Annotated in this window: 384 protein-coding genes, 6 tRNA genes, 3 rRNA genes, 8 pseudogenes and 1 riboswitch (1 of these 402 running past the window's edge); of the genes and pseudogenes, 258 read left to right on the top strand and 143 right to left on the bottom strand. The window is 71.1% G+C overall.

All coding sequences use genetic code 11. The features are described from left to right. Positions 1-447 precede the first annotated feature (447 nt). From FDM97_RS28230 to FDM97_RS28175, 12 genes are all read left to right on the top strand, one after another. Complete coding sequence (locus tag FDM97_RS28230; RefSeq protein WP_137993325.1) at positions 448-1,695, top strand: serine hydroxymethyltransferase; 1,248 nt, start codon at positions 448-450, stop codon at positions 1,693-1,695. Positions 1,696-1,802: 107 nt separating this feature from the next. Then, entirely contained in the window at positions 1,803-3,125 is a 1,323-nt protein-coding gene (locus FDM97_RS28225; protein WP_137993324.1) for an MraY family glycosyltransferase, read from the top strand. A gap of 264 nt (positions 3,126-3,389) precedes the next feature. Continuing rightward, complete coding sequence (locus FDM97_RS28220; RefSeq protein WP_137993323.1) at positions 3,390-3,806, top strand: hypothetical protein; 417 nt, start codon at positions 3,390-3,392, stop codon at positions 3,804-3,806. A 225-nt stretch (positions 3,807-4,031) separates the two neighbouring features. Continuing rightward, the gene (atpB, locus tag FDM97_RS28215) at positions 4,032-4,841 is read left to right on the top strand and encodes a F0F1 ATP synthase subunit A (protein ID WP_137993322.1); all 810 of its coding nucleotides are present in this window, start codon (positions 4,032-4,034) and stop codon (positions 4,839-4,841) included. 91 nt (positions 4,842-4,932) lie between these two features. Next, positions 4,933-5,163: an ATP synthase F0 subunit C gene (atpE, locus tag FDM97_RS28210; RefSeq protein ID WP_137993321.1), complete on the top strand. Its 231-nt coding sequence runs from the start codon at positions 4,933-4,935 to the stop codon at positions 5,161-5,163. A gap of 42 nt (positions 5,164-5,205) precedes the next feature. After that, entirely contained in the window at positions 5,206-5,751 is a 546-nt protein-coding gene (locus FDM97_RS28205; protein WP_137993320.1) for a F0F1 ATP synthase subunit B, read from the top strand. Continuing rightward, positions 5,748-6,563: a F0F1 ATP synthase subunit delta gene (locus tag FDM97_RS28200; protein WP_137993319.1), complete on the top strand. Its 816-nt coding sequence runs from the start codon at positions 5,748-5,750 to the stop codon at positions 6,561-6,563. Before FDM97_RS28205 ends, FDM97_RS28200 begins: the two co-directional genes overlap by 4 nt. Positions 6,564-6,696: 133 nt before the next feature. Further along, a complete protein-coding gene (atpA, locus tag FDM97_RS28195) occupies positions 6,697-8,295 on the top strand; it encodes a F0F1 ATP synthase subunit alpha (protein WP_137993318.1) in 1,599 nt (532 codons plus the stop codon). A 20-nt stretch (positions 8,296-8,315) separates the two neighbouring features. Then, positions 8,316-9,233: a F0F1 ATP synthase subunit gamma gene (locus FDM97_RS28190; RefSeq protein WP_137993317.1), complete on the top strand. Its 918-nt coding sequence runs from the start codon at positions 8,316-8,318 to the stop codon at positions 9,231-9,233. After that, the gene (atpD, locus tag FDM97_RS28185) at positions 9,233-10,675 is read left to right on the top strand and encodes a F0F1 ATP synthase subunit beta (RefSeq protein ID WP_137993316.1); all 1,443 of its coding nucleotides are present in this window, start codon (positions 9,233-9,235) and stop codon (positions 10,673-10,675) included. Before FDM97_RS28190 ends, atpD begins: the two co-directional genes overlap by 1 nt. Positions 10,676-10,798: 123 nt before the next feature. Beyond that, positions 10,799-11,173 carry a F0F1 ATP synthase subunit epsilon gene (locus FDM97_RS28180; RefSeq protein ID WP_137993315.1) on the top strand — a complete coding sequence of 125 codons (375 nt, stop codon included), beginning with the start codon at positions 10,799-10,801 and terminating at the stop codon, positions 11,171-11,173. Positions 11,174-11,317: 144 nt separating this feature from the next. Further along, a complete protein-coding gene (locus tag FDM97_RS28175) occupies positions 11,318-11,764 on the top strand; it encodes a DUF2550 domain-containing protein (RefSeq protein WP_175439264.1) in 447 nt (148 codons plus the stop codon). 56 nt (positions 11,765-11,820) lie between these two features. Here FDM97_RS28175 and FDM97_RS28170 read toward each other — a convergent pair whose 3' ends face one another. The 3 genes from FDM97_RS28170 to FDM97_RS28160 all read right to left on the bottom strand — a co-directional run bounded on the left by FDM97_RS28170 (position 11,821) and on the right by FDM97_RS28160 (position 15,659). After that, positions 11,821-13,668 carry a glycosyl hydrolase family 18 protein gene (locus FDM97_RS28170; RefSeq protein ID WP_432816252.1) on the bottom strand — a complete coding sequence of 616 codons (1,848 nt, stop codon included), beginning with the start codon at positions 13,666-13,668 and terminating at the stop codon, positions 11,821-11,823. Between the two features lie 135 nt (positions 13,669-13,803). Then, a complete protein-coding gene (locus FDM97_RS28165) occupies positions 13,804-14,439 on the bottom strand; it encodes a response regulator (RefSeq protein ID WP_137993313.1) in 636 nt (211 codons plus the stop codon). After that, positions 14,427-15,659, bottom strand: a complete 1,233-nt coding sequence (locus FDM97_RS28160; RefSeq protein ID WP_137993312.1) for a sensor histidine kinase — start codon at positions 15,657-15,659, stop codon at positions 14,427-14,429. Before FDM97_RS28160 ends, FDM97_RS28165 begins: the two co-directional genes overlap by 13 nt. A gap of 156 nt (positions 15,660-15,815) precedes the next feature. Here FDM97_RS28160 and FDM97_RS28155 point away from each other — a divergent pair, with 156 nt between their 5' ends. Then, complete coding sequence (locus tag FDM97_RS28155; protein WP_137993311.1) at positions 15,816-16,442, top strand: hypothetical protein; 627 nt, start codon at positions 15,816-15,818, stop codon at positions 16,440-16,442. Here FDM97_RS28155 and FDM97_RS28150 read toward each other — a convergent pair. Continuing rightward, on the bottom strand, positions 16,362-16,934 hold the full coding sequence (locus FDM97_RS28150; protein WP_137993310.1) for a cob(I)yrinic acid a,c-diamide adenosyltransferase: 573 nt from the start codon (positions 16,932-16,934) through the stop codon (positions 16,362-16,364). The two genes, FDM97_RS28155 and FDM97_RS28150, sit on opposite strands and share 81 nt — an antisense overlap. Before the next feature lie 195 nt (positions 16,935-17,129). Between FDM97_RS28150 and FDM97_RS28145 the strand changes: the two genes are divergently transcribed. From FDM97_RS28145 to FDM97_RS28135, 3 genes are all read left to right on the top strand, one after another. Beyond that, the gene (locus FDM97_RS28145) at positions 17,130-17,978 is read left to right on the top strand and encodes a 3-hydroxyacyl-CoA dehydrogenase family protein (protein WP_137993309.1); all 849 of its coding nucleotides are present in this window, start codon (positions 17,130-17,132) and stop codon (positions 17,976-17,978) included. Positions 17,979-18,137: 159 nt separating this feature from the next. Then, positions 18,138-18,461 (top strand): STAS domain-containing protein, encoded by a 324-nt coding sequence (locus FDM97_RS28140; RefSeq protein WP_024761898.1) that lies wholly within the window; start codon positions 18,138-18,140, stop codon positions 18,459-18,461. 244 nt (positions 18,462-18,705) lie between these two features. After that, positions 18,706-21,255 (top strand): P-loop NTPase family protein, encoded by a 2,550-nt coding sequence (locus FDM97_RS28135; protein WP_137993308.1) that lies wholly within the window; start codon positions 18,706-18,708, stop codon positions 21,253-21,255. A 57-nt stretch (positions 21,256-21,312) separates the two neighbouring features. Here the strand turns inward: FDM97_RS28135 and nucS are convergent, their stop codons facing one another. After that, entirely contained in the window at positions 21,313-21,984 is a 672-nt protein-coding gene (nucS, locus tag FDM97_RS28130; protein WP_175439263.1) for an endonuclease NucS, read from the bottom strand. Between the two features lie 229 nt (positions 21,985-22,213). On the opposite strand from nucS, the gene FDM97_RS28125 reads away from it, so the two are divergent. Then, positions 22,214-22,606, top strand: coding sequence for an SCO5389 family protein (locus FDM97_RS28125; protein ID WP_017236120.1), 393 nt, complete (start codon positions 22,214-22,216; stop codon positions 22,604-22,606). A 183-nt stretch (positions 22,607-22,789) separates the two neighbouring features. Here FDM97_RS28125 and FDM97_RS28120 read toward each other — a convergent pair whose 3' ends face one another. Then, positions 22,790-23,824, bottom strand: coding sequence for an LLM class flavin-dependent oxidoreductase (locus FDM97_RS28120; protein ID WP_137993306.1), 1,035 nt, complete (start codon positions 23,822-23,824; stop codon positions 22,790-22,792). Positions 23,825-24,023: 199 nt separating this feature from the next. On the opposite strand from FDM97_RS28120, the gene FDM97_RS28115 reads away from it, so the two are divergent. Further along, entirely contained in the window at positions 24,024-24,350 is a 327-nt protein-coding gene (locus FDM97_RS28115; RefSeq protein WP_137993305.1) for an ATP/GTP-binding protein, read from the top strand. Between the two features lie 77 nt (positions 24,351-24,427). On the opposite strand, the gene FDM97_RS28110 is transcribed toward FDM97_RS28115, so the two are convergent. The 8 genes from FDM97_RS28110 to mce all read right to left on the bottom strand — a co-directional run bounded on the left by FDM97_RS28110 (position 24,428) and on the right by mce (position 35,133). Then, the gene (locus FDM97_RS28110) at positions 24,428-25,237 is read right to left on the bottom strand and encodes an ABC transporter permease subunit (protein ID WP_137993304.1); all 810 of its coding nucleotides are present in this window, start codon (positions 25,235-25,237) and stop codon (positions 24,428-24,430) included. Then, positions 25,234-26,352 carry an ATP-binding cassette domain-containing protein gene (locus FDM97_RS28105; protein ID WP_137993303.1) on the bottom strand — a complete coding sequence of 373 codons (1,119 nt, stop codon included), beginning with the start codon at positions 26,350-26,352 and terminating at the stop codon, positions 25,234-25,236. Before FDM97_RS28105 ends, FDM97_RS28110 begins: the two co-directional genes overlap by 4 nt. Before the next feature lie 146 nt (positions 26,353-26,498). Continuing rightward, positions 26,499-27,374, bottom strand: a complete 876-nt coding sequence (locus FDM97_RS28100; RefSeq protein ID WP_254705783.1) for a hypothetical protein — start codon at positions 27,372-27,374, stop codon at positions 26,499-26,501. A gap of 31 nt (positions 27,375-27,405) precedes the next feature. Then, on the bottom strand, positions 27,406-28,185 hold the full coding sequence (locus FDM97_RS28095) for an ABC transporter permease (protein ID WP_137993302.1): 780 nt from the start codon (positions 28,183-28,185) through the stop codon (positions 27,406-27,408). A 3-nt stretch (positions 28,186-28,188) separates the two neighbouring features. Next, positions 28,189-29,163 carry an ABC transporter ATP-binding protein gene (locus FDM97_RS28090; RefSeq protein WP_137993301.1) on the bottom strand — a complete coding sequence of 325 codons (975 nt, stop codon included), beginning with the start codon at positions 29,161-29,163 and terminating at the stop codon, positions 28,189-28,191. A gap of 74 nt (positions 29,164-29,237) precedes the next feature. Next, a complete protein-coding gene (locus FDM97_RS28085; protein ID WP_137993300.1) occupies positions 29,238-30,176 on the bottom strand; it encodes a coiled-coil domain-containing protein in 939 nt (312 codons plus the stop codon). 114 nt (positions 30,177-30,290) lie between these two features. Continuing rightward, positions 30,291-34,517, bottom strand: coding sequence for a polarized growth protein Scy (gene scy, locus FDM97_RS28080; RefSeq protein ID WP_137993299.1), 4,227 nt, complete (start codon positions 34,515-34,517; stop codon positions 30,291-30,293). 175 nt (positions 34,518-34,692) lie between these two features. Continuing rightward, complete coding sequence (gene mce / locus FDM97_RS28075; protein ID WP_137993298.1) at positions 34,693-35,133, bottom strand: methylmalonyl-CoA epimerase; 441 nt, start codon at positions 35,131-35,133, stop codon at positions 34,693-34,695. Between the two features lie 137 nt (positions 35,134-35,270). Between mce and FDM97_RS28070 the strand changes: the two genes are divergently transcribed. Together FDM97_RS28070 and meaB are read left to right on the top strand one after the other, a co-directional pair. After that, the gene (locus FDM97_RS28070) at positions 35,271-36,473 is read left to right on the top strand and encodes an acetyl-CoA C-acetyltransferase (RefSeq protein WP_137993297.1); all 1,203 of its coding nucleotides are present in this window, start codon (positions 35,271-35,273) and stop codon (positions 36,471-36,473) included. 25 nt (positions 36,474-36,498) lie between these two features. After that, the gene (meaB, locus tag FDM97_RS28065; RefSeq protein ID WP_137993296.1) at positions 36,499-37,455 is read left to right on the top strand and encodes a methylmalonyl Co-A mutase-associated GTPase MeaB; all 957 of its coding nucleotides are present in this window, start codon (positions 36,499-36,501) and stop codon (positions 37,453-37,455) included. Positions 37,456-37,565: 110 nt separating this feature from the next. Here meaB and FDM97_RS28060 read toward each other — a convergent pair whose 3' ends face one another. The 4 genes from FDM97_RS28060 to FDM97_RS28045 all read right to left on the bottom strand — a co-directional run bounded on the left by FDM97_RS28060 (position 37,566) and on the right by FDM97_RS28045 (position 40,238). Next, positions 37,566-38,042 carry a MarR family winged helix-turn-helix transcriptional regulator gene (locus FDM97_RS28060; RefSeq protein ID WP_137993295.1) on the bottom strand — a complete coding sequence of 159 codons (477 nt, stop codon included), beginning with the start codon at positions 38,040-38,042 and terminating at the stop codon, positions 37,566-37,568. 125 nt (positions 38,043-38,167) lie between these two features. Continuing rightward, positions 38,168-38,953, bottom strand: coding sequence for an AIM24 family protein (locus FDM97_RS28055; protein WP_137993294.1), 786 nt, complete (start codon positions 38,951-38,953; stop codon positions 38,168-38,170). Then, positions 38,950-39,600 (bottom strand): AIM24 family protein, encoded by a 651-nt coding sequence (locus FDM97_RS28050; RefSeq protein ID WP_137993293.1) that lies wholly within the window; start codon positions 39,598-39,600, stop codon positions 38,950-38,952. The genes FDM97_RS28055 and FDM97_RS28050 overlap by 4 nt, the downstream gene beginning before the upstream one ends. Continuing rightward, positions 39,600-40,238, bottom strand: coding sequence for an AIM24 family protein (locus tag FDM97_RS28045; RefSeq protein ID WP_137993292.1), 639 nt, complete (start codon positions 40,236-40,238; stop codon positions 39,600-39,602). The genes FDM97_RS28050 and FDM97_RS28045 overlap by 1 nt, the downstream gene beginning before the upstream one ends. A 118-nt stretch (positions 40,239-40,356) precedes the next feature. On the opposite strand from FDM97_RS28045, the gene FDM97_RS28040 reads away from it, so the two are divergent. From FDM97_RS28040 to glxA, 4 genes are all read left to right on the top strand, one after another. Then, entirely contained in the window at positions 40,357-40,704 is a 348-nt protein-coding gene (locus FDM97_RS28040; protein WP_137993291.1) for a DUF3817 domain-containing protein, read from the top strand. Beyond that, positions 40,701-40,994 (top strand): MTH1187 family thiamine-binding protein, encoded by a 294-nt coding sequence (locus FDM97_RS28035; protein WP_137993290.1) that lies wholly within the window; start codon positions 40,701-40,703, stop codon positions 40,992-40,994. Before FDM97_RS28040 ends, FDM97_RS28035 begins: the two co-directional genes overlap by 4 nt. Before the next feature lie 258 nt (positions 40,995-41,252). Then, positions 41,253-43,139: a glycosyltransferase family 2 protein gene (locus tag FDM97_RS28030; protein ID WP_175439262.1), complete on the top strand. Its 1,887-nt coding sequence runs from the start codon at positions 41,253-41,255 to the stop codon at positions 43,137-43,139. 3 nt (positions 43,140-43,142) lie between these two features. Continuing rightward, a complete protein-coding gene (gene glxA / locus FDM97_RS28025; RefSeq protein WP_137993288.1) occupies positions 43,143-45,098 on the top strand; it encodes a radical copper oxidase GlxA in 1,956 nt (651 codons plus the stop codon). An 84-nt stretch (positions 45,099-45,182) separates the two neighbouring features. Here glxA and FDM97_RS28020 read toward each other — a convergent pair whose 3' ends face one another. Both FDM97_RS28020 and FDM97_RS28015 read right to left on the bottom strand, forming a co-directional pair. Continuing rightward, a complete protein-coding gene (locus FDM97_RS28020) occupies positions 45,183-46,202 on the bottom strand; it encodes a glycoside hydrolase family 6 protein (RefSeq protein ID WP_137993287.1) in 1,020 nt (339 codons plus the stop codon). A 153-nt stretch (positions 46,203-46,355) separates the two neighbouring features. Further along, positions 46,356-47,345, bottom strand: a complete 990-nt coding sequence (locus FDM97_RS28015) for an ArsR/SmtB family transcription factor (RefSeq protein WP_137993286.1) — start codon at positions 47,343-47,345, stop codon at positions 46,356-46,358. A gap of 409 nt (positions 47,346-47,754) precedes the next feature. On the opposite strand from FDM97_RS28015, the gene FDM97_RS28010 reads away from it, so the two are divergent. From FDM97_RS28010 to FDM97_RS27995, 4 genes are all read left to right on the top strand, one after another. Next, the gene (locus FDM97_RS28010; protein WP_254705973.1) at positions 47,755-49,020 is read left to right on the top strand and encodes an MFS transporter; all 1,266 of its coding nucleotides are present in this window, start codon (positions 47,755-47,757) and stop codon (positions 49,018-49,020) included. A 9-nt stretch (positions 49,021-49,029) separates the two neighbouring features. Next, the gene (locus tag FDM97_RS28005) at positions 49,030-49,539 is read left to right on the top strand and encodes a MarR family winged helix-turn-helix transcriptional regulator (protein ID WP_137993285.1); all 510 of its coding nucleotides are present in this window, start codon (positions 49,030-49,032) and stop codon (positions 49,537-49,539) included. A 54-nt stretch (positions 49,540-49,593) separates the two neighbouring features. Continuing rightward, complete coding sequence (locus tag FDM97_RS28000; RefSeq protein ID WP_137993284.1) at positions 49,594-49,926, top strand: DUF3817 domain-containing protein; 333 nt, start codon at positions 49,594-49,596, stop codon at positions 49,924-49,926. An 81-nt stretch (positions 49,927-50,007) separates the two neighbouring features. After that, positions 50,008-51,708 (top strand): acyl-CoA mutase large subunit family protein, encoded by a 1,701-nt coding sequence (locus FDM97_RS27995; RefSeq protein ID WP_137993283.1) that lies wholly within the window; start codon positions 50,008-50,010, stop codon positions 51,706-51,708. Positions 51,709-51,711: 3 nt separating this feature from the next. Here the strand turns inward: FDM97_RS27995 and FDM97_RS27990 are convergent, their stop codons facing one another. Then, positions 51,712-52,341 (bottom strand): TetR/AcrR family transcriptional regulator, encoded by a 630-nt coding sequence (locus FDM97_RS27990; protein ID WP_137993282.1) that lies wholly within the window; start codon positions 52,339-52,341, stop codon positions 51,712-51,714. 284 nt (positions 52,342-52,625) lie between these two features. On the opposite strand from FDM97_RS27990, the gene FDM97_RS27985 reads away from it, so the two are divergent. The 6 genes from FDM97_RS27985 (at position 52,626) to FDM97_RS27955 (ending at position 65,055) form a co-directional block, all read left to right on the top strand. After that, positions 52,626-53,600, top strand: coding sequence for a tetratricopeptide repeat protein (locus FDM97_RS27985; RefSeq protein ID WP_137993281.1), 975 nt, complete (start codon positions 52,626-52,628; stop codon positions 53,598-53,600). Between the two features lie 586 nt (positions 53,601-54,186). Further along, the gene (locus tag FDM97_RS27975) at positions 54,187-54,840 is read left to right on the top strand and encodes a DUF6230 family protein (RefSeq protein WP_137993280.1); all 654 of its coding nucleotides are present in this window, start codon (positions 54,187-54,189) and stop codon (positions 54,838-54,840) included. A gap of 122 nt (positions 54,841-54,962) precedes the next feature. Further along, positions 54,963-55,559 (top strand): DUF6114 domain-containing protein, encoded by a 597-nt coding sequence (locus tag FDM97_RS27970; RefSeq protein ID WP_137993279.1) that lies wholly within the window; start codon positions 54,963-54,965, stop codon positions 55,557-55,559. Next, on the top strand, positions 55,549-56,832 hold the full coding sequence (locus FDM97_RS27965) for a dihydrolipoyllysine-residue succinyltransferase component of 2-oxoglutarate dehydrogenase complex (RefSeq protein WP_254705782.1): 1,284 nt from the start codon (positions 55,549-55,551) through the stop codon (positions 56,830-56,832). Before FDM97_RS27970 ends, FDM97_RS27965 begins: the two co-directional genes overlap by 11 nt. A gap of 374 nt (positions 56,833-57,206) precedes the next feature. Beyond that, positions 57,207-64,628 carry a polymorphic toxin type 27 domain-containing protein gene (locus tag FDM97_RS27960; protein WP_137993278.1) on the top strand — a complete coding sequence of 2,474 codons (7,422 nt, stop codon included), beginning with the start codon at positions 57,207-57,209 and terminating at the stop codon, positions 64,626-64,628. A gap of 19 nt (positions 64,629-64,647) precedes the next feature. Continuing rightward, entirely contained in the window at positions 64,648-65,055 is a 408-nt protein-coding gene (locus tag FDM97_RS27955) for a hypothetical protein (RefSeq protein WP_137993277.1), read from the top strand. A gap of 137 nt (positions 65,056-65,192) precedes the next feature. Here FDM97_RS27955 and FDM97_RS27950 read toward each other — a convergent pair whose 3' ends face one another. From FDM97_RS27950 to pta, 4 genes are all read right to left on the bottom strand, one after another. Next, a complete protein-coding gene (locus tag FDM97_RS27950; RefSeq protein WP_137993276.1) occupies positions 65,193-65,927 on the bottom strand; it encodes a hypothetical protein in 735 nt (244 codons plus the stop codon). Between the two features lie 188 nt (positions 65,928-66,115). Next, positions 66,116-67,546, bottom strand: coding sequence for a pyruvate kinase (pyk, locus tag FDM97_RS27945; RefSeq protein WP_137993275.1), 1,431 nt, complete (start codon positions 67,544-67,546; stop codon positions 66,116-66,118). Between the two features lie 74 nt (positions 67,547-67,620). Beyond that, complete coding sequence (locus FDM97_RS27940; RefSeq protein ID WP_137993274.1) at positions 67,621-68,883, bottom strand: acetate kinase; 1,263 nt, start codon at positions 68,881-68,883, stop codon at positions 67,621-67,623. Then, a complete protein-coding gene (gene pta / locus FDM97_RS27935) occupies positions 68,880-70,961 on the bottom strand; it encodes a phosphate acetyltransferase (protein WP_137993273.1) in 2,082 nt (693 codons plus the stop codon). Before pta ends, FDM97_RS27940 begins: the two co-directional genes overlap by 4 nt. A gap of 258 nt (positions 70,962-71,219) precedes the next feature. On the opposite strand from pta, the gene FDM97_RS27930 reads away from it, so the two are divergent. Continuing rightward, positions 71,220-72,245: an ATP-dependent 6-phosphofructokinase gene (locus FDM97_RS27930; RefSeq protein WP_137993272.1), complete on the top strand. Its 1,026-nt coding sequence runs from the start codon at positions 71,220-71,222 to the stop codon at positions 72,243-72,245. Between the two features lie 248 nt (positions 72,246-72,493). Here the strand turns inward: FDM97_RS27930 and FDM97_RS27925 are convergent, their stop codons facing one another. From FDM97_RS27925 to FDM97_RS27910, 4 genes are all read right to left on the bottom strand, one after another. Further along, complete coding sequence (locus FDM97_RS27925) at positions 72,494-73,234, bottom strand: tyrosine-protein phosphatase (RefSeq protein WP_137993271.1); 741 nt, start codon at positions 73,232-73,234, stop codon at positions 72,494-72,496. Between the two features lie 9 nt (positions 73,235-73,243). Then, on the bottom strand, positions 73,244-73,852 hold the full coding sequence (locus tag FDM97_RS27920) for a helix-turn-helix domain-containing protein (protein ID WP_254705781.1): 609 nt from the start codon (positions 73,850-73,852) through the stop codon (positions 73,244-73,246). Between the two features lie 206 nt (positions 73,853-74,058). After that, entirely contained in the window at positions 74,059-74,751 is a 693-nt protein-coding gene (locus FDM97_RS27915; protein WP_137993269.1) for a response regulator, read from the bottom strand. Beyond that, entirely contained in the window at positions 74,748-76,733 is a 1,986-nt protein-coding gene (locus FDM97_RS27910; RefSeq protein WP_254705780.1) for an ATP-binding protein, read from the bottom strand. The genes FDM97_RS27915 and FDM97_RS27910 overlap by 4 nt, the downstream gene beginning before the upstream one ends. 165 nt (positions 76,734-76,898) lie before the next feature. Here FDM97_RS27910 and FDM97_RS27905 point away from each other — a divergent pair, with 165 nt between their 5' ends. After that, positions 76,899-78,263, top strand: coding sequence for a cation:dicarboxylate symporter family transporter (locus FDM97_RS27905; RefSeq protein WP_137993268.1), 1,365 nt, complete (start codon positions 76,899-76,901; stop codon positions 78,261-78,263). Between the two features lie 96 nt (positions 78,264-78,359). Here the strand turns inward: FDM97_RS27905 and FDM97_RS27900 are convergent, their stop codons facing one another. The 3 genes from FDM97_RS27900 to FDM97_RS27890 all read right to left on the bottom strand — a co-directional run bounded on the left by FDM97_RS27900 (position 78,360) and on the right by FDM97_RS27890 (position 81,687). Next, positions 78,360-79,814: a glycoside hydrolase family 16 protein gene (locus FDM97_RS27900; RefSeq protein ID WP_137993267.1), complete on the bottom strand. Its 1,455-nt coding sequence runs from the start codon at positions 79,812-79,814 to the stop codon at positions 78,360-78,362. A gap of 98 nt (positions 79,815-79,912) precedes the next feature. Continuing rightward, entirely contained in the window at positions 79,913-80,794 is an 882-nt protein-coding gene (locus FDM97_RS27895; protein ID WP_137993266.1) for an aldo/keto reductase, read from the bottom strand. Further along, positions 80,794-81,687 carry an NAD-dependent epimerase/dehydratase family protein gene (locus tag FDM97_RS27890; protein WP_137993265.1) on the bottom strand — a complete coding sequence of 298 codons (894 nt, stop codon included), beginning with the start codon at positions 81,685-81,687 and terminating at the stop codon, positions 80,794-80,796. Before FDM97_RS27890 ends, FDM97_RS27895 begins: the two co-directional genes overlap by 1 nt. Positions 81,688-81,731: 44 nt before the next feature. Here FDM97_RS27890 and FDM97_RS27885 point away from each other — a divergent pair, with 44 nt between their 5' ends. Together FDM97_RS27885 and FDM97_RS27880 are read left to right on the top strand one after the other, a co-directional pair. Then, positions 81,732-82,262, top strand: coding sequence for an Lrp/AsnC family transcriptional regulator (locus FDM97_RS27885; RefSeq protein ID WP_175439260.1), 531 nt, complete (start codon positions 81,732-81,734; stop codon positions 82,260-82,262). A 100-nt stretch (positions 82,263-82,362) separates the two neighbouring features. Further along, entirely contained in the window at positions 82,363-83,229 is an 867-nt protein-coding gene (locus tag FDM97_RS27880) for a nitroreductase/quinone reductase family protein (RefSeq protein ID WP_137993264.1), read from the top strand. Positions 83,230-83,251: 22 nt separating this feature from the next. Here the strand turns inward: FDM97_RS27880 and FDM97_RS27875 are convergent, their stop codons facing one another. Continuing rightward, positions 83,252-83,665, bottom strand: coding sequence for a pyridoxamine 5'-phosphate oxidase family protein (locus tag FDM97_RS27875; protein ID WP_137993263.1), 414 nt, complete (start codon positions 83,663-83,665; stop codon positions 83,252-83,254). Between the two features lie 71 nt (positions 83,666-83,736). Here FDM97_RS27875 and FDM97_RS27870 point away from each other — a divergent pair, with 71 nt between their 5' ends. The 3 genes from FDM97_RS27870 (at position 83,737) to FDM97_RS27860 (ending at position 87,028) form a co-directional block, all read left to right on the top strand. Continuing rightward, entirely contained in the window at positions 83,737-84,129 is a 393-nt protein-coding gene (locus FDM97_RS27870) for a MerR family transcriptional regulator (RefSeq protein WP_137993262.1), read from the top strand. Positions 84,130-84,134: 5 nt separating this feature from the next. Continuing rightward, positions 84,135-84,476: a thioredoxin family protein gene (locus FDM97_RS27865; protein WP_137995068.1), complete on the top strand. Its 342-nt coding sequence runs from the start codon at positions 84,135-84,137 to the stop codon at positions 84,474-84,476. 308 nt (positions 84,477-84,784) lie between these two features. Beyond that, complete coding sequence (locus FDM97_RS27860) at positions 84,785-87,028, top strand: HelD family protein (RefSeq protein ID WP_137993261.1); 2,244 nt, start codon at positions 84,785-84,787, stop codon at positions 87,026-87,028. Positions 87,029-87,038: 10 nt separating this feature from the next. Here FDM97_RS27860 and FDM97_RS27855 read toward each other — a convergent pair whose 3' ends face one another. The 5 genes from FDM97_RS27855 to FDM97_RS27835 form a co-directional block, all read right to left on the bottom strand. After that, positions 87,039-87,977, bottom strand: coding sequence for a ScbA/BarX family gamma-butyrolactone biosynthesis protein (locus FDM97_RS27855; protein WP_137993260.1), 939 nt, complete (start codon positions 87,975-87,977; stop codon positions 87,039-87,041). Positions 87,978-88,077: 100 nt separating this feature from the next. Continuing rightward, on the bottom strand, positions 88,078-90,294 hold the full coding sequence (glgB, locus tag FDM97_RS27850) for a 1,4-alpha-glucan branching enzyme (RefSeq protein ID WP_432816289.1): 2,217 nt from the start codon (positions 90,292-90,294) through the stop codon (positions 88,078-88,080). Between the two features lie 289 nt (positions 90,295-90,583). After that, a complete protein-coding gene (locus FDM97_RS27845; protein ID WP_137993259.1) occupies positions 90,584-91,933 on the bottom strand; it encodes a maltokinase N-terminal cap-like domain-containing protein in 1,350 nt (449 codons plus the stop codon). A 241-nt stretch (positions 91,934-92,174) separates the two neighbouring features. Beyond that, on the bottom strand, positions 92,175-93,902 hold the full coding sequence (gene treS / locus FDM97_RS27840; protein WP_137993258.1) for a maltose alpha-D-glucosyltransferase: 1,728 nt from the start codon (positions 93,900-93,902) through the stop codon (positions 92,175-92,177). Further along, the gene (locus FDM97_RS27835) at positions 93,899-95,926 is read right to left on the bottom strand and encodes an alpha-1,4-glucan--maltose-1-phosphate maltosyltransferase (protein ID WP_137993257.1); all 2,028 of its coding nucleotides are present in this window, start codon (positions 95,924-95,926) and stop codon (positions 93,899-93,901) included. Before FDM97_RS27835 ends, treS begins: the two co-directional genes overlap by 4 nt. A 568-nt stretch (positions 95,927-96,494) precedes the next feature. On the opposite strand from FDM97_RS27835, the gene FDM97_RS27830 reads away from it, so the two are divergent. After that, positions 96,495-96,776, top strand: coding sequence for a hypothetical protein (locus FDM97_RS27830; RefSeq protein WP_254705779.1), 282 nt, complete (start codon positions 96,495-96,497; stop codon positions 96,774-96,776). 809 nt (positions 96,777-97,585) lie between these two features. After that, positions 97,586-98,410, top strand: coding sequence for a hypothetical protein (locus FDM97_RS36050; protein WP_175439257.1), 825 nt, complete (start codon positions 97,586-97,588; stop codon positions 98,408-98,410). A 122-nt stretch (positions 98,411-98,532) separates the two neighbouring features. Here the strand turns inward: FDM97_RS36050 and FDM97_RS27815 are convergent, their stop codons facing one another. Then, on the bottom strand, positions 98,533-98,967 hold the full coding sequence (locus tag FDM97_RS27815; RefSeq protein WP_137993254.1) for an SMI1/KNR4 family protein: 435 nt from the start codon (positions 98,965-98,967) through the stop codon (positions 98,533-98,535). 469 nt (positions 98,968-99,436) lie between these two features. Next, on the bottom strand, positions 99,437-99,739 hold the full coding sequence (locus FDM97_RS27805) for a hypothetical protein (protein ID WP_137993253.1): 303 nt from the start codon (positions 99,737-99,739) through the stop codon (positions 99,437-99,439). A 122-nt stretch (positions 99,740-99,861) separates the two neighbouring features. Here FDM97_RS27805 and FDM97_RS27800 point away from each other — a divergent pair, with 122 nt between their 5' ends. The 5 genes from FDM97_RS27800 to FDM97_RS27780 all read left to right on the top strand — a co-directional run bounded on the left by FDM97_RS27800 (position 99,862) and on the right by FDM97_RS27780 (position 106,179). Further along, positions 99,862-100,062, top strand: a complete 201-nt coding sequence (locus FDM97_RS27800) for a GntR family transcriptional regulator (protein WP_254705972.1) — start codon at positions 99,862-99,864, stop codon at positions 100,060-100,062. A 670-nt stretch (positions 100,063-100,732) separates the two neighbouring features. Further along, complete coding sequence (locus FDM97_RS27795) at positions 100,733-101,863, top strand: monodechloroaminopyrrolnitrin synthase PrnB family protein (RefSeq protein ID WP_254705778.1); 1,131 nt, start codon at positions 100,733-100,735, stop codon at positions 101,861-101,863. Next, complete coding sequence (locus FDM97_RS27790) at positions 101,860-102,117, top strand: hypothetical protein (protein ID WP_137993251.1); 258 nt, start codon at positions 101,860-101,862, stop codon at positions 102,115-102,117. The genes FDM97_RS27795 and FDM97_RS27790 overlap by 4 nt, the downstream gene beginning before the upstream one ends. Positions 102,118-102,257: 140 nt before the next feature. Next, positions 102,258-104,810: an alpha-glucan family phosphorylase gene (gene glgP / locus FDM97_RS27785; protein ID WP_137993250.1), complete on the top strand. Its 2,553-nt coding sequence runs from the start codon at positions 102,258-102,260 to the stop codon at positions 104,808-104,810. A 124-nt stretch (positions 104,811-104,934) separates the two neighbouring features. Continuing rightward, positions 104,935-106,179 carry an alginate lyase family protein gene (locus FDM97_RS27780; protein ID WP_137993249.1) on the top strand — a complete coding sequence of 415 codons (1,245 nt, stop codon included), beginning with the start codon at positions 104,935-104,937 and terminating at the stop codon, positions 106,177-106,179. Positions 106,180-106,540: 361 nt separating this feature from the next. Here the strand turns inward: FDM97_RS27780 and FDM97_RS27775 are convergent, their stop codons facing one another. From FDM97_RS27775 to FDM97_RS27755, 5 genes are all read right to left on the bottom strand, one after another. Then, positions 106,541-107,515: a sensor histidine kinase gene (locus FDM97_RS27775; protein WP_254705777.1), complete on the bottom strand. Its 975-nt coding sequence runs from the start codon at positions 107,513-107,515 to the stop codon at positions 106,541-106,543. 105 nt (positions 107,516-107,620) lie between these two features. Next, complete coding sequence (locus FDM97_RS27770; RefSeq protein ID WP_137993248.1) at positions 107,621-109,660, bottom strand: M4 family metallopeptidase; 2,040 nt, start codon at positions 109,658-109,660, stop codon at positions 107,621-107,623. A gap of 182 nt (positions 109,661-109,842) precedes the next feature. Further along, entirely contained in the window at positions 109,843-110,232 is a 390-nt protein-coding gene (locus tag FDM97_RS27765; RefSeq protein WP_137993247.1) for a TetR/AcrR family transcriptional regulator C-terminal domain-containing protein, read from the bottom strand. A 189-nt stretch (positions 110,233-110,421) separates the two neighbouring features. Continuing rightward, on the bottom strand, positions 110,422-112,440 hold the full coding sequence (locus FDM97_RS27760; RefSeq protein WP_254705776.1) for an ABC transporter ATP-binding protein: 2,019 nt from the start codon (positions 112,438-112,440) through the stop codon (positions 110,422-110,424). Beyond that, positions 112,437-114,209: an ABC transporter ATP-binding protein gene (locus FDM97_RS27755; protein WP_137993246.1), complete on the bottom strand. Its 1,773-nt coding sequence runs from the start codon at positions 114,207-114,209 to the stop codon at positions 112,437-112,439. Before FDM97_RS27755 ends, FDM97_RS27760 begins: the two co-directional genes overlap by 4 nt. A 192-nt stretch (positions 114,210-114,401) precedes the next feature. Here FDM97_RS27755 and FDM97_RS27750 point away from each other — a divergent pair, with 192 nt between their 5' ends. Then, complete coding sequence (locus FDM97_RS27750) at positions 114,402-115,643, top strand: hypothetical protein (protein ID WP_175439255.1); 1,242 nt, start codon at positions 114,402-114,404, stop codon at positions 115,641-115,643. A 7-nt stretch (positions 115,644-115,650) separates the two neighbouring features. Here FDM97_RS27750 and glgX read toward each other — a convergent pair whose 3' ends face one another. Continuing rightward, on the bottom strand, positions 115,651-117,888 hold the full coding sequence (glgX, locus tag FDM97_RS27745) for a glycogen debranching protein GlgX (RefSeq protein WP_432816251.1): 2,238 nt from the start codon (positions 117,886-117,888) through the stop codon (positions 115,651-115,653). Between the two features lie 382 nt (positions 117,889-118,270). Between glgX and FDM97_RS27740 the strand changes: the two genes are divergently transcribed. The 6 genes from FDM97_RS27740 to FDM97_RS27715 all read left to right on the top strand — a co-directional run bounded on the left by FDM97_RS27740 (position 118,271) and on the right by FDM97_RS27715 (position 124,708). Next, a complete protein-coding gene (locus FDM97_RS27740; RefSeq protein WP_254705970.1) occupies positions 118,271-119,437 on the top strand; it encodes a L,D-transpeptidase in 1,167 nt (388 codons plus the stop codon). Positions 119,438-119,622: 185 nt separating this feature from the next. After that, positions 119,623-120,876: a L,D-transpeptidase gene (locus FDM97_RS27735; RefSeq protein ID WP_137993243.1), complete on the top strand. Its 1,254-nt coding sequence runs from the start codon at positions 119,623-119,625 to the stop codon at positions 120,874-120,876. Between the two features lie 86 nt (positions 120,877-120,962). Continuing rightward, positions 120,963-121,730 carry an enoyl-CoA hydratase/isomerase family protein gene (locus FDM97_RS27730; protein ID WP_137993242.1) on the top strand — a complete coding sequence of 256 codons (768 nt, stop codon included), beginning with the start codon at positions 120,963-120,965 and terminating at the stop codon, positions 121,728-121,730. Between the two features lie 156 nt (positions 121,731-121,886). After that, a complete protein-coding gene (locus tag FDM97_RS27725) occupies positions 121,887-122,390 on the top strand; it encodes an ATP-binding protein (protein WP_137993241.1) in 504 nt (167 codons plus the stop codon). A 384-nt stretch (positions 122,391-122,774) separates the two neighbouring features. After that, positions 122,775-123,521: a polysaccharide deacetylase family protein gene (locus FDM97_RS27720; RefSeq protein ID WP_137993240.1), complete on the top strand. Its 747-nt coding sequence runs from the start codon at positions 122,775-122,777 to the stop codon at positions 123,519-123,521. Next, positions 123,521-124,708 (top strand): YncE family protein, encoded by a 1,188-nt coding sequence (locus tag FDM97_RS27715; RefSeq protein WP_137993239.1) that lies wholly within the window; start codon positions 123,521-123,523, stop codon positions 124,706-124,708. Before FDM97_RS27720 ends, FDM97_RS27715 begins: the two co-directional genes overlap by 1 nt. 179 nt (positions 124,709-124,887) lie before the next feature. On the opposite strand, the gene FDM97_RS27710 is transcribed toward FDM97_RS27715, so the two are convergent. Continuing rightward, complete coding sequence (locus FDM97_RS27710; RefSeq protein WP_137993238.1) at positions 124,888-125,529, bottom strand: GNAT family N-acetyltransferase; 642 nt, start codon at positions 125,527-125,529, stop codon at positions 124,888-124,890. Between the two features lie 85 nt (positions 125,530-125,614). Between FDM97_RS27710 and FDM97_RS27705 the strand changes: the two genes are divergently transcribed. The 4 genes from FDM97_RS27705 (at position 125,615) to FDM97_RS36045 (ending at position 128,992) form a co-directional block, all read left to right on the top strand. Beyond that, complete coding sequence (locus tag FDM97_RS27705; protein WP_137993237.1) at positions 125,615-125,842, top strand: EF-hand domain-containing protein; 228 nt, start codon at positions 125,615-125,617, stop codon at positions 125,840-125,842. A gap of 96 nt (positions 125,843-125,938) precedes the next feature. After that, entirely contained in the window at positions 125,939-126,856 is a 918-nt protein-coding gene (locus FDM97_RS27700; RefSeq protein WP_137993236.1) for a CopD family protein, read from the top strand. 88 nt (positions 126,857-126,944) lie between these two features. Next, positions 126,945-128,324, top strand: coding sequence for an IPT/TIG domain-containing protein (locus tag FDM97_RS27695; protein WP_137993235.1), 1,380 nt, complete (start codon positions 126,945-126,947; stop codon positions 128,322-128,324). Continuing rightward, positions 128,321-128,992: a hypothetical protein gene (locus FDM97_RS36045; protein WP_175439254.1), complete on the top strand. Its 672-nt coding sequence runs from the start codon at positions 128,321-128,323 to the stop codon at positions 128,990-128,992. The genes FDM97_RS27695 and FDM97_RS36045 overlap by 4 nt, the downstream gene beginning before the upstream one ends. On the opposite strand, the gene FDM97_RS37035 is transcribed toward FDM97_RS36045, so the two are convergent. Continuing rightward, positions 128,979-131,438, bottom strand: coding sequence for a bifunctional serine/threonine protein kinase/MFS transporter (locus FDM97_RS37035; protein WP_137993234.1), 2,460 nt, complete (start codon positions 131,436-131,438; stop codon positions 128,979-128,981). The genes FDM97_RS36045 and FDM97_RS37035 overlap by 14 nt on opposite strands. 311 nt (positions 131,439-131,749) lie before the next feature. Here FDM97_RS37035 and FDM97_RS27680 point away from each other — a divergent pair, with 311 nt between their 5' ends. The 4 genes and pseudogenes from FDM97_RS27680 to FDM97_RS27670 all read left to right on the top strand — a co-directional run bounded on the left by FDM97_RS27680 (position 131,750) and on the right by FDM97_RS27670 (position 134,244). After that, positions 131,750-132,193 carry an AMP-binding enzyme gene (locus FDM97_RS27680; RefSeq protein ID WP_137993233.1) on the top strand — a complete coding sequence of 148 codons (444 nt, stop codon included), beginning with the start codon at positions 131,750-131,752 and terminating at the stop codon, positions 132,191-132,193. A gap of 52 nt (positions 132,194-132,245) precedes the next feature. Then, positions 132,246-133,040, top strand: a complete 795-nt coding sequence (locus tag FDM97_RS27675) for an SDR family NAD(P)-dependent oxidoreductase (protein ID WP_137993232.1) — start codon at positions 132,246-132,248, stop codon at positions 133,038-133,040. Next, positions 133,037-133,174, top strand: a pseudogene (locus tag FDM97_RS37030) (FAD-dependent oxidoreductase); the annotation flags it as partial. The gene FDM97_RS27675 and the pseudogene FDM97_RS37030, both read left to right, overlap by 4 nt. A gap of 98 nt (positions 133,175-133,272) precedes the next feature. Next, positions 133,273-134,244, top strand: coding sequence for an FAD-dependent monooxygenase (locus tag FDM97_RS27670; protein ID WP_349775394.1), 972 nt, complete (start codon positions 133,273-133,275; stop codon positions 134,242-134,244). An 86-nt stretch (positions 134,245-134,330) separates the two neighbouring features. On the opposite strand, the gene FDM97_RS27665 is transcribed toward FDM97_RS27670, so the two are convergent. The 4 genes from FDM97_RS27665 to gcvT form a co-directional block, all read right to left on the bottom strand. Continuing rightward, on the bottom strand, positions 134,331-135,701 hold the full coding sequence (locus FDM97_RS27665; RefSeq protein ID WP_137993231.1) for an L-serine ammonia-lyase: 1,371 nt from the start codon (positions 135,699-135,701) through the stop codon (positions 134,331-134,333). A gap of 164 nt (positions 135,702-135,865) precedes the next feature. Beyond that, the gene (locus FDM97_RS27660) at positions 135,866-137,125 is read right to left on the bottom strand and encodes a serine hydroxymethyltransferase (RefSeq protein WP_137993230.1); all 1,260 of its coding nucleotides are present in this window, start codon (positions 137,123-137,125) and stop codon (positions 135,866-135,868) included. Between the two features lie 20 nt (positions 137,126-137,145). Then, positions 137,146-137,526 (bottom strand): glycine cleavage system protein GcvH, encoded by a 381-nt coding sequence (gene gcvH / locus FDM97_RS27655; protein WP_137993229.1) that lies wholly within the window; start codon positions 137,524-137,526, stop codon positions 137,146-137,148. 77 nt (positions 137,527-137,603) lie between these two features. Next, the gene (gcvT, locus tag FDM97_RS27650) at positions 137,604-138,728 is read right to left on the bottom strand and encodes a glycine cleavage system aminomethyltransferase GcvT (protein WP_137993228.1); all 1,125 of its coding nucleotides are present in this window, start codon (positions 138,726-138,728) and stop codon (positions 137,604-137,606) included. 161 nt (positions 138,729-138,889) lie between these two features. Continuing rightward, positions 138,890-138,992: riboswitch (glycine riboswitch) on the bottom strand. 140 nt (positions 138,993-139,132) lie between these two features. On the opposite strand from gcvT, the gene FDM97_RS27645 reads away from it, so the two are divergent. The 12 genes and pseudogenes from FDM97_RS27645 (at position 139,133) to FDM97_RS27590 (ending at position 151,712) form a co-directional block, all read left to right on the top strand. After that, positions 139,133-139,804, top strand: a complete 672-nt coding sequence (locus FDM97_RS27645; RefSeq protein WP_137993227.1) for an AAA family ATPase — start codon at positions 139,133-139,135, stop codon at positions 139,802-139,804. A gap of 453 nt (positions 139,805-140,257) precedes the next feature. Further along, positions 140,258-140,998, top strand: coding sequence for an enhanced serine sensitivity protein SseB (locus tag FDM97_RS27640; protein ID WP_137993226.1), 741 nt, complete (start codon positions 140,258-140,260; stop codon positions 140,996-140,998). Positions 140,999-141,051: 53 nt separating this feature from the next. Next, positions 141,052-141,861 carry an enhanced serine sensitivity protein SseB C-terminal domain-containing protein gene (locus tag FDM97_RS27635; protein ID WP_137993225.1) on the top strand — a complete coding sequence of 270 codons (810 nt, stop codon included), beginning with the start codon at positions 141,052-141,054 and terminating at the stop codon, positions 141,859-141,861. A 310-nt stretch (positions 141,862-142,171) separates the two neighbouring features. Beyond that, positions 142,172-143,173 (top strand): ABC transporter permease, encoded by a 1,002-nt coding sequence (locus tag FDM97_RS27630; RefSeq protein ID WP_137993224.1) that lies wholly within the window; start codon positions 142,172-142,174, stop codon positions 143,171-143,173. Between the two features lie 118 nt (positions 143,174-143,291). Next, positions 143,292-145,061 (top strand): ABC transporter substrate-binding protein, encoded by a 1,770-nt coding sequence (locus FDM97_RS27625; RefSeq protein ID WP_175439253.1) that lies wholly within the window; start codon positions 143,292-143,294, stop codon positions 145,059-145,061. 123 nt (positions 145,062-145,184) lie between these two features. Beyond that, positions 145,185-146,183, top strand: coding sequence for an ABC transporter permease (locus tag FDM97_RS27620; protein WP_137993223.1), 999 nt, complete (start codon positions 145,185-145,187; stop codon positions 146,181-146,183). Continuing rightward, entirely contained in the window at positions 146,180-147,286 is a 1,107-nt protein-coding gene (locus FDM97_RS27615; RefSeq protein WP_137993222.1) for an ABC transporter ATP-binding protein, read from the top strand. The genes FDM97_RS27620 and FDM97_RS27615 overlap by 4 nt, the downstream gene beginning before the upstream one ends. Beyond that, positions 147,283-148,461 carry an ABC transporter ATP-binding protein gene (locus tag FDM97_RS27610; protein ID WP_137993221.1) on the top strand — a complete coding sequence of 393 codons (1,179 nt, stop codon included), beginning with the start codon at positions 147,283-147,285 and terminating at the stop codon, positions 148,459-148,461. The genes FDM97_RS27615 and FDM97_RS27610 overlap by 4 nt, the downstream gene beginning before the upstream one ends. Before the next feature lie 118 nt (positions 148,462-148,579). Next, complete coding sequence (locus FDM97_RS27605) at positions 148,580-149,254, top strand: trimeric intracellular cation channel family protein (RefSeq protein ID WP_137993220.1); 675 nt, start codon at positions 148,580-148,582, stop codon at positions 149,252-149,254. Positions 149,255-149,280: 26 nt separating this feature from the next. Beyond that, positions 149,281-150,153: a thioesterase family protein gene (locus tag FDM97_RS27600; protein WP_137993219.1), complete on the top strand. Its 873-nt coding sequence runs from the start codon at positions 149,281-149,283 to the stop codon at positions 150,151-150,153. Between the two features lie 13 nt (positions 150,154-150,166). Further along, positions 150,167-150,390, top strand: a pseudogene (locus tag FDM97_RS27595) (DNA-binding transcriptional regulator); the annotation flags it as partial. Between the two features lie 158 nt (positions 150,391-150,548). After that, positions 150,549-151,712: a cysteine desulfurase family protein gene (locus FDM97_RS27590; protein ID WP_137993218.1), complete on the top strand. Its 1,164-nt coding sequence runs from the start codon at positions 150,549-150,551 to the stop codon at positions 151,710-151,712. A 9-nt stretch (positions 151,713-151,721) separates the two neighbouring features. On the opposite strand, the gene FDM97_RS27585 is transcribed toward FDM97_RS27590, so the two are convergent. Further along, positions 151,722-152,372, bottom strand: a complete 651-nt coding sequence (locus FDM97_RS27585; protein ID WP_137993217.1) for an N-acetylmuramoyl-L-alanine amidase — start codon at positions 152,370-152,372, stop codon at positions 151,722-151,724. A 61-nt stretch (positions 152,373-152,433) separates the two neighbouring features. On the opposite strand from FDM97_RS27585, the gene mnmA reads away from it, so the two are divergent. Next, complete coding sequence (gene mnmA, locus FDM97_RS27580) at positions 152,434-153,564, top strand: tRNA 2-thiouridine(34) synthase MnmA (RefSeq protein ID WP_137993216.1); 1,131 nt, start codon at positions 152,434-152,436, stop codon at positions 153,562-153,564. A gap of 10 nt (positions 153,565-153,574) precedes the next feature. On the opposite strand, the gene FDM97_RS27575 is transcribed toward mnmA, so the two are convergent. Further along, the gene (locus tag FDM97_RS27575; protein WP_137993215.1) at positions 153,575-154,333 is read right to left on the bottom strand and encodes an alpha/beta fold hydrolase; all 759 of its coding nucleotides are present in this window, start codon (positions 154,331-154,333) and stop codon (positions 153,575-153,577) included. Positions 154,334-154,449: 116 nt separating this feature from the next. Here FDM97_RS27575 and FDM97_RS27570 point away from each other — a divergent pair. The 10 genes and pseudogenes from FDM97_RS27570 to gatB form a co-directional block, all read left to right on the top strand. Next, positions 154,450-154,749 (top strand): annotated as a pseudogene (locus tag FDM97_RS27570) (LOG family protein); the annotation flags it as partial. Positions 154,750-154,756: 7 nt separating this feature from the next. Beyond that, complete coding sequence (locus tag FDM97_RS27565; protein ID WP_137993213.1) at positions 154,757-155,455, top strand: SDR family oxidoreductase; 699 nt, start codon at positions 154,757-154,759, stop codon at positions 155,453-155,455. Positions 155,456-155,570: 115 nt separating this feature from the next. Beyond that, positions 155,571-156,038, top strand: coding sequence for an AAA family ATPase (locus FDM97_RS27560; RefSeq protein WP_175439252.1), 468 nt, complete (start codon positions 155,571-155,573; stop codon positions 156,036-156,038). Between the two features lie 23 nt (positions 156,039-156,061). Beyond that, entirely contained in the window at positions 156,062-157,057 is a 996-nt protein-coding gene (locus FDM97_RS27555) for a methionine synthase (protein ID WP_137995061.1), read from the top strand. Between the two features lie 33 nt (positions 157,058-157,090). Further along, positions 157,091-159,271 (top strand): NAD-dependent DNA ligase LigA, encoded by a 2,181-nt coding sequence (gene ligA / locus FDM97_RS27550; RefSeq protein ID WP_137993211.1) that lies wholly within the window; start codon positions 157,091-157,093, stop codon positions 159,269-159,271. 241 nt (positions 159,272-159,512) lie between these two features. Further along, positions 159,513-161,660: a putative bifunctional diguanylate cyclase/phosphodiesterase gene (locus tag FDM97_RS27545; RefSeq protein ID WP_137993210.1), complete on the top strand. Its 2,148-nt coding sequence runs from the start codon at positions 159,513-159,515 to the stop codon at positions 161,658-161,660. 130 nt (positions 161,661-161,790) lie between these two features. Then, positions 161,791-162,087 carry an Asp-tRNA(Asn)/Glu-tRNA(Gln) amidotransferase subunit GatC gene (gatC, locus tag FDM97_RS27540; protein ID WP_015036350.1) on the top strand — a complete coding sequence of 99 codons (297 nt, stop codon included), beginning with the start codon at positions 161,791-161,793 and terminating at the stop codon, positions 162,085-162,087. Positions 162,088-162,092: 5 nt separating this feature from the next. Beyond that, on the top strand, positions 162,093-163,598 hold the full coding sequence (gene gatA, locus FDM97_RS27535) for an Asp-tRNA(Asn)/Glu-tRNA(Gln) amidotransferase subunit GatA (RefSeq protein WP_137993209.1): 1,506 nt from the start codon (positions 162,093-162,095) through the stop codon (positions 163,596-163,598). A gap of 5 nt (positions 163,599-163,603) precedes the next feature. Next, positions 163,604-163,837: a hypothetical protein gene (locus tag FDM97_RS27530; RefSeq protein WP_030492500.1), complete on the top strand. Its 234-nt coding sequence runs from the start codon at positions 163,604-163,606 to the stop codon at positions 163,835-163,837. Between the two features lie 15 nt (positions 163,838-163,852). Continuing rightward, a complete protein-coding gene (gene gatB, locus FDM97_RS27525) occupies positions 163,853-165,364 on the top strand; it encodes an Asp-tRNA(Asn)/Glu-tRNA(Gln) amidotransferase subunit GatB (protein ID WP_137993208.1) in 1,512 nt (503 codons plus the stop codon). A 41-nt stretch (positions 165,365-165,405) separates the two neighbouring features. On the opposite strand, the gene FDM97_RS27520 is transcribed toward gatB, so the two are convergent. The 4 genes from FDM97_RS27520 to FDM97_RS27505 are packed head-to-tail and all read right to left on the bottom strand — an operon-like array spanning position 165,406 to position 169,611. Beyond that, on the bottom strand, positions 165,406-168,162 hold the full coding sequence (locus tag FDM97_RS27520) for a tetratricopeptide repeat protein (protein ID WP_137993207.1): 2,757 nt from the start codon (positions 168,160-168,162) through the stop codon (positions 165,406-165,408). Then, positions 168,159-168,560, bottom strand: coding sequence for a hypothetical protein (locus tag FDM97_RS27515; protein WP_254705775.1), 402 nt, complete (start codon positions 168,558-168,560; stop codon positions 168,159-168,161). The genes FDM97_RS27520 and FDM97_RS27515 overlap by 4 nt, the downstream gene beginning before the upstream one ends. Continuing rightward, positions 168,542-168,787: a DUF397 domain-containing protein gene (locus tag FDM97_RS27510; protein WP_137993206.1), complete on the bottom strand. Its 246-nt coding sequence runs from the start codon at positions 168,785-168,787 to the stop codon at positions 168,542-168,544. Before FDM97_RS27510 ends, FDM97_RS27515 begins: the two co-directional genes overlap by 19 nt. Beyond that, on the bottom strand, positions 168,784-169,611 hold the full coding sequence (locus FDM97_RS27505; RefSeq protein WP_137993205.1) for a helix-turn-helix domain-containing protein: 828 nt from the start codon (positions 169,609-169,611) through the stop codon (positions 168,784-168,786). The genes FDM97_RS27510 and FDM97_RS27505 overlap by 4 nt, the downstream gene beginning before the upstream one ends. 112 nt (positions 169,612-169,723) lie before the next feature. Here FDM97_RS27505 and FDM97_RS27500 point away from each other — a divergent pair. Next, positions 169,724-170,113, top strand: a pseudogene (locus FDM97_RS27500) (ATP-binding protein); the annotation flags it as partial. A gap of 56 nt (positions 170,114-170,169) precedes the next feature. On the opposite strand, the pseudogene FDM97_RS27495 reads toward FDM97_RS27500, so the two are convergent. Further along, positions 170,170-170,677 (bottom strand): annotated as a pseudogene (locus FDM97_RS27495) (helix-turn-helix domain-containing protein); the annotation flags it as partial. 126 nt (positions 170,678-170,803) lie between these two features. Between FDM97_RS27495 and FDM97_RS27490 the strand changes: the two are divergent. After that, positions 170,804-172,168: an MFS transporter gene (locus FDM97_RS27490; protein WP_137993204.1), complete on the top strand. Its 1,365-nt coding sequence runs from the start codon at positions 170,804-170,806 to the stop codon at positions 172,166-172,168. A 17-nt stretch (positions 172,169-172,185) separates the two neighbouring features. On the opposite strand, the gene FDM97_RS27485 is transcribed toward FDM97_RS27490, so the two are convergent. Beyond that, on the bottom strand, positions 172,186-172,566 hold the full coding sequence (locus tag FDM97_RS27485) for a winged helix-turn-helix transcriptional regulator (protein WP_137993203.1): 381 nt from the start codon (positions 172,564-172,566) through the stop codon (positions 172,186-172,188). A gap of 117 nt (positions 172,567-172,683) precedes the next feature. On the opposite strand from FDM97_RS27485, the gene FDM97_RS27480 reads away from it, so the two are divergent. After that, positions 172,684-173,091: a RidA family protein gene (locus FDM97_RS27480; RefSeq protein ID WP_137993202.1), complete on the top strand. Its 408-nt coding sequence runs from the start codon at positions 172,684-172,686 to the stop codon at positions 173,089-173,091. Between the two features lie 42 nt (positions 173,092-173,133). Here the strand turns inward: FDM97_RS27480 and FDM97_RS27475 are convergent, their stop codons facing one another. Then, complete coding sequence (locus FDM97_RS27475; protein ID WP_137993201.1) at positions 173,134-173,352, bottom strand: DUF6892 domain-containing protein; 219 nt, start codon at positions 173,350-173,352, stop codon at positions 173,134-173,136. 92 nt (positions 173,353-173,444) lie between these two features. Here FDM97_RS27475 and FDM97_RS27470 point away from each other — a divergent pair, with 92 nt between their 5' ends. Next, positions 173,445-174,068, top strand: a complete 624-nt coding sequence (locus FDM97_RS27470) for a hypothetical protein (RefSeq protein ID WP_254705774.1) — start codon at positions 173,445-173,447, stop codon at positions 174,066-174,068. Positions 174,069-174,203: 135 nt separating this feature from the next. On the opposite strand, the gene FDM97_RS27465 is transcribed toward FDM97_RS27470, so the two are convergent. After that, positions 174,204-174,674 carry a DUF4265 domain-containing protein gene (locus tag FDM97_RS27465; RefSeq protein WP_137993200.1) on the bottom strand — a complete coding sequence of 157 codons (471 nt, stop codon included), beginning with the start codon at positions 174,672-174,674 and terminating at the stop codon, positions 174,204-174,206. A 209-nt stretch (positions 174,675-174,883) separates the two neighbouring features. Here FDM97_RS27465 and FDM97_RS27460 point away from each other — a divergent pair, with 209 nt between their 5' ends. The 6 genes from FDM97_RS27460 (at position 174,884) to FDM97_RS27435 (ending at position 183,940) form a co-directional block, all read left to right on the top strand. Then, entirely contained in the window at positions 174,884-176,980 is a 2,097-nt protein-coding gene (locus tag FDM97_RS27460; RefSeq protein WP_137993199.1) for a phosphocholine-specific phospholipase C, read from the top strand. Positions 176,981-177,179: 199 nt separating this feature from the next. Continuing rightward, positions 177,180-179,426, top strand: a complete 2,247-nt coding sequence (locus FDM97_RS27455; protein WP_137993198.1) for an MMPL family transporter — start codon at positions 177,180-177,182, stop codon at positions 179,424-179,426. After that, positions 179,404-179,964 carry a GNAT family N-acetyltransferase gene (locus FDM97_RS27450; RefSeq protein ID WP_137993197.1) on the top strand — a complete coding sequence of 187 codons (561 nt, stop codon included), beginning with the start codon at positions 179,404-179,406 and terminating at the stop codon, positions 179,962-179,964. Before FDM97_RS27455 ends, FDM97_RS27450 begins: the two co-directional genes overlap by 23 nt. A 35-nt stretch (positions 179,965-179,999) precedes the next feature. Next, positions 180,000-180,524 carry a hypothetical protein gene (locus tag FDM97_RS27445; RefSeq protein ID WP_175439251.1) on the top strand — a complete coding sequence of 175 codons (525 nt, stop codon included), beginning with the start codon at positions 180,000-180,002 and terminating at the stop codon, positions 180,522-180,524. A gap of 166 nt (positions 180,525-180,690) precedes the next feature. After that, positions 180,691-180,873, top strand: coding sequence for a hypothetical protein (locus tag FDM97_RS27440; protein WP_137993196.1), 183 nt, complete (start codon positions 180,691-180,693; stop codon positions 180,871-180,873). A 7-nt stretch (positions 180,874-180,880) separates the two neighbouring features. Next, complete coding sequence (locus FDM97_RS27435; protein WP_254705773.1) at positions 180,881-183,940, top strand: helix-turn-helix transcriptional regulator; 3,060 nt, start codon at positions 180,881-180,883, stop codon at positions 183,938-183,940. Positions 183,941-184,073: 133 nt separating this feature from the next. On the opposite strand, the gene FDM97_RS27430 is transcribed toward FDM97_RS27435, so the two are convergent. The 3 genes from FDM97_RS27430 to FDM97_RS27420 form a co-directional block, all read right to left on the bottom strand. Further along, the gene (locus FDM97_RS27430) at positions 184,074-184,277 is read right to left on the bottom strand and encodes a DUF6191 domain-containing protein (RefSeq protein ID WP_137993195.1); all 204 of its coding nucleotides are present in this window, start codon (positions 184,275-184,277) and stop codon (positions 184,074-184,076) included. 13 nt (positions 184,278-184,290) lie between these two features. Continuing rightward, positions 184,291-185,376 (bottom strand): PQQ-dependent sugar dehydrogenase, encoded by a 1,086-nt coding sequence (locus tag FDM97_RS27425; RefSeq protein ID WP_137995057.1) that lies wholly within the window; start codon positions 185,374-185,376, stop codon positions 184,291-184,293. Positions 185,377-185,459: 83 nt separating this feature from the next. After that, a complete protein-coding gene (locus FDM97_RS27420; RefSeq protein ID WP_137993194.1) occupies positions 185,460-186,461 on the bottom strand; it encodes an aldo/keto reductase in 1,002 nt (333 codons plus the stop codon). A 73-nt stretch (positions 186,462-186,534) separates the two neighbouring features. Between FDM97_RS27420 and FDM97_RS27415 the strand changes: the two genes are divergently transcribed. The 7 genes from FDM97_RS27415 (at position 186,535) to FDM97_RS27380 (ending at position 197,065) form a co-directional block, all read left to right on the top strand. Then, positions 186,535-187,497, top strand: coding sequence for a 2-hydroxyacid dehydrogenase (locus tag FDM97_RS27415; RefSeq protein WP_137993193.1), 963 nt, complete (start codon positions 186,535-186,537; stop codon positions 187,495-187,497). A gap of 203 nt (positions 187,498-187,700) precedes the next feature. Further along, positions 187,701-190,772 carry a putative bifunctional diguanylate cyclase/phosphodiesterase gene (locus FDM97_RS27410; RefSeq protein ID WP_137993192.1) on the top strand — a complete coding sequence of 1,024 codons (3,072 nt, stop codon included), beginning with the start codon at positions 187,701-187,703 and terminating at the stop codon, positions 190,770-190,772. A gap of 214 nt (positions 190,773-190,986) precedes the next feature. Further along, positions 190,987-192,870 (top strand): acetolactate synthase large subunit, encoded by a 1,884-nt coding sequence (locus tag FDM97_RS27400; RefSeq protein WP_137993190.1) that lies wholly within the window; start codon positions 190,987-190,989, stop codon positions 192,868-192,870. A 41-nt stretch (positions 192,871-192,911) separates the two neighbouring features. After that, positions 192,912-193,436, top strand: coding sequence for an acetolactate synthase small subunit (gene ilvN / locus FDM97_RS27395; RefSeq protein ID WP_137993189.1), 525 nt, complete (start codon positions 192,912-192,914; stop codon positions 193,434-193,436). 118 nt (positions 193,437-193,554) lie between these two features. Then, positions 193,555-194,556, top strand: a complete 1,002-nt coding sequence (gene ilvC / locus FDM97_RS27390) for a ketol-acid reductoisomerase (RefSeq protein WP_137993188.1) — start codon at positions 193,555-193,557, stop codon at positions 194,554-194,556. 238 nt (positions 194,557-194,794) lie between these two features. Next, the gene (serA, locus tag FDM97_RS27385; RefSeq protein WP_137993187.1) at positions 194,795-196,384 is read left to right on the top strand and encodes a phosphoglycerate dehydrogenase; all 1,590 of its coding nucleotides are present in this window, start codon (positions 194,795-194,797) and stop codon (positions 196,382-196,384) included. A gap of 99 nt (positions 196,385-196,483) precedes the next feature. Continuing rightward, a complete protein-coding gene (locus tag FDM97_RS27380; protein ID WP_137993186.1) occupies positions 196,484-197,065 on the top strand; it encodes a TetR/AcrR family transcriptional regulator in 582 nt (193 codons plus the stop codon). Here FDM97_RS27380 and FDM97_RS27375 read toward each other — a convergent pair. Both FDM97_RS27375 and FDM97_RS27370 read right to left on the bottom strand, forming a co-directional pair. Continuing rightward, a complete protein-coding gene (locus FDM97_RS27375; RefSeq protein ID WP_137993185.1) occupies positions 197,037-198,029 on the bottom strand; it encodes an NAD(P)-dependent alcohol dehydrogenase in 993 nt (330 codons plus the stop codon). The genes FDM97_RS27380 and FDM97_RS27375 overlap by 29 nt on opposite strands. 124 nt (positions 198,030-198,153) lie before the next feature. Then, entirely contained in the window at positions 198,154-199,494 is a 1,341-nt protein-coding gene (locus FDM97_RS27370) for a PucR family transcriptional regulator (protein WP_137993184.1), read from the bottom strand. Between the two features lie 193 nt (positions 199,495-199,687). Between FDM97_RS27370 and FDM97_RS27365 the strand changes: the two genes are divergently transcribed. Both FDM97_RS27365 and pruA read left to right on the top strand, forming a co-directional pair. After that, positions 199,688-200,614: a proline dehydrogenase family protein gene (locus FDM97_RS27365; protein WP_137993183.1), complete on the top strand. Its 927-nt coding sequence runs from the start codon at positions 199,688-199,690 to the stop codon at positions 200,612-200,614. Between the two features lie 30 nt (positions 200,615-200,644). After that, a complete protein-coding gene (gene pruA / locus FDM97_RS27360) occupies positions 200,645-202,276 on the top strand; it encodes an L-glutamate gamma-semialdehyde dehydrogenase (protein ID WP_137993182.1) in 1,632 nt (543 codons plus the stop codon). A 73-nt stretch (positions 202,277-202,349) separates the two neighbouring features. On the opposite strand, the gene FDM97_RS27355 is transcribed toward pruA, so the two are convergent. Further along, the gene (locus FDM97_RS27355; RefSeq protein WP_137995056.1) at positions 202,350-203,252 is read right to left on the bottom strand and encodes an alpha/beta fold hydrolase; all 903 of its coding nucleotides are present in this window, start codon (positions 203,250-203,252) and stop codon (positions 202,350-202,352) included. 87 nt (positions 203,253-203,339) lie between these two features. On the opposite strand from FDM97_RS27355, the gene FDM97_RS27350 reads away from it, so the two are divergent. Continuing rightward, complete coding sequence (locus tag FDM97_RS27350) at positions 203,340-203,909, top strand: GNAT family N-acetyltransferase (protein WP_137993181.1); 570 nt, start codon at positions 203,340-203,342, stop codon at positions 203,907-203,909. A gap of 60 nt (positions 203,910-203,969) precedes the next feature. Here FDM97_RS27350 and FDM97_RS27345 read toward each other — a convergent pair whose 3' ends face one another. Then, on the bottom strand, positions 203,970-204,986 hold the full coding sequence (locus FDM97_RS27345) for an MDR family NADP-dependent oxidoreductase (RefSeq protein ID WP_137993180.1): 1,017 nt from the start codon (positions 204,984-204,986) through the stop codon (positions 203,970-203,972). Positions 204,987-205,087: 101 nt separating this feature from the next. Between FDM97_RS27345 and FDM97_RS27340 the strand changes: the two genes are divergently transcribed. Further along, a complete protein-coding gene (locus FDM97_RS27340) occupies positions 205,088-205,957 on the top strand; it encodes a LysR family transcriptional regulator (RefSeq protein WP_137993179.1) in 870 nt (289 codons plus the stop codon). A gap of 205 nt (positions 205,958-206,162) precedes the next feature. After that, positions 206,163-206,297, top strand: coding sequence for a hypothetical protein (locus tag FDM97_RS36915; protein ID WP_284440302.1), 135 nt, complete (start codon positions 206,163-206,165; stop codon positions 206,295-206,297). Here the strand turns inward: FDM97_RS36915 and FDM97_RS27335 are convergent. After that, positions 206,291-207,877, bottom strand: a complete 1,587-nt coding sequence (locus FDM97_RS27335) for a purple acid phosphatase family protein (protein WP_217510269.1) — start codon at positions 207,875-207,877, stop codon at positions 206,291-206,293. The genes FDM97_RS36915 and FDM97_RS27335 overlap by 7 nt on opposite strands. A gap of 140 nt (positions 207,878-208,017) precedes the next feature. On the opposite strand from FDM97_RS27335, the gene FDM97_RS27330 reads away from it, so the two are divergent. Next, positions 208,018-209,067, top strand: a complete 1,050-nt coding sequence (locus FDM97_RS27330; protein WP_137993178.1) for a 3-isopropylmalate dehydrogenase — start codon at positions 208,018-208,020, stop codon at positions 209,065-209,067. Between the two features lie 258 nt (positions 209,068-209,325). After that, entirely contained in the window at positions 209,326-210,414 is a 1,089-nt protein-coding gene (locus tag FDM97_RS27325) for a branched-chain amino acid aminotransferase (protein ID WP_137993177.1), read from the top strand. Positions 210,415-210,473: 59 nt separating this feature from the next. Here the strand turns inward: FDM97_RS27325 and FDM97_RS27320 are convergent, their stop codons facing one another. Further along, positions 210,474-211,901, bottom strand: a complete 1,428-nt coding sequence (locus FDM97_RS27320) for a cytosine permease (protein WP_137993176.1) — start codon at positions 211,899-211,901, stop codon at positions 210,474-210,476. A 151-nt stretch (positions 211,902-212,052) separates the two neighbouring features. Here FDM97_RS27320 and ureA point away from each other — a divergent pair, with 151 nt between their 5' ends. From ureA to FDM97_RS27295, 5 genes are all read left to right on the top strand, one after another. Continuing rightward, complete coding sequence (gene ureA, locus FDM97_RS27315; protein ID WP_137993175.1) at positions 212,053-212,751, top strand: urease subunit gamma; 699 nt, start codon at positions 212,053-212,055, stop codon at positions 212,749-212,751. Then, on the top strand, positions 212,751-214,433 hold the full coding sequence (locus tag FDM97_RS27310) for an urease subunit alpha (protein ID WP_137993174.1): 1,683 nt from the start codon (positions 212,751-212,753) through the stop codon (positions 214,431-214,433). Before ureA ends, FDM97_RS27310 begins: the two co-directional genes overlap by 1 nt. Before the next feature lie 10 nt (positions 214,434-214,443). Beyond that, entirely contained in the window at positions 214,444-215,460 is a 1,017-nt protein-coding gene (locus FDM97_RS27305; protein WP_137993173.1) for an agmatine deiminase family protein, read from the top strand. Positions 215,461-215,616: 156 nt separating this feature from the next. After that, positions 215,617-216,240: a TetR/AcrR family transcriptional regulator gene (locus FDM97_RS27300; RefSeq protein ID WP_137995054.1), complete on the top strand. Its 624-nt coding sequence runs from the start codon at positions 215,617-215,619 to the stop codon at positions 216,238-216,240. Positions 216,241-216,315: 75 nt separating this feature from the next. Then, complete coding sequence (locus FDM97_RS27295; RefSeq protein ID WP_137993172.1) at positions 216,316-217,650, top strand: MFS transporter; 1,335 nt, start codon at positions 216,316-216,318, stop codon at positions 217,648-217,650. A gap of 4 nt (positions 217,651-217,654) precedes the next feature. On the opposite strand, the gene FDM97_RS27290 is transcribed toward FDM97_RS27295, so the two are convergent. Then, positions 217,655-217,960 carry a putative quinol monooxygenase gene (locus FDM97_RS27290; RefSeq protein WP_137993171.1) on the bottom strand — a complete coding sequence of 102 codons (306 nt, stop codon included), beginning with the start codon at positions 217,958-217,960 and terminating at the stop codon, positions 217,655-217,657. A gap of 63 nt (positions 217,961-218,023) precedes the next feature. Here FDM97_RS27290 and FDM97_RS27285 point away from each other — a divergent pair, with 63 nt between their 5' ends. The 4 genes from FDM97_RS27285 to FDM97_RS27265 all read left to right on the top strand — a co-directional run bounded on the left by FDM97_RS27285 (position 218,024) and on the right by FDM97_RS27265 (position 222,571). Beyond that, positions 218,024-218,659, top strand: a complete 636-nt coding sequence (locus FDM97_RS27285; protein WP_137993170.1) for a TetR/AcrR family transcriptional regulator — start codon at positions 218,024-218,026, stop codon at positions 218,657-218,659. After that, complete coding sequence (locus FDM97_RS27280) at positions 218,656-219,252, top strand: DUF2867 domain-containing protein (protein WP_137993169.1); 597 nt, start codon at positions 218,656-218,658, stop codon at positions 219,250-219,252. Before FDM97_RS27285 ends, FDM97_RS27280 begins: the two co-directional genes overlap by 4 nt. Positions 219,253-219,534: 282 nt before the next feature. Next, complete coding sequence (cimA, locus tag FDM97_RS27270; RefSeq protein ID WP_137993167.1) at positions 219,535-221,154, top strand: citramalate synthase; 1,620 nt, start codon at positions 219,535-219,537, stop codon at positions 221,152-221,154. A gap of 70 nt (positions 221,155-221,224) precedes the next feature. Further along, the gene (locus FDM97_RS27265; protein WP_137993166.1) at positions 221,225-222,571 is read left to right on the top strand and encodes a hypothetical protein; all 1,347 of its coding nucleotides are present in this window, start codon (positions 221,225-221,227) and stop codon (positions 222,569-222,571) included. 16 nt (positions 222,572-222,587) lie between these two features. On the opposite strand, the gene dnaN is transcribed toward FDM97_RS27265, so the two are convergent. Continuing rightward, a complete protein-coding gene (gene dnaN, locus FDM97_RS27260; RefSeq protein WP_137993165.1) occupies positions 222,588-223,727 on the bottom strand; it encodes a DNA polymerase III subunit beta in 1,140 nt (379 codons plus the stop codon). 130 nt (positions 223,728-223,857) lie between these two features. Continuing rightward, on the bottom strand, positions 223,858-224,472 hold the full coding sequence (locus FDM97_RS27255) for a YceI family protein (RefSeq protein WP_137993164.1): 615 nt from the start codon (positions 224,470-224,472) through the stop codon (positions 223,858-223,860). A 262-nt stretch (positions 224,473-224,734) separates the two neighbouring features. On the opposite strand from FDM97_RS27255, the gene FDM97_RS27250 reads away from it, so the two are divergent. The 5 genes from FDM97_RS27250 (at position 224,735) to FDM97_RS27230 (ending at position 233,616) form a co-directional block, all read left to right on the top strand. After that, the gene (locus FDM97_RS27250; protein WP_137993163.1) at positions 224,735-225,244 is read left to right on the top strand and encodes a hypothetical protein; all 510 of its coding nucleotides are present in this window, start codon (positions 224,735-224,737) and stop codon (positions 225,242-225,244) included. Between the two features lie 130 nt (positions 225,245-225,374). Further along, positions 225,375-229,217, top strand: coding sequence for an endo-alpha-N-acetylgalactosaminidase family protein (locus FDM97_RS27245; RefSeq protein WP_137993162.1), 3,843 nt, complete (start codon positions 225,375-225,377; stop codon positions 229,215-229,217). A gap of 109 nt (positions 229,218-229,326) precedes the next feature. After that, on the top strand, positions 229,327-231,657 hold the full coding sequence (locus FDM97_RS27240; protein WP_137993161.1) for a polysaccharide lyase 8 family protein: 2,331 nt from the start codon (positions 229,327-229,329) through the stop codon (positions 231,655-231,657). A 156-nt stretch (positions 231,658-231,813) separates the two neighbouring features. Then, positions 231,814-233,397 carry an acyl-CoA carboxylase subunit beta gene (locus FDM97_RS27235; RefSeq protein WP_137993160.1) on the top strand — a complete coding sequence of 528 codons (1,584 nt, stop codon included), beginning with the start codon at positions 231,814-231,816 and terminating at the stop codon, positions 233,395-233,397. Positions 233,398-233,412: 15 nt separating this feature from the next. Further along, complete coding sequence (locus tag FDM97_RS27230) at positions 233,413-233,616, top strand: acyl-CoA carboxylase subunit epsilon (protein WP_137993159.1); 204 nt, start codon at positions 233,413-233,415, stop codon at positions 233,614-233,616. Between the two features lie 174 nt (positions 233,617-233,790). Here FDM97_RS27230 and FDM97_RS27225 read toward each other — a convergent pair whose 3' ends face one another. The 8 genes from FDM97_RS27225 to FDM97_RS27190 form a co-directional block, all read right to left on the bottom strand. Continuing rightward, a complete protein-coding gene (locus FDM97_RS27225) occupies positions 233,791-234,372 on the bottom strand; it encodes a GTP-binding protein (protein WP_050791473.1) in 582 nt (193 codons plus the stop codon). Next, positions 234,353-234,892: a DUF742 domain-containing protein gene (locus FDM97_RS27220; protein ID WP_137993158.1), complete on the bottom strand. Its 540-nt coding sequence runs from the start codon at positions 234,890-234,892 to the stop codon at positions 234,353-234,355. The genes FDM97_RS27225 and FDM97_RS27220 overlap by 20 nt, the downstream gene beginning before the upstream one ends. A 93-nt stretch (positions 234,893-234,985) precedes the next feature. Then, complete coding sequence (locus tag FDM97_RS27215; protein ID WP_005311461.1) at positions 234,986-235,399, bottom strand: roadblock/LC7 domain-containing protein; 414 nt, start codon at positions 235,397-235,399, stop codon at positions 234,986-234,988. 7 nt (positions 235,400-235,406) lie between these two features. Beyond that, on the bottom strand, positions 235,407-238,601 hold the full coding sequence (locus FDM97_RS27210; RefSeq protein WP_137993157.1) for a sensor histidine kinase: 3,195 nt from the start codon (positions 238,599-238,601) through the stop codon (positions 235,407-235,409). Positions 238,602-238,941: 340 nt separating this feature from the next. Then, positions 238,942-239,523, bottom strand: a complete 582-nt coding sequence (locus FDM97_RS27205; RefSeq protein WP_137993156.1) for a GTP-binding protein — start codon at positions 239,521-239,523, stop codon at positions 238,942-238,944. Continuing rightward, positions 239,504-239,911: a DUF742 domain-containing protein gene (locus FDM97_RS27200; protein WP_137993155.1), complete on the bottom strand. Its 408-nt coding sequence runs from the start codon at positions 239,909-239,911 to the stop codon at positions 239,504-239,506. Before FDM97_RS27200 ends, FDM97_RS27205 begins: the two co-directional genes overlap by 20 nt. A gap of 129 nt (positions 239,912-240,040) precedes the next feature. After that, positions 240,041-240,454 carry a roadblock/LC7 domain-containing protein gene (locus tag FDM97_RS27195; RefSeq protein WP_137995053.1) on the bottom strand — a complete coding sequence of 138 codons (414 nt, stop codon included), beginning with the start codon at positions 240,452-240,454 and terminating at the stop codon, positions 240,041-240,043. Between the two features lie 9 nt (positions 240,455-240,463). Then, complete coding sequence (locus FDM97_RS27190) at positions 240,464-244,204, bottom strand: sensor histidine kinase (protein WP_137993154.1); 3,741 nt, start codon at positions 244,202-244,204, stop codon at positions 240,464-240,466. 548 nt (positions 244,205-244,752) lie between these two features. Between FDM97_RS27190 and FDM97_RS27185 the strand changes: the two genes are divergently transcribed. From FDM97_RS27185 to gltX, 3 genes are all read left to right on the top strand, one after another. Continuing rightward, positions 244,753-244,941, top strand: a complete 189-nt coding sequence (locus tag FDM97_RS27185; protein ID WP_137995052.1) for a hypothetical protein — start codon at positions 244,753-244,755, stop codon at positions 244,939-244,941. Positions 244,942-245,020: 79 nt separating this feature from the next. Beyond that, positions 245,021-245,806 carry a fumarylacetoacetate hydrolase family protein gene (locus FDM97_RS27180; protein ID WP_137993153.1) on the top strand — a complete coding sequence of 262 codons (786 nt, stop codon included), beginning with the start codon at positions 245,021-245,023 and terminating at the stop codon, positions 245,804-245,806. Further along, complete coding sequence (gene gltX, locus FDM97_RS27175) at positions 245,799-247,274, top strand: glutamate--tRNA ligase (RefSeq protein WP_137993152.1); 1,476 nt, start codon at positions 245,799-245,801, stop codon at positions 247,272-247,274. Before FDM97_RS27180 ends, gltX begins: the two co-directional genes overlap by 8 nt. An 80-nt stretch (positions 247,275-247,354) precedes the next feature. Here gltX and FDM97_RS27170 read toward each other — a convergent pair whose 3' ends face one another. The 3 genes from FDM97_RS27170 to FDM97_RS27160 are packed head-to-tail and all read right to left on the bottom strand — an operon-like array spanning position 247,355 to position 249,065. Then, entirely contained in the window at positions 247,355-247,684 is a 330-nt protein-coding gene (locus FDM97_RS27170) for a helix-turn-helix domain-containing protein (protein ID WP_137993151.1), read from the bottom strand. A gap of 35 nt (positions 247,685-247,719) precedes the next feature. After that, on the bottom strand, positions 247,720-248,667 hold the full coding sequence (locus FDM97_RS27165; protein ID WP_137993150.1) for a hypothetical protein: 948 nt from the start codon (positions 248,665-248,667) through the stop codon (positions 247,720-247,722). Further along, entirely contained in the window at positions 248,664-249,065 is a 402-nt protein-coding gene (locus FDM97_RS27160) for a hypothetical protein (protein WP_137993149.1), read from the bottom strand. Before FDM97_RS27160 ends, FDM97_RS27165 begins: the two co-directional genes overlap by 4 nt. Positions 249,066-249,299: 234 nt before the next feature. On the opposite strand from FDM97_RS27160, the gene FDM97_RS27155 reads away from it, so the two are divergent. The 10 genes from FDM97_RS27155 (at position 249,300) to FDM97_RS27110 (ending at position 254,692) form a co-directional block, all read left to right on the top strand. Then, complete coding sequence (locus FDM97_RS27155) at positions 249,300-249,782, top strand: hypothetical protein (RefSeq protein WP_137993148.1); 483 nt, start codon at positions 249,300-249,302, stop codon at positions 249,780-249,782. A 33-nt stretch (positions 249,783-249,815) separates the two neighbouring features. Further along, complete coding sequence (locus tag FDM97_RS27150) at positions 249,816-251,291, top strand: peptidoglycan-binding protein (RefSeq protein WP_254705772.1); 1,476 nt, start codon at positions 249,816-249,818, stop codon at positions 251,289-251,291. Positions 251,292-251,305: 14 nt separating this feature from the next. Beyond that, positions 251,306-252,058: an ABC transporter ATP-binding protein gene (locus tag FDM97_RS27145; RefSeq protein ID WP_137995050.1), complete on the top strand. Its 753-nt coding sequence runs from the start codon at positions 251,306-251,308 to the stop codon at positions 252,056-252,058. Next, positions 252,055-253,296, top strand: a complete 1,242-nt coding sequence (locus FDM97_RS27140) for an ABC transporter permease (protein ID WP_432816250.1) — start codon at positions 252,055-252,057, stop codon at positions 253,294-253,296. The genes FDM97_RS27145 and FDM97_RS27140 overlap by 4 nt, the downstream gene beginning before the upstream one ends. A gap of 70 nt (positions 253,297-253,366) precedes the next feature. Further along, positions 253,367-254,089, top strand: a complete 723-nt coding sequence (locus FDM97_RS27135) for an HAD family hydrolase (RefSeq protein WP_137993147.1) — start codon at positions 253,367-253,369, stop codon at positions 254,087-254,089. A gap of 92 nt (positions 254,090-254,181) precedes the next feature. After that, a tRNA-Gln gene (locus FDM97_RS27130) sits at positions 254,182-254,253 on the top strand. 41 nt (positions 254,254-254,294) lie between these two features. Beyond that, positions 254,295-254,367 (top strand) — tRNA-Glu (locus FDM97_RS27125). Positions 254,368-254,428: 61 nt separating this feature from the next. Beyond that, positions 254,429-254,504: transfer RNA gene (locus tag FDM97_RS27120), tRNA-Glu, on the top strand. Positions 254,505-254,522: 18 nt separating this feature from the next. Further along, positions 254,523-254,594: transfer RNA gene (locus tag FDM97_RS27115), tRNA-Gln, on the top strand. Positions 254,595-254,616: 22 nt separating this feature from the next. Next, a tRNA-Glu gene (locus FDM97_RS27110) sits at positions 254,617-254,692 on the top strand. Positions 254,693-254,823: 131 nt separating this feature from the next. Here FDM97_RS27110 and ndgR read toward each other — a convergent pair. Further along, positions 254,824-255,540, bottom strand: coding sequence for an IclR family transcriptional regulator NdgR (ndgR, locus tag FDM97_RS27105; protein WP_005311436.1), 717 nt, complete (start codon positions 255,538-255,540; stop codon positions 254,824-254,826). 140 nt (positions 255,541-255,680) lie between these two features. Here ndgR and leuC point away from each other — a divergent pair, with 140 nt between their 5' ends. From leuC to FDM97_RS27085, 4 genes are all read left to right on the top strand, one after another. Beyond that, positions 255,681-257,105: a 3-isopropylmalate dehydratase large subunit gene (leuC, locus tag FDM97_RS27100; protein WP_137993146.1), complete on the top strand. Its 1,425-nt coding sequence runs from the start codon at positions 255,681-255,683 to the stop codon at positions 257,103-257,105. 6 nt (positions 257,106-257,111) lie between these two features. Beyond that, positions 257,112-257,705: a 3-isopropylmalate dehydratase small subunit gene (leuD, locus tag FDM97_RS27095; RefSeq protein ID WP_137993145.1), complete on the top strand. Its 594-nt coding sequence runs from the start codon at positions 257,112-257,114 to the stop codon at positions 257,703-257,705. 104 nt (positions 257,706-257,809) lie between these two features. Beyond that, positions 257,810-258,037 (top strand): SCO5555 family protein, encoded by a 228-nt coding sequence (locus tag FDM97_RS27090; RefSeq protein ID WP_137993144.1) that lies wholly within the window; start codon positions 257,810-257,812, stop codon positions 258,035-258,037. A gap of 143 nt (positions 258,038-258,180) precedes the next feature. Further along, positions 258,181-258,846, top strand: a complete 666-nt coding sequence (locus tag FDM97_RS27085; RefSeq protein ID WP_137993143.1) for an HU family DNA-binding protein — start codon at positions 258,181-258,183, stop codon at positions 258,844-258,846. A gap of 121 nt (positions 258,847-258,967) precedes the next feature. On the opposite strand, the gene FDM97_RS27080 is transcribed toward FDM97_RS27085, so the two are convergent. Both FDM97_RS27080 and cofC read right to left on the bottom strand, forming a co-directional pair. Beyond that, positions 258,968-259,189, bottom strand: a complete 222-nt coding sequence (locus tag FDM97_RS27080) for a hypothetical protein (RefSeq protein ID WP_137993142.1) — start codon at positions 259,187-259,189, stop codon at positions 258,968-258,970. 10 nt (positions 259,190-259,199) lie between these two features. Beyond that, positions 259,200-259,847 (bottom strand): 2-phospho-L-lactate guanylyltransferase, encoded by a 648-nt coding sequence (gene cofC / locus FDM97_RS27075; RefSeq protein WP_137993141.1) that lies wholly within the window; start codon positions 259,845-259,847, stop codon positions 259,200-259,202. Between the two features lie 159 nt (positions 259,848-260,006). Here cofC and FDM97_RS27070 point away from each other — a divergent pair, with 159 nt between their 5' ends. Together FDM97_RS27070 and FDM97_RS27065 are read left to right on the top strand one after the other, a co-directional pair. Then, positions 260,007-260,759, top strand: coding sequence for a lysophospholipid acyltransferase family protein (locus FDM97_RS27070; protein WP_137993140.1), 753 nt, complete (start codon positions 260,007-260,009; stop codon positions 260,757-260,759). Then, the gene (locus tag FDM97_RS27065) at positions 260,756-261,757 is read left to right on the top strand and encodes an NAD(P)H-dependent glycerol-3-phosphate dehydrogenase (protein WP_137993139.1); all 1,002 of its coding nucleotides are present in this window, start codon (positions 260,756-260,758) and stop codon (positions 261,755-261,757) included. The genes FDM97_RS27070 and FDM97_RS27065 overlap by 4 nt, the downstream gene beginning before the upstream one ends. On the opposite strand, the gene FDM97_RS27060 is transcribed toward FDM97_RS27065, so the two are convergent. After that, positions 261,714-261,911: a hypothetical protein gene (locus FDM97_RS27060; protein WP_137993138.1), complete on the bottom strand. Its 198-nt coding sequence runs from the start codon at positions 261,909-261,911 to the stop codon at positions 261,714-261,716. The genes FDM97_RS27065 and FDM97_RS27060 overlap by 44 nt on opposite strands. Before the next feature lie 21 nt (positions 261,912-261,932). Between FDM97_RS27060 and FDM97_RS27055 the strand changes: the two genes are divergently transcribed. Next, positions 261,933-263,072, top strand: a complete 1,140-nt coding sequence (locus tag FDM97_RS27055; RefSeq protein WP_137993137.1) for a D-alanine--D-alanine ligase family protein — start codon at positions 261,933-261,935, stop codon at positions 263,070-263,072. Here FDM97_RS27055 and FDM97_RS27050 read toward each other — a convergent pair. After that, entirely contained in the window at positions 263,069-263,554 is a 486-nt protein-coding gene (locus tag FDM97_RS27050) for a DUF3515 domain-containing protein (protein WP_137995048.1), read from the bottom strand. The two genes, FDM97_RS27055 and FDM97_RS27050, sit on opposite strands and share 4 nt — an antisense overlap. Before the next feature lie 23 nt (positions 263,555-263,577). After that, entirely contained in the window at positions 263,578-263,811 is a 234-nt protein-coding gene (locus FDM97_RS27045) for an Lrp/AsnC family transcriptional regulator (protein ID WP_103548548.1), read from the bottom strand. Positions 263,812-264,065: 254 nt separating this feature from the next. Here FDM97_RS27045 and FDM97_RS27040 point away from each other — a divergent pair, with 254 nt between their 5' ends. After that, on the top strand, positions 264,066-265,028 hold the full coding sequence (locus FDM97_RS27040) for a thiamine-phosphate kinase (RefSeq protein ID WP_137993136.1): 963 nt from the start codon (positions 264,066-264,068) through the stop codon (positions 265,026-265,028). Next, positions 265,001-265,810, top strand: a complete 810-nt coding sequence (gene thiD, locus FDM97_RS27035) for a bifunctional hydroxymethylpyrimidine kinase/phosphomethylpyrimidine kinase (protein ID WP_432816288.1) — start codon at positions 265,001-265,003, stop codon at positions 265,808-265,810. The genes FDM97_RS27040 and thiD overlap by 28 nt, the downstream gene beginning before the upstream one ends. Before the next feature lie 124 nt (positions 265,811-265,934). Here the strand turns inward: thiD and rpmB are convergent, their stop codons facing one another. Beyond that, positions 265,935-266,120, bottom strand: a complete 186-nt coding sequence (gene rpmB, locus FDM97_RS27030) for a 50S ribosomal protein L28 (RefSeq protein ID WP_003957616.1) — start codon at positions 266,118-266,120, stop codon at positions 265,935-265,937. Between the two features lie 239 nt (positions 266,121-266,359). Here rpmB and FDM97_RS27025 point away from each other — a divergent pair, with 239 nt between their 5' ends. Beyond that, positions 266,360-267,940, top strand: coding sequence for a DAK2 domain-containing protein (locus FDM97_RS27025; RefSeq protein ID WP_137993134.1), 1,581 nt, complete (start codon positions 266,360-266,362; stop codon positions 267,938-267,940). Positions 267,941-268,005: 65 nt separating this feature from the next. Then, the gene (locus tag FDM97_RS27020) at positions 268,006-268,281 is read left to right on the top strand and encodes a hypothetical protein (protein ID WP_137993133.1); all 276 of its coding nucleotides are present in this window, start codon (positions 268,006-268,008) and stop codon (positions 268,279-268,281) included. A gap of 185 nt (positions 268,282-268,466) precedes the next feature. Here FDM97_RS27020 and FDM97_RS27015 read toward each other — a convergent pair whose 3' ends face one another. Next, the gene (locus FDM97_RS27015; protein WP_137993132.1) at positions 268,467-271,295 is read right to left on the bottom strand and encodes a tetratricopeptide repeat protein; all 2,829 of its coding nucleotides are present in this window, start codon (positions 271,293-271,295) and stop codon (positions 268,467-268,469) included. A 306-nt stretch (positions 271,296-271,601) separates the two neighbouring features. Here FDM97_RS27015 and recG point away from each other — a divergent pair, with 306 nt between their 5' ends. The 8 genes from recG (at position 271,602) to mutM (ending at position 279,028) form a co-directional block, all read left to right on the top strand. After that, the gene (recG, locus tag FDM97_RS27010) at positions 271,602-273,821 is read left to right on the top strand and encodes an ATP-dependent DNA helicase RecG (protein ID WP_137993131.1); all 2,220 of its coding nucleotides are present in this window, start codon (positions 271,602-271,604) and stop codon (positions 273,819-273,821) included. Positions 273,822-273,915: 94 nt separating this feature from the next. After that, on the top strand, positions 273,916-274,500 hold the full coding sequence (rsmD, locus tag FDM97_RS27005) for a 16S rRNA (guanine(966)-N(2))-methyltransferase RsmD (RefSeq protein ID WP_137993130.1): 585 nt from the start codon (positions 273,916-273,918) through the stop codon (positions 274,498-274,500). 26 nt (positions 274,501-274,526) lie between these two features. Beyond that, a complete protein-coding gene (coaD, locus tag FDM97_RS27000) occupies positions 274,527-275,018 on the top strand; it encodes a pantetheine-phosphate adenylyltransferase (protein ID WP_217510298.1) in 492 nt (163 codons plus the stop codon). Positions 275,019-275,139: 121 nt separating this feature from the next. Next, the gene (locus FDM97_RS26995) at positions 275,140-276,189 is read left to right on the top strand and encodes a cell division initiation protein (RefSeq protein ID WP_137993128.1); all 1,050 of its coding nucleotides are present in this window, start codon (positions 275,140-275,142) and stop codon (positions 276,187-276,189) included. A 151-nt stretch (positions 276,190-276,340) separates the two neighbouring features. Continuing rightward, the gene (locus tag FDM97_RS26990; protein ID WP_137993127.1) at positions 276,341-276,979 is read left to right on the top strand and encodes a YceD family protein; all 639 of its coding nucleotides are present in this window, start codon (positions 276,341-276,343) and stop codon (positions 276,977-276,979) included. Positions 276,980-276,981: 2 nt separating this feature from the next. Continuing rightward, positions 276,982-277,155 carry a 50S ribosomal protein L32 gene (rpmF, locus tag FDM97_RS26985; protein WP_030496967.1) on the top strand — a complete coding sequence of 58 codons (174 nt, stop codon included), beginning with the start codon at positions 276,982-276,984 and terminating at the stop codon, positions 277,153-277,155. Positions 277,156-277,174: 19 nt separating this feature from the next. Further along, positions 277,175-278,002 (top strand): ribonuclease III, encoded by an 828-nt coding sequence (gene rnc, locus FDM97_RS26980; RefSeq protein ID WP_137993126.1) that lies wholly within the window; start codon positions 277,175-277,177, stop codon positions 278,000-278,002. Between the two features lie 165 nt (positions 278,003-278,167). After that, positions 278,168-279,028: a bifunctional DNA-formamidopyrimidine glycosylase/DNA-(apurinic or apyrimidinic site) lyase gene (gene mutM / locus FDM97_RS26975; RefSeq protein WP_137993125.1), complete on the top strand. Its 861-nt coding sequence runs from the start codon at positions 278,168-278,170 to the stop codon at positions 279,026-279,028. Here mutM and FDM97_RS26970 read toward each other — a convergent pair. Beyond that, the gene (locus FDM97_RS26970; RefSeq protein ID WP_137993124.1) at positions 279,018-279,401 is read right to left on the bottom strand and encodes a winged helix-turn-helix transcriptional regulator; all 384 of its coding nucleotides are present in this window, start codon (positions 279,399-279,401) and stop codon (positions 279,018-279,020) included. The genes mutM and FDM97_RS26970 overlap by 11 nt on opposite strands. Positions 279,402-279,521: 120 nt before the next feature. Here FDM97_RS26970 and FDM97_RS26965 point away from each other — a divergent pair, with 120 nt between their 5' ends. Beyond that, a complete protein-coding gene (locus FDM97_RS26965) occupies positions 279,522-280,109 on the top strand; it encodes a flavodoxin family protein (RefSeq protein ID WP_137993123.1) in 588 nt (195 codons plus the stop codon). A gap of 82 nt (positions 280,110-280,191) precedes the next feature. Here the strand turns inward: FDM97_RS26965 and FDM97_RS26960 are convergent, their stop codons facing one another. After that, positions 280,192-281,079 carry a CAP domain-containing protein gene (locus tag FDM97_RS26960; protein WP_137993122.1) on the bottom strand — a complete coding sequence of 296 codons (888 nt, stop codon included), beginning with the start codon at positions 281,077-281,079 and terminating at the stop codon, positions 280,192-280,194. Between the two features lie 181 nt (positions 281,080-281,260). Here FDM97_RS26960 and FDM97_RS26955 point away from each other — a divergent pair, with 181 nt between their 5' ends. The 4 genes from FDM97_RS26955 (at position 281,261) to FDM97_RS26940 (ending at position 287,826) form a co-directional block, all read left to right on the top strand. Then, positions 281,261-281,542 carry an acylphosphatase gene (locus tag FDM97_RS26955; protein ID WP_137993121.1) on the top strand — a complete coding sequence of 94 codons (282 nt, stop codon included), beginning with the start codon at positions 281,261-281,263 and terminating at the stop codon, positions 281,540-281,542. Between the two features lie 392 nt (positions 281,543-281,934). After that, complete coding sequence (locus FDM97_RS26950) at positions 281,935-282,150, top strand: hypothetical protein (protein ID WP_137993120.1); 216 nt, start codon at positions 281,935-281,937, stop codon at positions 282,148-282,150. Between the two features lie 184 nt (positions 282,151-282,334). Continuing rightward, the gene (locus FDM97_RS26945; RefSeq protein ID WP_137993119.1) at positions 282,335-286,186 is read left to right on the top strand and encodes an AAA family ATPase; all 3,852 of its coding nucleotides are present in this window, start codon (positions 282,335-282,337) and stop codon (positions 286,184-286,186) included. A 206-nt stretch (positions 286,187-286,392) separates the two neighbouring features. Beyond that, positions 286,393-287,826, top strand: a complete 1,434-nt coding sequence (locus FDM97_RS26940) for a sugar porter family MFS transporter (RefSeq protein ID WP_137993118.1) — start codon at positions 286,393-286,395, stop codon at positions 287,824-287,826. A 48-nt stretch (positions 287,827-287,874) separates the two neighbouring features. Here FDM97_RS26940 and FDM97_RS26935 read toward each other — a convergent pair whose 3' ends face one another. Beyond that, on the bottom strand, positions 287,875-288,846 hold the full coding sequence (locus tag FDM97_RS26935) for an LLM class flavin-dependent oxidoreductase (RefSeq protein WP_137993117.1): 972 nt from the start codon (positions 288,844-288,846) through the stop codon (positions 287,875-287,877). A gap of 281 nt (positions 288,847-289,127) precedes the next feature. Between FDM97_RS26935 and ftsY the strand changes: the two genes are divergently transcribed. Continuing rightward, the gene (gene ftsY / locus FDM97_RS26930; protein ID WP_137993116.1) at positions 289,128-290,345 is read left to right on the top strand and encodes a signal recognition particle-docking protein FtsY; all 1,218 of its coding nucleotides are present in this window, start codon (positions 289,128-289,130) and stop codon (positions 290,343-290,345) included. An 87-nt stretch (positions 290,346-290,432) separates the two neighbouring features. Here the strand turns inward: ftsY and FDM97_RS26925 are convergent, their stop codons facing one another. Beyond that, complete coding sequence (locus FDM97_RS26925; protein WP_137993115.1) at positions 290,433-291,086, bottom strand: bifunctional DNA primase/polymerase; 654 nt, start codon at positions 291,084-291,086, stop codon at positions 290,433-290,435. A 418-nt stretch (positions 291,087-291,504) separates the two neighbouring features. Here FDM97_RS26925 and nsdA point away from each other — a divergent pair, with 418 nt between their 5' ends. The 5 genes from nsdA to ffh all read left to right on the top strand — a co-directional run bounded on the left by nsdA (position 291,505) and on the right by ffh (position 299,140). Next, the gene (gene nsdA / locus FDM97_RS26920; RefSeq protein ID WP_137993114.1) at positions 291,505-292,980 is read left to right on the top strand and encodes a transcriptional repressor NsdA; all 1,476 of its coding nucleotides are present in this window, start codon (positions 291,505-291,507) and stop codon (positions 292,978-292,980) included. A gap of 324 nt (positions 292,981-293,304) precedes the next feature. Continuing rightward, on the top strand, positions 293,305-294,651 hold the full coding sequence (locus FDM97_RS26915; protein ID WP_137993113.1) for an ammonium transporter: 1,347 nt from the start codon (positions 293,305-293,307) through the stop codon (positions 294,649-294,651). Continuing rightward, positions 294,648-294,986 (top strand): P-II family nitrogen regulator, encoded by a 339-nt coding sequence (locus FDM97_RS26910; protein ID WP_101390346.1) that lies wholly within the window; start codon positions 294,648-294,650, stop codon positions 294,984-294,986. The genes FDM97_RS26915 and FDM97_RS26910 overlap by 4 nt, the downstream gene beginning before the upstream one ends. A gap of 25 nt (positions 294,987-295,011) precedes the next feature. Then, a complete protein-coding gene (locus FDM97_RS26905) occupies positions 295,012-297,462 on the top strand; it encodes a [protein-PII] uridylyltransferase (protein ID WP_137993112.1) in 2,451 nt (816 codons plus the stop codon). Positions 297,463-297,586: 124 nt separating this feature from the next. After that, the gene (ffh, locus tag FDM97_RS26900; protein WP_137993111.1) at positions 297,587-299,140 is read left to right on the top strand and encodes a signal recognition particle protein; all 1,554 of its coding nucleotides are present in this window, start codon (positions 297,587-297,589) and stop codon (positions 299,138-299,140) included. A gap of 96 nt (positions 299,141-299,236) precedes the next feature. On the opposite strand, the gene FDM97_RS26895 is transcribed toward ffh, so the two are convergent. Next, positions 299,237-299,992: an SAM-dependent methyltransferase gene (locus FDM97_RS26895; RefSeq protein ID WP_137993110.1), complete on the bottom strand. Its 756-nt coding sequence runs from the start codon at positions 299,990-299,992 to the stop codon at positions 299,237-299,239. 379 nt (positions 299,993-300,371) lie between these two features. Here FDM97_RS26895 and FDM97_RS26890 point away from each other — a divergent pair, with 379 nt between their 5' ends. From FDM97_RS26890 to FDM97_RS26810, 17 genes are all read left to right on the top strand, one after another. Then, complete coding sequence (locus FDM97_RS26890; protein WP_024755886.1) at positions 300,372-300,965, top strand: hypothetical protein; 594 nt, start codon at positions 300,372-300,374, stop codon at positions 300,963-300,965. Positions 300,966-301,171: 206 nt separating this feature from the next. Continuing rightward, positions 301,172-301,612 (top strand): 30S ribosomal protein S16, encoded by a 441-nt coding sequence (gene rpsP, locus FDM97_RS26885; RefSeq protein WP_137993109.1) that lies wholly within the window; start codon positions 301,172-301,174, stop codon positions 301,610-301,612. 2 nt (positions 301,613-301,614) lie between these two features. Continuing rightward, entirely contained in the window at positions 301,615-301,854 is a 240-nt protein-coding gene (locus FDM97_RS26880; protein WP_005311361.1) for an RNA-binding protein, read from the top strand. Positions 301,855-301,939: 85 nt separating this feature from the next. Next, entirely contained in the window at positions 301,940-302,485 is a 546-nt protein-coding gene (gene rimM / locus FDM97_RS26875; RefSeq protein ID WP_137993108.1) for a ribosome maturation factor RimM, read from the top strand. Continuing rightward, positions 302,485-303,306 (top strand): tRNA (guanosine(37)-N1)-methyltransferase TrmD, encoded by an 822-nt coding sequence (gene trmD, locus FDM97_RS26870; protein ID WP_137993107.1) that lies wholly within the window; start codon positions 302,485-302,487, stop codon positions 303,304-303,306. Before rimM ends, trmD begins: the two co-directional genes overlap by 1 nt. 129 nt (positions 303,307-303,435) lie before the next feature. Then, a complete protein-coding gene (rplS, locus tag FDM97_RS26865; protein ID WP_137993106.1) occupies positions 303,436-303,786 on the top strand; it encodes a 50S ribosomal protein L19 in 351 nt (116 codons plus the stop codon). A 71-nt stretch (positions 303,787-303,857) separates the two neighbouring features. Further along, positions 303,858-304,733 (top strand): signal peptidase I, encoded by an 876-nt coding sequence (gene lepB, locus FDM97_RS26860; protein WP_137993105.1) that lies wholly within the window; start codon positions 303,858-303,860, stop codon positions 304,731-304,733. Next, a complete protein-coding gene (lepB, locus tag FDM97_RS26855) occupies positions 304,726-305,790 on the top strand; it encodes a signal peptidase I (protein WP_137993104.1) in 1,065 nt (354 codons plus the stop codon). The genes lepB (FDM97_RS26860) and lepB (FDM97_RS26855) overlap by 8 nt, the downstream gene beginning before the upstream one ends. After that, positions 305,705-306,661: a signal peptidase I gene (gene lepB, locus FDM97_RS26850; protein ID WP_137995047.1), complete on the top strand. Its 957-nt coding sequence runs from the start codon at positions 305,705-305,707 to the stop codon at positions 306,659-306,661. Before lepB (FDM97_RS26855) ends, lepB (FDM97_RS26850) begins: the two co-directional genes overlap by 86 nt. Positions 306,662-306,724: 63 nt before the next feature. After that, complete coding sequence (gene lepB / locus FDM97_RS26845; RefSeq protein ID WP_137993103.1) at positions 306,725-307,531, top strand: signal peptidase I; 807 nt, start codon at positions 306,725-306,727, stop codon at positions 307,529-307,531. Beyond that, the gene (locus FDM97_RS26840) at positions 307,528-308,088 is read left to right on the top strand and encodes an NUDIX hydrolase (protein ID WP_137993102.1); all 561 of its coding nucleotides are present in this window, start codon (positions 307,528-307,530) and stop codon (positions 308,086-308,088) included. Before lepB (FDM97_RS26845) ends, FDM97_RS26840 begins: the two co-directional genes overlap by 4 nt. A gap of 55 nt (positions 308,089-308,143) precedes the next feature. Further along, positions 308,144-308,452, top strand: coding sequence for a DUF2469 domain-containing protein (locus tag FDM97_RS26835; RefSeq protein ID WP_055510545.1), 309 nt, complete (start codon positions 308,144-308,146; stop codon positions 308,450-308,452). A 105-nt stretch (positions 308,453-308,557) separates the two neighbouring features. Further along, complete coding sequence (locus FDM97_RS26830; protein WP_137993101.1) at positions 308,558-309,031, top strand: YraN family protein; 474 nt, start codon at positions 308,558-308,560, stop codon at positions 309,029-309,031. Next, complete coding sequence (locus FDM97_RS26825) at positions 309,031-310,644, top strand: YifB family Mg chelatase-like AAA ATPase (protein WP_137993100.1); 1,614 nt, start codon at positions 309,031-309,033, stop codon at positions 310,642-310,644. Before FDM97_RS26830 ends, FDM97_RS26825 begins: the two co-directional genes overlap by 1 nt. Then, entirely contained in the window at positions 310,641-311,810 is a 1,170-nt protein-coding gene (gene dprA / locus FDM97_RS26820) for a DNA-processing protein DprA (protein ID WP_137993099.1), read from the top strand. The genes FDM97_RS26825 and dprA overlap by 4 nt, the downstream gene beginning before the upstream one ends. Positions 311,811-312,049: 239 nt before the next feature. Then, positions 312,050-312,886, top strand: a complete 837-nt coding sequence (whiG, locus tag FDM97_RS26815; RefSeq protein ID WP_137993098.1) for an RNA polymerase sigma factor WhiG — start codon at positions 312,050-312,052, stop codon at positions 312,884-312,886. A gap of 53 nt (positions 312,887-312,939) precedes the next feature. Then, positions 312,940-313,497, top strand: a complete 558-nt coding sequence (locus tag FDM97_RS26810; protein ID WP_137995046.1) for a TetR/AcrR family transcriptional regulator — start codon at positions 312,940-312,942, stop codon at positions 313,495-313,497. Between the two features lie 71 nt (positions 313,498-313,568). On the opposite strand, the gene FDM97_RS26805 is transcribed toward FDM97_RS26810, so the two are convergent. Beyond that, positions 313,569-314,036, bottom strand: a complete 468-nt coding sequence (locus FDM97_RS26805) for a M23 family metallopeptidase (RefSeq protein ID WP_137993097.1) — start codon at positions 314,034-314,036, stop codon at positions 313,569-313,571. Positions 314,037-314,290: 254 nt separating this feature from the next. Between FDM97_RS26805 and rpsB the strand changes: the two genes are divergently transcribed. From rpsB to FDM97_RS26760, 9 genes are all read left to right on the top strand, one after another. After that, positions 314,291-315,175: a 30S ribosomal protein S2 gene (gene rpsB, locus FDM97_RS26800; RefSeq protein WP_137993096.1), complete on the top strand. Its 885-nt coding sequence runs from the start codon at positions 314,291-314,293 to the stop codon at positions 315,173-315,175. A gap of 94 nt (positions 315,176-315,269) precedes the next feature. Continuing rightward, positions 315,270-316,106: a translation elongation factor Ts gene (gene tsf / locus FDM97_RS26795; RefSeq protein ID WP_137993095.1), complete on the top strand. Its 837-nt coding sequence runs from the start codon at positions 315,270-315,272 to the stop codon at positions 316,104-316,106. A gap of 158 nt (positions 316,107-316,264) precedes the next feature. Continuing rightward, positions 316,265-317,029 carry a UMP kinase gene (gene pyrH / locus FDM97_RS26790; RefSeq protein WP_137993094.1) on the top strand — a complete coding sequence of 255 codons (765 nt, stop codon included), beginning with the start codon at positions 316,265-316,267 and terminating at the stop codon, positions 317,027-317,029. Positions 317,030-317,124: 95 nt separating this feature from the next. Next, positions 317,125-317,682, top strand: a complete 558-nt coding sequence (gene frr / locus FDM97_RS26785) for a ribosome recycling factor (RefSeq protein WP_137993093.1) — start codon at positions 317,125-317,127, stop codon at positions 317,680-317,682. Next, positions 317,682-318,773, top strand: coding sequence for a phosphatidate cytidylyltransferase (locus FDM97_RS26780; RefSeq protein ID WP_137993092.1), 1,092 nt, complete (start codon positions 317,682-317,684; stop codon positions 318,771-318,773). The genes frr and FDM97_RS26780 overlap by 1 nt, the downstream gene beginning before the upstream one ends. 125 nt (positions 318,774-318,898) lie before the next feature. Next, positions 318,899-320,005, top strand: coding sequence for a dual-specificity RNA methyltransferase RlmN (gene rlmN, locus FDM97_RS26775; RefSeq protein WP_137993091.1), 1,107 nt, complete (start codon positions 318,899-318,901; stop codon positions 320,003-320,005). A gap of 227 nt (positions 320,006-320,232) precedes the next feature. Beyond that, positions 320,233-321,300: a thiamine ABC transporter substrate-binding protein gene (locus tag FDM97_RS26770; RefSeq protein WP_137995045.1), complete on the top strand. Its 1,068-nt coding sequence runs from the start codon at positions 320,233-320,235 to the stop codon at positions 321,298-321,300. 38 nt (positions 321,301-321,338) lie between these two features. Next, positions 321,339-322,952 (top strand): ABC transporter permease, encoded by a 1,614-nt coding sequence (locus FDM97_RS26765; RefSeq protein WP_137993090.1) that lies wholly within the window; start codon positions 321,339-321,341, stop codon positions 322,950-322,952. 23 nt (positions 322,953-322,975) lie between these two features. Beyond that, positions 322,976-324,031 carry an ABC transporter ATP-binding protein gene (locus FDM97_RS26760; protein WP_137995044.1) on the top strand — a complete coding sequence of 352 codons (1,056 nt, stop codon included), beginning with the start codon at positions 322,976-322,978 and terminating at the stop codon, positions 324,029-324,031. Here FDM97_RS26760 and FDM97_RS26755 read toward each other — a convergent pair. After that, positions 324,028-325,008, bottom strand: coding sequence for a hypothetical protein (locus FDM97_RS26755; RefSeq protein ID WP_137993089.1), 981 nt, complete (start codon positions 325,006-325,008; stop codon positions 324,028-324,030). The genes FDM97_RS26760 and FDM97_RS26755 overlap by 4 nt on opposite strands. A gap of 134 nt (positions 325,009-325,142) precedes the next feature. Beyond that, a complete protein-coding gene (locus FDM97_RS26750) occupies positions 325,143-326,120 on the bottom strand; it encodes a diguanylate cyclase family protein (RefSeq protein ID WP_137993088.1) in 978 nt (325 codons plus the stop codon). A 229-nt stretch (positions 326,121-326,349) separates the two neighbouring features. Between FDM97_RS26750 and FDM97_RS26745 the strand changes: the two genes are divergently transcribed. The 5 genes from FDM97_RS26745 to FDM97_RS26725 are packed head-to-tail and all read left to right on the top strand — an operon-like array spanning position 326,350 to position 333,600. Continuing rightward, complete coding sequence (locus FDM97_RS26745; protein ID WP_137993087.1) at positions 326,350-327,852, top strand: aldehyde dehydrogenase family protein; 1,503 nt, start codon at positions 326,350-326,352, stop codon at positions 327,850-327,852. Positions 327,853-327,870: 18 nt separating this feature from the next. Beyond that, entirely contained in the window at positions 327,871-329,436 is a 1,566-nt protein-coding gene (locus FDM97_RS26740; RefSeq protein WP_137993086.1) for a GMC family oxidoreductase, read from the top strand. Next, entirely contained in the window at positions 329,433-330,581 is a 1,149-nt protein-coding gene (locus FDM97_RS26735) for a quaternary amine ABC transporter ATP-binding protein (protein ID WP_137993085.1), read from the top strand. The genes FDM97_RS26740 and FDM97_RS26735 overlap by 4 nt, the downstream gene beginning before the upstream one ends. Beyond that, complete coding sequence (locus tag FDM97_RS26730) at positions 330,578-332,569, top strand: ABC transporter permease (protein WP_137993084.1); 1,992 nt, start codon at positions 330,578-330,580, stop codon at positions 332,567-332,569. The genes FDM97_RS26735 and FDM97_RS26730 overlap by 4 nt, the downstream gene beginning before the upstream one ends. Before the next feature lie 50 nt (positions 332,570-332,619). Further along, positions 332,620-333,600 (top strand): ABC transporter substrate-binding protein, encoded by a 981-nt coding sequence (locus FDM97_RS26725; RefSeq protein WP_137993083.1) that lies wholly within the window; start codon positions 332,620-332,622, stop codon positions 333,598-333,600. Between the two features lie 52 nt (positions 333,601-333,652). Here the strand turns inward: FDM97_RS26725 and FDM97_RS26720 are convergent, their stop codons facing one another. From FDM97_RS26720 to FDM97_RS26700, 5 genes are all read right to left on the bottom strand, one after another. Then, positions 333,653-334,762 (bottom strand): LOG family protein, encoded by a 1,110-nt coding sequence (locus tag FDM97_RS26720; protein ID WP_137993082.1) that lies wholly within the window; start codon positions 334,760-334,762, stop codon positions 333,653-333,655. Between the two features lie 125 nt (positions 334,763-334,887). Beyond that, entirely contained in the window at positions 334,888-336,036 is a 1,149-nt protein-coding gene (locus tag FDM97_RS26715; RefSeq protein WP_137993081.1) for a hypothetical protein, read from the bottom strand. Next, positions 336,018-336,746: an ABC transporter ATP-binding protein gene (locus tag FDM97_RS26710; protein WP_137993080.1), complete on the bottom strand. Its 729-nt coding sequence runs from the start codon at positions 336,744-336,746 to the stop codon at positions 336,018-336,020. Before FDM97_RS26710 ends, FDM97_RS26715 begins: the two co-directional genes overlap by 19 nt. A gap of 203 nt (positions 336,747-336,949) precedes the next feature. Continuing rightward, positions 336,950-338,329 carry an aspartate aminotransferase family protein gene (locus FDM97_RS26705; protein ID WP_175439248.1) on the bottom strand — a complete coding sequence of 460 codons (1,380 nt, stop codon included), beginning with the start codon at positions 338,327-338,329 and terminating at the stop codon, positions 336,950-336,952. Beyond that, on the bottom strand, positions 338,314-338,820 hold the full coding sequence (locus FDM97_RS26700) for an Lrp/AsnC family transcriptional regulator (RefSeq protein ID WP_137993079.1): 507 nt from the start codon (positions 338,818-338,820) through the stop codon (positions 338,314-338,316). Before FDM97_RS26700 ends, FDM97_RS26705 begins: the two co-directional genes overlap by 16 nt. Positions 338,821-339,010: 190 nt before the next feature. Between FDM97_RS26700 and FDM97_RS26695 the strand changes: the two genes are divergently transcribed. From FDM97_RS26695 to FDM97_RS26685, 3 genes are all read left to right on the top strand, one after another. Further along, positions 339,011-340,447: a gamma-aminobutyraldehyde dehydrogenase gene (locus FDM97_RS26695; protein WP_137993078.1), complete on the top strand. Its 1,437-nt coding sequence runs from the start codon at positions 339,011-339,013 to the stop codon at positions 340,445-340,447. Between the two features lie 111 nt (positions 340,448-340,558). Beyond that, positions 340,559-341,071, top strand: a complete 513-nt coding sequence (locus tag FDM97_RS26690) for an HXXEE domain-containing protein (RefSeq protein WP_137993076.1) — start codon at positions 340,559-340,561, stop codon at positions 341,069-341,071. 50 nt (positions 341,072-341,121) lie between these two features. Next, positions 341,122-341,655: a hypothetical protein gene (locus FDM97_RS26685; protein ID WP_175439247.1), complete on the top strand. Its 534-nt coding sequence runs from the start codon at positions 341,122-341,124 to the stop codon at positions 341,653-341,655. On the opposite strand, the pseudogene FDM97_RS36640 reads toward FDM97_RS26685, so the two are convergent. The 5 genes and pseudogenes from FDM97_RS36640 to FDM97_RS26660 form a co-directional block, all read right to left on the bottom strand. Further along, a pseudogene (locus FDM97_RS36640) lies at positions 341,634-341,804 on the bottom strand (peptidase); the annotation flags it as partial. The gene FDM97_RS26685 and the pseudogene FDM97_RS36640 sit on opposite strands and share 22 nt — an antisense overlap. A gap of 50 nt (positions 341,805-341,854) precedes the next feature. After that, positions 341,855-342,247: pseudogene (locus tag FDM97_RS26675) on the bottom strand (DUF7134 domain-containing protein); the annotation flags it as partial. Between the two features lie 44 nt (positions 342,248-342,291). Further along, the gene (locus tag FDM97_RS26670; protein WP_137993074.1) at positions 342,292-343,077 is read right to left on the bottom strand and encodes an SAM-dependent methyltransferase; all 786 of its coding nucleotides are present in this window, start codon (positions 343,075-343,077) and stop codon (positions 342,292-342,294) included. Further along, positions 343,074-343,766 carry a glycerophosphodiester phosphodiesterase gene (locus tag FDM97_RS26665; protein WP_137993072.1) on the bottom strand — a complete coding sequence of 231 codons (693 nt, stop codon included), beginning with the start codon at positions 343,764-343,766 and terminating at the stop codon, positions 343,074-343,076. The genes FDM97_RS26670 and FDM97_RS26665 overlap by 4 nt, the downstream gene beginning before the upstream one ends. 27 nt (positions 343,767-343,793) lie before the next feature. Beyond that, positions 343,794-344,819 carry an adenosine deaminase gene (locus FDM97_RS26660; RefSeq protein ID WP_137993070.1) on the bottom strand — a complete coding sequence of 342 codons (1,026 nt, stop codon included), beginning with the start codon at positions 344,817-344,819 and terminating at the stop codon, positions 343,794-343,796. Positions 344,820-344,894: 75 nt separating this feature from the next. Here FDM97_RS26660 and FDM97_RS26655 point away from each other — a divergent pair, with 75 nt between their 5' ends. Then, a complete protein-coding gene (locus FDM97_RS26655) occupies positions 344,895-345,551 on the top strand; it encodes a DUF4190 domain-containing protein (RefSeq protein ID WP_137993069.1) in 657 nt (218 codons plus the stop codon). A 79-nt stretch (positions 345,552-345,630) separates the two neighbouring features. On the opposite strand, the gene FDM97_RS26650 is transcribed toward FDM97_RS26655, so the two are convergent. Next, a complete protein-coding gene (locus FDM97_RS26650) occupies positions 345,631-346,179 on the bottom strand; it encodes an NADAR family protein (protein WP_175439246.1) in 549 nt (182 codons plus the stop codon). 175 nt (positions 346,180-346,354) lie between these two features. Between FDM97_RS26650 and FDM97_RS26645 the strand changes: the two genes are divergently transcribed. From FDM97_RS26645 to FDM97_RS26610, 8 genes are all read left to right on the top strand, one after another. After that, positions 346,355-347,869 carry a gamma-aminobutyraldehyde dehydrogenase gene (locus FDM97_RS26645; RefSeq protein WP_137993065.1) on the top strand — a complete coding sequence of 505 codons (1,515 nt, stop codon included), beginning with the start codon at positions 346,355-346,357 and terminating at the stop codon, positions 347,867-347,869. A gap of 49 nt (positions 347,870-347,918) precedes the next feature. After that, a complete protein-coding gene (locus tag FDM97_RS26640; RefSeq protein WP_137993063.1) occupies positions 347,919-349,166 on the top strand; it encodes an ABC transporter substrate-binding protein in 1,248 nt (415 codons plus the stop codon). Between the two features lie 40 nt (positions 349,167-349,206). Beyond that, the gene (locus FDM97_RS26635; protein ID WP_137993062.1) at positions 349,207-350,358 is read left to right on the top strand and encodes an ABC transporter ATP-binding protein; all 1,152 of its coding nucleotides are present in this window, start codon (positions 349,207-349,209) and stop codon (positions 350,356-350,358) included. Continuing rightward, positions 350,355-351,290: an ABC transporter permease gene (locus FDM97_RS26630; protein ID WP_137993060.1), complete on the top strand. Its 936-nt coding sequence runs from the start codon at positions 350,355-350,357 to the stop codon at positions 351,288-351,290. The genes FDM97_RS26635 and FDM97_RS26630 overlap by 4 nt, the downstream gene beginning before the upstream one ends. Beyond that, positions 351,290-352,084, top strand: a complete 795-nt coding sequence (locus tag FDM97_RS26625) for an ABC transporter permease (protein WP_137993058.1) — start codon at positions 351,290-351,292, stop codon at positions 352,082-352,084. The genes FDM97_RS26630 and FDM97_RS26625 overlap by 1 nt, the downstream gene beginning before the upstream one ends. 25 nt (positions 352,085-352,109) lie before the next feature. Further along, positions 352,110-353,528, top strand: a complete 1,419-nt coding sequence (locus FDM97_RS26620; RefSeq protein ID WP_137993056.1) for an NAD(P)/FAD-dependent oxidoreductase — start codon at positions 352,110-352,112, stop codon at positions 353,526-353,528. Positions 353,529-353,699: 171 nt separating this feature from the next. Continuing rightward, positions 353,700-354,173 (top strand): bifunctional DNA primase/polymerase, encoded by a 474-nt coding sequence (locus FDM97_RS26615; RefSeq protein WP_137993054.1) that lies wholly within the window; start codon positions 353,700-353,702, stop codon positions 354,171-354,173. A gap of 67 nt (positions 354,174-354,240) precedes the next feature. Beyond that, a complete protein-coding gene (locus FDM97_RS26610; RefSeq protein WP_137993052.1) occupies positions 354,241-356,043 on the top strand; it encodes a chitinase in 1,803 nt (600 codons plus the stop codon). Positions 356,044-356,093: 50 nt separating this feature from the next. Here the strand turns inward: FDM97_RS26610 and FDM97_RS26605 are convergent, their stop codons facing one another. From FDM97_RS26605 to gabT, 3 genes are all read right to left on the bottom strand, one after another. Beyond that, positions 356,094-357,872, bottom strand: coding sequence for a GmrSD restriction endonuclease domain-containing protein (locus FDM97_RS26605; protein WP_175439245.1), 1,779 nt, complete (start codon positions 357,870-357,872; stop codon positions 356,094-356,096). Between the two features lie 71 nt (positions 357,873-357,943). Then, positions 357,944-358,450, bottom strand: a complete 507-nt coding sequence (locus FDM97_RS26600; protein WP_349775393.1) for a phosphatase PAP2 family protein — start codon at positions 358,448-358,450, stop codon at positions 357,944-357,946. Positions 358,451-358,811: 361 nt separating this feature from the next. After that, positions 358,812-360,146 carry a 4-aminobutyrate--2-oxoglutarate transaminase gene (gene gabT / locus FDM97_RS26595; RefSeq protein WP_137993046.1) on the bottom strand — a complete coding sequence of 445 codons (1,335 nt, stop codon included), beginning with the start codon at positions 360,144-360,146 and terminating at the stop codon, positions 358,812-358,814. 256 nt (positions 360,147-360,402) lie between these two features. On the opposite strand from gabT, the gene FDM97_RS26590 reads away from it, so the two are divergent. The 12 genes from FDM97_RS26590 to FDM97_RS26535 all read left to right on the top strand — a co-directional run bounded on the left by FDM97_RS26590 (position 360,403) and on the right by FDM97_RS26535 (position 378,462). Then, positions 360,403-362,802, top strand: a complete 2,400-nt coding sequence (locus FDM97_RS26590) for a type IV secretory system conjugative DNA transfer family protein (RefSeq protein ID WP_137993043.1) — start codon at positions 360,403-360,405, stop codon at positions 362,800-362,802. A gap of 117 nt (positions 362,803-362,919) precedes the next feature. After that, positions 362,920-364,494: a PucR family transcriptional regulator gene (locus FDM97_RS26585; RefSeq protein WP_137993041.1), complete on the top strand. Its 1,575-nt coding sequence runs from the start codon at positions 362,920-362,922 to the stop codon at positions 364,492-364,494. Positions 364,495-365,029: 535 nt separating this feature from the next. Then, positions 365,030-366,004 carry an EamA family transporter gene (locus FDM97_RS26580; RefSeq protein WP_137993038.1) on the top strand — a complete coding sequence of 325 codons (975 nt, stop codon included), beginning with the start codon at positions 365,030-365,032 and terminating at the stop codon, positions 366,002-366,004. A 190-nt stretch (positions 366,005-366,194) separates the two neighbouring features. Continuing rightward, the gene (locus FDM97_RS26575; RefSeq protein ID WP_137993036.1) at positions 366,195-367,640 is read left to right on the top strand and encodes an aldehyde dehydrogenase family protein; all 1,446 of its coding nucleotides are present in this window, start codon (positions 366,195-366,197) and stop codon (positions 367,638-367,640) included. Positions 367,641-367,794: 154 nt separating this feature from the next. Further along, positions 367,795-369,720 (top strand): acyl-CoA dehydrogenase family protein, encoded by a 1,926-nt coding sequence (locus FDM97_RS26570; protein WP_137993034.1) that lies wholly within the window; start codon positions 367,795-367,797, stop codon positions 369,718-369,720. A gap of 127 nt (positions 369,721-369,847) precedes the next feature. Beyond that, positions 369,848-371,095 carry a 3-phosphoshikimate 1-carboxyvinyltransferase gene (gene aroA / locus FDM97_RS26565; RefSeq protein WP_137993032.1) on the top strand — a complete coding sequence of 416 codons (1,248 nt, stop codon included), beginning with the start codon at positions 369,848-369,850 and terminating at the stop codon, positions 371,093-371,095. A 34-nt stretch (positions 371,096-371,129) separates the two neighbouring features. Further along, the gene (gene dxr / locus FDM97_RS26560; protein ID WP_137993029.1) at positions 371,130-372,437 is read left to right on the top strand and encodes a 1-deoxy-D-xylulose-5-phosphate reductoisomerase; all 1,308 of its coding nucleotides are present in this window, start codon (positions 371,130-371,132) and stop codon (positions 372,435-372,437) included. After that, a complete protein-coding gene (locus FDM97_RS26555) occupies positions 372,434-373,738 on the top strand; it encodes a M50 family metallopeptidase (RefSeq protein WP_137993027.1) in 1,305 nt (434 codons plus the stop codon). Before dxr ends, FDM97_RS26555 begins: the two co-directional genes overlap by 4 nt. Positions 373,739-373,840: 102 nt before the next feature. Next, complete coding sequence (ispG, locus tag FDM97_RS26550; RefSeq protein ID WP_137993025.1) at positions 373,841-374,998, top strand: flavodoxin-dependent (E)-4-hydroxy-3-methylbut-2-enyl-diphosphate synthase; 1,158 nt, start codon at positions 373,841-373,843, stop codon at positions 374,996-374,998. Between the two features lie 153 nt (positions 374,999-375,151). Next, complete coding sequence (locus tag FDM97_RS26545) at positions 375,152-375,997, top strand: GNAT family N-acetyltransferase (protein ID WP_175439243.1); 846 nt, start codon at positions 375,152-375,154, stop codon at positions 375,995-375,997. 21 nt (positions 375,998-376,018) lie between these two features. Continuing rightward, on the top strand, positions 376,019-376,567 hold the full coding sequence (locus FDM97_RS26540) for a GNAT family N-acetyltransferase (RefSeq protein WP_137993023.1): 549 nt from the start codon (positions 376,019-376,021) through the stop codon (positions 376,565-376,567). Between the two features lie 191 nt (positions 376,568-376,758). Further along, a complete protein-coding gene (locus tag FDM97_RS26535; RefSeq protein ID WP_137993021.1) occupies positions 376,759-378,462 on the top strand; it encodes a proline--tRNA ligase in 1,704 nt (567 codons plus the stop codon). A gap of 82 nt (positions 378,463-378,544) precedes the next feature. Here the strand turns inward: FDM97_RS26535 and FDM97_RS26530 are convergent, their stop codons facing one another. The 4 genes from FDM97_RS26530 to FDM97_RS26515 are packed head-to-tail and all read right to left on the bottom strand — an operon-like array spanning position 378,545 to position 381,547. Continuing rightward, positions 378,545-379,555, bottom strand: a complete 1,011-nt coding sequence (locus FDM97_RS26530) for a slipin family protein (RefSeq protein ID WP_254705770.1) — start codon at positions 379,553-379,555, stop codon at positions 378,545-378,547. 47 nt (positions 379,556-379,602) lie between these two features. Continuing rightward, the gene (locus FDM97_RS26525; protein WP_137993018.1) at positions 379,603-380,502 is read right to left on the bottom strand and encodes an aminoglycoside phosphotransferase family protein; all 900 of its coding nucleotides are present in this window, start codon (positions 380,500-380,502) and stop codon (positions 379,603-379,605) included. A gap of 47 nt (positions 380,503-380,549) precedes the next feature. Beyond that, on the bottom strand, positions 380,550-380,978 hold the full coding sequence (locus FDM97_RS26520) for a ferritin-like domain-containing protein (RefSeq protein WP_137993016.1): 429 nt from the start codon (positions 380,976-380,978) through the stop codon (positions 380,550-380,552). After that, entirely contained in the window at positions 380,975-381,547 is a 573-nt protein-coding gene (locus tag FDM97_RS26515; RefSeq protein ID WP_137993014.1) for a hypothetical protein, read from the bottom strand. The genes FDM97_RS26520 and FDM97_RS26515 overlap by 4 nt, the downstream gene beginning before the upstream one ends. 153 nt (positions 381,548-381,700) lie before the next feature. Between FDM97_RS26515 and rimP the strand changes: the two genes are divergently transcribed. The 9 genes from rimP (at position 381,701) to FDM97_RS26470 (ending at position 393,719) form a co-directional block, all read left to right on the top strand. Beyond that, entirely contained in the window at positions 381,701-382,198 is a 498-nt protein-coding gene (gene rimP / locus FDM97_RS26510) for a ribosome maturation factor RimP (RefSeq protein ID WP_137993012.1), read from the top strand. A 2-nt stretch (positions 382,199-382,200) separates the two neighbouring features. Then, the gene (gene nusA / locus FDM97_RS26505) at positions 382,201-383,220 is read left to right on the top strand and encodes a transcription termination factor NusA (protein ID WP_137993010.1); all 1,020 of its coding nucleotides are present in this window, start codon (positions 382,201-382,203) and stop codon (positions 383,218-383,220) included. A gap of 120 nt (positions 383,221-383,340) precedes the next feature. After that, the gene (locus FDM97_RS26500; protein WP_137993008.1) at positions 383,341-383,619 is read left to right on the top strand and encodes a YlxR family protein; all 279 of its coding nucleotides are present in this window, start codon (positions 383,341-383,343) and stop codon (positions 383,617-383,619) included. A gap of 147 nt (positions 383,620-383,766) precedes the next feature. After that, positions 383,767-386,856, top strand: coding sequence for a translation initiation factor IF-2 (gene infB / locus FDM97_RS26495; RefSeq protein WP_137993006.1), 3,090 nt, complete (start codon positions 383,767-383,769; stop codon positions 386,854-386,856). Between the two features lie 137 nt (positions 386,857-386,993). Then, positions 386,994-387,287, top strand: coding sequence for a DUF503 domain-containing protein (locus tag FDM97_RS26490; RefSeq protein ID WP_137993004.1), 294 nt, complete (start codon positions 386,994-386,996; stop codon positions 387,285-387,287). 29 nt (positions 387,288-387,316) lie between these two features. After that, the gene (gene rbfA, locus FDM97_RS26485) at positions 387,317-387,760 is read left to right on the top strand and encodes a 30S ribosome-binding factor RbfA (protein ID WP_137993002.1); all 444 of its coding nucleotides are present in this window, start codon (positions 387,317-387,319) and stop codon (positions 387,758-387,760) included. Then, on the top strand, positions 387,757-388,659 hold the full coding sequence (truB, locus tag FDM97_RS26480; RefSeq protein WP_137993000.1) for a tRNA pseudouridine(55) synthase TruB: 903 nt from the start codon (positions 387,757-387,759) through the stop codon (positions 388,657-388,659). The genes rbfA and truB overlap by 4 nt, the downstream gene beginning before the upstream one ends. Positions 388,660-388,855: 196 nt before the next feature. Beyond that, a complete protein-coding gene (locus tag FDM97_RS26475; RefSeq protein ID WP_137992998.1) occupies positions 388,856-392,734 on the top strand; it encodes a trypsin-like peptidase domain-containing protein in 3,879 nt (1,292 codons plus the stop codon). A 31-nt stretch (positions 392,735-392,765) separates the two neighbouring features. Continuing rightward, a complete protein-coding gene (locus FDM97_RS26470; protein WP_137992996.1) occupies positions 392,766-393,719 on the top strand; it encodes a bifunctional riboflavin kinase/FAD synthetase in 954 nt (317 codons plus the stop codon). Positions 393,720-393,726: 7 nt separating this feature from the next. Here the strand turns inward: FDM97_RS26470 and FDM97_RS26465 are convergent, their stop codons facing one another. Next, positions 393,727-394,944: a cytochrome P450 gene (locus FDM97_RS26465; protein WP_254705769.1), complete on the bottom strand. Its 1,218-nt coding sequence runs from the start codon at positions 394,942-394,944 to the stop codon at positions 393,727-393,729. 201 nt (positions 394,945-395,145) lie between these two features. On the opposite strand from FDM97_RS26465, the gene FDM97_RS26460 reads away from it, so the two are divergent. Together FDM97_RS26460 and FDM97_RS26455 are read left to right on the top strand one after the other, a co-directional pair. Continuing rightward, complete coding sequence (locus tag FDM97_RS26460) at positions 395,146-396,279, top strand: type III polyketide synthase (protein WP_137992993.1); 1,134 nt, start codon at positions 395,146-395,148, stop codon at positions 396,277-396,279. 42 nt (positions 396,280-396,321) lie between these two features. Next, the gene (locus FDM97_RS26455) at positions 396,322-397,326 is read left to right on the top strand and encodes a hypothetical protein (RefSeq protein ID WP_137992992.1); all 1,005 of its coding nucleotides are present in this window, start codon (positions 396,322-396,324) and stop codon (positions 397,324-397,326) included. Positions 397,327-397,369: 43 nt separating this feature from the next. Here FDM97_RS26455 and FDM97_RS26450 read toward each other — a convergent pair whose 3' ends face one another. The 9 genes from FDM97_RS26450 to eccE form a co-directional block, all read right to left on the bottom strand. Further along, entirely contained in the window at positions 397,370-398,515 is a 1,146-nt protein-coding gene (locus tag FDM97_RS26450) for an ABC transporter ATP-binding protein (protein WP_254705768.1), read from the bottom strand. Further along, positions 398,512-399,477 carry an ABC transporter ATP-binding protein gene (locus tag FDM97_RS26445; protein ID WP_137992991.1) on the bottom strand — a complete coding sequence of 322 codons (966 nt, stop codon included), beginning with the start codon at positions 399,475-399,477 and terminating at the stop codon, positions 398,512-398,514. Before FDM97_RS26445 ends, FDM97_RS26450 begins: the two co-directional genes overlap by 4 nt. Then, positions 399,474-400,376: an ABC transporter permease gene (locus FDM97_RS26440; RefSeq protein WP_137992989.1), complete on the bottom strand. Its 903-nt coding sequence runs from the start codon at positions 400,374-400,376 to the stop codon at positions 399,474-399,476. Before FDM97_RS26440 ends, FDM97_RS26445 begins: the two co-directional genes overlap by 4 nt. Next, positions 400,373-401,437, bottom strand: coding sequence for an ABC transporter permease (locus tag FDM97_RS26435; protein WP_137992987.1), 1,065 nt, complete (start codon positions 401,435-401,437; stop codon positions 400,373-400,375). The genes FDM97_RS26440 and FDM97_RS26435 overlap by 4 nt, the downstream gene beginning before the upstream one ends. 4 nt (positions 401,438-401,441) lie before the next feature. Then, positions 401,442-403,280, bottom strand: a complete 1,839-nt coding sequence (locus FDM97_RS26430) for an ABC transporter substrate-binding protein (RefSeq protein ID WP_137992985.1) — start codon at positions 403,278-403,280, stop codon at positions 401,442-401,444. 178 nt (positions 403,281-403,458) lie between these two features. Then, positions 403,459-406,473, bottom strand: coding sequence for an SCO5717 family growth-regulating ATPase (locus FDM97_RS26425; protein ID WP_175439242.1), 3,015 nt, complete (start codon positions 406,471-406,473; stop codon positions 403,459-403,461). A gap of 423 nt (positions 406,474-406,896) precedes the next feature. Further along, on the bottom strand, positions 406,897-407,130 hold the full coding sequence (locus tag FDM97_RS26420; RefSeq protein ID WP_137992984.1) for a DUF397 domain-containing protein: 234 nt from the start codon (positions 407,128-407,130) through the stop codon (positions 406,897-406,899). A 172-nt stretch (positions 407,131-407,302) separates the two neighbouring features. Next, complete coding sequence (locus FDM97_RS26415) at positions 407,303-408,019, bottom strand: hypothetical protein (RefSeq protein ID WP_137992983.1); 717 nt, start codon at positions 408,017-408,019, stop codon at positions 407,303-407,305. Further along, positions 408,019-409,374 (bottom strand): type VII secretion protein EccE, encoded by a 1,356-nt coding sequence (gene eccE / locus FDM97_RS26410; protein WP_175439241.1) that lies wholly within the window; start codon positions 409,372-409,374, stop codon positions 408,019-408,021. Before eccE ends, FDM97_RS26415 begins: the two co-directional genes overlap by 1 nt. A gap of 181 nt (positions 409,375-409,555) precedes the next feature. Between eccE and eccB the strand changes: the two genes are divergently transcribed. The 7 genes from eccB (at position 409,556) to FDM97_RS26375 (ending at position 416,796) form a co-directional block, all read left to right on the top strand. Next, positions 409,556-411,079 (top strand): type VII secretion protein EccB, encoded by a 1,524-nt coding sequence (gene eccB / locus FDM97_RS26405; RefSeq protein WP_137992981.1) that lies wholly within the window; start codon positions 409,556-409,558, stop codon positions 411,077-411,079. 14 nt (positions 411,080-411,093) lie between these two features. Beyond that, positions 411,094-412,347 (top strand): type VII secretion-associated serine protease mycosin, encoded by a 1,254-nt coding sequence (gene mycP, locus FDM97_RS26400; RefSeq protein ID WP_137992979.1) that lies wholly within the window; start codon positions 411,094-411,096, stop codon positions 412,345-412,347. Between the two features lie 163 nt (positions 412,348-412,510). After that, the gene (locus tag FDM97_RS26395; RefSeq protein ID WP_254705767.1) at positions 412,511-412,942 is read left to right on the top strand and encodes a hypothetical protein; all 432 of its coding nucleotides are present in this window, start codon (positions 412,511-412,513) and stop codon (positions 412,940-412,942) included. Next, positions 412,942-414,693, top strand: a complete 1,752-nt coding sequence (locus FDM97_RS36040; protein ID WP_175439240.1) for a hypothetical protein — start codon at positions 412,942-412,944, stop codon at positions 414,691-414,693. Before FDM97_RS26395 ends, FDM97_RS36040 begins: the two co-directional genes overlap by 1 nt. Positions 414,694-414,718: 25 nt before the next feature. Next, a complete protein-coding gene (locus FDM97_RS26385; RefSeq protein WP_137992975.1) occupies positions 414,719-415,972 on the top strand; it encodes a S8 family serine peptidase in 1,254 nt (417 codons plus the stop codon). A gap of 102 nt (positions 415,973-416,074) precedes the next feature. After that, positions 416,075-416,437 (top strand): WXG100 family type VII secretion target, encoded by a 363-nt coding sequence (locus FDM97_RS26380; protein WP_137992974.1) that lies wholly within the window; start codon positions 416,075-416,077, stop codon positions 416,435-416,437. A 59-nt stretch (positions 416,438-416,496) separates the two neighbouring features. After that, on the top strand, positions 416,497-416,796 hold the full coding sequence (locus FDM97_RS26375; RefSeq protein ID WP_137992972.1) for a WXG100 family type VII secretion target: 300 nt from the start codon (positions 416,497-416,499) through the stop codon (positions 416,794-416,796). A gap of 71 nt (positions 416,797-416,867) precedes the next feature. Here the strand turns inward: FDM97_RS26375 and FDM97_RS26370 are convergent, their stop codons facing one another. From FDM97_RS26370 to FDM97_RS26355, 4 genes and pseudogenes are all read right to left on the bottom strand, one after another. After that, positions 416,868-418,916, bottom strand: a complete 2,049-nt coding sequence (locus tag FDM97_RS26370) for a serine/threonine-protein kinase (RefSeq protein ID WP_137992971.1) — start codon at positions 418,914-418,916, stop codon at positions 416,868-416,870. Between the two features lie 16 nt (positions 418,917-418,932). Next, the gene (locus FDM97_RS26365) at positions 418,933-421,152 is read right to left on the bottom strand and encodes a protein kinase domain-containing protein (RefSeq protein WP_137992970.1); all 2,220 of its coding nucleotides are present in this window, start codon (positions 421,150-421,152) and stop codon (positions 418,933-418,935) included. Between the two features lie 5 nt (positions 421,153-421,157). After that, positions 421,158-422,081 (bottom strand): protein kinase family protein, encoded by a 924-nt coding sequence (locus FDM97_RS26360; protein ID WP_137992968.1) that lies wholly within the window; start codon positions 422,079-422,081, stop codon positions 421,158-421,160. 296 nt (positions 422,082-422,377) lie between these two features. Next, positions 422,378-422,614, bottom strand: a pseudogene (locus tag FDM97_RS26355) (GntR family transcriptional regulator); the annotation flags it as partial. 150 nt (positions 422,615-422,764) lie between these two features. Between FDM97_RS26355 and FDM97_RS26350 the strand changes: the two are divergent. Then, a complete protein-coding gene (locus tag FDM97_RS26350) occupies positions 422,765-423,154 on the top strand; it encodes a hypothetical protein (protein WP_137992963.1) in 390 nt (129 codons plus the stop codon). Continuing rightward, positions 423,151-423,378, top strand: coding sequence for a hypothetical protein (locus FDM97_RS26345; protein WP_254705766.1), 228 nt, complete (start codon positions 423,151-423,153; stop codon positions 423,376-423,378). The genes FDM97_RS26350 and FDM97_RS26345 overlap by 4 nt, the downstream gene beginning before the upstream one ends. Before the next feature lie 444 nt (positions 423,379-423,822). Here FDM97_RS26345 and FDM97_RS26340 read toward each other — a convergent pair whose 3' ends face one another. From FDM97_RS26340 to eccCa, 7 genes are all read right to left on the bottom strand, one after another. Next, on the bottom strand, positions 423,823-424,311 hold the full coding sequence (locus tag FDM97_RS26340) for a hypothetical protein (RefSeq protein ID WP_137992960.1): 489 nt from the start codon (positions 424,309-424,311) through the stop codon (positions 423,823-423,825). Between the two features lie 10 nt (positions 424,312-424,321). Further along, a complete protein-coding gene (locus FDM97_RS26335) occupies positions 424,322-424,723 on the bottom strand; it encodes a hypothetical protein (RefSeq protein ID WP_137992959.1) in 402 nt (133 codons plus the stop codon). Positions 424,724-424,793: 70 nt separating this feature from the next. Continuing rightward, positions 424,794-424,955 (bottom strand): hypothetical protein, encoded by a 162-nt coding sequence (locus FDM97_RS36035; protein WP_175439238.1) that lies wholly within the window; start codon positions 424,953-424,955, stop codon positions 424,794-424,796. Positions 424,956-425,235: 280 nt separating this feature from the next. Continuing rightward, entirely contained in the window at positions 425,236-425,736 is a 501-nt protein-coding gene (locus FDM97_RS26330; RefSeq protein ID WP_137992958.1) for a hypothetical protein, read from the bottom strand. Positions 425,737-425,750: 14 nt separating this feature from the next. Continuing rightward, positions 425,751-427,808 carry a DUF6571 family protein gene (locus FDM97_RS26325; RefSeq protein ID WP_137992957.1) on the bottom strand — a complete coding sequence of 686 codons (2,058 nt, stop codon included), beginning with the start codon at positions 427,806-427,808 and terminating at the stop codon, positions 425,751-425,753. Beyond that, positions 427,808-428,257 carry a hypothetical protein gene (locus tag FDM97_RS26320; protein WP_137992520.1) on the bottom strand — a complete coding sequence of 150 codons (450 nt, stop codon included), beginning with the start codon at positions 428,255-428,257 and terminating at the stop codon, positions 427,808-427,810. Before FDM97_RS26320 ends, FDM97_RS26325 begins: the two co-directional genes overlap by 1 nt. A 254-nt stretch (positions 428,258-428,511) precedes the next feature. Then, the gene (gene eccCa, locus FDM97_RS26315; RefSeq protein ID WP_137992956.1) at positions 428,512-432,477 is read right to left on the bottom strand and encodes a type VII secretion protein EccCa; all 3,966 of its coding nucleotides are present in this window, start codon (positions 432,475-432,477) and stop codon (positions 428,512-428,514) included. A gap of 235 nt (positions 432,478-432,712) precedes the next feature. Here eccCa and eccD point away from each other — a divergent pair, with 235 nt between their 5' ends. The 6 genes from eccD (at position 432,713) to FDM97_RS26285 (ending at position 439,761) form a co-directional block, all read left to right on the top strand. Further along, positions 432,713-434,209 (top strand): type VII secretion integral membrane protein EccD, encoded by a 1,497-nt coding sequence (eccD, locus tag FDM97_RS26310; protein WP_137992954.1) that lies wholly within the window; start codon positions 432,713-432,715, stop codon positions 434,207-434,209. Positions 434,210-434,364: 155 nt separating this feature from the next. After that, positions 434,365-434,655 (top strand): 30S ribosomal protein S15, encoded by a 291-nt coding sequence (rpsO, locus tag FDM97_RS26305; RefSeq protein ID WP_137992952.1) that lies wholly within the window; start codon positions 434,365-434,367, stop codon positions 434,653-434,655. A gap of 279 nt (positions 434,656-434,934) precedes the next feature. Continuing rightward, positions 434,935-437,157: a polyribonucleotide nucleotidyltransferase gene (locus tag FDM97_RS26300; RefSeq protein ID WP_137992951.1), complete on the top strand. Its 2,223-nt coding sequence runs from the start codon at positions 434,935-434,937 to the stop codon at positions 437,155-437,157. After that, entirely contained in the window at positions 437,154-438,533 is a 1,380-nt protein-coding gene (locus FDM97_RS26295; RefSeq protein ID WP_137992950.1) for a M16 family metallopeptidase, read from the top strand. Before FDM97_RS26300 ends, FDM97_RS26295 begins: the two co-directional genes overlap by 4 nt. 17 nt (positions 438,534-438,550) lie before the next feature. After that, on the top strand, positions 438,551-439,303 hold the full coding sequence (gene dapB, locus FDM97_RS26290) for a 4-hydroxy-tetrahydrodipicolinate reductase (protein ID WP_137992949.1): 753 nt from the start codon (positions 438,551-438,553) through the stop codon (positions 439,301-439,303). Between the two features lie 5 nt (positions 439,304-439,308). Then, complete coding sequence (locus tag FDM97_RS26285; RefSeq protein ID WP_137992948.1) at positions 439,309-439,761, top strand: tetratricopeptide repeat protein; 453 nt, start codon at positions 439,309-439,311, stop codon at positions 439,759-439,761. Here the strand turns inward: FDM97_RS26285 and FDM97_RS26280 are convergent. Beyond that, on the bottom strand, positions 439,751-440,305 hold the full coding sequence (locus FDM97_RS26280) for a hypothetical protein (protein ID WP_137992947.1): 555 nt from the start codon (positions 440,303-440,305) through the stop codon (positions 439,751-439,753). The two genes, FDM97_RS26285 and FDM97_RS26280, sit on opposite strands and share 11 nt — an antisense overlap. 95 nt (positions 440,306-440,400) lie before the next feature. Next, the gene (locus FDM97_RS26275; RefSeq protein ID WP_137992946.1) at positions 440,401-440,640 is read right to left on the bottom strand and encodes a hypothetical protein; all 240 of its coding nucleotides are present in this window, start codon (positions 440,638-440,640) and stop codon (positions 440,401-440,403) included. Positions 440,641-440,827: 187 nt separating this feature from the next. On the opposite strand from FDM97_RS26275, the gene thyX reads away from it, so the two are divergent. The 7 genes from thyX (at position 440,828) to FDM97_RS26235 (ending at position 450,192) form a co-directional block, all read left to right on the top strand. Then, a complete protein-coding gene (gene thyX, locus FDM97_RS26270) occupies positions 440,828-441,568 on the top strand; it encodes an FAD-dependent thymidylate synthase (RefSeq protein ID WP_137992945.1) in 741 nt (246 codons plus the stop codon). A gap of 177 nt (positions 441,569-441,745) precedes the next feature. Continuing rightward, on the top strand, positions 441,746-442,645 hold the full coding sequence (gene dapA / locus FDM97_RS26265; RefSeq protein ID WP_137992944.1) for a 4-hydroxy-tetrahydrodipicolinate synthase: 900 nt from the start codon (positions 441,746-441,748) through the stop codon (positions 442,643-442,645). 120 nt (positions 442,646-442,765) lie between these two features. After that, complete coding sequence (locus tag FDM97_RS26260; protein WP_137992943.1) at positions 442,766-444,451, top strand: ribonuclease J; 1,686 nt, start codon at positions 442,766-442,768, stop codon at positions 444,449-444,451. A 534-nt stretch (positions 444,452-444,985) separates the two neighbouring features. Then, positions 444,986-446,511, top strand: a 16S ribosomal RNA gene (locus FDM97_RS26250). A 286-nt stretch (positions 446,512-446,797) separates the two neighbouring features. Then, a 23S ribosomal RNA gene (locus FDM97_RS26245) occupies positions 446,798-449,918 on the top strand. Between the two features lie 79 nt (positions 449,919-449,997). Further along, positions 449,998-450,114: ribosomal RNA gene (rrf, locus tag FDM97_RS26240) — 5S ribosomal RNA — on the top strand. The 16S, 23S and 5S rRNA genes sit together here with 1 tRNA gene alongside, the layout of an rRNA operon. 5 nt (positions 450,115-450,119) lie before the next feature. Then, positions 450,120-450,192 (top strand) — tRNA-Thr (locus FDM97_RS26235). A 108-nt stretch (positions 450,193-450,300) separates the two neighbouring features. On the opposite strand, the gene FDM97_RS26230 is transcribed toward FDM97_RS26235, so the two are convergent. Further along, positions 450,301-452,952, bottom strand: a complete 2,652-nt coding sequence (locus tag FDM97_RS26230) for a SpoIIE family protein phosphatase (protein ID WP_137992941.1) — start codon at positions 452,950-452,952, stop codon at positions 450,301-450,303. A 269-nt stretch (positions 452,953-453,221) separates the two neighbouring features. On the opposite strand from FDM97_RS26230, the gene FDM97_RS26215 reads away from it, so the two are divergent. The 3 genes from FDM97_RS26215 to FDM97_RS26205 all read left to right on the top strand — a co-directional run. Beyond that, positions 453,222-458,723 carry a HAMP domain-containing protein gene (locus FDM97_RS26215; RefSeq protein ID WP_175439237.1) on the top strand — a complete coding sequence of 1,834 codons (5,502 nt, stop codon included), beginning with the start codon at positions 453,222-453,224 and terminating at the stop codon, positions 458,721-458,723. Between the two features lie 241 nt (positions 458,724-458,964). Next, positions 458,965-459,639 carry a response regulator gene (locus tag FDM97_RS26210; protein ID WP_137992939.1) on the top strand — a complete coding sequence of 225 codons (675 nt, stop codon included), beginning with the start codon at positions 458,965-458,967 and terminating at the stop codon, positions 459,637-459,639. Positions 459,640-459,765: 126 nt separating this feature from the next. Next, a protein-coding gene (locus tag FDM97_RS26205) for a DNA translocase FtsK (RefSeq protein WP_137992938.1) crosses the window boundary here: on the top strand, positions 459,766-461,373 show its 5' portion. It continues 1,212 nt past the right edge of the window; only the first 1,608 of its 2,820 coding nucleotides appear in the window; the start codon lies at positions 459,766-459,768; the stop codon falls past the right edge of the window.

The raw sequence follows: 461,373 nt of genomic DNA, 5'->3' as shown, positions 1-461,373 counted from the left end.
CCACGTCCGTCGGCCGGAGGCCGGCGCAGCGGCGCGATGCCTGGGAGGCCCCCTGGGGCCGAGCAGTGCGAGGGGCGCGTCGGGGAATGGGCTCAACACGGCGCTGGACCCTGTGGTGACGGCGCTGACGGGTGTGCCTGCGCGGCGTTGACGACGGGCGGGCGGGCTGCCCACGTCCGTCGGCCGGAGGCCGGCGCAGCGGCGCGATGCCTGGGAGGCTCCCTGGGGCCGAGCAGTGCGAGGGGCGCGTCGGGGAATGGGCTCAACACGGCGCTGGACCCGGTGGTGACGGCGCTGACGGGTGTGCCCGCGCGGCGTTGACGACGGGCGGGTCGGGGTGCGGTGGGGCGTGGGGCCATCCGGCCCAGGACGCGGGTGAACAGCGGGCAAACCCGTGCCCGCGCGCCTACATTGGAGCTGAAGCCCAGCCCACGCCTGGAGCCACACATGCCGGTCACCGCTCCCCCCGATGAGGATCTCGATCTCCTGCGCCGGCAGGACCCGGAGATCGCCGACGTGCTGCTCGGGGAGGTGCGCCGGCAGGCCGACAGTCTGCAGCTGATCGCCGCCGAGAACTTCACCTCGCCCGCCGTCCTCGCCGCCCTCGGCTCCGCGCTCGCCAACAAGTACGCCGAGGGCTATCCCGGCGCCCGTCACCACGGTGGCTGCGAGTTCGCCGACGCCGCCGAGCGGATCGCCGTCGACCGCGCCAAGGCCCTCTTCGGCGCCCAGCACGCGAACGTCCAGCCCCACTCCGGCTCCTCCGCCGTCCTCGCCGCCTACGCGGCCCTCCTGCGGCCCGGAGACACCGTCCTGGCCATGGGCCTGGAACACGGCGGCCATCTCACCCACGGCTCGCCCGCCAACTTCTCCGGCCGCTGGTTCGAGTTCGTGCCCTACGGCGTCGACGCCGAGACCGGGCTCATCGACTACGAGCAGCTCGCCGCCCTCGCCCGCCACCACCGCCCCAAGGCGATCGTCTGCGGCTCCATCTCTTACCCCCGCCACATCGACTACGCGCTCTTCCGCGAGATCGCCGACGACGCCAACGCCTATCTCATCGCCGACGCCGCCCACCCCATCGGCCTCGTCGCCGGGGGAGCGGCCCCCAGTCCCGTCCCGTACGCCGACGTCGTCTGCGCCACCACCCACAAGGTGCTCCGAGGTCCCCGCGGCGGGATGATCCTCTGCGGCGGCGAGCTCGCCGGCCGCGTCGACCGGGCGGTCTTCCCGTTCACCCAGGGCGGCGCCCAGATGCACACCATCGCCGCCAAGGCCGTCGCCTTCGGCGAGGCGTCCACCCCCGCCTTCGCCACGTACGCCCATCAGGTGGTCGCGCACGCCCGTGTCCTCGCCGAGGCGCTCTCCGCCGAGGGCTTCGCCATCACCACCGGCGGCACCGACACCCACCTGATCACCGCCGACCCCGCACCCCTCGGCATCGACGGCCGCACCGCCCGGATGCGGCTCGCCGCCGCCGGGATGGTTCTCGACACCTGCGCCCTGCCGTACGGGGACGGGCGCGGCATCCGTCTCGGCACCGCCGCCCTGACCACCCAGGGAATGGGCACCCGGGAGATGGCCAGGATCGCCGCCTTGTTCACGATCGCGCTACGGGACGACCCCGAGGAAACGGCCCGCGTACGCGCCGAAGTACGCGAGCTGGCCGGGCGATTTCCCCCGTATGGACGGTAAGGAGAGCCCCAGCGCAACCATCCTCCGCGCTCGTATGTCCTCAAGCACATGGAGAGCCCGGCTAGGGTGTGGGGCTGAGATGGCCAGCGATTCCTGTGGGGCAGCCCGTGCGTGATTACCTGCTGACGCTCTGTGTCACGGCCGCGGTGACCTATCTGCTGACCGGTCCGGTGCGGAAGTTCGCCATCGCGACCGGGGCGATGCCGGAGATCCGTGCCCGCGACGTACACCGAGAACCGACTCCGCGGCTCGGTGGCATCGCCATGTTCTTCGGGCTGTGCACGGGGCTGCTCGTCGCCGACCACCTGCAGAACCTCAACAGCGTCTTCGAGCTCTCCAACGAGCCCCGCGCGCTGCTCTCCGGTGCCGCCCTGATCTGGCTGATCGGCGTCCTGGACGACAAGTTCGAGCTGGACGCGCTGATCAAGCTGGGCGCGCAGATGATCTCCGCCGGCGTGATGGTCATGCAGGGTCTGACGATCCTGTGGCTGCCGATCCCCGGCATCGGCACGGTCGCGCTCACGAAGGGCCAGGGCACGCTCCTGACCGTCGCCCTGGTGGTCCTCACGATCAACGCGGTGAACTTCGTCGACGGCCTCGACGGTCTCGCCGCCGGCATGGTCTGCATCGCCGCCGCGGCCTTCTTCCTGTACGCGTACCGCCTCTGGTACGGCTACACGATCGAGGCCGCCGCACCCGCCACGCTCTTCGCCGCGATCCTCATGGGCATGTGCCTGGGCTTCCTGCCGCACAACATGCATCCGGCCAGGATCTTCATGGGCGACTCCGGCTCGATGCTGATCGGGCTGATCCTGGCCGCCTCGGCGATCTCGATCACCGGCCAGGTCGACCCGGACGTGCTGAGGCTCTTCGAGGGCTCGACCCGTCAGGCCACCCACGCCGCCCTGCCGGTCTTCATCCCGCTCATCCTGCCGCTGACGATCATCGCGATCCCGATGGCGGACCTGATCCTGGCGATCGTGCGCCGCACCTGGAACGGCCAGTCGCCGTTCGCGGCCGACCGCGGGCATCTGCACCACCGGCTCCTGGAGATCGGGCACTCGCACAGCCGGGCCGTCCTGATCATGTACTTCTGGTCGGCGCTGATCGCCTTCGGGACGCTCGCGTACTCGGTGCACTCGGCGTCGATGTGGATCGTGCTCGCGGTGGTCTTCCTGAGCGCGGTCGGGCTGGTGCTGCTCCTGCTGCCGCGCTTCTCGCCGCGTGCCCCGCGGTGGGCGGAGTCCTTCGTTCCGCCCCGCTACCGGCGCCGCAAGGTCCTCGCCGCGGAATCCGCCGCTCCGGTGGCCGCCGCCGTGGAGGGCCCCCTGGAGGAGCGCATTCCGATCCCGGCCGGGGTCAACGGCTCGACCGCCATCGGCCACCGTTCGCGCTTCACGGACCGGCGTAAGGCCGGAACACCGAGTTGACGAAAGCCGCATCAGCGTCCAATACCAGACAAGAGCACCTCGTGTCGTGCACACACGCGCGCGTTAACTCTCATGTGTGACAGTCAGCACACCCCATGGGTAAAGAACTACTCAAATAGTTTGTGATACCGTTCACGAGACCCGGCGACAGAGCCGAAAGACCGTAGTGCGACGGTCTGTTGGCCCCGAGACACACCTCGGACCGGGCTTACGCTCGTCCCTGACGACACCATCGCCCCCACCAGCAACAGCGGAGACACCGCCATGCCGTCGAACGACGCACGCATCCTTCTGTCAGCTGCCATTCCCGCTGCTGCCACCGGCGCCATCGCCGCGGTCATCAGCGGCGTGGTCGCCGGCGGCAAGGGCGCCATCGGCGCCGTCCTCGGCTGCGTGCTCGTCCTCGCGTTCATGGGGATCGGGCTCGTGGTGCTGCAGCGGACGGCGAAATCGCTCCCGCACCTGTTCCAGGCCATGGGGCTGATGCTCTACACGGCCCAGATCCTGTTGCTCTTCATTGTGATGGCCCTGCTCAAGAACACCACGTGGTTCGACTTCAAGGCCTTCGCCTTCACCCTGCTCGCGGTGACCATCGTCTGGATCGCCGCGCAGGCGCGCGCGTACATGAAGGCCAAGATCCTGTACGTCGACGACCCGAAGAAGAACGGGCCGTCGACGTGAGGGGTAGGGCCGGGATAAAGGCGCGTTCGGCTTCCTGCTATCGTCCGGTGCCAACTGCGGCACTGCGGGCGCGGGCATCCGAGCTGACGCCTGTCCCAGCGCGAGGCTCGACGCCGAACCGCCGCCCCCTTATCCGTAAGACCAGTCCAGTGCCGACCCGCGGCTGCGTGCCGCGCCGACACAACGAGGTTGCCGTACCTATGCGCCACGCTGAAGGAGCCCGCGGTGAGTGCTGACCAGACGCTTGCCTTCGACCCGGATTGCCACATCTTCACTGGATGTGGCTTCCCGGCGCCGGGCCTGCACACGTTCATGTACGAGCCGATCGCCACGGTGGGAGGCATCGACATCACCAAGCCGATGCTGCTCGCGCTGATCAGCTCGCTCGTGGTCGTCGGGTTCTTCTGGGCGGCGTTCGCCAAGCCCAAGCTGATCCCGGGCAAGATGCAGATGGTCGGCGAGGCCGGTTACGACTTCGTGCGCCGCGGCATCGTCTACGAGATCATCGGCAAGAAGGACGGCGAGAAGTACGTCCCGTTCATGGTGTCGCTGTTCTTCTTCGTCTGGATCATGAACCTCTGGTCCATCATCCCGCTCGCGCAGTTCCCGGTCACCTCGCTGATCGCCTTCCCGGCGGCTCTGGCCCTGATCGTGTACGTGGTGTGGGTCAGCCTGACCTTCAAGAAGCACGGCTTCGTCGGCGGCTGGAAGAACATCACCGGCTACGACAAGTCGCTCGGCCCGATCCTGCCGCTGATCATGTTCCTCGAGTTCTTCTCGAACCTGATCATCCGGCCCTTCACCCACGCCGTCCGACTGTTCGCGAACATGTTCGCCGGTCACCTGCTGATCGTCATGTTCTCCCTCGCGAGCTGGTACCTGCTGAACGGCATCGGTGTCGTCTACGCCGCCACCTCGTTCGTGATGGTCCTCGTGATGACCGCCTTCGAGCTCTTCATCCAGGCCGTCCAGGCGTACGTCTTCGTCCTCCTGGCCTGCAGTTACGTCCAGGGCGCGCTCTCCGAGCACCACTGAGCCACGTCCGGCGACCCAGCTCCACCCCCAATCCAACAATCGTCCGGTGGCCAACCCCCACCGGGTCCTTGAAAGAGAAGGAAGAACCGGCATGTCCGCTCTCCAGACCCTTGCCGCCGTCGAAGGTAACGTCGCCTCCATCGGTTACGGTCTCGCCGCGATCGGCCCCGGCGTCGGCGTCGGCATCATCTTCGGTAACGGCACCCAGGCCCTCGCCCGTCAGCCCGAGGCTGCCGGCCTGATCCGCACCAACCAGATCATGGGTTTCGCCTTCTGTGAGGCGCTCGCCCTCATCGGCATCGTCATGGGCTTCGTTTACTAAGCCTGATCCGACGACAGCCCAATTTTCACGGAAGGCACTGATGTGAACGCTCTGCTTCTTGCGGCGGCGGAGGAGCCCCAGCCTCCTCTTCTCCCGCATCTCGACGAGCTCGTCATCGGCCTGATCGCCTTCGTCATCGTCTTCGGCTTCCTCGCCAAGAAGCTCCTCCCGAACATCAACAAGGTTCTGGACGAGCGTCGGCAGGCCATCGAGGGCGGCATCGAGAAGGCCGAGTCGGCCCAGATCGAGGCCCAGAGTGTGCTGGAGCAGTACAAGGCCCAGCTCGCCGAGGCCCGCCACGAGGCCGCGCGTCTTCGCCAGGAGGCGACGGAGCAGGGCACCGCGATCATCCAGGAGATGAAGGCGGAAGGCCAGCGCCAGCGCGAGGAGATCATCGCGGCCGGCCACGCGCAGATCGAGGCCGACCGCAAGGCCGCGGCGTCCTCGCTGCGTCAGGACGTGGGCAAGCTCGCCACCGACCTGGCCGGCAAGCTGGTCGGTGAGTCCCTCGAGGACCACGCCCGCCAGAGCCGCACGATCGACCGGTTCCTCGAAGAGCTCGAGGAGAAGGCCGAGGCCGTCCGATGAACGGAGCGAGCCGCGAGGCACTGGCCGCCGCACGTGAGTCCCTCGACGCGCTGACCGACAACACCTCGGTCGACGCGGCGAAGCTCGCGGGTGAGCTGGCCGCAGTCACCGCGCTGCTCGACCGCGAGGTGTCGCTGCGTCGGGTCCTGACCGACCCGGCGCAGGCGGGCGAGGCCAAGGCCGAGCTCGCCCGGCGACTGCTCGCCGGTCAGGTGGGCGGCGAAGCCGTGGACCTGGTCTCCGGCATGGTGCGTTCCCGCTGGTCGCAGTCGCGTGACCTGGTCGACTCGGTCGAGGAGCTGGCGAACACCGCCGACCTCACCGCGGCGCAGCAGGCCGGCGGTCTGGACGACGTCGAGGACGAGCTGTTCCGGTTCGGCCGGATCGTCTCCTCCAGCACCGAGCTCCGCTCGGCGCTGACGGACAAGGCCGCCACGGCGTCCGCCAAGGGCGAGCTGCTGCGCAGCCTGCTCGGCGGCAAGGCCAACCCGGTCACCGAGCGTCTGATCGTCCGTCTCGTGACCCAGCCCCGGGGACGTAGCCTGGAAGCGGGACTCGAGTCCCTCTCCAAGCTCGCCGCGGCGCGCCGGGACCGGATGGTCGCCGTCGTCACCACGGCGGTGCCGCTGACCGACCAGCAGAAGCAGCGCCTCGGTGCCGTACTCGCCAAGCTGTACGGCCGCCAGATGCACCTGAACCTGGACGTGGACCCCGCGGTCCTCGGCGGGATCTCGGTGCAGGTCGGCGACGAGGTCATCAACGGGACCATCGCGGAGCGCCTCGACGAGGCGTCCCGGCGACTGGCCGGCTGACGACAGCCACCAACTGAACACAGCATCACCTGCGGCCCGGTTGGGCCGTGCAGAGATTGCAGAAGATTCCTGGGGGTCGGCCCCCAGACCCCCAAGAAAACTTCGGGCCCAACAAGGAGAGCAGGGAACCCAGATGGCGGAGCTCACGATCCGGCCGGAGGAGATCCGGGACGCGCTGGAGACCTTTGTCCAGTCGTACCAGCCGGACGCGGCCTCGCGCGAGGAGGTCGGAACGGTCAGCCTGGCCGGCGACGGCATCGCCAAGGTGGAGGGACTTCCCTCGGCCATGGCGAACGAGCTGCTGAAGTTCGAGGACGGCACCCTCGGTCTCGCCCTCAACCTCGAGGAGCGCGAGATCGGTGCGATCGTTCTCGGCGAGTTCAGCGGCATCGAGGAGGGACAGCCGGTGCAGCGCACCGGTGAGGTCCTCTCCGTAGGTGTCGGCGAGGGATACCTGGGTCGCGTCGTCGACCCCCTCGGCAACCCGATCGACGGTCTCGGCGAGATCGCGACCGAGGGCCGCCGCGCCCTCGAGCTGCAGGCCCCGGGCGTCATGGCCCGTAAGTCGGTCCACGAGCCGATGGAGACCGGCTACAAGGCCGTCGACGCGATGACCCCGGTCGGCCGTGGCCAGCGTCAGCTGATCATCGGTGACCGTCAGACCGGCAAGACCGCGCTGTGTGTCGACACGATCATCAACCAGCGTGACAACTGGCGCTCCGGCGACGTGAACAAGCAGGTCCGCTGCATCTACGTCGCCGTCGGCCAGAAGGGCTCCACCATCGCGTCCGTGCGCGGCGCCCTGGAGGAGGCCGGCGCGCTCGAGTACACGACGATCGTCGCCGCCCCGGCGTCCGACCCGGCCGGCTTCAAGTACCTGGCGCCGTACACCGGCTCCGCCATCGGTCAGCACTGGATGTACCAGGGCAAGCACGTCCTGATCGTCTTCGACGACCTGTCGAAGCAGGCCGACGCCTACCGCGCCGTGTCGCTGCTGCTGCGCCGCCCGCCGGGCCGTGAGGCCTACCCGGGTGACGTCTTCTACCTGCACTCCCGCCTCCTCGAGCGCTGCGCGAAGCTCTCGGACGAGCTGGGCGCGGGCTCGATGACCGGTCTGCCGGTCGTCGAGACGAAGGCCAACGACGTCTCGGCGTTCATCCCGACCAACGTCATCTCCATCACCGACGGCCAGTGCTTCCTGGAGTCCGACCTGTTCAACGCCGGCCAGCGCCCGGCCCTGAACGTCGGTATCTCGGTCTCCCGTGTCGGTGGCTCCGCCCAGCACAAGGCGATGAAGCAGATCTCCGGTCGCCTCCGTGTGGACCTGGCCCAGTACCGCGAGCTGGAGGCGTTCGCCGCCTTCGGTTCCGACCTGGACGCCGCGTCGAAGGCGCAGCTGGAGCGTGGTCAGCGCATGGTCGAGCTGCTCAAGCAGGCTCAGTACCAGCCGATGCCCACCGAGAACCAGGTCGTCTCCATCTGGGCCGGCACCACCGGCAAGATGGACGATGTCCCGGTCGCCGACATCCGTCGCTTCGAGGCCGAGCTCCTCGCGTACCTGCGCCAGAACCACGCGGGTCTCATGAGCTCGATCCGCGAGGGCGGCAAGCTGTCGGACGACACCCTGCAGTCCGTCGGTGACGCCATCGCGGAGTTCAAGAAGCAGTTCGAGACCTCTGACGGGAAGCTGCTGGGCGACGACGCTTCCGCTGCCGTCAACGTCTCGAAGTGACGACGGAAGGGACCTGACTCATGGGAGCGCAGCTCCGGGTCTACAAGCGTCGCATCAAATCCGTCACCGCGACGAAGAAGATCACCAAGGCGATGGAGATGATCGCCGCCTCGCGTGTCGTCAAGGCGCAGCGCAAGGTACAGGCGTCCACTCCGTACGCGACCGAGCTCACCCGCGCGGTCACGGCGGTGGCCACGGGTGCGAACGACAAGCACCCGCTGACCACCGAGGCGGAGAACCCGACCCGCGCCGCGGTCCTGCTCCTCTCGAGCGACCGCGGTCTGGCCGGCGCCTTCAACTCCAACGCCATCAAGGCGGCGGAGCAGCTGACGAGGAAGCTGGAGAGCGAGGGCCGCGAGGTCGACATCTATGTCGTCGGCCGCCGTGGTATCGCGCACTACAACTTCCGTGAGCGCAAGCTGGCCGACTCGTGGACCGGTTTCACGGACCAGCCGGAGTACGCGGACGCCAAGACGATCGCGGCTCCGCTGATCGAGGCGATCGAGAAGGACACGGCCGAGGGCGGCGTGGACGAGCTCCACATCGTCTACACCGAGTTCGTCTCGATGATGACGCAGACGGCGATCGAGGCCCGGCTGCTGCCCCTCAGCCTCGACGAGGTGGCGAAGGAGGCGGGCGAGCAGGACACGCTCCGTCCGCTGTACGACTTCGAGCCGTCGGCGGAGGACGTCCTCGACGCCCTGCTGCCGCGCTACGTCGAGAGCCGGATCTACAACGCGCTGCTCCAGTCGGCTGCCTCCAAGCACGCCGCCACGCGCCGCGCGATGAAGTCGGCGACCGATAACGCGGGAGACTTGATCAACAACCTCTCCCGACTTGCCAACGCGGCCCGCCAGGCCGAAATCACCCAGGAAATCAGCGAGATCGTCGGTGGCTCCGCAGCCCTGGCCGACGCGACCGCGGGGAGTGACAAGTAATGACGACCACTGTTGAGACGGCCGCCGCCACGGGCCGCGTCGCCCGGGTCATCGGCCCGGTCGTCGACGTGGAGTTCCCCGTCGACGCGATGCCGGAGATCTACAACGCCCTGCACGTCGAGGTCGCCGACCCGGCCGAGGAGGGCGCGAAGAAGACGCTGACCCTCGAGGTCGCGCAGCACCTCGGTGACGGCATCGTCCGCACCATCTCGATGCAGCCCACCGACGGTCTGGTCCGCCAGGCCCCCGTGGTGGACACCGGCGACGGCATCACGGTGCCGGTCGGCGATGTCACCAAGGGGCGCGTGTTCAACACGCTGGGTCAGATCCTGAACGAGCCGGAGGCCGAGTCCGAGGTCGGCGAGCGGTGGTCCATCCACCGCAAGGCCCCGGCTTTCGACCAGCTCGAGTCGAAGACCGAGATGTTCGAGACCGGCCTGAAGGTCGTCGACCTTCTCACCCCGTACGTCAAGGGTGGAAAGATCGGTCTGTTCGGTGGTGCCGGTGTCGGCAAGACCGTTCTGATCCAGGAAATGATCATGCGTGTGGCGAAGCTGCACGAGGGTGTTTCCGTCTTCGCCGGCGTGGGTGAGCGCACCCGTGAGGGCAACGACCTCATCGCCGAGATGGAGGAGTCCGGCGTTCTGGACAAGACCGCGCTGGTCTTCGGCCAGATGGACGAGCCCCCGGGCACCCGTCTGCGCGTCGCCCTGGCCGGTCTGACCATGGCGGAGTACTTCCGCGATGTGCAGAAGCAGGACGTGCTGTTCTTCATCGACAACATCTTCCGCTTCACCCAGGCGGGCTCCGAGGTGTCGACCCTGCTCGGCCGTATGCCCTCCGCGGTGGGTTACCAGCCGAACCTGGCCGACGAGATGGGTCTCCTCCAGGAGCGCATCACCTCGACCCGTGGTCACTCGATCACCTCGATGCAGGCGATCTACGTCCCCGCGGACGACCTGACCGACCCGGCCCCGGCCACCACCTTCGCCCACCTCGACGCGACGACGGTTCTCTCCCGTCCGATCTCCGAGAAGGGCATCTACCCGGCCGTGGACCCGCTGGACTCCACGTCCCGGATCCTGGACCCGCGCTACATCGCGCAGGAGCACTACGACGCCGCCACGCGCGTCAAGGGAATCCTGCAGAAGTACAAGGACCTCCAGGACATCATCGCGATTCTCGGTATCGACGAGCTGAGCGAGGAGGACAAGCTCGTTGTCCACCGCGCCCGCCGTGTCGAGCGCTTCCTGTCCCAGAACACCCACGCGGCGAAGCAGTTCACCGGTGTGGACGGTTCGGACGTTCCGCTCGACGAGTCGATCGCCGCGTTCAACGCGATCTGCGACGGTGAGTACGACCACTTCCCCGAGCAGGCGTTCTTCATGTGCGGTGGCCTCGAGGACCTCAAGGCCAACGCCAAGGAGCTCGGCGTCTCCTGAGCCCCGTGCTCATGAGGGGGGCGGGTCGCCCCGTGCGGGCGTGTCCCGCCCCCCTCTCCACGCCCATTAGAATTGACCCCAACACCCGGCACGACCGCCGGGTGGTGACCCGAGGAGCCACCCTTGGCTGCTGAGCTGCACGTCGAGCTGGTCGCCGCGGACCGGAGTGTCTGGTCCGGCGAGGCCACCCTGGTCATCGCGCGTACCACCTCCGGCGACATCGGCGTCATGCCCGGCCACCAGCCGCTGCTCGGTGTGCTGGAGTCGGGCCCGGTGACCATTCGTACGAGCGAGGGCGCGACCGTCGTCGCCGCTGTGCACGGTGGATTCATCTCGTTCGCCGACGACAAGCTGTCTCTGCTCGCGGAGATCGCCGAGCTGGCGGACGAGATCGACGCCCAGCGCGCCGAGCGCGCGCTGGAGCGCGCCAAGTCGGAATCGGACGCCGCCGCCGAGCGTCGCGCCGACGTCCGGTTGCGTGCGGTAGCGGTCCGCTAGCGGACCGCGCCGAGAGTTGTGCCCTCAGCCGCGGCACGGCTGGAATTCTCCAGACCGTGTCGCGGCTGAGGCGATGCAGATGCAGGTTGTATTCGGTTACGCCGGCGAAGCCGGTCACGGGACGCAGCGAGGAGGTCGGTGAAGATGTTCCTCGCTCTGCTCGTGAGCGGTCTGGTCGTCGCACTGGTGGTGATCGGGCTCTTCGTCTTCGGCTTGCGCCGTCGCCTGATCCAGCGTGCCGGCGGCACCTTCGACTGCTCCCTGCGCTGGAACGTCCCCGAGGAGCCGGACCTCTCCGGCAAGGGCTGGGTGTACGGCGTCGCCCGCTACAGCGGTGATCAGGTCGCCTGGTTCCGTGTCTTCTCGTACGCGCCCCGCCCGCGCCGCATCCTGGAACGCTCGGCCATCGAGGTCCTGGAGCGCCGCATGCCCGAGGGCGAGGAGGAGCTCGCGCTGCTCTCCGACGCCGTGATCCAGGGCTGTATGCACCGGGGGACCCGGCTGGAGCTGGCGATGAGCGAGGACGCGCTCACCGGCTTCCTCGCCTGGCTGGAGGCGGCGCCTCCTGGCCAGAGGGTGAACGTGGCCTGAGGCAGACGTGAAGCGGGGGACGGCGTGCTGCGCCGTCCCCCGCTTCGTCGTAGCGGCTAGCTCAGCCCGCTGTTGATCGCTCCGACGAGCTCGCCGCCCGTCGTGTCACCGCTGAACTCCCAGAAGAACGCGCCGCCCAGACCCTGGTTCTTCGCCCAGCTCATCTTGGACGTGACCGTGGCCGGGGTGTCGTAGCTCCACCAGTTGCTGCCGCAGTGCGCGTACGCCGTGCCCCCGACCGTGCCGTTGGCCGGGCAGGTGTTCTTCAGGACCTTGTAGTCCTCGATTCCCTGCTCGTACGTGCCGGCCGCCGGGCCCGTCGCCGTGCCGCCCGGGGCGGACTGGGTGACGCCGGTCCAGCCGCGGCCGTAGAAGCCGATGCCGAGCAGCAGCTTGTTGGCGGGGACGCCCTTCGCCTTGAACTTGGCGATCGCCTCGGCGGAGTTGAAGCCCGCCTGCGGGATGCCGGCGTAGGAGGTGAGCGGGGAGTGCGGGGCCGTCGGGCCCTGCGCCGCCCAGGCGCCGAAGAAGTCGTACGTCATCACGTTGAACCAGTTCATGTACGGTGCGGCGCCCGCGTAGTCGGCGGCGTCGATCTTGCCGCCGGCGGAGGCGTCGGCCGTGACGGCCGCGGTGACCAGGGCGTTCGTACCGAACTTGGCGCGCATGGCCTGCATCATGTTCTTGAAGGCGGACGGGCCGCTGGTGTCGCAGGACAGACCGCAGGCGTTCGGGTACTCCCAGTCGAGGTCGATGCCGTCGAAGACGTCGGCCCAGCGCGGGTCCTCCACCAGGTCGTAGCAGGACTGCGCGAAGGCGGTCGGGTTCTGGACGGCCTGGCCGAAGCCGCCGGACCAGGTCCAGCCGCCGAAGGACCAGAGGACCTTGATGTGCGGGTACGCCTTCTTCAGCTTGCGCAGCTGGTTGAAGTTGCCGCGCAGCGGCTGGTCCCAGGTGTCGGCGACGCCGTCGACGGACTGGTCGGCGGTGTAGGCCTTGTCGTAGTCGGCGTACGCGTCGCCGATCGTGCACTTGCCGCCGGTGACGTTGCCGAAGGCGTAGTTGATGTGCGTGATCTTGGAGGCGGAGCCGGAGGTCACGATGTTCTTGACGTGGTAATTACGGCCGTACACACCCCAGTTGGTGAAGTAGCCCATCCTCACCGTGGAGCCGGGGGGCGTGGTTCCGCCGCCGCCCGTCGTGCGGACGGAGACCGTGCCGCTCGCCGGGCCCGTCTGGTCGACGGTGTCGCGGGCGACGATCGTGTAGCTGTAGTCGGTGCCCGCGGTCAGCCCGGTGTTGGTGTATGTGAGTCCGGTGACCGTGGCGACGGTGGTCCCGTCCCGCTTGACGTCGTAGTTCTTGATGCCCTTGTCGTCGGTGGCGGCCGTCCAGGTCAGCTTGACCGAGGTGTCGGTGATGCTGGAGGCGACCGGGGTGCCGGGGGCGGAGGGCGGGTTGTCGCCGGGCTGGGTGGAGCCGTCGCAGGAGCCGCCGTTGACCTTGCAGCCGGACGGGGAGCCGGAGCCCGTGCCGTTGAAGCCGAAGGAGATGGTGGCGCCGGGGGCGAGGGTGCCGTTCCAGCCGACGTTCTTGGCGGTCCAGTGGGTGCCGGAGCTGGTGACGGTGGCGTCCCAGGCGGAGGTGACGGCCGTGCCGGACGGGAAGTCCCACTCGACGGTCCAGGAGGAGAGGGTGGTGGTGCCGGTGTTCTTCACCGTCCACTTGCCCTCGAAGCCGGTTCCCCAGTCGGAGACCTTGGTGTACGTGGCGGTGGCCGCCGTGGCGGCCTCGGCGGGTGCGGCGAGGCCGACCATGGCGGCCAGGGGCAGGATCAGGGCGGTCAGACCGGCGGCGGCCCGGTGTCTGAACCCTGTTCTGCGCGTCGGTGCTTGAGTGCTCAACGGTGCTCCTCAAGTTGCGGACGGACAAGGTGGGGGTGGTCCGTGAACATGCGCGCGCCCCGCGAGCGTAGGAAGGTCTGGACCAATCGTCAAGAGGTCCAGACCAACGTCGGTGTGCCGGATTCCGCTCCCGCCTCAGACACCCAACTCCTGTGCGAGCACCGCGGCTTGAACCCGGCTGCGCAGCTCAAGCTTTCCCAGCACCTTGCTGACGTGCGTCTTCACCGTCGCCTCCGCCATCTCCAGACGTACCGCGATCTCGGCGTTCGACAGCCCCTTGCCCAGCGCGGAGAGCACCTCACGCTCCCGGGGCGTCAGCGCGTCCAGTGCGGACGGGTTCCTCCGGGCGGTCCTCGGCGCCGCGAACTCGGCGATCAGCCGGCGCGTCACCGCCGGGGCGATCAGGCCCTCGCCGCGCGCCACCGTCCGTACCGCCTCGATCAGGTCCTTCGCGTCGGTGTTCTTCAGGAGGAAGCCCGCCGCCCCGGCGCGCAGCGCCCCGAACACGTACTCGTCCAGATCGAAGGTGGTGAGGACGAGGACGTCGGCCAGCCCCTGGGAGACGACGATCCCGGTCGCCGTCACCCCGTCCATCCGCGGCATCTGCACATCCATCAGGACCAGGTCCGGGCGCAGTTCGCGGGCCAGTTCCACCGCGCGCTCGCCGTCCGCGGCCTCCCCGACCACCTCGATGTCCGGCGCGCTGCCCAGGATCAGGACCAGCCCCGCCCGTACCGCGCTCTGATCCTCGGCCACGATCACCCGTACCATGCCTGCGGCTCCTTGTCGTTCGTACCGACGGGCAGGACAGCCCGCACCCGCCACTCCTTGCGCCCGCCGTCCGAGGCCACCGGACCCGCCTCGAACTCCCCGCCCAGCAGCGCGACCCGCTCCCGCATCCCGACCAGACCCGCCCCCGAGCCGGGCGCGCGCGGGCCCGGCTGCCCGCCGAACGGGCTGGTCACGCAGACGGTGAGCGCCCGGTCGGCCCGGTCGGCCCGGTCCGCCCCGTCGTCGAGGACCACCCGCACCTCGCCCGGCGCCGCGTGCTTGAGCGCGTTGGTCAGCGACTCCTGCACGATCCGGTACGCGGCGAGCTCGACCGGCGCGGGCAGCCGCCGCCCGCCGTCGGACCGGGCGTCGTCGAGGACGAAGGCGAGTCCGCTCGTCGTCCCGTTCGTCCGGGCCTGCGCGATCAGCGCGTCGACGCCGGCCAGGGTGGGCGCGGCCGCCGGTTCGGCATCGCCGCTGCTGTCCCGCAGCAGCCCGATCAGCCGGCGCATCTCCGCCAGGCCCTCCACGCTGTTCTCCCGGATCACCGTCAGCGCCTGCCGGGTCGTCCCCGGATCGTCGAGCGAGAGCGCGGCCGTGGAGTGGATCGCGATGGCGGAGAGATGGTTGGCCACCATGTCGTGCAGCTCCCGCGCCATCCGGGCGCGCTCGGCCACCACCGCCTGGGTGCGGTCCATCTCGGCGAGCAGCGCGGTCTGTTCGGCACGCAGCCGGGCCGCGTCGGCGGCCTGCCGGTGATTGCGCACGATCGCGCCGGTCACCGCGGGCAGGAAACAGAGCATCCCGGTGATCACGCCGACCAGCAGGGCGATCGCGTTCTGCCACCAGACGAGGAAGCCGATCGTCACGGCGACGGTGATCAGCGCGGTCGTGTACGGGATGCGGCGGGCGGAGGCGGGCGGGCCGTAGACCACGGCCGCGTAGACCAGGTCCGTGAACATCAGCACGGTGGCGAGATTGCCGTGGGTGAACTGGTCCGCGACGATCGCGACGGTCCCGACGAGCAGGGCGGTGCGCGGGGTCGTCCGGCGCAGCGCCTCCATCACCGCCATCACGACCAGCGGGATCAGCACCACCCACGGCTCGCCGAAGACGTGGTCGGTCTTCAGGTACAGCCCGAACGACCACAGGAGCAGGCCGCAGGAGAGCCCGGAGCCGGCGACGAGCAGATCGACGCGGTGGGGGCGGGGGAGTGTCACGCCTCCATCCAACACGCTGCCGCGTCCGCCGACGTCGCCGTCCGGGCCGATCCCGCCCTCCGTCGAAGGATGTAGGCGTACTTCGTCACTGGCGACGACGATCCGGGTCCGGCGGCACGGGACGCTGAGGAGGACGTACGAAAGGGAGTTACCGCCGTGATCGTCACCCTCATCGTGATCTGCGAAGTCGGCTTCTGGGTCCTGCTGGCCGCCGGCCTCACCGCCCGCTATCTGCTCAGGATGCCGCGCACAGGCATGGCGCTGCTCCTGTGCGAACCGCTCCTGGAAGTCCTGCTGCTCGTCGTCACCGCCGTCGACCTCAGGAACGGCGCCGAGCCGGACTGGAAGCACGGCCTCGCCGCGCTCTACATCGGCTACACCGTCGGCCACGGCCACCGCACCGTGAAGTGGCTCGACGGCCACGCCGCCCACCGCCTCGCCGGCGCCCCCCGCCCGCCGGGGCCCCCGCGGTACGGCATGGCCCGCGCCCGCTACGAGGGCAGGCTCTGGCTCGGCTCGCTCGTCGGCGCGGCCGTCGCGACCGCTCTGCTGCTGATCTCGATCTGGTACATCGGCGACGAGGGGAACACCGGCTCGCTGCGGAGCTGGATGTACGGGGCGTGGCGGGCGGCCGGCATCCACGGCCTGATCGCGCTCAGCTACGCGATCTGGCCGAGGAAGGCCCCGTCGGACGAGCCCCCCTCAGCGCTCCCCGCCCGGGACCCAGAGCACGTCCCCGACCTCCTTGTTGGCCGTGCGCGCAAGGATGAAGAGCAGGTCTGAGAGGCGGTTGAGGTAGGTCGCGGTGAGGGCGTTCATCGTCTCGCCGTGGACCTCGATCGCCGCCCACGTGGAGCGCTCCGCCCGCCGGACCACCGTGCACGCCTGGTGCAGCAGCGCGGCGCCGGGTGTGCCGCCCGGCAGGATGAAGGAGCGCAGCTTGTCGAGCTGCTCCAGGAAGTGGTCGCAGTCCGCCTCCAGCTTGTCGACGTACGACTGCTCGACCCGCAGCGGTGGGTACTTCGGATCCTCGACCACCGGGGTGGAGAGGTCCGCGCCCACGTCGAACAGGTCGTTCTGGACGCGGACGAGAACCTTCACGACGTCCTCGTCGAGCTGCCCGAGGGCGATGGCCGTACCGATGACGGCATTGGCCTCGTTGGCGTCGGCGTACGCCGAGATCCGCAGATCGGTCTTGGCGGTCCGGCTCATGTCGCCCAGAGCGGTCGTGCCCTGGTCGCCGGTACGGGTGTAGATGCGCGTCAGATTGACCATGACCCCAGCGTAGTGACGCCAGGCCCCTCCGGGCCGCCCCTGTGCCGACCGTCACGGAGCACCGCGGACCTGTCGCGAGTGTGACGTCCGTCAAACCGGGCGTGACGCGCATTACTTAGCGGTCACACGAGGCCTCACTCCCGCTAATCTCCGCCGGAGAGTCAGAAGTGAACAGGCGTTAAGGGGTGGAAGACCGTGGCCAGGAAGCTCGCCGTCATCGGAGCCGGACTCATGGGGTCCGGAATCGCGCAGGTCTCGGCCCAGGCCGGATGGGACGTCGTTCTGCGTGACGTCACCGACGCCGCCCTGACCCGCGGTACCGACGGCATCAAGGCGTCGTACGACCGGTTCGTCGCGAAGGGGAAGCTCGACGCCGCCGAGGCCGAGGCCGCCCTCGGGCGGATCACGGCCACCACCGAGCTCGACGCGGTCGCCGACGCCGACATCGTCGTCGAGGCCGTCTTCGAGAAGCTCGAGGTCAAGCACGAGATCTTCCGCTCCCTCGACAAGATCGCCAAGGACGGGGCCGTCCTCGCCTCCAACACCTCCGCCATCCCGATCACCAAGATCGCCGCGGTGACGGAGCGCCCGGAGGCCGTCGTCGGCACCCACTTCTTCTCGCCCGTGCCGATGATGCAGCTCTGCGAGCTCGTCCGCGGCTACAAGACGTCCGACGCCACCCTCGCCGCCGCGCGTGAGTTCGCCGAGTCCGTCGGCAAGACCTGCATCGTCGTCAACCGCGACGTCGCCGGCTTCGTCACCACCCGCCTCATCTCCGCGCTGGTCGTCGAGGCCGCCAAGCTCTACGAGTCGGGCGTCGCCACCGCCGAGGACATCGACATCGCCTGCAAGCTGGGCTTCGGCCACGCCATGGGGCCGCTCGCCACCGCCGACCTCACCGGCATCGACATCCTCGTGAACGCCACCAGCAACATCTACACCGAGTCCCAGGACGAGAAGTTCGCGCCGCCGGAGCTGATGCGCCGGATGGTGGACGCGGGTGACATCGGCCGCAAGAGCGGGCAGGGGTTCTACAAGCACTGAGCCGGTTCCGCGCCGGTACAGGAGCGGCCCCGAGGTCCGGCGGCCGCTCCGCCTTCACCCCACCGGGTGAATTGCGTATCAGTTCGCTTACAAGGCGCAACGCTTCTGCGCCGACGGCAGTCAGTTGTTGCAAAGACGGAGCACTCCCGGGGAGCGCATATGCACATCAGGGGCGACCATGTCGAGCTGGTCGTCGGGGGCCGCCTCGACGTCCGCAGCGCGGCGGACGCCCGTACGGTCCTGCACTCGGCCGTCGACGACGGCGTCGGCGACCTCGTACTCGACCTGACCGGTCTCGACTCCTGGGACGCCACCGGGCTCGGGGTCATCATGGGCGCACACCGCCGTGCGGGCCGCTGCGGCCGCAGGCTCGTGCTGCGCGGGGTGCCGCCCCAGATGCAGCGCCTGCTCGTGGCGACCCGGCTGCACCGGATCCTCGCGATCGAGGGCGGCCTCGCCGCGGAGTCGCTGCCCCGCGTCTGACGACGGGGCACCGGCGCCTGTGAAGCTGCTGTGTGAACCCGGCGTCCCGGTCCAATCCTCATGAGACCGTGACGTCTTGGGCGGGGTGGCACCCCGCCTGTTCCGGGATACTGAACGAAGGTCTAGGGTTCGGTCGCCTGCCCATTGACGGGCCCACCCGGCGGGCACCGGACCAGAAGCGACAGCGAGCGTGCAGATCGGCCGGAGGGGCTTCGGCACGCACCGCTTTTGGGGGGCTTTGACCATGGACCCGATGAACCGGGGGCCGGAAGAGTACGGCCACGACACCGAGGGCGACGACGCCCGCGAGGGACGCGGCGCCCCCGCGCCCGAGCGCGGACCCAGCACGGCCGCCCGCGCCCGGATCGCCCGCGTCGTCTCGGGCGACCTGCTGCTCACCGTCAACCCCGTCGACGGCAGCGAGATCGAGGCCTGCCCGCCCGGGGAGCAGCCCGCCCCGCCCCGCCGCCGTACCGCCGAGGAACGGGCCGAGGCGGCCCGCGCGGCCGCCCCGCCCGTACCGCCTGGCCCCGCCGCCCCGCCCCTGCCGCTGCTCGAACGGCAGGAGGAGCACGAGCGGCTCGTCCAGCTCCTCGCGCGCGGCCGTTCCGTACGGGTCACCGGCCCCGCCGGCTCCGGCCGTACCGCCCTGCTCGACGCCGTCGCCGCCGACTGCGCCGGCCTCGCGCCCGACGGAGTCGTCCGCCTCTCCGGCTACCACCGGACCCCCACCGAGCTGCTGTACGACCTCTTCACCACCGTCCAGCACGCCCCGGACCTCCGCCCCGACCGCCCCGCCCTGCTCGGCCTCGTCCACGACATCGGCGCGATCGTCGTCGTCGACGACCTGGAGTTCGGCGGCACGACGCTCGACGAGCTGCTCGCCGCGGCCCCCGAGTGCGCCTTCCTGCTCGCCGCCACCCCCGACGTCCCGGCCCCCTCGCCCGACGCCCACCTCGAAGAGGTCTCCCTCGCCGGCCTCGGCCGCGCCGCCGCCCTCGCACTCCTGGAGAGCGCCGTCGACCGGCCGCTCACCGACGACGAGGCCAACTGGGCGGGCGACCTCTGGTTCGAGTCCGAGGGCCTTCCGCTGCGCTTCGTCCAGGCCGGCGCCCTGCTCCGCCAGCGCGACCGGCTCCGCGTCATCCCGGAGGAGTTCGACGCCTTCGGCACGAAGGAGCAGGAGCAGGAGGACGCGCCCACCGAGTTCGACGCCTTCGGCGCCCTCGACGACGCGTTCGGACCGGCCGCCACGGCCCCCGCGGCGCCCACCACCCCCACCGCCCCCGAGGCCTCCGCCGACGTCGAGCTGCGCGAGATTCCGCTGCCCAGCCTCGGCGAGGGCGCGGCCCCCGCCGCGCTGCTCGCCTCACGGCTCAGCCACTCCGCCCAGGACACCCTCCGCTTCACCGTCGCCCTCGGCGGCGAGGTGCCGCACCAGGCCCACCTCCCCGCCCTCGTCGGCGACACGCACGCGGACGCCGCCGTCGGCGAGCTCATGGCCTGCGGACTGCTCAGCCCGGTCGGCGCCCGCTACCGCCTCGCCGCCGGAGTCCTCACCCAGCTCCTCGCCCAGGCGTACGACGAGGGCGCGGCCGCCCGCGCCCACACCGTCGCCCAGCACTACGCCTGGTGGGCCGGACACCCCTCCGTCACCCCCACGCGCGCGGCCGCCGAGGCGGACGCCCTGCTCGCCGCCCTGGCCGCGCTCGTCCCCGGAAGCGACCCCGAGCACCCCGCCACCGCCGTCCTGCTCGCCCGCAGCGCCGCGCCCGCCTTCGCCGCCGGACTGCACTGGGGCGCCTGGGAGCGCGCCCTGCGCGCCGGCCAGGAGGCCGCGCGGCTGGCCGGCGAGGTCGCCGAAGAGGCCTACTTCCACCACGAGTTGGGCATCCTCGCGCTCTGCGCCGGAAACCTGCAGCGGGCCCGCGCCGAACTGGAGGCGTCCATCGGCATGCGCGGCGTGCTCGCCGACAAGCGCGGCACCGTCGCCGGCCGCCGGGCGCTCGCCCTGGTCGCCGACCGCGCCGGAGGCGCGCCGTCCGAGGACCACGCCCCTGCGGGCGACGAGCAGCCCACGACCCGTGTCGAGGAGCCCGTCTCCCCGCCCCGCGGCATCCCGAGGGCCGTCGTCCCGGCCTCCGCCAGGACCGCGCCGATCCCCGCGTTCCCGGACTTCGCCGACGAGGGCCCGACCCTCATCACGCGCCCCGACGCCCAGCCGGGCGGCGACGGTACGAAGCGGGGCGGCCGCTTCGGCGTCATCGCCGGCGCCCGCCGCAACCTGGTCGCGGTCGGCACGGGAGCGCTCCTGGCCGCCGTGCTCGGCACGGTCGTGACGATCGGGGCCACCTCGGGCAACGCCGAGGACCCGGGCTCCAACCGGGTCACCTCCGACCGGACGGCCAGTGAGGACGGCGTCGACGACGGCCTGGACGCGGACGAGCCGACCGAGGACTCGACGAGCCGCCCGTCCGAGAGCGCGTCGCCCACGCCGTCCGGCTCGCCGACCTCGGGAACGCCCAGCGCCTCGGGCACCCCGTCGTCCTCGTCCTCGCCCTCCGGCACGCCGAGCACGACCGCGCCCACGACGGTGCCCCCGGCCCCGACGACGACGGCTCCGCGTCCGACGATCAGCCCGACGACGAAGCCGACGCCGACCAAGAGCCCGACCCCGTCCACGACGAGCCCGACGACCCCGCCCACCACGCCGTCGACGACCCCGTCCACCACGACGCCGCCGGAGACCACGCAGAGCCAGGACAATCCCGACAACACCGGCACACCGGCCTGACACACACGACGGCCCCGGGCGCGTTCACCGCACCCGGGGCCGTACTCGTACAACAGGTCAGAACAGCCGCAGCTTGTCGTCCTCGATGCCGCGCAGCGCGTCGTAGTCGAGCACCACGCAGTCGATGCCGCGGTCCGTCGCGAGCACCCGCGCCTGCGGCTTGATCTCCTGCGCCGCGAAGACGCCCTTCACCGGCGCGAGGTGCGGATCGCGGTTCAGCAGCTCCAGATAGCGGGTCAGCTGCTCCACGCCGTCGATCTCGCCGCGCCGCTTGATCTCGACCGCGATCGTCGCCCCGTCGGCGTCCCGGCACAGGATGTCCACCGGGCCGATCGCCGTCGGGTACTCGCGGCGGATCAGCGTGTGGCCCTCGCCGAGGGTCTCGATGCGGTCGGCGAGCAGCTCCTGGAGGTGCGCTTCCACGCCGTCCTTGATGAGACCCGGGTCCACGCCGAGCTCGTGCGAGGAGTCGTGGAGGATCTCCTCCATCGTGATGATCAGTTTCTCGCCCGCTTTGTTCACCACGGTCCAGATGCCGGCCTCCCCGTCGGCACCTTCCTTGAGGGTGCAGGGCGGCGACATCCAGTTGAGCGGTTTGTACGCCCGGTCGTCCGCGTGGATGGAGACGCTGCCGTCTGCCTTGACCAGGATCAGACGGGGAGCGGAGGGCAGGTGGGCGGTGAGCCGGCCGGCGTAGTCCACGGAGCAGCGGGCGATGACGAGACGCATGGTCGGCAACGCTACAAGACACACGCTCTTCCGCGCGATTCGGCTCTTAACGCCCGCCCAACCTCCGTCGGTTATTGGCCGGTTGTGTTCCCAATCTCCTGGTGCGCTCCCCAGTGCGCGCTTACCGTGGAAGCTGGAGGTCGCCGTCCGTGCACGCTGCGTGTCGTACGGGGGGTCCTTCATCCCTGCCCGTAAGACCCCGTCCGTCGGGGTCGCGAGAGGAGAACCCATGTCGCTCGACGTCTCACCGGCGCTGTTGGAACAGGCCGAGCGAGGCGAGGTCGACGAAGCCGACTTCGTCGACTGCGTCCGGACCTCCCTGCCCTACGCATGGGAGATGATCAGTTCTCTGGTGGCTCAGCTGAAGGTCGACGGCGGCGAGTTCGCCGACAACCAGACGCCGCCGCCGAACGAGCAGGCACGTGGACAGCTGTTGCGTGCACTCGCGAGTGATGCGATCCGTGGTGCGCTGCAGCGACACTTCGGGGTGCGTCTGGCCTTCCAGAACTGCCACCGTGTGGCGGTCTTCCCGCTGGACCCCGCGGTGGACGAGCGGCTCGCCCGCTTCACCTCCGTACGAGGTCAGCTGCTCAACCAGTCGCCGGAACTGCGCGACTGCTGAGGCACGGTGCTGCCGCTCCGCATCGCGGGAGACGCGAACGATGCGAAGAGATGCCGGGGCGGCAGCACGCCCCTTACCCCGCCCCCGGACCGCACCCAGACGCCGAGCGCGACGCCGACAGGGGGCCGGTCCCACAGTCGTCCTGCGACGGCCAGGCGCGCCGCCGCCGCGCTCCCCGCGCCGTCAGGTCAGGAGCGGCAGCACCTCGGCGCCGAGCCGCCGTACGTTCTCCTCGGTGGCCGCGAGATCGCCCGTGCCCTCGGCGAGCAGCGCGAAACGCGTGATGCCCGTACGCTCCGAGGTCGCCGCGAGCCGGTCGGCCGCGAGCCGGGGCGTGCCCACGGGGTGCAGCCCGCACAGCAGCTCCGTGTACGCCACGGGGTCCCGCATCGCGCGGTGTCGGCCGTCCACGGTCACATGGGCGTCGAGGCCCTGCTTCAGCCAGCCGGGCATCGCCTTCACCAGGGCCTCGGCCGCGTCCGCCCCGCGGTCCGCGAGCTGGGCGACGCCCGCCGAGACATGGCCCGCGCCGATCCGCGCGATCTCGTCGGGGGTGCGCCCGGCCTCGCGCGCGCAGCGCTCCCAGGCGGCCACCATCTCGGCCTTCTCCTCGTCGCCGCAGTGCATCCCGAGCAGCATCGGCAGCCCGCGCTCGGCGGCCAGCCGGACGCTCTTGGAGGAGGTGCAGGCGACGAGCACCTCGGGCGCCGCGTCGCCGCCGATGAGCTCATCGGGGCGCGGTACGACGGCCACCTCGCGGAAGGCGAATCGTTCTCCCTCGGCGGCGACGCGCGGCTCGGTCAGCCAGCGCAGGAGCAGGTCGAGGGATTCGGGGAAGCCCTGCTCGTACGCCTTCAGGCCCGCGCCGAACACCTCGAGGTCGATCCACGGCCCGCCGCGGCCCACGCCGAGCGTGAACCGGCCGCCGGAGGTGAGGTGCAGCAGCGCGGCCTGCTCGCCCAGCGCGACCGGATGGACGGCCGGCAGCACGCTGACCGCCGTACCGACCCGGATCCGGCGCGTGCGGCCGAGCAGCAGCGCGGCCAGGGTCACGGCCGACGGACAGACGCCGTACGGAACGAAGTGGTGCTCGGCCAGCCAGACGGAGTCGAGCCCCGACTCCTCGGTGACCTCGGCCGTCCGCACCGCCCGGTGCAGCGCCTCGCCCTGGCCCTGGCCCGGGAACTGGGCGGCCAGAACAAACGTACCCACGCGCATCGCCTTCTGCCTCCTTGCGGCCGACGCGGTTCTCCCCCTCGCACTGGCAACAACGTCTGACACGTGCCAAAGGCAACGGCCCCGCCTGAAGTTCTTGCGATTTTCCGCTAACTCCGCCCGAAGGGTGGGCCGGGCCACTGTGTCGCGGCCCGTAGGCTTGACCGAACTGTCCGTGTTCCCGGCTCCGTGAGGTGTGAGAGTGTCCCCGCGTCGCAACCGTCCCAAGGGCGGCGAGAATCCCGATCCCCAGGGTGAGTCGGCCGACCGGTACGGCGGTTCGCAGCGCAGCGAGACCTGGCAGGGCGAGGAGTGGCTCGTCCGGCACGTGGCGGGCGCGAGCGCGCCCGGCAAGCGCTATCGCTGCCCGGGCTGCGACCAGGAGATCCCCGGGGGCGCCCCGCACGTGGTGGCCTGGCCGGAGTACGGGGGAGTGGACGACCGGCGGCACTGGCACAAGGCCTGCTGGAACGCGAAGGACCGCCGCACCTCGAGGGTGCAGCGGTCCCGTAACGCGCCGAGGTACTGAGCCTCGTCCTCGGCCTCGGCCTCGGCCTCGGCCCCGGTCCGGCTGTCCGGCTGTCGGACCGTCCGACGGCCCTGGCGTCAGACGTCCCGGCTGTTCAGCAGGGCGTACGCGCCGCCCATCGCCGCGGCCGCGATGATCAGCAGGATCCACACCGGGTCCCAGCCCGAGGGACCGGACTGCGTCATCGCCGACTTGCCCGCGTACAGCGCGATGAGCTGGCTCGGGATCGCGTAGTCGAGGAGCCACTCCTGCACCTTGGCCAGCGATTCCGAGAACATGAACATGGCGGCCACCAGCGGCAGCAGCAGGACGCCGATCATGACGGTGATCGCGCCCGCCGAGTGCCGGATCATCGCGCCGACGGCCAGCGAAAGCAGCCCGAGCAGCGCGATGAACAGGCCGACGCCGACCGTCGCCCGCAGCCACTCCGCGCCCGTGGGCTCCGCGGCGTCCACCATCGCCACCTGCGCCAGGGCGACCACCGTCGCGGTGAGCGTGGTGACGGTGAAGACGAGCAGGAAGAAGACGATCGCCTTCGCCGTCAGGACCCGGCCGCGGCTCGGGCAGGCCGTCAGCGTCGTACGGATCATGCCGGTGCCGTACTCCGAGGCGACGGTCAGCACGCCCAGCGTGATCACGCAGATCGACCCGAGCAGCACACCGAAGAAGCCGAGGCCGAGCGCCGACTCGCCCTCGGTGGAGACCTCCGAGCCGGCCACGATGGCCGCGACGCCGAGGCCGATGCCCAGCATCAGCAGCACCATCACACCCAGCGTCCACATCGTGGAGCGCACGGAACGGATCTTGGTCCACTCCGAGGCCAGCGCGTCACCGAGGTGCGCCCGGCGCACCGGGATGGGCGAGACGTACGAGTACGGGGTGGTCATCGGGCGTCCTCAACGTTCGTGGCGTTCTGCGCAGGCTCGCTCTGCTGCGGCGCGGCGTACGGGTTCTGTCCGGGCGGCGGAGGGGCGTACCAGCCCTGCTGGGGCACCTCCGGGATCTCCGGCTGCGCCGGCGGGGCGTACCCCGCCTGGTGCGCGTGCGGGTGCGGCTGCGGCTGCTGGAGGTGGGCGAGCTGGTCCTCGGTGGAGCGGTAGTCCACGGCGCCCTGCGTCATCCGCATGTACGCCTCCTCCAGCGAGGCCTGGTGCGGGGACAGCTCCCAGAGCCGTACATCCGCGTCGTGCGCCAGATCGCTGATCCGGGGCAGGGGGAGACCGGTCACCCGGAGCGCCCCGTCCGGCTCGGACATCACCTGGCCGCCGGCCTCGGTGAGCGCGGCCGTCAGCTTCTCCCGCTGCTGCGGCTCGGTCTGCGGGGTCCGCACCCGGGCGAAGTCCGCCGAGTTCGCCGAGATGAAGTCCTTGACACTCATGTCGGCCATGAGCTGGCCTCGGCCGATGACGATCAGATGGTCGGCGGTCAGGGCCATCTCGCTCATGAGGTGGCTGGAGACGAAGACGGTCCGGCCCTCGGAGGCGAGCTTCTTCATCAGGTTGCGGACCCAGAGGATGCCCTCGGGGTCGAGACCGTTGACGGGCTCGTCGAAGAGCAGCACCTGCGGGTCGCCGAGCAGCGCGGCCGCGATACCGAGCCGCTGCCCCATGCCGAGCGAGAAGCCCTTGGAGCGCCGCTTGGCGACGTCCTGGAGGCCCACGACCCCGAGCACCTCGTCGACCCGCTGCGCCGGGATGCCGGCGAGCTGCGCGAGCGACAGCAGATGGCTGCGGGCGCTGCGTCCGCCGTGCACGGCCTTGGCGTCGAGCAGCGCACCGACCTGCCGGGGCGCGTTCGGCAGCTGCCGGAAGGGATGGCCGCCGATCGTGACATGCCCGGAGGTCGGCCGGTCGAGCCCGAGGATCATGCGCATCGTCGTGGACTTGCCGGAGCCGTTGGGTCCGAGGAAGCCGGTGACGGTCCCCGGCCGCACCTGGAAGGAAAGGTTGTACACGGCCGTCTTGGCGCCATAGCGCTTCGTCAGGCCGACTGCCTCGATCATTACTCCAGCCCCATCGACAGGTCACATCGTCGTCGGGGCCCTGGCCGAGGCCGTGCCCCCCGTATGAGCTAGGAGCTTATCGAGCCGTTGACGGTTCCGGCGAAACACGAGAATCGCGAGGCGCCGGGACCCGCCGGGCGGCCGGCTCAGACGTTCCCGGCCTGCGGCGGCAGGGAATCCGCGAGCGGGGGCAGGTCGTCGTACAGGCGCGGCTCGGCCGAGTCGTCGAGGTAGGGAAGGAAGTCGGTCCGGGGCAGCACCCACCCCTCCTCCCGGAAGATCCCGGTGCCGCGAGCCCGGACGGCCTGGTCCGCGCCCGCGCTCCCGACCCAGCTGACGGGGTCGGGACCCAGCAGCTCGCGGAGCCGGGAGGAGCGGCTCAGCAGCCCGGACAGCAGCTCCGCCTGATCCCCGCCGCCCGGCAGGGGCCGCTTCCCGTCGACCGCGAGAACGCCATGGGCGCTGAAGTAGAGGGAGGCGCCGCCGAGCCGCTCTCCCGAGGGCATGATCATCTCGAAGGTGTCCCCGGGGAGGATCGCACGCAGGTAGTTGGGCTCGGTGTCGTCGACCGCCGTGAGCTGACGCGCGTCGAACCACGCGATCACCAGCGTCGCGGAGCCGTCCGGATCGACGTACGGCGTGCCCGCCACGTACCCCGCGGGACTGATGTGGCCCGAGCAGCCGACGCCGATACCGCGCACCCGCACCGGGACCATGGGCACGGCGACGGGCAGGTTCAGCCGGCGCAGTTTGTGCCGTACCTGACCGGGCGCCGCGTTCGAGCCCACGGCGATCACCGGATGGCGGCGCCCGGTGGTCTCCTGCCCCCGCGCCGTGAGGACCTCGTCGAGCCGGCCGCGCCCGTCGACCGTCCACTCGCCCAGGCGCGTGGCCCGCACGTCCAGCGGCAGGAGCTCGTCACCGAGGAGGAGGGAGGGCCGCGTGGCCGGGCGCCCGGGATAGGTCAGGGGGAGTTCGGCCGGGACGTCGTCCAGACCGAGCGCCTCCAGGCTGCGATCCATCACATGGTCCTTCGCGTGCGGACCCGTCGCGTCAGGCGTCCCGCTTCTTCATGACCAGGTAGCCGCCCAGCAGCGCCGCCGCCACCCAGATCAGCATGATGCCGAGACCGGCCCATGGACCGTACGGTGCCTTCTCCGAGTTCATCGCGTCCGGGACGACCTGCATGATCTTGGATCCGGCCTGGTCGGGGAAGTAGCGGGCCACGTCCTTGGCCTTGGGGACCGCCGAGAGGATCTGGGAGACCAGGAAGAAGAACGGCACCAGGATGCCGAGCGAGAGCATCGACGAGCGCAGCATCGTCGCCACGCCCATCGAGAAGAGCGCGATCAGGCCCATGTAGAGGCCGCCGCCCACGACCGCCCGCAGGACGTTGTCCGCGCCGAGCGTCGTGCGGTGGTCGCCGAGGAGCGCCTGGCCCAGGAAGAAGGAGAGGAAGCTGGTCGCCAGGCCCACCAGCAGGGCCAGCGCCCCGGCCACCGCGATCTTGGAGAAGAGGAAGGTCGCCCGCTGCGGGACCGCCGCGAGCGAGGTGCGGATCATGCCCGAGCTGTACTCCGTGCCGATCACCAGGACACCGAAGACCACCATCGCCAGCTGGCCGAGCACCATCCCGGAGAAGCTGATGAACGTCGGGTCGAAGGTCGCCTGCTCCGCCGGGGAGAGGTCCTCGAACGTCGAACTCAGCAGGGCGCACAGCGCCGCGCTCATCGCCACCGTCACCAGGAGCGCGCTCGCCAGGGTCCAGATCGTCGAGGAGACCGTCCGGATCTTGGTCCACTCCGACTGCAGGACCGCGGATACCGCTGCCATCGTTCAGGCTCCCTTGGTGGTCTCGCCCCAGCGGGGGCCGGCGGCGGGGGGCGCTTGCGCGCCGTGTACGTCCGTGCCGTGCGCGTGGTACTCCACCGCGCCGGCCGTCATCTGCATGAACGCCTCCTCCAAGGAGGCGCGCTGGGCGCTCAGTTCGTGCAGCACGAGCCGGTTCTCGGCGGCCAGTTCACCGAGCTTCTCGGTCGTGGCGCCGTCCACCTCCAGCGTGCCGTTGCCCGCCTCGACGGGGGTGAAGCCGTTGGCGTGGAGGAGGTCGCGCAGCTGCTCCTGCTGCGGCGAGCGGAGCCGTACGTAACTCCGCGAATTCTGGTGGATGAAATCCGCCATCGACGTGTCGGCCAGCAGTTTTCCCTGCCCGATCACGATGAGATGATCAGCCGTCAGTGCCATTTCACTCATCAGATGACTGGAAACGAAGATCGTCCGGCCCTCGGCCGCGAGCGCCTTCATCAGATTGCGGATCCAGTGAATTCCCTCGGGGTCCAGACCATTGACGGGCTCGTCGAACATCAGGATCTCGGGATCACCGAGCAGCGCCGAGGCGATTCCCAGGCGCTGGCCCATACCGAGGGAGAAGCCCTTCGACTTCTTCCTCGCGACCGGGGTCAGACCCACCAGGTCGAGGACCTCGCCGACCCGGCTCGCCGGAATGCGGTTGGACTGCGCGAGGCAGAGGAGGTTGTTGTACGCGGACCGGCCGCCGTGCATCGCCTTGGCGTCGAGCAGCGCCCCGATGTACTTGAGCGGCTCCTGCAGGTCCCGGTAGTGCTTGCCGTCGATCCGGACCGTACCGCTGGTCGGATTGTCCAGATCGAGCATCATGCGCATCGTCGTCGACTTGCCCGCGCCGTTCGGCCCGAGGAAGCCGGTGACGACACCGGGCCGGACCTGGAAGGAGAGATGGTCGACCGCCGTCTTCGTCCCGTACCTCTTCGTGAGGCCCTCGAGCTCGATCATGCGTACCAACCTAAGGGCGCGCAAAACCCCCCGCCACCGGAATGACGGAGGGTCTGCGTGGAGCTACGAACTTGTTACCGGGACTGCTGCGCCGGGACACCGCGGGTGGCCGGCTCGTCGTCGATCGGGGAGCCCGCCGCCGCCACCGCGGCACCGGTCAGCGTGGCCAGCATCTCGCGGACGTTGGTCAGCTGGGCGTTGATCGAGTCGCGGCGGTTCGTCAGCGCCGCCAGCTCGCGCTCCGATTCCGAACGGATGCGGTCGGCCTTGGCGTTCGCGTCGGCCACGATGTCCTCGGCCTGGCGCTGCGCGGTCTCCACCGTCTGACGGGCGCGGCGCTCGGCGTCCGTACGCAGCTTCTCGGCCTCCAGGCGGAGCTGCTCGGCGCGGTGCTCGATCTCGGCGAGGCGCTTCTCGGCCTTGGCCTGACGCGAGGCCAGGTCGCGCTCCGACTGCTCGCGGCGCTTGGCCAGGTTGGTCTCGAAGTCCGCGGCGGCCTGGGCGGCCTTGGCGCGGGTCTCCTCGAAGAGGGCGTCCGCCTCCTCGCGCTTGGACTGCGCGTCCTTCTGCGCCTCGGCACGCAGCGAGTTGGCCTCACCCTGCGCCTTCTCGACGATCCGGACGCCCTCGTCCTCGGCCTTCGCCTTGCGGTCCGCGGCGAACGACTCGGCGTCGTTGCGCACCTGCTGGGCGGCCGACTCGGCCAGCTCGCGGTGCTGCTCGGCCGCGCGACGGGCCTCCTCGCGCAGGTCCTTGGCCTCCTCCTCGGCGAGGCGGAGGATCTTCTCGACGCGCGCGCCGAGGCCGGCGTACGACGGCTCCGCGTCGCTGACCTGGGCCTGGGCGTTCTGCGTCTCGAGGTGGAGTTCCTCGATGCGCTTTTCCAGCGAGGTGATCCGGGTCAGAGCACTGTCACGGTCGGCGACGAGTTTGGTAATGCGGTCGTCCACCTGACCGCGGTCGTAACCACGCCGCACGAGCTCGAAGCCGAAGGGGGAGGAAGTGTCGCTCATGGGGTTCCTGTCGAATGAGACCGGTGAGGTGTTAGGGGGAATCCTAGGGGCCGAAGCGGCGTGTCATCGAGCGGATGCCCGTTTGATCTGGAGAATGTCCAGCCTTTTGAGTGGCTAGCCCTCGGAAGACTTGCCACTCGAACGTGTAACCCCCGCTGACGCGCCTGCCTTGACCCCATCCTTCGTTCCGCCGGTGGGCGTCTCGAAAGACTCCAACGCTTCGAGGACGTCCTGGACACGGGAGATCTCGGCATTGATGTCCTCGCGACGGCGCACGAGCACATCCAGATCGCGCTTGCCCTCGGTGATCATCTTCTCGGCATCGCGCTCGGCCTCCGCCTTGATCTTCTCCGCCTCGGCGATGAGCGAGGCCTTCTTCTGCTCGGCCTCCTTGAGGAGCGCCTCGGCCTTCCGCACGGCGGCGATCCGGACCTTGCTCGCTTCCGAACTCGCTTCCGAGAGCATTTCCTTGGACTTCTCCTCGGCCTGGGCCTGCTGCTCCGTGGCGGCCTTGACCAGCTTGTCGACGCGCTCCCCCGCGGTCTTCATCTGCTCGGCCGTCTCGCGCCGCGCCCGCTCGTGCAGCTCCTCGATCTCCCCCTCGATCCGGGCCCGCAGCTCCTCCGCCCGCTCCCTTATGGCCGTCGCGTCGCTGCGCGCCCCGACCAGGAGCTCGTCCGCGTCCGTACGCGCCTTCTCCACCAGCGAGTTGCCCTCGACCGTCGCCTCGGCCACGATCCGCTCGGCCTCCTTGCGGGCCGCGCCGACCATCGTGTCCGCCTGCGACTCGGCCTCGGTGGTGGCGTTCAGCGCCTCCTCCTGCGCCTTCGCCATCAGCTGGTCGGCCTGCTCGGCCGCGTCCGCGCGGCGCTTGGCGCCCGCCTCGCGCGCCTCGTCGAGCGTACGGTCGGCCTCGGCACGCGCCTCCGCACGCATCTGCTCCGCCGCCGCCTCGGCGTCCGCCTTGACGCGGTCGGACTCGGTACGGATCCGCTCGGCCTCGCTCGTCGCCTCGCCGATGAGGCTGTCCGCCTGCTCGGCGGCGTCCGCGCGCCGCTTGTCGGCGGCCTTGCGGGCCTCGTCGAGGACCTGCTCGCCGTCCGCCCGCGCGGCGGCCCGCAGGGCCTCCGCCTCGGCCTCGCCCTCCGCCTTGACCTGCTCCGCCTCGGTCCGCAGCCGCAGCGCGTCCTGCTCGGTCGACTCCAGGAGCTCCGCCGCCTCGGCGGTGATCCGCTCGGCCTCGCTCGTGGCCTCCCCGATGAGCGCGTCGGCCTGTTCGGCGGCGTCGGAGCGGCGCTTGTCGGCGGCCTTGCGGGCCTCGTCGAGGACCTGCTCGCTGTCGGCGAGGGCGGCGACGCGCAGCGCCTGGGCATGGGCCTCGCCGTCGGTCCTGAGCTGCTCGGCCTCGGCACGCAGCTCGGCCGCCTCGGCGGTGATCCGCTCGGCCTCGCTCGTCGCCTCGCCGATGAGCGCGTCGGCCTGTTCGGCGGCGTCGGAGCGGCGCTTGTCGGCGGCCTTGCGGGCCTCGTCGAGGACCTCCTCGGCCTCGGTCGCGAGCCGGTCGGCCTCGCTCGCGGCCTCCGTGACGAGCGTGTCCGCCTGGGCCGCGGCCTCGGAGCGGATGCGGTTGGCGTCCTCGCGGGCGTCCGCACGGGTCCGGGCCGCGTCCTGCTCGGCCGACGCCAGCGCGTCCGTCGCCTCGGTGCGTACCCGCTGGGCGTACTCGGCGGTGTCCGCGCGCAGCTTCTCCGACTCGGCGATCGCGTCCCCGACGGTCCGCTCGGCCAGCGCCTTCGCCGCCTCGGACTCCTCCTGGGCGCGCTCCCGGATGCGGTTGGCGTCCTCGGTGGCCCGCTCCCGCTCCTCGTACGCGTCGGCGCGGACCCGGTCCGCCTCCTCCTGCGCCTCGGTCCTGGTGCGCTCGGCCGCGTGCTCGGCCGCGCTGCGCAGCCCGGAGATCTCCTCCTCGGCCTGCTCGCGCAGACCGGCGACCGAGTCCCGGACCTCCTGCGCGGTCTGCTCGGCGGCGGAGACCATCTCCGTGGCCCGCCGGTCCGCCTCCTCGACCAGGCGCTGCGCCTCGGTCTGCGCCTCCTCCACCCGCTTACGGGCGGAGGCGAGCAGCTCCTCGGACTGCTCGCGGGCGTGCTCGCGCTCCCGGCCGGCCTCGGAACGGGCCGACTCCAGCGTCTCCTCGGCCTCCCGGCGGCGCCGGTTGGCCTCCTCCTGCGCGGCGGCCAGCGCCTCGGCTGCCTCGGCGGCCACCCGCTCGGCGGCGGCGGCGGCCTCGGCCCGTACCCGGTCCGCGGTCTCCTGGGCCTCCGACTTCAGTCGCTCGGCCTCCGTCTGCGCCTCCGTCCGCAGCCGTACGGCCGCGGCCTCGGCATCGGCGCGCGCGGTGGACGCGTCGGACGCGGCCTCCGTCCGCAGCCGCTCGGCCTCCTGCTCGGCCTGGGCCTGGAGCGTACGGATCCGCTCGGCGGCCTCCGTGCGCAGCCGCTCGGTCTCCTCCGCGGCCTCGCGCCGCAGCCGCTCGCTCTCGGCGCGGGCGTCCGTGAGCTGCTGCTCGGCGCTCTCGACCCGCGACTCGGCCTCGGTGTGCAGCCGGGTCAGCTCCTCGGCCGCCTCCGCCTGCCGGGCCGCGGCGGCCCGCTCCGCGTCCTCGCGCAGCGAGGCCGCGTCGCGCTCGGCGGCCTCCTTCACCGCCTCGGCCTGCTCCTCGGCCTCGGCCCGCATCCGCTCGGCCTCGGCGCGGGTGCGCTCCAGGGTCTCCTCGGCCTGGGTGCGCAGCGTCTGCGCGCGCTCCATGGCCTCGGAGCGGACCCGCTCGCCCTCGGCGCCCGCGCTCGCGCGCAGCTCCTCGGCGTCGGCACGGGCCTTGGTCAGCAGCTCCTCGGCGGTACGGGCCGCCTCCTCGATCTGCTGGACCGCCTCGCGCCGGGCCTCGCCGCGGATCTTCTCGCCCTCGGCGATCGCCTCGGCGCGCAGCTGCTCGGCCTCGCCGCGCAGCCGGCGCGCCTCCTCCTGCAGCTCGACCGTCTTGGCGCGGTACTCCTTGGTGTCGTCCTTCGCCGCGCCCAGGAACTCGTCGGCCCGCTCCTCGGCCTGGGTGCGCAGCCGGTCGGCCTCCGCCTCGGCCTCGCGGCGGATGCGCTCGGCCTCCTCCGAGGCCTTGCGGGTGGTCTCCTGGGCGTCCTCGGACGCCTTGGTCAGGACCTCCTCGGCCGTGCGGGCGGCCTTGGCCAGGGCGGCGGCGGAGTCCTCGGCGGCGACCGTACGGGCCTTCTCGGCCGCCTCGGAGACCAGCTTCTCGGCCGCGGCGCTCGCCTCGCGGAGCTTCTCCTCGGCCTCGCCCTTGAGGGTCTCGGCCTCCTTGGTCGCCTCGGAGACCAGCCGGGCGATCTCCGCCTTCGCCGTACGCGTGCGCTGCTCGTTGGCGGACTCCGCGGAGGACAGCTGCCTGGCGGCCGCCTCCTTGGCCTCCGACAGAGCCTTCTCGGCCTCCGCGCGGGCCTCGCGGAGCCTCTCCTCGGCCTCCTGCATCCGCTGCTCGGCGGCGCGGGACAGCTCGGTGGCCTGCTGGCGGGCCTGCTCGGTCTCGGCGGTGGTGGACGAGCGCAGCTGCTCGGCGTGGCTGGTGGCCTCCTGCGCCTGCGTCGACGCGGCGTTCAGAAGGCGCTCGGCGTCCTTGCGGGCGCGCAGCAGAATCGCTTCGGCCTCGGCACGGGCCGCCGTCGCCTCCGAACCCACCCGCTGGCGGGTCTCCTCGGCGAGCCGGGTGGCCTCGGCGCGCGCGGCGGCGAGCGCCTGCTCGGCCTCGGCGCGGGACTCCTCCATCAGGCGGCGGGCCTGGGACTCCGTACGGGCGCGCAGCTGCTCGGCCCAGGCGACGTTCTCGTTGACGTGCGCCTCGACGGTCTGGCGGCGCTCCGCGAGCTCCTGGTCGAGCCGCTGACGGCGCTGGACCGCCTCGTTGTGCAGCTCGGCCTGGAGGCGGGCCTGGTGCTCGGCGTGCTCCTGGAGGATGCGCTGGGTCTGGGCGCGTGCCTCGCGCAGCTCGCGCTCGGCGTCCTGGCGCAGCTGGTCGGCCTGGATCTGCGCGTTGCGCAGGAGCTGCTCGGCCTGGTAGCCGATGTCCGCGCTGTCGTAGGCGGGCCGGGACGCGATGGTGCGGCGCGCCTCGTGGAGCTTGGCACGCAAGACCTCGACCTGGTAACCGAGGTCCTCGGCGTGCTGGACGGCCTTCTCCCGCTCGGTCTTCAGCCGGTCCATCTCGGCTTCGAACCGCGAAAGATGGTCGTCTTCAGCTCGGTGGCTCTCCTGGCGTTCGTAGCCCCGCACTGCGCGGTCCCATCCGTCCCCTGGTCGCAACACTCCAACGAGCACCGTTCCGAAGGAGAACGGCCCCCCGGGGAATCGTGGCAGATCGGATACCCCGACTTCGACCCGCATGGCATGCGGCACCGACCGGCCCCGGCCCGGAGCCGCCCACTCTACCGGGCCAGGAATCCGGAGGTCAGTGCTCCGCCGAGGAGGGATCAGCCGACGTGACCAGTTCGGTCAGTACGCCGTGGCAGTCCTTGGGGTGCAGGAAGGTGATCCGGGAGCCCATGGAACCGACGCGGGGCGCGTCGTAGAGGACCCGTACGCCCTTGGAACGGATGGCCTCGGCGTCCCCGTCCACGTCCGCGGTCCCGAAGGCGATGTGGTGGACGCCCTCACCGTTCTTGGCCAGCCACTTGCCCACCGCGGAGTCCTCCCGGGTGGGCTCCAGGAGCTGGAGGTACGAGGCGCCGCCGTCGGAGGTCTCGTTGATCTTGAGCATGGCCTCGCGGACGCCCTGCTCCTCGTTCACCTCGGAGTGGAACACCTCGAAACCGTAGGTCGCACGGTAGAACTCCACCGTCTTGTCGAGGTCGAAACAGGCGATCCCGATGTGGTCGATTCGCGTCAGCATTCCTCCAGTGCAGCGCCCGGTGGATGGTTACGCAACGTGCGCGCCGTCACACCGGCTGCCCGGTGACCGGGTACGGCACCGCTCAGTACATTGGCGGTAAACCCTCGTTCACTCCTCATCCCAAGGGGCTGTGCCTCATGTCTGGAACGACCGGTACCACCTCAGTGATCGTCGCGGGCGCCCGCACGCCCATGGGACGCCTCCTCGGCTCCCTCAAGTCCTTCTCCGGCGCGGATCTGGGCGGCTTCGCCATCAAGGCCGCGCTCGACCGGGCCGGCATCGGCGGCGACCAGGTGCAGTACGTGATCATGGGGCAGGTGCTCCAGGCGGGCGCCGGCCAGATCCCCGCCCGCCAGGCCGCGGTCAAGGCCGGCATCCCCATGAACGTCCCGGCGCTCACCATCAACAAGGTGTGTCTGTCCGGCCTGGACGCCATCGCGCTCGCCGACCAGCTGATCCGCGCGGGCGAGTTCGACATCGTCGTCGCCGGCGGCCAGGAGTCGATGACCAACGCCCCGCACCTGCTGCCGAAGTCCCGCGAGGGCTTCAAGTACGGCGCGATCGAGATGCTCGACTGCATGGCGTACGACGGTCTGACCGACTCCTTCGAGGGCATCGCCATGGGCGAGTCCACGGAGAAGCACAACACCCGCCTGGGCATCAAGCGCCCCGAGCAGGACGAGATCGCCGCGCAGTCGCACCAGCGTGCCGCCGCCGCGCAGAAGAACGGCATCTTCGAGGCCGAGATCACCCCGGTCGAGATCCCGCAGCGCAAGGGTGAGCCGGTCGTCTTCTCCAAGGACGAGGGCATCCGCGCCGAGACGACCGTCGAGTCGCTCGGCAAGCTGCGCCCGGCCTTCGCCAAGGACGGCACCATCACCGCCGGCACCTCCTCGCAGATCTCGGACGGCGCCGCCGCCGTGGTCGTGATGAGCAAGGCGAAGGCGGAGGAGCTGGGTCTGGAGTGGATCGCCGAGATCGGCGCCCACGGCAATGTCGCCGGCCCGGACAACTCGCTGCAGTCGCAGCCGTCCAACGCGATCCAGCACGCCCTGAAGAAGGAGGGCCTGAGCGCCGAGGACCTCGACCTGATCGAGATCAACGAGGCCTTCGCGGCGGTCGCCGTCCAGTCAATGAAGGACCTGGGCGTTACCCCGGAAAAGGTGAACGTCAACGGCGGCGCGATCGCCCTGGGACACCCCATCGGCATGTCCGGCGCCCGTGTGGTGCTGCACCTGGCCCTGGAGCTCAAGCGGCGCGGCGGCGGCATCGGCGCGGCGGCGCTGTGCGGCGGCGGCGGTCAGGGTGACGCTCTGATCGTTCGCGTACCCGGCAAGTAGCACCGGAAGCAAGGAGCGGTTGAACATGGTGGACGTCCCCGAACTGGTCGCCCAGGCACGGGAGGGCCGGCCGCGGGCCGTGGCCCGGCTGATCTCGCTCGTGGAGGGGGCGTCCCCGCAGCTGCGTGAGGTGATGGCGGCGCTGGCGCCGCTGACCGGAGGCGCGTACGTGGTGGGCCTGACGGGCTCGCCGGGCGTGGGCAAGTCCACGTCGACGTCCGCGCTGGTGGCGGCGTACCGGCGGGCCGGGAAGCGGGTCGGCGTCCTGGCCGTCGACCCCTCGTCCCCCTTCAGCGGGGGAGCGCTGCTCGGCGACCGGGTCCGGATGTCGGAGCACGCCTCGGACCCGGGCGTCTACATCCGTTCGATGGCGACCCGCGGCCACCTGGGCGGGCTCGCCTGGGCGGCGCCGCAGGCGATCCGCGTCCTGGACGCGGCGGGCTGCGACGTGGTCCTCGTCGAGACGGTGGGTGTCGGGCAGTCGGAGGTGGAGATCGCCTCCCAGGCCGACACGTCCGTGGTGCTGCTCGCGCCGGGCATGGGCGACGGGATCCAGGCCGCGAAGGCGGGCATCCTGGAGATCGGCGACGTGTACGTGGTGAACAAGGCGGACCGGGACGGCGCGGACGCGACGGCCCGGGAGCTCAACCACATGCTGGGCCTCGGCGAGGCGCGCGGGCCGGGCGACTGGCGGCCGCCGATCGTCAAGACGGTCGCGGCGCGGGGCGAGGGCGTCGACGAGGTGGTCGAGGCGCTGGAGAAGCACCGCGCGTGGATGGAGGAGCACGGGGTCCTGGCGGAGCGCCGCGTACGCCGTGCGGCGGGCGAGGTGGAGACGATCGCGGTCACGGCGCTGCGGGAGCGGATCGGGGACCTGCACGGGGACCGCCGCCTGGACGCGCTGGCGGAGCGGATCGTGGCGGGCGAACTGGACCCGTACGCGGCGTCCGACGAACTGATCACGAGCCTGACGGGCAACTGACCCTCCGGGTCGCGTCGAGGGCCCCGGTGCGGTGTGCACCGGGGCCCTCGTGCGTGAAGGCGGGAGGGGTGGGCACCGCTCAGCGGAAGCGTGCCCACACACGGTTACGGCTACGGCTTGCCGCGCCGGCCCCGCAGCTGTTCCGCCACGGGCTTCAGGGACTCGTGGAGGTCGCCCAGGGCCTCGGAGCTCAGCTGGTCGATGAAGTGCCTGCGGACCGACTCCACGTGATGGGGCGCCACCTTGCGCATCGTCTCCATGCCGTGGTCCGTCAGGACCGCGTACAGACCCCGCCGGTCCGACTCGCAGTTCTCGCGGCGCACGAGCCCCGCGTTCTCCATGCGCGTGATCTGGTGCGAGAGCCGGCTCTTGGACTGCAGCGTCGCCATCGCGAGGTCGCTCATGCGCAGGCGCCGTTCCGCCGACTCGGAGAGGTTCACCAGGATCTCGTAGTCGTTGATGGTCAGGCCGAAGGGCTGGAGGTCCTTCTCCAACTGGTACGTCAGCATCCTGTTGACGTCCAGATACGTGCGCCATGCGCACTGCTCGGCGTCGGTGAGCCAGGGGGTGGCCGTCTCGGTCTCCATATATGGATTCTACCTAAGAAGTTGAATACTGGACGAACTAGGGAGGTGTGACGCCGCGCACCGCACCCGGGGCCCCTGCGTACGGGTGCAGACGTTCGAGGGCGTCACACTCCGCAGACTACCGGCTACAGGCCGAAGCGCCGCTGGAGGTCCCCCAGCTGTCCGGGAAGGCGCGGTACCGATCCGGGCATCGCCTGGCCGGAACCATGCGCTCCGTGACCGCCGGGAACCCCTGCCTGCGCCGGAGGCTGACCGGTCGCCCGCTCGGGCATCAGCATCTCCGTCGACTGGAGCAGTACCGTACCCGCGCCGACGAACTCGAACTGGTGCTCCTCGCCCGAGGTCCCGCCGATGCCCGTCAGCGCCCGTACGCCGCCCATCACGCCCGTCATGTAGCCGTGGTCGTAGTGGTGGCACGGCGACGGGCAGTCCGCCCAGCCCACCAGCGCCTGCGGGTCGACCCGCATCGGCGGCTCCATGAAGACCACCGGACCGTTCGACGCGGCCACGAACTTGCCCGTGCCGATCAGCGTCACGAACCCCGGCACGATCGACTGCTTCAGCGCCAGCGTCGGCTGGTAGGCCAGTAGATTGCCCGAACGGATCGTCAGGTTGCCCTCGTCCAGGTCGTACGAGTTGACGTCGAAGGCCCGGTCGGCGAGCAGCATCTTGCCGCTGCCCTCCGCCACCACCCAGTCGCTCGCGTGCAGCGGCGAGTGGAACGACGTACGGACCAGCCGGTCGAGGCGCCCGTGGCCGATGCCGTTGAAGTCGATCCGCCCGTAGTAGGCGATCATCTTGCCCTTCTGCAGGAACCACTGGGAGCCCTTGAGCTCCACGCAGAAGGTGTACGGATTGACGTTGTCGTCGGACGGAAGGGTCATCGGGTCGAAGATCACCGGCGTGCTCAAAGCTTCTCCTCCGAGGCCTGCACGTACACCGCACCACTGCCGCTCAGCTCCAGCTGGAACGCCTCGCCCGAGCCGCGCCCCACCATGTCGCGCCATCCGAGCGCGGTGGAGAGCTTGTTCCGTACGTCACCGTGATGGGCGACGTACGCCTGCGGGTCCACATGGACCGCGCGCCCCGGGGTGATCGGCAGCTCGATCACCCCGCCGTGCGCCATGACCGCGACCGCGCCATGGCCCTTCAGCGTCGTCGTGAACAGGCCCTGGCCCGTCACCTGGCCGCGCACCATGCCCATGACGCCGCCCTGGGAGCCCATGAACATCGTGCCCTGCTCCAGCGTGCCGTCGAAGGCGAGCAGGCGGTCGGCCTCGACGTACAGGGTGTCGCCGGTCAGCTGGATCACCTGGATGTGGTGACCGCCGTGCCCGAACATCACCGTGCCGTTGCCCTCGACCGTCATCAGCGGCGTCGCCTCGCCCGCCACGCGGCGGCCGATCATCGACATCACGCCGCCCTGGCCGCCGGCCATGTTCGGCGTGAAAGTGACGTCGCCGCGGTACGCGAGCATCGCGCCGCGCTGGCTGAACATGCGCTGCCCGGGCACGACGGTCGCCTCGACCATCTTCGAGTTGATCTCACGGAACGGCATCAGACGTCACCCCCGATCGTGTTGCGCTCGCTCGGCTGGACGTACACGAGTCCGTCGCCCTCGAAGCGGATCTGGAACGCCTCGCCGCCGCCCTCGCCCATGAAGGTGCGGAAGGTCACACCGGACTGGAAGCTCTGCTGGAGGTTGCCCTGGTGGGCGATGTACGCGCCGGGGTCGACGGAGAGCGGGTACTGCGGCGTCACGCGCAGCACCACCGCCGGGCCGTCGGACATGATCGCCGCCTGCCCGGTGCCCTCCACGGTCGTCGTGAAGAGGCCGTTGCCGGTCGCTCCGCCGCGCAGCCCGGTGAAACTCGTGCCGGTGCGCAGCCCCGCGTCGGTGCAGAGCAGATTGCTCGCCTCGACGTAGAGCTTGTCGCCGTGCAGGGAGACGAGGTTGATCTCGGAGGCGCGGTCGGCGAACCAGCAGGTCCCCTGGCCCTTCACCTCCATCACCTCCATCTGCTCGCCGGTGAGCCGGCGGGTGACCATGCCGCGCAGGCCCTCACCGCCGCCGGACATCTTCTTGAACGCCATCTGGCCGTCGTACGCGACCATCGAGCCGTTCTTCGCTTTGACGGCGTCGCCTGTCATGGAGACGGCGAGCACTTTGCTGCCTTGGAGTCGGAACGTTGCCACGGAGCGAGGTTACGGGGCCCCCGGACAAAGAGACAGCAAAGTCGGCTGCCACAATGGACCGACGCTTGTGCATGTATTCACAAGATCCAGCCGGCCCCCAGATCCAAAAGGTGACCCCGTGGACATCAAGACCGCCTCCTCCCTTCACCGGCTCCGGCTCGTCTCGGCGCCGGAGGCCGTCTCCTTCCTGCTGCTCCTCGTCTGCTCGGTGCTCAAGCGCACGACCGACTTCAACGCCGTGCCCGTGATGGGGGCGATCCACGGCATCCTCTTCATCCTCTACGTGCTCTTCTGGCTCGACGCCTGGAACCGCACGAAGTGGCAGTTCAAGACCGCCGCCCTCTACTTCGTGCTCTCCGTGCTGCCCCTCGGCGGCTTCTTCGCCGAGCGCAAGCTCAAGCGCGAGGCCGAGAACGCTGTCGACGCGGCCATCGCCGCCCGCCGCGAGGGCACGGTGAGCGCGTGATCGTCGCCTTCTCGGTGACCCCGCTCGGCGTCGGTGAGGACGTCGGCGAGTACGTCGCCGACGCCGTCCGGGTCGTACGGGAGTCGGGGCTGCCGAACCGTACGGACGCGATGTTCACGTCCGTCGAGGGGGAGTGGGACGAGGTGATGGATGTGGTCAAGCGCGCCGTCGCCGCCGTCGAGGCGCGCGCTCCGCGCGTCTCGCTCGTCCTCAAGGCCGACGTCCGGCCCGGTGTGACCGACGGACTGACCTCGAAGGTCGAGACCGTGGAGCGCCACCTCTCCGCCTGACGCCTGACGCTCGGCGCCCTGGCGCCCGACGCCTGACGCCTGGCGCCCGACGTATGCGCGTACGCACGACGAAGCCCCGCGGCCCGAACGGCCCCGGGGCTTCGTCGTACCCGCCCGCCCCGCCCCCCGAATGGCCCACTCCGTCACCGCATCGGGCGTACGCCGAAAAACCGCCCGCTCGGCCGAATCCAGTCGACACGCCCCGGGATCTCCACTTTCGTGTGGATATCGACCCGTTCGACGACAGCTGGAGGCACCGTGCGGCCGAGAGGCTACGACTACGACACCTACAGCCGACTCGCCGGTCCCCTCACGGAGCCGGACACGGCGCCCTACACGGTGCGGTACAGAAGTCTGCTGTCGAAGGAGCCGCACCGAATACGGGCCGTCGTCCTCATGGGCCTCGCGCCCGTGCTCTCCGCGCTGCTGCTCGTCTATCTCGTCTGGCCCAGCCACTGGACCGTCCGCGAGGGCGACGACCGATGGCTCGTCAGATTCGACACCGTGATGCTCGTGTCGATCGGCCTCATCTGCTTCTTCATGCTGGTGAACGTCACGTCGATCGCCCACGCCACCCTGGTCGCCCGCGACCCCATACCCGTGTACCCCGAGAAGGGCACCCGCGTCGCCTTCCTCACCACGTACGTCCCGGGCAAGGAACCGCTCACCATGGTCCGCGCCACCCTCGAAGGGGCGGTACGGCTCCGGCACTGCGGGCCGCTCGACGTCTGGCTCCTCGACGAGGGTGACGACGACCACGCCAAGGCCCTCTGCGCCGAACTCGGCGTCAAGCACTTCACCCGGGCCGGCGTCCCCGAGTGGAACCGGAAGAAGGGCGTCCACAAGGCCCGCACCAAGCACGGCAACTACAACGCCTGGCTCGCGATGCACGGAGACGCGTACGACTTCTTCGCCTCCGTCGACACCGATCACATACCGCTCCCCAACTTCCTGGAGCGGATGCTCGGCTTCTTCCGCGACCCGGACGTCGCCTTCGTCGTCGGACCGCAGGTGTACGGCAACTACACCTCGCCCGTCACCAAGGCCGCCGAGTCCCAGCAGTTCCTCTTCCACGCGCTGATCCAGCGGGCCGGCAACCGCTACCACGCGCCCATGTTCGTCGGCACCAACAACGTCGTACGCGTCCGTGCCGTCAAGCAGGTCGGCGGCCTCTACGACTCGATCACCGAGGACATGGCCACCGGCTTCGAGCTCCACCGCAGGAAGAACCCCCGCACCGGCCACTTCTGGCGCTCCGTCTACACCCCCGACGTGCTCGCCGTCGGCGAGGGCCCGGCCTCCTGGACCGACTTCTTCACCCAGCAGCTGCGCTGGTCCCGGGGCACGTACGAGACGCTGATCAAGCAGTACTGGAAGACGCCCTTCCGGGTCCCGCCGGGCCGCTTCCTCAACTACACGCTGATGCTCGTCTACTACCCGATGACGGCGGTCAACTGGTTCCTCGGCATCCTCAGCTGCGTCCTGTTCCTCTGGCTCGGGGCGTCAGGGACCCAGGTCGCGTCCTCGGTCTGGCTGATGATCTACAGCGACGCCGTGGCCCTCCAGATCGGCCTGTACCTGTGGAACCGCCGGCACAACGTCTCGCCCCACGAACCCGAGGGCTCCGGAGGCCTGGCCGGCATGGGGATGTCCGCGCTCTCCGCGCCCATCTACCTCAGGTCGCTCGGCTCGGCCGTCCTGCGCACCCGCGGCCGGTTCGTCGTCACCCCCAAGGGCGGTGCGGCCAGCCCCGACCGGCTCCTCACCTTCCGGATCCACCTCTACTGGGCGGTGATCCTCATCGCCTCGCTGGCGGCCTCCGTCTTCTTCGGCCACACCCACGCCGCCATGCGCACCTGGGCCGTCCTCGCCCTGGTCATCGCCCTCGCCCCGGTCGCCATCTGGGCCTGGACGACCCTGCACGACCGCGGCCGGCAGCGCGCCCGCGACCGGATCCGCGCCCGCATCCGCGCCCGTGGCCGCGCCCACGCCCGCAGCGGCGTCGGAGCCGGAGCCGGAGCCGGAGTCGGAGTCGGAGTCCCGGAGACGGAGGCGGCGGCCCTGGTCACCAAGACGACCACCGCCGCGCCCAGCGCCACCGGGCCCACCACCACGGCCGCGCCCACGACGACCGGAGGGAACTGAGCCATGGCCTACCGGCCGTCGAAGAAGCTCAAGAAGACGCTGTTCGGCAGCGGCGCCGTCGTGGTCCTCGCGGCGCTCAACGCCCCCGCCGCGGTCTCCTTCGTCGGAGAGAAGTACCACGCCTACAAGATCGCCCAGCCCGGCTACAAGCGGCAGTTCGGCTCCTGGGCCCAGGTCGACGTGCCCCCCGGGTACAGCGTCAACGCCATCCACGCGGCGCTGCTGCACACCGGCAAGGTGCTGCTCATCGCCGGCTCAGGCAACGACCAGAAGAAGTTCGACTCCGGCACCTTCGAGAGCATCCTGTGGGACCCCGCGAAGAACACGTTCAAGAAGATCCCCACGCCCGAGGACTTCTTCTGCTCGGGCCACACCCAACTGGCCGACGGCCGCCTCCTGGTGGCCGGCGGCACCGCCCGCTACGAGATCCTCGACGGCGAGGTCAAGAGGGCCGGCGGGGGGATGCGGATCAAGAACGAGAGCCCCGACAAGGCCGTCACCCTCAAGAAGGGCACGGTCTTCCGCTCGCCCTCGGGAGTCGAGTACGTCAGCAAGTTCGACGTCACGGTCCCCAAGGCCAAGCGCGAGTTCGAGATCTCGTACTTCAAGAGCGGCCAGATGAAGCCCTGGAAGACCAAGGTCACCGCGGCCGAGGCGCGGGTCTTCGTCGAGGCGAGGAAGGAGGGCGCCCAGGCGCTCACCACCCAGGCCGCGCAGTACGAGATCGTCGGGCTCAAGGGCGACGACGCCGACAACGTCTACGGACTCGCCCAGCGGCTCACCACCGAGAAGCAGGACTTCCAGGGCATCAAGGGCGCCTACGAGTTCGACCCGAAGGCGGAGAAGTACATCCCGGTCGCCCCGATGAAGGACGCCCGCTGGTACCCCACGCTCGTCACCCTCGACGACGGCAAGGTCCTCGCCGTCTCCGGGCTCAACGACGTCGGCGACGTCGTCCCCGGCGACAACGAGATCTACGACCCCAAGACCAAGAAGTGGTCCAAGGGCCCCTTCCGCTACTTCCCCACCTACCCGGCCCTCTTCCTCACCCAGGGCGGCAAGCTCCTCTACACCGGCTCCAACGCGGGCTACGGCCCCGCAGAGAAGGGCCGCGAACCGGGGATCTGGGACCTGAAGAAGAACTCCTTCACCAAGCTCGGCGGCCTGACCGACCCCGACCAGCTGGAGACCTCCGCCTCCCTGATGCTGCCGCCCGTCCAGGACCAGAAGGTCATGGTCCTCGGCGGCGGCGGGGTCGGCGAGTCGCCGAAGTCCACCGCCCGTACCTCGATCATCGACCTGTCCGAGCGGACCCCGGCCTTCCAGGACGGGCCCGCGCTCCCGAAGGGCACCCGCTACCTCAGCAGCGTGCTCCTGCCCGACGACACCGTCTTCACCACGGGCGGCTCCGAGCAGTACCGGGGAAGCGGCGGCAGCGACATCCTCAAGGCGCAGTTCTACGACCCGAAGGGCAACGCCTTCACGGCCGCCGCCGATCCGACGGTCGGCCGCAACTACCACTCCGAGGCGCTGCTGCTGCCCGACGGCCGGGTCGCCACCTTCGGCTCCGACCCGCTCTACGCCAACCGGGACAACACCAAGCTGGGCACGTTCGAGCAGCGGATCGAGGTCTTCACCCCGCCCTATCTGCACAAGGCCGGCGACGACCGTCCCGTCCTGGGGGAGGGGCCGCAGGAGCTCGACCAGAACGGCCGCGCGACCTTCGCCACAAAGGACGCCGCCCGGATCACCAAGGCCCGGCTGATGCGGCCCAGCGCCGTCACGCACACCACGGACGTCGAACAGCGGTCGGTGGAGCTGGGCCTGACGAAGGCGCGGGACTCGGTCACCGTCGAGGTGCCGCAGGACAGGACGCTGGTGCCGCCCGGCTGGTACATGCTCTTCGTGACGGACGAGGACGGCACGCCGTCCGAGGCGAAGTGGGTCCAGGTGGGCTGAGTGGCCCGGGCCTCAGGGCTCCGGGCCCGAGGATTCCAGGCCGGAGGGTTCCAGGCCGGAGGGTTCCGGGTCTGAGGGCTCGCGCTAGGCCTTGGCTCTCCTCGCGAGCCCCAGCGCGTAGTCGGGCCACCACGTACCGGCGGCCGGGCCGCCCCGGCAGGGGCCGTCCGAGTCGCCGGGCCGCTTGATCCACAGATACGCGTCGACCAGCTCGTCGCCGGTCCTGTCGGTCGGCGGCACGCCGAGCGCCCGGCCCGGCGGATTGCACCAGGCCTCCTCCCGTTCGCCCGGGAGGGGGCCGTCGCCGTTGCGGCTGGTGTCCACGGTGAAGTGGGCCCCGCCCAGCAGCCCGGAGAGCTGCGCGCCGAAGCCCTTCACGACTTCGTTGGTCTGGAAGTTGGAGACGTTGAGCGAGAAGCCGTCGGCCTTGGCGATCCCGGCCCGCTGCAGGGGCTCCACCAGCTTGCCGGGATCGTCGATCCACGCCGGGTTGCCCGCGTCGAGATAGACCCGGGTGTTCGGCTGCCGCTTCAGCCGGTCGATCGCCTCGGAGAGCAACTGGTAGCGCTCGTCGTGGTACTGGCCCGGCGTGCACCCGTCCACGATGTGCGGCACCGCGTCCGGCTCCAGGACGACGATCGCGGACGCGTCCCCGATGGCCGAGGCGAAGGAGTCCACCCAGGAGCGGTAGGCCTGCGCGTCGTGCGAACCGCCCGCCGAGTACATCCCGCAGTCGCGGTGGGGGATGTTGTACGCGACGAGGACGACGGTCCGCTTGTCGGCCGCGGCCCCGCGCACGGCCTTGCTGATGTCCGGTACGGGATCGTCCCCTGCGGGCCAGTCGGCGACGGGCCGTTCCGCGATCCGCTTGAGCAGGCGCGCGTCCTCCGTGCGGCCCTCGGCCTCGTACTGCCTGACCTGGCGGGCGGCGTCACTGTCCGGGTCGACCCAGAAGGGGGAACCGCCGGTCGGGGCGACGGACTCGCCGCGGGCGGAGGGCGGTCCGACGGGCGTCCGGGAGGGCTCGTCCGTACCGCCGCATCCGGTCAGGAGCAGCGCGGAGGCCAGGGTCAGGGCAGCGGCGATGGTGGTGCGGCGGGACATCCAGCCCCCAGGGTCGCGGACGTGACATACGGCGCCATCGTGACATAACGGTCAGTCGGGCACGGGTTGCGACACCGCACGTCAGCACGTCGGCACGTCGGCACGTCGGCACGTCAGTACGTCGGCACGTCAGCACGTCGGCACGTCGGCGCGTCAGCCGGCGGACCCGGCCAGCGTGATGCCCAGCGGGGTCCGCTCGTACAGCACCTGGTGCCCGTAGCGGCGGGAGGTCAGCAGCCCGGCCTCCTTGAGGACCGACAGATGCGCCGATACGGAGGAGGGCGCGAGACCGAGCCGGTGCGCGAGCGCGGTGGTGCCGGCCGGCTCGTCCAGCGCGCACAGCACGTCCGCGCGCGCCCGGCCGAGCAGCCGCGCGAGCGTGTCGGGGGTCCGGTCGCGGGCCTCGGTCCACAGCCCGCCGATCCCGCGCGCCGGATAGACGACGGTCGGCTGCCAGGGCGGGTCGAAGCCGCTCACCACGTCGGGCCAGGTGAAGACGGAGGGCATGAGGACGAGACCCTGGCCGTCCAGGGCGCGGACGTGCTCGCCGCGGTAGGCGACGGTGAGGGTCGCGCTCTCGGCCGCCCAGTCGAAGGCCGGGTGCAGCTCGCCGAGGAGGCGTTCCAGACCGCCCTCGGCGAGCCGGCGGGAGTGATAGGCGACGTCCGCCTCCAGAAGGGCCCGCAGCCGGGGCCACTCGGGCGCGATCAGGGCCTCCCACGCCTCGTGGAGCAGATCCGCGAGGCGCTGGACGGCGCCCGCCGGATCGGCCAGCATCCGCCGCCCCTCGTCGGTCGCCGCGGCCCCGGGGGTGTCGGCGAGGGCCCGCTCGAAGTCGTCCAGGGCGAGGGCCGGATCGGTCTCCCGTACGGCCGCGACCTCGTCCTCGAAGGAGGCGGCGGGCCCGAGGGGCGGCGGGTAGAGGAAGTCGGGGCTGTGCCCGTGCAGGGGCATCAACAGGTGCAACGGCGAGAGATCGACCCCCTCGGCCGCGCCACGGATCCGCCGCAGCCAGGGCAGGTGATACCCCTGCTGCCGGGGCCGCGCGAGCACGCGCACGGCGGAGTGCGTCTCCCAGAGCGGTGAGAGCGCGAACCGGATGCGGAGGGGATCGGCCTCGCCGAAGTGGAGGTGGTACGGCATCGGCCCCTCCTTCCCGGCAAGATTCGGCTGCAGCCGAAAGTCTAGGGCGGCGGGGCGCACGAACGTCAGGCTGCGCCTCATGCCGAAGAAACCCACGCCAACCCCCGCGCCACCACCACCCGAACGCCCGGCCGAGGCGCCGACGCCTGCTCGCGCCGAGGGCGGGCCGGGATCGGGGCTGGAGCCGGCCGAGGCTCACCGCCAGGTGGAGCCGCGCGCCGTCGGCACACCCGCCGCCTCGCAGGGCGAGTCGAGCCCTGCGACGGCGGCCGCGCCCCCGCCGGAGGTCGTGGCGCCCGCGCGAGCCGGTGGCGTGCCGGTGTCCGGGTCGGAGCCATGGGCGGCCGCAGTCGATCGCGGGACGGAACCCGGGTCGGGTCCGGCCGTGGCAGAGGTCGCCGCAGAGCCGGTGGCCGTTGTCCCGGGCGGCGCGCCGAGCCCGGCGACCGCGCCCCCGCAGGGCGCCCGTGGGTATCGCGCGGTGTTCGCCGTGCGGGAGTTCCGGTTCGTGTTCGGCGCGCATCTGCTCTCGCTGCTCGGCGTCGTCGTCAGCGAGATCGCGCTCACCGTGCTCGTCTACGACCTCACCCGCTCGCCGCTCCTCTCCTCCCTCACCTTCGCGCTCGGCTTCCTGCCCTACCTCCTCGGCGGCACCCTGCTCGCCGGTGTCGCCGACCGTCACCCCGCCCGGCGGGTGCTCGTCGTCTGTGATCTCGTCTGCGCCGGCTGCGTCGCGCTCATGGTCGTGCCCGCGACCCCGGTCGCCGGGCTGCTCCTGCTGCGCTGCGGCGTCGCCGCCGTCGCGCCCGTCTTCAACGGGACCCGGATGGCGACCCTCGCCGACATCCTCGGCGAGGGCGACCTCTTCGTGCTCGGCCGGTCGCTCCTCCGGATCGTCTCCCAGAGCGCCCTGCTCGCCGGGTTCGGCGTCGGAGGCGTCCTGCTCACCGTGGTGCCGCCGCGCGGCGCCATCGCGATCACCGTCGTCACCTTCGTCGCCTCCGCCCTGCTGCTGCGCCTCGGTACGGCGCGCCGCCCCGCCCGCGCGGCGGCGCGCGAGCGCGAGGGCCTCGGTGGGACCTGGGGCGTCCTGCGCCACCGCCGTATCCGCGCGCTGATGCTGATGTTCTGGGTGCCGCCGCTCTTCGTCGTCACCCCCGAGGCCCTCGCCGCCCCCTACGCCCGCGAGATCGGCGCCTCCACCGCCGCCCTCGGTCTCCTCATGTGCGCGATGCCCGTCGGCACCATCGCGGGCGAGCTGTTCGCCGGTTCCGCCCTCGGCGCGCGGGGCCGTGAGCGGATCGTCGTACCGCTCGTCGCGACCGGGCTCCTGCCCTTCCTCCTGTACGCCGTCGAGCCCGGCATCGCCCTCGCGGCCCTCGCCCTCCTCCTGGCCGGCGCCACCGGCGCGTACACCCTCGGCCTCGACGCCTGGTTCGTCGCCGCCGTCCCCGAGGAGCAGCGGGGGAGGGCCATGACCCTCATGACCGCCGGCATGATGACCATCCAGGGCGTCGGCATGGCCGCGGCCGGTCTCGCCGCCGAGTTCCTCCCCGTCCACCTCGTGGTCGTCGGCGCGGGCGTGCTCGGCACCGTGTGCGTCCTGGCGCTCGTCGCCGAAGTCCGCGCGACCGAAGTACGAGACGGGGCTGACCAGCATGTGACCAGTGGGTAAGGTCGACGCGTGCCGAAGCCGCTCAGTCTCCCGTTCGACCCCATCGCCCGCGCCGACGAGCTCTGGCAGAAACGCTGGGGCCCCGTCCCCTCCATGGCCGCGATCACCTCGATCATGCGCGCCCACCAGATCCTCCTCGCGGAGGTCGACGCCGTGGTCAAGCCGTACGGACTGACCTTCGCGCGCTACGAGGCGCTGGTGCTGCTCACCTTCTCCAAGGCCGGAGAGCTGCCGATGTCCAAGATCGGCGAGCGACTCATGGTCCACCCCACCTCCGTGACGAACACGGTCGACCGGCTCGTGAAGTCCGGCCTCGTCGCCAAGCGGCCCAACCCCAACGACGGCCGCGGCACCCTCGCCTCCATCACCGACAAGGGCCGCGAGGTGGTCGAGGCGGCCACCCGCGACCTGATGGCGATGGACTTCGGGCTCGGGGTGTACGACGCCGAGGAGTGCGCCGAGATCTTCGCGATGCTGCGCCCGCTGCGCGTGGCCGCGGAGGACTTCGAGGAGAAGTAGCGGGGGAGGGGCCCGCGCGAAGATCGCCCGGAACCTGCCGTTACGCTCGTCGGCATGAAATCCAGCGTGCTGACCCGTTACCGCGTCATGGCGTACGTGACCGCCGTCATGCTGCTCGTGCTGTGCACCTGCATGGTCTTCAAGTACGGGTTCGACATGGGCGAGGACGTGACCTTCGCGGTCTCCCAGGCCCACGGTGTCCTCTACATCATCTACCTGATCTTCGCCTTCGACCTCGGTTCCAAGGCGAAGTGGCCCTTCGGCAAGTTGCTCTGGGTGCTGCTGTCCGGGACGATCCCCTTCGCCGCCTTCTTCGTCGAGCGCAAGATCGTCCGCGAGGTCCAGCCGCTGGTCGGCGGGGGTTCCCCCGCCACCGTCAAGGCGTAAGCCCACCGCCGTACGGGATCGGGGATTCCGTACGGCGGTCAGCGATCGACAGTTACTAGGACGTCCTAGTAAATTCGAAGGATGGACGCTGACGCCATCGAAGAGGGCCGCCGCCGCTGGCAGGCCCGCTACGACGAGGCCCGCAAGCGCGGCGCGGACTTCACCACGCTCTCCGGGGATCCCGTGGAGCCGGTCTACGGGCCCCGGCCCGGTGACACCTACGAGGGCTTCGAGCGCATCGGCTGGCCCGGCGAGTACCCCTTCACCCGCGGTCTGTACTCGACCGGCTACCGCGGCCGGACCTGGACCATCCGCCAGTTCGCCGGCTTCGGCAACGCCGAGCAGACCAACGAGCGGTACAAGATGATCCTGGCCGCCGGCGGCGGCGGGCTCTCGGTCGCCTTCGACATGCCCACCCTCATGGGCCGTGACTCCGACGACCCGCGCTCGCTCGGCGAGGTCGGCCACTGCGGTGTCGCCATCGACTCCGCCGCCGACATGGAGGTCCTGTTCAAGGACATCCCGCTCGGCGACGTCACCACCTCCATGACGATCAGCGGCCCCGCCGTGCCCGTCTTCTGCATGTACCTGGTCGCCGCCGAGCGCCAGGGCGTCGACCCCGGCGTCCTCAACGGCACGCTCCAGACCGACATCTTCAAGGAGTACATCGCGCAGAAGGAGTGGCTCTTCCAGCCCGAGCCGCACCTGCGCCTGATCGGCGACCTCATGGAGCACTGCGCCGCCGGGATCCCCGCGTACAAGCCGCTCTCCGTCTCCGGCTACCACATCCGCGAGGCCGGGGCGACGGCCGCGCAGGAGCTCGCGTACACCCTCGCCGACGGCTTCGGCTACGTCGAACTCGGCCTCTCCCGCGGCCTGGACGTCGACGTCTTCGCGCCGGGTCTGTCGTTCTTCTTCGACGCGCACCTCGACTTCTTCGAGGAGATCGCCAAGTTCCGCGCCGCCCGCCGGATCTGGGCCCGCTGGATGAAGGAGGTCTACGGGGCGAGGACCGACAAGGCCCAGTGGCTCCGCTTCCACACCCAGACCGCCGGTGTCTCCCTCACCGCCCAGCAGCCGTACAACAACGTCGTACGGACCGCCGTGGAGGCGCTCTCCGCGGTCCTCGGCGGCACCAACTCGCTGCACACCAACGCCCTCGACGAGACCCTCGCGCTCCCCAGCGAGCAGGCCGCCGAGATCGCGCTGCGCACGCAGCAGGTGCTGATGGAGGAGACGGGCGTGGCCCATGTGGCCGACCCGCTGGGCGGCTCCTGGTACGTCGAGCAGCTCACCGACCGCATCGAGGCCGACGCCGAGAAGATCTTCGACCGGATCAAGGAGCGCGGCCGCGCCGCCCACCCGGACGGGCAGCACCCGATCGGGCCGATGACCTCCGGCATCCTGCGCGGGATCGAGGACGGCTGGTTCACCGGCGAGATCGCCGAGTCGGCCTTCCTGTACCAGCAGTCCCTGGAGAAGGGCGACAAGCGGGTCGTCGGCGTCAACGTCCACCACGGCTCGGTCACCGGCGACCTGGAGATCCTGCGGGTCAGCCACGAGGTCGAGTGGGAACAGGTCCGCGTCCTCGGCGAGCGCAAGGCCCGCCGCGACGACGCCCGCGTCCGTGCCTCCCTCGACGCCATGCTGGCGGCGGCCCGGAACGGCTCGAACATGATCGGCCCGATGCTCGACGCGGTCCGGGCGGAGGCCACGCTCGGCGAGATCTGCGACGCGCTCCGCGCGGAGTGGGGCGTCTACACGGAGCCGCCGGGCTTCTAGGTCCTAGGGAGCGGTCGCCGCCGCGGCCAGGCCGCCGATCAGCAGGGCGGTGAACCGCTGGACCCACTCCTCGTCGACGGGCTCCGCGCTCACCAGGGCGCGGTGGACGACCGCGCCCGCGATCACGTCGAAGATCAGGTCGTCCGTGCCGTCGACGGTCTCCGGGTCCCGGTCGGCGGGCAGTTCGCCGCGGTCCTGGGCGCGGCGGCGACCCTCCAGAACCAGCCGCTTCTGCCGGTCGACGATGGAGGCGCGGATGCGCTCGCGCAGCGGTTCGTCGCGGGTGGACTCCGCGACCACCGCCATCAGGGCGGTCTTCGTCTCCGGCCGCTGGAGCAGCGCGGCGAACTGGAGCACCACGTGCTCGATGTCGGCCCGCAGGCTTCCGAGGTCGGGGAGTTCGAGCTCGTCGAAGAGGACGGCGACCGCGTCCACGACCAGCTCGTTCTTGCTCGCCCAGCGGCGGTAGAGCGTGGTCTTGGCGACCCCGGCGCGGCCCGCGACATCGCCCATCGTCAGCTTGGACCAGCCCAGTTCGACCAGGGCCGCACGGGTCGCCTCGAGTATCGCGGCGTCGGCCTCGGTACTCCGGGGGCGTCCGGTACGGCTGCGGGAACTGGTACGGCTGCACATGGAGGTCGACCATACCCGCCGGTAGGTATTGCGCCAGAGGCCGGTGATGTGAGCCAGTTCACCGGCGAGATCTTCCCGTGACCCCGCGCCGGAAGTTACGCTACGACCTGTAGCGAAAGGCTTTGAGCGGCCCGAGCGACAACCACCGCACCGGGTGGGGACCCGGTGCGACCGAACAGGAACCGTGCACGTCCGTACGTCTCGCATACCGGCGGGAGACCTGCGGGCGGCACGGTTCAGCCATGGCTTACCGGTTACGCGCGCGGAAGGGGGAGGATGTACTCATGCAGCCCAGAAACATGTCCATGAGCGGCGTCGTCGACCTCGCCGCGGTGAAGGCGGCCGGAGAGGCCAAGGCGAAGGCGGAGCAGGCGCGTGCCGAGGCCGCCCGGCAGGGTGGCGCGGCGGCCGTCGCCCCCTCTGCCCTGGTGATCGATGTCGACGAGGCCGGCTTCGAGCGCGATGTTCTGCAGCGCTCCGCCGAGGTTCCGGTCGTCATCGACTTCTGGGCCGAGTGGTGCGAGCCGTGCAAGCAGCTCGGCCCCCTCCTGGAGCGCCTCGCCGTCGAGTACAACGGCCGCTTCCTTCTGGCCAAGGTCGACGTCGACGCCAACCAGATGCTGATGCAGCAGTTCGGCATCCAGGGAATTCCGGCCGTTTTCGCGGTGGTCGCCGGACAGGCGCTGCCGCTCTTCCAGGGCGCCGCGCCCGAGGCCCAGATCCGGCAGACCCTGGACCAGCTGATCCAGGTCGGCGAGGAGCGCTTCGGCCTCACGGGCATCACCGTCGACGCGGACGCCGAGCAGGCCGGCGCGCCGGCCCAGGCCCCGGTGCCGGCCGGTCCGTACGACGCGCTGCTCGAGGCGGCCATGTCGGCGCTGGACGCCGGTGACCTGGCCGGTGCGGTCCAGGCGTACAAGAACGTGCTGGCCGACGACCCAGGGCACCCGGAGGCCAAGCTGGGCCTGGCCCAGGCCGAACTGCTGGCCCGGGTGCAGGACATGGACCCGCAGCAGGTCCGCAAGAACGCGGCCGACAACCCGGCCGACGTCGACGCGCAGATCGCCGCCGCCGACCTCGATCTGGTGGGCGGTCATGTCGAGGACGCCTTCGGCCGGCTGGTCGACGCCGTGGCGCGCACGGCGGGCGAGGAGCGGGACCGGGCACGCCTGCGGCTCCTGGAGCTGTTCGAGGTGATCGGCTCCGACGACCCCCGGGTCACGGCGGGCCGCCAGGCCCTCGCGCGGGTGCTGTTCTGACCCGTTCCCTCCCCTGGTGGAGGGCGCCGATTTGGCGACACAGTGACAAAACGCGGCCGCGCTTTACCAAAACTTGGTAATCGCGGCCGCTGTTACTTGCAGTAAATCGAACCCGGATTTCTGTCCGGCTTTCACCGGCATCCTCCCTCAATGTCCGCGCCCTTGACAGCACCCTGTGTGGCCGGGCGACACCGCCCTGTCGTGGCGTGGTTATCAGGTCGTTACTAGTGAGTAACGAACCCCTTGTGCCCCGGCTCGGAATGGACCACGATCGGCGACGCTCGGTCCGATACCGCACCAGCCCCGGCCACCAACCGGGATCGCGGCGAGGGTCCCCACCGAGTGGGTCGGCGACAGTGGCGCCGGCCGTGGACAGGGGGGTTCCTGCGCACATCGGCAGGGCCTGTCCAAGCAGGGTTGCGCGCAAGGCGTGGCCAGTGGTTGTCGCTCGGGGGTGATCGCCGGTGAATCGGACGCGTCTCGCGGCCCGTGGTTCGGCGCTTCTTCCCGAGGACGTAGCACTTCTCCCATCCCAGGACGGGCCCTGGGCCCATCCGGAGATGTACGTCCGAGAAGGAGGATTCTCATGAAGTCCCAGGTTCGTGGCGGGACCAGATGGAAGCGGTTCGCCGTCGTCATGGTGCCGAGTGTGGCCGCGACGGCCGCGATCGGTGTCGGCCTGGCTCAGGGCGCGCTCGCCGCGTCCTTCAGCATCTCCGGCCAGGAGTTCAAGGTTAAGGCCGACAGCCTTGTCGGCAAGGACTTCGTCCAGTACGGCAATGTCGTGTCGGGCAAGGACCTCGAGGGCAAGCCGTTCGCTCAGCCGGTCGGCGTCTCGGGCTTCTCCGAGGCCTGGATCACCAACATGTGCCAGTCCGTCGTGACGCCGAACGTGCCGATCCTCGGCAACGTCTCGCTCGAGCTGCGGGCCGGTACGGACGCGAAGAACCCGGTCTACGCCAAGGACATCTACCTCGATGTCTCGTCGCTCGAGGCGGACGCCGAGTTCGGCAAGATCGACATCGGCGTCGCCGCGGGCAAGCTCCCGAAGACCGACGGCAAGCCCGGCATCCAGCCCGGCACGACGGCCAACCCGTACGGCTTCTCGCAGCGCGCCGAGGAGGCGAAGCTGACGGACGTGAGGCAGAAGGCGTGGGCGACGACCGCCGCCACCTTCAAGCTTCCCGACCTGAAGCTGAAGCTGCACACGGGCGCTCCCAAGGAGTGCTTCTCCGAGTAGTGCTCCTGCGGGTAGTGCTCCTCCATGGGCGGGGCCGTCCTGTGCGGCCCCGTCCGTTTCGGGGGAATGCTCCCCCTCTCTCCATTCTTCTCAGTACCACCGCTTCCAGGGAGCTGTTTTCCATGAGCGCCGAGTCCACTGGTTCCCGCGGATTCACCTACTGGCGGCTGCGTTTCCGTGTATGGCGGGGCAACCGGCCGTTCTGGGCAGGTCTGCTGACGTTGCTCGGCGGCGTACCGATCGCCTACCTGCCGTACGGCGACATGCGACTCGGCAACATGACGATCGCCATCGCGACGACGGCCGGTGCCGGCGCGCTCATCATCGGCGTGCTGCTCATCACGCTCGGTCTCACGATGTGGTTCCAGCCCATCGTCCGGGTGTTCGCGGGTGTCGCGGCGATCGTGCTGGGGCTCGTCTCCATCCCGGTGTCGAACTTCGGCGGCCTCGTCATCGGGTTCCTGCTCTCCCTGATCGGCGGCGGGATGTCGATCGCCTGGGCCCCGGGAGTCCCCGTGGAGGAATCGCCCGAGCAGGCGGCCGAGGCCGCGCCGGGCGAGCACGAGTACGACGGTCAGCCGGAAGGCCCGGGGGACGCCGAGGGCGCAGAAGCCTTCGAGCCGGTCCCGGTCCCGATCCCGGAGCAGCAGTCCGGCTCCGACGCGCAGGCGACCGACACGACGATCGACGCCAACGGCGGGAGGAACAGTGCGGGGTGACGAAACACAGTCGGCGCAGTCGGCGACGACTGGGGACGGCGCCACTCTGGCAAGGACGGGTCCGCGGCACGCGGCTCCGCGGAAGTCGCTGCTGACCAAGATCCAGGGACCCGCGGGCAAGGCGATGGCCCTGGCCGCCATGCCGACCGCGGTCCTGATGGGCATGGGCATGGCGCCCAAGCTCGCCGTCGCCGACGAGAAGGACATCCCCTTCGCGCCCGGTCCGTGCGTGACGCGCTCGGACGAGCCGGTGACGGAGGAGTCGACGAAGCCCGCCGCGACCGAGAGCCCCAAGCCGACGGCGAGCGCGAGCGCGACCCCGAAGCCGGAGGCCACCGAGGACCAGGAGACGCCCAAGCCGACGGCCAGCCCCTCGGCTGAGGAGACCTCCACGGCCCCCGTACTGCCGCTGTCCGGAGGCCAGCAGGCGCCGGCCGCGACGCCCACGCCCACCCCGACGAAGAGCACCAACCCGCTCGACCCGCTGGGTGTCGGCGACGCGATCAAGGACCTGTTCGACGGGCCCGACGCCACGCCGACCCCGACCCCGACGGCGACGGCCACGCCGACGACCGCGCCGACGACGGCCCCCGCGCCGACCGCCCCGGCCACCGAGAAGCCGGCGACGACGGCCTCGAAGACGGACACCGCGGTCGACACGACCAAGGCCGCCATCGAGGACGCCGCGGACAAGGCGGGCGCCAAGGTCGAGGAGCTGCCGGAGGACGTCAAGGGCACCGACGCCAAGAAGGACGAGGACATACCCGAAGGCGCCAAGCCGCGCTTCCCGTGCCCCGAGCCCGACCCGGAGGCACTCGCGGCGGCGGAGCTCGACCCGGGCGTCCCGCTCCTTCCGGACGAGCCGTGGATCCTGAACAGCACGAAGCTCACGCTGAAGGGCCTCAAGTACCACGGCATCGTCGAGGTGAAGACGGGCAGCGGGAAGATCAAGAAGGTCCTGAAGTTCACCGCGAGCGACGGCGTGGACATCAAGGACCTGCACCAGCGCACCGTCCACTCGGACGGCTTCACCGGGCACGTCCGGTCCGACAAGGGCTCGACGTCGACCATGACCAACGGCACGGTGACCATGTACACGGAGAGGCTGAAGGGCAACCTCTTCGGCCTGATCCCGGTCACCTTCAGCCCGGAGACGCCGCCGCCGCTCGACGTGCCGTTCGCGATCTTCACGGACGTGGAGGTCATCCAGGCGGGCCAGTTCGGCGGCACGCTCACGGTCCCGGGCCTGCGCAACACGATCGAGCCCAACTGACCGCACCACGAACCCGTCCGGGAGCCGCACAACGGCCGTGGGCCGCACCCCTGTTCACGGGGTGCGGCCCACAGTCGTCTCCGTCGAAGACGGGCGTCAGGCCGGGGCTCGGCGTCTACTCCGGGTAACAAGATGATCAAGCGGTGGATCGCTTTGTCCGCTGCTGTGGTTCTGTGCGGCCTTGGTGAAGATTATTTGATCTTCACGTGTGGAATCGGGTGTGACATTGTCGCGGCGTAAGCGGCAGCGCCAGTTCGTGGGGGGGCGGGCACGCTGGCACATGCCGCGCCGAGGGGGAGTGGGGCTGGGGCGGCGTTCTGCTGTCATGCCCATGGCTGATTCTGCCGAACGGTCGAGAGATTGCCAGGCAGACCATGACATTGCCCAAAGACGTCGGCAGACGCCGGCGTCGCATACGGTCCACGCTGACCAGAGCCACCAGTGCGACGGCGCTCGTCACCGCCGCAGCCGTACTGACCGGCCTCGTCCAGGCCGTACCGGCCGCGGCCGACACCGTGCCCGAACAGGACACCGGCCTCGACCGCAACACCATCGGCCAGGACCGGCGGCTCGACCGCTGCCTCACCGGGGTGGCGCTGCACGTCGGCGGCCCCCTGATGAAGGCCAAGGCCATCGAGGGCCTGACCGGCACCGAACAGCAGCTCCGCGACACCGTCGGGGACCGCGGCTGGATCGGCTACGGCCCCCTCGGCCAGGCCGCCGCCGCCGACAAGGAAGCGGCCGGCGTCTACTCCACTGTCAACACGGAGCGCACCACCGCCCTCGACGACGCCAACAAGCCCTACCGCGAGTCGGCGTGGGCCAGCGACGACATGGAGTGGCATGCGCCGAGTTTCGGCCAGGATGTCACCCGCTTCGCGCTCGTCACCCAGACCGAACTCGCCTGGCGCCTCGGCAAGGACGAGCACAGCCAGGCCAGCCCCGAGGCCATCGCCCGCGCCAAGGCCGTCACCGAGGAGAACCGCGGCAAGGATGACTGGCACGACTGGTCCGCGGACTCGATGCTGCGGGACGGCGAAGTCAGGTGGGACTACTTCGGCGGTACGACCTCCAGCGACATCGCGTCCTACCTGCGCCGCGGCGGCTTCGCGAAGGAGGCCCCGGCCAAGGACTCCCCGGCGTACCGCGTCGAGGTCGAGGACCTCAAGCAGGCCTGGGCCGCGTGTGACTGGCAGAACCCGGTCGACCCGCGGCGCACGCTCAACGAGCCCGTCATGAACGCGATGGTCGAGTGGGAGCAGGAGTACGCCGGCCAGGCCACCCAGCGCGCCACGATCATCAAGGCCGAGGCCGAGGCCTCGGCGGCGGCGCGCGAGGCCACCGACCAGATGATCCAGGCCATCGGGCAGGCGTGGTTCGCCGACCAGATCCTGACCTGGCGCAAGTACTGGACGGACACGCTCGCCAACGACCCGAACACCATCCTCGGCAAGCCCGACCAGGCGTTCTACGACAAGGCCACGGCCGACCTGGCCCAGGCCCGTACCAACGCCTCCTCCCTCGTCGCCTCGGCCAAGGCCCAGTCGGCCAAGGCCGCCGCCGCGGCACAGAAGGCGGCGACCGCGCAGCAGGAGGCCTGGGCTGTCGCCGACACGTCCCACGTGCCGCGCGGCCGGGGTCTGATGTACGCCCAGCAGTCGGTCCAGGTCGCCCGCGCCTCCGCCGCAGCCGCCGAGGCCGCAGCGAAGGCCACCGAGACCGCCCTGGCCGCCGCGAACGCGACGATCGCTACCAGTGACGCGCTGCTCGCGAAGGCGCAGACCGAATCGCACGCGATCAACACGGAGTTCCGCCGGGTCGCCGCCGAGGAGGCCGCCGCCCAGGCGAAGGCCGCCGCCGACAGCGCCGAGGCCAACGCCACGGCCGCCGCCGAGAGCGCCGCCACCGCGAAGGCCGCGCAGACGACGGCCGAGCAGAAGCGCGACAAGGCCAAGACCGCCGCGACCACGGCCGCCACCGAGCGGGCGAAGGCGCAGACGGAGCAGGCCACCGCCGTCGCCTCCCGTGCCAAGGCCGCGACCGAGCGCGCCAAGGCGAAGGAGGCCGAGGAGCGGGCGACCACGCAGCAGACGACGGCGAAGAACGCCGACACCGCTGCGGGAACGGCGACCGCTGACGCGACGGCGAAACGGAAGGTCGCCGACGAGAAGGCGAAGGCCGCGCAGACCGCGCGCGAGAAGGCGATCGAGGCCGTCCGGACGAGGCAGGCCACCGCGGCCCGCGCCGCCGCCCTCGAAGCCGCCGCCACCGCCGCCGAAGGCACGGAGGCTGCCGCGGAGACGCGGGCAGCGGCCACCGCCGCCCGTACGGCCGCGAACCAGGCCGTCGAGGCCGCCACCGCAGCCCAGACGGCCGCGGACCAGGCGACCACGGCCGCCGTCGGTGCGCGTACTGCCGCGACCACGGCGGAGGGTGCCGCCGAGCGTGCCCAGGCCAACGCGACCAGCGCGTGGTCGGCGTACCGCAACTCCCTCGACGCGGCTTCCACCGCGCACGTCGCCGCGGCCACCGCGCTCGACGCGTCGCAGGACGCCGCGATCCGCGCGGACAACGCCGCGACGGCCTCGGAGAACGCCACCGAGCTGGCCAAGAAGGCCCAGCAGGAGTCGGCCGCCGCCGGGACCAGCGCCGCCGAGGCCGTGAAGTCGGCCGCGACCGTCGTGGGCCGCGCCTACGCCGCCGGTCAGGCAGCGCTCGCCGCCCGCGACAGCGCCACGGCCGCGGTCGCCGCCGCTGGCGACGCCGTCGCGATCGGCACGCCGTACCAGGAGAAGGACAGCGCCGCCGCGTTCGCGGTGCTCGTCGGCCAGTCGTCGAAGACGATCGCCGAGCAGCAGGCGGCCGCTGCCGAGGCCAAGGCCGCCGAGGCCGCACAGGCCGCCTTGTCCGCGCAGCAGACCGCCGCGCAGGCCACGGGCGACGCGAAGCTCGCCGCCGAGGCAGCCGCCCGCGCGGCGAGCGATTCCGTCCGCGCCGTCGAGGCCGTGAGCCGCGCCCAGGCGTCCGCCGCCGAGGCCACCAACGCCCAGCAGGGCGCGAAGACGGCGTCCGACGCTGCCGCCGGTCACGCCCAGCAGGCCGGTGACGACGCCGCCTCCGCCCGCCTCACCGCGGACGGGGCGAGCAGCGTCGCCGTCGAGGCCGACCGTGAGGCCACGGACGCCGAGCGGCACGCCGCCGAGGCGAACGAGAAGGCCGGCCGGTCCGCCGCAGCCGCCGAGGAGGCCGCACGCAAGGCGGCCGAGGCGGAGCAGGAGGCCAAGGACGCCGAGACGAAGGCCAGCGACGCGGCGGGCGACAGCACCGCCGCCGAGGAGGCCGCGAAGAAGGCCGAGGAGCTACAGCGCGAGAAGAACGAGGCCGCGCACCAGGAGGCTCTGGGGGCGGGCACCACGCCCATCAAGGGTGGTGCCTCGAACTGGCCGGCGCTCGGTCAGCGCGAGCAGCAGATCCTGCTCGACGCGTGTGGCCAGACCTGTGTCGACGACTACCGGAAGGGCCTCGCGGCCGTCTCCGTGAACGTCGTCGAATGGGCTACCGCCAACGGCGGCCAGATCCTCTTCGAGCAGCTCGACGCCGCCAAGGTCAAGGCGTGCCTGGCCGGTTACGACGTCGAGGACTGCCTCTGGGCGCTCGTAGACGTCCCGTCGTCCTCCGTGATCGTGGGCCGCATGCCCGCGCTCGCGCTGGCGATCGAGAAGGTCGCCGACGGCATGCGGACGATCTTCAACGACGCCGACAACTCCCTGCGCCGGCTGAACGACCTCGCCGCCGTCATCAGCGACGTCCGCTCCACCCCGCGTCTCAACCGGTGCCTCGCCGGAGTCGCCCTGCACGCGGGCGGCGTCAAGACGAAGGCCGTCGCCATCGAGGGCCTGACCGGTGGCAACGAGGGCCTGGAAGCCGTCATCGGCGACCGTGGCTGGATCGGGTTCATGCCCCTGGGGCAGGCCAGCGACCAGGACCGCGACGCGGGTTACCTCTACCTGGACTCCTTCGCGGCCCAGAAGGCCATCCTGGAGGACGCCAACCGGCCGTACGCGATGAGCTCGTTCGACGACGGGATCACGCTGCACGCGCCGGAGTTCGGCGCCGACATCAGCGCCTACACCTACGCCACCCAGGCGAAGCTGGCCGACCGCATCGGCTGGGACGCGCACACCAACGCGAGCCCCGAGGCGATCGCCAAGGCCCGGCAGATCACCGAGCAGAACCGCGGCAAGGACGCCTGGCACGACTTCGCCGCCGACTTCATGCTGCGGGACTCCGAAGTCAACAACACCCGCTTCTACGGCGGGACGACGTCGGCCGACATCGGTATCTACCTGCGGCACGGTGGCTTCCCCGCCAAGAAGGTCACCGAAGGCACCCCCGAGTTCCGCATCGAGGTCGAGAACCTCAAGCAGGCCTGGGCCACGTGCAACCACGCGGACCCGGTGGACCCGCGCAACGCCCTGAGCGAGGCCGTCTCGCAGGCCTCGGCCGAGTGGGAGTCGGAGTACGCCGGTCAGGCCGCTCCGCGCGCCGTCATCATGCAGGCGGAGGCCGACGCCGCCGCCGCGACCCGGATCGCCACCGCCACCATGATCGAGGCCATCGGCCAGGCGTGGCGTGCCGACCAGATCCTGCGCTGGCAGAAGTACTGGCACGACCAGCTCGAAGCCGACCCGGACCACATCCTCAAGCCGAAGCAGGCCCTCTTCGACAAGGCGAAGACGGACCTCGCGAACGCCCGGGGCAAGGTCCAGGCACTCGTCACCAAGGCCAAGGAGCAGGCCGCCCTGGCCACCGCCGCCTCCCAGCGCGCGGCGACCGGACAGCAGCAGGCCTGGACGATCGCGGACGCCGCCGAGGTGCCGCGCGGCCGTGGCCTGATGTACGCCCAGCAGTCGGTGCAGGTCGCCCGCGCCTCCGGTGCGGCAGCTACGGCCGCCGCGAAGGCGACGGAGACCGCGCTGAACGCGGCGAACGCCACGGTCTCGACGTCGGAGGCGCTCCTCGCCCTGGCGAAGACCGAGGCGCACGCGGTGAACACCGCGTTCCGCCGTATCGCCGCGCAGGAGGCCGCCGCCCAGGCGAAGGCCGCGGCGGACAGCGCCGACGCCTACGCGGCCTCGGCCGCGGCGAATGCCGAGAAGGCCAAGAAGGCCAAGGAAACCGCGCTCGCGGAGGAGGAGCAGGCACGCCAGGCCGCGGCCGACGCACAGGCGCAGCGCGCCGTCGCCGAGCTGGAGCGCGCCAACGCGGCGGCCTACCGGGCCACCGCGGAGAGCGAGCGCGACAAGGCGAAAGCCTACGAGGCCGACGCCGTCGCCCAAGGGTTGATCGCCAGCAACGCCCGTACGTCGGCGGAGTCGGCGGGAGCCACGGCGTCGGCCCGCAGGGGTGACGCCGAGCAGGCAGAGCGCGACGCGATCGCCGCCCGCGACAAGGCCCTGGAGGCCGAGCAGCGGCGGGACTCGCTGAACGCGAAGGCGGCGGCCCTTGAGGCCAACGCCGCAGCCGACGAGGGTACGGCCGCGGCCGAGGCCTCCCGCGCCGCCGCGACCGACGCCCGTGCCGCCGCGAACACGGCGACCACGGCGGCCACCGAGGCCCGCGCGGCGGCGAACGCGGCCACGGCCGCGGCCACCAACGCGCGTGAGGCGGCCACCAAGGCGCAGGGCTCCGCGTCCCGCGCCAAGGCGGCGGCGGACAGTGCCTGGTCCGCGTACATGATCGCGGCCGGTTCCGCGGCTGCGGCGCACGCCGCGGCGGCCGAGGCCATCGACGCCTCGGAGGCGGCGGCGGCCGACGCCAAGGGCGCCAAGGAGCAGTCGGAGAAGGCCTCCGCGGCGGCCAAGGTCGCCAAGACGGAGGCCGCTGCCGCCCGCACCGAGGCCCTGCAGACCGCGGCCTGGGCGGCGACCACCGCCGGCAAGGCGCTCGCGGCCGTGCAGTCCTCGCTCGCGGCCCGTGACTCCGCCGCGGCGGTGATCAAGCCGGCGAACGAGGCGATCGCCCTCGGCGGTCCGTTCCAGGAGGTCGACAGCTCCGCGGCGTTCGCGGTGCTCACGGGGCAGCAGTCCCTGACGATCTCGCAGCAGCAGGCGGCGGCGGCAGCCGCCACCGCGAACCTGGCCCAGGCGTTCTCCGCCGAGGCACAGGCCCTCGCCGCGCAGGCCGCCGCGGACATGAAGCTCGCGGCGCAGGCGTCCGCTGCTGCGGCGGCGGACGCGCTCCGTGCCGCCAAGGCGTACGAGCGGGCCCAGGCCTCGGCCACCCAGGCCGCGAAGGACGCCAAGGAGGCCCAGACGGCGGCGAACCGTGCCGACGGCTACGCCCAGTCGGCCGGCAACGACGCGATGGCGGCGTCGTGGGCGGCGATGGACGCCGAGCAGGACGCCATCGCGGCGGACGCGGCGGCCACCGAGGCGGAGAAGGACGCCGCCAGCGCCCGTGCCGTGGCCACCAAGGCCGAGGAGGACGCCGCCAGCGCCCGCGCCACCGCCACCCAGGCGGAGGCCGACGCGACGGCGGCGGAAGCGGCCGCCGCCGGCGCGAGGGAAGCGGCGGAGGAGGCCCAGGCCGCCGCGGACCGCACGGAGAAGGGCGGTAACACCGAGCAGATCTCGCAGGGTGTCACCACCGGGATCAGCGACGTGTGGGCGGTCCTCGACCACATCGAGTACATCGGCGAGCCGCAGAACGTCGTCAAGGACAACTGCAGCCCGTGGCTCCATGTCGGCAACTGCACGATCACGTCCGACGTCACGTACAAGTCGCACGTCGACGTGTTCATGTGCATGGCGGCGTGGGAGACGTACTCGGGTGGCTGCCCGGACGCGGACACCGTCTACCTCGGCCCCGAGGTGTCGAAGGCGGAGACGAAGCGGCTCAGCGTCACGCTGACCATGACCCAGTTCAACTCGGGCATCGACCCGATCGACGTCCTGCTCGGCGACTTCATCGGCTGCGCCAAGCTGATCACCCCGGGCCTGTCCGGTGGCAGCTGGGGCGATTGCGCCTGGGCGGCCAGCTGGTTCGTCGCGGGCGTGATCTTCAGGACGGCGAAGGCCGCGGTGACGGCGCTGGACGCCGCCGTCAAGACTGGCATCGGGTTCATGGACGCCTTCCTGGCGCTTCGCACCATCGGTCTGACCGAGGCCGCCATCCAGGGCATCATCAGCCGTATCCTCCGGAAGATCGGCGCGGCGTGCGAGGCGGCGGACACCGCGACCTTCACGCTCGCGTCGTTCTCCGTCGCGTCGGTCGACGACGACGCCGTCAAAAAGTGCGCCGAGATCCTCAAGGACATCGTCAAGGACGGTGATCACATCGTCCTCGGAGTCAACCCCTACTCGGACGAACTGGCCAAGGCTGTCGGTGGGCGCACATTCAATGGCAAGGAGTTCGGTCACGAAATGCCGGAATCAATGGGGTTGGGGGTTCGCGGCCTGTGGACGGTGGGAGTGGAGAGAGCGGTGACCAACCCCAACGTGAAGATCTCGGTGTCCCTCGACGGTGTCGCCGGTGCCAAGAACGCCGACGAGGCGCTGACTCTGCTTCTGGCGCGAGGGGACACGATCCCGAACAGCGACTGGAAGCTCATCCAGTCCGAGGGCTACGGAACCGCATGGGAGATGGTCAAACTCCGTGCGGCCCTCCGACTGGAGTACCGCAAGTGGGACTCCATCGAGTGGCACATGACCGTGCTCGACGACACGGGCAAGCCAGTGGTCAAGCAGGTGTACCCGACGCGCTTGACGTACGCCAACGGAGTACCGGTCGAATAGTGAGAGGAGGATGGTGGTCATGACGGATTTCATCCGGGAGGGGCGGCTCTTCAGAGTCACCGGGTTCCTCCCCTCGCACCGGCAGCTCTTCCTGGCCAGTGAGGCCACACTGGTGGACCAGACCACGACGAGGGTCGAGGTCTCCTTCGGGCATGTGGAACTGATGTTCCTCAAGCCCTTCTACCGGAACGGGCTCCACATCCGGCGGGCGACCGCCGCCGAGTTCGCCGTGCTCAGCGAACGGCACGGTATTCCGGCGGAGGACGCCTCCTACACCTGGATGCTGGAGCGGGACGGCGACAGCTTCGTCGTCGCCGCCAATCCGTCCTGGCGGGAGGCGGAGTACGAGCTGATGGGTGAGCGGCAGTCGTTGTACGACGGGCCCTGGCCACCGGAGTTCCCGGCGGAATCGGGGTCGGTCGACTGACCGTCCGCCGTCCGGAGCCGCCGAGGGGTAGCAGCCTCGGCGGCTCCGGACGGAGGTGAGCCGACCAAAAGAGGGGGCGTCCCCAGTGAGATGCACTCACTGGGGACGGCCCCCTCTCCGTGCCTACGGCAGCGGCGTCAGCCCTTCGCGCCCGCGATCCGCTCCAGCTGGGCCTGGACCACCGGCTCCGGGATCGCGGCCTTCTTCGCGTCCAGCATGTTCACGCCGTAGAACGCGGCGATGACGCCTCCGCTGCGCACGACCGTGTACGTCATGGGCATCTTCTGGTTGCCGATGTCGCCGGTGATCCGGTAGCCGACCGCCTCGTCGCCCAGCTTCGGCGCCGGGAGGCCCTCGACCTTTCCGTACGTCAGGCCCAGCGTCTTGAAGCCCTTGGGACATTCGGTGACGGCTGTGCGGAGGTCCTTCATGACCTGGATCGCGTTGTCCTCCGAGTGGGAGGCGAGCCACATGGAGCCGACCGTCGCGTTGGTCGCCTCACCGGGCTGAAGGGAGCGGTGCACCACGCTCACCGCGGGGATGTGCGTGAAGCCGCCGATCAGGCTCGCGAGGGGCTGGCAGACTTTTTTGTCGGCCTCCATGCCGCGGCCGGCTTCGACCTCCGACTTGGCTATCTTCTTGGCATCGAATCCCGCGGTCTTTCCGGTGAGGACCACCGTTTCGAGTGCCTTGGTGTCCAGTGCCCCCAGGCGCTTCGCCTCGGCAGCCTCTTTCTCCTCGGCGCTCTGCGTGCTCTTCGCGCCCGCCTTCGGCTTCTTGTCGCCGGATTCCGTCGATTCGCCGCTGCACGCGGCCATCAGGAGCAGGGCCGGCAGTACGGCGGCGATGGGGAGGGCCCTACGCAGTCTCATGTTCTTTTTCTTCCAGGCATCTCTCGCGGGCGAAGAACAGGCGAAATGATCTTACTGGCGGTAGAGAGCCCTGCTCATTACTTTTTGGCGTCGACTCAGGAGCCGTGCGACAGATACAGGACAACGCCGAGGGCGGCACCCGGATCCTCTCCCGGTGCCGCCCTCGGTGATGTTCGGGTCAAACCGCGTCAGTCGCGCTGGCCGCCGCCCAGGTGGTGGACCCGGACCATGTTCGTGGTGCCGGGGACGCCGGGGGGCGAGCCGGCCGTGATGACCATCGTGTCGCCCGCGTTGTAGCGCTGGAGCTTCAGGAGCTCCGCGTCGACCAGTTCGACCATCGCGTCCGTGGTCTCCACGAACGGGGCCAGGAAGGACTCCACGCCCCAGCTCAGGGTCAGCTGGTTGCGCGTGGACTCGTCCGTCGTGAACGCCAGGATCGGCTGGGTCGCGCGGTAGCGCGAGAGGCGGCGGGCGGTGTCGCCGGACTTGGTGAAGGCGATCAGGGCCTTGCCGCCGAGGAAGTCGGCGATCTCGCAGGCCGCGCGGGCGACCGAACCGCCCTGGGTGCGCGGCTTCTTGCCGGGCACGAGAGGCTGCAGGCCCTTGGAGAGGAGCTCCTCCTCGGCCGCGGCGACGATCTTCGACATGGTCTTGACCGTCTCGATCGGGTACGCGCCGACCGAGGACTCCGCCGAGAGCATGACCGCGTCCGCGCCGTCCAGGATCGCGTTGGCCACGTCGGAGGCCTCGGCGCGCGTGGGGCGGGAGTTGGTGATCATCGACTCCATCATCTGGGTCGCGACGATGACCGGCTTGGCGTTGCGGCGGCACATCTCCACGAGGCGCTTCTGCACCATCGGGACCTTCTCCAGCGGGTACTCCACGGCCAGGTCGCCACGGGCCACCATCACCGCGTCGAAGGCCGCGACGACGTCCGCCATGTTCTCGACCGCCTGCGGCTTCTCCACCTTGGCGATGACCGGGACCCGGCGTCCCTCCTCGTCCATCACCTTGTGGACGTCCTTGACGTCGTTGGCGTCACGGACGAAGGAGAGCGCGACCATGTCGCAGCCCATCCGGAGCGCGAAGCGGAGGTCCTCGACGTCCTTCTCGGACAGGGCCGGGACGTTGACGGCCGCGCCCGGGAGGTTGATGCCCTTGTGGTCGGAGATGACGCCGCCCTCGACGACGATCGTCTTGACCCGCGGGCCCTCGACCTCGACGACCCGCAGCTCGACGTTGCCGTCGTTGATCAGGACCTGGTCGCCCTTGGAGACGTCTCCGGGCAGCCCCTTGTACGTGGTGCCGCAGATGGACTTGTCACCGGGGACGTCCTCGACGGTGATGGTGAACTCGTCACCGCGCACCAGCTCGACGGGACCCTCCGCGAAGGTCTCCAGACGGATCTTGGGGCCCTGAAGGTCGGCGAGCACGCCCACGGCGCGGCCGGTGTCCGCCACCGCCCTGCGGAGACGGTCGTACCGCTCCTGGTGCTCTGCCTGGGTCCCGTGGCTCATGTTGAATCGGGCCACGTTCATGCCGGCCTCGATGAGAGCCTTCAGCTGCTCATACGAGTCGACGGCGGGGCCCAGCGTGCAGACGATTTTGGAACGGCGCATGAGGCGGATCCTATCGGTTTGTTTCGCTGCGGAATATTCCGGCTGGTGGAAAGTACAAATGGGCGGGGGCCCGCTCAGGCGTTCACCAACTCGAACGTCTGTCGAGCGATCTCCAGCTCCTCGTCCGTCGGCACCACGGCGACCGCCACCCGTGCGTACTCCGGCGAGATCAGCCGCGCCTCGTCGGAACGTACGGCGTTGAGGCCGGCGTCCACCGCCAGACCCAGCTCCTCCAGGCCGGCGATCGCAGCTTCCCGCACCGGAGCCGCGTTCTCACCGACACCCGCCGTGAACGCGACCGCGTCCACCCGCCCGAGTACGGCGTAGTACGCCCCGATGTACTTCTTCAACCGGTGGATGTAGATGTCGAAGGCGAGGGCGGCCCGCTCGTCGCCCTCGTCGATCCGGCGGCGGATCTCCCGCATGTCGTTGTCCCCGCAGAGCCCGACGAGACCCGACTTCTTGTTGAGCAGGACGTCCACGTCGTCCTCGGACATGCCGGCCACCCGCTTGAGGTGGAAGGTGACCGCCGGGTCGATGTCGCCCGAGCGGGTGCCCATGACCAGGCCCTCCAGCGGGGTCAGGCCCATCGAGGTGTCCACGCACCGCCCGCCCCGGACCGCGGAGGCCGAGGCCCCGTTGCCCAGGTGCAGCACGATCACGTTCACCTCCTTTGGCGCCTTGCCCAGCAGCTTCGCCGTCTCCCGGGAGACGTACGCGTGCGAGGTGCCGTGGAATCCGTACCGCCGGATACGGTGCGCGTCCGCGGTCTCCACGTCGATCGCGTACCGGGCCGCGGACTCCGGCATCGTCGTGTGGAAGGCGGTGTCGAAGACCGCGACCTGCGGCAGGTCGGGGCGCAGCGCCTGTGCCGTACGGATCCCGGTGAGGTTCGCCGGGTTGTGCAGCGGCGCCACCGGCACGAGGCGCTCGATCTCGGCCAGCACCTCGTCGTCGATGACCGTCGGCGCGCTGAACCGCAGCCCGCCGTGCACCACCCGGTGGCCGATCGCCGCCAGCTCGGGGGAGTCCAGGCCGAGCCCGTCCGCCGCCAGCTCCTCGGCCACCGCCTTCAGCGCGGCCGCGTGGTCGGCCACGGGGCCGGTCCTCTCGCGCTTCTCTCCTCCCCCGTCCCGCAGCGGGGTGTGCACGAGCCGCGAGGTCTCCTCGCCGATCCGCTCCACCAGGCCGACCGCGAGCCGGGACCCCTCCTTCATGTCGAGGAGCTGGTACTTCACCGACGACGAGCCGGAGTTGAGGACGAGGACACGCGAGGCATGAGGGGCCGAGCGAAGCTCGTCAGGCAGGGCGGCGGTGGGAGACGGGTGGGACGTCATGCGGGGAGCTCCTGACCCTGGGACTGGATCGCCGTGATGGCGACCGTGTTGACGATGTCGCTGACGAGCGCGCCGCGCGAGAGGTCGTTCACGGGCTTGCGCAGACCCTGCAGGACCGGTCCGACGGCCACGGCGCCGGCCGAGCGCTGCACGGCCTTGTAGGTGTTGTTGCCGGTGTTGAGGTCCGGGAAGATCAGGACGGTCGCCTGCCCGGCCACCTCCGACCCCGGCAGCTTGGTCGCGGCGACGGACGGCTCCACCGCCGCGTCGTACTGGATGGGCCCCTCGATCCGCAGCTGCGGGCTGGACTCCCGTACCAGCTTGGTCGCCTCGCGCACCTTGTCGACGTCCGCGCCGGAGCCGGAGGTGCCGGTGGAGTACGAGAGCATCGCGATCCGCGGCTCGACGCCGAAGCGGGCCGCGGTGGCCGCCGACTGCACGGCGATGTCCGCGAGCTGCACGGCGTTCGGGTCCGGGTTGACCGCGCAGTCCCCGTACACCAGGACCTTGTCGGCCAGGCACATGAAGAAGACGGAGGAGACGATCGAGGCGTCCGGCTTCGTCTTGATGATCTCGAAGGCGGGGCGGATGGTCGCGGCGGTGGAGTGCACCGAGCCGGAGACCATGCCGTCGGCGAGCCCCTCCTCGACCATCAGCGTGCCGAAGTAGTTCACGTCCGAGACGACGTCGTACGCCAGCTCGACGGTGACGCCCTTGTGGGCGCGCAGGGCGGCGTACTTCTCCGCGAAGGCGTCCCGCAGCTCGGAGGTCTGCGGGTCGATCAGCTGGGCGTCGCCCAGGTTCACGCTGAGGTCGGCGGCCTTCTTCCGGATGGTCTCCACATCGCCGAGCAGGGTCAGATCGCAGACGTCCCGGCGCAGCAGCACGTCGGCGGCGCGCAGCACGCGTTCCTCCGTGCCCTCCGGCAGGACCACGCGGCGGCGGTCGGCGCGGGCCTGCTCCAGGAGATCGTGCTCGAACATCATCGGGGTGACCCGGCCGCTGCGCGCCACCGAGATCCGCTTCAGCAGGTCGGAGGTGTCCACGTGGCGCTCGAAGAGGCCGAGGGCGGTCTCCGTCTTGCGGGGCGTGGCCGCGTTCAACTTCCCTTCGAGGGAGAAGAGTTCGGCGGCCGTGGGGAAGCTGGTGCCGGGGACGGAGATGACCGGGGTGCCGGGCGCGAGACGGGCGGCCAGGGTCAGGATCTCCTCGCTCGGTCGCTCGTTCAGGGTGAGCAGCACACCGGCGATGGGCGGCGTGCCGGCCGAGTGGGCCGCGAGCGCGCCCACGACGAGGTCGGCGCGGTCCCCGGGGGTGACCACCAGGCAGCCAGGGGTGAGCGCGTTGAGGAAGTTCGGCAGCATCGCGCCGCCGAAGACGAAGCCCAGGGCGTCCCGGGCCAGGCCCGCGTCGTCGCCCAGGACGACCGAGGCGCCCAGGTGGTGGGTGATCTGCGCGACCGTGGGGGCGGCGAGGGCCGGCTCGTCGGGCAGGACGTAACAGGGCACGGGCAGCCGGGCGGAGAGCCGCTCGGCGATGAGCTCCCGGTCCTCGCCGGCCACCCGGTTGACGACCATCGCGAGGACGTCGCAGCCGAGCCCGTCGTACGCCCGGAAGGCGTTGCGGGCCTCGGCCCGTACGGACTCGGGGGTCTGGCCCTTGCCGCCGACGACGGGTATCACCGAGGCGCCGAACTCGTTGGCGAGGCGCGCGTTGAGCGCCAGCTCGTCGGGGAGCTGGGTGGCCGCGAAGTCCGTACCGAGGACGAGCACGACCTCGTAGTCGCGGGCCACGGCGTGGAAGCGGTCGACGAGCCGGGAGACCAGCGCGTCCGTGCCCTGCTCGGCCTGGAGCGTGGAGGCCTCCTGGTAGTCCATGCCGTAGACGGTCGACGCGTCCTGGGAGAGCCGGTAGCGGGCCCGCAGCAGATCGAACAGCCGGTCGGGACCGTCGTGCACCAGCGGACGGAACACCCCCACCCGGTCCACCTGGCGGGTCAGGAGCTCCATGACTCCCAGCTCGACGACCTGCCGGCCGTCTCCGCGGTCGATCCCGGTCACGTACACGCTGCGCGTCACGCCGTGGTCTCCTGTCCAGTCCTGTCCGCCCGGTCTCGTCAACCGAGTGTGTTCAAAAAACCCCGATAGGGTGGCATTGCCCTCTTGACAATACCTCTGGGGGTGGATACGACGCCCGCCGGACGAAGGGCCCGGAAGAGGGGACGAAAGGCCCCGGGGGCCGGACGCGCGGAGCAGCCGGGAGCGCGGCGGCAGGGCCGGGCGTGTGAGAATCGACAGAGCTCACATGTACCACTACCGAGCAGGAGACGTAGCACGATGCGCATCGGAGTTCTCACCGCAGGCGGCGACTGTCCTGGCCTGAACGCAGTGATCCGGTCGGTCGTGCACCGCGCGCTCACCGGCCACAACGACGAAGTCATCGGCTTCGAGGACGGGTTCAAGGGTCTCCTCGACGGTCACTACCGCCCGCTCGACCTCAACGCGGTCAGCGGCATCCTCGCCCGCGGCGGCACCATCCTCGGCTCCGCCCGCCTGGAGCGCAACCGGCTGGCCGAAGCCGCCGAGTCCGCCCCGGAGTTGGCGAAGAAGTACGGCATCGACGTGCTCATCCCCATCGGCGGCGAAGGCACCCTGACCGCCGCCCGGATGCTCTCCGACGCCGGCATGCCCGTCGTCGGCGTCCCCAAGACGATCGACAACGACATCTCCTCCACCGACCGCACCTTCGGCTTCGACACCGCCGTGGGCGTGGCGACGGAGGCCATAGACCGTCTGAAGACCACCGCCGAGTCCCACCAGCGCGTGATGGTCGTCGAGGTGATGGGCCGGCACGCCGGCTGGATCGCCCTGGAGTCCGGCATGGCCGGCGGCGCGCACGGCATCTGCCTGCCCGAACGGCCCTTCCAGGTCGACGACCTCGTCAAGATGGTCGAGGAGCGCTTCGCACGCGGCAAGAAGTTCGCCGTCGTCTGCGTCGCCGAGGGCGCGCACCCCGCCGAGGGCTCCATGGAGTACAAGAAGGGCGAGATCGACCAGTACGGCCACGAGCGCTTCCAGGGCATCGGCAACCGGCTCGCGGTCGAGCTGGAGCGCCGCCTCGGCAAGGAGGCGCGGCCGGTCATTCTGGGCCACGTCCAGCGCGGCGGCACGCCGACGGCGTACGACCGGGTGCTCGCGACCCGCTTCGGCTGGCACGCGGTGGAGGCTGCGCACGAGGGCGAGTTCGGGAAGATGACGGCCCTGCGCGGCACGGACATCGAGATGGTGCCGCTCGCCGAGGCCGTCACGCAGCTGAAGACGGTCCCGGAGAACCGTATGGCCGAGGCCGAGTCGGTCTTCTGAGCGAGACTTCGCAACAGGCCCCGATCGTCCCCCGGTGGACGATCGGGGCCTTTGCCTTCGGCGCCGCTGACCGCACCCGTCGCCGGGGACGTACGGATACGGGTGACCGGTTCTGACCTCTGCCTCGACGAGCGCCGGGATCCCCTCCGGGCGGGCGGATCCCCTCCGGCGGGCGGATCCCGGCGCGTGCGTGACCGTCGTCGGCGACCGCACGGCCGCGTGGGCCGCCTCTTCGGCCCCGACCGCCGCTAGGACGCGGAGGCGCGCTCCACGAGACGGTCCCGCAGCGCTTCCACCACGGACGGCTCAAGGCCCACGTGCCCGGTGACGTACGCGTACACCGAGCCGTACTCCTCGCGCAGGTCCGCGAGGAAGAGCCGCATGATGTCGGCCGGCGCCCGGCCGTACGCCGGCCAGCGCAGCTCGCGCCCGGGATGGGCGGCGTGCCAGTCGGCGACCAGACGCGCGGTGGCGAGCTCGGTCAGCGCGAAGTCGTCGAGGATCTGCTCGTCGGACACGTCGAGGAGGCCGAGCAGCACGGCGGCCAGCAGACCCGTACGGTCCTTGCCGGAAGCGCAGTGGAAGACGAGCGGACCCTCGGCGGACGCGATCACCTCCAAGGCCTCGCGCAGCTCCGCCGCGCCGTCGGCCGCGACCTCGGCGAACCGGTCGGCGAGGTAGCGCCACGGGTCGAGGTCCGGGTCGATCTCCGCCTGGTCGTAGGGGCGGTGCTCGATGCTCAGGTTGTGCCAGGCGATGCCGTCGGTCTTCGGCATACGGCCCTTGGCGGTGATCTCCCACGGATAGCGCAGGTCGATCACGCTCTCCACGCCGAGCGCGTGGAAGCGGTCCAGATCGGGACCGCGCAGCTTGGCGAGGGAGTCGGAACGGTAGAGGACGTTCCATCGGACGGTTCCGCCGTCGGCGGTCCGATAGCCACCCAGATCACGGAAGTTGTGGAGATTCTCGAACGGTATGTGTCGTCTCACGCCGACACCCTACGAGCCGGTGGCCGCCCAGAAGTGCTCGACGATCCCGTCCAGGTACTCGCGGCCGGCGGCGCCGCTGTCGCCCGAGGCGCCCCAGCTGCTCGTCGCCGCCATCTTGGCGTGGTAGTCCGTGTGCAGCCGCTGGAGCGCGGCCTCCAGGACCCGCTTCGGCATCGGCAGCATCTTCACGGCGGGGCGTACGTACGCCTGCCAGCGGGTCGTCGCGGCGTCCCGCAGCAGCGTGGCCAGGTCCTCGTCCCTGCCGGTCACGGTGAGCAGCGCGCGGGGGCCGAGGCCGAGGGTCTCGGCGAGCGCGGCGGTCTGGCGTTCGTTGCCGCGCCAGCGGCCGGACTCCTCCATGCGGAGGTAGGCGGCCGCGTCGAGGCCGACGCGGCGGGCGAGGTCGTCCGGTGCGAAGCCACGGGCCATCCGGTGCTCGCGCAGGGTCGTGGCGGCGGCGATCAGCTCGCCGGGCGCGCACCACAGGACGCCCGCGAGCGCGGAGAGCTCCTGGGAGGACGGCGCGAGGCGCCCGCGTTCCCAGGCGACGACGGTGTCGGGGGTGATGGCAAGGCCGTACTGCGCGCGCAGACCGTAGGCGACATGGCCGGGCGCCATGCCGAGCCCTTCGCGTAGATGGCGCGCGGCGAGGGCATTGAAGGGAGGGGAGGGAGGGGAGGGTTGCACGTCGACACGGTAGATGCGGAACGTGATCGTTGGCTACGGTGCGTTCACCCAAGGTTGCATGTCGTAGAAACGTCGGAACCGAGCGGTAACGATCCGTATGGATCATGGTTCGTCTCAGTGACCGAGATGGGCGCCTCTCAGCGGGGCCGGCCGACCGTCGTGATCCACCGGTACTGGAGCTCGGGCCTGCCGATCTGCCCGTACTGCGGGGCCCGAGCGGCCCGGCCGTCGGTGACCAGGTGCTCAAGATAGCGGCGCGCGGTGATCCGGGAGATCCCCACGGCGGCGGCGGCCTCGGTGGCGGTCAGCCCGGCGGGCGAGTCCCGGAGGGTACGGGTGACGGCCTCCAGGGTCGGGGCGCTCAGGCCCTTGGGCAGCGAGGCGGGCTGCGGGGTGCGCAGGGTGGCCAGGGCCCGGTCCACCTCGTCCTGCCCGGAGGCCTCGCCGGCGGTGGCGCGGAACTCGGCGTACCGGGTGAGGCGGTCCCGGAGCGTCGCGAAGGTGAACGGCTTCAGGACGTACTGGACGACCCCGAGGGACACCCCCTCGCGCACGATCGCGAGGTCGCGGGCGGAGGTGACGGCGATGACGTCGGCGGAGTGCCCGGCGGCGCGCAGCGACCGCAGCAGGTGCAGTCCGTGGCCGTCGGGCAGATAGAGGTCGAGCAGGATCAGATCGACGGGCGTGCGATCGAGCAGCCGCACGGCGGCGCCCCGCGAGTGCGCGACCCCGACGACGACGAACCCGGGCACACGCCCGGCGTAGAGCGCGTGCGCGTCGGCGGCGACGGGGTCGTCCTCGACGACGAGGACGCGGATGCCCTGACTCATACGGGAACCTCCGTACCGGCCGCTGTGGCGCCCCCGCGCGGGGAGCCGTGCGGGGAGCCGTGCGCGGCGCCCTGCCCGGCGTCCGTGCCGTGCCCGGCGGCCGGCCCTGGCACCGGGGCAGGCGCCGCGCCACCCGTGTCCGGTGCCGGGGTCTGTACGCGTGTGGCGGCCGAGCCCTGTTCCGGTGCGGGGTCCGGACCCGGGATCGGAGCCGGCGCCGAGTCGCCCGCGACCGGCCCCGAGCCGTGCCCGTCGCCCGCGACCGGCCCCGAGCCCTGCCCGGCGTCCGAGCCCTGCCCGGCGTCCGAGCCCGGCCCCGAGCCCTGCCCGTCGCCCGAGCCCTGCCCGGCGTCCGAGCCCGGCCCCCCGGCCGGGCCCGTCGTCAAGCCCCGCGGGCCCAGTGGCAGTCTCACCGTGAATTCCGCGCCGCCCTCCGGGGATTCGCCCAGGGTGAGTGTGCCCGAGGCGCGGGTCGTGGTCTGGTGGACCAGGGCGAGGCCGAGGCCGCGGCCCGGGCCGCGGGTGGACCAGCCGCGGTCGAGGACGGCCGCGCGGTCCTCGGGGCGGACGCCCGGGCCGCTGTCGGCGACGCGCAGCAGCAGTTCGCCGGCGCCCGTCAGGGCCGTGACCCGCACCCGGGGCCGTACCGTGCCGCTCGCCGCCTCGACCGCGTTGTCGATGAGGTTGCCGAGGATCGTCACCAGGTCCCGCGGCGGCAGCGACGCCGGAAGCAGGCCGTCGTCTATCCCGGACTCCTCCGTGAGGATCAGCTCCACACCCCGCTCGTTGGCCTGCGCCGCCTTGCCGAGCAGCAGTGCCGCCAGGACCGGCTCGCCGACCGCGTCCACGACCCGGTCGGTGAGCGCCTGGGCCAGTTCCAGCTCCGCCGTCGCGAAGCCGACCGCCTCCTCCACCCGGCCGAGCTCGATCAGCGAGACGACCGTGTGCAGCCGGTTCGCCGCCTCGTGCGCCTGGGAGCGCAGCGCCTGCGTGAACCCCCGCTCCGAGGTCAACTCGCCCGACAGCGCCTGGAGTTCCGTGCGGTCCCGGAGCGTGACGACCGTACCCCGGCGCTCCCCGCCCACCACCGGCCTGGTGTTGACCACGAGCACCCGCTCGGCCGTCAGATGCAGCTCGTCCACCCGCGGCTCCGAGGCGAGCAGCGCACTGGTCAGCGAGACCGGCAGCCCCAGATCCGCCGCCGACCTGCCCACCACCTCCGCGTCCAGACCGAGCAGCTCCCGCGCCCCGTCGTTGATGAGCGCGATCCGCCGCTGCCCGTCCAGCATCACGAGCCCCTCGCTCACCGCGTGCAGCGCCGCCTCGTGGTAGTCGTGCATCCGGCTCAGCTCGGCCGCGTTCATGCCGTGCGTGTGCCGCCGCAGCCGGGCGTTGATGACGTACGTACCGACACCGCCGAGCGCCAGCGCCGCCCCCGCCATCCCCAGCAGGGCCGTGACCTGCTCCCGTACCTGCTCGCTGATCTTCTCGATCGTGATGCCGGCGCTGACCAGGGCGACGACCCGCCCGTCGTCGTACACCGGCGTGATCGTGCGGACCGAGGGCCCGAGCACGCCCATGTGCGTCTCGGAGAAGGTCCGCCCCGCGACGGCAGGCTCGATGTGGCCGAGATAGGTCCGGCCGATCTCCGCCGGCTCCGGGTGAGTCCAGCGCCTGCCGTCCGGCGCCATGATCACCACGAAGGTCACGCCGGAGCGGTGCCGCAGCGACTCGGTGTACGGCTGGAGCCGCGCCGTCGGGTCCGCCGAGCGGGCCGCCTCCACCACCGCCGGGGACCCGGCGACGGCCACGGCGGTCGCGGTGGACTGGCGGCGCGCGGTCTCCTCGGCCTGGGCGCGGTCGGTGACGTACGCGAAGACGGCGCACCCGGCCACGACGGCGGCCACCAGCACGACCTGCATCGCGAAGAGCTGGGCGGCGAGGCTGCGGGGCCGTGGAAAGCGGATGCGGGGGATGCGCATGCCGGTAAGTGTGCCTGGCCGGATTTGCCCGGGGGAATCACGTTCCCGAATCGTTCTCCGAATTCCGCGAACGAAACGAACACAACGGTGACCCCGGTCACAGGCTGATGGATATTCGCTGGGATCCACCGGGACGTGGACATTCATCAGCTCGAGGAGGACCCCGTGGCCGCACAACGGGACCGCACCCATTACCTGTATCTCGCCGTCATCGGCGCCGTCCTGCTCGGCATCACGGTCGGCTTCGTCGCCCCCGGCGTCGCCGTCGAGCTGAAGCCGCTCGGCACGGGCTTCGTGAACCTGATCAAGATGATGATCTCGCCGATCATCTTCTGCACGATCGTCCTCGGCGTCGGCTCGGTCCGTAAGGCCGCGAAGGTCGGTGCCGTCGGCGGGCTCGCGCTCGGGTACTTCCTCGTGATGTCGACCGTCGCCCTCGCCATCGGCCTGGTCGTCGGCAACATCCTCGACCCCGGCTCCAGCCTCAACCTCACGAAGGAGGTCGCCGAGGCCGGCTCCAAGCAGGCCGAGGGCGCGAGCGAGTCCACGGTGGACTTCCTGCTCGGGATCATCCCGAAGACCATGGTCTCCGCCTTCACCGAGGGCGAGGTCCTCCAGACCCTGCTCGTCGCCCTCCTCGCGGGCTTCGCGCTCCAGGCGATGGGCAAGGCCGGCGAGCCGGTCCTGCGCGGGATCGGGCACATCCAGCGGCTGGTCTTCCGCATCCTCGGCATGATCATGTGGGTCGCGCCGATCGGCGCGTTCGGCGCCATCGCGGCGGTCGTGGGCGCCACCGGTCTGGACGCCCTGAAGTCGCTCGCGGTCATCATGATCGGCTTCTACGTGACGTGCGCCCTGTTCGTCTTCGTCGTCCTCGGGGCGCTGCTGCGCCTGGTCGCCGGGGTCAACATCCTGTCGCTGCTGAAGTACCTGGGCCGCGAGTTCCTGCTGATCCTCTCCACCTCGTCCTCCGAGTCGGCGCTGCCGCGGCTGATCGCGAAGATGGAGCACCTGGGTGTCAGCAAGCCCGTCGTCGGCATCACCGTGCCGACCGGCTACTCCTTCAACCTGGACGGCACGGCGATCTATCTGACGATGGCCTCGCTCTTCGTCGCCGAGGCGATGGGCAACCCGCTCTCGCTCGCCGAGCAGATCAGCCTCCTCGTCTTCATGATCATCGCCTCGAAGGGCGCGGCGGGCGTGACCGGCGCCGGTCTGGCGACCCTCGCCGGCGGGCTCCAGTCGCACCGGCCGGAGCTGGTCGACGGCGTCGGTCTGATCGTCGGCATCGACCGCTTCATGAGCGAGGCCCGCGCCCTGACCAACTTCGCCGGCAACGCCGTCGCGACCGTCCTGGTCGGCACCTGGACCAAGGAGATCGACAAGGCCAGGGTCTCCGAGGTCCTGGCCGGCCGCGCCCCCTTCGACGAGAAGACCCTGGTCGACGACCACGCCCCGGCGCCGGCGGAGTCGCCCGTCCCGGACCAGCGGGCCGAGGACGGCGAGGAGAAGGCCCGCGCGGGCGTCTGAGACTCCCGGGTCCCGGGCCTTGAGCCGGATCCGGGCCTCGGGTACGGGACGACCCCGGCCGCGTTCGTCGCGGCCGGGGTCGTCCTCCATCCTCCCTCAGGAGAAGGGGATCCTGACCACCGACTGGTTCCCGACGCCGAGCGTGCTCGGCCCGTTCCCGATCGCGTTCCACACCTCGATCCGGACCCGGCCGTTCACCAGGTTCCCGTGGCTGCCGGTCGCCGACTTCAGGCCGCTCGCCTGGGTGTAGTGCTCGTACCCGGGCACGGGATCGGTCGCGAAGTACTGGTACGTCTCCACCCGCTCCCAGCTCCCGTCGCCCGTACGGTCGTAACTCACCCGCACCTGCTGCCCGTTGGCCACCACGGAGCCCGCGTCCACGAACAGGTCGAACTGCGTCGAGCCGCCGTTGTACGTCCGCGTGATCGGGCCCGAGGTGAAGACCTGCGGGTTGGTGGGTGTGCCGTCGTGGTTGACGCCGCCCGCCGAGGCCAGCGTCACCGTGGCGGCGGACTGCGCGTCCCCGGCTCCGGCTCCCGTACGCAGATACAGCTGCGAGGAGCCCGAGGGCGGGGGAGTGGTCGGGGGCGTCGTGGGCGGGGTCGTGGTCGATCCGCCCTTCGTCCACACCGCCACGTAGTCGACGAGCATCGGCCGTCCGGAGACCGTCGCGGTCGTCGGCGTCTTCCCGGCCAGGGCGTCCGGGAAGGCCCCGCCCATGGCGACGTTCAGCAGGATGAAGTAGCCCGCGTGGCTGGTCATGTCGGCCCAGGCCTGGGCGCCGACCCGGGTCTCGTTCACGCTGTGGAAGAGCTGGTCGTCCACGTACCAGCGCAGTTCGTTGGGGGAGACGGAGCGGTCCCACTCGAAGCGGTACGTGTGGAACGCCGACTGGCAGCTCGCGCCCGGGCAGGTGCGGCTGGCGCCGATGCCGGTGGTCTCGCCGCACGGCCCGCCCGGGTTCACGCCGCAGTGCAGCACGCCCCAGACCGAGTTGAGGCCGTTGACGTTCTCCATGATGTCGAACTCGCCGATGGCCGGCCAGTTCCAGTAGTTGCCCCGGTAGGGCGAGCCGAGCGCCCAGAACGCGGGCCAGTAGCCGAGGGCGGCGTCCCCGGTCACGTTCGGCATCTGGATACGGCCCTCGATGCGCAGGGTGCCGCCCGCGGGGGCCTTGAAGTCGGCCCGCCTGGTCTCGATCCGGGCCGAGGTCCAGTTGCCCGCGCCGTCCTTCAGCGGGGTGATCCGGAGATTTCCGGTGCCGTCGAGGCGCAGGTTGTCGGGGCTCGACGTGTAGTTCTGTATCTCTCCGGTGCCCCAGTTGGCGGGGCCGCCCGGATAGCCGTGGCCGGTGTCGATCTGCCAGTCGGCGGCGTTCGGCAGGGACCGGTCGGGGCCGTTGAAGTCGTCGCTCCACTGGAGCGACCAGCCCGGCGCCGGGGGCACCGCGCCGTTGGCGGTGCCGGCCCCGCCCAGGCCGAGCAGGGCGCCCGCGGCGAGGGCGGCGGCGAGGAGTGAGGCCAGCAGGGGGGTGCGTCGGACGCGGCTCAAGGAGAACACCTCCGGTGGGGGATGAGGGCGTGAGAGCGCTCTCAACGAGCTTTTGTAGTTGGAGACACCGGGCCCGTCAATGGGTCCGGTGCCTTCGACTACCGAACGTCCAGCTCCGCCAACTCCTGTGTATCCAGCACGAGTTCGGCTGCGGCCGCCGAATCCCGCGCCGTCTCCGGCCGGCTCGCCCCCGGGATGGGAAGCACGGTCTCCGACCGCGTGAGCAGCCAGGCGAGGGCCACCCGCTGCGGGCTCACCCCGCGCACCCGCGCCACCCGGTGGAACGCCCCGAACCGCGGGTCCTCCTCCAGGCGCGAGACCCCGTCCAGCGAACTGCGCGAGATCCCGCCCAGCGGACTCCACGGCATGAAGGCCAGCCCCAGCTCCGCGCAGAGCCGCAGCTCCGCCTCGCTCGTCCGCACCGCGGCGGAGTACCGGTTCTGTACGGAGACGAGCCGGTCGCCCAGGATCTCCCGGGCCAGAAGGATCTGCTCCGTGTCCACGTTGGAGATCCCGGCCAGCCGCACCGTCCCCGCGTCCAGCAACTCCCGTATCGCGCCCAGCGATTCCGCGTACGGCACGGCCGGGTCCGGCTTGTGCAGCTGGTAGAGCCCGATCTGCGCGACTCCGAGCCGCCGCGCCGACGCCTCGGCCGCGCGCCGCAGATGCGCGGGCCTGCCGTCCACCGTCCAGCCGCCGTCGGCCGTCCGCCCGCGCCCGCCCTTCGTCGCCACCAGCACGTCCTCCGTGCGGCCCCCGTACGTGGCAAGCGCCCGCGCCACGAGCCGTTCGCCCGCGCCCGGTGCGCCGCCCGGCGGGTGGTAGGAGTCCGCCGTGTCGAGCAGGGTCACGCCGGCATCCAGCGCCGCGTGGACCGTGGCCACGGCGCGCGCCTCGTCGGGATGCCCCTCGATGGAGAGCGGCATCGCGCCCAGCCCGATCGCACCGACCCGTACGTCCCCGAGCACGCGGTACCGCATCAGCGTGCCCCCAGCGTCTCGGAGAGCGCCTGCGCCAGCCACCGCGCGGAGTCGCCGAAGGAGAATCCGAGGGCGGTCGCGCGGGCGTTGTCCATGGCGTACGCGCGGGTGAAGGAGAACGGCGAGACCTCCCCGACCTCCACCTCCTGGAATACGGTCCGCCCGCCGACCTGCTTCTCTATCTCCGCGCAGATGTCGGCGGTGGTGAGGAGCCCCCGGGAATGGGCGTTGACCGGCCCGGTGAATTCGGCCCCCACCGCCCACGCCAGGAATTCCGCGATCTCCTCGACATACACATAGGTGGCCGGGTGGTTCACCGCCGGTACGGCGATCGGCTCACCCGCGCGGATCCGGCGCGCGTAGTGCTCGACCCGGCCGGTGAAGTCGTCCGCGCCGCCCAGTACATGGGCGACCCGCACCGCCGTCCACGCGAACGGGGGATCGGCCGCGAAGACCGCCTCCGCCTGCCGCTTCCCCTCTCCGTAGTGCGCTTCGAGGAACTCCCGGTCGTCCCAGGGCAGGTCCGGGTCGACGGCGACCGTGAGGGGATCGACGGCCTCCTCCCGTACGGGCGTGGCCGAGTTCTCGTACGCGTACACCTCCACCGTCGACGTCATCACATAGCGTCGCGTGCGCGGCCCGAAAACCCGCCGGGCGATGACCGCCTGACGCGGCGTGTAACAGACCTGATCGACCACGACGTCGAAAGTCCGCCCGCCCAGGGCGATTTCCAGGGCCTTCTCGTCGTCCCGGTCGGCGACCAGATGAGTCGTTCCCTCCGGGGCGCGGGAAGAACCCCGGTTGAGAATCGTCACGGCATGCCCGGATTCCAGCAGACGATCCGTCAGCCGCTTTCCGACATAGCGGTTTCCACCGATGATCAAAATGTCCATGTGACAAGTGTTACGTTGTGCGCTCGCCATCTGAAGGGGGAAACATGGGAGTCCCGGCCGCCGCACCGAAGGAACCACGGCATCTGCGTCCCGCCGCCAACGAAACCTCGGCGGGCGCCTTCGACCCCATCGACCGGCAGATCCTTCAGCTCCTCCAGGACGACGGCCGGATCAAGCTCAGCGAGCTCGGCCGACGCGTCCGCCTCAGCCCCGCGGCCGTCACCGAGCGGGTGCGCAGACTGGAGGCGTGCGGAGCGATCACCGGCTACGGCGCACATGTCTCCCCGGCCCGGCTCGGCTACGGCATCCAGGCCTTCATCCGGGTCGACCCGCACGGCGGCTACACCCTCAAGCACCCCAGGACGCTGGAGCTGACCGCACGGCCGGAGATCCTGGAGGTGCACCACGTCGTCGGCGAGGACTGCTGGATCCTCAAGGTCGCCGTCACCGACACGATCCATCTCGAAGAGATCCTGGAGCAGACCTCGGCCCTCGGCCGGACGACGACGTCGATCGTCCTGTCCTCCCCGGTGGAGCGCAAGCCCCTGCTGCCGCCCGCCGGAAACCGGCCTTGACAACCCGCCGCCGGTCCGGTTGAGATGAAGGAACTCACGTCGCGTGCCGGTCCGCGCAGATAAGCGGAGGCATGGAGGCAAGAGGACAGTTGGGACGGCTTTGCCCCTCCACTTCAATTCCCAGATCATCGATGAATTCCGCACCAACGCCGGAAAGCTCGGCGGCCCCTTCGAGGGATGGGTGCTCCTTCTTCTCACCACCACCGGCGCCCGGTCCGGAAAACCCCACACCACGCCGCTCGGCTTCGTCGAGGACAAGGACGAGGACGGTCGCGACCGGCTCCTCGTCACCGGCTCGGCCGGCGGCTCCGACCGGCACCCCGACTGGTACCGCAACCTCCTGGTGAACCCCACCGTGACCGTCGAGACGGGCACGGACACCTGGCAGGCCACCGCGGTCGCCGCCACCGGCGCGGAGCGCGACGAGCTCTTCGCCACCGTGGTCGCGGCGGCCCCCGGCTACGCCGGCTACCAGCGGGCGACCGACCGGATCCTCCCGGTCGTCGCCCTCTACCGGATCCCCGAGGACACCTACACCCCACCCGACAGGCTCGACGCCCTCGCCGACGAGCTGATCAAGATCCACGACTGGCTCCGCTCCGAACTCACCGCGCTCGGCGAGGGAATCGGCGCCCGCACCGCGCCCGGGCTCACCGTGGAGCTGCGCCGCCACTGCCTGACCTTCTGCTCGGCGATGGCCGTCCACCACGGCGGCGAGGACGCCGGCCTCTTCCCGTACCTGGCCCGGACCTACCCGGAGAAGGCCGAGGTCTTCGCACGCCTCCAGGCCGAGCACGGGACGGTCGCCCGCGTCCTGGACGAGCTGCAGGCCCTGCTCGCGCGCCTCGACGAGGCGGACCCCGAAGCGCCGCGCGCGGAGTTCGACCGGCTGCGGGCGGAGCTGGAGACCCACTTCGCGTACGAGGAGGCGGAGGTCGTCCCGCTGCTGCGGGAAGGCGCAGGGTGACCGGGGAGCCCGCCCGGCGAGCTCAGAGAGCGAGCTCCTCGATCGCCGGAGGCTCTCGCGTGTAGTCGCTGCGACGAACCCAGTGCGGCCGCACCCGCACATGCGTGATCCCGGGCCATGCGAGACGGTCACGCCCGTCCGGGTACACGGCGAAGTAGCTCTCGCGGAGGCGTTCGAGCTCCGGGCCGACGGGGAAGTCCGCGACACCCTCGATCTGCGCGGTGACCTCGTCCCATCCGATGACCAGGGCGATGCGGGGGTCGGCGCGCAGGTTGCGGTACTTGCGCGTCGTCTCGACGGTGTCGAACACGATCTCCAGGTCGTCGGTGACCGCGAAACCGACGACGGCCGCCTGCGGCGCCCCGTCCGGGCCGATCGACGCCTGGACGGCGATCCTGTGCCCGCGCAGGAACCGGATCAGTTCGTCGTGCTTCATGGGCCCTGCCTACCACGGCCCCGCCCCCGCTGCTTGCGTTGACGCCGACGTCAAGGCTTACGTTCGAGGGCATGCGAATCGGCGAGCTGGCCGAGCTGGCCGGAACGACCACGCGGACTCTGCGCTACTACGAGTCCCGTGGCCTTCTGGCCGCCCGGCGCACGGAGAACGGCTACCGCACGTACGACGAGGACGACCTGCGCCTCCTCCAGCAGATCCGGACCCTGCAGGACTTCGGGTTCGAGCTGGAGGAGACCCGGCCGTTCGTGGAGTGCCTGCGGGCGGGGCACCCGGCGGGGGACGCGTGCCCCGCCTCGCTCGACGTGTACCGGCGCAAGCTCGCGGAGCTCGACGCGCTCGTCGAGCAGCTCCAGGCGGTGCGCGCGCAGGTCGCGGCGCAGCTGCTGCGGGCCGAGGCGGAACTGCCGGGCGGCCCGGAACCCACGTGCGAACTCGGAGGATGACGAAGATGATGCGGGTCGAGGGTGTCACCGAGGTGACGGACGCCGACTTCGACACGGAGGTCCTGGGCGCGCGGCTGCCGGTCCTGGTGAAGTTCACCGCGGACTGGTGCGGCCCGTGCCGCCAGCTGGCCGCGGTCCTCGGCGCGATCGCCGCGGAGGAGCCGGACCGGCTGAAGATCGTCCAGCTGGACGTGGACAGGAACCCCGAGATCACGGTCCGGTACGGAGTCCTCGCGACGCCGACACTGATGGTCTTCCACTCGGGCGCCCCCGTGAAGTCCCTGGTCGGCGCCCGCCCGAAGCGCCGCCTCCTCCAGGAACTGGAGGACGTCCTGCCCCCGACCTGAGGCCCCGGACCCCGCCCGCCTCCGCGGATCCGGTCCGCGAGGCGGGCGTCAGCCCGACGAGGTGTCGCTACGCCGGTCCCTGTGAATCAGCCACACCCTGGCGCCCCACTGCGCGAGCCGGGACTCCACGCGCTCCCCCGGGCGATCAGCAGGTCGCGTGCCGTTTCGTTCCCCATGGCGCACAAAAATACCCCGACTAGAATTGACAGTCGGGGTAATGCGTCGCGTATATTTACGGGTTCCGTGTCTGCGCACACCAAAAGCGTAGACCGATTCAATAAACGCACTGTATCGCGCCGGGAGTCGAATTGTCAACCGAGGAATTTCGGAACGAGCAGCAATTCATCACAGAGCTCTACGCACGACTCGACGACCTCAGGGACCAGGCCCAGGCCGCCGTCGGCCAGGCGCTCAAGGCGCCGTGGGTCGGCAATCAGGGTCGGCTGGAGCGGGATGTGATGGTCGCCGAGCAGTCCGGGCTGCTCGCCGCCTTCGACGCGGGCGAGACCGGGCTCTGTTTCGGGCGGCTCGTCTTCCGCGACGGGCGCGACCACCACATCGGGCGGATCGGAGTCCGGAAGGACGACGCCCACCGGACCCCGCTCGTGGTCGACTGGCGCGCCGAGATCGCCCGGCCCTTCTATCTCGCCACCGGGTACGAGCCGATGGGGCTCAGCCGCCGCCGGCACATCACCACCCACGGCCGCGAGGTCACCGCCCTCCACGACGAGGTGCTCGACCTCACCGACGAGACCCGCACCGGGTACGAGAACCGGGACGCCGACGAGGTGCTGCTCGCCGCGCTCGACGCCGCCCGCACCGGGCGGATGCACGACATCGTGCAGACCATCCAGGCCGAGCAGGACCGCATCATCCGCTCCCCGCACCGGGGCATCCTCGTCGTCGAGGGCGGCCCCGGCACCGGCAAGACCGCCGTGGCCCTGCACCGGGCCGCGTACCTCCTCTACGCGCACCGCGAGCAGCTCGCCAAGCGGGCCGTCCTGATCGTCGGCCCCAACCCCGCCTTCCTCGGCTACATCGGCAACGTCCTGCCCTCCCTCGGCGAGACCGGCGTCCTGCTCGCCACCCCCGGCGAACTGTTCCCCGGCGTCCACGCCACCGGTACGGACACCCCGCGCGCCGCCGCCGTCAAGGGCGACGCCGCCATGGCCGAGGCCCTGGCCCAGGCCGTACGGGACCGGCAGCAGGTCCCCGAGCGCGGGGCACCGCTGATCGTGCCGCACGACGACGGCGACCTGATCATCGACTGGGACATGGCCCTCGAAGCCCGCCACAAGGCCCGCGAGACGGCCCTGCCGCACAACCTGGCCCGCCCCTACTTCGTCTTCCACCTCCTCGACGCGCTCGCCGAGCAGCTCGCCGACCGCATCGGCGCCGACCCCTACGGCGGGCCCAACTTCCTCGGCCCCGACGACCTCGCCCTGCTCGCCAAGGGCGTCGCCGCCAACCCCGACGTCCATGCCGCCATCGACACGCTGTGGCCGCCGCTCACGCCCCAGGAGTTCCTCGCCGACTACCTCGCCGAGCCGACCCACCTCGGCGAGGAGGACGCCGACGCCGTCCGGCGCGACGGCGGCCCCTGGACCCCCGCCGACGTGCCCCTGCTCGACGAGGCCGCCGAGCTCCTCGGCGAGGACGACTCGGCCGCCCGGGCCGCCGAGGAGGCCGAGCGGCAGAAGCAGATCCAGTACGCGCAGGGCGTCCTCGACGTCTCGTACGCCTCCCGGACCTACGAGTTCGAGGACAAGGAGGAGCAGGACAAGGACGCCTCGGAGGTCCTCTCCGCGCACGACATCATCGACGCCGAGCGGTTCGCCGAGCGCCACGAGGAGACCGACCACCGCAGCGCCGCCGAACGCGCCGCCGCCGACCGCACCTGGGCCTTCGGCCACATCATCGTCGACGAGGCGCAGGAGCTCTCCGCGATGGCCTGGCGGCTGCTCATGCGCCGCAGCCCGACCCGTTCGATGACCCTGGTCGGCGACCCGGCGCAGACCGGTGACGCGGCGGGCGTCGGCTCGTGGGAGAAGATCCTCGCGCCGTACGTGGAGGACCGCTGGGAGCTCGTACGGCTCGGGGTCAACTACCGCACCCCCGCCGAGATCATGGCGGTCGCCGCCGACGTCCGGCGCGAGGCCGACCCGCACTTCGAGCCGCCGCGTTCGGTCCGCTCCACGGGCGTCGAGCCCTGGGAGCGGACCGTCGAGGACCCGGTGAAGGAGACCGCCGACGCGGTCGCCGCCGAACTGCGGGCCGAGGGGCGGCTCGCCGTGATCGCCCCGGCGGAGCTGCACGCCGCCCTCACGGCCGCGCTGCCGGACGCCTCGTACGGGCCGGCCCCCGACCTGACCCGCCCGGTGGTCCTGCTCGACCCCCGGCAGGCCAAGGGGCTGGAGTTCGACACGGTCCTCGTCGTCGACCCGGACGGGGTCCGGGCCGGTGCCGCGCACGGGATCAACGACCTGTACGTGGCGCTGACCCGGGCCACTCAGCGACTGGGGGTCATCCGCCGCGCCTACCAGGGCGCCTAGCGTCCGGCGCTCATCGGGCGCCGGCGCCCCCGGTGAACGCGCAGACGAAGAGCCGCTCGCCGTCCTGGTGGCCGGTCACGCGGAACGCCCCGGTGCCGCCGTCATGGCGGACCTCCAGCAGGCAGGGGGCGCCGAACTCGGCGTACCGCTCGAAGGCGATGGACCCCGACGAGGGGACGAAGGGAGCGGGCGAGGCGGCCGCGGTGGCCGCCTGGCGGGCGGCCTCGAGGAACAGCATGCCCGGGATGTGGTCGTTGGGCCGCTGGAAGAGGGTGGGGTGGCGGGTGTCGACGACCAGCTCCCACCGGCCGTCCCCACCGGCCGGGGCGAGCAGGACGTCCCCCTCGCGCCGGCGGCCGACGAGCGCGGCCGGGGCCCTGACGGTCCGGGGCCCCGGTATGGACTCGCCCGGCTCGACGCGCCCGCCGCGCAGGCGCCGGTAGACCGGCGGGCTGGTGAACCGGGCGTGCGAGGAGCCGGTGGCGACGGCCGCGCCGCCGCGGTGGACCGTCCACTCCACCCGTGCCTCGGACAACGTCCCGCCCTTGTGGACGAGTTCGGTGAAGCGTGTCTCTATCTCCGCCTCGACGACGCCCTCACCCGCGTCCAAGCCCCCGGCCTCGAAGGTGAACGCGATCTCGCTGAGCAGGATCTTGTGCGTCAGCGGCACCGCGAAGGCGTCGTGCAACAGGGCCATCGTCGACTGACGCAGCGTCTCGACGACGAGTAACGGGTCATGGACCCTGCCGTGCACGGGCGCGAAGAAGGGGTGGCCGGCCGGCCAGGCGGCCGCGACCCGGAACCGGTGCGGATCACCGGTCGGACGCCAGCCCACGGTGAAGGTGTCCTCCGCCCGCACCCGGTGGCACAGCCGCGGTGTCAGCGGCCGCAGCGCCGTGCCCCCGTCCGTTTCCGTGCCCGGGCCGGCCCCTCGCACACTCTGTTTCATTGTGTTCCCCGCTCATTCAGGATGTTGGTCAAGATCCTGAAAAGCGACCATAACGGGGCGAGACCCCGCCGGAATCGGCAGGGCCTCGCCACCAGCGGGCTCAGGCGGGCCGCAGCCAGACCGTCGCCAGCGGCGGCAGCGTCATCCGTACGCTCGCCGAACGGCCGTGGTACGGAACCGACTCCGTCTTCACCGGATCCACGTTCACCACGTCACCGCCCCCGTACCGCGCCGCGTCCGTGTTGAGGACCTCCGCCCAGGCCGCCACCGACTCCGGCACCCCGAGCCGGAAGTCGTGCCGGACCACCGGCGAGAAGTTGCAGACCGCCAGCAGCGGCGAACCCTCCGCGTCGTAACGGAGGAAGGCGAAGACGTTGTCCTCCGCCGCGTCCCCCACCACCCACTGGAAGCCCTCGGGGACGGTGTCCCGCTCCCACAGCGCCGGCGTCGCGCCGTACACCGTGTTCAGATCCCGCACCAGGTCCCGTACGCCCCGGTGGTCACCGGCCGAGTGGTACGTCTCGTCCATCAGCCACCATTCGGGACCGTGCTCGTGCGACCACTCCGCGCCCTGCGCGAACTCCTGGCCCATGAAGAGGAGTTGCTTCCCGGGGTGGGCCCACATGAAGCCGAGGTAGGCGCGGTGGTTGGCGCGCCGCTGCCACCAGTCGCCGGGCATCTTCGAGACCAGCGCCTGCTTGCCGTGCACGACCTCGTCGTGGGAGATCGGCAGGATGTAGTTCTCGCTGTACGCGTACACCATCGAGAAGGTCATCTCGTTGTGGTGGTACTTGCGGTGCACCGGCTCCTTGGCGACGTAGCCGAGCGAGTCGTGCATCCAGCCCATGTTCCACTTCATGCCGAAGCCGAGGCCGCCGAACCCGCCGGGGCCGACCTGGTCCGTCGCCCGGGTGACCCCGTCCCAGGCCGTCGACTCCTCGGCGAAGGTGATGACCCCGGGGCAGCGCCGGTACACGGTCGCGTTCATCTCCTGCAGGAAGGCCACCGCGTCCAGGTTCTCCCGGCCGCCGAACTCGTTCGGCAGCCACTCGCCGTGCTCACGCGAGTAGTCGAGGTAGAGCATCGAGGCGACCGCGTCGACCCGCAGGCCGTCGAGGTGGAACTCCTCGCACCAGTACACCGCGTTGGCGACCAGGAAGTTCCGCACCTCCTTGCGGCCGTAGTCGAACTCCAGCGTGCCCCAGTCCGGGTGCGCCGACCGACGCGGGTCCTCGTGCTCGTACAGGGGCCGGCCGTCGAACTCCGCGAGCGCCCAGTCGTCGCGCGGGAAGTGCGCCGGCACCCAGTCCATCAGGACGCCCACTCCGGCCCGGTGCAACGCGTCGACCAGGTGCTTGAAGTCGTCGGGGGTGCCCATCCGAGCCGTCGGGGCGTAGAAGCCGGTGACCTGGTAGCCCCAGGAGCCGCTGAAAGGGTGCTCGGCGACGGCCATGAACTCCACGTGCGTGAAGCCCAGATCGCGCACATAGTCGGGCAGCTGCTCGGCGAGCTGCCGGTACGTCAGCCCCGGCCGCCAGGAGGGGAGGTGGACCTCGTAGACGGAGAACGGGGCCTCGTGGTGCGGGCGCGCGCCGCGCCGCGCCATCCACGCCGCGTCGCCCCACTCGTGGTGCGAGTCGGTGACGATCGACGCGGTGTTCGGCGGGCACTCGGTGCGGCGGGCCATCGGGTCGGCGCGCAGCGTGTGCGAGCCGTCCGGGCGGGCGATGTCGTACTTGTAGACCGCGCCTTCGCCGATGCCCGGCACGAACAGCTCCCAGACGCCGGTCGCGCCGAGCGACCGCATCGGCAGGGCGGTGCCGTCCCAGTGGGTGAAGTCGCCGGTGACCCGTACGCCCCGGGCGTTGGGCGCCCAGACCGCGAACCGCGTGCCGGTCACCCCCTGGTGGGTCATCGTCCGGGAGCCGAGCGCCGTCCACAGCTCCTCGTGCCGCCCCTCGCCGATGAGGTGCAGATCGAGCTCCCCGAGGGAGGGCAGGAAGCGGTACGGGTCCTGGACGGCGAGCTCGTCCCCGTCGTAGCGGACGCGCAGCTCGTAATCGGGGACCTTGCGCAGCAGCGGCAGGAGCCCGGAGAACAGGCCGTCGCCGTCGTCGTGCAGCACGATCCGCTTCCCCTTGGCGAGGACGGCGACCTCACGGGCGTACGGGCGCAGCACCCGGATCGCGACGCCGCCGCGCACGGGGTGGGCGCCGAGCAGGCCGTGCGGGTCGTGGTGCTCCCCGGCGAGCAGCCTCGCCCGGTCGCCGGGATCGAGCGGCGGGGCCTTCCGTACCGGGTCCTTGCGCACCGGCACCTTGCGTACCGGTTCCTTCCGCGCCGGCTCCTTCCGTACCGGCTCCTTCCGCGCCGGCTCCTTCCGTACCGGCTCCGCGGCCTTGTCCGGCTTCGCCTCCGCCCGGGGGGCGGGCGTCTTCGCTTGGGGCACTGCCGTCTTGCGAGCGGATCGGGCGGTCACGGGGATGCCTCCTGCAAGGGGGTCGGAACGATGAGATGAGGGAGATGCGCCGGTTCCCACGCAACCGCAACGGCGCGCGCACCGCACAGGACACTCGGCCGAACGGGCACCTGTGGGCGGCGGCGCCTCACGCCTGGCCCGCCAGGCGCTCGATCGCGGCCATCGGGACCGGGAGCCAGTCCGGGCGGTGACGGGCCTCGTAGAGGACCTCGTACACGGCCTTGTCGGTCTCGTACGCGCGCAGCAGCGCGGGATCGGCGCGGGGGTCGGTGCCGGAGGCCTCCGCGTAGCCCGCGCAGTAGGCCGAACGGCAGCGGGCCGCCCACTCGGCGTTCCACGGCCGGTGGGTACGGGCGGCGTAGTCGAAGGAGCGGAGCATGCCCGCGACGTCACGGACCGCGGGCTGCGGGCGGCACCGCTCGGCGAGCGGCTTCGCGGGCTCGCCCTCGAAGTCGATCACCGCCCAGCCGCCGTCCACCGCCCGCAGCGTCTGGCCCAGGTGCAGATCTCCGTGGATCCGCTGGAGCTGCCCGGCGCCGACCGTGTCGCCGGCCGCCGCGAAGACCGCCCGCAGCCCGGGGACGTAGGGCAGCAGCGCCGGCACCGCCTGGGCGGCCGCGTGCAGCCGTGCGTCCATCGCGGCGGCCAGGTGCTCCGACTGGGTGCGCCGCAGCCGCTCGGTCGGCAGCGCGGTCGCGAGCGCGAGGTGCACCTCGGCGGTGGCCCGGCCGAGCGCGTGCGCCTCGGCCGTGAACTCCCGCCCGTCGGCGAGCGCGTCGAGCGCGAGCCGCCAGCCGTCCCGCGAGTCCCGCAGATACGGCTGGAGGACGCCGAGCGTGCCGGCCCCCGACTCGAACCAGGCGACCGGCGCCGGCACCCGCGCGCAGCCCGCCCGGGCGAGCGCGAGCGGCAGCTCCAGATCCGGGTTCGGGCCGGGACTGACCCGGCGGAAGATCTTCAGGATGAACCTGTCGCCGTACACGAGCGAGGAGTTGGACTGTTCGGCGTCCAGGACGCGGGGTGCCATGGAGGCGGGCAGATCGGGCGATCCGTGGAACCTCAGCGGCCCGGCCCGGCCCGGGGTGCGCAGCCGGTCGTAGAGCAGACCCGCGAGCCGCGGGTCGCGCAGCCCTTCGTAGACCGCCCGGCCGGCCAGCGGCCCCTGCCGGATCCGCCCGATCAGGGCGGGGGCGAGGCGGGGCGGCAGCTGGGTCCGTACGCCCAGGAGCAGTTGATAGCAGTCCGCGGGCGATCCGGCCGGACGGCCCGGCTGTTCGACCCGTACGAGGAGATGCAGCAGCCCGGGTCCCGTGCCGTCCAGCGGCAGCAGCTCGGTGGCCGCTTCCAGCGTGAATCCGATGACCCGGCGGCCCTTGCCCGCGAACCAGCGCTGCCGGGGCAGCCATTCATGGAGAAGGGGGGCGAGTGATGGGAGGAGGGCGGCCGGGGCCCGGGTGGTGGATGCGGTCTCCGGCATGGCATCGCGTCCTTTCCCCGGGGGGCGCAGATTCGTGTTCAAATGCGCAGAGTGTCCCGGATGGCGGCTTCGGCTGTCCGGATGTGCGGGACGTGTCGGATGGGGAAGATCCGTATGGGCCCGACAAGAAGGCCCGTATGGACCTGAATCGACTGTGTGTGGGACACAGTGCCCAGGGTGGCGCGGGGGAAACCCGCCCCACCCCGAACAGTTCACTGATGGTCCGTCAGCAGGCCCTCGGTCAGCGCGGCTTCTGCCGGCTCTTCTTCAGGCGGAACCAGTAGAAGCCGTGGCCCGCCAGGGTCAGCAGATACGGCCACTGACCGATCGCCGGGAACCGCACCTGGCCGATCAGCTCCACCGGGTGCATCCCGTCGAACTGCCGCAGATCCAGCTCCGTCGGCTGCGCGAAGCGCGAGAAGTTGTTCACGCACAGCACCAGGTCGGCGTCCAGTCCCTCCTCAGGGGGGGACTCCCGGAGAAAGGCGAGCACCGCCGGATTGGACGAGGGCAGTTCCGTGTACGAGCCGAGCCCGAAGGCGCGGTTCTGCTTACGGATCTCGATCATCCGCTTCGTCCAGTGGAGCAGCGAGGACGGCGAGGCCATCCCCGACTCCACATTGGTGACCTGGTAGCCGTGGACCGGGTCCATGATGGCCGGCAGCGTGAGCCGGCCCGGGTCGCAGGACGAGAAGCCCGCGTTCCGGTCAGGCGTCCACTGCATCGGGGTCCGCACCCCGTCCCGGTCACCGAGCCAGATGTTGTCGCCCATCCCGATCTCGTCGCCGTAGTACAGCACCGGCGAACCGGGCAGCGAGAAGAGCAGCGCGGTGAACAGCTCCATCTGCTTGCGGTCGTTGTCGAGCAGCGGGGCGAGCCGCCTGCGGATGCCGATGTTGGCCCGCATCCGGGGATCCTTGGCGTACTCCGCGTACATGTAGTCGCGCTCTTCGTCCGTGACCATCTCGAGCGTCAGCTCGTCGTGGTTGCGCAGGAAGATGCCCCACTGGCAGCGGTCCGGGATGGCCGGGGTCTTGGCCAGGATCTCCGAGACCGGGGTGCGCGACTCCCGCCGTACCGCCATGAAGATCCGCGGCATCACCGGGAAGTGGAACGCCATGTGGCACTCGTCGCCGCCCGAGGCGAAGTCGCCGAAGTAGTCGACGACGTCCTCCGGCCACTGGTTCGCCTCGGCGAGCAGCACCGTGTCCGGGTAGTGGTCGTCGATCTCCTTGCGGACCCGCTTGAGGAAGGCGTGGGTGGCCGGGAGGTTCTCGCAGTTGGTCCCCTCCTGCTGGTACAGATACGGCACCGCGTCGAGCCGGAAGCCGTCGATGCCGAGATCCAGCCAGAACTTCAGCGCCGAGAGGATCTCCTCCTGCACCGCCGGGTTCTCGTAGTTGAGATCGGGCTGGTGCGAGAAGAACCGGTGCCAGTAGTACTGCTTGCGCACCGGGTCGAAGGTCCAGTTCGACGTCTCCGTGTCGACGAAGATGATCCGGGCGTCCTGGAACTGCTTGTCGTCGTCGGCCCAGACGTAGTAGTCCCCGTACGGCCCGTCGGGGTTCTCGCGCGACTCCTGGAACCACGGGTGGGCATCGCTCGTGTGGTTCATGACGAAGTCGATGATCACGCGCATCCCGCGCTGGTGCGCCGCGTCCACGAACTCCACGAAGTCGGCGAGGTCGCCGAACTCCGGCAGCACGGAGGTGTAGTCGGCGACGTCGTAGCCGCCGTCCCGCAGCGGGGACTTGAAGAAGGGCGGCAGCCACAGGCAGTCGACGCCCAGCCACTGCAGATAGTCCAGCCTGGACGTGATGCCCTTGAGATCGCCTACGCCGTCCCCGTTGCTGTCCTGGAAGGACCTGACGAGCACTTCGTAGAAGACGGCCCGCTTGAACCAGTCCGGGTCACGGTCCTTGGCGGGCGTGTCCTCGAAGGTGTCGGGGACGGGTTCGTTGACAGTCATGATGTGGGTGACCCTCCGATCGGCGGGGACGGTCGCAGGGCACTGTGCTCATCCGGGGGACAACCCCCGGACCCCCGGCAAACGAGGATGTGCGCGGGCGTGACGCCCGGCTCGAGGCGCACATAGTTGGCCCTGCCCCAGTGATAGGTCTCGCCGGTGAGCTCGTCGCGCACCGGTACGGTCTCGTGCCAGTCGAGGCCGAGTTCCGGCATGTTCAACGAGACCGTGGCCTCCTGGGTGTGGTGAGGGTCGAGGTTGGCGACCACCAGAACGGTGTTCGAGCCCGACCGCTTGCTGTACGCGATCACCGCGTCGTTGTCGGTGGTGTGGAAGCTGAGGTTCCGCAGTCTGCGGAGCGCCGGGTGCCGGCGCCTGACGCGGTTGAGCGTGGTGATCAGGGGCGCGATCGAGGCGCCCGTACGCTCCGCCGACTCCCAGTCGCGGGGCCGGAGTTGGTACTTCTCCGAGTCCAGGTACTCCTCGCTGCCGTCACGCAGAGGGGTGCCCTCGCAGAGCTCGTAGCCGGCGTACATGCCCCAGGAGGGCGAGAGGGTGGCGGCGAGCACCGCCCGCACCTCGAACGCCGGCCGTCCGCCGGTCTGGAGGTAGGCGTGCAGGATGTCGGGGGTGTTCACGAAGAAGTTCGGCCGCATGAGCGCGGCCGCTTCCCCCGACAGCTCCGTGAGGTACTCCGTCAGCTCGTCCTTGGTGTTGCGCCAGGTGAAGTACGTGTACGACTGCTGGAAGCCGATCGCGCCCAGCGCGCGCATCATCGCGGGCCGGGTGAACGCCTCCGCCAGGAAGATCACGTCCGGGTCCGCCCGGTTGATCTCGCCGATCACCCGCTCCCAGAACACGACCGGCTTGGTGTGCGGGTTGTCGACGCGGAAGATCCGTACACCGTGGTCCATCCAGTGCCGCAGGATCCGTACCGTCTCGGCGACGATCCCGTCCATGTCCTTGTCGAACGCGACGGGATAGATGTCCTGGTACTTCTTCGGCGGGTTCTCGGCGTAGGCGATCGAGCCGTCGGGCCGGTGGTGGAACCACTCCGGGTGCTTCTCCACCCACGGGTGGTCCGGCGAGCACTGCAACGCGAAGTCCAGCGCGATCTCCAGGCGCAGCTCGCGGGCGCGCGCGACGAACGCGTCGAAGTCCTCGATCGTGCCCAGATCCGGGTGGACCGCGTCGTGGCCGCCCTCCGGCGAGCCGATCGCCCACGGCACGCCGACGTCGTTCGGGCTCGCCGAGAGCGCGTTGTTGGGGCCCTTGCGGTGGGTGATGCCGATGGGGTGGATCGGCGGGAGGTAGACGACGTCGAAGCCCATCGCGGCGATGGCCGGCAGCCGCTCGGCGGCGGTACGGAAGGTCCCCGGCTTCGTCCTGCCCCGGACCTTCCGCACGCCCTCGGAGCGCGGGAAGAACTCGTACCAGGACCCGAACAGCGCCCGCTCGCGCTCCACCTGGAGCGGCAACGCGGGGGAGGAGCTGACCAGTTCGCGCAGCGGGTGGCGGTCCAGGGTCTCGGTGACCCGCGGGGCGAGCGCCGCCGCGAGACGGGCCGCGGCCGGACGGGACTCGTCGCGCAGCGCGTCCGCCGCGGCCAGCACGGCCTCCCGGCCGCCGCCCTTCTTCGGGACGCCCTTCGCCGCCCGCTCGTGCAGTTCGGCGCCCTCGGCGAGGACGAGTTCGGAGTCGATCCCCGCCGGGATCTTGATCTTCGCGGTGTGCCGCCAGGTTGTCAGCGGGTCACTCCACGCCTCGACCGTGTACGTCCACAGCCCCTCGGCGTCCGGCGTGACCTCCGCGCCCCACCGGTCCGTACCGGGGGCCAGCTCACGCATCGGGGTCCAGGGGCCGGGCCGGCCCGAAGGGCCGCGCAGGACGACATTGGCGGCGACGGCGTCGTGGCCCTCGCGGAAGACGGTGGCCGTCACCTCGAAGGACTCCCCGGCCACCGCCTTCGCGGGGCGGCGGCCGCAGTCGACCAGAGGGCGGACATCCAGTACGGGAATTCGTCCCATGAGCGGATTCACAGCATCACCTGAGGGGGTACGGGGGTGCGGGTGGTGGTGCGCTCTTTGTAGCTCCGTCGACGGCTGGCGGGTTGCGGGCATGGCCGCTCCTGTCCGCGTTCACTCGGATGGCGGGTCTACGGGGGTGTACCGGGGGAGCCTTCCCCCACGAATCGGGTGGGCAATCCGGCGCTTTGTTAACTACTCGGGCGTAGTCGTCCGGGCAAGCGCCCCGCACCCACAAGAAACCGGCCCCGTCCTTGTAGGACGGGGCCGGTACTCGAACGACCGTGCTGATCAGCCCCGGTTGGCGGGCGACCGCTCCTCCGCGTCCCCCGACCGCATCCGCCACGGCGGACGCGTCACCCACGCGTCCACCGGCGCCGCCCTCACCGCGAGCACCTCCGTCGACACACCGTCGTCCGCCGCCCCTGGACGGGGCGAGGAGACATTTTCCTGATCCGGCTGGCGACTCTGGCCGGGGCCCACCCTGGAGGACACGATGAGCACACAGCCATTCCACGGCAGGGAGCTGATCCCTCGTCCCGAGCGCACTCCACACGGGCTGAGACTCGCTATGGCGCGCGTCGCCCCGCATCGCCTGACGGAGATGGAAAAGGCCCAGGAAGAGGCGTTCGAGTTCGCTGCCGAGACGGGCAAGATCGGCCACATCCACCAGTGGGTCACGTACTGGGCGGCACAGGTCGAGATCGAACGGCGCCCTGACCTTTTGCTGCGACACGACCGGGCGCTTGAGGCCGTGCACCGGATGACGAACCGAGAGAATCCGGCTTTCCGCCCCGCCATGGACGAACTGCGCGACGTGGACGACGAGGCCGCACGGCCGGGGTCCGAGTGACCTGGAGATGGGAGTACGACCCCCGGCGAGGAGTACGTCACCGGCAGGTGCTCCGCCGGCGTTCGTCGCCGAGGTCGAGAAGAGAGCCGAGGAGTTGGCCAGCGCCGCTGAAGCCTTCTACCTCGACGGCACCGCGTATGAGGAGATGGGGCCCAGAGGGGAGACGGCCCGTGTGCCCCACGGGATGTTCCCTCTACCTCATCGTTCCGCGCAGCGAACGCGTCTACATCCGACAGGTGACGTGGATCTGACCCGGCGTGCCGCCCCGCTCCTCCGGGGACGGGATGTTTCCTCTCGCTTCCGAGTCCTTCCATGGGAAGCCGACTTGGGGGCGAGCGCGACGCCCTCCTGAGCGGGCTGCTGAAGCCCCCCGCCTCACCGGCGTCTTCGACAACTGGTGGGCGCGTCCGCGTTACCAGCGGCAGCGCGCCGGCCGGCCAGGCACGTTCCGGCAGGATGCCTGGCGGAGCGGGACACATGCGAGGAATCCCCGGAGGCTTCGGTGCTCCAGGGATTCGTCTCACGAGCGTGGTTGAGGTCCGTTACACCGCCCAGCAGCCGGGGACCGGATGACGCACGCTTTCTCGAACGTGGGTGTGTGGTCTATAGAGACGATTCTGACTGGAGTTTTCCTTGGAGGTGCCGTCGTCGTCGGAGGGGTAGTCGTTGGCGGTGGCGTGGCCGCGGGCACGGTGGTCGTCGGCGGCACGACGCTTTACGAACTCGCGGCATAGTTCTTGTCCTCCGTCCGGCTCATGTCGGCCGGAGGTTAGGCTGTGCAGGAGATCACCCGAGGAAGGGGCCCGGGCATGAGTTTGCGGGCCATCGCAACGTTCGACGCCCTCACCAGCGGCGGGGTCGGGAACGGGCTCGCTTCGTGGTACGAGGCTGCCCTCTCGGGGCCACTGAGGGATCTTGTCGAACAGGAGCGGCAGGGGACTGCTTTCACTTTGGCGAACTCGCGTGCCGATGAGCGAGCCGTGGAACGGGAATACCAGCCTCTATTCACGGGGTGGGCGACCATGCGCCAGGAGCTACTGCTCGAGCCCGCGCTGGCCCACGTCCTCTTCATGCGAAGGCCTCTAGGCCGGCCCTTCGTCCACCTCCGCAGCGCGAACATCGGCAGCCGCGGGCCGAACATGGGGGCACAGCTCCTACTCGGCGACAGAATGGGCATGCCCGACGACCCCGTGTTCTGCGCCGACGCCGTGGAGTTCCTTGTTGCCGCGCTGGACGCCGCGAACCCGGCCTTTGCGTGGATGGGCGTCGACGCACCGGCCACCGACGACACCAATCTCGACTGCGTGCTCAACCGCCGGGTCCGCGACTCGGTGTGTGAGGCGAGGAACCTGCTCCGGGGCTACTCCTGGACGACGGTGTGCCCCGAGGAACTGTTGAGGACGCTCGGCGGCCCCGACGCGCTGGCCGCATCCGGCGCGTTCCACCGAGTTATCCCTCTCTCAGGCGGCGGTGTCGTGCTTCAGGCAACGCCCACAGTCGCTGACTACGCCGATGACGCCGTTCACAGGGTGTTCCTGGCCCTGCGCGATGTACTCCCGCCTGGGATGCCACAGTTCGATCCCGCCCACCCAGAGTTGCGCTACTTTCCCGCCGACGCCTCCTCTAGCACGTAGCCCATGCTTCTCACTCGGGCGTAGCCCCTGCGCAGGGAGCCGCGGAGGTGATCGAAACTGCCCTGGCGGAGTGAACGTGACAACTCAGTCCGATCCCCGAACGCCTTCGTCGTGATCCTTCTCTACGGATACCAGTCGTCGCCACCCTCGGAGAGTGAACAGCCCAGGTACTCCCTCAGGTCTCCTGCCACCCACCAGCGACTGTCGGTCTCGTGCTCCCAGACGAAGATGTCCGGGCGCTGGCGTGTCTGAATGAACGCGAACTGGTCCCCGCCCCCGTTGTCCCCGAAGAAGAGAAGAGCGTCGAAGGGCATATACCGCTGGGCAAAGGACCTATCAGAGCGAAAGAAGAGGTTTCGCTCGGTAATCCGTTCGACTGGCCACACGGTGTTCACTGCGGTATGCCCGATGATCCCGTCACTGTCCAGGAGCAGCTGCCTCAGCTCGGCAGGCAGACCGCGTCCGAGACGGCGCTCTGCGTCAGCGAGGGTCACCGCCTGCGCAGGACTCCGGAACCCTGCCCCAGGACAGACCTCAAGGGCCGCTTCTCTCCACATGATCCGAAGACTACTCAGCGGCCAGCTGCCTCCTGAATGAAGCTACCCGGCCGCGCCATAAGCCGGGACCGCAGCCTGCCAGTCGGATACCTCCGCCCGCCTGCACCGACATCACGAGTTCAGCTTCAGTATTCGCCTACTTGTCGTCGGTGCCAGCCGGTCTCGAGGAGGTCGAGGGCGCCGAGTAAGGGAGGGAAATGCGGGGCGCAGTCGGGGCAGGCGTAGACGTTGAAGCCTGGGCCGGAGGCCTGGTGGACCTCGGAGACGGTGATGGGGGTCGCCGTGATGCGGGCGCAGCGCACGCACATGCGCGCCGGTTTGCGGGAGCCGGGCGGCGGGGTGGTGGTTGCGCACGTGGGGCATGCGTCGCGCTGCCATTTACCGGCGGCCGTGCCGGTCGTGACCGTGGTCAGGGGGCTCGTGAACGTCCCGCATGCCTCGCATGTGGTGGGCGGAGGTGTCGTGTCCATCAGGCCACCCCCAGCGTGTCCAGGTTGATGTCGAAGTCCGCCGCCAGTACCAGGGCGAGGCGTCGCTGGAGTTGGCGCGCCTGCCGTTCGTGTGCGAGGAGGTACGGCCGGACCATGGCCGTTTCGTCGGCGTCCAGCGGCTCATCGAGTCCGTATGGGGGACGGGGAGTGCGAGGTCGCGCCTGGTCCGGGGGCTGGATCGCAGGGCGGAACGCGATCGTGCGTGTCAGATGCCGGTTGCCGGCACTCGTCACGAGCACCAGCCTCACCCATAGGACGAGGGCGCGGATAGGGTCTTTCACGACGGTCTGCTCCATTCGGATCGGCCGCGTCCCGGGAGGTCTGGCCACCTCGCCGGGGCTCTTCTGTGCTCGGGAGCCTCTCTCGCCTGATGTGCGATGGTCTGCCTAGCGTGGCAATCGTGATGGACTTTGCCCCCGACCAGCCCCGATGGCGCCAGGTCGCCGCCGTGCTCCGGCAGCGCATCGCTGATGGCACGTACGCGCCCGGGACGCGTATTCCCTCGGTGATCCAGCTTCAGGAGGAGTTCGGTATCGCCGGTGCCACCGGTCAGAAGGTGCATCGCGCCCTGCGCGAGGAGGGGCTCATCGTCGTCGCGAAGTAGTCCGGCACCCGGGCGCCGCCGCGTCCGAATGGTGCAAGTGCCGCGCGAACGCCATGCGGCTGGACGGTTGTTCATTGCCGGTGTGTGTCCCGTGTCGTGAACGTTCGGTTCTGGCTCCCCGGGCGGGACGCCTCCTTCGCCGGTCTCCCTGACCTCGCCCACGACTCCAGGGCACGCCCGTTCTCGTTTCGGGCTGCGTGCGCCCGGCGTACAAGGATTGTGTGAAGGCGAATTATAGCTTCCCGCGGCCGTACCCCGACTCCACGGTGGCCAGAGCGGCCAGCTTCGCCGCCGCGCCCGGGGGGTACCACCCGTACCGAAGTGGCCACCACGGCGGCCCGGACCGGCGGGTTTCGGACCCGGTCCGGTCGGTGGCGGGGGCTTCGGCGCGTTCGGCGCGGGGAGCTCCGTACGCTTGCTGCTGCCTACGCCCACAACGGCGCCGCCACGCCGGGGCGAGTGGCTGAACCACGGTGACCACGTAGACCCCGGCGAGTGAGCCGAAGGGGTGCGCGGGCGTCGACAGGGAGAACGCGCGTAGGTCCCGGGGAACGCGGGGCCCGAGCGGGGGCACCTCCCACGCCCTTCGGGCGTAGGGGGAGTTCGACCGGCGATGTCCGCACACAGCGCCCCGGAGGCGAGCCCGCCCCCGACCAGAAGGGGCATTCCGTTGGCCCTGTACGACCTTGTCGCGCCCCGGCTCGAAGAATGCGGTGACCCGCGCTACCGCACAGCCGACATACGCGCCGCCGACCCGCTCGGCGCCGACGCCCTGCTCGCCGCGCTGCCCGCCATGAACGCCGGCGCCGATGTGCCCGCGCTCACGGTGGCCCTGCGCACCCTCGTCCCGGACCTGGACCGGGCCGCCGAGTGGAGCGTGGTCGACGCGCTCGCCGCGATGCGCGACCTCGGCATCCTGCTCGGCTCGCTGAAACGTCACGGCACCGAGCCCGTCGCCGCCGTCCCCGAGATCCTCCCGGTCCTCGAACTCCTCAGCCGCCGCACCGACATGGTGCCCCGCGACACCGTGCACCACTACACGATCTGGAACCCGACCGGCTCGCGCCGGCGGATGTACACCGGACACCCCATGGAGGCCCACCTCCAAGAGGCCGTCCGGATGGCGTTCCCCGGCCTCGTCGCCGCCCTCGACACCTGCTCCCGGCTGGCCAGGCTCGAACCGTACGACCCCGGCTTCGCGGTCGCCCTCGACCGCATCGCCCACCACCTCCAGTCGATGGTCGACTCCATCGACTTCACGATCGCCCGCGTCACCCCGGAGTTCTTCGCGCTGACCCTGCGCCCGTACTTCGAGGACATCGACGTCGCCGGGCGCGCCTACCTCGGTCCCGCCGCCACCCAGGTCCCGCTCTGGCCGGTCGATCTGACGCTCTGGCAGTGCGACCGCTCGGCCCCCGCGTACGACGCGTTCCTCGCCGACTCCGTCCCGTACAGCCTGCCGTCCTGGCGGGACTTCCACGCCCGGCACGCCGGCGGCGTCTCCGCCGTCAGCAAGCTCTCGGCGGCCGTCAGCTGGGAGACCGTCGAGCGGCTGCCTCTGCAACTGGCCGCCTCCGCCCACGCGCTCGGCCGGGTCCTCAAGATCCTCAGGACCTTCCGCGCCCGCCATATCGGCCTGGCCCGCAAGGCCGCCTACCGGGACGACCTGCGGCTGTACGAGGCGGGCAGCGGCGGCGCCCCGGTCGCCCTGCTGCGCTCGGTCCTCGATCTGACCCGGGACAACGAGACGATGGTGTACCGCGCGACGGGCGGCACTCGTCAGAGGGCCGGGACCCGATGACCAGCCACGACCGGCCCGGAGCCCCGTACGGCAGAGAGCTCCTCCACATCGTCGTCGCCGCCGGCGGCATCGCGGGCCTCACCGCCGGGCTCCAGCTCGCGGGGCCGCACGTCGTCATCGAGCCGGCGCACCGGCCCCGCCAGGTGATTACCGCCCCCGACCCGGCCGGCGGCGCCTGCGACCCGGCCGTCGTCAACCAGGGCTCCCCGTACGGGGGAACCCGCGACGAGCCGTCCCCCGGCGCGCCGCGCTGACGCCCCTCCCGGGCCGCGGCACGACCCCCGCGCGCCGTGGCCCGGGAGGGCGGGGTGGCATACCTTCGGGGGATGTACCGCCGGGATGCACAGCGTGGTGCGTCCGCTCCGCTCCGTACTCCCCTGCGAAGGTGGAACACGTGAAGGCAATCCGTCGATTCACCGTGCGCCCCGTCCTCCCCGACACCCTTCGACCTCTCACCACACTGGCGCGGAACCTGCGCTGGTCCTGGCACGAGCCGACCCGCGAGCTCTTCGACGCCGTCGACCCCGCCCAGGGCCGGACCTCCGACCCCGTCCGGCTGCTCGGCTCCGTCTCCGCCGCCCGCCTCGCCGCCCTCGCCGCCGACCAGGAGTTCCTGGCCCGGCTGCGCGCCGCGGCCGAGGACCTCGACCACTATCTGCACGCCCCCCGCTGGTACCAGGAGCAGAGCGGGGACCTGCCCGCGTCCGTCGCGTACTTCTCGCCCGAGTTCGGGGTCACCGCCGCCCTGCCGCAGTATTCGGGCGGCCTCGGCATCCTGGCCGGCGACCATCTCAAGGCCGCGAGCGACCTCGGCGTCCCGCTCGTCGGCGTCGGCCTGCTCTACCGGCACGGCTACTTCCGCCAGTCCCTCTCCCGCGAGGGCTGGCAGCAGGAGCACTACCCCGTCCTCGACCCCGGCGAGCTGCCCGTGACCCAGCTCCGCGAGAACGACGGCACACCCGCCCGGGTCACCCTCGCCCTGCCCGGCGGCCGCAGTCTGCACGCCCACATCTGGACCGCGCAGGTCGGCCGCGTACCGCTGCTGATGCTCGACTCCGACGTCGAGGAGAACGCGCCCGCCGAACGCGAGGTCACCGACCGGCTGTACGGCGGCGGCAGCGAGCACCGGCTGCTCCAGGAGATGCTCCTCGGCATCGGGGGCGTCCGCGCCGTACGCACCTTCTGCCGGCTCACCGGCACCCCCGCGCCCGAGGTCTTCCACACCAACGAGGGCCACGCCGGCTTCCTCGGCCTCGAACGCATCCGCGAGCTCCAGGAGCGGGGCGGGCTCGACTTCGGCGCCGCCCTGGAGACCGTCCGCGCCGGGACCGTCTTCACCACCCACACGCCCGTCCCCGCCGGCATCGACCGCTTCGAGCGGAGCCTCGTCGCCCGTCACCTCGGCGAGGACGCGGAGCTCCCCGGTGTCGACACCGGCCGCATCCTCGCCCTCGGCGACGAGACCCCGCTCGGCGGCGAACCCGGGCTCTTCAACATGGCCGCCATGGGCCTGCGCCTCGCGCAGCGCGCCAACGGCGTCTCCACCCTCCACGGGGCCGTCAGCCGCGAGATGTTCGCCGGCCTGTGGCCCGGCTTCGACCCGGACGAGGTGCCGATCACCTCCGTCACCAACGGCGTCCACGCGCCGACGTGGACCGCGCCCGAGGCCGCCCGCGGCGCGGAGGGGGCCGACGACCGGCAGCTGTGGGAGCTGCGGCGGACCCTGCGCGAACAGCTGGTGACCGAGGTACGGGAACGGCTGCGGGCCTCCTGGCGCCAGCGCGGGGCCGGAGCCGCCGAACTCGGCTGGACCGACTCCGTACTCGACCCGGACGTGCTCACCATCGGGTTCGCCCGCCGGGTCCCTTCGTACAAGCGGCTCACGCTGATGCTGCGCGACCCCGACCGGCTGCGGGCGCTGCTGCTGCACCCGGAGCGGCCCGTCCAGCTCGTCGTGGCCGGCAAGGCGCACCCCGCCGACCACGGCGGGAAGCGGCTGGTGCAGGAGCTGGTGCGGTTCGCCGACGACCCGCGGGTGCGGCACCGGATCGTCTTCCTGCCCGACTACGGCATGGCCATGGCGCGCACGCTGTACCCCGGTTGCGACGTCTGGCTCAACAACCCGCTGCGCCCCCTGGAGGCCTGCGGGACCAGCGGGATGAAGGCCGCCCTGAACGGCTGTCTCAACCTCTCCGTCCTGGACGGCTGGTGGGACGAGTGGTTCGAGCCGGACTTCGGCTGGGCCATCCCCACCGCCGACGGGGCGGCGACGGACGAGGAGCGCCGCGACGATCTGGAGGCGGCGGCGCTCTACGAGCTGATCGAGCGCCGGGTCGCGCCCCGCTTCTACGACCGGGGCGAGGACGGGGTGCCGGCCCGCTGGACCGAGATGGTCCGCCGGACCCTGACCGACCTCGGGCCGAAGGTGCTCGCCGACCGCATGGTGGGCGAGTACGTGGAGCGGCTGTACGCCCCGGCGGCCCTGGCCCACCGGGCCCTGGTCCCGGACACCGCGCGGGACCTGGCGGACTGGAAGTCCCGGGTGCGGGGCGCCTGGCCCAAGGTCGCCATCGACCACATCCAGATCGGCGAGCTCGGCGAGGACCTGGCGGACGCGGAGCTCGGCACGACGACGGCGGTACGGGTGCGGGTGACGCTCGGCGAGCTGCGCCCGGACGACGTGGAGGTGCAGGCGCTGGCCGGCCGGGTCAGCCCCGACGACGCCCTCGTGGACGCGCGGGTGTGCGCCCTGAAGCCGGCGGGCGGCCCGGACCTGGAGGGCCGTTGGCCCTATGAGGGCTCGCTGGTCCTGGACCGTACGGGACCCTTCGGCTGCACGGTCCGTGTGCTGCCCTCCCACCCGCTGCTCGCCTCGGCGGCCGAGCTGGGCCTGGTGACGCTGCCGGTGGAGGCGACGGGGGAGGGGGCGGGCGTTCTGATGCGCTGACAGCCGGCGAAAGGTATGGACCAGGGCCTTGACGTGTCCATGGGGTGCCTCTAAGTTCCACGCTCGACGCGGAGTTCATTCCTCCGCCCGTCGTTCACATACAGGAACGGAAGGCACCCCCCACATGCGCCTCAGAGCCCTGGTCCACACCCTCGTCCTCGCCCTGGCGGCGGCCGTCGCCGTCACTGTCGTCCCGACGGCCGCCGCCGGACCCGCCGCCGGACCCGCCGCCGGACCCGCGGCCGGACCCGCGGCCGGACCCCGACAAGCCGCCGCCCCCGCGACCTTCACCCACCCCGGCGTCCTCGTGTCCCGGCCCCAGCTCGACTTCGTACGGTCGAAGGTCCAGGCAGGGGCGCAGCCCTGGAAGGCCGCGTACGACCAGATGATGGCGAGCTCGTACGCCTCGCTGACCCGCGCGCCCAAGCCCCGCGAGATCGTCGAGTGCGGCTCCTCCTCCAACCCCAACTACGGCTGCACGGACGAGCGGCAGGACGCGGTCGCCGCCTACACCCAGGCCCTCGCCTGGTACATCACCCGCGACGCCCGGCACGCTCGGAAGGCGATCGAGATCATGGACGCCTGGTCGGCCGTGATCAAGGACCACACCAACACCAACGCACCGCTCCAGACCGGCTGGGCGGGCGCCTCCTGGCCGCGGGCCGCCGAGATCATCAAGTACACCTACACCGGGGGCTGGCCCGACTCCGGCCGCTTCGCGACGATGCTGCGCACCGTCTACCTCCCCGAGATCATCAACGGCGCCGCCACCAAGAACGGCAACTGGGAACTCATCATGACCGAGGCCGCGCTCGGCATCGCCGTCCACCTGGAGGACCGGGCCGCCTACGACAAGGCCGTCTCGACCTACCTCGGCCGAGTCCCCGCGTACGTCTACCTGGCCACCGACGGCTCCACCCCCAAGCCGCCGCCGAACAGCAGCATCGACACCCGCGACGAGATCGTGAAGTACTGGCAGGGCCAGACCACCTTCGTCGACGGCCTCTCCCAGGAGACCTGCCGGGACTTCGGCCACACCGGCTGGGGCCTCGCCGCCGCCGTCCACACCGCCGAGACCAGCCGCATCCAGGGCGCCGACCTCTACCCCCAGGTCTCGGAGCGGCTGCGGCACGCGCTCGGCTTCCACACGAAGTACGAGAACGGCACGGCCGTCCCGTCCTGGCTGTGCGGCGGCACGGTGAAGCCCGGCCTCGGCAGGGTCACCGAGGTCGGCTACAACGCCCTGCACGGCCGCATGGGGATCTCCATGACGAACACGGGCATCTACACCGAGGCGCACCGGCCCTCAGGGACGGACAACTACTTCGTGTCCTGGGAGACCCTGACCCACGCCCAGAACCCGAACTGACGCCCTCTCACCCCACCTGCGCCTTGTCGGCGAGCCGCCCGTCATCCTCACCCGGTAGTACAGACACCGGTCCATGCCGGGCGGCTCCGGCGGGGCTCCGGCGGGGCTCCGGCGGGCGGCCCGTCCAGGGGATGCGGAGGAAGCCGTACGGCGTCGGCGGTGAGCGGCTCGCCGACGCGCAGGGCGTCGTAGTCGTCCCGGTCCAGGAAGGACCGGGACTGCGTCCACAGCCAGAACACCAGCATCACCAGACCGAGCGCGGCGACCAGCGCGAGCCCGCGGCGCACCTCCCGCGTGGCCCGGTCCCGTTCCCGTACGGAGGTGGGCGCGGCGGGCGGCGCGGCGGTGGCCGCACCGGGCCTCAGCGGCAGGACCGCCCGTACGGTGAACCCGCCGTCGCCGTCCGGCCCGTGGGACAGCCGGCCTCGGCGAGCCGCACCCGCTCGTCCAGGCCGACGAGGCCGGTGCCGCCGCCCGGGACCGGGGCGCCACCGGTACCCGCGCCGTTGACCACCATCACCGTGAGGGTGTCGGCTCCGGTCCGCTCCACCACGACGCGGACGGCCGCGCCCGGCGCGTGCCTCGCCGCGTTGGCGAGGGACTCCTGCACGATCCGGTGGGCTGCCCGGTCGACCACCGGCGGGACCTCGGCGCGCGTACCGCCGGTCGTCAGCTCCACCCGCAGCCCCGAGGCGCGAGCCCGCTCCACCACCTCCTCGACGGTCTCCCCGGCCGGGGTCGTCGGGGTGCCGGGCTCCTCCTCGCCCGCGCGCAGCACGCCGATGATGTCCCGCAGCCGGTCCGTGGCGCCGCCGGCCGCCCTGCGCAGCTCCCCGGCCGCCGCCTGCTGCCGGGCGCCCAGCTCCGGATCGACCTCCAGGGCCGCCGCCCGCAGAGCGATCAGGGCGAGGTCGTGGCCGAGCGAGTCGTGCATGTCGCCCGCGGTCCTGGACCGTTCGCGCAGCCGCTCCCGGTCGGCGACGGCGGCCTGCTCGCGCTCCATGCGCTCGGCCAGCTCCCAGCCCGCCCGGACGAGCCGCGCGTACTGGCGTACGTACCGGCCCGTGAGCCAGGGCGCGACGATGGCGAGCGCGAGGACCAGGACGACGGTGAAGCCCTGGGAGACGTTCCCGTCCGCCAGCGGGACGAGACCGAAGCCGGCCGCCGCCACGAGCGCGAACAGCGCCGGCGCGGCCCGGGTGTGCTCCTGCCGCCGCCCGGCGAGATAGCCGAAGACGGCCAGCGCGAGCGTGTACGCCGGGGTGTACAGCTCCGGCGAGGTGGCGAGGTGGCGAGGCTCAGCGCGACCGCGAGGGCGAGCGAGACCAGCGGCCAAGGAGCGGCAGAAGGCCACGCCCGGACGCCCGGACGCCCGGAGGGAACGAGTCCCTCCGGGCGTCCGTCCTGCCGCTGCTGTCGTCTTGCGTCTTGCGTACGGGGCTTACGGGAACGTCAGCTTGAAGCTGTTGATGTAGCCGGTGTCGTACGCGGCCTTGTCCTGGACCCGCAGCTTCCAGGCGCCGTTGGCGACCTCGCTGGAGGCGTTGACCGTGTAGGTGGCCTTCACGTTGTCGGCCGAGTCGGAGGACGAGAACGGCTTGAGGTTGTAGACCGAGCCGTCGGGGGCCACGAGGTCGACGACCAGGTCACCGCGCCAGGTGTGGATGATGTCCACGCCCACCGCGAGGTTGGTCGGCGCGTTGCCGGTGACACCGGTGACGTTGACCGTGGAGGTCACCGCGGCGCCGTTGTCCGGGATGGACACGTCGGCCGTGTTCTCGAAGACCTTGCCGGTGCCGGGGTCACCGCCGCCGGGACGGGAGCCCACGTTGACGCCGGCCCAGGCGTGCTCGACGGCCTTCACCTCGGCGCTGCCGGCGCCGTACAGCTCGGTGGCCACCGCGACCGTACCCGTACGGGCACCGGCGTAGTTGGTGTTCGAGCTGAACTTGGTGGTGAGCGCCTTGAACCAGATCAGCGAGGCCTTGTCGCGGCCGATGCCGGTGACGGGCAGGCCGTCGGAGGTCGGCGAGTCGTACGTGACGCCGTTGACGGTCTTGACGCCGCTGCCCTCGGAGAGCAGGTAGTACCAGTGGTTCGCCGGGCCCGAGGAGTAGTGGACGTCGATCGAGCCGATGCCCGAGTACCACGCGTCCTTGGAGTTGCCGTCCTTGCTCGGCTTGTCCATGTAGCGCAGCGGGGTGCCGTTGCCGCGGATGTCGATCTTCTCGCCGACGAGGTAGTCGCCCTTGTCCGTGGCGTTGTTGGCGTAGAACTCGACGGCCGCCGCGAAGATGTCCGAGGTGGCCTCGTTGAGGCCGCCCGACTCCCCGCTGTAGACCAGGCCGGCGGTGTTGGACGTGAGGCCGTGCGTCATCTCGTGCGCGGCCACGTCGATCGAGGTGAGCGGCTTGGTGTTGTTCGAGCCGTCGCCGTACGTCATGCAGAAGCAGGAGTCGGACCAGAAGGCGTTGACGTACGCGTTGCCGTAGTGGACCCGGGAGTACGGAGCGACACCGTCGCCGCGGATTCCGTTCCGGCCGTGCACGTTCTTGTAGTAGTCCCAGGTGAGCGCGGCGCCGTAGTGCGCGTCGGCGCCCGCGGTCTCCAGGTTCTGCGGGGTGCCGTCGCCCCACACGTCGTCGGAGCCGGAGAAGAGTGTTCCGGTGCCGGACGTACCGCGGTTGAGGTTGTACGTCTTGTGGTTGCCGCGGGCGGCGTCGGTCAGCGTGTACGGGCCGCTGCCGCTCGTGCCGAGGGTCACCTGGCCGCTGTACTGGGTGTTGCCGGTGCCGGTCTCGATGGCCTGCCACTCGTACAGCTTGGCGCCGGTCTTCGCGTCGGTGACGACGTGCAGCTCGTTCGGGGTGCCGTCGTGCTGGATGCCGCCGACGACGGTCTCGTACGCGAGGACGGGCGCGCCCTGGGCCATCCAGACGACCTTGCGCGGGGCGCGGTCGGCCTTGGTCTTCTCGGAGCCCTCCGCGGTGGCGGCGTTCAGCGCCTGCTTCTCGGCGGCGGCCGGGGTGACGTCGGCGTCGGTGTCGACGTTCTTGAGCTCGGCGCGGGAGGCCTTGGTGACGCCCTGCGTCGTGCCGGCCTTGGTCTCGGCGACGATCAGGTCGCCGCCCAGGACGGGGAGCCCGGCGTAGGTGCGCTCGTAACGCGTGTGGGTCGTGCCGTCGCGGTCCTGGACCACGTCACGGACGACGAGCTTCTCCTGGGCACCGAGCCCGAGTTCCTTGGCGGTCGCCGCCTTGTCGGCCTCGGCCGCGCGTATCAGCGCGGTGCGCTGGGCGGGGGAGAGGTCGGCCGGCAGCTTGCCCGGGTTGACCTTGCCCGCGGCCGGGGCCGCGGGTGCGGCGGTCCAGGGATCGTCCGCCGCGGTGGCGGCACCGGACTGGACACCGACCGCGAGCATGGCGGCGGCAGCGATCAGAGCGCCGGTCGCGGTGGCGCGACGGCTGGGCGTGGATCTCACGCAGACTCCTTTGCGAGGGGGGTACCGGCGGACTGGGTGGGCCCACCGGGCAGAGCAAACAGAGCTGTGGAGCACGAACTCTCATACGAGTCGGGGAGAGAGTGGCAGCAGCGACCGGTATCTGTCAGGAGCGCGTCAATAAGTTGGCCGGAAATCGTCCGGTGCCCGAAAGGTCGTGTTCGTTAACCGGACGTTTCGCCGATCATGACCGCGATGCCGTCCAGCGTTCCGAGGAGCCCGAACTCGAAGAGGGGCTCGAGATCGAGGTCGAACTCCTCGCCCTCGCTCAGGCTGCTGAGCAGCGGGTACGCGCCCCCACCCTGGATCGCGTCGTAGCGTGGCTCGTTCCGCTCCATCCACTCGCCGTCCGAGATCCCCGAGTCCTGCCGGGCCTGCTCCTCCAAGTCGTCGGCCATGGCCACTCCTTGGACATAGGCGGAGATCACCGGATGCGTGGCCTCGTACACCGCCGCGATGCCTGCCACGGCCCCGGCGGCGGCCCGTGAGACCCTCGGCGGCGCGGCGGCGACGGGCGATCCGGAGGTCCTGGCCGCGGCACGCGGCGCGTTCACTGACGCGCTGAACGGGGCAGCGATAGGGGCGGCGACGGTCATGCTGGCGGCAGCGCTCCTGTCCTCGGCGCTGCTGCGGGGCAGCAGGGCGCCACGGGCTGAACGGCCCTTGAACGGGCGCCGCTCTTGTGACTGTTGTGCCCACCCGTCCCTCCGGGACGATTGCCCACAACAGTCACAGGAGGGCTCTCAGCCCACCAGGCTGTCCCGCCACGCGCGGTGGAGGCCCGCGAAGCGGCCCTCGCCGGCCACGAGCGCGGCGGGCGGGCCGTCCTCCACGATCCGGCCGCGTTCCATCACCAGGACCCGGTCCGCGATCTCCACCGTCGACAGCCGGTGCGCGATCACCACCGCGGTCCGCCCCGCGAGGACCGTGTCCATCGCCCGCTGCACCGCCCGTTCCCCCGGCACGTCGAGGGAGCTCGTCGCCTCGTCCAGGATGAGGACCGCCGGGTCCGCGAGCAGGGCGCGGGCGAAGGCCACCAACTGCCGCTGGCCCGCCGAGATCCGCCCGCCCCGCTTGCGTACGTCCGTGTCGTACCCGTCCGGAAGCCCCGCGATGAAGTCGTGCGCGCCGATCGCCTTCGCCGCGTGCTCGATCTCCGCCCGCGTCGCGTCCGGCCGCCCGATCGCGATGTTCTCTGCGACCGTCCCCGAGAACAGGAACGCCTCCTGGGTCACCATCACCACGCCACGGCGCAGTTCGGGCGTCGCGAGCTCCCGGACGTCGACCCCGTCGAGCCGCACCCGCCCCTCGGTCGGGTCGTAGAAGCGGGCCAGGAGCTTGGCGAGCGTCGACTTGCCCGCACCCGTCGAGCCGACCACCGCGACCGTCTGCCCCGCCGGGATGGTCAGGTCGAAGCGCGGCAGCACCTCGCCACCGGTCCGGTACGCGAACCGCACGCCCTCGAAGACGACCTCACGCCCCGGCGTCCCGGACCGCGCCGCCGGCAGCTCACGTGGGGCGGCCGCCTCCGGGACACCGGGCTCCTGGGCCAGCAGACCCGCGATCTTGCCCAGTGAAGCAGCCGCGGACTGGTACGAGTTGAGGAACATGCCGAGCCGGTCGATCGGGTCGTAGAGCCGCCGCATGTACAGCACCGCCGCCGCGAGCACACCGAGCGCCAGCGTCCCCTCGGCCACCCGGTACGCGCCCCACAGACACATCCCGGCCACGGCCGTGTTCGCGACGAGCCGTGAGCCGACGACATAGCGCGCCATCTCCAACAGCGCGTCGCCGTTGCTGCGTTCGTGCCGGTGGTTGAGGGCCGCGAACTCGGCGTCGTTGGCCCGCTCCCTGCGGAACGCCCGCACCGGCCGGATCCCGTTCATCGTCTCCGCGAACTTCACGATCACACCCGCGATGGCCGTGGACCGCTCGGCGAAGACGACGGCCGCGCGCCGCTGGTAGATCCGTACGAGCAGATACAGCGGTACGAAGGAGGCGACGGCGACCGCGCCGATGCCGAGATCCAGCCAGAGCAGCATCGCGGCGATGTACACGAAGGCCAGGACGACCCCGATCAGCTCCTGCAGCCCCTCGGAGAGCAGCTCGCGCAGGGACTCCACGTCCGTGGTGGACCGCGAGATGAGCCGGCCGGAGGTGTACCGCTCGTGGAAGTCCACGCTGAGCGCCTGGGCGTGCCGGAAGATCCGGCCGCGCAGGTCGAGCAGCACGTCCTGGTTGATACGGGCGGCGCCGCGGACGAAGGCGTACTGGAGGAGTCCGGAGGCCGCCGCGCAGACGAGGTAGCCGACGGCGACGGCCACGACGGGTCCGTAGTCGCCGTCCCGGAAGGCGGGCACGCCGCGGTCGATGGCGTACGCGACGAGCAGCGGACCGGCCTGCACGGCGCCCTGCTGGAGCAGCAGCACGAGCGCGGCGACGGCCACGCGCGCGCGGTGCACGGAGAGCAGCGACCGCAGCAGCGCTCCGGTGGCCCCGGCGGGCGCGGGCAGATCGTCCCGGTCGAACGGGTCACCGCCCGCCCCGGCCTCCGTCCGGGCACCGACCCCCGCCTCGGCCTCCGCCTCGGCCTCCGCCTCGGCCTCCGCCTCGGCCTCCGCCTCGGCCTCCGCCCCGGCCTCCGTCCGGGCACCGACCCCCGCCTCGGTCCCGCCCCCGCTCCCGCTCCCGCCCCCGGCCTCCGCCTCGCTCCTGCCCTCGGCCTCGGCCTCAGCCTTGTCCGTCGTCGTCGGATCGGTCATCGGTCCTCGTTCCCCTCGCCCGACATCAGCCAGGCGTACTCCGCGTTGGTCCGCAGCAGTTCGTGGTGGGTGCCCACGGCCGCGATCCGGCCTCCCGACAGCAGCGCGACCCGGTCCGCGAGCATCACCGTCGACGGGCGGTGCGCCACCACCAGGGCGGTCGTCTCGCGCAGGACCTCGCGCAGCGCCGCCTCCACCAGCGCCTCGGTGTGGACGTCCAGCGCCGAGAGCGGGTCGTCGAGGACCAGGAAGCGGGGGCGGCCGACGACCGCGCGGGCCAGCGCGAGGCGCTGGCGCTGCCCGCCGGAGAGGCTCAGGCCCTGCTCGCCGACCTGCGTGGCCGTGCCCTCGGGGAGCGCCGCCACGAAGCCGTCCGCCTGGGCCACGCCCAGCGCGCGCCGCAGCTCGGGCTCGCCCGCCCCGTCCGTCGCGCCCATCAGGACGTTCTCGCCGACGCTCGCCGAGAAGAGCGTCGGCTCCTCGAAGGCCACCGACACCAGCTCGCGCAGCCGTTCGCGCTCCATGAGCGTGATGTCCTCGCCGTCCAGCAGGATGCGCCCGCCGGTCGCCTCGTGCAGCCGCGGTACGAGGGCGGTGAGCGTCGTCTTGCCGGAACCGGTCCCGCCGACCAGGGCGAGGGTCTCGCCGGGCCGGATGTGCAGATCGACGCGGTCGAGTACGGGCGGGGCGTCGGCGGCCGCGTCCGGGTACCGGAACGAGACGTTCTCGAACCGCACCCCGTCCGGGGACCCCGGTTCGACCGACGGCGGGCCCGGCGTCTCCTCAGGCTCGTCCATCACCTCGAAGTACCGCTCGGTCGCCGTCGCCGCCTCCTGGCTCATCGCGAGCAGGAAGCCGATCGACTCCACCGGCCAGCGCAGCGCGAGGGCCGTCGACAGGAAGGCGACGAGCGTGCCCGCCGACAGCCTGCCGTCGGCGACCTGGACGGTGCCGAGCACGAGTGCCGCGCCGATCGCCAGCTCGGGAATGATCGTGATGAGCGCCCAGATCCCGGCGAGCAGCCGGGCCTTGCCCAGCTCCGTCGAGCGCAGCCGCCGGGCCAGTTCCCGGAAGGCGAGCGCCTGGCTGCGGTGGCGGCCGAAGCCCTTGACGATCCGGATGCCGAGGACGCTCTCCTCGACCACGGTCGTCAGATCGCCGACCTGGTCCTGGGCGCGCCGGGCGACGACCGCGTACTTCGTCTCGAAGAGCGAGCACAGGATCACCAGCGGGACGACGGGCGTGAGCAACACCAGCCCCAGCGTCCAGTCCTGGCCGAGCAGCAGGACGAAACCGGCCAGGATCGTCACGCCGTTGACCAGCAAGAACGTCAGAGGGAAGGCGAGGAACATCCGCAGCAGCATCAGATCGGTGGTGCCGCGCGACAGCAGCTGCCCGGAGGCCCACCGGTCGTGGAAGGCGATCGGCAACCGCTGCAGACGCCGGTACAGATCGGCTCGCATCCGCGCCTCGACCCCGGCCAGCGGCCGGGCCACCAGCCACCGCCGGAACCCGAAGAGGACCGCTTCCGCGATCCCGAGCAGCAGCAGATACAGCGCCCCGAGCCACACACCGCCGGGGTCACCCGCGGCGACCGGCCCGTCCACCATCCACTTCAGCACGAGCGGAATGACGAGCGACAGACACGAGGCGACGATCGCCACCACGGCGGCGGTGAACAACCGCCCCCGCACCGGGCGCACAGAGGGCCACAGGCGCAGCAGGGTCCGTACGGCAGACTTCTTGGCGACTACATCTTCTCCGGGCATCACGAGCGAGCCTACGGTTCACCACTGACATCCCTCATCCGGTTTTCCTCCCCACGAAACCTCGACGCCGGCCCCGGGTCGTCCCCCCGCGCCGTCGCGACGGCGTACGACCGCGGCACCCTGGGGCGCGGCTGACCTCGGCGTAGACGTAAGATCCCCGCCTACATGTGACACATGAGGGTGGGGATCATCGTGAGGCTCAAGGGAGTCCACAGAGCGGCCGTGGCCGTCGTACCGCTGCTGGGGTTGGTGGCCTGTCAGTCCGGTGGCGGCGCGAGCGGCACGGCCGAGCCGGCCGCCGAGTCCGTGTACGACAAGAAGCTCGCCGATCAGCTCCGCGCCTCCCGCAAGGCCACCGAGGAGAGCGGCTCGGCCCGCTTCACCTTAACGCTCACCTACCGGACGAAGCACGGCACCGCCGAGGACCGGACGACGGGCGCGCAGGACTACGGCAAGAAGACCGCTGACGCCGTGCGCACCGTCACCGTGCCGCGCGAGGTCTCCCAGGAGACGGCGGCGCTGCTCGGCGGGCGCCCGGGAGACCGCGTCCAGCAGACCTTCGAGGTGACCGGCAACACCGTCGCCTACCGGACCGAGCGAGGGGGCTGGCTGCGCTACACCTCGTCCGGCTCCCTGGCGTTCACCGAGAAGGCCGGAGCCGTCCTGAGCCGCTCCGGCGACCGGGTTCCCTACGGCGGCACCCTCGCCGACGTCGTCGCCGGGGCCGACGACCCGAAGAAGCAGCCCGCCGTGGACCAGGACGGCAACCGCCGCTACGAGGTGGTCGCCGCCGCGCGCAGGGCCGCGGAGGTGTTCCCCGGAGACCTCGGCGTGTCCGTCCTCACCGGCAAGGGCCAGTCGGGCGCGATCCCCCTGACGATCCGCCTCGACAAGGAGGGCCGTCTCACCGAGGCGACCGCCGACTACGCCCCCGTACTTTCCGCCCTCCACAAGGACGGCGTGCTGAAGGACGTCACCGAACTGCGCGCCGCCTACACGCTGACGGACTTCGGCAAGGCCGCACCACAGCAGACCGCGTCCGCCGCCGCGGGCACCGTGGACGCCGAGAAGGCGCTCACCCCGCTCCATGACGTGAAGCCGGGCACCTGCGCCTCCCAGGACACCGGGCTCGGCTCCGCGTCCCTGGTCCGGGTCATTGGCTGCGCCGGCCGCTTCGACCTGCGCGTCTTCGGCCAGGTCACGGTCGACAAGACGACCAAGGCCGAGCTGACCTACGAGGACGGCTACACGGAGGCACGGAACAAGTGCCGCTCGGCGTTCGGGAAGGCGCCCTCCGCGTGGACCGCGAAGGCCGAGCCCCGTGACACCTTCCTGATCGACGGGGACCCGAACCTGTCCATGTCCTACAGCCCCGGTGGTGACAACAGGATCTCCGGCGACTTCACCTGCTACGTCACCACCGCCAGGTCCTGACCCGCCCTCACCCCCCGACCCTCAGCAGCAGCACCGACCGCGCCCCCACCGTCACCGTCCCGCCGCCCCGGTGCACCGTCCCCGGGGCCTCGGACTGGTCCTCCAGGGCGGTGTCCAGGACCAGTTCGTACGACGCCGCCCACGGCGGGCCCGGCAGCCGGTACTCCACCGGGCGCGGCCCCGCGTGCAGGATCGCCAGGAAGCTGTCGTCGGTGACCTGGGCCCCGCGGGCGTCGCGGCCCGGTATGTCGCGGCCCGAGAGGTAGAGGCCGAGCGTGGCCGCGGGCGCGTACCAGTCGTGCTCGGTCATCTCCGCGCCCTCCGCCGTGAACCAGGCGAGGTCGCGCAGTCCGTCCGCGCCCTGCGGGCGGCCGGAGAAGAACGCGCGGCGGCGCAGGACGGGGTGTTCGTGGCGCAGGGCGAGCAGGCGTCGCGTCAGGGCGAGGAGTTCGGCCCGGCCGGGGTCCTCGGGCAGCGACCAGTCCAGCCAGCTCGTCTCGTTGTCCTGGCAGTACGCGTTGTTGTTGCCGCCCTGCGTGCGGCCCATCTCGTCGCCCGCCACCAGCATCGGCACCCCGGTCGAGAGCAGCAGTGTGGTCAGCAGGTTCCGCAGCTGACGCAGGCGCAGCGCGCCCACCTGCGGGTCGTCGGTGTCGCCCTCCGTCCCGCAGTTCCAGGCGCGGTTGTCGTTCGTCCCGTCCCGGTTGCCCTCCCCGTTGGCCTCGTTGTGCTTCCGCTCGTACGTCACCAGGTCGCGCAGCGTGAAGCCGTCGTGTGCGGTGACGAAGTTGACCGAGGCGTAGGGCCGCCGGCCGCCCCAGGCGTAGAGGTCGCTCGATCCCGAGAGCCGGTAGCCCAGATCCCGTACGTCGGGCAGCGCGCCGCGCCAGAAGTCCCGTACCGCGTCCCGGTAGCGGTCGTTCCACTCCGTCCACAGCGGCGGGAACGCGCCCACCTGGTAGCCGCCGTTGCCGACGTCCCACGGCTCGGCGATGAGCTTGACCCGGCGCAGCACCGGGTCCTGGGCGATGACCGCGAGGAAGGGGGAGAGCATGTCGACGTCGTGGAAGGACCGGGCCAGCGCCGCCGCCAGGTCGAAACGGAAGCCGTCGACGCCCATCTCCGTCACCCAGTACCGCAGCGAGTCCGTGATGAGCCGCAGCACCTGCGGCTGCACCACGTGCAGGGTGTTGCCGCAGCCCGTGTAGTCGGCGTACCGGCGGGCGTCGGACTGCAGCCGGTAGTAGCCGCGGTTGTCGATCCCCTTGAGCGACAGCGTCGGCCCGAGCTCGCCCGCCTCGGCCGTGTGGTTGTAGACCACGTCTAGGATGACCTCGATCCCCGCGGCGTGCAGCGCCCGCACCATCCGCTTGAACTCGCCGACCTGCTGCCCGGCCGTCCCCGAGGAGCAGTAGCCGGCGTGCGGGGCGAAGTAGCCGATGGAGTTGTACCCCCAGTAGTTGCGCAGACCCCGCCGCAGCAGATGGTCCTCGTGCGCGAACTGGTGCACCGGAAGCAGCTCGACCGCCGTCACCCCGAGCCGCACCAGATGCTCGATCGCCGCCGGATGCGCGAGCCCCGCGTAGGTGCCCCGCAGCTCCTCGGGGATCCCCGGATGGAGCTTGGTGAAGCCCTTCACGTGCAGCTCGTAGATGACCGAGTCGGGCCAGGGGGTCTTGGGCCTGCGGTCGTCGGACCAGTCGTCGTCGTCCTGGACGACGACCCCCTTCGGAACGTACGGAGCCGAGTCCCGCTCGTCCCGCACGGTGTCGGCCACATGCTGCTGCGGCCAGTCGCGCACATGCCCGTACACCTCGGGCGGAAGAGCGAAGTCGCCGTCGACGGCCCGCGCGTACGGGTCGAGGAGCAGCTTGGCCGGATTCCAGCGGGCGCCCGTCCACGGGTCCCAGCGGCCGTGCACCCGGTAGCCGTACCGCTGCCCGGCCCCCACCCCCGGCACGAAGCCGTGCCAGATCTCATGGGTCAGCTCGGTCAGCGGGAGACGCGTCTCCGTGCCGTCGCCGTCGAAGAGGCACAGCTCGACGGCCTCCGCCCCGCCCGCCCACAGCGCGAAGTTCGTGCCCGCCACCCTGTCGGGGCCGACCCGGCAGCGCGCCCCCAGCGGTGTCGGCGCGCCCGGCCACACCACCGGCCCGGCCCGCCGGACGGCCTGTTCCACGGCAGGGGAGGACGGCACCCCGTCCCGTACCCCCTCCACCGCCTCCTGCTCGGCTGCGCTCGACACCTGTCGGCCTCCCGCGGCTCGTCGGGCCCTCCCCCATAGCCTCCGGCATGGGAGGTACCCCCATGGCACGGAGACGCGGCGTCCCGGCCGCGGCTTCCCGCACGTGGTCCTCCCACCTGTTCTGCCCGTACGGCCGTGCTCCCAACATGACCCGCACGCACGTTTCCCCTGGAGGGTGGCTGTCGTTGGGCCAGTCGTGAAACACGTACTGAAGCGGGTGAGGGCCTGTCTTCCGGGTCGGGCCGGATCAGCGAGCCATGACGGAGTCATGGCGACCGACGACAACGCGGCAGATGCGCGTGTCAGGCGTCGAGAGCCCGGCAAGACCCGGAAGACAGGCCCGAAGGCCGGTGCGGTGCTCGCCCTGGCGGCGGCGGGACTGATGGCCGGGCTTGCGGGCTGCACCGACAACGGCGGCGGCGGTGGTGTCGACATCTCGCTGCCCGGGAAGGCGCGGGCGCCCGGCGACGTCATCCGGATCACCCCGGAGGACGGCAGCCGGGCGGTGCCGGCCGAGGGGCCGATCGAGGTGAGGGTGGACAGCGGACGGCTGGAGCGGGTGAAGGTCGTCCAGGTCGAGGACGCCCAGCGGACGGAGGTGCCCGGCGAGATCAGCGAGGACGGGCTGCGCTGGCGGCCCACGGCGGAATCCCGGCTCGCGCTGGCCGCCAAGTACAGCGTGGACGCCGTGGCGCTCGACGCGCACGGCCGGCGCTCCGCCCGGCACACCACCTTCACCACGATCGTCCCCGAGCGCCGCTTCATCGGCTACTTCAAGCCGGAGAACCGTTCCACGGTCGGCACCGGCATGATCGTGTCCTTCGGCTTCAACCGGGCCATCGAGAACCGCGAGGCCGTCGAACGGGCCATCACCGTCACCTCCGAGCCGCCGGTCGAGGTCGTCGGCCACTGGTTCGGCAAGGAGCGGCTCGACTTCCGCCCCGCCGAGTTCTGGAAGCCCGGCACCAAGGTGACCGTCGACCTGAAGCTGCGTGATGTCGAGGGCGCGCCGGGGGTGTACGGCATCCAGCGCAAGACGGTCGGGTTCACCGTCGGGCGCTCCCAGGTGTCCCTCGTCGACGCGGCCGCGCACACCATGGAGGTCCGCAGGGACGGTGCGCTGCTCGCGACCCTGCCCATCACGGCCGGGGCGCCGAAGACCACGACGTACAACGGGAAGATGGTGGTCACGGAGCTGTACGACGTGACGCGGATGGACGGCCGGACGGTCGGCTTCGGCGGCGAGTACGACATCAAGGACGTGCCGCACGCGATGCGGCTGACCAACTCGGGCACCTTCCTGCACGGCAACTACTGGGCCTCGGCCGGGACCTTCGGCTCGGCCAACGTCAGCCACGGCTGCGTCGGTCTGCGGGACGAGAAGGGCGGCAGCTCGGACTCGCCGGCGGGTTGGTTCTTCGACCGGACGCTCATCGGCGACGTGGTGGAAGTGGTCAACTCCCGTGACCGAAAGGTCGCTCCCGACAACGGGCTCGGAGGCTGGAACATGGAGTGGAACCAGTGGAAGGCCGGTTCCGCGCTGCGCTGAGCCCCCGTCGTCCCCTCGCTGACCTGCGTCACCGTCCCGCTTCTCGGGGCAACTGGGACTGAACGGTGACATTCGCGTGGAACTTTCGTGTCCTGCGGTGTGATTATCTAGCGCCGTGCGCGCGGAGGAGTCGCGCGGGGGTGGGGCCGTGGCGAGTCCAGGCCGTGCGAGGGGAGACGACCATTTTGAACGGGCAGCCGATATCGGCCGGGGCGGGGAGCGGACGGCGGCGCGGGGGCGGCGCGCGTCTGCAGGCTCTGGCTGTGGGGGCGTTGCTGCTGGTGCTGACGGCGTGCGGGGGCGGGGACCCGGCCGGCGGCGGCAAGGGCGGGCAGGATCCGGCGCAGAACGGCGGCGGGAAGCAGGAGATCGCGGCGTCGCAGGCGGTCGTCACGATCGCTCCGAAGGACGGCGCCGATTCGGTCGCCACCAGCGGTGTGCTGAAGGTGACGGCGGAGCAGGGCAAGCTGACGACGGTCACGGTCGCCGACACCAAGGGCGTCGAGGTCGAGGGCAAGATCGCCGCGGACGGCGCCAGCTGGCAGCCCGTCGGCCACCTGGCCGCGGGTACGCAGTACAAGGTCCACGCCGTCGCGAAGGACTCCGAGGGCCGTGAGTCGGCGAAGGACACCACCTTCACCACGCTGGTCCCGAAGAACACCTTCATCGGCCACTACACGCCGGAGGACGGTTCGACCGTCGGCGTCGGCATGCCGGTCTCGATCCGCTTCACCCGGGGCATCACCGACCCGGAGGCCGTGGAGAAGGCCATCAAGGTGACCGCCGAGCCCGCCGTGGAGATCGAGGGTCACTGGTTCGGCAACGACCGCCTCGACTTCCGCCCGGAGAACTACTGGGCCGCGGGCACCAAGGTGACCGTCGAGCTCAACCTGGACGGCGTCGAGGGCCGCCCGGGTGTGTACGGCAAGCAGAAGAAGAAGGTCTCCTTCACCATCGGCCGCCGTCAGGTCTCCACGGTCGACGCCACCGCCAAGACGATGAAGGTCGAGCGCGACGGCAAGATCATCAAGACGATCCCGATCACCGCGGGCGCGCCGTCCACGACCACGTACAACGGTCAGATGGTCATCAGCGAGAAGTACAAGGTGACCCGGATGAACGGGGCCACGGTCGGCTTCGGCGGTGAGTACGACATCAAGGACGTGCCGCACGCGATGCGTCTGTCCACCTCGGGCACCTTCGTCCACGGCAACTACTGGGCCTCGGCCGGGACCTTCGGCTCGGCCAACGTCAGCCACGGCTGCGTCGGTCTGCGGGACGCGCGCGGCGCCGGCGACAGCTCGATGCCGGCGGCCTGGTTCTACGACCGCTCGATCATCGGCGACGTGGTGATCGTGAAGAACTCCAAGGACAAGCAGATCGCCCCCGACAACGGTCTCAACGGCTGGAACATGCCGTGGTCGGAGTGGATCAAGTAGTCCGCCGAACACTCTCGTACGACGGACCCGGTGCTGTGACCAACGGCACCGGGTCCGTCGTCGTTAACGGCTACTAACCTGCCTCTATGACTGTGAACCTCGAAGTCGCCGAAGGCGTCGGCACGATCCGTCTCGACCGCCCCCCGATGAACGCCCTCGACATCGCCACCCAGGACCGGCTGCGTGAGCTGGCCGAGGAGGCGGCCGACCGCGACGACGTACGGGCCGTGATCCTGTACGGCGGCGAGAAGGTGTTCGCGGCGGGCGCGGACATCAAGGAGATGCAGGTCATGGACCACGCGGCCATGGTCAAGCGGTCGCGCGCGCTCCAGGACTCCTTCACCGCGATCGCCCGCATCCCCAAGCCCGTCGTCGCCGCGATCACCGGCTACGCCCTGGGCGGCGGCTGCGAGCTGGCTCTGTGCGCCGACTACCGGATCGCCGCCGACAACGCCAAGCTCGGCCAGCCCGAGATCCTGCTCGGCCTGATCCCGGGCGCCGGCGGCACCCAGCGGCTGTCCCGGCTGGTCGGCCCGTCGAAGGCGAAGGACCTCATCTTCACTGGCCGCATGGTCAAGGCCGACGAGGCGCTGACGCTCGGTCTGGTCGACCGGGTCGTCCCGGCGGCCGAGGTGTACGAGCAGGCGCACGCCTGGGCCGCCAAGCTCGCCCAGGGGCCGGCGATCGCGCTGCGGGCCGCCAAGGAGGCGGTCGACCAGGGTCTGGAGACCGACATCGACACCGGTCTCGCGATCGAACGCACCTGGTTCGCGGGCCTGTTCGCGACCGAGGACCGCGAGCGCGGGATGCGCAGCTTCGTCGAGGAGGGGCCGGGCAAGGCGAAGTTCCTCTGAGCCCTCTCCGGCTTGCGCCGACCGGTGGCGGCGGTGGTTCCGTACCACTGCCGCCACTGGCATATGTCAGGTGAATTCCCTGGAATTGTCGATTCCGGAGGGCGGATTCCGCCGGAACGGCCCCGCGGCCGGTTCCGTACGGCCATGATGGGGGGCATGGCGGGCCTGGAGGGTATGGAACAGCCGCGGCAGCACGGCGGTGCGACCGCCGCGCGATGGGTACCGGCAGTCGAGGACGAACAGGCCCTCAAAGCCCTGGAGTTGTACGGGAATCCGGCCGAGGACGATGTCCGGCTGCCGTCCCGTCCCGAGTCCGCCGCCATCGCCCGCCGGCTCACCCAGTGCGTCGTCCTTCGGCAGTGGGCGCTCTCCCCGCAGATCACGGAGCATGCCGTCTTACTCGTCTCCGAACTGGTCGGCAACGCCGTACGGCACACCGGAGCCCGGGTCTTCGGACTGCGCATGCTGCGCCGCCGCGGCTGGATCCGGATCGAGGTCCGTGACCCCTCGCGCGGGCTGCCGTGTCTGATGCCCGTGCACGAGCTGGACGTCAGCGGCCGCGGGCTCTTCCTCGTCGACAAGCTCTCCGACCGCTGGGGTGTGGATCTGCAGCCGCGCGGCAAGACCACCTGGTTCGAGATGCGGGTGGCGGACCGCTGACGCAGGGGCCACTGACGCAGGGCCGCTGACGCACAAAAGCCCCCATGCGGGGGCTTCCGTGGAGGGAGCGCCGTGGATCGGGGGGGTGTATCCACGGTGCTCGAACGACCTGGCCCGGGTCAATGGGGGTCGTGTCCCCGACTATGACAGACGGGCGGCGTTGTCGCCAAAAGTCCTTACTGGGGCGAAACGGACGATATGCGGACAGTTCACCAGTGAATCGTTGGTGACATAGAGCACCAACCTTGCAAACGATGAATAAATATCAGGTTCATCGATTGTTTCCTCGACTTGTCCGCATGGTGGACGCGTCAGCGCGACCCGCAAACGTCCTGAATTGGCCCAATCGTTAGTTTTCGGGCATATGGCCTCTTAAATGGTCGCGTGACCCAGACCGACCGCCGCACCGTACTGCGGGCGGGTGCGGCCGCCGCCGTCGCGGGGGCCCTCACCAGCGCCTGCGCGGCGGAGCCCCGTCCCCAGCCCGACCACCCCGCCCCCGCGCCCGCGGCCCCCCGCCGCTTCCCCGGCCGCCCCGCCGAGATCGCGAACGGCCCCCGCGACCGGCCGAGGGTCGCCCTCACCTTCCACGGCGCGGGCGACCCCGCCCTCGCCCGCGCCGTCCTCACCGCGGCCGAGAAGGGCGGGGCCCGGGTCACCGTCCTCGCCGTCGGCGACTGGCTCGACCACCACCCCGGCCTCGCCCGCCGGATCCTCGACGGCGGCCACGACCTCGGCAACCACACCCAGCGCCACCTCGACATCAACGCGATGACCGAGGAGGAGGCCCACGCCGAGATCACCGCCTGCGCCGCCCGGCTGCGCCGGCTCACCGGCTCCATCGGCACCTGGTTCCGGCCCTCCCGGACCCAGCACGCCACCGAGGCCGTCCGGCGCGCCGCCCACCGCGCCGGCTACCCGCACTGTCTCTCGTACGACGTCGACTCCCTCGACTTCACCTCGCCCGGCGCCACGGCCGTCGTCCGCAACGTCACCGGGCAGATCCGCAACGGATCAGTGGTGAGCCTGCACTTCGGCTACGCGGACACGGTCGCCGCACTGCCGCCCCTCCTCGCCGACCTCGACCGCCGCGGCCTGCGCCCGGTGACGACCACGGAGCTGCTGACCTGATGCTGCCTCTCACCACGCGTTCGAAGAGCCTCCTCGCCGCCGCGCTGCTCGTCGCGCTCGCCGGATGCGGCACCGCCGACGACACGGCCGAGTCCCGCGGCGGCGCCAAGAAGGAGGCCGCCGCGCCTCCCGCCGTACCGAAGAAGGTCGTCCCGGCGGGCCTGCCGGGCATGCCGCCGGTCCTCGACCCCAACGACGTCTACGCGGCCGACCGCCCCAACCAGCTCTCGCCCGTGGTCAAGGGCTTCCCCTCCCGGGTCTACGTCCCCAACACCAACTCGAACACGGTCTCGGTCATCGACCCGGCGACGTACAAGGTCATCGAGACCATCCCCGTCGGCATCCAGCCGCAGCACGTCGTGCCCTCCTGGGACATGAAGACCCTCTGGGTCAACAACAACCGCGGCCACACGCTCACCCCGATCGACCCGTCCACCGGCGTCGCGGGCAAGCCGGTCGAGGTCCACGACCCGTACAACCTCTACTTCACGCCCAACGGCAAGTACGCCGTCGTCATGGCCTCCATGGACCGCGAACTCGTCTTCCGTGACCCCCACACCATGGAGCGGAAGAAGACCGTCCCGGTCAGCTGCTACGGCGTCAACCACGCCGACTTCTCCGCGGACGGCCGGTACTTCGTCGTCTCCTGCGAGTTCTCCGGCGAGCTCCTCAAGGTCGACACCGAGAAGATGGAGGTCATCGGCCAGCAGAAGCTGCCCTTCGAGGGCGCGATGCCGCAGGACGTGAAGATCTCCCCGGACGGCAAGACCTTCTACATCGCCGACATGATGGCGCACGGCATGTGGGTCCTGGACGGCGAGAAGTTCACCACCCCGACGCTGCTGCCCACCGGCAAGGGCTGCCACGGCCTCTACATCAGCCGGGACTCGCGCGAGATGTACGTCCCCAACCGCGGCGAGGGCTCGATCTCGGTCTTCGACTTCGCTCAGAACAAGCTGACGAAGAAGTGGTGGCTGCCGGACGGCGGTTCCCCGGACATGGGCGGTGTCTCGGCCGACGGCAAGGTGCTGTGGCTGTCGGGCCGTTACGACTCCGAGGTCTACGCGATCGACACGACGACCGGTCAGCAGCTGGCCCGCATCCCGGTCGGCGGCGGCCCCCACGGCCTGGCGGTCTACCCCCAGCCCGGCCGCTACTCCCTGGGCCACACGGGCATCTTCCGCTAGTTCTCAGGGCTCGGTTCTCCCCCTGGCTTCGCCGGGGGACCCCCACCGGGCGCTTCGCGCCGGGCTCACAGGGCCGTACGCGCACAGCCCCCTCGTACCTCGGGGGCTGTGCGCGTACGGCCCTGTACCCCCGGCGCGCCCTTCGCCTCACTCGCCAGGTGGTCGTGGGCGTCCTGGGCTCAGCCCGCCACCAGCAGGGCCTCCGAGGCGACCGGGCGGTAGCCGGCGGCCTGGAAGACGCGGACGCTGCGGGCGTTGCCCGGGGACTGCTGGGCCCAGACGACCTCCCCCGGCGTCAGATGGCGGGCGGCCAGGGCGAGCGCCCGCCCGAGACCGCGGTGCCTGACCTGCTCGTCGACCTCGATCGCCGCCTCCCAGCGCCCGGCCACGCCCCGGCCCAGAATCACCACGCCGCCGTCGGCGGCCCACACCCGTACGTCGTCGCGGAACTTCATCGCCCGCGCCACCCGCGGATGCTCCGGGTCCTCGATCTCGCGCAGCGGCAGCTCGGGCTCCCCGGGCAGCGCCGGCGCCACCGTCAGCAGGTCGATGGTGTTCATGTGCCGGCCCGTGCGGCGCATCAGGGCGGCGAGGAACATCGGGTTCATCGAGGCGGCCAGCGGGTCGCTGGAGGCGGCCGCGAGCTCCGCCCGTACCCAGGCGGGATCCTCGTCGGTGAAGACCACCGAGTGCGCGGTGAAGGCGAGGACTCCGGCGTCCCGGGGACTCGGCTGCGGAACCACGGTCGTGGCGCCGTCCGGCGGCGGGAACTGCCCACGCGCCGCGGCTGCCAGGATCCGTGCCACTGCGTCACTGTTCATACCCCCATGATCCGCCATACGGGTGACCGATAATCTGACCCCCGTCATCGAAGCATCGGCAGGACCGAGAAAAGGGGCGGAAGCAGTGGCGGACATCGAGTCGGCGCGTACGGCGTTCGAGCGGTTCGACGTGGACGGGGACGGGTTCATCACCGCCTCGGAGTACAAGAGCGTCATGGCGCAGCTGGGTGACTTCAACGTCACCGAGACGGTCGCGGAGGCCCTGATCAACAGGCAGGACGCGAACGGCGACGGCAAGCTGTCCTGGGACGAGTTCTGGGCGAACCTGAACAAGGGCGCCGCGCAGGCCTGAGCCCTCCGGAGCAGGGCGGGCGGCGCGTACCGCGTGCGTACTCCGAGCGTACGTACGTGAGTTGCCGCCCGTCCGGGCGCCGGTGACGATCGAGCCGTGACGCCCCCCGGATCCGCAGGTACCCCGATACGTCTGACGGCCGCCGCGCTGGCCGTCATCGCCGTTCTCGCCGCCGTCCTGCTCACTCTGCTCGGCGTCGGGATCGCCCAGGCGGGCACCGGAGAACTCCGCATCCCCGCCGCCGGCACCACCAGCCTCCTCAGGCTCTGCGTCCTCGTCGCGCTCGCCGTCCATCTGGGCGAACTGGCCGGCGTCCGGCTCGCTCGCGACGGCCCGCTGCCCCGCCGCTGGTCCGTCCCCGCCGCTCTGCTCGGCGCCTCCGCCTCCGCCGGACTCATCGTGCTCTTCGCCGCGGTCAGCGGCCTCGGCCTCACCACCGTGTACGGCACCCGCGAGGGGAAACTGCTCCTCGTCACGGCCAACGCCTTCGCCCTCGCGGCCCTGTGCGCCGCGGGCCGCCGCCCCGGACTCGCCCTCGCCCCGCTCGCCGTCGTCGTCGGCGCGGAGGCCCTGCGCGCCCACCCCGAGCCGTCGTCCCCCGCGATCGGCGTCACCCTCACCGTCGTCCATCTGACGGGGGCCTCGCTGTGGTGCGGCAGCCTGCTGTACGTCCTGCGGACCATGCGGCTGCGCGAGGGCGGGCGCGACGTCCTGGTCCGCTACGCCCGGATGGCGGCATGGCTCTTCGCCGCCCTCGCCCTCACCGGCACCTGCTCGACCCTGCGCCGCCTCCCGCTCGACGTCGTCCTCACCACGGCGTACGGCAGGATCCTGCTGGCCAAGCTCGCCCTCGTCGGCCTGGCGAGCCTGCTGGCCCTGACCGCCCGCCGCCGCATGCTGCGGGGCGGGGACGCCCAGGCGCCGGCCCGCATCGAGCTCGGGGTGCTCGCGGCGGTCGTGGTGGTCTCGGCCCTGCTGACGGTGGTTCCGGACCCCCAGTGGCTGATGCCCTGAACAGGGGGGAAAATGAGAGGCGGATGCCCTGAGGCGATTTCCCCGAATGGGGTCGCCCGAACTGGATCCCCCCACCCACCCTGTGCCCATGTTCTCTGTCGTGCGGTTGGTGCGTCGATCGCTGACAGCGGTTCTTCTGAGCGCCGCGGTCGCGGTGGGGCCCTTCGCTCTCACGCCGCCGGCGGCGATGGCCGCGCCGAGCGCGAAACAGGCCTCCCTCTCCCTCTCCCCGACGCAGGGGCCGCCAGGGACGGAAGTGACGGTCGACGGAAGCGACTTCTACCCCTGCGGACAGGCGACCCTCACGTTCGACGGCGGTTCCCCCACGCCGGCGGTCGTGGACTCGTCCGCGTACACGGTCACGGGGACCGTCGTGGTCCCGCAGGGCACCGCACCGGGCTCGTACCAGATTGTGGCCACGTGCGACACCGATCCCGACACCCAGGTGGCCACGTCCGCGTCGGCCACGTTCACGGTGACCGGCGGTGGAGGCGGGACCACCACCCCCACGGACACGCCTCAGCTCACCCTGGACCCCGATCGGGGACCGCCGGGGCAGGAGTATTCGGTAAGCGGCTCGGGTTTCGGGAAGTGTACGGACGGCGTCGAGCTGTACGTGGTCGACGGGCCGGTGCTGGAGCCCAAGATCACCGTGGACGCGGAGACAGGTGGATTCTCGTACGTGGCGTACGTGTACGCCGATTCCCCTCCGAACGAGTACACCATCCGGGCCGCGTGCATCGGCTACCCGGAGACCTATGCGGACGCCGTATTCACCGTGGTGAGCCCTGCGAACCCGGTGCTGGCCCTCGATCCGACGGAGGGTGCCAAGGGGACACCCGTGCAGGCGAACGGGACCGGGTTCACCTGCCCCGACGTCGACATCCTGTGGGACGGCGACCAACTGCTCGCCAATCCCTCCGTCTCGGAGACGGGCACGTTCGCCGCCGACTTCGCGGTCCCGGACGACGCGACGCCGGGCGAGCACCCGGTGCGCGCCCAGTGCGCGGCCGACGAGCAGCAGTACGCCGAGGTCTCGTTCACGGTCACGGACGGCGGTGGTGGTACGGACACGGGTGGCACCGAGACCGGCGGTACGGACACGGGTGGCACTGACACCGGTGGTACGGATACGGGTGGCACCGACACCGGCGGTACGGACACCGGTGGCACCGACGGCGGCGGCACCGGGGGCGGCGGTGAAGGCACCACGCCCGTCGGCTGGGTCGTCGGCCCCGCCTCCCTCGGCGGCGCCCTGCTCCTGGCCGCCGCCGCGCTCGTCTACTTCGGCCGGCTGCACCGCGGCCCCCGCTGGGTCCGCAACCACGTCCGTGCCACCCTGCGGCCCGCCACCGGCACCGCCGACCTGATCGAGCAGCCTCCGCCCGGCGGACCGCCCACCCACACGACCCGGCTGGAGCCGTACGCGGATCCGGGCGAGCAGACCATCGAAGAGGAGGACCGATGACGACGATCACGCTCCCGACGACCGCGCCCGCCCCCCTGACCGTGCGCTCGTTCCTGCTCGGCGAGGGGGCGTCCACCGAGGGACCGCTGCGCGAGAACCGGACGGCCGACACCGCGCTCGGCCGGACGCGCCGTATGACACCGGCCGCGGACCGGGCCGTCGAGCACGAACTGGCCACCGTCGTCGACGACTTCCTCGGCCTCGACCTGCTCGACCTGGCCGTCGGCGGCTGGCGCCGGCACACCGCGTTCCAGGCCGCCGCGCGCCGTACCCGGGACTTCCCGGGCAGCGAGGAGGTCGTCGCGCTCGCCGACCACCGGGTCACGTCGAGCCACCGGCCCTACGTCGACGTCTATCTGGACGGCGCGAAGGTCGGCACGCTGGAGGTCGCACTGACGCTCGTCTTCCGGATCGCCGGGCTCATCTGTGTCGTCCGCGACGCCCATCTCACCGGCGTGCGGTCAGGGCAGTGCGCCCTCGACGCCTCCCTCGCGCTCCAAGGGGCTCCGCTGGCCGAGCGCAAGGGAGGACAGATCAACCTCCCGGGCGCCTTCGCCCTGCGCGCCCCGGTGCCGCTCCTGCAGGCCGAGCCGCCGCCCCCGCCTCCGCCCCCGCCCGGGTCCCCGCCTCCGCCACCGCCCGCCGCTCCGGGCCTCAGTTCGCGTTGAGGTTCGCCGTACGCGCGCCCTTGGCCGTGACCATCAGGCCGGCGATCAGGCCCGCGAGCAGCACGCCGCCGACTCCCCACCACAGGGTGGTGGCGTGGCCGCGCAGCAGCTCACCGATGAGCATCTCCCTCCCTGACACCTCGCGCACGCGATCGGCGAAGATGCCGTTGAGCAGCGCCGCGCCGAAGGCTCCGCCCACGAGCGGGGCCGCGGCGATCGTCGCCGCGGTGGTGCCGGAGTGCTGCGGGGCGACCCCGGCGGTCGCGGTGGCGTAGACCGGCATGAAGGCCATGCCGGTGCCGAGGCCGCTGAGGAGCATGGCGGGCAGGAGCCCGAGCCCGTACGAGCTGTCGGCGTCCAGAGGGGTCAGGAGCAGCAGCCCGGCCGCTGCGAGCACCAGGCCGGCCGCGATCAGCACGCGGGGCGCGACGCGGTGCAGCAGGCGGGCGGAGACCTGGGTGGAGCCGATGACGGCCGCGCCGACCAGGGGCAGGAGGGCCACCCCGGTCGCGGCCGGGGCGTAGCCGAGGACGTTCCGCAGATGGAAGGTCAGGGTCGCGAACAGGGTGACGACGCCGACGCCGGTCAGCGCCATCGCGAGGAAGCAGCCGACGCGGTCGATGCGGTCGAGCGGGCTCGACGTCCTGGTCTGCCACCACAGGAAGGCCGCGAGCAGGAGGACGCCCGCCGACAGCAGGACCACGGTCAGCGGGTCGGTCCAGCCGCGCGGCTCCGCGTCCCCGAGGCCGTAGGTGAGGGCGGCGAGTCCGCCGGAGCCGAGCAGCGCACCGAGCGTGTCGAGGCCGGCGCGGGTGCGCCCCGGGCGGTCGTGCAGCAGGGTGAGCGTGCCGATCAGGCAGAGCACGGCGACGGGGATGACGGCGTACAGGCTCAGCCGCCAGCTCAGGAACTCGAGGAGCCAACCGCCGCAGAGCAGTCCGAGTGCCGAACCGCCGGCGGCGATCGCGGCGTAGACCCCGAAGGCCCTGCCGCGTTCCTTCGGGCCGGTGAAGTTGACGGCCACCAGGGAGAGCGCGGCCGGTGTCACGAGCGCGGCGAAGACGCCCTGCAGGGCGTGGGCCCAGACCAGCATGTCGGCGTCGCCGGCCGAGCCGCCGAACGCGGCGGCCGCGGCGCATCCGACCAGGCCGACGGCCAGGAGGTTCTTGCGTCCCACGAGGTCGGCCAGGTGCCCGCCGAGGAGGAGCAGTCCGCCGAAGGCGAGGGATCCCGCCGTGTACAGCGAGTCCAGGTCGCCGACGGGGACGCCCAGGTCGGCCTGGATGGAGGGCACGGCCATGCTGAAGACCGCCCCGTCGAGCAGCGCCATCAGCTGCACCAGGGCGACCACCACCAGGCCCCACCAGCGCCGGGGGTGCGGAGGTGCCTGGTCGTGGACGGTGGCGGGGTGCGGGAGGGCCGGCGGGGGGCCGAAGCCCTGCGCGGGGACGAAGTGCGCCGGCGCCGTCGGGGCGTACGCGGGCGGTGGGGGCAGCGGCTGGGGCTGGGGCTGGGGCTGCGGCGCGGGCCGGGCGGCGGGCGTCTCGACCGGCGCGTAGTCCAGCAACTGAGCCGCATGACGCCCGAGTTGGGCCAGGACCGCGCCCGGAAGCCACTCCGTGGCCTGGTCCGTCGTCGTGCGGGCGGCCACCTCCTGCGGGGTCGGCCGCTTCGCCGGGTCCTTGTGCAGACACGCGCGTACGAGATCGACCAGCGACTCCGGTACGCCGGTCAGGTCCGCCTCCTCCTCGGCGACCCGGAACAGGTGGGCGTTCAGGCCTGTGTCCGTGGCGCCGAACAGCAGGCGCCCGGTGGCGGCGTACACGACGACGGCGCCCAGGCAGAAGACGTCGCTGGCGGGGGTGAGTTCGAGGCCGCGGACCTGTTCCGGCGACATGAAGCCGGGGGAGCCGATCAGCATCCCGGTGTGGGTGTGCAGGCTGTCCCCGGCGAGGCTGTCCATCGCCCGCGCGATGCCGAAGTCGATGACGCGCGGACCGTCGACGGTGACGAGGACGTTGGACGGCTTGAGGTCGCGGTGGATCAACCCGGCTTCGTGCACGGCCTGCAGGGCGAGGGCGAGCCGGTTGGCGAGGGCGCGGACCGAGTGCTCGGGCAACGGCCCGAAGTCCTTGGCGACCACGGCGTGCAGGTCGGGCCCCGGGATGTACTGCGTCGCCACCCAGGGCACGTCGGCCTCGGGATCGGCGTCGAGCACGTCCGCCGTCCAACTCCCACCCACCCGCCGCGCGGCGGCCACCTCACGGGCGAAGCGCCTGCGGAACTCGGGATGCCCGGCGTACTCGGCCTGCACGACCTTCACGGCCACGGTGCGTCCGCCCTCGGAGCGCCCCAGATAGACCAGACCCATGCCGCCCGCGCCCAGCCGGGCGATCAGACGGTACGGGCCGATACGGGTCGGGTCTTCGGCGATCAGCTGGTCCACGCGAGGAAGATAGTGCAACTCTCCAACACGAGTGGGGACTTCGCGCGAATCGTGCGTGTACGCGGCCGGCCCGGCCCCCGGCGGAGGGGGCGGAGCGACCGCGCGGACGAGGCCGACGGCAGCGCCGTTGGGGCGGCCCGACCACGCACCCGACAGCTCGTGCATGACCCTGGGCTCGGGCGGGACCACGGCCTGGTACTCGCCACCTCGGGCGCCGCGCCCCGGGCGCCGAGCTGCTCGGCCACCCGCTGGTCGCCGACGCGGGCCCCGAGCCGGTCACCGACGCCGAGGGGTGGCTCCACACCGGTGACATGGTCCGTCAGGACGAGCACGGCTGCCTCACCGTCATCGGCCGCTGCAAGGACGTCATCCTCACCAACGGGTACAACGTGCACCCCGGCGAGATCGAGGAAGTGCTCTGCGCCCACCCGGCCGTGGCGCAGGCCGCGGTGATCGCCCACGACGATCCGGTGCGCGGCGAGGTGCCGCACACCGTCGCCGTCCTGCGGTCCGGCACGTCCGCTTCGCCCGAGGAGCTGCTCGGGCACTGCCGTACGCGCCTGGCGCGCTTCAAACTGCCACGCCACCTGACGCTCCTCCCCGTCATGCCGCTCACGGCGACGGGAAAGGTCGACCGGCACGCCCTGCACGCCGACACGGCGCCCCGGCCGGCCGCTCCCGCTTCGTCCCAGTCCGCCGTTCCGTCACCGGCCACCGGCCGGGCCCGTCCGCACGAGGAAGCCGCATCGTCATGACCTCCTCCACACCAGCACCCCCACAGACGCCGCTGCCTCGGACACCGGGCGGCTGTTCTCTCTCGAAGGCCGTACGGCGCTGGTCACCGGGGCCTCTCGTGGCATCGGCGCCGCGATCGCCGAGGGATTCGCCCGGGCCGGTGCCACCGTGTGGCTCCTCGCCCGCTCCGCCCGCGACCTCGAAACCGTCGCCGACCGCATCCGCGCCGACGGCGGGCAGGCGCACCACGCCTCGTGCGATGTGACCGACCGGACCGCGACCGCGACGGCCTGCCGCGACATCCTCGACCGGTCCGAAGCCGTCGACGTCCTGGTCAACAACGCCGGCGGGCCCGTCTTCCAGGCACGCTTCCTCGACGTCCGCGAAGACGGCTGGGACAAGGTCTTCAACCTCAACCTCTCCAGCACCATGCGCATCACCCAGGCCATCGGCGGCCACATGGTCGAACGAGGCAGCGGCAGCGTCATCAACATCTCCTCCATCGGCGCCCTCCAGGAATGGCCCGAGATCGCGCCGTACTGCGCGGCCAAGGCCGCCGTCCTCAGCCTGACCCGCTCCCTGGCCGCGGACTGGGCGGCCCACCGGGTACGGGTGAACGCGATCTGCCCGGGCTGGATCGACACCGACGTCAACCGCGCCTACACCACCGACCCCCGACGCCGCGCCGCGACCGGCGAGAACATCCCCCTCGGCGGCTGGGCACCCCCCACCGACATCGTGGGCACCGCCCTGTGGCTGGCCTCCGACGCCTCCCGCTTCGTCACCGGCACCGTCATCCCCCTGGACGGCGGGGCCTCCGTCGGCCTGCCCGCATCCGTCCGCGCCGGCCTCGACCCCCGCTCATGACCGCCGCACCCGCACCCGCCCCCGCCCGTGTCCTTGTCGTGGGAGCAGGCCCCACCGGCCTGACCGCCGCTCTCCACGCCCACGCCGCCGGACTCCACTCCACCGTTCTGGAAGCCCAGCCCGAAGGCCGGGACCGGCGCGGCAGCCGTGCCCTCTTCATCCACCGAAAGAGCCTCGACCTGCTCGACGAAGCCTCACCCGGCTCGCGGAGGCCATCGCGGCGGACGGCCTGGTGTGGCCGACCCGCCGTACCTTCTGGGCCGGGCGGTGCGTCCACCAGCGCACCTACCCGCCTCTCCCCGTACGCACCGCGCCCTTCGCGAGCCTTCCCCAGCCCCGTATCGAGCACCACCTTCTGAACGCGTGTCGCACGGCAGGGATCCCCATCCACTGGAACCGCGAAGTCGTGCACGTCGCCGCCGCACCCCACGGCGTCACCGTCCGCACCCACGACGGCGCCGAGCACACCGGCGCCTACCTCATCGCCGCCGACGGCGCCCGCTCTGCCGTCCGGGCCCAGCTCGGCATCGCCCTGGACCAGACCCGTTCCCCGCACGCCTTCGTCATCGCCGACGTCGCGGACGGACCCCCTCTGCCCTGCTCACGGGACTTCCACTACCGCCATCCCGCCGTCGGTGGGCGCAACGTCCTCCTGGTCCCCTTCCAGGGCGGCTGGCGCGTCGACCTCCAATGCCGCCCCCACGACGACCCCGACCACTGGACGCGCAGCACCCCCGAATGGATCGGCAGCATCCTCGGCGCCGCCTACAGCGACCGCGTGACCTGGGTGTCTCCCTATCGCTTCCGCCAGCGCGTCGCCCACACCTTCCACGACCCCCACCACCGCGTACTCCTGGCAGGCGAAGCCGCGCACCAGTTCCCCCCGTTCGGCGCCCGCGGCATGAACTCCGGCATCGCCGACGCCCAGGCCGCCGCCCGAGCCATCGGCGAGGCCCTCACCCTGTCCGCCGCCGAGCGCGACGCCCCCGTCGCCGCCTACACCGACCGCCGGCGCACCGCGGCCCTGACCAACCAGGCCGCCGCGGCCGGCGCCCTCGCCCACCTCCAGGCCGACACACCCGGAGCCCGACTCCGCCAGCGCGCCGCATCACTCGCGGCATCCGCGTGGCCCCCCGCCGGCGCCTGGCTCGACCGTGCCCCGTACGGTCCCACCCTCAGGGCCACACCCACCCGCGCCTACTGACCCCCGCCGCCGACAGAGGACGACGAAGGCCCTGACCAGCGCTGAAAGACAGAAACGCGCCGGTCAGGGCCCACAGGCCTACGGCCTCAGCACTCGATGATGTTCACCGCGAGACCGCCGCGCGCGGTCTCCTTGTACTTGACCGACATGTCCGCGCCGGTCTCCTTCATGGTCTTGATGACCTTGTCCAGGGAGACCAGGTGGCTGCCGTCGCCGCGCATCGCCATCTTCGCCGCCGTGACCGCCTTGACCGCCGCCATGCCGTTGCGCTCGATGCACGGGATCTGGACCAGGCCGCCGACCGGGTCGCAGGTCAGGCCCAGGTTGTGCTCCATGCCGATCTCGGCCGCGTTCTCCACCTGCTCGGGGGTGCCGCCCAGGACCTCGGCCAGGGCGCCCGCCGCCATCGAGCAGGCCGAGCCGACCTCGCCCTGGCAGCCGACCTCGGCGCCGGAGATCGAGGCGTTCTCCTTGAAGAGCATGCCGACCGCGCCGGCCGCGAGGAGGAAGCGGACCACGCCGTCCTCGTCCGCTCCCGGCACGAAGTTCGTGTAGTAGTGCAGGACCGCCGGGATGATGCCGGCCGCGCCGTTCGTCGGGGCGGTGACCACGCGGCCGCCCGCCGCGTTCTCCTCGTTCACGGCCATCGCGTAGAGGGTGATCCACTCCATCGCCAGCGCCGCCGGGTCGCCCTCGGAGCGCAGCTTGCGGGCCGTGTTCGCGGCGCGGCGGCGGACCTTCAGGCCGCCCGGCAGGATGCCCTCGCGGGACATGCCGCGCGAGACGCAGGCCTGCATGACCCGCCAGATCTCCAGCAGGCCCTCGCGGATCTCGTCCTCGGTGCGCCAGGCCTTCTCGTTCTCCAGCATCAGGGAGGAGATGGACAGGCCGGTCTCGCGGGCCAGCCGCAGCAGCTCGTCACCGGTGCGGAAGGGGTACTTCAGGACGGTGTCGTCCGGGACGATCGGGTTCTCGCCCTGCACGGCGTCCTCGTCGACGACGAAGCCGCCGCCCACCGAGTAGTACGTCTTCTCCAGGACCAGGGCGCCCTCGGCGTCGTACGCGAAGATCGTCATGCCGTTGGCGTGGTACGGCAGCGCCTTGCGGCGGTGCAGGATCAGGTCCTCGTCGAAGTCGAAGGGGATCTCGTGCGCGCCGACCAGGTTGATCCGGCCGCTCGCCTTGATCCGCTCGAACTCCTCGTCCGCCCGCTCGACGTCGACCGTGCGCGGGGAGTTGCCCTCCAGGCCCAGCAGGACGGCCTTGGGGGTGCCGTGACCGTGGCCGGTCGCGCCGAGGGAGCCGTACAGCTCCGCGCGTATCGAGGCGGTGTGGGCCAGCAGGCCCTCGTTCTTCAGCCGGCGGGCGAACATCCGCGCCGCGCGCATCGGGCCCACCGTGTGGGAGCTGGACGGGCCGATGCCGATCGAGAACAGGTCGAAGACCGAGATGGCCACGGGGGACTCCTTGTGGGGGGCTAGACGCCGTTGTCTGCCGGGGTGGTGCAGAACAGAGCAGGGAACCGAGCGGGAAATGGGGTGGGGCACCGCGCTCACTGTCCAGTGTGCGCGGTGCCCCGGAGCAATCGTACGAACCAAACCTGGAACTAAAGCGTACGAAATTACTTCAGGCCGGGGTACAGCGGGTGCTTCTCGGCCAGCGCGGTCACCCGCGCCTTGAGGGCCTCGGCGTCGAAGCCGGGCTTCAGGGTCTCCGCGATGATGTCGGCGACCTCGGCGAAGTCCTCGGCGCCGAAACCACGGGTCGCGAGCGCCGGCGTGCCGATGCGCAGACCCGAGGTGACCATCGGCGGACGCGGGTCGTTCGGGATCGCGTTCCGGTTGACCGTGATGCCGACCTCGTGGAGACGGTCCTCGGCCTGCTGACCGTCCAGCTCGGAGTTGCGCAGGTCCACGAGGACCAGGTGCACGTCCGTGCCGCCGGACAGGACCGAGACGCCGTGCGCGGTGACGTCGTCCTGGACCAGGCGCTCGGCGAGGATGCGGGCGCCGTCCAGCGTGCGCTGCTGGCGCTCCTTGAACTCCTCCGAGGCCGCGATCTTGAAGGAGACGGCCTTGGCCGCGATCACGTGCTCCAGCGGGCCGCCCTGGAAGCCGGGGAAGACCGAGGAGTTCAGCTTCTTCGCGAACTCCTTCTTCGCCAGGATGATGCCGCCGCGCGGGCCGCCGAGCGTCTTGTGCGTGGTGGAGGTCACCACGTCCGCGTACTCGACCGGGTTCGGGTGCAGACCGGCCGCGACCAGGCCCGCGAAGTGGGCCATGTCGACCCAGAGGTACGCCTCGACCTCGTCGGCGATCCGGCGGAACTCCGCGAAGTCCAGCTGACGCGGGTAGGCGGACCAGCCCGCGATGATCACCTTCGGGCGGTGCTCCTTGGCCAGGCGCTCGACCTCGGCCATGTCGACCAGGCCGGCCTCGTCGACGTGGTACGCGACCACGTTGAACTGCTTGCCCGAGAAGTTCAGGCGCATGCCGTGCGTGAGGTGACCGCCGTGGGCCAGGTCCAGGCCCAGGATCGTGTCGCCGGGCTGGGCGATCGCGAACAGCGCGGCCTGGTTCGCGGAGGCGCCGGAGTGCGGCTGGACGTTGGCGTACTCGGCGCCGAACAGGTCCTTGATGCGGTCGATGGCGATCTGCTCGGCCACGTCGACGTGCTCGCAGCCGCCGTAGTAGCGGCGGCCCGGGTAGCCCTCGGCGTACTTGTTGGTGAGGACGGAGCCCTGGGCCTCCATGACCGAGACCGGAGCGAAGTTCTCCGAGGCGATCATCTCGAGGGTGGACTGCTGGCGGTGGAGCTCGGCGTCGACGGCGGCGGCGACGTCCGGGTCCAGCTCGTGGAGAGGGGTGTTCAGAAGCGACATGAATCGATCCCTAAGGGGTCTCAGTTCCCGGCGGTGAGCTCGGTGTACTCGTCGATGGAGAGCAGGTCCTTCGGCTCCTCGGCGATGCGGACCTTGAACAGCCAGCCACCCTCGAACGGGGCGGTGTTCACCAGGGAGGGGTCGTCCACGACGTCCTGGTTGGCCTCGACGACCTCGCCGGTCACCGGCGCGTACAGGTCGCTGACGGACTTGGTCGACTCCAGCTCGCCACAGGTCTCGCCCGCGGTGACGGTGTCCCCGACCTCGGGGAGCTGGGCGTAGACGACGTCACCGAGCGCGTTGGCCGCGAACTCCGTGATGCCGACCGTCGCGACGCCGTCCACGACGTCCGACAGCCACTCGTGCTCCTTGGTGTAGCGCAGCTGCTGGGGGTTGCTCATGACCTGATTCTCCTGGATCGGGGGAGTGCTGATGAACGTGGGTCTTGCGAGGTGAGACGCCGAGTGAGACGGAAACGTCACTTCTGGCGCTTGTAGAAGGGCAGCGACACGACCTCGTACGGCTCGTGGGTGCCGCGGATGTCCACACCTACACCCTGCGTGCCGGGCTCGGCGTGCGCCGCGTCCACGTACGCCATGGCGATCGGCTTTCCGAGGGTCGGGGAGGGGGCGCCGGAGGTGACCTCGCCGACGACCTCGCCGTTCGCGACGACGGAGAACCCGGCGCGCGGGACGCGGCGGCCCTCGGCGATCAGGCCGACGAGCTTGCGCGGCGGGGCGGTCTCGGCGCGCTCGGCGGCCTTCTCCAGGGCCTCGCGGCCCACGAAGCGGCCCTCGTTCGTCGTCTTCTCGAACTTCACGACCCGGCCGAGGCCCGCGTCGAACGGGGTGAGGGAGGTGGTCAGCTCGTGCCCGTACAGCGGCATGCCCGCCTCAAGGCGGAGCGTGTCACGGCAGGACAGGCCGCAGGGGATCAGGCCGACCGGGGCGCCCGCCTCGGTCAGCGCCTTCCAGACGCCCTCGGCGTGCTCGGGCTTCAGGAACAGCTCGAAGCCGTCCTCGCCGGTGTAGCCGGTACGGGCGATCAGCGCGGGGACGCCGGCGACCGTGCCGGGCAGGCCGGCGTAGTACTTCAGGCCGTCCAGGTCGGCGTCGGTGAGCGACTTCAGGATGCCGGGGGACTCCGGGCCCTGGACGGCGATCAGGGCGTACGCGTCACGGTCGTCGCGCACCTCGGCGTCGAAGCCGGCCGCTCGCTCGGTCAGCGCGTCGAGGACGACCTGGGCGTTGGAGGCGTTGGCGACGACCATGTACTCCTGCTCCTGGAGCCGGTACACGATCAGGTCGTCGAGGATGCCGCCGTCCTCCTGGCAGATCATCGTGTAGCGGGCGCGGCCGACGCCGACCGTGGAGATGTTGCCGACGAGGGCGTAGTCGAGGAGCTCGACGGCCTGGGGGCCGGTCACGGTGATCTCGCCCATGTGGGAGAGGTCGAAGAGGCCCGCCTTGGTGCGGACGGCGTTGTGCTCGTCGCGCTCGCTGGCGTAGCGCAGCGGCATGTCCCAGCCGGCGAAGTCGGTCATGGTCGCGCCCAGGGAGCGATGCAGGGCATCGAGGGCGGTCAGACGGGGGGCAGTGCTCATGGGTGTGGCTCCCGGATCCCAAGGGCGAGAAAGAACATGACAGGCAGGACGATCCTCCCCATCTGTCATGGAACCTGAGAGGTTCACCGAGGGCATCCTCGGCTTGCACCTTGGGTGGAGCCGCGCCGGGCTGGCCGGGACGGTTCGCTTTTCAGATCTGCCTCATCCACGCGGTACGGGGCCTGAGAGATTCAAGGGAGGGTCTTGCTCCTTCGGCGCCCGGGGCCCACCGTGGTGGTCCCGGGACTCTCCCGCGCGGATTCGAGCGGCCGGTATGCGGTTGTGTGCGCTTGGCGCGCACATCATTGCATGCGGGATCTGATCGGCAAATCGCTTGTGCCTCATTACCGTTTCTTTACACTTTGTGGGAAAGGGTCCCGGGGACCCGACTGGGGGAGAAGGCAATGACGTTCCAGCACACCGGCGCCTATGCGACGAGCACGGGCATACCGGCCCCGCGCGCCCGGGCCAGGACCCGCAGGCGCGGCTCCGCCGTGCCCGTGCTCCGCGATCTGCGCGAGCGGGGCGGCCGGGGCCCGCGCGTGCTCTCCTTCGGCGGGGGCGACCTCGTGGTGGTCTCCGGGCTGCCCGGCAGCGGCAAGTCGACGCTCATGCGGCGGACGGCCGAGGGCATGGCCATCGATTCGCAGGACGCCCGTGAGCGCTGGGAGGCACGACTGCCCCGCTTCCTGCCGTACGCCGTCTACCGCCCGCTGGCCCGGATCGCCCACTACGCCGGGCTGCGCCGGGCGCTGCGCTCGGGGCGCAGCGTGGTCGTCCACGACTGCGGCACGCAGTCCTGGGTGCGCGGCTGGCTGGCCCGCGAGGCCCGCCGCCGGGGCCGCGCCCTGCACCTGGTCCTGCTGGACGTCACACCCGCGGCCGCCCGCGAGGGCCAGCGCGATCGGGGCCGCGGCGTGTCCGGCTACGCCTTCGCCCGCCACCGCCGCGCCGTCGCCCGCCTCCTGACCTCCGTCGAGTCCGGCCGCCTCCCCCGCGGCTGCGCCTCGGCAACCCTCCTGGACAGGCCCGCGGCGGGCGCCCTGATGAGAATCGCCTTCCGCGACGGCTCCTGACGGGCCGAGCGCTCGGCACCCGGCACGCCCGGAACTGGCGCCCGGCGCCCGGGGCCGACACCTGGCCCTCGCGCCCGGCACGGCCATCCCGCGCCCGGCCCGGGCCAGGTGCCTGGCGTGGCCATCCCACCCGGCACAGACAGCCGGCGCCTGGCCCGGCATGCTCGGAACAGACGCCCGGCATTCAGGCCCCGGCACGGGCCTCCGGCCCCCGACGCTCGGCCCTGGGCACCAGGCACGCAGGCCGATCCCGGCCGCTCGGCGGCCCGTCGCGGCGGTCGGTCGCGTCGGCTGCGGGCGCCGGACGAGCGGCTCCCGGTCGATCCGGATACGCGGTGTCGCGCGCACTGAGTACGCTTTTGGCCACGGCGGCGTCAGGGCGGCATTAGGGTTCTGCCCCGAGGGCGCGCGACGAGTGCGGACGGGCGCGCGCGAGAAGGGGAACCGAGGACCGTGGACGTTACGTGGCCGGGCAATGAGCTCGAAGAGGTGCTGGCCGCCTCGCTCGGCAACCCCGCCGCCGGAGGGCGGCTCGTCGAGGTGCTCGGGCGGAGCCCCGTCTGGGTGCCCCTGCCCAACGGGGGCAGCCCCGAGAGCCGCGACCTCGACCTGCCCACGATGGAGATCGACGGACTCCCGTACGTCCCCGTCTTCAGCTCCGAGCAGCAGTTCCTGGCCTGTGTCGGAAGCCACATGTCCTTCACCGTCGCGCCCGCCCGAGACTTCGCCCGCGGCCTGCCCCCACAGCTCGGCATCGCCGTGAACCCCGGCGGCACCGTCGGCGCCCCGCTGCCGCCGCCCGCCGTCGCCGAGCTCTGCCGGGTCGGCCGCACCCCGCTGGACGGCCCCGCTACCGGCGGCCGGGTCCGGCTCTTCGAGCCCGACTGGCAGGACGACCCCGTCGACTTCCTCTCCGCGGCGGCCGCCGAGTTCGAGGCCGCCGGAGTCGTCGTCTCCGCCCGCCGCGCCCTGGCCAGCGTCGAGGGCACCGAACCCGCCCTCTTCGTCGGCGTCCAGCTCGCCGCCTGGGACGGCGTCGACCGCAACGCGCCGCTCGACGCCCTCGGCCGGGCGCTCGGCCGGATCGAGGTGGCCTGGCCGGTCAATCTCATCCTCCTGGACGTTGCGCAGGACCCGGTCGGCGACTGGATGCTGGAGAAGGTGCGCCCCTTCTACCAGCGGGCCTCCGCGTAATTAAGCTGGTTCGACAAGCTGGTTCGGTGGACGGAAGAGGGGCGGGACCCAGGGTGAGCGCGTCAGGCACCGCTGCGGCCGGACAGGTCGAGCACATGCTGCGCCAAGTGGCACCCGGACGCTACGACGCGTACGAGCAACTGCTGCACGCCCTCGCCGACGGAAGCGTCTGGATGCTCCTCTGGCAGGGCGGGCCCGGCTCGCCCGACGCCCAGTACGGAAACATGGAGGTCGACGGCTTCGGGTACGCCCCGTGCGTCACCTCCGCCCAGGAGCTCGCCGCCTCCGGCTGGAACCGCGCCCACGAGGTGGTCACCGGCCGTGACATCGCCCGCGCCCTCTACCCCGACCGCTGGGGCATCTGGCTCAACCCGCACGACGCCGGCGGCGGCGTCGGCATCCCCTGGGCCGACCTCCGGAGGATCGCCACCGGTCTGGACCGGATGCCGGCCGGACCCCTGCGGCTGTCCGAGCCCGCGCTCGAGATCCCGCAGTTCTACGCGCTGCTGACCCAGAACGCCCATCGCACCCCGTCCGTACGGTCGCTGCGCCGCGCCTGGGTGCAGCCCGCGCTCGGCTCCCCGTACCTCGCCATCGGTCTCGACCTCTACGACACCTCCCCGGCCTCCGTCGACGCGGTGCGGGCCATGATGCGCCAGTCGATCTCCGCGGTCCCCGACGGCCTGCCCGTCTCGACGGTCGCGATGTCCGACGCGTACGACCCGGTGGCGCTGTGGCTACGAGCCAACGCGCGGCCGTTCTACGACCGTGACGCGCACGCCGCACCCGGACCGCACGCCCCGCATGCCCCGCACGCCCCGGGGTACGGATACCCTCCGGCCGCCGCGCCCCACGCGTACTGATTCGTCCCTTTCGATACCCCAATTCACTCCTGCGGGGCAGCAGTTGAGACGCATGTCCGTTCTGGCCGAATAGCGGGCGAGATGGTCCGCTGACGCGATCACGGCGTCCGGATAACGGAAGACAACGCACCGCATCACGGTTGAGCAAACATTCACCGCCAGGTCTGGCGGGTGATCGCGAACCCATTGAAGACTCCCCGGAACACCGGGCGTTCGGCTTCATGGCCAAAGCCCAGCAGTTGTTCCACCAAGCCGCTACCCGCGGCGGGCAAGGGCCGGCTACCGGCGGCCGAGAGGGGTCCTCACCACGATGACGGCACCACTGCACGAGACGAGTGCGGCCGAGTCGACCGCCGCCGTCGACGCCGTGCCCGAAGGCCCCGCGAAGATGATCGAGGGACGTTCTCCCTGGCAGATCGCCTGGACGAGGCTCAAGCGCGACAAGCTCGCCCTCGCGGGCGGATGCATCGTGGTCTTCCTGACCCTGGTCGCGATCTTCGCGCCGCTGATCGTGGGACTGCTCGGCCACCCGCCGGACGAGTTCCACGAGGACCAGATCGACCCGCTCTTCGGCACGCCGATCGGGTCCTGGGGCGGCGTCAGTTCCGAGTTCCTCTTCGGAGTCGAGCCGGTCAACGGCCGCGACGTCTTCAGCCGCATCGTCTACGGCGCCCAGATCTCGCTGCTCGTCGCCGTCCTCGCGGCGGCCTTCGCGGTGCTCCTCGGCACGGTCCTCGGCATCATCGCCGGCTTCTTCGGCGGCTGGATCGACGCGGCGCTCAGCCGGGTCATGGACGTCATGCTCGCCTTCCCGCAGCTGCTCTTCACCATCGCGCTGGTCTCCGTGCTGCCGAACGAACTCCTCGGTCTCGACGGGTCGGGCGTCCGTATCGCCGCCCTGATCCTCGTGATCGGCTTCTTCGGTTGGCCGTACGTGGGCCGCATCGTCCGCGGCCAGACCCTCTCGCTGCGCAACCGCGAGTACGTCGAGGCCGCACAGAGCCTGGGAGCGGGCCGCCTCTACATCCTCCGCAAGGAGCTGCTGCCCAACCTGGTCGCCCCGATCACGGTCTACGCGACCCTCATGATCCCCACCAACATCCTCACCGAAGCGGCGCTCAGCTTCCTCGGCGCGGGTGTGAAGCCTCCCACCGCTTCCTGGGGGCAGATGCTGTCGACGGCCATCTCCACCTATGAGGCGGACCCGCTGTTCATGGTGATTCCCGGCCTCGCCATCTTCATCACCGTGCTGGCGTTCAACCTCTTCGGCGACGGCGTGCGTGACGCGCTCGACCCGAAGAGCTCCCGCTGACCGTACGACGGCACCCCGCAAGACCAGCCCCAGACCGCCCCTGCCGCTGTCGACAGGAGGCACATCCCCAACGGCGGACCGCCGTAACGGCCGCCACTATTCCGGAGGTTGCGAGACCATGACTCTGAACAGCTCATCGCGGCGCAGAATCGCCGCGGGCGCGCTGCTCGCCGCGGCCACGATGGTCGTCACCACCGCCTGCGGTGGCGGAAACGGCGACGGTGGCGGCAAGGGCAAGACCGGCGCGGCCGGCTTCAACGCCGCCGTGAACAAGGTCGCCAACCCCTCGGACAAGAAGGGCGGCGAGCTGAAGTTCATCGGCTCGCAGGAGGCCGACTCGTGGGACCCGCAGCGCGGCTACTACGGCTTCGTGTGGGACTTCGCCCGCTTCTACACGCGTCAGCTGGTCTCCTTCAAGGCCGAGCCGGGTGCCGCCTCCACCGAGCTGGTCGCCGACCTCGCCACCGACACCGGCAAGGTCTCGCCCGACGGTCTGTCCTACACCTTCACGCTGAAGGACGGGGTGACCTGGGAGGACGGCAAGCCGATCACCTCCAAGGACATCAAGTACGGCATCGAGCGCATCTGGGCGCAGGACGTCATCTCCGGCGGCCCGATCTACCTCCAGCAGGTCCTCGACCCCAAGGGCGAGTACAAGGGTCCCTACAAGGACACCTCCGCGGACAAGCTCGGCCTGAAGGCGATCGAGACCCCGGACGACAAGACCATCATCTTCAAGCTGCCGGTCGCCAACGGTGACTTCCTGCAGATGCTGGCCATGCCCGCCGCCTCCCCGGTCCGCCAGGACAAGGACACCAAGGCCCAGTACGGCCTGAAGCCCTTCTCCTCCGGCCCGTACAAGTGGCAGGAGTACACCCCCAACAAGTCGATGCTGCTCGTCCGCAACGACAAGTGGGACGCCAAGACGGACACCATCCGCAAGGCACTGCCGGACAAGATCAGCGTCAAGTTCACCACCAACGCCGATGACATGGACAACCGTCTGATCGAGGGCGAGTACGACCTCGACATCAACGCGACGGGCATCGGCGCCTCGGCCCGCCAGAAGGTGCTCCAGCAGCACAAGGAGAACGCGGACAACCCGCAGACCGGCTTCATCCGCTACGCGGTCTTCCCGCAGACGGTCATCGACAACGTCGAGTGCCGCAAGGCGATCATCTACGCGGCCGACTCCAAGTCCCTCCAGACCGCCCGTGGTGGCCCGCAGGCCGGTGGCGACATCGCCGCCAACATGCTGCCGCCGGCGATCAAGGGTGCCGACCCGAAGGCCGACCTGTACGGCAAGCTCGGCGGCAAGCCGGACATCGCCAAGGCCAAGGAGGCGCTGGCGAAGTGCGGTAAGCCGAACGGCTTCAAGACCACGATCGCGGTCCGCAACAACAAGAAGATCGAGATCGCGACCGCCGAGTCCCTGCAGCAGTCGCTGAAGGCCGTCGGCATCGACGCCCAGATCGACCAGTTCGACGGCGCCCAGACCTCCGGCATCATCGGTTCGCCGAAGGTGGTCAAGGAGAAGGGCTACGGCATCATCATCATGGGCTGGGGTGCCGACTTCCCGACCGGTCAGGGCTTCCTGCAGCCGCTGGTCGACGGTCGCTTCATCCTCCAGAGCGGTAACAACAACTTCTCGGAGCTGAACGACCCGGCGGTCAACAAGCTCTTCGACGACGCGCTGAAGGAGACCGACCCGGAGAAGGCCGGCGAGCTCTACAAGCAGATCAACACGAAGGTCTCCGAGGCCGCGGTCTACCTGCCCTTCACCCACGAGAAGAACATCATCTGGCGCTCCTCGCGACTGACCAACGTCTACACGGCCGACGCCTACAACGGCCGCTACGACTACGCGTCGCTCGGCGTCGTCAAGTAAGCCGAGTCCGAAACCAACTCGCTCCAACGGCGCACCCGCCGCTAGGTCCGAAGGGCAGGTGATGGCCGTGCGCGGCGGCCGGGGAACCCGATCGGGTTCCCCGGCCGCCGACCGGCCGACCGCATGCTTGCATATATAGTCCGACGGCTCTTCGCCGTCGTCGTGATGCTGCTCGTCGTCACCCTGGTGACGCTCAGCATCTTCTTCCTCATCCCCAAGATGACCGGCAGCGACCCTGCCGCGATGTTCGTCGGCAAGCAGGCGGATCCGGCTTCCATCGAGGCCATCCGGCAGAAGCTGGGCCTGGACGAGCCGATCCTGGTGCAGTTCTGGCAGTTCGTCTCCGGAATCTTCGTCGGCCGTGACTACACGGGCGGCGGCTCCACCATCCACTGCGCGGCGCCCTGCTTCGGATACTCGTTCCGCACCGAGCAGGACGTCTCGACAATGCTGGCCGAGGCGTTCCCGGTCACCCTCTCCATGGTCATCGGCGCCGCCGTGCTGTGGCTGCTCATGGGTGTCTCCGCGGGTGTGGTCTCCGCGCTCAAGCGGGGCACGGCCGTCGACCGCGCCGCGATGATCACCGCGCTCGCGGGTGTCTCGCTCCCCATCTTCTTCACCGGCATGCTGTCGATGCTCATCTTCCGCACGCAGCTGGGCTGGCTCAACGCCTCGTACACGCCGATCGGCGAGTCCTTCGGCGCCTGGTTCGGCGGTCTGCTGCTGCCCTGGGTGACCCTCGCCTTCCTGTACGCGGCGATGTACGCGCGGCTCACCCGCGCGACCATGCTGGAGGTCCTCAACGAGGACTACATCCGTACCGCCCGGGCCAAGGGTCTGCCCGAGCCGGTCGTGCTCGGCAAGCACGCCATGCGCTCCACCATGACCCCCATCCTGACCATCTTCGGCATGGACCTCGGCGCCCTCGTCGGCGGCGCGATCCTGACGGAGACCACGTTCAACCTGCAGGGTCTTGGCTGGATGGCCATCAAGGGAGTCAGCGAGCGCGACCTGCCGCTGATCCTGGCCGTCACGCTCATCACCGCGGCCTGCGTGGTCATCGCCAACCTCGTGGTGGACCTTCTGTACGCGGTGATCGACCCCCGAGTGAGGCTCGCATGACGGACAAGCTGACCAAGACGGGTGCGGCCCTGGGAGAGCCGGTCACGTCCGGGAAGTCCGCGCCCTCCGACGCGTTCCTCGACGTGCGCGACCTGAAGATCCACTTCCCGACCGACGACGGACTCGTCAAGTCCGTCGACGGCCTCACCTTCCAGCTGGAGAAGGGCAAGACCCTCGGCATCGTGGGCGAGTCCGGCTCCGGCAAGTCGGTGACCTCGCTCGGCATCATGGGCCTGCACACCGTCGGCCAGTACGGCCGGCAGAAGGCCCGGATCTCCGGCGAGATCTGGCTCAACGGCCAGGAGCTGCTGTCGGCGGACCCCGAGTCCGTACGCAAGCTCCGCGGCCGGGACATGGCGATGATCTTCCAGGATCCGCTGTCCGCGATGCACCCGTACTACACGGTCGGCGCCCAGATCGTGGAGGCGTACCGCGTCCACCACCCGGTCGACAAGAAGACCGCGCGCAAGCGGGCCGTCGAACTCCTCGACCGGGTGGGCATCCCCGAGCCGGCCAAGCGGTTCGAGAACTACCCGCACGAGTTCTCCGGCGGCATGCGCCAGCGCGCGATGATCGCGATGGCGCTGGTCAACAACCCCGAACTGCTCATCGCGGACGAGCCGACCACCGCGCTCGACGTGACCGTGCAGGCGCAGATCCTCGACCTGATCCGGGACCTGCAGAAGGAGTTCGGCTCCGCGGTCATCGTCATCACGCACGACCTCGGCGTCGTCGCCGAGCTCGCCGACGACATCCTCGTGATGTACGGCGGGCGGTGCGTGGAGCGCGGACCGGCCGAATCGGTCTTCTACGAGCCGCAGCACCCCTACACCTGGGGCCTGCTGGGCTCGATGCCGCGGATCGACCGGGAGCAGACCGACCGGCTCATCCCGGTGAAGGGCAACCCGCCCAGCCTGATCAACGTCCCGAGCGGCTGCGCCTTCAACCCGCGCTGCCCGTACGCGGACGTGCCCAAGGACGGCATCACGCGGACGCGGCGCCCCGAGCTGACCGAGACGGGCAGCCGCCACTACTCCGCCTGCCACATGTCGCAGGAGGAGCGGACCCGGATCTGGACCGAAGAGATTGCGCCGAAGCTGTGAGCGACAACAAGAGCACTGAGCCCCTGCTCAAGGTGACCGGCCTGAAGAAGCACTTCCCGATCAAGAAGGGGCTGCTTCAGCGTCAGGTCGGTGCGGTCAAGGCGGTCGACGGCATCGACTTCGAGGTGCTGCCGGGCGAGACCCTCGGCGTGGTCGGCGAGTCCGGCTGCGGCAAGTCGACGATGGGCCGGCTCATCACCCGGCTGCTCGAACCGACGGCCGGCACGGTCGAGTTCCAGGGCACGGACGTCTCGCACCTGGGCGTGAGCCAGATGCGCCCGCTGCGCCGGGACATCCAGATGATCTTCCAGGACCCGTACGGCTCGCTGAACCCGCGCCACACGGTCGGTGCGATCGTCTCGGCCCCCTTCAAGCTCCAGGGCGTGGAGCCCGAGGGCGGCGTCAAGCAGGAGGTCCAGCGCCTCCTCGGCCTGGTCGGCCTGAACCCGGAGCACTACAACCGCTACCCGCACGAGTTCTCGGGCGGTCAGCGCCAGCGCATCGGCATCGCGCGGGCGCTCGCCCTGAAGCCGAAGCTGGTCGTGGCCGACGAGCCCGTCTCGGCGCTGGACGTCTCCATCCAGGCGCAGGTGGTGAACCTCCTGGACGACCTCCAGGAGGAGCTGGGGCTCACGTACGTGATCATCGCCCACGACCTGTCGGTCATCCGGCACGTCTCGGACCGGATCGCGGTGATGTACCTCGGCAAGATCGTCGAGCTCGCGGACCGCAAGTCCCTGTACGAGTCGCCGATGCACCCGTACACCAAGGCCCTGATGTCCGCGGTCCCGATCCCGGACCCGCGCCGCCGGGGCGCGAAGAGCGAGCGGATCCTGCTGACGGGAGACGTCCCGTCCCCGATCTCCCCGCCGTCGGGCTGCCGCTTCCACACCCGCTGCTGGAAGGCGACGGACCTGTGCAAGACCCAGGAGCCCCCGCTCCTGGAGCTCCGCCCGGGCCAGCGCGTCGCCTGCCACCACCCGGAGAGCGCGGAGGGTCTGACGATCCCGTCGGCACGGGAATCGGTGGAGGTCGCGAAGCCCGAGGCGCCCGCGAAGCCCGAGGCCGCCGAGGCGCCCGAGCCCGCCGAGACCGCGGAGGCCCCGGCCCCCGCGGAGGAGGCGGAGGCCCCGGCGAAGGAGCCGGACACCACCGACGACGCGTCGAAGGCGTAGCTTCACCGAGGCCCCCGCAGCCCCCCTGGCTGCGGGGGCCTCGCCGTGTGTGCCCGCGTCCCCGGGGGAGCCCCCATGCCTGGCCGACCGCCCCGCGAGGAACCGGCACAATTGGGCGGTGCTCAATGATTTGTTCACCCCCTCCGTTCAACACACCCTCGACCTCGTCGGGATCTTCGTCTTCGCCATCTCCGGCGCCCTGCTCGCCGTCCGCAAGAACTTCGACGTCTTCGGCATCGCCGTCCTCGCCGAGGTCACCGCCCTCGGCGGCGGGCTCTTCCGCGACCTGATCATCGGCGCCGTCCCCCCGGCCGCCTTCACCGATCTCGGCTACTTCCTCATGCCGCTCGTCGCCACCGCCCTCGTCTTCTTCCTCCACCCCGAGGTCGAGCGCACCCAGACCGCCGTCAACGTCTTCGACGCCGCCGGCCTCGGTCTCTTCTGCGTCACCGGCACCACGAAGGCGTACGAGTACGGCCTCGGCCTCACCTTCTCCGCCGTGCTCGGTCTCGCGACCGCCGTCGGTGGCGGTGTCCTGCGTGACGTCCTCGCCAACGAGGTGCCCTCCCTCCTCCGCTGGGACCGGGACCTCTACGCCGTGCCCGCCATCGTCGGCGCCACCATGGTCGTCCTCTTCATCCGCTTCGACGTCCTCAACGCGTACACCAGCGGCGCCGCCGTCGTCACGGCCTTCGCCCTGCGCCTGCTCGCGATGCGCTACCACTGGCGCGCGCCGCGCGCCTGGAACCGGCGTTCCTCCGCGCAGGAGGAGCCCGAAAAAGCTACCGCTTAGTATTTGCCTGCTGTACCGTCGTTCTCATGAGCACGAGCACCGAGACGACCGCGGCGACGACCGCGGAGACGACTGCGGAGACGAGCGAGTTCGACCGCGACACCGCCGTCACCCTCCGCGCCCCCGGCGTCTACGACGCCCACCTCTCCGCCGGCTGGACGATCATCAGCGCCGTCAACGGCGGCTATCTCCTCGCCCTCCTCGGCCGTGCTCTCGGCGACCACCTGCCGCACCCTGACCCGTTCACGATCTCGGCGCACTACCTGACGCCGTCCGTGCCCGGCCCCGCCGTCATCCGGACCGAGACCGTCCGCACCGGCCGCACCCTCTCCACCGGCCAGGCGTCCCTCTTCCAGTACGCCGAGGACGGCACCGAGGTCGAGCGCATCCGCGTCCTCGCCTCGTACGGCGACCTCGACGAGCTCCCCGACGACGTGCGCACCACCGCGGCGCCCCCGGCGTTCGCGCCCATCGAGCACTGCTTCGGCGCCTCGGACGGCCCTCGCCCCCCGATCCCCGGCTCCTCCGCCATCACCGAGCGGCTCGACCTCAAGCTCGACCCGGCCACCGTCGGCTGGGCGATCGGCGCGCCCTCCGGCAAGGGCGAGATGCGCGCCTGGTTCGGCCTCGCCGACGGCCGCGAGCCCGACGCGCTCTCGCTGCTCCTGACCGTCGACGCCCTCCCGCCGACCTCCTTCGAGCTCGGCCTCAAGGGCTGGACCCCGACCGTCGAGCTCACCACCCACATCCGCTGCCGCCCGGCGCCCGGCCCGCTGCGGGTCTCCATCACCACCCGCAACCTCGCCGGCGGCTTCCTGGAGGAGGACGCCGAGGTCTGGGACAGCGCGGACCGCCTCGTCGCCCAGTCCCGCCAGCTGGCCCGCGCCCCCCGCGGCTAGCGACCTCCGGCCGGTGACGTCCGGCCGGCTCCTCACGATCCCGCTGCTCCTCCGAACGCGCGAGCGCCTCGAAGTCCCCGCACACACCATCCACCGGGACGTCGAGGCGCTCTCGGCATCCGGCGTACCCGCGCACGCCGAGCGCCGCCTCGACCGGGCCCTCGGATCCGCCCTCCGCAAGGTCATGCCGCCCCCGAACCCCACCGGCCCGCCGCCGAACTGACGAGCCGCCGCATCCCCGGCGCCTGCGCCCCGGCCCTTCCGCGCCGGCCGGGTGCACCGGGCCCGGCAGCCGCGCCGCGCGCACCGGTCCGCCCGCTCCAGGCCCCGCCACCAGTGGCGTAAACCGGCCAGGGGCCCGAGGCGCGGGACCCGCCTCGTAGAATCAAGGCACCATGGCTTACCTCGACCACGCCGCCACCACGCCCATGCTGCCCGAGGCGATCGAGGCGATGACCGCCCAGCTCGCCGTCACCGGCAACGCCTCCTCCCTGCACGCGGCCGGGCGGCGCGCCCGGCGGACCGTCGAGGAGGCGCGCGAGACCCTCGCCGCCGCCCTGGGCGCCCGGCCCAGCGAGGTCGTCTTCACCTCCGGCGGCACCGAGGCCGACAACCTCGCCGTCAAGGGCCTGTACTGGGCCCGACGTGACGCCGACCCCCGGCGCACCCGCGTCCTCGCCAGCCCCGTCGAACACCACGCCGTGCTCGACGCCGTGGACTGGCTCGCCACGCACGAGGGCGCCACCGTCGAGTACCTGCCCGTCGACCGGTACGGCCGCGTCGACCCCGACGACCTGATCGAAGCCATCGTCCGCGACCCCGACTCCGTCGCGCTCGCCACCGTCATGTGGGCGAACAACGAGATCGGCACGATCATGCCGGTACGCGAACTCGCCGACGCCGCCGCCCAGTTCGACGTCCCCCTGCACGCCGACGCCGTCCAGGCCTTCGGTCAGATTCCGGTCGACTTCGCCGCCTCGGGACTCGCCGCCATGACCGTCTCCGGCCACAAGATCGGCGGCCCCTACGGCATCGGCGCCCTGCTCCTGGGCCGCGAGTACACCCCCGTGCCCGTCCTCCACGGCGGCGGCCAGGAGCGCCATGTCCGCTCCGGCACCCTGGACGTGCCCGCGATCGCCGCGTTCGCCGTCGCCGGACAGCTCGCCGCCGAGCGGCGCGAGGACTTCGCCCGCGAGATCGGCGCCCTGCGCGACGAGCTGGTCGCGGCCGTCCGGGCCGCCGTCCCCGACGCGCTCCTCGGCGGCGACCCCGTCGACCGACTCCCCGCCAACGCCCACTTCACCTTCCCCGGCTGCGAGGGCGACTCCCTGCTCCTGCTGCTCGACGCCCAGGGCATCCAGTGCTCCACCGGCTCCGCCTGCACGGCCGGCGTCGCCCAGCCCAGCCACGTCCTGCTCGCCACCGGCACCGACCCGAACCTCGCCCGCGGCACCCTGCGCTTCACCCTCGGCCACACCTCCACCAAGGAGGACGTCGCCGAGGTCGCCGCCGCGATCGGCCCGGCCGTCGAGCGGGCCCGGACCGCCGGCCTCACGTGAGCGCAGGCCTCACGTGAGGGCCTTCGAGGCCTCCCGTACGAGCTTCATGTAGCGGTCCCAGTCCCAGTGCGGCCCGGGGTCGGTGTGGTCGGTCCCGGGCACCTCCACGTGCCCGATGATGTGCTCCCGGTCGACCGGGATGCCGTACCGGGCGCATATCCCGGCGGTCAGCCGCGCCGACGACGCGTACATCGCCGCCGTGAAGTCCTGCGGCCGGTCGACGAAGCCCTCGTGCTCGATGCCGATGCTCCGCTCGTTCATGTCCCGGTTCCCGGCGTGGAACGCCACGTCGAGCTCGCGGATCATCTGCGCGACATGGCCGTCCTCGCGGACGACGTAGTGCGTGGCGGCGCCGTGCCCCGGGTTCTTGAAGACCTTCAGCGCGGTCGCGTAGCTGCCCTGGACGACATGGATCACCACCCGGTCGATCGTGTAGTCGTCCGGCCGGTCGGCCCGCCGCCAGTTCGCCCGGGCCGCCGCCGTCCACTGGGCGCTCTTGTGGTCGAGCTCGCCCTCGACCCGCTTCTTCTCCATCCCCGGCAGCCGCCACCAGGCACGCGCCAGCTCGTCCTTGGCCAGCGCCGCCGTGCCAAGGAGGGCCGCCCCACCGCCGAGCAGCACCGCACGACGGCCCACCCCCCGCTTCTTCTCACTCCCCATGTGAGCGTGAACGCTCACGGGCACGACCACGGTTCCCGCGGCCCCGTACCCTGGTAGGGCTATGACTAAGACTCCGCCCCAGCGCCGCCTCCGTGTCCTCGCCGCCATGTCCGGCGGTGTGGACTCCGCCGTCGCCGCCGCCCGCGCCGCCGAAGCCGGGCACGACGTCACCGGGGTGCACCTGGCGCTCTCCGCGAACCCGCAGTCCTTCCGTACCGGCGCGCGCGGCTGCTGCACGATCGAGGACTCCCGCGACGCCCGGCGGGCGGCGGACGTCATCGGCATCCCCTTCTACGTCTGGGACCTCGCCGAGCGCTTCCGCGAGGACGTCGTCGAGGACTTCGTCGCGGAGTACGAGGCGGGCCGCACGCCCAACCCGTGCCTGCGCTGCAACGAGAAGATCAAGTTCGCGGCGCTGCTCGACAAGGCGCTCGCGCTCGGCTTCGACGCGGTCTGCACCGGCCACTACGCCACGGTCGTCCTGAACGAGGACGGCTCGCGCGAGCTGCACCGGGCGTCCGACATGGCCAAGGACCAGTCGTACGTCCTCGGTGTCCTGGACGAGCGACAGCTCGCCCACGCGATGTTCCCGCTGGGCGACACCCTCACCACCAAGGACGAGATCCGCGCGGAGGCGGAGCGGCGCGGGCTCGCGGTCGCGAAGAAGCCCGACAGCCACGACATCTGCTTCATCGCCGACGGCGACACCCAGGGCTTCCTCGCCAACCGCCTCGGCCGGGCGGAGGGCGACATCGTCGACGAGTCGGGGACGAAGGTCGGCACCCACGAGGGCGCGTACGGCTTCACCATCGGCCAGCGCAAGGGCCTGCGGATCGGCCACCCCGCGCCGGACGGCAAGCCGCGCTACGTCCTGGACATCTCGCCGGTCAACAACACGGTCACGGTCGGCCCCGTCGAGGCCCTCGACGTCACCGCCCTGACCGCGATCAAGCCCCGCTGGTGCGGCACGGCCCCGGAGGGCTCCGGCCGCTACACCGCCCAGCTGCGCGCCCACGGCGGCGAGACCGAGGTGACGGCAGCCCTGGAGGGCGACGAGCTGAAGGTCTCCTTCGACGAGCCCGTCCGGGGCGTGGCCCCCGGCCAGGCGATCGTGCTGTACGACGGCACGCGCGTGGTGGGCTCGGCGACGATCGCGACGACGGTACGGAGCGCGGCCGCGGCGACGCTCTGACCCGTACGCCTCACTCCTCCAGGTAGAAGTCCTCGAGCACCGGCGCGAGCACGTGCGGCGCCACCATGTGCGTCTGACCGGTCAGCGTGCGGTGCCGGCCACGGGGGAGCGCCGCGGAGACCGCCAGGGCCGCGCGGCGCGTACGGGCGGGGCTCGCGCCGCCGTCGACCACGAGCACGCGCGCGTGGATCCGCCCGAGCCGCGCGGCCGGCACGGTCCCGTCGCCCAGGACGGCGTGGTCGTACGCGAGCGTGTGCGCCACGGCCTCCAGCTGCGGGGGCACCTGCACCGCGGTCTCGGAGAGGAACAGCTCCAGGGCGGCGAAGGCATCCCGCGCCCCCGACCCCGACGGCGCCCCCGACCCCGCCCCCGCCTCCGAGGAGTACGGCGGCTCGTAGACCGACAGCTGCCGGATCGGCAGCCCGGCCTCCGTCGCGGCCAGCGCCAGCGCCCCGCCCGACGACATGCCGTGCACGGACACGTGCCCGCCCATCTCGTCGATGAGGGCAGCGAGGTCGTCGATCTCCCGCTCCACGGTGTACGGGCGGGTGTCGCCGCTCCCGCCGCGACCCCGCCGGTCGTAGGTGACGACCGAGAACCGCGGCGCGAGGAGCGCGGCCAGCGGCCGCTCGGCCGCCCCGGTGCACAGGGCCCCGCTCACCACGATCACGGGCTCGCCCTCACCGCACCGCTCGTACGCGATCCGCGTACCGTCCCCGGACGTGACCCGCCCCCGGCTCCTGCTCAGCGTGCTGTTCAGCTCGTCCATGGCGGTTACGACCGGAGCCGTTCCCGGAACTCATCGGTGTCCGGCGGGATTTCCCCGAAAATCTCGGCTGTCGACGGCACCACCTACGGTGGAGCCCAAGGCCGGCCACACCCGGGAAGGCGCTGCTCCTCGACCGGTCCGACGCGATCGTGGTCATGGTCGGCGGCACCGGCACCCTCGACGAGGCCACCGAGGTCCTGGAGCTGAGAAAGCACGGCAAGCACACCAAGCCGGTGGTGCTGCTGAACACGGCCGGGTTCTACGACGGCCTGAAGGCCCAGTTCCGCCGCATGGAGCGGGAGGGTTTCCTGCCGCTGCCGCTGCCGCTGCCGCTGCCGCTCACGGACCTCGTCTTCTTCGCGGAGGACGGCGTGACGGCGCTCGCGTACCTGGAGGAGTCCGGGCGCACCCGGTGATGCGAGCATGGGGCCCATGGCTACTCATGTGATCACCGGAGCCGGTTCCGGCATCGGCGCGGCCGTCGCGCGGCGCCTTCACGCGCGCGGGGACGAGCTCGTGCTGCACGCGCGCGACGCCGGCCGGGCCAAGGAGCTCGCGGCCGAGTTCCCCGGCGCGCGGACGCTCGTCGGGGACCTCGCCGACCCCGATCGGCTCTCCTGGGCGTTCTCTCACCAGAGTCTGCCCGAGCGGGTCGACACCCTCCTGCACATCGCGGGCGTCGTCGACCTCGGGCCGGTCGGGGAGCTGACGCCCAAGACCTGGCACCACCAGCTCAACGTCAACCTCGTCTCCCCCGCCGAGCTGACCCGGCACTTCCTGCCCCAACTGCGGGTCACCCAGGGCCACGTCGTCTTCGTGAACTCCGGCGCCGGGCTCAACGCCCACGCCGAGTGGAGCGCCTACGCCGCCTCCAAGCACGGGCTGAAGGCGCTCGCCGACTCCCTGCGCCACGAGGAGCACGCCAACGGCGTGCGGGTCACCTCGGTCTACCCGGGCAGGACCGCCAGCCCGATGCAGGCCAAGGTGCACGCGCAGGAGGGCAAGGAGTACGACCCGTCGAGGTGGATCGACCCCGAGTCGGTCGCGACGGCGATCCTCACCGCCATCGACCTGCCGCGCGACGCGGAGATCAACGACCTGACGGTCCGTCCGGGGCGCTGAGCCGACGACGGGGGCGGGGCGCAATTCGATCACCGGCGGTACGCAGGGGACCGTCGTCCAGGCCGGACACATCGAGCACCTCGTCGTCCACCAGGCCCCGCCGGCACCCGACGAGGTGACCGTCGCTCCGCCCTGGCGGCGGCGGGGCACCCCGCTGCGCGGCCGCGACGAGCTGCTCGCCCGGCTGCGGGCGGCCACCGGCACACAGGTGCTGTACGGGCTCGGGGGCGTCGGCAAGACCAGCCTCGCCCTGGAGCTGGCGGGCTCCTTCGCCGCCGAGGGCGCGCCCGTGTGGTGGGTGGCCGCCCAGGACGGCGCACGGCTGGCGGGCGGCCTGCGGGCGGTCGCCCGCCGCGTCGGGCTCGGCGAGGAGGAGCTCGCCACCGGTCAGACCGCCGACCTGCTCTGGGAACGGCTCGCCGCCCTCGCCGGTCCCTGGCTCCTCGTCCTCGACCCGGCCGCCGCGCACGCCGAGCTCACCGCAGTCCTGGACGCCCGCACCCGCGTCCTCGGCCCTGGTCACCCGGTCACCGTCGCCACCCGCGAGGCCGTGGAGCGAACGGGACGTACGCTTCCCGAGTGAGCGACAAGAGCGACAAGAGCGAGATGAACGACTTCCCCTGGGGCCCCGCCACCGGTGTCGGGTCCATGCCCGGCGGAGACGCCCGGGAGGCCGCGAAGACCGTCGCCGGTTCCTTCGAGGACTTCCCCTTCCTGGCGGAGCTGCCCGCGCGCGGGCCCGGCGCCGACATGATCGGGCGGACCATCGGGCTGCTCGTCGAGATGTACGCGCACGTGGAGCCGAGCGGCTGGCGGGTCAGCGACCGGCCCGGCCGTGACACCCGGCGCGCCCGCTCCTGGCTCCGCGAGGACCTCGACGCCCTGGAGGAGTTCACCCAGGGCTACGAGGGGCCGCTCAAGGTCCAGGCCGTGGGGCCGTGGACGCTCGCCGCGGCCCTGGAGCTGCGCGGTGGCGAGGCCGCCCTCGGCGACCCCGGCGCCTGCCGGGACCTGGTGGGCTCCCTCGCCGAGGGGCTCCGCGACCACCTCGCCGGGCTCCGCAGGAGGGTCCCCGGCGCCCGGCTCGTCCTCCAGCTCGACGAGCCCTCCCTGACGGCCGTCCTGCGCGGCCACGTCCGTACCGCCAGCGGATACCGCACCCACCGGGCCGTCGACCGGCAGGTCGTCGAGAGCGCCCTGCGCGAGGTGATCGCGGTCCACGACGGCCCGGTCGTCGTCCACTCCTGCGCCCCCGACGTACCGTTCGCGCTCCTGCGGCGGGCCGGCGTCGCCGGCGTCTCGTTCGACTTCGGACTGCTCACCGAACGTGACGAGGAGCCGATCGGCGAGGCCGTGGAGGCGGGCACCAAGCTCTTCGTGGGCGTGGTGCCCTCCACCGACGCGGCATTGTCGGACCCGGGCGGTAGCGTCATGGGTGTCAGGACGCTGTGGCGCAGGCTGGGGCTGAATCCGGGGACTCTCGCCGAGTCCGTCGTGGTCACCCCGACGTGCGGGCTCGCGGGCGCGTCGCCCGCCTACGCCCGCACGGCGCTCGCCCACTGCGCCCGGGCGGCGAGATCGCTCGCGGACAACCCTGAGTGACTTCGGTCAGAGGCAACGGGAGGACGAGTAACGGTGGCAGTCGAACAGGGGGCCCTGCCCGCCGGGGCACGGGAGCAGCACGCGGAGCTGGCCGAGCAGGTCGAGGAGCACCGCTTCCGGTACTACGTGAAGGACCAGCCGGTCGTCAGCGACGCCGAGTTCGACCGGCTGCTGCGTGCCCTGGAGGAGCTGGAGGAGCAGTTCCCCGAGCTGCGGACGCCCGACTCGCCGACCCAGAAGGTCGCGGGCCAGTACGAGACGGAGTTCACCTCCGTCGAGCACCGCGAGCGGATGCTCTCCCTCGACAACGCCTTCGACGACCTGGAACTGGCCGCCTGGGCCGAGCGGGTCGCCCGTGACGTGGGCACGTCCGACCACCACTTCCTCTGCGAGCTCAAGGTCGACGGCCTCGCGGTCAACCTCACGTACGAGCACGGCAGGCTGACCCGGGCGGCGACCCGTGGCGACGGGCGCACGGGCGAGGACATCACGCCCAACGTCCGTACGATCGCGGACATCCCGGAGCGGCTCCGGGGCGAGCGGATCCCGGACCTGGTCGAGATCCGCGGCGAGGTCTACTTCCCGATGGAGGCCTTCGAGGGGCTCAACGCCCGTCTGGTGGAGGCCGGTGACAAGCCCTTCGCCAACCCCCGTAACGCGGCGGCCGGTTCGCTGCGCCAGAAGGACCCCAAGGTCACCGCGACCCGCCCGCTGCACATGATCGTCCACGGCATCGGCGCCCGCGACGGCCTCGACATCTCCCGGCTCTCGGAGGCCTACGAGCTGCTGCGCGAGTGGGGCCTGCCGACCGCCCGGCACAACAAGGTGGTCGACTCGCTGGAGGGCGTACGGGAGTTCATCGCGTACTTCGGCGAGCACCGGCACTCCGTGGAGCACGAGATCGACGGGGTCGTCGTCAAGCTCGACGAGATCCCGCTCCAGGGGCGGCTGGGCTCCACCGCGCGCGCCCCGCGCTGGGCGATCGCCTGGAAGTACGCGCCCGAGGAGGTCAACACCAAGCTCGTCGACATCAAGGTCGGTGTCGGCCGCACGGGCCGCGTGACTCCGTACGCGCAGGTGGAGCCGGTCACGGTCGCGGGCTCCGAGGTCGAGTTCGCCACCCTCCACAACCAGGAGGTGGTGAAGACCAAGGGTGTCCTGATCGGGGACACGGTCGTGCTGCGCAAGGCCGGCGATGTCATCCCGGAGATCCTCGGCCCGGTCGCCGACCTGCGGGACGGCACCGAGCGGGAGTTCGTGATGCCGGCCGAGTGCCCCGAGTGCGGGACGCCGCTGCGGGCCATGAAGGAGGGCGACATCGATCTGCGCTGCCCCAACGCGCGGACGTGCCCCGCCCAGTTGCGTGAACGTCTCTTCTATCTGGCCGGCCGTGAGTGCCTCGACATCGAGAACTTCGGCGCGGTGGCCGCGGCGGCGCTGACCCGCCCGCTGGAGCCGGCCGAGCCGCCGCTGGCCGACGAGGGCGATCTCTTCGACCTGACCATCGAGCAGCTGCTGCCCATCAAGGCGTACGTCCTCGACCAGGACAGCGGGCTGCCCAAGCGGGACCCGAAGACCGGCGAGGAGAAGGTCGTCACGGTCTTCGCCAACCAGAAGGGCGAGCCGAAGAAGAACGCGCTGGCGATGCTGGAGAACATCGCGGCGGCCAAGGAGCGGCCGCTGGCCCGGTTCATCAACGGTCTCTCGATCCGCCATGTGGGACCGGTGGCCGCGCAGGCGCTGGCCCGCGAGTTCCGCTCCCTGGACCGGATCGAGCAGGCGACGCAGGAGGAGCTGGCGGCCGTCGACGGGGTCGGCGGGATCATCGCGGCCGCGGTGAAGGACTGGTTCGCCGAGGACTGGCACCGCGAGATCGTGCGCAAGTGGCGCGAGGCCGGGGTCCGTCTCGAGGACGAGGGCGCGGGGGAGGACCAGGGCCCGCGTCCGCTGGAGGGGCTCACGGTCGTCGTGACCGGCACCCTGCAGAACTTCACCAGGGATGGCGCAAAAGAGTCGCTCCAGAGCCGCGGAGCGAAGGTGACCGGTTCCGTTTCGAAGAAGACCGACTTCGTGGTCGTCGGCGACAACCCCGGCTCCAAGTACGACAAGGCCATGCAGCTGAAGGTTCCGGTTCTCGACGAGGACGGCTTCGCGGTGCTGCTCGAACAGGGTGCCGAAGCTGCTCGGGAGGCGGCGGTTCCGGCCGAGGGATAGCGCTTTCCGAGGCCTCCCGGCGGCCCGCGAACATCACCCGTTCGGCGCATACCAGATCGTTAGGGGTGGCTGGGTCGCATTCGGGCAAGAGATGGAGAGCGCTGCCCGTCGGAGCCCTCCGCCGCCTAGTGTTGAGACCGTGCGTCTGTCGTGCACGGCGGTGTGAGGACTCTGCCGGTCGTGGCGGCATGACAACGGCCCATCGCGTTGCAACGGCACCGCCGGCTGTGAGAGGGACGGAATGAAACCGACCGAGAGTGCCGCCGCCCCGGTCTCACGGCCGCGTGGCCGCGCGGCCTGCGTGGGCATCAGCTCCGGGCTGCCCGGAGCCGTGGTGGGCATCGCCGCCGTCGTGCTCGCCACCGGGTTCTTCCGGGCGCTGAGCACCGGCCACGGACTCTTCCCCGGCGGCGCCGCGGGCTGGTCCCTCGCCGTCCTCACCGGGCTCATCGTCGGCCACCTGGTCGCGCTCGGCCGCGACCGCTGGTGGGGCGGCACCGGCTCTGGCGCCGCCCTCACCCTCGCCGTCCTGCTCCTGTACGGCTGGGTGCCCGCCGGGCTCGTCTCGATGGCCGTCGTCGTCCTGGTCGGCGCGGCCCGCCGCCACCGCTGGCGCCAGGGCCTGCTGCACGGGGCCGTGGACGTCCTCGGCATCGGCACGGCCGCCCTGGTCCTCGCCGTGTTCGGAGACGTACCGACCGTCGAGAGGCCCTGGCAGCCCCCCGACTGGGGGATCGCGGACATACCGGAGGTCGCGCTCGCCGCGGTCGCCTATCTCGTGGTGACCCGGCTGCTCCTGTGGTACGTCCTCTCCCCCCGGGGCGGCGGACTGCCGACCATCGCCCGCACCGCCCTGCTCCGGCAGGGGCTCGTCGCCGTCGCGCTCCTCGGCATCGCCCCGCTGATCTGCGTCGTCGCCGTCTCCCAGCCGGTGCTGCTGCCGCTCTTCGCCGTCCCGCTCATCGCCCTCGACTCCACCCTCTGGATCGCCCGCGCCCGCGCCGAGGAGCAGCTGCGCGACCCGCTGACCGGCCTGCCGAACCGGCAGTGGCTCCTGGAGAGGGCCTGGACGGCTCTGGAGGAGGCCGAGGGAGGGGGCGCCCGTTCCGCCCTCGTCCTGATCGACCTCGACCGTTTCCGATCGGTCAACGACACCCTGGGGCACCTCGCCGGAGACCGGCTGCTGCTCCAGATAGCCGAGCGGCTCAAGCTCGCGCTGCCGCGCGGCGCGGAGGCCGCACGGCTCGGCGGCGACGAGTTCGCCGTGCTGCTCCCTACTGCCGACTCCACGACGAGCGCCCAGCGGGTCGCCCGCCACCTGGTCGCCGAACTCTCCTCGCCCCTCGACCTCGACGGGCTCACGCTCGTCCTGGAGGCGAGCGCCGGCGTCGCCGTCTTCCCCGACCACGCGCTCGACGCGGAGGGGCTGCTGCGGCGGGCCGACGTCGCCATGTACCAGGCGAAGCGGGACCGTACGGGCGTGGAGGTGTACGAGTCCAAGCGCGACTCCAACACCCCCGACCGGCTCGGACTCCTCGGCGACCTGCGCCGCGCCCTGGACGCCGGCGAGGTCGAGCTCCACTACCAGCCCAAGGTCCGCTTCGACGGGCAGGTCGCCGGCCTGGAGGCCCTGGTGCGCTGGGTGCACCCGGAGCGCGGCCGGGTCCCTCCGGACGAGTTCATCGCGATCGCCGAGTCCTCGGGCCTCATGCCCCACCTCACCGAGTACGTCCTGGAGACCGCGCTCGCGCAGGTCGCCCGGTGGCGCGCCCAGGGGTTGAACGTTCCTGTCGCCGTCAACGTCTCGCCCCGCGACGTCCACACCCCCGGCTTCGCCGGCGCGGTCGCCGCCCGCCTCGCCCGCCACGGCGTCCCGGCCGGAGCGCTGCAACTGGAGATAACGGAACACGTGCTCCTGGAGGACCCGCAGCGCGCCGCGGACACCATGGCCGGGCTGACCGGCCACGGCGTGAAGATGTCCCTGGACGACTTCGGGACCGGCTACTCCTCCCTGGTCCACCTGCGCCGCCTCCCGGTGAGCGAGCTGAAGATCGACCGCTCCTTCGTGGCCCGGCTCGCCGTCGACGCGGAGGACGCCGAGATCGTCCGCTGCACCCTCGACCTCGCGCACTCCCTCGGCCTGCTCGTCGTCGCCGAGGGCGTCGAGGACGACGAGACCTGGGAGCGCCTGCGCGACCTGGGCTGCGACGCGGTCCAGGGCTGGCTGGTCGCCGCGGCGATGCCGCCGGGCGAGACCACGGCCTGGCTCCGCGCCCGCGGCGAGCACGGCTGGCGCCGCCCCTCGGAGGAGGCCGCGGAGGCCGCGGAGGCCGCGCGGGCGGCGTCGATCGTGGACGTCGACCAGCCCTCCGGCCACGTCGTGCAGTAGCCGTGCCGTAGCCGGGCAGCAGCCCTCGGGGGCGGGTGGTGCGGCAGCGGGGGGCAAACCGTTTCACGGGTAGAGGTGCGGGCCCCATAGGATTGGGCCAACACCATCAAACTCACCCCGTGAGGATCGCATGCCTGGCATCACGCGCGAGGAGGTCGCCCACCTCGCACGGCTGGCGCGTCTGGAGCTGAAGGGCGAAGAGCTCGATCACTTCGCCGGTCAGCTCGACGACATCATCGGCGCGGTCGCCCGCGTCTCCGAGGTCGCCGACCAAGACGTACCGCCGACCTCCCACCCGCTGCCGCTGACGAACGTCATGCGCGCGGACGAGGTCCGTCCGTCGCTCACCCCCGAGCAGGCGCTCTCCGGCGCCCCGGCCCAGGAGCAGCAGCGTTTCAAGGTGCCGCAGATCCTGGGGGAGGACTAATCACCATGACGGACACCAACGTCACCATCATCAAGCTCACGGCCGCCGAGATCGCCGGCAGGATCGCCTCCGGCGAGCTCACCGCCGTCGAGGTCACCGAGGCCCACCTCGCCCGGATCGAGGCCGTCGACGAGAAGGTGCACGCCTTCCTGCACGTCGACCGCGAGGGCGCCCTCGCGCAGGCCCGCGCCGTGGACGAGAAGCGCGCCAGGGGCGAGAAGCTCGGCCCGCTGGCCGGCGTCCCCCTCGCGCTGAAGGACATCTTCACCACCGTCGGCGTCCCGACGACCGTCGGTTCGAAGATCCTCGAAGGCTGGATCCCGCCGTACGACGCGACCCTGGTGAAGAACCTCAAGGCCGCCGACGTCGTCATCCTCGGCAAGACCAACATGGACGAGTTCGCCATGGGGTCGTCGACGGAGAACAGCGCGTACGGCCCGACCGGCAACCCCTGGGACCTCACCCGGATCCCCGGCGGCTCCGGCGGTGGCTCCTCCGCCGCCCTCGCCGCGTACGAGGCCCCGCTGGCCATCGGCACGGACACCGGCGGCTCGATCCGCCAGCCCGCCGCCGTCACCGGCACCGTCGGCGTCAAGCCGACCTACGGCGGTGTCTCCCGCTTCGGCATGGTGGCCTTCTCCTCCTCCCTCGACCAGGGCGGCCCCTGCGCCCGTACGGTCCTGGACGCGGCGCTGCTCCACGAGGCCATCGCCGGGCACGACCCGCTCGACTCGACCTCCATCGACGCCCCGGTCCCGCCGGTCGTCGAGGCGGCCCGCAACGGCTCCGTCGCCGGCATGCGCGTCGGTGTCGTCAAGCAGTTCCGCGGCGAGGGCTACCAGGCCGGTGTCGTCCAGCGCTTCGACGAGTCCGTCGAGCTGCTGAAGTCGCTCGGCGCCGAGATCGTCGAGCTGGACTGCCCGACCTTCGACCTCGCCCTTTCGGCGTACTACCTGATCGCGCCGTCCGAGTGCTCCTCCAACCTCGCGCGCTTCGACGCGATGCGCTACGGCCTGCGCGTCGGCGACGACGGCACCCGGTCCGCCGAGGACGTCACCGCGATGACCCGCGAGGCCGGCTTCGGCGACGAGGTCAAGCGCCGCATCATCCTCGGTACGTACGCGCTGAGCTCCGGCTACTACGACGCGTACTACGGCTCGGCCCAGAAGGTCCGTACCCTCATCACCCGCGAGTTCGAGCAGGCCTTCGAGCAGGTGGACGTGATCGTCTCCCCGACGACCCCCACCACCGCCTTCCCGATCGGCGAGCGCGCCGACGACCCGATGGCGATGTACCTCGCGGACCTGTGCACGATCCCGACCAACCTGGCCGGCAACGCGGCCATGTCGCTGCCCTGCGGCCTCGCGCCGGAGGACGGTCTGCCGGTCGGCCTGCAGATCATCGCTCCCGCCATGAAGGACGACCGGCTGTACAAGGTCGGCGCCGCCGTCGAGGCCGCCTTCGTGGAAAAGTGGGGCCACCCGCTGCTTGAGGAGGCTCCGTCGCTGTGAGTGCCATGGCAAAGAAGGCCAAGAACTTCAAGAAGTCCAAGACGGGCATCTACGTCTCGCTGGCCACCACCGCGTTCGGCGCGGTCAGCGTCGCGAAGCAGGCGAAGCTCGCCCGCAACGACCACGACATGCTGCGGCTGATCGACTCCGCCGTGTCCGCCGCAGCCATCGTTACCGGCCTGGCGATCCTCTACCGGGAGCTGAAGCGCCTGGGCGACGACGACGTCCTGCTGGGCTGAGAGGGAAGTCTCACCGTGACTGTCACTGAACTGCTGTCGTACGACGCGGCGCTCGCCGAGTACGACCCCGTCATGGGCCTGGAGGTCCATGTCGAACTCGGTACGAAGACCAAGATGTTCTGCGGTTGCTCGACCGAGCTGGGCGCCGACGCCAACTCGCAGACCTGCCCCACCTGTCTCGGTCTGCCCGGCTCGCTGCCCGTCGTCAACGCGATCGGCGTCGAGTCCGCCATCAAGATCGGTCTCGCGCTGAACTGCGAGATCGCCGAGTGGTGCCGCTTCGCCCGGAAGAACTACTTCTATCCGGACATGCCGAAGAACTTCCAGACCTCGCAGTACGACGAGCCGATCGCCTTCAACGGCTATCTGGACGTCCAGCTGGAGGACGGCGAGATCTTCCGCGTGGAGATCGAGCGCGCCCACATGGAGGAGGACACCGGCAAGTCGACGCACATCGGCGGTGCCACGGGCCGTATCCACGGCGCCTCGCACTCGCTGCTCGACTACAACCGGGCCGGCATCCCCCTCATCGAGATCGTCACCAAGCCGATCGAGGGCGCGGGCGAGCGGGCTCCCGAGGTCGCCAAGGCGTACGTCGCCGAGCTGCGCGAGCTGATCCGCGCGCTGGACGTCTCCGAGGCGCGGATGGACAAGGGCCAGATGCGCTGCGACGTGAACCTGTCGCTGCGCAGGCACGGCGCCCCGGCCTTCGGCACGCGCAGCGAGACGAAGAACGTCAACTCGCTGCGCAGCGTCGAGCGCGCCTGCCGCTTCGAGATCCAGCGCCACGCGGCGGTGCTCTCGGCCGGCGGCACGATCGTGCAGGAGACCCGTCACTTCCACGAGGACGACGGCACCACCACCTCCGGCCGGATCAAGGACAACGCCGAGGACTACCGGTACTTCCCGGAGCCCGACCTCGTCCCCGTCGCCCCGTCCCGCGAGTGGGTCGAGGAGCTGCGTGCCACGCTGCCCGAGCTGCCGCGCGTGCGCCGCAACCGGCTCCGCGAGGAGTGGGGTGTGTCGGAGCACGACATGCAGTCGATCCTCAACGCGGGCGCCGTCGACCTGATCGTCGCGACCACGGACGCCGGTGCTCCGGCGGACCAGGCCCGCAAGTGGTGGATGGGCGAACTGGCCCGCTCCGCCAACGAGTCGGGCGTCGCCCTGGACGAGCTGGCGATCACCCCGGCGCAGGTCGCCCGGGTGACGGAGCTGGTCGCCGCCGGTGAACTCACCGACAAGCTGGCCCGCCAGGTCATCGAGGGCGTGCTCGCCGGCGAGGGCGGCCCGGACGAGGTCGTCGAGAAGCGCGGCCTGAAGGTCGTCTCCGACGAGGGCGCGCTCGGCACGGCCGTCGACGAGGCCATCGCGTCCAACGCGGGCATCGCCGACAAGATCCGCGGCGGCAAGGTCGCGGCGGTCGGCGCCCTGGTCGGCGCGGTCATGAAGGCCACCCGCGGCCAGGCGGACGCGGCGCGCGTGAAGGAGCTCATCCTGGAGCGCCTGGGCGTCTCCGAGGGCTGAGTCCGGCGTCTTGTACGCGTACGAGGGCGGCGCCCCGGGTCTCACGACCCGGGGCGCCGCCCTCTTCGTAGCATCGTGAGGCAGCCGTCCCTGGTCTGGCGCAGGTGCCCGAGGAGCTCGGCGTACACGGGCGGATTGGCGGGGGCGGAGCGCTCGGCCAGGGTGATCGCCTCGCCGACGGGCACCAGCGCCTCCTCCCACCGCCCCTCGAGGGCGAGGAAACGGCCGAGGTTGTTGAGGACCCGGGCCAGGTCGAAGGTGTACGCGGCCGGGCCGGCGTCGAACGCCGTACGGTACAGCTCCACGGCGCGCCGGGTCGCGGCGAGCCCCTCGGGGCGCCGCCCGGCCTCCTCCAGGCACATGCCGAGGTTCGACAGCGACTGGGCGAGGTCGGCCCGGTGGGGGTCCGGATGCTCGGCGTACAGGCGCTCGCGGAGGGAGACGGCCTCCTCGGCGGCGGCCAGGGCCTCGGCCGGACGACCCACCCCCAGCAGGTAGTTGGCCAGATTCGACAGCGACTGGGCGAGCCCGGGGGAGTGGGCGGCCAGGTTGCCCGCGGCGAGGCGGCGGCGGATCGCGACGGCCTCGGCCGTCACGTCCACGGCCTCGGGCAGACGACCGGCCGCCGCGAGGTCGGCGCCCAGACTCGTCAAGCCGAGGGCGAGTGTCGGTTCGTGCGCGGCGGCGTTGGCCCGGGCGAGGCTGCGCTGGACGGTCACCGCCTGCAGCGAGAGCGCCAGGGCATCGGCCTGTCGCCCCTGAGCGGCCAGGTGGTTGGCGAGGTTGGTGAGGGAGCCCGCGAGGTCCGGCTCGTGGGCGGCGGGGTCTCGTTCGGCGAGCCGCAGCCACAGGGCGACCGCCTCGCGCGTCGCGTCGGCGGCCTCGGGCCAACGGCCGAGGTCGGAAAGGTAGTTGCCGAGGCTGTGCAGCGCCCCGGCCAGGTGCTCCTCGTGTGCGGGATCGGCGGCGACGATCCCGCGCCACGCGGCCACGGACCGCTCGCCCACGGCGAGGGCCTCCCGGTGCCTACCGGTCATGGCGAGCCAGATGCCCAGGTCGTTGAGGAGTCCCGCGTGCATTCCCTCCCATCGCGCGGGCTCGGCCTCGGCGAGCCGCCCGAACAGCGCGGCCGACTCTTGGGTCACGACCACGGCCTGCGCGGGCCGCCCGGAGAGGGCCAGACAGTGGCCGAGGCGGGCGAGCGAGGTGGCGAGCGCCGGGACATCCTCGGGGAGTTCCTCCTGCGCGGCGAGGGCCTGTTCGGCCGCCTCCAGGGCCCGGTCGATATGTCCGGCGTGCGAGAGGCGGGTGCTGAGGTGGTGGTACCCGGTCGCGCGGGTGGCGGGAGAGCCGTCGAGGGCGATCAACTCGTCGACGATCCGGCGCGTGACGGCGGCCATGCCCGCGTCGAGATCCACGTGGCGGTGGACCGGGAAGCGGGCCTCGACCGCGGAGAGGAGCCGGATCGGTACGTCGTCCAGGGCGGCGAGCGCGCTGAGGGCGGCGCCGCCGGCGGCGAGCGCGAGGCCGGGATCGGAGGCGAGGAGCGGGTAGAGGTGCCGTGGCGCGAGGTGGGGCCAGCGCTGCGCGGCGGCGGCCAGGAAGGTGACCGCGCGCTCGGCGTGCGGGCCGATCAGGTGCGCGGTGGTGGGCGCGGCCCAGTCCATGGCCGGGTAGTCGGCGCTGTGCCCCGGGAGCGTGAGGGCGAGGAAGTCCTCGGCGAGCCGGTCGGGGTAGAGCGGCTCCAGGACGGTGCCGCGTTCGGGATCGGTGGCCGGGTAGCAGAAGGCGTGGTCGTCGAGGACCCGGCCGGGGGCAAGACCGGTGTCGAGCCCGGCCACGACGGCCGACCCCGTGGACCGGTCGAGCGACCCGGTGAGCGCGGCGGCGAAGACGGCCCGGTTCATGGCCTGCGGTGAGGTCGCGTACGGCCCGCCCCGGGCGAAGAGGGTGCCCCAGTGCAGGTGCTCGCGGTCGAGGAGATAGACGGTGAGCCCGGCGAGATCGGTGGGCGGCCGGCGCCCGTGCGCGTGGGCGTCGACGGCGACGAGGGCGGCCATGTGCAGGGCGAGGGTCAGCCCGTACGGGGGAGGGGGACCCGGTACGGCGGCCGGGACGCCGTACCGTACGGCGAAGGCGTCCCGGGCGGCGTCGTACATCCGGGCGCCGTCGGGGAGTTCGCTCAGGAGGTGGCTTGAGGTCCCGGCCTGGTGGTTGGCGAGCGAGGCGCGGACGGCGGGCCAGGCGTCGGCGGTACGGGCGAGCAGCAGGATCCTCGTCGGCAGACCGGGCCGGTGGAGCAGGGCGTTGCTGAACAGCCAGGTGAGGTGGGTGAGGGGCCAGCGGTCCGCGTAGTCGACGACCAGGAGGACGCCGGGGTGTCCGTCGATCGTCAGGTCCTGGCTGCCGGGCGGTGGTTGGACGGAACCGGGTCCGTTGGTGGCGGCGACGACCCGCCAGCCCGCCTGCCGGGTCTCGTCGGCGAACCGGGCGGCGAGGCGGGTCTTGCCCTGCCCGCCGGGGGCGTGCATCCAGCGGACGGCGAGCCGGGCCCTTTGGTCACGCCACGCGCGCAGGTCGGCCAGCTCGGCCTCGCGCCCCGTGAACGGCACCACTTCGAAACGGGAGTTGAGCATGCGGCTCGGTAACTCCCGCAGCCACTCCGGATCGGGTTCGGGTGCGGGGCGCCAGTTGTGGAGGAGGTAGACGGGTGATCCGTCCCCGAACACATGGATGTCCGCCCCGATGGCTCCGTACGCGTACCCGGAGAGCGCGGTGACGTGCTGCTCGACGCTCACGCGTCCGGGTTGCGGTGGAAGACGATGTTCCCGTGCTGGACACCGAAGACCCGCGCGTTGTCGTGGGCGGTGTTGTGCTGCACGGACTGCTGGGCGCCAGGGGCGTCCCGTATCAGCGCGCGCAGCTCGTCGGCGTACTCCGGGTGCTCGGCAAGGAGGGCGCGCAGCCGCAGGGCCCAGGCGGGCACGAGCGCCTGCCGCGCGTCGTCGGCGGCCTGGGCGTCCTCGGCCCCGGCGACGAGGGCGGCGTCCTCCTCAAGCCGCCCTTCGACCTCCGCCCGCCCCCGGAACAGCCGGACCACCCCGTCCCGGGTGACCTGCCAGGCATCCGTGGCCATGGCGGCGACAACGGCCCCGCCGCCGGCGGCGGCCAGGGCGGTCAGCGACTCTTCCAGCATGTGAACTCGGCCCAGGCGGAGGGGGAGACGCTGAAGACGGGGCTGCTGTCGGCGAGCTTGGAGTCGCGGACGTGGACGGCGGCGGGGTGGGCGGCGACCTCGATGCAGTCGCCGCCTTCGCTGCCGCTGTAACTGGACTTGTGCCAGTCGTAGGCGACTTCGAGGCAGGCGCCACCCTCGCTGCCGCTGTAGCTGGACTTGAACCACGAAAGTGCTGCAGAGCTCATGTCTCTCCTGCCAGACGATCCAGCAGGCCCATGGTTTCCTCGGGCGTCAGGGCCTGTGATCGCAGCATTCCATACTTCTGCTGGAGGATCCCGACCTCGTCGGGGTCGTCGATGAGGAAGCTGACGCGCTGCCCCTCGATGTAGGCGAGATGGGCGTGTTCAGGCGTCTCGACCAGCACCATGGGCCCGTCGAGCCCCGCATGTCTCGTGAGCTTCTTCGGAAGGATCTGCAGGGCGAGGAAGGGTAGTTCGGCCGCTTCGCGCAGGTGGCGGATCTGCTCGTGCAGGACCTCCGCCCCGCCGATCGGCTGCTCCAGGATCGACTCGTTGAGGAGGAAGGACATCATCGGCGGCCAGGGCTTCTGCTCGAAGATCCGCTGCCGGTCGATCCGGGCGAGCAGGCGCTCCTCCGCCTGTTGCTCCGTGATGGGCGGGTAGAGGCTGTCGAAGACGGCGCGGGCGTACTCGGGTGTCTGAAGCAGGCCGGGTACGACCTGGTTCTCGTACCAGCACAGGCTGAGCGCTTTTGCCTCCTCGTCGATGAAGTCCCGCGCGAACTCCGGGTACCGCTCCCGCTCCGGCACCTTGCTCACCGCCGCCGTCAACGCCCCCTTCGTGTCCAGGAGTTCGTCCAGCTCGGCTGCGAGTTTGATCCGCAAGGGTCTCCGCCCCTGCTCGATCGACCCCAGCGTCTCAAGCCCGATGCACAGGAGCGACGCGAGGTGCGGCTGGGTCATGCCCGCGTTCTTCCGGTAGAGGCCGACGAGCGCGCCGACGACTTCCCACGAGGGGACCTTCTTGCGAGGTTTCTTCCCTGGCTGCATGGGCAGTGCCTTCCCCGCCCCGTGCGTACCCGACGCATTCCGGACCCGTACAAAGAATTTGTACGGCTTCCCTCCCTGGGGCGCATGAGGCGCGAGTCGTCATCGTGCCACCATGACCGATCAACTCACCCTCCTCCACCAGGCGTTCTTCCGTCGAGAGCGCCGATCCGTGCGCCTCGCCAGGGAGTTCACCCGCAGGGTCCTGACCGAATGGCGTCTGGACGCCCGTACGGACGACGTACTCCTGTGCGTCAGCGAGCTCGCCACCAACGCCCTTCTCCACGGCGTCCCCCCGGGCCGCGGCTATGCCCTCCACCTCTCCGTCCACCCGTCCGGCCGCACGCTCCGCATCGAGCTCCACGACAGCGGCGACGGCACCCCGACCCTCCGCGAACCCACCGACGAGTCCGGCCGTGGCCTCCTGCTCGTCTCGGCCCTGGCCGACCGCTGGGGGGTGGGGGAGCGCAACCCCGGCAAGATCGTCTGGTGCGAGTTCAGCGGTGCGATCCAGCTTGACGGTGGGGTGGGGGCGGTCGCCGGGGCCGGATCGGTTGCGGACGGTCCGGCGCGGACGACGGCTTGGTCTCCTCGTGGACCGAACAGGTGCAGGATCTCCACGGTGTTCGTGTCCGCGGGGCCGAACCAGTGCGGCTCGGTGGTGTCGAACTCGGCCACTTCGCCGGGGCGCAGCGTGACGTCCTGCGCCCCGAGGATGAGGCGTAGCCGACCGGCGAGGACGTAGAGCCATTCGTAGCCCTCGTGGGTGACCAGTTCCGGTTGGCGGGGTGCCAGTACCTGCTTGAAGACCTGGACTCGGCCCGGGTACTGCGTCAGGGGCACGAGGACGCTGCCGTGCTTCTTGTGCACGGGCCGGAGGTGCACCCGAGGGTCACCGCTGGTCCAGCGTCGGGCGCCGCTTGCCCGATTCCACCCGGGACAGTGTGCTGACGGAGATCCCGGTCGTGGCCGCCAGTGCCTCGAGCGTGAGTCCCCGTTCCCTGCGCAGCCTGGGCCCTATGCCGTCGAGAATCTGCTCCAGCTCCGCGTCCTTGGAACCTGTGTTCATGGATCCAGTTTTGCAGTGTTCGCAAAATCGATGGGCTGTGGGCGTCGTCCCCTCCGATCCTTGCCGGGCAGTGTTCCCGGACGTGAGAGGTGGACCTTGACCGCGACGACTCACCCAGTTCAGCCCATGCTGAGTGCGCGCAGGCGCTGGACGGTACTGGCCGTCTGCTGCCTGAGCATGTTCCTGGTGGGCCTGGACACCACCATCGTCAATGTGGGTCTGCCGGCCATCGGGCGCGGCCTGGATGTCGACACGCGCGGTCTCGAATGGATCGTGGACGCCTACACCCTCGTCCTGGCCAGTCTCCTGATCTCCTCCGGCGCACTGGCGGATCGCTTCGGGCGCCGCCGGGTGTTCCAGTGCGGGCTGGTCGTGTTCGGCGCGGCCTCACTGGTCTGCGCGCTCGCCCCGTCGGCGGGCGTACTCGTCGCGGCCCGCGCCCTGCAGGGCGTCGGCGCCTCGATGCTCAGCCCCGTGGCGCTCGCGATCGTGGTGAACGCGATGCCGGACCCGAAGGAACGGGCGCAGGCGATCGGCGTCTGGGCGTCGGTGTTCGGGCTGAGCATGGCCGCCGGTCCCGTCACGGGCGGCGCGCTGCTCGCGGGGCTCGACTGGCGGGCGCTGTTCTGGATCAACGCACCGGTCATCGCGGCCGCTCTGCTGCTCAGTGCGCTGTTCGTGCCGGAGTCCCGGGCGCAGCGGGCCCGGCGGCTCGACCTGCCCGGCCAGGTCCTGCTGACCGCGGTCCTCGCGGTCGTGGTCGGCGTCCTGATCGAAGGGCCGCGCATCGGCTGGACGTCGCCCGCGGCGCTGGCGGGATACGTAGGGGCTGCCGCGGCTACCGCCGGATTCGTATGGGTCGAGTCCCGCCGACGTGAGCCGCTGATGGATCTGCGGCTCTTCGGGCGCCCGGTCTTCAGCGGCGCCGTCGTGGGCGCCGTGGCGGTCTTCGTCGCCCTGAGCATGACACTGCTCCTCAACACCCTCTACCTGCAGCACACCCGGGAATGGACGCCGCTGGCCGCCGGCGTGGCGACCTTGCCCCTGGCCGCCGGCGCGATCGTCTGCGCCCCGTGGTCCGGCCGCATGGTCGGCCGCACGGGACCGCGGCTGCCGCTGCTCCTCGCCGGCGGTTTCATCACGGTCGGCGGGCTCTGCCTGGTTGGGCTCACCCCGCACACGAGCGTGCTCCTGCTTCTGGCCGCGTACGTGCTCATCGGCATCGGGTTCGGCTTCGCCAACGCCCCGATCACCAACACCGCGGTCAACGGACTGCCACCCGCCCGTGCCGGCGTGGCCGGGGCGATCACCTCCACCGCACGGCAACTCGGCTCTGCCATCGGCATCGCCCTCGCCGGCGGCCTGGTCACGGCCGCCGGCCCGACGGGGCTCGCGCACGCGTCCCGCCCGGGCTGGATCCTGGTCGCCGGCTGTGGCGTACTGCTCCTCCTCGTCGCCCGCGTGGGCCCCGCTTCCCCGCAAGCGCGGTGAGCGACGCGATCGCCCTGTCAGGCGTCGAAGCGGTGGCGGGAGGTCTCGATGTGGCCGAGGTACCGGTGCGTCCAGGCGCACAGCCCGTCGATCGTCACCCGCAGGGCCTGGCCCGGCTCGGTGAGGGCGTACTCGACCCGCGGGGGCACGACGGGGTGCACCGTCCGCTCGACGAGACCGTTGCGCTCCAGCATGCGCAGGTTCTGGGTGAGCATCTTGTGGCTGATGCCCTCGATCTCGTTCCGCAGTTCACTGAAGCGCAGGGTGCCCTCCCCCAGGGCCTCGATGATCAGGAGCGCCCACTTGTTGGCGACGTCCGAGAAGATCTCCCGCGCCAGAGAGTCCGCACGCCTCAGGTCCGCGTCCTCGGGCGAGCCGCTGAACTGCTTGGTTCCCATGAGGTTCCCCAGTCACCGAAAAGTGCGTTCTTCCACGTCAGCGGTCACTCTCCTACGGTTTCTGAGTAACCACAAGAGACCAAGGGACGTCTTGGTCGCGACATGGAGGCATGCATCATGGCCATCACCCTGGTGAACCCCGCAGGATTGCCCGAGATCGACGTCTACCGGCAGGTGTCGATCGCGTCCGGGTCGAAACTGGTCTTCGTCGCCGGGCAGGTCGCCTGGGATGGCGCCGGGGTCACGGTCGGCGCAGGCGACCTCGCCGCGCAGGTCGAGCAGTGCTACCTCAACATCGCCACCGCCCTGGCCGGGGCCGGGGGTTCCTTCGACGACGTGGCGAAACTGACCGTCCACGTCGTCGACTGGACCCCCGACAAGATGCCCCTGCTCCTGGAGGGGATGTCCCGGGCGGCCGCGAAGCTGGGGGTCACCCCCGTCCCGCCGGCCACGCTGCTGGGCGTGGCGGCACTGGACGTACCCGACCACCTGGTCGAGATCGAAGCCACCGCGGTCCTCGACTGAACGCAGCTCGGTCACATCCACACGTGACCGACCGGGCACGTCCTAGCAGCGTGCCGCGATACCCCTGGCGGCCAGGAGCTCCAGGGAGCCGGGGAGCATGTGCTCCAGCGCGCGCCCGCCGGTGAAGAGCGTGTCGAGGTCGTCGACGCCGTGTGCTTGCATGTGCTCCCTCAGGCTGAACATGGGCGCCAGCGTCTCGTCCCAGTACATGAGCTTCTCGACGACGAGGAGCTTGAAGCTGAAGTCACGGAAGTCGGTCATGGGACACGTATATCAACGGGCTCCGACATCCCTGCCGCCGCGGAGCATGGCCGATGCCCGACCCCGGTCGGCATGCCTTCTAGGCTGGCCGGGTGACGGACGTGGACGTGAGCAAGCCGCAGGACGGGGCCATAGGCCGACGGGCGTACTTCCTTTTCACCCTCGCCGTGGTGGCGCTCGGTTGGGTGATCGCGGCGGCCAACACCGGGATCTCGTACCTCGCGTTGGGCCTCGACGCCATCCCGATCTTTGCCGGCTTCCTCGGGTGTTGTGTCTTCACCATCGTCCTGCGCTTCCTCCACTGCGCGTGGTGGCTCGCCTTCCTCTCCCTGCTGCCGGCCCTCCTCGTGCTCGTCGGCTCCGTCCAGTACCCCATCGAGGCCGCCCTCGACAGCAGAGGTGTGCGCGAGAGCGTCCTCGTCACGGCCGACGAGAACCACCGCTACACCCTGGTCGGCCGGCTGGGCGAGCTCAAGGAGACCCTGGAGTACGAGGAGGGCGAGCGGAAGTACCAGGTGGGCGACCGGGTCGAGGTGATCCACGACCCGGAGGGCGTTGTTCCGCTGGAGGAGGCGAGCGACGTCGATCCGGGCGGCCGGCTCTTCGGCCTCATCCTCGGCGTCGTGGGCTGGACTGGCATCACCCTGCTCGCCGGCCGGCGCGGTTTCGTACGCCGACGGGCGGGCCGCCGCCCCCTTCTCGACGATGTCTCCTGAACCGAGCTGCTCCGCTCAAGCCTTCAGCCCGGCCTCCCACTTGCGCCGCTGCAGCACGTAGTCGCTGAGCAGGTGCCTGCCCCGGTTCAGCAGCCGGAGCGCGGGGTCTGCGCGGGGCGAACGAGATACCGCTGGTCAGGCCGCCTCCCACGCCTCCGTCCGGCACCCCATCTCCCAGTGCCACCACCCCTCGTCCTCGCCGCGTGCCAGCAGCTCCTTGATCCGGGCGAACGGCGCGTCCGCCGGGACGTTCAGGGCCACCAGGGGGAAGTCGGTGCTGAACGACTCGCCGCCCAGGCCGAAGGGGGAGAGGCGGTCGTGGACCGCCTTCGCGTTCGGGCCGAGGGGGCCGGCGGGGACCGGGAGCACGCGCAGGGTGCAGTTGCCGGAGGCCGTCGTGCGGGCGGCGGCCCAGTGCACGCCCTCGGCGTCCGTCGTGTAGCGGACGACATCGCCCTGGGCCACACCGTCCTGGAGGAACGGCACGTTGTCCACGCGCGCCGTGTCGGGGCCGACCGGGGTCGCCCAGAGGCCCTCGGTGTCCTGGGGGAGCCAGCCCTCGCGCGGGACGAAGCGGAACCAGACCTTGATACGTCCTTCAGTCATCCCGACAGCATCGCGCACCGCGGCCGCGGCCACGCGCTTGGACTCTCGGCACCAGGTGTTGGACGTTCGCCGCCCGGTCGGCGCGAGGTCTTCTCTCCGTCACCCGCTCTCACTACCGTCCCCGGCGAACCACCCAATGGCTCGAAGGCGAACCATTGGCCGTCGACTGGAGGTCGGTCTTGTCACCCGAGAAGTCCCGGACACCCTGGATGTCCCAGACGTCCCAGATGTCCCGCAGAAGGCTCCTCGCGCTGGGCGGAGGCGCCCTCGGCGCCGCCGCGGCGGGGTCGCTGCTCCCTCCCTCGCTGCGGGAGGCGATCGCCGCGGGGCCCCCGGCCGGCGGGATGTCGGCGGTGAAGCACGTGGTGATCCTCATGCAGGAGAACCGATCCTTCGACCACTACTTCGGCACCCTGCGCGGCGTCCGCGGCTTCGGCGACCGCAACGCCATCGAACTCCCCTCCGGCAAGCCGGTGTTCGAGCAGCCGGCCGCGCTCGGCCGGACCGTGCTCCCCTTCCCGATCCGGGGCGCCGCCGAGACCCAGCAGAAGGATCTCCAGTACATCGGCGACCTCGACCACTCCTGGAGCGGCGGCGGCAAGGCCTGGCGCGGCGGTTGGATGGACGGCTGGGTCTCGGCCAAGACCGCGGCGACGATGGCGTACTACGACCGCCAGGACCTCCCGCTGCACTACGAACTCGCCGACACCTTCACCATCTGCGACGCCTACCACTCCTCCATCCACACCTCGACGAGCCCGAACCGGAACCACCTCTGGTCCGGCTGGACCGGCTTCGAGGCCGACGGCAGCCGGGCCGTCACCAACGCCGCGTACGCCGAGGGCACCCACCCCGGCTACTCCTGGCCCACCTACGCCGAGCGCCTCGAAGCGGCCGGGCGGACCTGGAAGACGTACACGGAGTGGGAGAACTTCACCGACAACAACATCGAGTTCTTCACCACCTTCAAGAAGATCGCCCGCAAGGCGCTCGCCACGACCGGCGGGCACACCTTCATGGAGTCGTTCTACGCCGCCGTCCGCGACACGCGGGACCCGAACGAACGGGCCAGGCTCCTCGCCGCCCTCGAGGACGGCGTCGCCACGCTCACCGACGCCGAGCGCTCGCTCTTCGAGCGCGGACTGCGTCGCGTCGAGACCGGGAAGCTGGCCGACACCTTCCGCGCCGACGTGGCCGCCGGGACGCTGCCCGAGGTCTCGTACCTCGTCCCGTCGGCGATCGACTCCGAGCACCCCGGCTCCTCCTCGCCGATCGCCTCCGCCACCCTCGTCTACAAGGTGCTCGACGCCCTCGGCGCACACCCGGACGTCTGGCGCCACACCGTCGTGCTGATCAACTACGACGAGAACGACGGCTTCTTCGACCACGTGCCGCCGCCCGTCCCGCCCGCCGGCCACACGGACGAGCGCTGGAAGGGCCTGCCCACCGGCCTCGGCATCCGCGTCCCGCTGCTCGTCGTCTCGCCCTGGTCGGTCGGCGGCTACGTCTGCTCCGAGACCTTCGACCACACCTCGGTGGTCCGCTTCCTGGAGAAGCTCACCGGCATCGAGGAGCCCAACATCACCCCGTGGCGGCGCGCCGTCACCGGCGACCTGACCTCCGCCTTCGACTTCCGGCGCGGTCACCGGCAGCCCGAGGTCGACGAGCCCGGCCCGATCCCGCCGTTCTCCGGGCGGTGGCGGCCGCAGCCCCCGCTGGTCCAGCGGATGCCCCTCCAGGAGCCGGGCACCCGCCCCGCCCGCCCGCTGCCGTACCAGCCGGACGCCTCCGCGGCGATGGGCCTGGGGGAGATCACCGTCGCCCTCAAGAACACCGGCAAGGCGAGCGCGCACTTCGCGCTCTACCCGTACGCGGGTGAGTTCGATGTCCCCCAGCACCAGGATGTAAGGGGCACGGGGCAGTGGACGGTACCCCTTACGCGTGATCATTACCGGTTCACGATCACCGGGCCGAACGGCTTCCGCCGCGAGTTCGAGGGCCCCGCCGCGGGCGGTGCCGAGGTCGCCTCGTGCATCGATCACCACGACCGTGACCTGCACCTCACCGTCCGCAACACGACGGACGCCCCGCTCTCCTTCACCGTCCGGCCGCTCGGATACGTCGACGCGGACGACCTCGGGGACTGGACCCGCACCGTCACGGTGAAGCCCGGCAGGAGCCGTACCCTCGTCCACTCGGCCGCCGACGCCCACGGCTGGTACGACGTCGAGGTGACCGCTCCCGGCGGCTTCCGCCGCCGGCTGATGGGGCACATCGAGAACGGGCGCGCGAGCGTCTCCGGCTGACGCATCCGTACGCAGCGCGTGCGCGGGAGGCGGGGGCCCGGGCCCAAAGGCCTGACCTTCCGCGCATCACTGTGAGTATCGACACGAAAGGGGCAATTGATCTTATTGGGCTGCGACAGTGGCCTGACGTAGGTCAAGTGTTCTTTTCGGGCTGTTCCCCGGTAAAGATCCACGAACCACCCACCAGGGAGCACGTCCTTTGGCAGCTATCGCACGGTGGTGCATCAAGCACCGCCTCGTCGCCGTTCTGCTCTGGCTCATCGCCCTCGGCGGAGCCGTCGCCGGGGCCTCGGTCGCCGGCAACGCGTACTCCAACGACTACGACGTCCCCGGCACCGAGTCCGGCCGCGCCACGGCCCTCCTCGACAAGGGCTTCCCCGGCGCCGGCGGCGACAGCGACACGATCGTCTGGCACACCGACCAGGGCAGCGTCCGCGCCACCGGCATCGAGCAGCGCATGACCGAGATGCTCGACGAGGTCGCCGAGCTGCCCGGCATCGCGTCGGTCGCCTCGCCGTACGGAGCGAACCCGGCCGCCCACGCCCAGGTCAGCGAGGACGGACACACCGCCTACGCGGCCGTCACCTTCCACGAGCAGGCCGACGACATCCCCGAGGCCCAGGCCCAGGCCCTCGTCGACACGGCCCGCGCGGCCGCCGGCGACGGCGTCCAGGTCGAGCTCGGCGGCAGCGCCGTCGCCCTCACCGAGGCGCCCGGCGGGCACGTCGCCGAGGCCGTCGGCGTCGTCGTCGCGGCGGTCGTCCTCTTCCTCGCCTTCGGCTCCCTCGCCGCCTCCGCGCTCCCCATCGCCACCGCGCTCGTCAGCGTCGGCATCGCGTACTCCGGGATCGCGCTCCTCGGCCACGTCATGACGGTAGCCGACTTCGCCCCCATGCTGGGCCTGCTCATCGGCCTCGGCGTCGGCATCGACTACGCCCTGTTCATCGTCACCCGCCACCGCAAGGGCCTCAAACGCGGCCTCTCGGTCCCCGAATCCGCGCAGATCGCCGTCGCCACCACCGGCCGCGCCGTCGTCTTCGCGGGCGCGACCGTCTGTATCGCGCTGCTCGGCATGCTGATCCTGCGGCTCAGCTTCCTCAACGGCGTCGCCATCGCCGCCTCGCTCACGGTGGTCCTCACCGTCGCCGCCTCCGTCACCCTGCTGCCCGCGCTGCTCTCCCTCATCGGGATGCGGGCGCTCAGCCGGCGCGAGCGACGGCAGCTCGCCGAGCACGGTCCGCAGCCGGAGGTGCCGACCGGCTTCGCCGCCCGCTGGTCCGCCTTCGTCGAGCGCCACCCCAAGCTGCTCGGCGGTGTCGCCGCGGCCGTCATGCTGCTCCTCGCCCTGCCGACCTTCTCGCTCCACCTCGGCACGTCCGACCAGGGCAACAACCCGGCCACGGCGACGACGCGACAGGCGTACGACCTGCTGGCCGAGGGCTTCGGGCCCGGCGTCAACGGGCCGCTCACCCTCGTCGCCCAGATCGACGGCGGCGACGACCGCGTCGCGCTCGGACAGCTGCCGGCCGCGCTCGAGAACACCAGCGGAGTCGAGTCCGTCTCCCCGATCACGTACAACAGCGCCGGCGACACGGCCGTGCTGACCGTCGTACCGGACTCCGCGCCCCAGTCCAAGGCCACCAGCGACCTCGTCGACCGGCTGCGCCAGGACGTGCTGCCCTCGGCCGAACAGGGCACGTCGCTCGACGTGCACGTCGGCGGGGTCACCGCCTCGTACGACGACTTCGCCGAGATCATCGTCGGCAAGCTGCCGCTCTTCGTGGGCGTCGTCATCGCGCTCGGCTGCCTGCTGCTCCTGCTCGCCTTCCGGTCGATCGGCATCCCGCTGAAGGCCGCGCTGATGAACGTGGCCGCCGTCGCCTCCGCCTTCGGCATCGTCGTCGCGATCTTCCAGTGGGGCTGGGGCAGCGAACTGCTCGGGCTCGGCAGCGCGGGCCCGATCGAACCCTTCCTGCCCGTGATCATGGTGTCCGTGCTCTTCGGGCTCTCCATGGACTACCAGGTCTTCCTGGTCAGCCGGATGTACGAGGAGTGGCTGGAGACCGGCGACAACCGGCGGGCGGTCCGGGTCGGGCTCGCCGAGACCAGCCGGGTGATCAACTCCGCGGCGGTCATCATGATCTCCGTCTTCCTGGCGTTCGTGCTCTCCGGGGACCGGGTCATCGCGATGTTCGGCATCGCGCTCGCGGCGGCCGTCGCCCTGGACGCCTTCATCCTCCGTACCCTGCTCGTCCCGGCCCTCATGCACATGCTCGGCGGCGCGAACTGGTGGCTGCCGCGCTGGCTCGACCGCCGGCTGCCGAGGATCAGCATCGAGCCTCCCGAGTGCCGTGCCGCCGCCGATGCCCGTGCGAAGATCCCCACACAGCGTGTGACGGTTCCGACGGGCAAGGAGAACAAGGATGTTCGCGATATCGCTGGGTGACGACGGCGCCGAACTGAGGCCCCTGGAGCCCTGGCGGGCCGAGGAGTTCCTCGCCCACATGGACCGCGGACGTGAGTTCATCGGGCAGCACATCGCCCTCGCGGACGCCGTCACCGACCTGACCTCCGCCCGCGCCTTCCTCAAGGCGTACGCGGAGAAGGCGGCGACCGACACCGGCCGCATCTACGGCATCTGGACCGACGGCCTGCTCGTCGGCGGCGTGCTCTTCCGGACCATGGACGTGAACAACGGGACGGCCGAGGCGGGCTGCTGGCTGGAGCCCGCGGCGGTCGGCAAGGGCCTGGTCACCCGGGCCACGAAGGTGATCATCGACTGGGCGGTCGAGGAGCGCGGGATCCACCGGGTGGAGTGGCTCGTCAAGTCGAAGAACCTCCCCAGTATCGCCGTCGCCCGGCGGCTGGGCATGACGAGGGACGGCGTCCTGCGCGAGAGCTACCTGTACCGGGGCGAGCGCCACGACATGGAGATCTGGTCCGTGCTCGCGCGGGAGTGGAAGCGGGAGTGGAAGGCGTCTTAAGGTCCCTCTCATGAGCGGCACCTAGCGTGCCGCTCATGACTACCAAGACTGACGAGACCGAAGAGGCCGCGGAGGCCGCCGAGGCCGTCGAGGCTGATGGTGACCTCGACGCGCTGGACGCGCTGGACGACGACGCGCTGGACGCGCTGGACGACGCCGCCCCGGCCCCCGCCCCCGCCCCCGTGGCGTCCTCCGGTGTCGGCGCGGGCGCCACGGCCGTCGTCTCCGCCGCCCTCGGGCTCGCCGCCCTCACCGGCACCTGGGTCGGCAAGGTCGCGAGCGAGCGCGAGACGCTCATCGGCCAGATCAAGGCCCAGGGCGGCACCGCGGCCCAGCAGATCTCCGAGATCTACGGCGACGCCTGGCACACCACCGCCCTGGTCAACGGCGTCTTCGCCCTCCTCGCCCTGATCACCGCGGTGGTCGTCCTCGTCCGCCCGCGGCGCCCCGTCTGGGTGCGGGCCGTCGCCGTCGCCGGAGCCGTCCTGGGCGGAATCGGTCTCTTCCTGTCGACGGGGATGTACTTCGACCTGTTCCTGAGTCTGCCGACGGCCCCGTAGGCACACCCCTGGGCACGTCCCTGGGCACGGTCCCTAGGTACCTCCTGGGGACCCCCTAAGGCCCCCCGTACCCCGAACATGCGGCACTCTCCCGATGTGGCCGTACCCCCTGGGTGACGAAAGTAGAGGCATCGCAAGGAGCGATACCGACACCAGGGAGAACGAGATGTTCGAGTACGAACTGCACCGCATGCACCACGCCGAGCTCATCCGCGAGGCCGGCGCCCAGCGCCTGTCCCGTCAGGCCGCCAAGGCGCTGCGGGCGGCCAAGGCCCGCCGCCGGTCCCCCGGCCAAGACTCCGAAGGGCGGGTGGGAGCCGAGCGCGGCCGCTTCGTCCGGGCCGCGTGACCCCCGTATGAGCACGATCCCGGACGCCTGTGCGATGCTCGGCGCCGTGGAGACCAGGTCAGTCAGCCCCGTGTTCGTCGGCCGGGCCGGTGAACTCACCGCCCTCACCGACGCGTTGGCCCGCGCCGGCGAAGGAGAGCCCCAGGCTCTGCTCGTCGGCGGTGAGGCCGGCGTCGGCAAGACGCGGCTCATCGAGGAGTTCATCGACGCGGCCTGCGACCGCGGCGCCGTCATCGCGCTCGGAGGCTGTGTCGAAATCGGCGCGGACGGGCTGCCGTTCGCCCCCTTCTCCACCGCCCTGCGCTCGCTCAACCGTCGCCTCCCCGAGGAACTCGCGGCCGCCGCCGCCGGACAGGAAGGCGAACTCGCCCGGCTGCTGCCCGAACTCGGCGACGTCGGCAGCCACGAGCCGTCCAACGAGGACTCCACCGCCCGCCTCTTCGAACTGACCGTACGGCTCCTGGAGCGGCTCGCCGCCGACCGTACGATCGTGCTCGTCCTGGAGGACCTGCACTGGGCCGACGCGTCCACCCGGCACCTTCTCGCGTACCTCTTCCGCACCCTGCGCCGCGGCCGGATCGTGGTCGTCGCCAGCTACCGCGCCGACGACATCCACCGCCGCCACCCGCTGCGCCCCCTCCTCGCCGAACTCGACCGGCTGCGGACCATCCAGCGCATCGAGCTCTCCCGCTTCACCCGCGCCGAGGTGCGCCGCCAGCTCACCGGCATCCTCGCCGCCGAACCCGAAGCCGCCCTCGTCGACGAGGTCTTCGACCGCTCCGACGGCAACGCCTTCTTCGTCGAGGAACTCGTCGTCTCCCACGCGGCCGGCTGCGCCCCGGGCTCCCTCAGCGACTCCCTGCGCGATCTGCTGCTCGTACGGGTCGAGACGCTCCCCGAGGACGCCCAGCGGGTCGCCAGAATCGTCGCCGAGGGCGGCTCCACCGTCGAGTACGCGCTGCTCGCCGCCGTCGCCCGGCTCTCCGAGGACGACCTCATCGAAGCGCTGCGGGCCGCCGTCGGCGCCAACATCCTGCTCGCCGTCCCCGACGGCGACGGCTACCGTTTTCGCCACTCCCTGGTCCGCGAGGCCGTCAGCGACGACCTCCTGCCCGGCGAACGCTCCCGCCTCAACCGGCGCTACGCCGAGGCCCTGGAGGCCGACCCCTCCCTCGTCCGCGCCGACGAGCGCGCGACCCGGCTCGCCACCTACTGGTACCACGCGCACGACCCCGCCCGGGCGCTCCCGGCCGTGCTCCGCGCCTCCGTCGAGACCCGCGAGCGCTATGCGTACGCGGAGCAACTGCGGCTGCTCGAACGGGCCATGGAGCTGTGGGACGAGGTGTCCGCCGAGGTGCGGGGCTCGCTGCGGCCGATGGACTACGCCGAGGCCTACCCTCCCTGTGGCTGCGACCCCGAGACCACGCCGCTGCGCTATCTCGACCTGCTCGCCGAGGCCGCGTACGCCGCCCGGCTGTGCGGAGAACGCGAACGCGCCCTGAAGATCGGCAAGATGGCGCTGCGGCTCCTCGACGGGGAGGACGGCGAGGAGCGCGACCCGCTGCGGGCCGCCTGGTTCTGGACCGAGCGCTCCCGCATCGTCTCCGGGCTCGGCCGCTCCGACGGCTGGGTCGAGATCGCCAAGGCGCAGGAACTCGTCAAGGGGCTGTCGCCGTCCGCCGTCCACGCGGTCGTCCTCACCGTGGCCGCCGGCTGGGGCATGCTCCACCAGCCCGGCCCCGAGAGCCTCGCCGCAGCCGAACGGGCCGTCGAATACGCCCGGTTGGTGAAGGCCGAGGCCATCGAGCTCGGCGCCCGGGTCACCCTCGGCACGCTTCAGGTCGCGGCGGGCGACCTGGAGGCCGGGCTGGCCTCCATGTACGAGGTGCGCGACCGCACCCTCGCCCTCGGGCTCTACCACGAATGCTCCCGCACCCATGTCAACCTCTCCTCCAGCCTGGAGAGCCTCGGCCGCTCCCGGGAGGCCGTCGAGGTCACCGAGGCCGCCATCCGGCTCACCCGCGACCACGGACTCCTCGACAGCCAGGGCTGGGTACGCGCCAACCAGGCCGAGTCGCAGTTCTCCCTCGGCCTGTGGGAGGAGACCCAGCGCAACGGCGAGTGGCTGGAGCGCGCCGGACAGAGCTCCAAGCCGCGCGGCTCCGCCGCCCTCCGGCTGGCCCAGCTCGCCGTCGCCCGCGGCGAACTGGCCGAGGCCACCAGCCAGTTGGCCAACGCCCGCGAGCACTTCGGCAAGGCCGATCCGATGCCGCAGTACACGATCCCGATGAGGTACGTCGGGGTGAGCATCGCCGCCGGAAGCGGACGGATCCACGACGCCCGGGCCGAGCTGACCGCCGCCGCGGAGACCGGATTCCCGCCCGGCACCCATCGCGACGCCTGGCCACTGCTCCTCGCCGCCGCCACCGCGGAGGCGGACGCGCTCGGCCTGCCCGCCGCCGAGCAGGGCCGCGAGGAGGCTGTCGCCCTGCTCCGCCGCTGCGCACGGGGTCTGGCGACCCCGGCGCCCGTCTGGGTGGCGTACTCCCTGCACGTCTCGGCGGAGCTGGACCGCGCCGAGGGCCGTCACCCGGTCGACCGCTGGACCGAGATCGTCGCCGCGTACGAGCCGCTGGAGCGCCCCTACCCGCTCGCCGTCGCCCGGCACCGCCTCGCCGACGCCCTCCTGGCCGAGGGCGGCCACCGCGACGAGGCCGCGGCGCTGCTGCGCGAGGCGCACGCCACCGCCGTCCGTCTCGGCGCGCACCCCCTGCGCGAGGACGTCGAGCTGCTCGCCGCCCGCGCCCGCCTCCCGCTGACCGCCCCGGACCGCGCCCCGGAACCGGATCCGGGCGACGACGCCTTCGGCCTGACCCCCCGGGAGCAGGACGTCCTGCGCCTGGTCGCCGCCGGCCGCACCAACCGCCAGATCGCCGAGGAGCTCTTCATCTCCCCGAAGACGGCGAGCGTCCACGTCTCGAACATCCTCGCCAAGCTGGGAGTCTCCGGCCGCGGCGAGGCGGCCGCGCTGGCCCACCGCCTTCGCCTGCTGGAGGCCCCGGCATAACGACCGCCCGGCCGGAGGGGGCCCGGCGTCGCGTCGGCCCCGCCCTGCCGGTGCGGAGGCAGGCCCACCGCAGGCTGCTTCCCGTCCTGTCGGCGCCCTCGCCGCAGCCCCCGGCCGGGCCCCCGGCCCGCGGTCAGCCCGACCCGTCGTCGGCGGGGGCGGACTCGTCCGTCACCGGGGCCGAGACCCGTATCGTCACCCGGCCCGACGTCAGGTCTATCGGGCCGCGGCCGGGGTCCCCGTCGCCCAGGTCCTCCCGGGTCAGGGCCAGCCGCTGGCGCTCGTCCTCCGTGTGCTTGCGGCCCGGTGCGAACAGCTCCTCCATCAGGTTGAACATCGATTCCGCCCCCTCACCTCACCTCCAGCCGGAGGATCTTGTCGTCGCCGGGCGCGGGCGTGCCCCGGGTGTCGGTCTCGCTCGTCGTCAGCCAGAGCCGGCCGTCACCCGCCGCCAGGACCGTGCGCAGGCGGCCGTACTCCTCCACGAAGAACGCCTCGGGGTCCCCCGAGCGTTCCGCCCCCGAGAGGGGTATGCGCCAAAGCCGCTCGCCCCGGAGGCCTGCCATCCAGATCGCGTCCCCGGCGTACGCGATGCCGCTCGGCGAGGCCTCCGCCGTCCTCCACTGGGCCACCGGGTCCACGAAGTCGGACACCCCCGCCCGGCCCTCCACCTTCGGCCACCCGTAGTTCTTGCCGGGCTCGATCAGATTCAGCTCGTCCCAGGTGTTCTGACCGAACTCGGCCGCCCACAGCCGTCCGTCCGCGTCCCAGGCCAGGCCCTGCACATTGCGGTGCCCGAGCGAGTACACCACCGAGCCAGGGAACGGATTGCCGGGCGCCGGCTCGCCCTCCGGCGTCATCCGCAGGATCTTCCCGCCCAGCGACCCCACGCTCTGCGCGAGGCCCGTCTCGCCCCGCTCGCCCGTCCCCGCGTACAGCATCCCGTCCGGCCCGAACGCGATCCGCCCGCCGTTGTGCACGTTCCCCTTCGGGATGCCCGAGAGGACCACCTCGGGCGCGCCCAGCCGGTCCCCGCTCCCGCCTCCGTACCGCATCCGGACGATGCGGTTGTCCGACTCCGCCGTGAAGTACGCGTACACCCAGCCGTCCCGCACGGCGAGCCCGAGGAGTCCGCCCTCACCGCCGGGAACCACCCCCGGCACCTCTCCGACCAGGGACTTCTCGCCTGTCTTCGCATCGACGCGCGTGATCGTCCGCTCGTCGCGCGAGGAGACCAGGAGATCCCCGCCGGGCAGCGCGGCCACACCCCACGGCGACTTCAGATCCTCGGTGAGCGTCCCGGCGACGCGCACGGCGGCCGTGGCACTCGGCGAGCCCGGCTCCTTCGCGGGCGGCGACGCGCCCCCGTCACCGCCCCCGCCCGACGAACAGCCCACCACCAGCCCCAGCACGGCGGCTGCCCCCACAGCTCCCACAAAAGCTCGGCCCACGGTCCCGATCCCTTCGAGCGGCGATCACTACCCTTGATACACCGCCCGAGCCGATCAGGTTCCCGACCTCAGTCCCACGACCCCCGCGGCGCCGGCAGCCCCGCGATCTCCGCGAGGTCCGCGGCCGTCAGCACCAGCTCCGCCGCCCGTGCGTTCTCCACCGCCCACCGCTCCCGCTTCGCCCCCGGGATCGGCACCACGTGCGGCCCCTGCGCCAGCGCCCACGCCAGCGCCACCTGCGCCGGAGTGACGTCCTCGCCGTGCCGGGCCGCCACCCGCCGCAGCCCGGCCACCAGCGGCTGGTTCGCCGCCATCATCTCGGCGGTGAAGCGGGGATGCCGGGCCCGCGGGTCGTCCGGCTCGAAGCCCCCGCCCGGTGTCAGCGTCCCGGTCAGGAACCCGTTCCCCAGCGGCATCGCGGCCAGGAACCCCACGCCCCGCGCCTCGCACCACGGCAGCAGCCGCTCCAGCGCCTCGGGCGACCACACCGACAGCTCGGCCTCCACGGCGCTCACCGGAAAGACCTGCTGGATCCGCTCCAGCTGGCGGATCGTTCCTTCATGCACATCGGACGCACCGCCGCGCCGCGCCGCCCGCGCCCCCACCGCGCACAGCCCCAGCGCCCGCACCTTGCCCGCGGACACCAGCTCGGCCATCGCGCCCCAGGTCTCCTCGACCGGCACCTCCGGATCGGCCCGGTGGAGCTGGTAGAGGTCGATGACATCCGTCTGCAGCCGCCGCAGCGAGGCGTCGCAGGCCCGCCGTACGTACCCGGGCCGGCCGTTGGCCACCACGTGCTGGTCGCCCACGAGCAGGCCGCACTTCGTCGACACGAACGCGTCCGCGCGGCGCTCCTTCAACGCCCGCCCCACCAGCAGCTCATTGGTGAACGGACCGTACATGTCAGCGGTGTCGAGCAGGGTCACCCCGGCGTCCAGCGCCGCGTGCACCGTCCGCAGCGAGCGGTCGCCGCGCTGCTGAGAGGCGCTGTAGGCCCAGTTCATCGGCATACAGCCCAGGCCGACCGCGCCCACGTCGAGCGCCGCCGCCCCGATTGTCCTGCGCTCCACCTGCCGGTACCCCTCCCTGTGCGGTCCCAACGTAACCAATGGAGCGCGGGATTCATCGCATAGCCTCCCCGTCATGACACTCGATGAGACGACCGCCGACGTCTGGCTGCCGATCCCCGCGGACGAGATCGAAGGGCTTCCCGCGCCGGACGCGTCGGGGCTGAACTACCGCTTCTGGGACGGCGGTCCCGACTTCCCCGCCGACCCGGCACGCTGCGCCTTCTACGTCGTGCCGTACATGAAGGGGTCGGAGGTAGCGGTCCGGCCGCTCGCCGCGATGACGTCGGTGCGCGCCGTGCAGACGCTCTCGGCGGGCACGGACCATGTGACACCCGGACTCGGCTCCCTGCGCGCGGGGGTCGAACTGTGCAACGCCAAGGGCGTCCACGAGGCCAGCACGGCCGAGTTGACGCTCGCCCTGATCCTCGCCTCGCTGCGCGGCATCCCGGGCTTCGTCCGGGGGCAGGACGCCGAGGAGTGGCGGGACGGGTTCTATCCGGCGCTCGCGGACAAGTCCGTGCTGATCGTGGGGTACGGATCGATCGGCGCCGCCATCGAGGACCGGCTCGCGCCCTTCGAGTGCGCGCGGGTGGCGCGCGTCGCGCGCTCCGCACGCACCACGGAGCGCGGTCCGGTGCAGCCGTTGTCCGAGCTGCCCGCCCTGCTGCCGCAGGCGGACGTGGTCGTCCTCTCCACTCCGCTCACGCCCGAGACCCGGCACCTCGCCGACGCGGGCTTTCTCGGCCGCATGAAGGACGGCGCGCTTCTGGTGAACGTGGCCCGAGGCCCCGTGGTGGACACGGCCGCGCTGCTCAAGGAGGTCGAGAGCGGCCGGATCACCGCCGCGCTCGACGTCACCGACCCGGAACCGCTGCCGCCCGGCCATCCGTTGTGGCACGCTCCCGGTGTCCTGGTGAGTCCGCATGTCGGCGGTTCCACTTCGGCGTTCATGCCCCGCGCCAAGCGCCTGATCGCCGCCCAGCTGACCCGGTTCGCGGCGGGGGAGCGGCTGGCGAACGTGGTCCTGACCACCTGAGCCGCCGCTCCGTTCCGCGCGCCCCCTCGGTGCGCCCGCCGCGAGCCCCCTGGCCGTCACGGAGAGTACAGCGCCCCTGTCCCTGAGTGACGGTCCTGGTGTATCGTCCCGAAGCGGGGGGCTGCGTCGAGTACGAGATGGCGCTGGGGAGCAACGTGACGGGTCATCAGATTCCGAGGGGGGCGACGGGTGAAGTACGGCCGATGGACCGACGATCCGACGCGGCGGGGCCGCCGTCGACGACCCTCGCGCGCCCCATTCCGGCACAGGGGACGCCCGAGGGCGACGGTGCGCGCAGGGACGCCCCGATGAGCGCCCCCGGAGCACTCATCGGCCGCAGCCCGGTCGCCGCAGGCAAGCCGGGCGGCGCGAAGGCCGGACCCACGGGAGGCCCCCCAGGAGGCCCCGCGGAAAGCCCCTCGGGAGGTACGCCAGGAGGCCGGGCAGGAGGCGGCGCCCCGCTGAAGGGCGGCGGCGCGGGCGGATCGGGCAGCCCCGGTCCGGCCGGCTCCGGAACCGGCGGGATCCTCGCCCAGGTCATCCTCGGACTCATCTGCGCGGGGTACGCCACGGGAGCCGCACTCGGCTGGGGATCCGAGCAACTGGCCCTCATCATGGGGGACTTCGGCCTCAGCGCCGCCGCCCTCGCCGCCTGCGTCTCCTGCCTCCTCTACGCCCGCGTCCGCGAGAGCCGCTTCCGGCCCGCCTGGCTGCTCTTCGCCTTCTCCTCCGCCATGGCGGCCGCGGGCAACGCCGTCTGGGGGTGGTACGAAGTCGTCCGGCACCAGGAGGTCCCCAGCCCCTCCATCGCCGACCTCTTCTTCCTGCTCTTCGCCCCGCCCGCCATCGTCGGCCTGCTCGTCCTCGCCAAGAAGCCCGTCACCCGGGCCGGCTGGGTCTGCCTCGCGCTCGACGCCTGGCTCATCGGCGGCTCCCTGCTCACCCTCTCCTGGAGCCTCGCCCTCGCGCACACCGCGCACTTCCAGGGCGAGAGCGTCGCCAGGGCCGCGCTCTCACTGGCGTACCCCCTGCTCGACATCGTCCTCGTCAGCATGGTCCTGGCCCTGCACTTCCGCCGCTCCCAGGTGAACCGCTCGGCGACCAACACCGCCATCGCCGCACTCGCCCTCACCGTGCTGTGCGACGCCCTGTTCACCTCCCCGCTGCTGCGCGAGAACTACACCTCGGGCCAGCTGCTCGACGCCGGCTGGTTCGCGGGCTCCCTGCTCCTCGCGTACGCCCCCTGGGGCGTCCGCCGGCCCGCCGGCGGCGCCGGCACCTCCGCCGCGCGCGGCCAGCGCCTCCCCAGCCGCCCTGTCGCCGGCTCGCTGGCCGCCCTCACCCCGTATCTCGCCGCGGCGGTCTGCACGCTCGGCATCCTGTACAACGTCGTCGAGGGACGCAGAGTGGACCGCGTGGTCGTCTTCACCGGCTGTACGGTCGTGCTGGCCCTGGTCGTACGCCAGGGCATCATGCTCCTCGACAACATCGCCCTCACCCACGAACTGGCCCAGAAGGAGAACCACTTCAGGTCCCTGGTGCAGGGCTCGAGCGACGTCATCATGATCGCCGCGCCCACGGGCATACTCCGGTACGTGAGCCCCGCCGCCTCGGGGGTCTACGGGCGCGAGGCCGAGGATCTGATCGGCTCCGAACTGGCCTCGCTCATCCACCCAGAAGACCTCGGCGGCGTGGTGCACGAGGTCCGTCGGTTCCTCGCCGCTCCTCCTTCGGAGGAGCCGACCACCCGCATCGAGTGCCGCTTCCGCTCCGGTCGCGGCGACTGGCTCAACGTCGAGTCCACCGTCAACCGCCACCAGGGCGGGCTGATCTTCAACAGCCGGGACGTCACCGAGCGGGTCCGCCTCCAGGCCCAGCTGCAGCACAACGCCGAGCACGACCCGCTCACCGACCTGCCCAACCGGGCGCTGTTCACCCGGCGCGTCCGCAAGGCGCTCGCCGGCCGGCGCTCCTCCGACCCCGGCACGGCCGTGCTCTTCATCGACCTCGACGGCTTCAAGGCCGTCAACGACCGGCTCGGCCACCAGGCCGGGGACGAGCTGCTCGTCCAGGCCGCCCGCCGCCTCCAGGACTCCGTACGGGCCGGGGACACCGCCGCCCGTCTCGGCGGCGACGAGTTCGCCGCGCTGATCCTCGGCGACGGCACCCGGGACCGCTCCGCCCGCGAGCGCCAGGTCCACGAGATCGCCGACCGGCTGCGCCTCACGCTCTCCCAGCCGTACCGCGTCGAGGGCGGGAACGAGGTCCGGGTCGCCGCTTCCATCGGCGTCGCCTTCGCCGAGCCCGGGATCAGCGCGGGCGACCTGCTGCGCAACGCCGACCTGGCCATGTACCGGGCCAAGGCCGCCGGCAAGGACCGCGTCGAGCTGTACGCCCCGCAGATGCAGGCCGAGGTCGTCCGCAGGACCGAGCTGGCCACCCGGCTGCGCACCGCCCTGGACGACGGAGAGTTCGCCCTGCTCCACCAGCCGGTCGTGGACCTCGCCACCGGCCGGATCACCGCCGTCGCCGCCCAGGCCCGCTGGCGCTCCGCCCAGGGCATCCTCTTCACGCCCGCCGAGTTCCTGCGCGTCGCCGACGACAGCGAGCGCGTCGCCGAGCTCGGCCGCTGGCTCCTCGAACAGGCCGTGGAGCAGGCCGCCGAACGGGCCGGACTCGGCCATCGCACGCCGGTCTCCATCCGGCTCTCCGCCCGCGGACTGCTCGACCGCTCCCTGCCGCTCGGCTCCGTCGAGGCGCTCCTGACCCGCCACGGGCTCCCCTCGGGATCCCTGATGATCGAGCTCGCCGACAGCGACCCCCGGGTCTCCCTCGACGACCTGGAGCAGCGCCTGGTCGCCCTGCGCCGGCTCGGCGTACGGATCGCGCTCGACGGCTTCGGCAGCGGCCACGCGGCCATCAGCGCCCTGCGCCGCCTCCCCGTCGACGTACTGAAACTGGACAGAGGTCTCGTCGAGGGCGTGGTCGAGTCCGCCCGGCTGCGCAAGATCACCAGCGGGCTGCTCCGGATCGCCTCCGACCTCGGGCTGCAGTCCGTCGCCGACGGGGTGGACGTCCCCGAGCAGGTGCTCGCCCTGCGCGCCATGGGCTGCACGGACGGCCAGGGCATGGCGTTCTCCGGCCCGCTCGACGAGTACAGGCTGCGCCGCGCGCTCGTACGGAACGAGTACCCCGTCCCCGGAGGGGTGGCCGTTCCTGTCGGAAACCATCCCCCGTTCCGCTCAAATACTGAGACGCCCGTCCCACCCACTTGACACTGGTGGTGCGTCGGGGGGAGGGTCAGTGCCATGCGCACCCGAATTCTCGTACTTGGAAAGCGCGTCGGCTGAAGCAGGGCCATGACGGCCCGGCTTGAACGCTACCGACGCGCTCCCCTCGCTTGCCTCACGGCACGAGGGGTTTTTTGTTGCACCGGCTCCTCCCAAAGTCGTACCAAACCCTCGCAAAAACCTCTGCTTCGAGAAGAGAATGCTGATGACCGAGCAGGCCACCGGGCACCATCCGCAGCCGCGGGCCCGTAGCGGCGGACAGACCGCCACCACCGTCGAGCACGTCACGGGTGCGCAGTCCCTCATCCGTTCTCTCGAGGAAGTGGGGGCCGACACCGTCTTCGGTATTCCGGGCGGCGCCATCCTCCCCGCGTACGACCCGATGATGGACTCCACCAAGGTCCGCCACATCCTGGTCCGCCACGAGCAGGGCGCGGGCCACGCCGCCACCGGCTACGCCCAGGCCACCGGCAAGGTCGGCGTCTGCATGGCGACCTCGGGCCCCGGGGCCACCAACCTGGTCACCCCGATCGCCGACGCGCACATGGACTCCGTCCCGCTGGTCGCGATCACCGGCCAGGTCGCCTCGAAGGCCATCGGCACGGACGCCTTCCAGGAGGCGGACATCTGCGGCATCACGATGCCGATCACCAAGCACAACTTCCTGGTCACCAAGGCCGAGGACATCCCGCGGACGATCGCCGAGGCCTTCCACATCGCCTCCACCGGCCGTCCCGGCCCGGTTCTGGTCGACATCGCCAAGGACGCCCTGCAGGCGAAGACCACCTTCAGCTGGCCGCCGCAGACCGAGCTCCCCGGCTACCGCCCGGTGACCAAGCCGCACGCCAAGCAGATCCGCGAGGCCGCCAAGCTCATCACCGGCGCCAAGCGCCCCGTCCTGTACGTCGGCGGCGGCGTCCTGAAGGCCGGCGCCACCACCGAGCTGAAGGTCCTCGCCGAGCTCACCGGCGCCCCCGTCACCACCACCCTGATGGCGCTGGGCGCGTTCCCCGACAGCCACCCGCTGCACGTGGGAATGCCGGGCATGCACGGTTCGGTCACCGCCGTCACCGCGCTGCAGAAGGCCGACCTGATCGTCGCCCTCGGAGCCCGCTTCGACGACCGCGTCACCGGCAAGCTGGACAGCTTCGCCCCGTACGCCAAGATCGTCCACGCCGACATCGACCCGGCCGAGATCGGCAAGAACCGCGCCGCCGACGTCCCGATCGTCGGTGACGCCCGCGAGGTCATCGCCGACCTGGTCCAGGCCGTCCAGGCCGAGCACAGCGAGGGCCACAAGGGCGACTACACCGCCTGGTGGAGCGACCTGAACCGCTGGCGCGAGACGTACCCGCTCGGCTACGACCTGCCGGAGGACGGCAGCCTCTCGCCGCAGCAGGTCATCCAGCGCATCGGCCAGCTCGCCCCGGCCGACACCATCTACGCGGCCGGCGTCGGCCAGCACCAGATGTGGGCGGCGCACTTCATCAACTACGAGAAGCCGGCCACCTGGCTGAACTCCGGCGGCGCCGGAACCATGGGCTACGCGGTCCCGGCCGCCATGGGCGCCAAGGCCGGCATGCCGGACCGGCCGGTCTGGGCCATCGACGGCGACGGCTGCTTCCAGATGACCAACCAGGAGCTCGTCACCTGCGCGCTCAACAACATCCCGATCAAGGTTGCCATCATCAACAACGGCGCCCTCGGGATGGTCCGCCAGTGGCAGACCCTCTTCTACAACCAGCGCTACTCCAGCACCGTCCTGCACGCCGAGGAGACCGGCCACGAGGCCGCCGGCTCGCAGGTCGGCGCGAGCACGGCGCCCCGCAAGGGCACCCGTGTCCCGGACTTCGTCAAGCTGTCCGAGGCCATGGGCTGTGTCGCGCTGCGCTGCGAGGACCCGGCCGACCTGGACAAGGTCATCGCCGAGGCCAACGCCATCAACGACCGCCCGGTCGTGATCGACTTCATCGTCCACGAGGACGCCCAGGTCTGGCCCATGGTCGCCGCCGGCACCTCCAACGACGAGGTCATGGCCGCCCGGGGCGTCCGCCCCGACTTCGGCGACAACGAAGACGACTGAGACCGAGAGCCGTAAGGACCTCAGGAAGAGGAACGACGCACATGTCCAAGCACACGCTCTCCGTCCTGGTGGAGAACACCCCCGGCATCCTCGCCCGGATCGCCGCCCTGTTCTCCCGCCGCGGCTTCAACATCGACTCGCTCGCCGTCGGTGTCACCGAGCACCCCGACATCTCCCGCATCACCATCGTGGTCAATGTCGAGGACCTGCCCCTCGAGCAGGTGACCAAGCAGCTCAACAAGCTGGTCAACGTCCTGAAGATCGTCGAACTCGAGCCCAGCGCCGCGATCCAGCGCGAGCTCGTCCTGGTGAAGGTCCGCGCCGACAACGAGACCCGCTCCCAGATCGTCGAGATCGTCCAGCTGTTCCGCGCCAAGACCGTGGACGTCTCACCCGAGGCGGTCACCATCGAAGCCACCGGTTCGAGTGACAAGCTCGACGCGATGCTCAAGATGCTGGAGCAGTTCGGCATCAAGGAGCTCGTGCAGTCCGGCACGATCGCCATAGGGCGTGGTTCCCGGTCCATCACGGACCGGTCCCTGCGGGCCCTCGACCGCAGCGCCTGACGTCAACCAGGTGTGACCGCCGGTCCGTCCGGCGGTCCGCCTGGCGAGACCCGAAAACTTCCCTCCCGCTCCCCGCCGTACGGTGGGACGCAACACCAGCACATCAAGGAGATTCCCAGTGGCCGAGCTGTTCTACGACGACGACGCCGACCTGTCCATCATCCAGGGCCGCAAGGTCGCGGTGATCGGTTACGGCAGCCAGGGCCACGCCCACGCGCTGTCGCTCCGTGACTCGGGTGTCGACGTCCGCGTCGGTCTGCACGAGGGCTCCAAGTCCAAGGCGAAGGCCGAGGAGCAGGGCCTGCGCGTGGTGACGCCCGCCGAGGCCGCCGCCGAGGCCGACGTCATCATGATCCTGATCCCGGACCCGATCCAGGCCCAGGTCTACGAGGCGTCCATCGCCCCGCACCTGAAGGACGGCGACGCCCTCTTCTTCGCCCACGGCTTCAACGTCCGCTTCGGCTTCATCAAGCCCCCGGCCGGCGTCGACGTCGCGCTCGTCGCCCCGAAGGGCCCGGGCCACCTGGTCCGCCGCCAGTACGAGGAGGGCCGCGGCGTCCCCGCGATCGCCGCTGTCGAGCAGGACGCGACCGGCAACGCCTTCGCGCTGGCCCTGTCGTACGCCAAGGCCATCGGTGGCACCCGCGCCGGCGTCATCAAGACGACCTTCACCGAGGAGACCGAGACCGACCTGTTCGGTGAGCAGGCCGTCCTGTGCGGTGGCGCCTCGGCGCTGGTGAAGGCGGGCTTCGAGACCCTGGTCGAGGCCGGCTACCAGCCGGAGATCGCCTACTTCGAGTGCCTGCACGAGCTGAAGCTCATCGTCGACCTCATGTACGAGGGCGGCCTGGAGAAGATGCGCTGGTCGGTCTCCGAGACCGCCGAGTGGGGCGACTACGTCACCGGCCCGCGGATCATCACCGACGCCACCAAGGCCGAGATGAAGAAGGTCCTCACGGAGATCCAGGACGGCACCTTCGCCAAGAACTGGATGGACGAGTACCACGGCGGCCTGAAGAAGTACAACGAGTACAAGACCCAGGACGAGAAGCACCTCCTGGAGACCACCGGCAAGGAGCTGCGCAAGCTCATGAGCTGGGTGAACGACGAGGAGGCGTAAGCCTTCCGGGAGAGGGCCGGACACAGTGTCCGGCCCTCTCCCACACCGTTGGACACCCCGTCCAACCACGGACGGGTGATCCTTCCAACGAGGCGCATGATGTGCGCCCCTGCCGCACTACACTGCTCAACAACATTCGCGTTCAGGCCCACAGCGTCGTGCGCTTTCACGCGGCAAGCCCCCTCCACCGCCTGCGGCCGTCGGGACGGCCGTCCGCACTGGATCTGTGAGGACTCACGTGAGCTCGAAACCCGTCGTACTCATCGCTGAAGAGCTGTCGCCCGCCACCGTCGACGCCCTGGGCCCGGACTTCGAGATCCGGCACTGCAACGGCGCCGACCGCGCCGAGCTGCTCCCCGCCATCGCCGACGTGGACGCGATCCTGGTCCGCTCCGCGACCAAGGTCGACGCGGAGGCCATCGCCGCCGCGAACAAGCTGCGGGTCGTCGCCCGCGCCGGTGTCGGTCTGGACAACGTCGACGTCTCCGCCGCCACCAAGGCCGGCGTGATGGTCGTCAACGCCCCGACCTCCAACATCGTCACCGCCGCCGAGCTCGCGTGCGGTCTGCTCGTCGCCACCGCGCGCAACATCCCGCAGGCCAACACCGCGCTGAAGAACGGCGAGTGGAAGCGCTCCAAGTACACGGGCGTCGAGCTGAGCGAGAAGACCCTCGGCGTCGTCGGCCTCGGCCGTATCGGCGTCCTGGTCGCCCAGCGCATGTCCGCCTTCGGCATGAAGATCGTCGCGTACGACCCCTACGTGCAGCCGGCCCGCGCCGCCCAGATGGGGGTGAAGCTGCTGGCCCTGGACGAGCTCCTGGAGGTCGCCGACTTCATCACCGTCCACCTGCCGAAGACCCCGGAGACCCTCGGTCTCATCGGCGACGAGGCGCTGCACAAGGTCAAGCCGAGCGTCCGGATCGTCAACGCCGCGCGCGGCGGGATCGTCGACGAGGCGGCGCTGTACTCGGCGCTGAAGGAGGGCCGGGTCGCCGGCGCCGGCCTCGACGTGTACGCGAAGGAGCCCTGCACGGACTCCCCGCTCTTCGAGCTCGACCAGGTCGTCTGCACCCCGCACCTCGGCGCGTCCACGGACGAGGCCCAGGAGAAGGCCGGTATCGCGGTCGCCCGCTCGGTGCGCCTCGCGCTCGCCGGCGAGCTGGTCCCGGACGCGGTGAACGTCCAGGGCGGCGTCATCGCCGAGGACGTCAAGCCGGGTCTGCCGCTCGCCGAGAAGCTCGGCCGGATCTTCACCGCGCTGGCGGGCGAGGTCGCGGCGCGTCTCGACGTCGAGGTGTACGGCGAGATCACCCAGCACGACGTGAAGGTGCTCGAACTTTCGGCGCTCAAGGGTGTGTTCGAGGACGTGGTCGACGAGACCGTGTCGTACGTCAACGCCCCGCTGTTCGCGCAGGAGCGCGGTGTCGAGGTCCGTCTGACCACGAGCAGCGAGTCGCCCGACTTCCGCAACGTGGTCACCGTGCGCGGCACGCTCGCGAACGGTGAGGAGGTCGCGGTCTCCGGCACGCTGGCCGGCCCCAAGCACCTCCAGAAGATCGTCGCCGTCGGCGATTTCGACATGGACGTCGCGCTCGCCGACCACATGGTGGTGCTGCGCTACGAGGACCGCCCGGGTGTCGTCGGCACGGTGGGCCGGATCCTCGGCGAGGCCGGTCTGAACATCGCGGGCATGCAGGTGGCGCGCGCGGAGGAGGGCGGCGAGGCGCTCGTCCTGCTCACCGTGGACGACACCGTTCCGACGGCGGTGCTCGCGGAGATCGCGGAGGAGATCGGCGCGACCTCGGCGCGCTCGGTCAACCTGGTCTGATCCCGGTACCGGGCATCCCGGTATCCCGGTTTCCTCCCTGTACCCGCTCGCTGTACGACCGTCTTACACGGACGTACAGAGGGCGGGTACGGTGCTGTCATGGGACACAAGGAAGACCTGCTCGACGGCGCCAAGCGCTGCCTCCTGGAGAAGGGCTACGCCCGCACCACGGCCCGCGACATCGTCGCCGCCTCGGGCACCAACCTGGCGTCCATCGGCTACCACTACGGCTCCAAGGACGCCCTGCTCCAGCAGGCGTTCCTCGCACTGACGGAGGAGTGGGGCCGGCAGGTCGGCCCGGCGGGGAGCGGCGAGGACAAGAAGGAGCTCCCGGCCGACCCGTACGCGCGCTTCCACACCGTCTGGGAGCAGGTCATCGCGGCGGCGGACACCAGCCGCCCGGTCTGGAAGCTCCAGACCGAGGTCGTCACCCGCCTCGACGACGACGAGACGCTCCGCGCGGCCATCAAGGAGCCCCAGCGGGAGGGCCGCCTCGGGATGGCGGAGGTCTTCCTGGGCCTCGACCCGGAGGCGGACCCGGAGAAGGCCCGGGTGGCAGGGCTGCTCTGCCAGGCCCTCGCGACCGGCGTGATGATCCAGTGGATGGTGGACCCGGAGACGGCCCCGACGGCGGACGACCTGACCGAGGGACTCAAGATCCTGATGGCGGAGGGGAACTGACGACGACCTTCGCGCGCGCGTGCTCGATCTCCACGTAGCGGATGGCCTCGGCCACCTCGCTCAACGGATAGGTCCGGTCGATCACCGGTGTGATGCTTCCGCTCTCGGCGAGGTCACGCAGGGCCGCGAGCTTCTCCCTGCCGGGGGAGGCCGAGAGCACGAGCAGCCGTTGGCGTACGAAGTGCGACAGCACCTGCCCCTTGAGGAGCAGCCCCATCGGCCCGACCAGACTGCCCCCTTCGAAGACGCCGCCGCCGGACAGGACGAGCGTCCCGGTGGGGGTGAGGGCGCGTCGGCACTCGGCCAGCGAACGGTTCCCCACCAGGTCGAACACGAGGTCGTGGCGCTCCGCGCCCGTGGCGAAGTCCTCCTGGGTGTAGTCGACGACATGGTCCGCGCCGAGCGAGCGGACCAGGTCCACGTTCCGCGTGCTGCACACACCGGTGACGTCCGCGCCGAGCGCCTTCGCGATCTGGACGGCGAAGGTCCCCACACCTCCTGACGCGCCGTTGATCAGCACCTTCTGTCCCGGGCGCACACGCCCCAGATCGCGCAGCCCCATGAGGGCGGTGGTGCCCGCCAGCGGTACGGCCGCCGCCTGCTCGTACGTCAGGTTGGCCGGTCTTCGCTCCACGACGTCCTCGGAGGCGCACATGTACTCCGCGAACGCTCCTTCGGCTTCACCGAACACCTCGTCACCGGGGCGCAGCCGCGTCACGCCCGCGCCCACCGCCTCCACCCGGCCCGCGAAGTCCGTACCGAGGATCTTCGCCTTCGGTCTGCGGACTCCGAGCACCAGACGTGCCAGATACGGGTCGCCACGCATCAGATGCCAGTCGCGCGCGTTGACCGACGCCGCGTGGACCCGTACGAGCACCTCGCGGTCCCCGGGCACGGGCGTCTCGATGTCCTTGAACTCCAGCACCTCGGCCGAGCCGTACCGGTCCTGAACGATCGCCTTCATGGGCCTCCCCCCAACTACCTACGACGGTAGGTGCACCAGATGCCCGGGGGTATCGGGGACGACCCCGAGAACATCCCCATGGACCCCCGAGAAAGAACCGGGGTGGGGACAGCCGCCAGGCTGACTACAACTTCGCCGCCTTGAGCGCCATGTGGAGCAGCAGCCGGTCCTCGCCCGCGTCGAGGTCGAGACCGGTGAGCTGTTCGACCCGGGAGAGGCGGTAGTACAGGGTCTGGCGGTGGATGCCCAGGGCCGCCGCCGTGCGGCCCGCCTGGCCCGCGTTGTCGAGGAACACCTCGGCGGTGCGGGCCAGTTCGGTGTGGGCGGGCGCGAGCAGGGCGCGGACCGCCGGGTCGGGGGCGGACAGGGGGAGGGTGGCGAGGAGACGGTACGGACCGATGGCCGACCACTCGGCGAGCGGGCCGAGCCCGGGCTGGGCCGTGGCCGCCCGGGCCGCGGCGGTGGCCTCGGCCCAGGCGGCGTCCAGGTCGGCGAGGCCGCGCCGGGGGTCGGCGACCCCGGTGACGGCGCCGTCGCCCGCGGTGCTCCGGAGCCGGCCACCCGCCGTCGTCGCCGGGGCCAGGTTGTCGGCGGACCGCAGCCGGACCAGCGCGGCGAGCGCGCGCGCCCCCTCGGCGGTGGAAGGCGCTCCGGCTCCGGCTCCGGCTCCGGCTCCGGCTCCGGCCCCGGCCCCGGCTCCGAGACCGCGGTCCGCCTCGCCGCCCACGGCGCCCGCGCCGTCGCCGACGTCCTGCGCCGCCCCCGCGGTCCGCCCCCCGCTCCGGCCCGCCGCCGTTCGCCGCGCCGGACCGCCCGCGGCCGCCGGCCGCGCCGGGACGCGCCACGGCACCGTGCACAGGGCCGAGGCGCCCGGGACCGTGCGGGCCGAGGGGGCGTCCTCGTCCGGCCAGGGGGACACGCACAGCACCGCGTGCAGGCCGTCCGCGTCGGGACCCAGCGTGTCGCGCAGGGCCGCGAGGGCCATGTCGTACTGCCAGCCGCGCTCGGCCGTCAGGGCCGCCCGCAGCTCGCGCGAGAGGTCGGCGCCCGCGCGCTCCTCGTCCGCCAGCAGGCCGCCGATCCGGGTCGCGGCCTCCATCGCCGCCGCCAGCTGGGCATGCGTCGGCCCCGGCTCGGCGTCCAGCAGCCAGACGTAGCCGAGGACGACGCCCCGATGCCGTACGGGAAGACAGATCCGGTCCCGGAAGACCCCCGCGTCGGGCGCCGCCGGGATCCGTACCGGGCCGGTCGCCCGGGTGATGCCGAAGCCCTCGAACCAGGAGCGGACCGCCGGGGTCGACTTCCGCGTCAGGATCGACCGCGTCCGGACCGGGTCCATGGCGCTGTCGTCGTCACTGTCGTGGGCCCCGAAGGCGATCAGCCCGAAATCCCGGTTCTCCAGCGTCGCCGGGGCGCCGAGCAGCGCCGAGATCTCGTCCACCAGTTCCTGGTAATCGCCCTTCACGGCGCCATTCTCGCACCGTTCACCGCGCCCTTCAGACATATGTATGAGATGCCGCCCACGGATGCGTGACAGCTGTCGATGGCAGACGATCGGAGCGATCCTTAGGTTTCACGGTGGTTCTCCGTGCTGTTCCCGATTCCTTACGAAAGATCGGGTACGGCACCCTTCGTCACCCCGTCCTCTGGAGGTCCCCGTGCTGGGTCCTGTGATCCTCGCCGCATCGCGCAGCGACAAGATGCGCCGTCTCGTGTCGGCCGCCCCCGGGACCAAGCAGGTCGTCGAACGGTTCATCGCCGGTGAGACGGTCGAGGACGTCATCCCGATCGTCAAGGACATCACCGGCCGCGGCCTGGAGGTCACCCTCGACGTCGTCGGCGAGGACATCACCACCGTCGAGCAGTCGTACGCCGCCCGGGACGCCTACCTGGAGCTCATCGGCCGCCTCAAGGAGCTGGGCCTCGGCGAGCGCGCCGAGATGTCCGTGAAGCTGTCCATGTTCGGCCAAGCGCTGGAAGGCGGACACGAGCTCGCCCTCGCCAACGTCCGCCCGGTCGTCGCGGCCGCCGCCGAGATCGGCACCACGGTCACCCTGGACGCCGAGGACCACACCACCCTCGACTCGATGTTCGCGATCCACGAGGAGCTGCGGAAGGACTTCCCGCAGACCGGCTGCGTCATCCAGGCGTACCTCTTCCGCACCGAGGACGACGCCCGCCGCCTCGCCGCCAACGGCTCCCGCGTCCGGATCGTGAAGGGCGCCTACAAGGAGCCCGCCTCCGTCGCCATCCAGGACAAGCCCGAGATCGACAAGGCGTACGTCCGGATCATGAAGATCCTCATGGAGGGCGAGGGCTACCCGATGATCGGGTCCCACGACCCGCGCCTGATCTCCATCGGCCAGGAGCTCGCCCGCCGTGCGGGGCGCAAGCTGGACGAGTACGAGTTCCAGATGCTGTACGGCATCCGCAGCGAGGAGCAGAACCGGCTGGCCGCCGAGGGGCACCGCATGCGCGTGTACACCGCCTACGGCACCGACTGGTACGGCTACTTCATGCGGCGCCTCGCGGAGAAGCCGGCCAACCTCCTCTTCTTCGCCCGCTCCATCCTCACCAAGGGCTGAGCCCACCCCTCAAAAGGAGTTACGAGACTCATGGACGCTGTGACCCAGGTCCCCGCTCCGGTCAACGAGCCGGTGCACAGCTACGCCCCCGGTTCCCCCGAGCGCGCCCGGCTGGAGGCCAAGCTCAAGGAGCTGGCCGAGAACCCGCGCGAGCTGCCGATGACCATCGGCGGCGTCAAGCGCATGGGCGGCGGCGAGCGCGTCGACGTCGTGCAGCCGCACAACCACAAGGCCGTCATCGGCACCTTCGCCGGCGCCACCCAGCAGGACGCCCAGGACGCCATCGACGCCGCCCTGGCCGCCGCCCCGGCCTGGCGCGCGATGTCCTTCGACGACCGCGCCGCGATCATCCTGCGCGCCGCCGAGCTGCTCGCCGGCCCCTGGCGCGAGACGCTGGCCGCCTCCACGATGCTCGGCCAGTCCAAGACCGCCCAGCAGGCCGAGATCGACACCCCGTGCGAGCTCGTCGACTTCTGGCGCTTCAACGTGGCGTACGCCCGCCAGATCCTCGCCGAGCAGCCGCCGGCGAACTCCCCGGGCGTGTGGAACCGACTGGACCACCGCCCGCTGGAGGGCTTCGTCTACGCGATCACGCCGTTCAACTTCACCGCCATCGCGGGCAACCTGCCCACCGCCCCCGCCCTCATGGGCAACGTGGTGATCTGGAAGCCGTCCCCGACCCAGACCCACTCCGCCGTGCTCCTCATGGAGCTCCTGGAGGAGGCCGGTCTGCCCAAGGGCGTCATCAACCTGGTGACGGGCGACGGCATCGCCGTCTCCGAGGTGGCCCTGAACCACCCCGACCTGGCCGGCATCCACTTCACCGGCTCGACCAAGACCTTCCAGCACCTGTGGAAGACGGTCGGCACCAACATCGAGACGTACCGCTCCTACCCGCGGATCGTCGGCGAGACGGGCGGCAAGGACTTCGTCGTCGCCCACCCGAGCGCCGACCGCGCCGTCCTGAAGACCGCGCTGACCCGCGGCTCCTTCGAGTTCCAGGGCCAGAAGTGCTCCGCGTCCTCGCGCGCGTACGTCCCGGCCTCCATCTGGAACTCGGGCTTCAAGGAGGAGTTCGCGGCCGAGGTCGACGGCATCAAGATGGGTGACGTCACCGACCTGTCGAACTTCATCGGCGCCGTGATCGACGACCGTTCCTTCGCCAAGAACAAGGCCGCGATCGACCGCGCGAAGGCCGACGAGACCTGCACGATCGTCGCCGGCGGCACGTACGACGACTCCGAGGGCTGGTTCGTCCGCCCGACCGTCATCGAGTGCACCGACCCGGAGAACGAGGTCTTCACGACCGAGTACTTCGGCCCGATCCTCGCCGTCCACGTCTACGAGGACGACAAGTACGAGGAGATGCTGGCGCAGATGGAGTCGGTGTCGGCGTACGCGCTGACCGGCTCGATCATCGCCGGTGACCGCGCCGCCGCGGCCGACGCGATGGAGAAGCTCCGCTACGCCGCGGGCAACTTCTACATCAACGACAAGTCGACCGGTGCCGTCGTCGGCCAGCAGCCCTTCGGCGGTGGCCGCGCCTCCGGTACGAACGACAAGGCCGGCGCCCCGCAGAACCTGATGCGCTGGACGCTGACCCGCGCCATCAAGGAGACGCTGGTCCCGCCGACCGAGTACGGCTACCCCCACATGGGCTGACGCCCCCGCCTCTGGCGAGGCCCCTGAACACCGCCCCCCTCCTGGGTCCCCCAACCGAGGACGGGGGCGGTTCTCATGCCCGGACGTTCCGTGCGAGGAAGTCCCCGATGAGCGAGGCGATCCGCGGCGCGTGCGTCTCCAGGGCGAAGTGGCCGGTCGGGAGCAGGTGGATCTCGGCGTCCGGGAGGTCGCGGCGGAAGGCTTCCGCGCCGGCCGGGACGAAGACCTCGTCGCCCTCGCCCCAGACCGCGAGGAGGGGGACCTGGGAGGTACGGAAGTACTCCTGGAAGGCGGGGTAGAGCGCGAAGTTGGAGCCGTAGTCGGCGATCAGGTCGAGCTGGATGCCGTCCTGGCCGTCCCGGGTCATCAGGGCGGCGTCGTGGTGCCAGGCGTCGGGGCTGAGCAGGTCCCGGTACGCGGCGGGGACGCCCGTCTCGTACTGCCACTTGATGCCGTCGAGGGAGCGGATCGCGCGGACGGGTTCCTCGGTCTCGGGTGTGCGGTCGGCGATCAGCGCGAGGACCGGGGCCCAGGCGTCGGCGCCGAGGCCCTCCTCGTACGCGTTGCCGTTCTGGGTGACGATCGCCGTGACGCGCTCGGGGTGGGCGAGGGCCAGGCGGAGGCCGATGGGGGCGCCGTAGTCCTGGATGTACAGGGCGAAACGGTCGATGCCCAGGGCTTCGGTGAACTCGACGGTGAGGGCGGCCAGTTCGGCGAAGGTGTAGTCGAAGTCCGCGGCCGAGGGTGCGTCGCTGCGGCCGAAGCCGAGGTGGTCGGGGGCGATCAGCCGGATGGGGGTACCCCCGCTCGGAGAGTGGGGGAGGTCGGCCAGCAGCGGGATCAGGTCGCGGAACATGTGCGAGCTGGTGGGGAAGCCGTGCAGCAGAAGCAGGACGGGGGCGTCGGCGGGGCCGGCCTCGCGGTAGAAGATCTCGTGCCCCCGGACGGTGGTGGTGCGGTGGTGGACCTGCTGCACAGGAGACACGTCTAACCCCTCAAGATGTCGTGACTGGTTACGAGGGCGAGTGAAGCAGCCTCGCCCTAACCTGTCAATAAATAATTGATGGTTAGGGTCGGCGAGGGGGAGACTGGAGGCGTGACCGTGACGACCGCAGCCACCCATGAACTCGGGACCGGACGTCTGCGCGCGATCAGGCGGATGCTCGACACCGCCTTCGACGGCGACTTCTCCGACGAGGACTGGGACCACGCCCTCGGCGGCGTCCACGCCTGCATCGAGGACGACCACGGCATCGCCGCCCACGGCAGCGTCGTCATGCGCCGCGTGCTGCACAACAGCCGTTCGTACCGCGTCGGTTACGTCGAAGGCGTCGGCGTCCGCGCCGACCGGCGGCGCCAGGGGCTCGCGGGGCTCGTCATGGCCGAGCTGGAGCGGGTGATCGACGGGGCGTACGCCTTCGGGGCGCTGTCCGCGTCGGACGAGGGGGCCGCGCTCTACCGGGCGCGCGGCTGGGAGCCGTGGAAGGGGCGGATCGAGGTGCTCGGCCCCGACGGGATCGTCCGTCTCCCCGACGAGGAGGGATCCACCTATCTGCGTCCGGCCGCGGGCGGCCCCCTGCCGGACCCCACCGCCGCGCTCGTCTTCGACTGGCGCGACGGCGACGTGCTCTGACCCGTCACGGGCCCCGCGCCCGGAAATCGGCCTCCACCAGGCCGGCCTCCTGCGGCCCGGCTAGTGCGGCCGGCCGGATCGGGCCACCAACATCTTCCCGATGTTCTCCCCGCGCAGCATCCCGAGGAACGCGTCCACGATGTGCGGGAAGCCGTCGACGACCGTCACGTCCAGGGGCAGCCGCCCGCTGCGCAGGTGCGGCACGGCGAAGTCGTACAACTCCGCCTGCGCGTCCCGGTGGTTGCTCACCAGGAACCCTTCGAGCCGGATGCTCTTCTCCACCAGGTCGAAGAGGTTGCGCGGAGCCGGCGGGGGAGTGGAGAGCGAGTGGTACTGCGCGACGGCGCCGACCCAGGCGATCCGGCCGTGCTCGCGCAGCGCGGCGATCGACGCCTCCAGATGGTCTCCGCCCACCCCGTCGAGCACGGCGTCCAGGCCGTCCGGGGCCGCCTTCGCGAGGAGCTCGGTCACCGGTCCTTCGTGGTAGTCGAAGGCCGCGTCGAGGCCGACCTCCTCGGTCAGGTAGGCGACCTTCCGTGCCGAGCCCGCGCTGCCGACGATCCGTCCGGCGCCCAGAAGCCGGGCGAAGCGGCCGGCCGCCGTGCCGACCCCGCCGGCCGCCGCCGAGACGAACAGGTCCTCGCCCGGCTGGAGCCGGGCGATCCGGGTCAGGCCGACGTACGCCGAAAGACCCGTGCCGCCGAGGACGCTCAGGTGCGCGGCGAGGGGCACGCCGTCGAAGTCCGGGACGGCGCGCACCTCGTCCGGGGCGACCACGGAGTGGGTGCGCCAGCCCTTGCGGTGCAGGACGAGGTCGCCGGGGGAGAGCTCGGGGGTACGGGAGTCCAGGACCCGGCCCAGGGTGCGGCCCTCCATGGGGGAGTTCAGCGTCCACAGGAAGTCCCCGTCCATCGCCTCGCGGTGGTACGGGTCCACGGACCACAGGAGGTTCTCGACGAGCGCGCTGCCGGGGGCCGGGTCGGGCACCGGGGCCTCGACGAAGGCGAAGTGGGCGGGGGTGGGGAAGCCCTCGGGGCGGGACGTCTGCTGGACGGTGATCATGGTGTCGTGCGTCATGGGGGAGACCGTAGGAAGGAATCCCACGGTCGGGCAGTAGGTTGCGTCGATGGAAGCGACCGATCCATGAACGTTCCTCATACTCCGAGGTGGGAGCCGCGATGACCGACCTTGCGCCGCACGAACTGCGCGTCCTGGTGGCCGTCGGGCGCGAGCGCGGCTTCTCGGCCGCCGCGAGCGCGCTCGGCATGACCCAGTCCGCCGTCTCCCACTCGGTGCGCACCAGTGAGCGCAAGCTCGGCGCCGTCCTCTTCGACCGGGGCAGGACCGGGGCCACGCCCACCGCGGCCGGGGAGCGGGCCCTCGCCCATGCCCGGCGGGTGCTGCGGCTGCTCGAGGTGATGGCGGCGGAGGTGCGGGGCGCGGAGAGCGGAACCGCCGCCGGGCCGCTGCGGATCGCCGCCTTCCGCAGCGCCGCGCTGCATCTGCTGCCGCGCGCCCTGGAACGGCTGGCCGCCCGCCATCCGGCCATCGTCCCGGAGGTGCGGATCGTACGGGAGGTGGGGCGCGGGACGGCCGGCGAGGTCCTCGACGGGCGGGCGGACCTCGGCATCGCGACGATCGGGACGACGTCCCCCGTACCCCCGCAGCTGGTCGGGGGCGTGCTCGTCGAGGAGGGGTACGCGCTGGTGCACCCGGCCGGGCACGCGGCGCCGCGCTCGCTGCCGCTCGTGGACTGGACGGAGAACTGCTCCTCCTACACGCGCGCGTGGTGGGCGGAGCAGGACTGGCTGCCGGCCGCGACCGTCGAGGCCGAGGACGACGGAGCGGTGCTCTCGATGGTGAGCAGTGGTTTCGGCATGGCCGTGATGCCGGAACTCTCCCTGGTCGGAGCACCGCCCTCGGTGCGGATCACCGATCTCGGTCCGGAGCGGCCGACGCGGACCGTCGGCTATGTCACCACCCCTGAGCTGGCACGATCCCTCGCCGTACGGGCCCTGATCCGCGAGCTGCGGGCCGGTGTGACCTGATCGCCGTCTCAGATAGTAGGAAGTCCGAGTAATTGTGGAGACAGATACGACGGCCTGTCCTAGCTTTGTAGAAGCCGAACGTCCCGCTTCATCGAGCGAAGGGCGGTCGAGAGCGCGACGCCCCTGTGCAGGCAACCCCTGCGGCCGCGCTCCCCGCCACCTCCGGCGCCTTCGATCACCGCTGATCTCAAGGAGTCGATCCCTCATGGCCGCTCAGACCGCACGTCGCGTCCGCCACTCCGCCACCCGCCCCAGCAGCGACGACGCCCGCAAGAACGCCGCCGCCGCCCTCCAGCGAGCCCTCGACCGCCGTGACAACGGCGGATCGACCGGTCACTGAGCCGAGCGCCGCACCTCGAAGTGGTCGATGCGCTCGCCGCTCTCGGCGAGCGCGGACACCTTCAGTACGGGTGACGCCCCGGCCACCGCCTCCACCGCGAGGAACGAGAAGCCGGTGTAGCGCACCCGCGACCACTCGACCACGTCCGGGTCCGGCAGCCGCAGCTTCGTCCAGTGGAACGTCAGGATGTGGTCGTGGTCGTGGACATGCCCCTCGTAGCTGTCCCGCACGCCGAGCCCGAAGCTGTACAGATCCTTGCCCGCGCCGCCGGCCGTGACGTACACGATGCCGTCGCGCGTCGGGTCGGTCGTGCCGCCGATCGGCACCGTCCTGCCCACCTCGCCGCCCTTGATCGCGTCGGTGCGCTCGTACACGTGGTTGTGCCCGTTGACCACCAGGTCCACCTGGTGCTTGGCGAACAGCGGTACCCACCAGTCGCGTACGCCGCCGTCCGAGGCGTGCGTGGAGGTCGAGTACGCGCAGTGGTGGAAGAAGACCACCACGAAGTCGATCTCCGGCCGCGCGCGCAGCTCGCCGAGCCGCCGGTCGAGCCAGGCCGTCTGGCGGCCCGCCGTGTAGCCCTTGTTGGCCTGGATCTCGTACGAGACGTCGTTGGCGTCGAGTGCGACGACCCCGACGTTGCCGTAGGTGAAGGAGTACACCCCGGGCGCCAGCGCCGGGTCCGGGCCGTTGCCGGGCAGTGACCAGCGGGCCGACTGGCCGCCGTAGCCGTTCGGCGAGTACCACGCCTCCATGTCGTGGTTGCCGGTCGTCACCATCCACGGCACCCGGGCCGCCACGCTCTCCGTCTGGGCCAGGAACTGGTCCCAGACACGGGCGTCGTACGTGTCCGACTCCTTGCCCTGCCCCGTGCTGTCCGCGTAGCAGATGTCGCCCGCGTGCAGGTGGAACGCCGGGTTCTGGCCGAGGATCAGCTGGTCGTTGGCGAGCGCGTGGTAGCTGACGCCCTGGTCGCCGAAGGCCGTGAAGACGAAGGTCTCGGGCGCCGCCGGAGCCGTACGGAACGAGCCGAGCGTGGACATCCGCTCGGGGGAGGCCGGGTCGAAGCCGTCGTGCCCCACGCCGTAGTAGTACGTCGTGCCCGGCTGGAGCCCGTCCAGGCCCGCGTGCAGATAGACCTGGTCGACGGCCGGCAGCTTGGTGGAGAGCGAGGGGGTGTGCAGCGCGCGCACCTCGGCCTCGATCTTCGCCCCGAGCTCCCAGGGGCGCAGCCCCACCCGGACGTACGGGCGCGTGACGGCGAAGGGCACCTGCCAGGAGATCCGCATCTGGGTCTTCGGATCCGCGCCGAAGGCGAGATGGCGGCCGAACGGGGCGACCAGCGAGCCGTCCACGGTGGCGGTGGCGGAGGCCGTGACCAGGGTGGGGGAGGCCTTCACGGCAGCCGCGGCGGGACTCCCGGCCAGCACGCCGGTCCCGGCCGCGGCGGCGGTCGCGACGGAGCCGGCGAGTATCCGACGGCGCGTCAACTTCGCGCGCAGATACTCGTGTTGCTCGGGCATGGACATACGGCGGGCGAGGGCTTCGGGGATCCCGAAGCGTGGGGTGTCCTCAGTCATGGCGGGCAACTTGCCAGTAACTTACGGCCTCACGCCAGACGCGGGATGAACGAAATTCAAAGAAATCGTCGACGCGTTCACGTCCGTCCGTATGGTGGACAACGCGTGTCAGGCACTGGGACGAGGAGTAGGGTGCCGACATGTCTCACAGCATCAATCTCGCAGTCATTCCCGGCGACGGCATCGGCCAGGAGGTCGTGGCCCAGGGCCTCAAGGTCCTCGCGGCCGCGCTCCCGCAGGATGTGAAGCTGGAGACCAAGGAGTACGACTTCGGCGCCAAGCGCTACCACGCGACCGGTGAGACCCTCACCGACGCCGACGTCCAGGCCCTCAAGCAGCACGACGCCATCCTGCTCGGCGCGATCGGCGATCCCTCGGTCCCGTCCGGCGTGCTTGAGCGCGGCTTCCTGCTGAAGCTCCGCTTCCTCTTCGACCACCACGTCAACCTGCGTCCCTCGAAGCTGCTCCCCGGCGTGTCGACCCCGCTCAAGGGCCAGCCCGAGATCGACTTCATCGTGGTCCGCGAGGGCACCGAGGGCCCGTACACCGGCAACGGCGGCTCGATCCGCACCGGCACCCCGCACGAGGTCGCCACCGAGGTCTCCGTCAACACGGCCTTCGGCGTCGAGCGCGTGGTCCGCGACGCGTTCGCCCGCGCCCAGGCCCGCCCCCGCAAGAAGCTGACGCTGGTCCACAAGAACAACGTCCTGGCGTACGCGGGGCACCTCTGGACCAACATCTTCAACAAGGTGGCCGAGGAGTTCCCCGAGGTCACCACCGACTACCTGCACGTGGACGCGGCGACGATCTTCCTCGTCACGCAGCCCGAGCGGTTCGACGTGATCGTCACCGACAACCTCTTCGGTGACATCATCACCGACCTCGCCGCGGCCGTCTCCGGCGGCATCGGTGTCGCCGCCTCCGGCAACATCAACCCGAGCGGCGAGTTCCCGTCCATGTTCGAGCCCGTCCACGGCTCCGCGCCGGACATCGCGGGCCAGGGCAAGGCCGACCCGACGGCCACCGTTCTCTCCGTCGCGCTCCTGCTGCGCCACCTCGGCTACGAGAACGAGGCGGCCCGCATCGAGGCCGCCGTCGCCGCCGACCTCACGGAGCGCGGAGACGCCAAGAACGCGGTCCGTACGACGGACGAGATCGGCGACGCGCTCGCCGTACGAGTAGCGAGCTGACCCGTCGACTGACGTCATACACGACGCCACACACACAGCCGCCGGGTCGCATCAGCACCCGGCGGCTGTACCTATGCGGTCGCTGGGTGCCACCATCAGATTCATGGACCGCACGCACACCGTTTTCGTGCACCGTCGTCCACGGGCGATAATCGAACGTGGGGCCGCGGCATGCGGGAAAGCTCGGACGTCCTAGCAGAGCACTGATAGCGGCGTGAGCGCGGTCCGTCACACACAACCGGTGAAGGACAAGCACTCATGACGACGCCCACGATCGAGCTCAAGCCCTCCTCCAGCCCGCTGTCGGACGCGGAGCGCGAGGCGATTCTGGCCAACCCGGGATTCGGCCGCCACTTCACCGATCACATGGTGACCATCCGCTGGACCGAGGGCCGCGGCTGGCACGACGGCCAGCTCGTGCCGTACGGGCCGCTCTCCCTCGACCCGGCCACGAACGTCCTGCACTACGCGCAGGAGATCTTCGAGGGCCTGAAGGCGTACCGCCGTCCCGACGGCTCCGTCGCCACCTTCCGCCCGGACGCCAACGCGCGGCGCTTCCAGGCCTCCGCCCGCCGCCTGGCCATGCCGGAGCTGCCCGTCGAGACCTTCATCGAGGCCTGTGACGTCCTCGTCCAGCAGGACAAGGCGTGGGTCCCGGCGCACGGCGGCGAGGAGTCCCTCTACCTGCGCCCGTTCATGATCGCGACCGAGGTCGGTCTGGGCGTGCGGCCGGCGAACGAGTACCTCTTCGTCGTCATCGCCTCGCCCGCCGGACCGTACTTCCCCGGTGGCGTGAAGCCCGTCTCCATCTGGCTCTCCGAGGACCGCGTCCGCGCCGTCCCCGGCGGCATGGGCGACGCCAAGACCGGCGGCAACTACGCGGCCTCCCTCCTGGCCCAGGCCGAGGCGGCGGAGAAGGGCTGCGACCAGGTCGCCTACCTCGACGCCGTGGAGCACACGTGGGTCGAGGAGCTCGGCGGGATGAACCTGTACTTCGTGTACGAGGACCGCATCGTCACCCCCGAGCTGACCGGCTCCCTGCTCGCCGGCATCACCCGCGACTCGCTCCTGCGCCTCGCCGCGGACCTCGGCTACCGGCCCGAGGAGGGCCGGGTCTCCATCGACCAGTGGAAGGCCGACACCGAGAACGGCACGCTCAAGGAGGTCTTCGCCTGCGGTACGGCCGCGGTGATCACCCCGGTCGGCACGGTGAAGTCGGCCCGTGGCGAGTGGCAGCAGTCGGGCGGGCAGCCCGGTGAGGTCACGATGAAGCTCCGCGACGCGCTGCTCGCGATCCAGACCGGCAAGGCCGAGGACGTCCACGGCTGGACGCACGAGCTGGGCTAGTCGACACTCCGCCGACGACGAGGGCCCCCGGGGTACTCCCCGGGGGCCTTCGCGTGCGCTCAGGACGCGGCGAGTTCCTGTTCCTGCTCCCGTACGGCCTCCGGCGTGGCCGCCGTGCCCGGCGTCAGCACCGCGTACAGCGCGCCGCCGACCAGGCCGGACAGGATGAAGCTGCAGTCGATCCCGCCCGTCAGGGCGAGCAGCGGCCCCTCGTACAGGGGTGTCGACACCGACGCGAGGCCCACACCGGCACCGACCGCCCACGACAGCGTCGCGCGCGGGTGCCAGCCGGCCGTGAACCAGTACACCCCGCCCCGCGCCCGGCGGTTGTAGACCTGGAGCGCCTCCGGGTCGTACGCGCCCCCGCAGCGCGCGTGCCCGATCAGGGTGATCACCGCCCAGGGCGTACCGATCGCCGTGAGCAGCAGCACGAACGAGGTCATCGCGGTCTGCGCGTCCGAGGCGAAGTGGCCGAGGAAGACGAACGCCGTCGCGATCACCGCGACCACCAGCGTGGCCCGCGAGCGCGTCGCGCGCGGCAGGATCGCGTCCAGGTCGAGGCCCATCGAGTAGAGCATCAGACCCGCGTTGCCGACCGAGCCGGCGGTCGCCGCGAGCAGCAGCGGCACCAAGTACCAGACGGGGGAGGCCTCGACGAGCGGGCCCGCGTAGTCCAGACCGCCGCGCGCCGCCAACGCCGTGAACGTACCGAAGAGCTGAGGGATCAGCAGACCGGCCACGAGGCCCAGGCAGGTGGTCCGCCAGACGGTCTTCGCGCTGTGCCGCTCGGGGGATATGTAGCGGGTGTAGTCGCCGAGCAGCGTGATGAAGGCGACCGGGCCGCTGAGTCCGGCGGCGACCGCCGACAGCACCCAGGTCGGCCAGAACGAGCCGAGCAGGTACGGGGTTTCGGGCACGGGGGCCGTGGTGAAGTCGCCCGCGTACGCGACGAGGCCCAGCGCGAGCAGCAGGGTCATGCCGATCGCGAGGGCCTTGCTGAGCTTGAGCAGCAGGCGGTAGCCGTAGACCGCGGCGACGACCGTGCAGGCGGCGAGCACGGCGTACACCACCGTGTGCGTGACGTCGCCGGTCGGCAGGCCGATCAGCCGCTCCAACGTGCCGACCATGACGTCTCCGCCGATCCACAGCGTCAGCGCCGTGTAGCCGAGGGAGAGCAGCAGCCCGACCACCGAGCCGACGAGCCGTCCGCGTACGCCGAAGAAGGCGCCGCTGGAGGTGGAGAGGTTGGTCGCGGTGCGCAGTGAGACGAGCGCGAGCGGGGCGGTCACGGCGACACCGACGAGCGTGCCGGCCACGACGGAGGTCACCGAGGCCCACAGCCCGAGGCCGAAGGAGACCGGCAGCCACCCGAAGATGATCACTCCGAGGCAGAGGTTCGAGCCGAGCAGGATCGAGAGAAGGTCGCGCGGACCGCTGGTGCGTTCCGCTTCGGGGATGGTGTCGACTCCGCGCTGTTCTATCGGCATGGGTACTCCCTGCGGGGAAGAGGGGGCGGGGTGGGGGGTGGGGGAGATTTTGAGCGGCGCTCAATGTGACCCATGTCAGTGGACCACGTCAATGCTTGGATGTGAAGGTTTCAGCGTTTAGAGTGTTGCTCAAACAGGAGGTGTTTTCGACGTGCGACTGACCCCCACGGAACGCGACCGGCTGCTGATCTTCGGCGCCGCGGAGCTCGCCCGGGCCCGCCGGGCACGGGGCCTGCGGCTCAATGTGCCGGAGGCGACCGCCCTCATTGCGGACACCGTCTGCGAGGCGGCCCGCGACGGCAGGCGCCTCGCCGAGGCGATCGACGCCGCCCGGTCCGTACTCGGTCCGGACGACGTGCTGCCGGGCGTGGCCGATGTCGTCACCGAAGTGCATGTCGAGGCCGTTTTCGAGGACGGCTCGCGGCTCGCGGTCGTCTCCGACCCGATCGGCGGCGGAAACCTCGGCGACGGCGCCCCCGGCGCCCTGCTGCCCGGGCCCACCGAGGCCGAGCAACCCCCCACGCTGATCCTCAAGGTCCGCAACACCGCGACCGTCCCCGTCAGCGTCACCTCCCACTTCCACTTCTTCGAGTCCAACCCGCGCCTCGACTTCGACCGCGCCGCCGCGTACGGCATGCGGCTCGCCGTCCCCGCCGGGTCGTCGTTCCGCTTCGACCCGGACGGCGAGGCGGAGGTCGGACTCGTGCCGATCGGCGGCGGCCGCGTCGCCATCGGCTTCGCGGGCCTGGTCGACGGCCCGCTGGACGCGCCCGGCGCGAAGGAAGAGGCCCTGCGGCGCGCGGCGGCCTGCGGCTACCTGGGAGTACAGCTCACGAAGGAGGGCGAGTGATGGACCCGTACGAGTACGCATCGGTGCACGGCCCCCGCGCGGGCGACCGGGTCGTCCTGGGCGACTCCGGGCTCGTCGTCCGGGTCGAGTCGGACTCCCAGAAGCCCGGGGACGAGTTCCTCGCCGGCTTCGGCAAGACCGCCCGCGACGGGCTGCACCTCAAGGCGGCCGCCGTCCGTGAGACCTGCGACGTCGTGATCAGCAACGTCCTCGTGATCGACGCCGTTCAGGGCATCCGCAAGGTGTCCATCGGTATGCGCGAGGGCCGGATCCACGCCATCGGGCGCGCGGGCAACCCGGACACCCTCGACGGTGTCGACGTCGTCGTCGGCACCGGCACGTCGATCGTCTCCGGCGAGGGCCTGATCGCCACCGCCGGTGCTGTGGACACCCACGTCCACCTGCTGTCCCCCCGCATCATGGAGGCCTCCCTCGCCTCTGGTGTCACCACCATCATCGGACAGGAGTTCGGTCCTGTCTGGGGGGTTGGCGTCAACTCGCCATGGGCCCTGAAGCACGCCTTCAACGCCTTCGACGCCTGGCCGGTCAACATCGGCTTCCTCGCCCGCGGCTCGTCCTCGGACGCGGCCCCGCTGGTCGAGGCGCTCGCCGAGGGCGGCGCGTCCGGCTTCAAGGTCCACGAGGACATGGGCGCCCACACCCGCGCCCTGGACACCGCGCTGCGCGTCGCCGAGGACCACGACGTCCAGGTCGCCCTCCACAGCGACGGCCTCAACGAGTGCCTGTCCGTGGAGGACACCCTGCGCGTCCTCGACGGCCGGACCATCCACGCCTTCCACATCGAGGGCTGCGGCGGCGGACACGTACCGAACGTCCTCAAGATGGCGGGCGTGCCGAACGTCATCGGCTCGTCCACCAACCCCACGCTCCCCTTCGGCCGCGACGCGGTCGCCGAGCACTACGGGATGATCGTCTCCGTCCACGACCTGAAGACCGACCTCCCCGGCGACGCCGCCATGGCGCGCGACCGGATCAGGGCCGGGACGATGGGCGCGGAGGACGTCCTGCACGACCTCGGCGCGATCGGGATCACCTCGTCCGACGCGCAGGGGATGGGAAGGGCCGGCGAGACCGTACGCCGGACCTTCGCCATGGCCGGGAAGATGAAGGCCGAGCTGGGCCCGCTGGAGGGCGACGGCGCGCACGACGACAACGCGCGCGTGCTGCGCTACATGGCCAAGCTGACCATCAACCCGGCGATCGCCCACGGCCTCGCGCACGAGATCGGCTCGATCGAGGTCGGCAAGATGGCCGACATCGTGCTGTGGCGGCCGGAGTTCTTCGGCGCCAAGCCGCAGCTGGTGCTCAAGTCCGGCTTCCCGGCGTACGGGGTCGTGGGCGACCCGAACGCGGCCACCGACACCTGTGAACCGCTGGTTCTCGGGCCGCAGTTCGGGTCGTACGGAGCCACCCCCGCCGACATCTCGGTCGCCTTCGTCGCCCAGGCCGCCGTCGACCTCGGCTCCGACCGGATGCCGACCCGGCGCCGCCGGGTGGCCGTCCGCGGAACGCGCGGCATCGGCCCCGGCGACCTGCTCCTGAACTCCCGTATCGGCCAGGTGGGGGTGGACGGCCGGACCGGACTCGTGTCGCTGGACGGCGAACCGATCCGCTCAGAACCGGCCGCGTCCATCTCCCTGAACCGTCTCTACTTCCTCTAGGACTCCTCACATGACCTTCCGAATGCCGCCCGAGTGGGCCCCGCACGAGCGCACGTGGATGGCCTGGCCCAGCCCGAACCCCACCTTCACGAACGACGAGGAGCTGGCCGAGGCCCGTACCGCGTGGGCGTCGGTGGCTCGTGCCGTACGCCGCTTCGAGCCGGTGACGATGGTCGTCGGCCCGGGGGGAGCGGACTCCGCGCGCGAGCTGCTCGGTCCGGACGTCGAGCTCGTGGAGCGCGAGCTCGACGACGCCTGGATGCGGGACATCGGCCCCACGTTCGTGACCAACGGCACCGAACTGGCAGCCGTGGACTGGGTGTTCAACGGCTGGGGCGGGCAGGACTGGGCCCGCTGGGAGCACGACTCCAAGATCGCCCGTCACGTGGCGGACCTGGCAGGCGTCTCCGTGCTCTCCTCCCCCCTGGTGAACGAGGGCGGCGCGATCCACGTCGACGGCGAGGGAACGGTTCTGCTGACCGACACCGTCCAGCTCGGCGCGGGCCGCAACCCCGAGTGGACCCGTGAGCAGGTCGAGGCCGAGATCCACGCCAAGCTCGGCACGACGAAGGCGATCTGGCTCCCGCACGGCCTGACCGGCGACTACGGCCTCTTCGGCACCCAGGGACACGTCGACATCGTCGCCGCCTTCGCCCGCCCCGGCGTCGTGGTCGTCCACAGCCAGCAGGACCCGGCCCACCCGGACTACGAGCGCTCCCGGATGTACGTCGACATCCTCGGCCGCCAGACGGACGCGAAGGGCCGCCGCCTGGAGGTCGTGGAGATCCCGGCCCCGACCGTCCTGAAGGACGAGGAGGGCGACTGGGTCGACTACTCGTACATCAACCACTACCTCTGCAACGGCGGCGTGGTGCTCTGCGGCTTCGACGACCCGAACGACGAGATCGCGGCGGGCATCTTCCGCCGGCTGTTCCCCGAGCGGATCGTGACGCTGGTGGACGCGCGCGCGATCTTCGCGGGCGGGGGCGGCATCCACTGCATCACGCAGCAGCAGCCGAAGGTCTGAGACGCGGCGGTCCGGCCGCGGGCTGTGTGGCAGCCCGCGGCCGTGCCGTGCCGTGCGGTGCCGCGTGCGATGCCGTGCCGTGCCGTGCCGTCCCCGCACGCCGCCTTCGGGCGCCGGCCCGACGGGGCCATGAGGTAGAACGTATGCGTGAGCAGCATGAGCCCGAATCACCCCGCCTCTCCCCGTCGGCGCAACCATCCCGCCCCGCCCCGCGAGGACGTCCTCGCCGCCGCGATGGACACCATCGCCGAGCGCGGGCTCGACGGACTCACCATGGCGGGGCTCGGGCGTGAGGTCGGGATGAGCAGCGGGCACCTGCTCTACTACTTCCGGACCAAGGACGAGCTGCTCCTGCAGACCCTGGAGTGGAGCGAGGGGCGGCTCGGTGCCGAGCGGAGCGCGCTGTTGTCGCGGCCCGGGACCGCGCGCGAGCGGCTCGACGGATATGTCGACGTGTACATTCCCGACGGCCCCCGCGACCCGCACTGGACCCTCTGGCTGGAGGTCTGGAACCGGTCCCAGAACGCCACCGACGACGCCCGTGCCCGGCAGGCCGCCATCGAGGGGGCCTGGCACCGGGACCTGGTCGCGCTGATCGCCGAGGGCGTCTCGCGCGGGGAGTTCCGGGCGGTCGACCCGGACCGGTACGCCGCCCGGATGCGGGCCCTGCTCGACGGGTTCAGCGTCCATGTCGCGGTGGGTATCCCCGGCACCGGGCGCGAGCAAGTCCTCGCGCATGTACGGGAGTTCGTGGCCGAAACGCTGATCCGGCGACCGTAACGCACGCAAGTACTCCCGATCGTTGCCCGCGTCGGCCTTGTTGCGTCGATGTCACGTCCGGCAGCGTTCGGGGTCATGGGACGAGAGCACTGGAAGAAGATCTGGGTCGGTTCTGCCGGCAACATGGTCGAGTGGTTCGACTGGTTCGTGTACGCGAGTTTCGCGACCTACTTCGCGGGGGCGTTCTTCCCCGAGGGCAATGACACCGCCAAGCTCATGAACACCGCCGGCATCTTCGCCGTCGGTTTCTTCATGCGCCCCGTCGGCGGCTGGCTGCTCGGCCGCGTCGGCGACCGCAAGGGCCGCAAGGCGGCGCTCACCCTCACCGTGACGCTGATGTCCGCCTCCGCCCTACTGATCGCGATCGCGCCGACGTACTCCGTCGCCGGCTACGGCGGCGCCGCGGTCCTGCTGATCGCCCGCCTGCTCCAGGGCCTGTCGGTCGGCGGCGAGTACGCGGCCAGCGCCACCTATCTCACCGAGGCGTCCGCGCCGCAGCACCGGGGTTTCGCCTCCAGCTTCCAGTACGTGTCGATGACGGCCGGTCAGATCCTCGGCCTCGGCCTGCAGATCGTCCTCCAGCGCACGATGTCCGTGGAGGCGCTGCACAGTTGGGGCTGGCGCATCCCGTTCATCATCGGCGCGCTCGGCGCGGCCGTCGTCTTCTACCTGCGGCGCAACATGCTGGAGACGGAGGTGTACGAGGAGACCGCCGACGACGGGGTCGCGCACGGCGAGAAGGGCACCCTCAAGGCGCTCTGGGCGCACCGGCGCGAGGCGTTCCTCGTCATCGCCCTCACCATGGGCGGCACGGTGGCCTACTACACGTACACCACCTATCTGACGAAGTACCTCTCCAACTCCGCCGGGCTGCCCAAGCAGACGGCGACCCTGGTCTCGTTCTGCGCGCTGATCGTCTTCGCCTGTCTGCAGCCGCTCGCGGGCAGGCTGTCCGACCGGATCGGCCGCCGCCCGCTCCTGATCACCTTCGCGGTCGGCTCCACCTTCCTGACCGTGCCGATCATGACGATGCTCAGGAGCGCGGGCTCCTTCTGGCCGGCCCTCGGACTCTCGCTCCTCGCGCTGGTCGTCATCACGGGCTACACCTCGATCAACGCGTGCGTGAAGGCGGAGCTGTTCCCGACCGGCATCCGCGCGCTCGGCGTCGCCCTGCCGTACGCCATCGCCAACGCGCTTTTCGGCGGCACGGCCGAGTACGTGGCGCTGTGGTTCAAGGACGCGGGGATCGAGTCGGGCTTCTACTGGTACGTGGCGGGCTGCGCGGCCGTCTCGCTGATCGTGTACCTGACGATGCGCGAGACCCGCGACATCGACCTGGGCCGGGTGGGCAGGGGGCCGCGGGTGCCCGGCCAGGAGACGGCGGAGGCGGCGCCCGCGACCGCGCGCTGACCGGTCAGGACTCGACGAGTCCGAGGATCTCGCGAGGGCGTGACTCGCGGTCGTCGTAGGCGAGGTCGAGCCCTGCCCCCATCACGGCCGCGAGCGATGCGTCGCGCGCGCCCTCGGACTCCCACCGCACGATCGACACCACCGCGTCCCCCGCCGTCCAGCACTCGGCCGAGAGGCAGCCGGGGGTCCGTCGGAACTCCTCGGCGACCTGGTGGACGCGCGCGATGAACTCCTCGCGGTGAGCGGCGTGCGGGTAGTGGTGCGCCACCATCCCCACCTTGCCTGCCTTGCCTGCCTTGCCAGTCTTCATGAGGCCCTCCCCGGGCATCGGTCCGTCTTGCGGCACTGCACGGGTCCAAAGTAACCTACATACATGTCTGTACGTAAAGAGGGTCGCCGTACGCAGGCGGACCGGCGCGCCCGGACCAGGAACGCCCTGCTGGAGGCCGCGGCCCGCGGACTGTCCACGTACGGCTACGGCAACCTGGCGCTGGAGTGGGTGGCGAGCGAGGCGGGCTACACCCGGGGCGCCCTCTACCACCAGTTCGCCAACAAGGAGGAACTGGCGCTGGCGGTGGTGAAGTGGGTCGAGGAGACCTGGGCCGACGAGGTCGGCCGGCCCGCCGCGGAGACGGCCGACCCCGTGGAGGCGCTGCTCGCGACGGCGCGCGGCCATGCCGTCTACTGCCGCCGTGACGTGGCCCAGGTGATGAGGAAGCTGTGGGCCGAGTTCGCCGGGCGGGACCATCCCGTCGGCCAGGCGATCGCGGAGATCTTCGAGGGACTCGTCACCGAGTGCGCCGGACGGGTCGCGGCGGGGCGTGCGAGCGGCGCGATCCCTCCCGGCCCGCCACCCCAGGAGACGGCGCTGGCCTACCTCGGCACGCTCGAAGGGCTCGTCAGCCATCTCGCCGGCCATGTCCCGCACGACGTCGTCCTCGTCGAGAGGGCGATCCGGGGCGTCCTCGGTCTGCCGCCGTCCGATCCCCCTACGGAGGTCCCCGCATGAGACTGCCGAAGACCGCACACACCTCGCGCCCCTGGCGCATCCACGAACTCACCCCCGACTTCCAGGTCGAGGACGTGTGGGCGCTGCCGACGCCCGGCGGCCCGGACGACTTCCCCCGGCTGGTGGCGCAGACCGTCTCCGGCGACTTCCCGGAGGGCGCTCCCCTCGTCGTTCGCCTGCTGTGGGCGGCCCGGTGGAAGATCGGGGCGCTGCTCGGCCTGGACCGCGAGAAGGCCGGCCTCGGCTCCCGGGTGGCCTCGCTCAGGGACCGGCTGCCGCAGGACCTGCGCGACGCGCCCGCCGGGCCGGAGTTCCTCCCTTTCACCTCGGTCTACCTGCTGAAGGACGAGTGGGCGGCGGAACTGGCCAACAAGACCGTGCACACGGTCATGCACATGGGCTGGGTCGCTGACGCGTCGGGCGGCGGCTACCGCGGTCGGATGACGGTCCTGGTGAAGCCGAACGGACGGCTCGGCGCCGCCTACATGGCCCTGATCAAGCCGTTCCGGTACCTCTTCGTCTACCCGGCGCTGATGCGCAAGGTCGAGCGCGAGTGGAGTGCCCGTACGGATGGCTCGTCGCCCGCATCGTGAGACTGGCATCCCGCGTGCCGTGGGGGTATGGCAGACTGCCGACGTGCTTGCTACCACCATGATTATCGGCAGCAGCGCGCCGGTCCGCAGTGACCGCTGAACCGCGACTCGACCCCCGCGGCAGTGGACACCGTGCCCCAGACCCGCGCGCAGACCTCTCGCACCCGCGAGGGGTTTTTTCGTTTTCCGGCCCCACCATCGCCGGAAACGGACGACGCGTGAGAATGGGGGCAAGTGGATCCAGACCTTCCGGAGCCACATCCGACAGGAGCCATCACAGTCATGACCACGGAGACCGACGAGAGCCCGCGCCTCGACGACAGCTTCCATGTCTTCGACACGACGCTGCGCGACGGCGCGCAGCGTGAAGGCATCAACCTCACCGTCGCGGACAAGCTGACCATCGCGCGGCACCTCGACGACTTCGGCGTGGGCTTCATCGAGGGCGGCTGGCCCGGAGCCAACCCGCGTGACACGGAGTTCTTCGCCCGCGCCCAGCAGGAGATCTCCTTCAAGAACGCGCAGCTCGTCGCGTTCGGCGCGACCCGCAGGGCGGGCGGCAACGCGGCCGACGACCCGCAGGTCAAGGCGCTGCTGGACTCCGGCGCGCCGGTGATCACACTGGTCGCCAAGTCGCACGACCGGCATGTCGAACTCGCGCTGCGCACCACCCTGGACGAGAACCTGGAGATGGTCCGCGACACCGTCTCCTACCTGCGCTCCCAGGGCCGCCGGGTCTTCGTCGACTGCGAGCACTTCTTCGACGGCTACAAGGCCAACCCGCAGTACGCCAAGGACGTCGTCCGCACCGCGTACGAGGCAGGCGCCGACGTCGTCATCCTCTGCGACACCAACGGCGGCATGCTCCCCGCCCAGGTCCAGGCCGTCGTCGCCACCGTGATCGCCGACACCGGCGCCCGGCTCGGCATCCACGCCCAGGACGACACCGGCTGCGCGGTGGCCAACACCCTGGCCGCCGTCGACGCGGGCGCCACGCACGTCCAGTGCACGGCCAACGGCTACGGCGAGCGGGTCGGCAACGCCAACCTCTTCCCGGTCGTCGCCGCCCTGGAACTGAAGTACGGCAAGAAGGTGCTGCCCGACGGCGCACTGCGGGAGATGACCCGGATCTCGCACGCGATCGCCGAGGTCGTCAACCTCACGCCCTCCACCCATCAGCCGTACGTGGGCGTCTCCGCCTTCGCCCACAAGGCCGGTCTGCACGCCTCCGCGATCAAGGTGGACCCCGACCTCTACCAGCACATCGACCCCGAGCTGGTCGGCAACACCATGCGGATGCTCGTCTCCGACATGGCCGGCCGCGCCTCGATCGAGCTGAAGGGCAAGGAGCTCGGCGTCGACCTGGGCGGCGACCGCGAGCTGGTCGGCCGGGTCGTCGAGCGGGTCAAGGAGCGCGAGCTCAAGGGCTACACCTACGAGGCCGCCGACGCCTCCTTCGAGCTGCTGCTCCGGGAGGAGGTGGAGGGCCGCGCCCGCCGCTACTTCCGTACGGAGTCCTGGCGGGTGATCGTCGAGGACCGTCCGGACGGCCTGCACGCCAACGAGGCGACCGTGAAGATCTGGGCCAAGGGCCAGCGGATCGTCGCGACGGCTGAGGGCAACGACGGCCCGGTCAACGCGCTGGACCAGGCGCTGCTGACGAGCCTGGAGCGGTTCTACCCGCAGCTCGCCAAGTTCGAGCTGGTCGACTACAAGGTCCGCATCCTGGAGGGCCGCCACGGCACGGGTTCCGCGACGCGCGTCCTGATCACCACCAGCGACGGCAACGGCGAGTGGTCGACGGTGGGGGTCGGCGAGAACATCCTGGTCGCCTCGTGGCAGGCCCTGGAGGACGCGTACACCTACGGACTGCTGCGGGCGGGCGTCGAGCCCCCCGAGTAACGGCACGGATGTTCCGGGAGTCTCGTCCTCATATGTCTTGGCTTCACCCATTCGGGGTAGTTTCGATGGTATGAGGACCAGGCCGTTCCACCTTCTGTCGGCCCTCGCCGGGCTGGCGCTGCTGCTGCTCCTGGCCCTGGCGCCCTCCGCTGGGGCCGGGGTCACGGGGATATCCGACGTGGCCGCGGCTCTGAAGCAGGGCCCGGTGTACGTCGATCCGGGCGCCGCCGACCAGCTGTCGAAGGCGGACGCGGACGCCCTCGCCCAGAAGATCGAGGACGCGGACAAGCCGCTGTTCATCGCCGTGCTGCCCGCCACCGCCGAGTACCCGCCCGAGGATCTGCTGCGCAATCTGCGCACCCAGACCGGTGTGACGGGGCTGTACGGGGTCCGGCTCGGTGACGGGTTCGACGCCGCCGCCGACCGTGCGGTGATGTCCGCGGACGCCGTGGACAACCTGGTCACCTCCGTACGCCAGCCCGGTGTCGACGCCAGGACCGAGCTGAACAACTTCGTCGACCAGGCCCTGCCGACCCTGCGCGGCTCCGCGCCCGCCTCCTGGGGCACCGTGGGCACGGACGACCGTGTTCCCGTCGGCGGTCTGATCACCCTCGGCGCGGTCGTCGCCGCCGGCGGCGCGGGCGCGTACGCGATCGTCCGCCGCAACCGGCTCCGCAAGGAGGCCGAGGAGCGCGAGGCCCTCGACAAGCTCCGGGTCGTCGTCGACGAGGACATCACCGCCTTCGGCGAGGAGCTCGAACGGCTCGACTTCCACCCCGCCGAGCCCGGCGCCGACGACGCGATGCGCGACGACTACGAACGCGCGCTCGACTCGTACGACAAGGCCAAGTCGCTCATGGGCTCGGCCACGCGTCCGCACGACGTCCGCGGCGTGACCCAGCAGCTGGAGGACGGCCGCTGGTCGCTCGCCGTCCTGGCCGCCCGCCGCGAGTCCCGCCCGCTGCCCGAGCGCCGCCCGCCCTGCTTCTTCGACCCGCGCCACGGCCCCGCCACCGAGGACCGGACCTGGACCCCGGCCGGCGGCTCCGCCCGCGAGGTCCCGGTGTGCGCCGCCGACGCGGCCCGCCTCGACGACGGGCAGGAGCCTCTGGCCCGTACGGTCGATACGTACGACGGCCGCCGCCCGTACTGGGAGGCGGGACCGGCGTACGGTCCCTGGGCCGGGGGCTATTTCGGCGGCGGCATGCTCCCCGGTCTCCTCGTCGGCACCATGCTCGGCTCGATGCTCTCGACCCCGGCCTACGCCTCCGAGTACGGGGGCGGGGAGTTCGAGGGCGGCGACTTCTCCGGCGCGGAATTCAGCTCCGGTGACTTCGGGTCGAGCGACTTCGGCGGCGGTGGCGGTGGGTTCGGCGACTTCGGGGGCGGCGGGGACTTCGGCGGCGGCGGGTTCTGACCCTCGGTCCGAGATCTCAGACCAGAGGCTTCACCGACATCAGCAGGTGCTGGTGGACCCCGCCCGGCCGGTCGGTGATCAACGCGCGCTGGCCCGGTCCGAGCAGGTGGAAGCGGACGGAGTCGGTGGTGAACGAGCCGAGCGCGTCCAGGAGATACCCGGGGTTGAACGCGACCGTCATGGACTCCGCCCCGGTGAGCGTGGCCGGGAGCCGCTGGGAGGCCACGTCGTCCTCGTACCCGGCCTGGAGATGCACGGTCTCGCCGGCGAAGGCGAGCTGGACCGGACTGTCGCCCTCCGCCACGACGGCGACCCGCTTCACGGCCTCGACCAGCGGGGCCCGCTCCGTCACCGCGACCGCGTGCTCCCCGAGGGCGAACAGCTTGTCGTGGCGGGGGAGGCGGCCGTCGAGCAGCCGGGTCGTGGTCCGCATCCCCTCGCTCTCGAAGCCGACCGAGCCGCCGTCCAGGGCGAGCCTGACCGGCCCCGCGCCGGTGAGCGACCGGGCGATGTCGGTGAGCCGCCGGGCCGGGACCACGACATCGGCGGCCCCGGCAGCCTCGGCGCCCCCGCCCCCGCCCCCGCCCCCGTCCCCGCCCCCGTCCTCCGGCTTCCACTCCAGGGTGCGGACCGCGTACCGGTAGCGGTCGGTCGCCGCCAGCGTCATCGTCGTACCGTCCAGGGCGAGCCGTATCCCCGTGAGCACCGGCAGCGAGTCGTCCCGGCCCGCCGCCACCGCCACATGACCGACCGCCGCAGCGAAGGCGTCCGCGTCCACCACGCCCCGCAGCGCGGGGAGGGCGGGCTGGGCCGGATAGTCGTCCAACGGCAGCAGGGAGAGCCCGAAGCGGGCCTCCCCACCCGTCACGGAGAGCCGCGCCCCCTCGACCGCGCACTCCACACCGCCGTGGGGCAGCACCTTGCAGATGTCGAGCAGCCGCCGCCCCAGGACGAGCGCCCTGCCCTCCCGCACGGTGTCCGCCTCGACCTCGACGCACGCCGACGCCTCGTAGTCGAGCCCGGAGACCCGCAGCCGCCCGGGTCTCGCCTCCAGGAGCAGCCCGCCGAGCACCGGCACGGGGGAGCGCGCGGGCAGGACGCGGGCCGCCCACGTCACCGCTTCGGTCAAGTCGCCGCTGTCGATACGGAATTCCATGCCGCCGACGCTAGCGGCTCCCACTGACAAGAGGGCCGGACGAGCACGCCGAGCGCCCGCCCTCCGTCGTGACGGAGAGGCGGGCGCGCTCGTGTGTGCCGCAGGGGACTCGGGACGGATCCCGTCGGACTCAGCCGGCGTTCTTGATCGCGGAGATGTCGAAGTTCAGCTTCACCTTGTCGCTGACCATGACACCGCCCGTCTCCAGGGCCGCGTTCCAGGTCAGGCCCCAGTCGGAGCGCAGGATCTCCGCCGAGCCCTCGAAGCCGACGCGCTCGTTGCCGTAGACGTCGGTGGCCGCGCCGTTGAACTCCAGGTCGATGGAGAGCGGCTTCGTCACGTCCTTGATCGTGAGGTCGCCCTTGATGCGGTACGTGTCGCCGCCCAGCTGCGCGGCCTCCGTGGAGCGGAAGGTCATCAGCGGGAACTGCTCGGCGTCGAAGAAGTCACCGCTGCGCAGGTGGCCGTCGCGGTCGGCGATGCCCGTGTCGATGGAGGCGATCTTGACGTCGATCGAGGCGGTGGAGGCGCCCGGGTCCGAGCCGTCCAGCGTCAGCGTGCCCTCGTGCTCGGCGAAGGTGCCGCGCACGTTGGTGACCATCGCGTGACGGACGGTGAAGCCGATGCTGCTGTGCGCCGGGTCGATCGTGTAGTCGCCGGTCAGCGCGGCCAGCGCCGGGTCGACGGGGAGGGTGGCGACGGTGGTGGCGGTGGTCTCGTTGCTCTTGCGGCCGAAGATGCCCATGACGTGCTCCTTGGGGACGGTGCGCGGGATGACGCGGGGCGGGATGCCCTGCTTGTTGAACCTTCAACGAGAACGACCGTAACTCCATTCCGTTCAAGTTTCAACATCTTCTGGTCCGGTTCTTCGACATTCACCGAAAAGTGGCGCCGACCCCTGGCGGACGCGCGTAGACCTCGGGCACCATCTCCTTGCTCGACCGGAACTGCTTGCTCCACCTGCACCACCGTCCCGCTCGTCACGGTCATCAGCAGGAGGCACCCCTATGAAGCTCCGCTCGGTCCTCACCGCCCTCGCCCTCGTCCTGGGAGCGCTCTTCGCCCCCGGCGTCGGCGTCCTCACCGCCGCCACCGACGCCCACGCGGTCACCAAGATCAGCCACGCCACCGCGATCTCGATGTTCCGCAACTCCGGAATCACGTGGTCCTCGTCCGGCGGCTGCTCCGACCGCTACAACTCGACCTGCACGTCCTTCGAGCAGCTCAACCTTGCCACCGCGAAGGGTGCCCAGACCCTCAAGAGCGCCAGCGGCTGCGCCCTGAACATCACGGGCGGCACCGAGGTCGGACACGCCAGTGGCACGTACTCGCACTGGAACGGCTACAAGCTCGACTACAGCAAGTACACCTGCGTCGGGAACTACATCAAGAACAACTTCAGCTACATCGGCCTGCGCGGTGACGGGGCCCCGCAGTGGAAGTCGGGCTCGGGCAACATCTACGCCGACGAGGGCAACCACTGGGACGTGACGTACTACAACTGCGGCGGCTGCTGACCGCCGTCCCCGCGCCGAGAAGCCCTCTTCGGTGGTCACTTGGACTAACCGAAGGGGGTTGTTGGACTGCTGGGGCCGCCGGGGCGCGATCTCGTTGACGGTGTCGCGCGCCCCGGGCCAACTAGTCCCCATGTCCCTCCCCAAGCCCCTCCCCACGTCGCGAAGAATCCGTGCGGCCTGCGCGCTCGCCGTCGCCTCGTCGGTCGTGTTCGCCCTGCCCGGACCGGCGGTCGCCGAAGCCCCCGTGTCACCGGCGGCCGAAGCCGTCATCGGCTCCGAACAGCTCGCCGTCGCCGTCGCCGAGGACTTCCCCCGCGTCGTCTCGTACATGGACCGCGGCACCGGCGCTCGCCTCCTCGGCAGTACGGCCCCGGTCACCCAGGTCGTCCTCAACGGCACCGCCTACGCCGTCCAGGCCAAGGCCGCCCCCGTCCTGACCGCCACCACCGCCGCGTACACCCTCGCCTTCCCCGACCTGCCCGGCGTCGAGATCGACGCGACCCTGAGCGTCAGCGGCCGGGCCACCACCTTCAAGGTCACCGCCGTCCGCGACACCGAGACCTTCCGGGTCGGGACCCTCGACATACCCGGCCACGACCTGGTCTCCGTCGGCTCCTCGGACACCGGCGCCCAGACCGCGTTCACCCGGCTCGACCCCGACTCCACCCGTACCGCCGACGTCTTCGCCGACATCACCGACGCCACCCCGGCCGAGGCCGCCCCCGCGGGCGCCAGTTACGCGATCGTCAACACCGGCCGGCTCGCCGCCGCCGTCGAGTCCAACTCCTCCTACGACAAGCCCGCAGGACCGAGCGCCCGCGACGGCGCCCGCTTCTGGCACCAGGCCCGCAGGACCGCGACCGAGACCCGCGTCGGCGTCTGGTCCGGCCAGTGGACCTACCGCGGCGCCGGCGCCCCCGCCCCCGAGAGCGGCGACAACCTCCCCTGGGCCAAGGTCGTCGTCACCCCCGACGCCAACGCCGACGGCAGGACCGACTGGCAGGACGGCGCCCTCGCCTTCCCCGCCATCGGCATCAAGGCCCCCGGCAGCGATGAGACCCCGGACCGGGTCGTCGCCCACATCCCGTTCAACTTCGCCTCCAACGCCACCCACCCCTTCCTGCGCACCCTCGACGACGTCAAGCGGATCTCCCTCGCCACCGACGGCCTCGGCCAGTTCGCGCTGCTCAAGGGGTACGGCTCCGAAGGCCACGACTCCGCCCACCCCGACTACGGCGGCAACTACAACAAGCGCGCCGGCGGCCTCGCCGACCTCAACACCCTCCTGAAGGAGGGCAAGAAGTGGGGCGCCGGCTTCGGCGTCCACGTCAACGCCACCGAGTCGTACCCCGAGGCGAAGAACTTCAGCGAGACGCTCGTCGACAAGACCAGGCCCGGCTGGAACTGGCTGGGCCAGAGCTACTACATCGACCAGCGCCGGGACATCAACAGCGGCGACCTCGCCCGCCGTTTCCAGCAGCTCAGGAACGAGACCGACCCGAACCTGTCGATGCTCTACATCGACGTCTACTACACGCACGGCTGGATCGCCGACAAGACCGTCCAGGCTGTTCAGTCGCAGGGGTGGAACGTCGCCACCGAGTGGTCCGAGAAGTTCGAGCGCGCCTCGCTCTGGTCCCACTGGGCCAACGACCTCGACTACGGCGGCGCCACCAACAAGGGCCTCAACTCCCGGATCATCCGCTTCATCCGCAACGGCGAGAAGGACGTCTGGAACAACCACCCGGTCCTCGGCCAGACCGCCCTCGAGGACTTCGAGGGCTGGACAGGCGAGACCGACTGGAACCGCTTCTACGCCAACATCTGGCAGAAGAACCTGCCGGCCAAGTACCTCCAGCAGCAGCGCATCACCCGCTGGAACGGCGACGACCTCACCTTCACGGGCGGCGTGCGCGGCACCGTCGAGAACGGCCGCCGCACCTTCTACGACAACGGCCGCAAGGTCCTCGACGGCGAGAACTACCTCCTGCCCTGGGGCGGCGGCACGAAGCTGTACCACTACAACAAGGCGGGCGGGAAGACCAGTTGGGCGGTGCCCGGCACCGGCTCGTACTCCGTCCACAAGCTCACCGACAACGGCCGCGTGAAGACCGGGACGGTACGGCCGAGCGGCGGGAAGATCACCCTCGACGCCGTCGCCGGACAGCCCTACGTCCTCTACCCGAGCGTCGCCCCCGAGCCGCGCGACCCCCGCTGGGGCGAAGGCACCCCGGTCAAGGACCCCGGCTTCAACGACGCCAAGCTGGCCGCCTGGAGCACGGCCGGGACCGTCGCCCGTGACACCGACGGCCAGGGCCGCAACAGCGCGAAGCTCACCGGCTCCGCGACCGCGTCCGTACGCCAGCAGATCACCGGCCTGACACCCGGCTCGCGCTACACCGCCTCCGTCCTGATCGAGGTCGCCCCCGGGAAGTCCCGCCCGACCACCCTCTCCGTCGCCGGCGCGGCCGCCACCGTCGCGCGCTCCGCCCTGGAGGACCGGGTCGCCGCCTCCGACTGGAACGGCACCCACTTCCAGCGCGCCAAGGCCACGTTCACCGCCCCCGCCACCGGGACGGCGACCCTGAAGATCGAGGCCGCGGGCGGCAGCGCCGCCGCCGTCCGGATCGACGACGTACGGATCGTCGCCAACAACCCGGCGACGAAGGCCGGAGCGCTCGTGTACGAGGACTTCGAGGCCGTCGACCAGGGCTGGGGACCCTTCCTCAAGGGCGACTCGGGCGGCACCACCGACCCGCGCACCCACATCGCCCAGCTGAACGCCCCGTACACCCAGGCCGGCTGGAACGGAAAGCTGATCGACGACGTCATCAGCGGCGCCGAGTCGCTGAAGTCCCACGACGAGAACAGCGGCCTGGTCTACCGGACCGCGCCCTGGACCGTGCCGATGAAGGACGGGCACAGCTACCGGATCGCGTACGACTACCAGTCCAGCCACGCGGGCGCCTACGAGTGGGTCACCGGCTACGACCGTACGAACGGCACCTCCGTCGAGACCCGGCGCACGCCCCTCGGGCAGCAGCGGACCACAGGGCACTTCACCGAGACGGTGACGGCCGGCTGCGGCGACACCTGGACCGGACTGCGCAAGCGCGCCGACGCCCCGGACGGGGCCGACGTCGTCCTCGACTCCTTCACCGTCACCGACCTCGGCCCCGCAGCGGAGAAGGCCGCCTGCGGCACACTCACCCTCGCCGCCCCGGAGACCCTGGAGCCGGGCCGCGCGAACGAGGTGACGGCCACCTTCGCCAACGACGAGGCGAGCGCCGTCACCGGAGCCACGGCCGCCCTCGAACTCCCCGAGGGCTGGACCGCCGAACCGGCCGCCCCGGTCGCCTTCGAGACGGTCGCGGCGGGCGCGAAGGCCACCGCCACGTGGAAGGTGACACCCCCGGTGGACGCGGCCTACCGCACGTACCCGCTCGGCTCCACGCTCACGTACGGCCTCGGGGGAGAGGCGCGGAAGCTGACCGCCGCCACCAGCGTCCGCACGCTGCCTCCGCCGCCCACCACGGACAGCTGGGCGAGCGATCTGGACTGGACCTCGGCCACCAACGGCTGGGGACCCGTCGAGCGCGACGTGTCCAACGGAGAGACGGGCACCGGTGACGGCGGCCCGCTGCGGATCGGGGGAGTGACGTACGCGAAGGGCCTGGGCACCCACGCCCCGGCCAAGGTCCGCTACTACCTGGGCGGAAGGTGCACCTCCTTCACCGCCGAGGTCGGCGTGGACGACGTCCAGACCACCCGCGGCACCGTCCGGTTCAGCGTCCTCGCCGACGGTACGCAGAAGGTGGCGTCGCCGGTCCTGGGGGCGAGGGACGCGGCGTGGTCGCTGACCGCCGACGTCTCCGGGGCCACGTACGTCGAGCTGGTCGTCGGGGACGGCGGTGACGGCAACGGCAACGACCACGCGGACTGGGGGAACGCCCGGTTCCACTGCGGAGGGTGAGGACAGGAAAGCGCTTGCACCAAAGCGTGCGGTGCTCATTGATTGCGTCGGAAAGCGGCTGCTACACCGGGCGCCAACAGGTCTACACCACTGCCCCCGGGAGGCTTCCGTGCCCGAACCCGCCGCTCTCGCCTGGTCCCGCCGCACCTTCCTGATCACCGCGTCCGCCACGGCCGCGGCCCTCGGACTCCCCCCTCTCGCCCACGCGGCGGAGGGGGAGTTCGAGGCGCTGCGGCTGCGCTGGCTCGACATCCAGCTCGGCGCCGGCTTCGACCCCGGCGCCGAGCCCTACGCCTCCCGCCTCGCCGAGACCGGCGACCTCGCCCGTACGTTCCGGGCCTCCATGGCCCCCACCGACACCTCCCTCTGGCCCGGCTACTCCTTCGACCCGCCCTCCGGCATCACCCAGAGCTACGGCCGCCTGTGGACCATGACCCAGGCGTACGTACAGGCAGGCACCGGCCTCACCGGCGACGCCGGTCTCCTCGCCGACGTCCTGCGCGGCCTCGACCATCTCTCCGCCCGGATCTTCCACCCCGGCACCACCCGCTACGGCAACTGGTGGGAGTGGCAGATCGGCAGCCCCCGCCTCCTGATGGACATCGTCGCCGCGCTCCACCCGCACCTCGGCGCCGAGCGGATCGCCGCCGCCTGCGCCGCCGTCGACCACTTCGTGCCCGACTCCGTGCTCACGCACTACAGCGGCACCTCCACCGGCGCCAACCGCGTCGACCTCTGCCGCTCCGTCGCCCTGCGCGGCATCCTCGGCGCGAACCCCGCCAAGGTCGCCCTCGCCCGGGACGCCCTCTCGCCCGTCTTCCCGTACGTGACCCAGGGCGACGGCCTCTACGCCGACGGCTCGTTCGTCCAGCACACCTGGGTCGCGTACTCGGGCACGTACGGACAGGTCATGCTCGACGGCCTCGGCCGTCTCTTCACCCTCCTCGCGGGCTCCAGCTGGGCCGTCACCGACCCCGCCCGGCAGATCATCCTCGACAGCGTCGAGAAGGCCTACGCGCCCCTGATCCACGACGGCCTGATGATGGACAGCGTCAACGGCCGTGCCATCAGCCGCGGTCACCTGAAGAACGACGAGCGGCAGATCATGCGCTCCGACCACTTCCACGGCCAGGGGATCATCGCCGCCATCGCCCTCCTCGCGGGCGGAGCCGGCGCCGCCGAGCGCGAGCGGTGGCACGCGCGCGTGAAGGGCTGGATCGAGCGGGACACCGTCTCCCCGATCCTCTCCGCCCGCCAGTTCGGCGTCGCCGACCTCGCCCGGCTGCACGCCGTCGCCGACGCGCCCGTCCCCGCCGCGCCCGAGCCGACCGGGCACCGGCTCTTCGCCTCCATGGACCGGGCCGTGCACCGCCGCCCCGGCTGGGCCGCGAACATCTCCATGGCCTCCGACCGCATCGCGTACTACGAGTGCGGCAACGGGGAGAACCCGCGCGGCTGGCACACCGGGGCCGGAATGCTCTACTGGTGGGGGCCGGGCCAGGGCGGCCAGTACACCGACTGGTTCTGGCCGACCGTCGACCCCTACCGACTGCCCGGCACCACCGTCTCCACCCGGCGGCTCGCCGACCGGGCCGGCGGCGAGTGGGGCGCGCCCAAGCCGGCCGTCCGGTGGGTCGGCGGCGCCACCGACGGCGAGTTCGCCGCCGTCGGACAGCACCTCAAGGGCCTCGGCTCCACCCTGGAGGCCCGTAAGTCCTGGTTCTGCGCGGCGGACACCGTCATATGCCTCGGGGCCGGAATCACCGCCGCCGACGGCGTCCCCGTCGAGACGGTCGTCGACAACCGCAACCTCGGGGATGGGGGTATGCACGCGCTCACCCTCCACGACCGCTGGGCGCACCTCGAAGGACACGGCGGCTGGGTCTTCCCCGAGGGCGCTGCGAACCTCCGGACGCTGCGCGAGGACCGGACCGGGGCCTGGAGCGACATCAACACCACCAGCTCCACCGAGCGCCGCACCCGCACCTACCAGACCCTCTGGTTCGACCACGGCACGGACCCGGCGGGGGCGACGTACGCGTATCTGCTGATGCCGGGCGCCTCCCCGCGCACCCTGGCCGCCCGCGCCGCCGACGACGGCTGGTTGCGGATCCTCGACAACAGCGCCGACCGGCAGGCCGTCCACGTCCCGTCCCTCGGACTCACGGCCGCGAACCTGTGGCGGGCCGGTACGGTGGGACGCCTGACGGCCACGGCCCCGGCGAGTGTGCTCGTACGGCGCGGACGCTCCGTTCTCGACCTCCGGATCAGTGAGCCGCCGCGCACCGGACAGCCTCTCGAACTGGTCTGGGACCAGCCGGTCCGCCGGGTGATCAGCCACGATCCCTCGGTGGAGGTGCTCGACGCAGGGCGCTCGCTGCGGCTGCGGATCACCCCCGGTACCGCGGGCGCCACGCACCGCTGCGAGGTGGCGTTCTAGCGCCTCTGTGTAGGAACCCCACAAACGCGAGGGGTGTCTGGCTGTCGACTCGGCCTCGGCCGCCCATGGTTCTGTCCTACTCCACCAGGAATCGACGCGGGAGACTGTACGGAGTCAACGGCGGGATTTGCTTGGTCGGCTTCGTAGGGTCGGTACATGACCGTTGTGGACCAGACTCCGAGCGAGCCGACCGACGCCCGTGGCCGCGTGGCCGAGCTGCACGCCCTGCGTGAGCAGGCGCGGCGAGGACCGAGCGACCGGGCGACCGAGGCCCAGCACGCCAAGGGCAAGCTGACCGCTCGCGAGCGCATCGAGCTGCTGCTCGACCCTGGTTCCTTCAACGAGGTCGAGCAGCTGCGCCGGCACCGCGCCACCGGCTTCGGCCTGGAGGCCAAGAAGCCGTACACCGACGGTGTGATCACCGGCTGGGGCACGGTCGAGGGCCGTACGGTCTTCGTCTACGCGCACGACTTCCGGATCTTCGGCGGCGCGCTGGGCGAGGCCCACGCCACCAAGATCCACAAGATCATGGACATGGCCATCGCGGCCGGTGCCCCGCTGGTCTCCCTGAACGACGGCGCCGGCGCCCGTATCCAGGAGGGCGTCTCGGCCCTCGCCGGCTACGGCGGCATCTTCCAGCGCAACACCCGGGCCTCGGGTGTCATCCCGCAGATCTCGGTGATGCTCGGCCCTTGTGCCGGTGGCGCGGCGTACAGCCCCGCCCTCACCGACTTCGTCTTCATGGTCCGCGAGACCTCGCAGATGTTCATCACCGGCCCGGACGTCGTCAAGGCGGTCACGGGTGAGGAGATCACCCAGAACGGGCTCGGCGGCGCGGACGTGCACGCCGAGACCTCCGGCGTCGCGCACTTCGCGTACGACGACGAGGAGACCTGCATCGCCGAGGTGCGCTACCTCCTGTCGATGCTGCCGCAGAACAACCGCGAGAACCCGCCGACCGTCGCCTCCGAGGACCCGGCGGACCGCCGCTCGGACGTCCTGCTCGACCTGGTGCCCGCCGACGGAAACCGTCCGTACGACATGCACAAGGTGATCGAGGAGCTCGTCGACGACGGCGACTACCTGGAGATCCACGAGCGCTGGGCCCGCAACATCATCTGCGCGCTGGCCCGTCTGGACGGGCAGGTCGTCGGCATCGTCGCCAACCAGCCGCAGTCGCTGGCGGGCGTGCTGGACATCGAGGCGTCCGAGAAGGCTGCCCGTTTCGTCCAGATGTGCGATGCTTTCAATATCCCGATCGTCACCCTTTTGGACGTCCCCGGCTTCCTGCCGGGCGTTGACCAGGAGCACGGTGGGATCATCCGCCACGGCGCGAAGCTGCTGTACGCGTACTGCAACGCGACCGTGCCGCGGATCTCGCTGATCCTGCGCAAGGCCTACGGAGGCGCGTACATCGTCATGGACTCCCAGTCCATCGGTGCCGACCTGACGTACGCCTGGCCCACCAACGAGATCGCGGTGATGGGCGCCGAAGGTGCCGCCAACGTCATCTTCCGCAAGCAGATCGCGGAGGCCGAGGACTCGGAGGCCATGCGGGCCCGCATGGTCAAGGAGTACAAGGCCGAGCTGATGCACCCGTACTACGCGGCGGAGCGGGGCCTGGTCGACGACGTGATCGACCCCGCAGAGACGCGGGAGGTCCTCATCCGGTCCCTCGCCATGCTCCGCACCAAGCACGCCGACCTGCCGTCCCGCAAGCACGGCAACCCGCCTCAGTAAGAGGAGCCCACAGAAGTGACCACGCCTGCCACAGCCAACCTTCTCCGTGTCGAGAAGGGCCACGCCGACCCCGAGGAGCTGGCCGCGATCACCGCGGTGCTGCTCGCCCGCGCCGCCGCCCAGCCGGCCGAGGCGTCCGCCGACGGCCGCTCCACGGCCGGCTGGCGCCGCCTGGAGCGCCAGTCGGGCTTCCGCCCCTCCCACTCCTGGCAGGGCTGACCCCGAACGCCACGAAGGCCCCCCGTCCTACAAGGGACGGGGGGCCTTCGCGTATGCCCACGAGACGCGCCAGACGCTTCAGACGCTTCAGACGCGCCAGACGCCGAGGCGCCGGGAGACGAAAAGGCCCCGCACCGGACCGGTGCGGGGGCCTTCGTACAACCGTCGGGACGGCTACCGCAGGCGGGCCATGAGGGCGTGCTCGACCAGGGTGATGAGCGCGCTCTTGGCGTCCGCGCGGTGGCGGGCGTCGGTGGTGATGATCGGCGTGTCCGGGCCGATCTGGAGGGCCTCACGGACCTCCTCCGGGTTGTACGGCTGGTGGCCGTCGAACCCGTTCAGCGCGATGACGAACGGCAGGCCGCTGTTCTCGAAGTAGTCGACCGCGGGGAAGCAGTCGGCGAGACGGCGCGTGTCGACCAGGACCACGGCGCCGATGGCACCGCGGACCAGGTCGTCCCACATGAACCAGAAACGGTCCTGACCCGGCGTACCGAAGAGGTACAGGATCAGGTCCTGGTCCAGGGTGATACGGCCGAAGTCCATCGCGACAGTCGTCGTCGTCTTGTCGCCGGTGTGGGTGAGGTCGTCGATGCCCGCGGACGCAGACGTCATGACGGCCTCGGTACGCAGCGGGTTGATCTCCGAGACGGCGCCGACGAACGTGGTCTTGCCCACGCCGAAGCCGCCCGCCACCACGATCTTCGCGCTGGTGGTTGAACGGGCCGCGCCGCCGCTAGAGCTTGCGAAGTCCACTGAGCACCCTTTCGAGCAGTGTCACGTCTGGCTGACCGCCGGCGGCTTCGTCGCCGCCGGGCTGGTGGATGGCGACAAGTCCGGCCTCCGCCAGGTCGGCGACGAGGATACGGGCAACGCCGAGGGGAATGGAGAGAAGTGCCGAGATCTCCGCGACCGACTTGATCTCGAAGCACAGCCGGCAGATCCGCTGGTGCTCGGGCAACTGCCCCTGCAGCCGGGACGGATCGGCCGTCGTACTGACCAGCGCCTCGATGGCGAGCTGGTAACGCGGCCGGGTCCGGCCGCCTGTCATGGCGTACGGGCGCACAAGCGGGTTGTGCTTGCCCTGACCGCCCGCCCCGCGCGAGGCGCCGGGCGCGCCCACGGGAGCCTGCTGGGCCTGCGGCTGCTGATAGGGCTGCGGTACGCCCTGTCTGCTCGGGGTGGAGGGAAAGTTGAACCGGTTCTGCGCGGCATCACCGTGCGGCTGCGATCCGTCAAAACCGTTGTAAGGGCGTCCGCCCGGGGGTGTACCCACGTTTCCTCCTCCGACTGCCTCGCGGTCCATGTCCCTGTGGAGCCGCGCCACCGCACCTTACGGTGCGGTGGCGTGAAACGCACTGTCTGTCTGTTAGTTGAGAAGACTTCCCTGAAGCTCCGCCCGGAGGTCAGGAGTCAGGACGCTGCCCGCGCGGTCGACGAGCAGGGCCATCTCGTAGCCCACGAGGCCGATGTCCGCCTCCGGGTGCGCGAGCACGGCCAGCGAGGAGCCGTCCGAGATCGACATGATGAAGAGGAAGCCGCGCTCCATCTCCACGACGGTCTGGTTGACCGCTCCGCCCTCGAAGATCCGGGACGCGCCCGCGGTCAGCGAGGTCAGTCCGGATGCGACGGCCGCCAGCTGGTCGGCGCGGTCCCGGGGGAAACCCTCGGACATCGCCAGCAGGAGTCCGTCGGCGGAGACCACCACCGTGTGGGACACCCCAGGGGTGTTGTCCACGAAGTTGGTGATCAACCAGTTCAGATTCTGCGCCGCCTGGCTCATGCTCACACTAACGCTCCTGGTTGTAGGTACTGCCCGGGCCGAGGCCCGATCCGTTCGTGTCCGTTCCCGCGCTGCGTCCCTGCTGGACACCACGGCGCAGGTTGCTCAACCTGCCCCGTACGTCCTCAGGCGCGCGGGAGACCTGGGGGCCGCCCTGCGGGGTCTGCTCCGCCGTGCCCTCGACCAGGTTGGCCTTGGGGACGCGTCGCGGAAGGCCGGAGGAGGTGACCCCGCCCGCCTTCGGCTCGCGGAGCTTCTCGGCCCGCTGCCAGCGCTCGTCGTTCGTCGAGCGCCATTCCTCGGAGCCGTCGGCCTCGTTCTGCTGGACCGGCTGCTGCTGAGCCGGCTGCTGAACCGTCTGCTGGGGGGTCCGCGGGGCGCCGGCGCCCCGGCGCGGCAGACCGGCGTCGGTCAGCGCGTGCCCGGCGTCCGCGGTGGCGTTGGGCGTGGGACCCGGACGGTCGAAGCCTACGCGCTCGGCGGCCGGTTCGGGAGCGGTGGGAGCGGATTCCGCTTCGGTCCCGTACTGCTGCTCGTAGCCGCCCTGGTACGCACCCTGGTCGGCCCACTCGCCCTGGTGTCCCTGGGGCTCGTACGCGTTGTCGTACTGCGCCTGGCCGTTGTCCTGACCCTGGTACGCGGCTTCCGCATAGTCCGGCTCGGGGTATCCGCCGGTGGGCTGGACGTAGCCGTCGTAGCCCTGCTGCGGGTACCCGTCGTAGCCGTCGTACCCGTCCTGCTGCGGAGCCTGCTGAGCGAAGTCGGAGGCGTACTCCTGGCCGTATTCCTGGCCGTACTCCTGCTCCTGCGCGTACTCCTGATGCTGCGGGTCGATCTCGTCCCGGAACAGCGGACGGTCGCCGCCCTGCGCCTGCGCCTCCAGGGCGGCCCGACGCTCCTCGCGCATCAGCGAACGGTTCACCGGATCGAGCTGGCGGTCTTCGGCCGGCTGCTCGTAGCGGGAGTCGTCGAAGCCGAGCTCCGCCGCGGTCCGCATCGGCTGCTGCGCCGGCTCGTAGTGCACCTGCTGCTGCGGCATCATCTGCGAGACCGTGAAGTCGTTCTCGGGCAGCGACTCGCCACCACCACCGTGGGTGATCGCGTCCGGCAGCATGACGAGCGAGGTCGTACCGGCCTGCTCGCCCGAGGGGCGCAGCTGGACGCGGATGCCGTGCCGGTCGGCCAGCCGGCCGACCACGAACAGGCCCATGCGCTGCGAGACGGCGGCGTCCACGGTCGGCGGGTTGGCCAGCTTGTGGTTGATGTCCGCGAAGTCCTCGGCGGTCAGGCCGATGCCCTTGTCGTGGATCTCGACCATCACGCGGCCGTCGGGGAGACGGGTCGCGGTGACGCGGACCTTGGTCTGCGGGGAGGAGAACGTGGTGGCGTTCTCCAGCAGCTCGGCGAGGAGGTGCACGAGGTCGGTCACGGCCTGGCCGTGGATCTCGGCGTCCGGGACGCCGGCCAGCTCGATGCGCTCGTACTGCTCCACCTCGGAGGAGGCGGCGCGCATGACGTCGACCAGCGGGACCGGCTGGTCCCAGCGGCGGCCGGGCTCCTCGCCGGCGAGGACGAGGAGGTTCTCGCCGTTGCGGCGCATACGGGTGGCCAGGTGGTCCAGGCGGAAGAGGTTCTCCAGCTGGTCCGGGTCGGCCTCGTTGTTCTCCAGGTCCGTGATGAGGGTCAGCTGGCCCTCGATCAGGGACTGGTTGCGGCGCGAGAGGTTGGTGAAGATCGCGTTGACGTTGCCCCGGAGCATGGCCTGCTCGGCGGCGAGCCGGACGGCCTCGCGGTGGACCTGGTCGAAGGCGCGGGCGACCTCGCCGATCTCGTCCTGGGAGTCGATCGGGATGGGCTGGACGCGGGTGTCGACCCGGCCCGGCTCGGTGCGGGAGAGCTGGTCGACGAGCATCGGCAGGCGCTGCTCGGCGATGCCGAAGGCGGCGGTGCGCAGCTGCTGCATCGAGCGGCTCATCTGGCGGGCCATCATCCCGGCGAGGATGAAGGCGGCGAGCAGCGCGACGACGGTGATGCCACCGATGACGAAGGCGTCGGTCTTGGCCTCGTCGGAGATCCTCACGGCCTCCGCCACGGCCTTGTCGACGAGCTCCTTCTCGACCTCCGTGTAGCCGTCGAACTTGCCGGTGGCCACGGCCATCCAGGTCTCGGGCGTGATGGCCTGCTTCCGCAGGTCCTCGATCGCGTCGGCGTCCTTGGCCGAACCGATCGCCTTGGCCGCGCCCGTGTAGACCGAACCGTCGGGACCCTTGGGCAGCTCGACACCGGCCGCCTGCATCCGCTTGGCGCCCTCGGTGGCCTTCTCCTTCATGACCTGCTTGAGGCGGTCGACGTCCTCCTGCGTGCCACCGGAGTTGAACTCGCCGAGGGCGATCTGCTCCAGGTAGTTGTACGAGTTGAACGCCACGGACTGCTGCGCGAAGATCGCGTCCTTCTGGCTCGGACGGACCAGCAGCTGGGTGCCGATCGAGCGCTGCAGCGACTCGGCGGCCTTGGCGAGCTGGATGGCGTAGACCGTACGGCCGTAGGCGGTGACGTTGCCCGTGCCGAGCCCGAGCTCGTTGGAGAACTCCATCAGGTAGTGCTGGACGCCGGTGTACCCGACCTGGGTGTTCACGGGGTCCAGGGCCTGCGTGTACGCGGCCTGGCGGAGCTTCTCGAGCTTCGGCTCCTCGTCCCTGAACAGCTTCAGGCGGCGCTCGAGGCCCTCGCCCTCGGGCATGTTCTTGGCGGCCTCGTCGAACTTCAGCTTGGCGGCGTCGGTGGCCGCGTACGCCTTGGTGACCTCGTCGCTCTTGCGGTCCTCAGCGGTCTTGGCCGTGAGGAGGGGCGCGGCGGTCAGGTCGCGCTCGTTGAGCATCGCCTGGCTGTACTCCGAGGCGGCGCGCACGATCAGCGCCGTCTTCTCGGCGTTCTGCGCCTCCTGCCAGGTGTCGATCGCACCCTTCACCTGGAAGCCGCCCATGACGAGGCCGACCAGCACGGGTATGAGCAGGATCGCGTTCAGCCTGGTCGGTACACGCCAGTTGCGCGGCGACAGCTTGCTGGAGCTCCCCGTGCCGCTGCCGGCCGGGGGCGTCACGGGCGTCGCGGCCATGTCGGCGGGAGACGCCACCATGCGCGCCGGCGGCGTGAAGTTGCCTCGCGCCTGCTGCTCCGCGGAGCTTTCCTTGCTTCGCCTCACTCGACCAACAACCTCTCGGCGTCGGCACCTACGTTGTGCCGGTGTTTCGTTCAGGGCCGTACTACTCGGGAGTTCATGAATTGCAGCACGTGAAGGGGGTCCCTTCCAAACAGCAGTCAGGATCCGTTTTCACTGGTCCAAGCCGGAGATAAAACGGGCATAAAGAACGAGCCCCGTCAAATGGCGGGGCTCATGTGAGCGCAGTGGTACCGACTGGATGCGTCGGGTGTCCGTGGCGCCCCAATTCTCATTCGAAACGTTATGAACGCCGGGGCGGACCGTGTCAAAGGACACAGGCCGCCCCTCCGAGAGGCGTACGACAACTTCCGTAGGACTTCTCCTACTTGAGTCGTGCCATCAGCGCGTGCTCCACAAGCGTGATGAGCGCGCTCTTGGCGTCCGCGCGGTGACGGGCGTCGGTCGTGATGATCGGAGCGTCAGGACCGATCTGGAGGGCCTCACGGACCTCCTCCGGGTTGTACGGCTGGTGGCCGTCGAACCCGTTCAGCGCGATGACGAACGGCAGACCACTGTTCTCGAAGTAGTCGACCGCGGGGAAGCAGTCGGCGAGCCGCCGGGTGTCCACGAGCACGACGGCGCCGATGGCACCGCGGACCAGGTCGTCCCACATGAACCAGAAACGGTCCTGACCCGGCGTACCGAAGAGGTACAGGATCAGGTCCTGGTCCAGGGTGATACGGCCGAAGTCCATCGCCACCGTCGTGGTGGTCTTGTCCCCGGTGTGGGTCAGGTCGTCGATACCGGCCGAGGCCGAGGTCATCACGGCCTCGGTACGCAGCGGGTTGATCTCGGAGACGGCGCCGACGAACGTGGTCTTGCCCACGCCGAAGCCGCCCGCCACCACGATCTTCGCGCTGGTGGTCGACCGGGCCGCCCCGCCGCTAGAGCTTGCGAAGTCCACTGAGCACCCTTTCGAGCAGTGTCACGTCCGGCGTGCCGCCGGCCTCTCCGTTGCCCGGCTGGTGGATCGCCACCATGCCGGCCTCCGCCAGGTCGGCGACGAGGATGCGGGCGACACCGAGCGGCATCGACAGCAGCGCCGAGACCTCGGCCACCGACTTGACCTCGCGGCACAGGTGGCATATCCGCTGGTGCTCGGGGAGCAGGGTGGCGAGATGCGCCGGGTCGGCCGTGGTGCTGACGAGCGCCTCTATGGCGAGTTGGTACCGCGGCCTGGTCCGGCCGCCGGTCATCGCGTACGGACGCACCAGCGGCTGGTCGCCTTCATGTCCGTACGACTCGTCTATCGAGGAGCCGTACGGATCGTGAGAGGCGGGGGGCGGGGTCATGAATCCTCCGGGCGTGACGGCAATTCATCTGCCGTCTGATGGGGCCGGTGGGGGGCCGGGTGGGGCGGCCGGGCGGTTTCTTGATACCCAGGGCGGTACGGAGGGGCGCACCGCCCTGTCGGTGCGGGTCTAGTGCAGGAGGCTTCCCTGGAGCTCGGCACGGAGGTCCGGGGTGAGGACGCCGCCGGCCCGGTCGACCAGCAGCGTCATCTCGTAGCCCACGAGGCCGATGTCGCACTCCGGGTGCGCGAGCACGGCCATGGAGGACCCGTCGGAGACGGACATCAGGAAGAGGAAGCCTCGCTCCATCTCCACGACCGTCTGGGCCACGGGGCCGCCCTCGAAGATCCGGGACGCGCCCGCGGTCAGCGAGGTCAGTCCGGACGCGACCGCCGCCAGCTGGTCGGCGCGGTCACGGGGGAAGCCTTCCGACATGGCCAGCAGCAGGCCGTCGGCGGAGACCACCACTGTGTGGGACACCCCGGGGGTGTTGTCCACGAAGTTGGTGATCAACCAGTTCAGATTTTGCGCCGCCTGGCTCATCGCGCTCAACTAACGCTCCTGCTGGTGGGTGGGGCCGACGTGGAAGCTACCCGTGGTCGAGTTGCCCGCCTGACGGCCCTGCTGGATGCCGCGGCGCAGATTGGTGAGCCGGCCGCGGACGTCATCGGGTGCACGCGAGACCTGGGGGCCGGCCGTGTGGGCCTGCTCCTGTGCGGTCCCGGGTACGAGGTTGGCGCGCGGCACTCGCCGCGGCAGCCCCGAGGTGGTGATACCGCCGGCCGCGGGCTTGCGGACCCGCTCGGCCTGGCGCACCAGCTCGTCGTTGGGGGAGGTCCGCCAGTTGGCGGGCCCGCCGGCCTGCTGACCGCCGTCGCCGCCGCCCTGCGGGGCGGGGCGCCGCGGAGCCGCGGGAGCCGGCTGCTGCGGCACGGCCGGGGTCTGCATCGTCTGCTCGACGTCCGGAACCTGTCCGTTGCCCTGCTGGCCCTGCTGGCCGCCCTGCGGCTGGCCCTGGCCCTGCTGGCCCTGACCGTGGAACCAGTTGGTCTCCAGCGTGTCGTACAGCGGGGTACGGGCGTCACCCGGGCCGCTGGCCGGAGGCAGCGCCTCGGGCTGGCGGGGCTGCTGGAGCTGGGGCTGCTGCGGCTGCTGCGGCAGGTTCCCGGCCGGGCGGGGCGCACCGTAGTCGCCGCCGCCGCGCTGGCGCGGGGCCGGGGCCTGGCCCTGGGGGGCCTGCTGCTGGTAGCCCTGCGGGGCCTGCTGCGGGCTTCCGAAGTCCGGGCGCGCGAACTGGGCGGTGGACGCCGGGTCCTGCGGTCCGGGCTGGTAGGCCTGCGGGGCCTGCTGCTGGTTCTGCTGCTGCCGTCCGTTGACGTCGGGGCGCGGGAACTGGCCCGTGGAGCCCGGTCCCTGAGGCGCTCCCGGACGGGCGTACTGGCCCGTGGTCTCCGGCTCCTCGTGACCGCGCGGGGCGTCCAGCGGGGACATCTCCTGCTGCGGGCGGCGGACCGGCTGCGCCTGCTCGTTGCCCCAGCTCGTGGACTGCGGACGCTGCTGCTGCGGGGTGCCCCCGGGCAGCTCGGCGCGCGGGACGCCGTTCTGACCCGGGCGGCCGCCGCCCTGCGGAGCCTGGTTGCCCCGGCCCTGCTGCGGCTGGGGGGCCTGACCCTGGTTGCCCTGGGTGCCCTGGTTCTGGTTGGACTGTCCGCCCCAGACGTCCGTACGGGACGGGATGGCGCTCTGCGCACCACCGAACCCGCCGGCACCGAGACCCGGACGCTGCGGCTCCTGGGAGACCTGCCCCATCTGCGAGGTCTGCTGGACCTGCGGCTGCTGCGGCGCCTGGTTGGGGCCCTGCTTCGGACCCTGGTCCTGCGGACCGTTCTGGCGCGGGGCACCGTCCCGGCCGGGCAGCGCGGCACGCGGACCGCTGCCCGCACCGACCTGACCACGGGCGGCACCCGCACCGGCACCGAGCCGGCCGGCCGCCGACGAGGGGCCTCCGGCGAGGCCCGGACGGCCACCGGCGCCGGGGCCACCGGCCGCGCCCGGACCGCCGGTCAGGCGGCCACCGGGGGCGGAGGGACCCTGCGGCATCGCGCCCTGACCACCGGCACCCTGCTTGGGCATGGGCTTCTTGCCGCCGTGGGCGACGTCGACCGGGAGCATGACGAGCGCGGTGGTGCCGCCGGAGTCCGACGGACGCAGCTGGATCCGGATGCCGTGTCGCAGGGACAGGCGGCCGACCACGAACAGACCCATGCGGCGCGAGACCGAGACGTCCACGGTGGGCGGCGAGGCGAGCCGCTCGTTGATCGCGGCGAGGTCCTCGGGGGAGAGGCCGATGCCGGTGTCGTGGATCTCGACGAGGACGCGGCCGTCGGGCAGCGCGTGACCGGTGACCCGGACCTTGGTCTGCGGCGAGGAGAACGAGGTGGCGTTCTCGAGCAGCTCGGCGAGGAGGTGCACGAGGTCGTTGACGACCCGGCCGGCGACCTCGGTCGCCGGGACGGCGGCCAGTTCGATGCGCTCGTACTGCTCCACCTCGGAGGCGGCGGCACGCAGCACGTCGACCAGCGGGACCGGGCGGGTCCAGCGACGGCCCGGCTCCTCGCCCGCGAGGACGAGGAGGTTCTCGCCGTTACGGCGCATACGGGTCGCGAGGTGGTCGAGCTTGAAGAGCGAGGACAGCTGGTCCGGGTCGGCCTCGCGGGACTCCAGCTCGGAGATGAGCGAGAGCTGACGCTGGATAAGACCCTGGGAGCGGCGCGAGAGGTTGGTGAACATCGCGTTGACGTTGCCCCGCAGCAGGGCCTGCTCGGCGGCGAGGCGGACCGCCTCGCGGTGCACGTCGTCGAAGGCCGCGGCCACCTGGCCGATCTCGTCCCGGGAGTGCACACCGACGGACTCGACGGAGGTGTCGACGTCCTGCGGGTCGGCCTCGGAGAGCTGCTTGACGAGCTCCGGCAGGCGTTCCTGGGCGACCTTGGTGGCGGTGTCCTGCAGCCGGCGCAGCGACCGGATCATGGACCGTGCCACCACGAAGGCGCCGACGAGGGAGACACCGAGGACGAGGAGGATCAGGGCCGCGTTGATGATCGCTTCGCGCTGCGACTCCGACCGCAGCTCACGGGCCTTGGTCTCCATCTTGTCGAGGAGGTCCGCCTCGATGACGTTCATGGCATTGATCTTGGTGCCGTACTCGTCCGTGAAGTTGAGGTGACCACGCTGAGAGGCGTTGCGCATACCGGAGTCGTTGCTCAGTACCCGGTCCGCGTACTTGTCGGCGGCGTCGATGGAGGGGTTGCCGCTGGTCAGCGAGCTTGTCAGCGCGTCGGCGTCACCGCCGGCCGACTCGAAGATCGTCTGGAACTGCTTGAGCTCGACCTTCTCGCCCTGCTGGGCGGCGTAGCCGTAGAGGCGGTCGCCCGGAGTCAGCTCTCCGGCCTTGCTGTCGCTCGCGGGAAGCGCGGAGGCGATGATCGCCTGCTGTACCGAGGCGTACTCCTTGGCGGACGAGAACGCCGCGAGGGCCCGGGTCCGCTTGATCATCTCCGGGTTGCTGGTCGCCTGCGCCATGTCCTGGGACAGGCTGAGCAGCGAGCGGATCAGACGGCTGTACGCCTCGACCGTCACCGAGTGGGAGACGTCCTTCTTGTACGCCTCCTGGCGGATGCCGCCGATCTGGACGACCTGGGACGCGATCTGGCTGACGTTCTGGCGGATGCTCTGCAGCGCCTCGTCGCCCTCGGTCGCCGGGATGGCGGCCGTGGCGTCCATGAACGCCTTCTGGGCCCGGTCCGTCGCCTTGCGCGGGTTGGAGACCTGGTAGTCGCCCGCCGACTTGTCGTTGGCCAGGGGACCGGCGGACAGGTCACGCTCGGCCTGGAGGGCCTTGGCGAGGTCGGTCGCCTCTTCGGTCAGCTTGGTGAGCAGCTGCATGTGATCCAGCTGCTCCATGTCCTGGAGCGACTCGCTGATACGGATGCCGCCGAGGCTGGTGGCCGCGACCACGGGAAGGGTCAGCAGCGCGACAAGGCGCGTCGAGATGCGCCAGTTGCGCAGGGCTATTCGAGGCCCGACCTCGTTCTCGGCCTTGCCCTTCTTGGCGGCCGGGGCGGAGGCATCGGCGGCAGCGGCCGCGGCGCCCTTGCGCGCGGAGCTGTCACCGCCCTCGCCTGCCGGACCCTGACCCGGGTTCTGAGCGTGCTGGGCCGAGGAACCGCGGTCGGTTCCGGCGCGAGGCTCCTGCTCCGCAGCAGCGCTGTCCCTCTTGAATCGTCCCTGCACTAGCGTCGCAACCTCTGGACCAGGCGTCCTTCCGCGTGAACGGAGTGGACGGTGTCGGCGTCTCGGGGCGCGAATGCGCCCCATGGTGGTCGTCGATGACCGGCGCACTTCCCCCTTCCCCGCCGCTCACCCGGCGCTGCGTTGCGCCTCCTGCGCGCCGGCTTGAAACCGCGGCGGTGCGTGGAATTCCAGCACAGTGCCGGATCTCCAACAAGAGCCGCGTCTCGGACCACGAGCGGGATAACAACCCGTGAAGGTTTTGTCACCGCACGTAGAAGATGATCACGGATCAATCGGACTTATTACTCCCAAAGGCTCATGGGGTCCGAGTGTCCCAGTCGCGATGATCAGGAGCGGAATGAAGCATTCAGTGAGGGATTGTCCGTTTCCTTGACCCTGAAGTGAGGCCTGAAATGCCGGGATTGTCTGCGCGGTGGTGAGCAAACTCACACCTAGATCGTTGTCTCCCCCATGCATTCGAAGGGAATTGCACGTTTAGCCTGACGCTTTACAAGACCCCCCGTTCTGTAGAGGCCTCCGCGATGACGATGAAGACGACCATGCTGCTCCGCTCCACGGCCAACCCGCGCCGTACGACGCTCGCCCACCTCGAGGACGCCGAGCAGCTCGGCCGCGGCGCGCAGCCGGAGCACACGGTCGAGCTCCCCACGCAGACGGCCAACCCCCGCCGCACGGTCCTCATGACCGCCCCCGAGGCAGCGCAGCCCGCACAGTAATACGGCGTTGGCCGCCCCTCACCGCGCTAGCCTGGAGCGTCAGACTCCAGCCAGTACCAAGTGAGGGGCGACAGCACTCGTGCGCATCGCCAGATTCTCCATCGACGGCAATGTCGCCTTCGGCGCCGTCGAGGGCGAGGGAACCGTCGACTCCGGCGGCCTGGTCCTCGACATCATCAAGGGCATCCCGTACACCGACTTCGAGCTCAGCGGCACCAAGGTCCCGCTCAGCAAGGTACGGCTCCTGCCCCCCGTGCTCCCCAACAAGATCGTGGCCATCGGCCGCAACTACGCGGAGCACGCCGCCGAACTCGGCCACGAGATCCCGGAGGTCCCCGTCGCCTTCTTCAAGCCGACCACCTCGGTGATCGGCCCCGGCGACGCCATCGAGTACCCCTCCTTCTCCAACGAGCTCCACCACGAGGCCGAACTGGCCGTGGTCATCGGCCGCATGTGCCGCGAGGTCCCGCGCGAGCGGGTCAAGGACGTCATCTTCGGCTACACCTGCGCCAACGACGTCACCGCCCGCGACACACAGGCGCGCGAGAAGCAGTGGGCCCGGGCCAAGGGCTTCGACACCAGCTGCCCCCTGGGCCCCTGGGTCGAGACCGAGCTCGACCCGAGCGACCTCGCCATCCAGGCCACGGTCAACGGTGAACAGCGCCAGCTCGGTCGTACGAGCGACATGATCCGCTCCATCGAGGACCTGGTCGTCCACATCACCGAGGCCATGACACTGCTCCCGGGCGACGTCATCCTCACCGGTACCCCCGCCGGAGTCGGACCGCTCAACGTCGGCGACGAGGTCGCCGTCACCATCGAAGGCATCGGCACTCTCACCAACAAGGTGATCAAGCGTGGCTAACGCGAACGTCCGCGTACGTTTCTGTCCCTCCCCGACCGGCAACCCCCACGTGGGCCTGGTCCGCACCGCCCTGTTCAACTGGGCCTTCGCCCGGCACAACCAGGGCACCATGGTCTTCCGTATCGAGGACACCGACGCGGCGCGCGACTCCGAGGAGTCGTACGACCAGCTGCTCGACTCGATGCGCTGGCTCGGTCTCGACTGGGACGAGGGCCCGGAGACCGGCGGCCCCCACGAGCCGTACCGCCAGTCGCAGCGGATGGACATCTACCAGGACGTCGCCGAGAAGCTGCTCGCCGGCGGGTACGCCTACCACTGCTTCTGCACCGCCGTGGAGCTGGAGGCCCGTCGCGACGCCGCCCGCCTGGCCGGCAAGCCCTCGGGCTACGACGGCACCTGCCGCAACCTGAGTACCGAGCGCATCGAGCGCTACCGCGCCGAGGGCCGCGAGTCGATCGTCCGCTTCAAGATGCCCGACGAGCCGATCACCTTCACCGACCTGGTCCGCGGCGAACTGACCTTCACCCCGGACAACGTCCCGGACTACGGCATCGTGCGCGCCAACGGCGCCCCGCTGTACACCCTGGTCAACCCGGTCGACGACGCGCTCATGGAGATCACCCACGTCCTGCGCGGCGAGGACCTGCTCTCCTCCACCCCGCGCCAGATCGCGCTCTACAAGGCGCTGATCGAGCTGGGCGTCGCCAAGGAGATCCCCGCCTTCGGCCACCTGCCGTACGTGATGGGCGAGGGCAACAAGAAGCTCTCCAAGCGCGACCCGCAGGCCTCCCTCAACCTCTACCGGGAGCGCGGCTTCCTCCCCGAGGGCCTCCTGAACTACCTGTCCCTCCTGGGCTGGTCGTTCTCGGCGGACGAGGACATCTTCACCATCGAGCAGATGGTCGAGAAGTTCGACATCGCCGACGTCAACGCCAACCCGGCGCGCTTCGACCTCAAGAAGGCCGAGTCGATCAACGCCGACCACATCCGCATGCTGGACGTGAAGGCGTTCGCCGCGGCCTGCGAGCCCTGGCTGAAGGCCCCGCACGCCAACTGGGCGCCCGAGGACTTCGACCGCGCCGCCTGGGAGGCCATCGCCCCGCACGCCCAGACCCGCCTGACCGTCCTCTCGGACATCACGGCCAACGTGGACTTCCTCTTCCTGCCCGAGCCGGTCTTCGACCAGCCCTCGTGGGACAAGGCCATGAAGGGCGAGCCGGCCGCACTCCTGACGACCGCCCGCGCCAAGCTGGAGACGGCCGACTGGAGCGACCCGGAGTCCCTCAAGAACGCGGTCCTGGCCGCGGGCGAGGAGCACGGACTGAAGCTCGGCAAGGCCCAGGCCCCGGTCCGTGTCGCGGTCACCGGCCGCACGGTCGGCCTGCCGCTCTTCGAGTCCCTGGAGATCCTGGGCAAGGAGAAGACCCTGGCCCGCATCGACGCCGCGCTGGCGAAGCTGGCGGCGTAAGCGCCCCTGGACGCACCGAAGGGGCGTCGGCCACATGGCCGACGCCCCTTCGGCGTTCCGTCGTCCGCGGCCCCCGCCGCTCAGGCCGCCGGCACGAACCCGGCGCGGGCGTCGTGCGCGGAGCGGTGTTCGGGGCAGTCCGCGAGGTCCATCAGATCGAACACGCCGACCAGGCACAGCTGGAACCGGCTCAGCCCGCCCAGCTTCTGCCGCAGGTTGGCGACGTGGAATTTCACCGTCCGCACCGAGATCCCCATCGCCCGGGAGAGTTCATCGGACTCCTGAGAGGCGACGAGCTGGGCGAGGATCTGGCGTTCCCTGGCGGTGAGGGTGTGCAGGTGCGACAAGGCCGTCTCCATCGTGGAGCGCAGCGGCTCCGGGAGACGGCACAGTCTGCATGCGGTCGTCATTGTTCCCTTCTCGGCGACCGGTCGTCCGGTGTGGCTCAGTGCGTCAGAGAGGCGGCCAGCTTCAGCCTGCTGTCCACCTGCTCCTTGGCGAGCGCCAGCGTCTCCGCGTGCTTCTCGATCAGCTGCTGCTGATAGGCCTTCGTCACGACGTAGTGCACGCCGACGACGTTGACCTGCTCTTTGCACTGTACGTCGGCCTTGGCGGCGGTGATCGCACGAGGACCGGACAGCTCCGTGCCGGCGAGACCCAGCTCCTTGGCCGCCCGCATCGGGTCCTTGACCGTGTATCCGGCCTTCGCCATGCACGCCGACCACTTCTTGTCGACCTCACGGACCCGGGAGTCCTCACGGACCTTCGACTCGGCCTCGCCCTTGAGGTTGAACACGAAGAGGATGTCGACCTCGTTCGCCTTGCGGGCGTAGAGCTTGAGGAACGACTCGCGGGCGCACCCGCCCACGGGCACCCTCTGCCCGTTGAACGTCACATCGCTGCCGCCGGACTTCTCCGCCTCCTCCAGGGTGGCGGGCATGTCGGCCGGCTTCAGGTCGTTCCTGCCGTTGAGGGCCAGCAGCTCCGCCTCGGTCGGCGGCTTCGCCGGCGCGGGTGGCGCCTGGTTCCGCGCCTTCGCGACCGCGGGGTTCAGGTAGCCGTACCGCGCGGCCGCGTCCGGGTCCGTGAGCCCGAAGATCCGGGCGTTCGCACCCGTCGTCGGGACCGGCGGCTGCTCGGGCGGCCGGTAGGCGAAGCCGAGCCGGGACATGCACTGGCCCATGAGCACGTTCTGCGCACGGGTGATCGTGTTCTGCTGCTCCGGGCCGGCCTCGTAGGCGTCCAGCGGGAAGCTGACGTCCACGGTCCTGAGCATGCTGGGCACGGAGTCGATCGGTGGTTCGGTACGGCCGGCGGCGCCGTCCGAGCCCGTGGCGGAACAGCCCGCCAGGGCGAGGACGGCGCCGCCGACGATCACAAGGCGTCGGCTCACGAGTAGATGATCATCGCGCTCGACGAGATCTTGTTCTTGAAGGTGTCGCTGGCGTTGCCGACGTAACCGGCCGGCAGCGACCCGCGGATGCCCTCCTGGTAGTGGTCGGTCCAGACGTACATGGTGCGGCCCGCCCAGTTCCGGTAGGACGCCGTGTTGTCGTTCGTGCTCTGGCCCGAGCCGGAGCAGTTGCCGACGAAGCGGTCGTCGGCGAAGTCGTTGTCCACGACGATGTCGAAGACGCAGCCCCCCTGGCCCGAGTTGTAGTAGAGGCCGAGCTCCAGATTCTCGAGCACGCCGTTCTTGTCGTCGTACGCCGCCGCCGGACCCGCGGTGCCCAGCACGAACCCGCCCACGGCGACCGCCGCGACGGCCGCCCTCATCACGCGCTTGTTCATTTCCGCCCCTGTCGTTCCATCAATCGTGAAGATCTTGCGATCGGGAAGTGGATCACGGGCGAGCTTGATCGTCTACTGTCCTCGGGGACAGTATCACCGGCTGTCCGGGCCGATTTATGCTCGGGCGACCTGGCCGGAAAGCTGCGGCGGACTCTCGCCCGATCCTTCCGGCGGAACCGCGAGACCGGCCGGAACACCCCGCGCTCGCCCGTTCCCCTTCTTCACGGAGTCCCCATGCTCGTACGCCCGGCCGCGCCCGCATTCGCGGCGGTGGCGGTCTGCGCCTCCCTGCTCGTCACCGGCTGTTCCGCCGGCGGTTCCGACGGGGCGACAGGGGAGCGGGCCTACTACGGCTGCCTCGAAGAGAACGGCGTCGTGCTGGAGAAGCGCGACGACGGCGTACTCCGTGTGGACAAGGACAAGGGCAAGAACGACGGCGCGGCCTACGCTGCCGCCCAGGCGAAGTGCGCGGACCTGCTGACCTCCGCCTCGCCGACCGCCTCCGCCTCGCCGCCCTCCGCCGCCTTCATGGACCACGCGAAGAAGTTCAGCGCCTGCGTGCGCGCGAACGGCTACCCCCGCTACCCGGACCCCGATCCGGCGACCGGCGAGGTGAAGGTGCCGGCCGAGGAGGAGGCGACGTACAAGACGCCCGAGTTCGCGGCCGTCGTCACGAAGTGCTCGACAGACCCGGGCGACGGCATCGTCGGCGGCTGACCGCACACACCGGTGATACGACGAAGGACGACGATGACGCAGGACGAGGACACCGCGATGGCCGTGGAGCAGCCGGGCCGCACGGAGCCGACCGGGCCCGTACCGGGACCGAGCGGGGTGGCCGGCCGCCGCCGGTGGGTGGCCGTCGTCGCCGTGGGCGCCGTGCTCGCCACGCTTGGGGGACTGGGGGCCGCGCTGCTGGTGAAGTCGCCCGCACAGGCGGCCGCGGAGGCCGCGCCGCCCGCCCCGGACGTGCTGACCGCGCCCGTGGAACACCGGGTGCTCACCTCGTCGGTCATCACCCGCGGCGAAGTGGTGGCCGGTCAGACGGTCGACGTGGTGCCGCAGGTGGCCGCCGGCGAGGGCGCGGCGCGAGCCGTGATCACCAAGATCCCGGTGCGGCCCGGCGACGCCGTACGTGCCGGCCGGGTCCTGATGGAGGTCTCCGGACGGCCCGTGTTCACCCTGGAAGGCAGCCTGCCCGTCTACCGTGACCTGCGTCCGGGCGCGACCGGCGACGACGTACGCCAACTCCAGCGCGCGCTGCGGCAACTCGGCCACAGCACCGCGCCCGACACGGCGGGCCGCTTCGGCTCCGGCACGAAGGCCGCGCTCAACTCCTTCTACCGGTCCGTGGGTTACGACCCGGTGCCGGCGCAGGAAGGCGAGGGCGACCTGGTCGAGGACGCCCGGACCCAGGTCACCATGGCCGAGCGCGCTCTGGAGGACGCCGAGGGCACCCCCGAGGCCCCGACCGACGCCGGCGCGGGCGCGGGCGATGACGGCGACAGCCGGCGGAAGGCCGTCACCCGGGCGCGGGAGGACCTGGCGGCCGCGCTGAAGAAGCTGACGGCCGCCGAGGAGGCCGCCGGCCCGATGCTGCCCGCCGCCGAGGTCGTGTTCCTGAAGAGCTTCCCGGCCCGCGTGGACTCGGTGTCCGCGAAGGTCGGCGGCGAGGCGACCGGGACCGCGATGAAGCTGTCCGCCGGCCGGCTCGTCGTACAGGCGCACGTCCCCGAGTACCAGAAGGACCTCATCCGCCCCGGGAGCGCGGCGGAGATCTACTCCGAGGTGACCGGCGCGTCCGCCAAGGGCCGGGTCGCGTCCGTCTCCGACGCTCCCGTGCAGGCCGGCACCACGGGCGGCGAGGCGCAGGGATCACAGGGAGACGCCGCACAGGCCGGGTCCGGAGCGACCGGCTGGCTCGTGGAGATCACCCCCGGTACGCCGCTGAACGCCGACCTGACCGGCCAGGACGTACGCGTCACCGTCATCGCGGCCTCCACGGAAGGAAAGGCGCTCGTCGTGCCGATCACGGCGATCAGCTCCGGCGCGGACGGGCGGACCACCGTGACCGTGGTCGGGGCCGCCGGCGACCGGCGCCGGGTGGAGGTACGCGCGGGCACGGCCGGGGACGGTTTCGTGGCCGTCACGCCGTCGGCGGGCGGCACGCTCGCCCCGGGCGACCAGGTGATCACGGGCGTGTCCCGCGAAGGGACCTCCCCGTGACCGCCGTCGACTCCATGACGGGCTCCGAGCCGGTCATCGAGTTCCGCGGGGTCGGGCTGACCTACCCGGGCCCGCCTCCGGTGACCGCCCTCAGGCCCTGCGACCTGACCGTCGGGCGGGGCGAGTTCGTCGCCGTCGTGGGCCCGTCGGGCTCGGGAAAGTCCACGTTCCTCAACATCGCCGGACTGCTGGACGCGCCCACGGGCGGGACCTACCTGCTGGACGGCATCGACACGGGCATGCTCCGGGACGCCGACCGGACCGCGCTGCGCGGTCGGCGCATCGGGTTCGTGTTCCAGTCGTTCCATCTGCTGCCCCAGCGCAGCGCGTTGGAGAACGTCACGCTCGCCCTGGTCTACGACGGCACCCCCCGCCGGGAGCGGGCGGCCCGTGCCCGCGAGGCGCTGGAGCAGGTGGGCCTCGGCCATCGCGTCGACGCTCTGCCCACCCGGATGTCCGGCGGCGAACGGCAGCGGGTGGCCATCGCCCGCGCGCTGGTGACCCGCCCCTCCCTGCTGCTGTGCGACGAACCGACCGGAAACCTCGACACGACGAACGCCGACTCGGTGCTGGTCCTCCTGGAGAAGCTGCACACGGACGGCATGACGGTCCTGGTGATCACCCATGATCCGCTCGTCGCCGCCCGCGCCAGGCGCACGGTGACGATCCGGGACGGAGTGCTGAGCGTGTCGGAGACGGCGGTGTCCGGGGTATCCGAGGTATCCGGGATGTCTGGGATGTCCGGGCTGCCCGAGGTGGTCAGGTGAGGCGCGTGCGACGTACGGACCGTATCCGGCCTTCCGTGTTCGCCTGGCACGACGTGCTCTCCGAGTCCCTCGCCGGAATGCTCCAACGCCCGGGGCGCTCCGCCCTGACCGCCCTCGGCACCGTCCTCGGCGTGGGCACGTTCGTGGCGATTCTCGGTCTGACGGCCACCACCTCCTCGCAGATCGACACGCGCTTCAACGCCCTGAGCGCGACCGAGGTGACCGTCGAGGACGTCGCCCACGAGCAGGACGAGTTCGCCGGACCCGCCTTCCGGGCGGACGCCGACGCACGGATCGAGCGGCTCAACGGCGTCGAGCACGCGGGGGTGTACTGGTCGGTGCGGCTGGCTCCCGACGAGCCCGTGCGCTCCTCCGCCGTCGTCGGGAGCGACGGCGCCGAGAACGCCGTCGACGTCGTGGCCGCCTCGCCCGGCGTGTTCGCCGCGGCGGGCGCCCGCCTCGCCGAGGGCAGGGTCTACGACGCCTACGCCTCCGACCGGGCGGCGCCGGTCGCCGTCATCGGCGCCGGAGTCGCCGACCGGCTCGGCATCACCACACTGGAGACCCACCCGGCGATCTTCATCGGCGGCCGGCCGTTCACCGTCACCGGCATCGTCTCCGGCGCGGACCGGAAGGCCGACCTGCTGCTGTCGGTCGTCGTCCCGCGCACCACGGCGGAACGCGTCTGGGGCCCGCCGGAGGGCGGCGGCGCGCGGATGCTGGTCGCCACCCGGCTCGGCGCGGCCCCGCAGATCGCCGCCGAGGCCGCGATCGCGCTGCGCCCCGACCACCCGGAGTACTTCAAGGTGGTGCCCCCGCCGGACCCCAAGGCGCTGCGGGGCGGGGTCGGCGACGACCTGAACCAGCTGTTCCTCCTCCTGGCGGCCATCTGCCTGGTGATCGGAGCCGTGGGCATCGCCAACACCACCCTGGTCGCCGTCCTGGAGCGCACCGGCGAGATCGGCCTGCGCCGGGCCCTGGGCGCGCGCGGACGCCACATCACCGTGCAGTTCCTCGCGGAGTCCGGCGCGCTCGGCGCCCTGGGCGGCCTCGTCGGCACGTCCTTGGGCGTCCTGACGGTGGTGGTGGTCGCCGTGATCCGCGACTGGACCCCGGTGATCCATCCGCTGACGCCCGCGGCCGCCCCCGCCATCGGCCTGGCGACGGGCGTCGTCGCGGGCCTCTACCCCGCGTGGCGCGCGGCCAGGATCCAGCCGGCGGAGGCACTGCGCCGCTGAGCCGTGGCGTCCCGCGTGTGCTCGTCGGGGGATGCCCCCCGTACCCCCGGCCTGGGGGTACGGTCGGCGTATGAGCATCCGCGCGGTCCTCTGGGACATCGACGACACGATCTTCGACTACTCCCGCGCGGACCTGACCGGCATGCGCGACCATCTCACCGCCGAGGGCCTGGTGGACGGATTCGACTCCGTCGACCAGGCCCTCTGCCGTTGGCAGGAGCTCACCACGATCCACTGGCGCCGCTTCGAGGCCGGCGGGGTGGACTTCCAGGAGCAGCGGCGCGAGCGCGTGCGGGACTTCCTCGCGGCGCCGCGGCTGACCGGCGCCGAGGCCGACGCCTGGTTCGAGCGGTACATCGCGCACTACGAGGCCGCCTGGGAGCTCTTCCCCGACGCCGTCCCCGTCCTCGACATGCTCGCGAGTGACTACCGTCACGCCGTCCTGTCGAACTCCAGCATCCACAACCAGGACCGCAAGCTGCGCGTGCTCGGTGTACGGGACCGCTTCGAGGCCGTCGTCTGCGCCGCCGAGCTCGGGGTCGCCAAGCCGGCCGCCGAGGCCTTCCACGCAGGCTGCGCCGCCCTCGGCCTGGCCCCGGGGGAGGTCGTGTACGTCGGCGACCAGCCGGACATCGACGCCCGCGGCGCCGCCGAGGCGGGGCTCACGGGGGTCTGGCTGGACCGGGCGGACGCCGGTGGACGGCCCGAACTGACCCGGATCACCGACCTCCACCAGCTCCCCGCGCTGCTGCGGCGGGATACCCGTTTTGGAGCGCCGGACACCTTCGGGTAATGTTCTTCCTGCGCCGAGGGGAGCAAGCCGAAAGGCCGAAACCCACGGAGCACAACCCGAACAAGATCCCCTCGACGGGGATCGCGTTTTGGTGGCCTATGGTGTAATTGGCAGCACGACTGATTCTGGTTCAGTTAGTCTAGGTTCGAGTCCTGGTAGGCCAGCTCGCAGAGCTCATCTGCAGTACGTGGATCTCATCCACAAAGCCCCCGTTGTGTAGCGGCCTAGCACGCTGCCCTCTCAAGGCAGTAGCGCCGGTTCGAATCCGGTCGGGGGTACAGATCCTTCCCGCGGGATCACCTGGGTCGCACCCGGTGAACCTGATGCAGGATCGCTAGGGCCCCCGTTGTGTAGCGGCCTAGCACGCCGCCCTCTCAAGGCGGTAGCGCCGGTTCGAATCCGGTCGGGGGTACCAACTGGTCTAAACCACCAGTGGCCTATGGTGTAATTGGCAGCACGACTGATTCTGGTTCAGTTAGTCTAGGTTCGAGTCCTGGTAGGCCAGCGGATCATCTTCATCTGATCTTGCCCCCGTTGTGTAGCGGCCTAGCACGCCGCCCTCTCAAGGCGGTAGCGCCGGTTCGAATCCGGTCGGGGGTACCAAACGAAGAAGCCCTTCCCTTCGGGGGAGGGCTTCTTCGCTGTTCAGGACACGTACACACAACTCCGGTCCACCGCTGCGGCGTTGGAGCGGTGGACCGGATCGGGCAGAAGGGGCGGGAGGAGCGGGGACGTCAGCCGTTGCGGCGCAGCGCCTCGGAGAGGCGGGCGGCCGCGTCGATCACCGCCTGCGCGTGCATACGGCCGGGGTGGCGGGTCAGGCGCTCGATCGGCCCGGAGACCGACACGGCGGCCACCACGCGGTTCGAAGGGCCGCGTACGGGCGCGGAGACCGACGCCACGCCGGGCTCCCGCTCGCCGATCGACTGGGCCCAGCCACGGCGCCGTACGCCCGACAGGGCCGTCGCCGTGAAGCGGGCGCCCTGAAGACCGCGGTGGAGCCGCTCGGGCTCCTCCCAGGCCATCAGGATCTGCGCCGAGGAGCCGGCCTTCATCGTCAGCGTGGAGCCGACCGGGACGGTGTCCCGAAGACCGGACAGCCGCTCGGCGGCCGCCACGCAGATGCGCATGTCGCCCTGACGACGATAGAGCTGGGCGCTCTCGCCGGTGACGTCGCGCAGATGCGTCAGTACCGGGCCCGCGGTGGCGAGCAGGCGATCCTCACCGGCCGCGGCGGCGAGCTCCGCCAGGCGCGGTCCGAGGATGAACCGGCCCTGCATGTCGCGCGCCACCATCCGGTGGTGTTCCAGTGCCACGGCCAGTCGGTGTGCCGTGGGTCGTGCGAGTCCCGTCGCCGCGACCAGACCTGCGAGGGTGGCCGGACCGGACTCCAGGGCGCTCAGGACAAGGGCTGCCTTGTCGAGAACGCCCACGCCGCTAGAGTTGTCCATGCAACGATATTCACGTCTCACTCTGTGAAACGCAAGTTCAATTTTTCCCGGAACCTGTGACCCTGGTGAGGCGGCCGCACAACGGCCCGCGAAACGGGTCTCTAGTTGTGCCGGCGTAGACGTCGGCCGGAGGGAAAGCGATGGGTAGGACACTCGCGGAGAAGGTCTGGGACGACCACGTCGTCCGGCGCGCCGAGGGCGAGCCCGACCTCCTCTTCATCGATCTGCACCTGCTGCACGAGGTGACCAGCCCCCAGGCGTTCGACGGCCTCCGTCAGAACGGCCGCCAGGTCCGGCGCCTCGACCTCACCATCGCCACCGAGGACCACAACACCCCGACCCTCGACATCGACAAGCCGATCGCCGACCCGGTCTCCCGCGCCCAGTTGGAGACCCTGCGCAAGAACTGCGCCGAGTTCGGCGTACGGCTGCACCCGCTGGGCGACGTCGAGCAGGGCGTCGTCCACGTCGTGGGCCCCCAGCTGGGCCTGACCCAGCCCGGCACCACGGTGGTCTGCGGCGACTCGCACACCTCCACGCACGGCGCCTTCGGCGCGCTGGCGTTCGGCATCGGCACCAGCCAGGTCGAGCACGTGCTCGCCACCCAGACGCTGCCGCTGGCCCGCCCCAAGACCATGGCGATCACGGTCGACGGCGAGCTGCCCGCGGACGTCACCGCCAAGGACCTGATCCTGGCGATCATCGCCAAGATCGGCACCGGCGGCGGCCAGGGCTACATCCTGGAGTACCGCGGCTCCGCCATCGAGAAGCTCTCGATGGAAGCCCGGATGACCATCTGCAACATGTCGATCGAGGCCGGCGCCCGCGCGGGCATGATCGCCCCCGACGAGACCACCTTCGCGTATCTGAAGGGCCGCGCCCACGCCCCCGAGGGCGAGGACTGGGACGCCGCCGTCGCGTACTGGAAGACGCTGAAGTCGGACGAGGACGCGGTCTTCGACGCCGAGGTCGTCATCGACGCCGCCTCCCTGGCGCCGTTCGTCACCTGGGGCACCAACCCCGGCCAGGGCGCGCCGCTTTCGTCGAACGTCCCCGACCCCGCTTCGTACGAAGACGCTTCGGAGCGTCTGGCCGCCGAAAAGGCCCTGGAGTACATGGGGTTGACCGCCGGGCAGCCGCTGCGGGACATCAAGGTCGACACCGTCTTCGTAGGCTCCTGCACCAACGGACGCATCGAGGACCTGCGCAACGCCGCCGCCCTCCTGGAAGGCCGCAAGGTCGCCGACGGCGTCCGGATGCTGGTCGTCCCCGGCTCGGTACGGGTCGCCCTGCAGGCCGTCGAGGAAGGCCTGGACAAGGTCTTCAAGGAGTCCGGCGCCGAATGGCGGCACGCGGGCTGCTCCATGTGTCTGGGCATGAACCCCGACCAACTGGCGCCCGGTGAGCGCTCCGCGTCCACCTCCAACCGCAACTTCGAGGGCCGGCAGGGCAAGGGCGGCCGGACCCACCTGGTCTCCCCCCAGGTCGCCGCCGCCACCGCCGTACTGGGCCATCTGGCCTCCCCGGCCGATCTGTCCGACGTCGCTACGCCCGCGGGGGTCTGAGGAACCATGGAAGCTTTCACCACGCACACCGGCCGGGCCGTTCCGCTGCGCCGCAGCAACGTCGACACCGACCAGATCATCCCCGCGCACTGGCTGAAGAAGGTCACCCGCGACGGCTTCGAGGACGGGCTGTTCGAGGCCTGGCGCAAGTCTGACGAGTTCGTGCTCAACCGCCCCGAGCGGCAGGGCGCCACGGTCCTGGTGGCCGGCCCCGACTTCGGCACCGGCTCCTCCCGTGAGCACGCCGTCTGGGCGCTGCAGAACTACGGCTTCAAGACCGTCATCTCCTCCCGGTTCGCCGACATCTTCCGCGGCAACTCGCTGAAGAACGGGCTGCTGACCGTCGTCCTGGACCAGAAGACCGTGGACGCGCTCTGGGAGCTGACGGAGGCCGACCCGACGGCCGAGATCACCGTCGACTTGGAGCGCCGCAAGGTGCTGGCGGCCGGGATCGACGCCGACTTCGAGCTCGACGAGAACGCCCGCTGGCGTCTGCTGAACGGTCTGGACGACATCAGCCTCACCCTTCAGAACGAAGCCGACATCGCGGCCTACGAGGCGGCCAGGCCGGCCTTCAAACCCCGTACAATTACCGTCTGAGCAGCGCTTTTCCACGACTGCGCCCCCCACCGCCCGGTGGGGGGCGCAGTCGCTTGTTGAGACCCCGTCGGGCGACAACTCGCCCTAGATGGCACAATCGGTGCATGGAACGCGACAGCCAACTCGAGCTCTATGAGGCAGTCGCCGCCCGATTGAAGGAAGCGCACACAAGGGTGCGCGAACTGCAAGTCCCGGAGGGCGTAAGGATGGCGCTGTCCCGGAAGCTGCTGGTCATCACGGCCGCGGCGAAGCACGATCTCACGGACGCGGCAACGCGCCTAGAACGGTTGATGAAGGACCTCGATGAGGGCCGATTCCCTGAAGACGACTGACACCAGGAACTCCGCAACGGGACTTCCGCGTTGCGGCACTAGGGTGATTAGCCCGTTTCGTGTTTGATTTGCGGTATATACATGCCTAACGTGCGAAAAAGCTTGAACACTTTCGTTCTGGCAATGTCTCCGAAGGGGAAGACGTGAACAAGGCGCAGCTCGTAGAAGCGATTGCCGACAAGCTCGGCGGCCGTCAGCAGGCCGCGGACGCTGTCGACGCGGTGCTGGACGCGATCGTGCGTGCCGTGGTCGGCGGGGACCGGGTCTCGGTCACCGGCTTCGGTTCGTTCGAGAAGGTCGACCGTCCGGCCCGGTACGCCCGCAACCCGCAGACGGGTGAGCGCGTGCGGGTCAAGAAGACCTCGGTGCCGCGCTTCCGTGCGGGGCAGGGCTTCAAGGACCTGGTCAGCGGCTCGAAGAAGCTCCCCAAGGGCGGCGAGGTCGCCGTCAAGAAGGCGCCCAAGGGCAGCCTCATGGGCGGTGCCGCGGCCGCGACCGTGAAGAAGGCCGCGGCCAAGAAGACCACGGCCGCCAAGAAGGCGGCGGCCAAGAAGGCCGCTCCCGCGAAGAAGGTCACCGCGAAGAAGGTCACGGCGAAGAAGGCGCCCGCCAAGAAGACCACGACGGCGGCGAAGAAGACCACGGCGGCGGCCAAGAAGGCGGCCCCGGCGAAGAAGACGACGGCCGCGGCCAAGAAGACCGTCGCCAAGAAGACCGCGCCGGCGAAGAAGGCCACGGCGAAGAAGGCGCCCGCCAAGAAGACGACGGCGCGCAAGACCACCGCCAAGAAGGCCGCCGCGAAGAAGTAGGAGTAAGCGGCACAAGGGCCGAGGGCCACTCACACGCCGGGCCGGGCTCCCCTCGGGGAGCCCGGCCCGCGGCGCGTCCACGCCCTGTTCGGCCCATCGGAGGCCGTTCGCTTCGGTGGAATCAGAGGGTCTGCAGGGTCACCAGCGTGATGCGCAGCCCCGCACCGCCACCGGCGTCACCGGTCGCGGGCTCCGTCTCGATCCGTACCCGCTGCCCCGGACGCAGCAGCCGCAGCCCGCCCGCGTCGAAGGCCTCGGCCCCGAACTCCACCGGGGTGCCGTCGTCGAGCAGCACACTGCCGCTGCGGGTCTCGGGATCGTACGTGTACGCGGTCGCCTGCATGGGCCGCAGCCTATCCGGCCGCACGATCCCAGTGGGCCGCCGTCCGCGGGCCGACACCCAGGGCCAGCGCCGCCGCCAGATCCTCGCCGGTGTCCACGTCCCGGCGCACGGAATCCACCCCCGCCAGCCGGATTTCCACCGCCCCCGACGACAAATGCCGTCGGCGCGAGGCGCCCCCGAAAGCAGGTGCCAATTCCACTCCGGGACCCGCCGAGAGGAATGTCGTACCGATTTCGGCGGCATCCGCGAGAAATGTCCGGGGAAATTCTCCGGCCGCGTGAAGGACCCGGGCCAGCTCCCCGGGGCGCAGCGCCGGCAGGTCCGCGTTGAGCGCCGCCACGCGCGCGCCGGGGCGCGCGCGCCGCACCGTCCGCGCCCCGTGCGCCAGCGCCGCGTTGAGCCCCGCGGCCGGGGAGTCGGCCACGATCCGCGCGCCGAGCGCCGCAAGCGCCGCCGCGGCCGCCGGGTCGTCCGTGACGACCGCCACATCCCGCACCCGGCCGCATGCCAGCGCCGCGGCCACCGTGTCCTGCGCGAACGCCAGCGCGAGCCGGGGGCGCAGCAGCGCCCCGGTGGCCGCGGCGAGCCTGCTCTTCGCCCGCGCAAGGGGCTTCAGGGGTACGACCAGGGACCAGCCGTCGTCCGGATCGATGTTCATCGGGGCCCATTGTGTCCCGACACCGCCCACCGCGTCCGACGAGCCGGAAGGGCGGCGCCCGGCGGCGGCGCGAGCCCGGGGCGTACGGTGTTCTCGACAGACCAGGAGCATGGGGCGACACTTGACCCCCTGCATGCCAGTCCAGAGGAAGGTGCACGAGTGTCCCGCCGCAGAATCGGCTTCTGGTACCGCCTGGCGGCGGTCATCGCCAAACCCCCCCTGGTGGTTCTGTTCAAGCGGGACTGGCGCGGAACGGAACACATTCCGGCCGACGGCGGATTCATCACCGCGGTCAATCACAACTCGTATCTGGACCCGCTGTCCTACGCGCACTTCCAGTACAACACCGGACGCGTCCCGCGCTTTCTCGCCAAGGCCGGCCTTTTCAAGGGCTCGTTCGTCGGCACGATGCTGCGCGGCACCGGACAGATCCCCGTCTACCGCGAAACGACCAACGCGCTCGACGCCTTCCGCGCAGCCGTCGAGGCCATCGAGCGCGGCGAGTGCGTCGCCTTCTACCCCGAGGGCACCCTCACCCGCGACCCCGCCATGTGGCCCATGGCCGGCAAGACCGGCGCCGCCCGCGTCGCGCTGCTCACCAAGGCCCCGGTCATCCCGGTCGCCCAGTGGGGCGCCAACCTCGCGATGCCGCCGTACGCCAAGGAGAACAAGCTCAACCTGTTCCCCCGCAAGACGCTGATCGTGCAGGCCGGTCCGCCCGTCGACCTCTCACGCTTCTACGACCAGGAGCCGACGCCCGACGTCCTGCGCGAGGCGACCGAGGTCATCATGGCCGCGATCACCGCGCTCCTGGAGGACGTCCGCGGCGAGAAGGCGCCGGCCGAGCCGTACGACCACCGCAAGGCCCGGCTGGAGCAGCGGCGCAAGGCCGCCGGGGAGGGCCTGAAGTGACCAAGGCAGCCGTATTCGGAACCGGATCGTGGGGCACGGCCTTCGCGATGGTCCTCGCGGACGCGGGCTGCGAGGTGACCCTCTGGGGCCGCCGCGCCGAACTCGTCGACGCCATCAACACCACCCGCACCAACCCCGACTACCTCCCGGGCATCGAACTCCCGGCGAACGTCCGGGCCACCACCGACCCCGCCGAGGCCGCCCGCGACGCCGAGTTCACGGTGCTCGCCATCCCCTCGCAGACCCTGCGCGGCAACCTCGCCGAGTGGGCCCCCAAGCTGGCCCCCGACACCGTCCTCGTCTCCCTGATGAAGGGCGTCGAACTCGGCACCGCCAAGCGCATGAGCGAGGTCATCGAGGAGGTCGCCAAGGTCCCCGCCGAGCGCGTGGCCGTCCTCACCGGCCCCAACCTCGCCAAGGAGATCGCCGCCCGGCAGCCCGCCGCCGCCGTGGTCGCCTGCGCCGACGAATCGGTCGCCCAGCGCCTCCAGACCGCCTGCATGACCCCGTACTTCCGCCCGTACACCAACACCGACGTCGTCGGCTGCGAACTGGGCGGAGCGGTCAAGAACGTCATCGGGCTCGCCGTCGGCATCGCCGACGGCATGGGACTCGGCGACAACTCCAAGGCCACGCTCATCACCCGCGGCCTCGCCGAGACCACCCGGCTCGGCCTCGCCATGGGAGCCGACCCGCTCACCTTCTCCGGCCTCGCCGGCCTCGGCGACCTGGTCGCCACCTGCTCCTCCCCGCTCTCCCGCAACCACACCTTCGGCACCAACCTGGGCCGCGGGATGACGCTGGAGGAGACGATCGCGGCCACCAAGCAGACCGCGGAGGGCGTCAAGTCCTGCGAGTCGGTGCTCGATCTGGCCCGCCGCCACGGGGTCGACATGCCGATCACGGAGACGGTCGTCTCGATCGTCCACGAGGGCAAGCCGCCGATCGTCGCCCTCAAGGAACTGATGTCGCGCAGCGCCAAGTCCGAACGCCGCTGAGGACGCCGCCGAGGACGCCGCCGAGGACGCCGCCGAGGACGCCGCCGAAGACGCCGCCGAAGACGCCGCCGAAGGCGCCGCCGAGGACGTCACCGCGCGCGTGCGCTACGCCGGACGCGCGCGGCGGGCCGGGGCTCTTAAACGCATCGAACACGCAAGGTACGCTCATCGCGTTATGAGCGAGAACACCCAGAGCCCCCGCAAGCCGCGCGTGGCCGTCGTCTTCGGCGGACGCAGCTCCGAGCACGCCATCTCCGTCGTCACGGCCGGCGCCGTCCTGCGCGCCATCGACCGGACCAAGTACGACGTGCTGCCCATCGGCATCACGACGGACGGGCGCTGGGCGCTGACCGCCGACGCCCCCGAGCGGATGGCCATCGCCGAGCGCTCCCTGCCGAACGTCTCCGACCTGACCGAGTCCGAGCAGGGCGGCGTCGTCCTCTCCGTCGACCCGGCCAACCGCGAGGTCGTGTACACCGAGCCCGGCTCCGTGCCCAAGGCCCTCGGCGAGGTCGACGTCGTGTTCCCGATGCTGCACGGCCCGTACGGCGAGGACGGCACCCTCCAGGGCCTCCTGGAGCTCTCCGGCGTCCCCTACGTCGGCGCGGGCGTCCTCGCCTCCGCCGTCGGCCAGGACAAGGAGTACATGAAGCGGGTGTTCACCTCCTTCGGGCTGCCCGTCGGCCCGTACGAGGTCATCCGCCCGCGCGAGTGGGAGCAGAACCCCGCCGCCGCCCGCAAGAAGATCGTCGAGTTCGCCGCCGAGCACGGCTGGCCGCTCTTCGTGAAGCCCGCCCGTGGCGGCTCCTCCATGGGCATCACCAAGGTCGACGACCTCTCCGGCCTGGACGAGGCCATCGAGGAGGCCCGCCGCCACGACCCCAAGATCCTCGTCGAGTCGCTGCTGCGCGGCCGCGAGATCGAGTGCGGCGTCCTGGAGTTCGAGGACGGCCCGCGCGCCAGCGTGCCGGCCGAGATCCCGCCCGTCACCGACCACGACTTCTACGACTTCGAGGCCAAGTACATCGACTCGGCCTCCGGCATCGTGCCCGCGCCGATCGGCGACGAGGCCACCGCCGAGGTCCAGCGGCTCGCGGTCGCCGCGTACGAGGCCGTCTCCTGCGAGGGCCTGGTCCGCGCCGACTTCTTCCTCACGGAGGACGGCGGGTTCGTGATCAACGAGATCAACACCATGCCGGGCTTCACCCCGATCTCCATGTACCCGCGCATGTGGCAGGAGAGCGGCGTCAGCTACCCCGAGCTCGTCGACCGGCTGATCCAGGCCGCGCTGACCCGCTCCACGGGCCTGCGCTAGTCGCACTCCAGGGAGCAGGGAACGGCCTTCTCCACGGGGGCGGCGAGCGCCGTGAGCGGACTCGCGTCGTGCGCGTACCGCTCGTCCAGCGTCACCTCGACGTACGTCTTGCGATACACCGAGGTGAAACGGGGTCCGCCGCCCTCCGGCTGTTCCAGCATCCAGCGCACGCCGTCCACCGAGATGCCGTGCGACTGGGGATCGCTCATCTTTTCGGGCCGGGGGACCCCGCAGCGCAGTACGATCGCCGCATCCCCCCACCCGGCGGTCAGCTCGGAGCCCGGCTCCGGATCGTTGCGCTCCAGCCCCGCCACGGTGTCGGGGAGCTCCTTCGCCAGCGCCTGGCAGAGGGCGGCTTCCTCGGCCGGAGGGCTGGGAACCGGGACCGACGCCTTCGCGTCCGTGGAGGAGCAACCCGCGGCGGTCAGCAGCAGCACGGCGGCGATGGCGGCGGGCAGGCCGAAAGGCCGGTGGGAAGACATCACCGGCCAAGGGTAGACGGGGGCTACAGATGCACGACCGGGCAGGTGAGGGTCCTCGTGATGCCGTCCACTTGCTGGACCTTGGCGACCACCATGCGGCCCAGCGCGTCGACCGTGTCGGCCTGGGCGCGGACGATCACGTCGTACGGGCCCGTCACGTCTTCCGCCTGGATCACTCCCGGGATCTTGGAGATGGTCTCGGCGACGGTCGACGCCTTGCCCACCTCGGTCTGAATGAGGATGTACGCCTGTACCACGGAACCTCCAGGGCGGCCACGAGGATCTTGTGGGAGAAAGGGACGCCACGGTACCGCGTCGCCGAGGGCCGCGGGGAGACCTGCGCGCCCCGAGGCGTTCAGAGTGTGGCGTACGCACGACAGAAGTTGACGGTCTACTTGACGGTACCCAGCGCGGTGACGGCTCGCGACCCGCACAGCGACCCGCACAGCGAGCGGCGGAGCGACGCGCACGGCGACCCGGCGGCCGGCACGACAACACGAGGTGAGACGCGGTGAAGGGCACAGTAGGAGAACTGGGGGAGTTCGGGCTCATCAGGGAGCTCACCTCCCGGCTCACCTCCACCCCGGCGGTACGGATCGGACCCGGCGACGACGCCGCGGTCGTCTCCGCGCCCGACCGGCGCGTGGTGGCCAGCACGGACATCCTGCTCGAAGGACGTCACTTCCGCCGCGACTGGTCGACGGCGTACGACGTCGGCCGCAAGGCGGCCGCACAGAACCTCGCCGACATCGCCGCGATGGGCGCCGTCCCCACCGCGCTGCTCCTCGGCCTGGTCGTCCCCGCCGAACTCCCGGTCACCTGGCCCACCGAGCTCATGGACGGCCTGCGTGACGAGTGCCAGGTCGCGGGCGCGGCCGTCGTCGGCGGCGACGTCGTCCGCGGCGACACCATCACCGTCGCCATCACCGCGCTCGGCGACCTGCGCAACCACGACCCCGTGACCCGGGGCGGGGCGCAGCCCGGCGACGTCGTCGCGTACACCGGCTGGCTCGGCTGGTCCGCCGCCGGCTACGCGGTGCTCTCCCGCGGCTTCCGCTCCCCGCGCGCCTTCGTCGAGGCCCACCGGCGCCCCGAACCGCCGTACCACGCGGGCCCCGCGGCCGCCGGGCTCGGCGCCACCGCCATGTGCGACGTCAGCGACGGACTCATCGCCGACCTCGGCCACATCGCCGAGGCCAGCAAGGTCCGTATCGACCTGCGCTCCGGGCTCATCGACATCCCCACGCAGATGAACGACATCGGGCAGGCGGTGGGCGTCGACCCGCTGCAGTGGGTGCTCACCGGGGGAGAGGACCACGCCATCGTCGCCACCTTCCCGCCGGACGTGAAGCTGCCGGCCCGCTGGAAGGTCATCGGCGAGGTCCTCAACCCCTCCGCGCTGCCGCAGGTGACGGTGGACGGGGCGCCCTGGCACACCAAGGGCGGCTGGGACCACTTCGGGGGCCACGAGTGAGCCCGCCCCTGGCCCTCACCGTCGCCGGATCCGACTCCGGCGGCGGCGCGGGCATCCAGGCCGACCTCAAGACGATGCTCGCCCTCGGCGTCCACGGCATGAGCGTGATCACCGCCGTCACCGCCCAGAACTCGCTGGGCGTCCAGGGCGCGTGGGAACTGCCCGAGGAGGCCGTACGGGCCCAGTACCGCGCCGTCGTCGACGACATCGGCGTCCAGGCCGTGAAGACCGGCATGCTGTCCTCCGCCACGCTGGTGGAGACGGTGGCGGAGCTGCTCGCGGGAACGGACGCGCCGGTGGTGGTCGACCCGGTCGGGGTCTCCAAGCACGGCGACCCGCTGCTCGCGGCCTCCGCGCTGGATTCCGTACGGAAGAAGCTGCTGCCGGTCGCGACGGTGGCCACGCCCAACCTGGACGAGGTGGCGCAGCTCACGGGAGTCGTCGTCGAGCGGGAGTCCGATCTGCGGGCGGCCGCGGCGGCGATCCTGGCGTACGGCCCGCGGTGGGCGCTCATCAAGGGCGGCCACCTCGAAGGGGACGCCGTCGACCTGCTCACGGACGGGGACGAGGAGCACTGGCTGCGCGCTCCCCGGCACGAGAACCGGCACACGCACGGGACGGGCTGCACGCTCGCCTCGGCGGTGGCGTCGGGCCTCGCGAAGGGGCTGACCGTGCCGGAGGCGGTGCGGGAGGCGAAGCAGTACGTGACGGGCGCGATCGCGGCCGGGTTCACGCTGGGCGCGGGGATCGGCCCGGTGGACCACGGCTGGCGTCTTCGCTGAGAAGACCTGCTGAGCTGAGAAGAACTGCCGAGAAGACCTCAGGGCATGGCAAAAGGCCGGTTCACCGAGGTGAACCGGCCTTTCAAGGCAACCGCAGGGGCTGCGCTACGACGAAACGTCGGCGTTAGCGCGAGACCTTGCCGGCCTTGATGCACGAGGTGCAGACGTTGAGCCGCTTCGGCGTCCGACCGACCACGGCACGCACGCGCTGGATGTTCGGGTTCCAGCGACGAGACGTACGGCGGTGCGAGTGCGAAATGTTGTTGCCGAAGCCCGGCCCCTTGCCGCAGACGTCGCAGTTGGCAGCCACGGGTCACTCCAAAGACTTCAGATTTACAGTGAAATCCGGCGCACCGGAATCAGAGTTCTGAAGTGGCTTGCCGGGGAAATGGCCCGACTCTCGCCGGGCAACCGAAGCAGCATACAACGGCTGCTCCCGTAGAACGAAACTACCACGGCCGCCGCGGCCCCCGCTCCGGGCCCAGGTCACGAGCGGGTCTACGCTGCGGTGAGCTCACCGCAGACGCCGCCTAGCAGGAGGATCACCCGTTGCCGCAGACCGCGCAGACCCTCGACGCCGCAGCGGTCCGAGCCTGGTGCGTACGGGCGCTGGACGCGCTCGGCCGGGAGCGCGAGGAGATCGACGCGATCAACGTCTATCCGATCGCCGACGGGGACACCGGCACGAACCTGTATCTGACGGTGGAGTCAGCCGCCCAGGCGGTCGAGGCGGTCTTCGCGGCGGACGAGCCGGACGCGGGCGACGCCATACGGGCCATGGCCCACGGGGCCCTCATCGGCGCCCGGGGCAACTCGGGGACGATCCTCTCGCAGCTGCTGCGCGGCATGGCGTCCGTGCTCGCGGACGGGCGTGACGGCGACCACCTCGCCCGGTCCCTGGCGGCGGCGGCCCTGGCGGCCCGGAAGGCCGTGGCCCACCCCGTCGAAGGAACGATCCTGAGCGTCGCGGGCGCCGCGGCCGGCGCCTGCGAGGGGGGTGGAAGCCTCGCGGCGGTGGCCAGGGGGGCGTACGAGGGGGCAAGGACCGCCCTTGAGGCCACCCCCGGACAACTGGCCGTGCTCGAACGCGCCGGGGTCGTGGACGCGGGAGGACGGGGTCTGGTGGCCGTCCTCGGCGCGCTGGTGGAGGTCGTGTCGGGAGAGGCGCGGGTACGGCCGCCCGTGGCCTCGCACCGGCCGCACGTGGCCCTGGAGGACTGCGCCTCGGAGGGCGGACCGGCGTTCGAGGTGATCTACCTCCTGGAAGCGGACGACGCGGCCGTGGAACGGCTACGAGCCCGGCTCGACGCGCTCGGCGACTCCCTGGTCGTCGTCGGAGGCGACGGGCTGTGGAACGTCCACGTCCATGTCGACGACGCGGGAGCGGCGGTCGAGGCGGGCGTGGAGGCGGGCCGGCCGTACCGGATCCGGATCACGCACTTCGCGGGCGTGGAGCGCCGGGAGCCGGCCCAGCGCGCGGTGGTCGCGGTGGTCCCCGGCGAGGGACTCGCGGGCCTGTGCGAGGAGGCCGGGGCGACGACGGTGCTGGCCAGGCCGGGGGAGCCGCCGGCCAGCGGAGAGCTCGTCGACGCGATCCGGCGGGCCCACGCGCGCGAGGTGGTGCTCCTGCCCAACGACACCGACCTGCGCCACACGGCGGGCGCGGCGGCCGAACAGGCCCGCGCGGAGGGCATCCGGGTCGCCCTGATCCCGACCCGGGCAGCCGTCCAGGGCATCGCGGCGCTGGCCGTCCACGAGCCCGAGCGCCGCTTCGACGAGGACGTGGTCGCGATGACGGCGGCGGCGGGCGCGACCCGGTACGCCGAACTCGCCGTCGCCGAACGCCAGTCCTTCACCTCGGCGGGCGTCTGCCAGGCCGGCGACATCCTGGGCCTGATCGAGGGCGACGTCGCGGTCATCGGCCAGGACCTGACGACAACGGCCCGCACGGTCCTGGACCGCATGCTCTCGGCGGGCGGCGAACTGGTGACCCTGATCGTCTCGGACGACACCCCGGAGTCACTGTCCCCCGCACTCGAACGCCACGTCCGCGACACCTACCTGGCAGTCGACACAACGACCTACCACGCGGGCCACGGCGCACCGGCACTCTTGATCGGCGTGGAGTAGCCGTGACCTTGAAGCGGCACTGATCCCCGGGGGCCTGCCCGCCCGGCCCACCACGGTTGCGGGCGATGGGGAGCGCGGCAACGGCGGCGCGGACCAGCCTGCGGGATGCCCTTGGTGGGCGGTTCCGGCGGCGCGTAGCCGCCGCGCTGGAGAGCAGCGGCCGTCGTGCGGCCCGGCGGCGCGAGCCGCCGCGTCTGAAGGCGGCGGTGGGGGCCGTGGTTCGGGCGCGCGAGACCAACCTGCTGGATCGCAGTGTCGTGCGGGCCTGTCGCCGCGAAGCCGCGGCGCTCGACGGTGGTGGTGGCGCGGTTCCGGCGGCGCGTGAAGTGCCGCGCGCCTGACAGCACCGGCGGGCACGCAGCCTCGGCCGCGCGGAGCTGCGGCGCCCCGAACGCCGCCGGTGGGGGGCTCAGTCCCGGCGGCGCGAAGCTGCCGCCCCCTGGGGGGCGGGGGCCGAGGCCCCGGTCTCGTCAGGGTTTCGGGGAGGGGCGGGGTGGGGGAAATCCACCGCCCCCAACCGCCAACGTCAGGTCGCCGCCCGCTCCAGCACCGCCTCCGCCTCGCCGCGGCGCTCGGCCGCCGCGCCCTCCTCCGACGGGGCGTACTCCGCGAGCACGCCCCGCGCCAGGGTCGCCGCCGCCGCGTGGTTCTCCAGGTTCAGGTGGAGCCACGCCGCGAGCAGCTGCGCCGCCGTGCGACGGTCGCGGACCCCCGGACCCGCCTCCGCCTCGGCGAACGCCGACACCGCCCGCTCCGCGTACGACAGCGCCTCCCGGACGTCCTTCTCCGCCAGCAGCTCCGCGGTCTGGGCGTACGTGTCCGCCCGCTCCACCACGTCCTCCCCGCACGCCTCCGCCGCCGCGTCCATCAGGGCCCGCCCCTCCCCGGCCCCCGCGATCCACGCCCGTACCCGCAGCGTCCTGACGTACGCCGCCGCGTCGCCCAGCTCCCGCCACAGCTCACCGGCCCGCTCGTACGCCGCCGCGGCCTGCGGCTTCAGCTCCGCCTGGAGCAGTGCCTGCGCCGCCAGGTTCGCCAGCATCGCGTGGTCCCGCTGCTCCGGCCACTTCTTCGCGAGCTCCGCCGCCCGCAGCCACTGCTCCGCCGCGGACCGGGGCTCGTTCAGAGCCATGAGGCAGTCGCCGAGCCACCACAGCGTCTGGACGACCGCCCCGTCGCCGTGCTCCTCCACGGACAGGTCCGGCAGCACCGCCTCCAGGATCGCCGCGGCCTCCTCCGTACGGCTCTCCCGTACCAGCCAGCCGCCCAGCAGATGCCGTGCGTACGCGCCGATCCCACGGCTCTCGCCCGCCTCGTCGGCCCAGTGCGCAGCCTCCAGGGCATGCTCCACGGCCTCCCCGAACCGCCGGCCGGCGGCGAGGACTTCGGCCAACTGGAGCCGCAGGCGGGTCTGCCCGGACGCCCCCGCGTACCCCGCGCCGTGGTCGAGGGCCGCACGGGCCGCCCGCTCGGCGCCGCCCAGATCGCCGAGGTGGAGGGCGACGCGGGAGAGGCGGGTCTCCGGCTCCACGGCGTACCAGGGCATCCCGGCCCGGTGGTACAGCTCCGCCGCGTACGCGTACTGCCGCGCCGCCCCCTCGGCGTCCCCGTGGTGCGCGGCCAGGTCGGCCCGTACGGACTCGGCCTCGGCGACCCGGTCGGCGACCGCCCGGTCGTCGGCGTACGGCGAGGCGAAGGCGAGGAGTTCGTCCACGGACCGCGCGACCTCCTCGGCGGGCGCGCCGTCCTCGCCGCCCCCGCCCCCGCCCTCCGCCTCGTGTAGCCGCAGCAGCCGGACCCGTACGCGGATCAGCAGCGCGCCCGCGGCCTGCCGGGCCGTCGCCGCACCCTCGGCGTGCAGGGCCAGGACCCGGCCGATCGCCTCCTCGACGGCCGCCGACGCCTCCTCCGTCCGCCCGCCCAGCGCCAGCGCGTACGCGCACCGGGCCCGGGCGGCCTCGGCCTCTCCGGGATCGCCCGCCGCTTCGTAGCCCTCGGCCGCCGACAGGAAGAGGCGTACCGACTCCGCCGGACCCTCCTCCAGAGCCATCGCCCGGTGGTCGTCCAGCTCGGCCCGCGCGAGAACGTCCACGTCGACCCGCCCGGCCGCGACGGCCCGGCCCAGGGCATCCCAGGCCGCCCGCGCGTCCGGGTGCCGCTCCTTAGACAGCCGCCGGGCCCGCGCGAGCAGGTCCTCCGAGGAACCGGTCGGAGCGGCCGTCACCGGCGGGCGAAGCGGTACCGGACCCGCCGCCCGTACCCCCAGCGGCAGCCGCTCCATCAGCGGCGCCCGCGCCATCCGCTCCCGGACCGCCTCGCCCACCCGCCCCGTGCCGTTGCGCTCGTCGAAGAGGCGGGCGATCGCCAGCGCTTCCACGCGCGCGTGGCCCGCGAGTTCGCCCGCCGTCCACGACGAACCCGCCGGGCCCGGCACCGACTGCCCGCCGTGCCCGAGCGCCACCAGCCGGTCCGTCAGCAGGGCCGTCACCGCCAGGAAGTCCAGGTGGCTGTCCGGGTCGCCGCGGTCGGTGAAGAAGCCCGGCCGCTCCGCCAGGATCTCCAGACCCCGCGCCTCGTTCCCGGTCAGCGCGCAGAACTCGATGTGCAGCGCCACCGCATCGCGCATGCTCTCCATCGGCCGCACCAGACGGTAGCCCCGCAGATGGTTCGTACGGGCCTCCTCCGCCCGGCCGAGCCGGACCAGCGGCAGGAGGGACGAGGCGAGGACCGCGTGCGGCTCATGGGCGCAGGCGTGCTCGCCGTCCAGGACCGGCGCCCATGTCTTCAGGGCCTGCTCGTCGTCGCCGAGTTCCACGGACCACGCGCCCTGGCCGTGCAGCTCGCAGGCGTGGCAGTCGGCCATCCGGTCGCGGTCGGCCGCCAGCCAGGCCGCGTACGCCCGGGCCGCCCGCTCCCGGTCGCCGATGTGCCGGGCCACCCGGAACTCGCCCTGCCGCACGGCCCGTTCGGAATGGCCCGCCAGGCGGTAGCGGCGCTCCATCTCGCCGAGCCACTTCTCGATCGACGCGAGCGGAATGTGCGGCTGGTCGAGCATGCCGCTGGAGACCCACTTGAAGACCCAGTGCAGGGAGTGCGTCTCGTAGGCGTCGAAGTCCGCCGGATTCTCGTCCCACATCCCCAGCAGGCGCGAGAAGGGCACGAACATCTTCGCCTTCTCGGAGCTGTAGTTGTACACCTGCAGCTGGTGGCCGAGCGCGGCGATCACGGCCGGCCGCTCGCCGGTCCGTTCGGCCTCGGAGAGCAGCCGCTCGGCGCGCGCGTTGCGCGCGGGCCCCTCGGGCTGCTCGGCGTTCTCCCGCATGGCCTCGCGCAGGGCCTGAAGGGTCAGCGTCATGCGTGGTTCTCCCCGTGGTGGAGGCGTGCGGTGTCTGATCGGCAGTCATCGCCGGCGGCGTCCGGAGGAGCCGGAGGCGACGGAGGGGGGAGAGGCGTCATGGTAGGCCTCGCGGCGCCGACGTGACCAGCGGATATCCACAGCCTGCGGGACGGGTGTCAGTGCGGTGGTGTGCAATGGAACATGTGCCTGCGCTCGACGAACCCCTGAAGAACCCGAAGAACCCGCAGAACCCGCAGAACCCGGAGAACCCACGGAGCCCGCGGAAGCTGCGGAAGCCGCTCGGTGCCCCCGAGGGGAGGCGCCGTGCTGCTCGCTGACCCGCTGAAGAACCTCCTCGGCGCCGCCACCGCCAAGGTGATGGCCGAGCACCTCGACCTCCACACGGTCGGGGACCTCCTCCACCACTACCCCCGGCGGTACGCGGAGCGCGGCGAGCTCACCGCCCTCGCCGACCTGCCGCTGGACGAGCACGTCACGGTGGTCGCGCAGGTCGCCGACGCGCGCGTGATGACCTTCAACAAGGGCGGCCGGGGCAAGGGTCAGCGCCTGGAGGTGACGATCACCGACGGCAGCGGCCGGATGCAGCTGGTCTTCTTCGGCCGGGCGGTCTACTTCCACCAGAAGGAGCTGCTCCCGGGCCGCCGCGGGATGTTCGCCGGCAAGGTCGGCGTCTTCAACCGCAAGCTCCAGCTCTCCCACCCCGAGTACAAGCTCCTGGACGCCGACAGCAGCGACGAGACGGTCAAGGCGTTCGCGAGCGAGCTGCTCCCGATCTACCCGGCCTGCAAGCAGCTGGAGTCCTGGACCATCGAGCAGTCCGTCTCCATCGCCCTGGACTCCCTGGCCGCCACCGGCTGGGCCGGCCTCGCCGACCCGCTGCCGCCCGCCCTGCGCGAGGGACGCGGCCTCGCCGACCTGCCCGAGGCGCTCCAGAAGGTCCACCGGCCCCGTACGAAGGCGGACATCGAGGACGCCAGGCAGCGGCTGAAGTGGGACGAGGCCTTCGTCCTCCAGGTCGCCCTCGCCCGCCGGCGGTACGCGGACACCCAACTGCCCGCCGTCGCCCGCAAGCCGATCCCCGGCGGCCTCCTCGACGCCTTCGACGCCAAGCTGCCCTTCACCCTCACCGACGGCCAGCAGAAGGTCTCCCGGGAGATCTTCGACGACCTCGCGACCGAGCACCCGATGCACCGCCTCCTCCAGGGCGAAGTCGGATCGGGAAAGACGATGGTGGCCCTGCGCGCCATGCTCGCCGTCGTCGACGCCGGGGGACAGGCCGCGATGCTCGCGCCCACCGAGGTCCTCGCCCAGCAGCACCACCGCTCGGTCACCGAGATGATGGGCGAGCTCGCCGAGGGAGGCATGCTCGGCGGATCCGAGCACGCCACCAAGGTCGTCCTGCTCACCGGCTCGATGGGCGCCGCCGGCCGCCGGCAGGCCCTGCTCGACCTCGTCACCGGCGAGGCCGGGATCGTCATCGGCACGCACGCCCTGATCGAGGACAAGGTGCAGTTCCACGACCTCGGCCTGGTCGTGGTGGACGAGCAGCACCGCTTCGGCGTGGAGCAGCGCGACGCCCTGCGCGGCAAGGGGAAGCAGCCTCCGCACCTGCTCGTCATGACGGCCACCCCGATCCCGCGCACGGTCGCCATGACCGTCTTCGGCGACCTGGAGACCTCCGTCCTCGACCAGCTGCCCGCCGGGCGTTCGCCGATCGCCAGCCATGTCGTCCCGGCCGCCGACAAGCCGCACTTCCTCACGCGCGCGTGGGAGCGCGTGCGCGAAGAGGTGGAGAACGGCCACCAGGCGTACGTCGTCTGCCCCCGCATCGGCGACGGTGAGGACGAGAACGGCAGGAACGGCAAGGGCGCGAAGAAGAAGCCGTCCCCCGAGGACGAGGCCGAGAAGCGCCCGCCGCTCGCCGTGCTCGAGATCGCCGAGCAGCTCACCCGGGGACCCCTCGCCGGGCTCCGTGTCGAGGTCCTGCACGGCCGGATGCACCCGGACGACAAGGACGACGTCATGCGCCGCTTCGCCGCCGGCGAGGTCGACGTCCTGGTCGCCACCACCGTCATCGAGGTCGGCGTCAACGTCCCCAACGCCACCGCCATGGTGATCATGGACGCCGACCGTTTCGGCGTCTCCCAGCTCCACCAGCTCCGCGGCCGTGTCGGCCGGGGCTCCGCCCCCGGCCTCTGCCTCCTCGTCACCGAGATGCCCGAGGCCAGCCCCGCCCGCCGGCGTCTCGCCGCCGTCGCCTCCACCCTCGACGGCTTCGAGCTCTCCCGGATCGACCTGGAGGAGCGCCGCGAGGGCGACGTCCTCGGCCAGGCCCAGTCCGGCGTCCGCTCCTCCCTGCGGATGCTCACCGTCATCGACGACGAGGAGGTCATCGCCGCCGCCCGCGAGGAGGCCACCGCCGTCGTCCTCGCCGACCCGGACCTCACCGGCCACCCCGAGCTGCGCACCGCCCTGGACGCCCTCCTGGACAAGGAGCGGGAGGAGTTCCTGGAGAAGGGGTGACGTCAGACCCCCCTCACCCGCCATATCGTGGAGACACAGACCTCTGTGCCACCCCGGAGGCGAACCGAGCCCCGAAGAAGGACAAGGACCTCAGATGACCCGCGTGATCGCCGGTACCGCCGGCGGACGCCGACTGGCCGTGCCCCCCGGCAACGGCACCCGCCCCACCTCCGACCGGGCGCGCGAGGGCCTCTTCTCCACCTGGGAGTCGCTCCTCGGCACCCTCGACGGGGTCCGGGTCGCCGACCTGTACGCCGGCTCGGGCGCCGTCGGCCTGGAGGCGCTCTCCCGTGGCGCCTCCCACGCCCTCCTCGTCGAGGCGGACGCCCGCGCCGCCCGCACCGTCCGCGAGAACGTCCGCGCGCTCGGTCTGCCCGGCGCCGAGCTCCGCACGGGCAAAGCGGAACAGATCGTGACGGGACCGGCCCCCTCCGCCCCCTACGACCTGGTCTTCCTCGACCCGCCGTACGCCGTCTCGGACGACGATCTTCGCGAGATCCTCCTCACACTCCGCTCGGGGGGCTGGATCGGCGAGGACGCGCTCGTCACCGTGGAGCGCAGCACCCGAGGCGGGGAGTTCGGCTGGCCGGCCGGCTTCGAACCACTGCGGGCCCGTCGCTACGGCGAGGGAACGTTTTGGTACGGTCGCGCCGCCTCTACGTGCGAAGACGCACGATGACCGGACCGGAGAGCGAGGGACCCAAGTTGCGCCGCGCCGTCTGTCCGGGGTCATTCGACCCCATCACCAACGGACATCTCGACATCATCGCCCGCGCCTCCAAGCTGTACGACGTCGTACATGTCGCGGTGATGATCAACCAGTCCAAGAAGGGGCTGTTCACCGTCGACGAGCGGATCGAGCTGATCCGTGAGGTCACCGCCGACTTCGGCAACGTCCAGGTCGAGTCCTTCCACGGCCTGCTCGTCGACTTCTGCAAGCAGCGCGACATCCCCGCCATCGTCAAGGGCCTGCGCGCGGTCAGCGACTTCGACTACGAGCTGCAGATGGCCCAGATGAACAACGGGCTCTCGGGCGTGGAGACCCTCTTCGTCCCCACCAACCCCACGTACAGCTTCCTGTCCTCCTCCCTGGTCAAGGAGGTCGCCGCCTGGGGCGGCGACGTCTCCCACCTCGTGCCGCCGGCCGTCCTCGGCCGGCTGACCGAGCGCCTCGCCGAGCGGCGCACAGCGCAGTGACCCGGAGGTGACCACGAGCCACGGTCGCTGACGGTCGGTCATCTGGTGTCGGACGGGGGACGACTGCCCTTACAGTCGTCCCGTCCGTCTTCATTCAGCTGTAGAGAGTGGCGAGCACCCGGTGGACGTGCAGAAGAAGCTCGACGAGATCGTTTCCACGATCGCAAACGCCCGCTCCATGCCCATGTCGGCGTCCTGCGTGGTCAACCGCGCCGAGCTGCTCGCCATGCTCGAAGAGGTACGGGAGGCCCTGCCGGGCTCCCTGGCCCAGGCCCAGGAGCTCCTCGGCGGGCGCGAGCAGATGGTCGAGCAGGCCCGGCAGGAGGCCGAGCGGATCATCGAGGCCGCCCACGCCGAGCGCGGCTCGCTGATCTCCGACACCCAGGTCGCCCGCCAGTCCCAGGACGAGGCGGACCGGATCCTCTCCGAGGCCCGCCGCGAGGCCGAGGAGATCCGCGCCGAGGCCGACGACTACGTCGACTCCAAGCTCGCCAACTTCGAGGTCGTCCTCAACAAGACGATCGGCTCGGTCGACCGCGGCCGCGAGAAGCTGCTCGGCCGCGGCCCGGGGCTCGACCAGGACGGCTACGCCGACGAGGACGCCCCCGAGTACAGCGCGGACCCGCAGACCCTGATCCACCGGGGCGGCGGGGCCGATGAGTTCATTGCCGCGAAGCTGGGCGCCTTCGAGGCCGTGCTGTCCAAGACCCTGGAGGCCGTCGGCCGCGGCCGGCAGAAGCTGCACGGCCGGATCGCCACCGACGAGCTCGGCGCGCACATGGCGGCCCAGGACGCGGCCGGCAACGCCGTGCACACCAGCGACGCCGACTATCTGGCCGGGCTCGCGGAGCTGGCCGACCCCGAGCCGGTGCAGCAGCCCGTCATGCAGCAGGCCCCGCAGATCCCGGCGCAGCAGCAGCCGCAGCCCGACCCGTACGGGTACCAGCAGCCGCAGCACCAGGACGCGTACGCGTACCAGCAGGACCCGTACGCGTACCAGCAGCAGGACCCCTACGCGTACCAGCAGCCCCAGCAGGCGTACGACTACCAGCAGCCCCAGGGACACCAGCCGCAGGCCGCCGCGCTCGACGAGACCAGCTTCTTCGACACGAGCATGATCGACCTGGAGCAGCTGCGGCAGTACGAGCAGGGGCACGGGCAGGGGCACTGAGCCCGTACCCGTACAGGCCCGGATTGGGCCCTGAGCGAAGCGTCCAGTATCCTGGCTCTTCGGTCGCGCGTATGCCCGCGATCCATGCTGCCCGCTTCGTCTCTCGATTCGAACACGGCAGCCCCCTCACGATCCGAAAGCAGGAAGAACCCTGAGTACGCGCCTGGACCACCGCAACCCCCTCGTGTTCGACACGCACGAGCTGGGGCGGCGTCCCGGTGCCCTCCAGCGGCTCTCCCGCTCGGTCACGGCTCCCAAGGACCTCGGTGTCGAAGGAGTCGTCGGTGTGCCGGAAGGCGCGCCCGTGGAGATCGAGCTCCGTCTCGAGTCGGTCATGGAAGGGGTGCTTGTCACAGGCACCGCCCGTGCATCGGCCGAGGGGGAGTGCGTAAGGTGTCTGGAGCCCGTCGAGCTCGAGCTCGACGTGGATTTCCAGGAGATGTTCTCGTACCCCGACTCCGACGACCGGGGCCGCTCCAAGGCGGCCGCGGGCGACGAAGCCGAGGACGACGAGGACATGACCCCCCTCGAGGACGGCATGTTCGACCTCGAACCCGTGCTGCGGGATGCGGTGGTGCTCGCACTGCCGATGCAGCCGGTGTGCCGGGAGGACTGTGCGGGTCTGTGTTCCGAATGCGGAATCAACCTGAACGACAACCCGGACCACCACCATGACGCCGTCGACATCCGATGGGCGGCGTTGCAGGGACTCGCCGGTTCGCTGGGAACCGGGGAGAAGGACAACATGAGCGGCGCCGAAGCTGGCGTCGACGAGAAGCAGGAGAAGTAGCCGTGGCTGTTCCGAAGCGGAAGATGTCGCGCAGCAACACGCGCCACCGCCGGTCGCAGTGGAAGGCTGCGGTCCCCACCCTGGTTTCGTGTGAGCGTTGCCAGGAGCCGAAGCAGCAGCACATCGCGTGCCCGAGCTGCGGCACCTACAACAAGCGCCAGGTCCTCTCGGTCTGAGTGGCTGGTGAGAGGCGCAATGTCTGAGTCCAACAAGTCGGACAATGCCTCGTCCCACACGCTTCTGGAAGGGCGGCTCGGGTATCAGCTCGAGTCCGCCCTTCTGGTGCGTGCGCTGACGCACCGCTCCTACGCGTACGAGAACGGCGGTCTGCCCACCAACGAGCGGCTGGAGTTCCTCGGGGACTCCGTACTCGGCCTGGTGGTCACGGACACGCTGTACCGCACCCACCCCGACCTGCCCGAAGGCCAGCTGGCCAAGCTGCGGGCCGCGGTGGTCAACTCGCGTGCGCTGGCGGAGGTCGGCCGCGGCCTCGAACTCGGCTCCTTCATCCGGCTCGGCCGGGGCGAAGAGGGCACGGGCGGCCGGGACAAGGCGTCCATCCTCGCCGACACCCTTGAAGCGGTGATCGGTGCGGTCTATCTCGACCAGGGCCTCGACGCGGCCTCGGAGCTGGTGCACCGGCTCTTCGACCCGCTGATCGAGAAGTCCTCGAACCTCGGTGCAGGACTGGACTGGAAGACCAGCCTCCAGGAGCTGACCGCGGCCGAGGGACTGGGTGTTCCGGAGTACCTCGTCTCCGAGACGGGCCCGGACCACGAGAAGACCTTCACTGCTGCCGCCCGCGTCGGTGGTGTCTCGTACGGCACCGGCACCGGCCGCAGCAAGAAGGAAGCGGAGCAGCAGGCGGCGGAGTCCGCGTGGCGCGCGATTCGCGCGGCGGCGGACGAGCGCGCGGCGGCGGCGAAGGCCGCGGTCGAGGCGGGAGCGCAAGCGGTGGTGGCGGAAGAGGCCGCCGACACCTCTTCGCCCACCGATCAGGCTGCCGACCAGGCTTCGGCCTGAGGCCCCCTTTCCTTGACGACCCCGCCCGGGGCCCTGCACAGGGCCCCGGGCGGGGTCGTTTTTCGCGTGGCGGCCGCACCTGCCGGTCCGGGCTCGGAAGCCGGGGCCGCTCGTCCGAGCGGTAGGCTGCGGGCATCGTTCTCGTACCCCCTCCGGAGGAGTCCCGTGCCCGAGTTGCCCGAGGTCGAGGTCGTACGGCGCGGTCTTGAGCGCTGGGTCGGCGGGCGCACCGTGGGCGAGGTCGAGGTGCTCCATCCCCGGGCCGTGCGCAGGCACATGGCCGGCGGCGAGGACTTCGCCGCCCGCCTCAAGGGGCATCGCCTCGGGGTCGCGCGCCGGCGCGGCAAGTACCTCTGGATCCCCCTCGCGGACTCCGGCGCCTCGATCCTCGGCCATCTCGGCATGAGCGGACAGCTGCTCGTCCAGCCCGAGGACGCCCCGGACGAGAAGCACCTGCGCATCCGCATCCGGTTCGAGGACGGCCTTGGCACCGAGCTGCGCTTCGTCGACCAGCGCACCTTCGGCGGGCTCTCGCTCCACGACAACACGGCGGACGGCCTTCCGGACGTCATCGCGCACATCGCGCGCGACCCCCTGGACCCGGAGTTCGACGACGCCGCGTTCCAGGCGGCGCTGCGTCTGCGGCGTACGACCGTCAAGCGGGCGCTGCTCGACCAGTCGCTGATCAGCGGGGTCGGGAACATCTACGCCGACGAGGCGCTGTGGCGCGCCAAGCTGCACTACGATCGCCCCACCGCGAGTCTGACCCGGCCCCGTTCCGCCGAACTGCTCGGCCATGTACGGGACGTCATGAACGCGGCCCTCGCCGCCGGCGGGACCAGCTTCGACAGCCTCTACGTGAATGTGAACGGCGAGTCCGGCTACTTCGACCGGTCCCTCGACGCCTACGGGCGCGAGGACGAGCCGTGCCGCCGCTGCGGTACGCCGATACGGCGCCGCCCGTGGATGAACCGGTCCAGCTACTTCTGCCCGCGCTGCCAGCGCCCGCCGCGCGCTACGGCGTGACCGTCTCGCGCGCCGCGTCGTAGCTCTCGCGCGCCGACAGGACCTGCGGCATCCGGCCCTCCACCAGCTCGATCAGACCGAGCAGTCGCTCGGCGATCTCGCGTCCCAGCGGGGTGAGCTCGTAGTCCACGCGCGGCGGGTTCGTCGGCTGCGCCTCACGGTGGACCAGCCCGTCGCGCTCCAGGGCGTGCAGGGTCTGCGACAGCATCTTCTCGCTCACGCCGTCGACCCGGCGCCGCAGCTCGTTGAAGCGGAACGTGCCGTCGTACAGGGCGCCGAGGGTGAGGCTGCCCCAGCGGCCCGTCACATGCTCCAGCGTGCCGCGCGAGGGACAGGCCCGGGCGAACACGTCGAAGGCGATGTCGTCAGTCATGCCTCTACCATACTCGCGCGCAGCGCTTACCATCGGCATGCGCTTACTAATAGTTTGCGCTATCGAAAAGTAAGTGCTCTACTTCTCGTCGTCCCCGCCGTGCTGATGAGGAGTTCCCCCGTGACCACCCCTGTCGTCTCCATCGCCTACCACTCCGGCTACGGCCACACCGCCGTCCTCGCCGAGGCCGTCCGGGCCGGCGCCGCCGACGGCGGCGCCACGGTCCACCTGATCAAGGTCGACGAGATCACCGACGCCGAGTGGGCGCTCCTCGACTCCTCCGACGCGATCGTCTTCGGCTCCCCGACCTACATGGGCACCGCCTCCGGCGCCTTCCACGCCTTCGCCGAGGCCAGCTCCAAGCGCTGGTTCTCCGACGCCTGGCGGGACAAGCTGGCCGCCGGCTTCACCAACTCGGCCTCCAAGAGCGGCGACAAGCTGCACACCCTGCAGTTCTTCCAGATCCTGGCCGGCCAGCACGGCATGCACTGGGTCAACCTGGGGCTCAAGCCCGGCTGGAACTCCAGCGAGGCGTCCGAGTTCGACCTCAACCGCCTCGGCTTCTTCACCGGCGCCGCCGCTCAGTCCAACAACGACCAGGGCCCCGAGGACGTGCACAAGGCGGACCTCGCCACGGCCGAGCACCTCGGCCGCCGGGTCGCCGAGACCGCCCGCACCTTCGCGGCCGGCCGCGCCGCCGCCGCGTAAGGCACGGACAGAAGCGGAGAGGGCCCCGTCACCACCCGGTGACGGGGCCCTCTCCTTCGTACGCCTGTCGTATCCCGTCGGCTCAGAAGCCGAAGTCCTGGGTCCACCACGGGCCGCCGTCCGCGAAGTGCACCCCGACACCCATCGTCGTGTAGTCGCAGTTCAGGATGTTCGCGCGGTGGCCGTCGCTGTTCATCCACGCGTCCATCACGGCCGCGGCGTCCGCCTGGCCCCGGGCGATGTTCTCGCCGGCCATGCCGGAGACCCCCGCCTGGCGGGCACGCTCCCAGGGGGTGTCGCCGTCCGGGTCCGTGTGGTCGAAGAAGCCGCGCGCGGCCATGTCCTCGCTGAAGGCACCGGCCAGCGCGGCGAGCCGCGCGTCCGAGCGCACCGGGACACAGCCCACCTTGGCCCGCTCCGCGTTGACCAGACGCACGACCTCCGCCTCGGCGGCGGCGTCCCTGCTCACCGGCGCGGGCGCCTCGGTGGGCACGACGGGCTTCTCGGTCGTCGGGGCCGGCTTCGGCTTCGCCTTCTTCGACGGCGCGGCGGCCGTGGTCTTCGACGGTGTCGGAGTCGGCTTCGGCTTCGGGGAGGCGGTGGTCTTCGAGGGGGTCGGCGAAGGCGTCGCGGACGGCGAGGCCTTCCGCGCGGGCGCCTCGGGGGACGTGCTCCGCTCGGCGGACGGGGTCGCGGACGAGCCACCCTGCGTCGTCAGCTCCGGAGCCTGCCGGGACTGGCTCTGCTTCTCACCGGAGCCGGCGCTGCCGACGGTGTACGTCTCCCCGCCCGGCAGCAGGCCCGCGGCGACGGCGACCGCGCCGACCGCCACCGCGGCCGAGACCCCGAGCAGTCCGGTACGCACGGGCGCGCCCCGCCTCTTGCGGCGGGCCCCCTGATGCCGGCGGTCCGAACCCGCCGCGTACTCTTCTGCGGCGGGCGCGGCGCCGGAGCGACGATGGCGTCCCATCTGCTCTGCCTTCCTGACGACCTGTGCTGTGATCTTTGCTGATCTTTGCTTCTGCGGGCCCCGCGTGGGGCCTGTCGAACGAGAGGCGCCCGAACGGGTGAGTCTCATTCGGTCGGGACTGTACGCCATGACGCGCGAGGGCGACGTGCTCCTTGGGCAATTGGCCCGTTAGCGTGCAGCCATGAACGAAGACGTACGGCTCACCGCATGGGTGCGCGGCCGGGTACAGGGAGTGGGCTTCCGCTGGTTCACCAGGGCAAACGCACTGGAGATCGGAGGGCTCGTCGGCTTCGCGCTCAACCTCGACGACGGGCGGGTCCAGGTCGTGGCCGAGGGGCCGAGTGAGAATTGCCACCGTCTGCTCGACTGGCTGCGCTCCGACGACACTCCCGGGCGGGTGGACGGAGTCACTGAGATCTGGGACACGCCGCGCGGCGGATACGACAGCTTCGCGGTCCGCTGACGATCGCGTCGAAGACCCTCCGCCCGGTGGTCCCGAAGGGCCCCGGGCGGACGCGCGGCGACGAGCCGCCGACGTGGATATGGCCTGATGGTTGCCGGAGGGGGCTTGCGGTGCCGGGCTCCGCCAGGAAGGATGATCTCCACGCCCCTGAGGCACCGAGTTGCGAGGCGCCGCCGTCTGTCGCACGGCCGCGGACCCCCCGGTTGCCCCTTGATACGGGGCGTGATCGTGTTGACCGTCAAACTTTTTGGTGAGACTCTGGAAGCCCCGCGCACCTTAGCTGTTTGGCAGTAGAACACCGGCACGACAAGAGCTGCCGAGCACCGCGGGTGCGAAATCCCTCACGACCCACACCGCTTCGGTCGGTCACTCAGTGTGGAGGACCATCCATCATGGCAAAGGCGCTTCTCGGTTACGTCGGCGGCTCCGACCCGCGACTCCTCGCCGAGATGCGACGGCTTCAGCAGCGCGTCCAGGATCTCGAGTCCGAGCTGGTACGGATTCAGTCCGAGAACGACGCGCTCAACGCTGCCGCCGCTCAGCACGGAGAGTCGCTGCTCGACAGCATCGAACTCGACGTTCCCAAGGCGGAGCCTGCGCTCACCTGACAGTTGACAGTCAGCCCCGTGCCGGGGCCAGGTGAGAAACACTCTCGCTAGCACAGCTAGATATGCAAGGGGCGCTCCGGCGTCCCTTCTTTCTTGAGTCCCCCATGTCCCACCCCTCCTCACCGGAGGGAATGCCCTGCACCTTCATGGGTGAAACGCGCAACCCCCGGTAGAGTCCGGGGGCGTGCATCTCAAGGCCCTGACCCTCCGCGGTTTCAAGTCGTTCGCATCCGCCACCACCCTGCGGTTCGAACCGGGAATCACGTGTGTCGTCGGGCCGAACGGATCCGGCAAGTCCAATGTCGTGGACGCGCTGTCCTGGGTCATGGGAGAGCAGGGCGCCAAGTCGCTGCGCGGCGGCAAGATGGAGGACGTCATCTTCGCCGGCACGACCGGGCGGCCGCCGCTCGGCCGCGCCGAGGTCTCGCTGACCATCGACAACTCCGACGGCGCGCTGCCCATCGACTACGCCGAGGTCACCATCACCCGGATCATGTTCCGGGGAGGCAGCAGCGAATACCAGATCAACGGCGACACCTGCCGGCTGCTCGACATCCAGGACCTGCTCTCCGACTCCGGCATCGGCCGCGAGATGCACGTCATCGTCGGCCAGGGCCAGCTCGACTCCGTCCTGCACGCCGACCCGATGGGGCGCCGGGCCTTCATCGAGGAGGCGGCCGGCGTACTCAAGCACCGCAAGCGCAAGGAGAAGGCGCTGCGGAAGCTCGACGCGATGCAGGCCAACCTCGCGCGCGTGCAGGACCTGACCGACGAGCTGCGCCGCCAGCTCAAGCCGCTCGGCCGCCAGGCGGCGGTCGCCCGCCGGGCCGCGGTCATCCAGGCCGATCTGCGCGACGCCCGGCTGAGGCTGCTCTCCGACGACCTCGTACGGCTCCAGGAGGCGCTGAACGCCGAGGTCGCCGACGAGGCCGCGCTCAAGGAGCGCAAGGAGAGCGCCGAGAGCGAGCTGCGGGCGGCGCTCGCGAAGGAGGCGGAGCTCGAGGACGAGGTCCGGCGCCTCGCGCCGCGCCTCCAGCGGGCCCAGCAGACCTGGTACGAACTCTCCCAGCTCGCCGAGCGCGTCCGGGGCACGGTCTCCCTCGCCGACGCGCGCGTGAAGAGCGCCACCGCCCAGCCGCCGGAGGAGCGCCGGGGCCGCGACCCGGAGGACATGGAGCGCGAGGCCGCCCGCATCCGCGAGCAGGAGGCCGAGCTGGAGGCCGCCCTGGAGGCGGCCGAGCGCGCCCTGGAGGACACCGTCGCCCACCGCGCCGAACTGGAGCGCGAGCTCGCGCTGGAGGAGCGCCGGCTCAAGGGCGTCGCCCGCGCCATCGCCGACCGGCGCGAGGGGCTCGCCCGGCTGCACGGCCAGGTCAACGCCGCCCGCTCGCGCGCCGCGTCCGCCCAGGCCGAGATCGACCGGCTCGCCGCCGCCCGTGACGAGGCCCAGGAGCGGGCCGTCGCCGCGCAGGAGGAGTACGAGCAGCTCAAGGCCGAGGTCGACGGGCTCGACGCGGACGACACCGAACTGGGGGAGCGGTACGAGGCCGCCCGCCGGGACCTCGCGGGCGCCGAGTCCGCGCTGACCGCCGCCCGCGAAGCCGCCGCCACCGCCGACCGCCGCCGCGCCGCGACCAGGGCCCGCCACGAGGCGCTCTCCCTGGGGCTGCGCCGCAAGGACGGGACGGGAGCGCTGCTCGCCGCCCGCGACAGCCTCACCGGACTCCTCGGGCCGGCCGCCGAACTGCTGACCGTCACCCCTGGGTACGAGATCCCCCTCGCCGCCGCCTTCGGCGTGGCGGCCGACGCGATCGCCGTCTCCGGCCCCACCGCGGCGGCCGACGCCCTGCGCCTGCTGCGCAAGCAGGACGCGGGCCGCGCGACGCTGCTGCTTGCGGGTGCGGAGGAGCGGGAAGCCGCCAGGCCCGGCGCCCCGGCCCCCGCCCTGGGCCCGGCCGCCGAGGGCACTGACACCGCCGGTCCGTCCTCCGCCACCCCGCCCTCCGCAGGCCGCGCCTCTGCCGGCCCGGCCGCCATCGGGCTGACCTCCGCCGGGCGAGCCCCTGCCGGCCCGGCAGCCACCAGTCCGTCCTCCGCAGGCCGCGCCTCTGCCGGCCTGCCCTCCGTCGGCCCGGCCGCCGGCCCGTCCTCCGCCGGGCGAGCCCCTGCCGGCCTGTCCTCCGCCGGCCCGGACGAGTCGGTGGATCCGGCGGGCCCCGGGACCCTTCCGGCCTCCGCCGTCTCCGCCGCCCGGCTTGTCGGAGGACCCGGGGAACTCATGGGTGCCGTACGCCGATTGCTCCGGGACGTCGTCGTCGTCGACGGGCTCGACGAGGCCGTCGAGCTGGTGCGGGCGCACCCCGGGCTCACCGCCGTCACCGCCGAAGGCGACCTGCTCGGCGCGCACCTCGCGCACGGGGGCTCCGCCGGGGCGCCCAGCCTCCTCGAGGTCCAGGCCTCCGTCGACGAGGCGGCCGCCGAGCTGGAGGAGCTCGAATCGCGGTGCGAGGAGCTGGCCGCCGCCCAGCAGGAGGCGACCGAGCGCAGGCGTACCGCAGCCGCGCTCGTCGACGAGCTGACCGAGCGCCGTCGCGCCGCCGACCGCGAGAAGTCCTCCGTCGCCCAGCAGCTGGGCCGGCTCGCCGGCCAGGCCCGGGGCGCCGCCGGGGAGGCCGAGCGCACCGCCGCGGCCGCCGCCCGCGCCCAGGAGGCCCTGGAGAAGGCCCTGTACGAGGCCGAGGAGCTGGCCGAGCGCCTCCTCGTCGCCGAGGAGACCCCGGCCGAGGAGGAGCCCGACACCTCCGTGCGCGACCGGCTCGCCGCCGACGGCGCCAACGCCCGCCAGACCGAGATGGAGGCCAGGCTCCAGCTCCGTACCCACGAGGAACGGGTCAAGGGCCTCGCCGGACGCGCCGACTCCCTCGACCGGGGCGCCCGCGCGGAACGCGAGGCACGCGCGCGTGCCGAGCAGCGCCGCGCCCGGCTGCGCCACGAGGCGGAGGTCGCCGCCGCCGTCGCCGCGGGCGCCCGGCAGCTCCTGGCCCATATCGAGGTCTCCCTGGTCCGGGCCGAGCAGGAGCGCGCCCTCGCCGAGGCCGCCAAGGGCGCCCGCGAGCAGGGCCTGGCCGCCGCCCGCACCCGGGGCCGCGATCTGAAGGCCGAACTGGACAAGCTCACCGACTCGGTCCACCGCGGCGAGGTCCTCGGTGCGGAGAAGCGCCTGCGGATCGAGCAGCTGGAGACGAAGGCCCTGGAGGAGCTGGGCGTCGAGCCGGCCGGCCTGGTCTCCGAGTACGGCCCCCATCAGCTCGTACCGCCCTCCCCGCCCGCCGAGGGCGAAGAGCTTCCCGAGGACCCCGAGCACCCGCGCAACCAGCCCCGCCCCTTCGTCCGCGCGGAGCAGGAGAAGCGGCTCAAGGCCGCCGAACGGGCGTATCAGCAGCTCGGAAAGGTCAATCCGCTCGCTCTCGAGGAGTTCGCGGCGCTGGAGGAGCGCCACCAGTTCCTCTCCGAGCAGCTGGAGGACCTCAAGAAGACCCGGGCGGACCTCCTTCAGGTCGTGAAGGAGGTCGACGTGCGCGTCGAACAGGTCTTCACCGAGGCGTACCGGGACACCGCGCGCGAGTTCGAGGGCGTCTTCTCGCGGCTCTTCCCCGGCGGGGAGGGGCGGCTGATCCTGACCGATCCCGACAACATGCTCACCACCGGCGTCGACGTGGAGGCCCGCCCGCCGGGCAAGAAGGTCAAGCGGCTCTCCCTGCTCTCCGGCGGCGAGCGTTCGCTGACCGCCGTGGCGATGCTCGTCTCCATCTTCAAGGCCCGCCCCAGCCCGTTCTACGTGATGGACGAGGTGGAGGCGGCCCTCGACGACACCAACCTCCAGCGGCTGATCCGGATCATGCAGGAGCTCCAGGAGTCCTCGCAGCTGATCGTCATCACGCACCAGAAGCGGACGATGGAGGTCGCGGACGCGCTGTACGGCGTCTCCATGCAGGGCGACGGCGTGTCGAAGGTCATCAGCCAGCGTCTTCGTTGATCAACTTCAAGTCTTGAACTCAATGACCCCTAGGGCTTGTTTTAAGTCATACGACTCCAAGTATTGACTTCGAAACTTGAACGCATAGTCTCTGCAACGTTGCTTTTACCTTCACGTGGTGGGCGGCGTGATGTTGTGCGCCACTGGAAGGGCTCGACCCGCCCCACCCACGCCCCGGCGACGCTGCCGGAGCCCCAGGAGTCCATGTGACCAGCACCGCCCAGGCGCCCACGCCGCCACCTTCCGAAGGCCGAGCCGCCCACCCGGACCACCTCGGCCACGTCATCTTCATCACGGCGTCGGCCGCCATGGGCGGCTTCCTCTTCGGCTACGACAGCTCCGTCATCAACGGCGCCGTCGAGGCCATCCGGGACCGCTACGACATCGGCTCGGGCACGCTGGCCCAGGTCATCGCCGTCGCCCTGATCGGCTGCGCCATCGGCGCCGCGACCGCCGGCCGGATCGCCGACCGCATCGGCCGCATCCGCTGCATGCAGATCGCCGCCGTGCTCTTCTCCATCAGCGCCGTGGGCTCCGCCCTCCCCTTCGCCCTCTGGGACCTCGCCCTCTGGCGCGTCGTCGGCGGCTTCGCCATCGGCATGGCCTCGGTGATCGGCCCGGCGTACATCGCCGAGGTCGCCCCCGCCGCCTACCGCGGCCGGCTCGGCGCCTTCCAGCAGGCCGCGATCGTCATCGGCATCGCCATCTCCCAGCTGGTCAACTACGGCATCCTGCAGCTCGCCGACGGCGACCAGCGCGGCACGATCGCCGGCCTCGAAGCCTGGCAGTGGATGCTCGGCGTGATGGTCCTCCCCGCCGTGCTCTACGGTCTGCTCTCCTTCGCGATCCCCGAGTCCCCGCGCTTCCTCATCTCCGTCGGCAGGACCGACCGCGCCAAGGAGGTGCTCGCCGAGGTCGAGGGCCACGAGATCGACCTCGACCACCGCGTCGCCGAGATCGAGCAGGCCATGCACAGCGAGCACAAGTCCACCTTCCGGGACCTGCTCGTCGCCGGCGGCCGCTTCAAGCTGCTCCCCATCGTCTGGGTCGGCATCGGACTCTCGGTCTTCCAGCAGCTCGTCGGCATCAACGTCGCCTTCTACTACTCCGCGACGCTGTGGCAGTCCGTCGGCATCGACCCGTCCAGCTCGTTCTTCTACTCGTTCACCACGTCGATCATCAACATCATCGGCACCGTGGTCGCGATGGTCCTGGTCGACCGGGTGGGCCGCAGGCCCCTCGCTCTCGTCGGCTCCCTCGGCATGGCCGTCGCCCTCGCCTTCGAGGCCTGGGCGTTCTCCGCCGATCTCGTCGACGGCAAGCTGCCGGGCGCGCAGGGCGTCGTGGCGCTCGTCGCCGCCCACGTCTTCGTGCTCTTCTTCGCCCTCTCCTGGGGCGTGGTGGTCTGGGTCTTCCTCGGCGAGATGTTCCCCAACCGGATCCGCGCCGCCGCCCTCGGCGTCGCCGCCTCCGCGCAGTGGATCGCCAACTGGGCCATCACCGCGAGCTTCCCGTCCCTGGCGGACTGGAACCTCTCCGGTACGTACGTGATCTACACGATCTTCGCCGTGCTCTCCATCCCCTTCGTGCTCACGTACGTCAAGGAGACCAAGGGCAAGGCGTTGGAGGAGATGGGCTAATCCCCGCTGCCCCTCTCCTCGACCTCGGAACTGCCCCGGCTCAGGGTCCTATGCCCCGAGCCGGGGCAGCACCGTCTCTCCCAGCAGACGCAGGCTGCGCCAGGCCTCGTCGACCGGCATCCCGCCGCAGAGCGGATGCAGCACCAGACTCTCCAGGCCCAGCGCCACGCACTCGTCCGGCGTGACGATCCGGTACACGCCCTCGGCGCGCAGCTCCGCCACCGTCGTCGCCGCCGACCGCACCGCCGAGCGGATGTCCTTCGACTGCCACGAGGCGTAGGTCCGCGCCTCGTGCAGGAAGTGCTCCCCGTACAGCTCCCAGGACCGCTCCGGGTCCTCCGAGAGATGCAGCAGCGGGGTCTTCTCGGCCGGCATCATCGTCCAGCCCTCGGTGCCGAACGCTTCGCACTGCTGCCGGTAGTACGTCTCGAGCTCCGGCAGGTGCGCGCTCGGGAAGAACGGCAGCCCGAGGCGGGCCGCCCGCCGCGCCGCCGCCCGGGAGGAGCCGCCGACCAGCAGGAGCGGGTGCGGCTGGGTGAAGGGCCGCGGGGTGATCCGTACCGTACGGCCCTCATACGTGAAGGGCTCACCGGTCCACGCCCGCAGCAGGGTCTCCAGGAGCAGGTCCTGCAGCTTGCCCCGGCGGCCCCAGTCGACCCCGCGCTCCTCGTACTCCTCCGGCCGGTACCCGATGCCCGCGACCGTCACCAGACGGCCCCCGCTCAGCAGATCGAGGACGGCGATCTCCTCGGCGAGCCGCAGCGGGTCGTGGAGCGGCCCGATGATCGCGGAGACCGTCACCGCGATCCGCTGCGTGGCCCCGAAGACCGCGCCCGCGAAGGCGAAGGGGGAGGGCAGCCAGTTGTCGGCGACGCCGTGGTGCTCCTCGGTCTGGACGGTGTCGATGCCGTGCTCGTCGGCGTAGGCGGCCATGGCGAGGGCGGCGCGATAGCGCTCCGAGAGGGACTCGGGGGTCGGGTGCGGATCGACGAGGTTGAACCGTACGACTGTGAAGGGCATGGGAAGTCCCCCTCCGCGCGTGGGAAGCCGGCGAAGGGGGAACCGTATCTGACGTTGCGTCAGATGAAAACAGTCTCGCGGACCTGGCCGACTCCCCGGCCGACTAGCCGGGCGTCCGCGCCTGAGCCCGCCGCGATGGTGTCGATGCCCGCGATCATCATCGCCGGGCGGGCTTCTCGCCGGCGGAGGCCGGACGGCGGACCGGCCCGGCCCGCGGGGACTCGCGCCCCGTGCACGGATGACGAATCGACTCGTGGGGCGTCACGCATACTGGTGAGACCATGGAATTCCTCATCCTTGCCGTAGTCATCGCTCTGGTCGCGGTCGGCCTCGTCGCCGGTCTCGTCGTCAGCGGCCGCAGGAAGAAGCAGCTGCCGCCGCCCGAGGCGCCGTCCGCCACGCCGACCATCACCGCTCCGCCCGCCGAGCCGCACGTCGGCGACGAGGCGGAGACACCGCGGGAAGAACCGCGCCGCACCATCGAGGAGGTCGACCTCCCGGCCGTCGAAGCCCCGGTGGCCGTCGAGGAGCCGCCGGTCGCGCCCGAGGCGCCCGCGATCGAGGTGCCGGAACCGACCGCGGGCCGTCTCGTACGGCTCCGCGCCCGCCTCGCACGCTCGCAGAACTCCCTCGGCAAGGGGCTGCTCACGCTGCTGTCGCGGGACAACCTCGACGAGGACACCTGGGAGGAGATCGAGGAGACCCTCCTCACCGCCGACGTCGGCGTCGCCCCCACCCAGGAGCTGGTCGAGCGGCTGCGTGAGCGCGTCCGGGTCCTCGGCACCCGCACCCCGGAGGAGCTGCGCGGCCTGCTCCGCGAGGAGCTCGTCACCCTCCTCGGCCCCGACTTCGACCGCACGGTGAAGACGGAGAGCGACCCGGGCACCCCGGGCGTCGTGATGGTCGTAGGCGTCAACGGCACCGGCAAGACCACCACCACCGGCAAGCTCGCCCGCGTCCTGGTCGCCGACGGCCGCTCCGTCGTCCTCGGCGCCGCCGACACCTTCCGTGCCGCCGCCGCGGACCAGCTCCAGACCTGGGGCGAGCGGGTCGGCGCGCGGACCGTGCGCGGTCCCGAGGGCGGCGACCCGGCGTCGATCGCCTTCGACGCGGTCAAGGAGGGCATCGCGGAGGGCGCCGACGTCGTCCTCATCGACACCGCCGGCCGGCTGCACACCAAGACCGGTCTCATGGACGAGCTCGGCAAGGTCAAGCGCGTCGTCGAGAAGCACGGCCCGCTCGACGAGGTCCTGCTGGTCCTCGACGCCACCACCGGCCAGAACGGCCTGGTCCAGGCGCGCGTCTTCGCCGAGGTCGTCGACATCACCGGCATCGTGCTCACCAAGCTCGACGGCACGGCCAAGGGCGGCATCGTCGTCGCGGTCCAGCGCGAGCTGGGCGTCCCGGTCAAGCTGATCGGCCTGGGCGAGGGCCCGGACGACCTGGCCCCCTTCGAGCCGGGCGCCTTCGTCGACGCCCTGATCGGCGACGGGGCCTAGAGCGGCCCGCGGACCCGGGCTCACCCATGGGTGGGCCCGGGTGCCGTTCGGGGGGCGTTCAGGCCGTGGAGCCGAGGCCCGGCGCGTCTAGAAGTGCGTGCGGTGGCAGATGTACGCCAGCGTGCCCAGCAGCAGCCGCGCCTGCGGCGGCGCGCCCGCCGTGTCCAGGGTCGGGGGGCGCAGCCAGCGCATCGGGCCCAGGCCGCCCAGGTCCGAGGGCGGGGCCGTGACGTACGTGCCGAGCCCCAGGCCGTGCAGATCCAGGTCCGCGTCGTCCCAGCCCATCCGGTACAGCAGCTGCGGCAGCTCCGCCGCCGCGCCCGGCGCCACGAAGAACTGCGCCCGTCCCGTCGGCGTCGCGCACACCGGGCCCAGGGGCAGCCCCATGCGCTCCAGGCGGACCAGCGCACGCCGCCCCGCGGGCTCGGCGACCTCGATCACGTCGAAGGCCCGGCCCACCGGCAGCAGCAGCGCCGCCCCCGGGTACCGCGACCACGCCTTGGTCGCGTCGTCCAGACCCGCGCCCGCCGGGACCGCCTCGGCGAACGAGAGCGGATGCGCCCCCGGGGCCGTACACGACGGATCCCCGCAGGAGCACTGGCCGGAAACCGCCCTCGCGCCCGGGGCGACGTCCCAGCCCCACAGTCCTGTGTACTCGGCCACCGCTGTGCACTCTGTGGTGCGGACGCGGCGTCGTGAGCCGGACCGCATCTCACGAATGCCGCCGATCGTGAAGCCCATGCCCCCTCCAACGGGTCGAACGCGCCGGTGGTTACGACTCGGAGCCCCACCGTCACGCTCCGTCGCCGGGGGTGGCGCGCGGCCGTGGGCAAGGTGGTGCGGACCGCTGCGCGCGCCTCCTCGCACACCACTCCGCCGACCCTGGTTCGTCGCATGTCAAGTGAATCGTGTTCAGCGGCAGGCGAGTTCATCCGAAGGGGTGGCGAATGGTGGCGTTTCTTGAATCGACCTCGCCGGAGGGGTGATCGTAGGATTACTTTCGGTGCACGAACCCAGGAGTTCACTGCGCGCGCGGGTATGCCGGAGGCAATCCGCTTTCCAGTTCGAAGGAGTGCAAGCTCCAGACGAACGCCGCAACACACGGCATTCTGATAGGGGTTCGCGCAACAGAGGCATTGACGTGGATGGGGGCGTTCCTGTGGGCGGCAACGGCGCAGACGGTACGACTGCCGGCAAGCGCCCCAACGAGCAGCTGAGCTCGTGGTTCGTGCGCAGCGGCTGGTCGAAGGGCGAGCTGGCGCGGCAAGTGAACCGCAGGGCACGCCAGATGGGCGCGCACCACATCTCCACCGACACCTCGCGCGTCCGCCGCTGGCTGGACGGCGAGCAGCCCCGCGAGCCCATCCCGCGGATCCTCTCCGAGCTCTTCTCCGAGCGGTTCGGCGCGGTCGTGGCCGTCGAGGACCTCGGACTGCGCACCGCCCACCAGTCGCCCTCCGTCTCCGGCGTCGACCTGCCCTGGGCCGGCCCCCAGACCGTCGCCCTGCTCAGCGAGTTCTCCCGCAGCGACCTCATGCTCGCCCGCCGCGGCTTCCTCGGCTCCGCTCTTTCGCTCGCCGCGGGACCCACCCTCATCGAGCCCATGCAGCGTTGGCTCGTGCCCACTCCGCCCGCCGAGCCCGACCGTCCCGAACCGGTCGTCGACACCCGCCGCCCGGGCCGCCTCTCACCCGCCGAGCTCGACCTCCTCGAATCCACCACGGCGATGTTCCGCCAGTGGGACGCCCAGTGCGGCGGCGGACTGCGCCGCAAGGCGGTCGTCGGCCAGCTCCACGAGGTCACCGACCTGCTCCAGGAGCCACAGCCCGCCGCCACCGCCCAGCGCCTGTTCAAATGCGCGGCCGAACTGGCCGAACTGGCCGGATGGATGAGCTACGACGTGGGCCTGCAGCCCACCGCCCAGAAGTACTTCGTCCTCGCCCTGCACGCCGCGAAGGAGGCCGGGGACAAGCCCCTCGGCTCGTACATCCTCTCCTCCATGAGCCGCCAGATGATCCACCTCGGACGGCCCGACGACGCCCTCGAACTCATCCACCTCGCCCAGTACGGCAGCCGCGACTGCGCCACCCCGCGCACCCAGGCCATGCTGTATGCGATGGAGGCCCGCGCCTACGCCAACATGGGGCAGCCCTCCAAGTGCAAGCGGGCCGTGCGGATGGCCGAGGACACCTTCGCCGACGTCGGCCTCGACGGCGAGCCCGAGCCCGACTGGATCCGCTTCTTCTCCGAGGCCGAACTCAACGGCGAGAACTCCCACTCCTACCGGGACCTCGCCTATGTCGCCGGGCGCTCCCCGACGTACGCCTCCCTCGCCGAACCCGTCATGGAGCGGGCCGTCGCCCTCTTCGAGAAGGACACCGAGCACCAGCGTTCGTACGCACTCAACCTGATCGGCATGGCCACGGTGCACCTCCTCAAGCGGGAGCCCGAGCAGTCCGCCGCCCTGGTCGAGAAGGCCCTCGGCGTCGCCAGGAGCGTCCGCTCCGAGCGGGTCAACAACCGGCTCCGCAAGACCGTCGACACCGCCGCCCGCGACTTCCGCGACGTCGCCGAGGTCGTCCAGCTCACCGACCGGCTCACCGCCCTGCTGCCCGAGACCGCCGAGGCGGTCTGACCGGCACCCCCAGAACCCCGGCCGCGACAGACGTCCCCCACTGCCCGACTCGGCTCCCCCGCCGCCAGGACACAGGGACCCTGCCGCGGCCGGCCTGCGTCCGGACCCGAGCCTGCGGGCACGGTACGCGCGTTACCTCCCCGTGACCCAGCCGTTCACAGCCACGTAACACGCCCCACCCCTTCGTCACTGCGGCGAAACATCGTGCGGCATCGACGGAAACCGCGCTGCGCCAACCTCTGGCCCATAACCGGCCACCCCTCACGGCCAAGCCGCTTTCCGGCCCCGCCCCCGCACAGGCCGCACGACGACGAGGAGACGCCGATGGCACCAGCCATCACGACCCTGGCCGCAGACGCCCCCGAGCTGTCTGCCGCCAACACCGGGTTCATGCTCATCTGCTCCGCCCTGGTCATGCTGATGACCCCGGCGCTCGCCTTCTTCTACGGAGGCATGGTCCGGGTCAAGTCCACCCTCAACATGCTGATGATGAGCTTCATCAGCCTCGGGATCGTCACGATCCTCTGGGTGCTCTACGGCTTCAGCATCGCCTTCGGCACCGACAACGCCTCCCTCTTCGGCTGGTCGTCCGAGTACGTCGGCCTCAGCGGCATCGGCGTCAACCAGCTGTGGGACGGCTACACCATCCCGGTGTTCGTCTTCGCCGTCTTCCAGCTGATGTTCGCGATCATCACCCCCGCCCTCATCAGCGGCGCCCTCGCCGACCGCGTGAAGTTCACCGCCTGGGCCCTCTTCATCGCCCTGTGGGTCACGATCGTCTACTTCCCCGTCGCCCACTGGGTCTGGGGCTCCGGCGGCTGGCTCTTCGAGATGGGCGTCATCGACTTCGCCGGCGGCACGGCGGTCCACATCAACGCCGGTGCCGCGGCCCTCGGTGTGATCCTCGTCATCGGCAAGCGCGTCGGCTTCAAGAAGGACCCGATGCGCCCGCACAGCCTCCCGCTGGTCATGCTCGGCGCCGGTCTGCTCTGGTTCGGCTGGTTCGGCTTCAACGCCGGCTCCTGGCTCGGCAACGACGACGGCGTCGGCGCCGTGATGTTCGTCAACACCCAGGTCGCCACCGCCGCCGCCATGCTCGCCTGGCTGATCTACGAGAAGATCCGCCACGGCTCCTTCACCACCCTGGGCGCCGCCTCCGGCGCGGTCGCCGGCCTCGTCGCCATCACCCCGTCCGGCGGCTCCTGCTCCCCGCTCGGCGCGATCGCCATCGGCGCCATCGCCGGTCTCCTCTGCGCCATGGCCGTCGGCCTGAAGTACAAGTTCGGCTACGACGACTCCCTCGACGTCGTCGGCGTCCACCTCGTCGGCGGTGTCGTCGGTTCCCTGCTCGTCGGCTTCTTCGCCACCGGCGGCGTCCAGTCCGACGCCAAGGGCCTCTTCTACGGCGGCGGCCTCGAGCAGCTCGGCAAGCAGGCCATCGGCGTCTTCGCCGTCCTCGCCTACTCTCTGATCGCCTCCGCGATCCTCGCGCTGATCATCGACAAGACGATGGGCATGAGGGTCAGCGAGGACGACGAGGTCTCCGGCATCGACCAGGTCGAGCACGCCGAGACCGCGTACGACTTCAGCGGAGCCGGCGGCGGCGCCTCCTCGCGCAGCACGGCCGCGCCCGCCCCGGCAGCTACGGAGAACAAGAAGGTGGACGCATGAAGCTCATCACCGCAGTCGTGAAGCCGCACCGGCTGGACGAGATCAAGGAAGCCCTCCAGGCTTTCGGAGTCCAGGGCCTCACGGTCACCGAGGCCAGCGGATACGGCCGCCAGCGCGGTCACACCGAGGTCTACCGCGGTGCCGAGTACACCGTCGACCTCGTCCCCAAGATCCGCATCGAGGTCCTCGTCGAGGACGACGACGCCGAACAGCTCATCGATGTCGTCGTCAAGGCCGCCCGAACCGGCAAGATCGGTGACGGCAAGGTGTGGAGCGTGCCGGTCGAGACCGCCGTACGGGTCCGCACGGGCGAACGCGGACCGGACGCACTGTAAGCGCGGAGCACTAAGGAGCTGCTGGGTGACGAGCCTCGACACGAGTACGCAAGCGGAAGACTCGGGACCCAGCGGTTACGCGGCGGCCCGGCTGCGCCTTCTCACCGAGAAGGCGCAGTCCGGGCCGCCGCGCCGTGCCGCGCTGGCCCGGCTCACCGACGACTGGCTGACCGGACTGTTCGCCGCCGCCCAGCCGCCACGAGGGGTGGCGCTCGTCGCCGTCGGCGGCTACGGGCGCGGCGAACTCTCCCCGCGCAGCGACCTCGACCTGCTCCTCCTGCACGACGGCACCGCCGACGCCGGCACGATCGCCACCATCGCCGACCGGATCTGGTACCCCGTCTGGGACCTGGGCCTCGCCCTCGACCACTCCGTACGCAGCCCCGCCGAGGCCCGCAAGACCGCCGGGGACGACCTCAAGGTCCAGCTCGGGCTCCTCGACGCCCGGCCCGTCGCCGGCGACGCCGGACTCGTCGCCGGACTGCGCACCGCCGTCCTCGCCGACTGGCGCAACCAGGCACCCAAGCGGCTCCCCGAACTCGACGCGCTCTGCCGCGAGCGCGCCGAACGGATGGGTGAACTGCAGTTCCTCCTCGAACCCGACCTGAAGGAGGCCAGGGGAGGCCTCCGCGACGCCCAGGTCCTGCGCGCCGTCGCCGCCTCCTGGCTCGCCGACGCGCCACGCGAAGGCCTCGACGGCGCCCGCCGCCGCCTCCTCGACGCCCGCGACGCCCTGCACCTGGCCACCGGACGCGCCACCGACCGGCTCGCCCTCCAGGAACAGGACGCGGTCGCCGAGGAGCTCGGACTCCTGGACGCCGACACCCTGCTGCGCGAGGTGTACGAGGCCGCGCGGATCATCTCGTACGCCACCGACGTCACCTGGCGCGAGGTCAACCGCGTCCTCAAGGCACGCTCCGCCCGCCCCCGCCTGCGCGCCATCCTCGGCGGCCGCTCCGGCGGCGCGAAGCCGCCGATCGAACGCACCCCGCTCGCCGAAGGCGTGGTGGAGATGGACGGCGAGGTCGTCCTCGCCCTCAGCGCCAAACCGGAACGCGACTCCGTCCTGCCCCTGCGGGCCGCCGCCGCGGCCGCCCAGTCCGGACTCCCGCTCTCCCTGCACGCCGTCCGCAGGCTGGCCGCCGCCGCCAAACCGCTGCCCGTTCCGTGGCCCGCCGAGGCACGCGAGGAACTGGTCACCCTGCTCGGCGCGGGGGAGCCCACCGTGCCCGTCTGGGAGGCCCTGGAGGCCGAAGGCCTCATCACCCGGCTCCTGCCCGACTGGGAGCGCGTACGCTGCCGCCCGCAGCGCAACCCCGTCCACACCTGGACCGTCGACCGGCACCTCGTCGAGACCGCCGTCCGCGCGTCCTCGCTCACCCGCCGCGTCGGCCGCCCCGACCTGCTGCTCGTCGCCGCACTCCTGCACGACATCGGCAAGGGCTGGCCCGGCGACCACTCCGTGGCCGGCGAGACCATCGCCCGCGACGTCGCCACCCGGATCGGCTTCGACCGCGCCGACGTCACCGTCATCGCCACCGTCGTACGCCACCACCTGCTGCTCGTCGAGACCGCGACCCGACGCGACCTGGACGACCCCGCGACCGTCCAGGCCGTCGCCACCGCCGTCGGCACCCAGGGCACCCTGGAACTGCTCCACGCCCTCACCGAGGCCGACGCCCTCGCCACCGGCCCCGCCGCCTGGTCCTCCTGGCGCGGCTCGCTCGTCGCCGACCTCGTCAAACGCGTCGGGGCCGTCCTCGCCGGAGAACCGGCACCCGAGGTCGAACCCGCCGCACCCAGCGCCGAACAGGAACGCCTCGCGATCGAGGCACTGCGCACCGGGGAACCGGTCCTCGCCCTGCACACCCAGCCCGAGGCCGAGCCGCAGGACGGCGAACCCGAACCGGTCGGCGTCGAACTCCTCATCGCCCTGCCCGACCAGCCCGGCGTCCTGCCCGCCGCGGCCGGCGTCCTCGCCCTCCACCGCCTGACCGTACGGGCCGCGGACCTGCGCGCCATCGAACTCCCCACCGAGCTCGGCGCGAGCGCCGTCCTGGTCCTCGACTGGCGCGTCGCCGCCGAATACGGCTCCCTGCCCCAGGCCGCACGGCTCCGCGCCGACCTCGTCCGGGCCCTCGACGGCACCCTGGACATCCCCGCGCGCCTGGCCGAACGCGAGGCCGCGTACCCCCGGCGGCGCGGCGTCACCGCCCCACCGCCCCGCGTCACCGTCGCCGCCGCCGACTCCCGGCTCGCCACCGTCATCGAGGTCCGCGCCCAGGACGCGCCCGGCCTGCTGCACCGCATCGGCCGCGCCCTGGAGGGCGCCGACGTCCGCGTCAGGAGCGCCCACGTCTCCACCCTGGGCGCCAACGCCGTCGACACGCTGTACGTGACCCGCCCCGACGGCTCCCTCCTCCCGGACGAGGAGGCCGCCGACCTGGCGAAGGCCCTGGAGGGCGCACTGCGCTGAGGGAGCCCCCGCCCGCCGTGTCCGGGAGGCGGATTCGGCGGGCGGGGGCACGCACTTCGACCGGGCAGATACCCTGGAGGGCAATCCGTCCGCCCGCCCCCGACACCGAGGATCCGCGACCGCCGTGTTCGATACCCTCTCCGACCGCCTTGCAGCGACATTCAAGAACCTCCGGGGCAAGGGCCGCCTGTCCGAGGCGGACATCGACGCCACCGCGCGCGAGATCCGTATCGCCCTGCTCGAGGCGGACGTCGCCCTGCCCGTCGTCCGGGCGTTCATCAAGCAGGTCAAGGAACGCGCGCTCGGCGTCGAGGTCTCCCAGGCGCTGAACCCCGCCCAGCAGGTCATCAAGATCGTCAACGAGGAGCTCATCGGCATCCTCGGCGGCGAGACCCGCCGCCTGCGGTTCGCCAAGACCGCCCCGACCGTGATCATGCTCGCCGGTCTCCAGGGTGCCGGTAAGACCACCCTCGCCGGAAAGCTCGGCCTCTGGCTCAAGGGCCAGGGCCACTCCCCGCTGCTCGTCGCCTGCGACCTCCAGCGCCCCAACGCCGTCACCCAGCTCGGCGTCGTCGCCGAGCGCGCGGGCGTCGCGTTCTACGGCCCCCAGCCGGGCAACGGCGTCGGCGACCCGGTCCAGGTCGCGAAGGACTCCATCGAGTACGCGCGCGGCAAGCAGTACGACATCGTCATCGTCGACACCGCCGGCCGCCTCGGCATCGACGTCGAGATGATGCAGCAGGCCGCGGACATCCGCGACGCCGTCAGCCCCGACGAGGTCCTCTTCGTCGTCGACGCCATGATCGGTCAGGACGCGGTCAACACCGCCGAGGCCTTCCGCGACGGCGTCGGCTTCGACGGCGTCGTGCTCTCCAAGCTCGACGGCGACGCCCGAGGCGGCGCCGCGCTCTCCATCGCGCACGTCACCGGCCGCCAGATCATGTTCGCCTCCAACGGCGAGAAGCTGGACGACTTCGACGCGTTCCACCCGGACCGCATGGCGTCCCGCATCCTCGGCATGGGCGACATGCTCTCGCTCATCGAGAAGGCCGAGCAGACCTTCAGCCAGGAAGAGGCCGCCAAGATGGCCTCCAAGCTGGCGTCCAAGAAGGGCCAGGAGTTCACGCTCGACGACTTCCTCGCCCAGATGGAACAGGTCCGCAAGATGGGCTCCATCAGCAAGCTGCTCGGGATGCTCCCCGGCATGGCGCAGATGAAGGAGCAGATCAACAACATCGACGAGCGGGACGTCGACCGCACGGCCGCGATCATCAAGTCGATGACCCCCGGCGAGCGCCAGGACCCCACCATCATCAACGGCTCGCGCCGCGCCCGTATCGCCAAGGGCTCGGGCGTCGAGGTCAGCGCCGTCAAGGGCCTGGTCGAGCGGTTCTTCGAGGCCCGCAAGATGATGTCCCGCATGGCCCAGGGCGGCGGCATGCCGGGCATGCCCGGGATCCCCGGCATGGGCGGCGGCCCCGGCCGGCAGAAGAAGCAGATCAAGCAGGCCAAGGGCAAGCGCAAGAGCGGCAACCCGATGAAGCGCAAGGCCGAGGAGCAGGCCGCCGCGGCCCGCCGCGAGCAGGCCCAGCAGGGCGGCGCGTTCGGCCTCCCGGCGGCCGGCCAGGGCCCGGGCGACTTCGAGCTCCCCGACGAGTTCAAGAAGTTCATGGGCTGATCGGTCCACGCGAAAGGGGCCCGGAGCGGTGTGAAACCGCCCCGGGCCCCTTTTCGCTCCCGGGCCGCGCCCGCCTACGCCCGCCTACGCCCGCCTTTAGGGGACGCGGGCGATCAGATACCGGAAGACGTTCGGCATCCACACCGTCCCGTCCCCGCGGACATACGGATCCAGCGCCTCCATGATCTCCTTCTCGACCTGGGACAGGTCCGTCGCACGGATCGCCGCGTCGAAGTCGCCCGTCGACAGCAGCCCGCGCACCGCGCTGTCGGTGTCCGCGTACCCGAACGGACACGACACCCGGCCCGAACCGTCCGGAATCAGACCCGCCCCCGCCACCACACCCTCAAGGTCCTCGGCCGGCGCCGGACGCCACCCGGCCAGCCGCACCGCCACCCGCCGCACCGACGCCGTCGCGCACCGCTCGGGCGGCCCCCAGTCCGCGAGAACGACCGCCGCGCCCCGTTGAGCCAGGGGAGTGACGGCCGCCAGCGCCGCCCCGAGCCCCGCCGAGGCATGGAAGGCCGTGATCACGTCGTACGGAGACGGTGTACGGGACGGATCCCCGGCGTCCGCCGGGTCGCCCTCGACGACCGCGTGCCCCGCACCCTCCGGCAGCCGCTCCCGGGCCAGCTCCACGCGCGCGTGGTCCCGGTCCACGCCGGTGACCCGCGCACCCCGCGAGGCCGCCATCAGCAGCGCGAGCCCCGACCCGCACCCGAGCCCGAGGACCCGGGAGCGCGGACCCACGTCGAGACGGTCGTACACCGCCTCGTAGAGCGGGACGAGCATGCGCTCCTGGATCTCGGCCCAGTCGCGCGCGGGGTGGTGCGGGACGAGCGTAGGTGTCATGGAAAGCGCCCCAATCAGTGCCTGGTCGACAGCCCCCGTGTACATGCGCCCGCATCCCCCCGTATGTCAGGGAACTGCCGATCCGTGCCCGCGTCCAGTGCTCGCGCCGGACCACTTCCCCTTCGGAGAAGGGCCGGTGCGCCGCCTTGCATCCGGACCCGGTACTGTCCCTGCAACGTCCTCCGGAGCGCGTCCGCCACGGCTACGCGCCGGGCGTATGCGCCGCTACGCACCACCTTGCCGCGAGCTGCGAGACTTCTCCGCAGATCGGCGCACTGACCCTCCTCCGGACGCATCAACGGCAACTGACGGGTACGTGCAAAATATTTGGGATGCCCCGGAATGGAACCCGGGAGCGCCCCGGCTCGTTGTACGCGACGTGAGCACGACACCACCTGTTCTCGCCGCAGAGCTGGCACAGGCGTGGGCCGACATTCAGCGGCACCACCCCGAACTGCCGGATCTTGCCGCGCCCGAGTCCCTGATCGGAGAGTCCTCGTCCGCCTGCGGCGCCGAGCTCTCCTTCGAGCGACTGCTCCACGAGGCAGTCCACGGCATCGCCGCCGCCCGAGGAGTCCGCGACACCTCGCGCGCCGGCCGCTACCACAACCGCAGATTCCTCGCGATCGCCGAGGAGATGGGCCTCGACCACCCCGAGGAACCGCACGCCAGCAGCGGCTTCTCCCTGGTCACGCTCAACCCCGAGGCGAGGCGGCGCTACCGGCCCACCATCGAGCGGCTCCAGCGCGCCCTCAAGGCGCACACCGTCGCGACGGCGGCGGACACCAAGCGCTCCTTCCGCGGCCCCGCCGCCCGCCACGGCTCCTCCGGCGGCGGCGTGCGCGTGAAGGCCGTCTGCGACTGCGGCCGCAACGTCCGCGTGGTCCCCTCCGTCCTCGCCCAGGCCCCCATCGTCTGCGGCGGCTGCGGCAAGCCCTTCCGTATCCCGGAAACGGTCGGCGCGGCGAGCTGAGCCGGACCGCCCCGAGGCGGGACCTGGGAGCCGACCGTCCCAGGTCCGGCGCGCCGCAGGCGTGTGGCACAATGGCTAGCTGTACTCGACAGCCGCACAGGACCCCTCTCTCCTCCGGCTGACGCGTCCATCGGGCACCCGAGTACCGCAACCCCACGTGGCATCTCATGTGCCCAACCACGTCAAGACCAGGAGACACCACTCCAGTGGCAGTCAAGATCAAGCTCAAGCGCCTCGGCAAGATTCGCCAGCCGCACTACCGCATCGTCGTCGCCGACTCCCGCACCCGCCGGGACGGTCGTGCGATCGAGGAGATCGGTCTGTACCACCCGACGTACAACCCCTCGAAGATCGAGGTCGACTCCGAGCGTGCGCAGTACTGGCTGTCCGTCGGCGCCCAGCCGACCGAGCCCGTCCTCGCCATCCTGAAGCTCACCGGCGACTGGCAGAAGCACAAGGGCCTGCCGGCCCCGGCGCCGCTGCTGCAGCCGGCGACGAAGGAGGACAAGCGCGCCTCCTTCGACGCGTTCGCCAAGACCCTCGAGGGTGACGACGCCAAGGGTGAGGCCATCACCCCGAAGGCGAAGAAGGCCGACAAGAAGGCGGACGAGGCCGAGGCCGCGTCCACCGAGTCGACCGAGGCCTGAGCATGCTCGAGGAGGCTCTCGAGCACCTCGTGAAGGGCATCGTCGACAACCCCGACGACGTGCAGGTCGCCTCGCGCAACCTGCGTCGCGGCCGCGTACTCGAGGTCCGGGTCCACCCCGACGACCTCGGCAAGGTGATCGGCCGCAACGGCCGCACCGCGCGTGCGCTGCGTACCGTCGTGGGCGCCATCGGCGGCCGTGGCATCCGCGTCGACCTCGTCGACGTGGACCAGGTCCGCTGAGCACGTTGGACACACCGGCACGGGCCGGGGAGGGCTTTCGAGCCCACCCCGGCCCGTCGTCGTCGGAACAGGAGAGAATGAAGTCGTGCAGCTGGTAGTCGCGCGGGTCGGCCGCGCCCACGGCATCAAGGGCGAAGTCACCGTCGAGGTCCGTACGGACGAGCCCGAGCTCCGGCTCGCGCCCGGAGCCGTCCTGGTCACCGACCCGGCCTCCGCCGGGCCGCTGACCATCGAGACCGGCCGGGTGCACAGCGGCCGGCTGCTGCTCCGCTTCGAGGGCGTACGCGACCGCAACGCGGCCGAGGCCCTGCGCAACACCCTCCTCATCGCCGACGTCGACCCCGACGAGATGCCGGAGGGGGAGGACGAGTACTACGACCACCAGCTCATGGACCTGGACGTCGTCCTCGCCGACGGCACCGAGGTCGGCCGGATCACCGAGATCACGCACCTGCCGTCCCAGGACCTCTTCATCGTCGAGCGGCCCGACGGCACCGAGCTGATGATCCCCTTCGTCGAGGAGATCGTCACCGACATCGATCTGGAACAGCAGCGGGCCGTCATCGACCCGCCGCCCGGCCTGATCGACGACCGCGCCGAGATCGCCTCCTCCCGCGAGGAAGAGTCCTGATGCGGCTCGACGTCGTCACGATCTTCCCCGAGTACCTGGAACCGCTGAACGTCTCCCTGGTCGGCAAGGCACGCGCGCGTGGCCAGCTCGACGTCCACGTCCACGACCTGCGGCAGTGGACCTACGACCGGCACAACACGGTCGACGACACCCCCTACGGCGGCGGCCCCGGCATGGTCATGAAGACCGAGCCCTGGGGCGACGCCCTCGACCAGACCCTCGCCGACGGCTTCGAGGCCGGCGCGCACGGGCCCGCCCTGGTCGTCCCCACCCCCAGCGGCCGCCCCTTCACCCAGGAACTCGCCGTCGAGCTCTCCGAGCGCCCCTGGCTGATCTTCACGCCCGCCCGCTACGAGGGCATCGACCGGCGCGTCATGGACGAGTACGCGACCCGCATACCGGTCTACGAGGTCTCCATCGGCGACTACGTCCTGGCCGGCGGGGAAGCCGCCGTCCTCGTCGTCACCGAGGCCGTCGCCCGGCTGCTGCCCGGCGTCCTCGGCAACGCCGAGTCCCACCGCGACGACTCCTTCGCCCCCGGGGCCATGGCCAACCTCCTGGAGGGCCCCGTCTACACCAAGCCCCCCGAGTGGCGAGGCCGCGCGATCCCCGACGTACTCCTCAGCGGGCACCACGGGAAGATCGCGCGCTGGCGCCGCGACGAGGCCTTCCGCCGTACGGCACAGAACCGCCCGGACCTGATCGAACGCTGCGACCCCTCCGTCTTCGACAAGAAGGACAGGGAGATCCTCTCCCTGCTCGGCTGGGCCCCCGAGCCCGGCGGCCGATTTTGGCGCAGGCCCGACGCCGTGGAAGAATAGGCCGCTGCTGTGTGTCCGGCGTGCGCCCCTGCCACAGGGGGACGACGCCCGCCCGGTGTACACGGCGCTCCATCCCACTTTCGAACGTTCCGCTGATGACCTGTGGCATCAGCGAGGAAAGAGACCACCATGGCCTCCCTGCTCGACTCGGTCAACGCGGCTGCGCTCCGCACCGACCTCCCCGCCTTCCGTCCCGGCGACACCGTGAACGTCCACGTGCGCGTCATCGAGGGCAACCGCTCCCGTATCCAGCAGTTCAAGGGCGTCGTCATCCGCCGCCAGGGCTCGGGCGTCAGCGAGACCTTCACGGTCCGCAAGGTCTCGTTCTCCGTCGGCGTCGAGCGCACCTTCCCGGTGAACAGCCCGATCTTCGAGAAGATCGAGCTCGTCAGCCGCGGTGACGTCCGTCGCGCCAAGCTCTACTACCTGCGTGAGCTGCGCGGCAAGGCTGCCAAGATCAAGGAGAAGCGCGACAACTGAGCTCCGGCTCACCGATCGCGCGGGGCTTCGGAGCGATGATTCTCAGGGCGGCCGGATAGGCTCTGCCCCCGATGGACACCGAAGCACAGCACACGGAGCGCGACCGCTCCTCCGAGACGGAGGAGCGGTCGCGCTCCGCGCGTATTCCCGGACCCGAACCGGAGCCCGCGGGCGCGGAGCCTGGCGGTGGGGAGGCTAGCGGCGCGGAGCCTGGCGGCGGGGAGGCTGCCGGCGCGGAGAGCGCGGGCGCGGTGCGCGCCGACGCGACGCCCGTCGGCGGGTGGTCCTGGCGCCGCACGGGGATCGTCGGCGGCGTCTGCGTGGTCTTCCTGCTGTTCCTGAGCCACTTCGTGATGCAGCCCTTCCTGATCCCCAGCGGCTCGATGGAGCCGACCCTCCAGGTCGGGGACCGGATCCTGGTGAACAAGCTGGCGTACCGTTTCGGCGACCAGCCCCGGCGCGGCGACGTGGTCGTCTTCGACGGCACCGGCTCCTTCCTCCAGGGGGCCCCGGAGCAGAACCCGGTCACCGGCCTGCTGCACGGCGCCGCCGCCGCACTCGGCCTCGCCGAGCCCGCCGAGACCGACTTCGTGAAGCGGGTCGTGGGCGTGGGCGGCGACCGGGTCGTCTGCTGCGACAAGAACGGCCGGCTCACCGTCAACGGCGTGCCCGTCGAGGAGTGGTACGTCCAGTTGGGTGACACGCCCTCCAAGGTTCCTTTCGACATCGTCGTACCGCAGGGCACCCTGTGGGTGATGGGCGACCACCGCAGTCAGTCGAGCGACTCCCGCGACCACCTCGGGCGGCCGGGGGGCGGCATGGTGCCCGTCGAGCGGGTGATCGGGCGCGCGGACTGGATCGGCTGGCCCTTCGGCCGCTGGTCCGAGGTGCCGGAGACCGGCGCCTTCGACGCCGTACCCGCTCCCGCGGCGGGCCGCCATGGGTAACCGGGGCAAGCAGCAGACCGGGCGCCGCGGCGACACGCGGCTGCCCACCGGCACACGGCCCACGGACGGCAGCCGTCCGCTGCCCGGCCGTGCGGAGCGGCGCAAGCTCGCCCGCAAGGTCAAACGCCGCCGGCAGCGCTCCGCGGTCAAGGAGATCCCGCTCCTGATCGTGGTCGCCGTGCTGATCGCACTCGTCCTGAAGACCTTCCTGGTCCAGGCGTTCGTCATCCCGTCCGGCTCGATGGAGCAGACGATCCGGATCGACGACCGGGTCCTGGTCGACAAACTCACGCCCTGGTTCGGCTCCACGCCGCAGCGCGGTGACGTCGTCGTCTTCAAGGACCCCGGCAACTGGCTCCCGAAGGGCACCACACCGCCCGCCGAGGACCCGGTCGGTGTCAAACAGGTCAAGCAGGCCCTGACGTTCATCGGGCTGCTGCCCTCGGCCGACGAGCAGGACCTGATCAAGCGGGTCGTGGCGGTCGGCGGGGACACGGTCGCGTGCTGCGGCAAGGACGGCCGGATCACGGTCAACGGCGTACCGCTGGACGAACCGTATCTGCACCCGGGGAACGAGCCCTCGAAGATCAAGTTCGAGGTGAAGGTGCCGCCGGGCCGGTACTTCGTCATGGGCGACCACCGCTCCGACTCCGCCGACTCGCGCTTCCATCTCGACGAGAAGGACCGGGGCACGATCTCCCAGGAGGACGTCGTCGGCCGGGCCGTCTTCATCGGCTGGCCCGTGAGCCACTGGCGGCGCCTCGAGGAGCCGGACACGTTTGCGGCTGTACCGGACGGTCGTTCGGGATCTGTGTCCGCGCTCGGCGCGTCGCATAGTGTGTCCTCGCGGAATCTGAACGGATTGCCCTGGCTCCCGACCCCTGCGGAACTCCCGCTCGTTATGGGAGTGGTGGGCCTGTCCCTGTTCTGGGGCAGGCATGTGCACGGACTGAGGAGTGGATGTGGGGGATGTGGCCGTCGGGGCACGATCCGGACACGACGAGCCCGAGGAGAGGCCCGAGCAGCTCGCCGGGTCGCCGGTGGCCATGAGGGATGACTCCGCCGGCCGGCAGGACGGCGACCCCGCGGACGACGCCGAGGGTGCGACCGGCGAGCCCGGCGAGGACGGGGAGCCCGGCGAGGACGGGCAGGCCGGTACGGGCGCGAAGAAGCAGCGCTCGTTCTGGAAGGAACTGCCGCTCCTGATCGGTATCGCCCTGCTGCTCGCGCTGCTGATCAAGACCTTCCTGGTGCAGGCGTTCTCGATCCCCTCGGACTCGATGATGAACACGCTGCAGCGCGGCGACCGGGTTCTGGTGGACAAGCTCACCCCGTGGTTCGGCTCCGAGCCGGAGCGCGGCGAGGTCGTCGTCTTCCACGACCCGGGCGGCTGGCTGGAGGGCGAGCCCACGCCCGACCCGAACGTGGTGCAGAAGTTCCTGAGCTTCATCGGTCTGATGCCCTCCGCGGAGGAGAAGGACCTCATCAAGCGAGTCATCGCGGTCGGCGGCGACACGGTCTCCTGCAAGGAGGGCGGCAAGGTCATCCTCAACGGCAAGCCGCTGGAGGAGGCAAGCTACATCTACCCGGGCTCCACGCCGTGCGGTGACAAGCCCTTCGGGCCCCTCACCGTCCCCGAGGGCAGCATCTGGGTGATGGGCGACAACCGGCAGAACTCGCTGGACTCCCGCTACCACCAGAACCTCCCGGGCGCCGGCACGGTCTCCAACGAGAAGGTCGTCGGACGCGCGGTCGTGGTGGCCTGGCCGGTGACCCGCTGGTCCACGCTGCCCGTGCCGGAGACCTTCGACCAGCCGGGGCTGAGCCAGGCGCTGGCCGTGGCCCCGGGCGCCGCCGGCCTCGCCGGTGCGCTGCCGCTGGTGCTGTGGCGTCGCAAGTGGGTCGCGGCTCGGCATACCGCCGAGTAGGAACGCGCGGGTAGGGTGCCGTCCCAGATCGTCGAACCGACCTTCGAGGTGGGGAGCGCTGGGATGAGCGGGACCATACGGACGGAAGGCGGCCGCGGCCGCCTCGGCAGTGTGCTGTCGGGGCTGGCCGTGGCCGTCGGCTGTGTGCTCTTCCTCGGCGGATTCGTCTGGGGAGCCGTCCTCTACCAGCCGTACACCGTGCCCAGCGACTCCATGACCCCCACCCTCGCCGTCGGCTCCAAGGTCCTCGCGCAACGGATCGACGGGAGCGAGGTCCGGCGCGGGGACATCGTGGTCTTCAAGGACCCGCTGTGGGGCGACATGCCGATGGTCAAGCGCGTCGTCGGCGTCGGCGGCGACACCGTCGCCTGCTGCGATGCGGACGGGCGGCTCACGGTCGACGGCAAGGCGATCCAGGAGCCGTACACACAGCCCGGCGTACCCGCCTCGGGACAGGAGTTCTCGGCGACCGTGCCCGAAGGAAACCTCTTCCTCCTCGGCGACGAGCGGCTGGGCTCCCTGGACTCCCGGGTCCACCTCCAGGAAGCCGGCCAGGGCTCCGTACCGCGCTCCGCGGTCACCGCCCGCGTCGACGCCGTCGCCTGGCCCGACAGCGCCCTCCTGGAGCGCCCCACGAGCTTCGAGGCCCTCCCGGGCGGCGTCTCGCGCCCCGGTCCCGTACAGGCGCTCTTCTCCGCGATCGTCGCCGGGTGTGTACTGATCCTGGCCGGGGCCGCGTACGGGCCCGTGGCAGGGCGGCTGGCGGCACGGTCGGGCCGTCGGTCCGGTGGCCGGTCGGGCGGTGGGTCCGGCGGTCGGCCGGGCGGTAAGTCCGGCGGTGGGTCGGGTACGGAGACGGTGAGCGCATGACGGGTACGCCAGGTTCGGCGCGGGCGCGGGCGCGGGCCCAGGAGCAGGAGCAGGCGCAGTCACGGTCGCAGGAGCGGGAGCTGCGGCGGGTGGCGCGGGTCGTGCTGCTCGACCCCCACGACCGCATCCTCCTCATGCACGGATACGAGCCCGACGACCCGAAGCAGACCTGGTGGTTCACGCCCGGCGGCGGCCTGGAGGGAGACGAGACCCGCGAGGAGGCGGCGCTGCGCGAGCTGGCCGAGGAGACCGGGATCACCGAGGTCGAACTCGGGCCCGTCCTCTGGCAGCGGATCTGCTCCTTCCCGTTCGACGGGCGGCGCTGGGACCAGGACGAGTGGTACTACCTGGCGCGAACCACCCAGACCGCGACGGCCCCCGGCGGCCTCACCGAACTGGAGGCGCGCAGCGTCGCGGGGCTGAGGTGGTGGACCTCCGCCGAACTGTCGGCGGCCCGTGAGACGGTGTACCCGACCAGACTCGCCGAGCTGCTGCACAAGCTGCTCGACGAAGGACCCCCGAGTGTGCCGGTGGTTCTCGCCCCGGAAATCGTTTAGCGGTGCGAGCGACTGGCGCACAATGGGTGGACGCACGGCTGAAGGGGAACATGCCATGAGCGCCGAGGACCTCGAGAAGTACGAGACCGAGATGGAGCTGAAGCTCTACCGGGAGTACCGCGACGTCGTCGGGCTGTTCAAATACGTGATCGAGACCGAGCGACGCTTCTACCTCACCAACGACTACGAGATGCAGGTGCACTCGGTCCAGGGCGAGGTGTTCTTCGAGGTCTCCATGGCCGACGCCTGGGTCTGGGACATGTATCGGCCGGCCAGGTTCGTCAAGCAGGTCCGGGTGCTCACTTTCAAGGACGTGAACATCGAGGAGCTCAACAAGAGCGACCTGGAGCTCCCCAGCAGCTGAAACCACCCGCAGAGGTGAGGCGGTTGTCCACAGGCGGCCGACCGTCCACCATGATCCACACGGAGCGTCGCGGGGCGTCACATTCGGTACCGGAGGTGGTACCGAATGAACGCCACGAACACCACGACGGCAACCAACGCCACGAACACCACGACGGCAACCAACGCCACGAACACCACGACGGCAACCAACGCCACGAACGCGACGCACGGATCCCGCGCGACCCACGCACTCGGACGGTACGGGGAAGCACTGGCCGTCCGCCTGCTCACCGAAGCGGGCATGACCGTCCTCGCACGCAACTGGCGCTGCGGACGCACCGGAGAGATCGACATCGTCGCCCGCGACGGCGACACCGTCGTCATCTGCGAGGTGAAGACCCGCCGCGAGGGCGCCTTCGAACACCCCATGGCCGCCGTCACCCCCACCAAGACCGACCGGCTCAAACGACTCGCCGCCTGCTGGCTCGACCGCCACGGAGGACCACCACCCGACGGCGGCGTCCGCATCGACCTCGTCGGCATCGTCCTGCCCCGCCGCGGCGCACCCGTCGTCACCCACGCCCAAGGGGTGGCGTGATGGGATTCGCCCGCACCTGCTCCGTCGCCCTCGTCGGCGTCGAAGGCGTCGTCGTCGAAGTCCAGGCCGACCTCGAAGCCGGCGTAGCCGCCTTCACCCTCGTCGGCCTCCCCGACAAGAGCCTCACCGAAAGCCGCGACCGCGTCCGGGCCGCCATCGTCAACTCCGACGCCGAATGGCCCCAGAAGAAACTCACCGTCGGACTCAGCCCCGCCTCCGTCCCCAAGGGCGGATCCGGCTTCGACCTCGCCGTCGCCGCGGCCGTCCTCGGCGCCGCCGAGCGCATCGACCCCCGAGTCATCGCCGACCTCGTCCTCATCGGCGAACTCGGACTCGACGGCCGCGTCCGGCCCGTACGCGGCGTCCTGCCCGCCGTCCTCGCCGCCGCCGAAGCCGGCTACCGACAAGTCGTCGTCCCCGAACAGACCGCCGGCGAAGCCGCCCTCGTCCCCGGAATCTCCGTCCTCGGAGTCCGCAGCCTGCGCCAGCTCATCGCCGTCCTCTCCGACGAACCCGTCCCCCAGGAGGAACCCGCCGAAGAAGGCCGCCCCGACGCCATGCTCGCCGGACTCCTCGTCCCCGGCGCGGGCGTCGGCACCGGCCTCGCCGCCGACCCCCTCGACGGACCCGACCTCGCCGACGTCGCCGGACAGCACGGCGCCCGCCGAGCCCTGGAAGTCGCCGCCGCCGGCAGCCACCACCTGCTGCTCTCCGGACCACCCGGCGCCGGAAAGACCATGCTCGCCGAACGCCTCCCCGGCATCCTGCCCCCACTCACCCGCCAGGAGTCCCTCGAAGTCACCGCCGTCCACTCCGTCGCCGGCATCCTCCCGCCCGGCGAACCCCTCGTCCGCCGCGCCCCCTACTGCGCACCCCACCACTCCGCGACCATGCAGTCCCTCGTCGGCGGCGGCAACGGACTCCCACGCCCCGGCGCCGTCTCCCTCGCTCACCGCGGCGTGCTCTTTCTGGATGAAGCACCCGAATTCTCCGGAAAAGCACTCGACGCCCTGCGCCAGCCCCTCGAATCCGGACACGTCGTCGTCGCCCGCGCCGCCGGCGTCGTCCGGCTCCCCGCCCGCTTCCTGCTCGCCCTCGCCGCCAACCCCTGCCCCTGCGGACGGCACACCCTGCACGGCGCCGGATGCGAATGCCCCGCCTCCCTCATCCGCCGCTACCAGGCACGACTCTCCGGCCCCCTCCTGGACCGCATCGACCTGCGCGTCGAAGCCGAACCCGTCACCCGCTCCGACCTCCTCGGCCAAGGCGGCCGCGGCGAACCCACCGCCACCGTCGCCGACCGCGTCCGCGAAGCACGAGCCCGCGCCGCCGCCCGCCTCGCCGACACCCCCTGGAACGTCAACAGCGAAGTCCCCGGACACGAACTGCGCACCCGCTACCTCGTCGGCCCAGGAGCCCTCGCCGCCGCGGAACGCGACATCGAACGAGGACTCCTCACCGCCCGAGGCCTGGACCGCGTCCTGCGCGTCGCCTGGACCGTCGCCGACCTCGCGGGACACGACCGCCCCGACGCCCACGACGTCGACCTCGCCCTCGAACTGCGCACCGGCATCACCCGAGGCGTACCCGTCGGAGCAGGAGACTTCTCATGACCCCCGACGCGGAGCGCTTCGCCCGCGCCGCCCTCACCCGCATCGTCGAACCCGGCGACGAACACGCCGGCCGCTGGCTCCGCCACTACGGAGCCGTGGGCTTCCTCCAGCACCTCCGGGACCCCGCCGCAGCCGCCTCCCCGGCCACGGGCCCGTTCCCGGGCACCGGCGAGAAACGAATCGACGGATGGCGGCGGCGCGCCGCGGACACCGAACCCCGGCGAGACCTCGACGCCGTCGACAGACTCGGCGGCCGGTTCGTCGCACCCGGCGACACCGAATGGCCCCGACAGCTCGACGACCTCGGCGACGCCCGCCCCGTCGGACTCTGGATCCGCGGCCCCGCCGACCTGCGGAGCTGGGCCCTGCGCTCCGTCGCCGTCGTCGGCGCCCGCGCCTGCACCCCCTACGGCGCGCACATGGCCACCACCCTCGCCTCCGGGCTCGCCGAACGCGGCTGGGTCGTCGTCTCCGGCGCCGCCTTCGGCATCGACGGCGCCGCCCACCGAGGAGCCCTCGCCGCCCAGGGCGCCACCGCCGCCGTCCTCGCCTGCGGCGTCGACATCCCCTACCCCCGAGGCCACGCCGGACTCATCGGCCGCATCGCCGAACAAGGCCTCGTCATCGGCGAGTTGCCACCCGGAAGTCACCCCACACCCAGCAGATTCATCCTCCGCAACCGTGTCATCGCCGCACTCACCCGCGGCACCGTCGTCGTCGAGGCCGAATACCGCAGCGGCTCCCTCGTCACCGCCCGCAGCGCCGGCCGCCTCGGCCGCCACACCATGGGCGTCCCCGGCGCCGTCACCAGCGGCCTCTCCGCAGGCGTCCACGAGCTCCTGCGCGGCGACGCCACCCTGGTCACCGACGCCGCCGAAGTGATCGAACTCATCGGCGACATGGGTCAGCTCGCCCCCGCGCGCCGAGGACCGGTACTGCCCAGGGACCTCCTCGCCCCCGACACCGCCCGCGTCCTCGAAGCCCTCCCCGCCGGCCGCCCCACCCCGGTACCGGAGATCGCCGACCGGGCCGGGACCACCACCGATGACACCCTCGTCAGGCTGTACGAACTGCACTCCTTGGGGTTCGTCCAACGGCAAGGAGATGACTGGCAGTTGACGAACAGCCCTCCTGAAGAGGCGAACGCGCGGCGAGGCGGTACTTGACCTGGAGCATTCGGGTGAAAAGGTGATGTCGATGAACAAGCGAGTTCTCTCGGCCGCACCCGAGGGGCCGACACACGCCACCGTCCGGGTTCGAAGATGTGGCCGAGGACGTCCACCCCGTGCGGCGCGATCCGCAGAGGTTCGCACACCGCGACGGTCCAGTCACGCTACGCTCACCAGGATCCCCATCCGGCCATACACACCGACTCACCCCACAGCAGAACGGCTCAAGGCAACGCATGCCCCAGCACACCTCCGGGTCTGACCGCGCTGCGGTGCCCCCAGCAGCCCGGGGCACCGTGCGACCGCCCGCACCGACATCGCTCGACGAGCTGTGGCGGTCGTACAAGGACACGGGCGACGAGCGACTGCGCGAGCAGCTGATCCTGCACTACTCGCCGCTCGTGAAGTACGTCGCCGGCCGCGTCAGCGTGGGGCTGCCGTCCAATGTGGAACAGGCCGACTTCGTCTCCTCCGGAGTCTTCGGACTGATCGACGCCATCGAGAAGTTCGACGTCGAGCGGTCGATCAAGTTCGAGACGTACGCCATCACCCGCATCCGCGGCGCGATGATCGACGAACTGCGCGCCCTCGACTGGATTCCCCGCTCCGTACGCCAGAAGGCACGCAACGTCGAGCGCGCCTACGCCACCCTCGAAGCGCGGCTGCGACGCACCCCCTCCGAGAGCGAGGTCGCCGCCGAGATGGGCATCGCCCTCGAGGAACTGCACGCTGTTTTCAGCCAGTTGTCCCTGGCGAACGTCGTGGCGCTCGAAGAGCTGCTGCACGTGGGAGGTGAGGGCGGCGACCGGCTGTCCCTGATGGACACACTCGAGGACACCGCGGCCGACAACCCGGTCGAGGTCGCCGAGGACCGCGAGCTGCGAAGGCTGCTCGCCCGGGCCATCAACACACTCCCCGAGCGGGAGAAGACCGTCGTCACGCTCTACTACTACGAAGGCCTCACCCTGGCCGAGATCGGCCACGTCCTCGGTGTCACCGAGAGCCGGGTCAGCCAGATCCACACCAAGTCGGTCCTGCAGCTGCGCGCCAAGCTGGCCGATGTGGGACGCTGACGCCGCGGGGCCGGTCGTACAGTGGAGCCGTGCCCAGGATTCGAGCGGCCTCCGTGGCCGAGCACCGGACGATGCAGCGCGGCGCCCTGCTGGACGCCGCGCGATCCCTGCTGTCCGAAGGCGGTACGGAGGCGCTGACCTTCCCCGCCCTCGCCGAGCGCACGGGCCTGGCCCGTTCCTCGGTGTACGAGTACTTCCGCTCCCGCGCCGCCGTGGTCGAAGAGCTGTGCGCCGTCGACTTCCCCGTCTGGGCGGCCGAGGTCGAGGCCGCGATGGCCCAGGCCGACACGGCCGAGGGCAAGGTCGAGGCGTATGTGCGCAAGCAGCTCGAACTGGTGGGGGACCGACGCCACCGGGCGGTCGTCGCGATCTCCGCGAGCGAGCTCGACAACGGCGCCCGCGAGAAGATCCGCGCCGCCCACGGCGGCCTCGTCGCCATGATCGTCGAAGCCCTCGCCGACCTCGGCCAGGCCCAGCCCCGCCTCGGCGCGATGCTCCTCCAGGGCGTCGTGGACGCGGCCGTACGCCGCATCGAGCTGGGCGCCGCGGAAGAGCCGGACGACATCGCCGAGGCCGCGGTCTCCATGGCGCTCAGGGGCGTCGCGGGCTGAACCCAGGGGCCCCACCCCCCTCCCCCCCCGCCCCCTCCCTCCCCACCCCCGTCCTTCGGCTTCGGCTTCGGCTAGGGCACCCCCGTCACCGGGAGCAGCCTCGATGGCCCCTGTCGGAGCAGGAGCAGTGGATTCAGGTACGTGTCGCCTCGGCGCAGACCCCAGTGGAGGCAGGACCGCGGGCAGTGCGGGCTCGCGGTCGGTGGGGGAGTGAGCGTGGCGACCTGTTGGCCGCGGGTGACCTTGGTGCCGGCCGGGACCTGGGGGGTCACCGGTTCGTACGTGGTGCGCAGGGGTGGGGCCCCGGTGTCCGGCAGGGTGATCGTGAGGACTCCGCGGCCGGCCACCGAGCCCGCGAAGGTGACCACGCCGGTGGCCGCCGCGTGGACCGGGGCGCCCGGTGGGGCCGCCAGGTCGAGGCCGCGGTGGCCGGGGCCGTACGGTCCGGCGGGCGGTTCCCAGGTGCGGATGATCTCGGGGCGCGGCGGGCCCAGGGGCCACGCGAGGGCGAGGGTGAGCAGCAGTGTCGTGAAGTGCATGACGACACGGTCCCGTAGGCGTCCGGTTCGTGCGGATCATGGTCGATATCTGTGGAATACCGGCCGGTTGTGGACGGCGCCGTCACCCGGCACCCCCGGGGTCCCGTACACTTCCTATGGCGATCCGGGTCACCGGGTCGACTTCGCACGCCCCGCCACCACCCTCAAAAGTCGTGGCAGCGCCTTTTCGGTCCCTCGTGGCATGGCGCGTCGGGGCGTCAGGACATAACCGAGAAACTCAAGGAGATACGGCCATGGCCGTCGTCACGATGCGGGAGCTGCTGGAGAGCGGCGTCCACTTCGGTCACCAGACCCGTCGTTGGAACCCGAAGATGAAGCGCTTCATCTTCACGGAGCGCAACGGCATCTACATCATCGACCTGCTCCAGTCGCTGTCGTACATCGACCGCGCCTACGAGTTCGTCAAGGAGACCGTCGCCCACGGCGGCTCCATCATGTTCGTCGGTACGAAGAAGCAGGCCCAGGAGGCCATCGCCGAGCAGGCGACGCGTGTCGGCATGCCGTACGTCAACCAGCGTTGGCTCGGTGGCATGCTCACCAACTTCTCCACCGTCTACAAGCGTCTGCAGCGCCTCAAGGAGCTCGAGCAGATCGACTTCGAGGACGTGGCCGCCTCCGGCCTCACCAAGAAGGAGCTCCTGGTCCTCTCCCGCGAGAAGGCCAAGCTGGAGAAGACCCTCGGTGGTATCCGCGAGATGCAGAAGGTGCCGAGCGCCGTCTGGATCGTCGACACCAAGAAGGAGCACATCGCCGTCGGTGAGGCGCGCAAGCTCCACATCCCGGTCGTCGCGATCCTCGACACCAACTGCGACCCCGACGAGGTCGACTACAAGATCCCGGGCAACGACGACGCGATCCGCTCCGTCACCCTGCTCACCCGTGTGATCGCCGACGCCGTCGCCGAGGGCCTCATCGCCCGTTCCGGCGCCGCGACCGGCGACCAGAAGCCGGGCGAGAAGGCCGCGGGCGAGCCGCTCGCCGAGTGGGAGCGCGACCTGCTCGAGGGTGAGAAGAAGGCTGACGAGGCCGAGAAGCCGGCCGAGGCCGCTGCCGAGGCCGAGGCCCCGGCCGCTGAGGCTGCCGCCGAGGCTCCGGCCGCGGACGCCGAGCAGGCCTGATCTTCCGCACGTTCGGATGATGGCGGCGGGGGCTCACAAGGCCCCCGCCGTTCACCCGTAGATCTTTCAGACTTCGAGAGAGAAACTCAGACTCATGGCGAACTACACCGCCGCTGACGTCAAGAAGCTCCGTGAGCTCACCGGCGCCGGCATGATGGACTGCAAGAAGGCTCTGGACGAGGCCGACGGCAACGTCGACAAGGCCGTCGAGGCCCTGCGCATCAAGGGCCAGAAGGGCGTCGCCAAGCGCGAGGGCCGCTCTGCCGAGAACGGCGCCGTCGTCTCCCTCATCTCCGGCGACAACACCTCCGGTGTCCTCGTCGAGCTGAAGTGCGAGACGGACTTCGTCGCCAAGGGTGACAAGTTCCAGGCCGTCGCCACCGCGCTCGCCGCCCACGTCGCCGCCACCTCCCCGGCCGACCTCGAGGCCCTGCTCGCCTCCGAGATCGAGCCCGGCAAGACCGTGCAGGCGTACGTCGACGAGGCCAACGCCAACCTCGGCGAGAAGATCGTCCTGGACCGCTTCGCGCAGTACGCCGACGGCTACGTCTCCGCGTACATGCACCGCACCATGCCGGACCTGCCCCCGCAGATCGGTGTTCTCGTCGAGTTCGACAAGGAGAACGCCGAGGTCGCCAAGGGCATCGCGCAGCACATCGCCGCCTTCGCGCCGAAGTACCTCACCCGTGAGGACGTCCCGGCCGAGGTCGTCGAGTCCGAGCGTCGCATCGCCGAGGAGACCACCCGCGCCGAGGGCAAGCCCGAGGCCGCGATCGCGAAGATCGTCGAGGGTCGCGTCAACGGCTTCTTCAAGGACGCCACGCTGCTCGGCCAGCCGTACGCGCTGGACAACAAGAAGTCCGTCCAGAAGGTTCTGGACGAGGCCGGTGTCACCCTGAAGCGCTTCACGCGCATCAAGGTCGGCATCTGAGTCCGTACGCAACGGACACCGGACCCCGGTAGGGTCTGAAGCAGTTGTCCGCGTTCGCGTAGGACGACCGCAGATCTGACGAGGAGGCCATTGCCGTAGGGGAAACCGCAAGGACCCACCGGCAATGGCCTTCGTCGTATGTGCACGAGGAGATCTCCATGAATCAGGACGCCGCTCAGGGCGACGACATCCACGGCAATAAGGCCGGCCGCTTCATGCTGAAGCTGTCCGGTGAGGCATTCGCCGGCGGCGGCGGTCTCGGCGTCGACCCCGACGTCGTGCACAAGATCGCGCGCGAGATCGCGGCGGTCGTACGCGACGGAGCGGAGATCGCGGTCGTGATCGGCGGCGGCAACTTCTTCCGCGGCGCCGAGCTGCAGGTACGCGGCATGGACCGGGCGCGCTCCGACTACATGGGCATGCTCGGCACCGTCATGAACTGCCTCGCCCTCCAGGACTTCCTGGAGAAGGAGGGCATCGACTCCCGCGTCCAGACCGCCATCACCATGGGTCAGGTCGCGGAGCCGTACATCCCGCTGCGCGCCGTGCGCCACCTGGAGAAGGGCCGCGTGGTCATCTTCGGTGCCGGTATGGGCATGCCGTACTTCTCCACCGACACCACGGCCGCCCAGCGTGCCCTGGAGATCGACGCCGAGGCCCTGCTCATGGGCAAGAACGGCGTGGACGGGGTCTACGACTCCGACCCGAAGAGCAACCCCGACGCGGTGAAGTTCGACGCGCTCGAGTACGGCGAGGTGCTCTCCCGCGACCTCAAGGTCGCCGACGCCACCGCCATCACCCTGTGCCGTGACAACAACCTTCCGATCCTCGTCTTCGAACTGCTCGCCGAGGGCAATATCGCGCGCGCGGTGAAGGGTGAGAAGATCGGCACTCTCGTGAGCGACCAGGGCACCCGGGCCTGAGCCTGAAACCGGGGACCGCCCCGCGAGGGGATGGACAGAGCCCTGCCGGTCGTACACCGTGCAGGACAAGACGCGACGACACGCAGGAGCAAGTGGTGATCGAAGAGACCCTCCTCGAGGCCGAGGAGAAGATGGAGAAGGCCGTCGTGGTCGCCAAGGAGGACTTCGCCGCGATCCGCACCGGCCGTGCGCACCCGGCGATGTTCAACAAGATCGTGGCCGACTACTACGGTGCGATCACGCCGATCAATCAGCTGGCGTCGTTCTCGGTTCCCGAGCCGCGCATGGCCGTGGTGACCCCGTTCGACAAGAGCGCGCTGCGCAACATCGAGCAGGCGATCCGTGACTCGGACCTCGGCGTCAACCCGAGCAACGACGGCAACATCATCCGTGTGGTGTTCCCGGAGCTCACCGAGGAGCGCCGCCGCGAGTACATCAAGGTCGCCAAGAGCAAGGCCGAGGACTCGAAGATCTCGATCCGGTCCGTGCGCCGCAAGGCCAAGGAGACCATCGACAAGCTGGTCAAGGACGGCGAGGTCGGCGAGGACGAGGGCCGCCGCGGCGAGAAGGAGCTCGACGACACCACCGCGAAGTACGTCGCGCAGGTGGACGAGCTGCTCAAGCACAAGGAAGCCGAGCTGCTCGAGGTCTGATGAACGACTCTTCCTGGGGGGCCCCGGCCGGTTCCGGCTACTGGGGGCCCGACCAGGGGCCTGCCCCGGCGGGTCCCGCATACGATGGGCTACAGGCGGCGCAGACTCGGCCCATGCCCATCGTGCCCGACGTCCCCGCCGGCGATCATCAGGACGACCACGACCGGGGGGCCGCTCAGCAGAGCGGTCCCCTGTTCCGTGACGAGACGCCGAACGAGCACCCGCAGGAGCCCATGTCCAGCCCGTCCCAGCCCGCCCCGTCGGCTCCGCAGAAGAAGAGCGCGGGGCGCGACCTGGGCGCGGCCATAGGGGTTGGCGTCGGGCTGGGTGCCGTCATCATCGCGTCGCTGTTCATCTGGAAGGCCGCGTTCGTCGGCGTGATAGCGGTCGCCGTCGTGGTCGGTCTGTGGGAGCTCACCTCCCGTCTTCAGGAGCGCAAGGGCATCAAGGCGCCGCTCGTCCCGCTCGCGGTCGGCGGCGCGGCGATGGTCGTCGCCGGATATGTCCGGGGTGCCGAGGGGGCCTGGGTCGCCATGGCCCTGACCGCTCTCGCGGTGCTCGTGTGGCGTATGACGGAGCCTCCCGAGGGCTATCTGAAGGACGTCACGGCAGGCGTCTTCGCCGCGTTCTACGTGCCGTTCCTGGCGACGTTCGTGGCGCTGATGCTCACCGCCGACGACGGTCCGCAGCGGGTGCTCACGTTCCTGGTGCTGACCGTGGTCAGCGACACCGGCGCGTACGCGGTCGGCTGGCGTTTCGGGAAGCACAAGCTGGCGCCGCGGATCAGCCCCGGCAAGACCCGCGAGGGTCTGCTCGGTGCCGTCACCTTCGCGATGGCGGCGGGCGCGCTCTGCATGCAGTTCATGATCGACGACGGCACGTGGTGGCAGGGCCTGCTGCTCGGTCTCGCGGTGGCGGCGAGCGCGACGCTCGGCGACCTCGGCGAGTCGATGATCAAGCGTGACCTCGGTATCAAGGACATGGGCACGCTGCTCCCGGGCCACGGCGGCATCATGGACCGGCTGGACTCGCTCCTGCCGACCGCGCCGGTGGTCTGGCTGCTGTTCGTGATCTTCGTCGGTACGGCCTGACCTCGCTGTTCGAGGCCGTGTGAGGCTGCAAGGGCTCGTCGTCCCGCCCCCCTGGCCCCTTCGGGGCAGGGGGTATCCCCAGGGCGGCGAGCCCTTCCTCATCTCTCTGCGACACTGGTAGCACCATGCCCAAGCCCGGAGAACTCACTTTCGTCGCCCCCCGCGGAGCCAAGCAGCCGCCGCGGCACCTCGCCGACCTCACGCCCGCCGAGCGCAAGGAAGCCGTCGCCGCGATCGGCGAGAAGCCGTTCCGCGCCAAGCAGCTGTCCACGCACTACTTCGCGCGGTACGCCCACGACCCCGCCGAGTGGACCGACATCCCCGCCGCCTCGCGAGAGAAGCTGCAGGGGGAGCTGCTGCCCGATCTGATGTCCGTGGTCCGGCACATCTCGTGCGACGACGACACCACCCGTAAGACGCTGTGGAAGCTGCATGACGGCACGCTCGTCGAGTCCGTGCTGATGCGGTACCCGGACCGGGTCACCATGTGCATCTCCTCGCAGGCGGGCTGCGGAATGAACTGCCCGTTCTGCGCCACCGGCCAGGCCGGGCTCGACCGGAACCTGTCGACCGCCGAGATCGTGCACCAGATCGTCGACGGCATGCGCGCGCTGCGCGACGGCGAGGTCCCGGGAGGGCCGGCGCGGCTCAGCAACATCGTGTTCATGGGCATGGGTGAGCCGCTCGCCAACTACAAGCGGGTCGTCGGCGCGATCCGGCGGCTGACGGATCCCGAGCCGGACGGGCTCGGGCTCTCCCAGCGCGGGATCACCGTCTCCACCGTCGGTCTCGTGCCCGCGATGCTGCGCTTTGCCGACGAGGGCTTCAAGTGCCGTCTCGCCGTCTCCCTGCACGCGCCCGACGACGAGCTGCGCGACACGCTCGTGCCCGTCAACACGCGCTGGAAGGTCCGTGAGGTCCTCGACGCGGCCTGGGAGTACGCCGAGAAGTCCGGGCGCCGGATCTCCATCGAGTACGCCCTCATCCGGGACATCAACGACCAGGCCTGGCGGGGCGACCTCCTCGGGCGGCTCCTCAAGGGCAAGCGGGTGCACGTCAACCTGATCCCGCTGAACCCCACGCCCGGCTCCAAGTGGACCGCCTCCCGTCCCGAGGACGAGAAGGCGTTCGTCGAGGCCATCGCCTCCCACGGCGTCCCGGTGACCGTCCGCGACACCCGCGGTCAGGAGATCGACGGCGCCTGTGGACAGCTGGCGGCGTCGGAACGCTGACCTTGTAGTCTGAGCTCGAACATATGCATATTCCGACAGGGGAGCGCCACAGCGCTGAGAGTGCGGCACCGTCAGGCCGCAGACCCTCTGAACCTCGCCCAGGTCATTCTGGGTAGGAAGTTCGGTCGTTACTCGAGCTGTAGCGCCCTGCCCGCGGCCGTGGCCGCGGGCAGGGCCGCGTCTCTTCCTGGACATACCCAGGAGGAATTCCAGTGAGCACCAAGAAGATGGGCGCAGCGGCGATCGTCGCCGCGCTGGGGGTCACCACCCTCGCCGCCTGTGGCGGATCCGGGGAGAAGGCGGCCGACGGCCCGGCCCCCAAGACCGTCACCCTCGTCAGCCACGACTCCTTCGCCGCCTCCAAGGAGGTCCTGGCGGAGTTCACCCGGCAGACCGGCTTCACCGTCAAGGTGCTGAAGAGCGGCGACGCCGGCGAGGCCGTCAACAAGGAGATCCTCACCAAGGGCTCCCCGCAGGGCGACGTCTTCTTCGGCGTCGACAACACCCTGCTCTCCCGCGCGCTCGACAACGGGATCTTCGTCCCGTACGAGGCGAAGGGCACGGACCGGATCCCGGCCGCGGTCCAGAGCGACCAGGAGCACCGGGTCACCCCGATCGACACCGGCGACATCTGCGTCAACTACGACAAGAAGTACTTCGCCGACAAGAAGCTCAGCCCGCCGCAGACCTTCGACGACCTGGCCAAGCCCGAGTACAAGAACCTGCTCGTCGTCGAGAACCCCGAGCGCTCCTCCCCGGGCCTCGGCTTCCTGCTCGGCACCGCCGCCCAGTACGGGGACGAGGGCTGGCAGGACTACTGGAAGAAGCTCAAGGCCAACGGCGTGAAGACCGTCGACAGCTGGGAGCTCGCCTACAACCAGGAGTTCTCCGGCTCCGCCGGCGGCAAGAAGGCCAAGGGGGACCGGCCGCTGGTCGTCTCGTACGCCTCCAGCCCGCCGGTCGAGGTGCTCTACTCCGAGCCGCAGCCGACCGTCGCGCCCACCGGCGTCTCCACCGGCACCTGCTTCCGGCAGACCGAGTACGCGGGCCTGCTGAACGGGGCGAAGAACCCCGAGGGCGGCAAGAAGCTGATCGACTTCCTGATCTCCAAGAAGTTCCAGGACGACATGCCGCTGCAGATGTTCGTCAACCCGGTGGCCACCGACGCCACCCTCCCGGAGCTCTTCACGAAGCACGGGGTCGTGATCGACAAGCCGCGGACCATGGCTCCCGAGAAGATCGCCGAGAAGCGTGACCAGTGGATCCAGCAGTGGTCGTCGCTCGTTCTGAAGTAGTTCCCGACCGCAGGGGAAGCGCGGCGCGGCTCGGCCTGATGGTCGTGCCCGTCGCCTTCTTCGCGCTGTTCTTCGCCTGGCCCGTCGCCTCGATCGTCGAGCGCGGGCTCAGGGTCGACGGGGCGTGGCAGTTCGGCCGGTTCGGCGAGACGCTCAGCCGGCCGGAGATCCTCGACGTCCTCTGGTTCACGCTGTGGCAGGCGCTCGCCTCCACCGCGCTGACCCTGGTGATCGCGCTGCCCGGGGCGTACGTCTTCGCGCGCTTCGACTTCCCCGGCAAGGGGCTGCTGCGCGCGGTCGTCACCGTCCCCTTCGTGATGCCGACCGTCATGGTCGGCACGGCGTTCCTGGCGCTCGTCGGGCGCGGCGGGCTCCTCGACGAGCTGTGGGGCGTCCGCCTCGACACCACCGTCTGGGCGATCCTCCTCGCCCATGTGTTCTTCAATTACGCCGTCGTCGTACGGACCGTCGGCGGCCTGTGGGCGCAGCTCGACCCGCGCCAGGAGGAGGCCGCCCGGGTCCTGGGCGCCTCCCGGTGGACCGCCTGGCGGACCGTGACCCTGCCCGCGCTCGGCCCGTCGGTCGCCGCGGCCGCGCTGATGGTGTTCCTCTTCACCGCCGGATCCTTCGCCGTCGTCCAGATCCTCGGCGGACCGGCGTACTCCACCCTGGAGACGGAGATCTACCGGCAGACGGTCGACCGCTTCGACCTGACGACGGCCGCCGTGCTCACGATGGTCCAGTTCGTGGCCGTCGGCGCGGTCCTCGCCGTGCACGCCCGGACCGTGCGCCGGCGGGAGACGGCGCTCAAGCTCGTCGCGCCCGAACAGACCTCGCGCCGCCCCAGGGGCGCCGGGCAGTGGGTGCTCTTCGGGGGCGTCCTCGTCTCCATCGTGCTGCTGCTCGTGCTGCCGCTCGGTGTGCTCGTCGAGCGGTCCTTCGACACCCCCGAGGGGTACGGGCTCGACTACTACCGGGCCCTGCAGTCGGTGGACCCCTCCGGCACCTTCCTCGTGCCCATGGCGGACACGATCCGGAACTCGCTCCAGTACGCGCTGGTCGCCACCGCCATCGCCCTCGTCATCGGCGGCCTCGCGGCGGCGGCCCTCACCCGGCGGGCCGGGCGGCTCGTGCGCGGCTTCGACGCGCTGCTGATGCTGCCGCTCGGGGTCTCCGCCGTCACCGTCGGCTTCGGCTTCCTCATCACCCTGGACGAGCCGCCGCTCGACCTGCGGGCGAGCTGGATCCTCGTGCCGCTCGCGCAGGCGCTGGTCGGCGTCCCCTTCGTCGTACGGACGATGCTGCCCGTGCTGCGGGCGGTCGACGAGCGGCTGCGGGAGGCCGCGGCCGTGCTCGGCGCTTCGCCGCTGCGGGCCTGGCGCGAGGTCGACCTGCCACTGGTGCGGCGGGCGCTGCTCATCGCGGCCGGGTTCGCCTTCGCCGTGTCGCTGGGCGAGTTCGGCGCTACCGTCTTCATCGCCCGGCCCGACCACCCGACGCTGCCGGTCGCCGTCGCCCGCCTCCTCGGCCGGCCCGGCGAGCTCAACTACGGCCAGGCCATGGCCCTTTCGACGATTCTGATGGTGGTGTGCGCGGTGGCTCTGCTGCTGCTCGAACGGCTCCGCACCGACCGGACCTCCGGGGAGTTCTGATGTCGATGCCCATGTCGATGCCGATGCTGACGATCGAGGACGCGACCGTACGGTTCGGGGAGCGGGCCGTGCTGGACTCGGTGGACCTGGAGGTCGCCGAGCACGAGATCGTGTGCGTGCTCGGGCCGAGCGGCAGTGGAAAGTCCACGCTGCTGCGGGCCGTCGCCGGACTGCAGAGGCTGGACGGCGGCCGGGTGCTGCTCGGCGGCGCCGACCAGGCCGGGGTGCCGGTGCACCGGCGCGGGGTGGGCCTGATGTTCCAGGACCACCAGCTCTTCCCGCAGCGGGACGTGGGCGGCAACGTCGCCTTCGGGCTGCGCATGCGTCCCCTCGGCCCTGGCGGGCCCGGGGAGGCCCCATGGCGCGCCAAGGGCGAACGAGAAGAGCGGGTACGGGAGTTGCTGGAGCTCGTCGGACTGCCGGGGGCCGGGCGGCGGGCCGTCGCCTCGCTCTCCGGCGGTGAGCAGCAGCGCGTGGCCCTCGCCCGCGCGCTCGCCCCGCGGCCCCGGCTGCTGATGCTGGACGAGCCGCTCGGACAGCTCGACCGCGGACTGCGGGAGCGGCTCGTGGTCGAACTGCGCCGGCTCTTCGGACAGTTGGGCACGACCGTGCTCGCCGTCACCCACGACCAGGGGGAGGCGTTCGCGCTCGCCGACCGGGTCGTGGTGATGCGGGACGGCAAGATCGCCCAGTCCGGGACACCGCTGGAGGTCTGGCAGCGGCCGGTCTCCGAGTTCGTGGCCCGCTTCCTCGGCTTCGACAACGTGGTGGCGGGGACCGTCAGTGGCGGCGCCGCGGACACGGCGTGGGGCAAGATCCCGGTGCCGGACGGCTCCCCCCAGGGCGAGGCGAAGCTCCTCGTACGCCCGGGCGGCGTGCGCCTCGGAGCCCCGGCGGACGGCCTGGCCTGCACGGTCGAGGCCCGCACCTTCCGCGGCACCCACGTCGCCGTCCTCCTCCGCCCGGTCGAGGGCCCCGCCCTGGAGGCGGAGTGCCCGCTGAGGGGCGCGCCGGAGGAAGGCGCGGAGGTCGGGGTGACGTTCGAGGCCGAGGAGGTCGTGGTGCTGGCGGGGGACTAGAGGCCCCCTCGGCACCGGACGCACACCTTGCGGGTCGCCCGCTGGTAGGAGCGGGTCGCCCGGCCCAGTGCGAGTCCGTAGAGGGAGAAACCGCCGTAGGCGACCACCACCACCCAGGGTGCGTGGTCGCCCATGCCGAGATCGATCACGCCCGTCCACGCCAGGACGCCCATCACCGCAAGGAACACGCCGAACGGGACGAGCGCCCCCGCGCCCGCCCACCCCAGGGCCAGCAGCGGCATACGGGGGAGCCGGCGGCCCCAGGGGCGGGTCAGGGCGAGGGCCAGGACCATGCCGATCACGGCGAGCACGGCGGTGACGTCGACGCCGTGGTCGTACAGCCACAGCCCCAGATCGCTGGTGTACCGGGGATCGGCGCCGGGACGGCCCTCACCGGTGAAGCCGGGCGTCAGGCCCAGGGCCCAGGCCGTCTTCAGCGCCGCGTACGGAACGAGGGCCGCGACCGCGACGAGGCCCGCCCGGGTGTCCGGGGGCAGGTCGGACGGCGTGCCGGAGCGCCCGCCGCAGTGCGGGCACGTGCCGAGCGTCCGACGGCGGTACGCGAGGAGGGCACAGCCCCACAGCACCGCGCCGAGCACCGCCACGCCCTGGTTCGCCCAGGACGCCCAGTCGATCGGGGGCTGGTTCCGCGACAGGAAGAACAGCAGGTGGGTCGGGCTGAGGAGGAAGGTGAAGCCCGAGGTCAGACAGAGGACGACGACCGCCCAGGCGGCCCGGTGCGGCCACCTGCGGCCGGGGCGGCGCAGCATCGCGTACGCGAGGAGGGCGGCGGCCCCGTACAGTCCCGCCGCCGTCGCCTCCGCGGCCGTGCCCGTCCCCCTGCCGAGCAGCGCGTAGCCGAACGCGGGCCCGGCGAGCGCCGCGGCCGCCGCGCCCGTGGCGTACAGCACGGACCAGACGAGCGCGGCGCGCCCCGCCCAGGCCGGCCAGGTGGAGAGAGAAGTCTTCAGGGTCATGGGACGAGCGTCCCGGCCGCAGGCGGGCGGGTCGTCACCCGGCCGGCGGGACACCCTCCGCCGCGCGGCCGAGTGCGGGTGGTACGCGAGGCGTACGGGCGGCCGTGGCCGCGCGCGGAGGCCGGGGGCCCGGCCTAGCGCAGGGCCGGGGAGCCGGTCTGCGGGGCGGGCGCCGCCGCGTCCCCGTGGCCCGTCTCGCCCTCGGGCGCGGACTCGGTCTCCGGCCCGCCCGCCCCCTCCGCCCCGTGGCCCTCCGGCGCGCCGAACCAGGCCACCGCCACCGCGCCGGCGACCGCCAGGACGAAGCCGGTCACCGCGAGCCAGGCGAAGCCCGGGCGGGAGGCGTCGCCCAGCCACCACACCCCGATCATGCCGGGGAGCACGGTCTCGCCGACCACGAGCGCCGCCGTCGCGCCGTTCACCGAGCCGATCTGGAGCGCGACGGTGTGCAGGTACATCCCGCCGGTCCCGGCGACGAGGATCGCGTACAGCGCCGGGTCCGTGAGGAGTGTGCCGAGGTCGAACGGGTCGATGCCGTCGAGGATCCGGACGCCGACCCCGAGCGCGCCGAAGCCGAGCCCCGAGAGCAGACCGGCCAGGATCGCCGCGCGGGCGCCAAGGAGCCGTACGACGACGGTGCCGCCCACCATCAGGAGCAGGGAGATCGCCAGCAGCCACCAGTGCGTGGAGACCGGGGTGTGCCCGCTGCCCTCGGGGCCCGCCGCGCTCGCCAGGAGCACCAGGGCCGAGCAGACGACGCCGATCGAGGTCCACTCCGCGCGGGTGAGCCGGATGCCGAGCAGCCGGACGCTGAGGACCGCGGTGATGACCAGATTCGCGCTGATCACCGTCTGGGAGAGGAACAGCGGCAGCATGCGTGCCGCGAGCGCGCCGAGGCCGAAGCCGACGAAGTCCAGGACCGTGCCGACGATGAATTCCCAGGTCATCGCCGCCTTCGCGGTCGACGACAGGCTAGGCCCGCCATGGTCGGTGACCTGTCCGGCCGCGGCCGCCTCCCTGCGGGCGGACTTGCGGGAGCCGACGGCCTGGAGGACCGAGCCCGTGCCGTAACAGACCGAGGCGGCGACCGCGGTCAGCAGTCCTATGAGCACCGAGTGGCTCCGTTCGAAGAGGGGGGAGAGCAGAGGCGGGTCCGGTTCGTCCCGCCGCCCTGGCAGACGTGGGATCGGGGACCGGCGTTGCCTCGGGCGTGGGGGCACTCGGGGGAGCGGGGAGTGAGGAACGCCACTTTCGCGCATGTTTTCGACACCTGGGGGCAGGGGCCCGGGCCGCCGGTCACCACCGGTATGGACCACCCAGGGAATGAAGGCAAGAAGCGACGTGTCAGAACAACACACCATCCATGTGGGCGGGTTGTGGCGCCCCGCCGCCGCCGGTGCCACGCGCGCCGTCCTCGACCCCGCCGACGCCACCACCCTCGCGATCGTCGCGGAGGGCGGGGTCGAGGACACCGACGCCGCGATCGCCGCCGCCGTCGAGGCGTTCGGCAACGGCCGGGGCGAGTGGCCGACGACGCCCGTCGCGGAGCGGGCGGCACTGCTGCGCCGCGTCGCGGACCTGTTGCAGCGCGATCGTGAGGCGATCGGGCTGCTGGAGAGCCGCGACGCGGGCAAGACCCTGGAAGAGGGGCGCGTCGACGTCGACTGCGTCACCGACGCCTTCCGCTACTTCGCCGACCTCGTCGTGAACGAGAGCGGCGGCCGGGTCGTCGACGCCGGGACCCCGGACGTCCACAGCGTGGTCGTCCACGAGCCCGTCGGGGTCTGCGCCCTGATCACCCCCTGGAACTACCCCCTGCTCCAGGCCAGCTGGAAGATCGCCCCGGCGCTCGCCGCGGGCAACACCTTCGTCCTCAAGCCGAGCGAGATCACCCCGCTCACCACCGTCGCCCTCATCAGGCTGCTCGTGGAAGCCGGACTCCCCGCCGGGGTCGCCAACCTCGTCACCGGCGCCGGAGACCCCGTCGGCGCCCGCATGTCCGAGCACCCGGACGTCGACCTCGTGTCGTTCACCGGCGGACTCGCCAGCGGTACGAAGGTGATGCGCGCCGCCGCCGACTCCGTCAAGAAGGTCGCCCTCGAACTGGGCGGCAAGAACCCCAACGTGGTCTTCGCCGACGCCTGCGCCACCGAAGAGGGCTTCGACACCGCCGTCGACCAGGCACTCAACGCCGCGTTCATCCACAGCGGCCAGGTCTGCTCGGCCGGCTCCCGGCTCATCGTCGAGGAGTCGCTGCGCGAGCGGTTCGTCGCCGAACTCGCCCGCCGCGCCGAGAAGATCCGCATCGGCCGGGGCACCGACAAGGGTGTCGAATGCGGTCCCCTCGTCTCGGCGCGGCAGCGCGAGAGGACCGAGGAGTACGTCGCCTCCGCCCTCGCCGAGGGCGCCGTACTGCGCGCGGGCGGCGAACGCCCCCGCGGCGAGGCGTACGGCGACGGCTACTTCTACCGCCCGACCGTCCTGGACCGCTGCCACCGCTCCATGCGGGTCGTGCGCGAAGAGGTCTTCGGCCCGGTCCTCACCGTCGAGACGTTCCGTACGGAGGAGGAGGCCGTCGCCCTCGCCAACGACACGGAGTACGGGCTGGCCGGCGCCGTCTGGACCGCCGACGCCGGACGGGCGCGCCGGGTGGCGGGGCGGCTGCGCCACGGCACCGTCTGGATCAACGACTTCCACCCCTACCTCCCGCAGGCGGAGTGGGGCGGGTTCGGCAAGAGCGGCATCGGCCGCGAGCTGGGCCCGGCGGGACTCGCCGAGTACCGCGAGTCCAAGCACGTCTACCAGAACCTCGCCCCGCGCCCCGTGCGCTGGTTCGCGGGCTGACCTGGGGGAGAGAGAAACATGGGCAACACCCTGAACACGAAGAACACCACGCACTCCACGGACACCGACACGTACGACTACGTCGTCGTCGGCGGCGGCACCGCCGGTTCCGTCATCGCCCACCGCCTCACCGCCGACCCCGGCGTCACCGTCGCCGTCATCGAGGGCGGCCCGTCCGACGTCGACCGGCCCGAGGTGCTGACCCTGCGCCGCTGGCTCGGCCTCCTCGGCGGCGAGCTCGACTACGACTACCCCACCACCGCGCAGCCGCGCGGCAACTCCCACATCCGGCACAGCCGCGCGCGCGTGCTCGGCGGCTGCTCGTCGCACAACACGCTCATCGCGTTCAAGCCGCTGCCGTCCGACTGGGACGAGTGGGCGGACGCCGGGGCCGACGGCTGGGGCGCGGCCGCCATGGACCCGTACTACGACAAGCTCCTCAACAACATCGTCCCCGTCGACGAGAAGGACCGGAACGCGATCGCCCGCGACTTCGTCGACGCCGCGCGGACGGCGCTCGGCGTGCCGCGCGTCGAGGGCTTCAACAAGAAGCCGTTCCACGAGGGCGCCGGCTTCTTCGACCTCGCGTACCACCCGGAGGACAACAAGCGCTCCTCCGCCTCCGTCGCGTACCTCCACCCCGTCATGGACGAGCGCGCCAACCTCCACCTGATGCTGGAGACCTGGGCGTACCGGCTGGAGTTCGAAGGCGCCCGGGCGCGCGGCGTCCATGTCCGCACCAAGGACGGCACGGAGCGGCTCGTCCAGGCGCGGCGCGAAGTCATCGTCTGCGCGGGCGCCGTGGACACCCCGCGGCTGCTGCTGCACTCCGGCGTCGGACCGAAGCGGGACCTGGAGGCCCTCGGCATCCCCGTCGTCCACGACCTGCCGGGTGTCGGCGAGAACCTCCTCGACCACCCCGAGTCGGTCATCGTCTGGGAGACGAACGGACCCATCCCCGAGAACTCGGCCATGGACAGCGACGCCGGGCTCTTCGTCCGCCGCGACCCCGAATTCCAGGGCCCGGACCTGATGTTCCACTTCTACCAGATCCCGTTCACCGACAACCCGGAGCGGATCGGCTACGAACGCCCCGCCCACGGCGTGTCGATGACGCCGAACATCCCCAAGCCGCGCAGCCGCGGCCGCCTCTACCTGACGAGCGCCGACCCCGAGGTGAAGCCCGCGCTGGACTTCCGCTACTTCACCGACGAGGACGACTACGACGGCCGCACCCTCGTCGACGGCATCCGCATCGCCCGCGAGATCGCCAAGACCGAGCCGCTCGCCGGCTGGCTGAAGCGCGAGGTCTGCCCCGGGCCCGAGGTGACCGGCGACGAGGAACTCAGCGCGTACGCCCGCCAGGTCGCCCACACCGTCTACCACCCCGCCGGCACCTGCCGCATGGGTGAGGCGGAGGACGAAGGCGCCGTGGTCTCCCCGGACCTGCGGGTGCGGGGCCTCGACGGCATCCGGATCGCCGACGCGTCCGTGTTCCCCACCATGCCCGCCGTGAACCCGATGGTCATGGTGCTGATGGTCGGCGAGAAATGCGCCGACCTCCTGGAGGTGCCGACCCGATGAACCCCGAACCGACGAACCCCGAGCCGACGAACGCCGAGCCGACGAACGCCGAGCCGACGAACGCCGAGCCGACGAACGCCGAGCCGACGAATCCGAACGAGCAGTCGCAGCCGCCCGTGTTCTCCGTACGCGGCCTGTGGAAGGTCTTCGGACCGAAGGCCGAGCGGATCCCCGGCTCCGAGCACGCCGGACTCTCCCCCGCCGAACTACGCGAGCGCACCGGCTGCACCGCCGCCGTCCGCGACGTCTCCTTCGACGTGCGCAAGGGCGAGGTATTCGTCGTCATGGGCCTGTCCGGCTCCGGCAAGTCCACCCTCGTACGCTGCCTGACCCGGCTCATCGAGCCGACCTCCGGCGTCGTCGAGATCGATGGCGAGGACGTCCTGTCCATGGACAGGACGCGGCTGCGCGAACTGCGCCGCCACCGCGCCTCCATGGTGTTCCAGCACTTCGGTCTGCTCCCGCACCGCTCCGTCCTCGACAACGTCGCCTACGGCCTGGAGATCCAGGGCATGGGCCGCGCCGAGCGGCGCGCGAGGGCCGCCGAGGTCGTCGCCAAGGTGGGCCTGGAAGGCCTGGAGGAGCGCAGGCCCGGTCAGCTCTCCGGCGGTCAGCAGCAGCGCGTCGGACTGGCGCGCGCCCTCGCCGTCGACCCCGAAGTGCTGCTGTTCGACGAGCCGTTCAGCGCGCTCGACCCGCTGATCCGGCGCGACATGCAGGACGAGGTCGTCCGGCTGCACCGCGAGGAGGGCCGCACGATGGTCTTCATCACCCACGACCTGAGCGAGGCCCTGCGCCTCGGGGACCGGATCGCGCTCATGCGGGACGGGAAGATCGTGCAGCTCGGCACCCCCGAGGAGATCGTCGGCTCGCCCGCCGACGACTACGTACGGGACTTCGTCCGCGACGTGCCGCGCGAGCAGGTCATGTCCGTCCGGAGCGCCATGCGCGCCGGTGACTGCGGCGGCCCGGACCACCCCGGCGCCCTCGCCCCCGACACGGTCGTCGTCTCCGCCATCGAGACCGTCGTCCGCAGTGGCCGGGCGGCCTGCGTCGTCGAGGACGGGCGCTGCCTCGGCGTCGTCGACCACGAGGGGCTGCTGTCCGTCGTCGCGGGCGTCACCGCCGGGAAGGCGGCGGCATGACAGCGGCCGTCACCACCCCCGTACAGAAGGCGGCCGACGCCGCACCGGTCCATCCGGAGCGGCGACTGCTGCAGCACCGCGTCGGCCGCCGGCTCCTGCCGCTCGCCGCCGCCGCGGTGGTGCTCGTGCCGCTGGGGCTGCTCCTCGCGGGCACCGGCGGCTGGCCCGCCGCGCTCACGGTCGACGTCTCCGCCCCGCTCGACGACGCCAACCAGTGGGTCATCGACAACCGCGACACGCACCCCCTCTTCCTCTACTTCCTCCTCCACCTCTCCAACACCGCCACGGACGCGGTCGACGCCGTCTTCCGGCTGCTGAGCGGCATGGGCTGGCTCGGTGTCCTCGCCGCCGTGGGTGTCCTCGGCTCGCGGGCCGCCGGCCTCGGGCGGCGCGGTCTGAAGATCGCGGCGACCGCGCTGGCCGCCTTCGGCGTCTGCGGGCTCCTCGGCATGTGGGACGCGACGCTGCTCACCCTCGCGCTGATGATCGTCTCCGTGACCTGCGCCGCGCTGCTCGGCGTGCTGATCGGCCTCGCCGCCGGTCTGTCCGACCGGGTCGACCGGGCGCTGCGACCGGTGCTCGACACGATGCAGGTGCTGCCCGCGTTCGCGTACCTGCTGCCCTTCGTACTGATCTTCGGCACCGGTACGCCCGCCGCGCTGTTCTGCACGGTGATCTACGCCGCCCCGCCGATGGCCCGGCTCACGGCGCTCGGCCTGCGCGGCGCCGACCCCGCCGTACTGGAGGCGTCCACGTCGCTCGGCGCGAACGCCGGCCAGCGGCTGCTGACCGCCCGGCTGCCGCTCGCCCGCAAGCAGATGCTCCTCGGCCTCAACCAGACGATCATGATGGCCCTGTCGATGGTCGTCATCGCCGCGCTCGTCGGCGCCGGCGGCCTCGGCGAGGAGGTCTACTCGGCGCTCTCCACCGTCGACGTCGGCAAGGCCCTGGCCGCCGGCATCCCCATCGTGCTGCTCGCGGTCTGGCTGGACCGTACGACCGCGGCGGTCGGCGACCGCATCGGCCGCAGCGCCACCGGCGGCGGCCCGCTGCACGGACGCGTCGGCTGGGCGGTCGCGCTCGGCGCCGTCGGCGCCGTCGTCCTGGCGGGCACGGCGCTCGGCAGGAGCTGGCCGGCGGACTGGACCGTCGATTTCTCCACCCCCGTCAACCAGGCGCAGGACTGGGTCACCACGCACCTGACCTCCGGGGTGCCGGTCCTCGGCGGCACGGACGTCTGGTCCGAGAACTTCACGCTGTGGATCCTCAACCCGCTGCGCGACGGACTGCTGTGGCTGCCCTGGTGGTCCCTGCTGCTGGTGGTCGCGCTCCTGGCCCGGCTGGTCGGCGGCTGGATCACGGCGCTGACCGCGACGGCCGCCATGGCGGCGATCGGCGTCCTCGGCGTCTGGGAGAAGTCCCTGGACACCCTCTCCCAGGTGATCGCGGCCCTCGTCCTCACGCTCTTCGCCGGCGTGCTCGCGGGTGTGCTGTGCGGCCGGGCCGGGCGTCTCGAACGCCTGCTGCGGCCCGTCCTGGACGCGATGCAGACGATGCCGCAGTTCGTGTACCTCATCCCGGTGGTCGCGCTCTTCGGCGTGACCCGCGCCTCGGCGATCATCGCGGCCGTCGTGTACGCACTGCCGGCCGTCGTCCGCATCACCACCCAGGGGATGCGCGAGGTCGAACCGGCGGCGATGGAGGCCGCCCGCTCGCTCGGCGCCTCGACCCGCCAGCAGATCCTCCAGGTCCAGCTGCCGCTTGCCCGGCCCGCGCTCCAGCTCGCCGTCAACCAGGGCGTCGTGCTTGTCCTCGCCGTGGTCGTCGTCGGCGGCCTCGTCGGCGGCGGCGCGCTCGGTTACGACGTCGTCAAGGGCCTCTCCCGCGGCGAGATGGGCCTCGGCATGACGGCCGGTGTCGCGATCGTGTGCCTCGGCCTCGTCCTGGACCGGATCACGCAGCCGGCGCGGCGCAAGCCCACCCCCTGACCGCCCGCCACCCCCTCTTCTTCCCCCTCAGACACAGGAGCACCACCACCATGGACACGACCCGTACGACCCGAGCCCACCGCATCACCCGCACGGCCACCGCGGTCGTGGGTGCCCTCGGCGTCCTCACGCTCAGCGCGTGCGGCGCCGCGGACACCGGCAAGAGCCAGAACGCCGGAGCCCAGGGCAAGACCGTGAAACTGACCGTCCCCTCCTGGGTCGGCGCGCAGGCCAACACGGCCGTGGCCGCGCACATCCTGGAGAAGGAGCTGGGCTACACGGTCAAGAGCCAGCAGATGGGTGAGGTCCTCGCCTGGGACGCGCTGTCGAAGGGCGACATCGACGCGATCATGGAGGACTGGGGTCACCCCAAGGAGGAGAAGCAGTACGTCGAGACGAAGAAGACCGTCGTCAAGGGCGGCGACCTCGGCGTCACCGGGCACATCGGCTGGTACGTGCCGAAGTACTTCGCGGACGCGCACCCCGACGTCACGGACTGGAAGAACCTCAACAAGTACGCCAAGGACTTCAGAACGGCGGAGAGCGGCGACAAGGGGGAGCTCCTGGAGGGCTCGCCCGACTACGTCACCAACGACGACGCGATCATCAAGAACCTGAAGCTGGACCTGAAGACCAACTACGCGGGCTCCGAGGCCGCGCAGATCACCGCGATCCAGAAGTACGCCAAGGAGAAGAAGCCCTTCCTGACGTACTGGTGGACCCCGCAGTGGCTGAACGCGCAGGTCGAGATGGTCGAGGTCAAGCTGCCCGAGTACAAGGAGGGCTGTGACGCGGAGCCGGCGAAGGTGGCCTGCGCCTACCCCCACACGCCGCTGCAGAAGTTCCTCAACGCCGACTTCGCCAAGAACGGCGGCGAGGCGGCCGAGTTCCTGAAGAACTTCAGGTGGACGACCGAGCAGCAGAACGAGGTCGCCCAGATGATCGCCGGCGACAAGATGTCGCCGGAGGCCGCCGCCAAGAAGTGGGTCGACGCCAACGAGTCGACGTGGAAGGCGTGGCTGCCGAAGTAACGCGCACACCGAGGTGGCACGGGCCCGCCGTCCGCGGTCGCGGACGGCGGGCCTACGCCTGTTCGGCCGCCAGGCGCGCCAGGGCCTCCGGTGCCTCGTCCACCGAGTCGACCAGGGCGATACGGGCCGCCATCGGGCGCTCCGACGCGAGCGCCCGGAGCAGCGGCCAGGCGGGCAGCCGCTCGGTCCAGTGGGCGCGGTTCACCAGGACCATGGGGGTGGGCTCTCCCCGGGACTCGTAGAAGTTCGGGGTGGTGGCGTCGAAGATCTCCTGGACCGTGCCCGCGGCGCCCGGCAGGAAGACCACGCCCGCGTCGCAGCGGGCGAGCAGGCCGTCCTCGCGGGTGGCGTTGGCGAAGTACTTCGCGATGTGGCCGGCGAACGGGTTCGGCGGCTCGTGCCCGTAGAACCAGGTCGGGATGCCGACCGAGTCGCCGCCCCGCGGCCACCGCGCCCGCACCTCGAACGCGGCGCGCGCCCACTCGGTGACGGACGGGACGAACGACGGTGCCTTGGCGAGGAGTTCGAGCGCCTCGTCGAGGACGGCGTCGGCGAGCGGGGCGGCGTACGCGCCGAGGTTCGCCGCCTCCATCGCACCGGGGCCGCCGCCCGTCGCCACGGTGAGACCGGCGCGGGCCAGCGAGCGACCGAGCCGTGCCGCACCGGCGTACGCGTCGGTGCCACGCCCCATCGCGTGCCCGCCCATGACGCCGACGACCCGGGCGCCGGCGAGGAGTTCGTCGAGGGCGTCGGAGATCGCGTCGTCGTGGACGGAGCGGAGCATCGACGCGAAGATGTCGCCGTCGGCCTTCGTCCGCTGGAACCAGTCGTACGCGAGGGCGTCGGGGGTCGCCCCGTACCCCTCGTCCTGGACGTGGTCGAACAGTTCGTCGGGGGAGTAGAGCCGGGCGCGGTACGGGTCGAACGGCAGGTCCGGCACGGGCGGGAAGACCAGCGCGCCGTCGGCGCGGACCTTGGCGGCGGCCTCGGGCTGCATGGGGCAGCCGAGGAAGACGGCGCCGGTGGTGGGGGCGGAGAGCAGGGCGAAGGTGTGGTCGGTGAGGTCCACGGACTGGATCCGGTATCCGACGAGGGACCCGCGGTTCACGGCCGCGTCGAATTCGGTGGGGGTGTGGATCTCGCGCTCGTGGGGGCGGGTCATGGGGCCACGATAGGCCCACGTGGTGCGGGTGCCATGCCAGGGCGCCGTCCCGTGTGCCCGCCCGTCCCTCCCCCTGGGGCTTCGCCCTGGGGGACCCCCGCAGCGGGACGAACGCCCACGACGGATCACCGGCTGAGGGGCACCGCTGCCAGTTCTCCGACCAGCCAGGTCAGCGGGAGGAACACCGCCAGCAGGACGCCCGCGCGCATCAGGGCCGCTGTGCGCAGGACCGTGGGTGGGGCGCCGAGGCGGAGGAGGGCTTCGGTGGTGTGGGTGCGGCACTGCTTGGACTCCAGGGCCGCCGTCAGCAGCGTCGCCGTCGTGCAGGCCATCACCAGCGCCGCCCCCAGGCCCGTCAGCGGGCCGAAGCCGCCCGGCCCGGATCCGTACAGTGTCGCGGCCGCGACGGCGCCCGAGGCCACCGCGCAGACCACGCCGAGCGGGCGCCCGATGCGCCGGGCCTCGTCCATCAGGACGCGGCCCGCGAGGAGCCGGGTGGCGCCCGGGCGGACCGCCTGGAGGAGGCGGCCGCACCAGTGCGTGATGCTCGGACCGGCCATCGCGAGGCCCAGCGCCGTGAGGATCCAGCCGGCGAGGACGCCCGCCGGGCTGCCGCCGAGGCGGCCCGGCAGCGGCAGGCCGCCGCCTCCGCCGCTCTGACCGGCGTACGTCTCCACGGCGAGGCCCACGGCGAGCAGCGCCACGCCCCATGGCAGGCCGGACGGAGCCGGCTTCTCCGCGCCCTCGGCCGGTGCCGTGGCGGGCTTCCTCGGCCGCAGCGCGAGCGCGGCGGCCGTGGAGGCGGCCACCGGCGCGATCGCCAGCAGGGTGAGCGCGGCGGCGAGCGGGATCGGCTGGTCCGCGGCGAGCAGCTCGGCGGCCGCCCCGTCGAACGGCAGCCCGGTGATGTCCCCGCGCAGATGCAGGTAGAACAGCAGCGCGACCATCGAGCCGAGCGTGCAGGAGACGGCCGTCGAGGCCGCGGCGATCGCCGTGAGCCGGGCCGGTCCGAGCCCGACCGCCGAGAGCCCGGGCCGCGGCCGGGTGCTGGGATCCGTACGGGCCACGGCCACCGCGAAGTGCACGGTCGCCGCCAGCGGGATCAGGCACCACAGCAGGCGCAGGGTCGCGGCGGCCGACCGGTCCGGGTGGCCCACGGCGTACCCCAGCGTGCACAGCAGCAGAAAGCCGACCCCCGCGGCCGCCGCGGCGACCAGGAGGCGCCGCAGCAGGACGAGGGGGTGGGTCCCGCGGACTAGACGGAGAGCGAGCACGCGGCGACGCCCTCCGCCCCGGTGGTCGGAGCCACGGTGCCCACGCGGCGTCCGTCGAGCAGGGCGACCGAGCGGTCGGCGAGGCCGGCGACGTCCGTGTCGTGGGTGGCGAGCAGGACGGTGATGCGGTGCGAGCGGGCCGCGGCGGTGAGGGTGCGCAGCACCTGCGCGCCGTCGGCGCGGTGCAGCGAGGCGGTCGGCTCGTCGGCGAAGAGCACCGAGGGGGTGGTGATCAGGGAGCGGGCGATGGCGATCCGCTGCCGCTGCGACTGGGTCAGCGCATGCGGCCGCCGGCGCGCGCACGTACCGATGTCGAGCCGTTCCAGCCACTCCAGGGCGGAGGTCTTCGCGCTCCGGTGCGAGACCCCGCGCAGCAGGAGCGGCAGGGCGGCGTTCTCCCAGGCGGTCAGCTCGGGTACGAGTCCGGGTTCGGGGTCGATCCAGCCGAACCGGTCCCGGCGCAGCCGCTCGCGCTGCGCCTGCCCCATGGTGTGCACGGGGGTGCTGTTGAACCAGACCTCGCCCTGCTGGGCCAGGGTCTGACCCGACAGACAGCGCATCAGGGTGGTCTTGCCGCTGCCGCGCGGGCCGACCAGGGCCAGGATCTCGCCCTCGCGCACGCCGAGGGAGACGCCGGTCAGGACGTCCGTGCCGCCCAGGGTGCAGTGCAGAGAACGCGCCCAGAGCACGTCGTTGTCCGGTGGGGCCATCGCGTACACCTCGATGTCGGATCCGATTCTTGGGTTCCCCCGTGCGGGGGAACGAAGAAACGGGCCTGTCGGTCACTGGGCACCGTAAGGAATCAGATCCGTTTGTACGGACAGCACACGGCCCGGGTCGCGGCCATCCACTCGGATGGCCGCATACCCGGGCCGGGGTCACGCCGTGAGGGCGGCGTGATGCCGAGGGGCCGTTACAGCTTGGTCCACGCCTCGGTGAGCACCGAGCGCAGGATGCCCTCGATCTCGTCGAAGGTGCCCTGGTCCGCGATCAGCGGCGGGGCCAGCTGGATGACCGGGTCGCCACGGTCGTCGGCACGGCAGTACAGGCCGTTGTCGAAGAGCGCCTTGGAGAGGAAGCCGTAGAGCACGCGCTCGGTCTCCTCGTCCGTGAAGGACTCCTTGGTGACCTTGTCCTTGACGAGCTCGATGCCGTAGAAGAAGCCGTTGCCGCGGACATCGCCGACGATCGGCAGGTCGTGCAGCTTCTTCAGGGTGTCGAAGAAGTTGCCCTCCTGGTCGAGGACGTGCTGGTTCAGGCCTTCCTTGTCGAAGATGTCGAGGTTGGCGATCGCGACCGCCGACGACACCGGGTGGCCACCGAAGGTGTAGCCGTGCAGGAAGGTGTTGTCGCCCTTGTAGAACGGCTCGGCGAGACGGTCCGAGACGATGCAGGCACCGATCGGGGAGTAGCCCGAGGTCATGCCCTTGGCGCAGGTGATCATGTCCGGCACGTAGCCGAACTTGTCACAGGCGAACATCGTGCCGAGGCGGCCGAAGGCGCAGATCGTCTCGTCGGAGACGAGGAGCACGTCGTACTGGTCGCAGATCTCGCGGACCCGCTGGAAGTACCCGGGCGGCGGCGGGAAGCAGCCGCCGGCGTTCTGCACCGGCTCCAGGAAGACGGCCGCGACGGTCTCGGGGCCCTCGAAGAGGATCTGCTGCTCGATCTGGTCGGCGGCCCAGCGGCCGAAGGCCTCGGGGTCGTCGCCGTGGATCGGGGCGCGGTAGATGTTGGTGTTCGGCACCTTGTGCGCGCCGGGGACCAGCGGCTCGAAGGGGGCCTTCAGGGCCGGCAGGCCGGTGATCGACAGGGCGCCCTGCGGGGTGCCGTGGTAGGCGACCGCACGCGAGATGACCTTGTACTTGGTGTGCTTGCCCTGCAGCTTGAAGTACTGCTTGGCGAGCTTCCACGCGGTCTCGACGGCCTCGCCGCCACCGGTGGTGAAGAAGACCTTGTTCAGGTCGCCCGGGGCGTAGTGCGCCAGACGCTCGGCGAGCTCGACGGCCTTGGGGTGCGCGTACGACCACACGGGGAAGAACGCGAGCTCCTGGGCCTGCTTGTACGCGACCTCGGCGAGCTCCTGGCGGCCGTGACCGGCGTTGACCACGAAGAGACCCGCGAGACCGTCGAGGTAGCGCTTGCCCTTGTCGTCGAAGATGTAGGTGCCCTCACCACGCACGATGGTCGGCACGGGGTTGTTCTCGTACGACGACATGCGCGTGAAGTGCATCCACAGGTGGTCGTACGCGGTCTTGGACAGGTCCTGGGTCACGATTATCGAGTTCCCCACATATAGGTCTGCTTCTTGAGCTTGAGGTAGACGAAGCTCTCCGTGGAGCGCACGCCGGGGAGGGTGCGGATGCGCTTGTTGATCACATCCAGCAGGTGGTCGTCGTCCTCGCAGACGACCTCCACCATCAGGTCGAACGAGCCCGCGGTCATCACCACGTACTCGCACTCGGCCATGGCGGTCAGAGCGTCCGCCACCGGGTCCAGGTCACCCTCGACGTTGATGCCGACCATCGCCTGACGCCGGAATCCCACGGTGAGCGGGTCGGTGACGGCGACGATCTGCATGACGCCCTGGTCGAGCAGCTTCTGGACGCGCTGTCGTACCGCCGCCTCGGACAGGCCCACGGCCTTGCCGATCGCGGCGTACGGACGGCGACCGTCCTCCTGGAGCTGCTCGATGATCGCCAGGGAGACGGCATCGATCGTCGGGGACGAACCGGAACCGGTTCTGGAGTTCGTGCTTTGACTGGCCACGACTTCACTGTGCACCGAGACTCGTCTGTCTGGCAACCCCAGAGCGATGAAATTCGTTGTTTTCGCTTCTCGATCACACTGAATCCGAAGTTGGGGGGTGCCGGGCCTGTCGAAAGCGTCAGGGAAGCGACTAGGCTGAGGTGTCTCAGCAAACGGGACACCGCACGAAGAAGTGCGACCAAGAACGTGACAGGAGGGGTGGCAAGTGACCACCGAGCTGCGCCGGCTGCGTAACTACATCAACGGGGAGTTCCGGGACGCCGCCGACGGGCGGACCATCGATGTGGTCAACCCGGCCACGGGCGAGGTCTTCGCCACGTCTCCGCTCTCCGGCCAGGCGGACGTCGACGCCGCCATGGAGGCGGCCGCGGCCGCCTTCCCGGCCTGGCGCGACACCACGCCGGCCGAGCGCCAGAAGGTCCTGCTGAAGATCGCGGACGCCTTCGAGGAGCGCGCCGAGGACCTGATCGCCGCCGAGGTCGAGAACACCGGCAAGCCGGCCGCTCTCACCGCGAGCGAGGAGATCCCGCCGATGGTGGACCAGATCCGCTTCTTCGCGGGTGCCGCCCGGATGCTCGAGGGCAAGTCCGCCGGCGAGTACATGGAGGGCATGACCTCGATCATCCGCCGCGAGCCGGTGGGTGTGTGTGCCCAGGTCGCGCCGTGGAACTACCCGATGATGATGGCCGTGTGGAAGTTCGCCCCGGCCCTCGCCGCGGGCAACACGGTCGTCCTCAAGCCGTCCGACACGACCCCCGCGTCGACCGTCCTGATCGCCGAGATCATCGGGCAGATCGTGCCCAAGGGCGTCTTCAACGTCATCTGCGGCGACCGCGAGACGGGCAAGGCGATGGTCGAGCACCCGACGCCGGCGATGGCCTCCATCACCGGTTCGGTACGCGCCGGCATGCAGGTCGCCGAGTCCGCCTCCAAGGACGTCAAGCGCGTCCACCTGGAGCTGGGCGGCAAGGCGCCGGTCGTCGTCTTCGAGGACACCGACATCGCCAAGGCCGTCGAGGACATCTCGGTGGCGGGCTTCTTCAACGCCGGCCAGGACTGCACCGCCGCGACCCGTGTCCTCGTGCACGAGTCCATCCATGACGAGTTCGTGTCGCAGCTGGCCAAGGCCGCCGCCGACACCAAGACGGGCCAGCCGGACGACGAGGACGTGCTCTACGGCCCGCTGAACAACGAGAACCAGCTCAAGCAGGTCTCCGGCTTCATCGACCGCCTCCCGGCCCACGCCAAGGTCGAGGCGGGCGGCCACCGGGTCGGCGACAAGGGCTACTTCTACGCCCCGACCGTCGTCTCCGGCCTCAAGCAGGACGACGAGATCATCCAGAACGAGGTCTTCGGCCCGGTCATCACGGTGCAGTCCTTCCGTGACGAGGACCAGGCCCTGGAGTTCGCCAACGGCGTCGAGTTCGCCCTCGCGTCCTCGGTCTGGACGAAGGACCACGCCCGCGCGATGCGCATGTCGAAGGCCCTGGACTTCGGCTGCGTGTGGATCAACACCCACATCCCGCTGGTCGCTGAGATGCCGCACGGCGGCTACAAGAAGTCCGGCTACGGCAAGGACCTCTCGGCGTACGGCTTCGAGGACTACACGCGCATCAAGCACGTGATGACGTCCCTGGGCTAGTCACCAGGCGGTACGAGGACGGGCGGCCGGGGTTCTTCCCCGGCCGCCCGTCCGGCTTTCCGGGGCGGCGCGGGCACGGAACTCGATCATCGCGCCGCGAGTTCTCCGGGCATGAACTCAGCTGTGACATATGGACTGTTCGCGGCCTGGGCGCTGCACGACGCCGAGGAGCTCGCCCTCGGACCCCGGTGGTTGCGGGAGCACCTGCCGGAGCTGCGCGAGCGCTTCCCCGACGTGCCCGAGGCCGTCTGGACGGTCATGGAGGGCGTGGACGAGCGGGAGTTCGCCGTGGCCGTCGCGGCGATGGGGGCCGTGGTCGCCTCCGCCGCCGTCGCCGGGCAGCGCTCCGGTGGCCGGTCGGGCTTCTACCAGGCCGCGCTGACCGGCTTCGGTCTGCACGGCCTCGTCCACCTGGCGCAGGCCGCCGCCGTGCGCGGGTACACGCCCGGCTCGGTGACCTCGCCGCTGATCGTCGTGCCCTTCACGCTCTGGGCGCGCGGGCGGCTGCGGCGGGCCGGCGTGCTGCGGCCGACGCGGGCGAGGGACCTGGTGACGGGGCTCGCCGTGGCCGCGGGCGCGACCGTCGCCACGCACGCGATCGCCCGGAAGGTGACCGGGCGTTGAACCCCGACCCCGGTTTTTGAACGCGTTCATGACGAGCGTAGGGTGCTGTCATGAACGATGCGAACGGGGCGGGAGCCCTTCTTCGGCGTATCCGTGTGTGGCTGGTCGTCTTCATCGTGTGCCTGGTGCTCAGCGGGGCCACCGCCTTTCCGCTCGTCACCGAACTCCGGCTGGCCGAGGACGCGTTGACGTCCTGGGCCGGGCCCCTCGCCGACGCGTTCCCCGGGCTTCTGGAGTGGATCCAGCGGGTGCGGCAGGGGACCGACGTCGCCGGTGCGCAGTACCCCTTCCTGCTCTACGGCACCGACTGGCTCGCCTTCGCGCACCTCGTCATCGCCGTCGCCTTCTACGGGCCCTACCGCGACCCCGTCCGCAACATCTGGGTGATCGAGTTCGGCATGATCGCCTGCGCCGGCATCATCCCGCTCGCCCTCATCTGCGGCCCGATCCGCGACATCCCCTTCTGGTGGACGGTCATCGACATGTCCTTCGGCGTCTTCGGGATCGTCCCGCTGCTCGTCGTACGGCGGATGATCAAGCGCCTCGAAGCGCTGGAGGCGACTCAGGCCGTCGGCGCGCCGTAGGTCGCCACCATGACGTTCAGCGCGATCCTGTTCATGTCCTGCCCCTTCGCGCCCGTCGAGTTGACGCCGTAGACCAGGGTCCGCGCGCCGTCACGGGTCGAGGCGATCGCCGCGTGGTAGCCCCACCGGCCGCCCGTCCTGCCCCACACCGACACCTCGCGCAGCCCGGTCGTGCCGTCGTCCAGCCTCCCGCTTCTTCGCCCACCGGCACCGCGACCACCAGCAGCAGCAGACCCGTCACCAGCCGCTTCCACGGAGGCGACAGCGCGGCGATCGTGTAGACGACGAGCCCGGTGTACGGCAGCGGCTGGCCGGGACCCTCAAGCGCCGGCTTGTACAGCGCGCTCGCCGCCACGATCGCGAGGAGGACGGCGACCGGCGCGCGCCGCCGCCAGACCAGCGGGACCACGGTGAGCGTGGTCAGCCCGTACGCGGGCCAGGTCGCCGGCTCCAGCTCCGGCGGGCGCGGCACCACGAACGGCATGGTCATCGCCGCCTGGACGAGCAGCGCGATCCCGATGTCCACGGCGAGCGGAGCGAGATGGGGGTACCCCCAGGCGAAGCTCTGGGGGAGGGTTGGCGGCCCCAGCATCCGGGCCCGCTCCCACCACCCCCGTACGGCCTCCCGTATGCCCACTACGGCTTCCGGCCCACCGCGCCGAACTGCGCCACCTCGCTCGCCGGGGCGAACCGCCAGCTCGCGCACGAGACGACGCCCGGCTCCAGCACGTCGAGCCCGTCCAGGAAGGAGGTGAACTCGGCGCGGCTGCGCGCGGTGATCGGCGGGGTCGCGTGCTCGTTCCAGAACGCCATCGCGGCCACGTTCCCCTCGCCGCCCAGCTCCGGCTCCAGGGTCGGGTGGGTCAGGACGAGATGACTGCCGGACGGCACCGCGTCCATCAGGGTACGGACGACGGACCGGGCCTCGTCGGTGTCGAGGACGAAGTTGAGGATGCCGAGCATCATCACCGCGACCGGCCGCGACAGGTCAAGGGTCCGCTCCGCCGCCGCCAGGATCCGCTCCGGGTCCCGCGCGTCCGCGTCGACGTACTCCGTGACCCCCTCAGGGGCGCTGGTCAGCAGCGCGCGGGCGTGCGTCAGCACGATCGGGTCGTTGTCGACGTAGACGATCCTGGCCTCCGGCGCGACGCGCTGGGCGACCTCGTGGGTGTTGTCGGCGGTCGGCAGGCCCGTGCCGATGTCCAGGAACTGGCGTACCCCCGCCTCCGCCGCCAGATACGTCACCGCCCGGCCGAGGAACGCCCGGTCCGCGCGGGCCACCTCGCCGATGCTCGGGTAGAGGCCGGTGACCTGGTCGCCGACCGCGCGGTCCACCGGGTAGTTGTCCTTGCCGCCCAGCCAGTAGTTCCACACCCGGGCGTTGTGGGCGATGTCCGTACGGATCCTCTCGGCACCGGTCACCTCTCGATCCCCCTTCGCAGTTCGGCGGCGAGCACGTCGACACGGTTGGTGGTGATCGAATCCACCCCGTGGGACAGGAGCCTGCGCATGGTGCGCCGGGTGTCCGCGGTCCAGGCCGAAAGCCGATACCCGTCCCGGTGCGCACGCTCCACCAGCTCCCGGCTCACCAGACCGAAGCGGTAGTTGAGGAAGCGTGGCCTCACCGCGTCCAGGAGCGCGGCACGCGGCGGCGCGAGCGTCGTCCAGGTGAGGGCGATCTCGGCGGCCGGGTCGGCGGCCCGGACGTGGAGCATGGCGACGCCCCCCGCGCAGTAGAAGACCCGCTCGGCCGCCCCGCACTCGCGGACCGTGCCGACGATCGTGCGGACGGAGTCCTCGTTCCCGCCGGGCAGGTCGAGCATCAGCCGGTGCGATCCGGCCGCGATCAGCGCCTCCCGCAGGGTGGGGACGCCGTCGTACGTCAGCTCGCGCAGCTGCGCGTGGGTGAGCGCGGACAGCGGCCGGTCGTGGCCCCACAGCCGCTTGAGGGTGTCGTCGTGGAGGAGGACGGGGACACCGTCGGCGGTGAGCCGTACATCGACCTCGACGGCGTCCGCGCCCCCCTCGATCGCCGAGACGATCGAGGGGACCGTGTTCTCACGGACGCGGTACGGATCGCCGCGGTGTCCTACGACAGTGACGTGGTCCATGGGGCCATTGTCACGGCTGGGCCGCCGTCAGCGCGCGAGCCACTTGTCCGTGTAGCCGTCGATCTCGGCGGCGACGCGGGCCTTGCCGACCGGGTCGAGGAAGGACGCCTCCACCGCGTTCTTGGCGAGGGCGGCGAGACCGCGCTCGTCGAGCCCCAGGAGACGGGCGGCGACCGCGTACTCGTTGTTGAGGTCCGTGCCGAACATCGGCGGGTCGTCGCTGTTGATCGTCACCAGGACGCCGGCCGCCACCATCTCCTTGAGGGGGTGCTCGTCCAGATCCGCGACCGCGCGGGTGGCGATGTTGGAGGTGGGGCAGACCTCCAGGGCGATCCGGTGCTCGGCGAGGTGGGCGAGGAGCGCGGGGTCCTGGACGGCGCTGGTGCCGTGACCGATGCGCTCGGCGCGCAGGTCGTTCAGGGCGTCCCAGATCGTCTGCGGCCCCGTCGTCTCGCCGGCGTGCGGCACGGAGTGCAGGCCGGCCGCGATCGCCCTGTCGAAGTACGGCTTGAACTGCGGGCGCGGCACGCCGATCTCCGGGCCGCCCAGCCCGAACGAGACCAGGCCCTCGGGGTGCAGGTCGACGGCGAGCCGGGCGGTCTCCTCCGCGGCCTCCAGACCGGCCTCGCCCGGGATGTCGAAGCACCAGCGCAGCACGACGCCCAGCTCCGCCTCCGCGGCCTTGCGGGCGTCCTCGATCGCCGCCATGAAGGCGTGCTCGTCGATCCCGCGGCGGGTCGAGCTGTACGGGGTGATGGTCAGCTCGGCGTACCGGATGTTCTGCCGGGCCATGTCACGGGCGACCTCGAAGGTCAGCAGCCGGACGTCCTCGGGGGTGCGGATCAGGTCCACGACCGAGAGGTAGACCTCGATGAAGTGCGCGAAGTCGGTGAAGGTGAAGTAGTCGGTGAGCGCCTCCGGGTCCGTCGGGACCTTGGAGTCCGGGTGGCGGGCCGCCAGCTCGGCGACGATCCGCGGGGAGGCGGAGCCGACGTGGTGGACGTGCAGCTCGGCCTTGGGAAGTCCCGCGATGAAGGAGTGGAGATCGGTCATCGGATCATCGTAGGCCGGGCCGGTCCCGCGTCGGAGCGAGGTCGTAGCATGGCGGGACCATGATGGGGGAGGCCCATGTCTGACAGAAGCGACCAGCCGCAGGGCGGGTACGACCCGGCGGATCCGTGGGCTCCGCCGAACCGCGACGGGGTGGAACTGAGCAAGCCGGCCACTCCGGCGACCCCGGCGACCCCACCGGGGTCGCCGGTGCACGACCAGCCGACGATGACGTCGATGCCGGCGGCGGGGGACGTTCCACCGCCCCCGGTCGCCCCCGGCGGACCGGCGGCGACACCGGGCGCGTACGGCTACCCGGCGGCGGCGCCCCCGGCGATGCCCTCCGGCACGTCCGGGTACGGCTACCCCGGCTATCCCGGTTACCCGGCGACCGGCGGCTACGGCCAGCCGGGCTGGCAGCAGCCCCCGTCCAACGGGATGGGCACGGCGTCGATGGTGCTCGGCATCATCGCGGTGGCCGGTTTCTGCCTGTACGGGCTCGGGATCGTCCTCGGCGTCCTGGCGCTGATCTTCGGCATCATCGGCCGCAAGAAGGTGCAGCGGGGCGAGGCGAACAACGGCGGGATGGCGACCGCGGGCATCGTGCTCGGCGCGATCGGCACGCTGGTCAGCGCCGCGTTCATCGGCTTCATCATCTGGGCCGTCGTCCAGGGGGAGAGCTACGAGAACGACTCGGACCCGTTCGCGACGAGCCTGGTGGTCGAGAACCGCTGAGACGGAAGAGGGGCCCCGCCGTGGCGGGGCCCCTTTCTCACGCGTCGCTCGCATGCGTCGTTCTCATGCGCCGGCCTGGCTAGCCGCCGGCCAGGCGCTCCCGCGCCTCCATGAGCGCGAAGCCCAGCAGGTTCAGACCCCGCCAGCGGGCCGGGTCCATCGCGCGGGGGTCGTCCGCGGCGAGGCCGATACCCCACACGCGGTCCAGCGGGCTCGCCTCCACCAGGACCCTGCGGCCCGTACCGATCAGGAACGCCCGCAGCGCGTCGTCCGAGCCGAACTTGTGGACGCTGCCCTCGACGACGATCGCGAAGCGCTCACGCTCCCACACCGTCTCGTCGAAGCCCCGCACCATGCGCCCCGCCTTTTTCGCCTCCGCGGGCGAGCGCGAGGCCAGGGCCGCCTGCTCGGCCTCCCGGTCACCGAAGAGCCGGGCCTTCCCGGCCATCATCCAGTGCTCCGCCGTCGCGTAGCGCACTCCCTCGACCTCGAAGGGTGACGGCCACCACTGGCTCAGACAGCTCGCGGAGAGCTGCCCGTCCGGCCGCGGACGGTGGCCCCAGAAATGCAGCCACTTCATTCGCTCACCCCGGCTGACCTGCTGTGTCAGCTCCTCACGATTCCCCATGCACGCGATTCTGGCAGCCGCCACGGACACTCCGTACGGTCATTTACCCGACCCCTCGACACTTGGTCGACCGATTCCGTCGCGTAACCGAAAGGCAACAACGGAATCCCTTGCTGGACTGGTATCACTCTGTCAGGATCGGCACTCAATTCGAGCCGGAACAACGGAGAGCGTCATGGGCAACCGCTTCCAGGTGACGGACCGCTTCGCGGCCGGCGCACAGTACATCGGCGGGCGGCTGCGGCCCGGAACATCGGGCCAGGAGCACAGCGTCGTCGACCCGGCCACCGGCGAGAGCGTCCACACCTACGCGCTCGCCTCCACCGCCGACGTGGACGCCGCCGTCGCCGCCGCCAAGGACGCGTTCCCGGCGTGGGCCGCGACCACGCCCGGCGAGCGCTCCGACGCCCTGCACCGGTTCGCCGGCGTACTCGCCGAGCGGGCCGAGGAGTTCGCCCGCGTCGAGTCCCTCCAGTGCGGCAAGCCCATCAAGCTGTCCACCGAGTTCGACGTCCCCGGCACGGTCGACAACACCGCCTTCTTCGCCGGAGCCGCCCGCCACCTCCAGGGCCAGTCGGCCGGCGAGTACAGCGGCGACCACACCTCGTACGTCCGGCGCGAGCCCATCGGCGTCGTCGGCTCCATCGCCCCCTGGAACTACCCGCTCCAGATGGCCGCCTGGAAGATCCTGCCGGCCATCGCCGCCGGCAACACGATCGTCCTCAAGCCGGCCGAACTCACCCCGCTGACCTCGCTGATGTTCGCCCAGGCCGCCACCGACGCCGGAATCCCCGACGGTGTCGTCAACATCGTCACCGGCGCCGGCCGCACCGCGGGCGAGCACCTCGTCGGCCACCCCGACGTGGCCATGACCTCCTTCACCGGCTCCACCCCGGTCGGCAGGCGGGTCGCCGAGATCGCCACCTCCACCGTCAAGCGGCTCCACCTCGAACTCGGCGGCAAGGCCCCCTTCGTCGTCTTCGACGACGCCGACCTGGAGGCCGCCGCCCACGGCGCCGTCGCCGCCTCCCTCATCAACACCGGCCAGGACTGCACCGCCGCCACGCGCGCCTACGTCCAGCGCCCGCTCTTCGACGCGTTCGTCGCACGGGTCGCCGAGCTGATGGAGAGCGTCCGCCTCGGCGACCCGTTCGACCCCTCCACCGACCTCGGTCCGCTGATCAGCCATGTCCAGCGCGACCGTGTCGCCGCCTTCGTCGACCGCGCCCGCGGCTACGCCACCGTCGTCACCGGCGGCGAAGCCCCGGGCGGGGAGCTGAAGAACGGCGCGTACTACCGCCCGACCCTGATCACCGGCGCCTCGCAGGACAGCGAGGTCGTGCAGTCGGAGATCTTCGGACCCGTCCTGGTGACCCTGCCCTTCGACACCGACGACGAGGGCATCCGGCTCGCCAACGACACCCCCTACGGCCTGGCCGCCTCCGCCTGGACCCGCGACGTCTTCCGGGCCGGCCGCGCGACCCGCGAGATCAAGGCGGGATGCGTCTGGGTCAATGACCACATTCCGATCATCAGCGAGATGCCGCACGGGGGCTACAAGGCCTCCGGCTTCGGAAAGGACATGTCGGCGTATTCCTTCGAGGAGTACACGCAGGTCAAGCATGTGATGTACGACAACACCGCGGTCGCCGCGAAGGACTGGCACCGCACGATCTTCGGGGACCGATAGCAGTCCGTCGCCCGACCAGCGGCGAAACCATCCCGAAAGGGCACAGCGCATGGAGCAGTACGAGCCCGACAGCCTGTCCGCCGCGCAGATCGCGGCGATACGGCGCAGTCTGACGAGCGGCCGGGGAGCCCTCACCCGCCGTTCGATGCTGCGCGCCGGAGGCGTCGGCGCGCTCACGGTCGGCGGCCTCGCGTCCTTGAGCGCCTGTGGCATCCCGCCGGCCAAGCGGGAGGGCCAGGGGCCCGCGTCCACGGACTTCTCGGCCAAGGAGAAGCAGCTCAGCTTCTCCAACTGGACCGAGTACATGGACGTCAGCGAGGACGAGAAGTCCCGCCCCACCCTGGAGGCGTTCACGAAACGCACCGGGATCAAGGTCAAGTACACCGAGGACATCAACGACAACGTCGAGTTCTTCGGCAAGATCAAGCCGCAGCTCGCGGCCGGCCAGGACACGGGCCGAGACCTGATCTGCGTCACCGACTGGCTCGCGGCCCGGATGATCCGGCTCGGCTGGGCGCAGAAGCTGGACCCGGCGAACCTCCCCAACGCGTACGCGAACCTCTCGTCGCAGTTCCGCCGCCCCGACTGGGACCCGGGCCGCGCCTACTCGTACCCGTGGACCGGTATCTCCACCGTCATCGCGTACAACACCAAGGCGACCGGCGGCAAGAAGGTCGACTCGGTCACCCAGCTCCTGGACGACCCCTCCCTCAAGGGCAAGGTCGGCTTCCTCACCGAGATGCGCGACTCGGTCGGCATGACCCTCATCGACATGGGCAAGGACCCGGGCACGTTCACCGACGCCGACTACGACGCGGCGATCGGACGCCTGCAGAAGGGCGTCGACAAGAAGCAGATCCGGCGCTTCACGGGCAACGACTACACCTCCGACCTGGACAAGGGCGACCTGGCGGCCTGTCTCGCCTGGGCCGGTGACGTCATCCAGCTGCAGGCGGACAACCCCGACATCCAGTTCGCGATCCCGTCGGCCGGTTACATCACCTCCAGCGACAACCTGCTGGTCCCCGCCAAGGCCCGGCACAAGACGAACGCCGAGAAGCTCATCGACTACTACTACGAGCTTCCGGTCGCCGCCCAGCTGGCCGCGTACATCAACTACGTCTGCCCGGTCGACGGGGTGAAGGACGAGCTCGCCAAGATCGATCCCGAGCTCGCGAGCAACACGCTGATCCTCCCGGACAAGGCCATGGCCGCCAAGTCGCGCGCCTTCCGCTCGCTGAGCAGCGCGGAGGAGACGGCGTACGAGGAGAAGTTCGCCAAGCTCATCGGTGCCTGAGCCCGCCGCCCACCCCTCTCACCACCCGGGATCGCAACCCATGACTGACAAGAACACCGGCGGCGACGTCCGTCTCTCCGGCATCAGCAAGACGTACGGCTCCTTCACCGCCGTCCAGCCGCTCGACCTGACCATCCCGCAGGGCTCGTTCTTCGCGCTCCTCGGCGCCTCCGGCTGCGGAAAGACCACCACGCTGCGGATGATCGCCGGCCTGGAGGACCCCACCACCGGCTCGGTCTTCCTCGGCGACACGGACGTCACCGACCTTCCGCCGTACAAGCGGCCGGTCAACACCGTCTTCCAGTCCTACGCGCTCTTCCCGCACATGGACGTCTCCGAGAACATCGCCTTCGGCCTGCGCCGACGCGGCATCAAGTCGGTGAAGAAGCAGGTCGACGACATGCTGGAGCTCGTGCAGCTGGGCGACAAGGCCAAGCACAGGCCGCACCAGCTCTCCGGCGGCCAGCAGCAGCGCGTCGCCGTGGCCCGCGCGCTCATCAACCACCCGCAGGTCCTCCTCCTCGACGAGCCGCTGGGCGCCCTCGACCTCAAGCTGCGCCGGCAGATGCAGCTGGAGCTCAAGCGGATCCAGACCGAGGTGGGCATCACCTTCGTGCACGTCACCCACGACCAGGAGGAGGCCATGACCATGGCCGACCAGGTCGCGGTGATGAACGCGGGCCGGGTCGAGCAGCTCGGCGCGCCCGCCGACCTCTACGAGAACCCGCAGACCACGTTCGTCGCCAACTTCCTGGGCACCTCCAACCTCATCGAGGCCGAGGTCGCCGAGGCCGGCGGCTCGGACCTGGTCGTGACGGCGGGCGGCGGCAAGCTCCGGCTGCCGGCGGACCGCTGTTCGACGACGGTACGCGCCGGCGGCAAGGTCCTCGTGGGCGTGCGCCCGGAGAAGATCTCGCTCGCGCACGCCGACGACGCGGGCTCGATCGCCGAGGGCCGCAACAAGGTCACCGGCCGGATCGCCGACTCCTCCTTCATCGGCGTCTCCACCCAGTACGTGGTGAACTCCCCGGCCGGTGCGGAACTGCAGGTCTACGAGCAGAACATCGAGAGGGACTCCCGCCTGGTCCCCGGCGCCGAGGTCGTCCTGCACTGGAACCCGGCCCACACCTTCGGCCTGGACGCGGCGCAGGACATCGACGCGGGTGTCGAGACGGTGGAGGACGCCTCATGAGTGCGACGCTGACCAAGGAAGAAACGCCAACGCCACCGATAGAGGAACCGCCCGTGCGCAAGGCGTCCGCGCGCAAGCGCCTCGTCCCGTACTGGCTGCTGCTGCCCGGCATCGTCTGGCTGCTCGTCTTCTTCGCCCTGCCGATGGTCTACCAGGCCTCGACCTCGATCCAGACCGGCTCCCTGGAGAAGGGCTTCGAGGTCACCTGGCACTTCCAGACGTACTGGGAGGCCTTCCAGGAGTACTGGCCGCAGTTCGTCCGGTCCCTGCTGTACGCCGGTACCGCCACGCTCCTGTGTCTGCTGCTCGGCTACCCGCTGGCGTATCTGATCGCCTTCAAGGCCGGCCGCTGGCGCAATCTGCTCCTGGTCCTGGTCATCGCGCCGTTCTTCACCAGCTTCCTCATCCGGACGCTGGCGTGGAAGACGATCCTCGCCGACGGCGGACCGGTCGTCGACGTCCTCAACACGCTGCACGTCCTGGACGTGACCAGCTGGCTCGGCTGGACCGAGGGCGACCGCGTCCTCGCCACCCCCATGGCGGTGGTCTGCGGTCTGACGTACAACTTCCTGCCGTTCATGATCCTGCCGCTCTACACCTCCCTGGAGCGGATCGACGGCCGGCTGCACGAGGCCGCCAAGGACCTGTACGCGTCCCCCGCGACCACCTTCCGCAAGGTGACGTTCCCGCTCTCCATGCCGGGCGTGGTCTCGGGCACGCTGCTCACCTTCATCCCGGCCAGCGGTGACTACGTCAACGCGGAGCTGCTGGGCTCCACCGACACCAAGATGGTCGGCAGCGTCATCCAGTCGCAGTTCCTCCGGGTGCTCGACTATCCGACGGCGGCCGCGCTCTCCTTCATCCTCATGGCGATCGTGCTGATCATGGTCACCGTCTACATCCGCCGTGCCGGAACGGAGGATCTGGTCTGATGCGCTGGATACGAAAGAACCTGGTCGTCATCGCGGGGCTGCTGACGCTCGCGTACATGATCGTGCCGAACATCGTCGTGATGGTGTTCTCGTTCAACAAGCCGAACGGGCGGTTCAACTACGCCTGGCAGCGCTTCTCCGTCGACGCCTGGAAGGACCCGTGCGGCGTCGCCGACCTGTGCGACTCGCTGACCCTGTCCCTCCAGCTCGCCGCCTGGGCGACGCTGGGCGCCACGGTCCTCGGCACGATGATCGCCTTCGCGCTGGTCCGCTACCGCTTCCGGGCGCGTGGCGCGATCAACTCGCTGATCTTCCTGCCGATGTCCATGCCGGAGGTCGTCATGGCCGCATCCCTGCTCACGCTCTTCCTCAACATGGGCGCCGAGCTGGGCTTCTGGACGGTCCTCATCGCCCACATCATGTTCTGTCTGTCGTTCGTCGTCGTGGCGGTCAAGGCACGCGTGATGTCGATGGACCCGAGGCTCGAGGAGGCCGCCCGCGACCTCTACGCGGGGCCGGTGCAGACCTTCGTACGGGTCACCCTGCCGATCGCCGCCCCCGGTATCGCCGCGGGTGCGCTGCTGGCCTTCGCGCTCTCGTTCGACGACTTCATCATCACCAACTTCAACTCGGGCAGCACCGTCACCTTCCCCATGTTCGTCTGGGGCTCGGCACAGCGCGGCACGCCCGTCCAGATCAACGTCATCGGCACGGCGATGTTCGTCATCGCCGTCCTGGTGGTGGTCGCCGGTCAGATCATCACGAACCGGCGCAAGAAAACAGCGACAACCTGAGCGACACCTGAAGGAGTTGGAAACCATGGCCCCAGTAGCCATGCGTCTCGCTGCACAATCTCTCTCCGACGCCCAGCCCGTCCCCTTCTGGCTGGAAGACCCCGGCAAGCCCGGAGCCCTGCCCGCCCTCACCGGCACCGAGAAGTGCGACCTTCTCGTGGTCGGCGGCGGTTACAGCGGACTGTGGACCGCGCTCCTCGCCAAGGAGCGCGACCCCTCCCGGGACGTCGTACTGATCGAAGCGCGCGAGGTGGGCTGGGCCGCCTCGGGCCGCAACGGCGGCTTCTGCGCCGCCTCCCTCACCCACGGTTTCGGCAACGGGCTCGCCCGCTGGCCGGGCGAGCTGGGGAAGCTGGAGGAGCTCGGCGAGCGCAACCTCGACGCCATCGAGGCGGCGGTCGCCCGCTACTCCCTCGACTGCGACTTCGAGCGGACCGGCGAGATCGACGTCGCCACCGAGCCGTACCAGGTCGAGGAGCTCCAGGAGTGGTACGCGGAGGCGGACCGGCTCGGTCTCGCCGGCGGCCTGGAGCTCCTCGACCGGGACGCCGTCCGCGCGGAGGTCGACTCGCCGACCTTCCTCGGCGGCGTGTGGGACAGGCGCGGCGTCGCCATGCTCAACCCCGCCAAGCTGGCGTGGGGTCTGAAGCGGGCCTGCCAGGACCTCGGGGTCCGGATCTATGAGAACACCCCCGGCCTCGACCTCGTCTCCGTCGGCGCCGGCATGGGCGTGCGCACCCCGTACGGCAGGGTCCTGGCCCGCCGGGTCGCGCTCGGCACCAACGTCTTCCCGTCGCTGGTCAAGCGGGTGCGGCACTACACCGTCCCCGTCTACGACTACGCCCTGACGACCGAGCCCCTCAGCGCGGAGCAGCTCGCCGCCATCGGGTGGAAGAACCGCCAGGGGCTCGGCGACAGCGCCAACCAGTTCCACTACTTCCGCATCACCGCCGACAACCGGATCCTGTGGGGCGGCTACGACGCGATCTACCGCTTCGGCGGCCGTGTCAGCGCCGAGATGGACCACCGGCCGGAGACGTACCTCACGCTGGCCGAGCACTTCTTCCGCTGCTTCCCGCAGCTGGAGGGGCTCCGCTTCAGCCACGCCTGGGGCGGCGCGATCGACACCTGCTCGCGCTTCTCCGCCTTCTTCGGCACGGCGTACCGGGGGAAGGTCGCGTACGCCGCGGGCTTCACCGGTCTCGGCGTCGGTGCCACCCGCTTCGGCGGCGACGTGATGCTCGACCTGCTCGCGGGGGAGCGCACGGAGCGGACGGAGCTGGAGATGGTCCGCTCCAAGCCGCTGCCCTTCCCGCCCGAGCCGATCGCCTGGGCCGGCATCGGCCTCACCAAGTGGTCGCTGGCGCGCGCCGACGAGAACGGCGGCCGCCGCAATCTCTGGCTGAAGACCATGGACCGCCTGGGCCTGGGCTTCGACAGCTGAGTGTGTCCCGATGTGGTGTGCGCCGGGTGTACGCCCCCGGCGCACACCACTCGATCACGATGTGACCCACTTCACTACCAACACGCGGCCCGAACCCGCGTAATGATCGTCGCCGACCCCGCTCTCTGCGTGTGGACATCGCGTCCGCACACGGAATGGAGGCCGTTGGCAATGAGTGGTTCGGGGGCTTCGGCCAAGATCGCGGTGGAGTGGCTGGCATCGGTGGCGCCGGATCCCGACGCCTGCCGGTGGGAATGGGAGCGCAATCCCCTCGGGATCGCGCTGCTGCCCGCCGGCAGGCGTTGGGACGTGCTGATCCTGCCGGGGGAGCTCGGCTGTCCCACGCTCGATGTGCTGACCCGGCTCGTGGACCGGCCGGGACCGGTCCTCGCCGACTTCGGAGAGGCGCGGATGGGCTTCTTCGTGCCGCCGGGCACGGCGGCACGCTGGCTCGGCACGGGTGTGCGCAGCGCGGGCCGCGGCACCTGGATCGTCGTCCCGTACCCGGGGCGCGCGACGGGCGGGGTGCGCTGGCTGGTGCCGCCGGACGGGAGCGGGACCCTCAACGACGCCTCGCTCCTTGAGCTGGCGATGCACGAGGCCGCGGGTCAACTGGCAAGGAGGGAAAGGGGGCAGAGGTCTTGACCACTTGATTGGTCTGGACCATGCTGTGGCGCGCTCCACCTCGATTCCCCCACCCCCGGAGGCAGTTGTGGACCGCACCCGACCCTTTGTCCTCGCGCTGGCGGGCGTCCTCGCCGCCGGCGGACTCGTCGCCCTCACCCCCGTGGCCCAGGCCGCCGACACCGACCTCGCGCGCAACGGCGGCTTCGAATCCGGCCTGGACGGCTGGAGTTGTACGGCGGGCAGCGGAGCCGTCGTCTCGTCACCCGTGCACGGCGGGACGAAGGCACTGCAGGCGACCCCGGTGGGCAGCGACAACGCCCGGTGTTCCCAGACCGTCACCGTGCGGCCGAACTCCGCGTACACACTGAGCGGCTGGGTGCGCGGCAGCTACGTCCACCTCGGCGCGTCCGGCACCGGCACCACCGACGTCTCCACCTGGACCCAGTCCGCCCCCGACTGGCAGAAGCTGAGCACGACGTTCACGACCGGCGCCTCGACGACCTCCGTGACGATCCACACCCACGGCTGGTACGGCACCGGCGCCTACCACGCCGACGACCTCTCCCTGGTCGGCCCCGGCGGTGACCCGGTCCAGATCCCGGCCACCCCCACCGGCCTGAGCGCGGGCACCCCGACCTCCACGTCCGTGCCGCTGACCTGGCCCGCGGTCTCCGGAGCCACGTCGTACAAGGTCTACCGCGGCGGTGTCCCGGTGGCGACCGTCACCGGCACCTCGTACACGGCGACCGGCCTCGCGCCCTCCACCTCGTACAGCTTCCAGGTCTCGGCCGTGAACAGCGCGGGCGAATCCCCCAAGTCGGCGGCGGTGACGGCGACGACGACGGCAGGGGGAGGCGGCGGGAACCCCGGACTGCCCGCCCACGCGCTCGTCGGCTACCTCCACGCGAGCTTCGCCAACGGCTCCGGCTACACCAGGATGGCCGACGTCCCCGACTCCTGGGACGTCATCAACCTCGCCTTCGGCGAGCCCACCTCGGTGACCTCCGGCGACATCCGCTTCGCCCCGTGCCCGCAGACGGAATGCCCGAACGTGGAGTCCCTCGCGGACTTCAAGGCGGCGATCAAGGCCAAGCAGGCGGCCGGCAAGAAGGTCCTGATCTCCATCGGCGGCCAGAACGGCCAGGTCCAGCTCTCGACCACGGCCGCCCGGGACGCCTTCGTCTCCTCCGTCTCGAAGATCATCGACGAGTACGGGCTCGACGGCCTGGACATCGACTTCGAGGGCCACTCCCTCTCGCTCCAGACGGGCGACACGGACTTCCGCAACCCGACCAGCCCGGTGATCGTCAACCTGATCTCCGCGCTCAGGACTCTCAAGGCGACGTACGGCCCGGACTTCGTCCTGACCATGGCCCCGGAGACCTTCTTCGTCCAACTGGGCTACCAGTTCTACGGCTCCGGCCCCTGGGGCGGCCAGGACCCCCGCGCCGGCGCCTACCTCCCGGTCATCCACGCCCTGCGCGACGACCTCACCCTGCTCCACGTCCAGGACTACAACTCGGGCCCGATCATGGGCCTCGACAACCAGTACCACTCCATGGGCGGCGCGGACTTCCACATCGCCATGACCGACATGCTCCTCACCGGCTTCCCGGTGGCGGGCAACACGGACCGCGTCTTCCCGCCCCTCCGCCCCGACCAGCTCGCCATCGGCCTCCCGGCCTCCACCCAGGCGGGCAACGGCCACACGACACCGTCCGAAGTGAACAAGGCGCTGAACTGCCTCACGAAGAGAACCGACTGCGGCTCCTACCAGACCCACGGCACGTGGCCGGGTCTGCGCGGCCTGATGACCTGGTCGATCAACTGGGACCGGTTCAACCAGTGGGAGTTCAGCCGGAACTTCGACGCGTACCCGTGGAGCTGACGAACCGGGGCCGGGGCCTGACTCCGCCCCGGCCCCGGTTCGTCGGTCACTCAGGTGAAGCGCTTGGCCGCCGCCAGCGCTTCACTCGTCGACATCTGACGGAGATCCTCGCCGTCCCGCGCGAAGTATTCGCCGTCGTAGCTGGACAGATCACGCTGGGCGGGGATGCGTGCAACGACGTATGAGCGCCCCGAATACGAGATCGTGTCGATGTTGGCCACGATGTCACCCTTGAGGGGCTCGCTCAGGGGAGAGTTCTGGATCGAACGGATGATCTTCCGGGTGTAATCACTCATCTCCATGCTGAGGGCCTGGCATTCGCGGTCGATTCCGACGAGCTTCTGCCGGGCGAGCTGGGTCGGGACTACGCCGTCGATCTCCTGGATTCTCGCGGCATCGCTCTCCTTGTCCACGACGCCGAAGATCACGTATCCGTCCGCGTCGGGCCCGGTGTTGGCGATCGCCGACATGATCTTGGGCAGCTTCTTCAGGAGGTCGTGGTTGATCGAACGCTTCGGGCCGAGCGACGCGATGCCTTGTTTGAACTCGTAGCGTGCGCTCTCGATCGGGGCTCGCCTGATGAGGTTGGGGAACTCGATCTCCATCGCGGGCCCGTGGGTGAGCGTGCCCTTCGGCGGCTCGGTGAAGAACTTCTCGATGAGCCCACGTACGATGTCGATGTTGGCCTGCCGTTGCGCCTCGGTCGTCGTGTTCCGGCTGGGGGTCAGCTTCGCGGTGACCTTCTGGACGGCCGAGAAGGCTCCGCGAGGGTCCGTGAGTTGCATTCCGCGGCGGATCATGAGGTCGAAGAACGCCATGAAGATGGCGTAGAAGGGTGTCTTGGCGGCGTTCCAGCCACTGGTGCTCACGTGAGAGCGGAAGGCACCCACCACGTTCGGTTTCGTCGAGTCCACCATGGTCTTCATCGCGCCCAGGACCAGCTTGACATCGGCGGCGAGCTTGTCTGAGCCGTAGGCGGAGAGATCCGTGGCCAAGGATCTGCTCTCTGCCGTTTCCAGGTCGAAGTACTTGTCGAGCACGTCCGAACTGACGCTGAACGTATTCCCTCTGATGGCCGAGATGCAGATGTCCGCCAGGAGCTGTTCGTCCTCGCTCTGCTGGAGCTGCCGCGTGCTCAGGATCCCCAGGCTGCACCAGTACGTCTCCTCGGCGGGGATCCCGTATCCCAGTCGCTCTCGCGCGGAGTCGATGGAGACGACGGGCATCTTGGTGAGGGGGAGAACGTCGGGGGAACCGTCGTACCGGAAATCGGAAGCAAGCTTCCGGAGCATCTTGACGAACTCGCTCACCACGCCCGCCTGACGCTTCTCCTGGGCGCTCAGCTGCCGGCCTCCCGAATTGATCCTTCGGAACACCTCGGTCACCTTGGCTTCTTCGCGAGGGCCGAAGATGGTGACCGCGAGCTGGTAGTCCAGCAAGTCGGCACATTGTGCCGCGGAGATCAGTTGGGGCTTTCCGGGTTCCCTTTCGAACACCTTCGAGTCGGCGAGCTGGCGGGCGCGGGAGAACTCCGCCAGATCGAAGAACTCCTTCGAACCTTCTCCGTTTATTCCGTAACGCTGTTCGATGAAACCGAAGATGGCGTCAAGTCGCTGCATCCCGTCGATGATCTCGTAATTGTGATCACTCGTCTCTGCGAGCAGGAAGAGAGGGATGGGGTATCCGCGCAGAATGCTGTCGATGAGGTGGATCTTCTCTTCAACGCCCCAGACGAGCTTGCGCTGGTAGTTGCGGTTCACCGTCAGCTTTTCGCTGCGGTAGAGGCTGTACGCCTCCTGGATCGACATGCCGCGCGGAGTGATGGACATTGCGCCTCTCGGGGCCGGGTGAAGTGGTCGCTTCATCCTGCTCGAGAGTGATCTTCATCCCTCCGGGGTGTTTAAATTTGGTGCCTTTTGTGTGATCTCGTGGAAATGATCGGCCATCGGAGGAGAGGGACGCACAGGGCCACCGAGGCCAGCACGTCCAGCGGCCAGTGGTAGCCGCGCAGGATCAGTCCGGTCCCCGTCGCCGCCGTCAGCAGTGCGGCGACGGGGATCAGGCGGTTCGAGATCAGGAACGCGGCGCCGAAGTACGCCACCATCGCCGTCGCCGTATGGCCCGAGGGGTAGTAGCCCGCCGCCCAGGGCTCCAGCGGGCCCGGGCGGGCCGTCCACTCCTTCAGGGGGATGACCAGCAGCGGGACGAGAACCATGCCGAGCCCCGCGTACAGCGCCGCCACGCGCCGGCCGCGCCATGCCGCGTACGCCATCGCGCACGCGAGGACCGGGAGAGCGACCGTCATGTTGCCGAGATCGGCGCCGAGTTCGGAGAGCCATCGGGGGACGCGGTCGACGAGGGAGCGCGAGAGGCGCTCGTCGAGGCGGGCGAGGGGGCCGTCGGCCACGACCTGCCAGGTGACGACCGCGAGCAGGACGATCGCCGAGAGAACAGCCGGAAGCCCCGGAACAGGGGGGGTGGTTCCGGGGCGTCCGAGGTGACCGGGCTGCCGCGCGCCCCGGGGGGTGTGGGGCGGGCGGCCATCCGATCGGTGAGGAGTTCCGGAGCCAGAGGCTCCAGTGGTGTGCGCCAGGGCACGGTCAAGGCGGGGCTGGGGAGGCTCCGCCCTGTTGTCGCCCGCAGTCCCCTGCGAGCGGGGTGTTTCTCTCATCTGCAGAAACCGTACGGCAGAGAGAAGGGGACCGACAGCCGGATCTCCATCCCGCCATCGGCCCCCCACACCTTCTTCACACGGTGTGTCAGATGCGTCAGAGCTGGCCGAACGCGTTCTCGATGATGTCGAGGCCCTCGTTCAGGAGGTCCTCGCCGATCACCAGCGGCGGCAGGAAACGCAGCACGTTGCCGTACGTGCCACAGGTCAGGACCAGCAGGCCCTCGGCGTGGCAGGCCTTCGCCAGCGCGCCCGCGGCCTCCGGGTTCGGCTCCTTGGTCGCGCGGTCCTTGACCAGCTCGATGGCGATCATGGCGCCGCGGCCGCGGATGTCACCGATGGCGTCGAACTTCTCGGCCATCGCCGACAGGCGGGCCTTCATGATCGACTCGATGTTCTTCGCCTTGGCGTTGAGGTCGAGCTCCTTCATGGTCTCGATGGAGCCGAGCGCACCGGCGCAGGCCACCGGGTTGCCGCCGTAAGTGCCGCCCAGGCCGCCGCCGTGCACGGAGTCCATGATCTCGGCGCGGCCGGTGACGGCGGCGAGCGGCAGACCGCCCGCGATGCCCTTGGCGGTCGTGATCAGGTCCGGGACGATGCCCTCGTCCTCACAGGCGAACCACTGGCCGGTGCGGCAGAAGCCGGACTGGATCTCGTCGGCGACGAAGACGATGCCGTTGTCGTTGGCGAACTTCACGATCGCCGGCAGGAAGCCCTTGGCGGGCTCGATGAAGCCGCCCTCGCCGAGGACCGGCTCGATGATGATCGCGGCGACGTTCTCGGCGCCGATCTGCTTGCTGATCTGGTCGATCGCCTGGGCGGCGGCCTCGGGGCCGCAGTTCTCGGCGCCGGTGGGCCAGCGGTAGCCGTAGGCGACCGGCACGCGGTAGACCTCGGGCGCGAACGGGCCGAAGCCCTGCTTGTACGGCATGTTCTTCGCCGTCAGCGCCATCGTGAGGTTGGTGCGGCCGTGGTAGCCGTGGTCGAAGACGACGACGGCCTGGCGCTTGGTGTACGAACGGGCGATCTTGACCGCGTTCTCGACCGCCTCGGCACCCGAGTTGAACAGCGCGGACTTCTTGGCGTGGTCGCCCGGGGTCAGCTCGGAGAGCGCCTCGCAGACCTCGACGTACCCCTCGTACGGCGTCACCATGAAGCAGGTGTGCGTGAAGTCGGCGAGCTGCGCGGCGGCGCGGCGGACGACGGCCTCGGCGGAGGCGCCGACCGAGGTCACGGCGATGCCGGAGCCGAAGTCGATCAGGCGGTTGCCGTCGACGTCCTCGATGATGCCGCCGCCGGCCTTCGCGGTGAAGACGGGCAGCACGGAGCCCACGCCGCCGGCCACGGCGTCGAGGCGGCGGGCCTGAAGCTCCTGCGACTTCGGACCGGGGATGGCGGTGACGACGCGCCGCTCCTGCGGGACAGCGTTCATGCGGGGCTCCTGGGATGTTCTGGACGCACTTGTGGGTTTCTTCCGCAGGCTAGGCGTGCGGGAGGTGCGCGGGCATGCGCCGATCGGGAGTGTTGCGGGTGGGTCGTTGTCCGTGATGGACATGGTGCCCCTCCGGGAGCGCCGGAACGGCACACCTCGCCCTCCGGGTCGCCGAAACGGCTCCGGGGCCGCTGCCGCCCACTAGATTGACGGTTGCACGCATGCGGCGACCTGGCTGGTCAGGGGGCAGGGGTTCATGGAGACCGAAGGCACGTACGAGTCACGCGACACGCGGGGGAACGCCGTACCGCGGCCGGCGGGGCCACCCGTGCCCTCAGGCGGCCCAGCCCCGACCCCGTCCTCGACCCCGGCCGCCGCCCCAACCCCGTCCGCTGCCCCGACCCCGACCCCGACCCCGACCCCGACCCCGGCTCCGGCTCCGGGCCAGGGACCCGTCGTCCCGCCGCCGCCCACGCACGCGCCCACCCGGGTGGGGGTCGCCGAGTGGCTCCGTATCCCCAGGCCCGCCGCCGAACCCGGCATCTGGCGGCTCGGCCACCGGCCCCGCCCCCAGGAGGAGCCCGACCAGGTGCCGGGACGGCAGCTGGTCGGCGGCGCCTTCGTCGCCTACCTCTGCGGCTGGCTGCTCTGGTCACTGCTGCGGAACGGCTACCTCGAGGGCTGGTGGATCTTCGTCGACAACTGGTGGCTCCTGCCCATGCTCTGGCTGGTGCCCGACGAGTGGCGGCAGAGCACGAACCCCCAGTTCGAGCTGTACGTCTCGGCGACCTACCTCTGGTACGCCGTCGTCCTCGGGCTCATCGCCGTCGGCTTCGGGCGCGTCGGCAACTGGCGCGAGGTCTGGCACCGCTACGGCGTGCCCGTGTGGCCGCTGTTCGTCCTCGTGCCGGGCGTCTGGCGCGAGATGCCCCGCACCGTCACCTGGCTCATGTGGGTCTCCAACGTCTACTACGTGCTGCTCGCCGTGGCCGTCGCCGCGGCCGTGGGCCGCGTGGGCACCTGGCCCGTCGTACGGCGACGCCTCGGGCTGACCACCGACACCCCGCCGCCCCCGCCGGCGGGCGCCCCCTCCGACCCCGCCGAATGGCCCGAGCTGCGCGACGCCGGGCTGACCGAGTCCGCGGCCCAGCTCGCCGAGGCCACCCGGCACGGTGTGCTCGGGGACGTCGACTACGCCCGGATCCGCCGCGCCTGGCAGGGCGTACGGACCCGTCCGGAGCGGCTCGCCGCCTTCACCGAGGCCGTACGCACCCGGGGCGCCGCAGCCTGCGGCCACCCCTCGGGCCTGCGCGACCTGCCCGTCCGTACCGCCACCCACGATCTGGCCACCGGCCAGGTGCGCATCGGCACCGCCGCCGACCACCCCCGCAACCCCTACGCCCGCCGCACCACCGGCGTCGCCCTCGAGCCCGGGCTGCTCGGGACCTCGCTGCTCGCCGTCGGGCCCGCCGGGTCCGGCAAGACCACGCGGCTCGTGCGGCCCGTCGTCGAGTCGCTCTGCCTCCAGGCCCTCGCCAACCGCGCCGCCGTCGTCGCCGTCACCTCGCACGGCACCCCCGTCGGGCCCGACGAGGCCTTCGACGTCGTCGTCTCCGTCGGACGGCCCGACTCCACCCACGACCTCGACCTGTACGGCGGAGCCGACGACCCCGACGAGGCCGCCCGGATCCTCGCCGAGGCGCTCGTCGGGGACCTCGTCGCCGACAGCCGCCGCGCCGCCACCGCGCTCGCCCAGCTGGTCGGGCCGTTCCGGGCCGCCTACGGGCGCTTCCCCGGCGTGCCCGAGCTGCGCGAGCTGCTCGGCGGGACGCCCGAGGCGCTGGACGCGCTGCGGACCGCCGTCGCCGGCGACCCCGCCCAGCTGCGCGAGCTCGACGCCCGGCAGCGGCAGGCGGACCGACAGACCGGCAGCGACGACATCGGCGTCCTGCTCGCCGAGCGCATCGCCTTCCTCGACCGCCCCGCCTTCGCGCACTTCTTCCGCACGGACGGGGAGGAGCGGCAGTTCTCCCTCCGCGCCGTCGAGCACCCGCTCCGGGTCCGCGTCGACCTGCCCGAGCGCGGCCACGCCGAGGCCTCCCGGATCGTCTCCCGGCTGCTGCTCGCCCAGTTCGCCGAGGCCGCCCTCGCCCGCCGCGACCGCTCCCTCTTCGCCTGTCTGGTCCTCGACGACGCCACGTACACCGTCACCGGCGACTCGGTACGGGCCGTCCAGCGGCTGCGCTCCGCCAACGCCGGGGTCGTCCTCACGCTGCGCGGCCTGGAGGACGTACCGGAGGCGCTGCGCGGGCCGCTGCTCGGGGCGGTCGGCTGCCGGATGGCGTTCGCCGGCATCGCACCCTGGGACGGCGGGCGGTTCGCGGAGACCTGGGGCACCGAATGGGTGCAGACCCGGGACGTCACCAACCGGCAGATCATCTCCGACGAGCCCCTCACCAAGGCCCTGCACTTCATGCGCCGCCTGGTGACCGGCAAGGCGGCGACCGCGCAGGCCGTCACCGTACGGGAGGTGGAACGGGAACGCTGGTCGGCGTCCGACCTCGCGCACGCCGTCCCCGCCGGGCACGCCGTGCTCTCCCTGACCCATGTGCGCGGCGAGCACACGCCACCGCTCCTGGTGGATCTGCGGAGCTGACGCGGAGCTGAAGCGGAGCTGACGCGGGACCGGAGCGGGCGCCCGCCCGCCCTGGCACAATCGGGTGCGCCGCTCGGCTGAGCGGCGCCCCCTCGCTCAAAGGTCCGACGGTCCCCAATGCCGCCCACCCTCGCCTCCCTCGTCCAGCACTCGGCCCTCAAGCTCACCGTCCGCGCGGGTGAGGACCGCCTCGACACCCCCGTGCGCTGGGCCCACGTCAGCGAGCTCGCCGACCCCGTCCCGTACATGGAGGGCGGCGAGCTGCTGCTCACCACCGCGCTGACCCTGGACGCGGAGGACCCCGAGGCGATGCGCCGCTATGTGCGGCGGCTGCTCGCCGCGGGCGTGGTCGGGCTCGGCTTCGCCGTCGGCGTCAACTACGAGGAGATCCCGCAGACCCTCGTCGACGCGGCGCGGGCGGAGGGGCTGCCGCTCCTCGAAGTACCGCGGCGCACGCCGTTCCTGGCCATCAGCAAGGCGGTGTCGGCGGCGATCGCGGCCGACCAGTACCGGGCCGTGACGGCGGGCTTCGAGGCCCAGCGGGAACTGACCAGGGCCGCGCTCGCGGAGGGGCCGGACGCGGTGGTGGCGCGGCTCGCGGCCCATGTGGACGGGTGGGCGGCGCTGTACGACACCTCCGGCACCGTGCTCGCCGTGTCACCCGAGTGGGCGGCGCGCCGGGCCGCCCGGCTGACCCCCGACGTCGAACGGCTCCGGGAGCGGCCCGCGCCCGCGAGCGCGGTCGTCGGCGGCACGGAGGACCGGGTGGAGCTCCAGTCGCTGGGAACGGGGCGGCGGGTGCGGGGCGCGCTCGCGGTCGGCACGGGGGCGCCGCTCGGGACGGCGGAACGGTACGCCGTCCACTCCGCGATCGCCCTGCTCACGCTCACCACGGAACGCTCGCGCTCGCTCCAGGCGGCGGAGGGCCGGCTGGGCGCGGCGGTCCTGCGGATGATGCTCTCCGGCCAGCCGGACCACGCCCGGGCGGTGGCGGGCGACCTGTACGGCGGGCTCCTCGACGCGCCGTTCCGGCTGCTGATCGCCGAGCCGGCGACGGGGGAGCGGGAGGGCGAGCCACCCCTGCCGGCCCTGGCCGAGGCCCTGGAATCGGCGGCGGCGCGGGCGGGCGAGACGGTCCTGACCGTCCCTGAGGGCGAGGAACGGCTCCTGGTCCTGGCCGGGGACGGCGGCGCGGTCGTGACGGCGTGCGGGGCGTACGCGGAGCGGGACGCGGAGGAGGCCGGTGTCGTCGTCGGTCTCTCCGCCCCGGCGGGGCCGATCGCGGCGGCGGCCGCGTACAAGCAGGCCGAGCAGGCGCTTTCGGTCGCGCGCCGGCGCGGGCGGGCGCTGGTCGAGCACGAGGACCTGGCGGCGGGCTCGGTGCTTCCGCTGCTGGCCGACGACGCGGTCCGCGCCTTCGCCGACGGCCTGCTGCGCGCCCTGTACGAACACGACGCCACGGGCCGCGGCGACCTTGTCGCCTCCCTGCGGGCCTGGCTCTCCCGCCACGGCCAATGGGACGCGGCGGCGGCGGACCTGGGCGTGCACCGCCACACCCTGCGCTACCGCATGCGCCGCGTGGAGGAGATCCTGGGCCGCTCCCTGGACGACCCGGACGTCCGCATGGAGCTCTGGCTCGCCCTGAAGGCGACGACCACGGAGGACCCGGGCCCCCCGGCGGCCGGCCGATAGCCCCTGCGGGCCGGCGTTACGGGGAGCAGCCGCACGGCGTGTGCGGATCCCCCCCGCGCCGGCACCTTCGCGTGCGGCGGGCCCTCACGACCCGGACGTCCACGCGTGCGCGCCTGCGGCACGAGTCGCTGGGGGAGCTGCTACTCGGCCGGGTACTCGGGGCGCACGCCCCGCCCCGGGCCCAGCGCCAGCGCCCGCGGCGGTGGCGGCGGGGCGCAAGCCTCGCCCTGGCGGCTGTCCCGGCGTCTGCGGCGCGAATCCGGGGCTCGGCAGGGGCGCGTGCGCGCATGCCCGTCCCGGGGGACCTCCGCGCCTGCGGGACTGGGTCGTTCGGCAGCGACAGCGCCTGCGGCGGCGGGACGCATTCCTGGCCCTGGCGGCTGTCCCAGCGCCTGAGGAGCGAATCCGGCGCTCGGCCGGGGCGCGGGGGCGCGGACCGCCGGGGGCCACCCCACCCGCCCCGAATCCCCGCCCCCTGCCCGATCACGGGCAAATTTCTTGGTCTTCACGGTCCGGATTCCATAGTCTCCTGAACATGACAAGCCCCGCCGTCGATCCGGCCGCCTCCGAGGTCCAGACGTCCGCCGCCCCCGCGGCCCCCGCACCCGTCACCCGCGCCCCCCGTCGTATCTCCGGCGCCGTGTGGGCCGCGCTCGGGATCGTGTACGTCGTCTGGGGGTCCACGTACCTCGGGATCCGGATCGTCGTCGAGACCATGCCGCCGTTCCTCTCCGCCGGCGCCCGGTTCGTCACCGCCGGGCTGATCCTCGCCGGGATCATCGCCTGGCGGCAGGGGCCCGCCGCCCTGAAGGTGAGCCCGAAGCAGCTCGCCTCCGCCGTCGTCGTCGGCCTGCTCCTCATCCTCGGCGGCAACGGCCTCGTCGTCCTCGCCGAGACCTCCGTCCCCTCCGGCCTCGCCGCCCTCCTGATCGCCGTCGTCCCCGCCTGGGTCGTCATCCTCAAGGCCGTCTCCGGCGACCGGCCCACGGCCGGCGGCGTCACCGGCGTCCTCCTCGGGCTCGCCGGGCTCGCCGTCCTCACGCTCCCCGGCCTCAGCGGCGACGTGAAGGCCGGCGGCGTCTTCCTCGTGATCGCCGCGACCCTCAGCTGGTCCGTGGGCTCCTTCTCCTCCTCGCGCATCCCCATGCCGGCCAACCCCTTCACCGCCAGCGCCTACGAGATGGTCGCCGGCGGTCTCGCGGGCCTGGTCGTGGGCCTGCTCCGCGGCGAGCAGCACGGCCTCGACCTCGCCGCCGTCTCCACCCGCTCCTGGGCGGCCCTCGCCTACCTGATCGTCTTCGGCTCGCTGCTCGCCTTCACCGCGTACGCCTGGCTCCTCCAGGCCGCCCCGCTCTCGCTCGTCGCCACGTACGCCTACGTCAACCCCGTCGTCGCCGTCGTCCTGGGCGCCCTCGTCCTGAACGAGGCCCTGACCTGGCCCATCGTCCTCGGCGGCGCGATCGTCGTCGGCGGTGTCTGTCTGATCGTCTCGACCGAGCGGCGCGTCTGAGGCGCGTCTGAGGCGCGTCTGAGGCGCGGCTGATCCGGGGCGCTCCTGTCCCCTTCCGCCAAAGCGGACAGGAATTCCCGCCCACCACTCCACAGAGGACAAGCGCCCGTCCGCCCGCTTCGCCCTAACGTGTCACGAGAGCGCGAGAGCACCCCCTCGCACCACCCCCAACGGAAAGGGCCGGGACGCAATGACGACCACCCACGCCTTCTGGCTCGCCGGCCGCGAGGCCACCGGCGAGGCCACCTTCGACGTCACGAACTCCTTCGACGGACGTCTGGTCGGCAAGGTCAGCGTGCCCACCGAGGCCCAGGTCGAGGAGGCCGTCGCCGCCGCGCACGCCGTCGTCGACGAGTTCGCCGCGACCCCGGCGCACGTCCGCGCCGCCGCCCTCGACCACGTGTCGAAGCGGCTCGCCGAGCGCACCGAGGAGATCGCCCAGGTGATCTCCGCCGAGAACGGCAAGCCCATCAAGTGGGCCCGCGGCGAGGTCGGCCGTGCCGTCTCCGTCTTCCGTTTCGCCGCCGAGGAGGCCCGTCGCTTCAACGGCGGCGAGGCCCAGCGCCTCGACACCGAGGCCGGCGGCGTCGGCCGCCTCGCGCTCACCCGCCGTATCCCCAAGGGCGTCGTCCTCGGCATCGCGCCGTTCAACTTCCCGCTGAACCTCAGCGCCCACAAGGTCGCCCCGGCCATCGCCGTCGGCGCGCCGATCATCCTCAAGCCGGCCCCGTCGACCCCCATCTCGTCCCTCATCCTGGGCGAGCTGCTCGCCGAGACCGACCTGCCGGCAGGCTCCTGGTCCGTCCTGACCGTGCCGAACGACCGCATGCCCGCCCTCGTCCAGGACGAGCGCCTCCCGGTCATCTCCTTCACCGGCTCGGACAAGGTCGGCTTCGCCATCCAGCAGTCCGTGCCGCACAAGCACTGCACCCTGGAGCTCGGCGGCAACGCCGCCGCCGTCGTCCTCGGCGACTGGGCGTCCGAGCAGGACCTGGACTGGGCGGCGACCCGTATCGCCACCTTCTCCAACTACCAGGGCGGCCAGTCCTGCATCTCCGTGCAGCGCGTGATCGCCGACGCGTCCGTGTACGACCGGCTCGTGCCGAAGATCGTCGCGGCCGTCGAGGCCCAGGTCACCGGCGACCCGGCGGACGACGCCACCGATGTCGGCCCGCTCGTCGACGAGGCCGCCGCCCAGCGCGTCGAGTCCTGGGTCGACGAGGCCGTCAAGGCCGGCGCGAAGCTGCTCGCCGGCGGCAAGCGCGAGGGCGCCACCTACGCCCCGACCGTCCTCACCGACCTCCCGGCCGACGTCACCCTGGCCCGCGCCGAGGTCTTCGGCCCGGTCCTGACCATCGCCAAGGCCGACGGCGAGGCCGAGGCCTTCGCCGCCGTCAACGACTCGGACTTCGGCCTCCAGGCCGGCGTCTTCACCCACGACCTGCAGACCGCCTTCCGCGCCCACCGCGCGCTGGAGGTCGGCGGCGTGATCATCGGCGACGTCCCGTCCTACCGCGCCGACCAGATGCCGTACGGCGGCGCCAAGAAGTCCGGCGTCGGCCGCGAGGGCGTCAAGTACGCGATGGACGACTACACCTACGAGCGCGTCCTGGTCCTCACGGGCCTCGCGCTCTGACCCGTACATCCTCCGTACGGACCACGAGACCGACGGCCGAAGCCCACTGTGCGGGGGCTTCGGCCGTCTTCTCGTCTTTCCGGGTGCCGGGAAATCGGGTACTACGGACGAGTAGCCACAAGTGCCCCCCTACGAGCGGCGAGGTGAGCTCCTCATGTCCGCACCCACCCAGCGGCCCAAGGTCACCGAACGCGAGGCCCGGCAGGTCGCCGAGGCCGCGCGCGAGCAGGACTGGCGCAAACCCAGCTTCGCCAAGGAGCTCTTCCTCGGCCGCTTCCGGCTGGACCTCATCCATCCCCACCCCCTCCCCTCCGAGGAGGACGTACGGCGCGGAGAGGCCTTCCTCGCCAAACTGCGCGACTTCTGCGAGACGAGGATCGACGGCCGGCTGATCGAACGCGAGGCCCGCATCCCCGACGAGGTCGTCGCCGGCCTCAAGGAACTCGGCGCGTTCGGGATGAAGATCGACCCGAAGTACGGCGGGCTCGGCCTCACCCAGGTGTACTACAACCGGGCCCTGGCCCTGGTCGGCTCCGCGAGCCCCGCGATCGGCGCGCTGCTCTCGGCCCATCAGTCGATCGGCGTACCGCAGCCGCTGAAGATCTTCGGTACGCAGGAACAGCGCGACACCTATCTGCCGCGGCTCGCCCGCACCGACATCTCGGCCTTCCTGCTCACCGAACCGGACGTGGGCTCCGACCCGGCCCGGCTCGCGACGACGGCGGTGCCCGACGGGGACGACACGTACGTCATCGACGGCGTGAAGCTCTGGACGACCAACGGTGTCGTCGCCGACCTGCTCGTGGTCATGGCCCGCGTACCGAAGTCCGAAGGGCACCGCGGCGGCATCACCGCCTTCGTCGTCGAGGCGGACTCGCCCGGCATCACCGTCGAGCACCGCAACGCCTTCATGGGCCTGCGCGGCCTCGAGAACGGCGTCACCCGCTTCCACCGGGTCCGGGTGCCCGCCGCGAACCGCATCGGCCCGGAGGGCGCCGGCCTCAAGATCGCCCTCACGACCCTGAACACCGGACGGCTCTCGCTGCCCGCGATGTGTGTCGGCGCCGGGAAGTGGTCGCTGAAGATCGCCCGCGAATGGGCCGCCGTACGGGAGCAGTGGGGCAAGCCGGTCGCCCGCCACGAGGCCGTCGGCACGAAGATCTCCTTCATCGCGGCGACCACGTTCGCCCTGGAGGCGGTCGTCGACCTCTCCTCGCAGATGGCCGACGAGGACCGCAACGACATCCGTATCGAGGCGGCGCTCGCCAAGCTCTACGGCTCCGAGATGGGCTGCCTCATCGCCGACGAACTCGTCCAGATCCGCGGCGGACGCGGGTACGAGACGGCGGACTCGCTGGCGGCGCGGGGGGAGCGGGCGGTACCGGCCGAGCAGCTGCTGCGCGATCTGCGGATCAACCGGATCTTCGAGGGCTCGACCGAGATCATGCATCTGCTCATCGCCCGCGAGGCGGTCGACGCGCACCTCGCCGTGGCCGGCGACATCATCGACCCCGAAAAGTCGCTGGGCGACAAGGCGAGGGCGGGGGCGCGGGCGGGCGGCTTCTACGCCCGCTGGCTGCCGAAGCTCGTCGCCGGGCAGGGGCAGGTGCCGGGCGCGTACCGGGAGTTCGGCGACCTCGCGACGCATCTGCGGTACGTGGAGCGGACGTCGAGGAAGCTGGCCAGGTCCACGTTCTACGCGATGTCGCGGTGGCAGGGGCGGATGGAGCTCAAGCAGGCGTTCCTCGGGCGGATCGTGGACATCGGCGCGGAGCTCTTCGCGATGAGCGCGGCGTGCGTACGGGCGGAGCTGATGCGGTCGACGGGGGACCACGGCCGGGAGGCGCACGCGCTCGCGGACGCGTTCTGCCGGCAGTCCCGGCTGCGGGTGGAGGAGCTCTTCGGCCGCCTCTGGTCCAACACGGACGACCTGGACCGGCGGGTGGTGGACGGGGTCCTCGCGGGCCGCTTCGAGTGGCTGGAGTCGGGCGTGGTGGACCCGAGCGACGACGCCCCCTGGATCGCGGACGCGACCCCGGGCCCCTCGACAAAGGAAAACGTCCACCGCCGAATCCCCTGACCCCGGGGTGTGGCCTCCGCCCCGCTGTGCCGGCGCCCCGCCCCTACCCCTGCCCCCGGGGCGAGCCGCGGCGTCCACGGGGCGGACGCGCACGGCCCGGGGCCGACGGTCACGGCACCATGGCACCGTGACCGTCATCGACATCCCCGGCTCCAAGTCCGTCACCGCACGCGCGCTCTTCCTCGCCGCCGCCGCCGACGGGACCACCACCCTCCTCCGGCCTCTCCTCTCCGACGACACCGAGGGCTTCGCCGAAGGGCTCAAGGCCCTCGGCTACCAGGTCCGGCAGGAGCCGGGGGCCTGGCACATCGAAGGGCGCCCCGCCGGGCCCGGCGCCGACGACGCCGACGTCTACTGCCGCGACGGCGCCACCACCGCCCGCTTCCTCCCCACCCTCGCCGCCGCCGGCCACGGCACGTACCGCTTCGACGCCTCCCCGCAGATGCGCCGCCGCCCCCTCGGCCCCCTCACCACCGCCCTGCGCACTCTCGGCGTCGACCTCCGCCACCACGAGCACGAGGGCCACCACCCCCTCACCGTCACCGCCCGCGGCATCAAGGGCGGCGCCCTCACCCTCGACGCCGGCCAGTCCTCCCAGTACCTGACCGCGCTGCTCATGCTCGGCCCGCTCACCGCCGAGGGCCTCGCCATCACGGTCACCGACCTGGTCTCGGAGCCGTACGTCGAGATCACCCTCGCGATGATGCGGGCCTTCGGGGCGCGGATCACCCAGGAGGGCCGCACGTACACCGTCGCGCCCACCGGGTACAAGGCGACCACCTACGCCATCGAGCCCGACGCCTCCACATCCTCCTACTTCTTCGCCGCGGCCGCCCTCGGCCCCGGCCGCACCGTCACCGTCCCCGGCCTCGGCACCGGCGCCCTCCAGGGCGACCTCGGCTTCGTCGACGTCCTGGGCCGCATGGGCGCCGAGATGGAGATCACCGACACGGCCACCACCGTCCGCGGCACCGGCACCCTGCGCGGACTGACCGTGAACATGCGCGACATCTCCGACACGATGCCGACGCTCGCCGCCCTCGCGCCCTTCGCCGACGGACCGGTCCGGATCGAGGACGTCGCCAACACCCGCGTCAAGGAGTGCGACCGCCTCGACGCCTGCGCCGAGAACCTCCGCCGCCTCGGCGTCACCGTCACCACCGGACCCGACTGGATCGAGATCCACCCCGGCACGCCCGCGGGGCCGGTCGAGATCGCCACCCACGGCGACCACCGGATCGTCATGTCCTTCGCGGTCACCGGCCTGCGCACCCCCGGCATCACCTTCGACGACCCCGGCTGCGTACGGAAGACGTTCCCCGACTTCCACCACGCCTTCGGAACGGCGTTCGCCGCTTTCCGCCCCACCCCGTGAAGTCCGCCCGGCCTTTGCGGCAAGAATGGGGGGCATGAGCGACCGCCCCTCTCCTCTCGCCGACCCGCACATCGCCTTCGATCCTGCCGAAGGCCGCCGGGACATCGTCGTCCTCGGCTCCACCGGGTCCATCGGCACCCAGGCCATCGACCTGGTCCTGCGCAACCCCGACCGCTTCCGGGTCACGGCCCTCGCCGCCTCCGGCGGCCGGGTCGGGCTGCTCGCCGAGCAGGCGCACCGGCTGAAGGTCGCCACGGTCGCCGTCGCCCGCGAGGACGTCGTGCCCGAGCTGCGCGAGGCGCTGACGGGGCTCTACGGCTCCGAGGCCGACCTGCCCGAGATCCTGGCCGGCCCGGACGCCGCCACCGAGGTGGCCGCCTCCCCCTGCCACACGGTCCTCAACGGCATCACCGGCTCCATCGGCCTGGCGCCCACCCTCGCCGCCCTCGAAGCCGGCCGCACCCTCGCCCTCGCCAACAAGGAGTCGCTGATCGTCGGCGGCCCGCTGGTCAAGGAGCGCGCCAAGCCCGGCCAGATCATCCCGGTCGACTCCGAGCACGCCGCCCTCTTCCAGGCCCTGGCGGCCGGGACGAGGGCCGACGTCCGCAAGCTGGTCGTCACCGCCTCCGGCGGCCCCTTCCGCGGCCGTACGCGCGAAGAGCTCGCGCACGTCACCCGCGAGGACGCCCTCGCCCACCCCACCTGGGCCATGGGCCCGGTCATCACGGTCAACAGCGCCACGCTGGTCAACAAGGGGCTGGAGGTCATCGAGGCGCACCTCCTCTACGACATCCCCTTCGACCGCATCGAGGTCGTCGTCCACCCCCAGTCGTACGTCCACTCGATGGTCGAGTTCACGGACGGCTCCACCCTCGCCCAGGCCACCCCGCCGGACATGCGCGGCCCGATCGCCATCGGCATCGGCTGGCCCGAGCGCGTCCCGGACGCCGCCCCCGCCTTCGACTGGACCAAGGCCTCCACCTGGGAGTTCTTCCCCCTCGACACCGAGGCGTTCCCGTCCGTCGGCCTCGCCCGGCACGTCGGCGAGCTCGGCGGCACCGCACCCGCCGTCTTCAACGCGGCGAACGAGGAGTGCGTCGAGGCGTTTCTCGCCGGAAGGCTGCCGTTCAACGGAATCATCGATACGGTCACCGCAGTCGTCACCGAGCGCTTCGGCTCGTCCGTGAACGAAGAAAGCACGGCCGAAGGCGGAGCGAAGCGGAGCGGCATGCCCGCCAAGGGAACCTCGCTCACCGTGTCGGACGTCCTCGAAGCGGAGACCTGGGCCCGTGCCCGGGCCCGGGAACTGGCAGCGAAGGCAATCGCGGAGGCGCGCGCATGACCATTCTCCTCACGCTCCTCGGCGTGGTGCTGTTCGCGATCGGCCTGGTGATCTCCATCGCCTGGCACGAGCTCGGACACCTCTCCACGGCCAAGCTGTTCGGCATCCGCGTGCCCCAGTACATGGTCGGCTTCGGCCCCACCATCTGGTCGAGGAAGAAGGGCGAGACGGAGTACGGCATCAAGGCCATCCCGGCCGGCGGCTACATCCGGATGATCGGCATGTTCCCGCCCGGCAAGGACGGCCGGATCGAGGCCCGCTCCACCTCGCCGTGGCGCAGCATGATCGAGGACGCCCGCGAGGCCTCCTTCGAGGAGCTCCAGCCCGGCGACGAGACCCGGCTCTTCTACACGCGCAAGCCGTGGAAGCGCGTGATCGTGATGTTCGCCGGCCCGTTCATGAACCTGATCCTGGCCGTCCTGCTCTTCTTCGGCAGCGCCATGGCCATCGGGTTCGAGACCCAGACCACCAAGGTCGGCGGCGTCACCCACTGCGTCATCGACCAGAGCGAGAAGCGCGACACCTGCCAGGCGGGCGACCGCCCCTCGCCGGCGAAGGCCGCGGGCCTGCTCAAGGACGACCGGATCGTCGCCTTCAACGGTGAGCGCGTCAGCGACTGGAACACTCTCTCCGACCGCATCCGCGCCACGATCGGCCCGGCCACCGTCACCGTCCTGCGCGACGGCAAGGAAGTGGACCTGCACCCCCAGCTCCTCGAGAACAAGGTGCTGAAGAAGGACGCCGACGGCAACGTCGCCAAGCCGCTCGCCTACGTCCCGGCCGGCTATCTGGGCTTCGAGTCCGCCCGTGAGGTCGTCCCGCTGAGCTTCGGCGAGTCCGCGACCCGGATGACCGACCAGGTCCAGGCCGGCGCCGAGGCCGTTCTCGCGCTGCCCGGCAAGATCCCGGACCTGTGGGACGCCACCTTCGGCGACGGCGAGCGCAAGCAGGACTCCCCGGTCGGCGTCGTCGGCGCGGCCCGGATCAGCGGCGAGCTCATGAACATCGACGCCCCGCCGCAGACCATCCTGGTCTTCTTCCTGCAGCTCGTCGTGATGTTCAACGTCTCGCTGTTCCTGTTCAACATGCTGCCGCTGCTGCCGCTCGACGGCGGGCACATCGCGGGCGCCCTGTGGGAGTCCGTACGCCGCCACACCGCGCGGATCTTCAGGCGGCCCGACCCGGGCCCGTTCGACGTCGCCAAGCTGATGCCGGTGGCCTATGTGGTGGCGGGCGTCTTCGTCTGCTTCACCCTGCTCGTCCTCGCCGCCGACATCGTCAACCCGGTGAAGCTGACGTGACGACCGGGCGGCCGGACCCCCGGGGTGTCCGGCCGCCCGCCGCCGGGGCGGTAATCTCGAAGACCTGAGCCCGATGAACCACACCTTGGGGTTGTACAGCTGATGACCGCGATTTCTCTCGGTATGCCGTCCGTTCCGACGAAGCTCGCTGAGCGGCGCAAGAGCCGTCAGATCCAGGTCGGATCGGTCGCGGTGGGCGGCGACGCCCCCGTCTCGGTGCAGTCCATGACGACGACCCGCACCTCCGACATCGGCGCCACGCTGCAGCAGATCGCCGAGCTGACCGCCTCCGGCTGCCAGATCGTGCGCGTGGCCTGCCCGACGCAGGACGACGCCGACGCGCTCGCGACGATCGCGAAGAAGTCGCAGATCCCGGTCATCGCCGACATCCACTTCCAGCCGAAGTACGTCTTCGCCGCCATCGACGCCGGCTGCGCCGCGGTTCGCGTCAACCCCGGCAACATCAAGCAGTTCGACGACAAGGTCAAGGAGATCGCGAACGCGGCCTCCGCGGCCGGCACCCCGATCCGGATCGGCGTCAACGCCGGCTCCCTCGACGCCCGCCTGCTGAAGAAGTACGGCAAGGCCACCCCCGAGGCGCTCGTCGAGTCCGCCCTCTGGGAGGCCTCCCTCTTCGAGGAGCACGGCTTCCGCGACATCAAGATCTCGGTCAAGCACAACGACCCGGTCGTGATGGTCAACGCCTACCGCCAGCTCGCCGCCCAGTGCGACTACCCGCTGCACCTCGGCGTCACCGAGGCCGGCCCCGCGTTCCAGGGCACCATCAAGTCCGCCGTCGCCTTCGGCGCGCTGCTCTCCGAGGGCATCGGCGACACCATCCGCGTATCCCTCTCCGCCCCGCCGGCCGAGGAGATCAAGGTCGGCATCCAGATCCTGGAGTCGCTCAACCTGCGCCAGCGCCGCCTGGAGATCGTCTCCTGCCCGTCCTGCGGCCGCGCCCAGGTCGACGTCTACAAGCTCGCCGAAGAGGTCACCGCCGGCCTGGAGGGCATGGAGGTCCCGCTGCGCGTCGCCGTCATGGGCTGCGTCGTCAACGGCCCCGGCGAGGCCCGCGAGGCCGACCTCGGCGTCGCCTCCGGCAACGGCAAGGGCCAGATCTTCGTCAAGGGCGAGGTCATCAAGACCGTCCCCGAGTCGAAGATCGTCGAGACCCTCATCGAGGAGGCGATGAAGATCGCCGAGCAGATGGAGAAGGACGGCGTGACGTCGGGCGAGCCGACGGTCGCCATCGGCGTCTGACCGCCTGAGCCCGACCCCGTACGGACGTCACGAAGCCCCGCCGCACAGCCCTCCCACCGGGCCGCGGCGGGGCTTCGTCGCGCTCGCACGCCACGTCCACGACGCGCCAGGTACAGTGCGGAGAATCAGCAGACCGCATGGTGAGGCCCCCTCGTGTTGACGCAGACCACCACCCGGGTCCTCGAACCCGCCGACCTCGGCGCCGCACTCGCCGTCCTGGAGAGCGCCCCCGTCGAGAACGCCTTCGTCACGGCGCGCGTCCAGGCCGCCGGACTCGACCCCTGGCGCCTCGGCGGCGAGATGTGGGGCTGGTACGCCGACGGGCGCCTGCGCTCGCTGTGCTACTCCGGCGCCAACCTCGTCCCCCTCTGCGCCACCCCCGAGGCCGTCCGCGCCTTCGCCGACCGCGCCCGCCGCACCGGCCGCCGCTGCTCCTCCATCGTCGGCCCCGCCGAGCCCACCGCCCAGCTCTGGCGGCTCCTGGAGCCCAGCTGGGGCCCCGCGAGGGACGTCCGCCCCCACCAGCCGCTGATGGTCACCGAGGAACCCTCCGCCACCGTCGAACCCGACCCCCTCGTCCGCCGTATCCGCAAGGACGAGATGGAGGTGATCATGCCCGCGTGCGTGGCCATGTTCACCGAGGAGGTCGGCATCTCGCCGATGGCCGGCGACGGCGGACTGCTCTACCAGGCCCGCGTCGCCGAGCTCGTCGGAGCCGGCCGCTCCTTCGCCCGGATCGAGGACGGCAAGGTCGTCTTCAAGGCGGAGATCGGCGCCGCCACCCGCCAGGCCTGCCAGATCCAGGGCGTCTGGGTCGCCCCCGAACACCGCGGCAAGGGCCTCTCCGAGACCGGCATGGCCGCCGTGCTGCGCTACGCCCTCGCCGACGTCGCCCCCGTGGTCAGCCTGTACGTCAACGACTACAACACCCCGGCCAGGGCCGCCTACCGCCGCGTCGGCTTCCGCGAGGTCGGCGCCTTCATGAGCGTGCTCTTCTGAGGCGCTTGTAAGGTGCGGCGCATGGATGACGCTGACGCCGACGTCACGATCGGACCGGTCGACCTCGCCGCGCGCGTGGACGAGGCCCTCGCCGTGCAGGCGCTCGCCTTCGGGCTGAGCGAGGACGAGATCGTCGTACGACGCCACATCGTGCTGCGCCATCTGCTCAACCCCGGCGCCCGCGCGTACGGCGCGATCACCACCACCGGCCGCCTCGTCGGCTTCGTGTACGGGATGCCCAACGACCGCACCCACTGGTGGTCCACGATCGTGCAGCCGTACCTGCGCGCCACCGACAACGAGAAGTGGCTGGACGACTCCTTCGTCATCACCGAACTCCACGTCCACCCCGCCTACCAGGGGCGGGGCGTGGGCCGACAGCTGATCACCACCATCACCGACCAGTCGGACCTGCCCCGCTCGATCCTCTCCGCGATCGACACCGAGAGCCCGGCCCGCGCCCTGTACCGGACCCTCGGCTACACCGACCTGGCCCGCCAGGTCCACTTCCCCAGCGCGCCGCGGCCGTACGCGGTGATGGGCGCCCCACTGCCGTTGCGGAGGCGGTGACCCGCGCCCCTGCCGGGGGTCCGGGGGTTGCCCCCGGGGGATGCGGTCCGAGCGCGCCGCGCCCGTACGCGGTGATGGGCGCCCCGCTGCCGCTGCGGCGCAGGGGCGGCGGGCGGAACTGATTTCACCGAGCCGGGGCCGCCCGGCTAACCTCCTAGCCATCACCCTTACCCGGCAGGAGTACGAGAACCATGGCCAACGCACCGGTCCAGCGCATGTCCCAGTTGATGGCGAAGACGCTGCGCGACGACCCGGCGGACGCCGAGGTCCTCAGCCACAAGCTCCTCGTCCGCGCCGGCTACGTCCGCCGCACCGCCGCCGGCATCTGGAGCTGGCTGCCCCTGGGCAAGAAGGTCCTCGCCAACGTCGAGCGCGTCGTCCGCGAGGAGATGGACGCCATCGGCGCCCAGGAGGTCTCCCTCCCCGCCCTGCTGCCGCGTGAGCCCTACGAGGCGACCGGCCGCTGGGACGAGTACGGCGCCGAGCTCTTCCGCCTCCAGGACCGCAAGGGCGGCGACTACCTCCTCGGCCCGACGCACGAGGAGATCTTCACCCTGCTGGTCAAGGACCAGTGCTCGTCCTACAAGGACCTGCCGGTCATCCTGTACCAGATCCAGACGAAGTTCCGCGACGAGGCCCGCCCGCGGGCCGGCATCCTGCGCGGCCGCGAGTTCCTGATGAAGGACTCGTACTCCTTCGACACGGAGGACGAGGGCCTCGCCCAGTCCTACGCCCTGCACCGCCAGGCCTACCAGCGCGTCTTCGAGCGCCTCGGCCTCGACTACCGCATCTGCGCCGCCACCGCGGGCGCGATGGGCGGCTCGAAGTCCGAGGAGTTCCTCGCCCCGGCCGAGGCAGGCGAGGACACCTTCGCCGACTGCCCGAACTGCGACTTCGCCGCCAACACCGAGGCGATCACCTACGAGCTCACGCCGGTGGACGGCTCCGCCGTCGCGGCCGCCGAGGAGATCCCCACCCCGGACACCCCGACCATCGAGACCCTCGCCGCCTCCCTCGGCGTCCCGGCCTCCGCGACGCTGAAGAACCTCCTGGTGAAGGTCGACGGCGAGATCGTCGCCGTGGGCGTGCCCGGTGACCGTGAGGTCGACCTGGACAAGGTCGAGGCGCACTTCGCGCCGGCCACCGTCGAGATGGTCACCGAGTCCGACTTCGCGGGCCGCCCGGACCTGGTCCGTGGCTACGTCGGCCCGCAGGGCCTGGGCGAGAAGGTCACGTACCTCGCCGACCCGCGCGTGGCCCCCGGCACCTCGTGGATCACGGGCGCCAACAAGGAGCACACGCACGCCAAGAACGTCGTCGCGGGTCGTGACTTCGAGGTCGACGAGTACGTCGACGTCGTGGTCGTCCAGGAGGGCGACCCGTGCCCGAAGTGCGGCACCGGCCTGAAGCTGGACCGCGCCATCGAGATCGGCCACATCTTCCAGCTGGGCCGCAAGTACGCCGACGCCCTCAAGCTCGACGTCCTCGGCCAGAACGGCAAGCCGGTCCGCGTGACCATGGGCTCGTACGGCATCGGCGTCTCCCGCGCGGTCGCGGCCCTCGCCGAGCAGTCCGCCGACGACAAGGGCCTGTGCTGGCCCGCCGAGGTCGCCCCGGCCGACGTCCACGTCGTCGCCGCGGGCAAGGCCCTCCAGACCGAGCTGGCCCTCGAGGTCTCCGACAAGCTCGCCGCCGCGGGCCTGCGCGTCCTGGTCGACGACCGCGCGGGCGTCTCCCCGGGCGTGAAGTTCACCGACGCGGAGCTCATCGGCGTCCCGAAGATCCTGGTCGCCGGGCGCCGCTCCGCCGAGGGCATCGTCGAACTGAAGGACCGCCGCACGGGCGACCGCGAGGAGCTCCCGGTGGCCGAGGCCATCGCGCGCCTCAGCGCGTAGTCGGGTGCGGAGCGGGGTGGACTCCCATCGGGAGTCCACCCCGCTCCGCCGTGTCCGCGCTTCGCCCTACCGTCGTGGGCCCTCAGGGCGTCTCGTTCCGGGGCTCCGGGTCCGCCGGGGCGCCCGTCATCGTGTCGTCCGGGAGGTCCGGGAGCGCTGCCAGGTCCGGGAAGTCCGCCAGGTCCGGCAGGTCGGTGGTCACCCGGGACTCCGGGGTGTCCGGACTCTCCGCGCTCTCCAGGGCCTCCGGTCCGGCGGGGAGGCCCGGCAGTGGCTCCTGGAAGATCTCCGGCGGGGCCGTCGGCCGCGACCCCGGCGCAGGAGCGCCCGGCGTCGGCGCCGCCCGCTCCAGGAACCGCAGCAGCTCCACCGGAATCGGCAGCACCAGCGTCGAGTTCTTCTCCGCCGACACCGCCATCACCGTCTGCAACAGCCGCAGCTGCAGCGCCGCCGGCTGCGCCGACATCACACCCGCCGCCTCCGCCAGCTTCTTCGACGCCTGCAGCTCCGCGTCCGCGTTGATCACCCGCGCCCGCCGCTCCCGGTCCGCCTCCGCCTGCCGCGCCATCGAGCGCTTCATCGTCTCCGGCAGCGAGACGTCCTTGATCTCCACCCGGTCGATCGCCACACCCCAGCCCATCGCCGGACTGTCGAGCATCAGCTCGAGCCCCTGGTTGAGCTTCTCCCGGTTCGACAGCAGGTCGTCCAGGTCGCTCTTGCCGATGATCGACCGCAGCGACGTCTGCGCCATCTGCGAGACCGCGAACCGGTAGTCCTCCACCCGCACCAGCGCGTCCGCCGCGTCGACCACCTTGAAGTACACGACCGCGTCCACCCGCACCGTCACGTTGTCCCGGGTGATGCCCTCCTGCGCCGGCACCGGCATCGTCACGATCTGGAGGTTCACCTTGTGCAGCCGGTCCACGATCGGCACGATCATCGTGAAACCCGGCTGACGGACATCGCGCAGCAGCCGGCCGAAGCGGAAGACCACGCCCCGCTCGTACTGCTTCACCACACGCGCGGCCGCCGCCACGTACACCACGGCCGCTGTTCCGGCCGCCGCCGCCGCTGCCAACAGCTCCTCGACCATCACGGCCCCCTGAGGTCCGAGCCGAGCGTTACCTCAGGCTTATTCCCCTACAGCCAGCCCGCGAACTCCAACAGCAGCTCCGCGTCCTGCCGACGGCCCGCCGTCAGCGCCCGCGTCCCCGACTCGACCGCCCGGAACAGCGTCCAGCCGCGCAGTCGCTCCCGGTCCACCTCCAGCGAGTCCGCCAGCTTGTTGACCCGCCGCCGGGCCGAGGAGGCCCCCGCGGAGGACGCCACCAGGTCCTCGACCCGGTCCCGGACCAGCCGCGCCAGGTCGTAGGCGCGCTCGCCGACCAGCGGCTCGGGGCCGACGGCCAGCCACGGCGCGCGGTCACCGGCCAGGACCTTGCCCTGGCGGAAGCAGCCGTGCAGCAGCAGCGTCTCGGGGGAGAGGGCCACCAGCTCCTCGCGCGCCTCCAGCGCGGCGGCCGTCACCGCCCCGGCCTCGGCGTCCGCGCGGTAGGGCTCCATCGCCGCCGCCTGCCGGGCCGTGCGTTCGGCCACCGACTCGAAGCCGTGCTCCGCGGGCGGGTCCACCCACAGCTTCCGTACCGTCCCCGCCGCCTCGAGCAGCGCCTTCGCCTCCGGCAGGGACCGCAGCGACACGTCGGGGTGCAGCCGTTCGAGCAGCAGCGAGCCGTCCTCTGGCGCGTCGAGCAGCCGCACCGCGCCCCAGCCGTTCCAGTGCGCCAGCGCGTCCCGCTCCAGGTCGGGCCGGGCGACGTCGGGGGCGACCTTCAGCGCCGCGGGGGAGCCGTCGGCCTGCCGTACGAGCACCACCAGGCTGCTGCGGCCGCCGGGTGCCATCACCCGCTCGGCGTCCAGGGAGGTGTGCTCCAGCGCGCTGAGCGCGCGCTCGGGCAGCTTCCCGAGCCACTCGGCCGCGACAGCGTCCCCGTACGTCTCGCCGAGCGCCCGCACCAGTCGCTGCGGCGGTTCGAAACCCATGCGTGCGTTGTTCCTTCTGCAGTACCGGAGTCTGGTCAGGGCCTGACTCACACCCGCTCGGCGAGCCCAGGAAAGGTTACGTCGGTGCCGCGCCAGCGAACGGCCCGTACCGCCGCCTCGCGGAGCGCGGCGGCCGCGTCGCGCCGCAGCGGCCCCTGCGCGGCCCGTACGAGATCGGAGTACACCCCGGCCACCCGGTCCTCGAGGACCGCGGCGAGCCGTACGGCGGCGGCCGTGTCCGGCACCGCGAACGGCAGCTCGTACCCGGCCGCCGCGGCGGCCGGTTCGCCGCCCAGGTCCCGTACGGTCCTGCGCAGCGCGTCCCGCCGGGCCCGGTGCGCCTCGTACGCCGCCGTGGCCTCCGCGCGCCGCTCGGCGCCGATCCGGCCGCCGACGACCCCGTACCCGTACACCGCCGCGTGCTCAGCGGCGAGCGCGGCCTGTGCCGCGTCGAGAGCGATCTCGCGGGCGCTCATCGACGGCCTCCTTCGGTCAGCAGATACGCGTGCGCCGCACCGGCCGCGGCCACCGAGGCCAGCAGCCGGGCGTACTCGGGCGGCGCGTCGAGCAGTGTGGCCGCGTGGGTGTCGGCGGTCCGGCGGGACGCGGCGGCGAGGTCCGTCAGGGCCGCCGCGGGGTCCGCCGCCACTGCGGGCGCCGGCGTCGCGGTGGCGGCGGGGCCCGCCGTACCACCCGGAGTGCGAGAGGCGCCCGGGCCGGCCGGTGTCGCGGGAGCGGACGCCGACGGGGCCGTGCCCGTGGCCCCCTCGCCCAGCGCGGTGGCGTGCGCCGCGACCGCGGCCCGCAGCGGGGTCAGCCGGGCCGTCAGCGAGGGGTGCGCGGCGAGCACCGCGTCGTAACGTTCCAGCAGTGTCCGGCTCGTCGTCGCCGACCTGCGGCGCAGCGCCGCCTCGGCCAGCGCCGCCCGTTCGGCCGCCGTCGGCTTCCTCGGCCGCTCGCCGCCTCCCTCGGAGGTGCAGCCGGCCAGGGTCACCGCCCCGGCCGCCAGGAGCGCACGCCTGCCTACCGTCCCCGTGCGCCCCACACTCACTCCCTCGGCCTCGCTCGAAGATCACCGCAGGCGAGCGTACCCGCGGCCCCCGGCCCCGTGGACGGCAACACCCCCCGGGACCGGATACCCTTTGGTCTGACACGCGACGAAACCCACAACAGCACACGCGGCCGAGGAGTCACCCGGATGAGCACCACCCAGAGCGACAGGCTGCGCGGACTCCTGGAGCCGCTCGTCCACGCGAAGGACCTGGATCTCGAGGAGATCGAGGTGTCCCGGGCCGGCCGCCGCGGACTGCTGAGGGTCATCGTCGACTCGGACGAGGGCGTGGAGCTGGACGCCTGTGCCGAGCTGAGCCGTGCCATCTCCGAGAAGCTCGACGAGACGGACGCGATGGGCGAGGGCGAGTACGTCCTCGAAGTCACCTCCCCCGGCGCGGAGCGCCCCCTGACCCAGCACCGCCACTACGTGCGCGCGACCGGCCGACTGGTCAAACTGCAGCTGCATGAAGGTGGCGAGGTGATCGCGCGGATCCTCACCGTGGACGACGACGGCCTCGACCTCGAAGTGCCGGGCGTGAAGGGGCGCAAGCCCACCGCCCGCCGGGTCGAGTTCGCCGACATCGCCAAGGCGCGTGTCGAGATCGAATTCAGCCGCAAGGACAAGAAGGAAGAGGAGGCGTAGCCGTGGACATCGACGTGAAGCTCCTGAAGGGCTTGGCACAAGAGAAGGAGATCTCCTTCGACCTGTTGGTCGAGGCGATCGAGTCGGCCCTCCTCATCGCCTACCACCGCACCCCCTCGGCCCGCCGCCACGCGCGCGTGGAGCTGAACCGGCAGACCGGTCATGTGACGGTGTGGGCGAAGGAAGACCCCGCCGAACTGGAGGAGGGGCAGGAGCCCAAGGAGTTCGACGACACCCCGTCGGACTTCGGCCGGATCGCGGCGAGCACCGCCCGTCAGGTCATCCAGCAGCGTCTGCGCGACGCCGAGAACGACGTCACCTTCGGCGAGTACGCCCGCCGCGAGGGCGACATCGTCGCCGGCCAGGTGCAGCAGGGCAAGGACCCGAAGAACGTCCTCGTCAAGCTGGACGACAAGCTGGAAGCCATCCTTCCGGTGCAGGAGCAGGTGCCGGGCGAGGAGTACACGCACGGTCTGCGGCTGCGCACGTACGTCGTCCGGGTCGCCAAGGGTGTCCGCGGTCCGTCCGTCACCCTTTCGCGCACCCACCCCAATCTGGTGAAGAAGCTCTTCGCGCTGGAGGTCCCCGAGATCGCGGACGGTTCCGTCGAGATCGCGGCGATCGCCCGTGAGGCGGGTCACCGCACCAAGATCGCCGTACGGTCCACCCGTTCGGGCCTGAACGCCAAGGGCGCCTGCATCGGCCCCATGGGCAGCCGCGTGCGCAATGTCATGGCGGAGCTGCTCGGCGAGAAGATCGACATCGTCGACTGGTCCGACGACCCGGCCGAGATGGTGGCCAGCGCGCTTTCCCCGGCCCGGGTCTCCAAGGTCGAGATCGTCGACCTGGCCGCCCGTTCGGCCCGGGTGACCGTGCCCGACTACCAGCTGTCGCTGGCGATCGGCAAGGAGGGGCAGAACGCCCGCCTCGCCGCCCGCCTCACCGGCTGGCGCATCGACATCCGCCCGGACACCGAGCACCCCTCGGAGGACGAGCGGGAGCGGGACCGCGACCGGCACTGAGTCCGGTCCCGGGGAATAGATCGCGCCGCCGTCACGTTGTGCGACGGTGAGATCACGACAAACGACCGTTCGATTTTTGCCCCAAACGGGTGAGGTCGCTACGGGGAGGTAGACTTAAGCGTGTCTGGCCGGACGCACGCCCGCGCGTGCCCTGAGCGAACCTGTGTGGGATGCCGGGAGCGAGCGGCCAAGAGCGATCTGCTGCGCATCGTGGCGGTCGAGGGCGCATGCGTCCCCGATCATCGCGGTACGCTGCCCGGCCGGGGTGCGTATCTGCACCCCGCCTCGGTCTGTCTCGACCTGGCGGTCCGCCGCCGGGCGTTTCCGAGGGCCTTCAAGGTCCAGGGACCGCTCGAAACGGCGGATATTCGCTACCACGTCGAGCAGGCAGCACCGTAAGAAGAAGTACGGCACGGAAGACCGTGCGGTCAGGTACCTCGCGAGTTGGAAGTAGGTCGAGATTGCGATGAGCACTCGATGAGTACGCGATGAGTACGCCCATGAAGTAGCGACGGTCCGGCGGTAACCGGACCTAAAAGGAGCGAAGTGGCTAAGGTCCGGGTATACGAACTCGCCAAGGAGTTCGGTGTGGAGAGCAAGGTCGTCATGGCCAAGCTCCAAGAACTCGGTGAATTCGTCCGTTCGGCGTCCTCGACAATCGAGGCGCCGGTCGTGCGCAAGTTGACTGATGCGTTGCAGGGTCCCGGCGGTAGCGCCGGCAAGACCGCTGCGAAGCCTGGCGCGCCTCGTAAGGCCGCCCCCTCGAAGCCCTCGGCGCCGTCTCCGGCCGCCGCGGCACGTCCCGCTGCCCCCAAGCCCGGCGCCCCGGCCCCCAAGCCGGCGCCCGCCGCGCCCGCGGCCCCGGTCACTCCGGCCGCCCCGGCGAGCAGCACCCCTTCTCCGGCTCCGGCCGCCTCGGGCCCCCGCCCGGGTCCGAAGCCCGCGCCCAAGCCGGTCACGCCGGCTCCGGCCGCACCCGAGTTCACCGCGCCTCCGTCGGCTCCCGCCGCCGGTCAGCGTCCCGGTGGCGCGACCCCGGGACCCCGTCCCGCCGGCGAGCGTCCCGCCCGTCCGGGTCAGGGCGCGCCGCGTCCGCAGGGCCAGGGTGCCCCGCGTCCGCAGGGCCAGGGCGCGCCGCGTCCCGGCGCCCGTCCGGCCGGTCCCCGTCCGGGCAACAACCCCTTCACCTCGGGTGGCTCCACCGGAATGGCGCGCCCGCAGGCGCCCCGTCCGGGTGGCGGCGCCCCCCGTCCCGGCGGCGGTGCCGTTCCGGGTGCCCCGCGTCCGCAGGGCGGCCCCGGTGGCGCCCCGCGCCCCCAGGGTCAGGGCGGCGCGCGTCCCACCCCCGGTGGGATGCCTCGTCCGCAGGCTCCCCGTCCGGGCGGCGCGCCCGGCGGTAACCGTCCGAACCCCGGCATGATGCCGCAGCGTCCCGCTGCCGGCCCGCGTCCCGGTGGTGGCCCCGGCGGTCGTGGCCCCGGTGGTGGCCCCGGCGGTCGTCCGGGTGGCGGCGGCGGTCGTCCCGGCGGCGGCGGCTTCGCCGGCCGTCCGGCCGGTCCCGGCGGTGGCGGCGGCGGCTTCGCCGGTCGTCCCGGTGGTCCCGGTGGCGGCGGCGGTCGTCCGGGTGGTCCCGGCGGCGGTGGCGGCGGCTTCGGCGGTCGTCCCGGCGGCTTCGGTGGCCGTCCCGGTGGCCCGGGTGGCCGTGGTGGCACGCAGGGCGCCTTCGGTCGTCCCGGCGGTCCCGCGCGTCGCGGTCGCAAGTCGAAGCGTCAGAGGCGCCAGGAGTACGAGGCCATGCAGGCCCCGTCGGTCGGCGGCGTGATGCTGCCTCGCGGCAACGGCGAGACCATTCGCCTGTCGCGCGGTGCGTCCCTCACCGACTTCGCCGAGAAGATCAACGCCAACCCGGCGTCGCTCGTCGCGGTGATGATGAACCTCGGCGAGATGGTCACGGCCACGCAGTCCGTCTCCGACGAGACGCTGCAGCTCCTCGGCGACGAGATGAACTACACGGTTCAGATCGTCTCCCCCGAGGAGGAGGACCGCGAGCTGCTCGAGTCCTTCGACATCGAGTTCGGCGAGGACGAGGGCGGCGAAGAGGCTCTGGTCTCCCGTCCGCCGGTCGTCACCGTCATGGGTCACGTCGACCACGGAAAGACCCGACTGCTCGACGCCATCCGCAAGACGAACGTCGTCGCGGGCGAGGCCGGCGGCATCACCCAGCACATCGGTGCCTACCAGGTGGGCACCGAGGTCAACGGTGAAGAGCGCCGCATCACCTTCATCGACACCCCGGGTCACGAGGCGTTCACCGCCATGCGTGCCCGTGGTGCGAAGTCGACCGACATCGCGATCCTCGTGGTGGCGGCCAACGACGGTGTGATGCCCCAGACGATCGAGGCGCTGAACCACGCCAAGGCGGCCGGTGTGCCGATCGTCGTCGCGGTCAACAAGATCGACGTCGAGGGCGCGGACCCGACCAAGGTTCGTGGTCAGCTGACCGAGTTCGGTCTGGTGGCCGAGGAGTACGGCGGCGACACGATGTTCGTCGACATCTCCGCCAAGCAGGGTCTGCACATCGACTCCCTGCTGGAGGCCGTCGTCCTCACCGCCGACGCCTCGCTCGACCTGCGGGCCAACCCGAACCAGGACGCGCAGGGTATTGCGATCGAGTCCCACCTCGACCGCGGTCGCGGTGCCGTCTCGACCGTCCTGGTCCAGCGCGGAACGCTGCGCATCGGCGACACGATGGTCGTCGGCGACGCGTACGGCCGTGTCCGGGCGATGCTCGACGACAAGGGCAACAACGTCGAGGAGGCGACCCCGTCGACTCCCGTCCTGGTCCTTGGTCTCACCAACGTCCCGGGTGCCGGCGACAACTTCCTGGTGGTCGACGAGGACCGTACGGCCCGTCAGATCGCCGAGAAGCGCGCTGCGCGTGAGCGCAACGCCGCCTTCGCCAAGCGCGTCCGCCGGGTGTCCCTCGAGGACCTCGACAAGGTGCTCAAGGCCGGTCTGGTCCAGGAACTCAACCTCATCATCAAGGGCGACGCGTCCGGTGCGGTCGAGGCTCTCGAGTCCTCGCTGCTCCAGCTCGACGTCGGCGAAGAGGTCGACATCCGTGTCCTGCACCGCGGTGTGGGTGCGGTCACCGAGTCCGACATCGACCTGGCCATGGGCTCCGACGCCATCGTCATCGGCTACAACGTCCGCGCTGCGGGCCGTGCCGCGCAGATGGCGGAGCGCGAGGGCGTCGACGTCCGGTACTACTCGGTGATCTACCAGGCCATCGAGGAGATCGAGGCGGCGCTCAAGGGCCTCCTCAAGCCGGAGTACGAAGAGGTCGAGCTCGGTACGGCGGAGATCCGCGAGGTCTTCCGCTCGTCCAAGCTGGGCAACATCGCCGGTGTCCTCATCCGCTCGGGCGAGGTCAAGCGCAACACCAAGGCGCGCCTCATCCGCGACGGCAAGGTCATCGCGGAGAACCTCAACATCGAGGGTCTGCGCCGCTTCAAGGACGACGTCACCGAGATCCGCGAAGGCTTCGAGGGTGGTATCAACCTCGGAAACTTCAACGACATCAAGATCGACGACGTCATCGCGACGTACGAGATGCGCGAGAAGCCGCGCGTCTGATCGCAGCAGTGAGCAGGGGCCGGTCGCCGGAAGTTATTCCGTCGATCGGCCCCGGCCGTTGCGTGTACGGTTCTGGTGTCCCTGCCAAGCGGTTGGCGGGGCCACTGAACCCGAACCGGCGGGACATCCGGACATACATGTATGTGGGGACACTGTCCTTCGATCTGCTCCTCGGCGACGTACGTTCGTTGAAGGAGAAACGCTCCGTGGTACGGCCGATCGTCGCCGAGCTCCAGCGCAAGTTCGCGGTGAGCGTGGCGGAGACCGGCGGCCAGAACCTCCATCGGCGGGCCGAGATCGGCGTCGCGATGGTCTCGGGGGACACGGGGCACCTCACAGACGTACTGGACCGGTGCGAGCGCTTGATCGCCGCCCGGCCCGAGGTGGAGCTGCTGTCGGTGCGACGCCGGCTCCACACTGATGAAGACTGAATGAGCAAGGCAAAGAAGGAGAAGGACCAGTGGCCGACAACGCGCGGGCGAAGAAGCTGGCGGACCTCATCCGGGAGGTGGTCGCCGAGAAGCTGCAGCGCGGCATCAAGGACCCGCGCCTGGGTACGCACGTGACCATCACGGACACCCGCGTCACCGGTGACCTGCGGGAGGCCACGGTCTTCTACACGGTCTACGGCGACGACGAGGAGCGGGCCAGCGCGGCCGCCGGCCTGGAGAGCGCCAAGGGCATCCTGCGCTCCGCCGTCGGCGCCGCGGCGGGGACGAAGTTCACCCCGACGCTGACCTTCGTCGCGGACGCCCTCCCGGAGACCGCCAAGACGATCGAGGACCTCCTCGACAAGGCGCGGGCCTCGGACGCCCAGGTGCGACAGGCGTCCTCGGGCGCCACGTACGCCGGCGACGCGGACCCGTACCGCAAGCCCGGTGACGAGGACGACGCCGCCGAATGAGCCAGCAGCACACCAAGACGCCCGACGGCCTTGTCATCGTCGACAAGCCGTCGGGCTTCACTTCGCACGACGTCGTGGCCAAGATGCGCGGGATCGCCAGGACCCGCCGGGTCGGCCACGCGGGCACGCTCGACCCCATGGCGACGGGCGTCCTCGTCCTCGGCGTGGAGCGGGCGACGAAGCTGCTCGGTCACCTCGCGCTGACCGAGAAGGAGTACCTCGGCACCATCCGCCTCGGCCAGACGACGATCACCGACGACGCCGAGGGCGAGATCACGGCGTCCGTGGACGCGTCCAAGGTGACCCGTCAGGCGATCGACGCGGGCGTGGCGGAGCTGACCGGCGCCATCATGCAGGTGCCGTCGAAGGTCTCCGCCATCAAGATCGACGGCAAGCGGTCGTACGCGCGCGTGCGCGGCGGCGAGGAGTTCGAGATCCCGGCCCGTCCGGTGACCGTCTCCTCCTTCCAGGTGTACGACGTGCGGGACGCCGTCGCCGAGGACGGCACGCCCGTGGTCGACCTGGTCGTCTCCGTGGTCTGCTCCTCCGGTACGTACATCCGGGCGCTCGCCCGCGACCTGGGCGCCGGGCTCGGCGTGGGCGGTCATCTGACCGCGCTGCGGCGGACCCGGGTCGGCCCGTACAAGCTGGACTCGGCGAAGACGCTCGACCAGCTCCAGGAGGAGCTGACGGTCATGCCGGTCGCCGACGCGGCCGCGGCGGCGTTCCCCCGCTGGGACGTCGACGAGAAGCGGGCCCGGCTGCTGCTGAACGGCGTCCGCCTGGAGATGCCCTCGTACCCCGACGGCCCGGTGGCCGTCTTCGGGCCTGAGGACCGGCTGCTCGCCCTCGTGGAGGAGCAGAAGGGCAAGGCGAAGAGCCTCGCCGTCTTCGGCTGACCTGTCTCGTAGGTCATGGTGGAGCGGGCACGCGCGCGTGCCCGCTCCACGATCCCCCTCCGGGGACTGTCTATCCACTCGGATCCGAGCATTCACCCCTTCGAGCAGGCGCTCGGAGTGAACCGGGGGAGCGCTCGGGGGCGCGTTCGTCCGGCGAGCTTCTCGAAGTGATCACCGTCGACCTACCGTCGACACCATGGGACGCGGGGACCTGGCGACACTGGTACGGATCTGCGATCGAGCGGGCCGGCCGCGCGGAACGGGCTTCGTCGCCGACGACCGGGGGACCGTCGTCACCAGCCACGAGGCCGTCGACGGGCTCGTACGGATCGTCCTGCACGCCTCCGGCGAGCGGACGTGCCTCGCCGAGGCCGACGCCATCACCGCCCTGCCCGAGTCCGGTCTCGCGCTCGTCCGCACCGAGGGACTCGGCGTCCGCCCGCTGCCGGTCTCGGCCCGCACGGAGGTCGAGGCCGGGATGTACGTACGGATCGCCGCGCACGGCTGGCGCGAGGCGCGGGTCCTGGGCGCCGCGACCGTCACGTACACCGCCACCGACCGCTTCCACGTCCTCCGGAACGCCTGGGAGCTGGCCATCGGCACCGAGGGCGCCGAGGCGCTGCGCCTGGGCGGGCAGGCCGCGGGCGGGCCCGTCGTGGACCCCGCCACCGGAGCCGTCCTCGCCGTCCTCGGCACCGCGCTCCACGGCGAGCGGCCCGCCGCCGGATACGCGCTGCCGCTCGCGGCCGTGGAGCCGCTGGCCGCGCTGCTGCGGCGGAACGCCGCGACCGTGCCGTGCTACGGGCGGGAACTCAACCTGGCGGGCGTCCTGGAGCTCACCGCCACGTCGACGGGATCGGCCGGCGCGCCCAAGGCATGGACCGAGCCCGTCGAACGGGCCGACTGCGCCCGGGAGTTCGCGTCCTTCGCGAGCGGAGAGGCGCTGGTGCTCGCGCTCGTCGGCGTCCCCGGGACGGGCCGCACCACGGCGCTCGCCGCGTACTGCGCGGAGCGGGCGAGGGGCGCCGCACCGGCCCCCACCGTCTGGCTGCGCGGCGCCGACCTGCGCGCGGAGGACGCCTCGGTCGCCGACGCCGTCGGCCGCGTGCTGCGCGAGGCCGGCCGGATCGTCGCCGCGTCCGGAGCCCGTGGCGACGCCACCACCGCCACCCCCGAACGGGCCGCCACGCTCGCCCGCGAGGCCGGCCGCCCCCTGCTGATCGTCCTCGACGGCCCGGAGGAGATGCCCCCGGCGCTCGCCCACCGCCTCCCCGCCTGGACGACGGGCACGGAGACCTGGCTGCGCACCCACGGCGTCCGCCTCCTCCTCGGCTGCCGCCCGGAGCACTGGGAGGTCGCGGGACGGCTGTACGCCCCGGAGTCCCTGCACCCACGGGACCCGCGGACCGGTCCGGAGGGGGTGGGCGGCTCGGCGTCGATGCGCGGGCCCGATACGGCCGGTGCCGTGGTCGTCGGTGACCTCTCCGAGGACGAGTCGGGGCTCGCCCGGGGACGGTACGGGCTCGCACCCACCCACCTGGCGGCCGACGACACCCGGCATCCGCTCGCGCTGCGGCTGCTGGCCGAGGTGCGCGAGGCGCTGCCCGGGGAGGTGCCGGGAAGGCCCGGGCGGGACGAGATCTTCGGTGCCTACCTGGACCTGATGTCTCTGCGGATCGCGGTACGGATCGCCGCCGGGTCCCGCCCGCTCGTGCGCGGCACCGCCGTACGGCGGCTCGCGGCGCGGGTCGCGGGGCAGGTCCACGAGGCCGCCCGGCGGTGCCTCGGCCCCGGGCAGGGCGAACTGGACCGGGAGTCCTTCGAGGAGCTCTTCCCCTGGCGGACGGGCTGGGCGTCCGCCGTCCTGACCGAGGGCCTCGTCGTCCCGGCAGGACCCGGCTACCGCTTCGGCCACGAGGAGCTCGCCGACTGGGTGCAGGGCGCGCACCTGGACGTCGACGGGGCGCTGCACGCGCTGGTCCACCGCTGGCACGAGGGCGCGCCCGTCCGCCTCCCGTCCCGGCGCGGCGCGCGGCCCGGCGCCCCCGGCTCGGGCTCCGGCCCCGGAGCGCCGGATCCCCTCCCGGTGCCCCGGCACCGGATCGGCCCGGTCGTCCAGGCGCTGCTGCTCATGGGCCGCGAACAGGGCCCCGTCGCCCTGGGGCTGCGGCTCACCGGCCTGGCCGAGGCCCTGGACCGCCTCTCCGCCGCCGGCCTGGGGGCCACCGACGCCGCCTGGTGGGGCTCCCGCCTGCTCGCCCAGGCCCTCCAGGGGCTCCCGGACCCCAGGCCGTACCTCCCCGTCCTACGCCGCCTCGCCGACCTCATCGGTGCGCGTCCGTCGCCACAGACGACCCGACCCGCCCTCCCGCACCACGAGGCCGGACCCGTTCCGGCTCAGAGGGCACCCGAGCCGCAAGGCCCTGGTCCTGGCACCCCGCCCGACGCGAGTGCCGCGGGCCCGGGCTTCGGGACGTCTCCCGGCGCCCTCGCGCCCTCGTTCGGCCCCCACGCGGGTGCCGCGAGTCCGGGCTTCGGGGCGCCTGCCGGGGGCGTTCCGGTTCAGAGGGCACCCGAGCCTCATGGCCCCGGCCCGGTCACGCCGCCCGACGCGGGTGCCGCGGGTCCGGGCTTCGGGGTGCCTGCCGGCGCCCTCGTGCCCTCGCGTGTGCCGCGACCCTGCGTCCCGCCCGAGGGAGCGGCCCTCACCCCCTTCGGGCCCCCCTTCTGGGTCGCCCTTCGGCTCACCGAGGGAGAGCGGCTGGATCTGCTGCGGCGGCTCGTGCCCGCCGACGCCGCGCCCGGGGGTGACGCGGCGCCCCGGTATCTCGACGCCGTCGCCGCCCGGCTCGTCGCCGAGCCCCGGGGCGTACAGCCGCTGCTCTGCCGCTGGTTCGGCGACGGGCGGGCGCTTGCCGCCGCCCCGTACGCCACCGTCGGCACCGCCGCGCAGGCGCTGCTGCACACCCACCGCGACCTGGCCGTCGACGACCTGTGCGAGGCGCTCGTCGCCACCGCCCACCCGCTCGCCGAGGGGCTCCTCGCCGTGCTCGTCGAGGACGAGCCGTCCGCCGTGTGCCGGGCCGTGGACCGGTGGGCGCACGACGACGGCCGGCCCGCGCGCCGCGCCGCCGCGGCCGCGTACGGATGCCTGGTCGCCGAGCACGTCACGACCGACCCCGACCGCGAACTCCTGCGGTACACGGCCCTCGCCCTCCTCGCCCGTCCCGGCGACGCCGCCTTGCACGGCGACGCCCTCGGTCTCCTCGTCCGCGACCCGCACACCCGCGCCCGGCACCTGCCCCGCGCCCTGGGCGACCCGCGGGTCCCCGCGAGCGCGCTCGCCACCGCGCTGCCCACCCACCCCGAACCGGTGCTCGCCGCCCTCCAGGCCCGGCTGCACGGGCCGGGGGAGGCCGCGGGGGAGACCCTGCGGGCGCTCGCCGAGGTCACCACCCCCGCCCTCGCCCGCCGCGCCGCCGCCCTCGTACGGGAGTACGTCGACCGCCGGCCCTCCGACACCGCCGCCGCGGCCCACGTCGCCGCCTTCGTCGACCGCCGCCTCGAACACGGCCCGGCCGCCCGCGCCGTCCTCTTCCCCCTGGTCACCGGCCTGCTCCGCGGCCGGCCCGTGCAGGTCCGCAGCGCGCTCGCCCCCGTCCTCGCCGCGCCCGGCACCGGCGCCTCCCGCCTCCTGCGCACCGAACTCCTCGACGTACTCCTCGACCACGAGCGGTACGAGGCCCGGGACCTGGCCGTGCTCGACGCCCTGCTGCGGGCCGCCGCCCTCGACTGCGAGCGGCGCGCCGAGGTCCGCACCCGCGACCTCGTCCACCGCACCGGCCTCCTCCTGGCCCGCACCCCCGAAGGCGCCACCTGCCTCGACCGGCGGCTCGTCGAGCTCGCCCGCGAAGTCCCCGCCTTCGCCGCACAACTGGCCGGCTGGCTGGCCGCCGCCCCCGGCGAATGGTCCGCCGTCGTCGCTCCCGGCACCCGCCGTACGCTCCGCGGCCTCGGCAGTTCCATGCCGATGCGGGCCGAGGGCCGTGGGCATGGCAGTCTTAGACCTGCGTAATCGGCGAACAGGCGGACGAGGAGCGGTCACAGTGCAGCGCTGGCGTGGCTTGGAGGACATTCCCCAGGACTGGGGGCGCAGCGTCGTCACCATCGGCTCCTACGACGGTGTGCACCGCGGGCACCAGCTGATCATCGGGCGGGCCGTGGAGCGCGCCCGTGAGCTCGGCGTCCCCTCCGTCGTCGTCACCTTCGACCCGCACCCCTCCGAGGTCGTGCGGCCCGGCAGCCACCCGCCCCTGCTCGCCCCGCACCACCGGCGCGCGGAGCTCATGGCGGAGCTGGGCGTCGACGCGGCCCTCGTCCTGCCGTTCACGGCCGAGTTCTCGCAGCTCTCCGCCGCCGACTTCATCGTGAAGGTCCTCGTCGACAAGCTGCACGCGAAGGCCGTCATCGAGGGCCCGAACTTCCGCTTCGGACACCGGGCGGCCGGCACCGTCGACTTCCTGGCCGAGCTGGGCGGCACGTACGACTACGAGGTCGAGGTCGTCGACCTCTTCGTGAGCGGCACGGCGGGCGGCGGGGAGCCGTTCTCCTCCACGCTCACCCGCCGCCTGGTCGCCGAGGGCGACATGGAGGGCGCCGCCGAGATCCTCGGCCGCCCGCACCGCGTCGAGGGCATCGTCGTCCGCGGCGCGCAGCGCGGCCGCGAGCTCGGCTTCCCGACGGCCAACGTCGAGACCCTGCCGCACACCGCCATCCCGGCGGACGGCGTGTACGCGGGCTGGCTGACGGCCGCCGGCGAGCGCATGCCGGCCGCGATCTCCGTCGGCACGAACCCCCAGTTCGACGGCACGGAGCGGACGGTCGAGGCGTACGCGATCGACCGCGAGGGGCTCGACCTGTACGGCCTGCACGTGGCCGTGGACTTCCTCTCCTACGTCCGCGGCATGCTGAAGTTCGACACCCTGGACGATCTCCTGGTGGCGATGGCCGGGGACGTCAAGCGCTGCCGCGAGCTGACCGAGGCGTACGACCGGCCGTAGCCGCCCCTCACCACGTGACGATCAGCTCCTTCGGGCCGCGGATGAGCCCCTTGGACTGGAACACCGTCTCCTCGGCCGGGCCCGCGAGCCGCAGTTCCGGATAGCGCCGCAGCAGGGTGGAGATCATCACCTCGGACTCCATCCGGGTGAGCATCGCGCCCATGCAGTGGTGCGGTCCGTGTCCGAAGGACACATGGCCGGTGCCCGTCCGGTCGAAGTCGACCTCGTGCGGGTCCTCGAAGACCGACGGGTCCCGGTTGGCGGCGAGGTAGGACGCGTACACCGCCTCGCCCGCCCGGATCAGCACCCCGCCGACCTCGACGTCCTCGGTGGCGATCCGGGGGAGTCCGACGCCGTTGCGGTGCGGGATCCAGCGCAGCAGCTCGTCCACGGCCTGCGGCAGCAGCTCCGGTTCCGCGCGCAGCCGGGCCATCAGATCCGGCCGGGTGAGCAGCAGGTACACCATGTTGGCGCTGTTGTTCCGTACCGCGTGCGCGCCGCTGATCAGGATCGCCATGGCCAGCGAGACGGCCTCGTCCTCGCTGATCCGGCCCTCCTCCAGCGCCTCGGCGAGCTCCCCGGCGAGATCGTCCTGAGGCTCGGCGCGCCGCCGTTCGAGCAGCCGGGTGATGTAGCCGTGGATCTGGGCCTTGGCCGCCCTGCTGCCCTCCGGACCGGGCCCCGAGGAGAGGATCAGATCGGGCCAGGACGCCAGCTCCGCACGGTCCTCCTCGGGGATCCCGAGCAGATCGCAGACCACGGCCATCGGCAGCGGGCCGTGCAGATGCCGCATCAGATCGGCGGGCCGGCCCGCCCGCTCCATCGCGTCGAGCAGCCGGTCCGTGCTCGCCTGCGCCATCGGGCGCAGCCGCTTGGTGTTCTGACCCGTGAAGGTCTTGGTCACGGCCTTGCGCAGCTGGGTGTGGTACGGCGGATCGGCGTAGTTCAGGGCCGCCTTCGAGGCGACCATGTGGCCGGTCATCCCGGTGACCATGCGGTCGAGCAGGGCCGTTCGGCTGAAGCGCGGATCGGAGGTCACCGCGCGTACGTCCTCGTACCGCGTGACCAGCCACGCCTCGTTCTCGGCGGCGAACGGCAGCCGGATGCGGGCCACCGGCTCCTCGTGGAGCAGCTCGGTCAGCAGCGGGTCGAAGTCCAGCGCGGGCAGGTCGTCGACCGCCCAGTCACGTACCGGCCGTGCTCCGGCCGCGGATTCGGAGGTCATCTCGGAGGTCATGAGGAGGCTGTTCCCGGCCGGGGGCGGCCCCGATACGCCGCGCGCCCACTGCCCCCTGAACGGACGCAGACACACGTCGCCGTGATAACGCTCCGTGGCGCCCCGGCGACGCTCGCGGTTGCGGGGTCGGGTCCCCCGGGTGAGTGTGGGCGGCAGTTCGCGGTGTACGAGAACGAAGGAGCGACTGTCGTGGTGACTCTGTGCAAACCCGCGGTGTCCGTACCGGAGTACGTGATCACGAGGGAGGAGACGCTCGCCCTCGCCCGGTCGCTCCACGCCGATCACCCCCAACTGCCGCTGGCGCTCCGGCTCATCGAGAACACCGGCGTCACCCAGCGGCACATCGTCCAGCCCATCGAGGAGACCCTGAAGCACCCCGGCTTCGAGGAACGCAACGCGCTCTACGAGAAGGAGGCCAAGGCGCGGGTGCCGAAGGTCGTCGAGGAGGCGCTGCGCAACGGAGGGCTCCGCCCCGCCGACATCGACATGATCGTCTACGTGTCGTGCACGGGCTTCATGATGCCGTCCCTCACCGCCTGGCTGATCAACACGATGGGCTTCCCGAGCCACACCCGGCAGGTCCCCATCGCCCAGCTCGGCTGCGCGGCCGGCGGCGCGGCGATCAACCGCGCCCACGACTTCTGCGTCGCCTACCCGGACGCCAACGTCCTCATCGTGGCCTGCGAGTTCTGCTCGCTCTGCTACCAGCCGACCGACCTGGGCGTCGGCTCGCTGCTCTCCAACGGCCTGTTCGGCGACGCGGTGGCGGCGGCGGTCGTACGGGGCAGAGGCGGCACCGGGATCGGCCTGGAGCGCAACAACTCCTACCTGGTGCCCGACACCGAGGACTGGATCGCGTACAGCGTCCGGGCCACCGGCTTCCACTTCCTGCTCGACAAGCGGGTGCCGACCACCATGGAGCCGCTGGCCCCCGCGCTCCGCGAGATCGCGGGCGCGCACGGCTGGGACGCGGGCGCCCTCGACTTCTACATCATCCACGCCGGCGGGCCGCGCATCCTGGACGACCTCAGCCGCTTCCTCGAAGTCCCGCCCGAGGCCTTCCGGTTCAGCCGGTCCACCCTCACGGAGTACGGGAACATCGCCAGCGCCGTCGTCCTGGACGCGGTGCGCAGGCTCTTCGAGGCCGGCGGGCTGCCCGAGGGCGCCCGCGGCATCATCGCCGGATTCGGTCCCGGCATCACCGCGGAGATGTGCCTGGGCCGGTGGACGACGGCCGCCGTGCCCTCCCTGGAGCCCGATCTGAAGGCCCGCAGGATCGTCGGCTGCCCGGCCCCTGTCCAGTCCGCGCCCACGACCACCTGACAGTCCCCTGGTTTTCTCGCCCGTTCCGCAAAGGAGACCCGTATGCCCGTCACGCCACCCTCCCTCCGCCGGACCGTGCGCGGCCCCGCCGCGCTCACCGCGCTGTGCGCCGGCATCGCCGCCGCGTCCCTGGCCGGCGCGCCCGCGCAGGCGGCCGGACCCCAGCAGGGCCGGGTGCCCATGCACCAGTGCTGGGTCAACGGGGTCGAGGCACCCCCGGGGGACACGGTCAACGGCACCGCGAAGGACGACAACATCTTCTGCGACAGCGACCTGGACAACGTCACCGTCTGGGGCGGCGGGGGGAACGACTACATCGAGGTCAGGGGTCTGGTCATCGACTCCGCCGTGATGGGCGGCGAAGGCGACGACGTGATCCGCACCAAGCACCTCGTGCCCCAGAACAGCTTCAGCATGGTGCGGGGCAACCGCGGCAACGACGTCATCAAGGTCGCCACGGTCGTCGGCGACGGAGCCAAGGGCGCCGTCGTCCACGGCGACGACGGCGACGACAAGATCACCACCGGCTCGGTGTCCGGCGCGCCGACCAAGTTCAACCGCGGTGGCGGCATCGTGACCGGCAACGACGGCGCCGACACCATCAAGGTCGGCGTCATCGATTTCTCCGGCCGGGTCCTCGGCGGCAGCGAGAACGACATCATCGAGGCGAAGGCCCTCGGCCCCGAGTCCGGCGGCCTCATCCAGGCGGGCCCCGGCGCCGACACGATCAGCGGCCCCGAGGGAGCCGTCCTGATCGTCGGCGAACACTGGGGGAGCGTGGACGGCGGCGTCGGCAAGGACGACTGCAAGGTGAAGTCCGTCTCGACGCGCACGGCGATCAGCAGCTGCGAGATCCTGCCGCCCGCCGCCGCGACCGACGCCGCGCAGAAGCCGGCCCAGCCCGCGGCCCAGCCTGCGGCGGAATCCGCAGCCCAGCCCGCAGCCCAGCCCGAGGCCGACCTCGCCGCTGAGCCTGGGGCGGAGTCCCCGGCCGACCTCGGGGCCGAGCCCGCGGCCGACCTCGCGGCCCAGGACCCCAGCAGCTGACGGTCCGTACGACGCGTGCCGCCGGGGCCGGCCCCTCCGGCGGTCACGCGCCGCCCGCCACCCAGTGACAGGCCACGTCCCGCGCGCCGCTTCCGCCCAGCACCCGCAGCTCCTCACCCCGGCAGCGGTCCGCGACCGCCGTCGCCTCCCCCGAGGCGAGGACCTGGCAGCGGGCGTGGAAGCGGCACCCGGACGGGATGCGGGACGGGTCCGGGGGCTCGCCGGTCAGCACCACCGGCTCGCCCCCGGACTCCGGCAGCACCGACAACAGCGCCCGGGTGTACGGGTGCTGAGGTGACGTCAGTACCGACTCCACCGTCCCGGTCTCCACGATCCGCCCCAGGTACATCACCGCCACCCGGTCCGCGATGTTCCACGCCAGACCCAGGTCGTGCGTCACGACCAGCGCCGAGAGCCCCAGTTCGTCCCGCAGACGCAGCAGCAGCGCCAGGATCTCGCCCCGTACGGACGCGTCCAGCGAGGCCACCGGCTCGTCCGCGACGATCAGCTCCGGCTGGAGGACCAGGGCACCCGCGATGACGACCCGCTGCCGCTGCCCGCCGGACAGCTCGTGCGGGTAGCGCAGGAAGAAGCGCTCCGGCGGCCGCAGCCCGGCACGCGACAGGGCCTCCCCGACAGCCGCCCGCTCGTCCCCGTCGTACCCGTGGATCCGCAGCCCCTCGGCCACCGCGTCGTACACGGTGTGACGCGGGTTCAGCGAACCGCTCGGGTCCTGCAGGACGAGCTGGGCCCGCTTCCGGTACGCCTTCAGGGCGCGGGAGGTGTACGACAACGGCTCACCGGCGAAGGTGACCGAGCCGGACGTCGGCGGCACCAGACCGAGCAGCGAGCGCGCCAGCGTCGTCTTGCCGCACCCCGACTCGCCGACCAGCGCCACGATCTCGCCGGCACCGATGTCCAGGTCCACCCCGTCCACCGCGCGCGCGGCCGGCGCGCCCCGCCGCCCGGGAAAGGCGACATGCAGACCGCTCGCCGACAGCAGCGGCCGAGCCGACTCCCGCCCCACCGCCCCGGACACCACGGGCTCCGACGCCGCGGGTTCCGACGCCGCGGGTTCCGACGCCGCGGGCTCCGACGCCGGGGCGGCCGCGACCGAAGCCCCCGACGCCGCCGCTCCGGCGCCCGCCTCGGGCGCCGACTCCTGCGACTCCGACAGCTCCGCACTCATGACGCACTCCCGACGTGTACGCAGGCCGCCCGGCGCCCCGCGCCCGCCTCCCGCAGCTCCTGGTCCTGCTCGGCGCACCCCTCCACCGCCACCGGACAGCGCGGGTGGAACGCGCACCCGCCCGGCAGGTCCGCCGGGTCCGGCGGATCGCCCGGCAGCCCGCGCGGCGCCCGCCGGGACGCCGGGTCGCCGATCCTCGGGAACGCCGAGGACAGCGCCCGCCCGTAGGGGTGCTCGGCCGTCTCGTACACGGCCCGCGCCGGGCCCTCCTCCACCACCCGCCCCGCGTACATCACCGCGAGCCGGTCACAGGTGTCGGCCAGGACCGCCAGGTCGTGGCTGATCATCAGCAGACTGATGTCGTCGTCGGCGACCAGCCGCTCGATCAGCCGCAGGATCTGCGCCTGGATCATGACGTCCAGCGCGGTCGTCGGCTCGTCGGCCACGATCAGCCGCGGATCGCAGGCGAGCGCCATCGCGATCATCACCCGCTGGCGCTGCCCGCCCGACAGCTCGTGCGGATACGCGGCCGCCCGCGCCGCCGGAAGGCCGACGTGCTCCAGAAGCTCCCCGACCCGCTTCCGCACCGCCGCCGGGGTGGGACGCCCATGCACCAGGAGCGGCTCGGCGATCTGGTCGCCGATCCGGTGCACCGCGTTGAGCGAGTGCATCGCGCCCTGGAAGACGATCGACGCCCCCGCCCAGCGCACGGCCCTCAGCCGCCCCCACTTCATGGCGAGGACGTCCTCGCCGTCGAGCAGGATCTCCCCGGTCAGCCGCGCCGAGGCCGGCAGGAGACGCAGCAGGGCAAGCGCCATCGTCGACTTCCCGCAGCCCGACTCGCCCGCGACCCCGAGCTTCTGCCCGGCGGCCAGCGTGAGATCGACTCCCCGTACGGCGGGGACGGCGGCCGCCCCCGACCCGTACGTCACGCTCAGGTTCCGTACCTCGAGCAGGCTCATCGCCCCACCCCCAGCTTCGGGTTCAGTACGGACTCGACGGCCCGCCCGCACAGCGTGAAGGCGAGCGCGACCAGCGCGATCGCGATCCCGGGCGGGGCGAGGTACCACCAGTGGCCCGAGGAGACAGCACCGGCCTCCCGGGCGTCCTGGAGCATGCCGCCCCAGGACACCACCGTCGGGTCGCCGAGGCCGAGGAAGGCGAGCGTCGCCTCGGTGAGGATCGCGGTGGAGATGCCGAGCGTGGTCTGGGCGAGCACCAGCGGCATCACATTGGGCAGCACGTGCCGGCTCATGATGTGCCCGTGTCCGCCGCCCAGCGCCGTGGCCCGTTCGATGTACGGACGGGACTCCACCGCGATCGTCTGGGCGCGCACCAGCCGGGCCGTGGTCGGCCAGCTGGTGACGCCGATCGCCAGGATGACCGTCCACATCGAGCGGGACATCACGGTGGCGAGCACGATCGCGAGGACGAGGGTCGGCATCACCAGGAACCAGTCGGTGATCCGCATGACGACGGTCGAGAACCAGCCGCCGTAGTGGCCCGCGACGATCCCGACGAGCGTGCCGATGGCGACCGAGAGCGCCGCCGCGAGCAGGCCGACGAGCAGCGAGATCCGGGCTCCCCAGAGCAGCAGGCCGAGCAGAGGCCGCCCGAACTGGTCGGTCCCGAGCGGGAATTCGGCGCTCGGGGACTCCAGGGCCGTACCCGGAGCGTTCGTCACGGACCGCACGTCGGCGCCGACGATCAGCGGGGCGGCGAGGGCGAGCAGAGCGATCAGGGCGAGTCCGGCCAGGCCGTAGAGACCGGCGCGGTGGGTGCGGTACTGCTTCCAGAAGCGGGACACCGTACCGCGGCGGCGTGCCCATGCGAGAGAGGAGGACGTCGTGGGAGAGGTCATCGGCCCACCCGGGGGTCGAGCAGCGGATAGAGCAGATCGGCGATCAGGTTCATCACGATCATCGCTCCGGCGAAGACCACGAACAGGCCCTGGACGAGCGGCAGATCGGGCACGCTGAGCGCCTGATAGAACAGCCCGCCGAGCCCCGGCCAGGAGAACACCGTCTCCACGAGGATCGAACCGGCCGCCACATGGCCCAGGTTGATGAAGACCATGGTCACGGTCGGAAGCAGCGCGTTCGGTACGGCGTGCCGGCGCCGTACGACGTCGTCGCGCAGGCCCTTCGCCCGCGCGGTCGTCAGATAGTCGCTGCCCATCTCGTCGAGGAGCGAGGAGCGCATGACGAGCAGGGTCTGCGCGTAGCCGACGGCCACCAGGGTGAGAACCGGCAGCACCATGTGGTGGGCGACGTCGAGGACGTACGCGAAGCCGGTCTCGCCCGCGCCCGACTCCATGCCGCCGGTCGGGAAGAGCCCGGGAACCGGCCCTATGCCGACGGAGAAGACGATGATCAGGAGCAGGCCGAGCCAGAACGAGGGCACGGACCACAGGGTCAGCGCGACACCCGTGTTCAGCCGGTCGCCGAGCCCGCCGTGGCGCCAGGCGGAGCGGGTGCCGAGCCACAGTCCGAGCGTCGAGTAGATGACCACGGCGACACCGGTGAGCAGCAGGGTCGCCGGCAGCTTCTGCGCGATGAGATCGCCGACCGGGGCGTGGAACTGGTACGAGGTGCCCAGGTCGCCGCTCAGCGCCTTGGCGCAGTAGTCCGTGAACTGCTGCCACAGCGGCAGATCGAGCCCGAACTGCTTGCGCAGCGTGGCCAGTTGCTCGGCCGAGGTGGGCACGCCGTGGGTCATCGCCTTCACCGGGTCACCGGGGATGATCCGGAAGAGGAAGAAGCTGGTGACGAGCACGGCGAGGAGCGAGACGGCCGCGCCGCCGAGCTTGCCCGCCACATAGCGGAGGTACGCGAGGGTGGAGCCGGTGCGGGAAGCGCCGCCGTCCGTGGCGCGGACCGGCTCGGTCCGCGCCACGTCGGCGGGCGTGCTTGCTGTCGTCACGTCACTACTCGCGGTCGTCCGCGGTGGACCGGCGCCGGAGGACGGTCCAGACGCCGACCCCGACGAGGACGATCGCCGCCGGGCCGACGACCAGCCAGACGGTCGACGATCCGCCGTCCGAGCCGTCGGACGCGGAGCTCGCCGCGGGCACGGCCGACCACCAGCTCCAGTAGCCGTCCTGGCCCCAGAGATTGCCGGCGGCCTCCGGCATCGTCGTGATCGACTTGATCTGGTCCGTGCGGTACGCCTCGAGTGCGTTCGGGTACGCCATGATGTTCATGTACCCCGTGTCGTACAGCCTCGACTGCATCTGCTTGACCAGATCCGCCCGCTTGGCGGCGTCATACTCCACCGACTGCTGCGCGTACAGCGCGTCGAACCGCTGGTCGCAGATGAAGTTGTCGGTGGCGCCGGTGTCCTTCGGGGTCGCGGGCAGTGTGCCGCACGTGTGGATCGACAGGACGTAGTCCGGGTCGGGGTTGACCGACCAGCCGTCGAAGGCGAGGTCGTAGTCGCCCTTCGTCCACGGGTCGCCGACGTTGTCGAGGCACTCGACCTTCAGCCCGACGCCGAGCTTGCCCCACCACTCCTGGAGGTACTTGCCGATCGCCTTGTCGTTCGGGTCGGTGGCGTGGCACAGGATCCGGAAGTCCAGCGGCCTGCCGTCCTTGCCGACCCGCTTGCCCTCGCCGTTCTTCTTGTATCCGGCCTGGTCGAGGACCTGCTCGGCCTTGGCCGGGTCGTAGGCCAGCTTCTGCTCGGCGCTCGGCTGCCAGAAGTACGCGTCGAAGCGCGGCGGGATGTACCCCTCGCCCTCGACGGCATGGCCCTGGAAGACCTTGTCGACGATCGTGGTCCGGTCCACGGCGAGGAAGAGCGCCCTGCGGACCGCCGGGTCGAGCAGCGCCGGGTGGCCGTTGCCGAAGGTCTTGCCGTCCCTGGCCTTCGCGCCCGGGTTGGTGGCGAGAGCGAAGAACCGGCGGCCGGGAGCGTCGTTGACCTTGATGTTCTTCGCGGACTTCAGGGCGGCGGCCTGAGCGGGCGTCAGATTCGGTACGAAGGACACCTCGCCCTTCTGCAGCGCGGCGACCGCCGCGTCACCGTCCTTGTAGTACTTGAAGACCAGCTCGTCGAACTTGGGCGCGCCGCGCCAGAAGCCCTTGTTCGGCTTCAGCTTGATGTACTGATCGACCTTGAAGTCCGTGATGACGAAGGGACCGTTTCCGACGATCGGGAACTGCTGGTCGTTGTTGAACTTCGAGAAGTCGCCGACCTTCTCCCAGACGTGCTTGGGCACGATCGGCACGTCGAGCGCCGTCATCGTGGCCTGCGGCTTCTTCAGCTCGATGACGAGCGTCTGCGGGTCGGGCGCCGTGACCGTCTTGAAGTTGGACGTGAAGCTGCCGTTCGCGGTGGCGGCGTTCTCGTCCGTCATCATCTTGTTGAAGGTCCAGGCGGCGTCCTCGGCGGTGGCCTGCTTCCCGTCGGACCACTTCGAGTCCTTGCGGATCGTGTACGTCCAGGTCAGCTTGTCGGGCGAGGACTTCCACGCGGTCGCCAGGCCCGGGATCGGCTTGGCGTCCTTCACGTCGTAGTTCGTCAGGTACTCGTAGGCCAGCCGGTGGATGCTGGTGGAGACGAGCTTCTGGGCGAGGAAGGGGCTCAGGGAGTCGACGCTCTGCGAGACGGCGACGGTGAGGGTGGTGCCGCCTTCCGCGGCGTGGGCGGCGGTGGTGGTGGCCTGCGGGACGGCCATCAGCGTGGTGGCGGTGACGCCTGCGGCGAGGAGCAGCCGGGGGAGTCTTCGCGGGGTGGCGGGGCGGGGCGGAACCTTCTTGACCATGACCATAGGACGTACCTCGCGTCGTGGATCTTGGGCGCCAACTGATGAAGCGAAGGTTTATCAGCGCTGGACAAGCGTCGTCAACGATGTGTCAAACCCCTTGTGGGCTGCGGGAATGCGAGGAGGCCCCACACCGGGGAGCCGGTGTGGGGCCTCATTGGTCTACTCCTGTGACGCCTTACTGCTGAGGGGCTGGCGGTGCCTGCGGAGGCGTCTGCGGGGGCTGCTGCTGCGGCCAGCCCTGGGGAACGCCGGGCTGACCCGGCTGGCCGGGCTGCTGCGGGTAGGGCTGCTGCTGCGCCGGCGGGTACGGCTGTCCGGGCTGACCGTACGGCTGTCCGGGTTGCGGGGCGTACGGCTGACCGGGCTGAGGCGCGTGCGGCTGTCCGGGCTGTGGCGCGTGCGGCTGCGGCTGGGGCGGCTGAGGGGCGTACGGCTGTCCCGGCGCGGGCTGACCGCCGTACTGCTGTCCGGGCATCGGCGGGGCCATGTGCGGCGGCATGGCGCCCTGGTTGTCCCCCGTCCACAGCCCCTGTGCCTGCTGCGCCCGCGCGAAGTCCTCGGCGACCATCGCCGACAGGTTGAAGTACGCCTCGCGCGTCTTCGGCCGCATCATGTCGAGGTCGACCTCGGCGCCCGCCGCGAGATGCTCGTCGAAGGGCACCACGATGACCCCGCGGCAGCGGGTCTGGAAGTGCTGCACGATGTCGTCGACCTTGATCATCTTGCCGGTCTCGCGGACCCCGGAGATGACCGTGATCGAACGCTGCACCAGCTCCGCGTAGCCGTGCGCGGAGAGCCAGTCGAGCGTCGTCGAGGCGCTGGAGGCACCGTCGACCGACGGGGTGGAGATGATGATCAGCTGGTCGGCGAGGTCGAGCACACCGCGCATGGCGCTGTAGAGCAGACCGGTGCCGGAGTCGGTGAGGATGATCGGGTACTGCTTGCCCAGGACGTCGATCGCCCGCCGGTAGTCCTCGTCGTTGAACGTCGTCGAGACGGCCGGGTCCACGTCGTTGGCGATGATCTCCAGACCGGAGGGCGCCTGCGAGGTGAAGCGGCGGATGTCCATGTACGAGTGGAGGTACGGGATCGCCTGCACGAGGTCGCGGATGGTGGCCCCGGTCTCGCGCCGCACCCGGCGGCCGAGCGTGCCCGCGTCCGGGTTGGCGTCGATGGCCAGGATCTTGTCCTGCCGCTCGGTGGCCATGGTCGCGCCCAGGGCGGTGGTCGTCGTGGTCTTGCCGACGCCGCCCTTGAGGGAGATGACCGCGATCCGGTAGCAGGACAGGACCGGCGTGCGGATCAGGTCGAGCTTGCGCTGCCGCTCGGCCTCCTCCTTCTTGCCGCCGATCTTGAAGCGGGCGGAGGGGCCGGGGTTCCGGCTGGACTTGGCCTTCTGCTTGTTGTTGCGCAGCAGACGGTCCGAGGAGAGCTCCACGGCCGCGGTGTAGCCGAGCGGGGCGCCCGGGACGGAACGCTCGCGCTGGTCGTGCGTGACCGGGGTGGGCCAGGCGCCGCCCGTCCGCGGATCGATCGGCGGCTGCTGTCCGGCCTGCGGCGGTACCTGGTGGTGGTCGGGATGCATCTGCCCGGGCACCGGCGGGTTCTGCGCGGCCGGCGGCTGGGCGCCGGGGTGCGGGAAGCCGTAGCCGCCCTGCGGCGCGGGGGCGTTGGCGTCCGGCGCGGGCGCGGGCGCGGGCGCGGGGGCCTGCGGCGCGGGCTGGACGGGCTGGGCGGGGTGCGCGCCGGGGTGCGGGAACCCGTAGCCGCCCTGGGCCTGCGGCGGTACGGGCTGACCGGGCTGCCCCGGCTGTCCCGGGTGCGGGAAGCCGTAGCCGCCCTGCGGCGCGGGGGCGGGTGCCTGCGGTGCCTGGGGTGCCTGGGGCTGGGGGGTGGGCTGGGGGAATCCGTAGCCGCCCTGGGGCGCCTGCGGTGCCTGGGGCTGGATCGCGGGCTGCGGGAAGCCGTACGCGCCCTGGCCCTGCGGGGGCAGGGGAGCGGGCAGCGGCTGGCCCGGGGCGGCCTGCTGCGGTACGGGTGCCTGCTGGGCCGGCCAGGAGGCGGCGGCGGGCAGCGGCGCGGGCGGCGGCACCGGCCGGCCGTCCGTGGGCGCCGGGGCGGGCCACTGCGGCGCGGCCGTGGGCGCGGCCGGCTGGAACGACGGCGGCAGCGGAGGCAGCCCGGCGCCGTCCTGCGGGGCGGCAGGGGCGGCAGGGGCGGCGGGGGAGGGCGGAAGCGCGGCGGGAGGCGCGTCCTGAGGCTCCTCGGCGGGCTTCTCGGTCGCCTCGGCGCCCGGGGCGGGAGCTCCTGAGGTGTCGACGGCCTGCTCCGGTGCGGGTGACTCGGCAGCGTCGCCCGTCTCGGCGGCGTCGGCGATGTCAGCCCGCTCCGGAACGTCGTCCTGAGACGTAGAAGGTTCGCCCGCCTCCCCGGCATCGGGCGCCTCCGTGGCCGCCTGGGCGGCTGCGGGGAGGGCGGGGACGTCACCGGTACCACCGGCTCCCGCGGTCGCCGCGGAGGCGTCCGTGGCCGTGCCCGAAACCTCCGGGGCCGGCTCCGGCGCGGTCTCCGACGGCGTCGGCTGCTCCTGCTCTCCGGGCGTACCCGCCGCCTCGGCCGCCTCGGCCACGTTCGCCTCCGCGCGTTCCACGATCTCCGCCATCTCGCGCTTCAGCGCGGCGGGGGAGAAGCGCATGGTCGCGCCGCTCTCCAGATCACCGCCGCCGAAAGGCCGCGCCGACGCGTCGGCCGCCTCGGCCTCGGCCTCGGCCGGCACGGGCTGGGCCGCGGCCGGCGGCACCTGCTCGGGCGCCGGCCCGGCGACGGGCGGTGCCGGCGGTCCGGGAGGCGTGGGCGCTCCGGGAGGCGTGGGCGCTCCGGGAGGGGCGAGCGCTCCGGGAGGGGCGAGCGCTCCGGGAGGGGCGAGCGGTCCAGGCGGCGCGGGCGCCCAGTTCGGCTCGAAGCCGCTCCCCGCGGGCAATCCCGGCACGGCCACCGGAGCCCCCGTCGGCGGAGGCGGCGTGGGCTGCCCCGCGGCCCCGCCCGACGTGTCACCCGACGCGTTCTGCGTGTACCAGGCAGGCGGGGTGTAGTCGATGGTGAACTCACCCGTCAGCTCCGCGGGCTCCGCGTCGGACTCGTCGACGGGAAGGTTCCAGCCCCCGTGGATGTCGTCGCGATCGCCGTTCACTTTGCCTCCTGGTGTGGTCGAGCACCCTTGTGCCGTCGTGCGTCGGGGCCACCGTTCACTGCCGATCGGCCCGGCTCTCCCCCTGGGACGCGGCCAACACGCCCGAGGGTTCTCCTGCCGCGCCCTGACCCACCCTAATCGCCCGCAACGCCGCTCCGGCAGGCCCGTCGGCTCCCGGCGGCTGTCCCTTGCGTCACGTGCTGCTCTCCGGTGACGCCGGAGCGGCGGAGCGTGAAGAGCCGGGTAGGTCAAACCCGTACAACTACGTACAGCCTCACGCCCGATCAGCCGATCCGGTGATCCGGCGCTCCCTGCCCAACGATCCGGTCTCGGCTTCGGCCGCCCCACCTCATGACGAACCGGCGGACGCGCGCCCCCGCTTCGGGCGCGCGGCCGCCGGTTCGATCCGCATCCGGCGAAGCCTCAGCGCAGATCGAACTCCCCGTCCCGCGCGCCGAGCACGAACGCCCGCCACTCGGCCTCGGTGTAGCGCAACACCGTGTCCGGGTCCAGCGAGGAGCGCATGGCGACGGCACCGCCCGGCAGATGGGCGATCTCGACGCGCTCCTCGTCCGGGCTCGTACCGGGGGCACCGTGCCACTCGACGTCCGAGATGTCGAGGGCGTACAGCTCGTCCTTTTCCTGCGCGCTCCCCATGGGGGTTCCTTTCGCTCGCGGCCGGATGAACGGCCCAAGTGTCTCGTGACGCCGAGCAGTTCGACGTCGCTCTGCGTCACCAAGGGAATACTAGGCAGCTCAGCGCGGTGGCGCAGGCCTCTTGGCCAAGCGGTCCGTCGATCCGCTCAGTCCATCCGCTCAGTCCATCCGCTCAGTCCATCCGGCGGGCCATACCGAGCAGACCCGACTCCGCGTCCGTCGCGCTCGTGATGACCCAGTGCCGCTCGCGTCCGGCGCACCAGAGCGTCACGCCATCCGCCAGTGTCGGCAGCGCCTCGATCTCGTTCTGGGCCAACCCCAGGATCCGCCCTATCTGCTGCGCCTCCTCGGGCGAGACCCGCTGGACGCCGACGAGCGTCGCGGCCCGCATCAGTCGCGGCGCCACCGGGCTGAGATACGGCAGGAGGGTCAGGACCGACTGCCACGGCGACGAGACGACCCGCCCACGCGGCGGCCGCATGCCGCAGTCCCGCATCACGACGACGGGATTGCCGACCGTCGCGCCCAACGGCGGCACACGGCCCACGTCATGGAGCGTGATGCACTCCAGGCCCGCTCCGGCCGCCTGCGCCAGGCCGACCCACTCCCGGGGCCGCCCCGTCTCGACCACGACCCGGGCTCCCGTGCCGGCCGCGCGCAGCGCGAGGACCTGTGCCGTCCACAGGCCGCCGATGAGCAGGACGTCGTACGGGGTCGAGCGGTGGAACCCCACCATCTGCGACCGGCCCTCGGCGTCCTCCCCGATGACCACACCGTCGTCGCCCACCGGCAGGGACAGGGCCCCGAGATGGTCCGCGGGCATGGTGTGTCCCGCGTGCCGCGGGCCGATCAGGCCGCGCAGCCCCTTCGCCGTTCCGCCACGCCCCATTACCGGGCACCCCCCAGAGGCATCGTCGCCAGTACGCCCGGCAGCTGTTCGCGGTCCAGGCGCAGCAGCCCGACCTTCGCGTGGCGCGCCGCCTGCTCCAAAGCCCGCCGCACGCGGACGAGTTCGTTGTCGGAGCCACCCGTGACCCGTACGTGGCCGCCGACGTCCATCGCGCCCTGACGCGTCCCGTGGCGGACGGTGAGGCTGAACGTCGTCGCGTACGCGGGCACGGCGGTGAGCAGCGCGACCAGCTTGGGCAGCGGCGCCGCCCCTCGCCCGAGGTCGGGCCAGCGGCCGACCGCGTACGTGGTGTGCCAGCGGTCGTCGCAGCGCCACACCCGGGACGTCTCGGCCGTACGGCGCTGAGGTGCCGTGTCGGGCCGGCCGGCCCTGGCCGCGGCGCGCGGGCTCGTACAGGCCGCCGTCGCCATGGTGGAGTTGAGCTCCTCCTGGTCCAGCACGACGGCCTGGAAGCCGGCGCCGGAGATCCGGCTGGCCAGATGGTCCGCGATCCGGACGAGGCAGCGCTGAGCGCCTTCGAGTCCGCCGCCGCGGGCCTGCACGGCCTCCCGGCAGAGTTCGGGGTCCAGCTTCACGGCCACCCAGGTCAGGCGCAGCGCGGGCGCCCCGGTCCGTTCCTGCAGAGGGGCGTACGAGAGCCGGGCAACGGACTGCTGGGGGAGGTGGGGCGCGGGAGCCGCGCGTACCTGCTGCACCAGCTGGACCGACTCGGCCACGATGTCGTCGACCTCGAGGGCGTCACCCAGAAGGGACAGCGGGAAGGCGCGGGCGCCGAAGACCGGCCGCAGCGCCGCACCGCTCGCCTCGACGCGCAGCACGGCGGTCAGGAACGTGCCGTCGCCCAGCATGCCGACGGTGCGATGGTTCCGGTCGACGTACGGCGAGGGACGGAAACCGGGCACGCTCTCCGTCACGGGAGCGAGGGAAGGGTCCGAATCGGGCGCGGCGGGAGCGGTGTTGCGCCGGCGGGCACGCAACGACAGCGCGGTCCCGAGCCAGTCCTGCATGGCCTGACCGCGACGGCGTATCACCGCCAGGACGACCAGCACGCCCGCGGCGACGCAGGTGGGGACGAGCCAGAGGCCGCCCATCGCGAACCCGACGGCGACCAGGGCCAGCGCCGACTCCACGAGAACCAGCTGCCGCAGCTGGAAGGGGCCGACCCGGCTGGTCCGCGACAGCGGGCGCAGCGTCGTCGTCGCGGGGACTGCCCGCGCGGCAGGCGCTGTTCGAGGATCGCGCCGTTCGCTGCCGCCATTGCTGCGTTGCCGTCGGGAAGATCCAGCCGCCCGGCCGGTGGTCCGCCCGTTACGCGCACGCGTCGCCGTACCCATCGCCGCGTTGCCCCCTCGTGTCCGTAATAACCAAATTCCCATGGGCGTTGACCGGGCGATCACCCTACCTGAGCGGTGAGACGCAAGTGCCGCCAGGCATAGTAGGGGGCGGCGGGACGACAGGCAGGCCTCGGTGAGTGTGGGAACCTGGTCGCCCAGCGGGGAGAGGGACAGCGAACAGATGGCATCACGACGCGATGAACTGAACGCCTACACCTTCGCGAAGCGGAGGCTGATTGCGCAGTTCGTGCAGCCGAACGCGACGGGCTCGGAGGAAGGTGCCCCACGCCCGCTGCGCGCGGTGGCCCCCGGAGCCATCGTCGGCGTGGTGATCCTGGCGATCTTCGGAGCCTGGGGCATGTTCAAGCCGGTCGCTCCCAAGGACTGGGACAAGCCCGGCGAGAACGTCATCATCGCGAGCAAGTCGACGACGCGTTACGTGGTGCTCAAGACGGGCGACAAGACGCAGCTCCACCCGGTGTTGAACATGTCGTCGGCCAAGCTGCTCCTCAACCCCGACAAGGGCAAGGTCATCAACGTCGACGAGTCGGTGCTCGACAGCGGGAAGATCCCGCACGGCGCCACCCTCGGTATCCCGTACGCCCCCGACCGCCTCCCCAGTGACAAGGAGGCCGGCCGGGCCAAGCGCTGGGCCGTGTGCGAGCGGCCGGGCGAAGGCGGCCGGGCGATCCAGAAGGCGGCGTTCGTCCTCGCCGAGCGCGAGGAGAAGAAGACCGACGGCGCCAACCGGCTCGTCGGCGGTGAACTGCTGTACGTCGAAGGGCCCGACCAGACCCGCTACGTCGTCGACGCCCAGGGCAGGGCGTACCCCGTGGACAAGGACGAACTGCTCCTGCGGCAGCTCGTCGGCCAGGGCCGCGCCGCCCAGCGCGTCTCCGACGCGTGGCTGGCCACCCTCCACAAGGGCGACCGCATCTCGTTCCCGACCGTCCCCGGCCAGGCGGGCGCCGCCGCCGGCGTCAGCGGCCTCCCGGCCGAGGTGAACAAGGTCGGGATGGTGCTGTCCGCGACCGACGGCACCAGGAAGCAGATGTACGTCGTACTCAAGGACACGGTCGCCCCCGTCTCGGACTTCACGGCCAAGCTGCTGCTCAACAGCCGCCAGCTCGTCGACCTCGGCCAGGCGGGCCAGGCGACTTCGGTCAGCGGCGGCGCCTTCCAGCCGGGCCAGGCCTTCGGCCAGGACAAGAAGTGGCCCCAGTCCGTGCCGGTGCCCGTCAACGACGCGAGCACGACCGAAGGCAGCCGCAACACCGTCTGCAACGTCCTGCGCAAGGTGAACGAGGGCAACGGCTCGACGACGCTGAGCACCTGGGCGGGAACGGACTTCCCGGCCACCCTGCCGACCGGCTCCAGCAGTGCCTACGTCACTCCCGGATCGGGCCAGCTGTTCCGGCAGTTCAAGGGATCCACGACCTCCACCGGGTTCCTGTTCCTCGTCACCGACACCGGCCTTCGCTATGCGATGCAGTCGAACGGCGACAGCGCCACCGACGACTCCGGCATCGGCTCCTCCGGCTCGGAGGAGGAGAAGCAGCAGCGCCAGGCGGAGGCGCAGCAGGCCCAGAACCGCCTCGGATACAAGAACGTCGAGCCGCTCCCCATCCCCGCGGAGTGGTCCACGTTCCTGCCCACCGGGCCCCGCCTGTCGACCGGCGCCGCACGCCAGCCGCAGGGTTCATGAGGGCGGGGACGACGATGACGTACCTCCCCCGGCGTCTGCTCGCCGTCGCGGCCACGACGGCGCTCACCGTCATCGGCCTGCCGCTGTCGACCGCGGTGGCGGAGGACGGCTCCCAGTGCACCTTCCCCGGGAAGATGTACGAGGGCCGCCCCTGGTCGCTCCAGCGCGTCCTGATGGACGAACTGTGGACGCAGTCCACCGGCAAGGGCGTGCGGGTCGCCGTCATCGACACGGGCGTCGATGTCAGGAACCCGCAGCTGACGAAGGCCGTGGACGTCAAGAGCGGCGTGAACCTCATCCCGAAGGACATCAAGGACGAGAACGGCAACAAGATCGAGCGCGGCAAGGAGGACGGCACCACGGACACGGTGGGCCACGGCACCAAGGTGGCCGGCATCATCGCCGCTCGCCCGGCCAAGGGCACGGGGTTCGTCGGACTTGCGCCGGACGCCACGATCATCCCCGTCCAGCAGAACGACGCCGAAGGCCACGGCACGGCCGCGACGCTCGCGTCGGCGATCAGGCACGCGATCGCCAAGAAGGCCGACGTGATCAACATCTCCCAGGACACGGCCAACGCCGTGGAGCCCACGCTCGCCCTGAAGGAGGCCGTCGACGACGCTCTGGCGCGCGAGATCGTGGTCGTCGCCTCGGCGGGCAACGACGGCCTCGGCGGCAACGTCAAGCGCACGTACCCCGCCTCGTACCCGGGCGTCCTCGCCGTCGCCTCGTCCGACCGCAACAACGAACGCGCGCAGTTCTCCCAGTCCGGCGACTTCGTGGGCGTGGCCGCCCCCGGCGTCGACATGATCTCGACGGTGCCGGGAGGCGGCCACTGCGCCGACAACGGCACCAGCTTCTCCGCCCCCTACGTCGCCGGCCTGGCAGCCCTGATCAAGGCCAAGCACAAGGACTGGACGCAGGAACAGATCGTCGCCCAGATCCAGCAGACCGCCGAACGCTCGATCGCGGGCCACGACCGCCTCGTCGGCTGGGGCGTGGTCGACCCGATCCGGGCGCTGACGGAGGACGACAAGCCGATCGAGAAGCCGGTCGCCCACGAGGGAGTGACCCGCGCCGAGGCCCCGACCCCGGCCGCTCTCCACCTGGGCGAGACCCCGGACCAGCGCGCTGCCCGCCTGGCGACCTATGTGGTGGTGGGCGGAGGAGTCCTGGTGGCGGCGATCGCCGGCGGAGCGGTGGCGCTCCGGGACCACCGGCGCAGAAGCAATTGCAGCCGCACACCGCCTCGGGGTACCGAACTGTAGAAGTCTCGTGACGGAGAAGACACTTGGGGCTGTCAGCCCCAGTGCTTACAGTGGTATCCGATGCAATCGGTGGACGGCGAGTCGCCACGATCGCAATGTAGGACAGCAGTAGCAAACGGGGAGGAATGGCTCGTGCTTGAGGTAGTGGGTGACGGGGGCGGCAGTGAGTAACCTCGAGCGCGGAGTCGGCGCGCTGAAGAAATTCCGGAGCCAGGTCGACGCCGTACTGACGGACCTGGAGGGCGGCGCAGGTGGCGCCGCCAAGATGGGCATGGAACGGGTGACGCGCGCGTCGTTCGGCGGCAACTTCCAAGAGGCCGATGGCTTCTACGAGCAGTACAACCGCGTCCACCAGGCACTCGTCCTGCTGTCGAAGAACCTCAGCGACCAGATCGAAATGCTGACTATCGGCGTCCACGCGGCCGACGTCGGCTACGACAACGTGGAAGACGAGCAGCGCCGCCGCTTCCACGAGATCCAGGCGCGCCTGGACAAGGAGCGGGAAGAGGCGGAAGAGCGCAAGGAGCTGGCGAAGAGCAACGATCCCGCCCAGCCCCCGAAGCCTGGGAATGATGCCAAGAGCGGGGTGTTCTGATGAGTGAAGAGAACAAGCCGACGTCTGAGAAGCCGAACCTGACCCCGGAGCAGGAACAGCAGGCGGACGATGCCCAGATCCAGGGGAAGTACGCCTTCGTCGACATGACGGAGCGCGTGTCGGACCTCGTCGACATCTTCGGCCCGGGGGCGGGCTACATCGCCCTGGGGAAGACTGCCTTCGACGGCATGGAGCTCAACCAACTGCTCGACTTCGTGCAGCGCGCCAACCCTGCCGATCTGGAGAACGCCGGAGAGGCGCTGGAGAACGCGACGACCGCCATCAACAAGGCGGCCAAAGAGCTGAACGACTTCGTCAGGAAGACTGAATGGGAGGGCGAGGGAGCCACCGCCTTCCAGGAGTACGGCCAGGGGGTCGTCGGTTACGCCTGGGACATCGCGCGAGTCGCCAACGCTTTCGGCGCCCAGATGAAGGTCGCCAGCACGGGCCTCACCTCGGTGCGCAACGCGATGCCGCCGCGCGATGATCGTGCCTTTGCTGACCAGAAGAGGCCGGACAAGCTCACGGCCGAAGGAGTCAGGCAGGACAACCCGGAGTACCAGAAGGCACTGCAGGTCGAAAAGGACCGGCAGGAGGCCATCAACCAGATGAACCGCCTGGGGTCGTACTACACGGTGTCGCAGTCGACCCTGGCAAGCCAGGAGATGCCGCCGCCGCCGAAGTCGTACAAGGCGCCGGTGCCGAGGCCGAGGGGGCAGGACGATCTCTACGCGAACTCCAACTCCGCCACGTCTCGTGATGACCTGTCCCAGTCTTCTCCGCGTCGTGTCATCGAGGGCGAGACGGGCACGAGCGAGACCTCGTCCCGAACCCGAACCGAATCTCCTGGCAGGGCCGAACCGATCCAGGACCCGGGCACGTCGATTCAGATCGACAGCGTGAAGACGCCTACGGCGCCCCCGACCACGCCCACCGCCACGCCGCCGACCACGGTCACCGGCACCCCCCCGATCACCAACACCGGCCCCGTTCCTCCGATGATCGGGCTCGGCACCCCGCCTCGGACAGGCGGGCCGCGTGTCACGGGCACGACCGGTGTTCCCCGGCCGACGACTGCCGGGCCCAACGCCGTGGGACGCGCCGGCCAGACCAGCGGCTCTCCCGTGACAGGGCGGGCCGGCGGAACGACGGGCAGGGCGACGGGTGCCCCAGGTGGTACGTCTTCGACCCCGGCCGGGCGTGCCGGGACGACTGGGGGCCGCCAGGGACCCATGGGCACCCCTGCCAACACGGCAGGGCGTTCCGGGGTCGGCGGGGCTCGTGGCCAGTCGCCTGTCGTCGGTCGTCCCGGTGGCACGGGTCAGCCTGTGGGCGGACGATCCGGTGGCCCGAACGGTCCTCGTGGTGGTCGGGCGGACGGAATCGTCGGTGGTACGCAGCGCTCCGCCGGTGGGAATGCCGGATCGCGCATCCCCAAGGGCACGGTCATCGGCGGAGAGGGACCGGCCGCGGGCCGTTCCACCGCCGCGCGGCCCAGCCAGTCGGGTGTGGTGGGCGCCAACTCCGGAGACAAGGGGGCTCGCCCCGTCGGCCGTGGCACCCCCAGCACGAACGGAGTCGTCGGAACGCCTCGTGCTGCAGGCGCACCTTTCGCAGGTGGTCGTGGCAACCAGCGTCCGTCAGGTGACGATCGGGACCGCGAGGGCTCGACGCGCCCGGACTACCTGACGGAAGACGAAGAGACATGGGCGAACCGTCGGCGCGGTGCTGTTCCGCCGGTGATCGACTAACCACTGGGAAGGTTCGGAAGTCAGGATGACGGCAGGAATGATTGAGGCGCGCAGGCTTCGACGAGGGCTGCTCAGCATGGTTGCTGCGACGGCGGTGCTGACGGTCGGCTTCGTCGGCGCTGCCCCTGCGGCGGCTGCTGCCGATGTCCAGTCGAAGCAGTGGTACCTGGATGCCATGGATGCCGAGGAGATCTGGAAGACCTCGACAGGCGAAGGCATCAAGGTTGCCGTCATCGATACCGGAGTCAACCCCTCCACTCCTTCCCTCAAGGGGCAAGTGCTGAAGGGGATGGACGTCTCAGAGGCTAAGGGCGACGAAACCGACGACTACAGGGGCCACGGGACGACGATGGCTGAGCTCATCGCCGGCACGGGAGCAGGCGGGGGCCTCAAAGGGCTGGCGCCGGGAGCAAAGATCATTCCTTATCGGGTCAGCGACACGGAGTTGCAGAACAATCAGAAGGTAAACGCCTTCGACGAGGAAGAGGCGATCAGAGCCGCTGCGGACAGTGATGCCAAGATCATCAACATGTCGTTCGGCAACGAGTACTACACGACGGCCGTTCGAGAGGCCGTCAAATACGCTCAGTCGAAGGGCAAGCTGTTCTTCGCAGCAACAGGCAACGATGCCAAGAAGGGGAACAAGGAGCACTATCCGGCCGCCTACCCCGAGGCGATCGCAGTCGCAGCAACCGATCGGGAAGGCCAAGTGGCCGACTACTCCCAGCACGGCGACTTTGTAGACCTTGCCGCACCGGCTAACGGCATTCCAAGGTGGTGCGACGAGAGCTTCACCCGCTACTGCGACGGAGACGGCGGAACCAGCGCTGCGACCGCCATCGCCTCCGCCTCCGCCGCCCTCATCTGGTCCGCCCACCCCGACTGGACCGGCAACCAGGTGCTCCGCGTCATGCTTGAGTCCGCCGGCCGCGGCGAGGACTGGAAGCCGGGCACCGTGAGCCGCTACCTCGGCTACGGCATCGTCCGTCCCGGCGCCCACATCAACCGCGGCATCGGCAAGCCGGGTGACCCGGGCATCAACCCCCTGACCAACAAGAAGGTCGGCGACACGTCGGATTCGTCCCACTGGACTGCCCCTTCTGCATCAGCTTCGGCACAAGCCCCCGAGAGCAAGCCGACATCCGACGCCGTTGTGGCAGGCTCCAGCAAGAGCACTGAAAACAAGAGCCAGTTGGGGCTCATCATCGGCGGCGCCGCAGCCGTGGTCGTCGTCGCAGGGGTGGCCTTCGTGATCGCACGACGGCGGCGCACCGCCTGATGCCTGCCCGGCGGTAGCGGAGCCGACCCGCACAGACCAACCTGCGTGCGCCTGAACCGGCGGACGCAGCCTCAATGAGAACCCAGAAAGGGAGAGCGACACATGTCAGTCTTGAAGGTTGGCGATCAGAGCCTCAAGGATTTCCAGGACGAACTCACCGTCAAGTTCGAGGACGTCAAGGGACAGCTGAAGTCCCTCCAGGGTGTCATCGACAGCCTCGAGGGCCGCTGGAAGGGCATCGGCGCCGGCGCCTTCGACGTCAAGCAGACGGAGATCAACCAGGGCATGGTGCGCATCGCCAAGCTGATGCTCAACTTCCAGGAAGCCATCCAGGTCACCCGTACGACCTCCGGCAACACCGACGACGAGGTCGAGGCGGCCCTGAAGGGCGTCGACGTGACCGCGGGCTTCTCGGGCGACGCCGGTGCCGAGGCGAAGGCCAAGTCGAACATCGCCGGTCTCTGACGTTCGCGTCGGACACCGCACCAGTCAACCTGTACACACCATCGGCACCCGGAGGGACCATGTCGACCAAGAACGACGGCGTCATGCTCGTCACGTACGCCTCGCTCGATGACGCGGCGAACACGATCGAGGCGCAGGCGAAGCGCCTGGACGACGCTCTGGAGGCAATCCAGACGAAGATCCGCTCGGTCTCCAACACCTGGGAAGGTGAGGCGAAGACCGCCGCGGACGGCGCGCACCTCAAGTGGGACAAGGAGACCCGCGCCATCCACACGGCGCTGCAGGGCATCGCCAAGGCGGTCCGCCAGGCCGCCCCGGCCTACCAGGCCGGCGACAAGAGGGCCTCGGGCTTCTTCTAAGCCACGGCCGAACAGCACACAGGGTGGGCGCGCACGGGAGGCGCCCACCCTGTTCTTTCACGCGCGTTCCCTCAAGGTCTGACCGGTAGGGCGGAGATCGAGCCGGCGTGCTCGACGAAGACGCGATTGCCGTCTCCGGCATACGCGTACCCGCCGATACCCTCGTTCGAGTAATCGAAGATCTGCTTACCGGAGCGGGTGTCGACGGCGATCAGATACCCGTCGTCACTCGTTGCGAACCACACCGTGCCTCCTTGGACGACAGGCGGCAGCCTGATGCCGTACCTGGTTGCTCCGTAGAGATACCACTCTTCCTTGCCGTCGCTCGCCCGGAGGCGGCGGAAGTCGTGGTCGACGCCGTACACCTCGTTACCGCGGACGGCTGGAGGTCCCCATACCCCGGACTCGGCAGGAACGCTCCACAACTCCTTTCCGTCGGCGAGCGACCGGCATGTGAGCGTGCGGCCGCCGAGGTACACCTTGTCGCCGACCACGGCGGGCATGACCGCCGACGTCCCCTGGTCGTCGAGACCCCAGACGGCCTTGCCTGTGGCCGTGTCCAGAGCGACCACATTGCCGTCGGACGGGAACAGGACCAGCCGGCCATTCTTCACGGCCGCCGCCGGAGGCTTCGCGCTCGACGTCCGCACAGGCGTGAGCAACGACCAGAGCACCTTGCCGGTCGTGACGCCGACTGCCTGCAACTGCCGCTCCTGGGTCATCACGTACACGGCGCGGTCGTCCGAGGCCAGGAGCCTGTCGGCAGAGACGGGGACCGACCACACCTGTTCGCCTGTCGAGGCGATGAACGCGTACAGGGATCCCGTGACATCCGCTGCAAGGACGAGCCGATCGGCCGCGGTGAGCCAGCCGGCGGACGCCATCACATCCGAGGCCGTCCACTTCCGCTTTCCGTCAGTCACCCGGTAGGCGGCCAGTCCGCCGTCGGCCGAGCCGACCACCACGACGTCCCGGACCGGGAGGGGAGGCAGCGTCGTGGAGTCCGTTCCTGTCATGGGCCCCCACAGAGGGGTCAGTTGTTCATCTGGCTTGAGCGTGGCGGCCACCGGCCGCTCCGCGGCCGCCGGGATGACCACCGGAACGTTCGCGGGCTCGCGGCCGTCCGGGAGCCACCAGGCCGCCCCCACGCCGCCGAGGCCGAGTGCGGCGCCTCCCCCCGTGAGCGCCATGAGAAGTCGCCGACGGGACGGCTTGGCCTCTCCGGCTGAACGGAAGGCCGCGGTCATGACTGCGGCCGCCTTCTCACGCCGGCGGATGTCCGCGGCCAAGTCACCTTGGCGCCACAGTTTGTTCGCTCCCCGCGGCGGCGTGAAGGCCTCCGCGATCTGGGAGGGGAGGGGGCGATGGGCCGGGTCCTTGGCCAGGCAGGGGAGCAGCAGGACCCGGATCCCGTCGGGGACGTGTCGCAGGTCCGGATCGCCGTGCACGACCTGGTATTGCACGCCTGCCACATGCGGGCCGTCGTAGGCACGGACCCCGCTCGCCGCGTATGCGAGCAGGGCGCCGAGCGAGAAGACGTCGGCCGCCGGGCCGACGCGCTGCCCGAGCACCTGCTCCGGTGCACCGTACCCCGGGGTGACCGGGATCTGGCCGGTCGTGGTCAGGGTCAGCCCGTGCTCGGGACGGGCGATGCCGAAGTCGATGACGCGCGGACCGGCCGAGGTCAGAACGATGTTGGACGGCTTGAGGTCGCGATGGACGAGACCGGCCGCGTGAATGTCCCCGAGCGTGCGGGCGAGAGCCGCCGCGAGGGTGCGTAGTCCGGCCTCGTCCAGCGGTCCGTACGCGGCGATCGCCTCTTCGAGTGTCGGGCCCGCCAGGAACTCCGCGGCGATCCAGGGACGGCCGCCCTCCAACTGCGCGCCGAGGACCCGCGCCACGCCGTGGCTGGTCACGGCCTGCGCGGTGACGGCCTCCCGTACGAAGCGCTGGGCCAGATGCGCGTCGTGGGAGAGCTCGGGGTGCAGGACCTTGACCGCTGCGGTGCGGCCCGCGCTGTCGCGCCCGAAGTAGACCTTTCCCATACCGCCCTCACCCAGGGTGCCGAGAAGCCTGTACGGGCCGAGGCGCAGCGGATCGCCGGTACTGAGGGGGATCATTGCGAGTTTGCCACTTTCATTCGAAAGGCAGGGCGATTACGGAGTGGACATCGACGCAGATGAGCCGCTTGGCTTCCTCATTCGCAGCGAAGACCTTGGAAGAAGTCGGGTACGTCCAAGCAGACTTGTGGGTTCGCATGTCGACGGCGCTGATGCCGTTGTCGACCCTGACGTAGATGAATTTCCTGCCGATGACGGGAGCTGGGTCGAGGACAGGTGCCACGTCCTGCGTCAGGTCCTCGGTTTCCTCCCAGAGGAGACTTCCTGTCGAAGCGTCCAGAGCTACGATGCCCCGGTTGCCCTCGGCCGCGTACACGACACCGTCCCTGACGGCCGGCGTTCCATAGCGGCGAGCCTTTTGTGGAAGGCCACCGTAGTTCCGGTTGTCGCCGAACTTCCAGGCGACCTCACCATCGGAGAGCCGCAGCGCCCAGACATGGCCACTGGCGAGGTAGACGTGCTGCTCGTCCAGGGCGAGTGTGCCTGAAATGACGTTCGAATCGTCATTGTCCTGGCGGGGGATGTCCCAAGTCCAGAGGCGCTCGCCCGTGCGGATGTCGACGGCCGTGACGGAGAAATGCGGGCCGAAGTCGTCATCTCTCTCGCTGGAGCTGTGCCTCCGGCAGAAGATGAGACGGTTTCCGGTGGCCTTCAGGCTGATGGCCTCCGACGGAACGCCCGGATGGAACTGGGACATGGTCTGCTGCCAACGCTTTTCTCCGGTACGGATGTCCACGGCAAGCACGTGCCAGTCATCTGCCTGCTCGTCAGATTTGTCGTGGCCGGGCACAACCTTCCGCGCCGCGATGAAGAGCAAGCCCGCTGCCGCGAGGAGCACTTCCGCGTTCTGGCGCAAGCCCGCGAACCCGGGGATCCGGGCTATGCGGCGCTGCGCCCCTCCTGCGCCAGGGGTGAAGGCGTGGACGGAGAGCGCATCTGTCCCCCCTTGCTCCGGAAGGTATCCGTAGGTCACCCTGCCGTCGGTCGTCATAGAGCCCGGACCCGGAAACACTCGGAACGACCAGCGGTGTTCGCCGCTCTTCGCGTCCAGGCCAACGACCTGGCCGGACCGCCAAGTGGCCACTGTATCGCCCATGGTCATCAGGAACGGCTCTGTCCCCACGTCGCCGGCGTCGGCGTGCCAAAGACGTTGGGGTGCGTTGTCGGCGGGGAGCGAAGACATGGCCTCGCCCGTAGCCTTCCTCCTGGACCACACCCACGCCCCCGCCCCCGCCGCGCCGACCCCCACGAGCGAACCGCCGGCCACCGACAGCAGCTTGCGCCGGGACATGCCCGGGTGGGCCGCGGGCAGGGCTGCGTACGGGTCCTCGGACCGGGGCGGCAGCCGGTACGGCTGGTACTGCCAGACCTCCGTCGCGCGGCGCGCGATGTCCGTGAGCAGCGGCATCGGCAGGTGGTCGGCGAACTCGCCTCTGCCGTCGTGTAGTTCGGCTGCGAGTTGCGGAGTGGTGAGCCGTTGGGCCGGGTCCTTTGCCAGGCAGCGGCTCAGGATCGCCGCCAGCCCTGCCGGGACGCCCGACAGGTCCGGGTCGGCGTAGCGGACGCGGTAGAGGAGGTCCGCCGCCTGGCCCGCGCCGAAGGGGCCGTGGCCGGTGGCGGCGAAGACGAGGACCCCGGCGAGGGCGAACACGTCGCCCGCGGGCGTGTGTTCCTGGCCGGTGGCCTGCTCCGGGGACATGAAGGCGGGGGTGCCCGCGGCGGTGCCGGTGCGGGTGAGGCGGTCGTCGCCGGCGGCGCGGGCGATGCCGAAGTCGATGACCTTGGGGCCGTGGGCCGTGATCATGACGTTGGAGGGCTTCAGGTCGCGATGGACCACGTCGGAGGCGTGGAGCTGGGCGAGAGCGCCGGCGAGGGCCGCGCCCAGGGCCCGGACCGACGCCTCGGGCAGCGGACCGCAGAGGGCGACGGCGTCGTCCAGGGGTGGGCCGAGGACGTATTCCGTGGCGAGCCATGGGGTTTCGGCGCCGGGGTCGGCGGCGACGACGGTGGCGCCGTGGTGGCCGCCGATGATGCGGGCCGCGTCGGTCTCCAGGTGGAAGCGGGTACGGGCGGCGGGGTCGGCGGCGATGCGGGCGTGCATCGTCTTGAGGGCGAGGGTGCACCCGCCGGCCGTGCGGGCGAGGTAGACGGTGCCCATGCCGCCGTGGCCGAGGCGGGCGAGCAGCCGGTGGCCGCCGATCTCGACCGGGTCGTCGTGGGTCAGGGGCGCAAGCATCGTCGTCAGGTCCTGGTGGCGGTCGGTGGGACACGGAGCTCGGCCGCGAGCAACTGGGCCGACTGGCGGGCGAGTGCTGCGACCACACGCCCGGGCAGCCAGCCGGGGGACAGCAGCGACGCCGACGAGTCCAGAACCGTCGCCGACGGCGCGGACGAGGCCGACGGGAGGGCGAGCAGCAACTCGGCGGCCGTCGGCCGGGCCGCCGCGTCGCGGGACAGGCAGCGGAAGATCAAAGGGCGCAGGGACTCGGGGAGTTCGGAACGGTCCGGGACCGTGTGCCCGGTGGCGGCGTACGCGAGCACCGCGCCGAGCCCGTGGATGTCGCCCGCGGGGCGCGGGCGCCCGCCGGCCGCCGCCTCGGGGGCCAAGCTGCCCGGCTCCTGCCCGGGACGACCGCTGCGCTGCTCGCCGTCGGGCGCGGCCGCGCGCACGGAGCCGTAGCAGGTCAGCCGCGGCCCGTCCCAGGCGAGCAACACCGCGGCGGGGGAAAGGCCCGCGTGGGTGACGCCCGCGGCGTGCGCGCCGGCGAGGGTCTCGGCGAGGGCCGTCCCGATGGCCCGTACGGTGCGCTCCGGCAACGGGCCGCCGTGCACGGCGAGCGCGACGGGCAGGGGCAGCACCGGCAGGTAGGGCGTGGCGTACCAGGGGGCCGACGGCTCCGGCGAGACCTCCGCCACCGGCAGCACCCAGCGCCCGGCGAGTGCGCCCGCCTCCTGCGCCTCGATGAGGAAGCGGCCGGGGTCGATGCCGTTGAGCGGCGTGCTGACCAGGACCGTACGCTCGCCGTCCATGCTGCGCGCGACGAACCGGTGCTCGGGCACGGGCGGGAAGCCGGGACCGGACGCGTCGAGCCGGGTGATCAGCTGGTACGGGCCGACACGGCGTCGGCCGTCGCCGGCCTGCTGCTCCGTACGCCCCGGTTCCATCCGCGAATCCCCCTGTGAAAGTGAACAACCACCGGAGCCTATCGAGAGTCTGCGATGCGACACGGAGCGGGCCGCACGCTCGCTGTGAGGCTCACAGGCAGGTACGCAGCCGCGAACTCATCCCCATGATCCCGAATCCGCGGAGGCCGCCATGTGATCGGTCTCGGGGGGTACACGCAAGGGTGCCCACCCCTGCTGTGTCAGCTCGGGAGGGGGACGGATGCGGACACCCCTGCCCCTCCGAAGTCGGACGCGCGGAGGGTGTCAGCCGGCGGACTTGTCGCCCTCGGCTTCGCCGAGGGCGACAGTACGTCGACCACGAACGCCCCCAACCCGACTTCGCCCCGCGTCCATCCCTGTTCGCGTACGTGCCTCATGGCTTTCGCCGCCGTTGCGTTCACCACGCCGAACTCTTGGGCGATCTCCAGAGCGGACGGCACGCGACTCCCCGGTGGGTAGGTGCCGTCTGCAATGCGCCGGATGATCTCCGCCGCGATCTGTCTCCACAACGGGCGGGTGCGATCAAGGTTCATGAGGTCAGCGTGGATGGCCACGGATTGCCGCGCATCCGTAGATAACCGTGGATAACTGCGACTGCAGTGTCGGCTGACAGGCAAACGCCCCCGGGGCGGCCGGGCAAGGGCCGATCCCCCAGGGGCTGACCGAAGATTGGAGCTTCGGCTATGCGAAACCTTATCGCCGCGCTGCTTGCGTGGCTGCTGGGCGTGCTGGCACCCGCTTCTGGGTGGCGCCGGGCCAGCACTCTGCCCGCAACCCCGGCTTCGGTCCGGCGGACGGAAGGGGCCCGCCCGACCGGCGTCCCGGCTCAACAGGGGCTGTGTGAGCGGTTCGGCTCGTCTCGGCAACGAAGCGCGCGGCCCAGGTCCCCGTACGGGCTCGTAGAAACGCTCGAAGGAGAGGACACGGCCTTCATCCGCCCCTACCTGGTCGAGTGCGAGCGGCAGGAGGAGCGTGCCCGCCAGCGGCAGCGGTGCTTCGCCCTCGTGATGGCGGCGGACTTCGGCATCGACCTGGACACCAGGGACGTGCACGCTGCGGGGGTGGCCTGGTGAGCGAGTCGGCCCTCAACCCGTCGACGCGGAAGCCCGTCCGCATGTGCGTGCGCTGCAACCACATCACGGACGCGCCCGTGCTCGTCTCCGAGGTGCACCAGAACTCCGGCCCCGGATTCAACGTGTACGCGTGCCCGGAGTGCGCACCGCACTCCCCGCAGCTGCCCGATGCGCTCGACCTCCTCCAGGGCGGGCGCCGCCGGCACGGGGACGGTGCCGAGTGATAGGGCGACGCGTGGTGACTGTGCCTGCGTTCGGTCATGCCCCCGCCCGCCCGCGCGGGCTCACACGCCCCTGAGCTCGGCAAAGAGCTGCAGGCGACCCGCAGACCGCCCGCATCGCCGCCTCGGTGAAAGCGCGTACCGCTCCTGGTTGCCCCGCGTCCACGGTCATGCGACTCGTCCTGTGGCACTAGCGTGCCCACCACCGGGACCCCGACGCCGAAACCCTCTGCACTGAACGCCGTCACCGCTCTCTGTGGCTCCCTGTATTGCCGAAGCGCAACCGCCCCACCGGGGATCGAAATCCTGGGTGACACTGGCCCGATAACGGCTCAGTGGTGAGCCCCCGCACTGACACAGCCTGTAGAGGCGTCGGGGCCGTCGGGCCACGAAACTGGCTGTGGGGCACCGAGCGGGGCAACGGTACCCTGCGGCTACTCGGAGACTTCAGCAGGTTCCCTGCGCCACCCGCACGGTCAGACGGACGGTGACTTTCTCCCACACGGCGCTCGGCGGCTCGGGAGGGGAGATGGTCATGCAGTAGGTCTCGGAGGTGTCGTCCGTGCTGATCTCGAAGCTGTCCTCCGTCGGCTTGCTCGCCTCACCGCTCCCGGCCCCGTCGTCGGTGCGGCGCTTGACGTCGACGAGGCCGTACTCGGGGCCCTCGCCCGTCGCCAGGATTGCATCTTTCACAAGGTCGTCGTACGCGATGAATCCGTTCACCTTCTGCGGCTTGGCCTCCAGATCGCGGGCCGCCTGGTGAACGGCATCGCGCAGTTCGGTCTCGCTCCACCGGAGGTCTTCGTATTCGTGGAAGAAGTAGCCGATCACGCCGACGGCAGTCGCGATCATCAGCGCCCGCGCCACGGGACTTCTCGTGTTGTAGACCCAGCGGCCCTGCTGCACGAACACTGGTTCCCGGTCTGCTCCCCACATGATGTCTCCCTCACCTTCGTGGGGCCGCGCCTGGGCGAACGACGCCCGGGCGCGGCAATAGTGGGTTCTTTTCAGTATCATGCCGTGCAGCCGAGAACCTTCTTCGCTTTGGGACGAAGTCCAGGGTGAAGGCCTCGATGTCCTTGCAGCGCTTGTCGACGTCGCCGTCGACGTGCGCACTGAGGCGGACCACCGTGACGAGGTAGTGCGCCTTGGGACCGGCGCAGTTCGTACTGACCATGGCGGTACGGTCGCCCAGTGCGCCCAGGCCACTGAACGGTAGGTCCTCCATCTTCGCCCGATGGGTGAAACGGAAGCTCTCCGAGTCGGCCATCGGGTCGTAGATCTTGTCGACGTTGTCGACCTGGAAGTCGACCACCAGCCAGTCATCGACCGAGATCGAGCAACTCAAGTAGTTCTTTCCGTTCGACTTGGTCAGCGGGTCGCCGATGACGGAGTTGATGCCATGGTTCTGTACGGAGTCACTCCGTGCGGTTCAACTCCCTCTTGTTATCGCCTGTGAAGCTCTTCGTGAACCGCTCGATGTCATTGCGTCGCTGGGCCACGTCCTTGGTGAAGCTCTCGTTGTCGCTTACTTCGAGCACAATGTTCTTGTTCGGTGTGGCGCACTTGGCGGTGATCATCACGCGCTTGTCGCCAAAGGGCTCCCTTCTGGCCGGCGGGGAGGCCCCGATCGTGCGGCCCGCCCTGTCCAGGCTGTCCTCTGGGTGCGCCTCGGTCAGGGCGCGGCCCGCCGGTACTTGTCCACGGTGGTAGCCCCCAGAGCCTGGACGTTGCTGGGGGCACAGTGCCACGGCGGGTTTCGCCGATGCGCAGGTTCCCGCCGCCGGCGGCGGTCTGCGCAGACGAGCACATGGGAGCGGGGCGGTCCCCGTCGCGTTGACAACGACCGCCACGCTGACATCAGCCCGTGCAGTCCGCCGCCTTCTGCGCGGCGGGGAAGTACGAGGTCATGAACCGGACCAGGGCCGCCTTACGCTCGGCGGCATCGTCCTTCTTGGGGTAGAAGCGCTCGGCGCGTGCCACGAAGACGCCCTTCTTGCCCTTGACGGCACACTTCCGCGCGGCGCCGACGATCGTGTCGGTGGCCCGCGCCTCGTCTCCGATGCTCACGGCGGCGCCCTGCGGCATCTGCCAGTCCCACGTCGCGCGGTAGTTCTCGGTCGGGGATGCCAGGTGACCCTCGAGCGTGAGAATGCGCTCGCCGTCCACGGACACGTCACAGCGACGCGTCTGTGCGTCCGAGTTCGCTCGGCTCGTGGTCAGCTTCTCCCCAGGAAGGAGCACCGGTCCGAGTACGGAGGGGTCGATGGGGACGCCGCACAGCTCGCTCGGCGTCGCGTACTCCTCTTTCGCCTCGGTGCACCCGGCCACTGCCAGAGCCGCGACCACGAAGAGCGCCACGAGCGCGCGGCGCCTCACTGGTCACCCGGCAGGCCCTTGGCACGGCTGTTTCCGTTCAGAGCGGCGAGGTTGATTTCGTTCTCCAGTGTGTAGGCGTTGTTGCTGTGGCCCGGATTGGCTTTCGCCCACGCCTCGGAGAGGGTGCGCAGCTGATTCTCCCGGAAGTCAAACGTCTTGCTGTTCTGCTCCTGGATGCCCTTGTTGATCCGCTCCTGCTCGTCGAGCTGCCACTGGTAGGCGAGGGCGTCAATGCCGCGCTGGGCCGCGTCGCCGAGGACCGGGATGAAGTTCGCCGCGCCTCCGAAGCCGTGGTAGAGCCACTTGGCGTCCCACGACGGGTCCTCCTTGTCGGTCTTCAGTGCTTGGTAGCGGGCCTCTTCCAGGAAGCCGATGGTCGCCCCGCCGCGCTGCAGCGTCTCCTTCGGGTCGCTCGGATGATCGCTGTGGATGTCGTTGAGGATCTCCCGGTTCATGGCCTCGTTGAGCATGCCGTACGCGCCCTGGTCGCGGGAGATCTGCTTCGTGACCTCCAACAGCTGGGACCGGTCCAGCTGGCGCGGGTCCTGGTCGTTGTCCGAGAGCGAGCTGGCCGAGTGGTGGACGACATCGCTGTGCCGGGACAGGACCTTCGCCATGTCGTCGCGCATCTCCGACGGGAAGTCGTCCCCACGCCCCGACAGGTACTCCAGCGAGCGGTCCAGGACCTTCCGGTGGTCCGGTGTCAGGTCGACCTGGCGGGCGGTCGGGTCGTTCGGGTTCATGCCGGTGGCGGCGGCTGCGAGCGCGGCGCCGGTCGCGTCCAGGGTCTCGTTCGGCCCGTCCTTCAGCGGGGAGTCGTCGAACGACGGGCGGTCCTTGAGCACCCACTGGGCGTTGTCCTGCGGCTCCTTCGTGTTGAAGAAGTCCGTCGCCGCGTCGGGGCTGTTGGAGAGCGCCGTCATGAAGCCCGCCATCGGGTCACGGCCGAACTCCGCATCGCCGATGAAGTTCATCTTCAGCGTCGGTTCCATCAGGTAGAACCGGTCCGGGATCCTCATCTTCTTCTCGGTCTCCACGAGGGAGTTGCCGTACTTGTTGAGGAACTGGTCGTCGTAGTCGCCCGTGCGCATGAGGTTGCTCATGATCTGGAAGCCGTAGGCCTCCCCGGTGCGGGTGCGGAACCGCTCGGGGCCGAGCTTGACCATGTCGTTCTCCCACTGCCGCATGGCAGGGCTGTCCGACTGGGTGGCGCCGCCCAGGACGAAGCCGAGGTTCTTCTGGAACTCGCCGAGCTGGTTGAGCTGCGTCCGGGTCAGGTCCTTGGTGCTGTCCGGGCTCGACAGGTCCGCCCAGAAGTCCAGCATTCCCTTCGGGCCCACCTGCGTGGCGAACTTCTCCTGGAACAGCGGGTCGTTCTTGTAGGAGGCGAGGAGCCCGTTCAGCTTCTGGAACTCCTCGGGCGACATCTCGTCGCCCTTCTCCTTGATCAGCTTGGCCGCTTCCTCGGCCTTGCGCACGGCGTCGATCGCGGAGTCGCGGTCGCCGTACTTGGCCCCCGAGAAGCCGGTCTCGGCCTGGTCGACGATGGCGCGCAGGACGGTCGCGGCCGTCGTGTCGCTCTCCGTCGCCCGGTTCAGGATGCGCTGCACGTCGTCCCGCAGGTGCTCCGCGTCCTGCGGGGAGTGGTCCGGGACCTCGTGACCCTTGGCGGCGCGGTCCGGGTGGATGAGCATCGTGACGGTGAAGCCGCCACCGGCGATCGGGGTCACCGTGAGGTTCTTCTTGCGGCCGCGCTCCAGGGCCTGGTCCAACTGCTCCTTGTAGCTCACCAGCTCGTCGCGGGTGTCCTTGAGGATGTCGTGGATGGTCGTCGCCTGGGTGTGGGCGTCGGAGAATTCGTGCGCCGTCTTGGTGATGAATTCACGGGAGATCGTGGCGTTCATGCCGGCCCAGTTGGCCTTGTCCGCTTTCGCCTTCATGTCGTCCCGAGCGTCCGTTTCCAGCCCCTTGAGTTTGTCCACCACCCCCTTCCAGGCGGTGATGGCCTGCCCGAGCTGGGCGAAATTGCCCTGTCGCAGCGTTTCGAGATCCATCAGCGCTGCGTCCTCTCCGTGAAGCCCTCGTCCAGCGTCGCGATGCTGCTCACGACGCCGTAGATGTAGTACTCGTCACCCGCGTGTGCGCCCTGGGTGAAGTCCATGTGGTTGGAAATGTGCGCGCAGGCGTCCAGCAAGGTCTTGAGCTGCTTCTCCCAGCGCTCCTGTACGTGGTCGAGCGCGCCGCCCAGCGCGAAACCCTGGGTGCTCAGGTCCTTCGCCGCCGTCTGGCTGACGGACCAGGCGTCACGGCCGTACTTCCCCAGATTGTCGAAAAGACGGAAGGCCGCGTCACCGACGGCCGCGAGGTCCTGCTGACTGACCTTCAGATCACCCCCGGGGGGTGGCGGCGCGCCGCCCTCGTCCGGAACCCGGTTCAGCTGCATCGCCGTGGAGCTTTTCTCGGCGGCCTCCGTCTTGAGCTGCTCCCACTCGTCCCAGGCCATCAGACCCCTTCCCCCGTGCGTCCTGATGCTCCGCCGTTTTGGATAAGCCGGTTCGATCTACCACTCGAAATATTGACTTTAGCAACCGGACTTGACGGGAGTCTCCCGCCCCGACGGCGGCCTCCGACCCAGGCCCCTCCGGGGTTTCCGGAGCGACCGGGTCGGAAGCGCTGCTCCGGCGTCCGTCGGTTCACGCACGCGGCGGCGAGCAAAGCCGGCCCGAGAGCGCCGCAGAGGACCCCCCGCCGATCCCCCTACTGCTCCGGCATGAGCCCCGTCTGCACCAGCGGGTTCCCCCGCTGTCGCGACACGTAGATGCCCCGGCCCGGCGGCATCGGGCGCATGCGGACGCCGCCCAGGACGTCGCCCTCCTGTGGGTCGCCCGAAAGGAGGACGCCCTGCGCCCCGAGCTCCATCATGCGCTGCATGAAGGACTCGTACGCCGCCCGGCTCGCGCCGGCCGCGCTGCGGGCGATGATGAAGCGGACGCCCACGTCCCGGGCGAACGGCAGCAGCTCCGTCAGCTTCGCCAGCGGGTTGCCGCTCGACGTCGACACCAGGTCGTAGTCGTCGACGACCACGTAGACCGACGGGCCCGACCACCAGCTGCGGTCCCGCAGCTGCTGGGCCGTGACGTCCGGCGACGGTGAGCGGCGGCGCATCAGGTCGACCAGCGCGTCCACGTGGTGGTCCATGTTGTTGGACATGGGGACGTACTCGGCCAGGTGAGAGGCCGGAGTGACGTCGAGCAGCCCGCGCCGGTTGTCGATCACGAAGAACTTCGCGGAGTTCCCGTCGTACCGCTCCGTCACCTGCTTGATGAGCAGCCGCAGCAGGTTCGACTTGCCCGACTCGCTCTCACCGAACACCAGGAAGAACGGATCGCGCTCGAAGTTGACGAAGACCGGCTCCAGGTTGTTCTCGTCGATGGCGAACGCCACGCCACGCTTCGGCTCGGCGTAGCCCGCCGGCAGGTTGTGCGCGGGGAGCTCGCGCGGCAGCAGCCGGACCTCCGGGGCGCCGGGCGCCGTCCAGTGGCGGGTGACCTCCTGCGTCATCGCGGCCGTGGCCTCCGACAGGTCGCTGTCGGAGCTGATGCCGTCGATCCGCGGGACAGCCGCCATGAAGTGCAGCTTCTCCGGCGTCAGACCACGGCCCGGAACACCCGTCGGCACGTTGGCGGCGACCTTGCGGTCCAGCTCGGAGTCCATCGTGTCGCCCAGCCGCAGCTCGAGCCGGTTCATCAGGTGGTCCTTGAGGTTGGCGCGTACCTCCATGGAGCGCGACGCCGTGAGGATCACGTGGATGCCGTAGCCGAGTCCGCGCGCCGCGATGTCCACGACGGCGTGCTCGAGGCCCTCGTACTCGGTGCGGAAGTTGCCCCAGCCGTCGATCATGAGGAAGACGTCTCCCCACGGCTGGTCCGTCACCGAGATGTCGCCCCGCGCCCGCAGCCTGCGGAACGTCGAGATCGAGTCGATCCCGGAGCTGCGGAAGTACTCCTCGCGCCGGGCCAGAATGCCGTAGACCTCGGCCACCGTACGGCGCACCCGCTCGGGGTCGAGACGGGACGCGACGCCGCCGACGTGCGGCAGCCCCGCGACCGAGGACATACCGCCACCACCGAAGTCGAGGCCGTAGAACTGCACTTCGTGCGGTGTGTGGGTCAGGGCGAAGGCGGAGATGATCGTCCGCAGCATCGTCGACTTGCCGGACTGCGGACCGCCGATGATCTGCATGTGGCCCGCGGCGCCGGAGAAGTCCCGGTAGAGCGTGTCACGGCGCTGCTCGTACGGCTTGTCGACCACACCCAGCGGTACGACGAGCCGGCCCGCCCCCTCGTACCCGGGCTGCGTCAGCCCACGGCCCTCCACACCGGCGAGGCCGGGCAGGATCGCGTCGAGCGGCGGCGGGTTGTCGAGCGGCGGCAGCCACACCTGGTGCGCCTCGACACCCCGCCCCTCCAGCCGGCGCACGATGACGTCGAGCACGGAGTCGGCGAGCGCGTCGTCCTCCGCCGCACGGGCCTCGGGCACCTGCGTCCGGGCCGTCGGCTCGAGGTAGCGGATCGGGACGGGCGCCGCGGTGAACGGAACCGGCCGGCGGTCCACGGGCAGCGGCCCGCCCTGCACGGCGGCGTGCTGGTTGGAGCGGTACACACCGGAGACGTACGCCGCCTTGAAGCGGACCATCTCGTCGGTGCCGTACTTGAGGTACCCCGAGCCCGGGACGTTCGGCAGCGAGTACGCGTCGGGCACACCGATCGCCGCGCGGGACTCGGCGGCCGAGAAGGTCCGCAGACCGATCCGGTACGAGAGATACGTCTCCAGGCCGCGCAGCCGGCCCTCCTCCAGGCGCTGCGAGGCCAGCAGCAGATGCACACCGAGCGACCGGCCGATACGGCCGATCTGCACGAACATCTCGATGAAGTCCGGCATGGCGGTGAGGAGTTCGCTGAACTCGTCGATCACCAGGACGAGCGACGGGATGGGCTGCAGCGGTGCGCCCGCGGCGCGCGCCTTCTCGTAGTCGTGGATGTTCGCGTAGTTGCCCGCGTCGCGCAGCATCTCCTGGCGGCGGTTCAGCTCACCGCGGATGGAGTCGCCCATGCGGTCCACCAGCGTGAGGTCGTCCGCGAGGTTGGTGATCACCGCGGCGACGTGCGGCATCTGGGACATGCCGGCGAAGGTGGCACCGCCCTTGAAGTCCGCGAGGACGAAGTTCAGCGTCTCCGAGGAGTGGGTGACGGCGAGACCGAGGACGAGCGTACGCAGCAGCTCCGACTTGCCGGAACCGGTGGCGCCGACGCACAGACCGTGCGGACCCATGCCCTCCTGCGCCGCCTCCTTGAGGTCCAGCATCACCGGGACGCCGTCCTCGCCGACACCGATCGGGACCCGCAGCCGCTCCGACTGGGAGCGCGGCCGCCAGGTGCGGCTGACATCGACCGACGCCGCGTCGCCGAGGTTCAGCAGATCGGTGAAGTCCAGGTTGGCGAGGAGCGGTTCGTCGTCGTCAGAGCCCGAGGCGACCCGCAGCGGAGCGAGCTGGCGTGCGAGCGCCTCGGCCGCGTCCAGGCTCAACTGGTCGGGACTGCCGTCGTACACGAGCCCGTGACCGGACTCCAGCTGCAGCGAGTCGGGCTGCACGATCACGGAGAGGCCTCCGCGGGCGCCGGTGGTCCGGCCCGGGACGACCTCGATGATCGTCACGCCCTGAAGTCCCTCGGGCGAGGCCAGCGCCGAGGCCGGCGGGACCGACTGGCCGTCGAGCACCACGACGAGGTGCGGCTGGTCGAGCAGCGGGTGGTTCCCGCCCTGGAAACGGGGACGCCCCTCCAGCCGCGCGGCCAGCATGTCCTGCAGCTCGCGCGAGTCCGTGGTGATCAGCCGCCGGCTGCCCGCGCCGTCGCCGGCCCCCGGCGCCTGGACATGGGGGAGCCACTTCGCCCACTCCCACTGCGGCGCCGCGGACGCGTCCGCGGCGATGGCGATGACCAGGTCCTCCGGGGAGTGCAGCGCCGCGAGCGAGCCGACCATCGCACGGGTCGTGGAACGGACGGAGTCCGGATCGCCGCTCACGGTCAAGTAGTAGAAGGCGCGCAGGGACACGGCCATGGGCAGGCCGTCCAGCGTGCTGTGCGCGGTGAGGAACTGCTGCATCGCACCGGCCGTGAGCGGCTCGAGCTCGTCCACGGGGGCGGTCTCGGGGGCGACGAGGGGCGTGGCGAGCTGCTGGCTGCCGAGACCGATGCGTACCTGCGCGAAGTCGTCGTCGCCGACGCGCCGTTCCCAGACCCGGCTGCCCTCGGCGACGAGCGCCCACAACTGCTCGGGGGAGGGGTGCAGATAGAACTGCGCGTCGCGCTGGAGGTGCGCCGTCCTCAGCACCGCGCGCCGCGTCTGCGTCAGATACTTCAGGTAGTCACGCCGCATGTCGGCGAGCTGCCCCTGCGTACCGCGCCGGTAGCGCACCAGCATGGCGATGGCCATCGCGACGGTCGACGCGATCATGACCATACCCATGATCCGCATGATCGGGTTCGGGGTCATGAAGAAGAAGACGACCGAACCACCCATGCCCAGCATCGGCAGAAGCTGCATCAGCGCGCCCTCCTGCTGCCCACGGGGCAGTTCGGGAGGGGGTTGCAACTGCACCTGCTCGCCGGGCACTTCCGAGGGGAGGGCCCGTGGTGGGCGCTTGACGACGATCTGACTCACAGCTCACCAATTTCCCTTGCCGGATCGGAAGGTTCCTATCGGCGCCCCCGTGGCGACGGGTTCCGTCCGCGGGGAGGGATCCTACTTTGGTGCGCACCGGCGGGTGGGCGGTAGGGTGGCGCGACATGTTTGCGCGCCCCTGAACTCCCATGAACTATCGCAAAAAATGGGTCATTCGGAGCGCAATGTCGGGCTTGCCAGCCAGGATCACCACGAGGGGAAGCAGCAGGTGAGTATGACGGCCCCAGCCACGGCCACCGGAGCAGGTCAGTCAGCTCCCGCACCCGTGTTCAACGGCACCGGCTTCTGCAGGGTCACGGTCGTGGCGCCCGACGGTCGCGTCGATGTCGCGCTGCCCGAGGACGTGGCGATCGCGGACCTCTACCCCGAGGTCCTGCGCCTGTCCGGCCAGACCCCGGCGCCGGGCGCCCCGGTCGGCTACCACCTCGTACGCCGTGACGGCACCGTCCTCGACGGCGGCCGCTCCCTGGCGGCCCAGCGCATCCTCGACGGTGAGCTGCTCTCGCTGCGCCCCTTCGCCGAGTCGCTGCCTCCGGCGGTCTTCGACGACGTCTCGGACGCGGTGGCCTCCGCCGTCGCACGCGACCGCACCCTCTGGTCGGACGCCCTGATGCGCGGTGCCGGGCTCTTCGGCGGCTCGATCCTGCTGATCCTGCTCGCCTTCGTCCTGTGGACGTCCGAGCCCCGGCACGACATGCACGGCCTGCCGGGCATCCTGGCCGCCGTCACCGCCGTGCTGCTCCTGGCGCTCGCGGCCGTACGCGCCCGGGTGTACGACGACCGGGGCTCCGCCGTGGCGCTGGGCACCGGCGCGATGGCGAACGCCGCCGTCGCCGGCGCCGGGCTGCTGCCGCTCGGGGCGGGTCAGGGCATCGGCAAGCTCCAGTTCGTGCTCGCCTGCGCCGCCGTACTCGTCTGTGCCGTCATCCTGACGATCGTCGCCCCGAGCGGGGACGGCCCCTTCGTCGCGTTCGTCTTCGCCGCGGCCGTCGGACTGCTCGTCGGCTTCGTCGCCATCCTGACGAAGCTGACACCCGCCGAGACCGCCGCGGTCTGCGCCCCGCTCGCCGTCGGAGCGCTCGCCTTCCTGCCCGGACTCTCCACCCGGTTCGCCCGCCTCCCGATCGGTTTCGAGCCGCCCAGGACCAGCGTCGGCGGATACGGCTCCGACTCCGAGCCGCAGGGACCGGTCGACGCCGTCCGGATCGCCGCACAGGCCCGCCGCGGCCACGAGCTGCTGGTCGGCCTCGTCGGCGGCTGCGCGCTGGTCGCCGTCGCCGCCTCGGCCGTCCTCGGCTTCTCCGACAACGTGTGGGGGCAGCTGCTGGCCCTGGCCACCGGCGTCGCCATGCTGATGCGCGCCCACCTGTTCCGCTACACCGCGCAGGTCGGCTGCGCCCTCGCGGCCGGCCTCGGCGCGCTCGTGCTGCTCGGCCTCGGCCTCTGCCTCAACCCGCCCCTTGAGCTCATCCAGGACGCGCTCAAGGGCGACGGCACGGCGCTCGACATCCGTACGATCTGGCTCTCCGCCGCGATCGCCGGTGTCGCCGCACTGATCACCGCCATCGGCCTGATCGTGCCGCGCAAGGGCGTCACCCCGTTCTGGGGCCGCTTCCTGGAGGTCGCCGAGACCTTCGTCCTGCTCACGCTCCTGCCGCTCTGCCTGGCGGTCTTCGACGTCTACCACTCCATCCGGGCGCTTACGTCCTGAACACCCTGGTAGGCTGTGCGACGGCCGTTTGTGTACGCGTTCCCGGATTCTCTGGGAGCAGCGCTCATCGGACCTTCGCCTCCGAGTCACGGAAGCTCCCCTGAGACCTAGACCAGGGGCACTCGTGGGCGCACGAACACCAAGAGGAGTACCGAGTGTCTCTCGACGCCGCTACGAAGAAGCAGATCATGGCCGAGTTCGGCACCAAGGAGGGCGACACCGGCTCCCCCGAGGTCCAGGTCGCGATGCTCTCCCGCCGCATCTCGGACCTGACCGAGCACCTCAAGCAGCACAAGCACGACCACCACTCCCGTCGTGGTCTGCTGATCCTGGTCGGCCAGCGTCGCCGCCTGCTGCAGTACCTGGCCAAGAAGGACATCCAGCGCTTCCGTACGCTGGTCGACCGCCTCGGCATCCGCCGCGGTGCGGCCGGCGGTGCCAAGTAAGACGCCGTGAAGGGAGCGGTTCCCACTTTTAGGGGGCCGCTCCCTTTGCTGTACGTGCGCAATGTGCCGACCGGCACTTAGGCTGGTCGCACAACGCCACATCACGAGCGAGAAGCCGCCGGCACGCCGCCGGTCCTCGGTAGTGGCCCCCGGACCCCACAATCCCCGGGTGCTTCGATCGAAGACCGGCCCGCATCCGAAGGCGCGCTTCTCCTCCATCACCGTCCCCGGCCACACGGGCCGACGGACGAAAAGACGAACACGTAGGAGAAACCGCTAGTGGAGAACGAGACCCACTACGCCGAGGCCGTCATCGACAACGGCACCTTCGGCACCCGCACCATCCGCTTCGAGACGGGCCGCCTGGCCAAGCAGGCCGCCGGCTCCGCCGTCGCGTACCTGGACGACGACACGATGGTCCTTTCGGCCACCACCGCGTCCAAGAAGCCCAAGGACCAGCTCGACTTCTTCCCCCTCACGGTGGACGTCGAGGAGCGGATGTACGCGGCCGGCAAGATCCCCGGCTCCTTCTTCCGCCGGGAAGGCCGCCCCTCCGAGGACGCCGTCCTCACCTGCCGCCTGATCGACCGCCCGCTGCGCCCGTCCTTCAAGAAGGGCCTGCGCAACGAGATCCAGATCGTCGAGACGATCATGGCGCTCAACCCCGACCACCTCTACGACGTGGTCGCGATCAACGCCGCCTCCTGCTCCACGCAGCTGGCCGGCCTGCCCTTCTCCGGCCCGATCGGCGGCACCCGTGTCGCTCTGATCAAGGGCCAGTGGGTCGCGTTCCCGACGCACACCGAGCTCGAGGACGCCGTCTTCGACATGGTGGTCGCCGGTCGCGTCCTGGAGGACGGCGACGTCGCGATCATGATGGTCGAGGCCGAGGCCACCGAGAAGACGATCGAGCTCGTCAAGGGCGGCGCCGAGGCGCCGACCGAGGAGGTCGTCGCCGCCGGTCTCGAGGCCGCGAAGCCGTTCATCAAGGCCCTCTGCAAGGCCCAGTCGGACCTCGCCGCCAAGGCCGCCAAGCCCACCGGCGAGTTCCCGGTCTACCTCGACTACCAGGACGACGTCCTGGAGGCGCTCACCGCCGCGGTCAAGAGCGAGCTCGCCCAGGCGCTCACCATCGCCGGCAAGCAGGAGCGCGAGGCCGAGCTCGACCGCGTCAAGGAGCTCGCCGCCGAGAAGCTCCTCCCGGCCTTCGAGGGCCGCGAGAAGGAGATCTCCGGTGCCTACCGCGCCCTGACCAAGAAGCTGGTCCGCGAGCGGATCATCAAGGACAAGGTCCGCATCGACGGCCGCGGCATCACGGACATCCGTACGCTCGCCGCCGAGGTCGAGGCCATCCCGCGCGTGCACGGCTCGGCGCTGTTCGAGCGTGGCGAGACCCAGATCCTGGGCGTCACCACCCTCAACATGCTCCGCATGGAGCAGCAGCTGGACACCCTCTCCCCGGTGACCCGCAAGCGCTACATGCACAACTACAACTTCCCGCCGTACTCCGTCGGCGAGACCGGCCGCGTGGGCTCGCCCAAGCGCCGCGAGATCGGCCACGGCGCGCTCGCCGAGCGCGCCATCGTGCCGGTCCTCCCGACGCGCGAGGAGTTCCCGTACGCGATCCGTCAGGTGTCCGAGGCCCTCGGCTCCAACGGCTCGACGTCCATGGGCTCGGTCTGCGCCTCCACCATGTCGCTGCTGAACGCCGGTGTGCCGCTGAAGGCCCCCGTCGCCGGTATCGCCATGGGTCTGATCTCCGAGGAGATCGACGGCAAGACCCACTACGTCGCCCTCACCGACATCCTCGGTGCGGAGGACGCCTTCGGCGACATGGACTTCAAGGTCGCCGGTACGAAGACCTTCGTCACCGCGCTCCAGCTCGACACCAAGCTCGACGGCATCCCCGCCTCGGTCCTGGCCGCCGCGCTGAAGCAGGCCCGTGACGCGCGTCTGCACATCCTCGACGTGATGAACGAGGCGATCGACGTTCCGGACGAGATGTCCCCGAACGCGCCGCGCATCATCACCGTCAAGATCCCGGTGGACAAGATCGGTGAGGTCATCGGCCCCAAGGGCAAGATGATCAACCAGATCCAGGAGGACACCGGCGCCGACATCACGATCGAGGACGACGGCACCATCTACATCGGTGCCGCCCAGGGCTCGCAGGCCGAGGCCGCCCGCGCCACGATCAACGGCATCGCCAACCCGACCATGCCGGAGGTCGGCGAGCGCTACCTGGGTACGGTCGTCAAGACCACCACCTTCGGTGCGTTCGTCTCCCTGATGCCCGGCAAGGACGGTCTGCTGCACATCTCGCAGATCCGCAAGCTCGCCGGTGGCAAGCGCGTGGAGAACGTCGAGGACGTGCTCGCGGTGGGTGCCAAGGTCCAGGTCGAGATCGCCGAGATCGACCAGCGCGGCAAGCTCTCCCTCGTCCCCGTCATGGCGGACGAGGACGCCGCCGCCGAGGACAAGAAGGACGACACCGACCAGTGACGTCCCGTAGTTCCGTGACGACGGCCCGCCCCTCTTCGGAGGGGCGGGCCGTCGCCCGTACCCAAACGCTTCTCAAGGGCAAGGACGGCATCGGCACGGTCCGCCGCACCACCCTCCCCGGCGGCCTGCGGATCGTCACCGAGACCCTGCCCTCCGTACGCTCCGCCACCTTCGGGATCTGGGCGCACGTCGGCTCCCGCGACGAGACGCCCGCCCTCAACGGCGCCACGCACTACCTGGAACACCTCCTCTTCAAGGGCACCAAGCGACGCAGCGCCCTCGACATCTCCGCCGCGCTCGACGCGGTCGGCGGCGAGATGAACGCCTTCACGGCGAAGGAGTACACCTGCTACTACGCGCGGGTCCTCGACACCGACCTGCCGCTCGCGATCGACGTCGTCTGCGACATGCTCACCGGCTCGCTGATCCTCGAAGAGGACGTGAACGTCGAGCGCGGGGCGATCCTCGAAGAGATCGCGATGACCGAGGACGACCCGGGCGACATCGTGCACGACCTGTTCGCGCGAACGATGTTCGGCGACACCCCGCTCGGCCGCCCGGTGCTCGGCACCGTCGACACCGTCAACGCCCTCGACCGCGACCGGATCGCCCGCTTCTACAAGAAGCACTACGACCCGACCCACCTGGTCGTCGCCGCCGCCGGCAACATCGACCACGCCACGGTCGTACGCCAGGTCCGCCGCGCCTTCGAGAAGGCCGGCGCCCTCTCCCGTACCGACGCGCTCCCCGTCGCCCCCCGCGACGGTCACCGCACGATCCGCACCGCCGGCCGCGTCGAGGTCCTGGGCCGCAAGACCGAGCAGGCCCACGTGGTCCTCGGCATGCCCGGCCTCGCCCGCACCGACGAGCGCCGCTGGGCGCTCGGCGTGCTGAACACGGCCCTCGGCGGCGGCATGTCCTCCCGTCTCTTCCAGGAGGTCCGCGAGAAGCGCGGCCTGGCCTACAGCGTGTACTCGTACACCTCGGGCTTCGCCGACTGCGGCCTCTTCGGCGTGTACGCGGGCTGCCGCCCCAGTCAGGTCCACGACGTACTGAAGATCTGCCGGGACGAGCTCCACAAGGTGGCCTCCGACGGGCTGTCCGACGACGAGATCGCCCGCGCCATCGGCCAGCTCTCCGGCTCGACCGTCCTCGGCCTCGAGGACACGGGCGCGCTGATGAACCGCATCGGCAAGAGCGAGCTGTGCTGGGGTACGCAGATGTCGGTCGACGACATGCTCGCCCGGATCGCCGCGGTCACCCCGGACGAGGTCCGGGAGGTCGCCCGTGATGTGCTCGGACAGCGCCCCTCGCTGTCCGCCATAGGGCCGCTGAAGGACAAGCAGGCGGCACGCCTGCACGAATCCGTCGCCTAGAGAGAGTTCACAGAGCTATGAGCAAGCTGCGCGTGGCGGTCCTCGGAGCCCAGGGCCGTATCGGCTCCGAGGCGGTACGGGCCGTCGAGGCCGCCGAGGACATGGAACTGGTCGCGGCGCTCGGCCGCGGCGACAAGCTGGAGACGCTCACCGACGCGGGCGCCCAGGTCGCGGTCGAGCTGACCACCCCGGCCTCCGTGATGGACAACCTCGACTACTGCGTACGGCACGGCATCCACGCGGTCGTCGGCACGACCGGCTGGAACGAGGACCGCCTCGCGCAGCTGAACACCTGGCTCGCCGCCTCCCCGGAGACCGGCGTCCTGATCGCCCCGAACTTCTCCATCGGCGCCGTCCTGACCATGAAGTTCGCCCAGATCGCGGCCCCGTACTTCGAGTCGGTCGAGGTCGTCGAGCTGCACCACCCGCACAAGGTCGACGCCCCCAGCGGCACCGCCACCCGTACGGCTCAGCTGATCGCCGCCGCCCGCGCGGAGGCCGGCCTCGGAGCCCAGCCGGACGCGACCGTGACGGCTCTCGACGGGGCGCGCGGCGCCGACGTGGACGGTGTCCGGGTCCACGCCGTACGCCTGGCGGGCCTCCTGGCCCACCAGGAGGTGCTGCTCGGCGGCGAGGGCGAGACCCTGACCATCCGCCACGACTCGCTGCACCACTCCAGCTTCATGCCGGGCATCCTCCTGGGCGCCCGCCGCGTGGTCACCACTCCGGGCCTCACCTTCGGCCTGGAGCACTTCATGGACCTGGGCTGACGGCCATGGGCGGAAAGATCACGTACGTCTTCCTCGCCACCGTCCTCGTCCTCGTCTTCGGCGTGGTGGCGATGGAGGGCGTCCTGCTCCTGCTGACCGGGGAACCGGCCGCCATGGGCATGGGCGCGGTGGCGTTCCTGCTGCCCGGCGTGGGCGGCTGGTTCCTCTGGAAGAACACCGCCTTCGCGCGGAACGCGCAGCGGCTCGCCCGCGAACTGGAGGCCGAAGGCGGCCTGCCCGTGGACGAGTTGAAGCGCACGGCCGGGGGCCGGATCGACCGGGAGTCGGCGGACGAGGTGTTCGCGCGGCGGCGTGCCGAGACCGAGGACCACCCGGACGACTGGCGCTGCTGGTTCCGGCTCGCGATCGCCTATCACGACGCCCGCGACACCCCGCGCGCCCGCAAGGCGATGCAGCGCGCGATCGCCCTCCATGGGGGACGTACGGTCAGCGCGTAGCGGCGACGCCGTACTCGGCGTTCCAGGCCTCGACCGTGTCGGCCGCGCGGTCGAACGCCTCGACGCGGGAGAGGAAGTCGGCATTGTGGTCGGTGAGCAGAGTGATCTGCTCACCACCGTGCCGTACGAGAATCAGCGCCTGACCCTGCACCGTGCGGGGCAGCCCCAGCCAGCGCACCGGCTGCTGCGCCGTGCGCACCTCGGCCGTCTGCTGCCATGCCACGGTCGTGTTCGAGAAGAACCGCACCCGCCGCACGCCGTGGCGGCTCACCCATGTGCCGACCCGCAGCATCCGCAGCGCACCGAGGATGAACAGCGCCGCGAGACCGAACGTGAGGCCGGCGCCGGGCGTCTCGCCGGCGGCCACGATGATCACCGCGGCCAGGAGCACGAACGAGGCGAGCAGCAGCGCGAGCGCCGCCGCACCCACCCGCCAGGGGCCCGGCCGGTAGGGGCGACGCCACTGGTCGTGGTCGTCGAACGGCAGCGCGACGTCATCGGTGGCGTCAAAAGCGCGGTCGGCCGTCAGGAAGGGCAGGGGCACGACTGATCCTCACTCACAAGCACGCTCGAAGGGGCTGTGCCCGGTGAGGCTACCCAGGTGGTCTCGACCGGGCCACCCCAGGGGGGCCGTACTGATCAACGGCCGTCGGAAGCCTCGGTCTGCTGCCGGTGGCCCTCGGCGGCACCGGACTGCATGGACGGCATGCCGAAGAGCAGCGATCCGACGAGACCGGCCACGACGGTCAGTCCGATCAGCGTACGGCCCGCGAGTTGAGAGACGGTCAGGCGCTCCCTCGGCGGCGGAGTGACGTTACTGCGGAAGCGGTCGGCCTCTGCGACGAACGAGAACGGGACGGCCTCTCGCCGGCTGAACATGAAGGAACGCTCCTCGGTCCTCGTGGTGTGCGGTGTCACAGAGAGAGACGAGCGAAATCACCATTCGGTGCCCGAATTCGCCGAATTGGCCAAAGAGTGTTCGTCCGGGTGGGTGTGGGAGTCCGCTGTCGGTGGTCCCCCGTAGAGTGGGCGCCGCCCGAGCGACGCACTTCGGAAGGACCCGCCGGTGACCGACACCCCCGCAGAAGACCTCAAGCCCAGTTTCCGCAGCGATGTGACCGTCGAGCTGGTCAAGCACAGCGCCGCCGACTCGGACGTGCTGTGGGCGGCCCGCGTCTCCACCGCGGGGGAGCAGTCGCTCGAAGAGCTGCAGAAGGACCCCGAGCGGTCCAAGGGGCTCATCAACTACCTGATGCGGGACCGCCACGGCAGCCCCTTCGAGCACAACTCGATGACGTTCTTCATCAGCGCCCCGATCTTCGTGTTCCGCGAGTTCATGCGCCACCGCGTCGGCTGGTCGTACAACGAGGAGTCGGGCCGCTACAGGGAGCTTGAGCCGGTCTTCTACGTCCCCGACGCCTCCCGCAAGCTCGTCCAGGAGGGCCGCCCGGGCAAGTACGTCTTCGTCGAGGGCACCGAGGCCCAGCAGGAGCTGGTCGGCCGCGTCATGGAGGACTCGTACGTCCAGGCGTACGAGGCGTACCAGGAGATGCTCGCGGCGGGTGTCGCCCGCGAGGTCGCCCGTTCGGTCCTGCCCGTCGGACTCTTCTCCTCGATGTACGCCACGTGCAACGCTCGCTCGCTGATGCACTTCCTCGGTCTGCGCACCCAGCACGAGCTGGCGAAGGTGCCGTCCTTCCCGCAGCGGGAGATCGAGATGGTGGGCGAGAAGATGGAGCAGCACTGGGCCGAGCTCATGCCGCTGACCTATGCCGCGTTCAACAAGAACGGCCGTGTGGCCCCATAAAGCACAGATGTACGACCCCGTCACGCGAAGTGTCCGTATTGCGACGTTTCACGAAGTTCATCTAGGCTGATCAAACGGACCCGGCACTGCTTGAACCCCCGAGCAGGCAGTGCCGGGCTCCTTTCTCACGTCCCCCGAGGGGACACCGGGCGCTGAGCAGCGAGTAGCGTGTTACCCATGGCTCCGATCTCCACTCCGCAGACCCCCTTCGGGAGGGTCCTCACCGCCATGGTCACGCCTTTCACGGCGGACGGCGCACTCGACCTCGACGGTGCCCAGCGACTGGCCGCCCATCTGGTGGACGCAGGCAACGACGGCCTCGTCATCAACGGCACCACCGGCGAGTCCCCGACCACCAGCGACGCGGAGAAATCGGAACTGGTACGAGCGGTACTGGAGGCGGTCGGCGACCGCGCCCACGTCGTCGCCGGCATCGGCACCAACGACACCCACCACTCCATCGAGCTCGCCCGCACCGCGGAGCGCGACGGCGCACACGGCCTGCTCGCCGTCACGCCGTACTACAACAAGCCCCCGCAGGAGGGCCTGTACCGGCACTTCTCGGCCATCGCCGACGCCACCGGCCTCCCGGTCATGCTCTACGACATCCCCGGCCGCAGCGGCGTCCCCATCGACACCGAGACGATCGTCCGCCTCGCCGAGCACCCCCGGATCGTCGCCAACAAGGACGCCAAGGGCGACCTCGGCCGCGCCAGCTGGGCCATCGCCCGCAGCGGCCTCGCCTGGTACTCCGGCGACGACATGCTCAACCTGCCGCTGCTCTCCGTGGGCGCCTGCGGCTTCGTCTCCGTCGTCGGCCACGTCGTCTCCCCGGACCTGCGCGCCCTGCTCGACGCCCATCTCAACGGTGACGTGCAGAAGGCCACCGAGATCCACCAGAAGCTGCTCCCGGTGTACACCGGGATGTTCCGCACCCAGGGCGTCATGACCACCAAGGCCGCCCTCGCCCTCCAGGGCCTCCCGGCCGGCCCCCTGCGCCTGCCGCTCGTGGGCCTCTCGCCGGAGGAAACCGCCCAGCTCAAGCTCGATCTCGCCGCCGGCGGGGTACAGCTCTGACAACAGACTTCACAACTGAATATCCGATCGACAAACGATCGACAGACAACAGCAAGTGCACGAATGTCATGCGCGCCACGTGCCCAAGCGGTACGTGGCGCGTGTGGTGAGGAGAGTCTTTTGAGTCATCCGCATCCTGAACTCGGCGCGCCGCCGAAGCTGCCCAAGGGCGGCCTGCGCGTCACCCCGCTCGGCGGGCTCGGTGAGATCGGCCGGAACATGACGGTCTTCGAGTACGAAGGCCGGCTGCTGATCGTCGACTGCGGCGTCCTCTTCCCCGAAGAGGAGCAGCCGGGCGTCGATCTGATCCTGCCCGACTTCACCACCATCCGGGACCGCCTCGACGACGTCGAGGGGATCGTGCTCACGCACGGTCACGAGGACCACATCGGCGGTGTCCCGTACCTCCTCCGGCTCAAGCCGGACATCCCGCTCATCGGCTCCAAGCTGACCCTCGCCCTGATCGAGGCCAAGCTCCAGGAGCACCGCATCCGTCCCTACACCCTCGAGGTGTCGGAGGGCGACCGGGAGAACCTGGGCCTGTTCGACTGCGAGTTCATCGCGGTCAACCACTCCATCCCCGACGCGCTGGCCGTCGCCATCCGCACCCCCGCGGGCATGGCGGTCGCCACCGGCGACTTCAAGATGGACCAGCTCCCGATGGACGGCCGGCTCACCGACCTGCACGCGTTCGCGCGGCTCAGCGAGGAGGGCATCGACCTCCTGCTGTCCGACTCGACGAACGCCGAGGTCCCGGGCTTCGTCCCGCCGGAGAAGGACATCTCCAACGTCCTGCGGAACGTCTTCGCGAACGCCCAGAAGCGGATCATCGTGGCCAGCTTCGCCAGCCACGTCCACCGCATCCAGCAGATCCTCGACGCCGCGCACGAGTACGGACGCCGCGTGGCCTTCGTCGGCCGCTCGATGGTCCGCAACATGGGCATCGCCCGTGACCTCGGCTATCTGCGGGTCCCGGCCGGCCTGGTCGTCGACGTCAAGACCCTCGACGACCTCCCGGACGACGAGGTCGTGCTGGTCTGCACGGGCTCCCAGGGCGAGCCCATGGCCGCGCTGTCCCGCATGGCCAACCGCGACCACCAGATCCGGATCGTCCAGGGCGACACCGTGATCCTGGCGTCCTCGCTCATCCCGGGCAACGAGAACGCGGTCTACCGCGTGATCAACGGCCTGACGCGCTGGGGCGCGAACGTGATCCACAAGGGCAACGCCAAGGTCCACGTCTCCGGCCACGCCTCGGCGGGCGAGCTGCTGTACTTCTACAACATCTGCAAGCCGAAGAACCTCATGCCGGTCCACGGCGAATGGCGCCACCTGCGCGCCAACGCCGAGCTCGGCGCGATGACGGGTGTCCCGAAGGACCACATCGTCATCGCCGAGGACGGCGTCGTCGTCGACCTGGTCGACGGCCGCGCCAGGATCGTCGGCAAGGTCCAGGCGGGGTACGTGTACGTGGACGGCCTCTCGGTCGGCGACGTCACCGAGGTCCACCTCAAGGACCGCCGCATCCTGGGCGAGGAGGGCATCATCTCCGTCTTCGTGGTCGTCGACTCGTCGACCGGCAAGATCGTGGGCGGCCCGAACATCCACGCCCGTGGCTCCGGCATCGAGGACTCGGCGTTCGACGCCGTCATCCCGAAGGTCGAGCAGGCCCTGAACAAGTCGGCCCAGGACGGCGTGGTCGAGCCCCACCAGCTCCAGCAGCTGATCCGCCGCTCGATCGGCAAGTGGGTCTCCGACACGTACCGCCGGCGCCCGATGATCCTCCCGGTGGTCGTGGAGGTCTGAGGACGGGCCTGAGCACAGGCCTGACCAGCGTCAACCAGGAGCGGGGCGCCTCGATTTGCATCGGGGCGCCCCGCTCCAGTACGTTTACGGCTCCGCCAGCAAGGGAACCCGGCACCTTCGTGTGCCTGAACGGGTGACCGGAAGGGGCGGGGGAATTCGACTCAGAATCTCTGATAAAGTCGGATCAACGCCGGAAAGCCCAACGGGAAACCGAAAGGCCGGAAAGCACCGAGGAAATCGGATCGGAAAGATCTGATAGAGTCGGAAACGCAAGACCGAAGGGAAAAGCCCGGAGGAAAGCCCGAGAGGGTGAGTACGAAGGAAGCGTCCGTTCCTTGAGAACTCAACAGCGTGCCAAAAATCAACGCCAGATTAGTTGATACCCCGTCCATCTTCGGATGGCGAGGTTCCTTTGAAAGTCCTACCGGCCCATGCGGCGGGTAGGCAACAACACAGCGAGGACGCTGTGAACGACTGGTCCTATTCCGACCGGTCGTTCCGCTCTCGTGGTGTGCACCGGATAACCGGTAAACATTCACGGAGAGTTTGATCCTGGCTCAGGACGAACGCTGGCGGCGTGCTTAACACATGCAAGTCGAACGATGAAGCCCTTCGGGGTGGATTAGTGGCGAACGGGTGAGTAACACGTGGGCAATCTGCCCTTCACTCTGGGACAAGCCCTGGAAACGGGGTCTAATACCGGATAACACCGGCTTCCGCATGGAAGCTGGTTGAAAGCTCCGGCGGTGAAGGATGAGCCCGCGGCCTATCAGCTTGTTGGTGGGGTAATGGCCCACCAAGGCGACGACGGGTAGCCGGCCTGAGAGGGCGACCGGCCACACTGGGACTGAGACACGGCCCAGACTCCTACGGGAGGCAGCAGTGGGGAATATTGCACAATGGGCGAAAGCCTGATGCAGCGACGCCGCGTGAGGGATGACGGCCTTCGGGTTGTAAACCTCTTTCAGCAGGGAAGAAGCGAAAGTGACGGTACCTGCAGAAGAAGCGCCGGCTAACTACGTGCCAGCAGCCGCGGTAATACGTAGGGCGCAAGCGTTGTCCGGAATTATTGGGCGTAAAGAGCTCGTAGGCGGCTTGTCACGTCGGGTGTGAAAGCCCGGGGCTTAACCCCGGGTCTGCATCCGATACGGGCAGGCTAGAGTGTGGTAGGGGAGATCGGAATTCCTGGTGTAGCGGTGAAATGCGCAGATATCAGGAGGAACACCGGTGGCGAAGGCGGATCTCTGGGCCATTACTGACGCTGAGGAGCGAAAGCGTGGGGAGCGAACAGGATTAGATACCCTGGTAGTCCACGCCGTAAACGTTGGGAACTAGGTGTTGGCGACATTCCACGTCGTCGGTGCCGCAGCTAACGCATTAAGTTCCCCGCCTGGGGAGTACGGCCGCAAGGCTAAAACTCAAAGGAATTGACGGGGGCCCGCACAAGCAGCGGAGCATGTGGCTTAATTCGACGCAACGCGAAGAACCTTACCAAGGCTTGACATATACCGGAAAGCATTAGAGATAGTGCCCCCCTTGTGGTCGGTATACAGGTGGTGCATGGCTGTCGTCAGCTCGTGTCGTGAGATGTTGGGTTAAGTCCCGCAACGAGCGCAACCCTTGTCCTGTGTTGCCAGCATGCCCTTCGGGGTGATGGGGACTCACAGGAGACCGCCGGGGTCAACTCGGAGGAAGGTGGGGACGACGTCAAGTCATCATGCCCCTTATGTCTTGGGCTGCACACGTGCTACAATGGCCGGTACAAAGAGCTGCGATGCCGCGAGGCGGAGCGAATCTCAAAAAGCCGGTCTCAGTTCGGATTGGGGTCTGCAACTCGACCCCATGAAGTCGGAGTTGCTAGTAATCGCAGATCAGCATTGCTGCGGTGAATACGTTCCCGGGCCTTGTACACACCGCCCGTCACGTCACGAAAGTCGGTAACACCCGAAGCCGGTGGCCCAACCCCTTGTGGGAGGGAGCTGTCGAAGGTGGGACTGGCGATTGGGACGAAGTCGTAACAAGGTAGCCGTACCGGAAGGTGCGGCTGGATCACCTCCTTTCTAAGGAGCACAGTACCGATTGCGAGCAAACGTCTCGCACGGTCAGCTCATGGGTGGAACGTTGATTAGTTGGCGTGAGTGACCTGATGGTTCTTCCAGTACTGCTTCGGCGTGGAACGGAGAACACGGAGGGTGGCTCACGCTTGGCACGTTGTTGGGTATCTGAGGGTACGGCCGTAAGGTTTGTATCTTCGCGATGCCGGCCCCAGTGAACTCGCCACGTTGTGGTGGGGTGGTGGGTGGCTGGTCGTTGCTTGAGAACTACACAGTGGACGCGAGCATCTGTGGCCAAGTTTTTAAGGGCGCACGGTGGATGCCTTGGCACCAGGAACCGATGAAGGACGTGGGAGGCCACGATAGTCCCCGGGGAGCCGTCAACCAGGCTTTGATCCGGGGGTTTCCGAATGGGGAAACCCGGCAGTCGTCATGGGCTGTCACCCATGCCTGAACACATAGGGCATGTGGAGGGAACGAGGGGAAGTGAAACATCTCAGTACCCTCAGGAAGAGAAAACAACCGTGATTCCGGGAGTAGTGGCGAGCGAAACCGGATGAGGCCAAACCGTATGCGTGTGATACCCGGCAGGGGTTGCGCATACGGGGTTGTGGGATCTCTCTTTCACAGTCTGCCGGCTGTGAGACGAGTCAGAAACCGTTGATGTAGGCGAAGGACATGCGAAAGGTCCGGCGTAGAGGGTAAGACCCCCGTAGCTGAAACATCAACGGCTCGTTTGAGAGACACCCAAGTAGCACGGGGCCCGAGAAATCCCGTGTGAATCTGGCGGGACCACCCGCTAAGCCTAAATATTCCCTGGTGACCGATAGCGGATAGTACCGTGAGGGAATGGTGAAAAGTACCGCGGGAGCGGAGTGAAATAGTACCTGAAACCGTGTGCCTACAAGCCGTGGGAGCGTCGGATGGGAGCTTGCTTCCATCTCGTGACTGCGTGCCTTTTGAAGAATGAGCCTGCGAGTTTGCGGTGTGTTGCGAGGTTAACCCGTGTGGGGAAGCCGTAGCGAAAGCGAGTCCGAATAGGGCGATTCAGTAGCACGCTCAAGACCCGAAGCGGAGTGATCTAGCCATGGGCAGGTTGAAGCGGAGGTAAGACTTCGTGGAGGACCGAACCCACCAGGGTTGAAAACCTGGGGGATGACCTGTGGTTAGGGGTGAAAGGCCAATCAAACTCCGTGATAGCTGGTTCTCCCCGAAATGCATTTAGGTGCAGCGTCGTGTGTTTCTTGCCGGAGGTAGAGCACTGGATAGGCGATGGGCCCTACCGGGTTACTGACCTTAGCCAAACTCCGAATGCCGGTAAGTGAGAGCGCGGCAGTGAGACTGTGGGGGATAAGCTCCATGGTCGAGAGGGAAACAGCCCAGAGCATCGACTAAGGCCCCTAAGCGTACGCTAAGTGGGAAAGGATGTGGAGTCGCAGAGACAACCAGGAGGTTGGCTTAGAAGCAGCCACCCTTGAAAGAGTGCGTAATAGCTCACTGGTCAAGTGATTCCGCGCCGACAATGTAGCGGGGCTCAAGCGTACCGCCGAAGTCGTGTCATTGCAGCAATAGGGCCAACGCCCGCTGTGATGGGTAGGGGAGCGTCGTGTGCCGGGTGAAGCAGCCGCGGAAGCGAGTTGTGGACGGTTCACGAGTGAGAATGCAGGCATGAGTAGCGATACACACGTGAGAAACGTGTGCGCCGATTGACTAAGGGTTCCTGGGTCAAGCTGATCTGCCCAGGGTAAGTCGGGACCTAAGGCGAGGCCGACAGGCGTAGTCGATGGACAACCGGTTGATATTCCGGTACCCGCTTTGAAACGCCCAATATCGAGCCCATTAACGCTAAGGCCGTGAAGCCGCCCCGGAGCCTTCGGGCAAAGGGGAGTGGTGGAGCCGCTGACCCAAGGTGGTAGTAGGTAAGCGATGGGGTGACGCAGGAAGGTAGTCCAGCCCGGGCGGTGGTTGTCCCGGGGTAAGGGTGTAGGCCGTGTGATAGGCAAATCCGTCACACATTAAGGCTGAGACCTGATGCCGAGCCGATTGTGGTGAAGTGGATGATCCTATGCTGTCGAGAAAAGCCTCTAGCGAGTTTCATGGCGGCCCGTACCCTAAACCGACTCAGGTGGTCAGGTAGAGAATACCGAGGCGTTCGGGTGAACTATGGTTAAGGAACTCGGCAAAATGCCCCCGTAACTTCGGGAGAAGGGGGGCCATCACTGGTGATCGGATTTACTCCGTGAGCTGGGGGTGGCCGCAGAGACCAGCGAGAAGCGACTGTTTACTAAAAACACAGGTCCGTGCGAAGCCGTAAGGCGATGTATACGGACTGACGCCTGCCCGGTGCTGGAACGTTAAGGGGACCGGTTAGCTCTGTTTCGACAGGGCGAAGCTGAGAACTTAAGCGCCAGTAAACGGCGGTGGTAACTATAACCATCCTAAGGTAGCGAAATTCCTTGTCGGGTAAGTTCCGACCTGCACGAATGGCGTAACGACTTCTCGACTGTCTCAACCATAGGCCCGGTGAAATTGCACTACGAGTAAAGATGCTCGTTTCGCGCAGCAGGACGGAAAGACCCCGGGACCTTTACTACAGTTTGATATTGGTGTTCGGTTCGGCTTGTGTAGGATAGGTGGGAGACTTTGAAGCCGTGACGCCAGTCATGGTGGAGTCGCCGTTGAAATACCACTCTGGTCGTGCTGGATGTCTAACCTCGGTCCGTGATCCGGATCAGGGACAGTGTCTGATGGGTAGTTTAACTGGGGCGGTTGCCTCCCAAAGGGTAACGGAGGCGCCCAAAGGTTCCCTCAGCCTGGTTGGCAATCAGGTGTTGAGTGTAAGTGCACAAGGGAGCTTGACTGTGAGACCGACGGGTCGAGCAGGGACGAAAGTCGGGACTAGTGATCCGGCGGTGGCTTGTGGAAGCGCCGTCGCTCAACGGATAAAAGGTACCCCGGGGATAACAGGCTGATCTTCCCCAAGAGTCCATATCGACGGGATGGTTTGGCACCTCGATGTCGGCTCGTCGCATCCTGGGGCTGGAGTCGGTCCCAAGGGTTGGGCTGTTCGCCCATTAAAGCGGTACGCGAGCTGGGTTTAGAACGTCGTGAGACAGTTCGGTCCCTATCCGCTGTGCGCGTAGGAATATTGAGAAGGGCTGTCCCTAGTACGAGAGGACCGGGACGGACGAACCTCTGGTGTGCCAGTTGTCCTGCCAAGGGCATGGCTGGTTGGCTACGTTCGGGAGGGATAACCGCTGAAAGCATCTAAGCGGGAAGCCTGCTTCGAGATGAGTATTCCCACCTCCTTGAGAGGGTAAGGCTCCCAGTAGACGACTGGGTTGATAGGCCGGATGTGGAAGCCCAGTAATGGGTGGAGCTGACCGGTACTAATAGGCCGAGGGCTTGTCCTCAGTTGCTCGCGTCCACTGTGTTAGTTCTGAAGTAACGAACACGCCCCCTGCGGGGTGCGGCGGTTCAACTTCATAGAGTTTCGGTGGTCATAGCGTTAGGGAAACGCCCGGTTACATTCCGAACCCGGAAGCTAAGCCTTTCAGCGCCGATGGTACTGCAGGGGGGACCCTGTGGGAGAGTAGGACACCGCCGAACAACCCGCCCTTTTAGCTCAGTCGGTAGAGCGTCTCCATGGTAAGGAGAAGGTCAACGGTTCGATTCCGTTAAAGGGCTCAGAGAAAAGGCCCCCGCCTCTTGGCGGGGGCCTTTTTGCGTTGTCCCCCGGTGAGGGAAAGCGAGGGTGCCTCGTCGGGCCGACATCGTGGGCCCGACGAGGCGTTCTCAGTTGCCGGGGAGGGGCTCCGGGAGGCGCATCGCCAGGATGGCCATGTCGTCGGAGGCGGGCTCCTGGGCGAAGCGTTCGACCGCACGGAGGACGCGGGCGGCGACCGCGCCGGCCGTCAGGCCCGTACACGTCTTCAGGACCTCGATCAGGCCGTCGTCGCCCAGCATGCGCGTGCCCTCGCGGCGTTCCGTGACGCCGTCGGTGACGCAGAGCAGGACGTCGCCCGGCTCGAGCGTGACGGTCTGCTCGTACAGCTCCAGGTCGTCCAGGACACCCAGGAGCGGCTGGGGATCGGCGGCCGGGACGACCGTGCCGTCCTGGCGCAGGCGCAGCGGCAGCGGGTGACCGGCGCAGACGACCTTGAGGATGGCCGAGCCGTCCTCCTGCGGCCACATCTCGCCGTAGAGCAGGGTCAGGAAGCGGCTGCGGGCGCCCTCGTCGAGGATCGCCGCGTTGAGGCGCTCCAGGACCGCGGGGCCGCCGAAGCCCTCGCGGGCCAGCAGGCGCAGGGCGTGGCGGGCCAGGCCCGTGACGGCCGCGGCCTCCGGGCCCGTACCGCAGACGTCGCCGATGGCGAAGCCGTAGGCGTTGTCGCGGATCGGGAAGAGGTCGTAGAAGTCGCCGCCGACCTCGTTGCCCTCGCCGGCCGCGCGGTAGATGACGTCGACCTCGACCCCCGGGATGTCAGGGAGGCCGGGCGGCAGCAGACTGCGCTGGAGGGACTGACTGATCGCCATGCGCTCCGAGTAGAGGCGGGCGTTGTCGAGGGCGAGGGCCGCTCGGCGGGAGAGGTCCTCGGCGAGTTCGAGGATCTCCTGGCGGAAGTGGTCGTCGGACGGCTTGCCCAGGGTGAGCATGCCGATGACGCGGTTGCGGGCGACGAGCGGCAGGACCACGGTCTCCCCGCCGACCACGGTCGCGGTCGCGAGTGTGACGTCGATTCCGGAGGACAACGGGCCGCTCGTGCCGCCCAGTTCGCGCATCGAGGTGGAGAGCGCCGCCCGGTGGGCGGCCTCGGCCGGGGCCGCCCAGACGCGCGCGCCCGGAGTGGGCACCGGGTCGGGCGGGGCGATCGAGGACAGCAGGGCCTTCAGGCCGTCGATGCGGTCCTCGTCCTCGTGCAGGACGTAGGAGAGGTACGGGTCCGAGGCCTGGTCGGCGATCGTGTAGACGGCGCACCAGGTGGCGAGGGTCGGGACCGTCATCTGGGCCATCAGGGCCAGGGTCTGGTCGCGGTCGAGCGTGCCGGCCAGGAGGTCGGAGGCCTCGACGAGGAAGCTGAGGGAGCCGCGGCGGAGGCGTTCGAGCTCGCCGAGGCGGGCCGACTCGACGGCGAGCGCGATGCGGTCGGCCGCGAACTGCAGGCGCAGGGCCTCTTCGTTGGAGTAGCGGTTGGAGCCTTCGGCGGCGACGCCGAGCGAGCCGGTGAGCCGGCCCTCGACCTTGAGAGGAACGGTGACGACCGAGCGCATGCCGGTGCCTTCGAGTAGCGGGACGGCGCCGGGGACGGCGGCCAGGTCCTCGTGGACGGCCGGCATCCGGGCGGAGCCGTAGCGGCTGGCGCCGGTCTCGACGGGGACGCGGGCGAAGCGCTGACGGGCCGACGGGAGGCCGGTGGTGGCCCGTACCTCCAGTTCCGTCTCGTCGTCGGTGGCGAGGAGGAGGAAGGCGGAGTCGCCGTCGAGCATGTCGCGGGCACGCTCCACCGTGCGCTGGAGCAGGCCGTCGAGGTCGTCGGGGGCCGGGGAGCCGATGAAGACCTCGAAGGGGTCGGTGGCGCGGTTCTCCGAGCCGCCGTCGGAGACAGGGGGGCGCTGCGGGGTCTGCAGGACCGCGCGCTCGTACTCCCGTACCAGCAGACAGACCGTGGAGGGGTCGCCCGCGGCGTCGCGGACGCGCAGATGGGAGGCGTACACGGGGATCACCCGGCCGTCGGCGCAGCGGATGCCGTAGCTGCCCTCCCAGCGGGAGAGCCGGAGGGCCTCGACGAGGCCGGTGCCGATGCCGGGGGTGTGCGGCCAGGCGGCGAGGTCGCCGAGTGGTTTGCCGGTGACCTGTTCGGCGCTGTACCCGAAGAGCTCCTCGGCGTCCTCGTTCCACGCGGTGATGGCACCCATGCGGTCGATCTGGGCGACGGCGACGCGGACGCGGCTGTCGGTGACCGGGAGGAGTGCGTCGGGGAGGACCGGTCCGGCGGAGCGGGTGCCGATCGCGCGCTCGGGAAGGTCGAGCTGGAACCAGACGTGTTTGTGCGTGGGGGTGTACTCGATGCCCCAGCGGGTGGCGAGGGCGGCGCACAGCAGCAGGCCCCGGCCGTTCTCGCGGTCGGGGTGGGCGAGCGTGCGGCCGCCCTGGACGGGGATCTCGCGCTCGGGGTAGCGGTCGGCGACCTCGACGCGGACGCCGTCCTCGCTGCGCAGACACAGGACGTCGGCGGCGGTGCCGGCGTGGATGACGGCGTTGGTGACGAGTTCGCTGGTCAGGACGACGGCGTCGTCGACGACTTCGGCGTACCCCCATCCCTGGAGGGTGTCCCGGACAAAGGCGCGGGCGGTCGCGACGGACCGCCCGACGGGGTCGAAGGTCGCAGCCGCCCGCGCGGTGATCACAGAACTCCTCGTACGCGTCTCGACGCCCGGCTCTGCCATGGTCGGTCTGCCCCTCCCCGCTGCCCGGTGGTCGTCTTCGCGCCACCCCACCCCCGCCGGGCGGACCGGGGCGGTTGGACAGCCGGATGCCAGGTTACTTACCTTCGCTGTCCCAGCGGATGCCGGTCGCCGCTGTTTCCGTCCCCCGAGGGCGGGGACGCTATGCGAAGCTGCCGAACTGTTATGGCCTGGTTCGGCTGCGGTGAAACACTGGGCAAGCTTGTGGTGACGGCCCGGGCAGTACGGTCAACCCCTTCGGGAGGGACACGGTGGAGTCTGGCACGGCGGCGCGGCGCGGCAGCGGCAGCACGCGGGCGAAGGGCGGGCGGTCCCGGAGTGGTGGGACGGTGCAGGTGGACGCGGCGGCCATGGAGCGGCTGCTCGCCGCCCTGGTCTCGATGCGGGACGGGAACTTCCGTAAGCGGCTGACCGTGTCGGGCGACGGCGTGATGGCGGAGATCTCCGCCGTCTTCAACGAGGTCGCCGACCGGCAGATGCATCTGACCGGCGAGTTGTCGCGGGTCAGGCGCATGGTGGGGCGCGAGGGCAAGCTGTCCGAGCGCCTGGAGGCGGGGGCGAGCGAGGGCGCCTGGGCGGCGGCGATCGAGGCCGCGAACGCGCTGGTCGACGACATGACGCGGCCGGTCTCCGAGGTGGGGCGGGTCCTTTCGGCGGTGGCCGAGGGCGATCTCGACCAGCGGATGGACTTGCGTTCGGACGGGCCGGACGGGTCCGCGCGGCCGTTGCGCGGGGAGTTCCTGAAGGTCGCCCGGACGGTGAACAACCTGGTCGACCAGCTGTCGGCGTTCACGGACGAGGTGACGCGGGTCGCGCTGGAGGTCGGTACCGAGGGAAAGCTGGGCGGTCAGGCCCAGGTGCGCGGTATGTCCGGTTCGTGGAAGGATCTCACGGATTCGGTCAACACCATGGCGTACCGGCTGACGGCTCAGGTGCGTGACATTGCTCTCGTGACGACGGCCGTCGCCAAGGGCGATCTGTCCCGGAAGGTCACGGCGCACGTGGCCGGCGAGATGCTTGAGCTGAAGAACACCGTCAACACGATGGTGGACCAGCTGTCCTCGTTCTCCTCCGAGGTGACCCGCGTCGCGCGTGAGGTGGGCACCGAGGGCGAGCTGGGCGGTCAGGCCGAGGTGGCCGGTGTCGCCGGCGTGTGGAAGGACCTGACGGACTCCGTCAACACGATGGCGGGAAATCTCACCAATCAGGTGAGGGGTATCGCCGAGGTCACGACCGCGGTCGCCAACGGCGACCTCTCGCAGAAGGTCACCGTGAGCGCGCGCGGCGAGGTCGCCCAACTCGCGGACACCATCAACCAGATGACCGAGACGCTGCGCACCTTCGCCGACGAGGTGACGCGCGTGTCGGGCGAGGTCGGTGCGCAGGGTCTGCTCGGCGGGCAGGCGCAGGTGCCGGGAGCGGCCGGTACGTGGAAGGACCTGACGGACTCGGTCAACACGGTCTTCCGGAACATCACCACGCAGGTCCGGGACATCGCGCAGGTGACGACGGCGGTCGCCAACGGTGATCTGTCGCAGAAGGTCACGGTCGATGTCGCGGGCGAGATGCTGGAGCTGAAGAACACCGTCAACACGATGGTCGACCAGCTCTCGGCCTTCGGTTCCGAGGTGACCCGGGTGGCCAGGGAGGTCGGCGTCGAGGGTCTGCTCGGCGGGCAGGCGCAGGTGCCGGGAGCGGCGGGCACCTGGAAGGACCTCACGGACTCGGTGAACACGGCGTTCCGCAACCTGACGGGCCAGGTCCGGGACATCGCGCAGGTGACGACGGCGGTCGCCAACGGTGATCTGTCGCAGAAGGTCACGGTCGATGTCGCGGGCGAGATGCTGGAGCTGAAGAACACCGTCAACACGATGGTGTCGCAGCTGTCGTCCTTCGCCGACCAGGTCACGCGGATGGCCAGGGACGTGGGCACGGAGGGCCGCCTCGGCGGTCAGGCCCGTGTCGACGGCGTCTCCGGTACGTGGAAGGAGCTCACCGACTCCGTCAACTTCATGGCCGGCAACCTGACGTCCCAGGTGCGCCAGATCGCCCAGGTCACGACGGCGGTGGCGCGCGGTGACCTGTCGCAGAAGATCGACGTGGACGCGCGCGGTGAGATCCTTGAGCTGAAGAACACCATCAACACGATGGTCGACCAGCTCTCCGCCTTCGCGGAGCAGGTGACCCGGGTGGCCCGTGAGGTGGGTACGGACGGCCGGCTCGGCGGGCAGGCGCAGGTGCCTGGCGTCGCCGGTGTGTGGCGCGACCTGACCGACTCGGTGAACGGCATGGCGGGCAACCTCACCGCCCAGGTCCGTAACATCGCGCAGGTCGCCACCGCGGTGGCGCGCGGTGACCTGTCGCAGAAGATCGACGTGGACGCGCGCGGCGAGATCCTTGAGCTGAAGAACACCCTCAACACCATGGTCGACCAGCTCTCCAGCTTCGCGGAGCAGGTGACCCGGGTGGCCCGTGAGGTGGGTACGGAGGGCATCCTGGGCGGTCAGGCCGAGGTGCAGGGGGTCTCCGGCACCTGGAAGGACCTCACCCAGTCCGTGAACTTCATGGCGAACAACCTGACTTCGCAGGTGCGCAACATCGCCGAGGTCACCACGGCGGTCGCCAAGGGCGATCTGTCGAAGAAGATCACCGTCGACGCCAAGGGCGAGATCCTGGAGCTGGTGACGACCGTCAACACGATGGTCGACCAGCTGTCCAACTTCGCGGACGAGGTGACGCGAGTCGCCCGCGAGGTGGGTACGGAAGGCATCCTGGGCGGTCAGGCGCGGGTGCGCGGGGTCACCGGCATCTGGAAGGACCTGAGCGACAACGTCAACCTGATGGCCAACAACCTGACCAGTCAGGTGCGGAACATCTCCCGGGTCTCCTCTGCGGTCGCCAACGGCGACCTGACGAAGAAGGTCACGGTCGAGGCGCGCGGCGAGGTCGCCGAGCTCGCCGACACCGTCAACACCATGGTGACGACCCTGTCCTCGTTCGCGGACGAGGTGACCCGAGTCGCCCGCGAGGTGGGTACGGAAGGTGAACTGGGCGGCCAGGCAAGGGTTCCGGGCGTCTCCGGCACCTGGAAGGACCTGACCGAGTCGGTGAACTCGATGGCGTCGAACCTCACCGGTCAGGTGCGCCAGATCGCCGCCGTCACGACCGCCATCGCCAAGGGCGATCTCACCAAGAAGATCGACATCGACGCGCGCGGTGAGATCCAGGAGCTGAAGAACACCATCAACACGATGGTCGACCAGCTGTCCTCGTTCGCCGAGGAGGTCACGCGCGTGGCCCGCGAGGTGGGTACGGAGGGCATTCTCGGCGGTCAGGCGCGGGTCCGGGACGTCGACGGTACCTGGCGCGACCTGACGGAGTCCGTGAACGAGATGGCCGGGAACCTGACCCGGCAGGTGCGCGCCATCGCGGCCGTCGCCACCGCGGTGACCCGCGGCGACCTCAACCTCAAGATCGACGGCGTGGACGCGGCGGGCGAGATCCAGGCCCTCCAGGACAACATCAACACCATGATCGCCAACCTGCGCGACACCACCCTCGCCAACGAGGAGCAGGACTGGCTCAAGGGCAACCTCGCCCGGATCTCCGGTCTGATGCAGGGCCGGCGGGATCTGGACGACGTCGCCTCGCTCATCATGAGCGAGCTGACCCCGGTGGTCTCCGCCCAGCACGGCGCCTTCTTCGTCGCGATGCCGACCGGCTCCGCGACCGGCAGCGCCGAACTCGGCGGGCAGGGCGAGGGCGCGTACGAGCTGCGGATGCGCGGCAGTTACGGGTACTCCGCCGGCTCCATGCCCACCTCGTTCCGGCCCGGCGAGACGCTGATCGGGACGGCGGCCGAGGAGAAGCGGACGATCCAGGTCAACGTGCCGCCGGGCTATCTGAAGATCTCCTCCGGGCTCGGCGAGGCGGCCCCTGCGCATGTGATCGTGCTCCCCGTCCTCTTCGAGGGGAAGGTCCTCGGCGTGATCGAGCTGGCTTCCTTCCAGCCCTTCACCCAGATCCAGCGGGACTTCCTCAACCAGCTCGCCGAGCTGATCGCGACGACCGTCAACACCATCAGCGTCAACACCAAGACCGAGGTGCTGCTCAAGCAGTCCCAGGAGCTGACCGAGCAGCTGCGCGAGCGCTCGGCCGAGCTGGAGCACCGGCAGAAGGAGCTCCAGGGCTCCAACGCCGAACTGGAGGAGAAGGCCGAGCTGCTCGCCCGTCAGAACCGGGACATCGAGGTGAAGAACACCGAGATCGAGGAGGCCCGGCAGGTCCTGGAGGAGCGGGCCGAACAGCTCGCCGTCTCCATGCGGTACAAGTCCGAGTTCCTGGCCAACATGTCGCACGAGCTGCGCACCCCGCTCAACTCGCTGCTGATCCTGGCCAAGCTGCTCGCCGACAACGCGGACGCCAACCTCTCGCCCAAGCAGGTCGAGTTCGCCGAGACCATCCACGGCGCCGGCTCCGACCTGCTGCAGCTGATCAACGACATCCTCGATCTGTCCAAGGTCGAGGCGGGCAAGATGGACGTCTCCCCGACCCGTATCGCGCTGGTGCAGCTCGTCGACTACGTCGAGGCGACGTTCCGGCCGCTGACCGCGGAGAAGGGGCTCGACTTCTCGGTCCGGGTCTCGCCCGAACTGCCCGCCACGCTGCACACCGACGAGCAGCGGCTCCTCCAGGTGCTGCGCAACCTGCTCTCCAACGCGGTGAAGTTCACCGACACGGGCGCGGTGGAGCTGGTCATCCGGCCGGCCGGGACGGATGTGCCGCAGTCGATCCGCGAGCAGCTCCTGGAGGCCGGTTCGCTGCGCGACCCGGAGGCCGAGCTGATCGCGTTCTCGGTGACCGACACCGGTATCGGGATCGCGGCGGGCAAGATGCGGGTGATCTTCGAGGCGTTCAAGCAGGCCGACGGGACGACCAGCCGCAAGTACGGCGGTACGGGTCTGGGGCTCTCCATCAGCCGGGAGATCGCGCGGCTGCTCGGCGGCGAGATCTACGCGGCGAGCGAGCCGGGCCGCGGGTCGACGTTCACGCTCTATCTGCCGCTGAGCCCCAGCGAGCTGCCGCCGCACGGGTACGGGCCGGGGGAGGCCGGTCCGATGGACCCGCAGCCGGGTCCGGAGGACGGCTCGGGCGGGGAGCCGGGCCACTTCGCGCCCGCCCCCGTGGCGACCGACCACCGCTCCGGCACGGGCGCGCTGTTCCGGCACCGGCGCAGGGCGGCACAGGCCGGGGTGGACGAGCGGCCGGCGCTGCCGGGACAGCCCGGCCGGGCGGGGCACGCCGAGCAGATCGCGGCGGGCGACGACCGGGCGGACTCCGAGCCGCGCCGTACCTTCTCCTTCGGCGGCGAGAAGGTGCTGATCGTGGACGACGACATCCGTAACGTCTTCGCGCTCACCAGCGTCCTGGAGCAGCACGGTCTGGCGGTGCTGTACGCGGAGAACGGCCGTGAGGGCATCGAGGTCCTGGAACAGCACGACGATGTGACGGTCGTTCTGATGGACATCATGATGCCGGAGATGGACGGATACGCGACGACCACCGCGATCCGCCGGATGCCGCAGTTCGCCGGGCTGCCGATCATCGCGCTCACGGCGAAGGCGATGAAGGGCGATCGGGAGAAGGCGATCGAGTCGGGTGCCTCCGACTACGTCACCAAGCCCGTCGACCCCGATCACCTGCTGTCCGTGATGGAGGACTGGATGCGCGGAAACGGAAGCGGGGCTTGTTGACGCACTGTCGCCGCGGGCGTGTGAGAGGGCGGTGTTCGGGGAACCTTCTGGTCTCTCACCACGTTTCTGCTACGTGCACAGTGACATCGTGGTGACAGGGTGTGGCGACAGGCGGGGTGCGGCTACCATGACCGGCACAAGGACGGACGGCGCATGGGAGTCGTCTTCTGGGGCGGCGCCCGGTGCTTCCCCCGGCTCGGCGAGTCGGGGAGAGCCCATGCCGGGGCGAGGAGGACGGGGCATGGTGCAGAAGGCCAAGATCCTCCTGGTCGATGACCGGCCGGAGAATCTGCTGGCGCTGGAGGCCATTCTCTCCGCGCTCGATCAGACGCTGGTGCGGGCATCGTCCGGGGAGGAAGCGCTCAAGGCGCTGTTGACCGACGATTTCGCGGTCATCCTGCTGGACGTTCAGATGCCGGGAATGGATGGATTCGAGACCGCCGCGCACATCAAGCGGCGCGAGCGGACCCGGGACATTCCGATCATCTTCCTCACGGCGATCAACCACGGCCCGCACCACACCTTCCGTGGCTACGCCGCGGGCGCGGTCGACTACATCTCCAAGCCGTTCGACCCGTGGGTGCTGCGCGCCAAGGTCTCGGTCTTCGTCGAGCTGTACATGAAGAACTGTCAGCTGCGCGAGCAGGCCGCGCTGCTCCGGCTCCAGCTGGAGGGCGGCGGACACGGCGGTCACGCCAAGGAGTCCGCCGGACTGCTCGCGGAGCTCTCCGCCCGCCTCGCCGCGGTCGAGGAGCAGGCGGAGGCGCTGTCCAAACAGCTCGACGACGACTCCGCCGACGCCGCGGCCGTCGCCACCGCCGCCCATCTGGAGCGCAAACTCACCGGGCTGCGGCGGGCTCTCGACGCACTGGAGCCCGGCACGGGCGGCCCGACCCCACTTCCCTCGCAGAGCTGACGCTCCGTCAATCATCCGGCGCCCACGGTGAGCGGGCGTCAATTTCACGCCCGGCACGTACGACACGAACGGGTGAGGCCGGACGCGCACGTGTCCGATGCCGCTCACACCGGTAACCTCAGCATCATGGCCTCACGTACGTCCGGCAAGGGTTCCCAGGGCACGGCGGGCACCGCGAAGCCGCGCGCCGGCCGTACGACGGGCGCCGCGAAGAAGGCGGCGCCCGGCAAGTCCCCGGCCAAGTCCCCCGTCAAGCCGCCCGCGAAGAAGACCGCGGCCAAGAAGGCCGCGCCCGCGAAGCGTCCGCCCGCGAAGAAGCCGGCGGCGAAGAAGGCCGCGCCCAAGCCCGCGCCGTCCCCCACCGGGGGCGTGTACCGGCTCGCCCGCGGGATCTGGCTGGGACTCGCACACGCCGTGGGGGCGATGTTCCGGGGGATAGGGCGCGGAGCCAGGGGCCTCGACCCCGCCCACCGCAAGGACGGCATGGCGCTGCTCCTGCTCGGGGTCGCGCTGATCGTCGCGGCGGGCACCTGGTCCAATCTGCGCGGTCCGGTCGGCGACCTCGTCGAGATGCTCGTCACCGGGGCGTTCGGCCGGCTCGACCTGCTGGTGCCGCTGCTGCTCGGTGCGATGGGTGTCCGGCTGATCCTCTATCCGGAGAAGCCCGAGGCCAACGGCCGGATCGTCATCGGCCTCTCCGCCCTGGTCATCGGCGTGCTCGGACAGGTCCACATCGCCTGCGGCTCCCCGGGGCGCGGCGAGGGCACCAAGGCCATGCAGGACGCGGGCGGGCTCATCGGCTGGGCCGCCTCCAAGCCGCTCGTCTTCATGATGGGCGAGGTCCTCGCCGTACCGCTCCTGGTGCTGCTCACCCTCTTCGGACTGCTCGTCGTCACCGCGACCCCGGTCAACGCCATCCCGCAGCGGCTGCGCGCGCTCGGCGCCAAGCTCGGCATCGTCGAGCCCGCGTACGACCCCGAGGCCGCCGGGGAGGCGTACGAGTCGTACGAGGAGGACTGGCGCGAGCCGGCCCCTCAGCCCGGCCGCCCCCGGCGCTCCGCCCCGGGACGCGCCGAGGTCTACGACGTCGACCAGGCCGAGCAGGAGGCGCTCACCCGGCGCCGGCGCCCGCGCCGGCCCTCGGTGCAGCCCGCCTTCGACCGGCCCATGGACGCCGTGGACGTCGCCGCGGCGGCCGCCGCCGCCCTCGACGGAGCCGTGCTCAACGGCATGCCGCCCTCCCCGCTGGTCGCCGATCTGACCCGGGACGTCACCGCCGAGCGGGCCGCGTCCCTGGCGGCCGCCGCCGCGGAAGCCGCCGAGGGCGTGGACGCCCCGCCCGCCGCGCCGGTGCCGACCGCCCGCGGCGCGGAGGCCGGGCGCCTCCCCGGAGCCGTACCGGATCTGACCAAGCCCGCGCCCGAGCACACCGAGCTGCCGCCCCGCGCGGAGCAACTGCAGCTGTCCGGGGACATCACGTACGCGCTGCCCTCGATGGATCTGCTGGAGCGTGGTGGGCCCGGCAAGACCCGCAGCGCCGCGAACGACGCGGTCGTGGAGTCGCTCTCCAACGTCTTCAGCGAGTTCAAGGTCGACGCGGCGGTCACGGGCTTCACGCGTGGTCCGACGGTCACGCGGTACGAGGTCGAGCTCGGCCCGGCCGTGAAGGTCGAGAAGATCACGGCCCTGACCAAGAACATCGCGTACGCCGTGGCCTCGCCGGACGTGCGGATC

The sequence above is a fragment of the Streptomyces vilmorinianum genome (assembly GCF_005517195.1).
Classification (GTDB): domain Bacteria; phylum Actinomycetota; class Actinomycetes; order Streptomycetales; family Streptomycetaceae; genus Streptomyces; species Streptomyces vilmorinianum.
The sequence above is the reverse complement of the archived record's forward strand: the minus strand, read 5'-3'. Positions and strand labels throughout refer to the sequence as shown.

Bases quoted from the DNA above. Each gene is read 5' to 3' on its own strand.
- FDM97_RS28230 (WP_137993325.1), top strand. From the start codon at position 448: ATGCCGGTCACCGCTCCCCCCGATGAGGATCTCGATCTCCTGCGCCGG.
- FDM97_RS28220 (WP_137993323.1), top strand. From the start codon at position 3,390: ATGCCGTCGAACGACGCACGCATCCTTCTGTCAGCTGCCATTCCCGCT.
- atpE (WP_137993321.1), top strand. From the start codon at position 4,933: ATGTCCGCTCTCCAGACCCTTGCCGCCGTCGAAGGTAACGTCGCCTCC.
- FDM97_RS28200 (WP_137993319.1), top strand. From the start codon at position 5,748: ATGAACGGAGCGAGCCGCGAGGCACTGGCCGCCGCACGTGAGTCCCTC.
- atpA (WP_137993318.1), top strand. From the start codon at position 6,697: ATGGCGGAGCTCACGATCCGGCCGGAGGAGATCCGGGACGCGCTGGAG.
- FDM97_RS28190 (WP_137993317.1), top strand. From the start codon at position 8,316: ATGGGAGCGCAGCTCCGGGTCTACAAGCGTCGCATCAAATCCGTCACC.
- atpD (WP_137993316.1), top strand. From the start codon at position 9,233: ATGACGACCACTGTTGAGACGGCCGCCGCCACGGGCCGCGTCGCCCGG.
- FDM97_RS28175 (WP_175439264.1), top strand. From the start codon at position 11,318: ATGTTCCTCGCTCTGCTCGTGAGCGGTCTGGTCGTCGCACTGGTGGTG.
- FDM97_RS28165 (WP_137993313.1), bottom strand. From the start codon at position 14,439: ATGGTACGGGTGATCGTGGCCGAGGATCAGAGCGCGGTACGGGCGGGG.
- FDM97_RS28150 (WP_137993310.1), bottom strand. From the start codon at position 16,934: ATGGTCAATCTGACGCGCATCTACACCCGTACCGGCGACCAGGGCACG.
- FDM97_RS28140 (WP_024761898.1), top strand. From the start codon at position 18,138: ATGCACATCAGGGGCGACCATGTCGAGCTGGTCGTCGGGGGCCGCCTC.
- FDM97_RS28135 (WP_137993308.1), top strand. From the start codon at position 18,706: ATGGACCCGATGAACCGGGGGCCGGAAGAGTACGGCCACGACACCGAG.
- nucS (WP_175439263.1), bottom strand. From the start codon at position 21,984: ATGCGTCTCGTCATCGCCCGCTGCTCCGTGGACTACGCCGGCCGGCTC.
- FDM97_RS28125 (WP_017236120.1), top strand. From the start codon at position 22,214: ATGTCGCTCGACGTCTCACCGGCGCTGTTGGAACAGGCCGAGCGAGGC.
- FDM97_RS28120 (WP_137993306.1), bottom strand. From the start codon at position 23,824: ATGCGCGTGGGTACGTTTGTTCTGGCCGCCCAGTTCCCGGGCCAGGGC.
- FDM97_RS28110 (WP_137993304.1), bottom strand. From the start codon at position 25,237: ATGACCACCCCGTACTCGTACGTCTCGCCCATCCCGGTGCGCCGGGCG.
- FDM97_RS28105 (WP_137993303.1), bottom strand. From the start codon at position 26,352: ATGATCGAGGCAGTCGGCCTGACGAAGCGCTATGGCGCCAAGACGGCC.
- FDM97_RS28100 (WP_254705783.1), bottom strand. From the start codon at position 27,374: ATGGATCGCAGCCTGGAGGCGCTCGGTCTGGACGACGTCCCGGCCGAA.
- FDM97_RS28095 (WP_137993302.1), bottom strand. From the start codon at position 28,185: ATGGCAGCGGTATCCGCGGTCCTGCAGTCGGAGTGGACCAAGATCCGG.
- FDM97_RS28090 (WP_137993301.1), bottom strand. From the start codon at position 29,163: ATGATCGAGCTCGAGGGCCTCACGAAGAGGTACGGGACGAAGACGGCG.
- FDM97_RS28085 (WP_137993300.1), bottom strand. From the start codon at position 30,176: ATGAGCGACACTTCCTCCCCCTTCGGCTTCGAGCTCGTGCGGCGTGGT.
- mce (WP_137993298.1), bottom strand. From the start codon at position 35,133: ATGCTGACGCGAATCGACCACATCGGGATCGCCTGTTTCGACCTCGAC.
- FDM97_RS28070 (WP_137993297.1), top strand. From the start codon at position 35,271: ATGTCTGGAACGACCGGTACCACCTCAGTGATCGTCGCGGGCGCCCGC.
- meaB (WP_137993296.1), top strand. From the start codon at position 36,499: ATGGTGGACGTCCCCGAACTGGTCGCCCAGGCACGGGAGGGCCGGCCG.
- FDM97_RS28060 (WP_137993295.1), bottom strand. From the start codon at position 38,042: ATGGAGACCGAGACGGCCACCCCCTGGCTCACCGACGCCGAGCAGTGC.
- FDM97_RS28050 (WP_137993293.1), bottom strand. From the start codon at position 39,600: ATGCCGTTCCGTGAGATCAACTCGAAGATGGTCGAGGCGACCGTCGTG.
- glxA (WP_137993288.1), top strand. From the start codon at position 43,143: ATGGCCTACCGGCCGTCGAAGAAGCTCAAGAAGACGCTGTTCGGCAGC.
- FDM97_RS28020 (WP_137993287.1), bottom strand. From the start codon at position 46,202: ATGTCCCGCCGCACCACCATCGCCGCTGCCCTGACCCTGGCCTCCGCG.
- FDM97_RS28015 (WP_137993286.1), bottom strand. From the start codon at position 47,345: ATGCCGTACCACCTCCACTTCGGCGAGGCCGATCCCCTCCGCATCCGG.
- FDM97_RS28000 (WP_137993284.1), top strand. From the start codon at position 49,594: ATGAAATCCAGCGTGCTGACCCGTTACCGCGTCATGGCGTACGTGACC.
- FDM97_RS27995 (WP_137993283.1), top strand. From the start codon at position 50,008: ATGGACGCTGACGCCATCGAAGAGGGCCGCCGCCGCTGGCAGGCCCGC.
- FDM97_RS27990 (WP_137993282.1), bottom strand. From the start codon at position 52,341: ATGTGCAGCCGTACCAGTTCCCGCAGCCGTACCGGACGCCCCCGGAGT.
- FDM97_RS27985 (WP_137993281.1), top strand. From the start codon at position 52,626: ATGCAGCCCAGAAACATGTCCATGAGCGGCGTCGTCGACCTCGCCGCG.
- FDM97_RS27975 (WP_137993280.1), top strand. From the start codon at position 54,187: ATGAAGTCCCAGGTTCGTGGCGGGACCAGATGGAAGCGGTTCGCCGTC.
- FDM97_RS27970 (WP_137993279.1), top strand. From the start codon at position 54,963: ATGAGCGCCGAGTCCACTGGTTCCCGCGGATTCACCTACTGGCGGCTG.
- FDM97_RS27960 (WP_137993278.1), top strand. From the start codon at position 57,207: ATGACATTGCCCAAAGACGTCGGCAGACGCCGGCGTCGCATACGGTCC.
- FDM97_RS27955 (WP_137993277.1), top strand. From the start codon at position 64,648: ATGACGGATTTCATCCGGGAGGGGCGGCTCTTCAGAGTCACCGGGTTC.
- FDM97_RS27950 (WP_137993276.1), bottom strand. From the start codon at position 65,927: ATGAGACTGCGTAGGGCCCTCCCCATCGCCGCCGTACTGCCGGCCCTG.
- pyk (WP_137993275.1), bottom strand. From the start codon at position 67,546: ATGCGCCGTTCCAAAATCGTCTGCACGCTGGGCCCCGCCGTCGACTCG.
- FDM97_RS27940 (WP_137993274.1), bottom strand. From the start codon at position 68,883: ATGACGTCCCACCCGTCTCCCACCGCCGCCCTGCCTGACGAGCTTCGC.
- FDM97_RS27930 (WP_137993272.1), top strand. From the start codon at position 71,220: ATGCGCATCGGAGTTCTCACCGCAGGCGGCGACTGTCCTGGCCTGAAC.
- FDM97_RS27920 (WP_254705781.1), bottom strand. From the start codon at position 73,852: ATGGCGCCCGGCCATGTCGCCTACGGTCTGCGCGCGCAGTACGGCCTT.
- FDM97_RS27915 (WP_137993269.1), bottom strand. From the start codon at position 74,751: ATGAGTCAGGGCATCCGCGTCCTCGTCGTCGAGGACGACCCCGTCGCC.
- FDM97_RS27910 (WP_254705780.1), bottom strand. From the start codon at position 76,733: ATGCGCATCCCCCGCATCCGCTTTCCACGGCCCCGCAGCCTCGCCGCC.
- FDM97_RS27895 (WP_137993266.1), bottom strand. From the start codon at position 80,794: ATGCGGTACCGCGTGCTCGGGGACGTACGGGTCGGTGCGATCGGGCTG.
- FDM97_RS27890 (WP_137993265.1), bottom strand. From the start codon at position 81,687: ATGGACATTTTGATCATCGGTGGAAACCGCTATGTCGGAAAGCGGCTG.
- FDM97_RS27885 (WP_175439260.1), top strand. From the start codon at position 81,732: ATGGGAGTCCCGGCCGCCGCACCGAAGGAACCACGGCATCTGCGTCCC.
- FDM97_RS27875 (WP_137993263.1), bottom strand. From the start codon at position 83,665: ATGAAGCACGACGAACTGATCCGGTTCCTGCGCGGGCACAGGATCGCC.
- FDM97_RS27870 (WP_137993262.1), top strand. From the start codon at position 83,737: ATGCGAATCGGCGAGCTGGCCGAGCTGGCCGGAACGACCACGCGGACT.
- FDM97_RS27865 (WP_137995068.1), top strand. From the start codon at position 84,135: ATGATGCGGGTCGAGGGTGTCACCGAGGTGACGGACGCCGACTTCGAC.
- FDM97_RS27855 (WP_137993260.1), bottom strand. From the start codon at position 87,977: ATGAAACAGAGTGTGCGAGGGGCCGGCCCGGGCACGGAAACGGACGGG.
- FDM97_RS27845 (WP_137993259.1), bottom strand. From the start codon at position 91,933: ATGCCGGAGACCGCATCCACCACCCGGGCCCCGGCCGCCCTCCTCCCA.
- treS (WP_137993258.1), bottom strand. From the start codon at position 93,902: ATGACTGTCAACGAACCCGTCCCCGACACCTTCGAGGACACGCCCGCC.
- FDM97_RS27835 (WP_137993257.1), bottom strand. From the start codon at position 95,926: ATGGGACGAATTCCCGTACTGGATGTCCGCCCTCTGGTCGACTGCGGC.
- FDM97_RS27830 (WP_254705779.1), top strand. From the start codon at position 96,495: ATGGCGCGCGTCGCCCCGCATCGCCTGACGGAGATGGAAAAGGCCCAG.
- FDM97_RS36050 (WP_175439257.1), top strand. From the start codon at position 97,586: ATGAGTTTGCGGGCCATCGCAACGTTCGACGCCCTCACCAGCGGCGGG.
- FDM97_RS27815 (WP_137993254.1), bottom strand. From the start codon at position 98,967: ATGTGGAGAGAAGCGGCCCTTGAGGTCTGTCCTGGGGCAGGGTTCCGG.
- FDM97_RS27800 (WP_254705972.1), top strand. From the start codon at position 99,862: ATGGACTTTGCCCCCGACCAGCCCCGATGGCGCCAGGTCGCCGCCGTG.
- FDM97_RS27790 (WP_137993251.1), top strand. From the start codon at position 101,860: ATGACCAGCCACGACCGGCCCGGAGCCCCGTACGGCAGAGAGCTCCTC.
- FDM97_RS27780 (WP_137993249.1), top strand. From the start codon at position 104,935: ATGCGCCTCAGAGCCCTGGTCCACACCCTCGTCCTCGCCCTGGCGGCG.
- FDM97_RS27760 (WP_254705776.1), bottom strand. From the start codon at position 112,440: ATGACCGATCCGACGACGACGGACAAGGCTGAGGCCGAGGCCGAGGGC.
- FDM97_RS27755 (WP_137993246.1), bottom strand. From the start codon at position 114,209: ATGCCCGGAGAAGATGTAGTCGCCAAGAAGTCTGCCGTACGGACCCTG.
- FDM97_RS27740 (WP_254705970.1), top strand. From the start codon at position 118,271: ATGGCCGGGCTTGCGGGCTGCACCGACAACGGCGGCGGCGGTGGTGTC.
- FDM97_RS27730 (WP_137993242.1), top strand. From the start codon at position 120,963: ATGACTGTGAACCTCGAAGTCGCCGAAGGCGTCGGCACGATCCGTCTC.
- FDM97_RS27725 (WP_137993241.1), top strand. From the start codon at position 121,887: ATGGCGGGCCTGGAGGGTATGGAACAGCCGCGGCAGCACGGCGGTGCG.
- FDM97_RS27715 (WP_137993239.1), top strand. From the start codon at position 123,521: ATGCTGCCTCTCACCACGCGTTCGAAGAGCCTCCTCGCCGCCGCGCTG.
- FDM97_RS27710 (WP_137993238.1), bottom strand. From the start codon at position 125,529: ATGAACAGTGACGCAGTGGCACGGATCCTGGCAGCCGCGGCGCGTGGG.
- FDM97_RS27695 (WP_137993235.1), top strand. From the start codon at position 126,945: ATGTTCTCTGTCGTGCGGTTGGTGCGTCGATCGCTGACAGCGGTTCTT.
- FDM97_RS36045 (WP_175439254.1), top strand. From the start codon at position 128,321: ATGACGACGATCACGCTCCCGACGACCGCGCCCGCCCCCCTGACCGTG.
- FDM97_RS27680 (WP_137993233.1), top strand. From the start codon at position 131,750: ATGGTCCGTCAGGACGAGCACGGCTGCCTCACCGTCATCGGCCGCTGC.
- FDM97_RS27660 (WP_137993230.1), bottom strand. From the start codon at position 137,125: ATGTCGCTTCTGAACACCCCTCTCCACGAGCTGGACCCGGACGTCGCC.
- gcvH (WP_137993229.1), bottom strand. From the start codon at position 137,526: ATGAGCAACCCCCAGCAGCTGCGCTACACCAAGGAGCACGAGTGGCTG.
- gcvT (WP_137993228.1), bottom strand. From the start codon at position 138,728: ATGAGCACTGCCCCCCGTCTGACCGCCCTCGATGCCCTGCATCGCTCC.
- FDM97_RS27645 (WP_137993227.1), top strand. From the start codon at position 139,133: ATGACGTTCCAGCACACCGGCGCCTATGCGACGAGCACGGGCATACCG.
- FDM97_RS27630 (WP_137993224.1), top strand. From the start codon at position 142,172: ATGACGGCACCACTGCACGAGACGAGTGCGGCCGAGTCGACCGCCGCC.
- FDM97_RS27625 (WP_175439253.1), top strand. From the start codon at position 143,292: ATGACTCTGAACAGCTCATCGCGGCGCAGAATCGCCGCGGGCGCGCTG.
- FDM97_RS27620 (WP_137993223.1), top strand. From the start codon at position 145,185: ATGCTTGCATATATAGTCCGACGGCTCTTCGCCGTCGTCGTGATGCTG.
- FDM97_RS27615 (WP_137993222.1), top strand. From the start codon at position 146,180: ATGACGGACAAGCTGACCAAGACGGGTGCGGCCCTGGGAGAGCCGGTC.
- FDM97_RS27600 (WP_137993219.1), top strand. From the start codon at position 149,281: ATGAGCACGAGCACCGAGACGACCGCGGCGACGACCGCGGAGACGACT.
- FDM97_RS27590 (WP_137993218.1), top strand. From the start codon at position 150,549: ATGGCTTACCTCGACCACGCCGCCACCACGCCCATGCTGCCCGAGGCG.
- FDM97_RS27585 (WP_137993217.1), bottom strand. From the start codon at position 152,372: ATGGGGAGTGAGAAGAAGCGGGGGGTGGGCCGTCGTGCGGTGCTGCTC.
- mnmA (WP_137993216.1), top strand. From the start codon at position 152,434: ATGACTAAGACTCCGCCCCAGCGCCGCCTCCGTGTCCTCGCCGCCATG.
- FDM97_RS27575 (WP_137993215.1), bottom strand. From the start codon at position 154,333: ATGGACGAGCTGAACAGCACGCTGAGCAGGAGCCGGGGGCGGGTCACG.
- FDM97_RS27565 (WP_137993213.1), top strand. From the start codon at position 154,757: ATGGGGCCCATGGCTACTCATGTGATCACCGGAGCCGGTTCCGGCATC.
- FDM97_RS27555 (WP_137995061.1), top strand. From the start codon at position 156,062: ATGAACGACTTCCCCTGGGGCCCCGCCACCGGTGTCGGGTCCATGCCC.
- FDM97_RS27545 (WP_137993210.1), top strand. From the start codon at position 159,513: ATGAAACCGACCGAGAGTGCCGCCGCCCCGGTCTCACGGCCGCGTGGC.
- gatC (WP_015036350.1), top strand. From the start codon at position 161,791: ATGCCTGGCATCACGCGCGAGGAGGTCGCCCACCTCGCACGGCTGGCG.
- gatA (WP_137993209.1), top strand. From the start codon at position 162,093: ATGACGGACACCAACGTCACCATCATCAAGCTCACGGCCGCCGAGATC.
- FDM97_RS27530 (WP_030492500.1), top strand. From the start codon at position 163,604: ATGGCAAAGAAGGCCAAGAACTTCAAGAAGTCCAAGACGGGCATCTAC.
- FDM97_RS27515 (WP_254705775.1), bottom strand. From the start codon at position 168,560: ATGCTGGAAGAGTCGCTGACCGCCCTGGCCGCCGCCGGCGGCGGGGCC.
- FDM97_RS27510 (WP_137993206.1), bottom strand. From the start codon at position 168,787: ATGAGCTCTGCAGCACTTTCGTGGTTCAAGTCCAGCTACAGCGGCAGC.
- FDM97_RS27505 (WP_137993205.1), bottom strand. From the start codon at position 169,611: ATGCAGCCAGGGAAGAAACCTCGCAAGAAGGTCCCCTCGTGGGAAGTC.
- FDM97_RS27490 (WP_137993204.1), top strand. From the start codon at position 170,804: ATGCTGAGTGCGCGCAGGCGCTGGACGGTACTGGCCGTCTGCTGCCTG.
- FDM97_RS27485 (WP_137993203.1), bottom strand. From the start codon at position 172,566: ATGGGAACCAAGCAGTTCAGCGGCTCGCCCGAGGACGCGGACCTGAGG.
- FDM97_RS27480 (WP_137993202.1), top strand. From the start codon at position 172,684: ATGGCCATCACCCTGGTGAACCCCGCAGGATTGCCCGAGATCGACGTC.
- FDM97_RS27475 (WP_137993201.1), bottom strand. From the start codon at position 173,352: ATGACCGACTTCCGTGACTTCAGCTTCAAGCTCCTCGTCGTCGAGAAG.
- FDM97_RS27465 (WP_137993200.1), bottom strand. From the start codon at position 174,674: ATGACTGAAGGACGTATCAAGGTCTGGTTCCGCTTCGTCCCGCGCGAG.
- FDM97_RS27460 (WP_137993199.1), top strand. From the start codon at position 174,884: ATGTCCCAGACGTCCCAGATGTCCCGCAGAAGGCTCCTCGCGCTGGGC.
- FDM97_RS27450 (WP_137993197.1), top strand. From the start codon at position 179,404: ATGTTCGCGATATCGCTGGGTGACGACGGCGCCGAACTGAGGCCCCTG.
- FDM97_RS27445 (WP_175439251.1), top strand. From the start codon at position 180,000: ATGACTACCAAGACTGACGAGACCGAAGAGGCCGCGGAGGCCGCCGAG.
- FDM97_RS27440 (WP_137993196.1), top strand. From the start codon at position 180,691: ATGTTCGAGTACGAACTGCACCGCATGCACCACGCCGAGCTCATCCGC.
- FDM97_RS27435 (WP_254705773.1), top strand. From the start codon at position 180,881: ATGAGCACGATCCCGGACGCCTGTGCGATGCTCGGCGCCGTGGAGACC.
- FDM97_RS27430 (WP_137993195.1), bottom strand. From the start codon at position 184,277: ATGTTCAACCTGATGGAGGAGCTGTTCGCACCGGGCCGCAAGCACACG.
- FDM97_RS27415 (WP_137993193.1), top strand. From the start codon at position 186,535: ATGACACTCGATGAGACGACCGCCGACGTCTGGCTGCCGATCCCCGCG.
- FDM97_RS27410 (WP_137993192.1), top strand. From the start codon at position 187,701: ATGGACCGACGATCCGACGCGGCGGGGCCGCCGTCGACGACCCTCGCG.
- FDM97_RS27400 (WP_137993190.1), top strand. From the start codon at position 190,987: ATGCTGATGACCGAGCAGGCCACCGGGCACCATCCGCAGCCGCGGGCC.
- ilvN (WP_137993189.1), top strand. From the start codon at position 192,912: ATGTCCAAGCACACGCTCTCCGTCCTGGTGGAGAACACCCCCGGCATC.
- FDM97_RS27380 (WP_137993186.1), top strand. From the start codon at position 196,484: ATGGGACACAAGGAAGACCTGCTCGACGGCGCCAAGCGCTGCCTCCTG.
- FDM97_RS27375 (WP_137993185.1), bottom strand. From the start codon at position 198,029: ATGAAGGCGATCGTTCAGGACCGGTACGGCTCGGCCGAGGTGCTGGAG.
- pruA (WP_137993182.1), top strand. From the start codon at position 200,645: ATGGACGCTGTGACCCAGGTCCCCGCTCCGGTCAACGAGCCGGTGCAC.
- FDM97_RS27350 (WP_137993181.1), top strand. From the start codon at position 203,340: ATGGTTAGGGTCGGCGAGGGGGAGACTGGAGGCGTGACCGTGACGACC.
- FDM97_RS27345 (WP_137993180.1), bottom strand. From the start codon at position 204,986: ATGACGCACGACACCATGATCACCGTCCAGCAGACGTCCCGCCCCGAG.
- FDM97_RS27340 (WP_137993179.1), top strand. From the start codon at position 205,088: ATGACCGACCTTGCGCCGCACGAACTGCGCGTCCTGGTGGCCGTCGGG.
- FDM97_RS36915 (WP_284440302.1), top strand. From the start codon at position 206,163: ATGGCCGCTCAGACCGCACGTCGCGTCCGCCACTCCGCCACCCGCCCC.
- FDM97_RS27335 (WP_217510269.1), bottom strand. From the start codon at position 207,877: ATGACTGAGGACACCCCACGCTTCGGGATCCCCGAAGCCCTCGCCCGC.
- FDM97_RS27330 (WP_137993178.1), top strand. From the start codon at position 208,018: ATGTCTCACAGCATCAATCTCGCAGTCATTCCCGGCGACGGCATCGGC.
- FDM97_RS27325 (WP_137993177.1), top strand. From the start codon at position 209,326: ATGACGACGCCCACGATCGAGCTCAAGCCCTCCTCCAGCCCGCTGTCG.
- FDM97_RS27320 (WP_137993176.1), bottom strand. From the start codon at position 211,901: ATGCCGATAGAACAGCGCGGAGTCGACACCATCCCCGAAGCGGAACGC.
- FDM97_RS27310 (WP_137993174.1), top strand. From the start codon at position 212,751: ATGGACCCGTACGAGTACGCATCGGTGCACGGCCCCCGCGCGGGCGAC.
- FDM97_RS27305 (WP_137993173.1), top strand. From the start codon at position 214,444: ATGACCTTCCGAATGCCGCCCGAGTGGGCCCCGCACGAGCGCACGTGG.
- FDM97_RS27300 (WP_137995054.1), top strand. From the start codon at position 215,617: ATGAGCCCGAATCACCCCGCCTCTCCCCGTCGGCGCAACCATCCCGCC.
- FDM97_RS27295 (WP_137993172.1), top strand. From the start codon at position 216,316: ATGGGACGAGAGCACTGGAAGAAGATCTGGGTCGGTTCTGCCGGCAAC.
- FDM97_RS27290 (WP_137993171.1), bottom strand. From the start codon at position 217,960: ATGAAGACTGGCAAGGCAGGCAAGGCAGGCAAGGTGGGGATGGTGGCG.
- FDM97_RS27285 (WP_137993170.1), top strand. From the start codon at position 218,024: ATGTCTGTACGTAAAGAGGGTCGCCGTACGCAGGCGGACCGGCGCGCC.
- FDM97_RS27280 (WP_137993169.1), top strand. From the start codon at position 218,656: ATGAGACTGCCGAAGACCGCACACACCTCGCGCCCCTGGCGCATCCAC.
- cimA (WP_137993167.1), top strand. From the start codon at position 219,535: ATGACCACGGAGACCGACGAGAGCCCGCGCCTCGACGACAGCTTCCAT.
- FDM97_RS27265 (WP_137993166.1), top strand. From the start codon at position 221,225: ATGAGGACCAGGCCGTTCCACCTTCTGTCGGCCCTCGCCGGGCTGGCG.
- dnaN (WP_137993165.1), bottom strand. From the start codon at position 223,727: ATGGAATTCCGTATCGACAGCGGCGACTTGACCGAAGCGGTGACGTGG.
- FDM97_RS27255 (WP_137993164.1), bottom strand. From the start codon at position 224,472: ATGGGCATCTTCGGCCGCAAGAGCAACGAGACCACCGCCACCACCGTC.
- FDM97_RS27250 (WP_137993163.1), top strand. From the start codon at position 224,735: ATGAAGCTCCGCTCGGTCCTCACCGCCCTCGCCCTCGTCCTGGGAGCG.
- FDM97_RS27245 (WP_137993162.1), top strand. From the start codon at position 225,375: ATGTCCCTCCCCAAGCCCCTCCCCACGTCGCGAAGAATCCGTGCGGCC.
- FDM97_RS27235 (WP_137993160.1), top strand. From the start codon at position 231,814: ATGACCGTTGTGGACCAGACTCCGAGCGAGCCGACCGACGCCCGTGGC.
- FDM97_RS27215 (WP_005311461.1), bottom strand. From the start codon at position 235,399: ATGAGCCAGGCGGCGCAGAATCTGAACTGGTTGATCACCAACTTCGTG.
- FDM97_RS27200 (WP_137993155.1), bottom strand. From the start codon at position 239,911: ATGACCCCGCCCCCCGCCTCTCACGATCCGTACGGCTCCTCGATAGAC.
- FDM97_RS27195 (WP_137995053.1), bottom strand. From the start codon at position 240,454: ATGAGCCAGGCGGCGCAAAATCTGAACTGGTTGATCACCAACTTCGTG.
- FDM97_RS27185 (WP_137995052.1), top strand. From the start codon at position 244,753: ATGAAGACGACCATGCTGCTCCGCTCCACGGCCAACCCGCGCCGTACG.
- FDM97_RS27170 (WP_137993151.1), bottom strand. From the start codon at position 247,684: ATGACGACCGCATGCAGACTGTGCCGTCTCCCGGAGCCGCTGCGCTCC.
- FDM97_RS27160 (WP_137993149.1), bottom strand. From the start codon at position 249,065: ATGAACAAGCGCGTGATGAGGGCGGCCGTCGCGGCGGTCGCCGTGGGC.
- FDM97_RS27155 (WP_137993148.1), top strand. From the start codon at position 249,300: ATGCTCGTACGCCCGGCCGCGCCCGCATTCGCGGCGGTGGCGGTCTGC.
- FDM97_RS27150 (WP_254705772.1), top strand. From the start codon at position 249,816: ATGACGCAGGACGAGGACACCGCGATGGCCGTGGAGCAGCCGGGCCGC.
- FDM97_RS27145 (WP_137995050.1), top strand. From the start codon at position 251,306: ATGACGGGCTCCGAGCCGGTCATCGAGTTCCGCGGGGTCGGGCTGACC.
- FDM97_RS27135 (WP_137993147.1), top strand. From the start codon at position 253,367: ATGAGCATCCGCGCGGTCCTCTGGGACATCGACGACACGATCTTCGAC.
- ndgR (WP_005311436.1), bottom strand. From the start codon at position 255,540: ATGGACAACTCTAGCGGCGTGGGCGTTCTCGACAAGGCAGCCCTTGTC.
- leuC (WP_137993146.1), top strand. From the start codon at position 255,681: ATGGGTAGGACACTCGCGGAGAAGGTCTGGGACGACCACGTCGTCCGG.
- leuD (WP_137993145.1), top strand. From the start codon at position 257,112: ATGGAAGCTTTCACCACGCACACCGGCCGGGCCGTTCCGCTGCGCCGC.
- FDM97_RS27090 (WP_137993144.1), top strand. From the start codon at position 257,810: ATGGAACGCGACAGCCAACTCGAGCTCTATGAGGCAGTCGCCGCCCGA.
- FDM97_RS27080 (WP_137993142.1), bottom strand. From the start codon at position 259,189: ATGCAGGCGACCGCGTACACGTACGATCCCGAGACCCGCAGCGGCAGT.
- cofC (WP_137993141.1), bottom strand. From the start codon at position 259,847: ATGAACATCGATCCGGACGACGGCTGGTCCCTGGTCGTACCCCTGAAG.
- FDM97_RS27055 (WP_137993137.1), top strand. From the start codon at position 261,933: ATGAGCGAGAACACCCAGAGCCCCCGCAAGCCGCGCGTGGCCGTCGTC.
- FDM97_RS27050 (WP_137995048.1), bottom strand. From the start codon at position 263,554: ATGTCTTCCCACCGGCCTTTCGGCCTGCCCGCCGCCATCGCCGCCGTG.
- FDM97_RS27020 (WP_137993133.1), top strand. From the start codon at position 268,006: ATGGGGAGCGCGGCAACGGCGGCGCGGACCAGCCTGCGGGATGCCCTT.
- FDM97_RS27015 (WP_137993132.1), bottom strand. From the start codon at position 271,295: ATGACGCTGACCCTTCAGGCCCTGCGCGAGGCCATGCGGGAGAACGCC.
- rsmD (WP_137993130.1), top strand. From the start codon at position 273,916: ATGACCCGCGTGATCGCCGGTACCGCCGGCGGACGCCGACTGGCCGTG.
- rnc (WP_137993126.1), top strand. From the start codon at position 277,175: ATGTCTGAGTCCAACAAGTCGGACAATGCCTCGTCCCACACGCTTCTG.
- FDM97_RS26970 (WP_137993124.1), bottom strand. From the start codon at position 279,401: ATGACTGACGACATCGCCTTCGACGTGTTCGCCCGGGCCTGTCCCTCG.
- FDM97_RS26960 (WP_137993122.1), bottom strand. From the start codon at position 281,079: ATGGGACGCCATCGTCGCTCCGGCGCCGCGCCCGCCGCAGAAGAGTAC.
- FDM97_RS26955 (WP_137993121.1), top strand. From the start codon at position 281,261: ATGAACGAAGACGTACGGCTCACCGCATGGGTGCGCGGCCGGGTACAG.
- FDM97_RS26950 (WP_137993120.1), top strand. From the start codon at position 281,935: ATGGCAAAGGCGCTTCTCGGTTACGTCGGCGGCTCCGACCCGCGACTC.
- FDM97_RS26935 (WP_137993117.1), bottom strand. From the start codon at position 288,846: ATGCCCTTCACAGTCGTACGGTTCAACCTCGTCGATCCGCACCCGACC.
- ftsY (WP_137993116.1), top strand. From the start codon at position 289,128: ATGGAATTCCTCATCCTTGCCGTAGTCATCGCTCTGGTCGCGGTCGGC.
- FDM97_RS26925 (WP_137993115.1), bottom strand. From the start codon at position 291,086: ATGGGCTTCACGATCGGCGGCATTCGTGAGATGCGGTCCGGCTCACGA.
- FDM97_RS26915 (WP_137993113.1), top strand. From the start codon at position 293,305: ATGGCACCAGCCATCACGACCCTGGCCGCAGACGCCCCCGAGCTGTCT.
- FDM97_RS26910 (WP_101390346.1), top strand. From the start codon at position 294,648: ATGAAGCTCATCACCGCAGTCGTGAAGCCGCACCGGCTGGACGAGATC.
- FDM97_RS26895 (WP_137993110.1), bottom strand. From the start codon at position 299,992: ATGACACCTACGCTCGTCCCGCACCACCCCGCGCGCGACTGGGCCGAG.
- FDM97_RS26880 (WP_005311361.1), top strand. From the start codon at position 301,615: ATGCTCGAGGAGGCTCTCGAGCACCTCGTGAAGGGCATCGTCGACAAC.
- trmD (WP_137993107.1), top strand. From the start codon at position 302,485: ATGCGGCTCGACGTCGTCACGATCTTCCCCGAGTACCTGGAACCGCTG.
- rplS (WP_137993106.1), top strand. From the start codon at position 303,436: ATGGCCTCCCTGCTCGACTCGGTCAACGCGGCTGCGCTCCGCACCGAC.
- lepB (WP_137993105.1), top strand. From the start codon at position 303,858: ATGGACACCGAAGCACAGCACACGGAGCGCGACCGCTCCTCCGAGACG.
- lepB (WP_137993104.1), top strand. From the start codon at position 304,726: ATGGGTAACCGGGGCAAGCAGCAGACCGGGCGCCGCGGCGACACGCGG.
- lepB (WP_137993103.1), top strand. From the start codon at position 306,725: ATGAGCGGGACCATACGGACGGAAGGCGGCCGCGGCCGCCTCGGCAGT.
- FDM97_RS26840 (WP_137993102.1), top strand. From the start codon at position 307,528: ATGACGGGTACGCCAGGTTCGGCGCGGGCGCGGGCGCGGGCCCAGGAG.
- FDM97_RS26835 (WP_055510545.1), top strand. From the start codon at position 308,144: ATGAGCGCCGAGGACCTCGAGAAGTACGAGACCGAGATGGAGCTGAAG.
- FDM97_RS26830 (WP_137993101.1), top strand. From the start codon at position 308,558: ATGAACGCCACGAACACCACGACGGCAACCAACGCCACGAACACCACG.
- FDM97_RS26825 (WP_137993100.1), top strand. From the start codon at position 309,031: ATGGGATTCGCCCGCACCTGCTCCGTCGCCCTCGTCGGCGTCGAAGGC.
- dprA (WP_137993099.1), top strand. From the start codon at position 310,641: ATGACCCCCGACGCGGAGCGCTTCGCCCGCGCCGCCCTCACCCGCATC.
- whiG (WP_137993098.1), top strand. From the start codon at position 312,050: ATGCCCCAGCACACCTCCGGGTCTGACCGCGCTGCGGTGCCCCCAGCA.
- FDM97_RS26805 (WP_137993097.1), bottom strand. From the start codon at position 314,036: ATGCACTTCACGACACTGCTGCTCACCCTCGCCCTCGCGTGGCCCCTG.
- rpsB (WP_137993096.1), top strand. From the start codon at position 314,291: ATGGCCGTCGTCACGATGCGGGAGCTGCTGGAGAGCGGCGTCCACTTC.
- tsf (WP_137993095.1), top strand. From the start codon at position 315,270: ATGGCGAACTACACCGCCGCTGACGTCAAGAAGCTCCGTGAGCTCACC.
- pyrH (WP_137993094.1), top strand. From the start codon at position 316,265: ATGAATCAGGACGCCGCTCAGGGCGACGACATCCACGGCAATAAGGCC.
- FDM97_RS26780 (WP_137993092.1), top strand. From the start codon at position 317,682: ATGAACGACTCTTCCTGGGGGGCCCCGGCCGGTTCCGGCTACTGGGGG.
- rlmN (WP_137993091.1), top strand. From the start codon at position 318,899: ATGCCCAAGCCCGGAGAACTCACTTTCGTCGCCCCCCGCGGAGCCAAG.
- FDM97_RS26770 (WP_137995045.1), top strand. From the start codon at position 320,233: ATGGGCGCAGCGGCGATCGTCGCCGCGCTGGGGGTCACCACCCTCGCC.
- FDM97_RS26765 (WP_137993090.1), top strand. From the start codon at position 321,339: ATGGTCGTGCCCGTCGCCTTCTTCGCGCTGTTCTTCGCCTGGCCCGTC.
- FDM97_RS26760 (WP_137995044.1), top strand. From the start codon at position 322,976: ATGCTGACGATCGAGGACGCGACCGTACGGTTCGGGGAGCGGGCCGTG.
- FDM97_RS26755 (WP_137993089.1), bottom strand. From the start codon at position 325,008: ATGACCCTGAAGACTTCTCTCTCCACCTGGCCGGCCTGGGCGGGGCGC.
- FDM97_RS26740 (WP_137993086.1), top strand. From the start codon at position 327,871: ATGGGCAACACCCTGAACACGAAGAACACCACGCACTCCACGGACACC.
- FDM97_RS26735 (WP_137993085.1), top strand. From the start codon at position 329,433: ATGAACCCCGAACCGACGAACCCCGAGCCGACGAACGCCGAGCCGACG.
- FDM97_RS26730 (WP_137993084.1), top strand. From the start codon at position 330,578: ATGACAGCGGCCGTCACCACCCCCGTACAGAAGGCGGCCGACGCCGCA.
- FDM97_RS26725 (WP_137993083.1), top strand. From the start codon at position 332,620: ATGGACACGACCCGTACGACCCGAGCCCACCGCATCACCCGCACGGCC.
- FDM97_RS26720 (WP_137993082.1), bottom strand. From the start codon at position 334,762: ATGACCCGCCCCCACGAGCGCGAGATCCACACCCCCACCGAATTCGAC.
- FDM97_RS26710 (WP_137993080.1), bottom strand. From the start codon at position 336,746: ATGGCCCCACCGGACAACGACGTGCTCTGGGCGCGTTCTCTGCACTGC.
- FDM97_RS26690 (WP_137993076.1), top strand. From the start codon at position 340,559: ATGAACTCAGCTGTGACATATGGACTGTTCGCGGCCTGGGCGCTGCAC.
- FDM97_RS26685 (WP_175439247.1), top strand. From the start codon at position 341,122: ATGAACGATGCGAACGGGGCGGGAGCCCTTCTTCGGCGTATCCGTGTG.
- FDM97_RS26665 (WP_137993072.1), bottom strand. From the start codon at position 343,766: ATGGACCACGTCACTGTCGTAGGACACCGCGGCGATCCGTACCGCGTC.
- FDM97_RS26660 (WP_137993070.1), bottom strand. From the start codon at position 344,819: ATGACCGATCTCCACTCCTTCATCGCGGGACTTCCCAAGGCCGAGCTG.
- FDM97_RS26655 (WP_137993069.1), top strand. From the start codon at position 344,895: ATGTCTGACAGAAGCGACCAGCCGCAGGGCGGGTACGACCCGGCGGAT.
- FDM97_RS26650 (WP_175439246.1), bottom strand. From the start codon at position 346,179: ATGGGGAATCGTGAGGAGCTGACACAGCAGGTCAGCCGGGGTGAGCGA.
- FDM97_RS26645 (WP_137993065.1), top strand. From the start codon at position 346,355: ATGGGCAACCGCTTCCAGGTGACGGACCGCTTCGCGGCCGGCGCACAG.
- FDM97_RS26640 (WP_137993063.1), top strand. From the start codon at position 347,919: ATGGAGCAGTACGAGCCCGACAGCCTGTCCGCCGCGCAGATCGCGGCG.
- FDM97_RS26635 (WP_137993062.1), top strand. From the start codon at position 349,207: ATGACTGACAAGAACACCGGCGGCGACGTCCGTCTCTCCGGCATCAGC.
- FDM97_RS26630 (WP_137993060.1), top strand. From the start codon at position 350,355: ATGAGTGCGACGCTGACCAAGGAAGAAACGCCAACGCCACCGATAGAG.
- FDM97_RS26625 (WP_137993058.1), top strand. From the start codon at position 351,290: ATGCGCTGGATACGAAAGAACCTGGTCGTCATCGCGGGGCTGCTGACG.
- FDM97_RS26620 (WP_137993056.1), top strand. From the start codon at position 352,110: ATGGCCCCAGTAGCCATGCGTCTCGCTGCACAATCTCTCTCCGACGCC.
- FDM97_RS26615 (WP_137993054.1), top strand. From the start codon at position 353,700: ATGAGTGGTTCGGGGGCTTCGGCCAAGATCGCGGTGGAGTGGCTGGCA.
- FDM97_RS26605 (WP_175439245.1), bottom strand. From the start codon at position 357,872: ATGTCCATCACTCCGCGCGGCATGTCGATCCAGGAGGCGTACAGCCTC.
- gabT (WP_137993046.1), bottom strand. From the start codon at position 360,146: ATGAACGCTGTCCCGCAGGAGCGGCGCGTCGTCACCGCCATCCCCGGT.
- FDM97_RS26590 (WP_137993043.1), top strand. From the start codon at position 360,403: ATGGAGACCGAAGGCACGTACGAGTCACGCGACACGCGGGGGAACGCC.
- FDM97_RS26585 (WP_137993041.1), top strand. From the start codon at position 362,920: ATGCCGCCCACCCTCGCCTCCCTCGTCCAGCACTCGGCCCTCAAGCTC.
- FDM97_RS26580 (WP_137993038.1), top strand. From the start codon at position 365,030: ATGACAAGCCCCGCCGTCGATCCGGCCGCCTCCGAGGTCCAGACGTCC.
- FDM97_RS26575 (WP_137993036.1), top strand. From the start codon at position 366,195: ATGACGACCACCCACGCCTTCTGGCTCGCCGGCCGCGAGGCCACCGGC.
- FDM97_RS26570 (WP_137993034.1), top strand. From the start codon at position 367,795: ATGTCCGCACCCACCCAGCGGCCCAAGGTCACCGAACGCGAGGCCCGG.
- dxr (WP_137993029.1), top strand. From the start codon at position 371,130: ATGAGCGACCGCCCCTCTCCTCTCGCCGACCCGCACATCGCCTTCGAT.
- FDM97_RS26555 (WP_137993027.1), top strand. From the start codon at position 372,434: ATGACCATTCTCCTCACGCTCCTCGGCGTGGTGCTGTTCGCGATCGGC.
- ispG (WP_137993025.1), top strand. From the start codon at position 373,841: ATGACCGCGATTTCTCTCGGTATGCCGTCCGTTCCGACGAAGCTCGCT.
- FDM97_RS26540 (WP_137993023.1), top strand. From the start codon at position 376,019: ATGGATGACGCTGACGCCGACGTCACGATCGGACCGGTCGACCTCGCC.
- FDM97_RS26535 (WP_137993021.1), top strand. From the start codon at position 376,759: ATGGCCAACGCACCGGTCCAGCGCATGTCCCAGTTGATGGCGAAGACG.
- FDM97_RS26530 (WP_254705770.1), bottom strand. From the start codon at position 379,555: ATGGTCGAGGAGCTGTTGGCAGCGGCGGCGGCGGCCGGAACAGCGGCC.
- FDM97_RS26525 (WP_137993018.1), bottom strand. From the start codon at position 380,502: ATGGGTTTCGAACCGCCGCAGCGACTGGTGCGGGCGCTCGGCGAGACG.
- FDM97_RS26520 (WP_137993016.1), bottom strand. From the start codon at position 380,978: ATGAGCGCCCGCGAGATCGCTCTCGACGCGGCACAGGCCGCGCTCGCC.
- rimP (WP_137993012.1), top strand. From the start codon at position 381,701: ATGAGCACCACCCAGAGCGACAGGCTGCGCGGACTCCTGGAGCCGCTC.
- FDM97_RS26490 (WP_137993004.1), top strand. From the start codon at position 386,994: ATGTATGTGGGGACACTGTCCTTCGATCTGCTCCTCGGCGACGTACGT.
- truB (WP_137993000.1), top strand. From the start codon at position 387,757: ATGAGCCAGCAGCACACCAAGACGCCCGACGGCCTTGTCATCGTCGAC.
- FDM97_RS26475 (WP_137992998.1), top strand. From the start codon at position 388,856: ATGGGACGCGGGGACCTGGCGACACTGGTACGGATCTGCGATCGAGCG.
- FDM97_RS26465 (WP_254705769.1), bottom strand. From the start codon at position 394,944: ATGACCTCCGAATCCGCGGCCGGAGCACGGCCGGTACGTGACTGGGCG.
- FDM97_RS26455 (WP_137992992.1), top strand. From the start codon at position 396,322: ATGCCCGTCACGCCACCCTCCCTCCGCCGGACCGTGCGCGGCCCCGCC.
- FDM97_RS26450 (WP_254705768.1), bottom strand. From the start codon at position 398,515: ATGAGTGCGGAGCTGTCGGAGTCGCAGGAGTCGGCGCCCGAGGCGGGC.
- FDM97_RS26445 (WP_137992991.1), bottom strand. From the start codon at position 399,477: ATGAGCCTGCTCGAGGTACGGAACCTGAGCGTGACGTACGGGTCGGGG.
- FDM97_RS26440 (WP_137992989.1), bottom strand. From the start codon at position 400,376: ATGACCTCTCCCACGACGTCCTCCTCTCTCGCATGGGCACGCCGCCGC.
- FDM97_RS26430 (WP_137992985.1), bottom strand. From the start codon at position 403,280: ATGGTCAAGAAGGTTCCGCCCCGCCCCGCCACCCCGCGAAGACTCCCC.
- FDM97_RS26420 (WP_137992984.1), bottom strand. From the start codon at position 407,130: ATGGGGAGCGCGCAGGAAAAGGACGAGCTGTACGCCCTCGACATCTCG.
- FDM97_RS26415 (WP_137992983.1), bottom strand. From the start codon at position 408,019: ATGGGGCGTGGCGGAACGGCGAAGGGGCTGCGCGGCCTGATCGGCCCG.
- eccE (WP_175439241.1), bottom strand. From the start codon at position 409,374: ATGGGTACGGCGACGCGTGCGCGTAACGGGCGGACCACCGGCCGGGCG.
- eccB (WP_137992981.1), top strand. From the start codon at position 409,556: ATGGCATCACGACGCGATGAACTGAACGCCTACACCTTCGCGAAGCGG.
- mycP (WP_137992979.1), top strand. From the start codon at position 411,094: ATGACGTACCTCCCCCGGCGTCTGCTCGCCGTCGCGGCCACGACGGCG.
- FDM97_RS36040 (WP_175439240.1), top strand. From the start codon at position 412,942: ATGAGTGAAGAGAACAAGCCGACGTCTGAGAAGCCGAACCTGACCCCG.
- FDM97_RS26385 (WP_137992975.1), top strand. From the start codon at position 414,719: ATGACGGCAGGAATGATTGAGGCGCGCAGGCTTCGACGAGGGCTGCTC.
- FDM97_RS26380 (WP_137992974.1), top strand. From the start codon at position 416,075: ATGTCAGTCTTGAAGGTTGGCGATCAGAGCCTCAAGGATTTCCAGGAC.
- FDM97_RS26375 (WP_137992972.1), top strand. From the start codon at position 416,497: ATGTCGACCAAGAACGACGGCGTCATGCTCGTCACGTACGCCTCGCTC.
- FDM97_RS26370 (WP_137992971.1), bottom strand. From the start codon at position 418,916: ATGATCCCCCTCAGTACCGGCGATCCGCTGCGCCTCGGCCCGTACAGG.
- FDM97_RS26365 (WP_137992970.1), bottom strand. From the start codon at position 421,152: ATGCTTGCGCCCCTGACCCACGACGACCCGGTCGAGATCGGCGGCCAC.
- FDM97_RS26360 (WP_137992968.1), bottom strand. From the start codon at position 422,081: ATGGAACCGGGGCGTACGGAGCAGCAGGCCGGCGACGGCCGACGCCGT.
- FDM97_RS26350 (WP_137992963.1), top strand. From the start codon at position 422,765: ATGCGAAACCTTATCGCCGCGCTGCTTGCGTGGCTGCTGGGCGTGCTG.
- FDM97_RS26340 (WP_137992960.1), bottom strand. From the start codon at position 424,311: ATGTGGGGAGCAGACCGGGAACCAGTGTTCGTGCAGCAGGGCCGCTGG.
- FDM97_RS36035 (WP_175439238.1), bottom strand. From the start codon at position 424,955: ATGATCACCGCCAAGTGCGCCACACCGAACAAGAACATTGTGCTCGAA.
- FDM97_RS26325 (WP_137992957.1), bottom strand. From the start codon at position 427,808: ATGGATCTCGAAACGCTGCGACAGGGCAATTTCGCCCAGCTCGGGCAG.
- FDM97_RS26320 (WP_137992520.1), bottom strand. From the start codon at position 428,257: ATGGCCTGGGACGAGTGGGAGCAGCTCAAGACGGAGGCCGCCGAGAAA.
- eccD (WP_137992954.1), top strand. From the start codon at position 432,713: ATGACGGCCCCAGCCACGGCCACCGGAGCAGGTCAGTCAGCTCCCGCA.
- dapB (WP_137992949.1), top strand. From the start codon at position 438,551: ATGAGCAAGCTGCGCGTGGCGGTCCTCGGAGCCCAGGGCCGTATCGGC.
- FDM97_RS26285 (WP_137992948.1), top strand. From the start codon at position 439,309: ATGGGCGGAAAGATCACGTACGTCTTCCTCGCCACCGTCCTCGTCCTC.
- FDM97_RS26275 (WP_137992946.1), bottom strand. From the start codon at position 440,640: ATGTTCAGCCGGCGAGAGGCCGTCCCGTTCTCGTTCGTCGCAGAGGCC.
- dapA (WP_137992944.1), top strand. From the start codon at position 441,746: ATGGCTCCGATCTCCACTCCGCAGACCCCCTTCGGGAGGGTCCTCACC.
- FDM97_RS26230 (WP_137992941.1), bottom strand. From the start codon at position 452,952: ATGGCAGAGCCGGGCGTCGAGACGCGTACGAGGAGTTCTGTGATCACC.
- FDM97_RS26210 (WP_137992939.1), top strand. From the start codon at position 458,965: ATGGTGCAGAAGGCCAAGATCCTCCTGGTCGATGACCGGCCGGAGAAT.